At 60.0% G+C, this 461,373-nt stretch carries 400 protein-coding genes, 3 tRNA genes and 16 pseudogenes (2 of these 419 cut by a window edge); 256 read left to right on the plus strand and 163 right to left on the minus strand.

Annotated features, from left to right (window positions below; all coding sequences use genetic code 11):
* From ACSQ36_RS07490 to ACSQ36_RS07510, 5 genes and pseudogenes are all read left to right on the plus strand, one after another.
* Positions 1–337: the 3' portion of a type II toxin-antitoxin system VapC family toxin gene (locus ACSQ36_RS07490; protein WP_436181415.1), read on the plus strand. It extends 35 nt beyond the left edge of the window; the window shows 337 of its 372 coding nt (coding positions 36–372); its start codon lies beyond the left edge, outside the window; the stop codon is at positions 335–337.
* Positions 338–352: 15 nt separating this feature from the next.
* Complete coding sequence (locus ACSQ36_RS07495; RefSeq protein WP_436181416.1) at positions 353–832, plus strand: hypothetical protein; 480 nt, start codon at positions 353–355, stop codon at positions 830–832.
* Positions 833–1,125: 293 nt separating this feature from the next.
* A complete protein-coding gene (locus ACSQ36_RS07500) occupies positions 1,126–1,752 on the plus strand; it encodes a hypothetical protein (protein ID WP_436181417.1) in 627 nt (208 codons plus the stop codon).
* A 41-nt stretch (positions 1,753–1,793) separates the two neighbouring features.
* Positions 1,794–2,510: a hypothetical protein gene (locus ACSQ36_RS07505; RefSeq protein ID WP_436181418.1), complete on the plus strand. Its 717-nt coding sequence runs from the start codon at positions 1,794–1,796 to the stop codon at positions 2,508–2,510.
* A pseudogene (locus ACSQ36_RS07510) lies at positions 2,453–3,133 on the plus strand (OB-fold nucleic acid binding domain-containing protein); the annotation flags it as partial. The gene ACSQ36_RS07505 and the pseudogene ACSQ36_RS07510, both read left to right, overlap by 58 nt.
* Positions 3,134–3,341: 208 nt before the next feature.
* On the opposite strand, the gene ACSQ36_RS07515 reads toward ACSQ36_RS07510, so the two are convergent.
* The 5 genes from ACSQ36_RS07515 to ACSQ36_RS07535 form a co-directional block, all read right to left on the minus strand.
* On the minus strand, positions 3,342–4,661 hold the full coding sequence (locus tag ACSQ36_RS07515; protein ID WP_436181419.1) for an LLM class flavin-dependent oxidoreductase: 1,320 nt from the start codon (positions 4,659–4,661) through the stop codon (positions 3,342–3,344).
* A 52-nt stretch (positions 4,662–4,713) separates the two neighbouring features.
* Positions 4,714–6,039 carry an LLM class flavin-dependent oxidoreductase gene (locus ACSQ36_RS07520; protein WP_436181420.1) on the minus strand — a complete coding sequence of 442 codons (1,326 nt, stop codon included), beginning with the start codon at positions 6,037–6,039 and terminating at the stop codon, positions 4,714–4,716.
* 157 nt (positions 6,040–6,196) lie between these two features.
* Positions 6,197–7,513 (minus strand): LLM class flavin-dependent oxidoreductase, encoded by a 1,317-nt coding sequence (locus tag ACSQ36_RS07525; RefSeq protein WP_436181421.1) that lies wholly within the window; start codon positions 7,511–7,513, stop codon positions 6,197–6,199.
* A gap of 45 nt (positions 7,514–7,558) precedes the next feature.
* Complete coding sequence (locus ACSQ36_RS07530; RefSeq protein WP_436181422.1) at positions 7,559–7,873, minus strand: hypothetical protein; 315 nt, start codon at positions 7,871–7,873, stop codon at positions 7,559–7,561.
* A gap of 28 nt (positions 7,874–7,901) precedes the next feature.
* Positions 7,902–9,479, minus strand: a complete 1,578-nt coding sequence (locus ACSQ36_RS07535; RefSeq protein WP_436181423.1) for a sodium:solute symporter family protein — start codon at positions 9,477–9,479, stop codon at positions 7,902–7,904.
* A 198-nt stretch (positions 9,480–9,677) separates the two neighbouring features.
* Between ACSQ36_RS07535 and ACSQ36_RS07540 the strand changes: the two genes are divergently transcribed.
* Positions 9,678–10,547, plus strand: a complete 870-nt coding sequence (locus ACSQ36_RS07540; RefSeq protein ID WP_436181424.1) for a LysR substrate-binding domain-containing protein — start codon at positions 9,678–9,680, stop codon at positions 10,545–10,547.
* Between the two features lie 295 nt (positions 10,548–10,842).
* On the opposite strand, the pseudogene ACSQ36_RS07545 reads toward ACSQ36_RS07540, so the two are convergent.
* A pseudogene (locus tag ACSQ36_RS07545) lies at positions 10,843–11,192 on the minus strand (cupin).
* Between the two features lie 425 nt (positions 11,193–11,617).
* On the opposite strand from ACSQ36_RS07545, the pseudogene ACSQ36_RS07550 reads away from it, so the two are divergent.
* Positions 11,618–11,951, plus strand: a pseudogene (locus ACSQ36_RS07550) (OB-fold nucleic acid binding domain-containing protein); the annotation flags it as partial.
* 53 nt (positions 11,952–12,004) lie between these two features.
* Here the strand turns inward: ACSQ36_RS07550 and ACSQ36_RS07555 are convergent.
* Positions 12,005–12,316: a hypothetical protein gene (locus ACSQ36_RS07555; protein ID WP_436181425.1), complete on the minus strand. Its 312-nt coding sequence runs from the start codon at positions 12,314–12,316 to the stop codon at positions 12,005–12,007.
* Positions 12,317–12,401: 85 nt separating this feature from the next.
* Positions 12,402–13,415: a zinc-dependent alcohol dehydrogenase family protein gene (locus tag ACSQ36_RS07560; RefSeq protein WP_436181426.1), complete on the minus strand. Its 1,014-nt coding sequence runs from the start codon at positions 13,413–13,415 to the stop codon at positions 12,402–12,404.
* A 103-nt stretch (positions 13,416–13,518) separates the two neighbouring features.
* Between ACSQ36_RS07560 and ACSQ36_RS07565 the strand changes: the two genes are divergently transcribed.
* The 18 genes and pseudogenes from ACSQ36_RS07565 (at position 13,519) to ACSQ36_RS07650 (ending at position 32,155) form a co-directional block, all read left to right on the plus strand.
* A complete protein-coding gene (locus tag ACSQ36_RS07565) occupies positions 13,519–14,433 on the plus strand; it encodes a LysR family transcriptional regulator (RefSeq protein WP_436181427.1) in 915 nt (304 codons plus the stop codon).
* Between the two features lie 177 nt (positions 14,434–14,610).
* A complete protein-coding gene (locus ACSQ36_RS07570) occupies positions 14,611–15,837 on the plus strand; it encodes an MFS transporter (RefSeq protein ID WP_436181428.1) in 1,227 nt (408 codons plus the stop codon).
* A gap of 326 nt (positions 15,838–16,163) precedes the next feature.
* Positions 16,164–17,339, plus strand: a complete 1,176-nt coding sequence (locus ACSQ36_RS07575; protein ID WP_436181429.1) for a diguanylate cyclase domain-containing protein — start codon at positions 16,164–16,166, stop codon at positions 17,337–17,339.
* 108 nt (positions 17,340–17,447) lie between these two features.
* A pseudogene (locus tag ACSQ36_RS07580) lies at positions 17,448–17,717 on the plus strand (VF_A0006 family four-cysteine protein).
* A 1,259-nt stretch (positions 17,718–18,976) separates the two neighbouring features.
* The gene (locus ACSQ36_RS07585) at positions 18,977–19,408 is read left to right on the plus strand and encodes a lytic transglycosylase domain-containing protein (RefSeq protein ID WP_436183119.1); all 432 of its coding nucleotides are present in this window, start codon (positions 18,977–18,979) and stop codon (positions 19,406–19,408) included.
* A gap of 10 nt (positions 19,409–19,418) precedes the next feature.
* On the plus strand, positions 19,419–20,018 hold the full coding sequence (locus ACSQ36_RS07590) for a toxin co-regulated pilus biosynthesis Q family protein (protein WP_436181430.1): 600 nt from the start codon (positions 19,419–19,421) through the stop codon (positions 20,016–20,018).
* Positions 20,015–21,784 (plus strand): secretin N-terminal domain-containing protein, encoded by a 1,770-nt coding sequence (locus ACSQ36_RS07595; RefSeq protein WP_436181431.1) that lies wholly within the window; start codon positions 20,015–20,017, stop codon positions 21,782–21,784. Before ACSQ36_RS07590 ends, ACSQ36_RS07595 begins: the two co-directional genes overlap by 4 nt.
* Positions 21,781–22,347 carry a type IV pilus biogenesis protein PilP gene (pilP, locus tag ACSQ36_RS07600; protein ID WP_436181432.1) on the plus strand — a complete coding sequence of 189 codons (567 nt, stop codon included), beginning with the start codon at positions 21,781–21,783 and terminating at the stop codon, positions 22,345–22,347. The genes ACSQ36_RS07595 and pilP overlap by 4 nt, the downstream gene beginning before the upstream one ends.
* 1 nt (position 22,348) lies before the next feature.
* Positions 22,349–23,620 (plus strand): type 4b pilus protein PilO2, encoded by a 1,272-nt coding sequence (pilO2, locus tag ACSQ36_RS07605; protein ID WP_436181433.1) that lies wholly within the window; start codon positions 22,349–22,351, stop codon positions 23,618–23,620.
* A complete protein-coding gene (locus tag ACSQ36_RS07610) occupies positions 23,617–25,410 on the plus strand; it encodes a GspE/PulE family protein (protein WP_436181434.1) in 1,794 nt (597 codons plus the stop codon). Before pilO2 ends, ACSQ36_RS07610 begins: the two co-directional genes overlap by 4 nt.
* A complete protein-coding gene (locus ACSQ36_RS07615) occupies positions 25,407–26,462 on the plus strand; it encodes a type II secretion system F family protein (RefSeq protein ID WP_436181435.1) in 1,056 nt (351 codons plus the stop codon). Before ACSQ36_RS07610 ends, ACSQ36_RS07615 begins: the two co-directional genes overlap by 4 nt.
* A 42-nt stretch (positions 26,463–26,504) precedes the next feature.
* Entirely contained in the window at positions 26,505–27,005 is a 501-nt protein-coding gene (locus ACSQ36_RS07620) for a type 4 pilus major pilin (RefSeq protein WP_436181436.1), read from the plus strand.
* A gap of 52 nt (positions 27,006–27,057) precedes the next feature.
* On the plus strand, positions 27,058–27,537 hold the full coding sequence (locus ACSQ36_RS07625) for a hypothetical protein (protein ID WP_436181437.1): 480 nt from the start codon (positions 27,058–27,060) through the stop codon (positions 27,535–27,537).
* Positions 27,538–27,547: 10 nt separating this feature from the next.
* The gene (gene pilV, locus ACSQ36_RS07630; RefSeq protein ID WP_436181438.1) at positions 27,548–28,840 is read left to right on the plus strand and encodes a shufflon system plasmid conjugative transfer pilus tip adhesin PilV; all 1,293 of its coding nucleotides are present in this window, start codon (positions 27,548–27,550) and stop codon (positions 28,838–28,840) included.
* Between the two features lie 112 nt (positions 28,841–28,952).
* Positions 28,953–29,474 carry a hypothetical protein gene (locus tag ACSQ36_RS07635; RefSeq protein WP_436181439.1) on the plus strand — a complete coding sequence of 174 codons (522 nt, stop codon included), beginning with the start codon at positions 28,953–28,955 and terminating at the stop codon, positions 29,472–29,474.
* A 478-nt stretch (positions 29,475–29,952) separates the two neighbouring features.
* The gene (locus ACSQ36_RS07640; protein WP_436181440.1) at positions 29,953–30,435 is read left to right on the plus strand and encodes a hypothetical protein; all 483 of its coding nucleotides are present in this window, start codon (positions 29,953–29,955) and stop codon (positions 30,433–30,435) included.
* A gap of 437 nt (positions 30,436–30,872) precedes the next feature.
* On the plus strand, positions 30,873–31,115 hold the full coding sequence (locus tag ACSQ36_RS07645) for a hypothetical protein (protein ID WP_436181441.1): 243 nt from the start codon (positions 30,873–30,875) through the stop codon (positions 31,113–31,115).
* A 644-nt stretch (positions 31,116–31,759) separates the two neighbouring features.
* Positions 31,760–32,155 (plus strand): hypothetical protein, encoded by a 396-nt coding sequence (locus ACSQ36_RS07650; protein ID WP_436181442.1) that lies wholly within the window; start codon positions 31,760–31,762, stop codon positions 32,153–32,155.
* Positions 32,156–32,823: 668 nt separating this feature from the next.
* Here ACSQ36_RS07650 and ACSQ36_RS07655 read toward each other — a convergent pair.
* On the minus strand, positions 32,824–33,093 hold the full coding sequence (locus tag ACSQ36_RS07655; RefSeq protein ID WP_436181443.1) for a hypothetical protein: 270 nt from the start codon (positions 33,091–33,093) through the stop codon (positions 32,824–32,826).
* Between the two features lie 1,127 nt (positions 33,094–34,220).
* Between ACSQ36_RS07655 and ACSQ36_RS07660 the strand changes: the two genes are divergently transcribed.
* Positions 34,221–35,522, plus strand: a complete 1,302-nt coding sequence (locus ACSQ36_RS07660) for a hybrid sensor histidine kinase/response regulator (protein ID WP_436181444.1) — start codon at positions 34,221–34,223, stop codon at positions 35,520–35,522.
* Here ACSQ36_RS07660 and ACSQ36_RS07665 read toward each other — a convergent pair.
* The 6 genes from ACSQ36_RS07665 to ACSQ36_RS07690 form a co-directional block, all read right to left on the minus strand.
* On the minus strand, positions 35,464–35,958 hold the full coding sequence (locus ACSQ36_RS07665) for a response regulator transcription factor (protein WP_436181445.1): 495 nt from the start codon (positions 35,956–35,958) through the stop codon (positions 35,464–35,466). The two genes, ACSQ36_RS07660 and ACSQ36_RS07665, sit on opposite strands and share 59 nt — an antisense overlap.
* 75 nt (positions 35,959–36,033) lie before the next feature.
* Entirely contained in the window at positions 36,034–36,366 is a 333-nt protein-coding gene (locus ACSQ36_RS07670) for a hypothetical protein (RefSeq protein ID WP_436181446.1), read from the minus strand.
* A complete protein-coding gene (tnpC, locus tag ACSQ36_RS07675; RefSeq protein ID WP_436181447.1) occupies positions 36,309–37,916 on the minus strand; it encodes an IS66 family transposase in 1,608 nt (535 codons plus the stop codon). Before tnpC (ACSQ36_RS07675) ends, ACSQ36_RS07670 begins: the two co-directional genes overlap by 58 nt.
* 50 nt (positions 37,917–37,966) lie before the next feature.
* A complete protein-coding gene (gene tnpB / locus ACSQ36_RS07680; protein WP_122174673.1) occupies positions 37,967–38,317 on the minus strand; it encodes an IS66 family insertion sequence element accessory protein TnpB in 351 nt (116 codons plus the stop codon).
* The gene (gene tnpA, locus ACSQ36_RS07685; RefSeq protein WP_436183120.1) at positions 38,317–38,709 is read right to left on the minus strand and encodes an IS66-like element accessory protein TnpA; all 393 of its coding nucleotides are present in this window, start codon (positions 38,707–38,709) and stop codon (positions 38,317–38,319) included. Before tnpA (ACSQ36_RS07685) ends, tnpB begins: the two co-directional genes overlap by 1 nt.
* A 112-nt stretch (positions 38,710–38,821) precedes the next feature.
* Complete coding sequence (locus tag ACSQ36_RS07690) at positions 38,822–39,046, minus strand: response regulator transcription factor (RefSeq protein ID WP_436181448.1); 225 nt, start codon at positions 39,044–39,046, stop codon at positions 38,822–38,824.
* Between the two features lie 371 nt (positions 39,047–39,417).
* Here ACSQ36_RS07690 and ACSQ36_RS07695 point away from each other — a divergent pair, with 371 nt between their 5' ends.
* Both ACSQ36_RS07695 and ACSQ36_RS07700 read left to right on the plus strand, forming a co-directional pair.
* Entirely contained in the window at positions 39,418–40,293 is an 876-nt protein-coding gene (locus ACSQ36_RS07695; RefSeq protein ID WP_436181449.1) for a tyrosine-type recombinase/integrase, read from the plus strand.
* 20 nt (positions 40,294–40,313) lie between these two features.
* Positions 40,314–41,483, plus strand: coding sequence for an IS91 family transposase (locus ACSQ36_RS07700; RefSeq protein WP_436181450.1), 1,170 nt, complete (start codon positions 40,314–40,316; stop codon positions 41,481–41,483).
* Positions 41,484–41,877: 394 nt separating this feature from the next.
* Here ACSQ36_RS07700 and ACSQ36_RS07705 read toward each other — a convergent pair whose 3' ends face one another.
* Both ACSQ36_RS07705 and ACSQ36_RS07710 read right to left on the minus strand, forming a co-directional pair.
* Positions 41,878–42,573 (minus strand): hypothetical protein, encoded by a 696-nt coding sequence (locus tag ACSQ36_RS07705; RefSeq protein WP_436181451.1) that lies wholly within the window; start codon positions 42,571–42,573, stop codon positions 41,878–41,880.
* A 238-nt stretch (positions 42,574–42,811) separates the two neighbouring features.
* On the minus strand, positions 42,812–43,234 hold the full coding sequence (locus ACSQ36_RS07710; RefSeq protein WP_436181452.1) for a hypothetical protein: 423 nt from the start codon (positions 43,232–43,234) through the stop codon (positions 42,812–42,814).
* Between ACSQ36_RS07710 and ACSQ36_RS07715 the strand changes: the two genes are divergently transcribed.
* A complete protein-coding gene (locus ACSQ36_RS07715; RefSeq protein WP_436181453.1) occupies positions 43,233–44,480 on the plus strand; it encodes an ISL3 family transposase in 1,248 nt (415 codons plus the stop codon). The genes ACSQ36_RS07710 and ACSQ36_RS07715 overlap by 2 nt on opposite strands.
* 452 nt (positions 44,481–44,932) lie before the next feature.
* Positions 44,933–45,773 (plus strand): annotated as a pseudogene (locus ACSQ36_RS07720) (PhzF family phenazine biosynthesis protein).
* A gap of 34 nt (positions 45,774–45,807) precedes the next feature.
* Here the strand turns inward: ACSQ36_RS07720 and ACSQ36_RS07725 are convergent.
* Positions 45,808–46,917: an MFS transporter gene (locus ACSQ36_RS07725; protein ID WP_436181454.1), complete on the minus strand. Its 1,110-nt coding sequence runs from the start codon at positions 46,915–46,917 to the stop codon at positions 45,808–45,810.
* The gene (locus ACSQ36_RS07730; RefSeq protein WP_436181455.1) at positions 46,918–47,715 is read right to left on the minus strand and encodes an alpha/beta fold hydrolase; all 798 of its coding nucleotides are present in this window, start codon (positions 47,713–47,715) and stop codon (positions 46,918–46,920) included. It lies immediately after the preceding gene.
* Between the two features lie 84 nt (positions 47,716–47,799).
* Here ACSQ36_RS07730 and ACSQ36_RS07735 point away from each other — a divergent pair, with 84 nt between their 5' ends.
* Complete coding sequence (locus tag ACSQ36_RS07735; RefSeq protein WP_436181456.1) at positions 47,800–48,180, plus strand: MerR family transcriptional regulator; 381 nt, start codon at positions 47,800–47,802, stop codon at positions 48,178–48,180.
* A gap of 276 nt (positions 48,181–48,456) precedes the next feature.
* On the opposite strand, the gene ACSQ36_RS07740 is transcribed toward ACSQ36_RS07735, so the two are convergent.
* The 3 genes from ACSQ36_RS07740 to ACSQ36_RS07750 form a co-directional block, all read right to left on the minus strand.
* Positions 48,457–48,816 (minus strand): DUF2917 domain-containing protein, encoded by a 360-nt coding sequence (locus ACSQ36_RS07740; RefSeq protein WP_436181457.1) that lies wholly within the window; start codon positions 48,814–48,816, stop codon positions 48,457–48,459.
* A gap of 393 nt (positions 48,817–49,209) precedes the next feature.
* Positions 49,210–49,545, minus strand: coding sequence for a hypothetical protein (locus ACSQ36_RS07745; RefSeq protein ID WP_436181458.1), 336 nt, complete (start codon positions 49,543–49,545; stop codon positions 49,210–49,212).
* 158 nt (positions 49,546–49,703) lie between these two features.
* On the minus strand, positions 49,704–50,072 hold the full coding sequence (locus ACSQ36_RS07750) for a winged helix-turn-helix transcriptional regulator (RefSeq protein WP_436181459.1): 369 nt from the start codon (positions 50,070–50,072) through the stop codon (positions 49,704–49,706).
* A gap of 126 nt (positions 50,073–50,198) precedes the next feature.
* On the opposite strand from ACSQ36_RS07750, the gene ACSQ36_RS07755 reads away from it, so the two are divergent.
* The 3 genes and pseudogenes from ACSQ36_RS07755 to ACSQ36_RS07765 all read left to right on the plus strand — a co-directional run bounded on the left by ACSQ36_RS07755 (position 50,199) and on the right by ACSQ36_RS07765 (position 51,889).
* Positions 50,199–50,783, plus strand: coding sequence for a glutathione binding-like protein (locus ACSQ36_RS07755; protein ID WP_436181460.1), 585 nt, complete (start codon positions 50,199–50,201; stop codon positions 50,781–50,783).
* Positions 50,784–50,830: 47 nt separating this feature from the next.
* Positions 50,831–51,444: pseudogene (locus ACSQ36_RS07760) on the plus strand (pyridoxamine 5'-phosphate oxidase family protein).
* A gap of 85 nt (positions 51,445–51,529) precedes the next feature.
* Positions 51,530–51,889, plus strand: a complete 360-nt coding sequence (locus ACSQ36_RS07765; protein ID WP_436181461.1) for a hypothetical protein — start codon at positions 51,530–51,532, stop codon at positions 51,887–51,889.
* On the opposite strand, the gene ACSQ36_RS07770 is transcribed toward ACSQ36_RS07765, so the two are convergent.
* The gene (locus ACSQ36_RS07770) at positions 51,886–52,260 is read right to left on the minus strand and encodes a transposase (protein WP_436181462.1); all 375 of its coding nucleotides are present in this window, start codon (positions 52,258–52,260) and stop codon (positions 51,886–51,888) included. The two genes, ACSQ36_RS07765 and ACSQ36_RS07770, sit on opposite strands and share 4 nt — an antisense overlap.
* An 86-nt stretch (positions 52,261–52,346) precedes the next feature.
* On the opposite strand from ACSQ36_RS07770, the gene ACSQ36_RS07775 reads away from it, so the two are divergent.
* The 11 genes from ACSQ36_RS07775 to ACSQ36_RS07825 all read left to right on the plus strand — a co-directional run bounded on the left by ACSQ36_RS07775 (position 52,347) and on the right by ACSQ36_RS07825 (position 64,388).
* A complete protein-coding gene (locus ACSQ36_RS07775) occupies positions 52,347–53,282 on the plus strand; it encodes a sulfurtransferase (protein WP_436181463.1) in 936 nt (311 codons plus the stop codon).
* 144 nt (positions 53,283–53,426) lie between these two features.
* Positions 53,427–54,815: an NtaA/DmoA family FMN-dependent monooxygenase gene (locus ACSQ36_RS07780; RefSeq protein ID WP_436181464.1), complete on the plus strand. Its 1,389-nt coding sequence runs from the start codon at positions 53,427–53,429 to the stop codon at positions 54,813–54,815.
* The gene (locus ACSQ36_RS07785) at positions 54,815–55,690 is read left to right on the plus strand and encodes a sulfurtransferase (protein WP_436181465.1); all 876 of its coding nucleotides are present in this window, start codon (positions 54,815–54,817) and stop codon (positions 55,688–55,690) included. The genes ACSQ36_RS07780 and ACSQ36_RS07785 overlap by 1 nt, the downstream gene beginning before the upstream one ends.
* A 21-nt stretch (positions 55,691–55,711) precedes the next feature.
* Positions 55,712–56,713, plus strand: a complete 1,002-nt coding sequence (locus ACSQ36_RS07790; protein ID WP_436181466.1) for an ABC transporter substrate-binding protein — start codon at positions 55,712–55,714, stop codon at positions 56,711–56,713.
* Entirely contained in the window at positions 56,691–57,488 is a 798-nt protein-coding gene (locus ACSQ36_RS07795; RefSeq protein ID WP_436183121.1) for an ABC transporter ATP-binding protein, read from the plus strand. The genes ACSQ36_RS07790 and ACSQ36_RS07795 overlap by 23 nt, the downstream gene beginning before the upstream one ends.
* Positions 57,485–58,318 (plus strand): ABC transporter permease, encoded by an 834-nt coding sequence (locus ACSQ36_RS07800; RefSeq protein ID WP_436181467.1) that lies wholly within the window; start codon positions 57,485–57,487, stop codon positions 58,316–58,318. The genes ACSQ36_RS07795 and ACSQ36_RS07800 overlap by 4 nt, the downstream gene beginning before the upstream one ends.
* 133 nt (positions 58,319–58,451) lie before the next feature.
* Positions 58,452–59,552 (plus strand): porin, encoded by a 1,101-nt coding sequence (locus tag ACSQ36_RS07805; RefSeq protein WP_436181468.1) that lies wholly within the window; start codon positions 58,452–58,454, stop codon positions 59,550–59,552.
* A 703-nt stretch (positions 59,553–60,255) separates the two neighbouring features.
* On the plus strand, positions 60,256–61,653 hold the full coding sequence (gene otsA / locus ACSQ36_RS07810; protein WP_436181469.1) for an alpha,alpha-trehalose-phosphate synthase (UDP-forming): 1,398 nt from the start codon (positions 60,256–60,258) through the stop codon (positions 61,651–61,653).
* Between the two features lie 177 nt (positions 61,654–61,830).
* Positions 61,831–62,775 carry a hypothetical protein gene (locus ACSQ36_RS07815; protein ID WP_436183122.1) on the plus strand — a complete coding sequence of 315 codons (945 nt, stop codon included), beginning with the start codon at positions 61,831–61,833 and terminating at the stop codon, positions 62,773–62,775.
* 327 nt (positions 62,776–63,102) lie between these two features.
* Positions 63,103–63,669 carry a hypothetical protein gene (locus ACSQ36_RS07820; protein WP_436181470.1) on the plus strand — a complete coding sequence of 189 codons (567 nt, stop codon included), beginning with the start codon at positions 63,103–63,105 and terminating at the stop codon, positions 63,667–63,669.
* A complete protein-coding gene (locus ACSQ36_RS07825) occupies positions 63,666–64,388 on the plus strand; it encodes an IS6 family transposase (RefSeq protein ID WP_436181471.1) in 723 nt (240 codons plus the stop codon). Before ACSQ36_RS07820 ends, ACSQ36_RS07825 begins: the two co-directional genes overlap by 4 nt.
* 418 nt (positions 64,389–64,806) lie before the next feature.
* Here ACSQ36_RS07825 and ACSQ36_RS07830 read toward each other — a convergent pair whose 3' ends face one another.
* The 9 genes from ACSQ36_RS07830 to ACSQ36_RS07870 form a co-directional block, all read right to left on the minus strand.
* Entirely contained in the window at positions 64,807–65,217 is a 411-nt protein-coding gene (locus ACSQ36_RS07830) for a ribonucleotide reductase subunit alpha (RefSeq protein WP_436183123.1), read from the minus strand.
* 63 nt (positions 65,218–65,280) lie between these two features.
* Entirely contained in the window at positions 65,281–66,498 is a 1,218-nt protein-coding gene (locus ACSQ36_RS07835; RefSeq protein WP_436181472.1) for an MFS transporter, read from the minus strand.
* A 133-nt stretch (positions 66,499–66,631) separates the two neighbouring features.
* Positions 66,632–67,429, minus strand: a complete 798-nt coding sequence (locus ACSQ36_RS07840) for a peptidylprolyl isomerase (RefSeq protein WP_436181473.1) — start codon at positions 67,427–67,429, stop codon at positions 66,632–66,634.
* 15 nt (positions 67,430–67,444) lie between these two features.
* Positions 67,445–68,128: a respiratory nitrate reductase subunit gamma gene (gene narI, locus ACSQ36_RS07845; protein WP_436181474.1), complete on the minus strand. Its 684-nt coding sequence runs from the start codon at positions 68,126–68,128 to the stop codon at positions 67,445–67,447.
* Between the two features lie 70 nt (positions 68,129–68,198).
* Entirely contained in the window at positions 68,199–68,879 is a 681-nt protein-coding gene (narJ, locus tag ACSQ36_RS07850) for a nitrate reductase molybdenum cofactor assembly chaperone (RefSeq protein ID WP_436181475.1), read from the minus strand.
* 1 nt (position 68,880) lies between these two features.
* Positions 68,881–70,422: a nitrate reductase subunit beta gene (gene narH / locus ACSQ36_RS07855; protein ID WP_436181476.1), complete on the minus strand. Its 1,542-nt coding sequence runs from the start codon at positions 70,420–70,422 to the stop codon at positions 68,881–68,883.
* Positions 70,419–74,243, minus strand: a complete 3,825-nt coding sequence (locus ACSQ36_RS07860) for a nitrate reductase subunit alpha (protein WP_436181477.1) — start codon at positions 74,241–74,243, stop codon at positions 70,419–70,421. The genes narH and ACSQ36_RS07860 overlap by 4 nt, the downstream gene beginning before the upstream one ends.
* Positions 74,244–75,028: 785 nt before the next feature.
* On the minus strand, positions 75,029–75,190 hold the full coding sequence (locus ACSQ36_RS07865; protein ID WP_436181478.1) for a hypothetical protein: 162 nt from the start codon (positions 75,188–75,190) through the stop codon (positions 75,029–75,031).
* Between the two features lie 513 nt (positions 75,191–75,703).
* Complete coding sequence (locus ACSQ36_RS07870; protein ID WP_436181479.1) at positions 75,704–77,068, minus strand: aminotransferase class I/II-fold pyridoxal phosphate-dependent enzyme; 1,365 nt, start codon at positions 77,066–77,068, stop codon at positions 75,704–75,706.
* Positions 77,069–77,341: 273 nt separating this feature from the next.
* Here ACSQ36_RS07870 and ACSQ36_RS07875 point away from each other — a divergent pair, with 273 nt between their 5' ends.
* From ACSQ36_RS07875 to ACSQ36_RS07895, 5 genes are all read left to right on the plus strand, one after another.
* A complete protein-coding gene (locus ACSQ36_RS07875; RefSeq protein WP_436181480.1) occupies positions 77,342–77,758 on the plus strand; it encodes an OsmC family protein in 417 nt (138 codons plus the stop codon).
* Between the two features lie 91 nt (positions 77,759–77,849).
* Positions 77,850–79,151 carry an NtaA/DmoA family FMN-dependent monooxygenase gene (locus ACSQ36_RS07880; protein ID WP_436181481.1) on the plus strand — a complete coding sequence of 434 codons (1,302 nt, stop codon included), beginning with the start codon at positions 77,850–77,852 and terminating at the stop codon, positions 79,149–79,151.
* 84 nt (positions 79,152–79,235) lie between these two features.
* Positions 79,236–80,504, plus strand: a complete 1,269-nt coding sequence (locus tag ACSQ36_RS07885) for an MFS transporter (RefSeq protein ID WP_436181482.1) — start codon at positions 79,236–79,238, stop codon at positions 80,502–80,504.
* 41 nt (positions 80,505–80,545) lie between these two features.
* Positions 80,546–81,736, plus strand: coding sequence for an LLM class flavin-dependent oxidoreductase (locus ACSQ36_RS07890; protein WP_436181483.1), 1,191 nt, complete (start codon positions 80,546–80,548; stop codon positions 81,734–81,736).
* Between the two features lie 112 nt (positions 81,737–81,848).
* Positions 81,849–82,898: a porin gene (locus ACSQ36_RS07895; protein WP_436181484.1), complete on the plus strand. Its 1,050-nt coding sequence runs from the start codon at positions 81,849–81,851 to the stop codon at positions 82,896–82,898.
* A gap of 7 nt (positions 82,899–82,905) precedes the next feature.
* Here ACSQ36_RS07895 and ACSQ36_RS07900 read toward each other — a convergent pair whose 3' ends face one another.
* Positions 82,906–83,238: a hypothetical protein gene (locus ACSQ36_RS07900; protein WP_436183225.1), complete on the minus strand. Its 333-nt coding sequence runs from the start codon at positions 83,236–83,238 to the stop codon at positions 82,906–82,908.
* Here ACSQ36_RS07900 and ACSQ36_RS07905 point away from each other — a divergent pair.
* A pseudogene (locus tag ACSQ36_RS07905) lies at positions 83,204–83,384 on the plus strand (ABC transporter permease); the annotation flags it as partial. The gene ACSQ36_RS07900 and the pseudogene ACSQ36_RS07905 sit on opposite strands and share 35 nt — an antisense overlap.
* A gap of 1,579 nt (positions 83,385–84,963) precedes the next feature.
* On the opposite strand, the gene ACSQ36_RS07910 reads toward ACSQ36_RS07905, so the two are convergent.
* Positions 84,964–85,650, minus strand: a complete 687-nt coding sequence (locus ACSQ36_RS07910; RefSeq protein WP_436181485.1) for an XRE family transcriptional regulator — start codon at positions 85,648–85,650, stop codon at positions 84,964–84,966.
* A 250-nt stretch (positions 85,651–85,900) separates the two neighbouring features.
* Here ACSQ36_RS07910 and ACSQ36_RS07915 point away from each other — a divergent pair, with 250 nt between their 5' ends.
* The 28 genes from ACSQ36_RS07915 to ACSQ36_RS08050 all read left to right on the plus strand — a co-directional run bounded on the left by ACSQ36_RS07915 (position 85,901) and on the right by ACSQ36_RS08050 (position 120,824).
* Positions 85,901–87,052, plus strand: coding sequence for an ABC transporter substrate-binding protein (locus ACSQ36_RS07915; RefSeq protein WP_436181486.1), 1,152 nt, complete (start codon positions 85,901–85,903; stop codon positions 87,050–87,052).
* 15 nt (positions 87,053–87,067) lie between these two features.
* Positions 87,068–88,306 (plus strand): LLM class flavin-dependent oxidoreductase, encoded by a 1,239-nt coding sequence (locus ACSQ36_RS07920; protein ID WP_436181487.1) that lies wholly within the window; start codon positions 87,068–87,070, stop codon positions 88,304–88,306.
* Positions 88,307–88,360: 54 nt separating this feature from the next.
* Positions 88,361–89,662 (plus strand): LLM class flavin-dependent oxidoreductase, encoded by a 1,302-nt coding sequence (locus ACSQ36_RS07925; protein ID WP_436181488.1) that lies wholly within the window; start codon positions 88,361–88,363, stop codon positions 89,660–89,662.
* On the plus strand, positions 89,646–90,605 hold the full coding sequence (locus tag ACSQ36_RS07930) for a hypothetical protein (protein ID WP_436181489.1): 960 nt from the start codon (positions 89,646–89,648) through the stop codon (positions 90,603–90,605). The genes ACSQ36_RS07925 and ACSQ36_RS07930 overlap by 17 nt, the downstream gene beginning before the upstream one ends.
* A gap of 23 nt (positions 90,606–90,628) precedes the next feature.
* Positions 90,629–91,666 carry an ABC transporter substrate-binding protein gene (locus ACSQ36_RS07935; protein WP_436181490.1) on the plus strand — a complete coding sequence of 346 codons (1,038 nt, stop codon included), beginning with the start codon at positions 90,629–90,631 and terminating at the stop codon, positions 91,664–91,666.
* 31 nt (positions 91,667–91,697) lie between these two features.
* Positions 91,698–92,564 carry an ABC transporter permease gene (locus tag ACSQ36_RS07940; RefSeq protein ID WP_436181491.1) on the plus strand — a complete coding sequence of 289 codons (867 nt, stop codon included), beginning with the start codon at positions 91,698–91,700 and terminating at the stop codon, positions 92,562–92,564.
* Positions 92,561–93,322 carry an ABC transporter ATP-binding protein gene (locus ACSQ36_RS07945; RefSeq protein WP_436181492.1) on the plus strand — a complete coding sequence of 254 codons (762 nt, stop codon included), beginning with the start codon at positions 92,561–92,563 and terminating at the stop codon, positions 93,320–93,322. Before ACSQ36_RS07940 ends, ACSQ36_RS07945 begins: the two co-directional genes overlap by 4 nt.
* Before the next feature lie 122 nt (positions 93,323–93,444).
* Positions 93,445–95,742, plus strand: a complete 2,298-nt coding sequence (locus ACSQ36_RS07950; RefSeq protein WP_436181493.1) for a TonB-dependent receptor — start codon at positions 93,445–93,447, stop codon at positions 95,740–95,742.
* 535 nt (positions 95,743–96,277) lie between these two features.
* Entirely contained in the window at positions 96,278–96,967 is a 690-nt protein-coding gene (locus tag ACSQ36_RS07955) for an energy transducer TonB (RefSeq protein ID WP_436181494.1), read from the plus strand.
* A 75-nt stretch (positions 96,968–97,042) separates the two neighbouring features.
* Positions 97,043–97,960: a MotA/TolQ/ExbB proton channel family protein gene (locus ACSQ36_RS07960; protein WP_436181495.1), complete on the plus strand. Its 918-nt coding sequence runs from the start codon at positions 97,043–97,045 to the stop codon at positions 97,958–97,960.
* Between the two features lie 28 nt (positions 97,961–97,988).
* On the plus strand, positions 97,989–98,414 hold the full coding sequence (locus tag ACSQ36_RS07965; protein WP_436181496.1) for an ExbD/TolR family protein: 426 nt from the start codon (positions 97,989–97,991) through the stop codon (positions 98,412–98,414).
* Between the two features lie 8 nt (positions 98,415–98,422).
* A complete protein-coding gene (locus ACSQ36_RS07970) occupies positions 98,423–98,851 on the plus strand; it encodes an ExbD/TolR family protein (protein ID WP_436181497.1) in 429 nt (142 codons plus the stop codon).
* 58 nt (positions 98,852–98,909) lie between these two features.
* Entirely contained in the window at positions 98,910–100,118 is a 1,209-nt protein-coding gene (locus tag ACSQ36_RS07975) for a tetratricopeptide repeat protein (RefSeq protein WP_436181498.1), read from the plus strand.
* A 112-nt stretch (positions 100,119–100,230) separates the two neighbouring features.
* Complete coding sequence (locus ACSQ36_RS07980) at positions 100,231–101,229, plus strand: succinylglutamate desuccinylase/aspartoacylase family protein (RefSeq protein WP_436181499.1); 999 nt, start codon at positions 100,231–100,233, stop codon at positions 101,227–101,229.
* Between the two features lie 467 nt (positions 101,230–101,696).
* On the plus strand, positions 101,697–102,248 hold the full coding sequence (locus ACSQ36_RS07985; RefSeq protein ID WP_436181500.1) for a GNAT family N-acetyltransferase: 552 nt from the start codon (positions 101,697–101,699) through the stop codon (positions 102,246–102,248).
* A gap of 60 nt (positions 102,249–102,308) precedes the next feature.
* A complete protein-coding gene (locus tag ACSQ36_RS07990; RefSeq protein ID WP_436181501.1) occupies positions 102,309–103,268 on the plus strand; it encodes an ABC transporter substrate-binding protein in 960 nt (319 codons plus the stop codon).
* Between the two features lie 136 nt (positions 103,269–103,404).
* Positions 103,405–105,903, plus strand: a complete 2,499-nt coding sequence (locus ACSQ36_RS07995; protein ID WP_436181502.1) for a TonB-dependent receptor plug domain-containing protein — start codon at positions 103,405–103,407, stop codon at positions 105,901–105,903.
* A 137-nt stretch (positions 105,904–106,040) separates the two neighbouring features.
* Positions 106,041–107,042 carry an LLM class flavin-dependent oxidoreductase gene (locus ACSQ36_RS08000; RefSeq protein ID WP_436181503.1) on the plus strand — a complete coding sequence of 334 codons (1,002 nt, stop codon included), beginning with the start codon at positions 106,041–106,043 and terminating at the stop codon, positions 107,040–107,042.
* A 37-nt stretch (positions 107,043–107,079) separates the two neighbouring features.
* Positions 107,080–108,402 carry an LLM class flavin-dependent oxidoreductase gene (locus ACSQ36_RS08005; RefSeq protein WP_436181504.1) on the plus strand — a complete coding sequence of 441 codons (1,323 nt, stop codon included), beginning with the start codon at positions 107,080–107,082 and terminating at the stop codon, positions 108,400–108,402.
* 31 nt (positions 108,403–108,433) lie between these two features.
* Positions 108,434–110,248 carry an amino acid ABC transporter permease/ATP-binding protein gene (locus tag ACSQ36_RS08010; RefSeq protein ID WP_436181505.1) on the plus strand — a complete coding sequence of 605 codons (1,815 nt, stop codon included), beginning with the start codon at positions 108,434–108,436 and terminating at the stop codon, positions 110,246–110,248.
* Positions 110,249–110,292: 44 nt separating this feature from the next.
* Entirely contained in the window at positions 110,293–111,237 is a 945-nt protein-coding gene (locus ACSQ36_RS08015) for an ABC transporter substrate-binding protein (RefSeq protein ID WP_436181506.1), read from the plus strand.
* A gap of 59 nt (positions 111,238–111,296) precedes the next feature.
* Positions 111,297–112,337, plus strand: a complete 1,041-nt coding sequence (locus tag ACSQ36_RS08020; protein ID WP_436181507.1) for an LLM class flavin-dependent oxidoreductase — start codon at positions 111,297–111,299, stop codon at positions 112,335–112,337.
* A gap of 635 nt (positions 112,338–112,972) precedes the next feature.
* Entirely contained in the window at positions 112,973–115,429 is a 2,457-nt protein-coding gene (locus ACSQ36_RS08025; protein WP_436181508.1) for a TonB-dependent receptor plug domain-containing protein, read from the plus strand.
* Positions 115,430–115,653: 224 nt separating this feature from the next.
* Positions 115,654–115,998, plus strand: coding sequence for a DUF3088 domain-containing protein (locus ACSQ36_RS08030; protein WP_436181509.1), 345 nt, complete (start codon positions 115,654–115,656; stop codon positions 115,996–115,998).
* A gap of 93 nt (positions 115,999–116,091) precedes the next feature.
* Positions 116,092–117,342, plus strand: coding sequence for an acetylornithine deacetylase (gene argE / locus ACSQ36_RS08035; RefSeq protein WP_436183124.1), 1,251 nt, complete (start codon positions 116,092–116,094; stop codon positions 117,340–117,342).
* A 60-nt stretch (positions 117,343–117,402) separates the two neighbouring features.
* Positions 117,403–118,764, plus strand: a complete 1,362-nt coding sequence (locus ACSQ36_RS08040; protein ID WP_436181510.1) for an LLM class flavin-dependent oxidoreductase — start codon at positions 117,403–117,405, stop codon at positions 118,762–118,764.
* 3 nt (positions 118,765–118,767) lie between these two features.
* Positions 118,768–119,280 carry a GNAT family N-acetyltransferase gene (locus tag ACSQ36_RS08045; protein WP_436181511.1) on the plus strand — a complete coding sequence of 171 codons (513 nt, stop codon included), beginning with the start codon at positions 118,768–118,770 and terminating at the stop codon, positions 119,278–119,280.
* Positions 119,277–120,824, plus strand: coding sequence for an MFS transporter (locus ACSQ36_RS08050; RefSeq protein ID WP_436181512.1), 1,548 nt, complete (start codon positions 119,277–119,279; stop codon positions 120,822–120,824). The genes ACSQ36_RS08045 and ACSQ36_RS08050 overlap by 4 nt, the downstream gene beginning before the upstream one ends.
* 230 nt (positions 120,825–121,054) lie before the next feature.
* On the opposite strand, the pseudogene ACSQ36_RS08055 reads toward ACSQ36_RS08050, so the two are convergent.
* Positions 121,055–122,061: pseudogene (locus tag ACSQ36_RS08055) on the minus strand (adenosine kinase).
* A gap of 152 nt (positions 122,062–122,213) precedes the next feature.
* Positions 122,214–122,915 carry a riboflavin synthase subunit alpha gene (locus tag ACSQ36_RS08060; RefSeq protein ID WP_436181513.1) on the minus strand — a complete coding sequence of 234 codons (702 nt, stop codon included), beginning with the start codon at positions 122,913–122,915 and terminating at the stop codon, positions 122,214–122,216.
* A 69-nt stretch (positions 122,916–122,984) separates the two neighbouring features.
* On the opposite strand from ACSQ36_RS08060, the gene ACSQ36_RS08065 reads away from it, so the two are divergent.
* Together ACSQ36_RS08065 and ACSQ36_RS08070 are read left to right on the plus strand one after the other, a co-directional pair.
* Entirely contained in the window at positions 122,985–123,128 is a 144-nt protein-coding gene (locus ACSQ36_RS08065) for a hypothetical protein (RefSeq protein WP_436181514.1), read from the plus strand.
* A 287-nt stretch (positions 123,129–123,415) separates the two neighbouring features.
* On the plus strand, positions 123,416–124,747 hold the full coding sequence (locus ACSQ36_RS08070) for an NtaA/DmoA family FMN-dependent monooxygenase (protein WP_436181515.1): 1,332 nt from the start codon (positions 123,416–123,418) through the stop codon (positions 124,745–124,747).
* A gap of 113 nt (positions 124,748–124,860) precedes the next feature.
* Here ACSQ36_RS08070 and ACSQ36_RS08075 read toward each other — a convergent pair whose 3' ends face one another.
* Complete coding sequence (locus ACSQ36_RS08075) at positions 124,861–124,986, minus strand: hypothetical protein (RefSeq protein WP_436181516.1); 126 nt, start codon at positions 124,984–124,986, stop codon at positions 124,861–124,863.
* 358 nt (positions 124,987–125,344) lie between these two features.
* Between ACSQ36_RS08075 and ACSQ36_RS08080 the strand changes: the two genes are divergently transcribed.
* From ACSQ36_RS08080 to ACSQ36_RS08100, 5 genes are all read left to right on the plus strand, one after another.
* A complete protein-coding gene (locus ACSQ36_RS08080) occupies positions 125,345–125,893 on the plus strand; it encodes a glutathione peroxidase (protein WP_436181517.1) in 549 nt (182 codons plus the stop codon).
* 100 nt (positions 125,894–125,993) lie between these two features.
* Entirely contained in the window at positions 125,994–126,776 is a 783-nt protein-coding gene (locus ACSQ36_RS08085) for a phytochelatin synthase family protein (protein WP_436181518.1), read from the plus strand.
* 537 nt (positions 126,777–127,313) lie between these two features.
* Positions 127,314–128,285 (plus strand): ABC transporter substrate-binding protein, encoded by a 972-nt coding sequence (locus ACSQ36_RS08090; protein ID WP_436181519.1) that lies wholly within the window; start codon positions 127,314–127,316, stop codon positions 128,283–128,285.
* 28 nt (positions 128,286–128,313) lie between these two features.
* Complete coding sequence (locus tag ACSQ36_RS08095; RefSeq protein WP_436181520.1) at positions 128,314–129,159, plus strand: transporter substrate-binding domain-containing protein; 846 nt, start codon at positions 128,314–128,316, stop codon at positions 129,157–129,159.
* Positions 129,160–129,300: 141 nt separating this feature from the next.
* Positions 129,301–130,377, plus strand: a complete 1,077-nt coding sequence (locus ACSQ36_RS08100) for an ABC transporter substrate-binding protein (RefSeq protein WP_436181521.1) — start codon at positions 129,301–129,303, stop codon at positions 130,375–130,377.
* Positions 130,378–130,788: 411 nt separating this feature from the next.
* Here ACSQ36_RS08100 and ACSQ36_RS08105 read toward each other — a convergent pair whose 3' ends face one another.
* Positions 130,789–132,159, minus strand: coding sequence for a tetratricopeptide repeat protein (locus tag ACSQ36_RS08105; RefSeq protein WP_436181522.1), 1,371 nt, complete (start codon positions 132,157–132,159; stop codon positions 130,789–130,791).
* A gap of 628 nt (positions 132,160–132,787) precedes the next feature.
* Here ACSQ36_RS08105 and ACSQ36_RS08110 point away from each other — a divergent pair.
* Together ACSQ36_RS08110 and ACSQ36_RS08115 are read left to right on the plus strand one after the other, a co-directional pair.
* On the plus strand, positions 132,788–133,075 hold the full coding sequence (locus tag ACSQ36_RS08110) for an XRE family transcriptional regulator (protein ID WP_436181523.1): 288 nt from the start codon (positions 132,788–132,790) through the stop codon (positions 133,073–133,075).
* A 358-nt stretch (positions 133,076–133,433) separates the two neighbouring features.
* Positions 133,434–134,114, plus strand: a complete 681-nt coding sequence (locus ACSQ36_RS08115) for a dienelactone hydrolase family protein (RefSeq protein WP_436181524.1) — start codon at positions 133,434–133,436, stop codon at positions 134,112–134,114.
* A 250-nt stretch (positions 134,115–134,364) separates the two neighbouring features.
* On the opposite strand, the gene ACSQ36_RS08120 is transcribed toward ACSQ36_RS08115, so the two are convergent.
* On the minus strand, positions 134,365–135,135 hold the full coding sequence (locus ACSQ36_RS08120; RefSeq protein WP_436183125.1) for a MetQ/NlpA family lipoprotein: 771 nt from the start codon (positions 135,133–135,135) through the stop codon (positions 134,365–134,367).
* A gap of 319 nt (positions 135,136–135,454) precedes the next feature.
* Between ACSQ36_RS08120 and ACSQ36_RS08125 the strand changes: the two are divergent.
* Positions 135,455–135,624, plus strand: a pseudogene (locus ACSQ36_RS08125) (ABC transporter substrate-binding protein); the annotation flags it as partial.
* Between the two features lie 31 nt (positions 135,625–135,655).
* On the opposite strand, the gene ACSQ36_RS08130 reads toward ACSQ36_RS08125, so the two are convergent.
* A complete protein-coding gene (locus ACSQ36_RS08130) occupies positions 135,656–136,555 on the minus strand; it encodes a LysR substrate-binding domain-containing protein (protein ID WP_436181525.1) in 900 nt (299 codons plus the stop codon).
* A 203-nt stretch (positions 136,556–136,758) separates the two neighbouring features.
* On the opposite strand from ACSQ36_RS08130, the gene ACSQ36_RS08135 reads away from it, so the two are divergent.
* From ACSQ36_RS08135 to ACSQ36_RS08200, 14 genes are all read left to right on the plus strand, one after another.
* Complete coding sequence (locus tag ACSQ36_RS08135; RefSeq protein ID WP_436181526.1) at positions 136,759–137,928, plus strand: branched-chain amino acid ABC transporter substrate-binding protein; 1,170 nt, start codon at positions 136,759–136,761, stop codon at positions 137,926–137,928.
* Between the two features lie 27 nt (positions 137,929–137,955).
* Positions 137,956–138,483 (plus strand): L-2-amino-thiazoline-4-carboxylic acid hydrolase, encoded by a 528-nt coding sequence (locus ACSQ36_RS08140; protein ID WP_436181527.1) that lies wholly within the window; start codon positions 137,956–137,958, stop codon positions 138,481–138,483.
* Positions 138,476–139,747: a Zn-dependent hydrolase gene (locus ACSQ36_RS08145; RefSeq protein WP_436181528.1), complete on the plus strand. Its 1,272-nt coding sequence runs from the start codon at positions 138,476–138,478 to the stop codon at positions 139,745–139,747. Before ACSQ36_RS08140 ends, ACSQ36_RS08145 begins: the two co-directional genes overlap by 8 nt.
* Positions 139,748–139,935: 188 nt before the next feature.
* Complete coding sequence (locus ACSQ36_RS08150; protein ID WP_436181529.1) at positions 139,936–141,423, plus strand: class I adenylate-forming enzyme family protein; 1,488 nt, start codon at positions 139,936–139,938, stop codon at positions 141,421–141,423.
* Positions 141,423–142,436, plus strand: coding sequence for an SDR family NAD(P)-dependent oxidoreductase (locus ACSQ36_RS08155; protein ID WP_436181530.1), 1,014 nt, complete (start codon positions 141,423–141,425; stop codon positions 142,434–142,436). The genes ACSQ36_RS08150 and ACSQ36_RS08155 overlap by 1 nt, the downstream gene beginning before the upstream one ends.
* Before the next feature lie 716 nt (positions 142,437–143,152).
* Positions 143,153–143,941 (plus strand): ABC transporter ATP-binding protein, encoded by a 789-nt coding sequence (locus ACSQ36_RS08160; protein ID WP_436181531.1) that lies wholly within the window; start codon positions 143,153–143,155, stop codon positions 143,939–143,941.
* Positions 143,938–144,735 carry an ABC transporter permease gene (locus ACSQ36_RS08165; RefSeq protein ID WP_436181532.1) on the plus strand — a complete coding sequence of 266 codons (798 nt, stop codon included), beginning with the start codon at positions 143,938–143,940 and terminating at the stop codon, positions 144,733–144,735. Before ACSQ36_RS08160 ends, ACSQ36_RS08165 begins: the two co-directional genes overlap by 4 nt.
* A 64-nt stretch (positions 144,736–144,799) precedes the next feature.
* Positions 144,800–145,912: an ABC transporter substrate-binding protein gene (locus tag ACSQ36_RS08170; RefSeq protein WP_436181533.1), complete on the plus strand. Its 1,113-nt coding sequence runs from the start codon at positions 144,800–144,802 to the stop codon at positions 145,910–145,912.
* 50 nt (positions 145,913–145,962) lie between these two features.
* Positions 145,963–147,276 (plus strand): acyl-CoA thioester hydrolase/BAAT C-terminal domain-containing protein, encoded by a 1,314-nt coding sequence (locus ACSQ36_RS08175; RefSeq protein ID WP_436181534.1) that lies wholly within the window; start codon positions 145,963–145,965, stop codon positions 147,274–147,276.
* Positions 147,277–147,636: 360 nt separating this feature from the next.
* On the plus strand, positions 147,637–148,491 hold the full coding sequence (locus tag ACSQ36_RS08180) for a VOC family protein (protein WP_436181535.1): 855 nt from the start codon (positions 147,637–147,639) through the stop codon (positions 148,489–148,491).
* A 39-nt stretch (positions 148,492–148,530) separates the two neighbouring features.
* A complete protein-coding gene (locus ACSQ36_RS08185; protein WP_436181536.1) occupies positions 148,531–150,186 on the plus strand; it encodes a TIGR04028 family ABC transporter substrate-binding protein in 1,656 nt (551 codons plus the stop codon).
* 15 nt (positions 150,187–150,201) lie between these two features.
* A complete protein-coding gene (locus ACSQ36_RS08190; protein ID WP_436181537.1) occupies positions 150,202–151,143 on the plus strand; it encodes an ABC transporter permease in 942 nt (313 codons plus the stop codon).
* 80 nt (positions 151,144–151,223) lie between these two features.
* Positions 151,224–152,000 (plus strand): ABC transporter permease, encoded by a 777-nt coding sequence (locus tag ACSQ36_RS08195; RefSeq protein WP_436183126.1) that lies wholly within the window; start codon positions 151,224–151,226, stop codon positions 151,998–152,000.
* The gene (locus tag ACSQ36_RS08200) at positions 151,997–153,628 is read left to right on the plus strand and encodes a dipeptide ABC transporter ATP-binding protein (RefSeq protein WP_436181538.1); all 1,632 of its coding nucleotides are present in this window, start codon (positions 151,997–151,999) and stop codon (positions 153,626–153,628) included. The genes ACSQ36_RS08195 and ACSQ36_RS08200 overlap by 4 nt, the downstream gene beginning before the upstream one ends.
* A 32-nt stretch (positions 153,629–153,660) precedes the next feature.
* Here ACSQ36_RS08200 and ACSQ36_RS08205 read toward each other — a convergent pair whose 3' ends face one another.
* The 3 genes from ACSQ36_RS08205 to ACSQ36_RS08215 all read right to left on the minus strand — a co-directional run bounded on the left by ACSQ36_RS08205 (position 153,661) and on the right by ACSQ36_RS08215 (position 156,123).
* Complete coding sequence (locus ACSQ36_RS08205; protein WP_436181539.1) at positions 153,661–154,074, minus strand: RidA family protein; 414 nt, start codon at positions 154,072–154,074, stop codon at positions 153,661–153,663.
* 86 nt (positions 154,075–154,160) lie between these two features.
* A complete protein-coding gene (locus ACSQ36_RS08210) occupies positions 154,161–155,399 on the minus strand; it encodes a DUF1116 domain-containing protein (protein ID WP_436181540.1) in 1,239 nt (412 codons plus the stop codon).
* A gap of 7 nt (positions 155,400–155,406) precedes the next feature.
* The gene (locus ACSQ36_RS08215; RefSeq protein WP_436181541.1) at positions 155,407–156,123 is read right to left on the minus strand and encodes a GntR family transcriptional regulator; all 717 of its coding nucleotides are present in this window, start codon (positions 156,121–156,123) and stop codon (positions 155,407–155,409) included.
* 318 nt (positions 156,124–156,441) lie between these two features.
* Here ACSQ36_RS08215 and tauA (ACSQ36_RS08220) point away from each other — a divergent pair, with 318 nt between their 5' ends.
* The 5 genes from tauA (ACSQ36_RS08220) to ACSQ36_RS08240 are packed head-to-tail and all read left to right on the plus strand — an operon-like array spanning position 156,442 to position 160,952.
* Entirely contained in the window at positions 156,442–157,443 is a 1,002-nt protein-coding gene (tauA, locus tag ACSQ36_RS08220; RefSeq protein WP_436181542.1) for a taurine ABC transporter substrate-binding protein, read from the plus strand.
* A gap of 4 nt (positions 157,444–157,447) precedes the next feature.
* Complete coding sequence (locus ACSQ36_RS08225) at positions 157,448–158,227, plus strand: taurine ABC transporter ATP-binding protein (protein ID WP_436181543.1); 780 nt, start codon at positions 157,448–157,450, stop codon at positions 158,225–158,227.
* On the plus strand, positions 158,224–159,066 hold the full coding sequence (gene tauC, locus ACSQ36_RS08230) for a taurine ABC transporter permease TauC (RefSeq protein WP_436181544.1): 843 nt from the start codon (positions 158,224–158,226) through the stop codon (positions 159,064–159,066). Before ACSQ36_RS08225 ends, tauC begins: the two co-directional genes overlap by 4 nt.
* Positions 159,063–160,604: an FAD-dependent oxidoreductase gene (locus ACSQ36_RS08235; protein WP_436181545.1), complete on the plus strand. Its 1,542-nt coding sequence runs from the start codon at positions 159,063–159,065 to the stop codon at positions 160,602–160,604. The genes tauC and ACSQ36_RS08235 overlap by 4 nt, the downstream gene beginning before the upstream one ends.
* Positions 160,605–160,619: 15 nt before the next feature.
* The gene (locus ACSQ36_RS08240) at positions 160,620–160,952 is read left to right on the plus strand and encodes a 4Fe-4S binding protein (RefSeq protein WP_436181546.1); all 333 of its coding nucleotides are present in this window, start codon (positions 160,620–160,622) and stop codon (positions 160,950–160,952) included.
* A gap of 205 nt (positions 160,953–161,157) precedes the next feature.
* On the opposite strand, the gene ACSQ36_RS08245 is transcribed toward ACSQ36_RS08240, so the two are convergent.
* The 5 genes and pseudogenes from ACSQ36_RS08245 to ACSQ36_RS08265 form a co-directional block, all read right to left on the minus strand.
* A complete protein-coding gene (locus tag ACSQ36_RS08245) occupies positions 161,158–162,498 on the minus strand; it encodes a tetratricopeptide repeat protein (protein WP_436181547.1) in 1,341 nt (446 codons plus the stop codon).
* A 115-nt stretch (positions 162,499–162,613) separates the two neighbouring features.
* The gene (locus ACSQ36_RS08250) at positions 162,614–162,781 is read right to left on the minus strand and encodes a hypothetical protein (protein WP_436181548.1); all 168 of its coding nucleotides are present in this window, start codon (positions 162,779–162,781) and stop codon (positions 162,614–162,616) included.
* A 415-nt stretch (positions 162,782–163,196) separates the two neighbouring features.
* Positions 163,197–163,943, minus strand: coding sequence for a glutathione S-transferase family protein (locus tag ACSQ36_RS08255; RefSeq protein ID WP_436181549.1), 747 nt, complete (start codon positions 163,941–163,943; stop codon positions 163,197–163,199).
* Between the two features lie 52 nt (positions 163,944–163,995).
* Positions 163,996–164,853 (minus strand): CmcJ/NvfI family oxidoreductase, encoded by an 858-nt coding sequence (locus tag ACSQ36_RS08260; protein ID WP_436181550.1) that lies wholly within the window; start codon positions 164,851–164,853, stop codon positions 163,996–163,998.
* A 706-nt stretch (positions 164,854–165,559) separates the two neighbouring features.
* Positions 165,560–166,210: pseudogene (locus tag ACSQ36_RS08265) on the minus strand (IS5 family transposase); the annotation flags it as partial.
* Between the two features lie 84 nt (positions 166,211–166,294).
* On the opposite strand from ACSQ36_RS08265, the gene ACSQ36_RS08270 reads away from it, so the two are divergent.
* Both ACSQ36_RS08270 and ACSQ36_RS08275 read left to right on the plus strand, forming a co-directional pair.
* Complete coding sequence (locus tag ACSQ36_RS08270; RefSeq protein ID WP_062093255.1) at positions 166,295–166,705, plus strand: IS5/IS1182 family transposase; 411 nt, start codon at positions 166,295–166,297, stop codon at positions 166,703–166,705.
* Positions 166,615–167,112, plus strand: coding sequence for an IS5 family transposase (locus ACSQ36_RS08275; protein ID WP_286162053.1), 498 nt, complete (start codon positions 166,615–166,617; stop codon positions 167,110–167,112). Before ACSQ36_RS08270 ends, ACSQ36_RS08275 begins: the two co-directional genes overlap by 91 nt.
* A 10-nt stretch (positions 167,113–167,122) precedes the next feature.
* Here the strand turns inward: ACSQ36_RS08275 and ACSQ36_RS08280 are convergent.
* Positions 167,123–167,224, minus strand: a pseudogene (locus ACSQ36_RS08280) (transposase); the annotation flags it as partial.
* Positions 167,225–167,304: 80 nt separating this feature from the next.
* Between ACSQ36_RS08280 and ACSQ36_RS08285 the strand changes: the two are divergent.
* The 4 genes and pseudogenes from ACSQ36_RS08285 to ACSQ36_RS08300 form a co-directional block, all read left to right on the plus strand.
* Positions 167,305–168,299 (plus strand): IS630 family transposase gene (locus ACSQ36_RS08285; protein ID WP_436181551.1). Its coding sequence is split into 2 segments (ribosomal slippage): positions 167,305–167,770 and positions 167,770–168,299, totalling 996 coding nucleotides; the frame shifts between segments, so codons are not numbered across the junction.
* Between the two features lie 935 nt (positions 168,300–169,234).
* Positions 169,235–169,723 carry a hypothetical protein gene (locus tag ACSQ36_RS08290; protein ID WP_436181552.1) on the plus strand — a complete coding sequence of 163 codons (489 nt, stop codon included), beginning with the start codon at positions 169,235–169,237 and terminating at the stop codon, positions 169,721–169,723.
* Positions 169,724–170,555: 832 nt separating this feature from the next.
* Positions 170,556–170,867, plus strand: a complete 312-nt coding sequence (locus ACSQ36_RS08295) for a hypothetical protein (RefSeq protein ID WP_436181553.1) — start codon at positions 170,556–170,558, stop codon at positions 170,865–170,867.
* Between the two features lie 1,274 nt (positions 170,868–172,141).
* Positions 172,142–172,532, plus strand: a pseudogene (locus ACSQ36_RS08300) (aminotransferase class V-fold PLP-dependent enzyme); the annotation flags it as partial.
* A gap of 294 nt (positions 172,533–172,826) precedes the next feature.
* Here ACSQ36_RS08300 and ACSQ36_RS08305 read toward each other — a convergent pair.
* Genes ACSQ36_RS08305 through ACSQ36_RS08320 form a run of 4 tightly spaced genes read right to left on the minus strand, consistent with a single transcriptional unit; the run spans position 172,827 to position 177,384 of the window.
* Positions 172,827–173,810 carry an ABC transporter permease gene (locus tag ACSQ36_RS08305; protein ID WP_436181554.1) on the minus strand — a complete coding sequence of 328 codons (984 nt, stop codon included), beginning with the start codon at positions 173,808–173,810 and terminating at the stop codon, positions 172,827–172,829.
* Positions 173,803–174,915: an ABC transporter permease gene (locus tag ACSQ36_RS08310; RefSeq protein ID WP_436183127.1), complete on the minus strand. Its 1,113-nt coding sequence runs from the start codon at positions 174,913–174,915 to the stop codon at positions 173,803–173,805. Before ACSQ36_RS08310 ends, ACSQ36_RS08305 begins: the two co-directional genes overlap by 8 nt.
* On the minus strand, positions 174,828–176,366 hold the full coding sequence (locus tag ACSQ36_RS08315; protein ID WP_436181555.1) for a sugar ABC transporter ATP-binding protein: 1,539 nt from the start codon (positions 176,364–176,366) through the stop codon (positions 174,828–174,830). The genes ACSQ36_RS08310 and ACSQ36_RS08315 overlap by 88 nt, the downstream gene beginning before the upstream one ends.
* Complete coding sequence (locus tag ACSQ36_RS08320) at positions 176,356–177,384, minus strand: sugar ABC transporter substrate-binding protein (RefSeq protein WP_436181556.1); 1,029 nt, start codon at positions 177,382–177,384, stop codon at positions 176,356–176,358. The genes ACSQ36_RS08315 and ACSQ36_RS08320 overlap by 11 nt, the downstream gene beginning before the upstream one ends.
* 182 nt (positions 177,385–177,566) lie before the next feature.
* Here ACSQ36_RS08320 and ACSQ36_RS08325 point away from each other — a divergent pair, with 182 nt between their 5' ends.
* The 4 genes from ACSQ36_RS08325 (at position 177,567) to ssuD (ending at position 182,281) form a co-directional block, all read left to right on the plus strand.
* Positions 177,567–178,925, plus strand: a complete 1,359-nt coding sequence (locus ACSQ36_RS08325; RefSeq protein WP_436181557.1) for an LLM class flavin-dependent oxidoreductase — start codon at positions 177,567–177,569, stop codon at positions 178,923–178,925.
* 267 nt (positions 178,926–179,192) lie between these two features.
* Positions 179,193–180,476 (plus strand): sulfite dehydrogenase, encoded by a 1,284-nt coding sequence (gene soxC, locus ACSQ36_RS08330; RefSeq protein ID WP_436181558.1) that lies wholly within the window; start codon positions 179,193–179,195, stop codon positions 180,474–180,476.
* Positions 180,469–180,996 (plus strand): c-type cytochrome, encoded by a 528-nt coding sequence (locus tag ACSQ36_RS08335; RefSeq protein WP_436181559.1) that lies wholly within the window; start codon positions 180,469–180,471, stop codon positions 180,994–180,996. Before soxC ends, ACSQ36_RS08335 begins: the two co-directional genes overlap by 8 nt.
* A 157-nt stretch (positions 180,997–181,153) precedes the next feature.
* A complete protein-coding gene (ssuD, locus tag ACSQ36_RS08340) occupies positions 181,154–182,281 on the plus strand; it encodes an FMNH2-dependent alkanesulfonate monooxygenase (protein ID WP_436181560.1) in 1,128 nt (375 codons plus the stop codon).
* Positions 182,282–182,337: 56 nt separating this feature from the next.
* Here the strand turns inward: ssuD and ACSQ36_RS08345 are convergent, their stop codons facing one another.
* The 6 genes from ACSQ36_RS08345 to ACSQ36_RS08370 all read right to left on the minus strand — a co-directional run bounded on the left by ACSQ36_RS08345 (position 182,338) and on the right by ACSQ36_RS08370 (position 189,748).
* Positions 182,338–183,582, minus strand: coding sequence for a monooxygenase (locus ACSQ36_RS08345; protein WP_436181561.1), 1,245 nt, complete (start codon positions 183,580–183,582; stop codon positions 182,338–182,340).
* 14 nt (positions 183,583–183,596) lie between these two features.
* The gene (locus ACSQ36_RS08350; RefSeq protein WP_436181562.1) at positions 183,597–184,991 is read right to left on the minus strand and encodes an LLM class flavin-dependent oxidoreductase; all 1,395 of its coding nucleotides are present in this window, start codon (positions 184,989–184,991) and stop codon (positions 183,597–183,599) included.
* Positions 184,988–185,710 carry an ABC transporter substrate-binding protein gene (locus ACSQ36_RS08355; RefSeq protein WP_436181563.1) on the minus strand — a complete coding sequence of 241 codons (723 nt, stop codon included), beginning with the start codon at positions 185,708–185,710 and terminating at the stop codon, positions 184,988–184,990. Before ACSQ36_RS08355 ends, ACSQ36_RS08350 begins: the two co-directional genes overlap by 4 nt.
* Positions 185,610–186,212, minus strand: a complete 603-nt coding sequence (locus ACSQ36_RS08360; RefSeq protein ID WP_436181564.1) for an ABC transporter substrate-binding protein — start codon at positions 186,210–186,212, stop codon at positions 185,610–185,612. The genes ACSQ36_RS08355 and ACSQ36_RS08360 overlap by 101 nt, the downstream gene beginning before the upstream one ends.
* Before the next feature lie 78 nt (positions 186,213–186,290).
* Positions 186,291–186,992 carry an ABC transporter ATP-binding protein gene (locus tag ACSQ36_RS08365; RefSeq protein WP_436181565.1) on the minus strand — a complete coding sequence of 234 codons (702 nt, stop codon included), beginning with the start codon at positions 186,990–186,992 and terminating at the stop codon, positions 186,291–186,293.
* A complete protein-coding gene (locus tag ACSQ36_RS08370) occupies positions 186,989–189,748 on the minus strand; it encodes an ABC transporter permease subunit (protein WP_436181566.1) in 2,760 nt (919 codons plus the stop codon). The genes ACSQ36_RS08365 and ACSQ36_RS08370 overlap by 4 nt, the downstream gene beginning before the upstream one ends.
* Before the next feature lie 377 nt (positions 189,749–190,125).
* On the opposite strand from ACSQ36_RS08370, the gene ACSQ36_RS08375 reads away from it, so the two are divergent.
* Positions 190,126–190,620, plus strand: coding sequence for a hypothetical protein (locus ACSQ36_RS08375; protein WP_436181567.1), 495 nt, complete (start codon positions 190,126–190,128; stop codon positions 190,618–190,620).
* 49 nt (positions 190,621–190,669) lie between these two features.
* On the opposite strand, the gene ACSQ36_RS08380 is transcribed toward ACSQ36_RS08375, so the two are convergent.
* From ACSQ36_RS08380 to ACSQ36_RS08395, 4 genes are all read right to left on the minus strand, one after another.
* The gene (locus ACSQ36_RS08380) at positions 190,670–191,350 is read right to left on the minus strand and encodes a carboxylesterase family protein (protein ID WP_436181568.1); all 681 of its coding nucleotides are present in this window, start codon (positions 191,348–191,350) and stop codon (positions 190,670–190,672) included.
* Entirely contained in the window at positions 191,322–191,639 is a 318-nt protein-coding gene (locus tag ACSQ36_RS08385; protein ID WP_436181569.1) for a carboxylesterase family protein, read from the minus strand. The genes ACSQ36_RS08380 and ACSQ36_RS08385 overlap by 29 nt, the downstream gene beginning before the upstream one ends.
* 190 nt (positions 191,640–191,829) lie before the next feature.
* The gene (locus ACSQ36_RS08390) at positions 191,830–192,117 is read right to left on the minus strand and encodes a hypothetical protein (RefSeq protein ID WP_436181570.1); all 288 of its coding nucleotides are present in this window, start codon (positions 192,115–192,117) and stop codon (positions 191,830–191,832) included.
* A gap of 69 nt (positions 192,118–192,186) precedes the next feature.
* Positions 192,187–193,110, minus strand: a complete 924-nt coding sequence (locus ACSQ36_RS08395; RefSeq protein ID WP_436181571.1) for an SDR family oxidoreductase — start codon at positions 193,108–193,110, stop codon at positions 192,187–192,189.
* A 229-nt stretch (positions 193,111–193,339) separates the two neighbouring features.
* On the opposite strand from ACSQ36_RS08395, the gene ACSQ36_RS08400 reads away from it, so the two are divergent.
* Positions 193,340–194,233 (plus strand): AraC family transcriptional regulator, encoded by an 894-nt coding sequence (locus ACSQ36_RS08400; protein WP_436181572.1) that lies wholly within the window; start codon positions 193,340–193,342, stop codon positions 194,231–194,233.
* Positions 194,234–194,656: 423 nt separating this feature from the next.
* A complete protein-coding gene (locus ACSQ36_RS08405; RefSeq protein ID WP_436181573.1) occupies positions 194,657–194,821 on the plus strand; it encodes a 2Fe-2S iron-sulfur cluster-binding protein in 165 nt (54 codons plus the stop codon).
* A 27-nt stretch (positions 194,822–194,848) separates the two neighbouring features.
* On the opposite strand, the gene ACSQ36_RS08410 is transcribed toward ACSQ36_RS08405, so the two are convergent.
* On the minus strand, positions 194,849–195,466 hold the full coding sequence (locus tag ACSQ36_RS08410) for a TetR/AcrR family transcriptional regulator (RefSeq protein ID WP_436181574.1): 618 nt from the start codon (positions 195,464–195,466) through the stop codon (positions 194,849–194,851).
* 91 nt (positions 195,467–195,557) lie between these two features.
* On the opposite strand from ACSQ36_RS08410, the gene ACSQ36_RS08415 reads away from it, so the two are divergent.
* From ACSQ36_RS08415 to ACSQ36_RS08445, 7 genes and pseudogenes are all read left to right on the plus strand, one after another.
* Positions 195,558–196,166: a short chain dehydrogenase gene (locus tag ACSQ36_RS08415; RefSeq protein ID WP_436181575.1), complete on the plus strand. Its 609-nt coding sequence runs from the start codon at positions 195,558–195,560 to the stop codon at positions 196,164–196,166.
* A gap of 278 nt (positions 196,167–196,444) precedes the next feature.
* On the plus strand, positions 196,445–197,101 hold the full coding sequence (locus ACSQ36_RS08420) for a hypothetical protein (RefSeq protein WP_436181576.1): 657 nt from the start codon (positions 196,445–196,447) through the stop codon (positions 197,099–197,101).
* Between the two features lie 268 nt (positions 197,102–197,369).
* On the plus strand, positions 197,370–198,086 hold the full coding sequence (locus tag ACSQ36_RS08425) for an alpha/beta fold hydrolase (RefSeq protein ID WP_436181577.1): 717 nt from the start codon (positions 197,370–197,372) through the stop codon (positions 198,084–198,086).
* A gap of 50 nt (positions 198,087–198,136) precedes the next feature.
* Entirely contained in the window at positions 198,137–199,009 is an 873-nt protein-coding gene (locus ACSQ36_RS08430; protein ID WP_436181578.1) for an AraC family transcriptional regulator, read from the plus strand.
* Between the two features lie 267 nt (positions 199,010–199,276).
* A complete protein-coding gene (locus ACSQ36_RS08435; RefSeq protein ID WP_436181579.1) occupies positions 199,277–200,485 on the plus strand; it encodes an MFS transporter in 1,209 nt (402 codons plus the stop codon).
* Between the two features lie 75 nt (positions 200,486–200,560).
* Positions 200,561–201,243: pseudogene (locus tag ACSQ36_RS08440) on the plus strand (phytanoyl-CoA dioxygenase family protein).
* A gap of 50 nt (positions 201,244–201,293) precedes the next feature.
* Positions 201,294–202,210: pseudogene (locus tag ACSQ36_RS08445) on the plus strand (Kdo hydroxylase family protein).
* 201 nt (positions 202,211–202,411) lie between these two features.
* Here ACSQ36_RS08445 and ACSQ36_RS08450 read toward each other — a convergent pair.
* Positions 202,412–203,269 (minus strand): SDR family NAD(P)-dependent oxidoreductase, encoded by an 858-nt coding sequence (locus tag ACSQ36_RS08450; RefSeq protein ID WP_436183128.1) that lies wholly within the window; start codon positions 203,267–203,269, stop codon positions 202,412–202,414.
* Between the two features lie 268 nt (positions 203,270–203,537).
* Between ACSQ36_RS08450 and tnpA (ACSQ36_RS08455) the strand changes: the two genes are divergently transcribed.
* The 5 genes from tnpA (ACSQ36_RS08455) (at position 203,538) to ACSQ36_RS08475 (ending at position 207,185) form a co-directional block, all read left to right on the plus strand.
* Entirely contained in the window at positions 203,538–204,002 is a 465-nt protein-coding gene (gene tnpA / locus ACSQ36_RS08455) for an IS200/IS605 family transposase (RefSeq protein ID WP_436181580.1), read from the plus strand.
* Positions 204,003–204,088: 86 nt separating this feature from the next.
* Positions 204,089–205,471: an IS4 family transposase gene (locus ACSQ36_RS08460; protein ID WP_436181581.1), complete on the plus strand. Its 1,383-nt coding sequence runs from the start codon at positions 204,089–204,091 to the stop codon at positions 205,469–205,471.
* A gap of 133 nt (positions 205,472–205,604) precedes the next feature.
* Entirely contained in the window at positions 205,605–205,976 is a 372-nt protein-coding gene (locus ACSQ36_RS08465; RefSeq protein ID WP_436181582.1) for a winged helix-turn-helix transcriptional regulator, read from the plus strand.
* Positions 205,977–206,367: 391 nt separating this feature from the next.
* Complete coding sequence (locus ACSQ36_RS08470) at positions 206,368–206,778, plus strand: IS5/IS1182 family transposase (RefSeq protein ID WP_062093255.1); 411 nt, start codon at positions 206,368–206,370, stop codon at positions 206,776–206,778.
* Positions 206,688–207,185: an IS5 family transposase gene (locus ACSQ36_RS08475; RefSeq protein WP_286162053.1), complete on the plus strand. Its 498-nt coding sequence runs from the start codon at positions 206,688–206,690 to the stop codon at positions 207,183–207,185. The genes ACSQ36_RS08470 and ACSQ36_RS08475 overlap by 91 nt, the downstream gene beginning before the upstream one ends.
* Before the next feature lie 252 nt (positions 207,186–207,437).
* Here ACSQ36_RS08475 and ACSQ36_RS08480 read toward each other — a convergent pair whose 3' ends face one another.
* Positions 207,438–208,274, minus strand: a complete 837-nt coding sequence (locus tag ACSQ36_RS08480; RefSeq protein WP_436181583.1) for an alpha/beta fold hydrolase — start codon at positions 208,272–208,274, stop codon at positions 207,438–207,440.
* Positions 208,275–208,302: 28 nt separating this feature from the next.
* Here ACSQ36_RS08480 and ACSQ36_RS08485 point away from each other — a divergent pair, with 28 nt between their 5' ends.
* Positions 208,303–208,434, plus strand: coding sequence for a hypothetical protein (locus ACSQ36_RS08485; protein ID WP_436181584.1), 132 nt, complete (start codon positions 208,303–208,305; stop codon positions 208,432–208,434).
* Positions 208,435–208,758: 324 nt separating this feature from the next.
* Here the strand turns inward: ACSQ36_RS08485 and ACSQ36_RS08490 are convergent, their stop codons facing one another.
* The 4 genes from ACSQ36_RS08490 to ACSQ36_RS08505 all read right to left on the minus strand — a co-directional run bounded on the left by ACSQ36_RS08490 (position 208,759) and on the right by ACSQ36_RS08505 (position 212,277).
* Positions 208,759–209,457 carry an alpha/beta fold hydrolase gene (locus tag ACSQ36_RS08490; protein WP_436181585.1) on the minus strand — a complete coding sequence of 233 codons (699 nt, stop codon included), beginning with the start codon at positions 209,455–209,457 and terminating at the stop codon, positions 208,759–208,761.
* Between the two features lie 156 nt (positions 209,458–209,613).
* Entirely contained in the window at positions 209,614–210,498 is an 885-nt protein-coding gene (locus tag ACSQ36_RS08495; RefSeq protein WP_436181586.1) for a helix-turn-helix transcriptional regulator, read from the minus strand.
* Positions 210,499–210,548: 50 nt separating this feature from the next.
* The gene (locus ACSQ36_RS08500; protein ID WP_436181587.1) at positions 210,549–211,352 is read right to left on the minus strand and encodes an SDR family oxidoreductase; all 804 of its coding nucleotides are present in this window, start codon (positions 211,350–211,352) and stop codon (positions 210,549–210,551) included.
* Between the two features lie 118 nt (positions 211,353–211,470).
* A complete protein-coding gene (locus ACSQ36_RS08505; protein ID WP_436181588.1) occupies positions 211,471–212,277 on the minus strand; it encodes an alpha/beta fold hydrolase in 807 nt (268 codons plus the stop codon).
* A 199-nt stretch (positions 212,278–212,476) separates the two neighbouring features.
* Here ACSQ36_RS08505 and ACSQ36_RS08510 point away from each other — a divergent pair, with 199 nt between their 5' ends.
* Positions 212,477–213,121: a TetR/AcrR family transcriptional regulator gene (locus tag ACSQ36_RS08510; RefSeq protein WP_436181589.1), complete on the plus strand. Its 645-nt coding sequence runs from the start codon at positions 212,477–212,479 to the stop codon at positions 213,119–213,121.
* Between the two features lie 257 nt (positions 213,122–213,378).
* Positions 213,379–214,326, plus strand: a complete 948-nt coding sequence (locus ACSQ36_RS08515) for a GlxA family transcriptional regulator (protein ID WP_436181590.1) — start codon at positions 213,379–213,381, stop codon at positions 214,324–214,326.
* Positions 214,327–214,407: 81 nt separating this feature from the next.
* Here ACSQ36_RS08515 and ACSQ36_RS08520 read toward each other — a convergent pair whose 3' ends face one another.
* The 10 genes and pseudogenes from ACSQ36_RS08520 to ACSQ36_RS08565 all read right to left on the minus strand — a co-directional run.
* On the minus strand, positions 214,408–214,896 hold the full coding sequence (locus tag ACSQ36_RS08520) for a DJ-1/PfpI family protein (protein ID WP_436183129.1): 489 nt from the start codon (positions 214,894–214,896) through the stop codon (positions 214,408–214,410).
* Positions 214,897–214,914: 18 nt separating this feature from the next.
* A protein-coding gene (locus tag ACSQ36_RS08525) for an IS5 family transposase (RefSeq protein ID WP_436181591.1) occupies positions 214,915–215,672 on the minus strand; the annotation gives its coding sequence in 2 pieces (ribosomal slippage) (positions 214,915–215,357 and positions 215,357–215,672; 759 coding nt in all).
* A gap of 439 nt (positions 215,673–216,111) precedes the next feature.
* Entirely contained in the window at positions 216,112–217,191 is a 1,080-nt protein-coding gene (locus ACSQ36_RS08530; RefSeq protein ID WP_436181592.1) for an NAD(P)H-dependent oxidoreductase, read from the minus strand.
* 26 nt (positions 217,192–217,217) lie between these two features.
* On the minus strand, positions 217,218–217,643 hold the full coding sequence (locus ACSQ36_RS08535; RefSeq protein WP_436183130.1) for a YybH family protein: 426 nt from the start codon (positions 217,641–217,643) through the stop codon (positions 217,218–217,220).
* Positions 217,644–217,793: 150 nt separating this feature from the next.
* Entirely contained in the window at positions 217,794–218,648 is an 855-nt protein-coding gene (locus ACSQ36_RS08540; protein WP_436181593.1) for a DJ-1/PfpI family protein, read from the minus strand.
* 153 nt (positions 218,649–218,801) lie between these two features.
* Positions 218,802–219,548, minus strand: a complete 747-nt coding sequence (locus ACSQ36_RS08545; RefSeq protein ID WP_436181594.1) for an SDR family oxidoreductase — start codon at positions 219,546–219,548, stop codon at positions 218,802–218,804.
* A 1,010-nt stretch (positions 219,549–220,558) separates the two neighbouring features.
* Positions 220,559–221,071 carry a GNAT family N-acetyltransferase gene (locus ACSQ36_RS08550; RefSeq protein WP_436181595.1) on the minus strand — a complete coding sequence of 171 codons (513 nt, stop codon included), beginning with the start codon at positions 221,069–221,071 and terminating at the stop codon, positions 220,559–220,561.
* A 409-nt stretch (positions 221,072–221,480) separates the two neighbouring features.
* Positions 221,481–222,245, minus strand: coding sequence for an SDR family oxidoreductase (locus ACSQ36_RS08555; protein WP_436181596.1), 765 nt, complete (start codon positions 222,243–222,245; stop codon positions 221,481–221,483).
* Positions 222,242–222,961, minus strand: coding sequence for a nuclear transport factor 2 family protein (locus tag ACSQ36_RS08560; RefSeq protein ID WP_436181597.1), 720 nt, complete (start codon positions 222,959–222,961; stop codon positions 222,242–222,244). Before ACSQ36_RS08560 ends, ACSQ36_RS08555 begins: the two co-directional genes overlap by 4 nt.
* 291 nt (positions 222,962–223,252) lie before the next feature.
* A pseudogene (locus ACSQ36_RS08565) lies at positions 223,253–223,645 on the minus strand (DUF3363 domain-containing protein); the annotation flags it as partial.
* Between the two features lie 777 nt (positions 223,646–224,422).
* On the opposite strand from ACSQ36_RS08565, the gene ACSQ36_RS08570 reads away from it, so the two are divergent.
* A complete protein-coding gene (locus tag ACSQ36_RS08570) occupies positions 224,423–224,545 on the plus strand; it encodes a hypothetical protein (RefSeq protein ID WP_436181598.1) in 123 nt (40 codons plus the stop codon).
* Between the two features lie 640 nt (positions 224,546–225,185).
* Here ACSQ36_RS08570 and ACSQ36_RS08575 read toward each other — a convergent pair.
* From ACSQ36_RS08575 to ACSQ36_RS08600, 6 genes are all read right to left on the minus strand, one after another.
* Complete coding sequence (locus ACSQ36_RS08575) at positions 225,186–225,644, minus strand: hypothetical protein (RefSeq protein WP_436181599.1); 459 nt, start codon at positions 225,642–225,644, stop codon at positions 225,186–225,188.
* A complete protein-coding gene (locus tag ACSQ36_RS08580) occupies positions 225,637–226,218 on the minus strand; it encodes a nucleotidyltransferase domain-containing protein (RefSeq protein WP_436181600.1) in 582 nt (193 codons plus the stop codon). The genes ACSQ36_RS08575 and ACSQ36_RS08580 overlap by 8 nt, the downstream gene beginning before the upstream one ends.
* A 392-nt stretch (positions 226,219–226,610) precedes the next feature.
* Positions 226,611–226,874: a hypothetical protein gene (locus tag ACSQ36_RS08585; protein ID WP_436181601.1), complete on the minus strand. Its 264-nt coding sequence runs from the start codon at positions 226,872–226,874 to the stop codon at positions 226,611–226,613.
* On the minus strand, positions 226,820–229,144 hold the full coding sequence (locus ACSQ36_RS08590) for a ParB/RepB/Spo0J family partition protein (protein WP_436181602.1): 2,325 nt from the start codon (positions 229,142–229,144) through the stop codon (positions 226,820–226,822). Before ACSQ36_RS08590 ends, ACSQ36_RS08585 begins: the two co-directional genes overlap by 55 nt.
* Positions 229,145–229,275: 131 nt before the next feature.
* Entirely contained in the window at positions 229,276–230,109 is an 834-nt protein-coding gene (locus tag ACSQ36_RS08595; RefSeq protein WP_436181603.1) for a DUF932 domain-containing protein, read from the minus strand.
* A 988-nt stretch (positions 230,110–231,097) separates the two neighbouring features.
* Positions 231,098–232,132: a hypothetical protein gene (locus ACSQ36_RS08600; RefSeq protein WP_436181604.1), complete on the minus strand. Its 1,035-nt coding sequence runs from the start codon at positions 232,130–232,132 to the stop codon at positions 231,098–231,100.
* Positions 232,133–232,591: 459 nt separating this feature from the next.
* Between ACSQ36_RS08600 and ACSQ36_RS08605 the strand changes: the two genes are divergently transcribed.
* The 3 genes from ACSQ36_RS08605 to ACSQ36_RS08615 all read left to right on the plus strand — a co-directional run bounded on the left by ACSQ36_RS08605 (position 232,592) and on the right by ACSQ36_RS08615 (position 234,393).
* The gene (locus ACSQ36_RS08605) at positions 232,592–233,020 is read left to right on the plus strand and encodes a hypothetical protein (RefSeq protein ID WP_436181605.1); all 429 of its coding nucleotides are present in this window, start codon (positions 232,592–232,594) and stop codon (positions 233,018–233,020) included.
* 172 nt (positions 233,021–233,192) lie between these two features.
* A complete protein-coding gene (locus ACSQ36_RS08610; RefSeq protein WP_144150276.1) occupies positions 233,193–233,477 on the plus strand; it encodes an HU family DNA-binding protein in 285 nt (94 codons plus the stop codon).
* 433 nt (positions 233,478–233,910) lie between these two features.
* Positions 233,911–234,393, plus strand: a complete 483-nt coding sequence (locus tag ACSQ36_RS08615) for a serine hydrolase (protein WP_436181606.1) — start codon at positions 233,911–233,913, stop codon at positions 234,391–234,393.
* 726 nt (positions 234,394–235,119) lie between these two features.
* Here the strand turns inward: ACSQ36_RS08615 and ACSQ36_RS08620 are convergent.
* Together ACSQ36_RS08620 and ACSQ36_RS08625 are read right to left on the minus strand one after the other, a co-directional pair.
* Positions 235,120–235,689: a cysteine hydrolase family protein gene (locus tag ACSQ36_RS08620; RefSeq protein ID WP_436181607.1), complete on the minus strand. Its 570-nt coding sequence runs from the start codon at positions 235,687–235,689 to the stop codon at positions 235,120–235,122.
* Positions 235,690–235,886: 197 nt separating this feature from the next.
* A complete protein-coding gene (locus ACSQ36_RS08625; protein ID WP_436181608.1) occupies positions 235,887–236,165 on the minus strand; it encodes a hypothetical protein in 279 nt (92 codons plus the stop codon).
* Positions 236,166–236,270: 105 nt separating this feature from the next.
* Here ACSQ36_RS08625 and ACSQ36_RS08630 point away from each other — a divergent pair, with 105 nt between their 5' ends.
* Positions 236,271–237,155, plus strand: coding sequence for a LysR family transcriptional regulator (locus tag ACSQ36_RS08630; protein ID WP_436181609.1), 885 nt, complete (start codon positions 236,271–236,273; stop codon positions 237,153–237,155).
* A 196-nt stretch (positions 237,156–237,351) separates the two neighbouring features.
* On the opposite strand, the gene ACSQ36_RS08635 is transcribed toward ACSQ36_RS08630, so the two are convergent.
* Positions 237,352–237,717 (minus strand): tyrosine-type recombinase/integrase, encoded by a 366-nt coding sequence (locus ACSQ36_RS08635; protein ID WP_436181610.1) that lies wholly within the window; start codon positions 237,715–237,717, stop codon positions 237,352–237,354.
* A gap of 29 nt (positions 237,718–237,746) precedes the next feature.
* On the opposite strand from ACSQ36_RS08635, the gene ACSQ36_RS08640 reads away from it, so the two are divergent.
* Complete coding sequence (locus tag ACSQ36_RS08640; protein WP_436181611.1) at positions 237,747–237,959, plus strand: hypothetical protein; 213 nt, start codon at positions 237,747–237,749, stop codon at positions 237,957–237,959.
* Between the two features lie 225 nt (positions 237,960–238,184).
* Here the strand turns inward: ACSQ36_RS08640 and ACSQ36_RS08645 are convergent, their stop codons facing one another.
* Positions 238,185–238,412, minus strand: coding sequence for a hypothetical protein (locus ACSQ36_RS08645; RefSeq protein WP_436181612.1), 228 nt, complete (start codon positions 238,410–238,412; stop codon positions 238,185–238,187).
* A 626-nt stretch (positions 238,413–239,038) separates the two neighbouring features.
* On the opposite strand from ACSQ36_RS08645, the gene ACSQ36_RS08650 reads away from it, so the two are divergent.
* Positions 239,039–239,665 (plus strand): DUF47 domain-containing protein, encoded by a 627-nt coding sequence (locus tag ACSQ36_RS08650; RefSeq protein WP_089159053.1) that lies wholly within the window; start codon positions 239,039–239,041, stop codon positions 239,663–239,665.
* A gap of 29 nt (positions 239,666–239,694) precedes the next feature.
* Positions 239,695–240,705, plus strand: coding sequence for an inorganic phosphate transporter (locus tag ACSQ36_RS08655; protein WP_213764008.1), 1,011 nt, complete (start codon positions 239,695–239,697; stop codon positions 240,703–240,705).
* 52 nt (positions 240,706–240,757) lie between these two features.
* On the opposite strand, the gene ACSQ36_RS08660 is transcribed toward ACSQ36_RS08655, so the two are convergent.
* From ACSQ36_RS08660 to ACSQ36_RS08715, 12 genes are all read right to left on the minus strand, one after another.
* Complete coding sequence (locus ACSQ36_RS08660; protein ID WP_436181613.1) at positions 240,758–241,564, minus strand: SDR family NAD(P)-dependent oxidoreductase; 807 nt, start codon at positions 241,562–241,564, stop codon at positions 240,758–240,760.
* Between the two features lie 129 nt (positions 241,565–241,693).
* Complete coding sequence (locus ACSQ36_RS08665) at positions 241,694–242,890, minus strand: NlpC/P60 family protein (protein ID WP_436181614.1); 1,197 nt, start codon at positions 242,888–242,890, stop codon at positions 241,694–241,696.
* Between the two features lie 223 nt (positions 242,891–243,113).
* A complete protein-coding gene (locus tag ACSQ36_RS08670) occupies positions 243,114–244,988 on the minus strand; it encodes a PhoH family protein (RefSeq protein ID WP_436181615.1) in 1,875 nt (624 codons plus the stop codon).
* 475 nt (positions 244,989–245,463) lie between these two features.
* A complete protein-coding gene (locus ACSQ36_RS08675; protein WP_213764004.1) occupies positions 245,464–245,925 on the minus strand; it encodes a peroxiredoxin in 462 nt (153 codons plus the stop codon).
* A gap of 270 nt (positions 245,926–246,195) precedes the next feature.
* Entirely contained in the window at positions 246,196–247,092 is an 897-nt protein-coding gene (locus ACSQ36_RS08680; RefSeq protein ID WP_436181616.1) for a polysaccharide deacetylase family protein, read from the minus strand.
* Between the two features lie 9 nt (positions 247,093–247,101).
* Positions 247,102–248,151 carry a bifunctional UDP-4-keto-pentose/UDP-xylose synthase gene (locus ACSQ36_RS08685; RefSeq protein ID WP_436181617.1) on the minus strand — a complete coding sequence of 350 codons (1,050 nt, stop codon included), beginning with the start codon at positions 248,149–248,151 and terminating at the stop codon, positions 247,102–247,104.
* Positions 248,148–249,179 carry a formyltransferase gene (locus tag ACSQ36_RS08690; RefSeq protein WP_436181618.1) on the minus strand — a complete coding sequence of 344 codons (1,032 nt, stop codon included), beginning with the start codon at positions 249,177–249,179 and terminating at the stop codon, positions 248,148–248,150. Before ACSQ36_RS08690 ends, ACSQ36_RS08685 begins: the two co-directional genes overlap by 4 nt.
* Positions 249,180–249,186: 7 nt before the next feature.
* The gene (locus ACSQ36_RS08695; RefSeq protein WP_213764000.1) at positions 249,187–250,215 is read right to left on the minus strand and encodes a glycosyltransferase; all 1,029 of its coding nucleotides are present in this window, start codon (positions 250,213–250,215) and stop codon (positions 249,187–249,189) included.
* A 120-nt stretch (positions 250,216–250,335) separates the two neighbouring features.
* A complete protein-coding gene (locus ACSQ36_RS08700; protein ID WP_436181619.1) occupies positions 250,336–251,499 on the minus strand; it encodes a DegT/DnrJ/EryC1/StrS family aminotransferase in 1,164 nt (387 codons plus the stop codon).
* A 142-nt stretch (positions 251,500–251,641) separates the two neighbouring features.
* A complete protein-coding gene (locus ACSQ36_RS08705; RefSeq protein ID WP_089159042.1) occupies positions 251,642–252,013 on the minus strand; it encodes an SMR family transporter in 372 nt (123 codons plus the stop codon).
* Between the two features lie 117 nt (positions 252,014–252,130).
* Positions 252,131–253,804: a glycosyltransferase family 39 protein gene (locus ACSQ36_RS08710; protein WP_436181620.1), complete on the minus strand. Its 1,674-nt coding sequence runs from the start codon at positions 253,802–253,804 to the stop codon at positions 252,131–252,133.
* A gap of 405 nt (positions 253,805–254,209) precedes the next feature.
* A complete protein-coding gene (locus tag ACSQ36_RS08715; RefSeq protein WP_436183131.1) occupies positions 254,210–254,584 on the minus strand; it encodes an Mth938-like domain-containing protein in 375 nt (124 codons plus the stop codon).
* 560 nt (positions 254,585–255,144) lie between these two features.
* Here ACSQ36_RS08715 and ACSQ36_RS08720 point away from each other — a divergent pair.
* The 5 genes from ACSQ36_RS08720 to ACSQ36_RS08740 all read left to right on the plus strand — a co-directional run bounded on the left by ACSQ36_RS08720 (position 255,145) and on the right by ACSQ36_RS08740 (position 262,379).
* A complete protein-coding gene (locus ACSQ36_RS08720) occupies positions 255,145–256,383 on the plus strand; it encodes a pyridoxal phosphate-dependent aminotransferase (RefSeq protein ID WP_436181621.1) in 1,239 nt (412 codons plus the stop codon).
* 27 nt (positions 256,384–256,410) lie between these two features.
* On the plus strand, positions 256,411–257,727 hold the full coding sequence (locus tag ACSQ36_RS08725; RefSeq protein ID WP_436181622.1) for a homoserine dehydrogenase: 1,317 nt from the start codon (positions 256,411–256,413) through the stop codon (positions 257,725–257,727).
* Positions 257,728–257,736: 9 nt separating this feature from the next.
* Complete coding sequence (gene thrC, locus ACSQ36_RS08730; protein ID WP_436181623.1) at positions 257,737–259,182, plus strand: threonine synthase; 1,446 nt, start codon at positions 257,737–257,739, stop codon at positions 259,180–259,182.
* Between the two features lie 231 nt (positions 259,183–259,413).
* On the plus strand, positions 259,414–261,006 hold the full coding sequence (locus ACSQ36_RS08735) for an ABC-F family ATPase (protein WP_213763994.1): 1,593 nt from the start codon (positions 259,414–259,416) through the stop codon (positions 261,004–261,006).
* Positions 261,007–261,221: 215 nt separating this feature from the next.
* Positions 261,222–262,379, plus strand: coding sequence for an NAD(P)H-dependent flavin oxidoreductase (locus ACSQ36_RS08740; RefSeq protein ID WP_436181624.1), 1,158 nt, complete (start codon positions 261,222–261,224; stop codon positions 262,377–262,379).
* A 249-nt stretch (positions 262,380–262,628) separates the two neighbouring features.
* On the opposite strand, the gene ACSQ36_RS08745 is transcribed toward ACSQ36_RS08740, so the two are convergent.
* From ACSQ36_RS08745 to ACSQ36_RS08755, 3 genes are all read right to left on the minus strand, one after another.
* Positions 262,629–262,832, minus strand: a complete 204-nt coding sequence (locus ACSQ36_RS08745) for a DUF1289 domain-containing protein (RefSeq protein WP_089159551.1) — start codon at positions 262,830–262,832, stop codon at positions 262,629–262,631.
* A 64-nt stretch (positions 262,833–262,896) separates the two neighbouring features.
* Positions 262,897–264,129, minus strand: coding sequence for a phospholipase A (locus ACSQ36_RS08750; protein WP_436183132.1), 1,233 nt, complete (start codon positions 264,127–264,129; stop codon positions 262,897–262,899).
* Positions 264,130–264,672: 543 nt separating this feature from the next.
* The gene (locus ACSQ36_RS08755) at positions 264,673–266,013 is read right to left on the minus strand and encodes an Nramp family divalent metal transporter (RefSeq protein WP_436181625.1); all 1,341 of its coding nucleotides are present in this window, start codon (positions 266,011–266,013) and stop codon (positions 264,673–264,675) included.
* A gap of 501 nt (positions 266,014–266,514) precedes the next feature.
* Here ACSQ36_RS08755 and ACSQ36_RS08760 point away from each other — a divergent pair.
* The 4 genes from ACSQ36_RS08760 to ACSQ36_RS08775 all read left to right on the plus strand — a co-directional run bounded on the left by ACSQ36_RS08760 (position 266,515) and on the right by ACSQ36_RS08775 (position 270,801).
* The gene (locus ACSQ36_RS08760; RefSeq protein ID WP_436181626.1) at positions 266,515–267,684 is read left to right on the plus strand and encodes a polyamine ABC transporter substrate-binding protein; all 1,170 of its coding nucleotides are present in this window, start codon (positions 266,515–266,517) and stop codon (positions 267,682–267,684) included.
* Between the two features lie 179 nt (positions 267,685–267,863).
* Complete coding sequence (locus ACSQ36_RS08765; protein WP_436181627.1) at positions 267,864–269,063, plus strand: ABC transporter ATP-binding protein; 1,200 nt, start codon at positions 267,864–267,866, stop codon at positions 269,061–269,063.
* A complete protein-coding gene (locus ACSQ36_RS08770) occupies positions 269,060–269,983 on the plus strand; it encodes an ABC transporter permease subunit (protein ID WP_436181628.1) in 924 nt (307 codons plus the stop codon). The genes ACSQ36_RS08765 and ACSQ36_RS08770 overlap by 4 nt, the downstream gene beginning before the upstream one ends.
* Complete coding sequence (locus tag ACSQ36_RS08775; RefSeq protein WP_436183133.1) at positions 269,983–270,801, plus strand: ABC transporter permease subunit; 819 nt, start codon at positions 269,983–269,985, stop codon at positions 270,799–270,801. Before ACSQ36_RS08770 ends, ACSQ36_RS08775 begins: the two co-directional genes overlap by 1 nt.
* A 28-nt stretch (positions 270,802–270,829) precedes the next feature.
* On the opposite strand, the gene ACSQ36_RS08780 is transcribed toward ACSQ36_RS08775, so the two are convergent.
* The 4 genes from ACSQ36_RS08780 to mfd form a co-directional block, all read right to left on the minus strand.
* On the minus strand, positions 270,830–271,843 hold the full coding sequence (locus ACSQ36_RS08780) for a threonine/serine dehydratase (RefSeq protein ID WP_213763988.1): 1,014 nt from the start codon (positions 271,841–271,843) through the stop codon (positions 270,830–270,832).
* 87 nt (positions 271,844–271,930) lie between these two features.
* Positions 271,931–272,221, minus strand: coding sequence for a nucleotidyltransferase family protein (locus tag ACSQ36_RS08785; protein WP_213763987.1), 291 nt, complete (start codon positions 272,219–272,221; stop codon positions 271,931–271,933).
* Positions 272,222–272,236: 15 nt separating this feature from the next.
* A complete protein-coding gene (argE, locus tag ACSQ36_RS08790; protein WP_436181629.1) occupies positions 272,237–273,469 on the minus strand; it encodes an acetylornithine deacetylase in 1,233 nt (410 codons plus the stop codon).
* 99 nt (positions 273,470–273,568) lie between these two features.
* Positions 273,569–277,060: a transcription-repair coupling factor gene (gene mfd, locus ACSQ36_RS08795; RefSeq protein ID WP_436181630.1), complete on the minus strand. Its 3,492-nt coding sequence runs from the start codon at positions 277,058–277,060 to the stop codon at positions 273,569–273,571.
* Positions 277,061–277,170: 110 nt separating this feature from the next.
* Here mfd and ispD point away from each other — a divergent pair, with 110 nt between their 5' ends.
* On the plus strand, positions 277,171–277,884 hold the full coding sequence (gene ispD / locus ACSQ36_RS08800) for a 2-C-methyl-D-erythritol 4-phosphate cytidylyltransferase (RefSeq protein ID WP_436181631.1): 714 nt from the start codon (positions 277,171–277,173) through the stop codon (positions 277,882–277,884).
* A gap of 58 nt (positions 277,885–277,942) precedes the next feature.
* Positions 277,943–278,434 carry a 2-C-methyl-D-erythritol 2,4-cyclodiphosphate synthase gene (gene ispF, locus ACSQ36_RS08805; protein WP_436181632.1) on the plus strand — a complete coding sequence of 164 codons (492 nt, stop codon included), beginning with the start codon at positions 277,943–277,945 and terminating at the stop codon, positions 278,432–278,434.
* Between the two features lie 1,027 nt (positions 278,435–279,461).
* Here the strand turns inward: ispF and ACSQ36_RS08810 are convergent.
* The 4 genes from ACSQ36_RS08810 to ompR form a co-directional block, all read right to left on the minus strand.
* The gene (locus ACSQ36_RS08810; RefSeq protein ID WP_213763982.1) at positions 279,462–279,986 is read right to left on the minus strand and encodes a carboxymuconolactone decarboxylase family protein; all 525 of its coding nucleotides are present in this window, start codon (positions 279,984–279,986) and stop codon (positions 279,462–279,464) included.
* Between the two features lie 106 nt (positions 279,987–280,092).
* Positions 280,093–280,641, minus strand: a complete 549-nt coding sequence (locus ACSQ36_RS08815; protein ID WP_213763981.1) for a peroxiredoxin — start codon at positions 280,639–280,641, stop codon at positions 280,093–280,095.
* Between the two features lie 210 nt (positions 280,642–280,851).
* The gene (locus ACSQ36_RS08820) at positions 280,852–282,210 is read right to left on the minus strand and encodes an ATP-binding protein (protein ID WP_213763980.1); all 1,359 of its coding nucleotides are present in this window, start codon (positions 282,208–282,210) and stop codon (positions 280,852–280,854) included.
* Between the two features lie 69 nt (positions 282,211–282,279).
* Positions 282,280–283,005 (minus strand): osmolarity response regulator transcription factor OmpR, encoded by a 726-nt coding sequence (gene ompR, locus ACSQ36_RS08825; protein WP_031359745.1) that lies wholly within the window; start codon positions 283,003–283,005, stop codon positions 282,280–282,282.
* A 177-nt stretch (positions 283,006–283,182) separates the two neighbouring features.
* Here ompR and ACSQ36_RS08830 point away from each other — a divergent pair, with 177 nt between their 5' ends.
* From ACSQ36_RS08830 to ACSQ36_RS08840, 3 genes are all read left to right on the plus strand, one after another.
* Positions 283,183–283,731: a hypothetical protein gene (locus tag ACSQ36_RS08830; protein WP_436183226.1), complete on the plus strand. Its 549-nt coding sequence runs from the start codon at positions 283,183–283,185 to the stop codon at positions 283,729–283,731.
* 229 nt (positions 283,732–283,960) lie between these two features.
* On the plus strand, positions 283,961–285,547 hold the full coding sequence (locus ACSQ36_RS08835) for a DUF1800 domain-containing protein (RefSeq protein WP_436183134.1): 1,587 nt from the start codon (positions 283,961–283,963) through the stop codon (positions 285,545–285,547).
* An 8-nt stretch (positions 285,548–285,555) separates the two neighbouring features.
* Positions 285,556–286,773, plus strand: a complete 1,218-nt coding sequence (locus ACSQ36_RS08840; RefSeq protein ID WP_436181633.1) for a DUF1501 domain-containing protein — start codon at positions 285,556–285,558, stop codon at positions 286,771–286,773.
* 1,083 nt (positions 286,774–287,856) lie between these two features.
* Here the strand turns inward: ACSQ36_RS08840 and ACSQ36_RS08845 are convergent.
* From ACSQ36_RS08845 to ACSQ36_RS08860, 4 genes are all read right to left on the minus strand, one after another.
* Positions 287,857–288,693: a squalene/phytoene synthase family protein gene (locus tag ACSQ36_RS08845; protein ID WP_436181634.1), complete on the minus strand. Its 837-nt coding sequence runs from the start codon at positions 288,691–288,693 to the stop codon at positions 287,857–287,859.
* Between the two features lie 290 nt (positions 288,694–288,983).
* On the minus strand, positions 288,984–289,787 hold the full coding sequence (locus ACSQ36_RS08850; RefSeq protein WP_436181635.1) for a transglutaminase-like domain-containing protein: 804 nt from the start codon (positions 289,785–289,787) through the stop codon (positions 288,984–288,986).
* 28 nt (positions 289,788–289,815) lie between these two features.
* A complete protein-coding gene (locus ACSQ36_RS08855; RefSeq protein ID WP_213763976.1) occupies positions 289,816–290,712 on the minus strand; it encodes a transglutaminase family protein in 897 nt (298 codons plus the stop codon).
* A 252-nt stretch (positions 290,713–290,964) separates the two neighbouring features.
* Positions 290,965–291,753 carry a sigma-70 family RNA polymerase sigma factor gene (locus ACSQ36_RS08860; protein WP_436181636.1) on the minus strand — a complete coding sequence of 263 codons (789 nt, stop codon included), beginning with the start codon at positions 291,751–291,753 and terminating at the stop codon, positions 290,965–290,967.
* A 177-nt stretch (positions 291,754–291,930) separates the two neighbouring features.
* Here ACSQ36_RS08860 and clpP (ACSQ36_RS08865) point away from each other — a divergent pair, with 177 nt between their 5' ends.
* The gene (clpP, locus tag ACSQ36_RS08865; RefSeq protein WP_436181637.1) at positions 291,931–292,533 is read left to right on the plus strand and encodes an ATP-dependent Clp endopeptidase proteolytic subunit ClpP; all 603 of its coding nucleotides are present in this window, start codon (positions 291,931–291,933) and stop codon (positions 292,531–292,533) included.
* A 93-nt stretch (positions 292,534–292,626) separates the two neighbouring features.
* Here the strand turns inward: clpP (ACSQ36_RS08865) and ACSQ36_RS08870 are convergent.
* Positions 292,627–292,713 (minus strand) — tRNA-Leu (locus ACSQ36_RS08870).
* A gap of 379 nt (positions 292,714–293,092) precedes the next feature.
* Here ACSQ36_RS08870 and ACSQ36_RS08875 point away from each other — a divergent pair.
* The 3 genes from ACSQ36_RS08875 to ACSQ36_RS08885 all read left to right on the plus strand — a co-directional run bounded on the left by ACSQ36_RS08875 (position 293,093) and on the right by ACSQ36_RS08885 (position 297,497).
* Positions 293,093–293,515, plus strand: coding sequence for a DUF2946 domain-containing protein (locus ACSQ36_RS08875; protein ID WP_436181638.1), 423 nt, complete (start codon positions 293,093–293,095; stop codon positions 293,513–293,515).
* Positions 293,516–293,618: 103 nt separating this feature from the next.
* Positions 293,619–296,033, plus strand: coding sequence for a TonB-dependent receptor (locus ACSQ36_RS08880; protein WP_436181639.1), 2,415 nt, complete (start codon positions 293,619–293,621; stop codon positions 296,031–296,033).
* 57 nt (positions 296,034–296,090) lie between these two features.
* Complete coding sequence (locus ACSQ36_RS08885; RefSeq protein WP_213763971.1) at positions 296,091–297,497, plus strand: PepSY-associated TM helix domain-containing protein; 1,407 nt, start codon at positions 296,091–296,093, stop codon at positions 297,495–297,497.
* Between the two features lie 63 nt (positions 297,498–297,560).
* Here the strand turns inward: ACSQ36_RS08885 and ACSQ36_RS08890 are convergent, their stop codons facing one another.
* Positions 297,561–298,730, minus strand: a complete 1,170-nt coding sequence (locus ACSQ36_RS08890) for a glycerate kinase (RefSeq protein WP_436181640.1) — start codon at positions 298,728–298,730, stop codon at positions 297,561–297,563.
* A 535-nt stretch (positions 298,731–299,265) separates the two neighbouring features.
* On the opposite strand from ACSQ36_RS08890, the gene tig reads away from it, so the two are divergent.
* The 6 genes from tig to ACSQ36_RS08920 all read left to right on the plus strand — a co-directional run bounded on the left by tig (position 299,266) and on the right by ACSQ36_RS08920 (position 306,369).
* Complete coding sequence (gene tig, locus ACSQ36_RS08895; protein ID WP_436181641.1) at positions 299,266–300,621, plus strand: trigger factor; 1,356 nt, start codon at positions 299,266–299,268, stop codon at positions 300,619–300,621.
* Positions 300,622–300,792: 171 nt separating this feature from the next.
* The gene (gene clpP, locus ACSQ36_RS08900; protein WP_089159576.1) at positions 300,793–301,446 is read left to right on the plus strand and encodes an ATP-dependent Clp endopeptidase proteolytic subunit ClpP; all 654 of its coding nucleotides are present in this window, start codon (positions 300,793–300,795) and stop codon (positions 301,444–301,446) included.
* A gap of 257 nt (positions 301,447–301,703) precedes the next feature.
* Positions 301,704–302,975, plus strand: coding sequence for an ATP-dependent Clp protease ATP-binding subunit ClpX (gene clpX / locus ACSQ36_RS08905; RefSeq protein WP_031359732.1), 1,272 nt, complete (start codon positions 301,704–301,706; stop codon positions 302,973–302,975).
* A gap of 204 nt (positions 302,976–303,179) precedes the next feature.
* On the plus strand, positions 303,180–305,603 hold the full coding sequence (lon, locus tag ACSQ36_RS08910) for an endopeptidase La (protein WP_213763968.1): 2,424 nt from the start codon (positions 303,180–303,182) through the stop codon (positions 305,601–305,603).
* Positions 305,604–305,900: 297 nt separating this feature from the next.
* On the plus strand, positions 305,901–306,173 hold the full coding sequence (locus tag ACSQ36_RS08915; RefSeq protein WP_213763967.1) for an HU family DNA-binding protein: 273 nt from the start codon (positions 305,901–305,903) through the stop codon (positions 306,171–306,173).
* A gap of 120 nt (positions 306,174–306,293) precedes the next feature.
* A tRNA-Val gene (locus ACSQ36_RS08920) sits at positions 306,294–306,369 on the plus strand.
* Between the two features lie 1,467 nt (positions 306,370–307,836).
* On the opposite strand, the gene ACSQ36_RS08925 is transcribed toward ACSQ36_RS08920, so the two are convergent.
* Together ACSQ36_RS08925 and ACSQ36_RS08930 are read right to left on the minus strand one after the other, a co-directional pair.
* On the minus strand, positions 307,837–308,658 hold the full coding sequence (locus ACSQ36_RS08925; protein ID WP_436181642.1) for a LytR/AlgR family response regulator transcription factor: 822 nt from the start codon (positions 308,656–308,658) through the stop codon (positions 307,837–307,839).
* Complete coding sequence (locus ACSQ36_RS08930; protein ID WP_436181643.1) at positions 308,655–309,749, minus strand: sensor histidine kinase; 1,095 nt, start codon at positions 309,747–309,749, stop codon at positions 308,655–308,657. Before ACSQ36_RS08930 ends, ACSQ36_RS08925 begins: the two co-directional genes overlap by 4 nt.
* Before the next feature lie 445 nt (positions 309,750–310,194).
* Between ACSQ36_RS08930 and ACSQ36_RS08935 the strand changes: the two genes are divergently transcribed.
* Positions 310,195–310,677 carry a GNAT family N-acetyltransferase gene (locus tag ACSQ36_RS08935; protein ID WP_213763962.1) on the plus strand — a complete coding sequence of 161 codons (483 nt, stop codon included), beginning with the start codon at positions 310,195–310,197 and terminating at the stop codon, positions 310,675–310,677.
* A 409-nt stretch (positions 310,678–311,086) separates the two neighbouring features.
* Here the strand turns inward: ACSQ36_RS08935 and ACSQ36_RS08940 are convergent, their stop codons facing one another.
* Entirely contained in the window at positions 311,087–312,640 is a 1,554-nt protein-coding gene (locus ACSQ36_RS08940) for a mechanosensitive ion channel family protein (RefSeq protein WP_436181644.1), read from the minus strand.
* A 67-nt stretch (positions 312,641–312,707) separates the two neighbouring features.
* The gene (locus ACSQ36_RS08945) at positions 312,708–313,025 is read right to left on the minus strand and encodes a hypothetical protein (protein WP_436181645.1); all 318 of its coding nucleotides are present in this window, start codon (positions 313,023–313,025) and stop codon (positions 312,708–312,710) included.
* Positions 313,026–313,120: 95 nt separating this feature from the next.
* Between ACSQ36_RS08945 and ACSQ36_RS08950 the strand changes: the two genes are divergently transcribed.
* From ACSQ36_RS08950 to ACSQ36_RS08975, 6 genes are all read left to right on the plus strand, one after another.
* Entirely contained in the window at positions 313,121–313,387 is a 267-nt protein-coding gene (locus tag ACSQ36_RS08950) for a YtcA family lipoprotein (RefSeq protein WP_213763960.1), read from the plus strand.
* A gap of 13 nt (positions 313,388–313,400) precedes the next feature.
* Entirely contained in the window at positions 313,401–314,483 is a 1,083-nt protein-coding gene (gene mdtN / locus ACSQ36_RS08955) for a multidrug transporter subunit MdtN (RefSeq protein WP_436181646.1), read from the plus strand.
* 9 nt (positions 314,484–314,492) lie between these two features.
* On the plus strand, positions 314,493–316,634 hold the full coding sequence (locus ACSQ36_RS08960) for an FUSC family protein (RefSeq protein WP_436181647.1): 2,142 nt from the start codon (positions 314,493–314,495) through the stop codon (positions 316,632–316,634).
* Positions 316,627–318,114 (plus strand): MdtP family multidrug efflux transporter outer membrane subunit, encoded by a 1,488-nt coding sequence (locus ACSQ36_RS08965; protein ID WP_436181648.1) that lies wholly within the window; start codon positions 316,627–316,629, stop codon positions 318,112–318,114. Before ACSQ36_RS08960 ends, ACSQ36_RS08965 begins: the two co-directional genes overlap by 8 nt.
* A gap of 266 nt (positions 318,115–318,380) precedes the next feature.
* Positions 318,381–318,527 carry a hypothetical protein gene (locus ACSQ36_RS08970; protein ID WP_436181649.1) on the plus strand — a complete coding sequence of 49 codons (147 nt, stop codon included), beginning with the start codon at positions 318,381–318,383 and terminating at the stop codon, positions 318,525–318,527.
* Between the two features lie 227 nt (positions 318,528–318,754).
* A complete protein-coding gene (locus tag ACSQ36_RS08975) occupies positions 318,755–319,720 on the plus strand; it encodes a helix-turn-helix domain-containing protein (protein WP_436181650.1) in 966 nt (321 codons plus the stop codon).
* Between the two features lie 315 nt (positions 319,721–320,035).
* Here ACSQ36_RS08975 and ACSQ36_RS08980 read toward each other — a convergent pair whose 3' ends face one another.
* The 5 genes from ACSQ36_RS08980 to ACSQ36_RS09000 form a co-directional block, all read right to left on the minus strand.
* The gene (locus ACSQ36_RS08980) at positions 320,036–320,536 is read right to left on the minus strand and encodes a DoxX family protein (protein WP_436181651.1); all 501 of its coding nucleotides are present in this window, start codon (positions 320,534–320,536) and stop codon (positions 320,036–320,038) included.
* Entirely contained in the window at positions 320,533–321,402 is an 870-nt protein-coding gene (locus tag ACSQ36_RS08985; RefSeq protein WP_436181652.1) for an HvfC/BufC N-terminal domain-containing protein, read from the minus strand. The genes ACSQ36_RS08980 and ACSQ36_RS08985 overlap by 4 nt, the downstream gene beginning before the upstream one ends.
* Positions 321,403–321,409: 7 nt before the next feature.
* Positions 321,410–322,387 carry a hypothetical protein gene (locus ACSQ36_RS08990; protein WP_436181653.1) on the minus strand — a complete coding sequence of 326 codons (978 nt, stop codon included), beginning with the start codon at positions 322,385–322,387 and terminating at the stop codon, positions 321,410–321,412.
* The gene (gene bufB / locus ACSQ36_RS08995) at positions 322,384–323,322 is read right to left on the minus strand and encodes an MNIO family bufferin maturase (RefSeq protein WP_436181654.1); all 939 of its coding nucleotides are present in this window, start codon (positions 323,320–323,322) and stop codon (positions 322,384–322,386) included. Before bufB ends, ACSQ36_RS08990 begins: the two co-directional genes overlap by 4 nt.
* A gap of 65 nt (positions 323,323–323,387) precedes the next feature.
* Positions 323,388–323,720, minus strand: a complete 333-nt coding sequence (locus tag ACSQ36_RS09000) for a BufA1 family periplasmic bufferin-type metallophore (RefSeq protein ID WP_436181655.1) — start codon at positions 323,718–323,720, stop codon at positions 323,388–323,390.
* A 270-nt stretch (positions 323,721–323,990) separates the two neighbouring features.
* On the opposite strand from ACSQ36_RS09000, the gene ACSQ36_RS09005 reads away from it, so the two are divergent.
* Complete coding sequence (locus ACSQ36_RS09005) at positions 323,991–326,222, plus strand: SulP family inorganic anion transporter (RefSeq protein ID WP_436181656.1); 2,232 nt, start codon at positions 323,991–323,993, stop codon at positions 326,220–326,222.
* A 246-nt stretch (positions 326,223–326,468) separates the two neighbouring features.
* Here ACSQ36_RS09005 and ACSQ36_RS09010 read toward each other — a convergent pair whose 3' ends face one another.
* Positions 326,469–327,245, minus strand: coding sequence for an alpha/beta hydrolase (locus tag ACSQ36_RS09010; RefSeq protein ID WP_436181657.1), 777 nt, complete (start codon positions 327,243–327,245; stop codon positions 326,469–326,471).
* A gap of 168 nt (positions 327,246–327,413) precedes the next feature.
* On the opposite strand from ACSQ36_RS09010, the gene ACSQ36_RS09015 reads away from it, so the two are divergent.
* Together ACSQ36_RS09015 and ACSQ36_RS09020 are read left to right on the plus strand one after the other, a co-directional pair.
* Positions 327,414–328,019 (plus strand): TetR/AcrR family transcriptional regulator, encoded by a 606-nt coding sequence (locus tag ACSQ36_RS09015; protein WP_436181658.1) that lies wholly within the window; start codon positions 327,414–327,416, stop codon positions 328,017–328,019.
* 1,267 nt (positions 328,020–329,286) lie between these two features.
* Positions 329,287–330,702, plus strand: coding sequence for an NAD(P)/FAD-dependent oxidoreductase (locus ACSQ36_RS09020; RefSeq protein WP_436181659.1), 1,416 nt, complete (start codon positions 329,287–329,289; stop codon positions 330,700–330,702).
* Positions 330,703–330,798: 96 nt separating this feature from the next.
* Here the strand turns inward: ACSQ36_RS09020 and ACSQ36_RS09025 are convergent, their stop codons facing one another.
* The 7 genes from ACSQ36_RS09025 to tauA (ACSQ36_RS09055) all read right to left on the minus strand — a co-directional run bounded on the left by ACSQ36_RS09025 (position 330,799) and on the right by tauA (ACSQ36_RS09055) (position 338,032).
* Positions 330,799–331,764, minus strand: a complete 966-nt coding sequence (locus ACSQ36_RS09025) for a CobW family GTP-binding protein (protein ID WP_436181660.1) — start codon at positions 331,762–331,764, stop codon at positions 330,799–330,801.
* Positions 331,761–333,416, minus strand: coding sequence for an amidohydrolase (locus ACSQ36_RS09030; protein ID WP_436181661.1), 1,656 nt, complete (start codon positions 333,414–333,416; stop codon positions 331,761–331,763). Before ACSQ36_RS09030 ends, ACSQ36_RS09025 begins: the two co-directional genes overlap by 4 nt.
* Positions 333,417–333,441: 25 nt before the next feature.
* Positions 333,442–334,827 carry a sodium:solute symporter family protein gene (locus tag ACSQ36_RS09035; protein WP_436181662.1) on the minus strand — a complete coding sequence of 462 codons (1,386 nt, stop codon included), beginning with the start codon at positions 334,825–334,827 and terminating at the stop codon, positions 333,442–333,444.
* 13 nt (positions 334,828–334,840) lie between these two features.
* Positions 334,841–335,050, minus strand: a complete 210-nt coding sequence (locus ACSQ36_RS09040; RefSeq protein WP_436181663.1) for a DUF3311 domain-containing protein — start codon at positions 335,048–335,050, stop codon at positions 334,841–334,843.
* 202 nt (positions 335,051–335,252) lie between these two features.
* Positions 335,253–336,170 carry an ABC transporter permease subunit gene (locus ACSQ36_RS09045; protein WP_436181664.1) on the minus strand — a complete coding sequence of 306 codons (918 nt, stop codon included), beginning with the start codon at positions 336,168–336,170 and terminating at the stop codon, positions 335,253–335,255.
* A complete protein-coding gene (locus tag ACSQ36_RS09050) occupies positions 336,163–336,978 on the minus strand; it encodes a taurine ABC transporter ATP-binding protein (protein ID WP_213763941.1) in 816 nt (271 codons plus the stop codon). Before ACSQ36_RS09050 ends, ACSQ36_RS09045 begins: the two co-directional genes overlap by 8 nt.
* Before the next feature lie 31 nt (positions 336,979–337,009).
* Positions 337,010–338,032, minus strand: coding sequence for a taurine ABC transporter substrate-binding protein (tauA, locus tag ACSQ36_RS09055; protein WP_436183135.1), 1,023 nt, complete (start codon positions 338,030–338,032; stop codon positions 337,010–337,012).
* 310 nt (positions 338,033–338,342) lie between these two features.
* On the opposite strand from tauA (ACSQ36_RS09055), the gene ACSQ36_RS09060 reads away from it, so the two are divergent.
* Together ACSQ36_RS09060 and ACSQ36_RS09065 are read left to right on the plus strand one after the other, a co-directional pair.
* Positions 338,343–339,860, plus strand: coding sequence for a PLP-dependent aminotransferase family protein (locus tag ACSQ36_RS09060; protein ID WP_436183136.1), 1,518 nt, complete (start codon positions 338,343–338,345; stop codon positions 339,858–339,860).
* 144 nt (positions 339,861–340,004) lie between these two features.
* Positions 340,005–340,421 carry a nuclear transport factor 2 family protein gene (locus tag ACSQ36_RS09065; RefSeq protein ID WP_436181665.1) on the plus strand — a complete coding sequence of 139 codons (417 nt, stop codon included), beginning with the start codon at positions 340,005–340,007 and terminating at the stop codon, positions 340,419–340,421.
* A gap of 96 nt (positions 340,422–340,517) precedes the next feature.
* On the opposite strand, the gene ACSQ36_RS09070 is transcribed toward ACSQ36_RS09065, so the two are convergent.
* Together ACSQ36_RS09070 and ACSQ36_RS09075 are read right to left on the minus strand one after the other, a co-directional pair.
* A complete protein-coding gene (locus ACSQ36_RS09070; RefSeq protein ID WP_213763938.1) occupies positions 340,518–341,273 on the minus strand; it encodes an IclR family transcriptional regulator in 756 nt (251 codons plus the stop codon).
* Between the two features lie 172 nt (positions 341,274–341,445).
* Complete coding sequence (locus tag ACSQ36_RS09075; RefSeq protein WP_436181666.1) at positions 341,446–342,279, minus strand: IclR family transcriptional regulator; 834 nt, start codon at positions 342,277–342,279, stop codon at positions 341,446–341,448.
* A gap of 288 nt (positions 342,280–342,567) precedes the next feature.
* On the opposite strand from ACSQ36_RS09075, the gene ACSQ36_RS09080 reads away from it, so the two are divergent.
* The 3 genes from ACSQ36_RS09080 (at position 342,568) to tnpC (ACSQ36_RS09090) (ending at position 347,387) form a co-directional block, all read left to right on the plus strand.
* Positions 342,568–344,226: a GMC family oxidoreductase gene (locus ACSQ36_RS09080; RefSeq protein WP_436181667.1), complete on the plus strand. Its 1,659-nt coding sequence runs from the start codon at positions 342,568–342,570 to the stop codon at positions 344,224–344,226.
* A 180-nt stretch (positions 344,227–344,406) separates the two neighbouring features.
* Positions 344,407–345,711 carry an MFS transporter gene (locus ACSQ36_RS09085; protein ID WP_436181668.1) on the plus strand — a complete coding sequence of 435 codons (1,305 nt, stop codon included), beginning with the start codon at positions 344,407–344,409 and terminating at the stop codon, positions 345,709–345,711.
* A gap of 263 nt (positions 345,712–345,974) precedes the next feature.
* A complete protein-coding gene (gene tnpC / locus ACSQ36_RS09090; RefSeq protein WP_436181669.1) occupies positions 345,975–347,387 on the plus strand; it encodes an IS66 family transposase in 1,413 nt (470 codons plus the stop codon).
* Between the two features lie 244 nt (positions 347,388–347,631).
* Here tnpC (ACSQ36_RS09090) and ACSQ36_RS09095 read toward each other — a convergent pair whose 3' ends face one another.
* Positions 347,632–348,396, minus strand: coding sequence for an IclR family transcriptional regulator (locus ACSQ36_RS09095; RefSeq protein WP_213763934.1), 765 nt, complete (start codon positions 348,394–348,396; stop codon positions 347,632–347,634).
* Between the two features lie 202 nt (positions 348,397–348,598).
* Between ACSQ36_RS09095 and sauS the strand changes: the two genes are divergently transcribed.
* The 3 genes from sauS (at position 348,599) to ACSQ36_RS09110 (ending at position 353,182) form a co-directional block, all read left to right on the plus strand.
* Positions 348,599–350,023: an acylating sulfoacetaldehyde dehydrogenase gene (gene sauS / locus ACSQ36_RS09100; protein WP_436181670.1), complete on the plus strand. Its 1,425-nt coding sequence runs from the start codon at positions 348,599–348,601 to the stop codon at positions 350,021–350,023.
* Positions 350,020–351,648, plus strand: a complete 1,629-nt coding sequence (locus ACSQ36_RS09105) for an AMP-binding protein (RefSeq protein WP_436181671.1) — start codon at positions 350,020–350,022, stop codon at positions 351,646–351,648. The genes sauS and ACSQ36_RS09105 overlap by 4 nt, the downstream gene beginning before the upstream one ends.
* A gap of 142 nt (positions 351,649–351,790) precedes the next feature.
* Positions 351,791–353,182 carry an MFS transporter gene (locus ACSQ36_RS09110; RefSeq protein ID WP_436181672.1) on the plus strand — a complete coding sequence of 464 codons (1,392 nt, stop codon included), beginning with the start codon at positions 351,791–351,793 and terminating at the stop codon, positions 353,180–353,182.
* 16 nt (positions 353,183–353,198) lie between these two features.
* Here ACSQ36_RS09110 and ACSQ36_RS09115 read toward each other — a convergent pair whose 3' ends face one another.
* Positions 353,199–354,110, minus strand: coding sequence for an NAD(P)-dependent oxidoreductase (locus tag ACSQ36_RS09115; protein WP_436181673.1), 912 nt, complete (start codon positions 354,108–354,110; stop codon positions 353,199–353,201).
* Positions 354,111–354,497: 387 nt separating this feature from the next.
* On the opposite strand from ACSQ36_RS09115, the gene ACSQ36_RS09120 reads away from it, so the two are divergent.
* Complete coding sequence (locus ACSQ36_RS09120; RefSeq protein ID WP_436181674.1) at positions 354,498–355,658, plus strand: 2-aminoethylphosphonate--pyruvate transaminase; 1,161 nt, start codon at positions 354,498–354,500, stop codon at positions 355,656–355,658.
* Between the two features lie 47 nt (positions 355,659–355,705).
* Here ACSQ36_RS09120 and ACSQ36_RS09125 read toward each other — a convergent pair whose 3' ends face one another.
* Both ACSQ36_RS09125 and ACSQ36_RS09130 read right to left on the minus strand, forming a co-directional pair.
* The gene (locus ACSQ36_RS09125; protein WP_436181675.1) at positions 355,706–357,454 is read right to left on the minus strand and encodes a cobaltochelatase CobT-related protein; all 1,749 of its coding nucleotides are present in this window, start codon (positions 357,452–357,454) and stop codon (positions 355,706–355,708) included.
* Complete coding sequence (locus tag ACSQ36_RS09130) at positions 357,454–358,461, minus strand: AAA family ATPase (RefSeq protein WP_436181676.1); 1,008 nt, start codon at positions 358,459–358,461, stop codon at positions 357,454–357,456. Before ACSQ36_RS09130 ends, ACSQ36_RS09125 begins: the two co-directional genes overlap by 1 nt.
* 215 nt (positions 358,462–358,676) lie before the next feature.
* On the opposite strand from ACSQ36_RS09130, the gene xsc reads away from it, so the two are divergent.
* From xsc to ACSQ36_RS09145, 3 genes are all read left to right on the plus strand, one after another.
* A complete protein-coding gene (gene xsc, locus ACSQ36_RS09135) occupies positions 358,677–360,509 on the plus strand; it encodes a sulfoacetaldehyde acetyltransferase (protein WP_436181677.1) in 1,833 nt (610 codons plus the stop codon).
* A gap of 112 nt (positions 360,510–360,621) precedes the next feature.
* Entirely contained in the window at positions 360,622–361,671 is a 1,050-nt protein-coding gene (gene pta, locus ACSQ36_RS09140; protein ID WP_436181678.1) for a phosphate acetyltransferase, read from the plus strand.
* Between the two features lie 311 nt (positions 361,672–361,982).
* On the plus strand, positions 361,983–363,599 hold the full coding sequence (locus tag ACSQ36_RS09145; RefSeq protein WP_436181679.1) for a methyl-accepting chemotaxis protein: 1,617 nt from the start codon (positions 361,983–361,985) through the stop codon (positions 363,597–363,599).
* 43 nt (positions 363,600–363,642) lie between these two features.
* Here ACSQ36_RS09145 and ACSQ36_RS09150 read toward each other — a convergent pair whose 3' ends face one another.
* Positions 363,643–364,740 carry an NADH:flavin oxidoreductase/NADH oxidase gene (locus tag ACSQ36_RS09150; RefSeq protein ID WP_436181680.1) on the minus strand — a complete coding sequence of 366 codons (1,098 nt, stop codon included), beginning with the start codon at positions 364,738–364,740 and terminating at the stop codon, positions 363,643–363,645.
* A gap of 85 nt (positions 364,741–364,825) precedes the next feature.
* On the opposite strand from ACSQ36_RS09150, the gene ACSQ36_RS09155 reads away from it, so the two are divergent.
* The 6 genes from ACSQ36_RS09155 (at position 364,826) to ACSQ36_RS09180 (ending at position 373,002) form a co-directional block, all read left to right on the plus strand.
* Positions 364,826–365,128 (plus strand): ArsR/SmtB family transcription factor, encoded by a 303-nt coding sequence (locus ACSQ36_RS09155; protein WP_436181681.1) that lies wholly within the window; start codon positions 364,826–364,828, stop codon positions 365,126–365,128.
* Positions 365,129–365,316: 188 nt separating this feature from the next.
* The gene (locus tag ACSQ36_RS09160; RefSeq protein ID WP_436181682.1) at positions 365,317–368,247 is read left to right on the plus strand and encodes a molybdopterin-dependent oxidoreductase; all 2,931 of its coding nucleotides are present in this window, start codon (positions 365,317–365,319) and stop codon (positions 368,245–368,247) included.
* Between the two features lie 39 nt (positions 368,248–368,286).
* The gene (locus tag ACSQ36_RS09165; protein WP_436181683.1) at positions 368,287–369,030 is read left to right on the plus strand and encodes a 4Fe-4S dicluster domain-containing protein; all 744 of its coding nucleotides are present in this window, start codon (positions 368,287–368,289) and stop codon (positions 369,028–369,030) included.
* Between the two features lie 11 nt (positions 369,031–369,041).
* Entirely contained in the window at positions 369,042–369,992 is a 951-nt protein-coding gene (locus ACSQ36_RS09170; protein ID WP_436181684.1) for a dimethyl sulfoxide reductase anchor subunit family protein, read from the plus strand.
* 1,031 nt (positions 369,993–371,023) lie between these two features.
* Positions 371,024–371,835 (plus strand): IS5 family transposase gene (locus tag ACSQ36_RS09175; protein WP_436180705.1). Its coding sequence is split into 2 segments (ribosomal slippage): positions 371,024–371,372 and positions 371,372–371,835, totalling 813 coding nucleotides; the frame shifts between segments, so codons are not numbered across the junction.
* A 624-nt stretch (positions 371,836–372,459) separates the two neighbouring features.
* The gene (locus tag ACSQ36_RS09180) at positions 372,460–373,002 is read left to right on the plus strand and encodes a lysozyme inhibitor LprI family protein (protein ID WP_436181685.1); all 543 of its coding nucleotides are present in this window, start codon (positions 372,460–372,462) and stop codon (positions 373,000–373,002) included.
* 245 nt (positions 373,003–373,247) lie between these two features.
* Here the strand turns inward: ACSQ36_RS09180 and ACSQ36_RS09185 are convergent, their stop codons facing one another.
* Entirely contained in the window at positions 373,248–373,481 is a 234-nt protein-coding gene (locus tag ACSQ36_RS09185; protein WP_255631299.1) for a hypothetical protein, read from the minus strand.
* Between the two features lie 716 nt (positions 373,482–374,197).
* Between ACSQ36_RS09185 and ACSQ36_RS09190 the strand changes: the two genes are divergently transcribed.
* Positions 374,198–375,211, plus strand: a complete 1,014-nt coding sequence (locus ACSQ36_RS09190; RefSeq protein ID WP_436181686.1) for a flippase-like domain-containing protein — start codon at positions 374,198–374,200, stop codon at positions 375,209–375,211.
* A gap of 28 nt (positions 375,212–375,239) precedes the next feature.
* Here the strand turns inward: ACSQ36_RS09190 and ACSQ36_RS09195 are convergent, their stop codons facing one another.
* Both ACSQ36_RS09195 and ACSQ36_RS09200 read right to left on the minus strand, forming a co-directional pair.
* Positions 375,240–376,010 carry a glycosyltransferase family 2 protein gene (locus ACSQ36_RS09195; RefSeq protein ID WP_436181687.1) on the minus strand — a complete coding sequence of 257 codons (771 nt, stop codon included), beginning with the start codon at positions 376,008–376,010 and terminating at the stop codon, positions 375,240–375,242.
* Positions 376,011–376,348: 338 nt separating this feature from the next.
* Positions 376,349–376,915 carry a LysR substrate-binding domain-containing protein gene (locus ACSQ36_RS09200; protein ID WP_436181688.1) on the minus strand — a complete coding sequence of 189 codons (567 nt, stop codon included), beginning with the start codon at positions 376,913–376,915 and terminating at the stop codon, positions 376,349–376,351.
* Between the two features lie 20 nt (positions 376,916–376,935).
* On the opposite strand from ACSQ36_RS09200, the pseudogene ACSQ36_RS09205 reads away from it, so the two are divergent.
* Positions 376,936–377,097, plus strand: a pseudogene (locus tag ACSQ36_RS09205) (MFS transporter); the annotation flags it as partial.
* A 13-nt stretch (positions 377,098–377,110) separates the two neighbouring features.
* Here ACSQ36_RS09205 and ACSQ36_RS09210 read toward each other — a convergent pair.
* On the minus strand, positions 377,111–378,007 hold the full coding sequence (locus ACSQ36_RS09210) for a hypothetical protein (RefSeq protein WP_436181689.1): 897 nt from the start codon (positions 378,005–378,007) through the stop codon (positions 377,111–377,113).
* Positions 378,008–378,559: 552 nt separating this feature from the next.
* Between ACSQ36_RS09210 and ACSQ36_RS09215 the strand changes: the two genes are divergently transcribed.
* Positions 378,560–378,913: a DUF1428 domain-containing protein gene (locus ACSQ36_RS09215; protein WP_213763916.1), complete on the plus strand. Its 354-nt coding sequence runs from the start codon at positions 378,560–378,562 to the stop codon at positions 378,911–378,913.
* Between the two features lie 49 nt (positions 378,914–378,962).
* On the opposite strand, the gene ACSQ36_RS09220 is transcribed toward ACSQ36_RS09215, so the two are convergent.
* Positions 378,963–379,901, minus strand: coding sequence for a DMT family transporter (locus ACSQ36_RS09220; RefSeq protein ID WP_213763915.1), 939 nt, complete (start codon positions 379,899–379,901; stop codon positions 378,963–378,965).
* 331 nt (positions 379,902–380,232) lie between these two features.
* Between ACSQ36_RS09220 and ACSQ36_RS09225 the strand changes: the two genes are divergently transcribed.
* From ACSQ36_RS09225 to denD, 6 genes are all read left to right on the plus strand, one after another.
* Complete coding sequence (locus ACSQ36_RS09225) at positions 380,233–380,937, plus strand: FadR/GntR family transcriptional regulator (RefSeq protein ID WP_213763914.1); 705 nt, start codon at positions 380,233–380,235, stop codon at positions 380,935–380,937.
* A gap of 24 nt (positions 380,938–380,961) precedes the next feature.
* Complete coding sequence (gene ltnD, locus ACSQ36_RS09230) at positions 380,962–381,867, plus strand: L-threonate dehydrogenase (RefSeq protein ID WP_436181690.1); 906 nt, start codon at positions 380,962–380,964, stop codon at positions 381,865–381,867.
* Positions 381,864–383,156 carry a 3-oxo-tetronate kinase gene (otnK, locus tag ACSQ36_RS09235; protein WP_436181691.1) on the plus strand — a complete coding sequence of 431 codons (1,293 nt, stop codon included), beginning with the start codon at positions 381,864–381,866 and terminating at the stop codon, positions 383,154–383,156. Before ltnD ends, otnK begins: the two co-directional genes overlap by 4 nt.
* 2 nt (positions 383,157–383,158) lie before the next feature.
* Positions 383,159–383,812: a 3-oxo-tetronate 4-phosphate decarboxylase gene (gene otnC / locus ACSQ36_RS09240; RefSeq protein ID WP_436181692.1), complete on the plus strand. Its 654-nt coding sequence runs from the start codon at positions 383,159–383,161 to the stop codon at positions 383,810–383,812.
* Positions 383,813–383,981: 169 nt separating this feature from the next.
* Positions 383,982–384,779, plus strand: a complete 798-nt coding sequence (gene otnI, locus ACSQ36_RS09245) for a 2-oxo-tetronate isomerase (RefSeq protein WP_436181693.1) — start codon at positions 383,982–383,984, stop codon at positions 384,777–384,779.
* 7 nt (positions 384,780–384,786) lie between these two features.
* Positions 384,787–385,752, plus strand: a complete 966-nt coding sequence (denD, locus tag ACSQ36_RS09250) for a D-erythronate dehydrogenase (protein ID WP_436181694.1) — start codon at positions 384,787–384,789, stop codon at positions 385,750–385,752.
* A gap of 47 nt (positions 385,753–385,799) precedes the next feature.
* Here denD and ACSQ36_RS09255 read toward each other — a convergent pair whose 3' ends face one another.
* Together ACSQ36_RS09255 and ACSQ36_RS09260 are read right to left on the minus strand one after the other, a co-directional pair.
* Positions 385,800–386,492 carry a response regulator gene (locus tag ACSQ36_RS09255; protein ID WP_436181695.1) on the minus strand — a complete coding sequence of 231 codons (693 nt, stop codon included), beginning with the start codon at positions 386,490–386,492 and terminating at the stop codon, positions 385,800–385,802.
* Positions 386,489–388,261 (minus strand): ATP-binding protein, encoded by a 1,773-nt coding sequence (locus ACSQ36_RS09260; protein ID WP_436181696.1) that lies wholly within the window; start codon positions 388,259–388,261, stop codon positions 386,489–386,491. Before ACSQ36_RS09260 ends, ACSQ36_RS09255 begins: the two co-directional genes overlap by 4 nt.
* 188 nt (positions 388,262–388,449) lie before the next feature.
* Here ACSQ36_RS09260 and ACSQ36_RS09265 point away from each other — a divergent pair, with 188 nt between their 5' ends.
* Both ACSQ36_RS09265 and ACSQ36_RS09270 read left to right on the plus strand, forming a co-directional pair.
* Entirely contained in the window at positions 388,450–388,815 is a 366-nt protein-coding gene (locus tag ACSQ36_RS09265; RefSeq protein WP_213763907.1) for a DUF2866 domain-containing protein, read from the plus strand.
* Positions 388,816–389,816: 1,001 nt separating this feature from the next.
* Positions 389,817–390,617, plus strand: coding sequence for a winged helix-turn-helix domain-containing protein (locus ACSQ36_RS09270; RefSeq protein ID WP_436181697.1), 801 nt, complete (start codon positions 389,817–389,819; stop codon positions 390,615–390,617).
* Between the two features lie 46 nt (positions 390,618–390,663).
* On the opposite strand, the gene ACSQ36_RS09275 is transcribed toward ACSQ36_RS09270, so the two are convergent.
* Together ACSQ36_RS09275 and ACSQ36_RS09280 are read right to left on the minus strand one after the other, a co-directional pair.
* Positions 390,664–391,596 (minus strand): glycosyltransferase family 9 protein, encoded by a 933-nt coding sequence (locus tag ACSQ36_RS09275; protein ID WP_436181698.1) that lies wholly within the window; start codon positions 391,594–391,596, stop codon positions 390,664–390,666.
* Positions 391,597–391,600: 4 nt separating this feature from the next.
* Positions 391,601–392,509 carry a glycosyltransferase family 9 protein gene (locus ACSQ36_RS09280; protein WP_436181699.1) on the minus strand — a complete coding sequence of 303 codons (909 nt, stop codon included), beginning with the start codon at positions 392,507–392,509 and terminating at the stop codon, positions 391,601–391,603.
* 854 nt (positions 392,510–393,363) lie between these two features.
* Here ACSQ36_RS09280 and ACSQ36_RS09285 point away from each other — a divergent pair.
* The 33 genes from ACSQ36_RS09285 (at position 393,364) to ACSQ36_RS09445 (ending at position 426,237) form a co-directional block, all read left to right on the plus strand.
* Complete coding sequence (locus ACSQ36_RS09285; RefSeq protein WP_213763903.1) at positions 393,364–394,422, plus strand: hypothetical protein; 1,059 nt, start codon at positions 393,364–393,366, stop codon at positions 394,420–394,422.
* Between the two features lie 89 nt (positions 394,423–394,511).
* Entirely contained in the window at positions 394,512–396,338 is a 1,827-nt protein-coding gene (locus ACSQ36_RS09290) for a nickel-dependent hydrogenase large subunit (protein WP_213763902.1), read from the plus strand.
* Positions 396,335–396,874: a NifU family protein gene (locus ACSQ36_RS09295; protein WP_436181700.1), complete on the plus strand. Its 540-nt coding sequence runs from the start codon at positions 396,335–396,337 to the stop codon at positions 396,872–396,874. Before ACSQ36_RS09290 ends, ACSQ36_RS09295 begins: the two co-directional genes overlap by 4 nt.
* 8 nt (positions 396,875–396,882) lie before the next feature.
* On the plus strand, positions 396,883–397,527 hold the full coding sequence (locus tag ACSQ36_RS09300; protein WP_436181701.1) for a DUF5947 family protein: 645 nt from the start codon (positions 396,883–396,885) through the stop codon (positions 397,525–397,527).
* Positions 397,520–398,215 carry a DUF6084 family protein gene (locus tag ACSQ36_RS09305; RefSeq protein ID WP_436181702.1) on the plus strand — a complete coding sequence of 232 codons (696 nt, stop codon included), beginning with the start codon at positions 397,520–397,522 and terminating at the stop codon, positions 398,213–398,215. The genes ACSQ36_RS09300 and ACSQ36_RS09305 overlap by 8 nt, the downstream gene beginning before the upstream one ends.
* Positions 398,212–399,618 (plus strand): hypothetical protein, encoded by a 1,407-nt coding sequence (locus ACSQ36_RS09310; RefSeq protein ID WP_436181703.1) that lies wholly within the window; start codon positions 398,212–398,214, stop codon positions 399,616–399,618. Before ACSQ36_RS09305 ends, ACSQ36_RS09310 begins: the two co-directional genes overlap by 4 nt.
* A complete protein-coding gene (locus ACSQ36_RS09315; RefSeq protein ID WP_436181704.1) occupies positions 399,615–400,178 on the plus strand; it encodes a hydrogenase maturation protease in 564 nt (187 codons plus the stop codon). Before ACSQ36_RS09310 ends, ACSQ36_RS09315 begins: the two co-directional genes overlap by 4 nt.
* Complete coding sequence (locus ACSQ36_RS09320) at positions 400,175–400,279, plus strand: DUF6893 family small protein (protein WP_419178007.1); 105 nt, start codon at positions 400,175–400,177, stop codon at positions 400,277–400,279. The genes ACSQ36_RS09315 and ACSQ36_RS09320 overlap by 4 nt, the downstream gene beginning before the upstream one ends.
* Before the next feature lie 11 nt (positions 400,280–400,290).
* Positions 400,291–402,705, plus strand: coding sequence for a carbamoyltransferase HypF (hypF, locus tag ACSQ36_RS09325; RefSeq protein WP_436181705.1), 2,415 nt, complete (start codon positions 400,291–400,293; stop codon positions 402,703–402,705).
* Positions 402,696–403,025, plus strand: a complete 330-nt coding sequence (locus tag ACSQ36_RS09330; RefSeq protein ID WP_436181706.1) for a HypC/HybG/HupF family hydrogenase formation chaperone — start codon at positions 402,696–402,698, stop codon at positions 403,023–403,025. Before hypF ends, ACSQ36_RS09330 begins: the two co-directional genes overlap by 10 nt.
* Complete coding sequence (locus ACSQ36_RS09335) at positions 403,018–403,725, plus strand: D-sedoheptulose-7-phosphate isomerase (RefSeq protein WP_436181707.1); 708 nt, start codon at positions 403,018–403,020, stop codon at positions 403,723–403,725. Before ACSQ36_RS09330 ends, ACSQ36_RS09335 begins: the two co-directional genes overlap by 8 nt.
* Positions 403,722–404,906 (plus strand): hydrogenase formation protein HypD, encoded by a 1,185-nt coding sequence (gene hypD, locus ACSQ36_RS09340; RefSeq protein ID WP_436181708.1) that lies wholly within the window; start codon positions 403,722–403,724, stop codon positions 404,904–404,906. Before ACSQ36_RS09335 ends, hypD begins: the two co-directional genes overlap by 4 nt.
* Complete coding sequence (gene hypE / locus ACSQ36_RS09345; protein WP_436181709.1) at positions 404,903–405,949, plus strand: hydrogenase expression/formation protein HypE; 1,047 nt, start codon at positions 404,903–404,905, stop codon at positions 405,947–405,949. Before hypD ends, hypE begins: the two co-directional genes overlap by 4 nt.
* A gap of 37 nt (positions 405,950–405,986) precedes the next feature.
* On the plus strand, positions 405,987–406,316 hold the full coding sequence (gene hypA / locus ACSQ36_RS09350) for a hydrogenase maturation nickel metallochaperone HypA (protein WP_436181710.1): 330 nt from the start codon (positions 405,987–405,989) through the stop codon (positions 406,314–406,316).
* Positions 406,317–406,354: 38 nt separating this feature from the next.
* On the plus strand, positions 406,355–407,308 hold the full coding sequence (gene hypB / locus ACSQ36_RS09355) for a hydrogenase nickel incorporation protein HypB (RefSeq protein WP_436181711.1): 954 nt from the start codon (positions 406,355–406,357) through the stop codon (positions 407,306–407,308).
* Between the two features lie 57 nt (positions 407,309–407,365).
* On the plus strand, positions 407,366–408,424 hold the full coding sequence (locus tag ACSQ36_RS09360) for a HoxN/HupN/NixA family nickel/cobalt transporter (protein WP_436183137.1): 1,059 nt from the start codon (positions 407,366–407,368) through the stop codon (positions 408,422–408,424).
* Between the two features lie 170 nt (positions 408,425–408,594).
* Entirely contained in the window at positions 408,595–409,497 is a 903-nt protein-coding gene (locus ACSQ36_RS09365) for a polysaccharide deacetylase family protein (RefSeq protein WP_436181712.1), read from the plus strand.
* A 661-nt stretch (positions 409,498–410,158) separates the two neighbouring features.
* Positions 410,159–410,887 (plus strand): beta-ketoacyl synthase chain length factor, encoded by a 729-nt coding sequence (locus tag ACSQ36_RS09370; RefSeq protein WP_436181713.1) that lies wholly within the window; start codon positions 410,159–410,161, stop codon positions 410,885–410,887.
* A complete protein-coding gene (locus ACSQ36_RS09375) occupies positions 410,871–411,680 on the plus strand; it encodes a lysophospholipid acyltransferase family protein (protein WP_436181714.1) in 810 nt (269 codons plus the stop codon). Before ACSQ36_RS09370 ends, ACSQ36_RS09375 begins: the two co-directional genes overlap by 17 nt.
* On the plus strand, positions 411,655–411,960 hold the full coding sequence (locus ACSQ36_RS09380; RefSeq protein WP_213763886.1) for a phosphopantetheine-binding protein: 306 nt from the start codon (positions 411,655–411,657) through the stop codon (positions 411,958–411,960). The genes ACSQ36_RS09375 and ACSQ36_RS09380 overlap by 26 nt, the downstream gene beginning before the upstream one ends.
* On the plus strand, positions 411,957–412,208 hold the full coding sequence (locus tag ACSQ36_RS09385) for an acyl carrier protein (RefSeq protein ID WP_031359256.1): 252 nt from the start codon (positions 411,957–411,959) through the stop codon (positions 412,206–412,208). The genes ACSQ36_RS09380 and ACSQ36_RS09385 overlap by 4 nt, the downstream gene beginning before the upstream one ends.
* Entirely contained in the window at positions 412,208–412,882 is a 675-nt protein-coding gene (locus tag ACSQ36_RS09390; RefSeq protein WP_436181715.1) for a hypothetical protein, read from the plus strand. The genes ACSQ36_RS09385 and ACSQ36_RS09390 overlap by 1 nt, the downstream gene beginning before the upstream one ends.
* Complete coding sequence (locus ACSQ36_RS09395; protein ID WP_436183138.1) at positions 412,879–414,567, plus strand: AMP-binding protein; 1,689 nt, start codon at positions 412,879–412,881, stop codon at positions 414,565–414,567. Before ACSQ36_RS09390 ends, ACSQ36_RS09395 begins: the two co-directional genes overlap by 4 nt.
* A complete protein-coding gene (locus tag ACSQ36_RS09400; protein ID WP_436181716.1) occupies positions 414,564–416,303 on the plus strand; it encodes a glycosyltransferase family 2 protein in 1,740 nt (579 codons plus the stop codon). The genes ACSQ36_RS09395 and ACSQ36_RS09400 overlap by 4 nt, the downstream gene beginning before the upstream one ends.
* Complete coding sequence (locus ACSQ36_RS09405; RefSeq protein WP_436181717.1) at positions 416,290–417,879, plus strand: HAL/PAL/TAL family ammonia-lyase; 1,590 nt, start codon at positions 416,290–416,292, stop codon at positions 417,877–417,879. The genes ACSQ36_RS09400 and ACSQ36_RS09405 overlap by 14 nt, the downstream gene beginning before the upstream one ends.
* Positions 417,872–418,309 carry an acyl-CoA thioesterase gene (locus tag ACSQ36_RS09410; protein WP_213763882.1) on the plus strand — a complete coding sequence of 146 codons (438 nt, stop codon included), beginning with the start codon at positions 417,872–417,874 and terminating at the stop codon, positions 418,307–418,309. Before ACSQ36_RS09405 ends, ACSQ36_RS09410 begins: the two co-directional genes overlap by 8 nt.
* Positions 418,297–418,944: a LolA family protein gene (locus ACSQ36_RS09415; protein ID WP_436181718.1), complete on the plus strand. Its 648-nt coding sequence runs from the start codon at positions 418,297–418,299 to the stop codon at positions 418,942–418,944. The genes ACSQ36_RS09410 and ACSQ36_RS09415 overlap by 13 nt, the downstream gene beginning before the upstream one ends.
* On the plus strand, positions 418,944–421,352 hold the full coding sequence (locus ACSQ36_RS09420) for an MMPL family transporter (protein WP_436183139.1): 2,409 nt from the start codon (positions 418,944–418,946) through the stop codon (positions 421,350–421,352). The genes ACSQ36_RS09415 and ACSQ36_RS09420 overlap by 1 nt, the downstream gene beginning before the upstream one ends.
* On the plus strand, positions 421,349–422,533 hold the full coding sequence (locus ACSQ36_RS09425; RefSeq protein ID WP_436181719.1) for a beta-ketoacyl-[acyl-carrier-protein] synthase family protein: 1,185 nt from the start codon (positions 421,349–421,351) through the stop codon (positions 422,531–422,533). Before ACSQ36_RS09420 ends, ACSQ36_RS09425 begins: the two co-directional genes overlap by 4 nt.
* Positions 422,533–423,048, plus strand: a complete 516-nt coding sequence (locus ACSQ36_RS09430) for a hotdog family protein (protein ID WP_436183140.1) — start codon at positions 422,533–422,535, stop codon at positions 423,046–423,048. Before ACSQ36_RS09425 ends, ACSQ36_RS09430 begins: the two co-directional genes overlap by 1 nt.
* Positions 423,045–423,770 carry a 3-ketoacyl-ACP reductase FabG2 gene (locus ACSQ36_RS09435; RefSeq protein WP_436181720.1) on the plus strand — a complete coding sequence of 242 codons (726 nt, stop codon included), beginning with the start codon at positions 423,045–423,047 and terminating at the stop codon, positions 423,768–423,770. The genes ACSQ36_RS09430 and ACSQ36_RS09435 overlap by 4 nt, the downstream gene beginning before the upstream one ends.
* Positions 423,770–424,996, plus strand: coding sequence for a beta-ketoacyl-ACP synthase (locus tag ACSQ36_RS09440; RefSeq protein ID WP_436181721.1), 1,227 nt, complete (start codon positions 423,770–423,772; stop codon positions 424,994–424,996). Before ACSQ36_RS09435 ends, ACSQ36_RS09440 begins: the two co-directional genes overlap by 1 nt.
* Positions 424,993–426,237: a beta-ketoacyl synthase N-terminal-like domain-containing protein gene (locus ACSQ36_RS09445; protein ID WP_436181722.1), complete on the plus strand. Its 1,245-nt coding sequence runs from the start codon at positions 424,993–424,995 to the stop codon at positions 426,235–426,237. The genes ACSQ36_RS09440 and ACSQ36_RS09445 overlap by 4 nt, the downstream gene beginning before the upstream one ends.
* A gap of 84 nt (positions 426,238–426,321) precedes the next feature.
* Here ACSQ36_RS09445 and ACSQ36_RS09450 read toward each other — a convergent pair whose 3' ends face one another.
* A complete protein-coding gene (locus tag ACSQ36_RS09450; protein ID WP_436181723.1) occupies positions 426,322–427,059 on the minus strand; it encodes a class I SAM-dependent methyltransferase in 738 nt (245 codons plus the stop codon).
* Between the two features lie 163 nt (positions 427,060–427,222).
* Here ACSQ36_RS09450 and ACSQ36_RS09455 point away from each other — a divergent pair, with 163 nt between their 5' ends.
* The 4 genes from ACSQ36_RS09455 to ACSQ36_RS09470 all read left to right on the plus strand — a co-directional run bounded on the left by ACSQ36_RS09455 (position 427,223) and on the right by ACSQ36_RS09470 (position 432,571).
* Complete coding sequence (locus tag ACSQ36_RS09455; RefSeq protein WP_436181724.1) at positions 427,223–428,470, plus strand: NAD(P)/FAD-dependent oxidoreductase; 1,248 nt, start codon at positions 427,223–427,225, stop codon at positions 428,468–428,470.
* Positions 428,471–428,769: 299 nt separating this feature from the next.
* Entirely contained in the window at positions 428,770–430,062 is a 1,293-nt protein-coding gene (locus tag ACSQ36_RS09460) for an MFS transporter (protein ID WP_436181725.1), read from the plus strand.
* Between the two features lie 413 nt (positions 430,063–430,475).
* Positions 430,476–430,552 (plus strand) — tRNA-Asp (locus ACSQ36_RS09465).
* 90 nt (positions 430,553–430,642) lie between these two features.
* Positions 430,643–432,571: a SurA N-terminal domain-containing protein gene (locus ACSQ36_RS09470; protein WP_213763873.1), complete on the plus strand. Its 1,929-nt coding sequence runs from the start codon at positions 430,643–430,645 to the stop codon at positions 432,569–432,571.
* A gap of 138 nt (positions 432,572–432,709) precedes the next feature.
* Here the strand turns inward: ACSQ36_RS09470 and ACSQ36_RS09475 are convergent, their stop codons facing one another.
* The gene (locus ACSQ36_RS09475) at positions 432,710–433,048 is read right to left on the minus strand and encodes a hypothetical protein (RefSeq protein WP_436181726.1); all 339 of its coding nucleotides are present in this window, start codon (positions 433,046–433,048) and stop codon (positions 432,710–432,712) included.
* A 165-nt stretch (positions 433,049–433,213) separates the two neighbouring features.
* A complete protein-coding gene (locus tag ACSQ36_RS09480; RefSeq protein WP_213763871.1) occupies positions 433,214–433,942 on the minus strand; it encodes an arylesterase in 729 nt (242 codons plus the stop codon).
* Here ACSQ36_RS09480 and ACSQ36_RS09485 point away from each other — a divergent pair.
* The gene (locus ACSQ36_RS09485) at positions 433,917–434,618 is read left to right on the plus strand and encodes an ABC transporter ATP-binding protein (RefSeq protein WP_213763870.1); all 702 of its coding nucleotides are present in this window, start codon (positions 433,917–433,919) and stop codon (positions 434,616–434,618) included. The genes ACSQ36_RS09480 and ACSQ36_RS09485 overlap by 26 nt on opposite strands.
* Positions 434,619–435,740: 1,122 nt before the next feature.
* Here the strand turns inward: ACSQ36_RS09485 and pgi are convergent.
* The 3 genes from pgi to ACSQ36_RS09500 all read right to left on the minus strand — a co-directional run bounded on the left by pgi (position 435,741) and on the right by ACSQ36_RS09500 (position 440,739).
* Entirely contained in the window at positions 435,741–437,366 is a 1,626-nt protein-coding gene (pgi, locus tag ACSQ36_RS09490) for a glucose-6-phosphate isomerase (RefSeq protein WP_436181727.1), read from the minus strand.
* A gap of 301 nt (positions 437,367–437,667) precedes the next feature.
* Positions 437,668–439,260, minus strand: a complete 1,593-nt coding sequence (locus ACSQ36_RS09495; protein ID WP_436181728.1) for an NAD(P)H-hydrate dehydratase — start codon at positions 439,258–439,260, stop codon at positions 437,668–437,670.
* A gap of 174 nt (positions 439,261–439,434) precedes the next feature.
* Positions 439,435–440,739: an FAD-dependent oxidoreductase gene (locus ACSQ36_RS09500; RefSeq protein WP_436181729.1), complete on the minus strand. Its 1,305-nt coding sequence runs from the start codon at positions 440,737–440,739 to the stop codon at positions 439,435–439,437.
* A 473-nt stretch (positions 440,740–441,212) separates the two neighbouring features.
* Between ACSQ36_RS09500 and purL the strand changes: the two genes are divergently transcribed.
* Positions 441,213–445,271, plus strand: coding sequence for a phosphoribosylformylglycinamidine synthase (gene purL / locus ACSQ36_RS09505; RefSeq protein ID WP_436181730.1), 4,059 nt, complete (start codon positions 441,213–441,215; stop codon positions 445,269–445,271).
* A 1,184-nt stretch (positions 445,272–446,455) separates the two neighbouring features.
* On the opposite strand, the gene ACSQ36_RS09510 is transcribed toward purL, so the two are convergent.
* From ACSQ36_RS09510 to ACSQ36_RS09530, 5 genes are all read right to left on the minus strand, one after another.
* Positions 446,456–447,238, minus strand: coding sequence for a peptidylprolyl isomerase (locus ACSQ36_RS09510; protein ID WP_213768261.1), 783 nt, complete (start codon positions 447,236–447,238; stop codon positions 446,456–446,458).
* 108 nt (positions 447,239–447,346) lie between these two features.
* Positions 447,347–447,670: a BolA family protein gene (locus tag ACSQ36_RS09515; RefSeq protein WP_089160311.1), complete on the minus strand. Its 324-nt coding sequence runs from the start codon at positions 447,668–447,670 to the stop codon at positions 447,347–447,349.
* Positions 447,667–448,206, minus strand: coding sequence for a septation protein A (locus ACSQ36_RS09520; protein WP_089160312.1), 540 nt, complete (start codon positions 448,204–448,206; stop codon positions 447,667–447,669). The genes ACSQ36_RS09515 and ACSQ36_RS09520 overlap by 4 nt, the downstream gene beginning before the upstream one ends.
* A 233-nt stretch (positions 448,207–448,439) precedes the next feature.
* Complete coding sequence (gene msrB / locus ACSQ36_RS09525) at positions 448,440–448,871, minus strand: peptide-methionine (R)-S-oxide reductase MsrB (protein ID WP_436181731.1); 432 nt, start codon at positions 448,869–448,871, stop codon at positions 448,440–448,442.
* Positions 448,872–448,957: 86 nt separating this feature from the next.
* Positions 448,958–450,544, minus strand: a complete 1,587-nt coding sequence (locus tag ACSQ36_RS09530) for a protein adenylyltransferase SelO (protein ID WP_436181732.1) — start codon at positions 450,542–450,544, stop codon at positions 448,958–448,960.
* Positions 450,545–450,710: 166 nt separating this feature from the next.
* On the opposite strand from ACSQ36_RS09530, the gene ACSQ36_RS09535 reads away from it, so the two are divergent.
* The 10 genes from ACSQ36_RS09535 to ACSQ36_RS09580 form a co-directional block, all read left to right on the plus strand.
* Positions 450,711–452,369: a 3-(methylthio)propionyl-CoA ligase gene (locus ACSQ36_RS09535; RefSeq protein ID WP_436181733.1), complete on the plus strand. Its 1,659-nt coding sequence runs from the start codon at positions 450,711–450,713 to the stop codon at positions 452,367–452,369.
* 254 nt (positions 452,370–452,623) lie between these two features.
* Entirely contained in the window at positions 452,624–454,708 is a 2,085-nt protein-coding gene (locus ACSQ36_RS09540) for a 3-hydroxyacyl-CoA dehydrogenase NAD-binding domain-containing protein (RefSeq protein ID WP_436181734.1), read from the plus strand.
* Positions 454,709–454,742: 34 nt separating this feature from the next.
* Positions 454,743–455,369: a bifunctional nicotinamidase/pyrazinamidase gene (gene pncA, locus ACSQ36_RS09545; protein WP_213768268.1), complete on the plus strand. Its 627-nt coding sequence runs from the start codon at positions 454,743–454,745 to the stop codon at positions 455,367–455,369.
* Positions 455,370–455,437: 68 nt separating this feature from the next.
* Positions 455,438–456,616, plus strand: coding sequence for an acetyl-CoA C-acyltransferase (locus ACSQ36_RS09550; RefSeq protein WP_436181735.1), 1,179 nt, complete (start codon positions 455,438–455,440; stop codon positions 456,614–456,616).
* A 322-nt stretch (positions 456,617–456,938) separates the two neighbouring features.
* Positions 456,939–458,087 carry a ParB N-terminal domain-containing protein gene (locus tag ACSQ36_RS09555; protein WP_436181736.1) on the plus strand — a complete coding sequence of 383 codons (1,149 nt, stop codon included), beginning with the start codon at positions 456,939–456,941 and terminating at the stop codon, positions 458,085–458,087.
* 2 nt (positions 458,088–458,089) lie between these two features.
* On the plus strand, positions 458,090–459,106 hold the full coding sequence (locus ACSQ36_RS09560) for a hypothetical protein (RefSeq protein ID WP_436181737.1): 1,017 nt from the start codon (positions 458,090–458,092) through the stop codon (positions 459,104–459,106).
* Positions 459,096–459,986, plus strand: a complete 891-nt coding sequence (locus tag ACSQ36_RS09565) for a DNA adenine methylase (protein ID WP_436181738.1) — start codon at positions 459,096–459,098, stop codon at positions 459,984–459,986. The genes ACSQ36_RS09560 and ACSQ36_RS09565 overlap by 11 nt, the downstream gene beginning before the upstream one ends.
* 508 nt (positions 459,987–460,494) lie before the next feature.
* Positions 460,495–460,797: a Dabb family protein gene (locus ACSQ36_RS09570; protein ID WP_436181739.1), complete on the plus strand. Its 303-nt coding sequence runs from the start codon at positions 460,495–460,497 to the stop codon at positions 460,795–460,797.
* A 4-nt stretch (positions 460,798–460,801) separates the two neighbouring features.
* Positions 460,802–461,266 carry a PaaI family thioesterase gene (locus tag ACSQ36_RS09575; protein WP_213768270.1) on the plus strand — a complete coding sequence of 155 codons (465 nt, stop codon included), beginning with the start codon at positions 460,802–460,804 and terminating at the stop codon, positions 461,264–461,266.
* A 59-nt stretch (positions 461,267–461,325) separates the two neighbouring features.
* A protein-coding gene (locus tag ACSQ36_RS09580) for an NADP-dependent oxidoreductase (protein WP_436181740.1) crosses the window boundary here: on the plus strand, positions 461,326–461,373 show its beginning. 960 nt of this gene lie beyond the right edge of the window; 48 of the gene's 1,008 nt are visible here — the first part of the coding sequence; its start codon is at positions 461,326–461,328; the stop codon falls past the right edge of the window.

Here is a 461,373-nt window from a genome sequence, read left to right on the forward strand (position 1 = left end):
TCTGAACGCTTCCGAACCTATGCTGATGACCCTGCTTGCCGAGGAGCGAGTGCTGGCTCATCCATTCGTGACCGGAGAGATTTCGCTCGGTAGTTTGCGTGATCGCGACGTTGTGCTTGGCGCATTGCTCGATCTGCCACGCTCACCCGTTGCAACGCCGGAAGAGACGCTCTATCTGATCGAGCGCGAAGGTTTGTTCAATCGAGGGATCGGATATGTCGACACGTCACTGTTAGCGTCGGCGCGCCTGCAACCTGGCATCACCATCTGGACGCGCGACAAACGTTTGAAGAAGGTTGCGGATGAACTCCATCTCGGCGCAATGCTCGCGCACTAGACAGCGGAAAAGGTTATGAAGGAAACGACATACGTGTTCAAAAATGCTGAGGGGAAGTGGGTGTCTGGCTTCCCCTCCCGACAGTCAGCCGTTGACGCCGCAGTCGCTGACGGTTTGACACAGTTCGAGACGGCCAGCGTGACCACGGAACCACCCGCATATTTCGTTCGCTTTCTCGCGCCAGCTGCGTTGAGAGAAATGATTGATGGGATGAACAAAGGCGAAACGAGCGGGCACGTGGTCGACAGCAGGGAAGCGCGCGAGGTTTTGGAGAAGATCGCCGCCGCCAAGCTTTCGGACGGCTTCCCACCTACCGATGGCAAATCCGACCACCCGGAATGGGATAAGGTCATCGACCTCATGAACCGTATCCAGGACGCAGCAGCGGCTTGGTTTCGTGAAAATGGCATCGACCATGCGACCGCGGGCTTCGTAGACTACGGCAGCACCGAATTGCATATCAAAGGGACAAGCTTGAATGTCCGGCTCTTATGATGCCAGCTACGAGCTAGACACAGGAAAGGTTGCGGACAAGAGAGAGGAAAGACGATGCCCAAGCTCTCTCAGCGCTTGCTGAGAAGCATGCGGAATCGAAAGGGATCGTCACAGGCCTCGTACTTGCCGATGTTCCCCTTTTCGACAAACACCGACACGAAATCGCCCGTTGACTGTCATTCGCAATCTGCGGTGGTCGATGGGCATCACGCCTCCTCGTTCGATTGCTCTTCTGATGGTGGCGGCCACAGCGGCTAATTACGTAACGGGAAAGAGACTATGGATGAGTTGTCATGGCATTAGCTGAGACTGGCGTAGTCGTGGGTATGGTCAAGGATGTGGCGCTCGCGGTAGCGGGGGTTGTCACGGCGCTCGTCGCTCGAAAGGGGCTGAATAACTGGCTCCGCGAGCTTGGCGGAAGAACCAAATTCGAGGCTGCACTAGCGCTGATGCGTGCGTCATATTCACTTCGGGAGGCGCTGTTCAACTGTCGCGCTCCGCTCGTGGTCGCAGCGGAATTCCCGGCAGGATATAAGCAGGGCGGCATCAATCCGTCCACGAAGGATGAAGTGAATGCTTGGAACCATGTATTCAAACATCGTTGGTCGCATGTCGCCACGTCTTTAAAAGAGTTCGATACTCGCAGCCTTGAAGTTGAAGCAATTTGGGGAGCGGATGCGCGCGAAGCAACACAGCGGTTGTCGTGTTGCGTGTCCATGCTCTACGCGGCGATCGAAAGTTATATCGAGAACTGCGTAAGTGAAAATGAGAATTTTAAAGTTGACCGTGAGTTCTCGAAAAAGGTCAGATCGGAAGTTTTCGGAACTCGCAACTCGGCAGATAACAAGTTGACGAACGACATACTGACTGCGATCCAAGTGTTGGAAGATTTTGCCCGACCCCATCTGAGGCACGGCTAACTTAGCTGGGCTGAAGTCTGATAGACGAAACGGAAAAGCGCATGGCCCATTACGCAATCATCGAGCAGGCGAACATCCGCCGCGATGGTGCTCAGTCGAAAATCTTCGGCATCGACGCCGCCGGACACGAGTGCCTCTACAAGCAGATCTATCGCTCGGGGAAAGCCTTCGATCAGTGTATCGCGGAGGCTTGTGCTGCTCTTTCCCGGATCCCCGAAAATTCGCCGAAGGTCTTGGTGATAAGCGCTCACGGTCACGAACTTTCCGGCGACCTCGAGATACCTGGCCGTAAAGTCGATGGGGACGAGCAGTCCATTTCTCTCTGGCTACATAGCGAAGTGTTTCGATCTCTCCCGAAGCATACCGTCGTTCATTTGAGCACGTGCTTCGGTGCCTACCCGAACGCAATGGCCATTCAAAAGTCGGCACACTACGCCCCGCCGATCATTGGGCCACTGGTCGACATCACCTTCGATGATGCGCTGGCACTACATTCGGCGTTGTTGGATCATTTGGATGCGAGAGGGATCGGGGACGCCGAATTGTGCGAGTTCGTCGAGCAGATGCAAGGAAAGTTTTCGATCTGCCAGACGTACCGTGGACGTTTTGTCATTGGACTTATTGACCGGTACGGAAATCAACATCCGAAAGAAGCCGTCGGGGCGCAACTGGCGGCGAAGGTGGAAGACTCGCGCATTAGCTTCAGCGCGGGATGCGTGATGGGGCTGCGCAGCGCATCGAGGTTGCACGCGCGGTGAGACCTTTCGACTCGACGGACGATCTAGCGCGCCGCGCGCAGCTGGACCGGCATGACCTGCAGGTGCTCGCCGGGGCGAATGCCCTGGTCTCGCTTGCCGGTAACCGGCGTGAGGCGCTGTGGCAATCGGTGGTTGCCGTGCCGGACCGGGACCTGCTTGCCGCGGCAAAGCCTCGCGAGGTGACGCCTGCGCTTGGCGCACCTTCTGAAGCGGAGGATATCGTAGGCGACTATCGCTCGACGGGCCTGACGCTCGGTCGTCATCCGCTGGAACTGCTGCGGCCCAGGCTGCTGAAACAGCGGCTGATGCCAGCAGACGTGTTGCACACCTACAGGAACGGACAACTGGCACGAGGATGCGGCATCGTCACAGTGCGGCAGCAGCCGGGAACGGCCAAAGGCGTGATTTTCATCACGATGGAGGACGAGACCGGCAACGTGAATGTGATCATCCGGCCAGAAGTGCTCCAGAGGCAGCGCGCGGAAGTGCTCGGTGCCTCGCTGCTCGGCGTCTATGGCGTGTGGCAACGCGAAGGGGAGGTCCGTCATCTGGTTGCGCAACATCTCCTGGATCTGTCCTCGTTGCTGGGCGAGCTTGCGACACAGAGCCGGGATTTCTGCTAAGAGACCATTTCAGTGCAACACGCGTCGCACTGAAATGGTCTCTTAGAGAAGAGGGGGCTACGGCCGTGCATCTGACGGGTGCATGGGCCATGTGCGCCGACTTCCTGTTTCCGGGGGGCGTGGTGACTTGCGGGCTTTGCCCGCCGTAGGCCCATGTCCTAACCTTGTCATCGAGTAAAACTGTAGACCGGGCTTCTTGATGGCAGCCTCACCGCCCAATCAGATTTTCTCGCAGCGTGCGGCCGGTATAGGCTCCTCGCAGCCGCCCCCGGCGTTGCAGCTCTGGCGTGACCAGATCGGCGAACTCCTCGAAGCAGCCTGGCGTGTAGGTTGCGGCAAGCATAAAGCCGTCTGCGCCGCCTTCGTCCATATAGACTTCCATCGCGTCCACGATGTCCTTCGCGGTGCCGACGGCGACCGGCATACCCATTCCCTGGGCGTAAATCATCGCGGCTTCCCGAAGGGTAACGGGCGCGCCGTCTTTGGCATACACGACGGATTCGAACAAGCCCTGGATGCCGGGTACCTCGATGTTCTGGACATATTCATCGAGGTCGTACCGCGAGAAATCAAGCCCGAAGTGGCCGGACATCCAGGCGAGCGCGCCCTCGGCTGGAATGCACGCCTTGATGCGCTCGTATTTGTCTTCTGCCTCCGCACGCGTTTCGCCGACGACGGTCTGAAGACCGAAGATGAGCTTCACGCTGCCGGGAGGGCGTGAGAATTTGTGCTCCAGGCGGTTGTTGAGGTCTTCCGTGTACTGCCGCATTCTGTTCACGGTCGGAAGTACGGCGAAGATAGCCTCGGCGTGTCTGGCAGCGAAGTCACGTCCGGTATCGGACGATCCGGCCTGCCAGAGAACGGGATGTCCCTGCGGCGACGGCGCGACGAAATGGCGGGCCCGGCAGCGGAAGAACTGCCCGTCGAAGTTGACCTCACGGATCTTCGACGGATCCGCGTAGATGCCGCTTGCCCGATCCGCAACGATCGCGCCGTCTTCGTAGGAGTTCCACAACTCGTAGCACAGGGCCATGTATTCCTCGAGCCGCTCGTACCGGCGGCTGCGGTCGGTCATGGATGCGCCGTAAGCGTCCCATTCGCTTTTCGAGTACGAACTGACGATATTCCATGCGACACGGCCACCGGAAAGATGATCGAGGCTCGACAGACGTCTGCACATCGAATACGGGTGCTCGAACGCGGTCGACAACGTAACACCCACGCCCAGATGGCGCGTCGCGCCCGCCACTATCGGCACGATGGTCGATGGCTCGTGAACCGGAAACTGCACCGCATAGCGGATGACCGGGTCGGAGCTGCCGCCATGTGTGTTGTACGGCGCCAGTTCGTCGGCGATAAACATGGCGTCGAAGAATCCGCGCTCCATTGTGCGTGCCATGTGGATCCAGTAGTCCGGGGCGGCATAGTTCCAGTTGATCTTGTCCCTGGCGTGGCGCCACATGCCGGTGGCGTGGCTGTTCACGCCGTGTTGAACGAAGCCGAGGAGATGCGCTTGTTTCTTACTCATGGATTGAATATTTTCCGGTTGATGGGGAAGCCAGCCGCGGCGTAGTGGCCGGTCAGTCTTGAAGCATGTTTTCGCGCAATGTGACGCCGGGATAGTTCGATCGATAGCGATTGCGCCGTTGCAGGATTGGCACCACATCGTCGACGAATTCCCGAAAGCATCCGGGCATATAGGTGCCAAGCAACATGAATCCGTCGTTGCCCGCCACGTCCATCAGATGTTCAAGTTCGTCAGCGACTTCGGCCGCTGTTCCTACAAGTAGTGGAGCTGCCAGGCTGATCGAGTAGACCTCAGCGGCCTCGCGTAAGGTAACGGGCTGACCACCCTTGATCCCGCGCAGTGCGTCGAATTGCCCACGAATGCCTGGAACATCGATGTCGATCAATTCGTCATCGAGTGCGAGCTGGGAAAAGTCGTATCCGATGTCGCCCGACAGCTTCGCGAGCGCGCCGTCGATGTGAATGTTGGCTTTCAGAGCCTCGAGTTTCTCCACTGCCGACGCATGCGTTTCGCCGAGCACGATCTGGACGCCGAGATAGATGCGCGGCCCCCCGGCGTTCCGCGACGCCGTTGCCGCACGCGAGCGGATGTCGTCGACGTATGCGCGCATTGAGGTCGGGGTCGACTGGATGCTGAACACCGCTTCTGCGTGCCGGGCCGCAAAGGCCCGTCCAGCCTCTGACGACCCCGCCTGCCAGAGCACCGGCCTGCCCTGAGGCGAGCGATGCACGAAAGAGGGGCCGTGACATCGAAAGTATTTGCCGGCATGGGCGACCTTTTTCACCTTGTCCGGATCCGCATATATGCCGGTCGCAACGTCTGCGACGATGGCGTCTGGCGCCCAGCTATCCCACAGCGCGTAGCAGACTTCCATGAACTCCTCCAGTCGGGCGTAGCGCTCCGTTCGGGGTACGACGTCGGAGAGTCCCATGGCCTGGAACTCGCTCGACGAATACGACGTCACGATGTTCCAGCCGACGCGGCCTCGTGTGAGGTGATCGAGTGTCGACAGGCGGCGGCACAACGTATATGGGTGCTCAAACGTCGTGGTCTGGGTGAGGCCGATGCCAAGGCGTGTGGTAGCAAGCCCGATGACCGGCACGAGTGTGGCGGGGTCGTGAACCGGGCATTGCGCAGCGTAACGGATGCTGTCGTCGACCGCGCCCCGATAGACGTTGTAGGGGGCGAGTTCGTCGGCAAGGAAAATCGCATCGAAGAGTCCCCGTTCGAGCGTCCGGCCGAGATCCTGCCAGTACTCGGGAAGCGTGAAGTCATAGCCGACCTTGTCGCGCGGATGGCGCCATGTGCCGATTGCGTGATTGATGATGCCATGCTCGCAAAACGCGAGAAAATGCATATGCCTGCGCGGAACGTTCATACCTGCCTCGACTGGAAACGGCCACGGCATCGCTGATCCGTGGTCTGGTCTCCGAATGGTAAGTCGCACGTCTGGCGGTACTTATGCGAATTCGTCCATGCCATATCCCCGTACGGAATTAGCGCGCGTCACCGATGAGGCAGCCCGATCGAGACGCCTACCGTTCGCTCAGATGCTCGCGCAGCGTCCGCCCCGTGTAGTCGGTTCGATAGAGCCCGCGAGCCTGCAACAGCGGCACGACGTCTTCGACGAACTCCTGAAAACATCCGGGCATGTACGTGGCCATGATCATGTAGCCGTCGTGCCCACCTGCTTCGAAAAGCGTCTCCATCTGGTCTGCAACGTCAGAGGCCGTTCCCACGAGCACGGGGGCGCCGAGGCTCATGCCGTATATCTCCGCGGCCTGGCGCACCGTGACGGGCTTGCCGCCGTTGGCTGCCATGATTGCGTCGAACTGTCCGCGGATGCCCGGCACCTCGATATCGCCAATGTCCGCATCCAGGTCCAGTTTCGAAAAATCGAAGCCGATGTCTCCTGACAGTTTGGCGAGTGCGCCATCGAGTGGAATCTTCGCCTTGAAGGCCGCCAGTTTTTCCTCAGCGGATTCGCGTGTTTCGCCGAGCACGATCTGCAAACCGAAGAAAATCCTGACTGACTCCGGATCGCGACCGTGGGCATGTGCGCGGCGGCGGATGTCGTCGGTATAGGCACGCATGGTTTCGGCAGTCGGCTGGATATTGAACACGGCTTCCGCGTGCCGGGCGGCGAAATCCCGGCCTTGCGCAGACGAGCCCGCTTGCCAGAGCACCGGGCGTCCCTGCGGGGAATGGCGCACGAACGAGGGACCATGGCAACGAAAATAGCGGCCCTCGTGTGCAACTTTTTTCACTTTCGACGGATCAGCGTACAAAGCAGTCTCCGCATCGGCGACGATAGCGTCCGGCGCCCAGCTGTCCCATAGTTGGTAGCTCACTTCCATGAACTCTTCCAGGCGCGCGTAGCGTTCTTCGCGTGGAATCACGTCGGTCACGCCCATCGCCTGGAATTCGCTCGACGAGTACGACGTGACGATGTTCCAGCCGACCCGCCCGTCGGTCAGGTGATCAAGCGTGGAGAGGCGGCGGCAAAGCGTGTACGGGTGTTCGAACGTCGTCGACAAGGTAATGCCGATACCGAGATGTTTCGTCGCGAGGGCAATGACCGGGACCAGCGTCGCGGGGTCGTGAACGGGACATTGCGCCGCGTAACGGATGGAAATGTCGACGTCGCCCTTGTAGACGTTGTAGGGCGCGAGTTCGTCGGCAAGAAAAATAGCATCGAAACGACCCCGTTCGAGCAGTCGCCCCAGATCCTGCCAGAATTCGGGGCGGGCATAGTCGTAGCCGACCTTGTCGCGTGGGTGCGCCCACATGGCGATGGCGTGGTTGATCACGCCATGCTGGGCAAACGCGAGAAAATGCATCTTTTTTTTCATGGGGTATCGGGATTTGTCATTGGGGCGCGGAGACTAAGAAGAACCCTAGTCCTTGAGCTCTTCGCTGAAGCAATAGATGATGGCCACCGGGCTCAGCAGGCACGCGAGTGGTCCCAGGTATAGGAAGACTGGCGCGAAACCATATGCGCAGACAAGGAAGATCGACGCGCCAAGCGCGATGAGCGCACCAAGCAGGCTGTGGCCGTAGCGGTCATCGATTCCGTCGTCGGCCAGATAGCGATCGCGCGACGCTTTCGACAGCGCACGCCACATATATCGTAGATAGAACGCCGCGATGACGATGCCGACGATCATCACGGCACCGGTCGTGGGGGATACGAAGAAAGGAACGGGATTCATTGAAAAGACTCCATGAAGGAAAGGGCGCTCAGGTGCCGGAATGGCTCACTGCGGCTTCGAAGGTGTCCGGCGTCGCGGCGACATCGTCCTGGCGCGAAAGCACGGCATAGTCGAACCGCTTGCGATTGAGCAGGCCGAGCACGATCGGCACGAGCGCGCTTACGAGCAGGATGGCAGCGGTGCCGGCCAGCTCGCCGTACCGCGCGCGGATCGGCATGCCGATAGCGATGGCTGCAGCAGTGCCCCAGACGAATCCAGAGACGTTCATGCGCGGCCAGAAAATCGCCAGCATTAGCGGAATCAGGATAGCGGTGCGGATCGCATAGGACGTGAGGACGATCGTATTGAAATCCGCGCCTGTGAGGACGATCGCCGCTGCGATGACGGCGGCGATGGCCATAGCGGATTTGGACCAGAGCAGCAGCGGCCGGTCAGCGAGGGAGGGAACCAGCGGCTTGATGATGTTGACCGCGCAGGTGGAACTGAATGCACAGAGCGCCGAATCAATCGTCGAATAGCACGCGGTCAGAATGACGGCTGCATAGGTGTAGACCATCCACGTAGGAAGGCCCAGATGCGAGACGACGAACGGACCGACTGCGGCGGTGTCGCCGCCGAGATCGCGGTTCACGTCCACGTTCAGTGCGAGCGCGACCAGCCCGAGCGCGCCGAAACAGATGGGGATCGGGTAGAACCAGGCGCCCGCCCAGAGGAAAGTCCGGCTGACTTCTTTCTTCTTGAGTCCCCACACGACTTGCCAGAACTCTTGCCCGGCGAGCGACGCCGTGAGGATGCCGAGCGCAAGCGTGATCCCGAAGCCCGAGGCCACGTCGGGGCGGGTCACGGAAAGGTATGACGCGCCGTGTGCCGCCACGCCGTTCCACACGGGCGTCGCGCCGCCGACGAACTGCAGCACGCCGATCGCGATGATTGCGGCGGGTACTGCTCGAAAGAGCGTCACGAGCGTGGCGTTGGTCATCGACGCCCACAGGCCGCCGAGCAGGCTGTAGACGAGCACGATGGCGATGCCAGCCGCTGCGGCTGCGCGCGGGTCGAGTCCGAATATGCTGGACACGACGAGCGACGTGCCCTTCAGGTTGATGGTGATTTCGATGATTGAGCCGAACAGCATGCCGATGGTGACCACCGTGGCGGCCGCCTTCGAATGGTCGAAACGCGAGCTGACGAACTGGGCGATCGTGTAGCCCTCGGGCATCACCTGGCGGATCTTCTTGGCGAACGGAATGATGGCAATGACCGCGAGGCCATTGGGGACCGTGAACCAGAAGAGGCCGGACAGCCCGTACTGGAATGTCAGCCCGGACGACATCATGACTGCCATCGACCATGTCCATATGGAAATGAGCCCGGCCACGCCAAAGCCGAAGCCGATCTTGCGGTTTGCGATAACAAAGTCTCGCGTTGTGGTAACGAGGCGGCGCTTGACGTAGTAGACGAGGCATAGCAACACCACGCCGATCACGATCATCGTGGCAAGCCCCTGTAGGGGCCCGAGCGAGGTGGCTTGGGTCAGATGGACGGTGTTCATGGATAGAGGAATCAATCGTGTTGGGGTGGTGATCAGTGTCCAGCGATGCCGCTCCATCGGTCAAATCGGTTTATTTTTGATTTCCATCGGTACAGCCGATAATATGGTCGATAGACGCGTTAATAGGCCTCCTTATTGTTTCTAGTGATTTTCTAAGCGAAAATTACTATAAGAAAGCGACCTTCCGGCAGGCTGCGCAGCCTTGGGCGCGCAGCTCTTATTCGAATTGATGGTTTTTATTTCTTCGCGGCTGATATGGCATCCCAGTACTACAAGCAGCTGCGTTCGTTTCATGCCGTTGCGCTGACGGGGGGATTTACCGCTGCTGCGCAGTATCTGGGCATCGGGCAGCCAACTGTGACGGAGCAAGTGCAGGAACTCGAAGAACGCTTTGGCATTGAGCTCTTCTACCGGAAGTCGCGCAGGGCTGTACTTTCCCGGATTGGCGACGAACTGTTTGCCATCACCCAGAGCATGTTCGCGTGCGAGGGAGAAGCGATGAGCCTGCTCGCACAGGTGAGGGACCGGCGTGCTACGACCATCAAGCTCGGCTCGGTATCGTCGGCCATTGGTGTCGTTTTCGCGAAGGAGCTGCGCGAACGGCTGCCAGGCGTGGAGGTGGAGCTGGCGTTCATTGACGAACCTCACGTGCGCCAGCAACTGTACAACTTCGAGCTGGATCTGGTGATTTCTGCAGGGCCCGATCCGGCAGACGCCGAACTTCACCGGGTTCTGTATCGTCGCTCGCCGTTGATCGCGGTCGTGAGTGCCGAGCACCGCTGGGCGAACCGGCGCAGCCTGTCGCTGCACGACCTGTCAAAGGAACAGGGGCTTCTCGTACGAGAACCGTCCGGCGTAGGTGCTCAGCTAGCCGAGCTCTGTCGCGCGCATAGCATGCCCCTACCGCGGCTGACCGGTATCGGCTCGGGTGATGCGCTGATTCATGCCGTTGTTCACGGAGCTGGGGTGGCCGTTACATCAGCTGTCGAGTACCTCGATACGGCCGGGACAAGAAGTGTGTCGATTGCACAGGCGACGGTCTATGTCGACTACTATCTGCGCTGCCTCCTTACCAGAATGAATCGACCGGCATTGCGAGATGTATTAGCGCAAGTAAGGTCATGAGCCGAGCTTATCGAATGTTCCCGCTTCACAAGCTGCCTCGGGGTCGGTCGACCGGCCTCGCACGAGTTCGACGATGATCATCGGGAGTTAGGGTTGTTGATTTTCGAGCCCTTATCGGACGAAGCTATCGGGGAGAGTGTCGATGAGGTTTTCCCGCCGTTGGTGAGCCTAACTAGTTAGCGGACCTCTTGATGAGCGATCAACCCGGCGGCGAAATATGCTACCGATAAGCGCCAACTGGAACCCCGGCCCACGCGCAAGTGGGACGGAAGTTATCTGCCGCCTGTCGGTTCATTCACGGCGGGAAGGGACAGGCGCTGTGGAGGGCGTCTGAGACGCTGCCTTCCTGTTCGATGACGAGGATACGGGCCTGTGTCCCTCCCGATGGGCAACGTGCTCGCCGCCGACCCCTGCGAAGAAGACCTTGCCGATCTGCAGGACCGCGACGCGTTCGATGCCCAATTCGCGATAGTGCATGTCGACGGTACCATCAAGCACGGCGAACACTTCCTCGCCGTCGTTGACATGCCACCTGTATGGCTGGTCCGTCCAGTGAAGGCGCACGGTTATTCCGTTCATGCTGGCGATATCAAGGGCGCCCCAGGGGCGCTTCGCCGTGAACTCGCGACTTCGGATGATCTTCATCGGTCTTTCTCCAGGTGCGTGTGCAAGACTTTGTGTCATCCACCAGGTGCAGCGGTATCGACATCGGCTGCGGGAATGGGTGATGGCTCGCTGCTCGTTGCGTAGCGCATGACACGTGCACATGCCGCGTTGTGAACATGGGCGGGTACGGATGCAAGCTGCCGGTCGTGAATCGTCAGGATGACCAGCAGCTCATCGATATCTGTTTCGGGAAGTAGCCATGAGCCATCGTGCCCGGCACGCTGAGCGCAGCGGTACAGGGCCGCTTCCGCCTTTCGGAACACGTCGACGCTACAGCATTCCTTTACGCGATCGCGCAGAAGGTATGTCAGGAAAATGGCCCGGAACAGAAATGAAATGTGGACGCTTTTCCCGCAGCCGCGACGAAGCGTCTCGAGCGCAAGGTGGTTCTGCAATGAGGTGGTCCCCGGCTGCTGAAACAGCGGCTGATGCCGGCGGACGTGCTGCACACGTACAGGAACGGACAGCTGGCACGCGGATGCGTCATCGTCACAGTGCGGCAGCACGGCCAAAGGCGTGATCTTCATAAGGATGGAGGACGAGACCGGCAACGTGAATGTGATCATCCGGCCAGAAGTACTCCAGAGGCAGCGCGCGGAAGTGCTCGGTGCCTCGCTGCTTGGCGTCTATGGTGTGTGGCAACGCGAAGGGGAGGTTCGTCATCTGGTTGCGCAACATCTCATGGATCTGTCGTCGTTGCTGGGGGAGCTTGCGACGCAGAGCCGGGATTTCTGCTGAAAGATGACGGATCTGCGCGACCCAAGGGGGATCGCGGTGAGCAAGGGCGATCATCACGTGACTACAGCGAACTCGTTGCCCCAGCTCGCACTGATGGGAATTGGCTGGGAGAGATAGCCGTTTGGCGGATTGCGGACATAAGCCGGATAGTCATTGTCGTGATCGAAGGCGTTTTGCGCAAGGATCGGCCTGCCGGTGAGCAGATATGGCGCGAGCAGCTTCAGAACCGGCCGATCGAGGATGAACACGGCGTCAGGCAAGACAAGATCGACCGGACCGCCGACATCGACAAGCGTTTCCCGCGCGTCACTCACCCGGATGTTGACCAGGCAGTCAAGTCCGATTGCTTCAAGGTTGGTGGGCATGCCTCGACATCGCCGCGCTCGCCGCTCATAGTTTCATTTTCTGCTAGTGAGTTGCTGCTGCCCGAAGTTCTTTATTCGAAGGTCCTTATTGTGGACTGATCTCGATGGCAACCTTGCCGAAGTGCGTCGCCCCGTCGAGGAGGCGATAGGCGCCATGGGCGTCATTGAAACCGAAAACCTGATCGATCACAGGCTTGATGCCGGTCTCCGTGATCGCACGAACAGCATCGGCCAGGTTCGCCGTCGAGCCCGTGTTGCTGCCGATGATGCGCAATGTCTTGAGATTGATTGGCAACACGGGAATCGTGAGATCCATTCCGCTGACAAAGCCCACTACGAAGATCGTTCCCGCGATGGCCGCCGCTTTGAGGGAGCGGGGAAACGTCGCCGCACCGACCGTTTCGACGATAAGATCCGCACCTGCACCGGCCGTCTCTGCGAGGACGACGTCGTCCCATTCCGGCGTTGAGAGGTAATTGATTGTCACGTCTGCGCCGAGCTTGCGAGCGCGATCAAGCTTCTCGTCAGATGAGGAGGTAATGATGACCCGTGCGCCAGCCGCTTTCGCGAACTGCAACGCGAACACGCTTACACCGCCCGTGCCGAGGAGCAGCACGACGGACCCTGGCCGGACATTACCCGTGAGAATGGCATTCCAGGCAGTCGTCGCTGCGATAGGCAGGCTGGCGGCCTCTACAAACTGCAACTGGTCGGGTATGCGAACCAGAGATGTCGCGGGAACCACAGCATAGTCCGCGAGCGAGCCGGGCATGGTTACGCCTCGCAAACGCTCGGACGCGGCGCGAGTGATGGGACCGGAGACCCAGTCCACCATGAGTCCTGGGACAACCCTGTCGCCTGTCGACCATCCTTTGACACGGCTGCCGAGCTCGACGATTTCTCCTGCGCCGTCGGTGCCGGGAATGAAGGAAGGTGCGTCGGCATGGCCCAACCGGCCCGACGCCACCATGAGATCAAGATAATTCAGGCTTGCGGCCCGCAGGCGCATCAGTATTTCGTCAGCCGCGGGTTTGGGCGTGGGCACGTTGGCACGGTGAAGCGAGTCGATCGATAAAGACGCCAGTTGAAACGCCCGCATGGAAAAGCCTCCGGAAGGTGCATCCGCGATGAGGCAAATGGTAACAAGGCATGGACGCTATAATCCCTTGAAGAAACATAACATTGCTGCGTGCGGTGCATGAATGGGAAGTATTGAAACAGACCAGAATGAGGCTTTCCTCGCGGTGCTTGAAACCGGCAGTTTCTCTGCGGCGGGTCGTCGTCTCGGTAGGGATGGTTCGGTTGTATCGAGACGCGTCGCGGCGTTGGAGGCGCGCCTTGGCATTCGCCTCCTCGAACGCTCAACGCGTCGGGTTGCGGCTACCGAAGCGGGTGCCCGCTTTCGGGACCGGATCCGTGAGGCAATGGATATGGTGCGTCACGCCGAAGACGAGGTCCGCGCCATGTCGTCTTCACCGACAGGGCTGTTACGGCTGAGCCTGCCAGTCGAGTTCGGGCGACTATGGATAGCGCCGCGACTTCCAGAGTTCCTCGTCCGGCATCCTGGGGTTCGCATCGAAGCCTGCTACTCCGACCGATACGTGGACCTCATCGCGGAGGAGTTCGATGTCGGCGTGCGGATTGGCGAATTGACGGATAGTCGTCTGGTGGCACGCCGCCTGGCGACAACCCGACGATTGATCTGTGCTGCGCCGTCCTATCTCGATGTGCGGCCTTCGTTACACGAAGCTGATGACCTGTCACAACATGAGTGCATAAGCTTTACCCGGCTGGCTACCCATCCGGTCTGGCATTTACGTCGGGACGGCAAGAACCGCGCGATCAGGGTAGGCGGGCGACTTCAGATGGACGATGCGCAGGCGGTCGTGCAGGCCGCGCTCGCTGGCATGGGAGTGATCATGGCAACGGACTGGCTGGTTGGACGCGAACTCGCGGAAGGCCGGCTGGTGCAGGTTCTGACGGACTGGGAGGTGAGAGGCGAGACCGGAGTGAGCGTGATTCGTGCGTCCGTTAAACATGAGCCCGCAAAGACGCGCGCGTTTGTGGAGTGGATTGGCGAGACATTCGCGGAACCTCCATGGACCTACGCAAATTAAGCACGTCGCTACCCGGTGCCCATATCCGCCTTCATGCTCGCGAAAGGCGATGGGCGGGGAACTCGAATGCCGCTCGGAGGCCTCTGCCATCGACAATCGCTGACGTCGGTCAGTGGTGCAACGTGACGTTCGTTCGAATGTTGCCAGGTCAACCCATTCAATCCCGACGGACATTTCATGCTCGTACTCAAACCGCTCTCTCGTCGCCCGATTGCGCTCCTTTGGACCGGGCAGGTATTCGCCGCCACAGGATCCGAGTTTTATATGATCGCGGTGGTCTGGATCGCAGTCGGACTGGTTGGACGTGATGCCGGCTATGTCTCGGCCTTACAGGCAGCAGGCCTATTGGCCGGGAGCCTGTTTGGCGGCGTTGTAACTGACCGGTGGCGGCACGGGGTGACCATGATCGCGGCGGACTTCACGCGTATGCTCCTCGTTTTGATGCTTTCGCTAGCGGGGCTTCTCGGAGTGCTGACACTCCCTCTGCTGGCTGCCACAGCCACGTGCGTCGCGCTCGTCACCTCCGTTTTTGATCCGGCTTTGCAGGCGATGTTACCCGTAATAGCACCGGAGCCTGGAATGCGTCATGCCACAAATGCATTATTCGATGCAACGCGAAGAACAGCACGTATCCTGGGCCCAAGTCTTGTTGCACTGGTGAATGGCATTTTGCCAACCGGCCAGTTTTTCATCGTTACCGCTGTAACCTTCCTGCTGTCCGCGATGGCCGTGCGTGCGGTAACGGGCAAACTCGATATCCACCGCGATCAGAGCCTTTCGGGAGCGGCAGCAATCATTGATAGCCTTATAGGCGGTGCCCGTGCAGTACGCGGGCACGCCATTCTAAAGTACGGCCTGTTCGCCAATATGATTGGCAACATCGCGTGGGCGATGGGCGTACAGTTGGGAATGATGCTTTATCTGCGGCAGGTCAGTCATGATCCACTAACAGACTATAGCCTGATGATGATGGCCTATGGCATAGGCAACCTTTCGTCCAATCTGGTGCTCGCCAGTTTCAAGGTAAGACGCCCCGGTTTGTGGCTCGTGGCTTCAAAGATAATTTTCGGGCTGGGTGTGATTCTGTTACCGATCGCGCATGACCGGCCCTTGCTCATGTTGATCGCTGGATTTGCTGCCATCAATGGCCCATTCGAAAACCTTGCGATACTGCACCTCATACAGAGTGAATTCCCCTCACACCGGGTATCGCAAATCTACCGGTTGCAGATGTGCGCGGTATTCTCTGGGTTGCTACTTGCCTATCTCGCTGCCCCTGGCTTGTTTGGCTGGTTCGGTTATGCGCCGGTCATCGTTGCGTCGGGCGTGTGTACTCTTGCCGCTGGCATCGCAGGGATAGGCTTGATCGCACATCGGACTCGTATGCTGGAGGAAGCGAACTAGGCGCTTCGATCGCATGAGGCATTGACCGGCCAACTACGGACGTTGGCCACTGGCGTCTAGATTGTTGACAATCGACAGATAAACCCAGGGCCGGGAGACGCCGGCCGACCACGGCCATCAGATGCTTTTACTAGACGGCTCTAAAGTTCTGGCCATTTTTGCCGTTACATGGGGCTGGGGCGCCGTATTGCCGTTTCTCTCCTTCGCTAAGGTGAGCGTCCTCCAAGTGCAGCCAGGACCATACTCGACTATCATCCAATCCCACTATCGAATTTTTTGCTGGAATTGCCGCCGCGATACACCGGCGTAGGATTCTCTCCTCCGCGATGCACGTTGATCTTCTCACCCTTTATTTCCTCGTGGTCGGGACGCTTTTCGCCAGTTCCGGGATGACGCTCTGGGAACATCGAACACATCCCAGGCGCAGCAAGGAACTGAAAATACTGGCAGCGGGGTACGCAACGCTTGCCATCGGCTGTGCGGCGGCGATAGTTCGTCACGAGATGCCCGGTGCGACTGGCTCCGCCTTGAGCAACCTCGTTATCGTAAGTGGCTATCTATTGGTCCTGCAAGGCGTCGCATCCTTGAGCGGCCGGCAATACCGTAACAGCTCTGCTGCGATGCTCATCCTGCTGGCGCTCACATGGGCCGTGGCAGGCGCGCGCTGGGAGGGTTCGGTGTGGTACTACGCGAGCGCGATTCCGATCGCGTTGGCTAGCGGCGTGACGTCTTTCGAGCTGCTGCGATGCGACGGCATGAAATCGATGCAGTCGCGGCATATCGCGGTGTTGGTGACGGGCATCCATGCGCTCCTATATGCTGCCAGAGCGTGCGTCCTGCCTCTGCTGGCGGCACGGTACGGGCAGGACATTGTGACGATCGCCAGCAACATTACGATGTACGAAGGAGTCCTGTATTCGGTTGTTCTGCCGATGACCCTGCTGAGGCTGATCCGCGATGAGACCCATGGCGAGCTTCTACGAGACTCCCAAACGGATTACCTGACTCGCCTTGGCAATCGCAGATGGTTTTTCGAAGAGGGCGCACGCGTAATCCGCGACGCAGAATCACGCCGCCCGATTTCCCTCCTTGCATTCGATCTCGATCTGTTCAAGACAATCAATGATCGCTACGGTCATAAGACGGGCGACGAGGTATTGAAAGCATTTGGCGACATTGCCCGGAGCGTGGTTGGTCCTGATGCGATTCTCGCGCGCATCGGCGGAGAAGAGTTCGCTGCCCTGCTTCCCCACCATAACAGCCTTCGCGCCAAAGAGGTGGGCGAGATCGTCGCTAAACGTTTCGCTGAGACGATCCCTCACCGGATTGACGGCGTCGCGATACAAGCAACCGTCAGCATCGGTCTCGCACAGTTCGGAACCGAAGCGCCCACGCTTGCCGACCTGCTGGCAGCTGCCGACGCGGCGTTATACAACGCGAAGTCGCTCGGCGGCAATCGGCTTGTATTGGCGCAGCCTACCTTGCGCCCCGAGGTTGCCTGACGATGGTATGGACAGCGCCAGTTGCTGTCCGCTCCTTCTAGCGTGCACCCTTCGCATCGAAATGCGACATGGTGCGATTGGCCGCGGTTATCCTGCGTCTTGCCCACAATCAAGCGCAATTTCGCCAATCTGCTTCTCTCGATCACGCTCGCGTCGCCGCTCTCGGCCCTGGCGCTCGGCACCGACAATCCAGACTACGATCAATGCATCCTGCAATCGCTGGCGAATAGCCAAAGCAACATCGCGGCAAACGTGAACAGACGCTCGTGCGAGGCGCGTTACAGAAACGGCGCGCTGCTCTAGCCGCGCGAACAGTCATATCACGTGTGTGTTTTGCAGAATATGCAGAGCGTGAGAGCCGCATACGCGGTGCAATAGATCCTGCGAGCATGTCAGCGCCAGAATCAGATGTGAGCTAGGTCAGCCGGGATCGACAGTACCAGACGGGGAAGGGACTCGTTAGAGGGATTTTGAACGACCGCTATCTGCAGAATCGACGGTCTGTTATGGGTCGACTTCGGACCGTCGTCGGCCGACGTTCTTGGGTTCAGGCGTCAATGGGCCACGAGCTTCACAAAGACTAACTCTGGATCACCCTCGTCCAGGTTATCGATATAGCCGCTCTATACAAAACCGCAGCGCAGTGGAGCGAACGCATCGGGATGTTGGACGTATTTGTCGATGTTAGCAACTTGGTCCATGCACTGCGACTCCAATCCGCGCAGAATCTTCGTACCGATGCCCCTGCGTCGTGCCGCTTCTCCGACCACGATCAGTGGAACAAAATTCTGTTCGAAGAAGGTTTGAGTCAACACATCCTAGCCAATAACCGATGAGTCATCATTCGTTTCCGTTGCAACCCAACATTGCGCGGCGACAACTGTGTTTTTGATGACCGCCGTTCGTTGGATCTCGCGTCGTGCGATGACGTCCAATTCGATCAGCGACACGATGTCCCGGCTCAGCCACTCGAACGTGCACCCGATGGCTTTTCATGATCGTGGCGGAATTGCAGATACCCCGATCGTAGCAGCGGTTTGCGGCACACGCTGTCGGTGCAATCAGCGCATGAATGTCCGTGTCCGGCTACTGCGACGAAGCGGTTCTGGTCGGCTTTCGTCGGCGAGACCGGCTGAGGCGGGCTGTTACGAAGGCGCATTCAAGTGCGACCGGCTGCGGGTATTGCGGCGAAAGTGCTACGCAAGTAAATTTATTTTCGGGAATAGCGGGGAATGCCCGGGAACGCCGGGGAATCTGTTCCCGTATTGGCGGCTCTGGCACGTACTTGCACGCTCAGAAAACCTCGCCTAGAGTGGCAGTACACAATCTGGTCCGGTCAACGTGCGTCGCACGACCGAGTACGCGTTAGCGGCCCGAAGCACCGATGGAATTGAGGTGGGAGAACAGTGCGCAGTGACGGGCCGCTTTGCAGAATCCGTTTCTATGTAGTCCTTATCTGATCGACAATGATTGCAGTCAAGCCCGCCGGGTCTGAATGACCCCGCGGGTTTTCTTTTTGTCATTACGAAAACGACATCGGTGCTTCGGCGCATTACCGATGGAGGCAGTGGGCGATGAATACAGCAGTGGGTAGCGTCTTGTGCAAGCGAGGCAGCAGGGGGTCGCGCGCGGAGTGTATCTGGTTGGCGCCGGCCGTTGTGCTTGCGCTCTCGTGCCCGGTACACGCGGACTGCCTGGATGACGCGGCCGCAAACGAAGGTGTTCCGCCCGTGCTGCTGCGCGCGGTTGCACAGCATGAGTCGGCGATGCGCAGCGATGCCGTTCATCGCAACGCGAACGGTAGCCTCGACATCGGTCTCATGCAGATCAATTCGGGCTGGCTACCTATCCTGAAGCGCTACGGCATCGTGGCGCATGACCTGCTCGATCCGTGTGTCAATGCCTATGTCGGTGCATGGATCATCCGCTCCAACGTTGCGCGATTCGGGGCGACGTGGAAGGCGGTGGGCGCGTACAACGCGTCGAGCCCCGACGGGCAGCTTCGATATGCCGATGCGGTGTATGGCGTACTGGTTCGCCAGTCCGCGCCGACTAACGCGCGTTGGTAGGGGCATGGTCATGGCCCACGCGACAGCGACCCTGACACGCATCGTCCTTGCGACGCTGTGCATCTGTGTAGTTTCTCATGCGAACGCCCGCTCCGCGGCAGACATGCATGCGGCAGGCTGTACAGCAGCCACGTCTGCCGCACCACAAGGCGTGTCATATGCGACCGCTGCTGCGCCAGCCTCGTCTGTGCGGTTTCGTTGCCGGACGCTGCGGCGCCATGAAGGCGGCCGGCACGACCGACGCCACGCAAACGATGCAACTGCCGGCCAACGCGAAGGGTCCGGCGGACTGTCATCCGTCACGGTGGACGCAAAGCAGCCGGTACGCGGGACGGCCGCACCGGCTGCAGCTGAGTCCGGCTTCGCATTGCAGGCCGGGCAGTCGCTGCAGGCGCAACTTCAGAGCTGGGCGATGGGCGCGGGCTGGACCGTTGTGTGGACATCTCCCGATGACTGGGTGGTGCCGGGCGGACAGCGGTACGAGGGGCCATTTCCGGATGCTGCCCGGCAGGTGATTGAGGCGCTGGCGCTCGATGGAGCGGACATCCGTGCCGATCTTTACATGGGCAACCGCACGCTGGTCGTTCACGTTGCAGGAGAGGACGAATGAACCTCCTTCTGTGTGCACGATCAAGTGGTGCGGCGGCGCTTGCCGCGGCCTGTGTGCTCGCCGGCTGTGCGATTCCGGGGACACGCCGGGAGGAGGCACAGATTGGCGCTGATGCCCGGTTGGCGGCGCAGAGCCGGCCGTCTTCGCGCCCTGTCGTGAGCGTGCACCAAGGGGCGTGGCTGATGGGGCAAAAGCTCGCCGCAAACGAACCGCAACCGGCACTCTTCGATACGCGCGTGGTGTTCAACGACAGCGCGCCGTCGCTTGAGAACGTGGCTGACTGGATCGCACAAAGCGTCGGCGTGCGGGCGGTGGTCGATGCGTCGGCACAGTCGTCTTCGGTGTCCACGGCGTTCCCATTGCAGCCGGGTAACGGCGGCCCGCGGGCGAGCGCAATGGTCGTCGCGCAGCCGGGGCAGTCGGGTGTGCGCCCCGACGGGCAGCCATGGCCATTGTCGCCGCTATCCGCGCTGCCGCAGGGTCTCGCGACCCGTCTGGATTCGCTCCCCGTGCCGATGTCTGGCCAGACAGTGGCGCCGGTGTCGCGCCCCTTACGTTATGACGGCACGTTGCGCGGATTTCTCGACGTGGTGGATACACGCTTTAACGTGTGGTCGCACTACCGTGACGGCGTCCTCAGCTTTTACAGGACGGAGACGCGCACCTTTACCGTGCCGAGTCTGCCCGACGCCTCCAGCATGTCGGGATCGATTTCGACGGGGGATTCGGATAGCGGGCAGGGCTCGGGCAGCGCGTCGGGCGCGCAGTCCTCCGCAGGCGCCGGTTCGGGTGGCACCTTCACGCTGGGCGGGGGGGCGGATAGCAGCTCGTCAGGCAGCGGTGGCCAGACGATCAGGCTGTCGGTTCAGGCCAGCCCCTGGGCGAACCTCGAGAAGACTGCGCTCGCGATTGCCGGGCCCGGTGCACAGGTCGTGGCGGACAGCAACCTGGACGTCGTGACCGTGACGGGAACGCCGCCGCAGTGCGACCGGATTGCCTCGTGGATCAAGGGGCTCAATGCGATCTTCAACCGGCAGATCGCCATCGACGTACACGTCTATCAGGTGCAGCTGAACCAGGAAGACAACTACGGCGTCAACCTGGGCCTTGCCTACCAGAGCGCGGGTGGCCACACGGGCGTGACGGTGACGGGTGCCTCGATCCCGCTCGTGAGCAGTAACGCGTCGCCGATGACCTTGGGCGCGAGCATCCTGGGCGGCCGGCTGGGTGGCACACAGGTTGCGCTGCAGGCGCTCTCGACGCTGGGCAACGTCTCGCAACTGGTGGCGCGCTCGGGGGTGACACAGAACGGCAAGCTGCTTGCGCTGCAGGCGGCGAAGCAGCAGGGCTATGTGGCTTCGACGCAGACGACGCTCGCCACGAGCGTTGGATCGTCCACGTCCATGCAGACGGCGACGCTCGTGCCCGGATTTACGAGCAGCTTCCTCCCGCGGCTCGTCGGCGACCGGATCCTGATTGCCTTCGACATGACCCTCTCCGATCTGCTGAGTCTGCAGACCTTCACGTCCGGCACGGGCACGGGCGCCTCGAGCGTGCAGCTACCGACGATGCAGATCACGCGCTTCGAGCAGTCGGTGAGCCTGAGACCCGGCGAAACACTGGTGCTCACCGGCATGCGTCAGCAGTCCGACAGCGTGACGAACAACGGCATCGGCTCGCCGTACATGGCGCTGCTTGGCGGCGGTGTGGATGCGCAGAAGGGCGACACGATCATCGCGGTCGTCATCTCCGCGCGTCTGCTGTGAAGGGGGCGACCATGATCTTCGCCAATACAAAGCGGTTCGCGCCGTTGCTGATGGTCCTGCTGCAGCTTGTTGCCCACGAGGCATGTGCGGCGCCCGCGGATGCGCGGGTCTCCATTCCTTCAGTGGCTGCACCGGCGGTGCCAGCAGGCGCCGGTACGGTAGCCAGTATCCCTGCCGCGCCTTCGGCGTCGGATGAACTGGCCGCGCTGCAAAGGCAAATTCCAGTGCTCAGGGCGCGCGCCGAGATCGCGAAGCTGCAGGCCGACATTGCGACCGCGGGGGCTGCCGGACTGTCGGCACAGTCCGCACTCCCTGCGACGCAGACGACCGGCACGCGTGCCGGTGCCGGCGCACCGGACCAGCAGATGGATGCGGCCTTTGACGTGAAGCTCGTATCGGTCGCAGCGTGGGATGGCCGCTACGTGGCCATGCTCCAGACCGGTGGACGCAGCATTGCCGTGCGCGAGGGGGACGTGATCGACGGCGGATGGAGGGTGGCGCACATCGGCGACACCAGCGTCGAACTGACTCGCCGCGGCCAGGCCCGCAGGGTGGGGCTCTGACATGGCCGGAATCGTGATGCTTCCCGGCGTGAAGGGGCCGTTCGCCATCGGCCTGTCCTGGCGGCACGAGGAGTCAGTGCCGGGCCGTCGGGCGTTGCGCGCACTGGCGGCAGCGAAGGGGCGGTGGGCAGTTATCCGCAAAACGAGCGCCGGCACCGTACAGGTGGGCTTGTGCGATACCCCCGATGGCATGGAGGGTGGCAGCGGGATGCGCGCGCTCGCGGCGGTTGTCGCTGACCTGCGTCCGCAGCCCTGGATGGGCGTGTACCGGCTCGCGGAGAACAGGTACTGGTACATCGCGGTGCGCGATGCCCAGGAGGTCCTGCCCGATGGTGACCAGATGGGCACGCTTGAGGAAATCACGCGGGTACAGCAGCGCCATCAGGCCTACGGTGAATGGACGCGCATCGAAGGTTCGATCGATGACCTGTGCGAGATGGCGATGACGGTGCCGGTGACGCCCGTCCTGCGCGATATGCGCCGCGGGCGCGGAGCACCGGCCCTACTGGCCGTCGCGTTCGTGTCCGGTGTCGGCCTCGCGCTGGCGACGTGGCAAGGTCATGAACGCGCGATGGAACGGCGGGCGTGGCTCGCCCGTCAGCATGCGCTGGCCACCCGTGCGCCTGTGCCTGACGCGGCACCGTGGAGGCATGAGCCGATGTCCTCGGCCGTGCTGGGCAATTGCGACAGGGCGTGGCAGGTGCAGCCACTTGCTTCGGCAGGGTGGACGCTGACACGGTGGCGCTGTGAGGTCCAGGCGCACGGGCTGCTGCTGACGACTTCCTGGATCCGTAGCGGTGGGCTGGCGAATGCCGCGCCCGGCGTGCTCGCACCGGACGCGCAGCATGCCAGTGGCTCGACGCTGGTCGATGTGACATTCGAGGGCGCGCTTGCCGTGCTGCTGCGTGCGGACGATGCGCGCCGCGCGATCTGGACTCTCGCCCAGATGTACGGACTGAGGCTCGAGCCGCAGACTGCGCCGACCGTGGCCGTGCTGCCCGGTACGACGCCAGGGCGGGCGCCCATGGTCAACACGTGGAGCGCGACCGCTTACCGTCTTACGCTGGATTCACCGCCGTGGCCCGACCTCGGGCGGCCGTTCGATGCAGTCGCGGGCTTGCGCATCCACTCAGTCGAGCTTGACCTCGCGACGTTGCAGTGGACAGTCTCCGCCACTGTGTATGCGCAGCATGAGGCAGCCGGCCCTGTAGCCCCTGAGCGGGGCGCATCGGCCGGCAAAAGCGGAACGTTCGCGGACAGGGGGCGGCCATGAACCCGCTCGCCGCTGTCGCACAGGTGCTGTCCGGCGGACGTGCGACGCCGATGTTCGGGTTTGCGCGCAGCGCTTCGCCCGCTTTGCCGTCCTTGCCCGAGCCGCCGCTCGTCCTGCAGCCGCATGTGGTGTACGCGGATACGGACGGACATCCGTTCGCGCGTGGTGCGATGGCGCTTGGCCTGCTCACCTCAACGCAGATCCGGATGCTCGCGCGATTCCAGGCAGAGAGCGGCCGGCCGCTTGGGGATGTTGCGGCCGAGGCGGGTCTGCTGACGATGGAGCAGGTGCGGCAGATCACGGATGCCTGTCCGTTCACGGTCCACATTGATGCGCGGCACGCGGGCAACCCGCTTTTCCTGACGTGGCTGGAGGATGTGCGCCACGCGGGCGTGGTGCCGGAGATCCATACGGTGACGGCGCAGGAGCTGGCGAGCCAGCGTCAGTCGGAGTCGACAGGGAGCGTTGCCGACGAGCGGAACCTGAACACCCTGAACCTCGCGCGCAGGATTTTCACCGAGAGCGCCGCGATGGGCGCAAGCGATATCCACATGCTCGTGCGCGACACGCATGCGCAGGTGCAGATTCGCGTGAAGGGAGACCTGAAGGTCGTCACGAACCTGAGCATGCGCCGGGAAGAGGGCGAAGCGCTGGTGCGCGCCACCTACACGGGTCTGTCGACCGTCAAGCAGTCCACCTACAACCCGCTCGACTTCCAGGACGCGCAGATCAGCGGCGAGGCGTTGCCCGATTCGGGTCTCTCGGGCGTGCGGATCATCCGTGGGCCGGCCTATCCGGTGGAAGCAGGCGGTGGCTTCATGGTTGCACGGCTGCAGTACGGGCAACAGACGGGCGCAGCGCGTCCCCGAAGTGCTCGTTCGCCCGTGATGCAGACGCGCCCGCCGGCCGCTCCCCCGGGCCACCTGCGGCTCCTGGAGATGGGCTATACGGCGGCGCAGGTGGAGCTCATCGAGCGGCTCGTGCGGCGACCCATGGGCATCGTCGCCGTGACGGGGCCGACCGGCAGCGGCAAGACGACGACGCTGTATGAGTGCATGCGGCACCAGGCGCGGCTCTTTCCGCAGGTGCGACAGATCACGATCGAGAACCCGCCCGAATATCCGATGCCATGGGCGATCCAGCTCTCGACGGAAAGCGAGAAGTTCTCGGCGATGCTGCGCATGGCACTGCGGATGGATCCGGACATCCTGCTGCTGAGCGAGCTGCGTGCGGCAGAGGAAGCGATTGCTGCGGTGCAGGCGGCGATGACGGGGCACTTCGTGTGGACGACGCTGCACGTGACGGATCCGTACAAGACGATCGACCGGCTGGAGACGCTCGATCACGTACGGCTTGCCCGCAAGGTGGTGTGCGACCACGAGCTGCTCGTTGGGCTCATCGCACAGCGCCTCGTGCCGCGCCTGTGTCCCCACTGCAGCCGGCCGCTCGCCACCGTGGTGGATACGCTGCCCGCGTACATGGTGCAGGCGCTGGATTCGTGGGGCGACGTTTCCACGATGCGCGTACGCGGGAGCGGCTGCACGCACTGCGATGGCGACGCGACAACCGGCAAGCGGGCGGTGGCGGAGATCGTGCTGACCGACGAGCGGTTCATGAGCGATTGCGTGACGCAGGGCGTGCTCGCGGCGCGCCGCAACCATCGGCGCAAGCCTGGCGCGGACCGCCCGATGATTGCGCATGCGATGGACCTGGTGCTCGCCGGCGTGGTTGATCCGCGGGACGTCCAGCGCAGCGTGGACGAAATCCCGCTTGCGGGAGCCGAGCTATGAGCGCGGGCCTCTCGTGGCGCATGCGGCGCCAGCTGTACGAGCAGGCGTCGAGCCAGATCGAAAACGGCCGCACGCTCACCGAGGTGCTGGTGGATTTTCGCGACCGGCTGCAGCGTCGGGGCCGGGCGAAGGCTGCGGCGAGCGCGCACGACATCTACCGCAAGGTCCGGGACGGCAAGACCTTGATGGGTGCCATGGCGGGAAGTCTCACGGATCTCGAATACGCCGTGCTTGGCTCAGGCGAGAAAGCGGGGCAACTACCCCAGGCCATGCAGCTTGTTCTGGAGACGCGCGAGCGCATGGCGCGCATCCAGCGCAGGCTTCTCGCGAGTCTGTTTGCGCCCGCGGTGTATCTCGTGACGCTCTATGTGGTGCTCTTTTTTATCGGCGCGTTTGTGGTCCCGCAGTTCGCCACGGTGCTGCCGCGCGAGCGCTGGACGGGCTGGGCGTACGCGCTCTATGTGATGGGGCAGGTAGCCGCTGGGTGGTTCGCGCCGATGGGCATAGCTCTGCTTGGCGCCGTCATTGCGGCGGTGATCGGGTCGCTGCCGCGCTGGACCGGCGAGGCAGGTATTGCGGGACGCCGTCGTCTGGACGCGCACGTCTTCCCGTACACGGTCTACCGGGAGGTGACGGGCTTCGCGTGGCTGCTGTCATTTGTCACGTTGCTGCGCGCGGGCGTGACGGACAGCGAGGCGCTGGCGGGCCAGATCCGCACGGCCTCGCCGTGGCTCGCCTCGCGGCTGCGCCCGGTCGTGGCGGGTCTGAGAAACGGCCTGGACATGGCGGCCGCCATGCGCCTCTCGGGCTATGGATTCCCGTCTGCGGACCTGATCGACGAGATCGGTGCATACGTCGGCTTTGCCGACTTTCCCCGAAAGATTGAACAGGTCGCCCGCGGGTATGCGGACGTGCTCGAGCGACGCCTGATGGTCAGGGCGATGGTGGTCTCGGCCGCCTTCTCCGCGCTGATGTTCCTGTCGTTCGTCGTGCTGCAGCTCGGCGCCAATTCGATCTCATCGATTCTCGCGTCGTCGATGGGGGCCTTTTGACAGGCATGGACGCGCACTTACGTCATTTCGGAGGAGAAGGTCATGGACGGCATTCTGGGCAGGATTGTGGCAATTGTGCTGGGGCTGCTAGCGCTCTCGGGCGTTAGCTACGCGGCGTACAAGGGGTTTTCGGGCAGCAAGGCGAGCCAGCTTTCGGGCGACATCGCGCAGATCATCACACAGGCACGTGTCCAGTCGGCGCAGGGCAGCGACGGATACACGAGCTTTACGACGGGCAACGAAGGCGCACTCATCACGGCGGGCATTTTTCCCGGGGACATGGTGCGCAACGGCACGGTCGTTGACCCTTGGGGCAACAACGTGGCGCTCACGTCCGATGGCAATGCGACTGAAGGTGTGCTGACCGTTGGCGGCGGAGGCTCGGAGACAGCCGATCAATGCACGAACGTTGTGACGGGCCTGAAGGATTACGTGAGTCTCGCGGTCGGTGGGACCACCTTCACGCAGGCCACCCCCCCGGACTCTGTGTCGGCAGCGAACGCGTGCGCAGCCGGACTCAGCATTACGGTGACTTTTCAATGAACCTGAGAATTAGGACTACTACGAAATTAAACAGCAACGGAAGAGGGCGACAATGACTTTCATGATTCTGCCGCTGGTGGCAGTCCTGTTCTTTGCGGGACTCGCCGCGCAGGCGGCCGGGTTTGCGCAGGCGGTGCCCGGCGCGGGCGTGGCCGGTCGCATGCAGAGCGCTGCCATCGTGTCGGGGCATCGAGCAGAGGTCTTTGCCGGCGCATGCGTCGAGGCGGCACTCGAGGCGCCGGGCGTGATCGCGGCGACGCTCCCCGTGCCACTGCCCGCGGGCGTGATCGCGCCCGCAGGCGCTGGCTGCATCACGACGGCGGGAGCGACAGGCGGGCGCAATGTCTATGCAGTGGTACCGGCCGTGCCGGGCGCCGCTGGACAGGTGATGAGTGACACGCAGGGCAGTGCGGCCTGGCTGAGGGTGGAGGAGGCGGGACTGGCGTTCGATCTGGTGACGGGTCTTGCAGTGGATGTTCCGGCGAGCTTGACGCCGGGCGCGCTGCTCGCCTGGACCCTGGTCGAGCCGTGAGGGGCGCCCGATGGACGCCATCGTCGGTTACATCGTCGCGCTCGCGCTGTCGGTGCTGGGCGCAGCAGGCTTTGCAGCGTGGGCACGCGTCGGCGTAACCAATGTGCAGACCGCGGCGGCGGCGGGGCAACTGTTGCTCGTTGACAAGGCTGCGCAGCAGTATGTGCAGGACAACAGTGCCGTCATTGCGCAGACGGCGACCGCCGCAACGCCGGCGACCATCACACCGCAGATGCTCGTGTCGGCAGGCTATCTGCCGGCGGGCTTTTCGCCGACGAACCTGTTCGGACAGACCTGGCTGCTGCAGGTGTTGCAGCCGGTAGCGGGCCAGTTGCAGTCGCTGGTGACCTCGCAGGGAGGCCGCGCGATTTCGGACACGAAGGAACTAGTGCAGATCGCGGCGCAGGCGGGGGCGCAGGGCGGATTCGTACCGTATGCAAACCAGGGGGGCGACACGACGATGAGCACGGCGAACGCCTACGGTGCCTATGGCGGATGGCGTGTGCCGCTTGCGGGCTATACGAATCCGGGAAGTGGACATCTCGCCTCGCTGCTTGCATTTACCGGAGCGCAGGCCAATGGCAGCTACCTGTACCGTGTACAGATACCAGGTCAACCGCAGCTGAATGCGATGCAGACGGATCTCGGCATGACCGATAGCGGTGGCACAGCTCATAACATTACGGGCGCCGCGACGATACAGGGCGACCAGGCGATCCTCGCCGGAGGTCCGAGCGGCAGCCTGAACGTGGGCGCGGCGCAGTTCTATGGCGACACCGCAAACGCGGCGGTGCGCCAGCCGGGCGGGCTGTATATCCAGACGCCGGGCGGAGCGGGTCCGGCGGATCTGAGTGAGGTCAACAACATCAACGCGAGCGGTACGGTCAGCGCGCCGATACTGAATTTCAACACAGCGCCGGCGACCTGCGCCTGGGGCCAGGCAACGGTACGGGGCGACAACGTTCTCTATATCTGCAACCAGTGGGGCAACTGGGTGCTCGCGAGCCAGATGATCGGCAATGTGCTTACCGCTGCCAGATACCTGAACGAGCCCGATGGCGGTGCTGTTGGCAAGCCGACCTGCACGGGAGGAACAGCGACGGCAGCGATCATTCCTCAAACGACAGGCGAGAACGTGGCGGCCGATCCACCGTGGGAAAGCACGATATACCGCCTCGTCGATGAAGGCACGTGGTGGTACGTGCAGATCACGCTCTACGACCCGTATGGCAATGCGTATTCGGGCACCAATCTGAACCTGACCGCGGAGGTGGATACGCAATGCCAGTACGCAAACACATGAACCGCTTATGGCGGGCGGTGCAGGCATACCTGCGAGCGTTTGCGGCTGCTCCGACGCGTGCGCAGCAACGCAACGCTTTTTGTAGAGGCAATCGATGAAAGGCGGACTGAATATGAAAGGCAGATTGACGCTTCTTTCGATGGGTGCCATTGCAGGATGCTGTTTCGCGTTCCTGTCGGCGCCGGTGCGCGCACAGGTGTACGGTAGCACGCCCGATGGACAGATGGGTTATGTCAGCACGCCTAATCCTGTCGCGCCGAATTGCAACGCTCCATTGATATGGACGCTTAGCGGCGGGCATTACACATGCGGGTCCCCACCGCCGCCGCCACCACCACCGCCACCACCACCGCCTCCCGTAAATCCGGGCCAGTCCCTTCTGGAGATCTGCACTCTCGCTGTGCAGGGAGTGTCGGGCTACACGGATTTCCATCTGGAGGGAAGCTCGGAGATCGTGAAACTGCCCGCAGATGCAGCGTGGTACTGGTCGGCGGTTGGCCCCGGATACGCGACAGGCAATTGTGGCGACAGCACGGGTGACGTCTATTACGTGGTTTGTGGCGTCGATCCCGCGAGCGGGAGCATCAACTTCCTCCAGGCATCTCCGGCTGGAGGTTCGGGACAATGTCACTAGAAGAGGTTCGTTCGGGGCGAGGAGGGTTTGAATGTATGCGATCGATTAACGACGCCCTGCCTGCAGGGGATGAGATGTCCGGGAAAGGTGTCCACCAAAATTGAATTTCCTGGGCGGGTCGTTACAACACGGTAGGAGCAGGCGAGACCTTTGGGCTCACCGGGGCCAACGGACAACGCGTATACGTGGAAGGGCTAAATGGGTCATTTCGTCTGGTGCACAGCGCGTGGACCGCACAACTGTTTCCTGTCGATCAGTCCGGCAACGTCGTTGCGAGTGACGATGTAAATGGCCTGAGCGTGACCACGAATACGTTGAATCTGAATTCGGGAGCGGCCAATTGCTCATGGAACGTGGTGGTACACGCAGTTCACGTTGATTGATGCGAACGGGACCGGATATACCGGAAGTGCGCTGGCCTGAGCGCCGAGGTTGACACTCAATGTCAGTTCAGTGATGAATAGAAGGAGAAGAAGCAATGGCCGGACGACTTTCAGCGATCTATCTTGGCGTGGTGCTCCTTGCGAGCGCAGCACTGGCGCCGTCGGTCGTGCGCGCGCAGGTATGGGCAACGGGGCCAAACGGGGGGGCGGGCTATATCAGCACACCAGCGCCGATTTCACCGAATTGTGTGCCGCCGGCGATCTGGATGCAGCAACCGAACGGGGCATACACCTGCGGGGTGCCGGCACCCCCACCGCCTCCGCCGCCACCACCGGCGAACACGCCTCCGCCACCCGCAATCCCATTAGATCAAACCTGCGCTGCCGCCCTGGGCATCAGCCTGAGACTGTTCGACGGCGAATTCACCCAGACGAGCGCTAATACGTACCAGTTCGGTCCCAACCTCGATCAGTGGTGCGGGGACGTAGAAACGGATATTTGCACTGTCAATAATGGAGTGGCCAATATCCAGAAAAGCGAACAATTTTTAGGTACCTGCAATCAAGGGGGGCATTAAAGCGGTACGCTGGAAAAGCGCCCGCGGACTGCCGGACGCTTTGGTCGCCATGGTCCAGGAAGGACCTGGTTCGCTCCTGTGGTGAAACTCCATGTTGAATTGATTGGGGTACCGGCACGTGCACCGCTGAAAACTACGGTGTATAGCGTGTTGGTGGTTAATGGTACCGGTAGCAGCAGAAACACCACACCCGGATACCGACTTGAGTTCAAATCAGCGGTGACCTCAGTGGACGGTCCTTGCAGCGCAGCGGATAGCACGATGATTCGGGAGGCCGCGGGAATTCCGCTTTCGGTCGTGAGCGTAAAGCTGCTAACGGTAAGTTCGTCTCCAGCGCTTGCGGTGCTAACTGGCGAAGCAGCAGTGTGTGGCAGCGGGTGGCGGATACTTTGGCAGGCGAGACGGAAGGGGGCCGTTCATATAAAGGAGTTTGCTCCGTGTCTTCCGAGCCGATTGTCGCGGGGGTGGGGGAATTTGCGGACCTGGATGCGCGTGCCGCGAAGATCGCACCCGCGCGCAAACCGGTCGTAAGCAAGCGAGTGATGATGTGGGACTGGATTCAGGAAAGTATCACGCTCAGGCGCGGCCGGACCGGTGCAAAGCTAGAGGCCGTGCGCCATTGGGCATTCGAACGGCTTGCGCGAGACCCGAGGACGAACTGCACGACCTCTTTCCGGTAACCGGGGCCGTCGCGCGCGCGTGGCGCACCTGGGAGGGAAAATCCGTCTTGCCGGAGTCAGCTTCCGGTCTGACGAAGGACCAACGCCCCTCGTTGGACCCCGAGGCTTTGGAGCCTGTTTCGCCGCATGCAAAGCGGGCAGATAAAGTAGATCCCGAAATCGTCGACAGCGGGATCAACCCGGTTTGCAGGGGTCGATTGATGGCAACGGATGCACTTCCACATGGCGGCACCCCGGTCGGTGATACACGGTAGCAGCATAGACCATGAGGGCATTTTCGCCAGGAGAGAAGGCATATGCCGACGGGGTGTCTTGCGGCCACAATCGTTTCCAATGCCCGTATGCCAACAGGAAGCGAGGCGCTCGGGTTGACGGGCCGTGAACCGGATCCTGTGGCGTGGTGGTCGGGCCTCGGTTGTCGAGCTGGCGGTCGATTACTCCTGGATACAGAACGGTGCCCGCCGCGCCACGCTGCGGGAGGATTTCACCCTCAGATCCGGTCGATCGGCATTCAGTGCAATGCCACTTTCGCGTCAGATACGGAAAGCCGTTTTGTGTGACGAGACAGCGATGGACATTCGGCGCGTGTGTACTAATATGATTGAAGCGTTCCCTGCAGAAGAGAGAGGCATGCGATGCATCCCGTGCTTGAAAGAACTTTCGGTGGCCTGTCGCGCGAGTATTACGTGCGGCAATTTCTGTTTGGACTGGTCATCCCGGCGGTGATAGCGCGCGTGTTTATCGAGCACCCTACGCATCTTCCGTTCTGGATGATCTGCCTGCTGGTCGTGAACTCGCTGCTGTATCCGTATGCGCGTTTTGCCTTTGAGTGTGTCGCAGGTTTTCTGTTCGGACGCATGGTCGTGGCAGTACCGCTGTTGGTGCTGCTCGTCGTGAAGGCGGGCATCATGGCGCTGTGCTGGGGATATGCGATTTTCATCGCACCCATCACGCTCGCCTGCCTGTATTTTCTGCACGGCCGTGGCGACCCGGCGCGCTGGCAGACCCGCTATGGTAGTAACGCGAAAGGCCGGGCGTGATTGGGGGCGCAGTACCCCACGGCTGCGTTCGCACAAGCCGCCTGACGGCCGGTGAGCAGATGAAGCAGGTTGATCATGAGACTCCCACAGGCCGGGCAATGACTGGCTAACAGAACTTGCCTTATTTCGGGCCATCACCCGAGATCAAAGGTTTCAGCAGCGTACGTCGCAAGGTCCAGCAGACAGAACAGCGGTGCTGCGACGGCGTCATCGTTGGGGGTCGGACTTCGCCAATACGTCGGATTCACGTGCCAACGGTAACGCGCTGCCGGTTGCAGGGCATCCGCGGGAGCAACAAACCGCCGGATTTCTCAAAAGTGCCAAGACCAGCAGGCGCGGTTTCTCGTGTGCGACGAGACGGAAACCAGTCCAAACGAGGGACTATCTGCGGTTCACCCATCGAGGGCCCTGGCTTGCATCGGCCCGTTCAATTGCTATCGCGGTTGACACGACCGACCGTGACCGACCCGTTTCTGCCCTTCGATATAGCGCTCCTCAACGGCAGCTTCCAAGCCGGTAACGGCCGTTCGCACAGTCGTTGTTCTCATACTCTGCAACCAAGACTTGATAGTCGTTGCAGTTTGTACTTCAGATGTCCAGAACTGACGGGCCGGAACACGCCGACGAGGATTCGATGGTCGAAACACACTCCTGGGCCGCGACGCCCGTTACTTACTGCCTCGGTAAAGCCCACCCATCTGCGCTGCTTGGCCACTTTTCTGAAAATCTTCCAGCTCACCAGTCGCTTGCTCGCGTGTTTTCCCGAGGGAACCGGAGGGCGCTGGTGTGACAGCCGGGACTGCGACTGCCGGATCCTGCGAGGCGGTGCCAACCGCTACCGACTCGGTCTGGTTGGCCGCTGATTGGGCGAAGCATCCGTCTGCTGCCACTCCAACCATCAGGCCAAGACAGACGGCGATCGATTGATGAAGTTTCATGAGCGTTCTCCTTCGGAGTTTAAGTGATTGGCTCTGCGCATCGTTCGCCGACTGACAGCGGTCGTCGCACACGCCAAGGCAGGTTCGCTCGTTGCGACGGCCAACCAGATCCGGGTGCACATGACGAATGCCTTGCTGCGTTGCCGTCATAGTCATTCTTGGTCGGACGACACGCTGTCGCAACGCACATGCGTAGGCGACGAATACGTAACGCAGGTGAAAGATGTATGCACTCCCGTTGACCAATCCGAGCAACGGATCATGTGGTCACCTTCCATGACCGAGCTCTTTGCCTAACCGTCCTGCTGCGGGCAAGGGCACATCACGTTGCTGATACATTTGTGGCTGATGGTAGCGATAGCGACCTGTTATTCTGGTTTTTATCGCACTGTGGCTATGGACGGGGGTTTGTGCGCGCCCGGGCCACGCGCCGCTTTGGCTGGAATTTGCCGCCTTACTACGTTAGCCACGTTCGGTGAGAACCTGTCTAACTCGTGGTGCGCCGATAAAGCCTCTCAATACCACTCACTATCCGCCCAAGGCGGCTTTCCTGATCAAGCAGCCTTATGAGACCGTCAGACTTCGTGGTACGCAAGTTCAGGTCGGCGGCTTTGGAGCGTGCGTTCCGTAGAGACTATGCACGTCGCTACGCCGGTCAACGCAGGATTGCGTCGACCATCTTCACGCTCTTGTGGATATTTTTTGCTGTCCGTGATTTGTGGCGTGCGGACGAACTCGATCCCGGCAACGTCTACCACCATCACCTTGTCTACCTGAGACTTGCAACTGCCGTGGGTATGTCAGTGGCGGTAGGGTTGTTATGGGGACGACGCGCCTTTGACGAACGCTGGGCAGTCGGGTTACTTAGTGTATGGACGCTGAGTTGCTGGTTCACCCTATTGCGGCTGATGGAGATTGTCCCGATAGAATCGGCGTGGCGGGCAGTTTTCCCCATTCTGACATTAGTGCTTTTCATGATATTCACGTCGTACCGACTTCGTGCAATCACGGCAATATGGTTAGTTGCGCTATGCGTTGTAACGTTCCACCTCACACTTTACCTGTGGCCGAGGGGTGCTGTTGCAACGCAGTGGGCTAACTGGGTTTCCCGTGGGACGATGCTTGATATGACGTATGCGATTGGCGCCGTCGTCAGCATTCCATTGGAACGCGCTGCCCGGCGCGAGTTTATGTCCCGGCGGACGGTGCGCGCAGCCAAGGCACGTGTTGAAGCGGCATTCCGCATAGTCAACCAGAAAAATGAACGTATGAATGAACTCATTAAGGAAAAGGGGCGGTTCTTTTCGTCGGCCTACCACGACATCCAGCAGCCCCTCGCTGCGATTAACCTCTTCATCCGTAGCGCGCGGATAAAACTCGAAGGTGAACACGCCGCAAGCCATGATCTCGACGTCATTGAGGAAACGGCACGCGACATCCTCGACATGTTCAAGGACATTCAGGACTATAGTGAACTAGGCTCATACGTCCCGCACCTGTCGCCAGTCGACACGCAAGCCGTGCTGACGGAGGTTTTCGAGCAATACCTTGAACCGGCAAAGTCGCGGGGCATCAAATTCAGAATCAGTGGGCGTCGGCGCTCCCCGCCACCCATTGAAAGTGACCGCTCCTTGTTCAAGCGGGCATTATCCAATTTCGTATCGAATGCAATCAAGAACACTTCCGCAGGGGGTGTCGTCATCGGCTGGGTGGAGATCGGGGAACAGCTTCGCATCGATGTGCGGGACACGGGCATTGGTATCTCAGCCGCGCATCGGGAGGCGATATTCACCGAGTACTATCAGATCGACAACCCGGGTCGCGATCGCTCGAAAGGCCTGGGGCTCGGGCTGTCTATCGTGCACCGGGTCATTGGTATTCTGCCGCAGCACAGCATGAGTTTCTGGTCGGTCGAAGGCCACGGGTCGCGCTTTTCCCTCTACGCTCCGATTTCTGAAATGACACCTGTCATCGGGACGGACGATCCAAAGAGCGACGCATCCACGTCCGTCCTCAGGGGTAAATACGTCCTGCTGTGTGACGACGAACCGACCGTTCTCGAGGGCCTGCGCCGGTTGTTCGTCAGTGCTGGCGCGCTGGTGGACACCGCCGAGTCGATGGCGGGATTCGACGCCATTTTGGCCGATGACGGCCGCATACCCGATGTCATTGTCACCGATATTCGCCTGCGTGACGGACCGACCGGCATTGAGGTTGCCGAACGGATCAGAAAGCATTTCGCCTGGGCCGGAGTGCTTCCCGTCGCGTTCATCACGGGCGAACTGATCTCTCCCCGCGCACTTCGCGATTTCGCCGACCCGTTCGTTCTGCTTCGGAAGTCTTCTGCGCCGGAAAGCACGCTCGCTGAAGTCAGTCGGTTCGTTGCTGCCCAACAGCCGACAGGCTTCGGTCATGTGCGGGATCCGTGACTGGCGGCACGCCGAGCTTGATCCCTCTATCAGCCAACATGACGATGAGTTCCGTACGGCGCCGCAGATTGAAATGCGCCAGCAGATGACTGACGTACTTCCGAACCGTAATGTCCTCGAGCCCCATTCTCAGCGCAATGGCCTTGGAGGAAAGTCCGCGTACTAGCCATGCCAACGTTTCGAATTCTCTCGGCGTGAGTCCCAGTTCGGATGCGTTGCTCATTTCAGGGTTACCGCTCGAGTGCGCTTTCCCAGGTCCATTTGCCGGAGCCTCATCCGTGCCCATGTCACGCCTGAGCCTCACGATGCTGGCCGCAGGCAGGAACACGCCTCCGGCAAGCACTGCGCTTATTGCTGCATGAAGCGCTTCAGGAGGCGACGACTTTGGCACATATCCCATGGCGCGAAGTTCAATGCAGCGACTGATAGTTTCCACGCTCTCGTCGGCCGATATCACAATCACCGGTAACGACGGTCGGTAAGCGTGACCGAAGTACCGTTCTTGACGAAACTATTTTCGACGAGATTTTTTTGTTGGCGGGGCATTAACTTCATCGACGACATAGCCGGTAGCGATGGCCTCGATGATCGCGAACTCCAATCGATCTAGCAGCTCTAGCATGGATTCGCCGGGGTGCTGGCGAAGCATGGCGATCGTGCTCTCTTTCATGTGAGCCGCGGCCACGGTGCCGAATGAGGGTACCGAGTCGACGGAGAAGGAGCCGCCGTCCGCGACGAAGGCGGCCAGCGACGCGAGTGTCGTCGGAACCTTGCTCGCTAACTCACTCAGCTCACTGAGGGCGCGGGCGAGTTCGTCGTCTGAAGTTTGTCGGCGACGTGCCATGGCAGCAGCTCCTCGATTCTATTGATGGGGTGGTCGGCGATATGGGCCAGTACGTAGCCCAGATATGCTTCCGGATCGATACCGTTGAGTTTGCAGGTGCCAATCAACGAATACATGGCAGCCGCTCGTTCACCGCCGCTATCTGCGCCAACGAAGAGGAAATTTTTCCGTCCAAGGCAGCATCCCCGTAGAGCATTCTCGGCGATATTGTTGTCAATCTCGGCGATGCCATCGTCGCAGTAATACGTCAGGGCCGGCCAATGATTCATGAAGTAGTTGATCGCCTTGGCCGTTTCGGTCTGGGCGGAGAGTGTTGCCCGCCAGGCGCGTAGCCACGTCTCGAGGCTGTTCAGCAGCGGGCGAGCCTTTTCCTGACGGACCCGCTTGCGTTCTTCGCCCGCATGTCCGCGAATTTTCGCTTCAATCGCGTACAGTTCGCCAATGCGGCGCAACGCTTCAGTGGTCCTCACGGTCTTGCACTTCACATGCAAATCGTGAATTTTTCTTCTAGCGTGAGCCATACAAGCTGCTTCATGGACCTCCCCGCCCTTGTAAAGGGCGTCGTAGCCCGCGAACGCATCCGCTTGCAACACACCGGTAAAGTCGGCCAGATGGGCTTGAGGATGTTGCCCCTGTCGATCTGGCGTGTATGCAAACCAGACCGCGGGGGATGCCTTCGAACCTGAACGGCGATCATCGCGCACATAGACCCACAGACGCCCCGTTTTGGTCTTTTTGTTGCCCGGCGACAGTACCGGGATCGTCGTGTCGTCCGCATGCACCTTGCCCGGCGCCACCACATACCGGTACAGCGCATCATTTAACGGTCGCATAAGAGCACAACACAGGCCAATCTGCCGGGCCATCACCGAACGGTCATAGTCGATGCCTTCCCGAGCCCAGATCTCGCACTGCCGGTACAGCGGCAGATGATCGCAGAATTTTGAAACGATCACGTGGGCCAGCAGCGCCGCGCTGGCAATGCCGCGCTCGATCGGCCGGCTCGGTGCCGGTGCCTGAACGATGCAGTCGCATCGCACACAGGCCTTCTTGCGCCGGATGTGACGAATGACCTTGAAGGCTGCCTTGATGATCGTCAGTTGCTCGGCAACGTCCTCGCCCAGCGGCTTAAGCTCGCCTGCGCACTCCGGACAGACGACTTCGACAGGTTCGTAAATATGATCTTCGCGGGGCAGATGAGCGGGCAACGCTCGACGTGTCGAAGGTTTGCGCGGCTTCACCTTCTTCTGCTCCAGTTCTGCAGTAACTTCGGCCTCACCATCGGTCGCCTCCAGCTCTTCAAGCCGCGTTTCCAGGCGTTCGATCTCTCGGTCTAGTTTCTCTGAACTGCTGCCAAACTGCATCCGCTTCAGTTTGGCGATCTGCAGCTTCAACCGCTCGATCTCCAACGCGCGGGCCTGCAGCGTACGCTGCATCTGTGCGATAGACTCGAGCTGTTGCTGGACCACGCCGTCACGCTCGACCAGCGCCAGATCGCGTGCCGACACCATCGCCTTCAAGATGGCGATGTCGTCAGGCAAGTCAGTCATCTCAGAGCTGGCATTTAGCATGCGCGCAGTTTACGCAGGTTCCGGCTCGTTTACAACGCCGACATCAATGGTGATGTCCGCCGGGGCTGCTTCCAGTCAATGCCTTCGAGCAGCATCGACAGTTGGGCTTGCGTCAGATGAACCTTGCCGCTCTCAGCCTGCGGCCAGACAAAGCGCCCGCTACTTTCAAGACGCTTCGCGAGTAGGCATAGTCCATCGCCCGTGGCCCAGAGGATTTTGACAACGTTCCCGCGTTTGCCGCGAAACACGAATACATGACCCGAGAATGGATTTTCATCCAACGCCGACTGTGCTTTAGCAGCCAGCCCGTCGAAACCGCAGCGCATATCCGTTACGCCCGCGGCAATCCAGATGCGTGTGCCCGCCGGCAGTCCCATCATCAAAGGTAGTCACGCAGAAACTGCATCGCCACAGCAGCCGTCAGTCCGCAAATCCGCACGCGGCGCTTGCCGATTTCGACCTCGACCTGGCAGGACGGCGTTGTCACTGGCACCGCGTCATCAGACGCCACTGCCGTGGGATCGATGAGACTGACAGGCAACAGGGCCGCGGCAGGCGGAGCGCCCACGTCGACGCGATGCATCCGATTGCGATATTGTTTGCGCCATCCGAAAATCACATTGGCATTTATGCCGTGCTCACGAGCGACGAGCGAAACGGAGGTCCCTGGCTGTAGCGTTTGTTCGACCACACGACGTTTAAATGCGGCTGAATAGGTCTTTCGCGGCGGCCGCCGACGAGCGTCAGAATCAAGATGAGTATGGATAGTCATTGGAGAGATCGTGTCCGTGATCGGGTTATCGTGGACACGATCTAATGGTGTCCACAAAACAAGGATCTTCCCGACCTCCAACTCAGCGGTCTACACGGTACTGCGGTCACGCTTACGACGGTCGCGACTCCCTCAATTCGGCAAGTGCGTTGCAACCGTAACCGTCAGGAAGGTCGAGATCGAGAAAAACGATGTTCAGAAGTTCGCCAAGCGCATGCTTCAAGCCCTGCGACAACGTACTCGCGTGCAGCAACTCGATGCCAGGAAAGAGGTTTCTCAATAGCAACGCCAATCCGGCTCTGAACAGATCATGATCATCGACGATCAATACACGCATTCATCGTCTCCCAGAAACACCTTCGAGGCGAGCTGCAATTACACAGCTGATGATTACTACATCCGTAGCGATCATCAGCGGTGCTCAAATCTAATAGTACACGCGCGCATTTGTGCCACAGACACTGGATCTGCGACTTGTACACGAAGGGCAGCGCGCGGAAGCCCGCATCGCTGTCGGCGAACGTCTCATGCCGGTCCGGAAGCCGACCCTCGCAAATTTCATTTGACCGGCTTAAATTGGCCGAAGAACGAAACCGCTCGCGCGGTAGGGGCTCCGGCCAGCGCGTGCGGTTCTTGGGAGGTCCGCCGCGCGGTTCCGTATGTTGGCGAATGAGGCAATCCGCCTCGTTCTCCAGCAGGAGCCCAATCATGACCTCCTTACAGGCAAACGCCAGTCCACTGCGCCAACGCATGATCGACGACATGCGCATGCGCCAGCTTTCGCCGAAGACGCAGGACATCTATCTGCGCATCGTGCGCGAATTCGCCCGGTTTCTCGGGCGCTCACCTGACACGGCCACCGTCGAGGACCTGCGGCGCTACCAACTGCATCTCGTCGATCACGGCACATCGCCCGTCTCATTGAATCATGCCATTACCGGCCTGAAGTTCTTCTTCGAGGTCACGCTCGACCGACCCGAGCTGATGGTCAGGATGCATCCGGTGCGCGTTCCACGCATATTGCCCGTCGTACTCAGTCCCGATGAAGTGCGCCGCCTCATCGAGGCGGCCGGCAACCTGAAGCACCAGACCGCGCTGTCGGTCGCGTACGGCGCCGGGCTGCGCGCGAGCGAAGTGGTGGCCCTGAAGGTCGGCGACATCGACAGCCAGCGTATGACGATGCGCATTGAGCAGGGCAAGGGCCGCCGCGACCGCTACGCCATGCTCTCGCCGGTGCTGCTCGAGCGCCTGCGCGTCTGGTGGCACGTCGCGCGGGCCCAGGGCAAGATGCTCGATGGCGGGTGGCTCTTTCCCGGGCTCGATCCCGTCGACCAGCTCAGCACGCGACAGTTGAACCGCGCCATCCATGCCGCCGCCGAGGCCGCACACATCGACAAGCGCGTATCCATGCATACCTTGAGGCACAGTTTTGCGACACACCTGCTCGAGCAGAAGGTGGACATCCGCGTGATCCAGGTGCTGCTCGGGCACGTAAAGCTTGAGAACACCGCGCTCTACGTCCAGGTGGCCACCGACCTGCTGCACGAGGTCACCAGCCCGCTGGACCGCCTGCCCTCCGAGTAAGCTCGCGCGCGTAACGCCTCATGCTGGAGGTTGCAGACGTCTTCCGCAGCCACGGGCCAGCGTGGCGAGCAACCGCACACCTGAGCCTGGGGCAGCTGAAGGTCATGTCGGCCATCGAACAGTGTCGCACCGCGGCGCTGGGCGGGCATGTGCTGCGCTGTTCGGGGTGCGACCATATCGAGATCGAGTACAACTCCTGCCGTAATCGGCACTGCATGAAGTGCCAGGCCAGTGCTGCACGCCGCTGGCTCGAGGCGCGCCAGGCCGATCTGCTGCCCGTGGAGTACTACCACGTAGTGTTCACGCTGCCCGCGCCGATCAGCGCCATCGCTTGGTACAACAAGGCGGTCGTCTACGGACTGTTGTTCGACATCGCCGCCGAAACACTGCGCACTATCGCCGCGGATCCGAGGCACCTGGGCGCACAGATCGGCGCCACGCTGGTACTGCACACCTGGGGCTCAGCGCTCACGCATCATCCGCACGTGCACGGTATCGTTCCCGGTGGCGGCCTGTCGCCCGATGGTCAGAGGTGGATCGCCTGCCGGCCCGGCTTCTTCCTGCCGGTGCGCGTGCTCTCGCGCCTGTTCCGAAGGCGCTTCCTCGAAGCACTCGCAGACGCACACCGACGCGCCCAGCTGCAGTTCTTCGGCGAGTATGTGGGGCTCGCGGATCCAGCCGCCTTTGCTCGGTGGCTTGCGCCGCTACGTGCCTGCGAGTGGGTCGTGTACGCCAAGCGCCCGTTTGCAGGACCGGCAGCCGTGCTCGAGTACCTCTCACGCTATACGCACCGCGTAGCGATCTCCAATCAACGCCTGGTCGCATTCGATGAGCGCGGCGTGACCTTCCGCTGGAAGGACTACCGTGCGAAGGGACGCACCCGTTACAAGACCATGACGCTGGAGGCCGGGGAGTTCATGCGCCGCGTCCTGCTGCATGTGCTGCCCGGCGGCTTCCATCGCATCCGTCATTACGGGCTGCTTGCCAACCCGGTGCGCCGCGCCAACCTCGCCAAGGTGCGTGAGTTGCTGGACGTCATGCCCCAGGTCCCCATCCGGCCCGACCAAACCGAGGTTGCTGTCGCTCCAGTCTTCGTCTGCCGGCACTGCGGTGCGCCAATGATCGTCATTGAGATACTGGAACGCACTGCGCCCATTCGCGCACCACCCATGCGCCGAGGTGAGACATGAGCGCAACGCTCCCTGCACGTATAACCCGACCGTCGGCACTGCGGCAACGCGGCCCACGAGCGGACGTTTGCGCCTGTCGCTTCGCGCAGTCCCTCGCAAGTCCGCTTCGCCATCACAACTGCGTCACTGCACCGCTTCATCACTGCGTAAGCGCCCATCCAGCATCCCGCCTGACCACGCATCCATCAACATTGCCAGGCATCCCGGCCTATCAATCGCCATAGCCTCAAAGATTCCGAGCGCATCGGGGCACGCCGCGGTTTCCTCCATCGAGGCTCGTTCGACGCCTGCCGGCACGCGCGGTGGCGCACTCACATTCCTGCGGACGATGGCAGGCATCGAACAACCCTAAACGAAGCAGGTCGTGCAGTTGACTAGTGTCAGTTTTAACGTCTCACTGAAGACGACGCCGGAGTCGATAGACGCCGTCAAAGTTCACATTCATTCCTCCGCACTGCCCATTGTCGGCAGCAACAAGGAATTTTCCGGCGATGTGTAAAGCCACCGCACAACCGTTGCTGAACTCCGGGACCTCATTTGTCAACATTCCGTTTTTGGGAGTTCCAATGAAGTCGAAATCGCCAAAATCCGGTCCGCCAGAACCTCCATCAAAGATGGCATTGCCCCTGACAGCGAGAGCTTGTGCATCAGATGTGCGAATCTCGATTTTTGCGTGGTCGTTTTGCCAAACACCAAGCCATTGATCCGCAAACGTCTGGCTAGTTGCTATCGCTTTCCACCGCCCACGCGGTACCCACCCATACCATACATCGAGTGGCCGCTTGCCAGGAATGCCCACGCAGATCCATGACTGATCGTGTGCAAGTTCGACACCTTGTCCCGCGCCAGCAAGTACGGGCGCTCCTCGCACGCGACAATCCTGCCGAGCATCACATTCTGTCTTGGGTACCATCAGCAGCGATACGGGGATGCCGGTCGTCAATGTCCCGGCCGTGACCCGTTTCAAGCTTGACAAGCCTTCAGACGCGCCAGCCCTCTGCGAACAGAACACGGACGCCATCGCGTTGCTCCCGTAGAAAGCGAGTGCTATCCAGAGCAAAACTAGTGGTCGACGCGCGGTCTTTTTCATGGTGTTTCAATTTTCGTTCACTTAAATCGGGTCGCGATTTGCATCGCACTCGATGTTTATCGCATCCGATTTCAATGATTCAGGAGGTGGAGTCGATTGTCTCCTGTTGGCCGAACCCGGAAGTTTGCACCGGTCGACGCTCGATGCATCCGACTCAAGTTGCGAACCTCCGCGCACGACCCATAGGGGCCTTTAACTTTCGGATCGTCGGGGGAATCTGTGGGTGAAATCGATGGATTCAGGCGGCGTTGAGGAAACAACATAGCTTTCGGCAGGTGGCATCGAAGAGGCCTTGCTCGCGCTCAGAGCGGTCATCCAGGAGTGGGCCACCGTCTTGCTCGTCGATATACCGTAACAGTATTGAGCGGGCGTCCAGCCTCCTGAGTTCGCGGTAAAGCTGCCGCTCTTCAACGAGACGACCACCGAGCATCCAGATGAAGTCCCGATGCTGGTGCAGGGTTTTTCGGCTGTAACCGCTGTCCAGAAGATGCAGGAGATACGGTGTGAATATCTTGACGAGATCCTGTCCGAACGGAATGTCCTGTTGCTCAAAGCTCCAAGACTTGGGCCAGTTTTGCAGGTCGGGAACGAGTCGTTCAAGAGCGCTTGATTCGGGTGTGACAATGGCGGTATTACCGACGATTTTTCGCTTGCTAGCCATGCTTTTGACCCGCTTGCTCAATTCCTGTCATCATTTCCCCGGTTTCGTTTATGAAGGGGCGCGGCTGTGCGACAGGACGCAGACCATTGAGATTGACGTGCGCCCACGTAAGGGATCCAAACCAGTTTGTTCGTGCTGCAACGAGCGCGCAAGCGGCTACGATACGCTCGGAGAACGTCGCTTCGAGTTCATCCCAATCTGGGGTTTTGCCGTCATTCTGCTGTATTCGATGCGTCGTGTCGATTGCCGTCGGTGTGGCGTAAAGGTTGAGACGGTACCGTGGGCTATCGGCAAGCATACGTTGACCAAGGCATACATGCTTTTTCTGGCCCAGTGGGCTCGTAAGCTGTCGTGGAAAGAAACCGCGCTGAGTTTCCGCACCAGCTGGGAGAAGGTCTTCAATGCCGTGGAATGGGTAGTCGACTGGGGGCTGAATCATCGTGAGCTCGGGACGATTCGCGCTTTCGGCGTTGACGAGATCCAGTATGGCCGAGGGCACCAGTACCTCACGCTCGTCTACCAGATCGAGGCCGGCCGCACGCGACTGCTCTGGGTCGGACAGGAACGTACTAAGGAGAGCTTCGCGAAGTTCTTTGCGATGATCGGCAAGCCGCTGTGCGAGAAGGTCGAATTCGTGTGTTCCGACATGTGGAAGCCCTATCTCGAAATGATAGCGCGTCATTGCCCGAACGCCCTGAATATCCTCGACCGTTTCCACATCGTTGCCAAGATGAACAAAGCGATCGATGAGGTGCGAGCCGATGAGGCCAGGCGCATGTCGCGTGATGGCTATGAGCCTGTTCTCAAAAAATCCCGCTGGTGCCTGCTTGCGCGACGCGAGAACCTTACTGGCAAACAACGCGTTCGCCTGCGTGACCTACTCCAGTACAACTTACGTAGCGTACGTGCCTATCTGCTCAAAGAAGAATTCCAGCAACTCTGGGACTACATCTCTCCTGTCTGGGCGGGCAAGTTCCTCGACCAGTGGTGCAAGCAGGTGATGCGCTCACGCATCGAGCCGATGAAGAAGTTTGCCCGGACCGTGCGCTCGCACCGGGATCTGATCCTCAACTACTTCCGTGCCAGAAAGCAGTTCTCCAGCGGCGTTATCGAGGGGCTGAACAATAAGGCCAAAGTCACTATGAGAAAAGCGTACGGCTTCCGAACCTTCCGAGCCACAGAAATCGCGCTCTATCATGCACTTGGCAAGCTTCCCGAGCCTCCATCCACCCACACTTTTTACTGACGAACCTAACTTTCTCGACAACGGCCGCCTGGCGACCGGCCCGAACTCGGTCGGCACCGATGAGGCTGGGAACTAGGCGCCCCGCGTCGGCGCTAAACCGCTGGCCCCTCGGGAGGTTGCTCGCGGATCGACACAGCGATGGAACTCCCAACGATCGACACTATTCCGACGATGGATAATGAACTCAGCGTCTCGCCCCATACGATGAAGCCGAACAACGTGGCCCATATGATACTGGTATAGGTGTAAGGTGCTAACGCAGCTGCACTCTCCTGCCTTACTGCGACCGTGAAAAGGATCTGTCCCACTGTGGCGAAAGATGTTCTCCAAAGCCTGCCGGATGTAGACTTGCCATGCAAGCAGGTGCGGGTTTGTGTCGCTTTCACACAGCGATCGTAATCCGGGCGGCGGTGTGGGGCGTGGAATTGGGTTGATTTCTTTGGGACCGACCTGTGGCGACAGATATCATCCGTCTTGCAGCGTTCTCCGACGGACTGCAGGGCGGCAATCCTGAGGGAATCTGGATCGGCGACGCACTACCCGACGCGGCGACGATGCAGCGGATTGCCGCCGAAGTGGGATTTTCCGAGACCGTCTTCGCGGCGTCCACCAGCAACGGATGGTAGGTGCGCTATGTCCCCCCGAGTCTGAGGTACCCTTTTGCGGCCATGCGACGGTCGCGCTGGGCGCGGCACTGGCGTCACAACGGGCGACGGTGTGTTTTCGCTGACGCTGCACGTGACGGGGGAGACCATCACGGTGGAAGGGCAGCAGGGGATGCTGGTTGCCGCCGCGCTGCAGTCGCCAAAGACACACAGCGAGGCCGTGGATGCCTCGCTGCTGGCCGCGTCGCTGAACTTGCTGGGTTACGTTCCCGCGGATCTCGAACCACGCATTCCGCCCGCCATCGCAGACGGCGGCGCAACACACCTTGTGCTGGCTTTGAATAGCCAGCAAAGACTGCGCAAGATGCACTATGACCTCGCTGCTGGCCGGCAGTTGACGAATGACACCGGTCTGGTCACGATACTGCTGGCGTATGCGCAGACGCCACGTCTTTTTCACACGCGCAATCCGTTCGCCTCAGGTGGCGTGTACGACGATCCGGCAACGGGCGCAGCGACAGCCGCGCTTGCGGGTTATCTTCGCGATCTGGATTGGCCTCACGGGGGCGCCGTCAAGATCATCTAGGGCGAAGAAATGGGTTCCCGATCGCGCCTGCGTGCCGACATTCCCACGACGCGTGGGGCTTCCATCCGGGTTTCGGGAACCGTCAGGCCAATGTCCGCATAAGCGGAAAGGACGGCATGGGTCATCCTGGCAACCCCTACGGCATGGTGAAACTCAGCAATGCAATGCTGCCCGTCACGACGCCGACCTTCAGCACGGATGCGACGCCGTCCGCATCAAGCGCTGCTCCGCCGATCAGCGCACCGGTTCCGATTCCCATATTGAAGGCCGCGACGTACAGGGATGACGCCGTGTTCGCGCGATGCGGCGCAATCGCGATGGCCCAGCTTTGCAAACCCACTATGAGCGTCGAGATCGACCAACCCCAAAGCGCCATTTCCAGCCATACGGCGATCTGATCCGAACCCGTAAGCAGGATGGCGCCCTGACTGGCCGTCACACCACCGGCGGCGATGATGGACAGGCGCTTCGGTGGCTGGTCGAGCCAACCGGCCACGATGGTTCCTGCCGCGCCCGCAAGACCGAAGGTCATCAGCATTGCGGCATGTCGCGCCACTGGCAGATGAACCACATCGGAGAGCACCGGAACGATGTATGTGTAGCCGATAAAATGGGTCGTCACGGTCAGCGTCGTAGCCAGGGCGGCCCAATAGAGGGATGCGTTGCCGTGAGGCACGCCATGCTCTATGCCGATATTGCTGTCTACGGCCGCAGGCAGATAACGAGCGCTGAGCAGAATTGCGATGCCTCCCAGCACGGCATAGGCGGCAAATGCGTTCCGCCAGCCGATCCAGTGGCCGATGGCTGTGGCGATCGGCACCCCGACCACCAGCGCGAGCGGGATGCCTCCGAGTGCAATCGCGGTGGCACGAGTAGCCGGCACGTCCGGCTCGAGTTGAACCGCGTAGGCAGCGATCATCGACCAGAACACGCCATGCGTGAGCGCGGTCGCCACGCGCAGTGTGGCAAGTACGAGATAGGAACTCGAGAACGCAGCCAGTGTGTTTGTCGCGGTCATCACACCGAGCAGGCTCATGAGGAGCCTGCGGCGGGCGAGCCGCTGGGTAGCGAGCGTAAGCGGTATGGCAGTGATCGCCGCTACCCAGGCATAGCCTGTCACCAGAGCACCGACACGAGCCTCCGAGACGTCCAGGCCGTGGGCGATTTGCGGTAGCAATCCAATGGGCAGATATTCGGTCGTCTGGGCTACGAAGGCGCCCAGCATCAGGACCAGCAGCGCACGCATTCACCGGTCTCCGGCAAGCAGGAAACTATTCACCCACTCCACGAATTCGTCAGGACGTTCAAGCGGTGCCAGATGCCCGCTCGCTAGTTCCGCGTAGCGAGCACCGGCGATCATGCTGGCCAGTTCGCGCGCGTGTGCTGGGGGCACCATGTGGTCGTGCGTGCAACCGATCACGAGCGTTGGCTTGTCAATGCGTCGGACCTGATCACGCACGTCGAGTGTGAGGTCCAGTTCTACCTGACGGCCCATGCCTTCCCATTGATTGCCGGTGACGATGGCGTCGAGGGAGTCGTCGATCTGTTGCTGGCTCAAACTGGACAGGAAACCGGGACTAAAGCCCGTGAGCAGAATCAGTCGCGCAAGCGCAGCGCGATCCGTTTTGATCAGATGTCGCCAGAGCGCAAATTGCAGTTTCAGCCGGGCATCGTGGGCTGAAGCGAAGCCTGCGAGCAGAACGACCGAGCGCACACGGTCGGGGTATTCCGCCGCGATATAGACCGCCACGGCCGCGCCAAGCGAGAAGCCGACAAGATCGAACGGCATGACGCCGGCCGCATCCGCTGCGGCGACGACCTGTTCCGCGAGCTTGTCAACGGAGAGCGCTTCGCCGTGATCGACCGTTTCGCCGGAGCCGGAGTAGTCCGGCCGCACGACCGTCCGAGCAACGGCGAACCGTTCGACCAGATGACCCCAGTTGGTTTGAGCATCCCCACCGGTGCCATGCACCAGTACCAGTCCCGGCCCGTGTCCATCGACCTGATACGCGACTTGCACGCCCGCCACATTGACCTTTGCCATGGTTTCAATACCTCGTTTCAGACAAAACAATTCAAGGCTAAACTCTGACAGCGATGTCAAGGTCAAGCAAAAAGGGGCGAGACGATGCGTATCGGAGAATTGGCACGGCGCACGGGTGTGAGCGAGCGGATGCTGCGCTATTACGAACAGGAGGGCTTGCTCAGGCCCGCGCGGACGACGTCGGGTTATCGCGACTACGGCGAGGGGGAAGTGCAGACAGCCAGGCGTATCCGCCTGCTCAGTGAGTCGGGCCTCAAAATCGAGACGATCCGGATCCTGTTGCCCTGCATGCTGGATGAGCCGCCGCGGTTCGAACCGTGTGGGGCCGTGCGTGCCGCCTTGCAGCAGGAAGTCGACAAGCTGGATGACAAACTGCGAGACCTTGGCGAAAGCCGGCAGTTGGTGGCAGGCTATCTACATAGTCTGGAACCGACGACAAGCGGAAATCGTGGAAAGGCGCGGTAATCCCGAGGGTCCCGGTATCTCCATCAGCGGACTACGGAGATTCCGGGTGACGATAGCAATCAAACGTGAGGCGCAGATCCGCACCCGCCCTTTAACAGGCCAGCGCGTCGAGTTCGCCGTAGTCGAACGGAGCGATCGCATCGTTGCCTCAGATACCCATCACGATACGGGCGTTGCCTAGGCCTGGATCACGCAGACAAGGCGGTTTCCGACAGCGACGACAGATCCATCGGTCATCGATCCGTCGATTACGCACGCCCGGAAAGCGCGACCACGTCAGGACCTGGGCACGAACACACGGCTGAACAGTTGAATCAACGTGTTGCCACCTGGTACGTACCGGCTCGTGAGCGACACCTTGGCAGCGATTTGGGCGTCGGTGCTCAACCACACGCGTTCGCCGCGCGCTAGGCGAATGACGTCGCCTGGCACAAGCCAGTGGTCGTACGAAGAGATCGACCGGGTGAGCCATAGGCGTGCCTTGTGCGCTCGCAGATCTGAGTCCACAGCGATGCGCCAGGAAACGGTCTGGCCAGGCATCACGCGGAAGTGCACCACCATCTTCGGGGTGACGTCCTCACGGGTGTCGTGATGGGAGGTACCAGCAAAAGCGCGGCACGAGCTTATGGGTTTCATCTTCTTCTCCGTGATGTAAGCCGGCGGACGAAGACACCCAAAAAGCAAAAGGCCCCGTCCTGAGTCGGCGGGGCCTTGCGAAAGCTTAGATCGGTCTCACATCTTTCGCGCGCAATCGCCCCTGAATGCTGCCCACATTGGGCATACATTTCGGCTAATCGGAATCGCGATAAAGGCGGAGGTTTTCATAGACTTGAGTATCGCCACGATGAGCGTGACCTGTCAACATGATTCTTGATCCGGTCGCCGCGCAAAACAGCGGTAGTGGACGCATGCATGCAATGCCCATCCTGACGTAGCTGAACGCTGGCGGGGGTTGCGGCGCAGTGCGCCAACTACGATGCGGCTACCATCGCGCGAGGTGTGGGTCGGGGGCCGACGCGCCCGGCCCATTCAACTGAGATGATCAAGAATCAGCGAATGCTTTCGAGCTGGCAGCGTGTCAGGGGCCGCGGAGACGAGACCAATCTCCTCACCCGTACGCCATCGCAGCTGTGCGCGTTTTTCTCGATCCAGCGAAAGGCTGGCCTCTTCGAAATTCCGGTGTTGCTTTGGTTGCGACGTTATCGCGTCGAGGGATTGCAGCGTGGTGACCGAGCGTTGAGCGATCCATTGCCAGTGGTGGACTCGATACCAGGGTGCATCGCTGGGTAGATCCAGCCGTCTGATTTCGGCGAGATGCCCTTCGGGCGAAAAGATGAGGGAGAGGATTTCGTAAGCAGGAAGCATGGTTCGGTCGTGGCTCGTTATGCAAGTTCGCCTGAGCCCCGATCTGCAGGCTGTATCGCATAGGATTTGGTGTCGTCTGCAAAGCCCTCGTCCGTATCGAGCCCGATGAGGAAGGGCGCCGCCAGGCGAGGGGCTTCAGCCCGAAGAACAGATGCCTATTAGCCGTTTGAGTCGTATCTCGCGCGGCTGTCATGAATGGTTGCGAGATTCGCACGTGCCCATCGTGCCAACTGGCGTACGGGCTCTGACAGCGATTGACCTAACGCCGTTAGCGTGTACTCGACCTGCGGCGGGATTGTGGGGTAGACCGTGCGCTCAACCATGCCGTCGCGCTCAAGCATTTTCAGGGTCCGCGTGAGCATCTGTTGTGAGATGCCGCCAACCTGGCGCTTCAATTCGTTGAACCGTCGCGGTCGCTCGCAAAGCGCCACCACCACCTGCATCGTCCATTTGTCCCCCACGCGGTTAAGAACCTCGCTGACCTGATGACAGTCAGGGGGAGCGTCGGGCGGGGCGGGTACTTCCATATGACCTGGTCCTGAAAATATGCGTTCTTGTGGAGTGATGGGCGGTCAACTACATTGCTTCGGTCAACATTCTAGACCGAGTCAAACTCGAACGTCTTTCCGATCGCGTCAATTCAGGAGACCATCATGATTCTCTACTACGCCCCTGGTGCCTGCAGCCTGGCCGACCACATCGCGCTGATCGAGGCAGGACTATCCTACAAGCTTGTCGCTGTCGGTCGAGACAAGCGGACCGACGACGGCCGCGATTTCTGGACGATTAATCCGAAGGGCTATACGCCCGCACTTGAACTCGACGACGGAACCGTCCTGACCGAAAACCTCGCCATTCTCGCCTACGTTGCCCATCTGACGGGCAGACTGCTGCCCGAGGATGGCTTCGGGCGCTGGCGCGCGCTGGAAGCCACTTCTTTCATGACCACCGAGATCCACGGCAACTTCAGGCCGTACTTCTACGATGCACCGCAGGCAGAGAAGGACACGGCGCGGAAGATACTGGACAGGCGCTTCGCAACCATCGCCGAACAGCTCGACGACAAGCCATTTCTGGTAGGCGAGCGAATGACAATCGCGGACCCTTATCTGTTCGTCATGCTGACATGGGCGGCCATGTTCGAGGTCGAGGTGCCGGAACGGCTTGACGCCTATCTCGCCCGGATGAAGACAGAGCCATCGGTCGTCAAGGCTCTCGCCGAAGAGGGGCTTGCCTGACCAATCCATTTATACTGGAGCGCCAAATGGCCTGGGAAACTTGCCCGATGGAACACGTAATCTCTGATGTTGAGCAACTGGAAGCGATTTACGGCACGCCGGGTGAACGTGCACTCTGGAAGGAAATCGACTATCTGAATGACGACTATTGTGCGTTCGTGAAAGCGTCGCCGTTCGTCATTCTTGCTTCAATTGGTCGCGAAGGCTCTGCCTGTTCGCCGAAGGGCGACCCCGCCGGCTTCGTCTCTATCCTGGCAACCGGACACTTGCCATCCCCGATCGTCCGGGCAATAACCGGATCGACAATCTGCGCAACATCGTCACCGATCCGCGAGTTTCGTTGTTGTTCCTTATTCCGGGCATTGGTGAAACGCTCCGTGTGAACGGTCTCGCGCATATTTCCGCCAACCCTGAACTGCTTGCCTCCTTTGAAGTCAAGGGCAAGTTGCCTCGCACGGTCATCATGGTCAAGATCCAGGCTGCCTATTTTCACTGTGCAAAGGCGATCGTGCGCTCTGACCTGTGGAACCCGGCGACGCATGTAGCTCGCGATAGCTTGCCGAGGGCCGGTCAGATGCACCGGCGGCTGACCGGCGGCTCGTTTGATGGCGAGACGTACGACCGACAACTACCTGAGCGCACGATTGCGGAGCTGTACTGAGAGCATCGCCAGGTGAGCGACGAGGCGGCGATCACGCGCGCTTTTTCAGAGGTACCGATGCCTGCATCAACGGAAAAATGCTTCAATGTCCAGGAGACGCGGCCACGAAGCGGTAGCGCTGTGGCTGGGGCAATTTCGCACAGGGCGGCCGTACGATCGAGCGGGGCTTCCACGAGGCGTCGATCATTCAGTGAAAGCATGCTTCCTGTTTTCGTTCATCGCGGTTCGAGAAACGAAGACGGTTCTGAAATATTCCGCCGTGGAGTGCGAGCAAGTATTTCGCATGGTGTTCGACCACGGCCAGGAACACGCCACGCGGAGGGAAGCGCTCAACTTGATCACAGCCGAGAACGGTTGTGCACGCGAGACGCCAAGAAGCTGGGTGGGCAGCTTGGGAGCTACCGGATCGGACGATGAACGCGAACGTCGCCGGAAAGGTAGCTAGTCTTCGGACTGTCTGGGTTTGCCCCATTCCGCAGAGAACATGACAAAGGCCCGCTTCAGGATATCGTTTTCCGCCTGCAGTTTCTGTATCTGACGCCGCATAGTCTCCAGATCCTGTTCGACGTGATTCCGGCCATCGGCAGGCGCTTGCGAACGTTGCGCCTTGTCCCCTCTTGAGCCGGGCAAAGACGCCAGGTCGTCCAGTCGCTGTGCATCGTAGTGCTTGACCCAGAGCCGTAGCGACTGTTCTCCCACGTCGAATTCCTGGGCAATCTCCCGGAAAATTGTGCGGTCCCGCGGATCCTGAAGGCGACGCTGGTCTACGGCGGCAATGGCCTTTGCGCGGACTTCAGTTGGGTATCTGCCAGTCAAGGCCAAGCTTTTTCTCCCGGTCGGCGACAGAACGGACGGATGGACTCTGAATTTCAGTTAAAATTTTAACCTAGAAAATGGTTGGCATGGTGGTCCAGACACTGCCGCAGTCGAACAACAATCCAAGCGCGAGCGTAATCAACATGGCCGATTTTTCACTTCTTGTTTCGACGGACTGGTTGGATAGGCATCGGCATGACAGGGATGTGGTGGTGCTGGACGCGAGCGTATTCCTGGGTCCGACGCCGGCGGGACGAGTGCGGGGGGATTTTTTAAGCGGGTATGCCGCCTTCGTGGATGAAGGACACATACCGGGCGCGCAGTTCGCAGACATGTTTGAGCTTTTTTCCGACCCCAGCAGTGGGTTGCCGTTCACCCGTCCGCAACGGGAGCAGTTTGAACGGGCGGCTGGAAGCCTTGGCATCAGCGCGAATTCGCACGTCGTAATTTACGATGCCTTGGTTGGGCAGTGGGCTTCGCGGCTTTGGTGGGTGTTTCATAGCTTTGGACATGCGTCAGTTAGCGTGCTGGACGGTGGGTTGCACAAGTACGTGGCCGAGGGGAGAGTTCTTGAAACTGGAAGCCCACAGCCCGTGAAGCCCGCGGCATATGTCGCTGCGGGTGCAGCGCGCCGGTATGCTGGACTCGCTGAAGTTCAGGCGATTGTGGAAGGGCGGGCGCAGGGGCAACTGGTGTGCTGTCTGTTGCCAGCCGACTATGATGGCTCGGTGGTCGTGCGAAGCCGCGCTGGTCACATCCCGGGCAGCGTGAACCTTCCGTTCACGAGCTTTCTCGACGCGCGAACCCATACTCTTCTGCCTCCTCAAGCGCTGCGCTCGCTATTCGAGAGCGCGGTCGATCTCGACGGCCCACCTATCATCACCTATTGCGGCGGCGGCATTGCCTCCACGATGGGGTCGCTGGCCCTGGCTCTTATTGGGTACAACAACACTGCCGAGTTCGACGGCTCGCTTTCGGAGTGGGTGCTGGACCCTGCGCGGCCGATGAGGGTGGGCAGCTAGCGAGCGCTGTCGTTATTCGCGCCAACTTTAGAAGTGGTGTTTGGTGGGAACCATATCTTTATAAATTCTAATTAGAATTTATAAGTACGTGCTACATTCCTTCGCTCCGATTTGCACTACTCGAAGGGCGCGAGGTTACACAGCATGGCTTCATCTCCACGGCAGCTTCATCTTGGCTTCACAATCTGGCCGACTGGCTTTCATCCTGCGGGCTGGCGTTTGCCGGACGCGAAAACTGACGGCAATACCGACGCGGCCTTCCTCGTCGACATGGCGTGGCGCGCCGAGGCAGCCAAATTCGATTTCTTCTTTATCGGCGATCAGGTGATCGGCCTGCCCGAGTGGCAGTATCAACGGCCCAACCAGGTGTTGCGACCGGAAGCGCTGAGCTTTGCGGGCTATATCGCGGCGGCGACGCAGCGTATTGGCGTGATTGCTACGGTCAACGTCACGTATTCGGAGCCGTATTCGGTCGCACGCGCAACCGCAACGCTCGATCATCTGAGCGGCGGCCGGATCGGCTGGAACGTGGTCACGGGCGAGCTGGAGGCTGCTGCCGCAAACTACAGCCGCAAGGAGCACTGGGATAACGCGCAGCGTTACGAGTGGGCGACTGAGTTCACCGAGATCGTGAAGCAGTTGTGGGACAGTTGGGAGGACGATGCGCGAATTGCGGACAAGACGCGTGGCGTTCTGTTCGACGAATCGAAGGTGCACCGGATCGCTCACAAGGGCAAATTCTTTTCGGTCGACGGGCCGCTGAACGTCGAACGGCCGGTCCAGGGGCAACTGCCGACGGTGAACGCAGGGCACTCCGAGCGTTCGCTCGAGTTCGGCCATCGATTCTCCGACATCAAGTTCTCCGACTCCAGTTCGCTCGGCCTTGAAGGCGCAAAGGCCTTTTACGCGAAGCTGAAGGCGGGCGTGGCCGGGCAGGGCCGTGATCCCGAGCAGCAGTTCATCATTCCGGGTGTGGTCGTCTACGTCGCACCCACACAGCAAGCGGCACACGCACAATATCGCGAGCTTCAGGATCTGGCATCGATCCGCACTGATCTGGCTGCGCTTGGCACGGCGCTCGGCGTCGAGCTCGGTGCATACACGGAGGACACGGACATCGCCGACATACCCGCACTCGCCGCGCTCGGCGGTCGTGCCAGGGAGATCGTCGATCATGCGCACGCGAACGTGGGTCCCGGCGCGCTTTCGCTGCGCCGATTGTTTCTCGCATTCAACCGCGGCTCGTGGTTTCGCGAGATCGTAGGCAATCCACAAACCATCGCGGACATCCTGCAACAGTGGTTCGAGGAGCGCGCGGCCGATGGCTTCATGATCTTCCCTCCTTATGTGCCGGGTGGTGCTGAAGCATTCTTCGACCTGGTCGTGCCCGAGTTGCAGCGGCGTGGCCTGTTCCGTACCGAATACGAGGGCCGTACGCTGCGCGAGCACTTTGGCTTGCCGCGTCCGGAAAACATCTATGCGGCTGCGCGCAATGCAGCCGGCCAGCGGGACACTACCAAGGAGCGTGCGTGATGAGTGCGACCCAGGATCAGACGCTGCGAGCACGTCATCTCGTCACCGCATCGCAGCTTGCCGGGGAACTTGCCGGTGCACGCGCGCCGGTACTGCTCGATGTCCGCTTCGCGCCGGACCGACCTGACGAAGGACCTGCCGAGTATCGGAACGGCCATCTGCCGGGCGCGCTCTATGTCGATCTGCAAGCGGATCTGGCGTCGCAGCCGGTGCCGTCCGCGCATACCGGGCGTCGGCCCTTGCCGCGGCTCGCCGACCTGCAGGCGACCCTGCGCCGTCTTGGCCTGAACTCGCCCGATCAACCTGTCGTGCTGTACGACGACCGCAAGAGCTCGTCGGCGGCACGCGGCTGGTGGGTGCTGCGTTGGGCGGGGTTGACCAACGTGCGCGTGCTGGACGGCGCATTGTCTGCCTGGACACGCGCTGGCCTGCCGTTGACGACTGAAGTGTCGCAGCCGGCGCCCGGTTCGGTCGTCCTGACGGGTGATGCCTTGCCGCAACTCGATGCGAATGGCGCGGCAGCACTTGCGCGCCGCGGCGTGCTCGTCGATGCGCGCGATGAAGCCTCGTACAGCGGCTCGACCGGGGACGCGCGTAGCGGGCATATCCCTGGCGCAATCAATCTGCCGACGACCGACAACCTGGCAAGCGACGGCACGTTTCTCGACCCCGCTGCGTTACGTAGTCGATTCGAGCGGGCCGGTCTCGTGCCAAGGGCGAATATCGGCATCTACTGTGGCAGCGGTGTCGCGGCAACGCACGAGCTGGTTGCGCTTGCAAGTATCGGTGTCGATGCCGCACTGTTCGTTGGCTCGTGGTCCGCGTGGAGCGCGGATCCCGAGCGGCCGGTTGCGACCGGTATCGAGCAAGGCTGAATTTCTACTGGATTGCTGATCATGCGGATTTCTATTTTGCTAAGGGCCATGCGTGCATTGTTCGTGGCCGGCGCCGTTGGATTGACCTCCAGTCACGTCGCGATTGCGGCCGATGCGACAACCATCCGTCTCGGCCTGTTCAAAGGTTCGGCGCTGGCCGCACAGATCGCGCAGAACCAGGGCGCATTCGAGAAGCAGGGCATCCATCTGCAACTCGTTTATCTGAACGCTGGACCGGCGATCCTGCTTGCCACGGCGCGCGGCATGGTCGATATCGGCTACGGGGATACCTATGCGTGGGTATCGGCCATCGAGAACGGCTTTACCAACGTGAAGCTCATCGCGCCAGCCAATGGCACGACGTCGTGGCTGATTGCGTCGCCGGGTGGCCCGGTCAAGAGCGGCGATGATATCGCCGGGAAGCGCGTAGGCGTGACGCCCACGCCGTACACGATCGCGCTGGTGCGGCACTGGGTGCGCCTGCATCATGGCGACCCCGACTCGGTCAAGTTCGTCACCGTGCCGATCGGCGGCCAGTTAGCCGCGATGAAGACTGGCGACCTGGATGCGGTGTTCTCGTTTGACTTCCTGACGAAGCGCGAGCTCGAACATGCGGGCGGCAAGACAGTGGCAGATTTCCAGAAGGAAACCCCTGCGGATGCCACGGCAGCGAACTATTACACGAACGATGCATTCATCGCTCAGCATCCCGACGTGGTCGTGAAATTCGTTCGTATCCTGCGCGAGGCGACTGCCACATTCAACCGCGCGGATGATGCCAGCAAGGCCGTCTTGCAGGGACCGATCGCGGGTGTCGATTACACCGACCTCTCGAAGACGATCCCTGGTCTGCTCGACAAGCCTGAGTGGACCACGTATTTCCAGGGACCGTTCGAGGAGCAGGCCACGCAGCAATACGTCGATATTGGTGTGCAGGAGCATGTGATCGCCCGGCCGCTCACGATCAAGCCTTATGTCTACTGGACTGCGACTGCAAGCGATGCCTCCCTCATCGAGCACTGATCGCGTCGGCATCGAACTAGACCGCATCAGCAAGTCGTACGAGGGCCGTGGCGGTATCGTTCAGGCGCTTGCCGAAACATCCTTTTCGGTCGGAGAGGGATCGATTGTCGCCATCGTTGGCCGGTCGGGCTGCGGAAAATCGACGCTGTTGCGCCTGATAGCCGGTCTCGAGTCGCCGACACAGGGCAGTGTGCGCGTCGGCAATGAGCGGGTGCATGCGGGTCCGCCGTCGTCGGCTCGTTTCGTGTTCCAGGACTTCGCCGAGTCGCTGTTCGCATGGCGGACTGTGATCGACAACGTTCGCTTCGGGGCTCGGCATCCGTGCCGGCAGGGCGAACGTGTAGACGATGCTTATGCGGACCACGTGCTCGATCTGGTCGAACTGGGTCACGTGCGCGATCGTTATCCGCACGAGTTGTCGGGCGGTATGCAGCAGCGTGTCGCGATTGCGCGCGCGCTCGCGTCGAGACCGCGCTTCCTGTTCATGGACGAACCGTTCAGCGCGGTCGATGCGTTGAGCCGCTCGCGCCTGCAGGACATCACGCTCCAGATCGCGACTGAGCTGGCGCTGACGGTCGTGCTGGTGACACACGACATCGACGAGGCGGCCTATCTTGCCGACCGGGTACTGGTACTCGGCCCGCATGGCGCAGGTGTGATCGAGGACCTCAAGATCCACCTGTCGCGTCCGCGCGCGCAAATCGAGACGCGGGAGAGTCCTGAATTTCTCCGCTATCGCCGCGTCTTGTTGAACAAGGTTCTGGAGCATCAATGAGCACAGGGACTGAAACTTCGGATGATCGTCCGGCGTCCAGGCGCACGCTGGCGGCGCAGTGGAAATTGTTCGCGGTACGTCACATCGGTTGGTTCGTCGTCGGGCTGCTGCTCGTTGTCTGGCAGGTCCTGGCCGGTACCGTCCCCGGCCTGGCGCAGGTGCTGCCACCGGTAGATCATATCGTCGTGCGTGCGGCAGAGGTGTTCACGCAAGGTTCGCTGCTCGTGGAACTCGGCGACACGCTGGCTGTCATGGCCGTCGGTTATCTGATCGGTAGTGTGGCCGGCATCGTGATGGGCACGCTGATTGGCCGCAGCCGCGTCGCGTACTACCTGTTCGAGCCACTGATCGAGCTGACGCGCCCGATTCCGATTGCTGCGATCGTACCGCTTCTCATGCTGTTTCTCGGACTGGGCGCGGGCCTGAAGATTGGAGCGGTGACGATCACCGCGTTTTTCCCGGTACTGATGAATACCTATGCCGCATTCCGCAGCACACCGCGCACGCTCGACGAGACGGCGCGGACGTTCGGCCTTCCGCCGCTGCAATCGCTGCTGAAGGTTGCGCTGCCACACGCAGTGCCGGCGATCCTGGTCGGCATGCGCCTGTCGCTGGCGATCTCGCTGGTGGTGACGGTCTTCACTGAAATGATCGCGGGCAATAGTGGCGTCGGATATTTCATCCTGAACAGCCAGCAGAACATGTCGATCGTGGATCTATACGTCGGTGTGCTGACACTGGCGATCGTCGGCTATTTACTCAATCGGGCGTTCGTGTTCGCCGAGCGCCGGATTGTTCCGTGGCATATCAGTAACCGCCGACCGGATTGACGGCGGACGGGCTGATTCAGTCAGCCTGTTGTCTCGATCTAATGTTTCGATCTAATTAATTCGCATATCTAAATAATAAGCCGTGGAATGGCGCGGGGAATTGTGCTGCTCGGCCATGCTTTCAGGACAAACCATGACAATAAAGAAAATTGCCATAAACATGATGTTTTCCGTGCCCGCAGCGCTAGGGGCGGCGTCCGCTTACGCTCAGTCGAGCGTGACGCTGTACGGTGCGATCGATAATTCAATCCAGTATGCGAGAAGCGGCGGGACGGGTACCGCCCGTCTCGACACGAGCAACGTGTTTCCCTCGAACTGGGGAATTCAGGGGAGCGAAGACATCGGAGGTGGCACCCATGTGATCTTCCGCCTGGAAAATGGCTTTAACGGCAATAACGGGACGACCGCTCAGACCAACAAGATTTTCGGCCGTGAAGCATGGGTCGGCATGGACGGTGCGTTCGGCCGCTTCCAGGTCGGGCTCAACAACACGCCGGAAATGTATGGGCTCATTCGCTTCGAAACTGGTCTGCTCGGGCACTGGGACTGGGGGCATGCAGCAAATAACTACGATTTCTTCAATTCGACGAAGGTGGCCAATTCGGTGCTATATACGTCGCCAAACCTATCCGGCCTGACGTTCTCCGCTATGTATGCGGATACAGGTAGCGGCGGTTCGACGTCGCCGTCGACGCTTGGCAACGTCGTCTCGGCTGGGCTGTATTACACGCACGGGCCATTTGCGCTCGAGGCCGATTACGAGAGCCAGGTCTACTCAACTGCATCGACGTTAACGGCGAGTTCACCGACGAGCACCGGCAACCATGATCTGTTTGGCATGTCCTACGACTTTGGAATCGCGAAGATTGACGGTATTGTCGTGATCCACCGCGGGGCGTCGGCCGTTCAGTCGATCAACGCGACGACCTACGCGGACCCGAATAATATTTATTACGACATTTCTGCTCAGATTCCGACTGGACCAAGTGGCGCGTTCATGCTTAGTTTCGGCCAGTATAAGAAGCAGGGAAGTTCGGATGGCAATTCCACGTCTTACGGGCTGCGATATGACTATCGTTTGTCGAAGGTGACGGGCGTCTATACCGGAGTTGCTGGTGTGAAAAATGGCCGGGAGGCGAGTTTTACTGTAAATGGATCGCAGGGGGGCGGAATTCCTGTCGCTCCGGGTAAGAATGAGCTTGCGTTCATTGCTGGTATCGTCCATATGTTTTGATACTGAAGATAACCTGGACGTTTCTGGGAATCAGGTTTGTTCTTCGATCGATGCAGTCATTCAGCGAACGAGGCGTGGCAGCAGACGGTTACGCGATCTATGCCAAGTTCGCGCGTAAGCTGCCTTCGGTTCTCGCCAGCATCAAAACGGCGCCTTAATTCGGCCTGCCGTTCGGCAGCGGGCTTCGGCTTGCGGCCCTGTATTTCCCCTCCAGACGCAATGTATTGGACCTGCGCTTCTCAGTTGCGGCTCTGCTATCTGCCGCCTACACAGCTTGCACTTCCGACAGTCTCAATCCGCTCTTCGCCGGGGCTCGCTCATTCACAGGAAATCATAACGCGGAGTCCAGGACCTCTCGACCTTGGCGGTAGACCGAAAGTCATGCTCCGGCTTAGGAAGGGGGCGAGGCCCTACAGGCAGATGTCATCTTGACAGCCATTCACGTACGTCGGGAAATTTGAATGCTTCTCATATTGAACGAAAGAATAATATGATTGAGGCTGCGTTGCTCGCAACCGCGCCCACAGCGGCTGCCTCATCCGTGAGTGTTGGAGCATCCCTGCTCTCCGAAATAGGATGGTCTGCGACGGGATATGGATAACGTTGAGTTCGCGATGTGAAGGGCGATTGAAGAGCGGGCAGTGTCATCGGGAGTTCCTGGTTGTATAAAGGTCGCCTGCCGGGTGGCGGACATGGAGATCTAGTGACTCGTCTTGTTGTTGTTTCAAACCGTACAGCCGATCTGCGCAAGGCCGCCGCCGGTGGACTGGCTGTGGCTCTCAAGGAGAGCCTGCAACGCACCGGTGGCCTCTGGTTCGGCTGGAGCGGAAAGATCCGCGATGTACCGGACACATCGGGTGGTCACGCTGATGTCCAGCTGCAGGCCTCTGGTAATGTCACGCTGGCTACCGTCGACCTGAACCAGCAGGATTACGACACGTATTACCTGGGTTATGCCAACGGGGTGTTGTGGCCGCTCTTCCACTACCGGCTCGATCTGGCGAATTTCGACACGCGCTTTGCCGCGGGATACCGGCGCGTGAACCAGCTGTTCGCCCGCAGGCTGATGGCGCTGCTCAGGCCGGATGACGTAATCTGGGTTCACGACTATCACCTGATTCCGCTAGCTGCGGAACTGAGGGCGATGGGGTGCAGTAACCGGATCGGGTTCTTCCTGCACATCCCGATGCCGCCGCCGCTCATCATGGCGGCGCTTCCCGAACACGAATGGCTGATGCGCTCGCTGTTTGCCTACGACCTGGTTGGCTTGCAGACAGAAGTCGACGTGACGCACTTCACGCATTACGTCGAATCGGAGGCACAGGCACAACGGGTCGGCACAGACGGGTTGCGCGCTTTCAATCGTACGTTACGTATCGGAGCGTATCCGATCGGCATTGATGTCGACGAGTTCACCGCATTGGCCAATGCGAAAGAAGGGCGCGATATGTTCGTGCGGATGCGCGAGGAGTATTCACGAAGACGGCTTCTCCTTGGTGTCGACCGGCTCGATTACTCGAAGGGCCTGCCGCAACGGGTCCACGCGTTCCGTGAACTGCTTGCCCACTATCCGGAAAATCACAATAGCGCGACGCTGATCCAGATTGCGTCACCCAGTCGCGAGGACGTGGGGGCGTATGAGGATCTGCGCCGACAGATGGACAGTCTGTGCGGCGCGATCAACGGCGACTATGGCGAGCTGGACTGGATGCCGGTTCGCTACATTCACCGTAACGTGGCGCGCAGACGTCTGCCGGGTCTGTATCGGGCGAGCCGGGTGGCGCTCGTGACGCCACTGCGTGATGGGATGAACCTGGTGGCCAAGGAATTCATCGCGGCGCAGGATCCTGCTGACCCCGGCATGCTGGTGCTCTCGCGTTTCGCGGGTGCAGCGGAGCAACTGAAGGAGGCATTGCTCGTGAACCCGTATGACATACAAGGTACGGCTCACGCCATCCAGAAGGCACTGACGATGCCGCTAGAGGAGCGGGTACGGAGACACGATGCGTTGCTCAGGCGGGTGCGCGAGCAGGACGTGCACTGGTGGTCATCCCGTTTTCTCGATGCGCTGACGGATACGTCGCACGGCGAGGGTGACTGAAGCCGGGTCATTTCTGAAACAGCATTGCCTGGGGCAACGTAGACCGCGATCCGTGCACCCGATGGGCCTCGGGAAGGGAGCGCCGAGTATGGATCTATCGATGTGGCTAACAGAACGGAGGATCAACGGTTGACCAGCGTGTTCGTGAGAAAAATCCGGCTGACGCTGCTTGCCCTGCTGTTGTGCTGTGGATCGGCTCCGGCGGTTGCCCAGGAGTTCGGACTCTATACGGGGCCGTTGACCGGAGGTGGACAACATTCGTACTCCTGGGCAATGGATTATCAGGAAGGGTTCGGGAAGTATTTTGCGGGGAGTATTACGTGGCTTAATGAAGGCCATATACCGGGCCACCATCGCGACGGCCACCTCGCCCAATTATGGGCCCGTCTGCCGCTCGCGAGCCGGCGCCTGGTTTTCGCCGTTGGCGCGGGACCCTATCGCTATTTCGATACGGTGCCGGCCGAGCAGGGCGCCGCGTATGCCAACACGCATGGCTGGGGGATCGTCTACAGTGCCCGTGCCACTTACTACACATCGCACCGCTGGACGATGAATCTGCAACTGAACCGGGTTCAGATTGCGGGCGGCCCTTCGACCACCGCGGTCCTGGCAGGCGTCGGATACCAACTCGATGCCCCGGATACGCCTGGACCACGCGATTACGCGTTGCCACGGCAAGGGTTGGTGACCCAGAACGAGATCACGGTGATGGCTGGAGAAACGATCCTCAACAGCCTGCAATCCCAGAGTTCGGCGGCTGAGGCGATTGAATACCGCCGGGGCATCGGCCGCTTCACTGACGTGACGATCGGCTATCTGCACGAAGGTAACCAGATCGTGGCACGACGGGATGGGCTGACGGCGCAACTCTGGCTGACGCGGGCGTTCCTGGATGAAAGGTTGACGCTCGGTGTAGGGGGAGGCGCTTATGCGGCCATCCATCACGGTGAGGACCCTGATGGCCGCACTACAGGAGACGGCATCCTGTCGGGTATCGTGTCCCTCTCGGCGTCGTACCGGTTGAGTCACCATTGGGCCGCACGCGTGACGTGGAACCGGGTGGTGACACGGTATAGCCGCGACACGGATGTGCTACTTGGTGGCATCGGCTACAGGTTCTGAGGATGTCTGTGAGTGGCGACGCTGGTGAGCGTGATCGATTGAGCGCGCCGTCGATGGAAGCGAAATGACAGACTGTCGGCGCTGTAGCGCCTATCCGTTGACAGTCGGGAAATCAAAGGCTTTTTAATGCCTTGATTCTGCAACTGCGCCATTTCGCGTCGCGGCCGTGTTCGCCGGCAAGATGGGAAATCTGTCTGTTCAGCGCGGAGGAGTTGTCGTGGCCAGACGATATCGCGCCATAATCGCGCTATTCTTCAGGCAGTCAGCGAGTGCCGGTTCATCCAGCCTTGGCCAGATACCGGGGCGCCACAGGTTCTCATACAGATAATGATTTCGGTTCAGGACGACATCACGCAGCGGCTCGGGGTGCTGCCCAACCTTTTTCAATCGGTGCCCGCAGACCCGGAGGCGGTCCGCCGCCTCTGGGCGTTCGCATGTGTGGCCTACCTCAATAATCCGTTGCCGGAACGCTTTAGGGAGCGCCTGTGTGTCTGGTTGTCGCGTTTCTGTGAGGTTCGATATTGTGTGGCGAGGCATGTGGGCTTTCTGGTCTCGCTCGAAAGCGCCGCCAACGAGCCCGGATCGCGCGGCATCGATAGCGTGCTGCGGCTGCTTGACACGAGCCTGCCCAGAGGGGCGATGTTGCGTGAGCATATCGGGCGTTGTGCGGCCTGCAGGGAGCCGTTCGGCACACTGCCGCCCGAGGACCCCGCACTGGAACTTTCGATATTTGCCTGCGCGACACATGTTTTCTTTCAGACCGAAGAGGCAGCCGGCTGTCTCACGGCACTTTCGCGGGCGTTGGGTCCCGCGCGAACACAACAGGGGTTTTGTCGCATTAGCGACGCTGCAGTAAAGTTCGGGTTGCCAAAACTTTGCTTGGACCCTCGATGAAGAAGACCGCAACACCACGAACGGCCCTTGCTGCTGGCGTTGCCAAGGTGCTGCAGCGGTTGCACTATCCGCTCGACGTGATGTTGTTGTGCGTGCGGTGGTATGTGGCTTATTCGCTAAGTCTTCGGAATCTTGAGGAGATGATGGCTGAGCGGGCCATTGGCGTGGATCATTCAACAGTGCATCGTTGGGTCATCAAGTTGGTGCCGTTGTTCGAAAAGACGTTTCGCAAGCACAAGCGCCCGGTGGGCGCGAGTTGGCGCATGGATGAAACCTATATCAAGGTCAAAGGATCGTGGAAATATCTTTATCGAGCTGTGGACAAGGCGGGCAACACCATCGACTTTCTGTTTAGAGCCAAGCGGGACAAGGCTGCTGCTCGGCGGTTTTTTGAAAAGGCAATCGGTCAGAACGGCTCGCCCGAGACGGTGACCATCGACAAGAGCGGTTCCAATCTCGCCGCGCTTCATGCGGTGAATGCCGAGCGCGAGATGCCCATCAGGATTCGTCAAGTCAAGTATTTGAACAACGTGGTCGAACAGGACCATCGGGCCATCAAACGCATCACTCGGCCGATGCAGGGGTTCAAGAACTTTGACTGCGCGCGCGTAATTCTCGGTGGCATTGAGACTATGCACATGATCAAGAAAGGGCAGATGAAGTGCTTGGGTAAAATCCCGCTGTCCGCCGCCCAGCAGTTCTACTCGCTCGTTTCATAAGGTATCCTTCGGATATCGCATTTACTCGTCCCTCCTGTCTTACTGCGACACAACCCTATCCGCCCGATATAGCAAAGTTGGCACCGGAAGGGCTTCGAGAGCGGGTGTTATCGGGAATAAATGGCTGGGAGCCCGCACTTTGCATGCTGGTTCGTGATGGCGACGTGTCCACGGTTCCGCCAGTGGTTTAACGAAGTATGCTGGATTTGCCGCAATGGAAGCCCAGTAACGTGGCGCTTCTTGGCGACGGCCGCCGTGTCATGGTCTGCGGGCCCGTTCTCGCCGCGGGAATGCAGGTGCTGCGGTCACAGTCGCATAGCCTAGCAACATTGTTCGCCATGTGGATGGCCTTCGCTCCACGAGGATTCGAGGGTGTTGCGGCTCTCGCAGAAGTAACGATGGGGAAATCCGCCGTCGTTCAGGAGTGATCCAGTAGCACCGGCTGGCCATGCGTGTCGAATGGAATGAACGCACCAACGGCGCCAGCCTTGATCGATTCCACCATCCTGTTCAAAGGCGCCTCAGCTTCTTCCGGAGTAGGGTGGCGCCCATTTCTCCCCGAAAGCGCCGCCACAAACACGATCGTCCATTCGAGAATGAACTGCCGGGATTCTTCAAGCAATTCGCTAAAGTCCCCCAGTTCTTCAGGCGTCTTGTCGAGGCAAATTAATGGTGTGAGCGTGCCACCATGCCCTGCCTCGAAGGTCGCCCGTTGTTCGGGTGTGCAGTCCTCCGGCAACGCTACCTGGGTGAAGACGAACAGCAGCCGCTGCGGTTCTGTTTGCAGCCGGGCGGCGCGCACTAGGTCGTCAAAGCTCGAAATGTCCATGCTCATGTTTGCAGGTTCCTGTGGTGCAGTAGCGATACGTGTATCGAGGCCCATGCTGACCACTTAAGGGGTACTGGTTTGGCCATCGATTCGCACCCGCCTGACACTGGATTGATAAAGCAGGATGAGGGATACCCAGACGATTCCATAGAGCAGCATGAAGCAGCTCGAGCGCACGCCCAGCCAATCGAGGAGGGTGCCGAACAGGATCGGCAGCAAAAATCCGCCGAGGCCGCCGGCCAGTCCAACGATGCCCGTCACGACACCCATTTGCTGCGGGAAGTCGTCGGCGACATACTTGAACGTGGACGCCATGCCGAACGCAAATACAACACCCAGCACGAACAACAATCCAATAAACACAGGCAACCCGAGATGAATATGGAAGCTACGCGGTCCACCGATTGTGCTCACAACAAAGTTCGTATCGGGATACGACAGCAGAAACAAACATACCCATGCGACCCATAAGCCCCACCACGTCACTTTGTGCGCACCGAGACGGTCGGCGAGGCTGCCGCCGAGCGCGCGCAACACCGATCCGGGCAGCGAGAATCCGACCGCTAATGCGGAGGCCGCTACGACCGACAGTCCAAATTCGCCCTTCAGATACTGCGGAATCCACAACGACAGGGCGGTGAAGCCACCAAAACAAATCGAATAGTATTGGCAGTACTTCCAGACCTTCGGGTCTTTCAATACCAGGAACTGCTTGGTCCAGGACCCGGAGGTTTTGCCTGCTCCCGGGTCGGTAGCGGACCCCAGGCAGAAAATGGCCGCCGTGACCAAGAGCGCAACCGCATAGATCTTCGGAACGGCTCGCCAGCCATAGGTCGCCTGTAGCGTCGGGGTGATGAACAGATTCACGGCTGCACCGACCGTGCCGGCACCAAAGAATCCCATGGCGAAGCCACGCTTTTCAGGCGGGAAGAAGCGAGCGACATAGGGCGTACCCACGGCGAACGAGGCGCCGACGGCGCCGAGAAACAAGCCGATTGCGAGAAATTGCCACAAGGCCGTCGCGTAGGAAATCAGAAACACCGGGATCGCACATAGGACCAGTAAGGTGGTCATCACCACGCGACCGCCAAAGCGGTCAGTCCAGATGCCCAGCGGTAAGCGCAACAGCGCACCGGTCAGCACAGGCGTCGCTGTCAGCAACCCAAACTCGGTGCTGTTCAGGCCCAGATCGGTGCGTAACTGGATACCGATCACGCCGAACATCATCCAGACCACGAAGCAGACCATAAAGGCGAGCGTCGTGACACATAAGACCAACATCGGACTTCTCGATGAACTCATAAATACTCCAGATCAGGTGCGGCAATGATGCCGCATGAGGCAACATCGATCGGCATGGTTAGCGCAGTGTTCATTTCCTGTTTATCAAGCGTAACTGCTTGCGCGCCGGGCGCTATTGCAGCAGCAGACCAGGGCGTACATCCAGTGCGATGCCGCGCAGCTCAGCGCTCGAAGCCAACAGAGTCAGATATTGCTGAATCGATTTATGCCTGACGTGCTCCTGGAGATAGCGAGCGATGGTTTCCCGCGCCGCTTCGAACGGTAGCGCGAGGCCTGCGATGCGGCGCTCCACCGACACGATATGAAAGCCGTAACGTGTATTGACGAGCCCCGGCAGCAAGCCAATGTGGCTAGTCTCAAAAATCGCCTTCTCGAACTCCGGCACACTCTCGCCGCGAGTCAACTGGCCGAGGTTCCCGCCGACCTGGCCGGACGGGCAATTCGACAAGGTCTGGGCGAGTGCCTCGAAGCGCTCGGGGTGCTGCACGAGTTCGCGATGCGCCTCTTCGGCGCGGCTGCGCACGTGGGTCATGGCTGCCTTGTCCGTCAGCGCGAAGAGAATGTGGCGCGCGAAAACCAGATCCGGACTGCGGACCTTCTGCGCGTTGGCTGCGTAGTAACGTTGACATTCCTCATCGGACGGCAGGGGCGTTATGCATTCTATTTCCAGAAGACGGTCTGTGGTCTGATCGTCAAGGTCGGTGCCCGCTATCAGCAAACCCAGTGTGACGGCGCGCTGGGTCAGCAGTTCGCGTACGACTAGCGCCCGGCGCGCGGCATAGTCGGGATCGGTTTCCTCTGGATGGGAGGCGGATTCAGCATCGATCGCGGCAGCGTCGATGACAACGCCGTTGACGCTGAGCTCGACTGTCTCGGCGGTCGCCGATGAGCCAATCGTGTTTGAAGTCATAGAGATTCCCCTGCGTTAGCGCTTGCGCACGATCTGGTGAGGCCGAAACAGATAGCCGACGGTGGCCATGCCACTCCAGATATGCACAAGGCGCGTGAACGGCGAAATCAGAAAGATCGTGAAGCCCAGTGCGATATGGATCTTGTAGACAAGCGGCACGGGAGCAAGAAGACCCGCGACCGGTTGAAACGTGACAATCCCTTTGACGTAGGTGCTCAGCGTTTCGAACATGACGCCGTCCATATGGGCCAGTGAAAGCGGGACGGTGGACAGTCCGAGCGCCAGCTGTAGCCACAGAATGACAAGGACCAGGATATCCGCGTGCGCACTATTGATGCGAATTCGCGGGTCCGACAATCGTCGATACAGCAGAATCGAAAGCCCGATGATTGCGACGATGCCCGCGCTTCCCCCCGCCGCCATCGCAATAAACTGATGTTGAGACGCATTGAGAAAGGGCGACACCATCCAGTGTGGCGCCAGAAAGCCGGCGAAATGGCCAGCGATGACGATCAGCACGCCGATATGAAACAGATTGCTACCCAGGCGCAATTGGCGGCGTCTGAGCAGTTGCGACGAATCGCTTTTCCACGTGTACTGTTCGCGGTCGAAGCGGATCAGACTGCCGAGCAGCCAGATAGCGAGGCAGATGTAGGGATAGATGCCAAACAACAGCGAATTGATGACGGGCTGATTCATGAGGCGTCTCCAGCGAAAATCCTATTTTTGAACAGGTGGCAGTTCAACACGGTAGTCATGTGTTCTCGGGCTACCGCGGCGGCCTTTTGTCGTAAAACTGAATCGGCTGAGGTTGGCTGGAAACCGGGGCTGGTGCCCCCAGAAAACTCACCGGCTCGTCCTGCCACTCGCGATCGAGTGCCTCGCTGTCAATCGCCTGCTCCACGACTTTTGCAGGCGCGGCGACGTCCAGCGGTGCCTCGCCTGCGAGCGGCAACAATGCGGCGACGACTGCAAAATAAGCGCTACCGAGCTCGGCGAGCTTCGTTGCGATTCGCCGGTTGATGTCGGCGATTTCAGCGAGCAGCGATCGGGCTTTGGCGGGAGACTCCTGCCCCAGAAATTCCAGGAAGACCGGTAGATAGTCGGGCAACTCGCCGCTACCGAGAAACAGTCCTTTCGCTTCGTACATGGCCAGCAGGTCGACCATCGCCTGCCCCCGCTCACGCGATTCACCATGGATGTGTTCGAACAGGTAAAGCGACGTAGCCCGGCCGCGATCGAAGGTTTCCACGTACTCTTCCTGCAGGTCCAGCAGCGCTCGCGTTGCCAGCCGGTCTACCAACGCGATCAAGCCCGAGCGTGTGGCTGGCGCAAAGGCACGATGCCCCGTTATTGCTATCCGAATCTCGGTGAGCGCCTCAATGAGCGCGGCGTCCGGATAGTCGAGCAGGGCGCTCAACATGCTGAAGATCTGGCGGTCGTCTGTCATTTCATTGACCCGCCGCGCGTATCGGAATCGTTTTTCGTTCCTTGTTGATGCCTTTGCGTCCCCCGAACAGACTGGTTTCGGTGGTGCCGTCCGAGCAGCCGTTGCCGAACGAGAAACCGCACGACGCACGCAGATCGAATGCATCCTCGGCATATTCGCGATGTGCGGTCGGAATCACGAAACGATCTTCGTAGTTCGCAATGGCCAGGTAGCGGTACATCTCGTCGACTTGCGCTGTGTCCAGGCCGACTTCGGCAAGCAATGCGGGGCTTTCGCGGCGCTCGACGTGGCGCTCGCGCATGAAGGCACGCATCGCCAGCATCCGCTTGAGTGCAAGACGCACGGGTGCTTCGCGTCCGGCCGTGAGTAGATTGGCCAGATAGCGTAGCGGGATGCGCAGTGAATCGACGTCGGGCAATAACCCTTTCATGGGCAAGCGCCCATCATTGGTGGCCGAATTGATCGGCGATAGGGGCGGCACGTACCAGACCATCGGCAAGGTCCGGTATTCGGGGTGCAGCGGAAAGGCGATCTTCCATTCCATAGCCATTTTGTACACGGGCGAGTGCCGGGCTGCTTCGAGCCAGTTGTCCGGTACACCATCGCGAGCGGCCTGTTCACGCACGGCCGGGTCGTTCGGATCGAGAAAGATCGAGAGCTGCGCTTCGTACAGGTCCTGCGGGTCCTTGACAGAGGCGGCTTCCTCGATCCGGTCGGCGTCGTACAGCAGGACGCCGAGATAGCGAATCCGTCCGACGCAGGTTTCCGAGCACACCGTGGGTTGGCCTGCCTCGATGCGCGGATAGCAGAAAATGCATTTCTCCGACTTGCCGCTTTGCCAGTTGTAATAGATTTTCTTGTAAGGGCATCCCGACACACACATGCGCCAACCCCGGCACTTGTCCTGATCGATCAAGACGATGCCATCCTCCTCGCGCTTGTAGATCGCACCGGAAGGGCAGGAGGCCACGCAGGCGGGATTCAGGCAGTGCTCGCAGAGGCGAGGCAGGTACATCATGAAGGTGTTCTCGAACTCTCCGTAGATGTCGGTCTGCACCTGATCAAAGTTGTAGTCTTGCTTGCGCTTTTCAAACTCGCCACCCAGAATTTCTTCCCAGTTCGGCCCCCATTCGATTTTCTCCATCCGCTCGCCGGTGATCAGCGAACGTGGCCGGGCGACCGGTCCGACCTTGACGTCCGGCGCATCGTGCAAGTGTGCGTAGTCGAAGGTGAAGGGTTCGTAATAGTCATCGATTTCCGGCAGATTCGGATTGCCAAAAATATTGGCCAGCACACGCCACTTGCTGCCGGCGCGAAGCTCGATCTTCCCATTGGTCTTGCGCTTCCAGCCGCCGTTCCAGCGATCCTGGTTTTCCCAATCCTTGGGGTAGCCCATGCCAGGCTTGGTCTCGACGTTGTTGAACCAGGCGTATTCCATGCCTTCACGCGAGGTCCAGACGTTTTTGCAAGTAACCGAACAGGTGTGGCAACCGATGCATTTGTCCAGGTTCATCACCATGCCGATCTGCGCGCGGATTTTCATGACTTCTCTCCAGACTCGTCATCCGCCATCGCGAGCGTTGGCGCACCGTGGGCGAGTGTGTGTTGATGGCGGGCGGCCTCGGCTGCCGAGAGCACCGATGCGGGCGTCGACTCATCCTTCCAGTCGACCGTATTCATTTTTCGAACGATCACGAATTCGTCGCGATTGGAGCCGACCGTGCCGTAATAATTGAAGCCATAAGAGAGCTGTGCATAGCCGCCGATCATGTGGGTCGGTTTGGGCATGATGCGGGTCACGGAGTTGTGGATGCCACGTACCCCCGTGACTTCGGAGCCCGGCGTGTTGATGATTTTTTCCTGCGCGTGGTACATCAGGACCGCGCCCACCGGGATGCGCTGGCTTACGACCGCACGGGCCGTCAATGCGCCATTCAAATTGAAGGCTTCGATCCAGTCGTTATCGACCACGCCTATTTTTCTGGCGTCGATCTCCGATATCCAGACGATCGGGCCACCGCGCGACAGCGTCAGCATCAACAGATTGTCGGTGTAGGTGCTGTGTATGCCCCATTTCTGATGAGGCGTCAGGAAATTCAGGGCGATCTCAAGGTTGCCGTTCGAGCGGCTACCCGCCATACCCTCGGTGCTGCGCGTGTCGATAGGCGGCTTGTAGACGCATAGCGACTCGCCAAAATCGCGCATCCACCTGTGGTCTTGGTAGAGCTGCTGACGTCCCGAGAGGGTGCGCCATGGGATCAACTCATGCACGTTCGTGTAGCTGGCGCTATACGAAACGTGTTCGGATTCGATGCCGCTCCAGGTTGGCGATGAAATGATCTTGCGCGGCTGTGCCTGGATATCGCGAAATCGGATTTTTTCATCTTCACGGGCGCGCGAGAGGTGGGTGTGATCGGTGCCGGTGAGTGCCGACAATGCCTGCCACGCTTTGACGGCAACGGCGCCGTTGGTTTCCGGGGCCAGCGACAGAATGACTTCGGCAGCGTCAATCGCCGAAAGAATTTGCGGGCGCCCATGCGATATGCCCTCGTCCGTGACGGGACGATTCAAGGCCCGCAGTTGCTCGATTTCCTCGCCGGTTTGCCAGGTAATGCCTTTGCCGCCATTGCCGAGCGAATCGAGCAGCGGTCCCACCGACGTGAATTTTCGGTAGGTATTCGGATAATCCCGCTCGACGGTAGCGACGCTCGCCATGGTCTTGCCTGGAATGGGTTCACATTCGCCGCGGCCCCAGTCCGCAATTCCGTCGGTTTGCGCGATTTCCCCTGGGCTGTCGTGTTGGAGCGGCGACAATACGACGTCGTGTTCGATGCCCAGATGACCTGCCGTCAGTTCCGAGAATTTCTGCGCGATGCCTTTATAGATATCCCAGTCGCTTTTGGATTGCCACGCGGGATCGACTGCCGCGGATAGAGGATGGATGAACGGGTGCATGTCGGACGTGTTCATATCGTCCTTTTCATACCAGGTCGCAGTCGGCAACACGATGTCCGAATACAGACACGTGGTGGACATCCTGAAGTCCAATGTCACGACCAGGTCGAGCTTGCCCTCGGGGGCTTTCTCGTGCCATTTCACTTCGTTTGGCAGGATGCCGGCGCTTGTGCCCAGATCTTTCCCCTGTACACCATGCTCGGCACCAAGCAGATGCTTGAGAAAATACTCGTGTCCTTTACCCGATGAGCCGAGCAGGTTCGAGCGCCAGACAAACAGGTTTCTCGGGAAGTTCTCCGGTGCATCGGGATCGACGCATGACATCTCAAGCGAACCGTCTTTGAGTCCTTTCGCCACATAGGCAGAAGCGTCTGATCCGGCCGCCGCCCGGCCAACCTCGAGCGGGTTGGTCTTGAATTGCGGCGCGGACGGCAACCACCCCATCCGCTCGGCCCGCACGTTGTAATCGATGGGACTGTTATCAAATTGTTTGCCATCGACCAGCGGCGAAAGCAACTCGGTCACCTTCATCGTTTCATAGCGCCACTGATCGGTGTGCGCGTAGAAAAACGAAGTACCGTTCATGAAGCGCGGCGGCCTGTGCCAATCGGTCGCGAACGCGAGCGGCAGCCAACCGGTCTGTGGCCGTAATTTCTCCTGGCCGACGTAGTGTGACCAGCCACCGCCGGATTTGCCGATGCAGCCGCACATGACCAGCAGATTGATGATCGAGCGATAGCTCATATCCATGTTGAACCAATGGTTCAAGCCGGCGCCGAGGATCACCATCGATTTGCCCTCGGTCTTATGGGCGTTCTCGGCAAACTCGCGCGCGACGGTGATGACGTCGTGTCGGCTGACGCCCGTGATTCTTTCCTGCCAGGCTGGTGTGTAGGGGACGTCGTCGTCAAAACTGGCCGCGACATTCGTACCGCCCAGTCCCTGGTCTACGCCATAGTTGGCAATGAACAGGTCGTAGACCGTGGCGACCCGCACTTCGCCATCGCGGGTCGTGACCTTGCGTATGCCGATGCGACGTGGCAACACGCTGGCATGGCCGGTATACGTGAAGTGAGTGTGTTCGACGTTGCCGAAATAGGGGAAAGCAATGTCGATAGCCTCGTCATGCTCCGCCACAAACGACATGACGGGCCGGATCGGGTGGCCCAGAACATCCTCTTCTTTCAGGTTCCATTTACCTGCGTCGCCGCCTTCTTTTTGTCCCCAGCGAAAGCCGATTGAGCCGACCGGTGTCACGAGTTTTCCGCTCAACTCATCGAACGCGACGGTCTTCCAGGCGGCGTTGTTATCCTGGCCGAGCGCTTCGTCGAACTCTCCCGATCTCAGCAGACGTTCAGGCACGAAGTGGTCGCCCTGCTTGACGATGCGTACCAGCAATGGCATGTCGGTAAAGCGTCGGCAGTAGTCCGAGAAATACGCGCTCTTGCCCGAGACGTGGAATTCCTTGAGCACGACATGGCCCATCGCCAGACCCAGTGCCGCGTCGGTGCCTTGCTTCGGATGCAGCCAGATGTCGCCAAACTTGGCGCCTTCGGCGTAGTCCGGAAAGATCGATACGACCTTGGTGCCGCGATACCGGACTTCGGTCATGAAATGCGCGTCGGGCGTACGCGTTTGCGGCACGTTGGACCCCCACATCATGATGAATGTGGAGTTGTACCAGTCGGCCGATTCAGGAACGTCGGTTTGCTCACCCCACGTTTGCGGCGATGCAGGTGGCAGATCGCAGTACCAATCGTAAAAGCTTAGATTGACCCCTCCGATCAACGACAGGTAGCGACTACCTGCGGCGTACGAGACCATCGACATCGCAGGAATCGGCGAAAAGCCGACCACCCGGTCCGGGCCGTGGCGCTTGATGGTATGAATGTTCGCAGCAGCAATGATTTCGTTGACTTCGTCCCAGTTGGAACGGACGAAACCACCCAGACCGCGACGTCGCGTATAGGACGCGCGAGCCACCTGATCATCGACGATCGCGCCCCACGCCTCGACTGGCGCGAGTGTCAGGCGCTTTTCGCGCCATTGCCGCAACAGTGTGCTGCGAATCAGCGGATATTTAAGGCGATTGGCACTGTAGAGATACCAGGAATACGATGCCCCGCGCGAACAGCCGCGCGGTTCGTGATTGGGCATATCTGGACGGGTGCGTGGATAGTCGGTTTGCTGCGTTTCCCAGGCGACAATGCCGCTTTTGACATAAATCTTCCACGAACACGAACCCGTGCAGTTGACGCCATGGGTGGAGCGGACGATCTTGTCATGCTGCCATCGTTGCCGATAGACGTTCTCCCACCCGCGATCTTCCTGCGTGGTCATACCGTGGCCTTCGGAAAACGTCGGCCTCGATGTGGAGAAGTATTTCAGGCGATCAATAAAGTGGCTCATCCAGTCTCCCGGTTTATTTCCAGCAAGTACGCGATCTGAGTTTAAGCACTTCAGGACTTCGATTTAGTGAAAACCCAATCAGTAACATTTCCAGTTTGAGACGATGGTCTACGAAGAGCAGGGCTCATTTACCGGGCGATGTGGCATGGGTCAGAAGAGAGATACATCGCATTGTGATATATGTTGACGCAACAATGCCGTTGCAGCTTGATCTAGGTCAAGCTACCAGGAATTTCGGTTTGGTAATGCCAGAGCTCCCGAAGGGAATTGCGGGAGTGAGCCTTTTCATCATCGCTTCAGCAGGACCTGATTCGGATGATACGTACAAGACGTTATATGACTCAATGCGCCGCTTGGAGGTCGCAGCACGGCACCTTTGGTCACCAGCGAGCGGGCAGCGCTGCCGCGGGCCTTCGGATGAAAGCATGATGGCCGCTTGGCGTTGTGGGGATGAGAGGTGGTCGCATGTGCGTGCTGTGTGGCCGTCTGCGTGGCATTCGTCGCTTTCGTTGGCGGATACTGGCGGGTCGACATCAGCTCGCAGGACGGATCGACATCATGCTGGTAATAGAAAGGGGGACCGGTCGGTCGGGAGAGGTATCGGCAAGTTGGCGACGTCGTTCCGCAAGCCGCGCGAGCGCCAGGTTCGCGTTCTGTTGCCGGTGCATGAACACCATCGGCAGCGCGATCGGCCAAATTGAGCAGTCGCACGAGGGCCGGTGGCCGCGCACGATTGGCCGCACCGATGCCGGTCGAAACAAGGGAAAGGATTGGTGTTTCCGTCGTCACTTCCGGCACGACGTCAAGAACGAGTCCTGCGTTGCGGCATTCGCCGACCAGATATCGGATGTCCCGTTCAGCAGATAGACGAACCCACCATCGACGCAGTCGTCGACAAGTGCGGCGATCTGGGTCGGCGTATTCAATGGAAGGAATTCGAGGGTCACGCCGGGCACTTCCTGATCGAAGCGATTGAGGATTCCGCTATGGATCCATGGAACCTTGATATCTTCAGTGAGCGCTGAGGTGCCCGGCGTCGGAGGCGACCTCGGAGGTCAGGCTCCGCAATTGGTCGGGTTCGAGAATACTGGTAGCACCGCCCAGACAGATCCAATGCCTGTTGCCGGTGGGCTCTGAGTCGACCTCGTGGATCCAGTTTGCCTCGCATGTACAGCAGCGGTACCGGTTAATAAGAACAGATCGGCGCAGCATCGGTCGCAGCTTCCCGGGGGTGCCGATGGGCGTAAGCGCGGAGTGGGGCGGGGCAGTTCCTTCCTGCGTGAGTAGTTGCTTGCATGAATCGCAGGGCATTGTCGCCAATGTGACGGAAAGGTGACCAATTTTAACATGCACCACACGGGGCGGGTTTGCGGTCCACATGATTCATCGGGCAAAACGCAGGGCGAACCTCGCGGCAATAAGCGCTGCTAATTGGGTAGGGTCTTGACCGTCGGACTGCCCTATATCTCATCAAACCGGTCTGCGATCTGTTCAAGTGCTTTGATATCGTCGGGTAAGCGGGCAGTGGACAGGCGGAGGAATTCACCTGTCTTTTGACCTACATGGCAGCGGCTTCCACTTCCAACCGAAATGCCATGTGCGGCCAGTGAGACGATTGCTGCTTCTTCGCGAGCCACCGATACCCACAGGTTCAGGCCGTCGTTACCCTGCACAGTCAATCCTCGTGCCCGCAGCAGCATGAGAAGGTTCTGGCGGCGCGCGGCGTAGCGTTGCCGGGCGTTGGCGACGGCGGTACCAGTTCGCTCGTCGCGCAGTAGCCATGCGAGCGCGCCCTGGAGAATCCTGCTGTTCATCGCGGCGCCGAAGCTGCGCAGGCGTCGAACCCGATCCACGAGTCTGGACGAACCGCCGATCACGCAGGTGCGAAGATCGATTCCGTATGTGTTGCAATACCCGCGCACCAACAGTGTCCGGTCCTGAAGAAGCACCCCCATGCTTGGCGCCGTGGCTTGAGAGAGCATACCGATGAAATCGTCCTCGACGATCTGGGTGTCCGGGCTGCGCTTCAATTCCAGAGCCAATTCACTCAATCGCGCCGCGTTGACCGCATGGCCAAGCGGCACCTGTGCGCGCGGCTGATAGACGAATGCTGCCGGTTGCCGTGTCAGGGCTTCGCGCAGTGACTCGGGCGTGGGACCGCTTTCGTCGCATGCAACGGCAATCAGCTCAAGCCCGAGCGCCGCACAGATATCCAGCAGCCGGGGACTGGTCGGCGACTCGATGGCGATGACGCTTCGTTCGCCGGCCGCTGCCTGGATTGCGAGCAGTGTACCTTCGGTGCCGCTTCCTGCAGTACTCCATGCTTCCGGCTGAAACGGCCACGTCGGGCTCACTGCGGCCACCAGGCTTGGGATCGCGTGTTCTTTCGACGCGCGATGAACCGACGATTCCTGCAACCCGGCCAGCAACGCCTGGCCGAGATCGGGCAGCAGCGAGTAATCGATGAGGCCCTGCGCCAAATCCCACGATTGTTCGTCGCGAGCCTCTGGGCGCACAGCGACCCGTGCGCCGAGGTCCGTCACGACCGTCCCACCGCGGCGGCGCGTTTCGATCAGACCGAGTTCACGCAGCCGGGACCAGGCACCGGCGACCGTCGCCGGGCTGACGCCTAGAAGGGAGCCCAGTATGCGCACGGTCGGCAGGCGTGCGCCGGTCTGCAGCCGTCCAGACTGGATCAGATCCCGGATGCTGTTGACCAGATTGCCGCCGCCGTCAGTCTGAACATAACGGGCTAACCAGTCGGCCTCAGCCAGCTGGCCGGTGTCGGAATCCAGGTTCTCAAGCGCGCTTTTTGTAGCGGTCATTCAATCAATCCATTGTCGTGGCCAAATCTCGGTGCCGGCCGAAAGGCCCGCTGGACGGGACTTACCGCCGTTGAGAGCGCGCCGGGAACGGCAGTCTACCGCGAGTCTCGTCGTACGGGTCAGTTTGCGACGGTCCATTGTGGGTAGTCTCTGAGCTGGTGAACATATTTTTATGAGATAAACATATCTGAATATGTTACTGGAATAAACGGACGTGGTCATATCTAATTTCGCCACGGAAACCCCTCTTTGATCTTGGAAGGATGTCTACTCATGAGCGAGCAACGCAGTGCAACGACGACCACCATCGGTGTCACGGGACGCTATCTGGTAGAGAGTCGCGGCAACCTCTTCGCGTCGGATTCACCGTCGGCGCGCGATGGCGACACAGTCGCGACAGAACCCTCAGAACTGCTGCTATCGGCGCTGGGCGTGTGCGCGCTCGGCAGCGTCGAGAAGGCCGCCCGCGAATTGAACCTGACGGTGAAGCACGCCACGGCGGCGGTCGACTCAGTGCGCGATGCGGAAGACCGGACCCGCTTTGAGCGCGTGCATATCGATGTCGCCGTATATGGCGTCACGCAGGCTGAGGCACAGCAACTGATCGACCACTTCACCAGTGGCTGCGTGATCTACAACACAGTTCGGCGCGGCGGCCCGATTTCGGTCGCGGTCCAGGCATACCCGTAAACCCTCTGCAACCTCGCAGCCCGATCTGACCTGACCTGACCTGACCTGACCTGACCTGACCTGACCTGACCTGACCTGACCTGAAGCAATCATGGCACGCAAACCGTTTCACCTCGCATGGTTCATCTCCCGCGGCTACGGCCCGAAAGCATGGCGGCTGCCGTGGGGCGGCCCGAACCCGAAGGGATGGACTTCGCCCGACCTGTTCGTCGATCTTTCGCGCGCGCTGGAGCGCGCCGCATTCGACTACGTGATGATCGAGGATTCATCGAACATCCCTTACACGTACGGCAATTCGCACGATACCTATCTGCGCTATGCGGTCGATTCGCCGAAGCTCGATCCGGCCGTGCTCGCGTCGTTCCTGATTCAGGCGACGCGCCGCCTCGGCGTCGTGACGACGCTTTCGACGACTGAATATCACCCGTTCCAACTCGCGCGCCTGACGAACACGCTGGACCACGTGAGCCTTGGCCGCGCCGGTTGGAATCTCGTGACGGGTAGCAACGATGGCGGTGCGCAGAATTTCGGGCTCGAGCGTCAGTATCCGCACGATGAGCGCTACGAGATGGCCGACGAATATGCCGATCTCGTCACGCGGCTCTGGGAGTCGTGGGATGAGGACGCCGTCGTGATGGACCAGGAAAACGAGATTTTCGCCGATTCGTCAAAGGTCCGGCCGGTCTACTTCGAGGGCAAATATTTCCGCTCGCGCGGACCGCTCGGTGCGCCGCGCTCGCCGCAGGGGCGACCGGTGATCTGCCAGGCCGGTGGTTCCCCGCGTGGCCGCCAGTTCGCAGCCCGCTGGGCCGAAACGGTCATTGGCACCGCGCGCAGCGTGGCCTCAATGAAGGCGTTTCGCGAGGACATCCGGGCGAAGGCACGCGAGGCGGGGCGCGACCCGGACAGCATCAAGGTGTTGTTCCTGATTACGCCGATCGTCGACGGGTCGCGAGAGAGCGCCGAGCTGCGCCGCCGCGCGCAGCTCGATGACACTGAGCGGCACTTGGACGCGCATCTCGCGTCGCTGTCGCGCACGAGCGGGATCGACTTCTCGAAGTTCGATCTGGATGAGCCGTTGCCGGAGCTAAAGTCGAATGGCCACCAGACGCTCGTCGCGCAGTACACGGGCCGTACGCTGCGCGAGATTAGCGGCAGCGGCAAGATGCTCTCGGATGTCAATCTGGTCGGTACCGCGTCGGACGTGGCCGCGCGGCTGTCGGAAATCGTCGATGAAGTCGGCGGCGACGGCTTCCTGCTGATGGACCCGGACCTAACGCGGCGCTACATCGCCGAGATCACCGATGGCCTCGTGCCCGCGTTGCAGCGTCTTGGCGTGGTGCGTACGCATTACGAGCATGAGCGGTTCAGGGACAACCTGATCGCTTTCTAGAGCAGGCATTTCGCACGTTGCTGGTGGACCTGGTGATCTGCGAAACTCATATTCCATTAACAGATTAGTAATCCATATAAAAATATGTACGCGAACCAGTCCGTTAAAAAAGTTTCCCCATCATCACAGGCCTCGATTACACGAGAGGCCTGGGGCGTACTGGCAATCGTCACGACATTCTGGATTGCGGACGGCTATGACACCTTCGTGTTGCTCGTGACGGGGCGGCCCGCGCTGGCGGAATTGCTGCGTCCAGAGGTGGGCCATGCATTTGCGAGATATCTCGGATACCTGGTGACGATCACGTTGGCGGGCTGGGCCACGGGTGGCGTGCTTGGCGGCGTGATGGGCGACCGGATCGGCCGCCGGAGGACGATGATTCTCGGCGTCGCTCTCTATAGCATAGCGACCACCGCATCGGCTTTGGCTTCGTCATGGGAATGGCTGGCGCTTGCGCGTTTCATCACGGGTGTGGGCATCGGTGCGGAATGGGGCGTCGGCACGTCGCTGCTGCAGGAAGTGTGGCCGGAGAAGTGGCGTACGCGCGGAGCCGGGCTGCTGCAGGCCGGTTTTTCGGTCGGTGGATTGCTTGTATCCGGCTTGTGGGTGCTGATCGGTTCGACGCTCGGGTTGTCGTGGCGCTGGATGTACCTCTTCGGGGTCGTGCCGCTTGTAATTATCCTCGCCGTGTACCGGCACATTCCCGAGTCGACCCGATGGAGCAAGGCTCAACACGACGCGAAACCGTTCGCGCTCTTTGCCACGCCCGCGGTCCGCAGGCATCTGGTCGCCGCGCTCGCGGTGTCCATATCGATTACTGGCGGCTGGTGGGCGGTGACGTCCTTTCTGCCGACCTTCGTCGGCAGCCTCGCACACGATCCGCGCACCGCAGCTTCGCTGGCAGGATGGGCGGGCGCATTGTACAACCTGGGCGAGATCGTCGGCTGCATTGCGATGGGCTTCCTGGCGGAGAGCTGGGGACGCCGCCCGACAACGATTGTCTACCTGCTCGGATCGCTGCTGATCGTGCCGGTAGTGTTCGCCGGTCTCGGTTCCGCGCAGGCTGTGACACTCGCGCAATTGGTCGCGGGCTTCTTCACAGGTGGCCTGTATAGCTGGTATGCAATCCACACGCCGGAACTGTTCCCGACGCGAATCCGCGCCACGGCTATCAGCATTGTGTTCTCCGGTGCCCGCTATCTGGCGATGGCAGGTGCCATCACCGCCGGCACACTCGCCGCGGCGCTCGGTGGCTTCGGCAAGGTCGCCGTCTGGTTTGCTCCGATCTACCTGCTCGGGGTCGTCGCAATGCTATTTCTGCCGGAAACGCGCGGCCGCGGCCTGCCGGACTGACCGACATCCGCAAATCCTTTTCTTCCCGTGGTGCAAGAGTCATGTCAACAGAACTAGAAGCACAATCAACACCCCGCGCGCCGGCGCTGCAAGGCCCGCTCGATTTTCCGGACAGCCCTCTGTCGAAGGCCGGCCGTGAGCCGCTGATGCTCGGCCTGTTCCTGCCGACGCAGACCGGCGGTTTTTCCCAATCGACCTATCCGCGCGGCACGGACTGGACCTTCGACTACAACCGTGCCTTGGTGCTGAAAGCGGAATCGCACGGTTTCGACTTCGTGTTCGGCCTGCAGCAATGGGTGCCGAAGGGCGGTTTCGGTGGTGCTTCACGTTACCGGGAAAACTTCCTCGATCCATTTATGTCGACCGTCGCGTTGAGTGCGTTGACTAGGCGCATTATCACGATCTCGACAGTACACATCCTTTATGGCAGCTGGCATCCGCTGCATCTCGCACGCTTCGCGGCGACCGCCGATCACATTTCAGGCGGCAAGTTCGGCCTGAATATCGTGACAGGTTACGATGCGGCCGAACCGCTGATGTTCGGGATGAAGCGGATCGCGCATGACGAGCGCTATGAGCGTGCGGACGAGTTCGCATCGGTGATGGAGACCTTGTGGGAGGGCAGCGAAAACGTCACCCATGAAGGTCGCTTCTATCAACTCGAAAACGCATACGTGTCGCCGCGGCCGCGCTACGGCCGCCCGATCATGGTGTCGGCGAGCGCGTCGCAGGCCGGTTTCGAGTACGCAGCCCGGCATTCGGACGTGGTGTTCACGTCGAGTCCGGCCGGGGCGGTGTTCGAGCGTGCGATCGAGGCGCTACCAGAGCATGTGAAGCGGATTCGCGCACCGTATGCCGACACAGGGCGCTCGCCAAAAGTTATCATTTTCCCCCTCGTCATTTGCAAGCCGACGCGGCAAGAGGCGTTCGCGTATCGCGACGCAATCCTGGCGCAGGCCGACTATGAGTCGGTTCGGGCGTACACCGCGCGTCACTCGGGCGGCGACGCGCAAGGATGGAAGGAACACGTGCCGGCCGACCGGATTCTCGGCGGTCACATCCAGATTATCGGCGACCCCAACGACGTGGCCGACGCGCTGCAGAAACTGCATGAAGCGGGCATCGACGGCGCGCAGATTGGCTTCTACGATTACGCGCCCGAACTGGATTTCTTCGCAGCGCACGTGCTGCCGTTGCTCCGAGCGCGAGGACTGAGGCTTAAGCACGAGTAAGAATTCGGAACCACGGCGCGGGCCGGCTTATCTAGAAGCCGGTCAGGTCTTTTCATATATTAGATAAATAGGATAACTAATTATAAAAAGAAAAATATTCAGTGCTGCCGCGATGGCGTGGTTTGCGGCTGGCGCCCATGCGCAAAGCAGCGTGACGTTGTATGGCAGTATCGACGAGGGGGTGACGTACAACACGAATGCCAAAGGCAGTGGCACGGCGCTCGCGGGTCCAGTTGCTGTGCCCGATTTCTTCGGCTTGCGCGGTAGCGAGGATCTCGGGAACCATCTGAAAGCAGTGTTTGCGTTGCAGGACGGGTTTCTCTCCAATACCGGCTCCGGAACGATCGCTAATGAGGCGTTCAGCCATTTTGCGTACGTGGGCTTGTCTTCACCGCAGTACGGTACGTTCACGATGGGTCGGCAACTTGACCTGACGACCGAGGCGCTGCGGCTCAATTCGAACGGCAGTATTCAGTACACGTTCTATCTGTTCCACCCGGCGAATCTCGACAACATCGGAATCATGGGCGATTCGATCAACAATTCGCTGCGTTATACGACACCGGAAATCGGTGGACTGACCGCGAGCGCTATTTACGGCCTGGATGACACGGCCACGCAACCGGGGCATGTGTTTTCCGCCGACGTGTCGTACAGGAATGGTCCGTTCCGCGCGTCCGCCGTGTATAGCAGTTGGCGTAATCACGCGATCGATGTTGGGTCGAAGCTCGGCTATTCGAGTTTCCTCGGACAATCGCTCGCGACTGGGGCTGTTTTTACTGCGAGGACACAGCGCATCAGCGGCCTGTCCGCGTTCTATTCGATCGGCCAGAAAGTAGACCTGCATGGCATGCTGACCCAGGTGAACTTGGGAACGGACACTGCTTCGGGTCGCATGCGTACGGTCGAGGCGGGCGCTGATTTCCATACCACTGTAGCAAACACCGTCAACGTCGGCGGGTATCTGTCATGGCTGACTGATACACGGTATGCGGAGGTGGGTGTCGGCGATATGTACAAGCTTTCGGTGCGGACCACGGTCTATGCGCAGCTCGTGTGGCAGCACGCGAACGGCTCAGGCAATGCTGCCATCCCCCTGCTCGTACCGTCGTCCAGCGCCAACCAGGCGGCCCTGCGCATCGGCATGCATCATTTCTTCTGACTAGCTTTCAATGGATACTCAAGCGCCTGCAGACATGCCGGGTGTGAGGCGCCGCGCGCCCGTTACGCTGATCGGCTTCGGCGCAATAGACTCGACTGTGTTCGACGCGTTCGTTGACGATCCTGATATTGCCATCGGCCAGATTATCACATCGCCGCGCAGCGTAGAGACGGTGCAGCGACGCGTGGACCCCGTGACGGCGGTGGCGGGCACCGTTGATGAGCTGCCGCAAAGACCGCAGATCGCGCTGGAATGCGCAGGTCATCGCGCGATCGGCGATCACATGATCCCGCTTCTGCGTCTCGAAGGCCCGCTTGAAGAGAACGTTGTCGATCGTCATCAATATGTTTCGTGCGATTCCCATTTATCATTTTGTTGGTCGCGCTGTTGCCCCGCACGCGCTTCATTGCAGGCAAGACGCTTGACACCTGGGCGGCTGTCGTGCCGCTTAGCGCGAACCTCATACGGTTCTTTGCACGGATCGCGTAGGTCAGCCTGAACAGCGTCGAGCTGGGTTTGATCGATGCCGCGGGGGATTGAACGCTGGCGCTGCCATATCGTGCGGGGTGGATCAGTGCGACGACCCGCAGGTATGCATGCCGGATTTCAGATGAACTTGTATTGAACGACTCCGGAACTGATAGGTTCATAAGTGGCTTGGATCGGGCTCGGCACGCGATTGCCGTCGTTCAGATCGAGCCGCAGTCATAGGACAGTCCATGAAACTTAGGCAGATTACCCCTCTTGGTCGCATGCAGATTGGCCGCAACCACAACCCTATTTATTTGGCGTACCATTTTGACGTTTCAACTGCGACCATGCGCGACATCCTATGTGCACTCGCTCAAGGGGGGAGAAATGGTGAATAGGGCGGACGGGGAAATAGCATTTCGCCGGGGCGAAAATGAACTACCCCGTACAAGTCGATCGTTTACCTGAACAAATCAGGAGTGTCGTGACTTTTCCCGTTACGCGTCGCCTGACTGGTGTTCTCAGCGGCTACGATGTTTCATTGGCAAGTGTTCGAGATCTTGCGTTGTTGACACGAAGGGCTTAGTTTTTAGCTCCGGTTCAGATCTGGGCAACCGGCGGCTGTGCTGTCAATGCATTCAAACAATCGTCATCAGTCGTGTGGTGCAGTCTTGCTGGCACGTCTTGATGCCCTGCATGTCCGGCTTTTTTCGCGGCAACGCGCACGTGGACACCTTACATCATGAAGCCGGGTACTTTGCAACCATCGTTCATACCGGCGAGGCTGATGCCTGAATTGCTGGTCGCGGATTTAAACATAAGCTTGCGGTTCTGGCGTGATCTCTGCGGCTTCGCGGTGGTAGCTGGATAATGGCTTGCGCTGGAAACATCGCTCGGGCGAGGTGCGAACTTCCAGATCAGCGTGAGGACGCTTGCGCCGATACTCGAAGCGTTGGGAAGTGTCGACTGACAGAGGTGGCCATACCTTGTTCGGTGGCGATAGGATGGCGAGCTGATTTCGAACTGCACTCTGACTGTTATACCCAATCTCACACATGGCTGCAGGCGCTAGGGCGTCTTGGAGAACGTCGGGACTCTGGCGCTCGTCGCGGGAATAGCTACGGCAAAGCAGTGCTTAGGGAGGTTTTGGCATCCAGTTGATCGACTGGTTATTACAAAGTCATGCCGCTTACAGGAAGAAAGGCTAGAACGACCGACTGCCCGACATCAACATGTTCGGTGCCGTTATTCGTCAGCGAGCGGATGACTGTATCAACAAACGCAGACGGAATACGCCTCAGCATCCGGCGAACAGCCGACAACGGCACGAGTCGACAGCGGGGGGCGGCAGCGGGAAGGTGTCGCGCCCCGCTGTGCCAGATAGACCAGTCGCTTCGCGATCTTTGAGCCAGTACGCGCCCGCGGCCGTCGATTGACGGCCGCGGCCTTACTTGATACATCCCCGTTGCTACAACCATGACCGCATCAGACGTGGCCCCCGCGTGGATGAGTGATACCCGCGCGTTGATGTGCCAATACTTGCTCGAACGATCTTTTTCCGGTCCTTCATTCGCTCATGCTTGGCATGCCGGGATTAAAGCAAACTGCCTCTCCACACAATCTTCCCAACGACTTCAATTTCGCTGGTTGACGCTTCGCTCACGTCATAGTTCGGGTTGTCGCTGAGCATTCGTACCCTGTTGCCCAACTGGCGCTGCATCCGCTTGATCATCAGGGCTCCCGAATCCTTGATCACAAATAAGTCGCCGTCGGATATTTCGACCTGAGCCTGGTCCATGAGGATCGTATCTCCATTGCGAATTGTCGGTTCCATGCTGTTTCCGCAGACATAGAGCGCAGAGAGCTCCTTGGCGTCCAGCCCGTGCTGACCGAGCCATGCCCGACAGAACGCCAGTCCCGACAGTTTGCCGTTAAGCGCTAGCAACCCTTCCTTCCTGGGCACGTCGTTGGCGTTAAACAGGGGCAGCCGGGTCAGGGTCGTAGGTGTCGCCGGCTTGTCGCTTAACAAGCCCTCGCCGGTCATCAGCCATAGCAAGCTTACGTTGGCCGCCTCCGCCAGGGCGATCAGGACTTTCCGGGTCGGCTCCCCGCCATTGAGATAACGCTGGAGACCACTTTGCGAGATATTCGCTCGCTTCGCGAGCGCGCTGGCGTTCCCAACCAGCGTAATAGCCATCTTCAGCCGGTCGACAAACGTCTCCGGCGACTCCCCGATATTCAGATCTTCTGCTTCATCCAGCTCGGCAGTGCTCGATTGCATTCTTGCTCCTTTCACCGTGTACGAATAACCATATCCGAATTTAGTGTTATGGGACCCATTAGTGCCATTCTATACTGTCGTCTGCTTTATAGAGGTAACTTATTAACGCTATAGAGCATATCACGGTGCGCCAGTTGGTGTTTCTAGTATAAAGGGTCACGCCAAACGTGACACAGCCAATCGAAGCGTTTCGGCCGATTCGATTCTATGGACCCGCCAGTGGAACTGGCTTTGCGAGATGGGGCGAAAAATGAGCGAAGTGGTGGAGCGACATCCGGGCAGCCCGGCTGCGACCGGCGAAAAGACATCGCCGATTGCGTTGTGGTACACGCGATGCGGCGTGCCGACGAGCTTCGGTATCGCGGTACAGCGCGGGTTGTTCGATGAAGAATTCGCGGATGGCGCGGCAACGCTCACCGCGTTGCAGGATTCGAGTGACCCCGTTGTGCTGCAGTCGCATTTCACCCATGCGCATGAGAACCTGTTCCGGCACGGCAGCAACTATCCGGCGATCTGGGCGCAGGCTAACGGCGCGAACACGCGCGTGCTCGGACTGTCATTCCTTCGGGGTGCCCAGACGCTACTCGCCTTGCCCGGATCAGGCATCAGTGGACCTGCGGATCTGAAAGGGAAACGGCTTTTGGTACCGCGGCGGTCGCACGAACAGCTCGACCATACCTGGGCCAACACGCTGCGTTTCTACGACGTGGCATTACGATCAGCAGGCCTCACGCTCGGCGACGTGCAACTGGTTGAGCGTGAGGTGAATCGCCCGTTCATCGTCGACCGGCGCACTCCCGACGTCAAGGGCAGCGCAGCCAGCGGTCCTGCGGCGTTCCGTGCGAAGCACAAGGCTGGCCAATGGAGCGAATCGGTGTTGCCATTGATTGGCGGCGAGGTTGACGTCATCACGTCGGGCGGTGGGATCGGTGCATCGTCGCTGCAATATGAATATCTGCTTGGGCTCGACGTCGTGTTCGACCTGGACTGGGTGGACGACGACTCGGAACGCGCAAACCTCAGTACACCCCTCGTGTTTGCGGTCAAGGCGGATCTGTTAGACGCGCACCCGGAACTCGTTTCGAGGGTGCTCTATCGCACGCTCGATGTGGAGGACGAGGCGCGCCGTAACCCGGCGGCGCTGGTGCGTCATATCGCCAATGAACAGTTCGTGCCGGAGTACCTCGTGCATCAGGCGTATGGCGATCAGGTCGGCCGCAATTTCGAGCTGGACTTCGCATCGGCCAAGATCGCTGCGTTGCGCTCCCAGGTGGCATTCTTGCGCCGCATTGGTGTAATCGAGCGGGAGATCGATGTCGACGCATGGCTTGCGCCAGCGCCGCTCGAAGTGGCGAGGCGTCAGTGGGCGGCCGATCGTGGTATCGCCGCCGCTGCAGCCTGAACAGGGAGACGCGACATGGCTAACCCGATGCAGATCCTCTGGTATCTCCGCCACAACGACGGTCCGTATCCCTGGAAGCCCGAGGGTGCGTTTGAACCCGATCACAACCGAGTCGTCCATCTCGCCAAGACCGTGGACCGGCTCGGCTTCTATGGCGCGTTGACAGTCGGCGAGAGTCCGTTCATCGAGACCGCGACGCTTGTGCCTTTGACCGAACGCATGCGTTTTCTGATTCCGATCTATCCGGGCGTCTACCCGCCGGCGTTGCTAGTCAAGCAAGCCCAGACATTTGACGAACTGTCGGGCGGGCGGCTGCTGTTCAACCAGGTGAACGGCACGGACTCGATCCTGCCGCAATTCGGCATCTATGAGTCTGGTGCCGGACGCTACAAGATCAGTGCCGAATACTGGAAAGTATTCAAGCAGCTCTATGCAGGAGAAATTGCGGAATACGACGGCAAATTCTTCAAGTTCGGTGCACCTCCGCACGCGCGCACCCTGACCGAAGGCAAGCCCAGGCTCGTCCAGTATCCGCATACACCGGTCTGGGGATCGGGCGCGTCGCCCGGCGGGATACGGCATGCAGGCGAGGTGCTGGATACCTATCTGACCTATTTGCACGATCCCGCGAAACTCGGTAGACAGATCGCCGCCGCGCGCGAAGTGGCGGCATCGTTTGGCAGGACGCTGCGGGCGGGGACGTTGGCGAACATCATCGTCCGCGAAACCGAAGAGGAAGCGTGGGATCACGCACGCTGGCTGCTCGAGCAAACAGGTGCCGAAACGATTGTGAAGCAGATCGATGCAAGGCTCCGGCATCGGGAATTCGACGCGGGTGGATTTGCCGGTCTGCAGAGCGACGATCCACTCATCCAACGGCGCATCGACGCGCTGCGCGCCGGCCGGCTGCCAGACGTCCGTGAACTGGAGTCCGCGCCGAATATCTGGTCGGGACCGGCCTCGTGGTCCGCCGTCGACATCCTGGACAAGGGATGGGGCGCCTATCTGGTGGGAAGTGCGGAGAACGTCGCAGCACGCATGAAGGCGTTGCAGCGCGACATCGGCATCGACGTATTCATTCTGGCTGGCTGGCCGTTGACCGAGGAGGCGGAGCGGATCGCGTCGCTGCTGCTGCCTCTGCTCGAACTGGACACGTCACTACCGGACTTGCGGCCCACGGCCCCGGTGAAACAATTTACCTCGTCCGCCGAGTCCGTGGCGATCCGGCATGCTTCGGCTCCCGTCGGTGGCTGACGGTCACACGTTTTTTCCGATTTACTTGCTTGCGACATTCGATATGGACTACTTATGAGTCATCCGATGCAGGTCCTCTGGTACATCAATCCAAACGATGGCCCGTTTCCGTGGAAGCCCGAAGGCGCGCGCCCAGCGCATTTCGATCAGGTGGTTGAGCTGGCGAAGACGATTGACCAGTTGGGCTATTTCGGCGCATTGACGGTCGGACGGAACCCGTTCGTCGAGACGGCGACGCTGATACCGGTCACGAAGCAGATGCGGTTTTTGATTCCTATTTATCCGGGTTCCTACTCGCCGGCGATTCTGGCACAGCAGGCCCAGGTGTTCGACGAACTGTCGGGTGGCCGACTGCTGTTCAACCAAGTGAACGGGACGGACAAGATACTGCCTCAGTACGGTATTCGTGTAGGCAGCGACGAGCGCTACGAACTGAGCGCCGAGTACTGGACGCTGTTCAAGCAGCTCTACTCGGGTGAAGTTGGCGCTCATGAAGGACGGCATTTCCAGATAGGTGACCCGCCTCCCGTCCCGCTCGTGTCGACCAAGGGGGAAGGGCCGCTCGTGCAGAATCCCCACACGCCAGTCTGGGGGTCGGGTGCATCACCAGCAGGCATTCGGCACGCCGGACAGGTGCTCGATACCTACCTGACCTATCTGCACCGGCCGGACAGACTGGGCGCACAGATCGCGGCTGCGAGGGAGGTGGCAACAACTCACGGCCGCACGCTGAAGGTCGGTACGCTCGCCAACATCATCGTCCGGGAAACCGAGGCCGAAGCGTGGGAGCACGCGGAGTGGGTGATGGAGCAGACCGGTGCGGCACACATCGTCAGTCAGATTGAGCGACGCCTTAACCTCGGGCGCTACAACGTCGCGTTCGGCGCCCGGGACACGAAGGGCTTCGACTCGTTGGAAAGCGACGACTCGCTGATTCAATCAAGAATCGACGCGCTGCGCGCTGGGAAACTACCACCGGTCCGCTCGCTGGAATCCGCGCCGAATATCTGGTCGGGGGTGAACGCCTGGGGGGCGCTGGACCTGTTCGACCAGGGCTGGGGTGGCTACTTCGTCGGCAGTGCGAAGAACGTGGCCGAAAGAATGCGCGAGCTGCAGCGCGATCTCGGTATCGATGTATTCATTCTTGCAGGCTGGCCACTGGTGGAGGAGGCGAAGCGCGTCAAGGAGCTGCTGTTCCCGCTTCTAGATCTTGATCATTATTCCCCAGCGCTTGCGCCGCTGCGCCGGTTCAACCGGAGCGCCGCGCCCGCGAATGTGGGAAGCACCGGAAGCACTGAAGCCAACAACCCCCTTCATCTCCAGACATCGGAAGAAAAGCATGTCACTCATTCTTGAACGAACCAATGCCGTGCGCGAGGCGATCGCGCGTATCAAAGCCGCGGGGCTCGGCGACGACAATCACGACGACGCGCAGATTGAAGCCGGGCGGGCAGCACTGCTCGCACTGGCCGCCCGGACCGAGCTATTTCCGGTTGCGCAGTTTCCCTATTTATATGCGCAGCGCAGCGGCTTCTATCGTCTGGCGGAGGACGCGGACCACCGCAACGCGCTGTACGTGCAGGTGAGCACGAACGAACATGGCGGAAACTCGCCTCATCAACACCCCTACTGGGCAATCATCGCCGGCGTGCGGGGCAACGAGCACAACGTGCTCTACCGGCGAACCGACGACGGGCAGGTCGAGGGCCGGGGGCAGCTCGGCAAGGTCGGGGAAGTATCGGTGGTGTCCAGTGAGGCGCTCTACATTCCTCACGATACGTATCACACGATCGGCACCCGCGGCGGCGAGGTGGGCATCCACTTGCACTTCTACCGCATCGGAACCGATACGCCCGAACATCGCGGCGCGCCGCGGTTCGCTTCACCGGAGAGCGACGTGGTGGTTGCCCGGGCGGGAACGATCGATCCGGGCGAAATCGGGGTGCAGCGCGTCTGGTTGCGCGACGTCCAGGCCGGCGATGCGTCCGGGAACCCGCTGTCTGTGCTGCAGGCCGGCACAATTGAAACGCCGTTGCCGGAGCCGCTGCGCGGGGCTCGCCGGATCGATCCCGAAGGTGGGGCACCGGCCGGACTGCCGGAGGACAGTGCAACTCCGATCGTGCTGGCCGGCCACGGCCGCGCAGTACGGATCGCTGCGACGAAACTGGCCCGACTCGGGTATGCGCATACGTTCTGGTTCGATCCAGAGCAGCCTTCCGGCCGTGAGGGTGTCGCCTCGGACGCGCACCACGACGTTACCCGGGTTCCCGCCGCTGAGACCGCGCACGCGGCTTCCTGACTTCTTTTATACGGTTGACCCTAATGGTCTTATTCTCACGGATGCGCTTGTGGATGGTTGTCGCCGGGCTCGTGGCGCTGGCGCGCGGCGCCGTGGCACTCGCGGTACCGGCCGATGGTGCTGCCGTCGCGCCGCCTGCCGCCGGTGCGCTGCCGACACTGCGAATCACGGTTTTTGCGCCACCGTCATACAGCACGTGGCTACCCGCCATCATCAAGAAAAATCACCTGGACATCCTGCACGGCTTTCGTCTCGAGGTGACGCCCAAGGTCGGGCAGGTCGCCTACGTCGATTTCGCGCATGGGGTGGACAAGGTCTGCTTCTGCGTGGCGCCGCAGACCTTTACACAGTTCGTCGAACAGGGCGCCGACATCTCGATGGTGTTCAATGTGTTCAAGTTCACGAATCTCGTCGCGGTCTCCGATCCCTCGATCAGGACAGTCGCAGACCTGCGGGGCAAGACGCTTGGCGCGGCGACCGGAACCGGAAACTGGTCGGTGACGTCGTTTCTGCTGAAGCAGAGCGGCCTGGACCTCTCCACCGTGAAAATCCATTCGACCGAGAGCGCCACTGAAGTCGCCGAGTTCGCGATGGGCAGGCTGGACGCGATCTTTCCGGCGCCGGTCGAAATTGCGTCGGTGCAGACCCAGACGAGTCGCTATCACGTGATCTCGATCTTCGATCAGGCCAAATGGCAGGCCTATTCCCATAGTCCGGGCATTCCAAGTATCGCGCTCGGCGCGTGGCGGGACTGGCTGGCCGTGCCCGCGAATCTCGATCTCGTGAAGCGGCTGTATGCGGCGACCCAGGACGCGGCTGATTTCGCGCGCGCGCATCCCGACGATGCCGCCACCATCGTCAGTGACAGCACGAAGATGGATCGGGCGGCGGTGACCTATGTGCTCGCGCATTATCCGGAGATCCTGGACGTGAGGCCGATCGGAGCCTACAAGGGTGCGATCAAGGTGCTCTCCCAGCGACTGATGGTGACCGATGACGTGCTCGAGCGCCCCTTGACCGACGCCGAGATCGATCGATACGTGGCAAATTTTCAGCCCTAATCCTGCAGAACCAATTCACGAGGTAATCCTGATGTCTGAAGTCGTGGCGACGCGAAAAGAAACAGCGAGCGATGTCTCGAGGGAGGCGTTCATACCCCGGCCAAAGGGACGTGCACCGCTGGAACTCGTCGAGGTGCTGGTGCGTCGTGTGAATTGGGAAGGCATCCTGATGTTGGGCGGCGCGGCGATCGCTTGGGAAGTGGCGGCCCATTTTCTACCCCCCTTCCTGTTTCCATCGATCGGACGAGTTGCGATCGGCGTTGGCAAGCTGTTGTCTCGCCCGGAATCCTATCAGACGATCTGGGCCACATTTGCACGCATCATCATGTCAGTGATGCTTGCGTTCTCTATCGGCTCCCTGTTCGGCGCGGCGGCGGGGCTGAATGAACGGGTTGAGCGTTCGCTGTTGCCGATCATCAGGCTGAAGCAGGGAGTACCGGGAATTTGCTGGGTTATTTTCTCCGTACTGTGGTTTCGGGACATGGACTTCCGGGTGGTCTTCATCGTGATGGTTACGACTATACCCAGCTTCTTCTTCCAGGCACGCGACGGCGTGCGCGCCGTGCCACACGACCTGTGGGCAATGGTAAAGGCGTGGCGGCCCACGCCTTGGCAGATGGCTCGCAAACTTATTTTACCGGGCATGCTGCCCTCGCTGCTGATCGGGTTGCGGGTCAATTTCGGGATTGGCACTCCGGTGGCGATCACGACCGAATTGCTGGCGGGCGACAGTGGCATCGGCTATTTCCTGCGTAATGCACAGGAGCAGTTCCGGATGGATGTGGTGATGGCATGGACCGTCGTGCTGGCGGTATTCGTGCTGTTGATCGATTGGGTGCTGTCCATGATCGAGCGCCGCCTCGTGAACTGGCGCCAGGTAATGGGACGCAGATCATGAGACATCCAGCTATCCGGTTTGAAAGCGTGAACAAGCAGTTCACCCGAAAATCCCGAGTTGTAACTGCGATTTCCGACTTGTCGTTTGACGTGCAATACGGGGAATACGTCTGTGTGCTGGGACGTTCCGGTTGTGGAAAGTCCACCTCAGTCAATCTAATCCTCGGGCTCGACTCTGCAACCAGCGGCACGGTTCGTGTGCTGGGCGTCGATCCGTGGAAGGATTTTGGAAAACTGAAGGGCCAGATTGGGTGTGTGTTCCAGGGCGACCGCATGCTTCCCTGGCGCTCGGTGCTGGACAACGTGCGTTTGCCGCTTGAGATACTCGGCATCGACGAAAGCTCGTTGGACATTTCCCCTGTCGAATGGCTCGTCCGAATCGGCCTGGGGGACTTTCTGCATGCGTATCCATATGAACTCTCCGGCGGTATGAGACAGCGCGCGGCGATGGCGCGTGCACTGGTCAGCGACCCGGTGCTGTTGCTGGCGGACGAAGCGTTCGGCAACCTGGATGAGGTGACGGCCGCAGCCTTGCGCGGTGAATTTCGCCAGATTGCCAGGCAACGGAGCAAGACTGTGTTGCAGATTACACACTCGATAGATGAGGCGCTTGCAGTGGGCGACCGGATCATCGTGCTCGGCAAGCCAGGACAAGTGGCGGGGATCATCGAAAACGTGAAGCCAAGCGACGTGGCGGCGCGGGAGCGGACCCGTTCGACGATCCTTTCCCTGATCGAGGACGCCGTGACTGTGTCCTGAGCAGGACGAGACCGGAACACCAGCAGGAACACGTTGGACCAGTGTTGGGGTATTGCGGTTGAACAAACCATTTACTCCACTACCATATATTTAGGAATGCTTTATATATAACGGAAATGACGATGAAAAACAAAAGTGGGTTGAGGGGATGGCAGCGCAGCAAACGGCATGCGCAACAAGCGCAAAGTATGCGCCGCCATGGTCTGCGTACGGGGCTGCGGTTTTGGCAGATGATGGGTTATGGTGTTTTGTCTTCGTCGGTGATTACGCCGTTGGCACACGCTCAGCAAATCGCCGCACCGGTTCCGGCCACGGCAAGCGATGCTGCCGGGAACCCACCAGCACCAGTCGTTTCTCAGACGGAGGGCGGCGCTTCTTCCGCAGTGCTTCCCGACGTCATAGTCACGGCGGAGCGACGTAGTACCTCTGAGCTGAAAACCCCGGTGGCCGTCACGCAGATCGCGTCACGGCGGATCCAGGAACAAAAGATCCAGCAGATAGCCGATCTTGCCGGGACCACACCGGGTCTCTCGGCGCCGGGCGCCACCTACAACATGCAGTCGGTATTTATCCGCGGCATCGGCACGACCGACCCCGGCGTGCCGAGCGCGGTTGGTACGTACGTGGACGATGTCTACATCCCACGTACCTTCGGCACCGGCTTGTTCGACCTGCCCGATGTGGAGAGCATCCAGGTGCTGCGTGGCCCGCAGGGAACGTTGTACGGCGAGAACACCAGTGCGGGGGCGCTCAAGATAACGACGCGGACTCCGAACGACCAGACCGAGGCATCAGTAGACATGCTGGGGGGTACGGACGGGAACTTTCAGACGCACGAGTATGTGTCCGGTCCGATCATCCCGGGCGTGCTGGCGGGTAGTTTCGCCTATGCGCATCGTCAGAACAGCGGCACCCTGTACAACGCGTATCTGCATAAAGATGTCAATGCGATCGATACTGATCAGTTTCGCGGGAAGTTGAGCTTCACGCCGACCAAGGACTTGCAGGCCGTGCTTTCGGTAGACGGAACACGCGATTTTTCGGACAATCCGACGCTCGTTCCTCTCAACTATCCGGGAGGAAGCCCCAATACGACCTATGCGGCGTTCAATCCCCAACTGAGACGATACCAGGGTGGCGGCTCACTGAACGTGACCGATCGTTTGAACGATCACTATTCTATCAAGTCCATCACCGCGCTGCGGGGCTTCTCCGATCATCCCTCTCCGTGGGAGATGGACGGAACGCCATCCAATAATTATGGTTTTTCGCAGGATATTCACGAACGGGAATTTACTCAGGAACTCCAGCTCCAGGGGAAATACGACCGCTTCAATTTCACTACCGGCGTCTTCTTTTATCACGAGCTTTTCGATTTCACGCGGGTAAGCTGGTTGAACGGCAACTATAGCGGGATCGCAAGCGATACCAACACGTCAAGTGTCGGTCTGTACGGCGAGGGCACGTACAACCTGACCCGCAAGCTGGCGGTGACGGCCGGTGTGCGATACAGCTACGAGGTCCAGCATTTCAACAGTGCCGGGTATATCGATTCGCCGCAAGGCGTGCCGCTCTCGCAGACCTATTCTGCAAACAACCTGCGTTCGAGCTGGAATGCGTGGACGCCCAAACTGGCGTTGACGTATCAATGGACCGATGACCTGATGACCTACGCCAGTTGGACAAAGGGGGACAAGAACGGTGGATATAACCGCTCCGCGGCCACGTATGCAATAGCGGCGGCGCCGGTCAATCCCGAGACCGTTACGACCTACGAACTGGGCGCGAAGGCCCGACTGTTCGAAAACCACCTTCAGACCAGCGTCGCACTTTTCTACAACGTCTATAACGGATATCAAGCGTCGATCTCCAACCCGATCATCAATGGACAGTTGATTCTTGGCAGCGTGATTGCGAATGCCGCCAAGGCGAAGACGGAGGGCGCGGAGGCGCAGGCAACGGTGGCGCCCATCAAGGGCATGCTGCTCAACGTATCGGCGGCCTATACGTACTCCCGGTTCGATTCGTTTGAAAACCCCACCGGAGCCGCCAATGCTAACTACACGGGAAATAGCCTGCCGTTTGCCCCGCGTTTCAGCCTCGGCGCCAGCCTCGATTATGCGGTCCCGATCGCGATACCCGGCAAGATCAACTTGAACGCCAACGTCAATTTCCTGACGCAGACCTTCGACGACGCGGCCAATACCCCGCAGCTTCGCATTCCATCGCAGCTCTACGTCAATCTCAGTGCTCATTATGCGTTTCCGGATCGGCACTGGACCGCCTCGGTGTGGGTCGACAATCTGTTCGACAGGCGTTATCCGGTGGGCGAGAAATTCTATCTACCGTCCGCGAAAGTCTATGCGTCGGACTTCAATCCTCCTCGGGAGGTGATGGTCGGCCTTCGTTATACCTATTAGTGAGATTAGCGGTCATAAGCCGCCGCCGGTGCCGGATTCGCTTGGGCGGCGCGCCGGCGGCCGATCTCCTTTCTCGCCGGATTCGGCGATGACGCTGCCACAGGGGAACCGCGTCAGTCTATTGGCTAGCTTGCGGAATCAATCGAACGGCTTGGCCAGATCAAGGTGGGAGTGAATGTCGGAGATCAACTGAGACTATCTGAATCCGTAATTTTTAAACGTCCTGTTCCAGACTACTGAGTATCGGTTCTCCGGCATGACATGAACAAAACATGCAATCACGGAGGTCAAAATTCACTGGGATCTTTCCTATGTATCGACAGGAATTCAAATACGGAATTCTTGGTTCACTGAAATACCGAATTTCATTAACGTAGAGCGTTGCATTGCGCTTTCGCGGAGACGGTATTCGACTCGGCTTCCCGTTGTGCTTAGGCGCAGCAGGGTAGTGCGGCCCAAAAAAAGGGGCCAAGTTTTTGTGCGATTTCAGGAGGGCGGTCGTGAGCGGTATAGGTCACAGTTATCGGAGTGAAGTATGTCGTCAGAGGTGATTTCCAGGTCGATCCGGTTGGCGGGGCGGCCACCCGAGTATGGGCGCCCCCAGCAGAATCCGGTGCGCCGCTACGCTGGTATCGCCGTGGTCGTGCTCCTGCATATCTTTTTCATCTGGGCGCTAATGAACGGCCTTGCGAACAAGGTGGTGCAGATTGTTCAGAAGCCGATCGAGACGAAGATCATCGAGCCAGTGAAGCCGCCACCTCCGCCGCCGATGCCGACAGTGCAACTGCCGCCGCCGAAGTTCGCGCCGCCACCGCCGCCGTTTGTGCCGCCGCCTGAAGTGCAGGTCGCGCCTCCGCCTGCGCCGACGATCACCCACCAGTCCGTGCCGTTGCCGACTCCGGTGGCACCACCGCCCCCTGCGCCCGTTGCGCCGCTGGCGCCTGCGAAGCCGGTCAGTCACGTCGTTGGTGTCGTGTGTCCGAACTCGGATGAGGTTCGCCGCTCGATGGGCTATCCGCAGGAAGCGCAGGATAACGACATTACGGGCGACGTGATGATCTCGTTCGTCGTCGACCCGCAGGGGCATGTGACCGACGAGAAAGTCGAGCAGTCTGCCGACCCGATCCTCGACCGCGCAGCCTTCAGTACGGTGAGGAAGTTCAACTGCATTTCGCAAGGTCAGCCGGTCCGCGTACAGGTACCGTTCTCGTTCAAGCTGAACTGAGTGTTGCTTGCACAGTCCGAGTCTGCCTTGATCCAAACCCGTTCGATATCGATGGATGCACCCTCTGGAGCATGTATGAAAAAGCGTTCCTTTGCCGCCGCGGCGGCCAGCCTGCTGATCTCGGCCACGGCCGTCAGCGTCCTCGTTGGTGTCCTCGCTACTCCGCAGGCCGTCCTGGCTCAGACGAGCGCACCGGGCGCCAGCAACGCACCGGCGACGGGCGCGGACCAAGCCGCGGCGCCGCCGCAGACGGCACCGACCGCCGACCAACCCGTGCCGCCGCCGCTCGCGGCCGCGAGCACCGAAGTGACGAATCCGTACGGTCTCGGCGCGCTATGGGCGAACGGTGACTTCGTCGCGCGCTTCGTGCTGATTCTGCTCGTGATCATGTCGATGGGAAGCTGGTACATCATGATCACCAAGTTCCTCGAGCAACTGCGTGCAAACCGCCGCGCGAGAACGGCCGAGGAGCAACTGTGGAGTGCGCCATCGCTCGCGCAGGGTGCGGAACAGCTTGACGCGAACTCACCGTTTCGTTTCATCGCCCAGACGGGGATCGAGGCCGGCGCGCATCACGACGAAGCGTTGCTCGAAGCGGTGGATCGCAACACGTGGATCGACGTGTCCATCGAGCGGGCCATTACCAGCGTGTCGAACCGGCTGCAGGACGGGCTCGCGTTCCTTGGCACGGTGGGCTCGACGGCGCCGTTCGTTGGGCTATTCGGCACGGTGTGGGGAATCTATCACGCGCTCACCGCGATCGGCATCGCCGGCCAGGCGTCGATCGACAAGGTAGCGGGCCCGGTCGGTGAGGCACTGATCATGACGGCGATCGGCCTTGCCGTCGCGGTGCCGGCGGTGCTTGGCTACAACTTTCTCGTGCGTCGCAACAAGTCGGTGATGGAGCGTGTACGTGCATTCGGCGCGCAACTGCATACGGTACTGCTGTCGGGCACGAAACGTCAGGTGCGCGCGGTCGCGAATGCGAAGTAAGCAACCAGCATAGGCGGAGCTAGAAGCCATGGCCATGAACGTTGCACAGGACGGTGACGAGGACGAAGTCATCGCCTCCATCAATACGACCCCTCTCGTCGACGTGATGCTGGTGTTGCTGATCATCTTCCTGATCACGATCCCGGTCGTCACGCACACGGTGCCGGTGCAATTGCCGAGTCAGACGGTGAACCCGCTGCAGACCAAGCCGGACAGCATCGAGATTGCGGTGAACAAGGACGGTTACTTCTTCTGGAACGAGAAGCTGGTCGATGCGTCGACGTTGCTTGCGCGGCTGAAGGTGGCGTCAGTAAAATTGCCGCAGCCTGAGGTGCACGTGCGCGGGGACCAAGCGACGCGCTACGAATTCATTGGGCGAGTGGTCACCGCGTGCGAGCGTGCCGGGATTGCGAAGGTTTCATTTATTACTCAGCCGCCGGCGCGCGGCGGCTAGGAGTCCGAATGGGAATGAACGTATCGTCGGGTGGCAGCGGCGAACCGGAGGTGATGGTCGACATCAACACGACGCCCCTGATCGACGTGATGCTGGTGTTGCTGATCATGCTGATTATCACGATTCCGATCCAGATGCACTCGGTGAAGATGAACCTGCCGGTCGGCAATCCACCGCCGCAGGCTGTGCCGCAGCCGGTCGTGCAGATCGACATCGATTTCGACGGGACGATCACGTGGAACGGCACACCGGTTACGGCCGGTGCCGATCTGGAGAAGCACATGGCCGACGTCGCGGTGCAGTCGGACCAGCCGGAGATCCACCTCTTGCCGAACAAGCTTGCTCCGTATAAGGATGTGGCCGCTGTGCTGGCCGCTGCGCAGCGCGAAGGTGCGACGAAGATCGGACTGGTCGGCAACGAGCAATATATGCAATGAGCGCGCGTGAGCGGTACGCGCGACAATCACTACAGTCAGGCAAGGACGTGGGGGCACAATGATTTTTCGTAGCGTGAGGCGTGCCGCAGCAGCGGCAGCACTCAGTGTTTTTTTTGCGCTGGCGGGGTGGCCCGTCGTCTCTCACTCGGCCGACCCGCTGCGTCCCGAAGTAGCAAAACCGTTGAACGACGCGCAGAACCTGTACCGCGCGCGCAACTATCGCGGTGCGCTCAGCAAGATTTCACAGGCCGCAGCGATACCGGGCAAGACGTCCTATGAGACGCGCGTGATCGAGGAGATGCAGGGCGCGGCGGCAATCGCCTCGGGAGACACCGGCGTCGCTGCCGGGGCTTATGAAGCGCTGCTGTCGTCGGGCGCGCTCGACAGCGCGAGCGCGCAGCAATTCTCGGCGGCGCTCGCCGGAATCTACTTCCAGCAAAAGAACTACGCAGCAGCGATCCGCACCGCGCAGCGTTACCAGAAGGCGGGCGGCACGGATCCGCAGATGCGCGAACTGCAGCAGCAGTCGTATTTCCTGTCTGGTGACTGCGTCAATGTCGTCGCGACGCTGAAGCCGGGCGTCGACGGCGCGCTGAAGGGTGGCCGCGCGCCCTCCGAGTCGCAGTTGCAGATGCTTGCGCAGTGCGCACAGACAACGAAGGACGATAGCGCGCATGGTGAGGCGCTGGCCGCACTTGTTGCGTACTACCCGAAGCCCGCGTACCAGGAGCAGTTGTTCGATACCGTGCGCAGCAAGCCGGGCTATTTCGCATCGCTCGATCTTGACATCTACCGGCTGCGGCGCGCGACCGGCACGCTGACGACAGTGGATCAGTACATGGAGATGACCCAACTCGCGCTCGTCGCCGGGGTACCCGCCGAGGCGAAGCAGGTGATCGACCAAGGTTTTGCGTCGGGCGTGCTCGGGCACGACGCACAGGCCGAGCGTGAGAAGCGTTTGCAGGCGCTTGTCGTCCGGCGTCTGCAGGGGCAGCACGACCCCAACAACCTGCCGGTGGATCCGGTAGATGGTGCGTTGAACCTCGTATTTGCGGGGCAGGCGCAGCAAGGGATTGGTGCGACCTCTGCCGCGGTCGGCAAGGATGCTGCCCATCCAGATGCGGCTCGCCTGCGTCTGGGTGAAGCGTATTACTACGCGGGACAGAAGGCACGCGCGGCGCAGGTGTTCGGCACCGTGAAGGGCGCCGATGGCTCTGCCGACCTTGCGCGCCTGTGGGCGCTAGTCTCGAATAAACGGAGTGAGTAGTTTGCTAATAGTTATCGGTCGGCTACGGGACGCTTATCCGGCGATAATCCGACTTTGTCCGGCCACATGACCAACCGTTTGGCTGGATAGCTCACGTAACGAAGGAAACCTGATGAGCTCCATCCACAACGAAATTGACTTGGATGCCGACGGTCGTCACGTCGGCTATCTGCGCCTGCCTTATTCCGTTCATCGTTCCGCGTATGGCTGGATTCCGATTCCGATCGCATCGATCCGCAATGGCGACGGTCCCGTCGTGCTGCTGATGGGAGGCAATCACGGCGATGAATACGAAGGACAGGTGCTCGTCTCCAGCCTGATCCGCGAAATTGAGCCGCAGTGGGTACGCGGGCAACTGATCTTCCTGCCGATGGCGAATTTTCCTGCCGCGGCTGCGGGCCTGAGGACTTCGCCACTAGACGGTGGCAACCTGAACCGCAGTTTTCCCGGCGATTCACAAGGCCCGCCGACGGCCGCGATCGCAGACTATATCGAGCATACGTTGCTCACCCGCGCACAATATCTGATCGACCTGCATTCGGGCGGCAGTTCGCTTCTCTATGACGGCGCCAATATGCTCGCCATCGAGCCGCGAGACCACGAGGAGGAGGAACGCCTCAAAGTATTGCTCGCGGCCTTCGGGTTACCGCGTGCGTTTCTGCATCGGCCGAATCCGGTTCATGCAGCGACCGCAGCGCGTCGGCAGGGCGCTATCTCGATCCTCACCGAACTCGGCGGCGGCGGTACCGTGCAGGCGAGCCTGCTGCGCGATGCGCGACACGGGCTGCTGAATCTGCTTGGTTTCATCGGACTGCTGAGCGGCCCGCTCGTACCGGACGGCCCCCCCGCGCAGACGCGCTTCTTCACGGTCTCCGGCTCGCGCCATTACGTGTATGCCTATGATCGCGGCGTATACGAGCCGCTCGTTGATCTAGGCGACCAGGTGGTCGCGGGCCAGCCAGCGGCGCGCATTCATTTCCCCGACACGCCGTTACGTGAACCGGTCACTACTTTCTTTGCGGGAACGGGCGAAGTTGTCTGCAAACGCGTGCCGGCCACGGTGGAGCGTGGCGATTGTCTGTTTCATCTCGCCGAGGCAGTCGGAAAGTAGTGCCAAATAAAGTTTTCTGCTGATACCGTGGAAATGCACATGTCGCATCGACGGGGAAACTGCGCCGTCGCGTCATTGATTGTAATATTAATTACATATATGAAAGAATAAGAAAATAAATCAGCGATCGAGATGTTCTTTAGATTCAAATATTTAACCATAAGGCAGAATTTAGCTGCCGGTGTCATTATTTATATCTGTTTTATATTTGAAAGAAATATGAAATAAATTCGTGATGACTATCCTGGAAATTCGAATGTTTCGTCAGCGACGGAAACCGCGTGTCTGCAGAGTGATTAATGACGTGAATTATATATACGGTTTTCTTTGAATAACGATTCGTTAAATGTTTGGTTCATTCCCCATCGGCTGCCTGTTATCGTATTTTCAGTTCGGCGGAGTACGGGCCGGACGGAATAGAGATTCAACAACGAGATAAACAGGGGCAATCGATTCCCTTATCGGCCATGACCTACACGATTATTGATACCACATTGCTGGATCCAATTGCGCGACCCCTCTTGGATGCGCTGCAGGTCGAATACGCGAGCCGTTATCGCGAGTTTCGGCCCGACAGCTCAGCATCGGCAAGTGAGGAAATGATGCGTTACCCGGCCGAGTCGTTCGCGCCGCCCGATGGGGCATTCATTGTGATCGTGCGTGACGGGGAGACGGTCGGCGGCGGTGCGTTCAAGCGCTATGACGCAACCACTGCGGAGCTCAAGCGGATCTGGACGCATGCCAGCCAGCGTCGTCAGGGACTGGCCCGTCTCGTCGTGCACGAACTCGAGGTGCGTGCGTTGCGCCAGGGATATCGCCGCGTCTACTTGACCACGGGCTTCAGGCAGCCGGAAGCAACTGGACTTTATCTCAATACGGGTTATGAACCTCTGTTCGATCGTTCGATCGCGCCGGAGATCCATTTTCGTCTTCCGTTTGGCAAGGATTTGCTGGAACCCGGCCGCGTCGATTCGTTGCACGACCTGGTTCAGTCCGAGCCGCTCGGCCTTCCGAAGTAGTGCGTGAAACGCATCGCTTAAACCGCCTATACCAACTATATCAACGGGACATATCAAGTCATGAAGCAAGGCCGGAATATTCTGTCGGCAGTGGCCACAACGTTCGTCGCACTGGCGGTGGGTTTAGCCAGCACAGCAATGGCTGCAACCTCAGCCACGACCGTAAGCACATTCAATCTGAGTCCGGATCAGCACGACCGTGTCCGAGCCACGCCAGACGCCGCAGCAATCAAGGCCGTTCCCGCTGCGTTTCCGTTCGCCGAGAAGGGTGAACTGGTTATCGGCATGGCAGTGGCGTGGCCGCCGCTCGGTGTATACGCAACCGATAACGAGACGGTTGTCGGCTTCGACCCAGACCTCGCGCAACTGGTGGCCGACGGTTTGGGGCGCAAGCTGAAAATCGTGGTGCTCGCATGGGAAGACTGGCCGCTTGCCCTACAGTCGGGCAAGGTCGACGCAGTGTTGTCCAACGTGACTGTGACAGAAGAACGCAAGCAGAAATTTGATTTCTCGACCTATCGACGCGACGTGCTCGGGTTCTACGTGACCAATTCAAGCCCGATCAAGGCGATCCGTGAGCCGAAGGATGTCGCCGGTCTGCGGATCATTACCGATTCAGGAACGAACCAGGAAAAGATTCTGCTCGAATGGGACAAGGAAAACGTCGCGCATGGGCTGAAGGCGGTGCAGGTTCAGTATTACGACGATCTTGCCGTACGGGATGTGGCACTTCGCTCGGGACGCGCGGATGCGATCCTGAGCGTCAATTCGGGACTCGCGTATGAAGCTGCGCAGAAAGGCGGGATACGCGCAGTCGGCACGATAAGCGGGGGCTGGCCGATTCAGGCCGACGTCGCGATCACCACACGCAAGGGTAGCGGACTTGCTGCGCCACTCACGCTGCTGCTGAACGATCTCATTCACAGCGGACAATACACTCAGGTACTCGACCGCTGGAATCTGGGTTCCGAAGCGATCGATACGGCCAAGACGAATCCTCCGGGATTACCCAAGAGCTAAGGCATCGAGGCAGCGGTCGCTGCTTCGATGATGCTCAGTTCTATTTCATTAGTATCACTAAAAATACCTTGGCGCATGGCTTAAATCAGCCGGTGTGCTGCAGCATGGTATCCACTCATAACCAACGGGATAGTCGATGCGCGGGGCAAACAGGAAGAATCGGGCCGAACAGCCGGTCAATGGGGTTCGCAAGAAAATGCTATCGGTTGCCGTGCTGGCAATCACGTGCAACGGCGCGGCGTGGGCGCAGGACGCGCCTGCACAGGGGCAAACGTCGCCGGCCGCAGAGGCGCCTGCGGTCAATCAAACGACGCCACCGGCATCTGCCGCGACGCAGTCTGGCTCTGGGGACACGGTGCGGCAGGACACGGTGGTCGTGACGGGCACGCGCACCGATACAAAGGCAAGCCAGAGTCTGACCCCGATCGATGTAATCAGCGGCTCGCAGTTACGCTCTACCGGGCAGAGCAATTTGCGCGATGCGCTGGTCCAATTGTCGCCGTCGATCTCGCGCGAGAGCTATGCGGGCGACGCCGCAGTGCTCACCGACGCGTTGACGCTCCACGGCCTGAGTCCGGATCACGTACTCGTGCTCGTGAACGGTAAGCGTCGCCATACCACGGCAAATATTGCGCTCGACGGCGGATTGAATCAGGGTTCGACCGGTGTCGATATCGACATGATTCCGGTGGGACTGATCGATCACATTGAAGTCCTACGCGATGGAGCCGCGGCGCAGTACGGCTCGGATGCCATCGCGGGCGTCATCAACATCATCCTGAAGAAAAATTCACACGGGGGTGAACTGCAGTCGACGAACGGCCAGACCTATGCCGGCGATGGCTTCAAGACCAGCAATTCCGCGAGTGTCGGCCTCGATCTGGGTGGTAAGGGGTTTCTAGACCTGAGCGCAGAATATGATCGCCAGAACCATACGATACGTACCGGGCCTGACGATTATTTCGGCACCTTCAAGCCGGGGCACGGTTATTACAACCCGATCGAGGGCGATCCCGCCAGCACGCGCGAATCAGTCGGTTACAACGCTGGGTATTACCTCGGTGACGACGTCGAGTTGTATGGCTTCGGAACGTATGCGCATCGCGATGCGCAGGCCTACCAGAACTATCGCCCGCCTTCAGTACTGCCGACGGTCTATCCGGGCGGGTTTGTGCCGAGGGAGACGATTAGCGAAAACGACTTTTCCGTTACTACGGGTATCAAAGGTCAGAATCTGTTCGGATGGTCGTGGGATTTGAGTACGACCTACGGCGGCGATCATGACGTCGTCGGATTGGAAAACTCGGCGAATACGGGGTTATACGCGTCGCAAGGATATACGCCGTCAAGCTTCCATCTGTCTACGGTCAGCAACACGCAACTGACGAACAACCTCGATTTCTCGCGGGCATTCCAACTGCCGCTACTCCCGGCGCCGGTGAACGTCTCGTGGGGTGTTGAGCAGCGTCGCGAGACCTATTCTGTGGGAGCGGGCGATTACGCCTCCTATATCGATGGCGGTGCGCAGGCGCTGCCGGGTCTTGCTCCGGTCAGCGCGAGTGACAACTCGCGCAACGTGGTCGGCACGTATATCGATCTATCGACACATCTGGCACCAAAATGGACTGTTGATCTGGCCGGACGCTTCGAGCATTACAGTGACGTAGGCAGTACGACGAACGGAAAGTTCTCGACACGCTACGATTTCACGCCGGCTATTGCTGTGCGTGGCAGCGTCAGCACCGGATTCCGTGCCCCGTCGCTGGCCGAGGAATACTACAGCAACGTGAATGAATCGCCGGCATCGGTCAGTGGGCTGCTCGCGGCAAATTCGGCGGCGGCTAAGCTGATCGGCGCCCAGCCGCTGCAATCGGAAAAGTCGACCAACTATAACGTCGGCCTTGTGCTAACGCCGGCGAAGGATCTTCACGTGACGCTGGACGCTTATCAGATCGACATCCGTAACCGGATCGTCGAAGGCGGCACGGCGTCGGGCGATGCTGCGATCGCAGCAATGGAGGCTGCGGGCCTGTCAGTGCCAGGCTCGGTCCCCGCGTCAGCGGTATCGGCGAGCTACTTCACGAACGGCGCGAGCACGCGTACCCGCGGGATCGACCTGACAAGTACCTACCATACAGGCTTCGGCGCGTATGGGCAGGTGGACTGGGACCTGGGCGTCAACATCAACAACACCTCGGTCACGCATGTAGCGAACGGACCGAACGGACAGCCCGAACTTAACGCGCAGCAGGTCGCCTGGCTGAGCACATCAACGCCAAAGAACAAGATCATCATTGGTGGGACGTGGCATCGAGACAAGTGGGCTGTGACTTTGCACGAGACACGTTTTGGTTCCACGACCAGTCAGGAAACCTACATCGTTGGGGCAAATGCATTCTCGACCACCCAGTTCCTCCAATTCAAGAATGCAGCCAGATATATAACCGATCTCGAGGTTCGCTACGATGTGACGAAGAAGTTCCAGATCGCGCTGGGGGCGAACAACCTGTTCAACGCGTACCCGAGCAAGCTGCCCTTCGAGGCTCAGCTCGAGGGTGCCCAGTACGACGCATTTGCATCGACGATCGGCGAGAACGGTGGCTTCTACTATCTGCGCGCCCGTTACCAGTTCTGACGTTTTCTTTATATGCATAGCAAGATTTGCTCGAACGATTCTCTACCCCGATAGCCATAATGGGATACGGGTGTTGTTCAGAAAATTCCCTAAAACTTTTTCCCGATGCACCCGCGGGTGCGCTGGAAGGGCCTGATATGTCGTATTCACTTTCGATTCTCGACAAGAGTCCGATCGCCGACGGAACAAGCGCCTATGACGCGCTGCGCTTTACCGTCCAGCTTGCGCAGCGTGCCGAGGCGTTGAATTACAAGCGTTACTGGATTGCCGAGCATCATGGAGCGCCGGGGCTCGCTAGCTCGGCGCCGGAGATTGTCGTGTCGCATCTGCTCGCACATACCTCGCGTATCCGCGTTGGTTCCGGTGGCGTGATGCTTCAGCATTACAGCCCTTTCAAGGTTGCGGAGTCGTTCCGGGTGCTGGCATCGCTCGCGCCGGGTCGCGTAGATCTTGGCGTTGGCAAGGCGCCGGGCGGCCTGCCCTTGACGACTCGCGCGTTGCAATGGTTTCACGACAAGGAAAAGAAACCCGACTTCCGGGGGCAGCTCGCGGAACTCGACGCGTTTCTGAAGTCGGGTGTTGATGAAGATCATCCGCTTGCTGGAGCAGTTGCGTTTCCTGCGCCGCCCGAGGCCCCGCAGGGCATCCTGCTGGGCGCCAGCCCCGAGAGCGCCGCGCTCGCAGCAGAGTACGACTGGCAATTCTGTTACGCCGGTCATTTCAATCGCGATGAGGTCAACCTCCAGCGTTCGATCGACACCTATCGCAACGCGACCGGTCGCACGCCGTTGCTTGCGCTTTACGCCTTTGCAGCGGAGTCGAAGGCTGAGGCCGCGCGTCATGTCGGACCGCTGCGGATTTTCAAGCTGCAGCTTGCAACCGGGCAGAGCGTCAACCTCCCCAGTCCGGAGGCCGGCGCGGAGTTCGCCCGGCAGGTCGGCGTGACCGACTACAAGATCAACGAGCTGCATCCCCACCTCATTACCGGCACCGCGGACGATGTGCGCCAGGAACTCGACGCATTGCATGAACGCTTCGGTATTGAGGAATTCGTGATCGACAGCCCGGTTGCGGATTACGCGCTGCGCCTGGCTTCAGTCGAAGCGCTGGCCGGTGCGCGGCAGACCGCCCGCGTCTGATTTTTTTGCCCCCCATTCCCGTTTAACGGATCAAAACATGACTCAGCGAAACCTCACTTTCGGCATCATGCTGCACGGCGCAGGCGGCCACATGAATTCATGGAAGCATCCCGCCGGCCCTGCGGATGCGAGCGTCAATCTCGATTTCGTCACCGGTATCACGCAGAAGGCCGAGGCTAACGGCGTTGCGTTCGCGTTCGTGGCCGATGGGCTGTATATCAACGAGAAGTCGATTCCCCACTTCCTGAACCGCTTTGAGCCTATCTCGATCCTGTCGGCGCTCGCTACCGCGACCTCGAAGATCGGTCTTGCGGGCACGCTTTCGACTTCGTACAGCCATCCGTTTACGGTGGCGCGCCAGTTCGCGTCGCTCGACCTCATCAGCGGCGGCCGTGCGGGTTGGAACGTCGTGACGTCGCCGCTTGAAGGTTCCGCGAAGAACTATGGCGGTGAGCATCCTGATCACGAACTGCGCTACGAGATTGCCGACGAATATCTGCAAGTGGTGCAGGGACTATGGGACAGCTGGGACGACGACGCATTTGTGCGCGAGCGCGAGAGCGGGCGTTTCTTCGATCGCGACAAGCTGCATACGCTCGATCACAAAGGCAAGTTTTTCCAGGTCGCCGGGCCAATCAATATCCAGCGTTCGCCGCAAGGCCAGCCCGTGATCTTCCAGGCGGGCGCGTCCGAGTCGGGAATTGCGCTCGCCGGCAAGTATGCGGACGCGGTATTCACGCCCTCGCCATCGCTTGAAGAGACGCGGGAATTTTCGGAGAAGGTACGTCAAAGCGCGGTCGAGCACGGGCGCGCGGCCACCGATGTGAAGATCTTTCCGGGTATCGGCCCGATCGTCGGCACGACGGCAGAAGAAGCCGAAGCGAAGTATCGCGCCATCCGCGATTTGCTGACCATCGATGACGCGCTTGCTTATCTGGGGCGCTTCTTCGAGCACCATGACTTTACGCAATACGCGCTCGACGAGCCGTTCCCGGATCTCGGCGAGCTTGGCACGAACAGCTTCCGTTCAGCGACCGATCGCATCAAGGCCGACGCCAAGCGCACGGGCGCCACCCTGCGCGAGGTTGCGCTGGAAGTGGCGACACCGAAGTCGCAGTTCATCGGTACGGGCGAGCAGATCGCCGACGAACTGATCCGCTGGTTCGATGCCGGCGCCGCTGACGGTTTCATCCTCGGGTTCCCGGTGCAGGCTGAAGGATTCGCCGATTTCGTCCAGTACGTGATTCCCGCGCTAGAGGCACGTGGCCGCTACAGCCGCACGCTGACCGGGACAACGCTGCGCGATCACCTCGGCTTGCCGCGCCGCGAGAGCCGCTATGCGAACGCGGAAACGGCATGACGAAGGGCTTACCACCCAGGAGGAGGGGATTATGAGCGATACCACCCAGCAGCTTGCCGGCCAGGTCGTCCACTCGGGCCACCCGAACGAAGACGCGGCAGGTCGCGACTACGCGCACTATCGGATTGTCCCGGCACGGCATCATGCACGCACGGCCGGAACGGTGCTAGCGATCGTGCTGATTGGTGTCGTACTGAATTCGGTATTGGGTAATCCGCGCTGGGGCTGGGGTGTCTTTGCGCAGTGGTTTCTCGCGGGGCCGGTACTCTCGGGCCTCGGCCGGACGCTCGTGCTCACGGCGCTCAGCGCGCTCTTTGGTTTTACGCTTGCGATCCCGCTTGCCTTGGCGCGGGTATCTCGTTCACCGTTGCTGGCTGGCTGCTCGTGGGCGTTCATTTGGTTGTTCCGCTCGATCCCGCCGATTGTCCTGCTGCTCTTGCTGAACAACCTCGGCTATCTGTACGAGACGATCTGGATCGGCGTGCCGTTCACGCACATTGCACTACTGAATGAATCGACGACGAACCTGATCAGTCCGTTCTTTGCGGCAGTGCTCGGGCTCACGCTGAACGCCGCGGCATTCTCGGCGGAGGCAATTCGCGGAGGGATCCTGTCCGTCGATCACGGGCAACGTGAAGCGGCCGCCGCACTTGGCTTGCCGGGCGGCCGTCAAGTGCGGCGCATCGTGATGCCGCAAGCGATGCGTGCGATCCTGCCGACCGCGTTCAACGACGTGATTGGCCTAGCGAAAGGCACATCGGTCGTCTACATTCTCGCGATGCCAGACTTGTTCTACACGGTGCAGATCATCTATCACCGCAATCTGGAAGTCATCCCGCTGTTGATGGTCGCAACCGTCTGGTATCTGGTCATCCTGACCGTGCTATCGGCGATCCAGGTTCATATCGAACGGTACTTTGCGCGTGGCGCGACACGCGAGCCGGTCGTGCGCTCGCCGCTGACCGCGCTGCTCGGAGGGTGGCGCCGCGCGCGCGCTGCGCGCAGGGAAAGTGCTGCTAAACAGCCGGAAGGGCAACATCGCACGGTGGCTGACTCGGGCGCGGCCGGCTGGGCGCAGCTGCGGGTCGGCGGCAAGGTGGGCATCCATAACGTATCGAAGAGCTTCGGCACCCTCAAGGTGCTCGACGACGTCTCGCTGGCGTTTCCTTCGGGAAGCGTCACTGTGATCCTCGGTCAATCGGGCTCAGGCAAGTCGACCCTGCTGCGCTCGATCAACCACCTTGAACGCGTTGACGACGGCTTTATCGACATCGATGGCGAACTGGTTGGGTATCGCAAGGACGGGCGCACGCTTTACGAGCTCAAGGAAAAGGACATCCTGGAGCGGCGTCGCGCTGACGTCGGGATGGTGTTCCAGAGCTTCAACCTGTTCCCGCACCTGACTGTGCTTGACAACGTTATCGAAGCGCCGTTGGCGGCTGGGGTGCCGCGCGCTCAGGCTGAGGGGGAAGCGCGCACGTTGCTCGCGCGCGTGGGACTCACGGGCAAGGCTGACGCGTGGCCGCGCCAGTTATCCGGAGGCCAGCAGCAACGCGTGGCGATTGCTCGCGCACTTGCGCTCAAGCCGAAGGTCCTGCTTTTTGACGAGCCGACATCGGCACTCGATCCGGAGCTCGTCAACGAGGTGCTGGACGTCATTCGTCAGCTTGCGCGCTCCGGCACGACGCTGATCATCGTCACGCACGAGATCGGGTTCGCGCGCGAGGTCGCCGACACGATCGTATTCATGGACGCCGGACGTATCGTGGAATCCGGATCGCCGGCCAGCGTGCTTGGCGACCCCGCTCATCCCCGCACCCGTGAATTCCTCTCAAAGGTGCTGTAGCACTTTTAGCACCTTGCAACTATTGATACCAGAATATCCCGACGATGACAAAGCGAAGAGTATTCCTAACCAATGTAACGGTATTTGCCGCCGCTACAATAATCTGGCCGGCCGGGCGCGCCTTGGCCGGAACCCGGTCGTTCGACTTCAGCCCGGAACAGCGTGGACGGTTGCGGGCTCCAAAGAATCCGTCAGCTGTCCGGCTGTTGAGCAATGGCTACCGTCCTGTCGAGGCGGGCGTGCTGACGGTTGCCGTCGCGCCATTTGCAGCACCGCTCGCAACCTATGCGACGGACGCACGCACCATTGTGGGTTCGGATCCGGATTATGCGCTGCTAGTGGCCGATACTTTGGGCCTGAAGCTGGAATTCGTGCCTGTCGCATGGGCGGATTGGCCGCTGGGCCTCACCTCCGGCAAATACGACGCAGTGATCTCGAACGTGGGCGTGACCGAGCAGCGCAAGGAGAAATTCGATTTTTCGACCTATCGTCTCGGCTTACACGCGTTCTATGTACCCGTGGCCAGCTCGATCCAGTCGATACGCATCCCAAAGGATATCGCGGGGCTCCGTATCATTACGGGTTCTGGAACAATCCAGGAGCGCATCCTGCTCGAATGGAATAACCAGAACGTAGCCCAGGGACTCAAGGCTGCGACCCTCCAGTATTTTGATGATTTGGACTCGGCATCGCTCGCGCTGTTGTCCAATCGCGCCGATGCAACTTTCAATCCCCACGCGCCACTCGCCTACGCGGCGGCGACGCAAGGAAAAATTCGCCTGGTGGGCACCGTGAATGCGGGTTGGCCACTACGGGCCGACGTGGCGATTGCATCGCGCAAGGGCTCCGGACTCGCGCAGGCGCTGACCGAGGCGACTAATGGGTTGATCGCCGGAGGTCAATATAGGGCGGCGCTCGCCCGGTGGGGCCTCGAAACCGAAGCAATCGAGCGCTCGGACACTAATCCGCCAGGATATAAGGATTCCTGATCAAGTGGGAAAAGGTGACTTATCCAATAAACTAATACGCGTCAAGACAAAGGTTCGACATGTGCGCGGCACGCATTGACCATATTGCATTTCTGACACCTGGGAATTATCCGGATGAAAGCCCGGAGGCGGGATTCGAGCGAACGCTCGAACTGTTTGGCGTGGGTGAGGCACTCGGCTATGACAGCGCCTGGGTGCGTCAACGTCATCTCGAGCGTGCCGTGTCATCCGCCGCGACCTTTCTTGCCGCAGCAAGTCAGCGTACCACGCGAATCGGGCTGGGTTCGGCGGTCATCCAGATGGGATATGAGAATCCATTCAGGCTGGCGGAGGACCTGGCAACCGTGGACGTGCTGTCGAAGGGGCGACTCAATGTCGGGCTCAGCGCGGGTGCGCCGAACCACGGCGCCTTGTTGAGTGAGCGGCTGTTCGACACGGATCCCGACCTGATCGATTTCTCACATGAGCGGGTGGCGCGCTTGCGCCGGAATTTGTCAGGGGACTGGCTCGGAGACGAGGACACCTTTGTCGAATCGGCGGCCGGGCGGGTTCGACCGCGCGTATCGCCGTACGCGCGGGGGCTGACTGACCGGCTGTGGTATGGCGGTGGCTCACGGCGATCGATCGAATGGGCAGGACGTAACGGCTTCAATCTGTTGATCGGCAACATTACTACGGGCGAGGGGACCGACGATTACCGTGAAGCCCAATTGCAACAACTTGATCTGTTCCACTCTAACTGGAACGAAGTGCGTACGCCGCGTGTCGCGCTGGGGCGTGTCATCGTTCCCGTAGATGGCGCCGACGTCCAGACACGGCAACGCTATCAGTCCTTCGCGGAAGGACGCCACGCACGTACGCTGGCCCCGTTTGGCGAGCGGCGCATATTGTTCATTCCTGATCTCGTGGGGACCGCGGACGAGATCGTTGAGCGCCTGCTCGCGGATCCCGTAGTGGCGGGAGTGCGGGAGCTGCGTCTTGAGTTGCCCTACGATCTACCGTTCGAGAACTATCATCAGATTCTGGAAGATTTCGCTACTCGTATAGCACCCCATCTTGGGTGGAAGTCGTCAGCCGTGCGGGAGGCTGTGACGACATAAGTGCGGCCAGGCGGCTCGGGACGCGGGTGTCGACGAGGTTACCGCGACGGGAATATGGCCTCGTGATCAATGCTTCTCACGCTGCGCATATTGATGCTGGACCTGGCTGCGGCTCCCACAAGGAATGTTTTCGTTCGCACGCGCAGAGGCGAACCTGTTGCCCAGCAATGCGGGTTTCGACATGTCTCTGATCGCTTTATATTCGATCAGCCATCTTCGAACCCGGCTAACTCAACATCGTCGTTGAGCGATCGTCTCTGTCGGCTACGACGCCTTCGATATCTATCTCACCGCAGGCCAACATGTTTGTCGCCGTCCAGGTCCGCCAGGCGTGGCTGGATATCTGGTCGTGCGCCTATGGAAAGGCGACGTGCCAGTTTCGCTGTGACGATGTCTTGCCACCTTGGCGGTTTTTATAAAAACGCCGAACTGCGCATGGGATTTCATCGCCCGCGAGGCATCGAGACATATGCATATACGTCTTTAAATTCATGACTATCTCGGAATTAATTGGTTGAAGGATGTGACTTTGACAGATCAGTATCTGCTCGCTTAACTAACTAATTCAGACACTTTCTCGCGCAATGATGCGTGCGCCGCACAGGGTGTTAATTTTTCCCACGGGGTCGATAATTATGCATGGAAGACGTTCAGCAAGGCTGGGTTGTGGGCCTATTGCGGGTTGGCGGCGCAAGACAATTTCGCTGGCGGTCGCCACCTACGCGTGCAGCGGTGCCGCCTACGCGCAGAGCGAGGCCGGGCCGTCTGTGGCGCAGCCGGCTAGTACTGCGCAGCAATCGCGCGAGCAGGATGGCGTGCAGGTTCAGGATCGGGTAGTGGTGACGGGAACGCGTACAGCGACGAAGGCATCCAAGAGTCTGACACCGGTGAATGTGATTACGGCCGAGCAGTTGCAGAGCACTGGCCAGACTGATCTGCGCGACGCACTGGTTTCCCTGTCGCCGGCAATCCAGCGTCAGGCCATGGGTGGCGCGCAAGCCGCTCTGGTCGACGTACTTACGTTACATGGCCTGACGCCTGACCAGGTGCTGGTACTCGTGAACGGCAAGCGCCGGCATTCGACCGCGACTATTTCCCTTAACCCCGGCCCGCAGCAAGGTTCCACGGGAGTCGACATCGACCTGATTCCCGCGAGTGCTGTCGACCATGTGGAAATCCTGCGTGATGGTGCCGCCGCACAGTATGGTTCCGATGCGATCGCGGGGGTGATTAACATTATTCTCAAGTCGGACACCAAGGGTGGTTCTATCGAAACGTCGACCGGGCAAACCTATCAGGGCGACGGTCTCCATCAAGACGAGTCCGCCCATTACGGACTTGCCCTCGGACCGGGCGGGTTCCTGGATCTGAGCGCAGAAGTGTCGCATGAGAATCATACGGACCGGACCTCTCAGTATGCTCACACCGGAGCGCTCGCCGGGTCGGTCAGCAACATCTATTTTGGCGATCCGGCGAGTACGCGTGAGGTTGTCGGCTTCAACGCCGGTTATTACCTTGGTGACAATGTAGAACTTTACGGATTCGGTACCTATGCCCACAAGGACGCGGCCAGCTATCAGTCGATCCGGGGCTCCGGCGTCTTGCCTGCAGTTTATCCGGGCGGGTTCATACCGCAAGACCTGCTTAACGAAAACGATTTCTCGGTCACGGCCGGTGCTAAGGGCGACAACCTGCTGGGCTGGAAGTGGGATTTGAGTACGACCTACGGCGGCGACTACGCTCATTTCAGCCAGGCGACGTCGGAGAATCTAGGCTTATATCAGGCAACGGGCCAGACGCCGACCAACTTTTACATCGGCAATCAGCAGAACACCGAGTGGACCAATAACCTTGATTTCACGCGGCCGTTCAATGTTCCCCTATTACCGGCACCCGTCACCGTGTCGTTCGGCTTTGAGCAGCGCACCGAGGGCTATTCGGTCGGCGCGGGCGAGCCGGATGCGTATCTGTACGGAGGCACGCCGGCGTTGGTTGGTTTGACCGCCGCGAGCGCGAGCAACAATACGCGCGACGTACTCGCCACCTATATCGATCTGGCGACCAAGATCACGCAACAATGGCAAGTCGATCTGGCAGGACGTTTCGAGCACTATAGCGACGTGGGTGATACGACGAACGGCAAGATCTCGACCCGTTACGATTTCACTCCATGGCTCGCGCTGCGCGGTAGTGTTGGCACCGGGTTCCGTGCACCCACGCTCGCAGAGGAATACTACACAACGATTAGCCCGACGCCGACTTCGGCGTTCGCATTGCTGGCTGCGAATTCGGCCGCGGCAAGATCGCTCGGTGCGCAGCCCCTGAAGCCCGAGAAGTCGACCAGCTACAACTTGGGTCTCGTGTTGACTCCGACGCGCGATATCAACGTGACGGTCGATGCCTATGAAATTGATATCCGTAATCGTATTGTCGAGGGCGGTTCGCAGGCGGGCCAGGCAGCAATCAACGCCATCGGCCTGGCGGGATTCTCAACCCCGCTGGGCATCCCGGCTTCAGCTATTTCGGCCAGCTATTTCACTAACGGTGCGAATACTCGCACCGATGGCGTCGATCTGGCGGCGACCTACCATACATACATCGGGCAATATGGCACGATTGATTGGGACGTGGGTGTCAACTTCAACAACACGTCGTTGACGCATCTCGCTGCGGGAGCCAACGGCCAGCCGCTCCTGAATGCCAAGCAGATCGATTACCTGACGAGTGGGACACCGAAGAGCAAGATCATTATTGGCGGCATTTGGAATTGGGGCAAGTGGGGAGTATCTCTGCATGAAACGCGCTTCGGTACCACGTCGGCGGAGGAGTCCTATAGTACCGGCCCTAATGCAGGCTCGGTCTCCGTATTCATACCGTTCAAAAACAAAGTGGAATACACCACTGACCTTGAGACTCGTTTCGAAGTAACGAAGCACTTCGAGGTGGCGGTAGGCGCGAAGAATCTGTTCAATGAATATCCCAACAAGTTGCCCCTGGCTGCTCAATATGCAGGGGCTGATATCGATCCCACGACGTCCGCGATTGGTATGGACGGTGGCTTCTACTACCTGCGCGCGAAGTACCTGTTCTAGTGCCGTTTGACCAGGAAATCTGGGCATTTTAGCTGGTCACAGGAAACATGTTCCGTACGCGACGCAGGTTCATGGCCGCTGCGCCGCAGGGCGGGCTCCGTCAGCTCTCGTAATCGCTTATCAGAACCATTCATATTCCTGGATCAATTTCTTCGTGGCTATTCCGGTACAGGACCGGGAGAATCTTTTGCTTCTCTGACCAGACTACAGGAGGATTGTTCACCATGAGCCGAGATTTACTGCTGTTGCTGGAACCGGGCTTCGCCGATCCCGCTCACCCGGGCGAGCGTTTTGTCTGCCCACATGGCGTGGCGATCGAAGGGTTGCTCGCGAGCGACCACGCCCGCGTTGTGCGGCTAGACGTGAAGCACATTCCGTTTTTGCGGCCCAGGCGCGACGTGATCGCGGCTCTCGACGATGAGCATCAGGGGCTGCCGGTACTCGTGCTAGGTAACGAGTATCCCATACCCGACGACGCTCAGACACTCGGCGACAAGCACTTCGTCACCGATACGAAGCGGATTCTTGCGTTGCTGGCCGAGCGGCACGGCTTCCCGAAGGTCCATTAAATCCATTAAATCCATTAAATCTGTTGACGCGCCGTGCTAGTTTGCGGTGCGCGCAACTATGTTGATCACTCTCATTATTTCCAGGAGGTAATGATGTCCACCCTGGATACGGCCTATATTCCAACCAGTGGGCAGCCCGGGCAGACTACCCTTGACTGGATCCGCACTCTCGTATCGATCGATACGACAAGCCGCTTGCCGAACCTCGGTTTGATCGAAACGGTACGCGATGAACTGAGGCGCCATGGTATTGACGCGACGCTCATACACGACCAGCGCGACGGTTGGGCAAATCTGTTCGCTACCGTACCGGCACACGACGGTTCGACCGATGGCGGGATCGTGCTTTCGGGCCATACCGACGTGGTGCCGGTCGTGGGCCAGCAGTGGGACAGCGATCCGTTTCAGCCCGAGATCCGCGACGGCCGGCTCTATGGCCGGGGCACCTGCGACATGAAGGGTTTCGTCGGCAGCACGCTTGCGCTGCTGCCGGAGATGCTCGACGGGAAGCTCCTGCAACCGGTGCACTTCGCGCTGTCGTACGACGAGGAAATTGGCTGCGTTGGTGCCCCGTACATGGTTGCCGATCTGAAAAGGCGTGGCCTGCGTCCGGCAGGCTGTATTGTTGGTGAGCCCACCGGCATGCGCACGGTGATCGCGCACAAGGGCATCAATACCTACCAGTGTTGCGTGCGCGGCCACGCCGCCCATTCGTCACTGACGCCCAATGGGCTGAACGCGATCGAATACGCGGCGCGGCTGATCTGCCACATCCGGGACATCGCCGATCAGTTCCGCGCGCAAGGACCGTTCGATGAGTTGTTCGACGTGCCCTTCACGACCGCGCAGACAAGCCTGATCGAAGGGGGCAACGCGATCAACACGGTGCCGGCCGAATGCCGCTTTTCATTCGAGTTCCGCAATCTTCCGGCGCTCGAGCCGCAACAGATCATCGCCCGGATCGAATCTTATGCGCGCGATACGCTGCTGCCGGCAATGCGCCGCGAGCATCCGGACGCCGCGATCGAGTTCCGGCAGATGTCGTCGTCGCCGGGGCTGGACGCCTCCGAAGAGGCTGCGATCACGCAGCTTGTGCGCGCACTCACGGATGACCGGCAGAAGCGCAAGGTTGCGTACGGCACCGAAGCCGGGCTGTTCGCCCAGGCAGGCATTCCGACCATCGTATGCGGGCCGGGTTACATCGAGCAGGCGCATCGCGCCAACGAGTATGTCGAGCTCGCGCAACTGGCGAGCTGCGAGCGTTTCGTGCGACGGCTCATTGGCAGTCTGAAGGAGCCGTATGGCGTCGATGCGCATATGGAAGGCGGACGATCCGCTCCATGACCGGCGTGCCGCCGTCGTTACAGACTCGCACCTCTTTCGTCAATGTCAGGTGACTACCTTATGAATCAAGTGCATCAAGCGAACCGGGCGACCTCCGCTTCCGTTGCCTCACGGCAGATTCACCTCGGTGCTGTTATTGGGGGGCCCGGCGGCCACTACGCCGGCTGGCGGCATCCCGATGCGGTCATCGATGCAAGCATCAACCCCGACTTCGTCAAGGACGTGGCGCGCAAGGCCGAAGCCGGCAAGTTCGACTTCGTGTTCGTCGCCGATGGACTTCACATCAATGCGAAGTCGGTTCCGCACTTCCTCAACCGCTTTGAACCGCTCACCCTCTTGTCGGTGCTAGCCGCGATCACTGAACGGATCGGCCTTGTCGGCACGTTGTCCACGTCTTACAGCGAGCCGTTCACCGTGGCGCGCCAGTTCGCGAGCCTCGACCACCTCAGCGGCGGCCGTGCCGGCTGGAATGTCGTGACTTCGCCGCTGGAGGGCTCGGCACGCAACTTCTCGCGCGAGAGCCATCCGGAACATGGCGAACGCTATCGCATTGCGGCTGAGTATCTCGACGTCGCGAAGGGCTTGTGGGATTCATGGGAGGAGGGCGCGTTCATCCGTGACCGTGCCAGCGGCGCCTTCTTCGACCCGGCCAAACTGCATACGCTGGACCATAAGGGCAAGTACTTCTCGGTGGAGGGCCCGCTCAATGTCGGGCGCACTCCGCAGGGGCGGCCAATCCTGTTCCAGGCGGGCGCCTCGGAGGATGGCAAGCACCTCGCCGCTGCTCACGCCGATGCTGTATTTACGCATCATGAGACGCTCGCCGAGGCCCAGACGTTTTACGCCGAATTGAAGCACGAGCCGGACGGCATTGGCCGGGGCGCACACGAGCTGAAGATATTTCAAGGGGTGGGTGTGATCCTGGGCGATAGCGCGCAAGAGGCGGAGCGCCGCTATCAGGAAACACTGGAGCTGATCACCATCGACAGCGCACTGGATCATCTCGGCCGCTTCTTCGAGCACCACGACTTCAGCCAGTATCCGTTGGACGAAGCGTTTCCCGACATTGGCGAGCTCGGTAGTAACAGCTTTCGTAGCGGGACCGACGGCATCAAGCGTAAAGCCCGCGAGCGCGGCTTGACGCTGCGTCAGGTCGCGCTGGAGTCGGCCGCACCGCGACCGCGCTTTATCGGCACGCCCGAGGTGGTGGCAGACGGTTTGCAGGAGTGGTTCGAGTCTCGCGCCGCGGACGGATTCGTCATCATGGGGGGCACGCCAGGCGCATTCGACGAGTTTGTCGACCAGGTGGTGCCTATCTTGCAGAAGCGCGGTCTTTATCGCACGGACTATCAGGGCAGTACGCTACGGGAACACCTGGGCTTGCCGTATCCCGCGAATCGCTACGCGCAGGCACAGGGGTAAGAGATGGCAGCCACATACCCGTCAACCGGGCAGGATGAGCGCTTCGCCTATGTTTCGGTTCACGATCCATTGGCTCGCCCTTTGTTCGATGAACTGATCTTCGAATACAGTAGCCGTTACGAAGGGTTTATCAAGCCGGGCGAGATCGAAAACGAATTGCGACGCTATCCCCCCGAGGCGTTTGCTGCGCCGCATGGCGCCTTCCTGTTGCTGCTGCGAGACGGGCAAGCAATAGCGGGAGGCGCACTCATGAAACATTCCGATCCTGGCACCACTGAGTTCAAGCGCATCTGGGCCAGCCGCAACCATCGCCGTCAAGGCCTTGCGCGGCGCGTGCTGGCCGAACTCGAGGCGCAAGCTTTACGCCTGGGGTACACACGGGTGTTCCTCGGTACCGGTCCGCGTCAGCCCGAGGCCATTGCGCTCTACCAGACCAGCGGCTATACGTTGCTGTCGGCGCACGACTTCGGTGAGGAGGAGCCGCCGGGCTTCCTGTTCGAGAAACAGTTGTCGTGAGGCTACCGCATCGGCAATTGCACAAGACGGGCGTTAAGACACCTGCGCAGTCCGGCGGCAATGCAAGCGTCGTTCTCGGCATCTGCGTCGCGATGGGCTTCACTACGCTGCTCGACCAGGCAATCTTCGCACTGGCCGTTCCCCGGCTACGCGATGGTCTCCATGCGTCCGTGTCCCAGCTGCAACTGATCATATCGATCTACTCGGTGGCCTTTGGCGTAGCGCTGGTCCCGGCCGGGCGCTTGGGCGATATCATCGGCCGCAGATTGCTGTTCCTGATCGGGTTGTCGATGTTTGCCGGTTTCAGTGTGCTCGGCGGCCTAGCCTGGAGCGCGCAAACGGTCATCGCGGCGCGGCTGCTGCAGGGGCTGGGAGCGGGCATCATCAACACGCAGGTGCTGGGGCTGATTCAGGACCTGTTCCAGGGTGAAAGCCGCGCGAAAGCACTTGGCCGCTACGCTTCGGCCGGCGGGATGTCCGGCGCCGTCGGGCCTCTGGTTGGCGGGCTGGTGCTCGCATTTGCACCGCCAGATATCGGCTGGCGCCTGCTGTTTTTGATCAATGTTCCGTTTGGCGCTGTCGTCTTCTTCCTCGCGTTGCGGCACTTGCCCGGGAGCCGGCCGCAGCCCGGCCGGTTCTCCCTGGATCCAGGCGGGCTGGCATTGCTAAGTGTCATCACGCTGGCGTTGATGCTCGCCACCCTGGTCGGCAGCACAGGCTCCATTCCGGCCCGAGCCTATCTCGGCGCCGCTGCGGCTGGCGTGCCGTTGTTTGTCTGCTGGGAGGTGTACTACCAGCGTCGCGGCGGTTCACCGATTCTCGCGCGCGGCCTCATTCGTTCGCCTGGCTACGTGCTGGGCTCCGTGGTGGCCATGTTCCAGTTCGCCTCTGGTCTTACGTTAGGCATCGTCAGCGCGCTATTTTTTCTTGATGGCCTGCGAATAGGGCCTTTGCTGTTTGCGGCCCTGTCGGTGTCTTCAGCGCTGGGCATGCTGGTGTCGTCCGCCAGGAGCTGGCGTTTCGTCAGCCGTTTCGGCCGCGTCGGCGTCGCATCCGTCATCGCCATCTTTGCCGTCCTGGTTGCATTGGAGGCCGTGGCGATCCTGCTGCTGCCGGTAGCGGGAATACTCTTCGCCTATCCGGTCATCGGGCTTCTGCAAGGGGGCGCGAGCGGCCTGATCCACGCACCGAACCAGGTGATGACGCTAGCCGAGGCAGGCGAGGGCGAGGGGCGTGGACTCGCGGCTGGATTTCTGCAGTTGTCCCAGCGTCTGGCCTGCTCGATCGGGATGTCGTGGGGGGCGGGCATCTTTCTCGTGAAGCTGAGCAGCGGAGCCAGTTTGACGTCTTATCGTTCGGCGTTCGTGGCCGCGCTGATTCTGGTTCTCGCCCTCACTGGAGGGGCGCTGCTCGCTGCTCTGGCCGATACGCTGCGCCGGCGTTTGGCGATTCCGCCCGATGAAGGTCGATCCGGCGGCTCGACTGTCCCGGCGGCGCTGCCCGGGCACACGTTGGGTGGCACTCTGGATGTCAGTGAGCCATAGGAGGTTGGCCAGGACTGTTGTTCAAAGCCCGGTCCTTCAGCGATCTGAACGCGTGAGACCGACCTCGCCCGCGCCTATGAGTCGCGCTGATGACGGTCTTCACTGCCGGCAGTCAGCGTCGATCAGGGTTGCTTGTGAATAAACGTCAACCTCGGTCGTGTGCGTCGAATCATTTTGCTTCGACGCAACGTGTGCCGTATCGATATGGCGATTCGCGTGGATCAGAGACATCAGAGATTTGTGCTCCGCTCGAAGTGGGCTTTGATTGCCAGTGTCCTGCCTCGCGTTAAACGATTGCCATATTGAAGGACTATCTGAGCGGCGGCCTGATTCGCCAGCCTCGCCGCCTCGATGTGGCTGTAGCCATGTGTCACGGCATAGAGGAATGCGCCGGCAAACATGTCACCGGCGCCATTGGTGTCGACCGCCTTTACCTCGCCGCTGGCACGGATGTTTGCTGGTGGCGTTCCAGCAGCACACAACCTTGCGCGCCACGGGTCAGGCAGACCGCGCGAGCCAGTTGGCTGATCTCGCGATATATCAGAGCCGGATCCTGCGTCCCGCACCAGGCCTGAGCCTCCTCTTCGTTGCAGAACAGATAGTCGAGCTGCTCGCCGACCATGGCGGCGAGGCCTTCCCGGCAAAAATTGATCATGCTCACGTCGCTGAGTGTGGTGGCCAGCTTGAGGCCGGCATCCCGCGCTATCTGACGGCCTTGGAGCGCAGCCTGCAGTCCGGTGGGCGAAGCGGCCAGATACCCTTCCATGTAATAGACACTGGAGCTCACGATGTCCTGCTCGTGCAGTGCCGTTGCATCCAGCTCGGCTGTCGCGCCGAGAAAAGTGCTCATGCTTCGTTCTGCATCGGGTGTGATCAATACGATGCAGGTGCCGGTGATGCCCGCTGCGGACGGTGTGTGAGTCAAATTGGTTGCGACGCCGTTGGCAGCCAGATCTCGCCTGTAGAACTCGCCCAGCTCGTCGTCAGCCACGCGGCACGCGTAAAACGCCCGACCGCCCATTTGCGATAGTGCAACCGCGGTGTTACCGGCCGATCCGCCACCGCTGCGGCGCGCAGTGATGCGGCGCAGGTCATGCAGCAGTTCGGCGCGCCGGTCCGCGTCGATCAGCGACATATGGCCTTTCTCCGCGCGCAAGGCCTTGAGCTGAGCGTCGCTTACTTCGTATTCGGAGTCTACCAAGGCGTTGCCGATGGCGTAGAGGTCGTAGTGTTTCATAGAAAACGGTGCGTACTCGAAAGTAAGGCGTCAGCTTAGTGAGCTATCCACCGAAAGCCTTGCTGGTTTTTGCTGGCGATGCGATATTCCTCGCGATCGGGCACTTTCGCTTATCAACGCACGATCAAGCAAAAGTGCACCCGTGGACACACTCATTTCAAGGCTGGTGGATATATGAAATCTTCAAGGTTTAATCCACGTTCTCGGAGGACAGCATCAAGCACGGGCTTTAGCTTGCCCAGACTTGATTCCACCGCCTCTCGTATGGTATCGACCACGACCTGCGTACCACGCTCGATTTCCATATTGAGTATGTTGCCGGCCTGCTTTTGCTCGAATACCGTCACACGCCTGGTTTCGGGAATCAGCCACACCTCGAACCAGCCTTCATTCCGGTTTACTTCGGAGACGGTCAGGCTGGCTCCGTTAATCGCAATATAGCCCTTGGCAAAAACATATTTGCGAAATTGAGCCGGAATAGCTATGCGAAGCAAACGATTATTTTCGGAGGCTTGCACCGCGATGATCGGCGCTGAAAAGTCGATATGTCCGGAAATCGGGTGGCCGCCGATTTCTGCACCGTCCTTCGCAGCGCGCTCAACGTTCACAGTGGCTCCCACGCCGTAACCTCCGAGAGCCGTAATCGACAGACTCTGAAGGATCACGTCGAATCGAGCAACATCGGAAGACACGATTTCCGTCACGGTAAGGCATACGCCATCGACGGAGACGCTCGCGCCCACTACCAGATCGCGGCAAAATCCTGGCGAAAAATCAATGGTGAACGTGCGTAATCCTTGATAGTCAGAAATTTCTGAAAGAGAGGCAGTGCCATGAACAATACCTGTGAACATAAAGCTCCTGATGTGGCGAGTCCAGCACCTGGTCATTTTCTTGCCGGGTTATAGAGTGAAAAACGTCGGATGGCGTTGGTCAAGCCGAAGGCGACCACGCTTCTACGAACCAGCGTGCAAGACGAATTTCCGCCGAACGCGAATTTGATGTTGTCCAACACGCTCAGCCTGACGGTGAAGTTCGCCGCATTCCGCCCTGGCTGGTTGGCTTGAAATGTCATTGCTTCGAAATCGAATATAGGACGGATAAATCGAAATCGACAATTCAATTCGGGGCCCGGGAATTATTTTTCGTTGAGCATCGAGCGGTCAAGCAATGAAGAAGAATATGGAAAGCCGAAAATATTGTTCTGGCCAGCGGGGTGGGTCGCGGTATCGTTCGCGAATCTAAAGGAACTCTTTATGCACGAACGAAAGGATCGGCGGGCTGGCTTCGATATCGACGTTATCGCGATATCAGCCTTTGCGACGTGGTGCGGTTTGAATGGCTGGAGCGCAGCATGAGCGTCGCGCGCAGACGATTAAAGACGCTAGTTGGCGCGGGCAGCGTGTTATATGCGAGCGGTGACGCGGAGGTGGCGCAGGGCATCCGCCGCGCAGCGGTACTCGCGCGTAAGGCGGAGGCTGAAAAAGTCACGGGCCTCTTTACGGCCGACCTGCTGCAGGCCGACCCCGCTGGGCTAGCTGGCAATACCGGCAGCCAAGAGCCGATCGTCGCGCTCGCTGCGCTGAGTCAAGCGACGTCGTACATCGGGCTCGTCGCGACAGTATCGACCACCTACCACCATCCGTACAACATCGCGCGGTTGATCGGCACGCTCGACCATGTAAGCGGCGGCCGAGCTGCGTGGAATGCGGTCACGTCGTCGGTCGGCGAGGAGAACTTCGGCAATGACGCGCTACCAGATCCGGAGCGCCGCTATGCACGTGCGAGGGAGTTCGTTGAGGTTGTCAACGCGCTGTTCGACGCGAACGACGCGGCGGCCGCTCGACGCACGCCTGCGGGCTCGGTCTCGATCGACCCACGCGAGCTCGGCGCGATTGACTATCGAGGCGAGCATTTCCACGTTCAGGGGCCACTCAACGTGCCGCCACCACCGCAAGGGCGGCCGGTTCAGTTCCAGGCTGGCCAGTCGGTGAGCGGCGTGACGCTGGGCGCGTGTTACGCCGAAGTCGTCTACACCTCGCAGCCGACACTCGACGACGCGCGTGCGTTCGTAACCGAACTGCATCGTCAGGCTGTTGGCTTCGGTCGCGCGAACCGATTGCCGTTCATAATGAACTCGTTTCATTCAGTGATCGGCGAATCGCCCGCAGACGTCGCGCGGCGACTGCGCGACAAGCACGAACGGATCGACTACGAGCAGGGCAGGCTGAAGCTCGCCGACATGCTCGGTGGAGCAGTCGATCTGACCGGTCTATCGCTGGACCGTCCGTTGCCCGAGACTCTGCTACCCACGATCGAGAGCGTGAACCGGCGGCGCGGGCGTGTCGCGATCTTTCGTGCTTATGTCTTGCGGGGACTCACGTTGCGCGAGCTGATTATCCGCGCGCAGGATACCGGCCACTGGTCCGTCGCCGGCACGCCGGAGCGACTCGCCGATGCAATCGAGGAACGGTATCGCGCGGGGCTGGTCGATATAGTATCGCTGCACGGGCTTGGTGAGCCGGATCAGGAAGACCTTCTGCTGAATGGACTTCTGCCGGAACTACGCAAGCGGAATTTGATCGACACTGACTACTGCGGTAGCGATCTACGGTCGAATCTCGAATTGCCTCCGCTGCAAACGATTTTAGCCGGAGACGGGCAGCACGCGGCGAATGGGGGTTGAGCTGCCGCGATCCTCTATTCGCTGACGCTCGCGATCCGGACAGGAGGCTCGGAATGTTCTTCGACGCCGCATTCATGGCCGACGCCCGAACCATCTCTGACCAACTCGGCGGCTCACCGGACGCGGCGTCGCGCGCCCGAGGTCAGGTGCTGTTGCACGATCAGCTTCACTTGGGTGAGTCCGGGCACTTTCGAATGATTGTCGCTGGGCCGCCCTGCAATACGGCTGAAAGAGTTCATTCTCGGCTCGTCTACCATTTCTGGCCAGGGCTATACGCCCAGCGAGCTATTTCCCCTTAGGAATGTCGAGAGAGACGACCGTTTTCGGTTTCTGGCGGACCCCATTTTGACGTTCTTGTCCAATAAAGAATGACTTAGACGACGGACCGGTTGCACGAAGCTGACGTGATGCCGGTCGTGCTGACGCTGAGGATATTCGTTTGAAGTCAGTTGCCGTATAAGGGGATCAGAAATGCCGATAAGAGACGTGCTTTGGCGGTGCTATTGTCGAGGGTCGCGGGCGGCATACAAGCTTACTGTCGCGAATGGTCCCAGAGTGTGACCACCCCATGAACCTTCATTTCAAGCGAGCCAGACAATGAGCCAAACGATCTACGATGTTCCAGTGAAATCCATTGATGGTGCGTCGGTAACGCTGGAACAGTTCAAGGGCAAAGTATTGCTGGTGGTGAACGTGGCTTCAAAATGCGGACTGACACCACAGTACGAAGGCCTGGAGAAGCTGTATGAGGATAAGCGGGCAGCGGGGCTGGAGGTGTTAGGTTTCCCTGCAAATAACTTTAAGGGACAGGAGCCGGGTCGCGACGCGGAGATCTTGGCGTTCTGCAACACGACCTACGACGTAAAGTTTCCGTTGTTTTCCAAAATATCCGTAGTTGGCGCGGACCAGCACCCGTTGTACCGGACGCTGACGACCGCACAGCCGGATGCTACTGGCGATGGCCCCTTTCGAGCGCGTCTCAAGGGTTACGGGGTCGAGCCCAACCCGGTGCCCGAAGTGTTGTGGAATTTCGAGAAATTCCTCGTGAACCGTGATGGTCAAGTAGTAGGGCGATTCGCTCCCGACGTTACAGCAGAGGATGCGCGGTTGCTCGATGCCATTCAGGCGGAGCTTGCGCGGGCGTGATGCGCGCTCGTTCACTCTCACAACAGCGCATAGGCATCGTTACGATGCCGTGTACGGTTGGATCAACTGCTCCGGCCGAGTTCGCACAGGTGGACTGACGATGCTTTTCACGCTACGGCGCGCAGGTCGCGCTGCGTGGCCGACTGTTGCACTGGCCTTTGCACTGACTGCATGTGCGCCGTTGCCGCCCATCGCGAGCCACGTTGCTGCGCCAAGCGCGATACATCGAGCCGATGGCCCATTGCCTGTTCCGCCTGACCTCATCGCGCTGACTCAAGCTGGGGGACAAAAGCGGTTGATCTCTGCTGCCGCCAACCAGTCGTACTGGCCGCTATCAGAGTATTTCGAAACCCAGAGAAATGAGGCCTACTGTTCCGTCGCAACCTCTGTAATGGCGCTGAATGCCCTGGGAATCCGCCGTCCTGAATCTACGCAATACCCTGATTTCCCCTACTTTTCGCAGGAGGACTTCTTTCGCGGCGTTGATCCACACGTGGCTAATGCCGATCGAGTTGCGAAAGAGGGCATGACGCTCGATCAGCTCAGCGCGGTCTTGAGCGAATTTCCAGTTGACGTCGAGAAATTTCACTCCGCCAACTTGACGCTCGCGCAGTTTCGCAAGTTGATTCTCGACACCACTGGTCGTAGCGACCGCTTCGTGCTGCTGAACTTCAGGCGTGTGGAGATTGGCGAAGTGGGCGGCGGTCACTGGTCGCCCATCGCAGCGTTCGACGTCGCCAGCGATAGTGCGCTCGTTCTCGATGTTGCACGATACAAGTATCCGGCCGTGTGGGTTCCAATAGCGAAGTTGTACGCAGGGTCGCAAGCGGTGGACTCCGTGAGCGGGCTTTCCCGAGGCATCGTGACCATCGGCAGGCAGTAGGCGATTTCAGCGCGTGAACTCTGGTTTGCACTGGAGCTGATATCGCCGCTAGAGCGCGACGATTTCAACTCGGTCCACGATCACCATCCGCCCCCTTGCTGCTGAACCGCAGGCCTTGGAATGCGCGAACCGAATCGCTTTTTAAATTCTATGGATAGGTTGCATCAGACCAAAAATGGTGACAGCAATCTCCTGGCTAGACCACGTTATCCGGTCGATACGTTTCCGATAACTAACGAAGAAATTATTGGTTACATAGGTGATTAGCTTCTCATAATATCCAGGATGAATAATTTAGGCTTGTTGCTTTAGTCTGATTCTGGGTCCGGCAGCAACGAAGCGCTTTGACGCGAGACGCCTTTGCCGCGTCCCGGACGGTGCATTACGTGTGTAAGCAAAGAAGAATCTCTCTGTCCCTCTGCGCGAATCCGTCTACTAATTTTTGCGCCACCACTAAGTCCCTCTTGTATGCCTGCCTTCCATATGTCGCATCGTTACCTTTCCGCGTGCGCCATTATTGGAGCGTTGGCGGTATTGATGCTTTTTTCCGTGCTGCACTTGGGTCTCCTTAAGAGCAATAACGACGCAGTGATCGAGTTCAATTATGCGCAAAGCTCATCGCCGGATCTTGTTTATCTGGCCGATCATCTGGGCTATTTCCAGGGAACGCATGCGAAGCCGCGATACATTTCGCCAGTAGGCGCCGTGCAGGTAGTACCGCTAGTCGCAAGCGGCGACTTGGATTTCGGCACGCGAATGGCGCCGCTCGAGGTTCTGGCGATTGCGGCCGGGGCTGATATTAAAATGATCGCTGATGCCACGCAATCAAGCCCGGAAGAATCGCACATGACTTATTTCGTGCGCCGGGAATCCTCAATCCGGACAGTTCAAGATCTGGAAGGCAAGACCGTGACGTTCGACGACGAAGGCAGTTGCGGCGTCCTTGCGATGCGCCATTACCTGCGCGAGCATGGCCTTTCCCCGTCGACGGTAAACTGGTTGCGCGTTCCCAACGACGGAGCCGCGCACGCGGTTGCGACTAACAGCGTTGATGTTGCAGTGGTGCATTTTCCGTATTCCGTATCGGCGTTGGGTGATTCGCGTCTGCGTCTGCTTTGGACCGACTGGGACGTTGACGGCGGGCTCAGCACCTCCGCGCCATACATCGTGAATGGTAAGTTCTCGCGCGCGCATCCACTCGCTGTGCGTGACTTCATTGGCGCTTTGGCGAAGGCGGCGGCTTGGAGCCGTAACCATCCGGATGACGCGCGCCGTTGGGCCGCTGAGCGGCTTGGCGTCGACACTGAGGCAGTACGGCCAGCGAACTATAGGGCAAACCTGGCGATCGATGAGGCACCCCTGCAGTACTACCTGAATGTGCTGCGAGAGGACGGACGTATCTCGACCGCCGGATTACGGGTCACGGATCTGTACACGAACGCCTTTAACCCTCTGCTTGACCACGCGAAGAGCCCTGCATCACCTCACGGTTCGCACGGTCATGCGTGAGCGGACACACACTTGGGCGCTTTGCGCAATGTTGGTCGCGGGCTTTTTCGCCGCGTCGCTTGGCGCGATGCAGGGCGAGCGATGGCACGCCCCTGACAGGGCGAATCAAGCGTTTGTGCCTTTCGCCGCTGCGCAAGCGCGCCGTCTGCTTATCGTGGCAGTGGCCGGGCGTCCCGCGCCGCGACTCGCGATCGGACGCGTCGATCCGCAGGCGCGAGTTCCCGATATTACCGCCGCTGATTTGGCTTCGGACCTCGGTCGTCGCCTGGGCGTACCGGTGGAAATGATACCGGCCACCCCGGAGATTGCGCGTGATGCGCTGCGTGCGGGTTCGGTGGACGTTGCAATCGCAAATTTGCACTACGAGCGTGATTCGTCGATCGCCTACGTACCCACGGCTTACGGCGGGCGTAGCGGTAGCGCGCTAGTGCTGCGCAAAGGGGGCTTGAATGGATGGACCAGTTTGCGCGGCAAGCCCGTATGCGTAACCGACGGCAGCCCCTACGCGCGAACGCTGCGCACGAGGGAAAAGGCCGTTATCGTAAGCTTCGCCGCGGCGACCGAAGCGTTATTCGCGTTTGAGCGAGGCGACTGTAGTGCGGTTGTTGACGATGAGGAGACGCTCGCGGCGGTCCTGAAGCTGCCGCAATGGCGGTACTACACTGCGCTCCCCGAACTTGCCAGCGATCCAGTGTTTATCGCCTTTCCTAAAAGAGAGGGTGCCTCCGAAGGAAACGACGCCACGCTCGCGTGGCTTGATCGTGCGGTCCGCGCCTGGCGGCGCGAAAAACTGCCCGAGCACTCGCGCAAGAAAGTAGCGGATCTTATCGGCTTCGACGTCGCACTGGAGCAGAGCGATGTCAACTGTCATTGACCGAGTGTGGCGAACGAGCTTGGGCGCCACAAAAAAGGTATGCGACCCACTTGAATGCGCGGCTGGCTCTAAAAAGAGCCAGCGTTTGCCAGGCATCACCTCGCTTGCAATGAATCATTCACAACAGGTAGGGATATGAACATGGAAGCATTGGATCAAACCAAAAATGAGCTGGCCGCGCAGCCCAATCCCGATGACCGGCGTCGTCGACTTCTAAAGGCAGCGGCGGCTTTGACATTAGCCGCGCCGTTTGTCTCCGTAAAGCGCGCGTGGAGCGCTGCACCGGGCGACGTGCCGGCCTCGACACAAGTGCCGAGCGGAAGCCCAAAGGCGCTAAAACTGGCCTGGAGCGCCACGGCCATCTGCACGGTGCCAGTGCCGGTGGCGCTCAAAAAGGGCTTCTTCCAGAAATACAACCTTGACGTGGATTTCGTGAACTTCGCGGGTTCAACGGATCAGTTGCTCGAAGCAATTGCTTCCGGCAAGGCAGACGGCGGTGTAGGGATGGCCTTACGATGGCTGAAACCCCTGGAACAGGGTTTTGACGTGAAAATCACTACTGGCCTTCATGGCGGCTGCATGCGCTTGCTCGCACTGAAGGACAGCGGTGTGACAGGTCTTGCGAACCTCAAGGGTAAGGCGGTGGGCGTAAGCGATATGGCCAGCCCCAGCAAGAATTTCTTTTCCATTTTATTTGCGCGACAGGGCATCGATCCGACGGACGACATAACCTGGCGCACTTATCCAGCCGATCTGCTCGGTCAGGCGCTGAAGAAAGGAGAAGTTCAAGCTGTCGCCGACAACGATCCGGCGATCTGGCTGGTGCGCAAGAACTTCGATCTTGTCGAAATCGCTTCAAATCTGACGGGCGATTACGCGAACCGTTCGTGCTGCGTACTCGCAGTGCGCGGAAACTTGGTGCGCAAGGATCGCGCGACTGCGGCAGCGCTGACTCAAGCGGTGCTAGAAGCGTCAGAGTGGACCGCCAACAATCCGGACGAGGCCGCGACAATTTTCGCGTCTTATTCACCAAAGATTCCAGTCACAGATCTGGCAGCGATGCTGAGAAGCCATACGCATCACCATCATCCGGCAAACCAAGCGCTGGAGCGCGAACTTCAGGCTTACACCGACGACCTGAAGCTCGTACACGTCATCAATCAGAGCACCGATTCGCAGAAATTTGCAGCAAAAATCTACGCCGATTTGCTCGCCTGAACGCTTATCTGACCATCCAATCGAGGTCGACCTCCTCGGTCGCCGCTTGCGCGATCGAGGCATAGGGAACGCACGCGGTGGTAAGAATGTGGTGAATCAGGTTACTGGGCGGCTGGGCGGAGATACCGTTGAATTGGAGAGAAGCAGGGAAGAGCAAAATGGAGTTCCCAACGAAAGCATGCGGCTATACGAACGTGGCGAGCAGCGAAGGTCGTCGAATGGGAATCGATATGAAAATTTCTACGTACACGTCCACGTGTCAATTCGTTATCCTGCATACATCTCCTCCGTGATTTGAGCAAAGTCATGGACTCGAGCCTTCGTTTCCGGGTGTGCGAAGGCTCTTTTTTTATCAAGGTGCAACGTGAACACGCCCGCATGTTGGGTGATACGTTCGGCGAGCACAGTGGGTCATCCCGTCGACAACTTCATACCAACCCGGCGTGCTGCCATGGCGTAGCCAATACGGTTAAGCGGTTCGACGGGGTGAGTGGCGCGGGCGCGATCCAGGTACAGTCGAAGGACATCGTCCTGACCAGACTTCATGGCGGCGTCAACAAACAACTGCTCGAAGACATCCCGTTGGGCGTGGCTACCGCCAAGGCGCTGCAACCTGTGAAGCGCCGGGCGCATCGCTTGGACACTTGCCAAGTACTCTTGCCGTCCGTGAAACAACACGGCACGACTCACCGGCAAGGCCACGTCCTTGATAATCTGCTGGCGCTCGCCGCGCTGCAGTGATCCGGCGTCGTTAATCCCCTGCAACAAACGCTCAGCCGCTTGCCAGCGCTCTGCACCAACTAGCACCATCATCCAGTGCGGGAGCGTCAGGGTCGCTAGCGTGTCGCCAATTCGCGCTTCGGCCAGATCCGCGAGTTCATCCCATCGGTTGCCCGCGGTTATGCCATGGAGCTGGAGCCGGAACAACATCGATGTTGCGTTGAGCACATCGTTATAAAGGTCCGGAACTGCTTTGAGCAGCGGCGAGGAGATGTCTCGAAAACGTTGATCGTAGAGGTCAAGAACCTGGTCGAATTCGCGCCGTTCGTGATGAAACATTGCACGATGCCACCACAAGTGATGCTTGAAGTTGTTCGCGGTTTCCCAGTGCGGTTCGAGCTGGTTCAGGAACGCAATACCTTCCTCACGCCGCCCTTGCATCTCCATCACGTGGGTCAGCGCATGCGTCGCCCATAGATTGCCCGGGTCCGCCTCGATCGCTGACCAACCGGCTTTCTCAGCAGCATCGTATTGACCGCACTCTTCGAGGGCAAACGCTTGGCAAGCCAGCAACGTTGAATAGCCGGGACGCTGGTTGCTCCAGGACGGCATGATCTTAGTGATTTCATGCAACATGCGTTGTGGAAGCCCGTACCAGAACGCGGTGTTGTGGTGAACGCGCAAAGCGAGCAGATCGCGTGGATAAGCGGCAAGAATCTCTTCCCAGACTGAGAGTGCACGATCAAGGTCACCATCGATCCAGTGCGCCAGTGCTGCCACATGAGAACGCTCGCGGTGCGTCGCATGAACGGCGCACTTTTCTGCCTTTGCAAGCGCCTGCCGAGCGGTGTGGAGTTGCAGCGCATTGAGCGGCATCATCGCGAAATAGCCGGCCAGCACGTGCGCCATCGCGAACCCGGGGTCTTCAGCGAGCAGCGTTGCAAGACGCGCACCAAGGTCGGCTTTGTAGTAAAGGTATCCATCGATGGCGAAACGATACGCGGCGCCCGCTTCGTTACCCTCGTTTGTGGAGAGGATGAGCCCTTGCGCATCGTATGCCATGCAGTCTCCTTACGCGCCTTTACCCCTCAGCGGCCAAGCACGGGAATTCAGGTCAAGTGTTTGCGGATGGTTGGACCTCGCGAAGGCATCTTCGGTCGAACCTGACCCGATCATCGTGCCCGCTTGGTAATTCAATCTCATAAGAAATTGACGCAAGACGCAGATCATTCTCTGCAAACAGCATGCCATTGCTTCTTTGGCAATCTGGCTCAGTACGTGGATGACTTCGTCTTAGTTTTTATTCTACATAAATATAACGGTCGACAGTGCCATGGACTGCAGTAGCCATGCGAGATAGCACATGGTCCACAAGGCGTTTGGAGGCCAGCAGCCGGTCGCTGACCGTGGGCAGCTTGGTTTTGGCAAGCCGCGAAAACCAACAGCGCCGCTTTGCCCATCCCGATAATTCTGCGCTTCGCTCCCGTCAGTCACACGGTTGTTGCGACTTCACTGTCTCTTCCGGTTAGCTGTTACTTTAGTGAAACGGACGCCCGCAACGTGATTCGCTTGCCTATTAATATCTTTTATACTTGGTTTGCAAGAGCAACGACATTGGCTACGATGAATTCGCACTGATGGGCACCAGTTTTAAATAGATGTCGGTCGGTAGACCGTCGATCAATGAACCGTGTTTCTCGAAGAATTTATTGCGGCTATCTTTTGCATGCGCCAACCACTAGACAAGCAACTGAAAGAGGCAACTGATAACAGTCGCCTGCGCCGTGCTTTCGCTGCGCGACTTGATATGACAATGAAGCGCGCCAAGCTGACGTCCGCGCGTCTTGCCCGAACCCTGCGTATCCCCGAACGCGACATCAGTCTCTGGCGTGCAGGGATAGTGGTGCCTGGCCGCATTGATTGCCAACGAATTTCTTCAATTCTCGGTATCGACGTTATCTGGCTTTGCAGCGGCTAAGCGGTACCACTCAGATTGGTGGAACTCAAGTACATATAAGGCTGCAGCAGATTAGTAATATTGATAATTTACGACCACAAGATTAAATCTTCACCCAGACTACATATGGATTGCAATGCCGGTAGTGCCGGACATCCATTGGAGCGAATGCACTGCAACGATTAATCAGGAGCCGAGGCATCTTGCACGCCGGCCCAAGGAAACGATCGCAGGTGTTCGCCAAGCTTTGGGGCTTGTTGATGACGAACGTGTCGAAATGACGTAAGGATCGCTCGGCAAACAGGATTCGCGGCCTCGCGAGCACCCATGTCGTGGATATTGATACCGTAAGGAACTGAGGGTGGGAAATTTCATATCGATGCGCGCAAGAGACGGCGGCGAGTTCCATGGGTATCTGGCTTTGCCAACATCGACCGAGTCTAACGGGCGTGGGCTCGTTATATTGCCCGAGGTCTACAACGTCAATTCGTGGCTTAGGAGCGTCGTCAAGGATTACGCGCACGAAGGTTATGCCGTGCTTTCCCCTGATGTCTTCTGGCGTCAAGAGCCGGATATTCATCTCGGTTACGATCAGCCTGAGCGAGCTCGGTCGCGCGGAGACGCGCTGGATGTTGACCGCGTCGTGGAGGATGTCGGCGTTGCCGCCGCTTATTTGCGAAAATTGCTTGGGAGCCATGTGCCGGTTGGCGTGATCGGCTTTTGTCTGGGCGGCCGTTTAGCGGCTCTGGCAGGTGTCAGGGAACAGGTTCAAGCGGTTTCCTGCTACTACGGAGTACGGCTCGAAGACCATGCGAGAGAACTCGCGCGACTCGCTGTACCCGCCGCTTTTCACTTCGGTGAAACCGACCCATGGGTGCCCTTGGCCACAGTTGAGACGGTTCATCGCGCTATTGAACCGTTGCCCGATGCCAAGGTATTTGTGTACTCGAACGTGGGACATGGCTTCGCTCGTTCTGGGTATCAACCCTACGATGCCGCTGCCGATCGACTTGCGAAGCAAAGGACTCGAGAATTGTTCGACCGCGCATTGCGCGGCTAATAAGTCAAGCGCGGCGAGGAGCTGAGGCGCCGATAACACCCATCGGCCGCAAGCATGATCCGGGCAACCAGGCGCTTGATCCGGAAGTGGCTTCTCGTCGAGGCGAAATCCGATCTTGAGCGTGACTTTTCCGGTGCGCTACTTTTCCTTCCTCGACACGGCCGGAAGTTTCAGTTATCTGACCACAGCGGGGAGATACGCTATTCCCGGATCTGTAGCGCTCTGCCGGTCACAGTGGTCAGCCATCCTCTCAGTGTTGAGGCGCACCGTCCCAGGCGGGCAGCGTCGCGCCGTGATAAACGCTCAAGATTTCGGCAGCCACGTTCGCCTGCTGATAGCTGTCGACGAGCGTCTTGACCCATGGCGCATGCGCGTCCTTCTCATTGACTGCAATGAAGTTTCGATACGGATTGCCTGTCACCTTTTCTTGCGCGATGCGCTCCTGGGGAATCTGGATGCCCGCCTTGATGGCCCAGTCCGTATTGACTACAGCAGCATCGAGGTCACCGATCGCGCGGCCTACGATGCCTGCGTCGAGCTCCTTGATCTGCACATGTTTCGGATTGTTGGCGATATCACGCGCAGTGGGAAGCAGTCCGACCCCGGAGCGCAGCGTAATAAGCCCGTTCGCTTGCAGCAGCAATAGTGCGCGTCCTTCGTTGCTGGGATCGTTGGGCACACCGATCGTCGCGTTTTGCGGTAGCGCGTCGATAGATTTTACTTTCCGAGAGTACACGCCGATCGGCTGAACATAAGTGAAACCAACCGGTACGATGGTGTAGTGGCGGGCCTGAATCTGCGCGTCGAGATAGGGTTTGTGCTGGAACGAGTTGGCATCAAGGTCGTGTTGAGCGAGTGCTTCATTCGGCTGCGTGTAGTCGGAAAAAGTCGTGACCTTGATCGTAAGGCCATGCTTTGCCGCATTGGCGGCCACCGTGCGCCAGACATCTTCGTCCTCGCCAGACATGATTCCGACCCGAAGTGTCTGATCGGCCGCCTGCGCCTGCTGGATGTTCACCATGGTAGATGCGAATAGTGTCGCGATGAATGCGAATTTCCAAAGTATTTTCATTTTTTACGTATTCGAACAGGTTGGTTTGCAGAAGACAGAATGTTAGGGATGAAGCGAGGATGCGACAAATAAGATCGAGCGCTAACGATATCGTGGAGCTCGCGGCCTCATTTGTGCATCACAAATCGACGCCAGTATTAACTGACCGAGAAAGGCATGCATCATTGATAGCTTTTGACCAAACGGGCCCGGCGATACAAATTCGCCCCTGAGTGATCATTTGAAGACGCTGAACTCGGCGTAACCAAGAATTGAATGTTAGATCGCGCAGTCGCCGAAGACGCAGGACGTAGCGGACGTGCAGAAGATTATCCACGATCAGGCGCTGTGGATTCCGCTCGGTTATCCGACGGCAGCAACGGTCACGCGCACCAACTCGGTGGACGCCCCGTAAGCCCGTTTGGGCGCCAGGACATCGCGACGGTGGATCTCCAATAGGAGAGCTCAGCCGTCGGATTTCAGTATCTAATCACCTTCTCTTGATGGATTCGAGTAACCACGCTGCGAGCCGTTGTGCGCCATCGGGTAGATCTGTGTCGACTCGACTGCACAGATAGTAGTGGCGTCCATCGTCGAGTTCCTGGTCAAACAGCTTTACTAGTTCACCAGAAGCCAGTTCGCGAGCGATTAACGGCGCGCGCAAGAGTGCTGCACCGAGGTTCGCCTGTGTCGCATTGAGTGTCAACTGTCCATCCTCGAACAGGGGCCCAACGGTGCGCGTGATATGCCGAACTCCCGCACTCTGCAACCAGTTAATCCAGGTACTTCGATCCTCGTCATGCACGAGCGGTACCGGTGCGAGATCAGCGGGCTTCCTGAATGGCCCGTGACGGCGCCGGAACGTGGCACTGCATACCGGCACGACAGCACCTGACATTAGCCGTGTGCTGGTGTATCCGGGCCAGTCACCGGTACCGAAGCGGATCGACAGGTCCGCTGCGTCGCTTCGATAGTTGCGGTGGTTGGCATATAAGACGGTGACGTCAACGTCTTCGTTCGCGGAGAGGAAGGTCTGCAGCCGGGGGATGAACCATCCCATGCCAAAAAGAGGGATCAGGCTGATCGTGATCTGACGTCGGGACGTGCGATCCCGCACGAAGCCCGTCGCACTGCGGAGAACAGAAAAAGCCGTGCTAATTGACCGGTAGTAGTCGCGCCCCTCGTCCGTCAGCCTGAGCGTACGCCCTTGGCGTGCGGAGAGTGGCGTCTGGACGAAAGTCTCCAGCAACTGCAACTGATGGCTGACCGCGGAAGGGGTGATGTCGAGCTCAGCGGCCGCTGCCGTTACGGAGCCGTGGCGGGCGAAAGCCTCGAAGGCACGAACCGCACGCAATGGCGGATCATTGACTAATCGTTCGATATTTTTCATGTGTGGAATTATATCGAAGAATACAAAATCCGGATTATCTCCGTAGCCCCTTTATTTAAGGAACTTTTACGGATAAACACGGGTTCCGTATATCGATTCAACAATTGGATATTTGGATGGTTGATTTGCAACTGAATAATATTTCTCATCTTATCGATTCCTTATTTCATCCAACGAACACTACTTTTTGTGCGACCTTTCCCATGAAAAAAATTGTCTCTCCACTCCTGGTCGCGCTGGCGGCCATTTCCTTGCTGGGCCTAACGGGCGTTGCCCAGGCGCAGAACGAACAGGTCGTGCTGATCGGGCTGGCCGGACCGCTCACGGGTCCGTCAGCGCGAACCGGCAAGGATCTGCAAAACGGTGCACAACTTGCGCTCGACGAGGCTAACAAGAAACATCCCGTGCTCGGAGGAAAGCCGGTCATATACAAGCTGGTTTCCGTTGATGATCAAGCGGATCCTCGCACAGCCGTAACGGTCGCGCAGCAACTGGTGGATCAGCACGTGACCGGTGTAGTGGGGCACTGGAACACCGGATGCAGTGTGCCGGCTTCACGGATCTATCACGATGCCGGCATTGCGCAGATCGCACCGGTCTCGACCGGACATCAATACACGCAGCAAGGCTACGACACGGCGTTTCGGATCATCGGCCATGACGACATCGGCGGTGCATACACGGGTGCGTATGCGGTCAAGACCCTGAAAGCGAAGCGCATTGCGGTGATCGACGACCGTACGGCGTTCGGGGCCGGCCTCGCGACGCAGTTCATCAAAGGCGTGGAAAGTAATGGTGGAACGGTCGTGGATCATCAGTACATTGACGACAAGACAACGGATTTCAGTGGCGTTCTGACCGAGATCAAGTCGAAACACGTTGACCTGATTTTCCTCGGCGGCGTCGATGTAGAGGCTGCGCCCCTTGTGCGTCGCATGCACCAGTTGCAGATCAAGGCAGGATTGCTCGGCGCGGGCGGCTTTGTGAGCCAGACTTTCCTGAAGTTGGCAGGGCCTGACGGGGAGGGCGTGACCGCGCTGGATCCGGGCCGGCCGCTTCTTGGCATGCCCGGCGGACGGGCATTTGACGAGCAATACCGCGCGCGTTATCACGAGCCGATCGAACTGTATGCCCCGTTCGCTTATGACGCCGCCGCGACGCTGATTGCAGCCACCCAGCAAGCCGACTCGATTGATCCGGCGAAGCTCGTAACCGTGCTTCATTCGATCAGTCGTCCTGGCGTGACCGGTACGATCGCATTCGATGCGCAAGGCAATCTGAAAGATCCCGCCTACACCATTTACCAGGTACGCGATGGCAAGTGGGCCGTGGTTGATGTACTCGGCGGTACCGATCAGACTGCGGCCAAGTAAAACCGAAGGGCTGCGGGAGGAGTTGGAATGAGTGACGAATTGCCAGAATCATCAAGGGTACTGTCTGATCGCACGGGCATTCTGGAACAACGCCGAATTGAAGCCGAGATCATCAAGCCGATCTACGAAATCCTGAAGCGCGATTTCGGCATCGAGCGGGCGCAGGCGGTGATTGGCGAAGCGGTGCGTGGCGCGGCTGTGGAAACCGGCAGGCGATTCGCCGCTCAGGAGCCAGGCGGCACCAGCGTGGCGTCGTTCGTGGCGTTGCAGGCTTTATGGGAAAAGGACGACGCTCTGGATGTCGACGTGCTGCAGGTGGATGCCGAGCACTACGACTATAACGTGAAGCGCTGCAGCTACGCCGAGATGTACCACGCGATGGGCCTGGGCGAGATCGGTCATTTGCTGAGCTGTGCGCGCGATAGTCATTTTATTATCGGATACGACGCTCGCATTCATCTCACGCGGACCACTACGATCATGCAGGGTGGGGGACGATGTGACTTCAGATATCGTCTCGTGGACAAAACAGCGGGAGACGAACCCCATGAGTGATGCGATCAACGAGGCAAGCGCACTGCGGATAAATGGTGCGAGGCTGTGGGACTCGCTCGATCGTATGGCCCAGATCGGCGCAACCCCGAAAGGTGGGGTCTGCCGGCTTGCACTTACCGAACTGGATCGCCATTCTCGCGATCTTTTTATCGATTGGGCACGAGCCGCAGGATGCGCGGTCCGAATCGACAGGATGGGAAATATTTTCGCGCGTCGGGCCGGACGCAATCCTGACGCCGCACCGGTTCTGACAGGCTCACACGCCGATTCGCAGCCCACCGGTGGGCGGTACGACGGCATTTATGGGGTACTCGGTGCGTTGGAAGTTGTGCGAACCCTGAATGATGCGGGGATCACTACGGAGCATCCCATCGACGTGGTCCTCTGGACCAATGAAGAAGGTTCACGGTTTGCACCGGCCATGATCGGTTCGGGTGTGTTCTCTGGCGTTTATCCGCTTGAGTATGGGCTGTCACGCTCGGATGCGTCTGGCACGACCATCGCAGAGGCACTGCGGAGCATAGGGTACGACGGGACTGAAACCGTTGGCGGGATACAGGCGCACGCCGTCTACGAGCTGCATATCGAGCAGGGCGCGATCCTGGAGCACAACGGTCACACGATCGGCGTGGTGAGAGGAGGGCAAGGGCAGCGCTGGTATGAGGTGACGCTCAAGGGGACCGACGCTCACGCCGGCACCACGCCAATGAACATGCGCCGGGATTCGCTTGCTGGCGCGGCGCGTGTGATTTCCTTTGTAGAGCTACTTGGAAATCGTCATGCCCCACACGGCCGAGCGACGGTTGGCATGATCGAGGCACGGCCTAATTCACGCAACACGGTGCCGGGTGAGTGCTTTTTTACGGTCGAATTCCGACATCCCGATGCCGCTGTTCTGGACCAGATGGATGCGACGCTGCGTGACCAGGTTGCCAGAATTGCGAACGAGGCCGGACTGGAAAAACGGATCGACCAGATTTTTGATTACGCTCCGGTCGAGTTCGCACCGGAATGCATCAGTGCCGTGCGACGTGCGGCAACGATGCTTGAACTCGCACACGCCGATATTGTGTCGGGCGCCGGACATGATGCCTGCCATCTTGCGCGCGTCATGCCCACGGGGATGATTTTTGTTCCCTGCGTGGATGGGCTCAGTCATAACGAAGCTGAGGCAATTACACCGTATTGGGCCGAGTCTGGGGCGAACGTGTTGTTGCATGCCGTGCTGCAGAGTGCAGGACTCCCGACGTCCGACCTTCAATGATCCACTTGAATATCCGGTTCTGGGATCAGATCACTACAGGAGGTTGTTTTTCATCTAACGGGCATCGAATAGACCGGTTGCCGGTATTGTTCACAAGCCATCTAGGGTGAAAGATCAAAAGTAACCCAATGCTCAGTCACATATCTACCTTAAGAAACCTCGGTGATCTGCCCGATCGTAGTCGAGACATGGACCGCACGGCCCTTGTCGATATGCGCATCGCTGATTCGCCGCAAGAATACAGTCATCGCGAGATCGATCAATTCGCGGGCGGCGTAGCGAGTTATCTTGTATCGAAAGGTTTAAAACGGGGGCAACGCATCGCCATTGCGTCCGCGAGCCGGGCGGAATATGTCGCCGCTTACTTCGGCATCATGCGTGCCGGTATGGTCGCAGTCCCAGTCAACATCAAGCTTGCGTCGCCAACCATAGCGCACATCCTGCGCGATGCCGACGTTCGGCTTGCGTTTGTGGATGCTGAGCGTGAGTTGCTCTTGCACGGAGATGTGCCATGTGTAAGCTTCGACGGTGCGGGTTCCTCGGGTTTCGCGTCGCTCGTGACGCCGTGCGAGTTTGAGTCGGTCCACGCAGAGTCGGGCATGATTGCCCAGATCCTTTATACGTCGGGTTCAACGGGGCTGCCCAAGGGCGTGCCCCTGGAGCATGGAGGACAGTTGCACGCATTAGGCACCAGCGTTGTTTCGCTCACGCCGGAGGCCGATCGTTATCTTCTTGCCCAGCCGCTGTATCACATGAATGGGCTGATGGTGCTGAAATCGGTATTTGTCACCAACGCATATGTCGTCCTGACGCCTTCGTTCAACGCTCGCCAGTATCTCGGCCTGCTCAGCACTCACCGGGTAAGCATCTGCCGTGCGGTGCCAACCATGCTTGCGCGGATAATAAGGGAACTGGAGCAAGCACCGGACTCCGACCTATCGGCGCTGAAGGTCGTCAGCTTGTCGTCATCGCCGCTTACCCAGGCGCTGATCGACCGCATTCGCGCTGCCATTGCTCATGTACGCGTGACGAACGGGTACGGGACGACGGAAGGGGGCCCTGCGGTTTTTGGCGCGCATCCCTTGGGCCTTTCCACGCCCGACCTGTCAGTCGGGTATCCGCTGCCGACCAGCGAAGTTCGCCTGGCGGGCGGAGCTGCCGCCGATTCCGGAATTTTGAGTGTGCGCAACCCTGCGGTAATGACCGGCTACCTTGGTTTGCCGAAAAAGACAGCCGAAGTGCTGGATGACGGCTGGTACACCACCGGCGATGTCATGCGGCGTGACAAAGATGGCTTCTTCTTTTTTGTCGGCCGTGCCGACGACATGTTCGTGTGCTCGGGTGAAAACATCTACCCGGGCGAAGTGGAAAAAATGCTCGAACGGCATCCGCTGGTCCGGGAGGCATGCGTACTGCCGTTACCGGACGATGAACGGGGGCAGATACCTGTCGCTTTCATTGTCAAACACCCGGATGCCGGCTTGAGCTTTAACGACATTAAGGCACACGCGCTCGAACACGGTCCTGCCTACCAGTATCCGCGTCGCGTGGCGTTTCTACTTCAGTTGCCCTGGGCAGGTACCAACAAGATCGATCGGGGCGCGCTTCTTGTACTCGCCCGCGAATACGAAGCGGCCGCGACCTGGGGCACCAGTATGGTGAAGGAGTTCGAATAATGAAAGCTCTCGTACTGCGTCAGCATGGCGGTCCAGAAGCGTTGGGAATCGAACCAGAATTTCCTGAGCCATCTATTGGCAATGAAGACGTGCTGATTCGCGTGCGTGCATCGGCGCTCAATTATCACGACATCTTTACGCGACGAGGGATGCCGGGGATCAAGATACCGCTGCCTGCCATTATCGGCCTGGATATCGCGGGAGAGATCATTGCCGTTGGCGACGACGTGCGGAATTGGTCTGTCGGTGACCGCGTCCTGGTCGATCCCGCCAACATGGATAACGGCGACCTGATCGGAGAAAACCTGCATGGCGGCATGGCTGAATTATGTCGCGTGCCATCGCACCATCTGCTGCGCCTGAATGATTCCATCAGTTTCGAAAAAGCATCCGCCTTGCCGGTGGCTTATGGAACGGCGCATCGCATGGTCAATACCATTGGGCAAATTCGGGCTGGGGAAAAGGTGCTGATCCTGGGCGCAAGCGGCGGGGTGGGTGTGGCCTGCGTTCAACTGGCAAAACTGCTTGGAGCACACGTCATCGCGTGCGCCGGTACGGCTGAAAAAGCCAAAATGCTCAAGGCACTGGGTGCTGATGACGTGATCGAATACCGCGAGGTTGATTTTGCTGATGCGGTTATAAAACGCTATGGTAAGGCGACCCGTAATCGCGGCACGAGTACCGGTGGTGTCGATGTCGTGATCAATTTTACGGGTGGCGAGACCTGGGTGAAATCACTGCGGACCTTACGTCTGGGCGGACGCCTACTGACTTGCGGCGCGACCGCGGGCTTCGCTCCCCCGGAAGATATCCGGTACATCTGGACCTTTGAGCTTCAGATACGCGGCTCGAATTCGTGGGACAGGCATGACCTGACTTCACTTCTGGTCTTGGTGGAACGAGGCGAACTCAATCCGCTGATCGATCACATCGCCGGGTTAGAAGATGCACGCGACGCGCTTGAACGCATGGAGGCACGCGCGTTACTTGGGAAAGTGATTATCACGCCCTAGAGTAAGTGGCACAGCCCGCTGACAAGAGCATTTTCCAAGTTTTGAAGAACGGCAAAGCAGCACGCCCGAGCAGGCCCCATGCGGACGTTTTCAACTGTATGGACACCGTTATTCCCTCTGTGTGACCGCGTGTTCGAATGATTCGCTTGAGGCGTGCTTCCCTGGAGGCCGCATACACTATCAGCACACAACTCAGGACAAACCAACAAATCGGAATGTCGTTATCGCAAGGAGGTGTATGCGCGACGGGCCGAAATTGGACAAGAACGCTCGCGTGCAATCGATCGTAGGCTGCTCACAATTTTTCTTCGCGCGAACCATGGGCGATCCTGGAGACTCGGCATTGCGCTGCGAACGGAGCAAATCGGGAAAGCCTATCTGTTGCAGCGCTATCGTAAGCTGATCACCTGTTCTCGATTGCGCTCGACATCAGACGATTCGCTTTTCCTGAGCCAGCTACCAGCGAGGCTCAGCAGGCGGCCGGTCCGGATCGCGCATCTCGATGAATATCCCGTATGGCACATACGCGCGCCCTGGGTGCCGGTTTATTCGTTTCGAAGCTTTGCTTAGAACATCTTGTTCGTGGCCCCAGCGCGTTGCACGGAACTAGAATCTCTGGCCTTGAAACCCGTCGGCTCCTTTTCCCCCTGTACACGTCCCGCACTGGTTCGTCGGGCCGTGTATGGGAGCCGATGCGGCACACCTGAGGGACTTCCATGACGCATGCGGCGGCCTTAAGGGTACCGTCACTTCCGGCCACGCTGCAAATAAAAGACGTGTCGGTTTCTTATCCTACTCACGGTGGAGAGATACACGCGCTGCAGGACGTCGGGCTGACTGTTGAACCGGGCGAGTTCGTATCGATCCTCGGGCCCTCGGGCTGCGGCAAGTCGACTTTGCTGAAAGTCGCTGCTGGATTGCTCAAGCCCACGCACGGCACGGTCTCACTTGGCGGCCTTAATGTATCGGGACCGCGCACCGACGTCGGCGTTGCATTTCAAAAGCCCTTGCTGCTGCCGTGGAAAACCGTTCGGGACAACATCCTGCTGCCCGTGCGCGCGGCGCAATTGCCGGTGGCGAACTATCGACAGCGCTGTGACAGCTTGCTCGAGACGGTGGGACTGTCGGAATTCGCAAACAACTATCCGCGTGAATTGTCGGGGGGCATGCAGCAGCGCGCCGGGCTGGCACGCATGCTGATCCAGGACCCATCGGTCCTGTTGATGGACGAGCCGTTCGCCGCGCTGGACGCAATGACCCGTGAAGCGCTGTCGCTTGAGTTGCAGCGCATCTGGATGGCGGACATGAAGTCAGTCCTGTTCATCACGCACAGCATTGCAGAAGCCGTGTTCCTGTCTGACCGCGTGCTGGTCATGTCATCGCGCCCCGGGCGGGTCGTCGAGGTCCTGGACCTCGATCTGCCCCGGCCGCGCACACTCGAGACAATGACTCTCTCCGCCTTTGTGGACGCCTGCAGCCATCTGCGCCGATATTTTGTGAAATGAAAAAGCTCACCCGTCTTGTCGGCGCCCGCATCTGGCTTCCACCCCTGATTACGCTCGTGCTTGTGCTTGTCGTCTGGCAAATCAGTGTTGTAACGCTTCGTATACCGAATTATATCCTGCCGCTTCCGTCCGAAGTCTTCAGCGCGCTTGCATCCGGTTTCGCCGACGGATCGTTATGGCCGCACATCGGCTATACGCTGCTTGAGACGGTGACGGGCTATATCATTGGTTCGCTGCTCGCCCTCGTGCTGGGAGCGCTGCTTGGTGAATCAGAAACGTTCGAGCGTTATGTGTATCCGTTGTTGATCGGCATCCAGGCGGTGCCGAAAGTCGCACTGGCTCCGCTGATCCTGGTTTGGTTCGGATTCGGCTTCGCATCCAAGCTGGTCCTGGTGGTCCTCATTTGTTTTTTTCCGCTTTTCATCAATATGCTGGTCGGCATCAGGCGCGTGGACGTCGAGTTGATCGATGCCTGCCGGGCTTTCTCCGCTTCGCGGACATTCATCTTCTTTCACGTGAAGCTGCCCTTCGTCGCGGGCGACATCTTCGCCGGCTTGCAGATCGGCGTATCGCTGGCGCTGATAGGGGCAGTCGTGGGCGAATTCGTGTCTTCGCAGAAAGGCCTCGGGTATCTGGTCCAGTCGTCGGCCACCAATATGAGCGTGAGCACGATGTTCGCCGGTGTCTTCCTGCTGGCTGTGCTCGGCATAGGTGGCTCACAGCTCGTGCGCGCGATCCATCGGCGGGTCGTATTCTGGGAATTGCCGCCCGCTGCTGCCGGCGATGACGCATGACCGCATCTGGTCCGCTCCCGGTCCGTGTCTGCTCCGCATCAAGTCCTTTCAAGGAAAAGTGAAATTGCAAACTCATCAAGTACGCTTGCGGCATAGGACACGTGGTGCGCTCAGGGCCACGCTTGCGAGCGCCGCTCTGGCTTGCGCGGTACAGGCCGTTCCCGCCTTCGCGGCCGATGCCGTGACGGTCGCCCTTGCCATACCGCCCACCGTGACCGACGGAGGCATCTGGACGATAGGCAATGAACTCGGTATCTGGAAAAAAGAGAATCTTGAGGTGCAGACGCTGACGTTCGAGGGCGCCGGCGCACTGGTGCCGCAAGTGGCTTCCAGACATGCAACGATCGGCCTCCCGGTGGTCGATCCTATCCTGGCGTCCTACGCTGCCGGCCGCACGGATCTCCCCGTGCGTTACTTCTACAACGCAACGCCCGTGTACACGATGGAGTTTGCAGTTCCCGCGAGCTCGTCGATCAAGACGCTCGCCGACCTCAAGAACAAGAAGATTGGCGTGGGCGCGTTGACGTGGGGCACGATCCCAAGTTCGCGAGCGGTACTCAAGGAAGCTGGGCTCGGCAAGACCGACTATGACATCGTGCCGGTCGGCGTGCTGGGTTCGGGCTTTCATGCGCTCAACACGGGACAGGTCGACGCATTGAATTACAACAGCAGTTGGCACGACATGCTGGAACTTTCGGGTACGCCGTTGCGGCGGATCCAGTACCCAGGAACTTTCGGGCAGATGGCGGGCAACGGCTTCATCGCCAATACCGACGCGTTGAAGTCGAATCCTGATTTGTATGCGCGATTCGGACGCGCTTACAGTGAAGCCCAGATTGCATGCTCCGCCAACCTGCAGTTGTGCGTTGAATCCTTCTGGCGACAGCACCCTGAAGCGCGGCCAAAGACTGGCGACGCCGCGACCAACCTGAAGAACGCCGAGGAGCTGGTGCGTCGCAGGCTCGCACGTGTGATGCTCGCGGCTGATGGCAGCCCGCGCACGCCGGGCGAATTCGACATGACTGTTATCCATCAGTTCGTGAAACAGATGGCGGCGGACGAACAGTTCGCGTCGGCCAATGTGCCGGTCGATACGCTTTTCACCAACGCTCTGGTGCCGCAGTTCAGCAAGTTCGACGCGAACGCCATTCGCAATCAAGCCCGCGCCGCGCATTGATCCGGCGTAGTGACAATCGCAACGACAAAGCCAACGACAAGGGACCAGACATGACGACAGCAATACAACCCGCGCTAATAGTCGAACCCGTGCGCGGCTTGATCGATGTACCGCGCAGCATCCGGCTTACGCAATTCCAGCCGAATCAACCCGTCAAGATCAGCGCCTCGCTGACACGTGCCGATGGCAGCGTCTGGCGTAGCCACGCGAGCTTTATCGTGGATAACGATGGCTCGCTCGACCTTGGCCGTGCTGTGCCGACAGCAGGCAGTAGTTACCGGCAGGCGTCGGCGAGCGGCCTGATCTGGTCTCTCGCGCTGGAAGAGGGTAAGGAGACCGTCCGTGGCGACGAAGCGATCGATCCGCGGACGATCGAATTGCATGCGAGCGCAGCCGGTGGCACGAGTGCCTCTGCGTCCCTCATCCAGGACGTAGTGGCTGGAGGCGTGTTACGCGAGGAGATCCGCGCACAGGGATTGGTCGGCACGCTGTTTCGTCCGGCCGGGGAGGGGTCGCATCCGGTAGTGATCGTGCTGAACGGCTCGGGCGGCGGCATCAACGAAGCTCGCGCGGCGCTCTTTGCCGCGCACGGATATGCCGGCTTTGCGCTGGGATATTTCCAGGCGCCGGGCCTGCCCGATTACATCTCCGCGACACCGCTCGAATACTTCAAGAAAGCGCTCGCCTGGACGCGCCAGCATCTGGCGCCTGCCCATGGCTTCGTTGCGTTGACGGGACAATCACGCGGCGCTGAACTCGCGCTGCTGGTGGGGGCGACGTTCAGCGCCGAGGTCTCGGCGATTATCGGTTATGTGCCGAGTTCAGTGGTGCACGGCACGCTGCGCGCGGGGAAACCGGGCGAGCATCCAGCCTCGCCGGCGTGGACGTTGGACGACACGCCGTTGCCCATTGTGTGGGAAGACAATCGCACGGCTGACTGGTCCGCGTTCAATAGCACCGTTTCACCTGTGCGCCAGTCGCCGGCTTTCGTCTCCGCCCTGCGTGACCCGGACGCCGTTGAGCGGGCTCGTATTCCAGTGGAAAAGATCACAGGACCAGTCCTGCTGCTCTCAGGAACAGACGATGGCTTCTGGCCTTCGTCCGATATGGCCGACACTATCGTCGAACGTATCCGGTCGGCGGCACACCCGCATCCGGCCACGCATTTACGATACGAGGGCGCCGGGCATTCGATCCAGTTTCCGTTCGTACCGACCACGCGTATCGTCAAGCCTCACGCCGTGGCAAAGGTGGACCTCACGGCCGGCGGCACGCCCGAAGCCAACGCGCACGCCAATGAAGATTCCTGGCCTAAGGTACTTGAGTTTCTTGACGCCGCCGTGCGGGACCACAAGTGCTTTTAGTCGGAGAATCCTTAACCTCAGCATGGGATTGCACTTGAGCCAGGACGACCCGCGGGCAGGATGAACCTTCAATCGCGGCATGTTTCTCAACATCGCTCTGAACCCGCGCGCCAATAAGCATGCCTTGCAGCGGCTTGCGCATCGCGACGTCCGGTAGTGACAGGTGTCGGTTCATTTCTGGCGTCCGAACCGGGATATCGATAGCACAAAACATCGGTTCTCCGCCTCAAGGAGCACGATTATGATGCCTGACGCCCACCCCACTGGAGGAGCCAGATCGATGCCCCTGCTCTCACGATTCAATCGCCATCCGCGATCACCGCTTACGCTCGGCGCCAGCCGCTTTACGAGTCGACCATCGTGAGCGTCACACTCGCTCCTACACTCGATCATGTGGTTATCAATGTCCGCGGCGAACTCGACGAAGCAAGCACTCAATGGCAGAAGCTTGGCTTTACGCTGACCGAGCGCGGTCATCATTCGCTGGGGACGAGTAACCATCTTTCCATCTTCCAGGAAAACTATCTTGAGTTATTGGGCTTCGAACCGAAAAACGCGCACTCAGCTCAGGATGTCGTGAACGCACCAAAAGGCTTGAATGGCCTGGTGTTCACGACCACCGACGCTGAAAAGCTGTTTGGCGAAATTCAGGCGGCAGGTTTGCGTGCCGAGGAGCCGAGAGCGTTTCATCGACCGGTGCAAATTTCGACGGGTATGCAAGAGGCACGGTTTCGCACGGTACGTCTTGGTGCCGAGCTGGTCAGGAACGGCCGGACGCTTTTTTGCGAGCATCTCACACCGGAATTGGTCTGGCGGGACGAGTGGCAGACGCATGCCAACGGCGTCACTGATTTAACAGACTTCATCGTCAGGTCCGCGCATCCCGCTCATACGGCGAAGCTCTACCAGCAGCTCTTTGGTTCGCGACTGATTCTGGAAACGATCGATGACGGCGTCGCCTTTCAAGCGGGGCGTGCACGCGTGCAGTTCATCACGCCGGCAGCGGCGCAGGCACGCTTTGGTCCAGTTGAAACCACGAATGACGGCAGTGAACGCAACGTCGCCCTCACATTTGAAGTTCGTTCAATAGACGCGCTTCGCGCGCTGCTGGCGCGTAATCAGGTGTCGTTCGTGGAACAAAGGGACTGCACGGTCGTGGTTCGTGCCGCAGAGGCGGTGGGCGTGGCAGTGCAATTCATCAGTGCACCGCACTGATTCCGGGACCTTGCTCAATAGTCACTAAAGGGATTCAACATGCAGTCGTTTTTTCGCCTGAATGCCATGGGGCGCGCACGGGTTTTCGGCACATCGATTGTTCTTTTGACGGCGACGGGCTCCGCTGTGGCCGCCACCGCGGCGGCGACGCCGGTACAGGGTGGCACCCTGGTTTATCTGGAACAACAGCCACACACAAATCTTTACCCTCCGGCAGCCGGTTTCTATCCCAACGGCGGGATCGTCAATCAGATTACCGACAAGCTGACGCGGCAGAACCCGGACACGCTGGAAGTACAACCGTGGATTGCCGAGAGCTGGAGCAGCAATGCCAACAAGACGGAATACACATTCAAGCTGCGCCCGGGCGTGACTTTTTCCGACGGCACGCCATTGGACGCCAATGCCGTGGCGAAAAATTTCGATACATATGGCCTGGGTGACAAGGAACATCATCTGCCGGTGTCCGAGGTGATCAACAACTACGATCACAGTGAAGTCATTGATCCACTGACCGTCAAGTTTTACTTCAAGAAGCCGTCTCCGGGGTTCCTGCAAGGGACCTCGACGATCGGCTCCGGGCTGGTTTCGCTGAGCACGCTGGCCCGGAATTTCGAGGCCCTGGGTGAGGCCCGCCACATCATTGGCTCAGGTCCGTTTGTCGTAAACGATGAAAAGCTTGGGCGTGAAGTGGATCTCACTGTGCGCAAGGACTATAAGTGGGGTCCCAAAAATATCAGCCAGCAAGGCCGGGCGAATCTGGACGAGATCAAGATCATCGTCACGCCGGAAGACAGCATTCGTATTGGTGCGTTGCTTGCTGGACAAGCCGGGGCCGTGCGTCAGGTCCAGGCCTACGATGAGAGCCAGGCGACCCAGAAACATTTCCTGATCTATGCGGCAGCCACGCGCGGCGTGAACGATAGCATCAGTTTTCGCCCCGATAATCCGCTCGTGGCCGATCTGAAGGTCAGGGAAGCACTGTTGCATGCTACGGATACCAAACAGATCGTGGACACGCTGTTCTCGCCTCATTATCCGCCGGCATCGTCGGTCATTGCCCGGTCTGCTGCAGGGTTCGTGGATCTGTCGGATAAATTAAAGTTCGATCCGGTGCTGTCCCGCAAGCTCCTCGACGAAGCGGGCTGGAAGCCGGGCAGTGACGGGATCCGGCAAAAGGACGGGCAGCGGTTGTCGTTGACCGTTTTTGAATCAACTCCCCAGCCGCAGAACAAGGAAGTGCTGCAACTGGTCGCGCAGCAGTGGAAGCAGATCGGTGTCAGTTTGAACGTGCTCGCCGGCGATGCCGGCAGCAAGACGGTCGACAATCTCGATCCGCTGAAAACGGCGCTCGTCGTGTCCGAAGTGGGACGTGCAGACCCCGACGTGATCAAGAGCCAGTTCTATCCCACCAACCGCGATGCATTGCTGCAAAAGGGCGGATCAAGCAGTAAGGTGAAAAACTTTCGTGACGATAAACTCAATGGCTTACTGGAGAGTATTTCTGCTGAAACTGACCCGAAGAAACGCCTTGCGCTCACGGGCGATGCCCAACGTTATCTGATCGACCAGGCATACGTAATTCCTATCTTCGAGGAGCCTCAAGTCTTTGCCGGTGCGCCTTGGTTGAAGGGCTTAAGTTTCGAGGCGGTTGGCCGCCCAAGCTTCTACGGTGCGTGGATCGCGAAACATTAAAGGGCGGCTGGCACGATGCGCTATTTCACCCACCGACTTGGTCAGGCATTGCTGGTACTGTGGGCAGCATTCACGGTTTCGTTCGTATTGCTACAGGTTCTTCCGGGCGACGCAATACTGATCAAGTTTCAGAATCCCGACCTGGGGTTGAGCCCTCAGCAAATCCAGGCAATGCGTGAAGCGTATGGCGCTGCAACGCCCTTGTGGGAGCAGTATGTCCATACGTTAGGCGCAATATTGCGGGGCAATTTCGGCTATTCGGTACAGGCAGGCGTTCCCGTCAGCGAGTTACTGGCGGAAAACCTTCCGGCCACCTTGCGTTTGGCGTTGCCAGGCTTTTTACTGGCGGTGATATGGGCGGTGCTCATCGCTTTTGCATCAAATCTGGTTGGCCTGCGTTGGTTACGCAATGCACTGCAGACGCTGCCGTCGCTATTTGTCTCGATCCCGACCTTCTGGCTGGGCATCGCGTTGATTCAGGTGTTTTCCTTCAGGCTGGGATGGATTCGCGTGATCGACCCCGGGAAATGGGTTGGCATGATCTTGCCGGTCATTACGCTGTCCGTGCCCATTTCAGCGCCGCTTGCGCAAATCTTGATCCGCAGCTTGGATCAGGTGGCGCTACAACCGTTTGTCGGCGTCGCGCGCTCGAAAGGAGCGAGCTACCGTCGCGTGCTCTTTCATCACGTGGCACGAAACGCCGTGCTGCCCGCGCTGACCGTTGCCGGCCTCCTGTTCGGCGAAGTACTCGCTGGCGCATTGATCACCGAAACTGTCTTTGGCTTGAGTGGTCTTGGCGCGCTGACACAACGGGCCGTGAATAATCAGGACGTGGCGGTATTGCAGGCTATCGTCATTTTGTCCGCCACCGCGTTTGTCTTCATCAATCTCTTCGTCGACCTGATTTCATTGGCATTGGATCCTCGACTAAAAGCTTTTCACAGGGCTGTCCCATGAGCATCGTTGATCTCGGCGTTTCTCGTGGACCTTCATCGCCCGGCAAGCGTTTCTTCCGCTCGAAAACGGGGTCGCCGGGAATGATACTGGCTTGTCTGGTGATGGCCACGGTGATTCTCTGGGCGCTGTTTCCGAGTGCGTGCACACAATGGAGCGGTACCGAAGGCATTGCCGGCGCGCAGCGGTTATCGCCGCAAGCGGGACACTGGCTGGGTACGGACCAGCTCGGGCGGGACGTCTACGCGCGCATCGTCTGGGGTGCTTCGTACTCCCTGAGCAGCGCCTTCGTGGCCGTCGCGCTCGGTCTCGTCGTGGGGACGTCGCTAGGGCTGGTTGCGGGGGCGTTGGGCGGACGTGCCGACGGTGTTGTCATGCGTATCGTGGATGTCCTGCTGTCCATCCCCGGCTTGCTTCTGGCCTTGAGCATCATCATCTTGCTTGGTTTCGGCACGATCCATGCGGCCATCGCGGTAGGCATCATGTCAGTCGCCAACTTCGCGCGTCTCTCCCGATCTGAAGTGGCACGAGTGCGCTACAGCGACTATGTAGAAGCGGCCTACGGAAGCGGTGGGACGTTTCTGTCGGTTCTGTGGCGGCACATCCTGCCCAACTCGTTGACGCCCGTGCTCGCCTTCTCGGCTATCCAGTTCGGCAATGCGATTCTTGCGATTTCGACGTTGAGCTTTTTGGGTTACGGCGCACCCCCGCCCACCCCGGAGTGGGGACTGATGATTGCGGAAGGACGTAACTACATCTCGACAGCCTGGTGGCTGACAATATTTCCCGGCATCACCGTCATTGCCGTGGTCCTTGCCGCGAATCGAATCAGTCATGCATTCTCAGGAGACCGCCGATGAGCACTTCGTCCATACCGGTCCTTGCGCTTGAAAATCTCAGCATCGCCTATCGCGACGGTCACACGAAAAAGCGCGTGGTACACGACGTTTCACTGACGGTGAACCGGGGTGAAGTGGTCGCATTGGTGGGGGAATCCGGCTCCGGCAAGACCACTACGGCGCAAGCCATCATCGGGCTGTTGGCGGAAAACGGGGAGCGCGAAACGGGCAGGATCATCATCAACGGTGTCGATATCACGCAGTGGGCGCACAAGCGCCTGGATGGCCTGCGCGGAAAACACGTCAGCCTGATTCCTCAGGATCCCGGCAGTTCGCTCAACCCGGTTCAAACCATCGGCACGCAGGTCGGAGAGATCCTGCAATTGCATGAGCGTCTGTCGAGAAAGGAGCGCGATGCCCGGGTTCTGGCCTTGTTAACCCGGGTTGGGCTGAATCACCCGGAACAAAGAGCCAGACAATATCCGCACGAATTGTCGGGCGGCATGAAGCAACGTGTCCTGATTGCGATTGCCGTCGCGCTCCAGCCCGAACTGATTATTGCCGACGAGCCGACCAGCGCGCTCGACGTGACCGTGCAAAAACGCATTCTTGACCTGGTGGATGAACTGCGTGTTGCTACCGGAACTGCCGTGCTGTTCGTGACGCATGATTTATCGGTGGCGGCAGCGCGATCCGACCGGATCGTGGTTTTGCGCCAAGGCGAGATTGTCGAGCAAGGCGACACGAAAACCATTATCCGATCGCCCAAACACGCCTATACCCGGAAGCTTTTTGAGGACAGCCGGACGTCATTCCTCCCTGCAACGCCAGCCATTTCCAATCGAGGCGCCGCTGCGAGCGCGCCAGCAATCGAGATCACGGGTTTGAGCAAACTGTTCTCGATCGGAGGCAAGGGGACCGCACCATTGCGGGCCGTCGATCAAGTTTCGTTCTCGGTTCCATGCGGCACCACGCATGCTCTGGTGGGCGAGTCCGGGTCCGGAAAAACGACCCTGGCGCGGATGCTGATGGGCTTTCAGAAGCCCGACGCCGGAACGATCCTGGTGGAGGGTATGGATGTCAGCGCGTTGCGGGGAGAGTCGTTGCGTCTGTTTCGCCGGAAGATTCAATTGGTGTATCAGAACCCGTTCACGTCGCTTGATCCGAGCCAGACGGTGTTCCAACTGATCGAAGAACCACTGCTCAACTTCGATCGACCGCCGAAGGCAGAACGGCAACGTCAGGTGGAAGCCGTGACCGAGCGCGTCGCCCTGCCGCTCTCAGTGCTGCAACGCAAACCTCGGGCCTTGTCCGGGGGACAGAGGCAACGGGTTGCCATCGCGCGCGCGCTGATATTGAATCCGGCCGTTCTGGTTCTGGATGAGGCCACCTCCGCCCTCGACGTCACCGTACAGGCGCAGATCCTGAGTCTCCTGTTTCAATTGCAGCAAGAGCTGGGATTGACTTACCTGTTCATCACGCACGACCTGGACACGGTTCGCAAGCTTGCACATACGGTGTCGGTTCTGCACGCGGGGCAGCAGGTGGATTTCGGCGCTACGACAGAGGTGTTTCAGCACCCGGGCAGCGATTACACGCGCGAGTTGATTCTGGCGATTCCTGAGGCCCCGGACCTGCATGCGGCTTGATATCTTCCCAGGCAAGGCGCAGGTGCACGAGCTCAGGGCTGTCGATAGCAGACCAGATCAATTTCGACGAGCGCCGCCCTGCCAAGGCGCGCCACGCCGACGGTAGTGCGAGAGGGCAGGCTGACACCGTCTTGCGGAAAATAGCGCGTGTAGACCGCGTTGAACGCGGCGAAATCACGGTCGAACTCGCTGAGGTAGATGCGCACGAATACGGCATCCTCGTAACCATATCCGGTATGTCGCAAGATACGGGTGAGGTTCTCGAAGCAGACATCCGCTTGCTCTTCGACGCCGTGAGCAAGCGCTGCGGTGGGCGCATCCGGGTCCGTTGGAAGCTGTCCGGTGACGTATAGCCAGCCTGCTGCCTGCACCGCATGCGAATACAGTGAGGACGGCGGCGGAGGGCTGGCATCGGCTACAAAGTGGTGGATTTTATCTGCGGACATAGAACGAGTGCTTAGAAATGAGGGGTGCTGGGGGTTGGTCACAGCGGCTACTTTTGTTCAAGACATACGGCCACAGGGCAGGGTGCTCATGACTCCGCCACTGCACTAAGCGCCTGCTCGAAGCAACTGAGTGGGACGCTCGCCACGCCGATTCCAATCCATCCCGTCCCGCCGTCACGGTGGGCGATGCCGGTGTGAATCCGCACGGGACTTTGTTCGTCGACCACTCGCTGTACATCAAGGCCGAGTCCTGCTTTTTCCGTTCCGGCCAAGGCAGGCGCGAATAGGGGATGGGCGGACCAGAACAGCCCCCGCATCGAACGCCCTGCGGCTTCTGATGACGGCCAGTCTTGCAACATGATGCGAGCAAGTTCCGGCGAGCAGTGCGCGACCGCGCCGCCAAGGCCGAAGGTTTCCATGATCGCACTGTCGCCAAGATCGTGTTGAGCGTCTTCGCGCGAATGCGGCGCGAAAAAGTGTCCATCAGGGATTGTTGCCGGCGCGCAGAACCAGCGCTTGCCCATGCTGGCCACGCGCACGCCGCACGAGAACCCGTTGCGCGATATCGCCGTGACGATGGTGCTATCAGCGATCCCTTCCGCCTGATCAAGGGCAAGGTTTGCGGCGGCCATCGCATAGTTAAGGAAATGCTGAGGATTCCCAAGCAGCCAGGAGCGTACGGAATTCTCGAGGCTTGTAAGATGACGCGCGAATGCAAACATGTCACCGACGTTGCGTTGATGCACGTCGTCACCCAACGCCAACCCTTCTGCAATGAGTGGCAACAACGGCATTCCGCCTGGCGAAAGTGCACGTGCGATCGCGGGTCCGACCACATCGTCCAGGTAGCGGAGCCCTCCTGCCACATGCGCGTCATAACGGCCAAAGCGCAGCACGCGGCGGCCTGCCTCGGCAAGGGTTGCATACTTGACCCCTGGACCTGCACGGTTCTCGATGCGCATGACGATCTGGCTGGGCCGCACGACACCGCTCATTGGCGAGACGGTGCCCAGGTCATGGTTGGCACGCAGGCGGATTTCGCCACGCAGAATGCTTGATCGTGCTGCCTCCAGGGTGCCGGCCCAGCCTTCGTACACCGCTGCGCCGGCCAAGGCGTTCAGTACCGGGGCAGGAATCTCGGCGAGTTCGTCGAATGGCGGACCGGCGTGGCCGAGTTCGCCGTCAGCGAGGTTCAGTGCGCTGGCCGCGCGCTCACAGCCAGCCAGCACTGGCTGCGTCGCACCGATGCGTTCCACCGCTTTCTGGTTGGCGATGCGTCGGCGCTCAGGATCCACAGGATAACTAACGCTGGCAGACTTGTTCATGGGAAGGTCATCGTTGTGCGGCTCGTTTTGACGCAGGATCACGGTCGATACGCATCCGGTACTGAAACGCGTCGCCGCGAAAGTGCAGGTACTCGAACAGGATTGGATGGCCGTGTGCGTCGAACACATGCCGCTCGATTCTCAGTATTGGAGTAAGCGGCGCAAGCCCCAAGGCAGCAGCGGTTTCTTCGTCCGCGGGAATGGCATCCATTGCAACGTTCGCATGATTGACGCGAACCTGGCTGCGTTCTTCAAGAAGACGAAAGATATCCTGGGTCGCGAGGTCGGCGCTGGTTAACTGTCTCGCGAGCGGTTCGCCAATATAGGTGGTCTCGAACGAGATGGCTTCTCCGTCCAGGAACCGTACGCGCTTGATCTCGGCAACGCGGGCGCCTTCCTCCATATCGAGCCGTGAGCGAATCTCTTCGCGTGCTTCGAGGTAACGCAAGCCTTCGAGCTGGTTGCTGACCTTGTGACCCAGCGGCGCCATCGCCTCGGAAAATCCCTGCAGGGCGTCCACGTTCTGATAGGCACGCGGCGGCGAGACAAACGTGCCGCGTCCATGCACTTTCTTGACGAGGCCCTCCTGACGCAGCTCTTCAAGCGCCTGCCGGACAGTGATGCGGCTCACCTCGAACATGTCGCACAACGCCTGTTCGGTCGGAAGTTGTGTCTCGGGGCCATAAGTGCCGTCGAGCATGCGCGCGCAAAGATGTTCTTTCACACGTTTGTACAAGGGGGAAGTGGAATCCTGAATGAGCATTGACGGTAAGTTATCGCTTTAGATGTTATGACAACAAAAAAGAAACCAACACAAGTTTAACGGCTTTTATACCTGCTGAGGGATCGCGAATACATCAATCTCAGTGTCTCGAGACAGGCTGTCTAAAGCTATAAAACCGCTAAGTAAGTGAGGATTCGTTGCTTTGAATCCGAGTTCGGTCGTTCCTATACTGCAATACCCGGACCGTTGTTATTACAACCTGATTCACGTGCGCTTATTCATCCGCCTTTCTGCATGTTACTAACGGAGCTGTAAAGCATGTTCAAGCATCTGATCCGCGCAGCCGCGCTGCTGGCGTTGGCGACCAGCTTCACATCGGCGGCCCTCGCGGCCGAAAAGACAGTCGTCATCGGCTATCAGACGGACATCGAGCCGTCCAAGATTGCACAAGCGGAAGGGCTCTATGAGAAGGCGAGCGGCTACAAGATCGACTGGCGCAAATTCACGAATGGTGCCGACGTAATCGCAGCCATGGCGTCGGGCGACGTACAGGTCGGCTTCACGGGCAGCAGTCCGCTTGCCGCGGGCGTCACGCGAGGCCTGCCGCTCGAAACCTTCTTCATTGCCGCCGAGATCGGCACCGCCGAAGCGCTGGTCGTGCGCAACGGCAGCAACATTACGAAGCCGGAGGACCTGATCGGCAAGAAGGTCGCAGTTCCGTTCGTCTCAACCACGCACTACAGCTTGCTCGCAGCACTCAAGCACTGGGGCATTCCGGCGAACAAGGTCACCATCCTGAACCTGGCGCCGCCGGAAATTGCCGCAGCATGGCAACGCGGCGACATCGATGCCGCCTATATATGGGATCCCGCGCTCGGCAAGATCGCGAAGACGGGCACGGTCCTGATCACATCGGCGGATGTCCGCAAATGGGGCGCGCCCACGTTCCTCGCCTGGGTTGCCCGCAAGGACTTCGCGCAGGCCCATCCGGATTTCCTCGTCAGCTTCGCGAAGGTCACAGGCGCGCAGAATGCCGTCTATCGCCAGGACGGTGCGACGTGGAACGCCGATACGCCGCAGGTGAAGGAGATTGCGCGCATCAGCGGTTCAGACCCCGCTGACCTGCCTGCGTTACTGCAGGGCACGTCTTTCCCGCTGCTTGGTGAGCAGACGTCACCGGCCTTGCTTGGAGGCGGCACGGCCAAGGCGCTCGCCAATACGTCCGCGTTCCTCAAGGAACAAAAGCGCGTGGATGCCGTTCTGCCTGACTATGCGCCGACCGTCACGGCGTCTTACGTAAAGCAGGCAGAAGGGAAGTGATGCAATGATCCGGATCGACTCGCTCAGCGTTGCGTTCGATACTCCGCGCGGACCGCACACGGTTCTTTCGGAGCTCGATCTCGTCCTGCGCGACGGGAGCTTTACCGTCGTGCTCGGTCCGTCCGGCTGCGGCAAAACCACGTTGCTCAATGTGGTCGCGGGGTTCATCGCACCGTCGGCGGGAACCGTGAGTCTTGACGCAAAGACGGTCACGGGACCGGGTTCCGAGCGCGGTATGGTGTTCCAGGACGATGCGTTGCTACCCTGGCAGAACGTCGAGCAGAACATTGGTTTCGGTCTGGTCCTCGCTGGCGCGCCACAGGCGCAGCGGCGCGCGACCGTGTCTGCGCTGCTCGATCTGACCGGCTTGACCGCTTACGCCCGGTACCCGCTCTGGAAGATCTCGGGCGGTATGCGTCAGCGTGTGGGACTCGCCCGTGCGCTCGCTGTCGATCCCCGTTTCCTGCTGCTCGACGAGCCGCTCGGCGCACTTGATTCGTCCACCCGGCTGAAGATGCAGGAGTATTTGCTCACGCTCTGGAAACGATGCGGCAAGGGCATGGTGATGATCACGCATGACATTTCCGAAGCGCTGTTCATGGCGACCGATCTGGTCCTCATGCGCGCGAATCCCGGGCGGATTGCCTCGGTCCCGCGGCTCGATTTCGGCGAGCGTTTCGTCGCGGGAGAAACGTCTCGCGCCATCAAGGCCGATCCGGCGTTCTTGCGCCTGCGCGACGACATCGAAAGCCAGATTTTCGCCGACGAAGAGGAACTACCATGAGCGATATCGAGCAGGTGGCCGGCTATCCGGCGTCCCGCCTGGAGCCCTCTGCATCGGCGCGCCGTCGTTTGCCGCTTAACCGGCACCGGCTGATCAGTATTGCGACCGTCGTGGCCGTGATCGCGTTCTGGAGTATCGCTACCCGGCTTCAGCTCGTGAGTCCCGTGTTCCTGCCTTCGCCAGTGGCGGTAGCCCGCAAGTTTGTCGATGTCTCCGTGAATGGTTTCAGCGATGCCACGCTCTGGCAACACACGGTCGCGAGCCTGTCGCGCGTGTTTGCCGCGCTCGCGCTGGCGGTCGTTACCGCCGTGCCGCTTGGCGTGCTGATCGGGCTCAATCCGACCGCGCGCGCAATTGCGGATCCGCTGATCGAATTTTATCGGCCCGTGCCGCCGCTTGCGTACCTGCCGCTGATCGTGATCTGGTGTGGAATTGGCGAACCCTCCAAGATCCTGCTGATCTGGCTGGCGATTTTCGCACCCCTGACCATCTCCACCCAGCAAGGCGTGCGACGGGTAAAGCAAAGCCGGTTGCGTGGCGCTCAGGCGCTGGGCGCGACACGGTGGCAGCTCATTCGCTATATCGTCGTGCCTTCAGCCGCTGCAGATGTGCTGACAGGAATTCGCGTGAGCCTCGGAGTGGGCTGGTCGGTGTTGGTTGCGGCGGAGCTGATCGCCGCGACGCGCGGCCTTGGCTTCATGATCCAGTCGGCGGCGCAGTTCCTCGTCACAGACGTGGTGATCATGGGCATCATCGTTATTGCGTTGATTGCGGGCCTGTTCGAATGGGGACTGCGATATCTCCAGCGCGTGCTGGTGCCATGGGAAGGACACGCATGAGCGATGCGCATCCGGTAGCGGCAAGCATTGTTCTTCAGGCGGACGTGCTGGTGCTCGGCGGGGGACCTGCAGGCACCTGGGCCGCGTTAAGCGCGGCACGCCAGGGCGCACGCGTCGTGCTCGCGGACAAGGCTTATTGCGGCACGTCCGGCGCGGCTGCGGCGTCGAACAACAACGTCTGGTACGTCAGCGACCCGGCGCGCCATGAAGCCGAATTCACTGAGCGCTTCCTTTCAGGCGGGAGCCTTAGCGAACGCAGTTGGACTGACGCGCTCCTGCAGGGCGCGGTGCAGCAACTCCACTTGCTGGCCAAACTTGGCTATCCGTTACCAAAGACGGAAGCGGGCGTCACTAACTACGCGACCTTGCGCGGACCCGACTACATGCGCTTCATGCGTTTGCAGATCAAACGGGCCGGCGTGCAGATTCTTGATCATAGTCCGATGCTCGGCTTGCTCGACTATGAGGGTCGCGTGGTGGGGGCTCATGGTGTGTCGAGGGACGGGGGCCGATGGCAGGTCCAGGCCAACGCCACCGTGATGGCTACGGGCGGCTGCGCGTTCATGAGCGGTGCGCTCGGCACGAATGTGTGCACCGGCGACGGCCATCTTGCAGCGGGAGAGGCGGGTGCGCGGTTTTCGGGCATGGAGTTTTCTAACCAGTATGGGCTGGCCTCCAGTCACTCGTCCGTGACCAAAGGGCTCCCGTTCGTGTGGAGCACCTACTCGCGCGAGGACGGCAGCGAGATTCCCATCATCGACGACGAGCCGTTCGTTTCGGTCGCGAGAGTATTGGCCGAGGAACCGGTGTTCGCCGTTTTCGACCGCGCCAGCAAGGACATTCAGCATTGGCTGCGCAGCGGCCAGGCCAATGCATTCCTGCCTTTCGATCGCAAGGGCATCGATCCTTTCACGCAGCGATTTCCGATCAGCTTGCTGCTTGAGGGCACGGTGCGCGGGACCGGCGGCATCCGGCTGAGCGGGCGGGATTGCGCGACTGACGTGCCCGGCCTCTATGCGGCAGGCGATGTGACCTCCCGTGAGGTTGTGGTCGGCGGCCGGACAGGTGGCGGGTCGCCTAACTCGGCATGGGCGATCGTGACGGGAGCGTGGGCAGGCGCTGCCGCCAGCGCTTTCGCGGTTCCACAACGCTCTCACGCTCCCGTGCCATTGCGGCCCGCGACGGACATGACTGTCTTGTCCGATCCGCAGCTCTCGCGTCAGGTGGTTGAACAATACGTCTGGTCTTTGCAAACCAATCTCTTTCGCAACGCAGCGGGTCTTGGCATTGCGCTCGACGCGCTTGAGCGCGCGTGGCATGAGCCCGCGGACCATGCTGCACCGGTCGCGCACGCGCGGTCCGCACGCGCGATGCTCTACGTGGCCCGCCTTGGGTATCGAAGCGGGCTGCGCCGCACCGAATCGCGGGCCCTGCATCAGCGCACCGATTTTCCCGCGCGCTCGGACGCCCAGCATTACCGGCAAGTGGTCGCCGGCATCGATACATTTACGTTCGTAACAGAGGCTGTTGCGAACTAGCCGAGGAAAACGGTCTTGATCGAACTTATCAGCGAGTCCCGTTGCACGTCCTGCAATCGCTGCGTGGAGGTATGCCCGACAGGTGTTTTCGACGCAGTCGATGGCGCCATACCCGTCATCGCCCGGCCGGACCAATGTCAAACGTGCTTCATGTGCGAACTATATTGTCCCGTGGATGCCATGTATGTCGACCCGTGCGCCGACGGGCACGTCACGGTGTCAGAAGAAACGCTCATCGAACAGGGATTGATGGGCAGCTACGCGCGCGCCCTCGGCTGGAAAAAAGCGCGTGCTGGCGGAACAGAAAATGATCTGACGCATCGTCTGTTCGAGATCGGCGTGACTTGAAAATACGTATTGCCAGTATAGATTGCACCAAAATCGTCAAACACGTGGCGCTGATGTGATGGACGAATCCCTCCCTTTGGAGTTAGGCATAGGCCAAAGTAAATAGGTCGTGACTGCCACGGAAAAGGAGCGGTCATCACGAAGATCGCAACGGTCGGACGCTCAACGTTGAGACCGGCTTTTCCGGCATCTATTGGGTTCTTCTCTACCGGAGCGTATGCGCGACGGTGGTCCCGCCGGCTCTCACATAATGCCGTCTGGTGCGTTCGGTCGGCCTCACGGCAAAACGTTCGGCAAGGAGCGCTCGGGTCAGATTGAGCTGGCCGGCGCGTTCGGCCGCCGCAATCAGTGTCTGCGTAATGAGATCCCGCTGGGCATGGCTGCCGCCGACGCGTACCGCGTTATAACGCACGGGCAGGATGAGTTCGATCGCGCGGGCGTAGGCGCCTTCGGCGAAAGCGAGTACGCCGTCGATCAGCCGACGACCAACGTCGGCGGTAATGTCGCGGTTATCGCCCCGGCCGTCACGCGCGTAACGATCAAGGGAGCGGCGCAGGCGTTTGACGCCCAGCTGGTCGCCCGCCCGCGAGACAGCGAGCGCAATATGCAGATCGTTGAATACAAGCACATGATCGTCGACATGGGTCAACCATTGGGTGGCGAGCGGGCTCCAGCGGTCTCCAACATTGGCCCCCGCCAGTTCCAGTCGCCAGAGCAGAGCCGAAGCATCGACGAGATCGAGCAGGAAGTCACCGGCGAGCTTTGGTACAACGTGCTGATCGTAATCGGCCAACACTTCATCAAAACGCTCCTCCTCGATCAGGTAGAGCGCAAGATGCCAGCCGTTGTGGACGGCGAGCGCGTGGGCCCGGCGCCAGGCCGGGCGCGTAGCCTTGAGGAACACGATACCTTCAGTTTGCCGGCTTTCGGCCTCAAGTACGTGTGCGATCGCATGAATCGCCCAGCCGTCCCCGTCGTTGCGAGCGATTGCGGCGTGAGCGACTTCTTCCGCACGACGTAGTTCGCCCGCCTCCTCAAGGCCGAACGCATACTGTCCGAGGATATAACCGTAGTTTTCACCCTGCGGGTCCCATTCCGGTAGCACTCTCGCGATGGAATCCCGGATGCTGAGCGACTGACCGAGACAGAAATAACCGTCGTGCGCAAAGCGCAGTGCTAATGCATCGGTCGGGTAGTCGACCAGAATGCTTTCCCAGATATGGATCGCATTGGAGATTTCACCTGCGGCCAACGCCCGGGCAGCAGCGAAGTGGAGAACTTCGCGCGAGGTCGCGCCGGCGCTTGCGCGTTCGGCCGCGCCGAGGGCGGTGGTGACGAAAGGATGATCGCCACGAAATCCGCCCAGCAGGAACAGCGAAGCGATGACGCTACTGCCCAGACCGAAGCCAGGATCCTCGCCCACCGCACTTTGCAATCCGGTGACGGGATCGCCCTTCCAGCCGAAGTAGTCGGAGATGGCACAATCCAGCGCGATAGCAGATTCGTTCGACGCTGTCACCGGCAGGCCCTGGGCGTCCGCAGCCATCACCGTGTTCCCGGGTTGCGGCCGTGCGGCAGCCTTTGCCTTGCAGCGGCATAACAGCCTGCGTGCTGCCCATTACCCGATGTGACCAGTTGATTCGGTACGTTGGACGGTAGCATCATGGGCTGCGGTTGAGCAGGATCGACACGAGATGATGTAGATCGCCGCCAACGTATCCAGTGAAAATGGCCAGGAGCGACCCATCGGTTGCGCCCGCAATTTCCCTTTCGATGCACGCGAGAAGTGCAGCGAGCAGCAGCACGGTGGCTACCCGTCTAACGGACACGCAGTGCGGATCCGATGGTATGGCGGCGTTTTCCGTGGCGTCATCGAGCGTTCGATGAGGGCGATATCCAAGTCCCTTCATGATTGTCGGCGGGTCGATTTGAACATTTTGAGTGTCCGCAATCGTGCGGCAGTGTCGAACTAACTTTTTCGCATATCGATAGCAGTGCGGCTTCTTTGCGGTGCGCGTACGTGTTTCGCTTCCGGCATGGACGGCCAGACGCTACCTGCCTACTTAACGCCTGCATAGTCCTAACGCTTTGATTGGTCACGACCCATCGCCGACAGCAATTCGGGTGCACCCTGTTCGGCAAAAACTGCGCGGCTGTTCGAGCGCGCTGCCATCGATATGCGCTCGCTCGAACAATCCAACCGCAGATATTTAGGTCTGACGCGCCGACGAGGTCTGGAATGTCTTAGCGGGCTTTGTCGCCTGCAATGGGGGGCGCAGGACGGGCGCGCTGGTTGTAAAGAATCTTGCGGCGCCGTTCCTGTTCCTCAGGTGTGACGCTGCTGGGATCTTCCGGCTCACCGGCCGTCACGGCCAAACCTCGTTGCACCGCTGGCCGTTCCGACAGTTCCGCGAACCAGCGTCTGAAGTAGGGGAATTCGTCCAGGTCGATGCCTTGTTGCTGCCAGGAAACCGTCCAGGGGTAGGACGCAATATCCGCAATCGTGTATTCGTCGCCGGCTAGGTAACGGCGATCATAGAGGCGGTTGTTCAGCACCCCATAGAGGCGGTGGACTTCATCGTTGAATCTACGCTTGGCGTAAGTTTGGTCGCCCGCGCTCTCGGGAACCCTTGAGACGTGACCACGTTCGCCGAATTTTGGTCCCTGGTTGGCCATCTGCCAGAACACCCACTGCGTTACCTCATACTTGGCGTGAACATCCTGTTGGGGCCAAAAGCGGCCTTCTTTTTCAGCCAGATAGAAGAGAATGGCTCCGGATTCGAATACGCTGACAGGGGAGCCATTGCGCTTCGGTTCAGTGTCGATGATGGCGGGCATTCGGTTGTTGGGGCTGATCGCGAGAAAATCAGGCTTGAACTGGTCGCCGCGGCCGATGTTCACCGGGACAATCGTGTATGGAACACCCAACTCCTCGAGGAGGATGGTCACTTTCTTGCCATTCGGGGTCGGCCAGTAATGGACTTCAATCACGAGGTTGCTTCCTTTTGATGATCTGCCGCAAACGGCACGATGCGTCCAACCGTTAATCGAAGAAGGCGATGGTGCGGAATTCAATGCTCTGCCGGAGCGGCGTGCCGGGCGGTGTCGTAGGATCCTCGAACCCGGTATGCGGCGCAAAGCGTGCGACCGATGGATCAGAGTCCCAGCATTTGATCAGCAGGGCTTCGTCCAATTGCAGATTCCGGATGTAAAGCCAGCGCTGCGCTGGGTTGAAGGCGACGCCGTAAGTCTCGCCCTTGCGTAGCGGAAAGATCAGGTCAGCGGCGATCAGGTCGTCCGGGTCGATGGTGCGCACATCGCCGACAGCCAGGGGCCAGTCACGCGCCGGATAGGCAATCGGCCGCCAGACATTGATGATTGCGGCGCGTCGAGTAAGGAGCGCATCGGCTTGCTCGCCCATGATCTCGCGGACCCTCTTAGGACCCGACAGGATCGTCTGATCGACATGAACACGCTTGGCCGGCTGGCGTAGCGCGTCCGGGGTGCGATCGGCGGCGCCTTCCTGATGGCGGCGAAGCGTGTGGTCGAATACCACGACGCGCGATGCGCCAGTTATGTCCTTCACCAACTGCGCCGTCTCCGGATGACCGAGGGCGAGGGTCTGAGCCTCGTCCCAGAAACCCCGCACGACCGAAGCGCGCTGTACCACCGCAACGCCCTCGACGTCGAGGCTCAGACGGTCGGCAATAGGTCGTGCGTCTTCCACCTGAACCGCGTGCCCTCGGTATTCGCCCCGGGTTCGCGGTACACCTGCGGGCGGCTCTCCGGCATACGAGTAGGGCTTTTCACCCGTCCGCTTGGTGAACTCCAGATACGCTTGCACCGTACGAGTAGAGTCGGCGAGGTGATGTATCGAATTAGTGACAAGCTCAATCGGCATGACTCACCTGTGGCTGGCAAATGTCCCTATTCCAGATAGGCGCCGCGCGCTGCAGCGAATTGGATATTGTAGATCGTCAGGGATGTTCCTGGAACGACCAAATAGTTGATCGTTTAGCACTCGTTTAGCATAACGGTCCGGGATATAGCCCGGACCCACGCCCGTGGACGTCGCGCCGTGCTTGGTACTGGCGACGGATCCTTCGGCATCGGTCGAACCGATCGCTGCGCTTATCCCCATGGGAACGATCGAACCGCTGGAATCCCGTCGCGTTGGCTCTCGGGATGCGTTTCTTGTTGTAAGGAAGGTGGGACGTACAGAATAGCTTTACAAAGTACTACGCATAAAAATGACTGAGTGACGGAATGAGCGGCAGAGGCATGCCACATGCCATGCCGGCCGTCGTTAGCGTGACGGGATCCAAGGTAGCCACGTTTGACAACGTGCATGGTGAAACTTTCCACGACATACACCGTTTGCCTATAAGTATCTGTTTTACTTCTTTAGCCACAGCAGCCCTCTTTGCTACGATGATTTTGCGCTGACGCGCACTATCGCTAGCAGGCGGACGTTGGATGCAAATCGACGTTTCAAGGACGTCTGGATCCCGACACTAACCCGTTTGCGCCGTTTGTATGAGCGACTCATTAAGGGCGTTGTTGCAAAATTCGACGGTGCAGGCGGGCTTTCACCCGCGATCTTAAATTCATAAAATACGCACGGACTGCAGGCGTGCAAGTGTGACCATGCGGTTGACGATGCCACCACGGATGGCGATCTCCGTCGCTTGTGAACCAATGCAGCGCGCAGAAAGACAATTCCCCGTGAGCGTTTTGTACCGGTACATCGCATTTTCGATCAGCGAACGTCGGTGATAACCGCTGCGCTTCTTCCAATCGCCTTGGCCATCTCGCGCAATACCGTTGATCGCTTCATTTCGCCAGCTTGCTCCGGGCGTGCCCTCAGACCAAGGTTTCGCGCCCTCGAGTGGCGGAATGGAGGGCGTAGCACCGCGCCCGGCGATCACTTTGTGGCACTGCTTTGTATCGTATGCACCACCACCGCCTATCGTATCGATGGATTCATCGGCTGAGATCTGCGCCAACAAACCGGGCAATGCACTTGCTTAGTCGACGTCCTGATGCGTCATCAGCGCCGCACGTATCTGGCCCGTCTTCACGTCCAGCCCGAGGTGGACCTTACGCCAGGTTCGCCGCTTGGAGTAGCCGTGCTTGCGCACCCTCCATTCGCCTTCGCCGTAGAGATTCACGCCGGTACTATCGACAACCAGATGAATCGGGTCGCCGCTCGACATTTCAGGTAACGTCACCTGTAATTCCTGTGCTCGGCGGCTTAAAGGCCAGTTCAAAAAAAGCTCGGAAGGGCTGTTTACTTTTCCACGAAACGGTTAACCTTGGATACCTGAACAACGGATCAAGGAATGCCGGCACCTATCATCGATGACGAATTGTGGGCACTGATCGAACCGCTACTTCCACCGCCCAAACCGCGACGCCAGCGATACCCTGGAAGGTTGCCGGTCTCGGACCGTGCAGCACTCAATGGCATCCTGCTTGTGCTGAAGACAGGAATGCGATGGAACCATCTGCCGACCCGGTTGGGCTTCGGCTCTGGAGCGACTTGTTGGCGTCGGTTGCACGACTGGCAGCAGGCCGGGGTGTGGGACAAGCTGCACGGGCTACTGCTCGACAAGCTGCGCGAATCTGGCCAGCTCGATTTCTCATATGCGGCTGTCGATTCATCGTCCGTGCGAGCCGTTGGGGCGGGCCAAAAACTGGGCCAAACCCCACCGATCGCGCACGACCAGGGTCCAAACACCACGTCCTCGTAGACGCGAACGGCGTTCCTGTCAGCGTGATCGTGACCGGCGCGAACCGCAATGATGTCACGCAACTGCTGCCGCTGGTCGACGCTATCCCGCCGATTCGCGGCACACGCGGCCGACCGCTTCGCAAACCCAAGGTCATCTACGCCGACCGTGGCTACGACTCCGACTCGCATCGCCGCCAACTTCGCGAGCGTGGAATCAGACCGGTCATCGCCAGGCGCCGCACCGAACACGGCAGCGGTCTCGGCAAGTTCCGTTGGGTCGTTGAACGGACTCATTCGTGGCTCCATGGTTTCCGGCGTCTTCGCATTCGCTTCGAGCGCCGATCTGACATTCACGAAGCATTCCTCAAACTAGCCTGCTCACTCGTCTGCTGGAACATCTTCAGCCGAACTGAGCAGCCTTTTTGAACTGCCCTCTTAGCGTCGTATAGTTGAGCACAGGCAGGTCCGCAATCGCAAGGTCACGAAGACTTTGCACAAAGCCCTGAGCGGCTCGAAGCGTCAAATGATAAACGTGCTTATTGATATTTCCGTAAAACATGACAACCAATTGGAGCCCGGGGCGTTATATCTTCAATGAACTGTTTGAGGGTATGAGGCATGGTCAAGAGGCTATCGGATGAGGCGACAAAGAAACGATTGCGTGCAGCGCGACTGCTGCTCAAGGGGAAAAAGCCTGCCGAAGTCGCACTCGAAGTGGGGGTGGCCCGGCAAACCGTGTACACGTGGAAGGCCTTGCTCGATGAAGGCGGGATCGAAGCGTTGCGTAGCGTGCCATCGAAGGGCCGTCCTGCCGGACTGGACGAGTCCCAGTTGGAAGGTTTGCGCCGAGCCATTCTGCAAAAGCCTACCGAGCACGGCTTTGGTACAGAGCTTTGGACGCTCAAGCGTGTGGGAGTGCTTATCGAACGGCTGTACGACGTCAAGTTCGGCCAAACGCAAATCTGGCGAATCCTGGGCGCCTTGGGCTTTAGCGTGCAAAAGCCTGAGAAGCGGGCCATCGAGCGCGACGAAGATGCAGTGCGCAGTTGGAAACGCAGTACGTGGCCGGCTCTCAAAAAAAAGCCCGTCGAGAAGGTCGACTGATTGTCTTTGTAGACGAGTCCGGAATCAGCGAGCGCCCTACGCGCGTGCGCACCTGGGCGCTCAAGGGTCAGACGCCGGTCATCCAATTTCACTTCAATTGGAATCACGTCTCGGTGATCGCCGGACTCACGCGCACCAACTGTTTGTTCAGATTGCACGAGGGCAGCATCCGCAAGGAAGAGATCGTCGAATTTCTCAAAGCACTCAAGGCCCATCTCAAGCAACCTCTGCTGGTCATCTGGGATGGTTTGAAGGCGCATCGCAGCCGCTTGGTGCGCGACTATCTTGATGCACTGAACGGGCACATCCAAATCGCCTTTCTTCCTCCCTATGCCCCGGACCTCAATCCGGTCGAATATCTGTGGGCATGGCTCAAGCGACACGCACTGGCCAACTACTGTCCTAACGATCTGAGCGAGTTGCAGTTCACCGCGCGCAACAAACTCAAGAGCGCTCAAAAGCGACCCTCGATCATTGCGGCGTGCTGGATGCAGGCTACGCTCTGGTAATGTCATGAATTATGGAAGTCTCAATAAGCGTTAGCACGGCCTGAATGATTGCGTCCGAGTAGACTTGCGGCCTGCCGCGCTTGAGCGCTCTCACTCCTGAAGGCGGGCTCGTCGATCCACATGGTCAAGCTGCCTCATGCGACACAGCCCTGCGTTGTACTCCGGCCAGTTCCTGACTCGATAGACGCCTTTAGGCTCACGGCTCTTGCGTTTGTCCTTGCGCATCTTCCCGCCAAATATCGAGAATCTACGCAGTTCCTCCACGAGTTAACAGAGGCAGCACCAAGACCGTTACCCGAACGTCACGCGCCGGACTGATCGCCAGATATATGCACAACGCCACATCAGATGCCGATAGCGGGGCAGCGGTAGGCACAGTGCGATCCGGTTAGCTGATCCGCAGATGTCTTATCTTGCCGATTAATGGCAAATGGTTCACTATTAGCTTGGTACTAAATTCAGATAGTAACGCGCGCGGAATGTTCGCAGATACATTATCGACTAGTTGAGACCGGACCTGCACGACATAGCCGGTGTATGCGGTCACCTATCTGTGGTCGTAATGGACGCGGTACTTCACGCTGAACGCAGCAATGCTGTTATAACGACGTGTTTTATCAACGAACGGAAGTCACGCTATTTGCCTCATCGCGCTAACTACGCTAGGTGATATACAAAACCTATAAGTGCGAAGCGCTAGCGATCTGGAAAACGTGAATGGATGCTGGTTCATTTCATTGACGATGCATCCACGCAAATCTAGCAATGGACATGACAGGCACGCGGCCGTGCAGGGTTTTTCAGCATGCTGGATCTAGACTAACGTTGAACGCCCTCATTCAGGCGATGCGTTGGTCTTTGCAATCACGGCATCGGCCTATCTGTCATGGTGGCGCACCGTTTATTGATAAGCAACTCGACAGGAGCTGCTGGCTATGCCTGCCTCAAGAGAGAAAACCAAACGACCTAGCCTTGCGACCCAATCGAGGCGAAAGAGAATTCTGTTTCTGCCAATGGAGCGGACGGCTGCGGACCAGTTGTCGTTGCAATTTCATATCGCCTTGGAAACACTGCGTCGCGGCCAAGGGGATTCGACCACTGCCCAGTGCCTGGTTCAAGTTATTTTACTGACAGGTTTCCTAGAAGAGGCCGGCTTCGGGCAAATCGAACGGGAGGTATTGGATCGAGGCGAGCGCGCTTTATCAGCTTTAATTCAAAGAGGTAAAGCGACGGGGGATTGGTTGATCGACGATCTTGCGATCGACAACCTGACCATCATCGTCAACGAGCATGATCGACAATTGCGGGAAACGCGGCTTCAGGCTGTTGTGCACGCTAGCGAGCGATTTAACAGGCTGATTGAGAAACGCAAAAACGGTTCGGATTCTTTTGAACTAAAGAGACCCGACAGTAAGTCCGACTAAAGCTTCAATGCGATTTCACCTGAGGGGCCTGTCTGAGGGCAAGTGGCACGCCATATCTCAGCGACGTTCGGGAACCGCTACGTTTAGGCTGGGCGCGGGCGATGAGAGGGAAATATCATCGCGCCAGGGAAAGCCTGGGAAGGAGGATGTGAAAGCAGAAACCTTTCGTTGGAGTCCAGAGGATTCGACTCCCTCCCGGTAAAGGCTAACCACCAAACGGAAGCAACTCTTGCATGGAGGACGGTCACGTACTTCGTGAAGCGTAGGCAGCGGGTGCCGAAGCCGCGTGATTGAGTCTCGAAACACCTTTGTCGCTGGTGTTTTCGCCTTTGTTATAGCGGGGGAGTACTGTGTTGACCGTTAGGGCAAGGTCAGGTGCCGCTGCACGATCAACTTCATCTGGGTGGGTCTGACACTTCAAATTATTGACACCGAGCCGCCCTGCATACCGGTTTCAGAGTTCATTCTTGGCACGTAGATTTGCTTGTGTACCTTGGCCAGGGTTATACGCTCCGTAAACCAATTTCCCCGTGGGAATGTCGAGAGAAACAACCATTTGCGGTTCCTGCCGGGCCCTCCTTTGACGTTCTTGTCCGATTCAGAATGCCCTAGACGACGGGCCGGATGCACGAAGCTGACGTGGTGCCGGTCGTGCTGATGAGCAGGATATTCGTTTCAAGTCAGTTGCCCTATAAGAGGATCAGAAATAGGGATAAGAGAGGGGCTTCGGCGGTGCTACTGTTGAGTATCGCGGGCAGTATATAAGCTTCCGATCGCGAATGATCCCAGAGAGTGACCACCCCATGAACCTTCATTTTAAGCGAGCCAGACAATGAGCCAGACGATCTACGATGTTCCAGTGAAATCCATTGATGGTGCACCGCTAACACTGGAACGGTTCAAGAGGAAACTATTGCCGGTGGTGAACGTGGTTTCAAAACGCGGACTGACGCCTCGGTACGAAAGCCTGGAGAAGCTGCGCGGGGATGAGCGGGCAGAGGGGCTGGAAGTGTTAGGTTTCCCGGCGGATAACTTCAAGGGACAGGAGTCGGGTAGCGACGCGGAGATCCTGGCGTTCTACAACACGACCTACGACGTAAAGTTTCCGCTGTTTTCCAAAATATCCGTAGTTGGCACGGACTAGCATCCGTTGTACCGGACGCTGACGACCGCACAGCCGGATGCTACTGGCGATGGCACTTTTCGAGAGCGTCTCAAGGTTACGGGGTCGAGCCCAATCCGGTGCCCGACGTATTGTGGAATTCCTAGTGAAACGACGGTCGCGTGGTAGGGCGTTTCGCTCCTGACGTTACGGCAGAGGATGCTCGTTTGCTCGACACCATTCAGGCGGAGCTTGCGCGGACGTGATGCGCGATCAGCGTCGAAGTTGACTCGTTGCCTCAAGTTCCCAGCACCATGGCGCGACCGAATGAAGCCTTCCGCGGGTTGGCGTGGCGCTTTCGGCGATGTCGTCCAGAAGGGGAGAGCTTTACCTCCTTCTCCAGTAGCTGAGCAGGCAATTAGCAACTGGATAATGCTGGCAGGATGCCCGGAATATCGATGTCCACGTCGTTGACTCGGACGCGTCATGGCCTACTGATGTCGGTGCGAGATGGACCACCTTGCCGGAGAAATCCCGTCTGGCGATCTGACGCCATGTGCCCGGTCGGAGGGAAAGGCGGCGTTATCTGCGCCCGGAGCGGCCGCCACCGGATATTCGATAAAAGACGCACAGCACAACGCTACTGCCATCCAAAAGGAAACAGGCTTAAACCATCGCCACCTGACTTTGCAGGCTGCCCAATGACTATTAGCGTGCTGGCAGGTGTGGAATACCGATTTCACCCTCGTCGACCCAGACACTTCTAATGTCCAAGATGCCACGGTGAAAGCGGATCTCGCGGAGATTAGAAGCGCGAAGCACGCCCGTCAAAGCGCTTGCTAGCCGCACGACCGTGTAGGAATAACCCCCCAATGGCGCCGGGTACCTTTTTGACCACATATAGGTAGGTGCCTGATTTCGTAAGCGCTGTTTACTTGTCTCTGGACTGGACCCTGGCGAAGGCGTTTCGCGCGTGATGCGCTCCGTTGCTGCCGGGCCCAGTGGCGTCACGAGATACCTGATCATCGTGGCGCTGTCTACACAGTACAGCAAGCGACAGGCACCCGAAACGAACTAATTCTACGATGTTTATTATGCGGCATTGTCTGACTGCTTTTGAACGAATCGGTCAGGTACCGGCGACTCAGGATGACGGACGCCTCAGCGGCTTTCCGCGCGACAGCATCCTAAGTGCATGCCGTTCTGAACCGGCGACGCCTTAGCCCTTGCCAGACCACCGCGTGGTTGGCCGCATACAAGCGGCACAGCTTCATGCTTTGTTTCTCACCATTGGCCATCGAGACAGCCATGGAGTTGCCGCCACCATCAACATTGCCGATGCAGTGGGCCTTGGGGCTGCGATTGACTATGTGACGCGCGTGGGTATCGAGAATATCGGGCATTACGAACATGATCTGCTTGCTTATGCGACGAGCGTATTGCAGCCGGTGCCGGGTGTGCGGCTGATTGGTACAGCGAAAGGATAAGGCCAGCGTGTTGTCGTTTGTGCTGAAGGGCTATGAGACGGAAGAGGTCGGGCAGAACGAAGAGGGCATTGCAGTGCGTTCGGGGCATCACTGCGCGCAACCGATTCTCCGGCGCTTCGGAGTCGTGGCGACCGTGCGGCCGTCACTCGCTTTTTACAACACCTGCGATGAAGCTGATCAGATGGTTTCTGTGGTACGCCGGCTATCGTCGCGGCGTTGAAACAGCGAGTTGGGCTCGCACGGCCTCCGCATGGTCTCAATCGGGCGCGTGCCGTGCGACGTTCTTTTTAATTGTTGGGGCTATATTGCTGGTATCTCGAGGTGCGAGATATCAATTCGTTTCGCTTGGGCGCAAAACACCAGTGTGCTCAAGCGGACGTCGTAATGCGGACTTTTAAGAATCTTGCGCAACCTGAATCCTCAAACCGTTCTGGGTGTTCACCACTGGACGGACACGTTGTTCAGCTTAGCGAACGCATTCCTGGACCTCCCTCTGACTCTTGGAACTCATTCTTCATCGGCGTCGCGAGTTCAAAGTTCCGGCCGCCAGCACCAGAAAGATAAGAACGCCGATCGCCACTTGTTGCCAATAGAAGTTCCATCCGACAAGCAGCAGCCCGTTCGCTGCGAAGCCTAGCAGTAGCACCCCAATGAGCGTTCCCGGCACGTTCGGTCGATGAGACGACGAAAGCGTCGCTCCAATAAATGTTGCGCCGATCGCGTTGAGCAAATAGCCGTTTCCCGCTAACGGCACATAGGCCTTTACGTTCGACGAAAGGATCAACCCGACCGCCCCTGAGCTCACGGCGCTCAGTGCGAACGCGAGATACAACAACGCGCGCACCGGAAGGCCGGAATAGCGCGCCACGCCGGCCTGCACGCCGAGGACGGTAATGCCCCGGCCGTGACGCGAGCGCGCGAGCAGCAAGTGCAATACGCAGGCGAGAACCGCGACGAAATACAAAGGCAAGGCGATGCCGAACAAGCGGCCATGACCGAGCATCGAAAATGATTGAGGCAGCGTCTGGTTCAAAAGATAGATGGGCTGGCCACCATCGGTTGCGAGTTGCTGGATGCTCTGGCCTATGAACAGTGTGCCAAGCGTCGCGAGAAACGGCTCCACGCCGAATGACGCAATCAGTACGCCGTTGAACAGCCCCACTGCGAGTGCTGCGCCAAGTGCCGCAACACAGGCAAGCGGGATGCCGATGTTGTGTCCTGCAAGCGTGATGAACACGAGACTCGCAAGATCGACGGCCGTCCCGACAGAAAGATCGACCGCACCCAGCGACGCCACCACCGTCATGGCAAGCGCCACGATCGCCAGCGGCGCGACCGTGTTGAGCAGCACGCTGTCGATATTCGAAAGCGTTGCGAATGCGGGCGCAAATACAGCGAAAAATGCAATTGCCGCAGCAAACACAAAGACCAGCGCATACCGCGTCCAGCCCATGAAAGTGACGGCACGCCCGAAAGGGCGAAGGACGAGTTCACGCATGACTGCTTCTCTCAAGGTTGCGTCGCCGAAGCAGCGCCGTAAGCGAAACAACGAACAGGATCAACGCGCCTTCCACGCCGTTTATCCAGTAGCTGGATACGTTGTCCAGCTGGAAACCGTTCGCTACGAGCCCGAGAAACAGCACGCTTAGCCAGGTGCCTGCCATGGTTGGCACAAGCCGGCGCGAGAACACGACACCAAGAAGCACCGCAGCGATGACAGCAAGGAGATTTTCGCCGGAACCCGGTGCGCTGCCGCTCAGAAGCGCGGTGGAGGCGAGGGCGGCCACGCCGGCCGACAATCCGCACAAGACATAGCTTGCGGCAACGTAGCCGTCGGCGCGCAGTCCGGCTGCACGGGTCGCTGCGGGGTGGCTGCCGGACGCGTGAAGCCGCAGTCCGAAGCGCGTGAAATGGCCGAGCCACACGAACGCGAGGCCCACGCCGACAAACGCATACGATAACCACGGAATCGCGAAGGGCCCGTTATCGAGCAGAGCGGAAAGCGTCGGCCCTGTCGCGGAAACGGTCGAGTTCCGGGTGACGACCAGTTCCAGCCCCGCCACGATGTTCATGGCCGTGAGCGTCGCGAGCAGGGGCAGCATGCGCAATACGACCACCGCGAAAGCATTGAACAGGCCGACGGCGGTTCCGGCAAGTAAAGTCAGCGCGACCGCGGCCGCAGGCGCAAGACCATCGGCAAGCGATGTCGCGTACACGGCCGCACAAAACCCGAGGTTGGCCGCAATCGAAAGATCGATGCCACCTGCTATGCCGTTCACGCCTCCGCCCACCAGAACCAGCGTCAGCCCGAAGGCGAGCGTGCCGATGATGGCCGACTGCTGCATCACATTGGCGAAATTGCCGAGCGTGAAGAAAAGGGGCGAGCTTGTCGAAAACACGACCAGCACGATCACGAACGCGATAAGCGCGCCGCTTTGCAACCACCATTGCGGCAGCTTGAGCGCACCCGCGAAAGCGAACAGATTCCTGCGCGCCTGTTTGACTGGAAGATGACTCACGCTTGCACCGTTTGTTGATCGTGTTCGTGGACCGGCGCCCCGCTCGCCCAGCCCAGGATTTCCTGATGATTCGTTTCGTTCGATACCAGTTCCCGCACGAGCCGCCCACGCGCAAGGATCAGGATCCGGTCCGTGATGCCCTGCAGCTCGATGAGGTCGGTGGAGAACACCAACACGGCCGCGCCCTGTGCGGCAAGTTCATCGATCGTGCGATAGATCTCTGCTTTGGCACCGATGTCGACACCGACTGTGGGTTCGTCGAACAAATACAGGTTCGAATGCGTGCTGAGCCATTTCGCCAGCACCACCTTCTGCTGATTGCCACCGGAGAGCTGACGCGCGGGCGCATCCATTCCCGGCGCACGAATCTGCAAGCCGTCGATGCGCCGCTGCACCAGTTCCCTTTCACGGCGGCGATCGATCAATGCGTGCCGCACGAGACGCGTGAGACTCGCGAGCGAGATGTTCTCCCGCACCGGCAGGTCGAGCGCAATGCCGTGCGCGCGCCTGTCTTCCGGAACGAACGCAATGCCACGCTGCGCCGCATCGCGCGGATCGACAGGAACATACGGCTTGTTATCCAGTTCGATATGTCCCTGCACGCCCGCCTCCAGTCCGAACAGGCTTCGTACTACGGCTTTGCCTCCCGAACCCAGCAACCCCGTCACGCCGACAATCTCGCCACGGCGCACGTTGAAGCTCACGTCTTCGAAGCGCGCTGCAGCGCTCAACGCGCAAACGCGCAGCAGCGGCGCGCCGGGCTTGCGTGTCGATGCAGGGACGAGTGAAGCGGTGCTGCCGCCGATCATCGCGGCAACGAGTTGTTGCGGCGTTGATTCAGCCACCACAAACCTGCCGGCGTCGCGGCCATCGCGGAGAACCGTGACGACGTCGCAAAGAGACTCGATTTCGTCGAGATAATGCGAGACGTAGAGGATCGCGAGACCGCGATCGCGTAACCGCCGAATCGCGGCGAACAGTTGCTCCGCTTCATGCCGCGCGAGCGCTGCGGTAGGCTCGTCGAGGACCAGCACGCGCGGCTTGCTCAGGAGCGCGCGCGTGATCTGCACGACCTGTTGCTCGGCAACGCTTAACTCCGCGATAAGCCGGGACGGGTCGATGTGGACATCGAAATGTTCCTGCACGGCGGCGCGTGCGTAACGGCGCATGGCAGCCGCGTTGAGCACGGGCAGAAAGCCGAAGGTGTGTTCATTGCCGAGCAATAACGCCTCGGCCATGGTCAGGGTCGGCGCAAGCAGCCGGTCCTGGTGCACGATTTCAATGCCGAGCTGGCGCGCCCCGGCAGGCGTGCTGATCGAAACAATATTTCCGTCGAGAACGAGCTCGCCATCATCCGACCTGTGAATACCGCCGAGGATCTTGATCAGTGTGGATTTCCCCGCGCCGTTCTGACCAATCAGGCCATGAACCTGGCCGCGGGCAAGCGCAAGAGAGACGTTGTGCAAGGCGGGTATCCCGTCGAAACTCTTGGAGATGGCCCGCAGCGCAAGCACCTCGTCATGCTCATTTGCCATCGGCCTGGCCCAACGTCTTCTGCGCGTCCGCGGCATTTTCCTTCGTGACGATAATGGCCGGCACATACGTGGCAGGCGGCAACGACCGGTCGCCTGCAAGGTAACGCGCTACGTTGTCAACGGCGGTCTTCCCAATCAGATACGGTTGCTGCGCGACGACCGCCGCCGCGCTGGAATTGGGATTCTTCACAAGGGCCACTACGTCAGGGCTGCCATCGACCGCATAGGTCTTGACGTCCGTGCGATGCGCCGCGTCCACCGCCTGCGTTGCGCCGATCTGCGGAATGTCCCACGCAGCCCAGATCGCATGAACCGTGCCCTTCGGATACTTGTTGAGCAGCTGGCTGATCTGCGCGTAGGCATCCTGGACTGTGTTCGGCATTACGTCGCGCAGTTCCGGCTGAATGATCTTGATCTTCGGATACCACTTGAGAACCGCGCGCAACTCGTCATAACGCATGGCCACGACTGGCACGCCATAGAAGCCGTTGAACACGAGGATGTTGCCCTCGCCATGCAGGTCGTTCACCAGCTTGAGCGCCAACTGCTCGCCGATGTAGAAGTTATCCGATGTGGTGACGTTGATGCTCGAGGGGCTGGCGGTATCGACGGTGAAGAGGGGGATGCCGGCTGCACGGATCTTTTGCAGCCACGGTTCGAGTACCGAAGCCGTGCCGAGCTGTTCGATGATCGCATCGGGCTTCTGCGCAATCAACGTCTGGATTTGCGCGATCTGCTGCGGGTCCTTGCGTCCGCCATCGAGTGCAATGGGCGTGCCGCCGAGACGCTTGACTTCATCGATTTGTCCTTGATATGCCTTCAGGTCCCAGTAATGGTCCGTGCCGGCTACGGTAATGCCGATACGCTTTCCCTTGAGCGACGGAATCTCTGCCGGCGCCGGCGCGGCGAACGCCGCACTTGCAAGCAGTCCCGCCAGCGAGCCGGCAAAGACTCGGACGAGCGACTTCCGCCATGTTGCAGACGCGACTCTTGGGTTTCTGAAGTGATTGTTCTGCATATCAAATGAGTCGAAATAAAAGATGGGATGGACTCGAAAGCTAGCACGGAGCAAGCACTTCCCTAAGTCATATTCCCGCTAAGCAATTACGCCTGAAAGTGGAAAGCAAATTCGCGCCACGCGGGACAACGTTCTCGTTAGGATTGTGGGAACTGGATCAATAAACTCACTACGGAACCCGAATGTCGCGGCTAATTTTCAATGCGTTTGTCATGAACACGCCCTCTCATTTATCTACGGGCATGTGGAGAAATCCGGGCGACACATCGCATCGCCATGACAGCCTGTCGCATTGGACCGAACTTGCGGCGCTGCTGGAGCGCGGGCGCTTCGACGCAATGTTCATGGCAGATACTTATGGCCTTTCCGACGTCTACGGCGGCTCGGCAGACGCGGCACTGCGAGGCGCCGTACAGGTTCCCTTGCATGATCCGCTGCTGGTGGTCAGCGCCATGGCGAATGCGACGCGCAACCTGTGCTTTGGCGTGACGTGTTCCACGAGTTACGAAGCGCCCTTTGCGCTCGCAAGACGGCTCTCCACGCTGGATCATCTGACGCAGGGACGTATTGGCTGGAACATCGTCACTTCAGCGTCGGACGGCGCCGCACGGAATTTCGGGCTTGAACAACAGCGCGATCACGCGAGCCGATACGAGCGCGCAGAGGAGTTTCTCGACGTCTGCTACAAGCTTTGGGAAGGCAGTTGGGAAGACGGCGCGCTGCTGCACGATACAGAGCGCGGCGTGTATGTCGATCCGGCGCGCGTGCATCGGATTGGACATCGTGGCGCACATTTTTCAGTCGACGGTCCGCATCTGGTGGAAGCGTCGCCGCAGAGAACGCCGCTGCTTTATCAGGCGGGCGCCTCGGCACAAGGGCGCGCATTTGCCTCGCGACACGCCGAATGCGTATTCGTCGGCGCACCTTCGAAGCAGGCGTTGAAACGGACGGTGGAAAAGCTGAGAAGCGCATTTTCCGATGCCGGCCGCAATCCACTGAGCGTCCCGATCATTGCAGAGCACACGGTGATCACCGCGCCGGACAGCGCGCGGGCCCATGAGAAACATGATGCGTACACACGCTACGCGTCGGAGGAAGGCGCGCTTGTATTGATGTCCGGGTGGACCGGGATCGACCTGTCCCGGCTTGAGCCTGACGCGCCGTTTGAACATCGCGAGAGCCACGCGATTCAGTCCGCGGTCGAAGCCATGAGCATGGCCGACCCCGGGCGCGTATGGTCCATCGCCGAGATTGCCAGATGGGGGACGATCGGCGGCCTGAGCCCGGTGACAGTCGGAGGACCTGGGGAAGTTGCCGATGCCTTGCAGGGTTGGGTGGCGGACACCGGCATCGACGGATTCAATCTTTCTTACGCGGTCATGGATGGGAGTTTCCGCGATTTCGTCGAGTTCATCGTTCCGGAATTGCAGGCGCGCGGCGTGTATCAGCGGGAGTACGCGCCCGGAACATTCCGCGAGAAGCTTTTTGCCGGTGGTGCGCGTTTGAGCGCGCCGCACCCTGCGACGGTTTACAGGCATTAGTCACGTCAGACTGCACAAAGACGTATTTGATTGGCATTGCGTTTCTGTCAAAGCGCCGTTTTAGATGCAGCGAAATCTCGAATTCACTATTAGCGGTTCCCGCGATCAGGCAAATTTACTCATAACAAAGACTTCGTTTGCTTTGAAAAACGGCGCTGATAGAGTTGCTGGCATTTCTATGTGAGCAGGGTGAGCCGCACGCTTTCATCCCGTTCTGGTTTTCTGCCTGCGCCCCACCAGAAGAGTCAATCAAGATGCAGCGTCCCCATGTCTAAAAGTGTTTCCGCGACGAACATCCCCAATACAACGTCGGTTAGCCGGTTGACCTCGCGTCGACGACGGCGGTTTATCGGCGGCCTGGGCATCAGCGCCTTTGCTGCGGCGCAGGCAAGCGCTTCAGAACTTCTGGCGCCGCTGAAAGTGGAACCCTGGTCCACCACGCCGGGTGCGCCGATTCTCGAGCACCCTTATGGTGTTCCATCGCCGTTTGAAAAGGACGTCGTGCGTCGCGCCGCGAAGGCATGGCCTTTGCCGGGCGCCGCTTCATCGATGACCCCGCTTGCCGACCTGCACGGATCGATCACACCGAACGGTCTGGTCTATGAACGTCATCATGCCGGCGTCCCGGAGATCGATCCGGCGCAGCATCGGCTGGCGGTTCATGGTCTGGTCGGTGCGCCCAAGCTCTTCACGATGGACGATATCTTGCGCCTGCCATCGGAATCACGGATTCATTTCATCGAATGCTCGGGCAATACCGGTGGCGAGTGGAACGGGCCAAGCGGCATGCCCGTACAACTGACGCACGGCCTGCTTTCCTGTTGCGAATGGACGGGCGTTCGATTGTCCACACTGCTCGACGAAGTAAACGGCGCGCAAGGTAACACCGGCTGGATTCTTGCCGAGGGGTCCGACGCGGCGGCGATGACGCGCAGTCTGCCGCTCGACCGGATCATCGACCGGGCGATGATCGCGTATGCGCAGAATGGCGAGCGGCTAAGGCCCGAGAATGGTTACCCCCTGCGCCTCATCGTGCCGGGCTTCGAGGGCAACACGCATGTCAAATGGCTGCGGCGGCTCAAGCTGGTCGACGCACCGCTCGAAACCCGCGAAGAAACCTCGAAGTACACCAATCTTCTCGCTGATGGCACCGCGCGTCAGTTCGTCTTCGAAATGGATGCCAAGTCGGTGATCACGAGGCCGTCGCCGGGCCACAAGCTGACGACGCACGGGTACTATCCGATCTCGGGGCTTGCGTGGTCCGGTCGCGGGACGATCCGGCGCGTGGAAGTATCGACGGATGGCGGCGCGAGCTGGCGTAATGCGCGCATGGAGACTTCGCCACGCGAGCGTGCCTTGACGCGCTTCGAAGCGGACTGGCAGTGGAACGGCGGCCCTGCCGCGATCCTGTCCCGCGCGACCGATTCAACCGGCTACGTTCAGCCGACTCGCGAAGCGCTTGTCAGCGCGCGTGGCCTTAATTCGCAGTATCACTACAACGCAATCCAGCAATGGCGAGTCGATACCAACGGGGACGTTCGCAATGCTTAGCTTATTTCGACTGGGCGTCATTCTCGCGATTGCAGGTTCTCCCATTCTGGCGAACGCTTCCCATCATGTCGGTACGCCGCTGACTCGGGAAGAGATCGCGCCCTGGGACATCGACGTGGGACCGGACGGACGCGGCCTTCCCGCAGGCAGTGGCGACGTCGCGATGGGCGCGCACGTCTTCGCATCGAAGTGTGCAGCGTGTCATGGCGCTGCGGGGCAGGGCCTGATCGGCGATGCACTGGTGGGTGGACGCGGCACGCTTGCCAGCGATAAACCGAAGCGCACGGTGGGAAGTTACTGGCCCTACGCGACCACGTTGTTCGACTACATCAGGCGGGCCATGCCATTCAATGCGCCGCAGTCGCTCTCGTCCGACGAGGTCTACGCGCTCAGCGCGTTTTTGTTGAACCAGAACGGCATCGTTCCACCCGGCACGACGCTCGACAAGGACTCGTTGCCAAAGGTGCGAATGCCTAACCGCGATGGCTTTGTACCCGATCCTCGTCCGGGCAAACTTTGAAGGCCACATGTGCGGCTCGCTCTGCCTGAGTTAAAGCATGATCGCCGATCCACATTTTCGCCCCGGCAGGGCAAGCCGGCAGTTGCATGGCGACGCATTGTCCCCGCAATCCAGTGCAGAAATTTTTTGAATTGCGGGGCCGCGTGAGGAGTGCATGATGAGTCTCGACATTTTCTGGTTTTTACCCACATCCGGCGATACGCGTTATCTCGGGGTCTCCGATTCGGGCCGCGCGCCAACCAATGCTTATGTGCGCCAGATAGCCGTTGCCGCGGACGAGCTTGGTTACGATGATCTGCTTATCCCGACTGGCAGCAGTTGTCTCGATCCCTGGGTGACGGCGGCCAGTCTCGCTCCGGTTACGCGTCGCATCAAACTGCTCGTCGCGCTGCGTACCTCGCTTGGCAATGTCACCGCTTCGGCGCGGCAGGCGGCCACGCTCGATGAGGCACTGGGCGGTCGTTTGCTGCTGAACGTGGTGCCGGGCGGCGATGCAACCGAGCTGGCCGCCGATGGTGTATTTCTCGATCATGAACAGCGCTATGAATACGCGAACGAATTCCTGACCGTGTGGCGCAGCCTGTTCTCAGGAGAAGAAATTGACTTCGAGGGCATGCATGTGCGAGTCAAAGGCGCAAAGAACTTCCATGAGCCGGTTCAAAAGCCATATCCTCCGCTCTTTTTTGGCGGCTCGTCGCCCGCGGCACACGAAATTGCAGCGGAGCATGTCGATACATATCTGACGTGGGGCGAACTGCCCGCGGCGGTTGCCGCAAAGTTCGCCGATGTGCGGGAACGTGCTGCGCGTCGCGGACGCAAGCCGCGCTTTGGCGTGCGTCTGCATGTGATAGTCCGCGAAACCAACGATGAAGCGTGGGCAGCGGCGGATTCCCTGATCAGCAAACTCACCGACAAGGACATCGCGGACTCCCAGCAGAACTTCGCCAGGATGGATTCGGTTGGACAAAAGCGGATGGCCGAGCTGCATGGTGGCCAGCGCGACAAGCTGGAGATCAGCCCGAATCTGTGGGCGGGCGTGGGCCTCGTACGCGGCGGCGCAGGCACGGCGCTGGTCGGCGACCCGCAAACAGTCGTCGAGCGTTTGCTTGAATACGTCGAGGCGGGCGCCGACAGTTTTGTGCTGTCGGGGTATCCGCATCTGGAAGAGGCGTATCGCTTCGCCGAACTGGTGTTTCCGCTATTGCCCGGCAAGAAACCGGTCACCACCATGCAGCGCCAGACCGGCGGCGCGTTCGACGTTCGCGCCGTGAGTAGCAAGCAATAGCATCGGCTTCCATATGAGACATCGAAAGACGCCCTGATCGGCCAGTGCCGACGCCATCAAACCTGTCCGATGCGCCACTGCCCCGGCGGCAGCTTGCCGTTGACCGCGAAGTCGCCCACGATCCTGTCCTTGTAGACGCGCGGATTATGCGAGGTGATGGTCCGCGCGTTACGCCAGTATCGATCGAGCCCGGCAGATCGAAGCGTCGCCGATGCACCCAGCGCATCGAAAGCGTCCGTCGTCGCGTCCAGCACCAGTTGCGATACGACCGTCTGCGCCTGCCAGATCTCGAGTTCGGCCTGCGTGACTGCGAGCAGCGCGTCATCCGTCGTTTCACCGGAGAACGCTGCGGCCCGCTCCAGTGCTACGGCCGCCAGCCGGACGATCGCACCCGCCGAATACGCGTTCGCGCGCAGCCGCCCGGCAATTTCGAGCAGTTGCGGATCGTTTGCCGGCAATGGCGCCGCGGCGTGACTGTAGCCGCGCTTGCGCGTGGCCAGCGCGGCCGCGACATCGGACGCCAGCGCGCGTCCGATTCCCGCCAGCGTCGCAAGATGCACCAGCTGGTAGAACGCCTCCGAATAGGCAAACGGCGGACCGTCGGCCACGATTTCGTTTTCGTCCACCGGCACATCGATAAACCGGCTGGTTCCGCTCGCCGTCAGGCGTTGTCCCATACCGTCCCAGTCGTCCAGCACTTCGACGCCCCGTGCCTTGCGGTCGATCGTGACGGACACCGGCGCGCCCTGCGCGTCAGAAGCGCCGACATGAATCCAGTTTGCGTAGAGCGAACCCGTCGTATAGAACTTGGTGCCGTTCAGACGCCAGCCGTTTTCGCCTTGGCTCAGCACCGTCGAAAAGTTCGCTCGCTTCGCGTCGCCGGTCTCCGACCATGCAGCGCCGACGATCTGCCCCTCGGCGAGGCGGTTCAGCCAGACATCGCGGCGCGCCGGCGGTTTCGCCAACGCATGTTCCACGAAACCGAAATGAGCGCGCAGCGCTTGCGTGAGATTTGAATCGGCCTCGGAAAGTTCGACGAGCAGCGCGAACAGTTCGGGCAATGTCACGCCGTTCGCATCGCTCGAATGCGGCACGCGCAAGGCCGTAAAGCCGGCTCGCCGCAGCCATTCGATTTCTTCGACGGGCAAGCGCCGCTCGATCTCGCGCTCGACACTGCCCGCGCGGATGCGCGCGAACACCGGTCGAAAGCGTGCGGCGAGCGCGTCATATCCCGGGGTAGGGCCTGCGCCCCAATGATGCGCAATGGCATCGGAGGGCAAGGTGGAACGATCAGTTGGCATGGTCTTGTGTGTGCTCAGGCGGATGGTGTGGAGGGCGCCCATGGGCGCAGACGGCGAGCGGGATGGCGATCCGGCAGATAGGGACCGTCGCGGAACAGCTTTTCTCGCAGCGTGCCCTGGGCATACTCCGTCTGCATCAAGCCGCGTCGTTGCAATACCGGTACGACGTGGTCGACGAACTCGCTCCACCAGCCAAGCGTGGTGACGGGCACTACGTTGAAGCCCGCGACGCCCGCGGCCGCCCATCGCTCGACCTCGTCGGCGATCTGCTCCGGCGTGCCCGCGAACTGTGCGGAGATGGTCTTGCGCAATACGTCCGCGAATGTCACGACGCCATCGGGCGCTGCGTCGATCAATGCATGGATCTTGCCTCGGGTGCCGTTCTGTTCCCGCAGTTTCGTCAGTGGCGTTGCCGGATCGATCGTGGTCAGGTCGACCCCTATGCTGCCACTCCAGAACGCGGCAAGCGCCTCCAGGCTGAACGATTCCAGGATCTCCGCGCGTCGTGCTTTCGCTTCAGCTTCCGTGCTGCCAATAACCGGCGCCAGCATCACAATGGCGCGAATGTCCTTCGGATCGCGGCCGGCCTGCGCCGTGCGCCGCCGCAGGTCGGCAATATCGGCGGCGGCGGTTTCCGGCGTGGTCGCCGGCAGGAAAGTCAGCTCGGCATGCCGCGCGGCGAAGCGGCGTCCGGCCTCGGACGAGCCTGCCTGAAACAGGACTGGCGTGCGTTGCGGCGAGGTCTGAACGATATGCGGCCCGGCGACACGGTAGCGCTCGCCGTGATGATTGATCGCATGCAAGCGCGCGGGATCGACGAACACGCCGCTTGCGGGATCGGTGACGAGGGCGTTGTCTTCCCAGCTTGCTTCCCACAGCTTGTACACCACTTCTGCGTATTCTTCGGCCCACACATAACGGTCGTCGTGCTTCGGAAGGCCATCGAGCCCGTAGTTGCGCGCAGTGTTGTCGAGATAGGATGTGACGATGTTCCAGGCAACCCGTCCTTCGCTCAGATGATCGAGCGTCGAGAGTTTGCGCGCGAAGCTGAACGGATGCTCCTGAATCACCGAACTCGTCACCGCAAAGCCAATGTTCCGTGTCGCCGCCGCAAGCGCCGATACCAGCGCGGCCGGGTCATGAGACGGAAACTGCATGCCGGTTCGCACGGCTTGCTGCCAGCTTCCGTCGGACGTTTCGTAGATGCCCGCGACGTCGGCAAGAAACACGACATCGAAGAAACCTCGTTCGGCGGTCTGCGCAAGTTCTATCCACGGCTGCAACTTGTAGAAGTCCAGTTGATGCGCGCCTGAAGGATGCCGCCACAGGCCGTGGCTGTGATGGTTGGGTGTGACGTGCGCGAACGCGTTGAAAATCAGCGGCCGGGGCGTGCGGGATGATGTGCTCATTTTCCGGTGGCCTCCGCGATCTGCTGCGCGGTCCACGGCTTGACCGCCGTTTTCTGCCACGCGCTGTATGGCACGGGGTCATCGACCACTTCGTGGCCGTTCTGGACGTGACCCGCAAAGGCCCAAATGTTCTCCTGACGCGGCATGCCGTCGACCGGCGCGACGGCGGTGAAGTCGATCGGATGGAGCACGTCCGTAGTGAAGTTCTTGTCCCGCGAGACGTAGTCGCGGAAGCTGTCGACAGTCACGACCGGCAACTTGCGGGCAATCTGCGCGAAGGTCCAGACGGCCAGCCAGTCGGTGGTCGTGGTGCCGTCGGTCGGGCCTTTCACGTCGTGATGCGGATCGTAACGGGCGAGTTGTCTTTCATACTCGGCCCACGTCGGGAAGCGCTTTGCGTCCTCGCCTTTCTCCAGCGCCAGGGAATTCGCAAACGGCGCCTTGCTCAACGCCGCAATGGTGGCGTCCTCGATCACGTTGTTGCTGCTGACAAATGGAATTGTCAGACCCTGCTGCGCGGCCGCCTCGACCAGCAGCGTCTGCTGTTCGGGCGGGTAAAGCATGCCGCCCCAGACGTCCGGATGCAGCTCCTTGATCTTCGCGATGTACGGCGCGAAGTCAGTCGTCGAAGGCGGCACTTCGATGATCGTCACATCCGTCACGCCTGCCTGCGCGTAGCCGAATTTGGCGGTGTTCTGATAGATCGTGTTGCCGAGCATGGACACGTAGACAGCGCGTTTGGCGCCAAAGCGTTTTTGCGCCGAGATACGTGCCTTGTGCCGCGCCTGCGCCGTTGAGCGCGGTGATGAAGGACAGCGGATTGCGAACGTCCGATGGATCGCTGCCCATCGGAAACCAGGCCGCCATGTTTTTCGCGCGCAGGATCTTGTCGACGCCGTTTGCGCTGCGCCCGCCGATCAGGGTGATCGCGCCTTTGTCGGCCAGACGCCGCGCGCAGGCGAGACTCGCAGCGGGTTGGCCCTTGGTGTCGCAAATCTCGACGACCAGCTTGCGGCCGTTGATCCCGCCCTGATCGTTCACCGCTTGCGCGGCGATGGTCGCAACACGGCCAGGGTCGGTTACGGCGAACGGCGAACCGCTTTGCGCGATGATGAAGCCAACGAGGACAGGGCTTTTATCGTCGGCTTGGGCTGCCGTGGCGGCGAAGCCGAGCAGGGCGAGCAGCAGTGTCGCTGCGGACGAAATGGATCGTGGGGACATAGGCCAGTTGAAGAGAAAAGAAGGGATGGACCCGCAGGCCGGGTAGGCGTTGAGTAAGCGCAGGGCAGATTCACATGGCTAGATTTCGGTGACCGCACCAAGATAGATCGCCTCGATTTCGTGTGCGCGATGCAGTAGTTCGGCGCGATCCAGATGCAGCTTCACGACGCCATCGCCGATGATCGCAACATGGGTCGCGATGCGTTCCGCGATGTGCAGATGCTGCTCGACCGCAAGCACCGCGATCTCGTCGGCTTTGGCTTGCCGGAGCACGGCGTCGACGACCCGGCGCGACATCGAGGGACTCAGGCCGAATGTCAACTCGTCCAGCAACACGATGCGCGGACGCCGCAGCAACGCACGGGCGACCGCGACCATTTGCTGTTCGCCTCCGCTGAGTTGTCCGGCAAGCACGGCGAGGCGTGGTTCGAGTTCAGGAAAGATGCCAAGCAGCGCATCCGGCTTCAGCCCGGCGAGGCGCATGTTCTCCGCGACGGTGAGCGACGCGAAGAGGCTGCGTCCCTTGATCACGAGACCCGTCCCCGCTTTTGCGCGCTGGTGAGGCGCACCTTCGAGCGGCCGGCCATGCAACAGGATCTGACCGCGCGCTTCCGGGATGAAACCTGCGATGGACAAAAGCGTCGTCGATTTTCCGGCGCCATTGCGGCCGAGCAGCGCGAGCACTTCGCCGGCGCGCACGCTGAACGACACGTCTTGCAGCACCTGCCGGCGGCCATAACCGGCGCTGAGGCCGCGTACCTCGAGGACGGGCGTGCTCATTGCACTGCCTCCGTTTGCGGATCGGCAAGTTGAGTTTCTTCCAGCGTGTCGCCCAGATAGGCGCGCCTCACGTCCGGCAGCCGCAGCACGTCGGCTGGTTTGCCACGCGCGATGACGCGGCCCGCATCCATCACGATGGCGACATCGCAGGTTTCGAGGATCACGTCGATGTTGTGCTCGACAAGCAGGATCGCGATACCCGATTCATGCGCGGCACGACGAATCACATCGACGATATGCGCGCGCGCCTCGGGGCTGAGCGCTGCGGCGGGTTCATCGAGACACAGCACTGAAGGCCGCGCGGCAAGTGCGCGGCCGATCGTCACCCGCGCGTGCCAGCCGAGCGACAGCGATTCCACGGTCGTATCGAGCAGGGCGGCAATGCCGGCCGCCTGGGACGCGGCATCGACCGATGGCAACGCACGTCGTCGCGCCAGACCGAACGGCGCAAGCAGGTACGCGAGCCAGTCCTGACGCTCCGCCGCGGTTTCCAGGTTCTCGCGCACCGACAGATCCTCGAACAGCAGATGGTCCTGAAACGTGCGCGTCAGGCCACGTGCAACGCGGCGATGCGGCGGCAGTCCGGTGACATCGGCGCCGTTCACCACGATGCGTCCCGCGCGTGCGGGAATAAAGCCGGTGATGGCATCGATCAGACTGCTCTTGCCCGCGCCATTGGCGCCGAGCACGCCGACTATCTCGCCGGGTGCGAGACTCAGCGTCACGCCGTCGACGACGACTACATCGCCGTATTGCACGCGCAGGTTCTCGACCTGCAGCGCGGGGCCGTCGACAGGCGTCGCGCGCGGCCGCTCGACGGCCTGCGAACGCACGGCAACCACAGGCGATGGTGCAGAGGCCGGCCAGCGCGCGAGCGCCGCGCCGATGCGTCTTACAGGCGCGGGCAAGCGCGCGCCGCCGCGCATGAGCTGGGCGACGAAACCATCCGGTTCGCTCACGAGCACGAACACGAGATTCAGCGACAGCGCGAGGAACAGCCAGTCATTGATCGAGCCTTCGAACGACAGGACCTGCGCGAGCAGTCCGCCGGGCGCGAACACGCCGGTCAGCACGCCGCCCACTACAAACCCTGCACCGGAGAGGACCGTCATGCTGATCACGGCAAGCGAATCGGCGTAAGCAAAACCTTCGCCGAAACGCTGGCCCCCGACCGTGCCGCTTTGCAGCGCGAGCAGCGCGCCGGCCAGTCCGGCCAGCGCGGAGGACATCGCCAAAGCGGCAATCTTCGCGTGCATGACCGACACGCCGCTTGCCGCAGCCGCCCGCTCGTTGGAGCGGACCGCGAGAATGCGACGGCCGGCCCGGCTGCGACGCAACGCGGCGACGCCAAGCGCGGCCAGCGTCGCAATAGCCCAGGCAAGAAGCGCGAATCGCTGCGGGTGCGACGCGTTATCGAACGAAAATCCGAAGGCGCTGACGTGACTCGCGGTCCATCCTTGCACGCCGTTCAGAAATCGATCGCTCGTAAAGATCCACGTTTCGATGATCGCTGAAATCGCAAGCGTCGCGATGGTCAGGCCGATGCCGCGCGTCCTTGATGCAGGCACGCCGATCACAAATCCGATGGCGCCCGCCGCGACGGCCGTTCCGGCCAGCGTGGGCAACAGCGACGCGCCTGCCTGGTTGAGCCATCCCGCGAGCAAGGCGGAACTGCCCGTGAGTCCGAGCGAAAGCAGGCTCACCTGGCCTGCATACCCGGTCGCGACGACAACCGACAAGCCGACCAGCGCGAAGATCGCGGTCAAGGCCATGGTGTCGGACCAGTAGTCCGGCAGCCAGCCGACAAGCGCCGCGATCACGGCAAGTGCGAGCACCAAACCGGCCGGGCTGACCGTGCCTGAACCCACGCGAAATAGCCGCGGCGCATCGACAGTGCCGCGTCCTGGCAGATTGCGTCCGCTTATGACGAGCGCGATGAGCGTGACGATATACGGAATGGATTTGGCGAGGCCTGGTTCTATGGACAGGCCGATCGCCAGCGATTCGACAACCCCGGTCGCGATCGCAACCAGCAACGCGACCCAGAATTTGCGAAAGCCGGCGATGAGCGCGGCGCCAATCGACGGGATCACGAGACTGCTCAATGCGTCCGGGCTCAGCGCGGTGATCGGGCTGAGCAGGATGCCGGCAAGCGCCGCGAGCAGACCCGCAATGCCCCACGCGGCGGCGCCCCACGGGTGAGGTGAGAAGCCGAGCGCCTGCGCACCCATCGGACTGTCCTGCAACGCGGTTGTCACGTGCCCGAATCTGGTGCGCTCGAACAGCAGCGTGAGCAGCACAGTCAGGACGACGGCCACGCCGACCAGCACGAGCGCGAGAAACTGGACGCGCGTACCGAGAATGGTGGTGCCGCCCGAGACCAGGAAGCTCGCGACGCGCTCCTGCTGGTTGGTCCAGACGATCCTGACGATTGCCTGCAACAGCAACAAGAGGCCAAGCGTCACGAGGGTCTTGACCGTAGTCGAAGCGCCGACAAGACGCCGGCCAATGAACGCATAAAAAGCGATGCTGATCGCAATGCCGGTCAGCAAGCCGATCGAAATGGCGGCCCATAGCGGCACGCCCGCGTGCGCGTAGAGCTTCCAGAAAATGTAGGTTGCCGTCATGCCGATCGCGCCCTGCGCGAAATTGACGACACCCGTCCCGCGAAAAACGGAGACAAGACCGAGCGCTACCAGCGCATAGGCGCCGCCCATGCTCAAACCGAGGAGCGCGTATTCAATGAGGTGCTGCATCTTGTTTCCACGGTTGAGTCACGCATGCCGGACTCGACGGCGAAGGTATGTCCATGCGCATAGGCATGCTAAGCATGAGCACTCACATCGCTCGATGAAAGGAACTACGTCGGTTGCGGATGCGCGTGGCGCATCGAATGCCGATTATTGCCGGATCACCCTGCTGCCTCTAAACGACTTTTTTTCACAACTAAGTGAATATTTAATATTTCGCTTGAGAAGCGTTGGCGCGCCGTTGGGTTGTGGCGATTGATGACTATGCTTATCTCGAATCGTTCGTTGCCGGCGCCGCTGCGCTCTTCGGTATGGAATTACCTGGACGCGGTGGCCACGCGAGGAGAACGCAATGTCCGTTCTCGATGAAGTGCTGCAGGCCAATGAAAGGCATCGGCAGGATTCCGGTAACAAAGCCGCATTTGCTCCATTTCGATGGTAGGCCGGGTTCATCGGCGCTGTTCCAATTGAGCTCAGGCATTCACTTGTCAACGACTGCCGCGGCGCACGCGTTGCGCCGTCTTTCGTTCTGTAACCGCAAACATCCATGCACACCGTCCGTCCTTCGCGCGCTGAACAGCGCTTTCCTGTGCTCCCCGATCCGGACCGTGTCCAGCACCTTGCCGATGACGCTGACGCTCTGGATGCGGCTCGTCTCCATGGTTTCGCAACTCACTGTCGCATACCTGTTTCGAGGGGCCGAGCGCATCCCATTGCGCGAGATCACGGTGCAGCCAGCCGGACATTACTGCTGCGATTTCAATTTCGTCTTCGAGTCTGTCGACCAATTCCCGCTCCTTATTGAAGTAAGTGAGTCTGGTATGAGGTTCACAATGCCGATTCTGTGGCCGGGGACTGCGTTAAAGGGCAGCGTCTGATTGGCTACTGGCTACAGCATTTTGGTTTTGCAAAGTGCAAGCCTCGCACCTACTTGGCCAAGAGGACCAATTTAGCGAGCATTGCTGCGATGGGTGTCGGCATTCCCGCTTTGACGTTTCTCCAATTCTCCGGAAGTCGCCCGCTTTTTCGAAACGACTGGATGAAGCGAAATCGCTCCGTTCCATCCCCGGCTGCAGCACTTGGAGCCGCCCCGAAGCGCATCACCTGCGAGCCTGGTCCTTCATAGGCCGGCCAAGTCGGAAGGCCTGGACCGTTCGGGTTGCCATCACACGCGAAGTTGGTCCAGTAAGACATCGTCAAGGCCGACAAGGCCTCGTCGGACGGACCTGCGCGCGGCCTGGAGGGATCCAGGCGGTCATTGATGCTGCCGAATACGAATGACACTTCCGCGCTGTGGACGGGATGAGGTGAGTAATCCGAAGAATGTTGGTAGTTGTAGACGAAGACCGTCGATGTCGATGTCGCGCGATGCGCACCTAGCCGCTCCCAGGTTTGCTCGCTGATGACCAGATCGCCGATCAACAGCTGGGCAGATCGTTTGGCGGTTTGGCTGGAGTCAGCCGGATAGAACTTGAGGAAGTCGCTCAACCTCGATTCGCCGAACTGGCGCGCACCGGCGTTCTTGAAGCTGGCCGGGGTTCGATGCGAAAGTGCTCTCGGCACCAAGTAGGTATGCTCATCAGCGTTCCATCCACCTAGCAGTGGCACGTCGATCTGCTCGCCACGCTCCAGTCCAGACGTTGAGTGTCAGGCAGTCTTCACTCTGTGTTTTTGTCAGCTTCTTGAGGCCGGGTATTGGCGCACCAAAGCCAGGATTGCCATAAACAGTTGCGTCGCGCACGCCCGGCCACGCGGGCACGTCTTGCGGAGGTTTCCAGCGCAACTCGCCAGTTGGTGGAGCGGCGTAAGGAATGCCCTTGAACGCCAGCACGCCGTTAGCATCGCGCGCGACACCGCGGATTGCTCCCGTAGGGAGCTTCAGGTCGATTGTCAGCATCTTGAAATGATTTCCGGATTGCTCCGTGTAAGTTCTATGACAGCCTACGAAACCGACTTGCTGCTTCGTTTTCATGGCGCTGCGCCAACTCGGTTGCGCGACTGGGTATTGGGTTTTCTCCCACGAAGGCGCATCTGATCCAAGCTCGCGAGCATCGAGTTCTGACATAGGACTGACACTCGGCGGGTTCTCAGGTTGTCAGGGCTGCAGCGATCAGGAGAACGGCGAAGATGCCGGTGTTCAGCTTCGGCTCCCAATAGCCCATGAAGAGGAAAGTGATCGCCAGCCAGGCCGCCGCTGCGACGAAGGCGAGTGCCATGACGGGGCGACCGTCGAGGATCGCCGGCGCATGCCAGGCCAGCCAGAGACAGATCAAACCGAACGCGACCTGCCCAAGAGCGAACGACGTGTTCAGTCCGTAGTAGAGCGTCGTTTCCGGTCCCGGCGCGCGCTTGCCGCGCGTATTGGGAGATGACATCGATCAGGAAATGCATCATCCCGCCGAAGGTCAGCCAGCCGAATGCCACATAGACGAGCGCCCGGTGCATCAGACCACCTGACCAAAGCGGATGCCGGTGAGCTCCTCCGACACATCCCACAGTCGCCTGGCGACCTGCTTGTCGAGCGATGCAGGGGGCGCTTTCGCCGGGCTGGGATAACCGCGTATCTCGTTCATCTTGTCCGGTCCGTAGTAGCCGCCTGGCCTGGCGGTCGGCGCGGCGGCGGCGAACAGGGTCGGCAGCGCCCCCTGGGCCGCCGGTTGAAACAGGAACCAGAAGGCGGAACGAACCATGCCGAAGAGGCTTCGGCGTCCAGGGGCGTTATGCAGAAGATCGGTCCGGGAGATACCAGGATGCGCGGCGATGCTGGTGATGCCCCAGCCTGATGTTTCACTGCGGCGCTGCAACTCGAACGCGAACATCAGGCAGGCGAGCTTCGATTGGCTGTAGACGGGCATCGGCTTGTATTTCCGCTTCGCATTGAGGTCGTCGAAGTCGATCTTTCCGCTGCGAGCGGCGACGCTGGAGAGGGTGATGACGCGTGGCGTGTGGCCTTTGCGCAGCAAGGGTAGCAGATGTGCGGTCAAGGCGAAATGACCCAGATAGTTTGTCCCGAATTGCAGCTCGAAGCCATCCGACGTCTCGCGACGATTGGGCGGCGTCATCACGCCTGCATTGTTGATGAGGAGATCGAGGCTATCTCGATTGGCGTTTAGCCGTTTCCCGAACGCCGCGATTGAGGCGAGGCTGGCGAGATCGACCTGTTCGAAGCAGACCTTAGCGCCAGGCACCTGCGCACGAATTCTCGCGAGCGCTTCCTGGCCCTTTTGGGGGGCGCGTCCTGCGACGATCACTTCGCAGCCGGCACGCGCCAGCGCCAGCGCGTCTTCGAAGCCGAGGCCGCCCGTCCCGGTGACAACTGCGGAGCGGCCATGCTGTGGAGGAAGGTCGGAGGTGGTCCATTTGCTCATGTTTTTACCTTACGTGGCTTATTGGGCGAGGCAGGGGGGCGAAGAACGAGTTCGATGGACAAAAACCGCCTCACGCGTGTTTCCCGCTCTGCAAGGGTAGGCGCTACAGCCTTTAGGCTAAATGCCCGATCTCTCAGATTTCTTGCCTATTCCTTCAGGACGGCTGATCTAGGCGGTTTGGATCCTGCAGATATCAGCTAGAATTCCCCGGAAATCCTGGAGCCTGGCCGTGACCTCAGCCCTTGTCGAAGTCGTAAACCGTCTCCTTGCCCCGAAAGGGCAAGGAGACGGTTTTTTTCCGACCGCCGTCGACGGCGTGCATATCATCAGGCTGAGCGAGAAGACCTTGCCGAATGGCGTGGTCTACAAACCATCGCTTTGCATCACCGTCCAGGGCATGAAGGAGGTTGCCTTTGGCGAGGCCGTCTTCGACTATGGCGAAATGGGTTTCCTGCTCGTCGCCGTAGAAATGCCGGCATTCGGACGCGTGACGAAGGCCAGCAAGGAGCGACCCTATCTCGGCATTACGATTGATCTCGACATAGGTGTGCTTCGCGAGGTCATGGATCAGCTCGATGAGCCGCCTGTTCCGTCGAACAATCAGGGCATTGGCGTGTTTGCTTCGCCTCTGGATGGCGGGCTTGCCGATTGCGTAGTTCGGCTCGTGCGCCTTCTGGACAATCCGAAGGCAATTGCGATCCTTCAGCCGATGATCATGCGCGAAATCTGCTTCTGGCTGCTTACAGGCCCGTATGCGGGCGAGATATGCAAGCTCGTCTTGCCCAATAGCCATATGCAGCGCGTAGCTGAAGCCATTTATCTGCTACGGGAAAACTTCACCCGGCCGGTCAGGATCGAGCATCTCGCCGCAGCTGCCCGCATGAGCGCGACATCCTTTCACCAACACTTCAAGATGCTCACTTCGATGACGCCGCTTCAGTACCAGAAACAGCTCCGGCTGCTGGAGGCGCGGCGATTGATGGCATCGAACGACGTAAGTGTCTCTCACGCTGCATTCCAGGTGGGATACGAAAGCCCATCGCAGTTCAGCCGGGAATATGCGCGCATGTTTGGTACGCCGCCCAAGCGCGACGTCACCGAACTGAAATCTGTCTCAGTATAGGTACGTCAGCGGTCCAGGCTTGCGCGGGTAAGTGGGCGCCGGCCGCCTCGTTTTAGCAGGGCAGAATTCGACGAACCTTTTCTGATTGCGCCCGAGCATCCCGTTTCACTGTACCTCGTCAGCGACGGCATCGCGCGTCGCCCCAAGCTGTTGCTAATGGTCGACGAATTCCCAGCGCTGCGCCATCCCGAAGATCGCGCGCTTAACGGTCGCATTGTTCTCACGCCAGACCGCGATTGACGTATGCGATAGATGACCTTTATCTTCAATAAAGTCACGAAGACTCGCGCGACTGCTTGCTGAGTGTGGATACGTGGGTCATCTTGCGGTCGGTATTATGGCGATACTAGCTGCCTTGTTTTACCATGTCTCATCGTGCGCCTGCCGTTTCACAACCTCAGTGTTAAAGCGGATGGATTGGATGTGCCGTCCTCCTGCGAGACGGGGTCTTGCGGTACGTGTGTCATTGGTTATAGCAAGGGAAGAGTCGAGCACAACGACATTTGTTTGCATCGAAGCTCGCGAGACAGTCTGTTGGCGGTCTGTGTGTCGCGTGCGACATCTGGCGAAATCACGCTCGATCTCTGATGGATCGAGTGCTGGCTTGACAGGGATTTATGCCCTGGTCCGCGAGGCACGAATTTCCGTCTGCAATCTCGCGAAACCCTCGCTCAGATAATCGGCCAGGGGGCGCTTGCCTTTGCCGTCGCGCCAGTCTTCCATGGCCAGCCGCATCGTCCCGATGGCTACCATCGCAACAGCACGCAGCGTCGCCCAACGTTTCTGGTCCGGCCACACCTCGCACAGGGCCTCGAATACGGTCGTTTCCATCTCGACAAAGATCGCCTGCTTCTGGGCGCGCAGTGCTTCCGTCGAGCGCATGAGGTTGTCCACGACGATGGATCGCTTGTTTTCGTAGCGGGAGACCAGTTCAATCAGGCAATGACGTACGGCGGTGAGCGGCGCCTGCCTGGACGATATGGCCATCAGGGACGGGCGCAGCGCTTCGAGGAAGCCGTCGCCCTGCCAGTATCTCAGAATGTCTTCCTTGCTCTTGAAGTAGTAGAAGAACGTCCGCGCGGAGATACCGGCCTCGGTCGCGATGGCCTCCAGTGTTGTGCCGTCGTAGCCATTTTCCACGAATAGCCGCAGGCCGGTTTCAGCGATGCGTTCAAGCGTTTCGCGGCGCTTGCGTTCGCGCAGTCCTTCCTTCTTCTCTTCCTTGTCCGTCATGGGTGCCACTTTCAGTCGAAATCAGTGCGTGAAATTTTACAGTAAATGCGATAATTTGTTTTTACAGTCACTGTAAATTTATGAGGAAGTCATGCGAGCAATCGTTATCGGGATCGGCACGGTGGGCGCCGCCGTGAAGGCAGCGCTGCAAGAAAAGGGGCACGAGGTCGTGTCTGTCTCTCGTTCGTCCGCGGATTTCCGGGCAGACCTTTCAGATATGGCAAGCCTGAAAGCCCTCTTCAGCACAGTCGGTCATTTCGATGCGGTGGCGTGCGCGGCGGGGGATGTTTTCCCGGCACCGCTTGAACTGACGACGGACGAGCAATGGGCCGATTCGATCAAGGCGAAGGGCATGGGGCAGATTAATCTGGTGCGGGCGGCATTTCCGTATATCGCGGACAAGGGTTCATTCACGCTGATTTCGGGCGTGTTGACGGATGAATATCTGGCCGGCGGTGCTATCGGTACCGTTGTCAATCACATCGTCGAGGGCTTCACGAAGTCGGCCGCCGTCGAATTACCGCGCGGTTTGAGGATTAACTGCGTGAGTCCCACCGTGCTGACCGAGTCTGTTGCCTATCATCCGTATTTCCCGGGTTTCATTCCTGTTGACGCCTGGGAGGTCGGGCAAGCCTATCTTCGTGCGATTTCCAATCCGTTTACCGGGCGCGTTCTCAAGCTCTATAAGACGGATTGCTGAATCGGATGGCCTCGAAATCGGACGGCTGCGGATTTCGTTGTGACAGTCATGTCAGTGCTTCAGTAATGATTCGACTGAGGGGACGGCAATTGCGGTTGCATATGCGATGCAGACGAAAAAGACACAAGACGATTCGCAGCGGTGGAGTGCCGGGTACTGGACAGTTGTGTCCTAAACCTGAACCGTATGAGGCCGTAAACAAGTGGCGTAGTGCTCGGTGGAAGGATTCCACACGAGAGCACTGCGCTTGTATCCCGCATTCCTATCGGAGAGTATTCATGGCTTTATCATCGATTGGCTCTGACCCCGGAGAAAACGTTTATGCCCAGGCAGGAAAAGGGCAGTCGTCGCCTGCGGCATCGTCGGCGCTCGACGCGAGCGCGGGCGGCGCCTCTGCTTCAGCGCAGGCATCGTCCGCAGACGTGAGCTCTCAGTCGTCGACGCAGGTCACGCTCAGTCCGGAAGCAAAATCGCTTGCAGCACTCTCGTCAGAAGGTGTGACTCTGACTCAGAGCAGCATCGCCGGACTGGATCTGCCGTCGTTGTCGTCGGTACGAGATAACCCGGCAGATCTCGTCAGCTATCTTCGAACGCTCAATTCGGGAACCGTCGCACCTCCGACCAATGCCGAAGGTAAGCAGGATGGGGAGATCAGCGAGGCAGCATTCGAACAGGTCGTCGAGCAGTTCGGTGGCAGCAAGACTCAAGCTGACCAGCTTTTCGGAGCACTTGGCGCGAACGACAGCAATCCCCTCACGAATGCCGTGTTGCTGCAAGGACTCGCGGCGACATCCACAGACAGCAGCAGCGCCGGCTCGCAATCGCTGCTGACGTTGATGGATCAGAACGGTGACGGAAGCGCGAGCCAGACGGAATTTCTCACGCTTGAAACGGCGCTTGTTGCGGCGGAAAAGGCGCCCAAATCGTCGTCCTGAATGGCAGGCACGTGGAGAACCGGTCAAAACTGATGCGGACATCTTCGTGACTCGAATGGCCGGTTCCGATTGTTGTCCCGATCGCGACTATGGATGGCCGAATTGAGCGCGATGGCAACCGCCATTCGGGGCATATTGGAGCGTGATCCTGCGGAGGGTTTCTACCCTCCGATCGTGCTGCAATGCTTTCGATTCAATATATCGACGTGATGGGCACCCGTGGCTGCGGGATCGCGGAACTTTGTGAACTCGTGGCCTGGAGGTTGAAATGTCGACGTTCGTTCTTGTGCACGGCGCGTGGCGCGGGCAATGGTGCTGGTCCCGTGTCGCCTCTGCATTGCGCGCGCTGGGGCACGAGGTCTATTCGCCGAGCCTGACTGGCCTTGCGGATCGCAGCCATCTGGCCGGTCCCGAGGTCGATCTCGAAACGCATATTCTCGACATCGTCAATCTCGTGAAGTGGGAGGATCTGTCGGATGTGGTGCTGTGCGGTCATTCATATGCGGGTTTCGTGATTACGGGCGTGGCGGACCGTATCCCCGAGCGCCTGAACACGCTCGTCTATCTGGACGCTTTCGTGCCGGAGCACGGCATGTCGATGCTGGATGCAACGTCGCCTGAGCGCAGGGACGCTCATCTGAGTCGCGTGGATCATGAAAGTGGCGGGTGGATGGTCAAACCTCCAGCGGTCCAGGTCAGGCCTCATGATCCGGATTATCATCAGCGAGTTGCACGTCTGAGTACGCCACATCCGCTGCGCTGCATCGAACAGAAGCTGTCTTTGCGCGGAGAGATTGACGGCAGAATCCGGCGTGTTTTCATCGAGGCGACGGAATTCGCATCGTCGCCGTTCAGAACACGGGCCTCGGAACTGCGTCAGCAGGACGACTGGCAGGTCCACGCGGTGGCGTCTGATCATGATGTCATGCTCCACGAGCCTGACGAACTCGTGCGGATACTGCTTGCTGCCGCAGACGTCCGGTGACGTTCCCCCCCGTATTGCCTCCGGGGTCTTGCCCGAATCATTGATAAATCATGCCGGTGACGACGGCCCACCAACCGATGGCGAGTATCGAGCGCGAATCCAGACTGTCGCAAAGAATGACATTGCCGCCCGAGCATCCCGGCGAGCGCCAGGATTTCCAGATCGTTGCGGCGATGGCCAAGGACTACCCGGACAACGCGCTTATCGCCAGCCATGCACATCGCCGATCACAACTGGTTTTCGCGTCGGCGGGCGTGATGACGATCACGACCGGCCGCGGAACATGGGTGGTCCCGCCGCAGCGGGCCGTATGGATGCCGGCCGGGTTTGAACACGAGATTCGCGCTTCGGGCATGCTCAAAATGCGCACGCTTTATTTCGAACCCGGAACGGATATCGAGCGGGCATTTCCAACGGAATGTTCGGTTATTGACGTGACGCCGCTGATGAGGGAATTGATCCTTCGCGCCACCAGTCTGGAAGGCGGCGAGGAGGATCGGCAGGCCCGACTGGAGCGGCTGGTTGCTGTCCTGCTCGATGAAACCCAAACCTTGTCGATTCTGTCGCTTCATCTTCCGATTCCTGACGATCCGCGCGTTGCGAAGATATGCGAGGGGCTGATTGCCGACCCTTCGATTGACTTGACACTGGCGGAGTGGGGACGGGGCGTAGGGGCTAGCGCGCGTACTCTGACGAGACAATTTCTTGTGAGTACTGGGATGACGTTTACCCAGTGGAGACAGAAGGCCAGAATTCTGGCAAGCCTCCCCAAGCTGGCCCGTGGTGAAACAATCATATCGGTGGCGCTCGATCTGGGCTACGACAGTCCAAGCGCTTTTGGTGCGATGTTCAGGCGAACGCTTGGCGCCACACCGGCGGCTTACTTTCATAAAAACAGCCAGTCTGCCGAGCCCATGGAGTGATCTATCTGATTGACATGCTTATCTTCACGGCGGATCGGTCGAAATCACGGTCCGAGACGCGTAGCGTGCCTTCCACCGGCTCCCGCTTGATCCGGTACGAGCGCAAACGGAACTGGCTCAATCCCATCAGCCAATGCATCCGGGTCACGCAAGATTGTCACTTTCTCGACGTGAATTGACCGAGGAGCGAGCGACTGCCAATGAGAGCTGGCTTAAATTCTCAGTCTTAGCCCGTCCGTATCCGGGCCATGATTGCGAGAAATAGCCATGTCCATCAATACCCCGGTCGGCGCTCAGACCGCAGCTTCAACCGATTCCGACAGACGTCGCTTCTGGGCTGTCGCGCTGTGCGCCTGTTGCCCCTTCTTTGCGATCTACGCGACCCAGCCGCTGTTGCCGTCTCTTGCACAGCTATTCGGTACCAGCGCGAGCGAGATCAGCCTGACGATTACGGCGACAACGCTCGCCGTCGCGATTGCCGCACCATTCAGCGGCGTCATCGCCGACACCATTGGGCGCAAGCTTGTCCTCGTTGCCTGCATTCTCGGCCTCTCGATACCCATGGCCCTCGCTGCGACGGCGACATCGCTCGAGCAGCTCATCATCTGGCGTTTCATCCAGGGGCTGTTCATTCCGGGTATCTTCTCGGTCACGCTGGCTTACGTAGGCGAGGAGTGGAAGGGCAAGAACATCGGCATGGGCATGTCGGCCTATGTCTCTGGCAGCGTGGTAGGTAGCGTTTCCGGGCGCGTTATTTCCGGCATTGCCGCGGACCTCCATAGCTGGCGTGCCTCCTTTCTGTTGCTGGCGTGTCTCATCGCGCTCGGCGGCCTTTGCGTCTGGCTTCTGCTCCCGCGCTCGCAGCACTTCGAGCGCCAGCGCAGTATCGGCACAGGCCTTCTCACTATGGCCCGGCATCTGAAAAACCCCAGCCTGGTCGCCATCTACGCGTGCGCCTTCAATAACCTCTTTGTCTTCGTCAGTGTCTTCACCTATATCACCTTCTACCTGGTCAAACCGCCGTTCCTTCTCGGGAACGCCGCGCTGGGCTTCATGTTCCTGCTGAACCTGTTCGGTGCGTTTGCCAATCCGTTTGCGGCCCGGTGGATGGGGCGAGTCGGATACAAGGTTGGTCTGATCGCCGCACTCGCGACGAGTACGGTCGGCATTCTGCTCACGCTGATACCCAACCTCGTCGTGGCGCTGATCGGTGTAGCGCTCATTTCTACGGGCGTTTTCGTCGCTCAGACGGCCGCGACCGGGCAGATGGGAGCAGTCGCTGGCAAGGCGAAATCTTCGGCCGCGGGAGTCTACGTCTGCTGCTATTACGCAGGGGGCAGTGTCGGGGCATTTCTGCCCGGGTTCGCCTATGCGGCTGGAGGCTGGCCGGCGTGCATCGCATTGATTCTTGCCGTGAAGCTGATCAGCGCCGTCATCGGCATCAAATACTTCAACCCGGTAGCGCCTAAAAACTAGCACGGTGCCGGTGCTGCTTCCAACAGGGAGCGCACGCCGCATCCGGTCGGATTTTGAAACATCTCTGGACAGGTAATGCCCGATTCTTCATTCGCCCGAGAGTACGGTGCCGTGTTAGACGGCGAGGGCTATGTCGTCATCCGGCGCATGGTTGACGCTGAACGGTGTGCCGAACTGTGCGAGCTGGCGTCTCAGGAACTTGCGGTGCGCAGGCCACCGCTCGAGTTCGAAGTCGACGTGGGTTACCCCGGCGCATCGCATTCGCGGGATGCACCAGGAGGCGAAACGATCAGGCTGCTGCTGGCGGTGTGGTGCGACATCCAGCGTTCTCCGCCTGGGCAACCTCAGCGGCCACCAGAGCATTGCTGGAAGCACATTTTTGTGGACCGGCCCGATTGTCTCTCGCTCACCATAACAGCCTGATGAGCAAATATCCGAGGTATGGAACTGCAACGGGATGGCATCGGGATATCCGTTACTGGTCGTTCGAACGTGACGACCTGATCTCGGCGAGGCTGGCCCTCGGTTCCGAACGGGCCTCCAACGGCGCAATCTGGTTTATTCCGCGTTCGCACCGTATGGACCTCGATCGTGGATGCTTCGACGAGGCTTTGTTTTTCCATTGCAACACGCTGCATCGGGCAGGCAGGAACCTGTCCGGGCAGGTGAAGCTTTCGCTGAATTTCGCCTGGCACGGCGCGGATAACTATCCGGTTCCACGAACCCGATCGGCGTCAGTTCCTTCTGTCGCGATCTGATTTTCCGCAGCATCGCACCGAGCGCAGCCCTCGCATTTTCAGGGATTGAAATGAATCCAGGTTTGTCTCAGGTAGTAGGTCCGGACGGTGACTGGCAGGCGCAGTTGTCGTCCAATCCTGCCGCTTTTCGTTCGCAGTGTGCGCAGGCGCTTGAACAGGGCAAGGTGCTGTATTTTCCGGAAACGGAATTCGATCTTGCACCGTCTGAAAGGGCGTTACTTCGTCCGGAACTTGCCGATCCGGCGCGCAGGAATATCAGTCTCTCAGCGGATGGTGCGTCCTTGTCCGGTGTGCTCGGAGACGCTACGGCGAAGCGCGGCATTCAGATGCTGATTGCGCGGTATCAGGCGTATGCGCGCCAGCTTGTCGAAAACCTGGTCCCCGAATACAGGCCGCATCTACGACCCGAACCGACGAGTCTGCGCCTTCACCCGTCGAGCATCGCAAGCGGTCGTGGAAGGCGGACGATAGCCGCCTTCATGTGGATGCGTTTCCTTCCCGACCCAATCACGGCATGCGGATCCTCCGGGTCTTTGCCAACGTTAATCCGGCTGGCGTACCTCGCGTATGGCGTGTCGGCGAGCCGTTCGAGCTCGCTGTGCGCCGGTTCATCCCAGGCATCCCCCCGCAAAGGCCGGGCAGCGCCTGGATCCTCGAAAAGCTGCGAATCACGAAGTCGAGGCGCACCCGGTACGATCATCTGATGCTTGGGCTGCATGATGCGATGAAGGCAGACCTGAATTATCAGCGTGACGGCTCGCAGGAGCTCGCGGCGTTCCAGCCAGGCAGTACATGGATCTGCTTTTCCGATCAGACGTCGCACGCCGTGCTGTCGGGACAGTTCATGCTGGAGCAGACGTTTTTCCTGCCTGTCGCCGCGATGATCCGGCCTGAGTATGGGCCGCTTGCGATTCTCGAACGGCTAACGGGGCAGCGCCTGCTTCAGTCGACCAGCTTGAATGCATGACAGACCAAGAGGGTGTCCGGAGGCACATCCGTCTGCTGGACGTATTCGTTCAGGGCAACGGCCTGGCCGGACAAGTGGTTTCTGCGGAATACCGCGAACAACCTGATGAGATATTGAGCGAGGGCGCACTGCAGAGGGGATTGCGCGGGGCGCCAGGTTGCCATTGCCGATGCTCGATAGAAAAAAAGGTGCTGCCTCACGTCAGGTCAAAAGAGAAGGATGAAGTTCGGGCGGCCCGCCCAGCGTGTAGCGATGTGAGACGGGATGCGAGCCGTCTATGTCGCTTACACCAAGGAGGGCACCGATTTCCGCACCAATCAGCGCGCGCCCTGATAGAGCCATCCTTTGATCGGATTCGTATAGGGCGGCAATGACTCTTCCGGTGAACTGTGGCGACTCCCGCTTCGCGGTCGGACGTGATGCTGGGGGAAGCGTCATCAGATATGCACGAGCCCGTTCGGTATCCAATCCGCCCATCCAGATCGACAACGCCGCGACATTATGCGGACGTAATTCTTTGGCCATGTCGGCGGCCATCTTGTCCGATCCGGCCTTTTGCGCGCCGTAGACAGGGCCGTGGTAATAGCACAGGGCCCCGTAGTGGCCCGTGTTCACAATCAGGCCTTTGCCATTGGCGATCAATAGAGGCGCGGCATGATAGCTCGCGACGAAGTGCGAGCGAAGACCTACCGTGATCAGATCTACGGTGGCGAGGGGCTTTTCCCAGAAGCCACCCACCATCGTCGTGGCGACCAGATTGGCCGCATTGTTGACCAGGATATCGAGCCTGCCGTGCTCGTTGCGCAAGCGCTCGAAGAGCGAGGCAACCGCCGTGTCATCGGTATGGTCTACTGCGACCGCGATTCCCCGGCTGCCTGCCTTGTCGATCAGGGAGGCGGTTTCGCTGATCGTGCCTCCATACGGGGAATCGTCGTCAGCAAGACTGCGACCTGTGAGATATACCGTCATCCCAGCCTGGCCAAGCGCAAGTGCAATGCCTTTTCCCGCGCCGCGGCTGGCACCGGTTACAACGGCTACCCTTTGCATGCTCCTGTTCATTTCTCTCATTCGTTTATCAGCAGATGGGTTCATTAAGTTGGGTTCTATTCCACAAGCGCTGCCGGTGACGATCATTGTGCAGCGGCTGAATCCCTCGAGTCGCGTCGTTGAGTTTTGCTACTGGACCTGTGTGTTATTAGCTCTTGGCCGTCTCATCGCAACATGTCGATCTGTCCCGCGTTCGATATCGCTGGACCGATGCTAGAGATGGCTTAATCTCTTCGGGTCGAATTCCCCGCCGCTTGCGGCGTAGAAGTAGACTTTGTGGATGAGCGAATACATCCACAAGAGCCACAACGTGACGGTGTTGCTGTACCACCTCGTGTTTCCGGCAAAGTACCGCAGAGCGGTGTTCGACAATCGGGTTGACGAAGTTCTAAAAGAGGTATGCCTTGAGATTGCGGAGCGCTATCAGGTGAAGTTTCTGGAGATCGGGACGGACAAGGATCATGTTCATTTTCTCGTTCAGTCGGTGCCGACCTACAGCGTGTCGAGACTCGTTCAGATGTTGAAGAGTCTGACGGCGCGAGAGATCTTTCGCCGGTGTCCGCAGGTCAAGAAGCAGCTGTGGGGCGGCGAATTCTGGTCGGACGGTTACTTCGCCAGCACGGTCGGCAAACACGGCGACGAGGCGATGATAGGTCGATACGTCAAGAATCAGGGCAACGAATACCACAAGCTTCACTCAGATCATAGCTCGCGCTGTTTTAAGATACCCCGCAGCAAGCTCTGAGGATTACCCACATCTCGAATCACCGCTTGTAAACTGCGCTGACCGATGTTAACTTTGGGCGCGTTCATGGACCGGGGTGAAGCGCATTGTCTGCAACGGGTGAATCCGATGACTGGGCCAGCGAGGAATTCGGCACGGCGGCGCTGGGCGACGCCCGCCTGACGCAGCGGCTCGTGGCACTCGCGCGACGGCTGGCACAGAGCCCGCAGTGTTCGTTTCCGCAGTCGCTGGACGGGGCACAACTGAAAGCCGCGTATCGTTTCTTCGACAACCCATGGATCGACACCGACGGCGTACTGGTCAACCACATCGGGCAGACGCTGAACCGCATGCAGCAGGTCCCGGTGGTCCTGGCGCCGCAGGATACGACTGAATTCAACCTCATGCATCTACCGGCGACGCAGGGACTGGGCCACGGCACGAGCAGCAATCTGCACGGCTTCATGCTGCACAGCCTGCTGGCCGTGACACCTGAGGGCCTGCCACTCGGGGTGCTAGGGATGAAGACCTGGATTCGCGCACCCGAGGAATCCGGCAAATCGAAGCAACGCAGGAAACGCCCTATCGAGGAGAAGGAAAGCTTCAAGTGGCTCGAAGGTCTTGAGCATCTGGCGTCGCTGAAAACGCGTTGCCCCGACACCCACATCATCGGCATCTCCGACCGCGACGGCGATGTCTACGATGCGTTCATCGCCCCTCGGCCTGCGGGTGTTGACTGGCTGGTACGCGCAGCCTGGAGCCGCCGCGTCGCGCATCCGCAGGCATATCTGTGGGACGCCGTTGCGGCAGAGCCCGCTGTGGGCGAAACGGATCTGCTGGTGCCGACACGCAATGGAAAGGCGCCGACACGTACTGCGCAATTGACGGTGCGTTGCAAGGCGCTCCGGCTGCATCCGCCGCGCAGCCGTCAGCGCGATAAGTTGCCTGATGCCGAGGTGTTTGTGATCCACGCGCTGGAGACTCAGCCCCCCGAGGGCGTCGAGCCAATCGAATGGATGTTGCTGAGTTCAGTGCCGACACTGAACTGCGATGACGCACTCGAACGTCTGGCGTGGTATGCCCGCCGCTGGACGATCGAATCGTGGCATCGCGTCCTGAAGAGCGGGTGCCAGATCGAAGCCCGACAATTCGGCCACCTCGATCGTTTCGTGCGCGCCACAGCATTGTTTGCTGTCATCAGTTGGCGCATCATGTACGCGACGCTGTTGGCCCGCCTTGACGGCGACCTGTCCTGCGAAGTGCTGCTGCAGCCGGTCGAATGGCGCGCGCTGTATTGCCGGATACACGGCACAACGCAAGCGCCGGCCGAACCGCCGACGCTCGCGCAGGTGGTGCTTTGGGTTGCAAAGCTCGGTGGTTATCTCAATCGCAAGCACGACCTTCCTCCGGGACCAACCGTCATGTGGCGTGGCTTTCTCGCACTGCACGAGAGCACGGTCGTGTATCGCATCTTCCGGCAAAACGAGTAGCCTACGCCGGAATCAAATCAAGAGATGTGGGTAATCCTCAGAGCTTGCTGCGGGGCTGTTCATTAATTGACCGAGGTTAAATATAGAGCCATTTCGCTGGTTGAGAGAACGCATAAATGTGGGATCTAGTCACATGAGTATGACTGAGGACGGCCGTTATGTATTGAAGGACACGCGCCGTGTCGGCCGCGTGCTGACTCGTATTGGCGATAGGTGGAGTGTGCTTGTCATCGTCCTGCTTCGACCTGGCCCTCGTCGTTTCAACGACATCAAACGCAGCATCGAAGGGATCTCGCAGCAGATGCAGACGCGGACCTTGCGTGCATTGGAGCGCGATGGAATCGTATCGCGGACTGTCCTCCCCAGCAGTCCCCCGCAAGTGGAATACGCACTCACGAAACTTGGCCAATCGCTTGGCAAACCTGTCGTGGCGCTTGGGAAATGGGCATGCGACCATATCGCGGAGATCGACGACGCCCAAAACAGGTTCGATGCGGATCAGTAAAGTATTGGTCAATCAGAGTAGCTGTACAACGGCGATTGATTCAGTCTCTGGAGCAGCCTCTGAGACGCCGGTCACAGTCGCCCACTTCAGCTGGCAAACACACGTCGCGTGTCATACCTATAAACCGGGTGGCTATGTGTCCGTGCCGTTTCGTCGGATCGGATCGGATGGGACAAATCATCGAAGATGTTCCGCAGCAACTTGCCTTCACCGAAGCAGCTTGATGTCATCCAGACCGGTCTGGGTAAACTGGGGGCAACGGCACAGATTTTTTCTATGCCAGCGCTCGGATTGAATGCTTGCTTAGAGGGCAGTTCAAAAAGAGCTCGGAAGGGCTGTTTACTTTTCCACGAAACGGTTAACCTTGGATACCTGAACAACGGATCAAGGAATGCCGGCACCTATCATCGATGACGAATTGTGGGCACTGATCGAACCGCTACTTCCACCGCCCAAACCGCGACGCCAGCGATACCCTGGAAGGTTGCCGGTCTCGGACCGTGCAGCACTCAATGGCATCCTGCTTGTGCTGAAGACAGGAATGCGATGGAACCATCTGCCGACCCGGTTGGGCTTCGGCTCTGGAGCGACTTGTTGGCGTCGGTTGCACGACTGGCAGCAGGCCGGGGTGTGGGACAAGCTGCACGGGCTACTGCTCGACAAGCTGCGCGAATCTGGCCAGCTCGATTTCTCATATGCGGCTGTCGATTCATCGTCCGTGCGAGCCGTTGGGGCGGGCCAAAAACTGGGCCAAACCCCACCGATCGCGCACGACCAGGGTCCAAACACCACGTCCTCGTAGACGCGAACGGCGTTCCTGTCAGCGTGATCGTGACCGGCGCGAACCGCAATGATGTCACGCAACTGCTGCCGCTGGTCGACGCTATCCCGCCGATTCGCGGCACACGCGGCCGACCGCTTCGCAAACCCAAGGTCATCTACGCCGACCGTGGCTACGACTCCGACTCGCATCGCCGCCAACTTCGCGAGCGTGGAATCAGACCGGTCATCGCCAGGCGCCGCACCGAACACGGCAGCGGTCTCGGCAAGTTCCGTTGGGTCGTTGAACGGACTCATTCGTGGCTCCATGGTTTCCGGCGTCTTCGCATTCGCTTCGAGCGCCGATCTGACATTCACGAAGCATTCCTCAAACTAGCCTGCTCACTCGTCTGCTGGAACATCTTCAGCCGAACTGAGCAGCCTTTTTGAACTGCCCTCTTAAAGACTTGGAGTGCGCGAGAGACACGATTTGATGTGACAGAGCCCCGCCAGCGCTTGGGCGACTCGACTTGCGAAGGACACAGCGTTTGCAGACCTCGGATGGGCAAAGGCTCAACTCATGTGCTGCGTGCGCCCGACTGGTGCATATGCTGTCGCCGCCTTTTACGTGATACCGGCCGGGACGTATTGCATCTTTCCGGAGGCGATAACAAGTGGGCGCGGCGTCGGGCGCCGTACTCGTCAGTTCCGGATGAAGGCGAGCAGGTCGGGGTTGATCACGTCGGCATGGGTAGTGAGCATGCCGTGCGGATAGCCCTTATAGATTTTAAGTGTGCCGTTCTTCAGCAGCTTTACCTGGAGCAGGCTGGCGTCGGTGTAGGGGACCACCTGGTCGTCGTCGCCCTGGGTGACTAAAGTAGGTACCGTTATCGCCTTCAGGTCGTCGGTCTGGTCGGTCTCAGAAAATGCTTTGATGCCGTCGTAATGTGCCTTGGCGCTGCCCATCATGCCTTGGCGCCACCAATTGTCGATCACGCCTTGCGAGACCTTCGCGCCGGGGCGGTTAAAGCCATAGAAAGGGCCACTGGCGACGTCGATGTAGAACTGCGCCCGGTTGGCGGCGAGGGCGCTGCGGAAATTATCGAACACCTCGATCGGTGTGCCGCCCGGATTCGTCTGGGTCTTGAGCATCAGGGGGGGAACAGAACTGACGAGCACAGCTTTGGCGACACGGCCCTGCGGTTGACCGTATTTTGCGACATAGCGCGCTACCTGGCCACCGCCGGTGGAATGGCCGATGTGGACCGCGTTCCTCAGATCGAGGTGCTCGACCACGGCTGCTGCATCGGCGGCGTAATGGTCCATGTCGTGGCCGTCGCTCACCTGGCTGGAGCGACCGTGGCCGCGACGGTCATTGGCAATGACACGGAAGCCTTTGCTGAGGAAATAGAGCATCTGCGCGTCCCAGTCATCGGAGCTCAGGGGCCAGCCATGATGGAAGAAGATGGGCTGCGCATCCTTCGGCCCCCAGTCTTTGTAAAAGATATCGACGCCGTCTTTGGTGGTGACGTAGTTCATGGCTTGCGCTCCTGGATGTGCAGAGTGAATGGATGCCTCTTTGCGCGGCGAAGTATCGGCGGCGTGGGAGAAACTGGAAACCGTCGCCGCAGCAACTGCGCCTGCGCTCGCCATCAGAATATTGCGCCTCGATACCGAAGGATTCTGTTCGTTTGTTTGAGAGCTCATTTGTTTTCCGTTGGGAAGAAATTTCGGTGACCAAATCCCGTCGTCGTGGGGATTGGATAAAGTGCTGAATGATCAGTTGCCTCTATTGCGAAAAGCTGGACAACCTTTCGTCGTCTTTAGCTCTATCAAACTCCATCAGGCGCGTCGATGCCGGTCCGGTTTGCCGACCAGAGCCTCGGCCTCCACGTCTGTCAGGTTTTCGATGCCTCCCGCAGCCGTCGCCTCGGCGCAATGACGATGCTCGCTACCCGGAGAAAGAGTGAATGCGAGGTCGCTTCGCCTCGCAAAAGGCCAAACGGGCGTTGCAGGTTATTTATTAACTGCTCGCTGTCGCGGCATCCTCGATGACTTGCGCGACTTCCCGCGGATGAGACAGCATGACGACGTGGCTCGAAGGTAGGGTCGTTGTCGTCGCCTTAATCTGGAGGGCCATGCTGGCTTCGTGCTCCGGTGCGATCATATGATCGTTCGCAGCCACGATGTACCACGAAGGCTTGTTATGCCACGCCGCCTGCGTCGGGTGCGCCCCGAAGATGGAAGCCGCCGTCTGGGGTTGAACCGCGGCGAGAAGCGCCTTCTCTTCCTTGCTTAAGTCCTGCGCCAGTCCGCTTTCGATGCCTTCCACCGACAGGCGCAGAAAGCCGTCGGCCAGTGGATCGAGGTGATCCAGTCCCGAAGGTTTCGGGAAGCCCTGCGCGATTTCTCCGATCGACTGTCCCGCGTCGGGCGCAAAGGCCGCGACATAGACGAGCCCGACGACCTTCGGGTCATTGCCTGCTTCCGTGATGACGACCCCGCCGTAAGAATGGCCGACGAGGATGACCGGACCATCCTGTACTGCGATGGCCCGCCGGGTTGCGGCCACGTCATCCTCGAAGGAGGTGAGCGGGTTGCCCACGGAAGTCACCTTATAACCCTTGGTTTGCAGCAGCGGGATGACTTTGGACCAGCTCGATCCATCGGCAAAAGCGCCGTGGACCAAGACGATGTTTTTTACCGGGACGGTTTGTGCCATGAGTGTTTTTCTCCGGGGAAGCAGCAGAAAGGGCGAGTCTTGAGCCACGGAAGCCCGCAATAATTACGCGAGATTCAACATGGCGGCTGCGCCGATTTTGCTGGAGTTATCCGGAATCGCCGTTACCCGAAATTGCGGCAATTTGACGTTCCTTGCTTATTCTCGACAGTTTTTCCGGAACATCAACGGCGCGATTCCCACTACCCGGCGGAAAGCGCGTGAGAAGTGGCTCAAATCGTCGAAGCCGACGTGGATACCGACTTCGGTAATGCTCAGGTTGCCGTTCTTGAGCAGCAGCCTCGCTCGCTCCATTCGGCAATCAAGAAGATACTGTCCGGGTGTCACGCCCAAGCTACCTTTGAATGCGCGGAGAAAGTGAAAGGGACTCAGTCCGGCGGCACCAGCCAGATCGGACAATGCGATGGGCTGACCGAGTCGTTCGTCGATGTAGGACTTGATAGCACGAATCTGCCGTGGCGCAAGCCGGGGGCCGGCCTTTGACGATATCACCGTGGCCCCCGCATGTTGACTCAGCGCCAGAACGATTGCCGTAGCGATACATTCCAGGCCGACATGGCCCGGTGCGCTGGGCTGATGGCTTTCGTGCCCCAACGCGCGCATCAGATGCTCGATTTTCGGTGGGCACGCCGCCAGAGATTGAACGATCGGGACGGAATGTTTGCCGCCTGCGGACAGCACCAGGGTGTCAAGCTGTACTTGATCAAATGCCAGCGCCACTCCTTCCACCGCGCTTTCGAAACGGACGCCATGCCGGCTTCCCTGGGGCATGACCCAGAGAGAGCCGGGACGAATCCATCTCAGCCCGGAGAACTCGGGGCTTTTAATCTCCGCTCGCGCAGCCGGACCGGTGTAGAGGAAGAGATTGTGTTGTAGAAGCTCGCGTTCAGGGAAGGCCGTCGCTTCAATCGCGTGGTATTCCACATGCAATCCCCGTACAGCCAGATCGGGATGCCGTCTTGCGATATGCGGGACGATCGGAACGATCTGCGCCCCCTGTCGAACCGAAATGGAGTCGTTCATGCTTTTCCGTCTCGTCCATGGGGCGCGGAGCCAGCGTTTCCCGGCGCAAGTCAGATCCGGTTGTCCCACGCTGCGAGTTGCTGTGCCTTCAGCATATCTTCGACTGCCACAGGCACGACGTTGCGGAACTTCCCCGCGTCGGCGGGCACGATCTCGATCATGCGATCGATCATTTCCTGGGCGTCGAGGTGCCCGAGCGGTGACGCCAGCGCCTCGTCGAACTGCGCGCGCAAGTCGGCGCGCCGGGTGATGTTTTTCGCGTCGTCGAGCCACCGGAATGCCGTGTCCGCCATGGTTTCGTTAAAGCCGGTGTAAAAGGCGCCGGGATTGATGGTCTGAACCTTGATGCCATGCACGGCCAATTCCTGCTGCAGTGCTTCGGCAATCGATTCCAGAGCATGCTTGGTCGACGCGTACACGCCCCAGTTCGCGGGGGAGAACAGCCCGCTCATCGACGATGTGAAAACGATCTTCGCCGGCTTTTTCTGCGCGATCCACTTTTTGACAAAGCTTTGCGTGAGGGTGAGCGGCAAGAAAACGTTGACCTCGTAGTTGCGACGAACCAGATCGAGAGGGATCTCGAAGACCGGGCCGCCTTCTCCCATGCCGGCATTGTTCCAGAGGACGTCGATATCCCAGCTCTGGGCAAAAGCCATATCGTGTGAATCAAATAGATCGAGTTTCTCGACCCGCAGGTTGGCGAGTCCGAGCGTCTTGGCTTTTTCGCGCAGCGGTGTGACCTGGGGCGAACATTGCACGGTGGCAATGACGTTGTGACCTTTGCGCGCAAGGCCGATTGCGGCCGCTTCGCCGAATCCGGAGCCGGCACCCGTGATAAGGATAGTCTTGGACATTGCGGATCGTTCCTGAAGATAGGGATGGGATAACGACAAACGACAACTACCTGATTGCCGAAACGCCTGCGACGTCGGCGAAACATGCGTGATGCAAACAGCGGCATGTGCCGCCGTCTTACCTGCCGTTAAGCGTTGCCGCTTCCGGCGCCAGCGATGCAAGAAATTGGCCCAGCAATTCCGCTATGTCACGCGGGGATTCAAGCGGCGACAAATGCCCGGTGCCGCGGAGCACGCGCATGACCGCATGGGGAATGCGGGTGAGCAACTCGGTCTCCAGCGTCGATACGCTGTCGACCCGATCCAGTTCGCCCGCAATCACCAGGGTCGGCACGGTAATCGCGCTCACTGCCGCCGAAATATCTTCCTGACTTGTGTAGCGTGGCCACGCGAGCTTTGCCACTGCGCCGCCACGCAGACTGTCCTCGATCACTTGCTTTCGCTGGTCTTCGGTGAGCAACTTCGCCGTGAGCACATGGTCGATCGTTGCTTCGACCGAAGCGGCAGACGAATAGGCGCTTTCCATGCCTTCGCGCACCTCTGGGGGCAGCGCAAGCGGCGTCGGAGGCGAAGGGGCCACGAGAACCAGCCCGACCAGCCCTTCGGGCTTTTGCGACGCGATGAGTTGAGCGATCTTGCCGCCCATCGAGTGCCCGACCAGCACGAAGTTCGACACGCCGCGCTCGGCGATGACGTCGCGCACATCGTCCGCAAAGTCCGCCAGCGCATAACCTTCGCGGGGACCGTCCGACGCGCCCCAGCCGCGAAGATCCACGGCGAGCGTGTGATGCGCGCCCGGGAGTGCGCCTATGACGTCGCGCCACGTCCTGGACGAGCCGCCCCAGTAGTGCAGGAAGATCAGTGAAGGCGCGCCGCTGCCCTGTTCCTCGACATGGATGTGGACTTTCGTGGATGCAGTTTCCATTGCGTTTCTTCCGGTTGACAGGTCGAGGCGGGGGCTTTGCGACACGTCGAGCACCGACCCGGCAGAATCCCTGTACATCGTCATGGTTCCGACCCCGGCGGCGTGCGCGGGATGGCCTGCGCGATCGGAGCGGGAGATGGTGTAACCTTGAGTGTCGAAACTCTTCATATCCAACATTTGTTGTTTATAAATCTAACATATGTCTGATTCAGATGCAAATCCCGCCAAAGGGAAGCGCACGCGCAGTCCTGTCCAGGAGCGCTCGCTGGAGCGCATGACGCGAGTCATCGAGGCGGCCGAGCGCATGCTGGAAGAGCAGGGCCCCGAAAAGACTTCGATTCCCGCTCTTGCGGAAATGTCGGAGGTGCCGAGGGCCAGCATTTACCCGTTCTTTCCGGACAAATACACGCTATTCGCACATATCGCGCAGATCCACATGCAGCGCCTCAGTGACGCTATCGCGAACTCGGGAGCCGCCCGGACTCGCACGCTTCACACCTGGGTGCGTACGGTGATCGATACCTGCGTGGACTACTACAACGCCCACCCTGCGGCGAGCGTGCTTCTTCTCAACGGTTCTTTCAGCGACGCGGATCGTGCCGCCCACGCCACCAAGAATGCCTCGATCGGGCGTTTGCTACGCGATGCGGCCGCGCGATTTGGCGAACTGCCGGCGTTGCCGCTGTCTCCGGACGTTGCAGCGCTCGCCGTCGAAATTGGGCTTGCCTGCCTGAAGTTCGGTTATTTACAGGAAGGCCGCATCGATATCGCGGTTCGAAACGAGGCTTTGCGGGCGGTCATGGCCTACCTCGATCAATGGCGGGAGGATCGCGAGTCCACCTAGTTATATGGACGTGTCGAATTCCGGTCGACCTACGCTGCTGGAGTGGCGGTCATCTCTATTACCGAAGGGCAAATCGTTGGGGCGTACGGCACCGTAGGCCGCTGCCAGAGTTTGCGAGAAACTCCTGCAGGCGGCCAGTGTGCAGGCGGCGGCCGCCTTTACGATCCGGACTGGCACTCGATCTAAGGACATGTGTCTAATTTTTCGTTTTTCCCTTAAAATTGGACACTTCAAGGTTTCCAGTTGACTACGTCATCATGCATCGAATTGGATTCTTCGTTTGCCGTGGCTACGATCTTCTTGATCTTGCTGGGCCACTTTCGACTTTTAATCAGGTGACCACAGCCGCCGGCCATACCCCCTACGATCTTCAACTAATCTCGCAGGTAGGAGGATCAATTCTCGGCAATGCGGGTCTTCCGATTGAGACAAAGCCGATCGGACGGCGCGTGTTTGACACTGTAATTTTCGTGGGCGGGGATATAGATCCGATGCAAACATCGGAGAACATCGCCGCTGCCAAGAAATTGGGCGCCAGAGCCTCGCGCGTGGCAAGCGTGTGTACGGGGGCGTTTTTGCTTGCGGAAACCGGCTTGCTGGACGACCGGAGAACAACAACGCACTGGCGATACACAACTCAATTGCAGTCACGCTTTCCTCGCACCAGAGTTGAGGGCGATAGCATCTATATAGCGGACGGTCACATTTGGACGTCGGCAGGCATCGCCTCTGGAATAGACTTGGCACTCGCGATGATTGAAACGGATATGGGCGCAGAAATTGCGCGCGCTGTCTCCAGGCTCCTGGTTGTTCCGTATCGCCGACCAGGAGGTCAGTCGCAATTCTCGGCTATGTCGCAGATGGAGCCGGAATCGGATCGCATTCGCATCGCTCTGAACTTTGCCAGGGAACATTTAGCTGAAGCACTACCTGTTGAGAGACTCGCAGATGCTGCAAGATTAAGTCCGCGACAATTCGGACGGGCATTTCGCCGAGAAACTGGTGAAACGCCTGCTAAGGCGGTTGAGCGGTTACGAGTTGAAGCTGCGCGACTACGCTTGCAAGACGGTAGCGAACCGATCGAGCAGATTGCTCTGGCTGTGGGATTCACCGATCCAGAGCGAATGCGGAGGGCTTTCGTCAAACTACATGGACATCCGCCGCAATCAATCCGGCGCGAGAGCAGACTCATGGGCAGCCGATGATCGATCGATGGTCAAACTGCCATCGATTCTGCTGGGGTCGCGTCGGCAAGAAATGTGGAGGGCATCGTACGGAATGAGTAGTTACACAGGATCTAATGCTCGGTCCGCGTACTTGCGAGCGCTGGCAAAGCGTTGTTCAGTGATTTCCTGTGCTCGCGCACGGACGGCGCTCAAGACGTCAGCGGATGCCTTCGTAGGTGAGCCCGAGTCAAACGGCGGTTGCGGATCGTACGCCATGTAGAGTTGGAGTTCTTTTGCTATTTGATCTCCATGGAGAAGTGCGGCCAGGATGAGAGAGCCGTCAATGCCTGATGTAACGCCTCCCGCGCTCACGTAATTGCCATCGATGACGACGCGGTCATCGATGGGGGTTGCGCCATAGAACGGCAGCACTTCCATTGCCGTCCAGTGAGTCGTCGCTTTTCGGCCATGCAGCAAGCCAGCGGCGCCGCAGATAAGAGCGCCGGTACATACCGAGTACACATACAAGGCACGCTTGGCCTGCTCCCGAATAAATGTGAGAACTTCTCCATCGGTTGCGACTTCTTCCTGGCCATACCCCCCGGGAATGACTAGGGCGTGTTCACACTACCTGAGTCCATCGACGATAAGCGCGAAATTGATGAAAGCGATGAACATCACATCCAGCTTGTCGAATCGCGAGAAGATGCGACGGAAGCCTTTGAGTCTTCGGAACAGTCGCTCCACTTCGTTTCGACGTTTGTACATTTCCCGATCGTATTCCCATGGCTCAAGGCGATTGCTTTTTGGCGGGACAACGGGGATGAAGCCCAGGTCAAGTGCGAGTTGTCGCGTCTCGTTGCCCTCATACGCCTTATGCATGAGCAAGTACAGTGGCCGATTCGGTGGCCCGAGGCTTTGTAGCAAGGCTCGTCCTTCGGGGGCATCACCGGCCTGGCCGGGAGAAAGTGAAAACGTTATGGCTGTTCGAGCATCCGAGGCAACCATATGAATCTTGGTAGTCCATCCGGCCCGGCACTTGCCGATGGATTGCGGTCCGTTTTTTTTAATGCGCCAGTCCAGTCTGGATGCACTTTTACAATCGTGCTATCCAGCGAGACTGCCTCGATCCTGACACGAACAATCTGGGCACGCTGCAGTTCGGTAAATGCGCGATCCAGCACGCCACTTTTGGACCAACGGTTCATGCGCGTATAGACCGTGTGCCATCGGCCAAAGCGCTTTGGCAAACCACGCCATTTGCAACCATGCTCAGCAACGTAAAGAATCGCATTTAGCACTTGAAGATTCGACATGCTTACGTTGCCACGCTGACGCGGCAAACAATGTTCGATCTTTTGAAATTGGGCTTCGGTGAGTTCCATTCCCGAAGTTTACAGGTAAATTCAATTAGTGTGAACACGCCCTAGCACATCGAGTTGAGGCGCTTCTCCGAACGAGGTGTCCGGAACCAGCTGCATGCCTCGCATATCTCGCACAACGCCTTTGTCTTTCCACAATGTGTAGAACGTCGAGTTGGGGATACGCGACAGCGCTTCAAATGACCCCGTGAAATCACATTGGTCCATATTTGGAAAGATCAAGCTACCTATCTTCAAGTGCCTATTCTCAGAAATCTTCCTCTTATGCTCCTGCAGTGGCCAAATACCGATGGTTATCGACCGTGTTCGGGCCGACTAGATGTGGAATGTCAAGATGTTGTATTCGTCGAATCTGAGTCTGGAAGGAGGTGTGTCTCTCTGCACTTCTTCCGTCATTAGCCAATCGATTGATGGTTGTCAATATCCGAACCATTCTGTACTACTAGAGACCTTTTGCGAGCAAAGGAATTAGGCGGACGATGCAGGCCGGTTCCGCAAGCAATGGGGCAATCTCGTCGAGGATCGTTGCGAAGGGCTCTGCATTTGCATGCTGCTCTGCGGCAGCAACGTCGTCGAAGGTTTGGATCAACCATATGTCGTCGTTGTCATCGCGCGAGCGCAGCAAAGCGTAGATTCGTGTTCCGCCGTCCGCACTGGCAGCAGCGACTAGCGGTTTGAGCTTTTGCACGAGTGCCTCCGCCTGACCAGGCTTTGCCCGTAGCCGCTCCATCGCCGCGAAGCCCGCTAGAGCCCGGTCGCCCCCGTAAGGCCAGACCTGTTCGCCAGGCTCTCGCACCCGTCCCAGCAGCACAGTCGGCTGTGGCGTGGGGCCGGCGGCGGCGCGCAGTTCGGGCGTTTCTGCAAAGAGCCCTAGCACACGACTTTCCCACTCATCCAGGTATTCGGTACGACGATCCGAGCCGACGTGAGCGACCGACCAGGCATAGAAGGGAGCCATCACATCAAACCCAGCGTAAGCAAGTACGCCATTCTGGATGGACTCGAACCGCTCGGAATGCCGGCTCGGCACCGCTCCTTCGCGCGGTTCGGGCGCGCCAAAGGTCGTACCGATTAAAGCCCGCTTGCCCGTGAGGCCGCCACGCCGGTAGGCGCCAATATCTGGATGGTCGTTGCTATATACGCGGTCGTAGGCGAACACTCGGTCGAACCAACCCTTGAGGATTGCCGGGACATGAAACCAGTAAAGTGGAAACAAAAAAACGACAGCATCGGCCCAGGTGAGCTTGTCAAGTTCGTCCAGGATGTCGGGCGCGTAACCCCCCTCTATTGAAGCGACACGCTGTCGGGACTGATAGTCGGTACCCGAACCCGGTCCCCCGCCAGGGTGGGGTTCGATGAAGTCGGCATCATCGGCGACGGCCTTGAATGCCATGGCGTGCAGGTCGGACACACGTGTGGCATACCCTTGTCGGGCAAGCGTTTCGACAGTGCGATCCAGCATCGCCTTGGCAAACGAGTTCGGATCGTGATGTGCATAGACGATGAGAACATTCTTGAACATGTGACACCTATGTTGGCAATGTTGGGTCAGCGATCATTTGGCTTCAGCGGACCATTGTCGTTCCAGATATCGCGGTGAAGTCTCCAAGCACCGCCCTGTTTCAGAAATATGAGGATCTGCTTGCCGCGCGACTTCAGTTCTCCATCATGGCTCCGGACGATCGAGTCCGACACCTCGGCCACGACTTCGTCGTTACCGTAAAACTCGTAGTTGCTGAAGGTCACCGTATCCGGTGCTTTCCCCGCGTATCCATCCTTGAAATATTTTGTGATCGCTGCGGGGCCCGTGACGCGCTCGCCGCCAGGCTGCAGAAGTGTTCCGTCATCGGTGTAGAGATGCCCAATCGCCTGATAATCGCCTCGTCTGAAGGCATCGGCCCAGCGGTCATTTTCAGCTTTAATGGCTGCCTCCGTGGACGGCCGGGGACCTGCCGCGTAGACGGTAGCGGACATGGCAGCGAGGGCCACAGCAACTGGCAATAAAACAAATTTGGTAAAAATCGATCGCATAGGGATTGCTCAATTTGGTTATCTCGACTACTGAGAAAATCGTGACCGCAGGCAGTCAGCGAGATGATTTCGCACACACTGCCCGCCAACGCTTCAGCGAACGCCCGGAATTCGTGCGAGGCCCTTAGATGCACCGGGCAGCTCCTTGTCGACCATCGCCATCAATTCCGGCCGGGCGTCTCGGGGGTGACCGGAATGGAACGGCGGCGCGGGATCATATTCGATCAAGAGCTGCGTAAATTCGGCGGCCTGTTGACCACGCAGCTTTGCTGCAACGCGAAGGGCGAAATCGATGCCTGCCGTCACACCACCGCCGCTCATGAACCGGCCGTTGTCGTCTTCCACGAAACGATCCGGAACAGGGATGGCGCCATATTCAGACAGTTTGTTGACGAAGGCCCAATGACAGGCGCTTCGCTTACCGTTGAGAACGCCGGTTGCGGCGAGCACGAGTGAACCGTTGCAAACCGACGTAATATATTTGGCACTTTCGGCCAGACGCCGGATTTGAGCCTGATACTCCGGACTCATCGGTGCCGACAAATCAGATCCGCCTGGAACCAGGATCAAGTCAGTTTTATCGATATCGGCCAATCTTTCGGTCTTGCCATAGACGACCCCGAATTCGAGAGTCACCGTGCCACCGTTGAGACTCGCATAGCGGACGTTCGTATTCGGTAGCCGGTGGAAAATCTCGCTAGGACCGGCGAAATCGAGAAGCGTGCCGCCGTCGTAATTCACGATGAGAATATTGAGTGGATCACTCGGGGCCAACGGCCCCTGACTGACTGACTGTGCAAGCGCGGGCGTGGCGCCGCCAAGCAAGGCTCCGCCCCCAAGAACGGCGCCGAGCGCTGCAACGCTGCCAAACTTGAGAACATCGCGACGAGAATGACCTGCTCTGGTGAGCTGTTCGCCGGGAGCGTGATTTTCTCTGTTGTCGGTCAAGATAATTTCTCCTTGCACTTCGGCTCCCTCTGGGGGCGCAGCCGGGTTAGGGCAGATTGGAAAACCACCGCAGCGTAAGACGCGGTGGGGGTGTGATTGAGAGGTGAACGACCCGAGACGACGAGTGCGGCTCTGAAATCGGCAACCGAAGACTTAAAGCTGTGAAGCACCGCCATCCACGACCAGCTCAGTGCCCACGACGTAAGAGGACTCGTCGCTCGCGAGGTAGAGTGCCGCGTAAGCAATGTCTTCGGCCTTTCCCATATGGCCAACCGGAATGGTTTTCGCGAACTCGCTTTTGAAGTTGCGGACGTCCTCGTCCGACATCCCCCATTTGCTGAGCAGGGGCGTCTCCATGCCACCCGGCGCGATCGCGTTAAATCGGATCTTGCGATCGAGAAACTCGTATGACCAACTACGGGCAAGCGATCGCACCGCGGCCTTTGCCGCCGCGGTCAACGAAATGCCATGTTTGCCGGTTTGATCGACGAACGATGTATTGAGAATGACTGAGGAGCCTTCCCGCAAGTCCGGCAGCACCGCTTGAAGCGTGAACACTACGCCCTTGACGTTGATGTCCATGATCTCGCTATAGAGTTCGTCGTCGATGTCATTGAGTGCGGATGGGAAAGCCCAACCAGCGTTGGCGAAAACGACATCCAGGCCACCGAACTTCTCTTTTGCCGCGGCAGCAATCGCCCGCATGTCATTGATTGAACGTACGTCTCCCTTGAGGACGAGCGCATTCTCGCCGAGCTCGGCCTTCACGCGCTCGAACGCCGTCTCGTCGCGACCAGTTACCACCACTCGGGCGCCTTCTGCGATGAAAAGTTTGGCAGTGGCAAGACCGATGCCACTCGTGCCGCCAGTAATCAGCGCTGACTTATTCTTAAGCCTCATATTTGCATTCCTTTCTCTGCTTGGTAATCGGTCAAGCCAAATGGTCGAAGCGCAACCGCGCTTCTCTCAACTTGATTTCGTGGGCAAATTATGGAACACATGGGTAATGACGCAAAGGACGTATAACCCTCAAAAAACGTCATGGATCGCATATCATGAACAACTTGCCGCTGTCGTTCGCGCCACGCGCGCCGCAAGTTCTTTGACCTGCACGTGGCGAACAACAGCCAGTTGGCAGAGCAAAGGCGCTGGCAGACGATCAACGTTCGTCATCGTCAGACCTTGCGGATGGTGACGCCTGCGGCCTGGAGTAGCACGTTCCCAAGGTGTGTGATTAACCTTGCTCACTGCGCCGCGCTCGTTCCCCTGAAGCTCGGCGGTGTCGAATCTCAGACTCATCTGAGACAGCGTCAATGCGGGCGTTTGTGCGCGTGGCAGTACGCCCCTTGGCAGCTTTGTCCATTGCGTTTCTCCCGGACGGTAGGGGGGGGCGTCCGACGAGTGTGCTCGCAAGCGCCAGTCAACCAGCAGCCGGTCGAGTTCGTTCAGCACCGTCACAGGAACGCACGGCTCGCCCAACGCCATGGCAGAACACATGACACGATCCAGCATCCAAGCCGAGACCACCCTTACTACGCGGGACTGGCTTCGACGTGCGCCACGCGACCGCCGCTTCGCCTCGAAGTGTCATACCTTGACGCGACGCCCGTACAAGGGATGCCAACGGTAATGGACTTCAACTTCCTGCCCGATATGGGCAGAATGATCTCGCACTTGCGCTGGGGCGCTCGACCGGGTTGTTTGCAGGACGCGCTGCGCAGGGTCCAGCAAACGGGGCGGCGGCGAACATGAATTTGATTCAGTCTGCGCGGCTAAATGTTCATGATCCGCATGCTGATTCGAAAGATATTCTTGCGCGACTTCCAACTCGGCGAGCAAGAAAAACTGAGGACTTGTTGGCACATCGTTGAAGGGAGTATGCTAATCCAAATGATTTCGTCGGCAAGCAGTTACGCCAACTCATTCCACTCGCGTATCATCACCAAATCTCGGTGGATATCCCCACCGCATTGAAAGCTCATTTCTCCCACTGTCATAAACCCATTACGTTGGTAGAAGCGTATGGCCCTGGCATTCTGATCATTCACCGTGAGTCGGATGCGATTGGAAACACCAGCAAGCGTAGCTGTTAGCAGGAGCTGTGCAGCGCCCGTCCCATGATGCTCCGACGCGACATAGCATCGTTTCAACTCAGGAATGCCATCCGCCAGCGCGATGCTTAAGCGATCGGGCTTGTAGTCGACCAGACTGAAACCCGCGACATCGCCGGCTTTCTCCAGCACCTGCACCTCCTGGCTTGACGTGACCAACGCGGTCTGAAAACACGATAGGGATAGATTTTCGCTGATGTAGCGCTCTAACTCTTCTGCCCGTGTGTCTGCGGGGCACGCCAGCGAAAAAGTAGTTTTCGCGATTCTGCTAATGGACTCAGAGTCATCAGTTATCGCTGGACGCACACGCATTCATCGCTCCTTTGCCTGGTAGAGTGCAGCACGCCCCGACCGTTGAGGACCAGTTGTTCAACTCAAGCGTAACGAAATGGGCCTAGGAAATGCAATCCCATGAATGGATATGTTTTGCCATGAGCAACCGGATAATTATCCGGGAAGACGCCTTTGTTGGACGGTTACCAACGTCGCGGGCCGTACGTGGAAAATCGAAACTGGCGTGCGGGCGACCGATTCGAATGCGGGTTCGATCAATATGAGGTACGCCGACGGCACGGCTGGTACCACCACGTCAGGGCGTTGCCGGCCTGCGCCGTGTTCGCCACGCTACGGGCGCAGGCAAAAAAGCCGCGAGGATTGAGTGCCGCCCACTGTGCAGGTGATTCGACTTATCGAAGCCGTATGTCATCGGCGGCATTGAGAGTCAGGCGTTCAAGCCGCCATCGATCACGAGGCCAGTGCCAGTAATGTGTCGGGCAGACTGGCTGGCTAGATAGGCGACAGCAGTGGCGACGTCACCGGCCGATCCAAACCTGCCTAGTGCCATCTGAGCCCGTAGGCCATCTGCTCCCTTCCCATCCGCCGGGTTCATGTCGGTGTCGGTAGGACCGGGATGCACCAGGTTGACGGTAATATTGCGGGGACCCAGGTCTCGGGACAGACCGCGCGTCAGCGACAGCAGGGCCGACTTCGACATCGAATAAATGGCGACATCGGTCAGAGAAACCCGCTCGGCTAAACAGGAGCCAATGAAGATGATTCTCCCCCCGTTTGGAATGTGCGGGATTGCTGCTCGCGTGGCAAGCACGCTGCTTCTGATGTTCACATCGATAATCTCGTCGATCGTGTCGACCAACATGTCTTCGAGGCGTCCATAGTGCAGCACTCCCGCATTATTTACGAGGATGTCGAGACGGCCGAATTTAGTAACGGCCTCGTTCACAGATCGCGTCACTGCCTCGGCATCGCCGCTGTCCGCCCTGATTGCAAACGCCTGGCGCCCCAGTTTGGTGATCGCATTGACCAGATCGTCCGCCTGACGTTGCGAACTCTTGAAAGTGATAGCGACGTCGGCACCATTTTTGGCGAGTTCCATTGCGATCGCCGCGCCGATGCCCCTCGCCGCACCGGTGACGAGTGCCTTCTTCCCAGCGAGGTCGAACGTCGCTGCTTTTCCGCTTTCGCTCATGGCTTGGATTGCAGATCAGCCTGCCCCGTCTGAATATTCACTGGGACGGACACATGCTCATGGACGATGTACCATCGACCACCAATCTTGCGATAGACGTCCGTAACACGGGCCTTGATGTCGAGCTGTCCGCCAGCTCGCTGCTTGCCATAGAAGTGCTGGGTCATATACGCGTAGGCGAGATCGCCACTGACAGTGATGTTGAGATCGCTGATCTCCAGTCCCGCAGGGCCATCGAACGATGCAAAATAACTGGTGACGTTCTTTTCCTCATCCTGCTTCGTCATCTGACGTGGTGGGACAACGTCAAAGATAAGCACATTCGTATTGGAGGCGTAAAGCCCCATCGTAGCTGCGACATCCTTGGTCCTATTCGCTTCCACGAGACGATCCTCAAGAGCCCGGATCTTTGCTTCCTCTCCCACCGACGTATGCCCGTCGGCCCCAAACGCGGTCGTCGCCAAGGTGAACGTGAGAGCTGCAGAGGACAGTATCCTTAGTGCGGACCACTTTGTTTTCGTCCCTTTATGATCTCGCTGGCTGGCGATAGCCTGACGGCTCCGAGGTGAGAAAGAGCGTCTCGTATTCACCGATCTGGAACATTTTTCTGACGATGTTGGCGCCGCCTGCAAATTCCCCGCGGACGACTTAGCAACGGCAGGACCGATGCCGCTCGTTCCGGCCGTGATCAAGGCTGATCTAGTTTTAAGCTTCATCTTTACGTTTCTTCCCTGGTTCGCTATTGATCAAGCTAAAAGTTCAAAGCACGACTACATTTGCCTTAACTTGATTTCGTGGGCGAATTATGGGATCTGTATAAGATGACGGAAAGGACGTTTAACCCTCAAAAAACGTCATACCCTGCACATCAGTGAAGAACCGGCCGTTGGCGTTCACGCCAGGGCAAACCTGTCCGTCATCTCGACACTGACCTCGCGCAGTCCTCGCAGCTCCACGGCAGGAGTTCACTGGTTTCCCGCCCGCTGCAATCGCCCGTTAGCGTGCTCTTAGCCGATACACCGGCTAGGCTTTCTCGTTAGATTCCAAGACACCATACCGTCATACGTTGTGGCAGCAACAGGCAACCCTGGCCGCTGCTCAATCACGGCGTCCAAGGTGCCAGCGAGAAGCCCATGCCGTCATCGAACATCGCGTAACGCCCGCTTGGCGAGCATGACGGAGCGCCGGCAGATGCCGATCACGCGTTGCCCGTCGGCCACTGGCCGGCGCGCCAGGCCTGTTTCAACGGTAATGTCTTTCGCGGCTTGTGCCGGCTCGCGTCCGCGCAACGTCGCCAGCAGGCTCGACGCGAAGACGATGCGCTGCGCGAGATACTCGGCCAATCCCTGTTCGGCCAGAAAGTCGGCGCGCCGGCGTAGCGCGTCCTTGACCTCGGCCCCAAGGCAAGCCGCCCAGGATGCGGTGCGCGAGGCAGTACGATTCGCCTACTGCCTGGTCGCCACGAATCGCAACCGCGCTTTGTCCATTGAAAGGCGCAGTATGGATGTATTGGTTGAGGGCCACGACCACCGCTATGATCGTGGGTTTTCCGCGCCGGCTCGCTACGGGCTTACCCGTCTCCAGGTCAACCGTATAAATCGAATAACCACCCATTGACTGTGCAGCCGTGGCTCGTTCGGCATGTCCGGTGCCGACGCATCGTGGAACGTCACCAGAACCCGGCGGGCGTGAGCGTGGCCATAGCGGGGTGCTTGAATATATCGGGCGGATCCTAGGGTAACGGAGTCGGCGTCTCATGGTCAGGCGGCACTCTCGCTGTTGCCATTTTGGTAGCAACGCGCGAGCGTTGAAGCTTCCGGCGTCGTCAAGGGCAAATTCGGCTAGTCGAGCCAAGTGGCTACGGCATCCCAAAACCGGCGGTAGCCTATCCTGCAATAGATGAAGAAAGTAGTGTTGGTGGAGGTAGGTAGCGAGGGCGATGGGCGTTGTGGCTGCCGGGGCAAGGGCTTTGAAGACTGGATTGGCGAGCCGCAGGGCGCCTGGTTGAGCAGATCGGTAGAGGTTGTCTCAACACAAACTCCGGGATCGTGGGAAATGGGTGCCCAGGCGACCCGCGCTCTGGTTGTGCGCAAACGACCGGTGTTGTATCGACACAAGATAGGCTGCGACGGGATAAACCGCAGCGGTGAGGCGAGGGATGTCGCGGGAGAACTTGTGTGAAAACAACCCTTGCGGCAACGGATGAGGGTGCGGTGGCACTGGCGATGCCATTGATTCAACACAAGGCGTGCGGCGATGATTCTTCGGGCGGCGTCTTGTGTGAAAAAAGGCTCGCGTGACGGGGTGAGGGCGCGACGGCAGGGGTTATCGCGTTGTATCGACACAAGGGTGCTGCGATGAGAAGGCGTTGGGGGTGGCTTGTGTGAAAACAAGCCTTGCGGCAACGGATGAGGGTGCGGTGGGACTGGCGGTGCTGTTGATTCGACACAAGGCGTGCGGCGATGTGACGACCGTGGCGGTGAGGCGATGATTCTTTGGGCGGCGTCTTGTGTGAAAACAAGGCTCGCGTGACGGGGTGAGGCGCGACGGCAGGGGTTATCGCGTTGTATCGACACAAGGGTGCTGCGATGAGAAGGCGTTGGGGGTGGCTTGTGTGAAAACAAGCCTTGCGGCAACGGATGAGAGTGCGGTGGCACTGGCGATGCCATTGATTCAACACAAGGCGTGCGGCGATGATTCTTTGGGCGGCGTCTTGTGTGAAAACAAGGCTCACGTACACGGGTGCGCGTGCGACGGCACGGGTGGTGCCGTTGTATCAACACAAGGCCGTGGTGCGACGGGACAAGCGTCACGGCGAGGTGAGGTTGGCAGAGGATGGCTTGTGTGGAAACAAGGACCAGAGGACCAGCCGATGAAGTCGCGGGGCGGGGGGCCTCACCTGATCCTCGCAGCAGGGTTGTGGTACCGGTGACGGACTGCTCAGGTTCTCGCGACCAGATCGGGATGATGCTCTTTCAGCCATTCGGACACCGTGGACAGAATGCTGTTCGACAGTTGCAAGGCGTCGTTCAGCGTCTGCGCATCCACGGACTCAAAACCGTCGTATTTGCTGTTGCGAAGGTCGAGCAGCGTTTCGAGTTCGTCATGCACGCCGCTGCTCAAACCAAGCGTACCGGCGAGTCCTTCTAGTGCGATGCGGTGATGACCGGGTCTGGAAGCGATGCGAAATCCCTGTGCAGCAAAGACCGCCAGCGCGCAGAAGAGAATTGCATCATAGGCCGCGTCGAGCCGTGTCGGGCCTGACACGCCTGTATGCTGCGCATCCCGGTATTTCTGTACTGCGGCGCGCAGTTGTGACTGGATGGTCTGCCGGTTTCTGGTGCGCTCCTGGCGGACCAGATCGGGTTCGTCCTGGGACAGCGAGAGCGGGTTACGCACTGGCATACGCGAACTCCCCCTTTAACGGGATAAAGGGACTCGACACGACATTGCTGGCAAAACCTTCGCCGTCAGCGAGCTTCTCCTCGAAATCCCGGCGTGAAGCGACGGTTGCATGAATCTGGCGATGGTGTTTGCGTCCGACTGGTTTGAGCCGGGCATTGACCTTCAGGCTGCTCAGGTGGTCACCGAGGACCAGCACGTCAATATCGGAGCGGGCCGATTCATCGCCTCGGGCAACCGACCCGAACACGACAGCCGCCTCGGCCTGCTCGGGGAGAGCGTCTGCAATGTCGGCCAGTACTTCGTCGCTGCGGCGGGCCATGTCAGTCAGTCCCGCCAGCAAGGGGTCGTCGCCTGCCTGATAGGTGATGTGCTGCCCCTGCTCGACCCGCTTTGCCAGCCCGACCTCGGTCCACCTGCGCAGCCACCTGGAAACGTTGCCGCGATCGGCGCCCGCCATGCGGGCCAGTTCAACCGTTGTGTAACTGCGCATTGGGTCTTGATACAGGGCGCGAAGCAGGGCAAAGCGTTGCACCCCGCCGAATAGTTCACTGAGCATTGCGTTTTTCATATTCGTCTCGATGTGTGATATACATCAATGATGTCAAATGTACAGCGCAGAGGCGTTCACGTCAAGATGTTCAATGTACATCACTCATGTGCATTACACATCTTCCAGCCGTATGTTCGAGTTCAGCGAGAGCCCGGGCTGGCGCGACGTGGTGCCGGTCGTGGAAGGTGAAGGCCAGAGGGCCCGTTAACCACGTGTCGCGTCATTCAGCGCGCCGCACGTTTCGGGCGTTGTGTCAAAGCAAGGGCGTATCCGTTACAGGGGTTTTGTCAACACAACAGGCGTGCGGGGATGATCAGGCTGGCGATGAGCAGGTCGGTCGCGTGCAGGCGTCGGTCAGGTCTGAGCGGTCCCGGCGTGCCCTGCCGGGACAGTTGCTGCCGTCACTGCCGTTACTGCTTTGTCTCGATGATCCACCATACCGAGCGAGTTAGTTGCTGCCCGCTGATCGGATGGATATCGCTCAGGTCGGCGACTGCCGTCCAGCCGCGAGGCGGACGATATCCGCGCACGTCACCTTCGCCGTGCCAGCGCCATGCGCGGACCGTGCCGGGTGCATAGGTCGCCGCCCTGCGCGGGCGGCGCTGTATGGCTCCTGCGGTCACGCTCGGGCTACCGGCTTGCCAGAGGCTGTGGCGGCGGTCGGGAACGGCCATGCGGGTCCTGCTCCGTTTGGCGTCGTTCCCGGTGCGGCGGCGCTGGTATCGTCGCCATCTTTACCGCGCCCCGCTGTATCGCCGTTGAGCGTCGCTGCCTCTCCGTTGGCCTGACTGCCGTCCGGCTCGCTGTCCGTGCCGTTTGCGTGCGCGCCGGTGTCGTCATCCTCGGGCGATTCGTTCTGCGTGTCGCCATCGTCACCATCGTCGGCCTCGTCGTCATCGGGATCGTAGTGATTGATGACGGGCGGAGCCTGAGAGGTGAGGATTTCCGGGACCCATTTCACCTTTGCGAGACGCAGTTCGGCTGCGGCTGCGGCGTCGCCTTTTTTCATCTTTTCAAGGTCGGCGGCGGCCTTGGGCGAGATGGCGCTGGCGACCACGTCGATGATGCGGGCCTTGCTGACGTGATCGAAGTACGACGCGCGCGTGGGGGTCCAGTAGCGGGTCATGTCCAGTTCCAGTACCTGAGTCAGGGCATTGACCGTGTGCGGTGCCCCGGTGCCGGTAATGCCGTCGATCAGGGACGCCGTGCAGAACGCCAGCAGGTCGAGCAGCGTCGTGCCGGGGTCCTGGTCGATGAGCCACGGCAGCAGGTCGGCGCGTCGTGCGGGCAGGGTGGTGGTCCACTGCTGGCGCTGTGCGTCAATGGCTGTCCATGCGATGCTGGCGGGCATGTCGTCGGCTGCTTTCAGCAGCTTGTCGTGACTGCTGGTCGCGTTCAGTTCGAGATAGGACGCATCCCACCCGGAACGATAGCGCTCGGGAAAGACAACCGGCACAAGCCGGTGCAGCAGGACGGCAAGCGCCATGGACGGGCGTTTGGTGAGTTCAGCCTGTACAGCGGCGGTGCGGTGCGCGGTGAGGCGCTGGCAGAGCGCCGCGCTGTGGACGGGCCTTTCTTTCGGGGCGGCCTTTCCGCTGCCGGTGGATGCGTCGCTCACGTCCGTGTCGGCCAGACCGGTGACGACCGCGCCGTCACCTTCGAGTATGGCGAAGTCTTCCAGCTTCACGAGTCCACGGTCGATCATCAGTTCGCCATTCGGCCCGACGGTGACGAATGCCCCCGCCTGTGCGATCTGTGCGGCGTCCCACACCTGCGCGCGCTGCGCGAATGTCCCGATTGCCCTTTCGGTCGCGTCCATCGCTGCTTCGAGGTTTTCGGCTTCCTCGTACGCTTTCTCGTCGCCTTCCTCAAGGGCGTCGAATTTCGCGACGATTTCGTCGTGCTGTGCCTTCAGCGCGTCAAGCTCGCGCTGCTCGTCCTCGGTATAGGGCCGGTGTACCGGTTGGAGCCTGCCGAAGCTGTTCAGTTCGCTGTGATCGCGCTCGATGCGAGTTTCGACCCAGCCGAACCCTTCCGCACGCACAGCTTCAGCGGCGGCTTCGAGTTTGTCGCCAACGAGCCGTTGCAGCAGGTCGGCATCCGCGACATACCCCGCGTTCTGTTCATCGCTGAACAGATCGCGCCTCACGTAGCCGCCAGCTGCCTCATAGGCGTCGAGGCCGACGAACTTCACCAGACGGCTGCGGCTGGCGTCGATTTCGGCGCGGGTGATGGCCTGCCGCAGGTAGTGCGCCGCGCGTTGGTAATCATTGGGCGCGTCGAACCAGATGCGTTCCTGAGTTTCGTGGTCGTCCACGAGCGAGAGGGCGGCAAGCTGGTCAATGCTGATGGCGTCCTCGCGCAAGAGGGCGAGCAGCTTCGGGGAGACATGCGCGAGTTTCAGGCGGCGTTTCACGGTGAGCGGCGACACGTCGAACAACGCGGCGATATAACCGATGCTTCGCCCTTCGTCGGCAAGGCGTTTGAAGGCGAGCACGGTATCGAAAACATCAAGGTTTTCCCGCTGGCTGTTTTCGATCAGGCTCGCGGCGAACGCATCGGCTTCGCTGACGATCCGTACGGGCACCGGATAGTCGGCGGGAATGCGGCCATCCCTGTGCAGCAGGTCGAGGGCGGCGAGTCGCCGCTGACCGGCGCACACGCCGAGCTTGGGCTGTTTGCTGCGGGAACCCTTGATGAAATGGACCACAAGGTTTTGCAGCAGTCCTTTTGCCGCGATGTTATCCGCCAGTCCGGCGATTCCCGAAAGGGGTTTGGTGCGGACATTGAGCGGTGAGAGACGAAGGCGCGAATACGGGACGTGTTCGACCGGCTGCTCCTTGCCGAAATCGGTTTCCAGTACGGCGGTGGCTTCGCTGGTGCTGACGTCGGTATCCGTTGCGTCCGACAGTTCAGGGGTTGATGCGATGACTTGCGATTGCATGACAGACTCCAAAAGAGAAAAGAAAGGTCCCGGGTCCGGTTTGTTGCGAAACATCATGAGTTCCGAATCCGGGTAGGAATCCTCATGACGTGATGCACGGTGAGGGCCGGGGTTGACCGGCCCTGCCGGTCTTACGCCTTCATCGTTCGCATCGCGTCAGCGAGCATCCAGAGGGCGCGGTTCAGTTTCACGTTCTGGTCGATGCCGGTCACCGGGCGCGTGGACATGGAGCGCCCGCTGCGCGAGCGTCCATGCAGGCCGCCCTTGGTCAAGTTCTCTTGAATTTTGTTAAAAACCGTCCAAAGGTCGTCGCGGCGGTCCTCGAACCGGCGCGGGGCGAGCAACTGGCTTTCGGTGATCGGGGCAGGTGCTTCGGCGTCGGTCGGGTCGTAGCGCAGCGCAAGCGCGGAGCGCGCAAAGGCGTGCTGTTCATCGCGGTTGAGCGTGAGGGCGCGCATGCCATCTTTCTGCTCGCGGATCAGGTCGAAGCCGTCGAGCACGTCGAAAGCACCGTTGATGACGTTCTGCACCACGTTACCTTTGTGATGCACACGGATATCGCGCACGGTGTCCCCGGCGACCATGCCGTTGTGGCAAACAAATCTGAAGGCACCAGCCAGTAATTGAAAACTGCTCGAGCCGTCGTGCGAATTGAGGAGGATGATTTCGTTGACGTCCTCACCCGTGATTTCAGTGGCGGGGCGAAGGCGCAGCATGTGTTTCGTGTGTTCGCGCTTGTCCTGATCGCGTACGCGGGTCTGGCAGACCATGAAGGGCTGAAAGCCTTCATTGCGCAAACCCCTGAGTACGTCGATGGTGGGGATGTAGGTGTAGCGTTCGGAACGGCTTTGGTGCTTGCCATCCGCGAAGATGGACGGGGCGACGCGGAGAATCTGGTCGTCCGACAGGGGGGAGTCAGAGCGGAGCATCGGGGAGCCGGAACGGAAAGAGGAAGCGAGTTGCATGTCAGTCTCCAGAAAGAGAACCATCAAAAAGGGTTGATCGGTGTTGCGCTGACCGGGCTCCAAGATTCGCCCCCCGCCGTAGGGGTTGGTTTCATCCTGGTCGAAGCCAGGGGTTGGCTTTGCTGCCGCCAGTCTCCTGAGTTCGCGCCCGTGCGACTCAAGGAGCCGGCGCCGGGCGGGTGTCAAGGAAAGAAGTGAGGGGTTGGTGCGGGACGCAGCGAAGCGGAGGACTCGGCCCCGAACGCCTTGACACCCGCCCGGCGTCGGCTACTGTCGCGGGTTAGGGCGGGAACGGTGGAGACTGGTGGATGCGAAGCACTTCGCTGTTCGAGCAGGATGAAACGCCGCGCGGCGAGCGCGAATGTGGAGGCCGCTTGCGGCCTTCACCTGACTGGGCCTTTAAGGGTTTGAGGGGTCAAGGTGTTGCGCAAGGGATTGAAGCCCGCAAGGGTCGAGACGCGTACGCGGCTCGATGCGCAAGCACAAAAGCCCGGTCACGGAGCGCTAGCGGAGGGATGTGCCCCATGCCGTTGACGTCAAGCCTGACGGAGCAGGCAGCTGGTGCCAGGTACCAGCGTTGCAGATGGCCGTTGCTGCTGTGACAGGGACACTGGCGACGCGGCCACTGACACGGGATGCGGGGCACGCAAGGCGCCCTCACGGAAAACCGGCACTGATATGCCAGGACCAAGAAGCGCAAGCCGCAAGCATCGTGTTCCGCGGAGTACCGGGACCAGGCCGCGCGAGACGCTGCAGACTGGCGGACTGCGCGAGAAGTCATATTGCCGCCCGCGTGATCGTGTTCTGCTGGTGCAGAAGAGATGTACCCGATCGTTTTTAGAAAATCAGGACTGCAAAATAGTGAACGCACAGGAGTCTTACAACTCGTGCCCGCGCAAGGGCACGCCGATGACCTCGTGCACGACGTTGTCCGGTGCGTCTCACAGACAAGTGTGTGTGAGACGATAGGGTCCACACCACGATAAGGTCACGGCGCATCCGGGCGCGAGCCCGGCGCAGGGAGCGCATAGTCCTTGTCGACGACGCCCCGCTCACTACCCGGGTTAACGAAGCTCGCCCGTACCCACGTGGTTTTATCCGGGAGTCGCCGGATATGGCCCCGGCGCAGATGGGCACGGGGACTGGCATGCGTTCCGCCGGCCGGGTGAGCGGCCGGCGCCTCGGCCTTTAGCTGCAGCACCTTGTACGTGTAGAACGGTGTCTGGTTTCTCGCCGTGCGAACTGCATTGCTGGCCCTGCCGGGCGGCACATCGACGGTCTGGACATTCGTGCAGTTCAGGACGGTGCAGGCCTGGACCACCATGCCGACTTCGTCATGCGCGTCGACGATCACCTGCGACAACGCCAGCGCTTCGTCCCCGTTGAATCTGGCAACGGTCTCGGCGAACAGATCCGGAATTAACGCGAACGGTTCGGCCCGGAACCGGTAGCCCTTGCCCTTCAAGCGGCCGGCGCTACGCAAAGCCTGGTGCGCGAGTGTCGTGGCCGGCGTGTCCGCCAAATGCCCGTCAACCCTGCTGTCATGGGGAACGAAGAGTCCTCCCACCCCGGGAGACCAGCTCCTGAGGGCATCGAGGTAATACACGGGGAAGATGAATACCCCGCCTTCGGGGAACATCTGGCGGTATCGGGTGTTGAGCCCGGCAAAGGGTTCGATATCCTCAGAAAGCTCCCAGCAGAGTGCGATGCGTCTGCTCGAGCGGGACTGAGGGGCACCGTTCAGCCATGCGTCGACCGGCCGGTCCAGCTCCCACGGCGCTTCAAATATGGTGACCGGGTAGGGCAGGCGCAGCAGCTCCAGGTGCGCCTCGCCGATGGATTTTTCGTCAATCAGCTCGGCGCAGTTGGGAAGGAGAAACTTCACGCCCCGTCGCATCAGGTCGACAAGGCTGCCGATCTGCCGGGCGCTTTGCGGCCGCTCTGCTTTCCACTGTTTCCCGGGGAACAGCAGGTCATCAATCGCAAAGGACGTGTAGTGGGTGATCTCGATCGGTTTGTCCATGTCCGGCCTTCCACGGCTGCCGCATATGTCTGAGGATATGATAGTTCTGAACCGGGAGTCATGCGCATGCCGGCGATTTCCTTTCCCAGCAGATGCCGAACTTGCAGCCTAGGCATGGATCGTCAGAATGTCGGGTGGGTCCGGTGCGAAACGTCAGCCAATGGGTTCAAGTAGCCCTTGCGGTATCGGGACGGGCCCCGGGACGAATAGCCGACGGATGTGAAGCGAGGCTCGGTGAGGTTCTGCCGGCGATCATTTATTGCTACAGTAGGGATTTCCGGCGCGCGTCGGCTTGCCGGCCGAACGGCCAGCCACAGTGTGACCGTGACGGGCCAGCCAATGTGTCTGTTCGGTCGGCGCCTGCCGCGGGAAGACCGCACCAGTTCTTGCTGACCTGAATTCATGGTTCGTACGCACCGCCTCGCCACAAAACCGCGCAGAAAGCCACTCACAAAGGACATGCTGTTACCCCTGCCGGTGGCCAACGTCCGAGCGATGGCGCTTGAGAATCATCTCGCCCTGGCCACCCTGCGTAGTGGCCACGGCAGTAGCCAGCAGATGCTCTGCCTGTTGAAGGTGGTATATCTCGCGTATTTTCTGCGTGATAAGGGATCACAAGGCAGCGAGATCGAGCTGTTCCGTGCAGCCGAAATGGCGCTTCAGCAGAGCATCAGCTGCGCGGAGAACGGCAGGGAGTGGTCGCTCTCTGATGTTGGCCTGAAGGCGCTGGAGTCGATCCTGGCGATCCATGACCAGCAACTCGGGACGGTGGCGGCATATGTGTATGAGGCGGCCTGGGAGCGGCTTCAGCGCTTCGTGCAGAGCGACGCGAGATCGCCGATACAGGCTGCCGCGACCGGTCAGCCTGCATCGGGAGAAAACGGATAGCGGGGTCCCCGGTTGATGTTCCTGACCCATGCGGCATCGCATGAATGGCGCGTTCTGTGCGTCCGCTGGGCATTGACGTATACCGCTTGAAGAGGTGGACGAATTCTTTTATAACGGCGGTCGTAGTCTGGACGTGGTTGTGATGTGCAACAACGAATGAAGGAGAACAGGGATGAACAAGCAGGAATTGATTGAGGCGGTAGCCACCTCGACAGGCGCGAGCAAGTCTAAGGCTGGCGAGACGATTGACGCATTGATCGACACGATTAGCGGCGCCGTCGCAGACGGTGCGGACGTGCAACTGATCGGGTTCGGCTCATTCACGCAAGGCAAACGTGCCGCACGTGTCGGACGTAACCCGCGAACGGGCGAGGAGATTCGTATCCCGGCCGCGAAAACGGTGAAGTTTACGGCGGGTAAAGCATTCAAGGACGCGGTGAACGGTCACCGGAAGTGACGAAAAAAAGGCCGCTGCGGGTTAAACGAACTTCGAACATCTGTCGCGGATACATGCGCCTGCGGACAGAAGCCAAGATGTGCGACTGGCGCTTGGCCATGCGCCAGCCCCTGATCCTCGGAATGACCGGGCGACGCGAGTGCCACCAGGCGTAAATCCGCTGTTTGATCGACCGACCTTTGAGCGACCGATCTTTGGGCGACAGCAGGGATAATTCCACACGCATCAAGACCTGGTTCCTGCTATGCCTGTTCGATATCAACACGCTGTCAAGAACGGTCGTGGTCGGATGGTTACAAAACGCTCGACCCGGCTGCGCGATCATTTTCAAAGGGCGATGCGCGTGGTCGGTCGTACGGCGGAGCATTTGGATGGACATTGAGTGTTCATTTTGATATCCATGGCCCCGCTTCGAAACATACGGCACGACGCTATGAAAATTTCCGCGACGCGCCGAAACCTTATCATCGGGTTTCCTCTGCTGCTTGGCATAAGCGGTAAGACAACGCGCCTGTTGGCCGCCGAATCTCCGTTTGCCGATATCGAGCGCCGCTATGGAGGCCGACTCGGTATATTCGCTGTCGACACTGAGTCCGGACGAACGCTGGTTTACCGCGCCGATGAACACTTTCTCATGTGCAGCACGTTCAAGGGGCTTCTCATCGCGCTGGTGCTCTCACGTGTGGATGCTGGCCAGGAAAGCCTGGCGCGACCCCTGCGGTACACCGAGAAGGACCTTATCTTTACTTCGCCAGTCACCAAAGCCAATGTCGCTCAGGGCGAGATGACGGTCGGTGCTCTATGTCAGGCCACGGTCGAGCTGAGCGATAACACGGCGGCGGTCCTTTTGATGAGTAGCGTCGGTGGCGCCAGCGGCGCTGACCCGATTCACGCGACGTCTCCGGGGACACCGTGACTCGTTCCGATCGGTACGAACCCAAGTCGAACGAATACAGCGGGTTGCTCGACACCACAACGCCGAGAGCCATCACGACATCGGTAAGAACATACTTCTGGGCGACGTTCTCAGTCTCCAGTCGCGGCAGCAATTGGAAGACTGGATGATCGCGTGCAGGCCTGGGCTCAACCGGCTTCGTGCGGTATTTCCTGCGGATTGGCTTGCAGGTGACCGGCCCGGTACAAGCGTCGGGGCAGAGACGAATGACTACGCATTCGTGCGGCCGCCAGGCCGCGCGCCGCTGCTTATAGCGGCATATTACGACGCGCCTGCCCTCGATATGGGACATCGGGATGCGGTCTTGCGAGAGGCCGGTCATATATTCGTGCAATGGGCCAATGCGACTGCATGAGGTTATGCTGACCCGCGTAAAGCCCAGTGCGTGCTCGGTATCTTTCTATACTCAATGGAGCGTGTCGAAGAACGGCAATGGGTCGACTTGCCTGAAGCAGCCGGTTGTTGCCAGCGTCACTCGTCCGTCAAGCGTCGGGCCGGGCCCGGCCACCGTGAGAGGGTTCGACATGGTCGGCCATATCGACGACGATCAGCGGACGAACAACTGATTGCGACCATAGATGACCGGCCCTCGGCCGTTCGGTTGAAGGCCATAAGTAGGACTTCGGATCGGATGTATGTGAGCCCGAATCTGCTTGATCCCTCACGCACCACCTGAAACAGGCCGGCTTACTTGTCCGTGTCCAGCAAGGTCTCAGCGTTGATGACGGTGCAGTATTCCAGGTCCAGATTGGCAAGCGACATTGCGTGCACGTCTTCCGCGCTTCTCAGGTTGCCGTTCCAATCCCTTCGATCAAACGTAAAACAGCAATCGGCTACAAGGTAGGTTGTGAAGCCCAGGTTGCCGGCCATACGAACCGTCGCTTCGACAGAGTTATTGGTGATGACGCCGACCACCACGAGTGTGTCATGGCCTTGCGCGCGGAGTTGCGCTTCCAGATTTGTACCTATAAAGGCATTGTTAGTCCGTTTCGGGATCACAGGCTCGCCGACGACAGGGGAGGCCTCAGGCTTGAAGTCATGTCCGCCTTGGCCTGGCCGATAATACGAGCCAGGCTCGGTGGAGTCGTGCCGAATGTGCCACACCGGCCAGCCATTACCTCGCCAATGGTCGAGCAAACGTGCAATTTGAACTTCCGCAAGCGGGTTGTTTCTCCGCCCCCAGCTAGGGTGGTCTATTGCTTTCTGAAGATCCACCAGCAAAAGGAGCGCACCGGCCGGGAATAGCAAGGCAGTCATTGTTGGTTCAGGGTGAGCGAATGTTGTCGCGAAGCGATTCCATTCAGGACTTTACCGCAAGTCTGGACTCGCTTTGCCTGACCGGCTTGGTGCGGCCACAATCGGTCATTGAGTCGCCGACCCTGTGCCGGCGTCAATCCGTTGAGACCAAGTGAGTTCGACACGGGAATGCTAACGGGAAATTGGACTGGCTTAGGTCAGTACGAACAGGCACGCATCGCCTCCACGATCGCATCCTGCTCCGGGGGAGCCTGGAAGAAGGCTTCCATTAGTGTGTGCTCATCGTTCATTTTCTTCTGGAAACACACCTGATTCACGGCGCGTGCAGTTGTCGTGACATACAGGCCAGCGATGACCAGAATGGTCACCAATAGTCCGGTGAGCGTCAGCGCGGCGACCCACCTGTTCGCCTCCGCATCGATATCCGCTAATTGCCCATCTTCGGCGCCATCGGCACTTTCGTGTACATCAGTCATTCTCTATCTCCGGAACCTGAGACTCCGATCTTCGTTCCAGGGATAGAATATGAAAAGTTGAATTTCCTGAAACCAACGTTCAGTTATTTCTAATCTGGCACTGGGATGAGAGAGATTAGTCTGGACCGCCTTCGCACCTTTGTGACGATCGCAGACCATCGGTCCTTTGCGGAGGCCGCACGTATCCTGCACCTGGCTGCGCCGACAGTCAGTCTTCACATTCAGGAACTGGAGGATCGAGTTGGTGCCCCGCTGCTGTCACGCAAGCGCGGCCACGTTCAGCCCACCACGATCGGGGAATCCCTTCTGGAAAAGGCACGGCACCTCCTGGCCGATGCCGGGCAGGCGCTGGACGATGTCAGGCGGCAAGTACAGGGGCTTGAGGGCCGTGTACGACTTGGCGCGTCGACGGGCGCAATCGCACACCTCCTGCCTCGGACTCTTGAAGTGTTGGGGCAGCAACATCCCGCGATCGACGTCCAGGTTACGGTGCTGACGTCGCAGGACACGCTCACCCGTCTGGCGGAAGGGTCGCTGGATATCGGGCTGGTCGCGCTACCCCAGCCCACGATGGCTGGCCTTGTGATCAAGCCATGGCGCCGCGATCCTGTCATGGCGTTCATGCCGGCCCAGTGGCAATGCCCAGTCCGCGTAACACCCAAGTGGCTGGCTAGCAGGCCACTCATTCTCAATGACTCAACTACACGGCTTTCGCACCTCAGCACGGAGTGGTTGGCAGCGGGAGGGCACCATCCTGTGCCGCGCATTCAGCTTAACTACAACGACGCAATCAAGAGTCTGGTCGCGGCTGGTTACGGCGCAGCGTTGTTACCCCATGAGGCCACTACTCCATCTCCCGACCCGCGCATTGTCATGCGCCCGCTGCGCCCGGCGCTGTGGCGTCGGCTCGGCATTGCGCATCGTACGGGGTGCGTCGAGAGCTCTACGCAACACGTACTTGATGTGTTGTGGGATCTCCGATTGGTATAGAAAATGTCATCTGCCGCGTCGGTTCGTTGCCGTCAGGATAGAAAGCTAAGGCCTATGCGAGCGGCCGGGGTCAACAGTAAGGCGAGAATAAGGCGTAAATAGGGCATAAAGGAGTCGCAGTTGCCGGGAATCATCCGCAGGTTGAGCTCGGCGCCGTACAGCATCGCAAGCATTGACACCGCAGATGGGTTCCCACTCACGCTTCGGCTGGAATCTGATCGGCGGTGCTGGCATCGTCGGGTGACTCTGCGGTTTTGTCGGCGCCGCCGACGAAGTCGGCCCACGCCTGCATCATCGGCCGGCGCAGATTGAGCAGATCGGTGCGATGGTAGGCGGCCTCGGTATCGCCCTCGACCGCATGCGCTAGCGCACGCTCAGCGAGATCACGCGCGTAGCCATGCTCGCTTGCCCAGTCGCGGAAAGAGGAACGGAATCCATGCGCCGTTGCAACACGCCCGGGTTCATCGCTGACCGCCTTGGCCCGGCGCAAAAGAGCCGTCAGCGTCATGTCACTGAGCATTTTCGTGCGAAGCGAAGGGAAAACGAGGTCGACGTGTCGCACGTGCTCGTGTTGCTGCTTGGATAACAGCGATGTCGATTGGTTTTTTGGCGGTGCTCGTCTTCGTCGCTACGATCCTGTTTGGTCATTCCTACTGGCTGCCACATATAGAGCGCAGCGAATTGCTGTCCTTCGATCACTTTCCAGTGGCTGACGCGCCGCCCCAACTGTACGTCGCGTGCTTTGGAAATCGATCGGAGTACATCTTTCAGCGAATCTTTGTCAGTCCGACCGCCCCGCATTAAACGCCATGCTGCTAACAGGATTTAGCGGCATTGACGGCAGGCGGAAAATTCCCTGCGGCAGCCGGTCAAGCCAACCAGGTCCATTACGCGCAGCCCGGCGCGCGGCTAACTGCGCCAAGATCGACGTCAGCTCATGGTGGTTGCTGGCAGCGTAAAAGCGGCACCCATCCAATCCGCGGTTGCACGTGAGCGGCGGGTAACCGCTCTGCTGGAAGCAAAAAACGGTCATTTGAATGGTTCTTTGATCGGTCGTCGTGACTTACCCCTTCCTACATGCGTGGCGGCCGCAACAGCGTCACCGGGCAGAATCTTGATGCCGGTCGCCACGCCCTCGGCAGCAAATCCCCATCTGAGCCGCCAGTCATCGTCCTCGCTAAACTCCACGGGCACCTGCTTGCCCGCCAAGGCCGCACCCGCTGCCACCTTGGCTAGATCTTTCGCACCGGTTTTCAAGGCTATTTCCGCCAGGTCGCGCGTAACGCGCAGAGCATTGCTGATCTTTTACGCCGGCACCCAGATGAGGATGACGCTCGCGAGGGTGAGAAGCTCCACTGCGAATTCAAGCACAACCTCGAGCATGTCATGCGCTCCAGAGCGCTTCAGATTCTTTCCGCAGCACGTCGGTCTTTTGCGCGGGCCGCTGACGCCTTATCCGCGCAAACCGGACGGCTGCTTCCGATGGGACAGGCACTGCTGGGTTTGCTCTCGCCACAGTGGCGCTTGCGTTGACGCTCAACGGCCCCAAAACGGGTAACCGGGTCCTCCGGGATCGTTAAAGTATCCGGCCGGCGTGTTGACGGGGTCAAGGCGGCCTCGAGAATGCACGTGTGTGGCCGGATTCCACGGTGGGCCAAGAAAGAGAACAGACCCGTCGACGATAACGCTGGCTCCCAGAACGGGAACGCAGGCCAACGACCAAACGCTTTCCGATAGAATATGACGTTGTCACGGATTTGACACATGAACTCGTGGCGGGGCTATTAATTTTGCGTATATTTTGCGTACAGCAAGAACGGTTGATGTTGTAATATTCATCAACTAATTGATTAAAAAGAGAAAAATTTCTCAACAGGACTCAAATGTTTGGTCGATTCATGCCCACCGAGGGCAAATTTTTCGAAATCTTCAATGCGCACGCAAAGTGCATCGTTGACGCCAGTCACGAACTCGAACTGCTGATCGACAACATGGACCAGATGGAGGTCCATAAGCAGAACGTCCAGACCAACGAAAAACGTGCGGACAAGCTCACGCACGAAACCATCGATCTGCTGCACAAGACCTTCATCACACCGCTCGATCGCGACGAAATCCACAAGCTCATCACGACGATGGACGACATCCTCGACCTGATGGAAGACGTCGCCACTGCCATTTCGCTTTACGACGTGCGTGAATCGACTGCGGAAATGAGCCAGCTCGCCCATATCTGCACGGCCACGTCCGAGCGTGTGCAGCAAGCGGTCAAGCTGCTCGCCGACATGAAACGCGCGAGCGAAATCCTCAAGATCTGCGAAGAAATCGACCGTCTGGAATCGGACGCCGACCGGGTGCTGCGCTCGGCCATGTCGAAACTCTTCCGCGAAGAGGACAACGTCAAGACGCTGATCAAGCTCAAGGCAATCTACGAGTTGCTCGAGACGATTACCGACAAATGCGAGGATGTTGCGAACATCATCGAAGGCATCGTGCTGGAAAACGCCTGATTTCAGCCGCGCCACTCACTCGATAAACGATGCATTCGATTCAACTCGCCCTCTGGGCTGTTATTACGCTCGTCGTGGTCGCACTCGTGTTCGACTTCATGAACGGCTTCCACGACGCCGCCAACTCCATCGCAACCGTTGTCTCCACCGGCGTGCTGAAACCTCAGCAAGCCGTGGCGTTCGCCGCCGCGTTCAACGTCATTGCGTATTTCATCTTTCATTTGAAGGTTGCCGCCACCGTTGGCAAAGGGACGATCGACCCGGCTATCGTCGATCAATATGTGATTTTCGGCGCGCTCATCGGGGCGATCGGCTGGAACATCATCACGTGGCACTACGGCATTCCGTCGAGTTCGTCGCATGCGCTGATCGGCGGTCTGGTCGGCTCGGCGTGGGCGAAGTCAGGGTGGGGCTCGCTGAATATGGAGGGCTTGCTCAAGACCGTCTCGTTCATTTTTATTTCGCCGCTGCTGGGTTTCGTGCTCGGATCGCTGTTCATGCTGATCGTTTCGTGGATGTATTTCCGCACGCCGCCCTCCAAGGTGGACCGGCGATTCAGACGCTGGCAGCTTGTATCGGCAGGGTTGTATAGCCTCGGGCATGGCGGCAACGACGCGCAGAAGACCATCGGCGTGATCTGGATGCTGCTGATTGCGGCAGGGTATGCGTCAGCAACGGCCGACGCTCCGCCGATCTGGGTGATCGGCGGATGTTATCTGTCGATGGGGCTCGGTACGCTGTTCGGCGGCTGGCGCATTGTGCGCACCATGGGTCAGAAGATCACGAAGCTCAAGCCCGTCGGCGGGTTTTGCGCGGAGTCGGGCGGGGCAATTACGCTGTTCGTCGCGTCGTTTCTGGGTATTCCCGTGTCAACCACGCATACGATCACCGGCGCGATCGTTGGCGTTGGCGCGACGCAGAAGTTCAGCGCAGTGCGCTGGGGCGTGGCGGGGAACATCGTCTGGGCCTGGATCCTGACCATTCCGGCGTCTGCCGTGATGGCCGCCGCTGCTTGGTGGCTCGGACATCGCTTTCTTTGAGCGAGTGGCTCGCGGGTGACTTGCCTTTTTCAAGTCACCCGCGCTTCGTGCGTCAGATCAGCGGCGCGCCGACACCGTCCATCGGAATGATCGCGCCCGATACGTAACTCGCCCGACGGCTCGCCAGGAACAGCGCAACGTCCGCGATCTCCTCGGGTTTCGCGTATCGCCCAAGCGGCACTTTCGCCTGGCTTAGCGCCAGCGCTTCATCTCGCGTGACACCCAGTCTCTGCGCTTCGAGCGCCAGCGCTTCCTCCACGCGTTCCGTCAACGTCGCGCCCGGATTGATCGCGTTGATGCGAATGCCCAGCTTCGCGTAATGATGCGCGAGACCGACGGTGGCCAGCATCAGCGCCGCATTCGCCGCACCGCCCGCGATGTGGATATCGCTCGCGATCTTCCCACCCATCCCGATGATGTTCACCACCGCGCCCGGCTCGGTCTTGGGGTTCGCTTTCAGCCGTTCGGCCATTTGCTTCAGCACGGCTTGCTGAGGGTAGATGCAGGGGAAATATTTCGCGTCCATCGCAGCTTTGTAACCGGCGGCGTCGAGGAGATCGGGATCGTAGCGTTTAGCGGCGCCCGCGCAATTCACGAGAATATCGATCGGGCCGAGCGCGCCCGTTGCTTCTTCCACGACGTCTTGCGCGCTGTGCGCTTCGTGAAGATCGGCACGCGCGAGATGCACGTGAAAACCCTCTTTCGCGAGTTCTTCGCGAGCGCGGGCGAGGTTCGCGGGATCGCGCGAAACAATCGCGACGCGCGCGCCTTCCGCTGCAAACGCCCGCGCGCACGCGAAGCCGATACCCTTGCTGCCGCCCGTGATGAGCACGATCTTGCCGGCGAGTCCCAAGTCCATGAGGTTCACTCCTTTCGAGGCTGATGATCGATTCGATGACGCATGGAATCGTTATCGAGACACGATAGCAGACGCTGGGAAATACGTGCAGGTCGGCCATTGCGCTGAACGCGCTGGCCGGGGGACGGCTCAGTAGCTGCCGTTGGCGAACTTCGCGATGGGGTCGTCGGTGGCAGCGGGGCGCGTGGGCGTGAGCGAATTCGTGGAGGCACGCATCACGTGGGCGGCGGGATCGGACGCGGGAATCCGGCCAACCGATGAGGGTTGTTGCTCTTGAATTGAGCGCACCTGCTGCGCCGCCAGCCGGGCGGTGGGCGGCGGCGGTTCGAAGGCATCGGCAGCGGCCGCGATAGGATCGGGCGCATTCGATGCCGCCGCGACCGCATTTGATTCAGCTTGCGACTCGCGTGGCGGCGAGATCGCGTTTGCTGCTTGCGATTGACGTTGTGCGGCGGACAGCGAGGACGGCGGCGGTTCGAACGGATCGGCGCTGGAGCGGGCCGTAGTGATGGCCGGTGAGACAGCACCCGCCGATTGCGCCTGCCGTTGCGCGGAGGACAACGCGGGCGGTGGTGGTTCGAACTGATCGGAGGAGGCGGTACTTCGGTAGGAGCTTGCCGTGGCCGTCATAGGCGGATCGCGCGGCGGTTCATACCGGTCGCCGGCCTGAGCGGCGACTTGTGTCGCTGGACGGCCTGACGCGCCATCCGCCGGGACGGGGCCAGGAGCAGGAACAGGGACCGGCGACGCCAGATACGTTGGTGCATCGAACGGAGCCGGCACGGCTTTCGGCGACGCGACGCGCCGGATGCCATCGAAACGCTTGGCCCAATACGGATTGGTGAGGTAATCGAGCCGCACGGTCCCGCCTGTCGACGGCGCGTTCACGAAGCGCAGCTTACCCACGTAGATGCCGACGTGCGAATGCGGCCGGCCCGTCGTGTTGAAGAAAATCAGGTCGCCCGGGGCAACTTCGTCGGGTTCAATCGATTCACCGCGTACGCTCATATCCGCCGTCGTGCGTGGCAGATTCACCGATGCCGCCCGATCCACCACATAGCGCACGAGCCCGCTGCAATCGAAACCTGCCTCCGGCGTATTGCCTCCCCATCGATACGGCACGCCCACGAGCGCCATCGCCTGAATGGAAATTTCCTCACGTCCGACGCTGTGATCGACGAAATTCGGGAAGCCGGAGGGTGTAGCGAAGGTGCGATTAGAAGCCGTTGCGTTCGATGCAGCCGGTGCACGCGACACCCGCGTCGGCGCGCTGGAGCACGCGGCAACGAGGAGGGTGAGGAGCAGCAGTGACCAGAGTCGACGCATTCGGCAAGGGCGAGCCGAGGTGAATACGAGCGCTCGCCGTGGTGACAGTCTCGCGATACTAGCCCGTCAGACGGGGCACGGGCAAGTTTTCTTGATAAGTCACTTGAGGTTTACGCTGTAAGTGTTGCTTCGACGGAACGTGTTTTTAGATCCAAACGCGTTGAAAAGACGCAAAAAAGCCCGGCAAGCGACGCTTGCCGGGCTTTCAAAACATGCTGAAAATTTAAAGAATCTCGGACGCGTAATCCGCCAGACGTGAGCGTTCGCCGCGCGCGAGCGTGACGTGGCCGCTATGTGTCCAGCCCTTGAAACGGTCGACCACGTACGTCAGGCCGGAACTGCCTTCCGTCAGATACGGCGTGTCGATCTGCGCGATGTTTCCCAGGCAAATGATCTTCGTGCCCGGACCGGCGCGCGTGACGAGCGTTTTCATCTGCTTGGGCGTTAAATTCTGCGCCTCGTCGATGATCACGTATTTGTCCACGAAGGTCCGGCCGCGCATGAAGTTCATGCTCTTCACCTTCAACCGTGACCGGATCAGTTCCTGCGTGGCGGCGCGACCCCATTCGCCGGCGGCGTCGTCGGTCTTTTGCAGGACTTCGAGGTTGTCGTCGAATGCGCCCATCCACGGCTGCATTTTTTCCTCTTCCGTACCCGGCAAGAAGCCGATGTCTTCGCCGACCGGAACCGTCGCACGCGTGACGATGATCTCGTTATAGCGCTTGTCGTCGAGCACTTGCGCGAGTCCGGCGGCCAGCGCCATCAAGGTCTTGCCGGTACCGGCCTGACCCAGCAGCGTGACGAAATCCACGTCCGGGTTCATCAACAGGTTCAACGCGAAATTCTGCTCGCGATTGCGCGACGTAATGCCCCACACATTGTTCTTGTGGTGGCTGTAATCGCGTAGCGTTTGCAGCAGCGCTGTCTTGCCGTTCAACTCGCGCACGATGCCGTAGAACGACGGTTCGCCGTTCTGCGGTTCGAAATAAACGAACTCGTTCACCAGCATGGACGCGCATTGCGGACCGGTCACACGGTAATACGTCGTGCCCGTCTTGGTGTCCTGCCAGCTTTCCATGCCCTTCGCGTGCTTCGTCCAGAAGTCGGACGGCAACGCGCGGACACCGGAATAGAGCAAATCCTTGTCTTCCAGCACCTGATCGTTGAAATAATCTTCAGCGGGCAGGCCGAGCGCGTGGGCCTTGATGCGCATGTTGATGTCTTTCGACACCAGCACGACCTGGCGATCGGTGCGCTCCTTTTGCAGCGCGCGAACCACGCCGAGAATCTGGTTGTCGGCCTTGCCGACCGGCAGGCCTTCGACCGGCTCAATGTCGGTCAGCGTGGTCTGGAAATACAGGCGGCCGGTCGCATCGCGATTGCCCAGCGCCGATAACGGCAACCCCGCCGACATCTCGCCGACGTGCGCCACCAATGCATCCAGCGTGCGGCTCACCTGACGCGCATTGCGCGCGACCTCCGACATGCCCTTCTTGTGATCATCGAGTTCCTCGAGCGTCATCATGGGTAGATAGACGTCGTGTTCCTCGAACCGGAACAGCGATGACGGATCGTGCATCAGCACGTTCGTGTCGAGCACGAACAGCTTGCCGATCTCGTTTTCCGGCTGACCACGCTGGCGGCGCTTTTGCTGGCCACGCGGTTGAGCTGCCGCAGCCACGGGCGCGGCCGGTGCTTCGGAGCGCGCCGGCGTGCGTTCACGTGCTTCGACCGGCGTACGTGCGACAGCGGGCTGCGTGGTTTCGATCTGTTCGGCCGGTGCAGCAGCGGGTTGCAGCAACGCCGCGGTTTGTTTCGTGCGGCGCGTGCGCGCGGCGGGCGCTGCATCGGAGGCTTCTACCGCCGAGCCTTTGGCCGCGTTCGCCAGCGTCTCGCTTGCTATGGCGCGCAACGTGTTGGCGGTATTCGCGGCAGCAGGACGCGAAGCGCCGACGCTCGCGCCAAAATCGGTTTCGGTTTCAACTAGATCGCCGTCGCTTGCCTGCTTTTTCGATGATCGGGCAGGCCGGGCTTTGGCTTTGTATTCTTCAGACGGCAGGAGGTTGCCGAGCTTGACGGGTGCGGTAGGCAAAGGCATGGTTTTCCTCGATAGGATTCGGATCGTATGTCGTGCGTCGCCTGTCGCATCCTGCGTGGGTCTTTCAGGCCTCAGGCTTTTAGCCAGAAGGCCGGACGTCGATGCAGTTTGCGCCCGGAGACGCGCTTCGGTTTCGAAAACGCCGGTTCGCCTAGATTTCGATCGGCTCCTTGGAAGTTGCGTCCTGAAGAAAACGGGGATGAAACGCACGGACGGCGCGGGACGCCCAAGGCGCACACGCTGCGGGTAAGGGAGCGTCCGCGAACAAAAAAGCCGCCGTCCCGGACGATGGGACCAGCGGCTCGACAGCGCCAGCTTCAAAGCGCCTTTCAACTTCCGCCACGCCCCAGGATTCAAGGCGTGGCGTGTAGCGGGACCCCGTGCCGGTCGCGGGGAAAACCGCGAAACACCGGACGCTACGCAAAGAGAAATGGAGGGAAGGGCAAGCGCTCATTGCGAATCAATATAACGTGCCTCAAAGCGCTTGTACAGCTTCCACAATCTGCTCAACGTGGCCTGGAACCTTTACGCCACGGAACTCCCGGCGAAGCACGCCGTTCGCGTCCAGCAGGAAGGTCGAACGCTCGATTCCGCGTACTTCCTTGCCATACATTTTCTTCATTTTGATGACGCCGAAGAGCGAGCAGATGACTTCGTCGGAGTCGGACACCAGCGTGTACGGCAGTTCCAGCTTCGCCTTGAAGTTGTCGTGCGATTTCACGCTGTCACGCGAGATGCCGATCACTTCAGCGCCTGCCTTCTTGAATTTCGCATAAAGATCACGGAACTGCAGGCTTTCCGTGGTGCAGCCGGGCGTATTGTCTTTCGGATAAAAAAACAGCACGACTTTCTTGCCTCGCAGACTAGACAGCGAAAAGTCGCCGCCGGTTGCGGGCGCGGTGAAATCGGGAACGGGTTGATCGACTGCGATCGGCACGAAGTTTCTCCAGTTTTTATCGGTAGACACGTGCCCGCGCGCCAGCTTCTGGTGAACGAACACGTTGGAACGGTAGTGCGGATCAGGGGAAAGCTTGATGCGTCGGGGCAAGGCGCGGTCTGGCTGGGTCTGATCCGGCTTGGCACCCGCTCGCCCGGTTCGGCAGAGCCGGATCAGCCGAACCGGCCGTCCGAGTTTGCAAAATAGCTCGCTCGGCCGAGCCCCAAGCACACGTCCGACGTGCACGTGCTTCAATCCGTCCGACGTGTATTAATCCGGCTGCAGTATCAACTCGCCTGCGCGACCTGGAATCTCGCCCCACGCGACAGGGTACGTGGGCAGTGTCGCGCGGTCCAGCGTCGCGTGATAGTCGCCCATCGTGCAGAAGCTATGACCTTGCGCGCTCCAGCCGGCCAGCAATTGTTCGAATACCGTGGCCAGCTTTTGTCCTTCCAGCTCTGCGTGGAGCGTATAGACCTGGTCGTGCGCCTGCTTCGACGTGAGACCTAGTAAATGCGCGGCGACATTGCTCACGTCAACGCCATCCACACCGAGGATTTCATCCAGCGTCGGCAGCGTAGTGGGCATCTGGACGTGGTTCAGTGTTCGGCCATCGAGCACCGGAATATAGGGCGTGTGGCCACGCCCATCGGACGCGTACTTCATGCCCCAAGCGTCGATCTGTTCGAACGCGTAGCCGTTCATCTGCCAGCCCGCCGCGCCGTGCGTAACGGGTCGCGTGCCGAAGATCTCGGCGAAACGTGCATGGCTGCGCTGCATCTGGCCGGCCGTCCACTCGCGATTGCCGGCACGGACATTGTCCTGCCAGTACACGTGATCCCACGTGTGGATGCCGCACTCGAAACCCGCTTCATGAATCGCGCGCATTTCGGCAACCGCACGGCGACCGATATCCGGCCCCGGCAGAAGCACCCCATACATCAGCGTCTTGATGCCGTAATGCTCGACCACCGACGTCCGCGACACCTTCTTGAGAAACCCGGGCCGAAACACGCGGCGCAATGCCCAGCCGGTGTGATCGGGTCCAAGGCTGAACAGGAATGTTGCGCGGGCGCGATATTTGTCGAGCAGGCGCGCCAGATTCGGCACGCCTTCGCGCGTGCCACGCAAGGTATCGGCGTCGATTTTCAGAACGATGCGAGCCACGCGCCGTCCTTAAGACTGATCTTCGACAAGGCGCCGCGCCGTGCCTACATCGCCGCGATAGGCTTCGAAAATCTTGCGCAACGCGTCGTCCATGGTCGCGACCGGTTTCCAGTCGAGTTCCTGGATCGTGTTGTCGATCTTCGGCACGCGGTTCTGCACGTCCTGATAACCCGCACCGTAGTAGTCTCCCGACGAGGTCTCCACAAGTTGCACCGACTTCGCGTTTTCGGTGTACTCGCTGATCTCGTTGGCGAGCTTCAGCATCTTGTGCGCGAGTTCGCGGACCGAGAAGTTGTTGCTCGGATTGCCGATGTTATAGATCTTGCCCGTCGCCACGCCATTCTTGTTCTCGATGATCTTCATCAACGCACCGATGCCGTCGTCAATATCCGTGAACGCACGCTTTTGCGCGCCGCCATCGACGAGGCTGATGTTTTCACCGCGCACGATGTGACCCAGGAATTGCGTGACCACGCGCGAGCTGCCTTCCTTCGGCGTGTAGATCGAGTCGAGGCCCGGGCCGATCCAGTTGAACGGGCGGAACAGCGTGAAGTTCAGGCCTTCCATGCCGTAACCCCAGATCACGCGGTCCATCAACTGCTTCGAGCACGCATAGATCCAGCGCGGCTTGTTGATCGGACCGTAGCTCAACAGAGATTCTTCGGGATCGAATTGCTCGTCGGTGCACATGCCGTACACCTCGGACGTGGACGGAAACACGAGATGCTTGCCGTATTTCACAGCCGAACGAACGATAGGCAGGTTCGCTTCGAAGTCGAGTTCGAACACGCGCAGCGGCTGCTTCACGTAGGTGGCCGGCGTCGCGATAGCAACCAGCGGCAGGATCACATCGCACTTCTTGATGTGATATTCGACCCACTCCTTGTTGATCGTGATGTCGCCTTCGAAGAAATGCATGCGCTCGTGATTGGCGAGGTCGCCGAGACGGTCGCGTTGCATGTCCATACCGAAGACTTCCCAGTCGGTCGTCTCGAGAATGCGCTTGGAGAGGTGGTGGCCAATGAAGCCGTTGACACCCAGGATCAGGACTTTTTTCATGAATGAGGAAGTGATTGAGTGAGTCGGCCGAATTCGGCGGGACTGACGACGCGTTCGCCGCCGGCTGGAGTCTGGCTTTCGTCCACGAATGGTTGCCGTAATTCACGGATGGCGACCACGCGGCCGTCGCCGCATACGCCAAACAGCGCATTATCCTTCACGTGCAGGCCAGGGGGCAAATTCGAAGCCTCACGCAGGGTCTCGGCGTTGATACCCGGCAGGCCGTTTTCGGGCACGAGACGAGCCCGCGCGACGATGAACCGCTGCTGGCCGATGTCCGTAAATGCCCCTGGATACGGCGGCGCGACGGCGCGAATCAGGTTGTAGACCTGCTGCGCCGTTTGCGACCAGTCGATGCGGCCATCCTCCGGCTTCCGGCCGCCGAAGTAACTGCCTTTCGTGAGGTCGTTCGGCAAATGCGGCGCTTCGCCCGCGATCAAGGCCGGCAAGACACGCCACAAGGTTTGTTCTGCGGCGACGGTGGTTTTGTCGAAGACTTGCGCGGCGGTGTCGTCGGGGAGAATGGGCACCGGCGTCTGGGCAAGGATCGCACCGGCGTCGGGTTTTGCGGCCATCTCGTGCAGCGTCGCGCCCGTTTCGGTTTCTCCGTTCAGCACAGCCCAATTGGTGGGCACGCGTCCACGATACTTCGGCAACAACGAACCGTGCATGTTGTACGCGCCGCGGGCGGCGAGCGCGAGCAGGCCGACTGGCAGCATGTGCCGGTAGTAGAACGAGAAAATGAAGTCCGGCGCGAGTTCGCTGATTGCGTCATGCAGTTCGCGCGACTTGGGATCGGCTGGTGTGATGACCGTGATGCCATGATCCGCCGCGACCGACTTCACGCTGCCGAACCAGATGTTTTCGTCCGGGTTGTCTTCGTGCGTGACGACCAGCGCGACCTCCACGCCACGGGCGAGCAGGACCTGCAGGCAGCGTACGCCGACGTTGTGATACGCGAATACGACCGCGAGAGGTTTCGCGCGTGGAGCGCTCGTAGCGTTCGTACCGGTAACCGCTGGGTTCATAGCGACCTCATAGAGGATCGACCTCGCGGCTGATTGCTGCTACCGCTTCCTGGCGTGGCATGGTTCGCGCAAGCTTGCCGTCGCGCTCTTCCAGGATGGTCTGCACCAGGTAACGCGGCCGTGCACGCACTTGCTGATAGATCCGGCCGATATATTCGCCGAGCAGCCCAAGTGCGAAGATGATCACGCCGAGCATGAAGAACGTGATGGCGAACAGCGTAAACACACCTTCGACTTCCGCGCCGAACATGAAGCGTCGAACCAACAGCAGCAGGAACAAGCCCGCGGACCCCACGGACAAGATCACGCCGATAAACGACAACCACTGCAGCGGCACGACCGAAAATCCGGTCACCAGGTCGAAATTGAGGCGGATCAGGCTGTAAAGCGAGTACTTGGATTCCCCAGCGAAGCGCTCTTCGTGCGCGACATCGATTTCGATCGGGTTCTGCGCGAAGGTATAGGCCAGCGCAGGAATGAAGGTATTGATTTCACCGCAGCGGTTGATGGTGTCAATGATGTGCCGGCTGTAACCGCGCAACATGCAACCCTGGTCGGTCATCCTGATGCGCGTGATGCGCTCGCGCAGCCGGTTCATGAGGCGCGACGCCTTCTTGCGCCAAAAGCTGTCCTGGCGTTGCTGGCGAATCGTGCCGACGTAGTCGTAACCCTCCCGCATCTTCTCGAGCAGCTTGGCAATTTCCTCGGGGGGGTTCTGCAAGTCGGCGTCGAGCGTGATGACGCTTTCCCCGCGTGATTGTTCGAAGCCCGCAAGAATGGCCATGTGCTGGCCATAGTTGCCGTTCAGCAGGATGACGCGGGTGGTGTCCGGCCGCGCGCGAAACTGCTGGGCAAGCAATCTCGCCGACTTGTCCCGGCTGCCGTCGTCGATGAAGATGACTTCATACGTTGCGCCGAGCGCGTCAAGCGCGGGATACAGGCGGGAGAAGAGGGCGGCGAGGCCTTCTTCTTCGTTGTACACCGGGATCACGACCGTTAATTCAGGGCCGGTCTGCAGAAAATCCGTTTGACTCATGTTGACGATGGTTCCGCTAGGTGTCCGTGATAAATGTGGTTCTTGTTTTGCTGTGCCATCCGCGTGGCGTGCGTGCCTGGGCTGCTTTAGGCATCTTATTCAAGTGCCTTTTTAGGTACCTTAAATGGCGTGCGCCGCACAGATTTCATTGACTGCACGCACGACGCGTGTCACGTCGTCCTGGGTCATCTGCGTGAAAAGCGGCAGCGTGACCGTTGATGCGCCATATTTTTCGGCGTGCGGGAACATGCCTTCGTGAAACCCGCGTCCGCGATACAGCGTGAACAGGTGCAGCGCCGGGTAATGCACGCCCGTGCCAATGCCGCGCTCCTTCATCAGGCCCATGAACGCCGAGCGCGTAAGCGACAGGCGCTCGAGCGGCAGGGCGATCTGGAACATGTGCCAGTTGCTGTCGGTGAAATTCGGCACCGGTAGCTGCACGCCCATTCGCACGGCCGCGCCGTTCGCGAAACTCTCAAAGTATGCGCGTGCCAGCTCGCGGCGTTGTTCCGTGAACCGCTCCACATGCTTGAGCTGGCCAAGGCCGACGCGGGCGGCGACATCGGTGAGATTGTATTTGCCGCCGAGGAGGTCGCAGTCCATACCGTCAAAGCCGGTGCGCGTGATGCCTTGCAGCCGGTACTTTTGTGCCAGCACGGCTTCTTCCTCATTATTCAGGACGAGCGCGCCACCTTCTATCGACGTGACGTTCTTGTTCGCGTGAAAGCTAAACGAAATAATATCGCCAAATGCGCCGATCTTCTGTCCGCGCCAGGACGATCCAAATGCCTGGGCCGCGTCTTCGATCACGCGCAGGCCATGCTCGCGCGCAATGCCGTACAGCCGGTCCATATCGACGGGAAGGCCCGACAGATATACCGGCAGGATTGCCTTGGTACGCGGCGTAATGGCTTTTTCGAGCAGGTCCAGGTCGATATTGCGCGTGATCGGGTCGATATCCGCGAACACCGGTGTAGCGCCTGTTTCAATGATCACATTGCTGGTCGAGACCCAGGTCATGGGTGTGGTGATGACTTCGTCGCCTTCGCCCACGCCAGCGATCCGCAAGCCAATCTCCATGGTCGCCGTGCCGGAATTGAACGTGCGTACCGGGCGGCCGCCGCAATAGGCGGACAGTTCGGCTTCGAACTGCTGGTTTTGCGGACCGGTCGTGATCCAGCCCGAACGCAGAACGTCGACGACGCCCTGAATCGTTTCTTCGTCGATCTCGGCGCGTACGAAAGGCAGAAAGGCAAGCGTATTAGAAGGCACGTTCTGGGTCATGGAAGCTCTGCGAAGGAAAGGAACGGTGAGATCTTTAGATCTTTGATACACAGTCTTTGAAACACAGTCTTTGATACGCAATGTCAGCCGGGGGTGGGCTGGATTCAGGTTCGCTCAGGCACATTTGGCTGCGCTTAACACCTCAACCGCGCGTCAGTACCACGACGCCGATCAGGATAATGCCGATGCCGACCAGCCGTTGCAATGACAGGATTTCGCCAAACAAATACCACGCCGCGAACGCGTTCACCACGTAGCCAAGCGAGAGCATGGGGTACGCAATGGAAACGTCGACCCGCGACAATCCCACGATCCATACGAAGACGCTGATCACGTAGCATGCCAGCCCGCCGATGATCGGCCATTGCGTCGCGATCTTGAAACCGATCGGCACGATGTTCGCCGGGGTGAATTCGAAATGGCCGACCGCGTTCACGCCCGCTTTGAGCAGCAACTGCGCACCGGCGTTCAGCATGACGCCGGTGATGATGCAAATGAAGGATATCGGGTTCATCGTGGGCCGTAATAGGGTTTTTTGCGGAGCGCGGCGAAGCGGTGAGACTTCGTGGCGTTGTCCGGCTTTTGTATCCGCGGGCGGCCGGTGCTCAGGTCAACACGCGGCGCCATTGTTTCAAGGCTGGGGTTTCTCGACAATCACCCTTCGGTCGTCCCGCGCAATTACCTGCATGGGCACGTGCTTCGCCAGCAACTCGTCGTACCGGCCGGGCGGCATCAGCGCGAGACCGTAGCGTTGCGCATCCCAACGCTGGATCCACTCGTCGATGGTCGGCACCCATTTCTGGGGTTCCGTCGTGACTCCGAACTTCAGTTCGTCGGGTTCCTGGACCATGATCATGGTGTGGCCGAGATAGAACGGCATGGTGTGATCGAGCTTGGCCACAGAGTAGAACGGCGTGTCGGCGGGCAATCGGGCCATGGCGACTTTCACCGCGGGCACCAACTGCACGCCCGAGCTTTCGCGGCCGAATACATCGTGGCCGGTGCCGGCAATCGTGCCTATCAGCAGCCACGCAGTTCCCAGTAGCACCACGCCACCGATCGAACTGCGCCGGTTCAGCCAGATGGCGGCCAGCGTGACCACGAAGGCCACGGCGAGCGCGGCGTACACCCAGACCTGAAATTCCCTGTACAGCGCATTCGGCGTGTGGCCACCGCCCATCCGACCCAAAAAGATCGCGCCGAAAGCCGCCACGACAAGAAAAACCGCGTACCCGGTCAGGTGCTTGTGCCATTGGGCGCGCGTGAGCAGCGGCAAGTAGATTGCGATCAGCAACGCAATGGAAGGCGCGATTGGCAGCGTGTACGACAGCAGTTTCGAATGCGATGCGCTGAAGAACAAAAAGATAAACGCCGACCAGACCAGGAGCAGAGTGACCGGTGCGAAGCCGTTCGGCTGGCGCGGTACCTTCAGCGCATGCCGGACGCTCTGGAACGACACCGAGAGCCAGGGCAGGAAGCCGACAATCAGCACCGGCACGAAGTAATAAAACGCACCCGGACGGTTCTGTTCGGGGGTCAGATATCGGGCGAACTGCTGCACGATGAAAAAGAAATTCAGGAATTCGGGGTTCTTGATCTGGACCAGAACGAACCACGGCGCGGCAATTATCAGGAACAGGATCAGCCCGCTGCCAATATAAAGCCGGCGCCACAACGCCCAGTCACGCGCGATCAACGTGTAGAGCACCAGCACCGCGCCCGGAAGAATCAGGCCGACCAGCCCCTTTGACAACAGCGCGAGCGCCATGCCGGCCCAGCAAAGCCACATCCAGAGGCGGACTTGGGGCGCGGGCAGGTTCGGACGTTGCGCCAGCAGCAAGCTGCAGAGCGTGAGTTGCATCCAGAACGACAGGCCCATGTCGAGCGTATCGAAATGGCCCATCAGGTTCCAATACGGCGAAGTCGCGAGCACGACGGCCGCGCAAAATCCCGTTACGCCGTTGAAGACCCGTGCGCCGGTATAGCCGATCAGCAGCACGCCGGCAAAGCCCGTCAACGCGGTATAAAGCCGCGCCTGCCATTCGCCTATACCAAACCATGCGAAAGTCAGCGCATTCGCCCAGGTTTGCAGCGGCGGTTTTTCGAAATACTTGTAGCCGTTGTAACGCGGCGTGATCCAGTCGCCGGTCACGAACATTTCGCGCGCCATTTCGGCGTAACGGCCTTCGTCGCTTGGGACGAGATGGCGCAGGCCCAGCGGCGCGAACCAGATCACGGCGAGTGCCGCGATCAGCAACAGAAGTGCGAGGCGGGTGAGCGGTAGCCGCGAAGGCGTATCGTTCATGAGAGTCGACCTGTCCGATGCCGCTTTCGCGGCGCTAGCAAAATCCATGGGGGCTCGAGTTTGGCGCATTGAGGCTTAAGGCCCGCTTAGCAGGCACATTGGGGGCAAGCTTCGCCGCGTATCCGGCACCTATTCGGCACCATTCGGCGCGCGGCCAACCCATGCAGGTTCCGCTGCTTCGACAACGCGCACAAGCCAGCCAAACGGCCAGTCCTTGTGCGCTTCGCCGTGCGGCGGGCGGGTGCGGGCCGGCGCGTCATCCATCGGTGCGCAGAAAACAGGCGTTCCCGATGCCGATAGCCGTATCGATTTCGGCGCCGGGCGGCAGTTTATCGCACCGGCGCGTGGAATCCGCGCTGAAGCGTTGCCGCGGCGTTCATGTGAGCTTCCACCGGTATGCCGAAGTTACGCTTCGATCAGCAGCGCAGCGGCGACCCGGCGGCCTTCCGACATGAGAATGTTGTAAGTACGGCATGCGGCGCCGAAATCCATTGTCTCCACGCCAATGCGTTGCTGGGAGAGCTTCGCGATCAGCCGAGGATGCGGAAAACGCAGGCGCGCACCGCTGCCGAACACGACGACTTCAGGCTCGATCGCGATGAGCGCGTCAAAATCTTCCGGCGTCAGCGCCTCGAACGAGGACACAGGCCATGCGATCACCGGCGTTTCCGGCATCACGATGATGCTGCCTTCATGGCGTTGCAGATTGATCGCGACGTAATCGGCGCCGTAACTCGTGATGGTATTGAGCGCGCCGCTGGCTTCCTGATGTAGTTTCAAATCGGTATTCCGACAGGCAAGTTGATGGCGAGAGGTGACTGCGCGAGAGTCCTGCGACAACTGGACAGCCTGGCGCGCAATGCAGCGTTCATCGGCTTGTGCGGGCACCTGAATGAAGCCGATGTGCACGTGTTTTGCCGGTGGCGCATTGCGAAAGTCACGGATAATCCGCTAAATTATAACTTTTCAGCCGTCAGCGGGTTGCGAGCCCGGGCGGCGCGATGCACAGCGTGCCGCCACAAGCTGCTTGCCGACACGCAATCGGGCGTTTTGCCTTGGCCTGATGGCCATAAGCTCACACGATTGCGCCTAAACCTGCCTCTATCCGACGCATTTTCGCTAGACTGCCTGTTCCGCGTCGCTACTTAGGGTTTCTGCGCGGTGTCCGGTCCGTTCAAGGTCTCGGTTTGACGTGTTTTCACGCGCAGCGCCTGAAGCGCCGGGCGAAAACACCGGCGTGGCCGGCGCTGCGCCGAGTCCGCGGCCCTGACTTGTCAACTTTATTTGCCGATTTTCCTGATCCAGAGCCTGACTTCCAGTAACCAGTGAGCTTTCCCGCCGTGAAACCGATTCTAAAATCCAATAAATTACAGAACGTCTGTTATGACATCCGCGGTCCCGTGCTCGAGCACGCGAAGCGGCTGGAGGACGAGGGCCACCGGATCATCAAGCTTAATATCGGCAACCTGGCCGCGTTCGGCTTCGATGCGCCGGACGAGATCATCCAGGACATGATCCGTAACCTGCCGACTTCGTCGGGTTATTCGGACTCGAAGGGTGTGTTCGCCGCGCGCAAGGCGATCATGCATTACACCCAGCAAAAGGGTGTGGCGGGCGTGGAACTGGACGACATCTACATTGGCAACGGCGCGTCCGAGCTGATCGTGATGGCCATGCAGGGTCTGCTCAACGACGGCGACGAAGTGCTGCTGCCCGCCCCGGACTACCCGCTGTGGACGGCTGCGGTGAGCTTGTCGTCGGGTACGCCGGTGCATTATCTCTGCGACGAATCCGCCGACTGGATGCCCGATCTCGACGACCTGCGCTCGAAGATCACGCCGAACACGAAGGCGCTCGTCATCATCAATCCGAACAACCCGACGGGCGCGCTGTATTCGGACGAACTGTTGCTGGAAATGATCGAACTGGCGCGCAAGCACGGCTTGATCATTTTTGCCGACGAGGTCTACGACAAGATCGTCTACGACGGCCGCAAGCATACGGCGGTCGGGGCGTTGTCGGAAGACGTGCTGACCGTTACATTCAATAGTTTGTCGAAGAGCTACCGGGCCTGCGGGTATCGCGCGGGCTGGATGTTCATCTCCGGACTGACGGGTGAAAACCGTCGCATTGCCCACGACTATATGGAAGGGCTCGGCATCCTGGCCTCCATGCGCCTGTGCGCGAACGTGCCGGGGCAGTACGCCATCCAGACGGCGCTGGGCGGTTACCAGAGCATCAACGACCTGATCGTGCCGGGCGGCCGGCTCTTCAAGCAACGGGAACTCGCGTACGACATGCTCACCGCCATTCCCGGCGTGAGTTGCGTCAAGCCGCAGGCGGCGCTGTACATGTTCCCGAAGCTCGACCCGAAGATGTATCCGATCGTCGATGACCAGCAGTTCATTACGGACCTGTTGCTCGAAGAACGCACGCTGCTGGTCCAGGGCACCGGCTTCAATTGGCCGGCGCCGGATCATTTCCGCGTAGTGTTCCTGCCGAACGTGGACGATCTCGCTGACTCCATCAACCGTATCGCGCGCTTTCTCGATGGTTATCGAAAGCGTCACTCTGTCTAAAACCTCTCTTATAAGACTCACGCTGCAATGGAACCGATCAAAGTTGGCCTGCTGGGCTTCGGCACCGTCGGCGGCGGCACCTTCACGGTGCTGCGCCGCAATCAGGAAGAAATCAAACGGCGCGCCGGACGGGGCATCGAAATTACGCGCATCGCGGTGCGCACGCCGTCGAAGGTGCAGGGCGCGGCGGGCATTGACGTCACGACCGACTTCAACGCCGTCGTCGACGATCCTTCCATCGACATCGTGGCCGAGATGATCGGCGGCACGGGCATCGCGCGCGAACTGGTGCTGCGCGCCATTGCCAACGGCAAGCATGTGGTGACGGCGAACAAGGCACTTCTGGCCGTGCACGGCAGCGAGATTTTCGAAGCGGCGAGCAAGAAGGGCGTGATGGTCGCGTTCGAAGCGGCGGTCGCGGGCGGTATCCCGATCATCAAGGCGCTGCGCGAAGGACTGACGGCCAACCGGATCCAGTACATCGCGGGCATCATCAACGGCACGACGAACTACATTCTCTCGGAGATGCGCGACCGTGGGCTCGACTTCGCGACCGCGCTGAAAGCGGCCCAGGAACTGGGTTATGCCGAAGCCGATCCGACCTTCGACATTGAAGGCGTGGACGCGGCGCACAAGGTCACGATCATGAGCGCGATCGCGTTCGGCGTGCCCGTGCAATTCGACCGGGCTTACGTGGAAGGGATCAGCAAGCTCGACGCCATCGATATCCGCTATGCCGAGGCGCTGGGCTATCGGATCAAGCTGCTGGGTATTGCGCGGCGCACGGAGAAGGGAATCGAGTTGCGCACGCACCCCACCCTGATTCCGGCAAAACGCTTGCTGGCGAACGTGGAAGGCGCGATGAACGCGGTGGTCGTGCACGGCGATGCAGTCGGCACCACGCTTTATTACGGCAAAGGTGCGGGTGCTGAGCCGACTGCGTCGGCGGTGGTCGCCGATCTCGTGGACGTCACGCGCCTGCATACGGCCGACCCGGAACATCGCGTGCCGCACCTGGCGTTCCAGCCGGACAGCCTCGCCAACACGCCGATCCTGCCGATCGAGGAAGTGACGAGCAGCTACTACCTGCGCCTGCGGGTGGCGGATGTCACCGGCGTGCTCGCCAACATCACGCGGATTCTCGCCGACAAGGTCATTTCCATCGACGCGTTGCTGCAGAAGGAATCCGAGCACGTCGACGGTGAGGACAAGGGCGAAACCGACATCATCCTGCTCACGCACGAAACGGTTGAACGGGAAATCAATGCGGCGATCACGCAGATCGAGGCGCTCTCCACCGTGGTTTCGAAAGTGACGAAGCTGCGCATGGAAGGATTGAACTAGGGCTTTGAAATGAACTATATCTCTACGCGCGGCGCCGGTTTCGGCGAGCGACATACTTTCTCCGACATCCTTCTCGGCGGTCTCGCCAAGGACGGCGGCCTGTATTTGCCCGCTGAATATCCGCGCGTCACGGCGGACGAACTGACCGCCTGGCGCACGCTTTCGTATGCGGATCTCGCCTACGAAATCCTGCGCAAGTTCAGCGACGACATTTCCGACGAAGATCTGCACTCGCTCACGCGCCGCACTTATACGGCGAGCACGTACAGCAATGTTCGCGATCACGAGAGCGCGTCGCAGATTACGCCGCTGAAAACGCTGGGCGAAGAGGGCGGCACGACGGTGTCACTGCTGGAATTGTCGAACGGTCCCACGCTCGCGTTCAAGGACATGGCCATGCAGTTGCTCGGCAACCTGTTCGAGTACACGCTGGCCAAGCAAGGGCAGACGCTGAACATTCTTGGCGCGACCTCGGGCGACACCGGCAGCGCGGCCGAATACGCCATGCGCGGCAAGCAGGGCGTGCGCGTTTTCATGTTGTCGCCGCATCAGAAGATGAGCGCGTTCCAGACGGCGCAGATGTTTTCGCTGCAAGACCCGAACATCTTCAACCTGGCGGTGATCGGCAACTTCGACAATTGCCAGGACATCGTCAAGGCGGTGTCGAACGATCACGCGTTCAAAGCGGCCAACAAGATCGGCACGGTCAATTCGATCAACTGGGCACGCGTGGTGGCGCAGGTTGTCTATTATTTCAAGGGCTACTTCGCCGCGACGAAGTCGAATGCGGAGCGGGTGTCGTTCACGGTGCCATCGGGTAATTTTGGCAACGTGTGCGCCGGGCATATTGCGCGGATGATGGGTTTGCCGATCGAGCAACTGGTCGTCGCCACGAATGAAAACGACGTGCTCGACGAATTTTTCCGCACCGGGATTTATCGCGTGCGCACGGCCGCCGAGACGTATCACACGACCAGTCCGAGCATGGATATCTCGAAAGCGTCGAATTTCGAGCGTTTCGTGTTCGATCTGCTCGGCCGCGATCCCGCGCGCGTGCTGCAATTGTTCCGCGATGTGGAAGAAAAGGGTGGATTCGACCTCGCGGCCAGCGGCGACTTTGCGCGCGTGAAGGAATTTGGTTTCGTGTCGGGACGCAGCAGCCATGCGGACCGGGTGGACACCATCCGCGACGCGTTCAAGCGTTACGGCACCATGATCGATACCCACACGGCCGACGGCCTGAAGGTTGCGCGCGAGCACTTGACGCCGGGCGTGCCGATGATCGTGCTGGAAACCGCCCAGCCGATCAAATTCGGCGAAACCATCCGCGAAGCGCTTGAGCGCGAGCCGGAGCGGCCGGCGGCGTTTATCGGTATCGAAGAGTTGCCACAAAAATTCGATATCGTGGCGGCCGAGGCGGGGCTGGTGAAGGCGTACATCGCGGAGCGCATCTAGGCTCGGGACGGGCGGCAGCGGCGGACTTGGGCAGATTCAGTCAGCCCGGAACGCCCGGCGCGGCGGCATTGGCTGGGTCATTGGAGCGCCACGCAGGGCACCATTTGCGGACCGCCGGAAGCGCGGTGCACGCGCCCGTGCATTGCAGCTTTCCGCTGCAATGCCGCAATTCGTCCCAAGAACTGCTAAAATTGCAGGTTTTTCGCCGTACACCATTCAAAAGGACGCGCTGTGCTGTCTACTGCCAACATCACCATGCAATTTGGGCCGAAGCCCCTCTTCGAGAACATTTCGGTCAAGTTCGGGGAAGGAAATCGCTACGGCCTGATCGGGGCGAACGGTTGCGGCAAATCCACGTTCATGAAAATTCTGGGCAGCGACCTGGAACCGAGCTCCGGCACTGTGATGCTCGAACCGAACGTGCGTCTCGGTAAGTTGCGTCAGGATCAGTTCGCGTATGAAGACATGCGCGTGATCGACGTCGTGATGATGGGCCACACGGAAATGTGGAACGCGATGTCCGAGCGCGATGCCATTTACGCGAATCCCGATGCTACCGACGACGACTACATGCACGCCGCCGAGCTCGAAGCGAAGTTCGCCGAATACGACGGCTACACGGCCGAAGCGCGCGCCGGCGAACTGTTGCTGGGCATTGGCATTGCGATCGAGGACCATACCGGCCCCATGAGCAACGTCGCCCCGGGCTGGAAGCTGCGCGTGCTGCTCGCACAGGCGCTGTTTTCGAAGCCGGACGTGTTGCTGCTCGACGAGCCGACCAACAACCTGGACATCACCTCCATTCGCTGGCTCGAGGACATACTGAACCAGTACAACTCGACCATGGTGATCATTTCGCACGATCGACACTTCCTGAACCAGGTCTGCACACACATGGCGGACATGGATTACGGCACGTTGAAGGTGTACCCGGGTAACTACGACGACTACATGCTGGCGTCGGCTCAGGCGCGCGAACGTCAGGCGAACGCGAACCAGAAGGCGAAGGACAAAGTGGCCGATCTGCAGGACTTCGTGCGCCGGTTCTCGGCCAACAAGTCGAAGGCACGCCAGGCGACCAGCCGTGCAAAGCAGATCGAGAAGATCAAGATCGAGGAATTCAAGCCGTCGTCGCGGCAGAATCCGTTTATTCGCTTCGACTTCGAGAAAAAGCTGCACAACATCGCGGTGGTGGCGACCAACATCACCAAGAAATACGATCGCACCATCTTCAATCACTTCAGCCTGAGTGTTCAGCCGGGTGAGCGGATTGCGATCATCGGCGAGAACGGCGCGGGTAAAACCACGTTGCTGCGAGCGTTGAAGGGCGCAATCGAACTGGATGGCGGTACGGTCAAGTGGGCTGAAAACGCTCTGGTCGGTTATATGCCGCAGGACACGTACGAAGAGTTTCCGAAGGACGAGACGCTGACTGACTGGGTTGACCAGTATCGTCAGGACGGGGACGACGACCAGATGGTCCGTGGGACGTTGGGCCGCTTGCTGTTCAACGCCGACGACATCAAGAAATCGGTCAAGGTGCTGTCGGGTGGTGAGAAAGGCCGCATGATCTGGGGCAAGCTGATGCTTGGGCGCCCGAACGTGCTGTTGATGGACGAACCGACCAACCACATGGACATGGAGTCAATCGAGTCCTTGCAGATCGCGTTGGAGAAATATGAAGGCACGCTGATCTTCGTTTCGCATGACCGCGAGTTTGTCAACGGGCTGGCGAATCGGATTATCGAGGTGAAGAATGACGGCACGCTGCGTGACTTCGGCGGTACGTACGAGGAATTCCTGACGAGCCAGGGTATTCAGTAACGCGCATGTAACGCGGCACTCCGCAAACAGAAACAAGCAGAAACAAGCAACAACGCAAACGGCCCCTTCTTACGAAGCGGGCCGTTTCCTTTTCTGGAACGGAGCACGGTCGGAAAACTGAAATACAGCACAGTCGAACTTGCTTGATAAAACGCAAGGCGTGTTTGTCTAACCTCCTGCAAGCTAAAAACTTTGACTCTGGAGATGCTCCTTCGATGACCCCTCTTACCCCCCTGACCATTCGCGGCCGCACGTTGCTTCCTATTGTGCAGGGAGGCATGGGCGTGGGTGTGTCCGCGCACCGGCTGGCCGGCGCCGTCGCCCGGGAGGGTGCAATGGGGACAATCTCGAGCATCGACTTGCGGCATCACCATCCCGACCTGCTTGAGATGTGCAAACAGAATCCGGATCAGGCGACGCTGGAAGCCGCCAACCAGACGGCGTTGCGGCGCGAGATCATCGCAGCGAAGGCCCTCAGCGAGGGCCGCGGCATGATTGCCGTGAATGTCATGCGGGCGGTTTCCTCCTACGCGGCAGCGGTACAGACGGCGTGCGAGAGCGGCGCCGACGCTATCGTCATGGGAGCCGGGCTGCCGCTGGATCTGCCGGACCTGACGCAAGGCGTTGATATCGCGCTGATCCCGATCCTGTCGGATAGCCGTGGCATCGCGCTGGTACTGAAGAAGTGGCTCAAGAAGAATCGTTTGCCCGATGCCATCGTGATCGAGCATCCGGGGCATGCCGGTGGCCATCTCGGCGTGGCCAGCGTGGCGGACATTCCGAGCGAACGTTTCGACTTTGCCCGCGTGATCGAGGAAACGATGCTGACCTTCGATACCCTCGGCATTGGCCGTACTCAGATTCCCCTGATTGTGGCGGGTGGCATCGACGGGCATGCGGCGGTGCGTCGCTGGCAGGCCGCAGGCGCGTCCGGTGTTCAACTCGGCACGGCGTTCGCAGTGACCGAAGAGGGTGACGCGCATCCCGAATTCAAGCGGATTCTTGCTGACGCAACGCCGGAAGACATCGTCGAATTCGTGAGTGTGACCGGCCTGCCGGCGCGCGCGGTGAAAACACCTTGGCTCGATCGTTATCTGCGCAATGAGCAACGCATTCGCGACAAGATCGGCTCGCGCGAGCAAAAGTGTCCTACGGGCCTCAATTGCCTGGTGGCGTGTGGTTTGCGCGACGGTATCGAGAAGTTCGGGCACTTTTGTATCGATACCCGTCTGGCCGCGGCCCTGCGTGGAGATCGCGCGAATGGGCTGTTCTTCCGGGGGCGCGAGGCGCTGCCGTTCGGATCGGCGATTCGCAGCGTGCGTGAATTGCTCGACTTGCTGGTCGCCGATATCCGGCCCACGGCGGCGGCGTGAACGGCGCGGGTTCTGCAAAACCGGGCTGAAGTTCGGGTTATGAGTTGACTGCGAGTCCGAGTCAGCTAAGCCATTAGCCTGCCGCGAGGAGCCATGAACCAGCCTCAAGTGCGCCGCAAACCGGTCGCAAGTCAGGCGCTGCCTGATGCAGAAGAAATGTTGTTTCCGGAGTTTCTCCCCGGAGTCAAAAACTGACCGCGCGCGAACGGGCATGCTCCGGTCGCTCGTCATGCCCCACTCAGCCGCCGATCAAACCTTGTCGCGGGTAAAGCGCATGGCGGTGCCTTCGCGGGTAATGCGCTCCCAGATCGCGCGCTTTTCGGCGTCGCTGAGAAAGACCCAGTTGGAGACTTCTCCGGCCATGCGGCCACAGCCTTTGCAGACGTCGTCGAAGAGGGTCGAGCAGACGCCGATGCACGGGCTGTCGGGCAAATCATGAAGGTTCGATGCCATAAAACGCCTGTAGTCGGGCGCGGCATGCAGTGAAAACTGCAGCGCCCGCGCAAAAGATCCAAGTTTAACGCGCGATGCTGTATCCGATCCGCGCGATCCAGTGTTGCCGCTGGTTGTAATCGAGGATGTCCTCGCCGTAGCCGTTGAAATAACCCACCCACAGGTAGCCACCCCACGCGCTGTTGATCAGTTTGGCGAGCGGATAGGTGAATTGGGCGTCAACGCTGCCGTATCCGTGTTTTGTGCCCTTGCGCAGTGTCGTGGCGAGTTGCCAGCTATCGGGACTGCCGTACTTCACGAGCAGGTCGACGTAACCGCGATAGTCCTGAATGTCCTCGTTGCCGCTCTTCGTGATGTAGTAATAGATTTTCGGCGATATGGTCAGGTGGTTCGAGTTGATATCGCCGAAATCCCAGCTCGGACGCACGAAAGCGATGTTGATCCCGCGCGAATCCGCGCCGCTCTTGCCGTTCGATTCATGTCCAATACCAGCCGTGACTCCCATGCGCGAAAACAACGCGCTTTTCCAACCCGTGTTCTCCAGGTAGTAGAACAGTTGCGGCTCGTAACTCGTGTCGCGGAACGGCGCCGATTCAGCCGACAGGTCCCAGATCGACGTTTGCGTGTAGGCGAAATACAGGTTGTCGAGGAAGCCGCGCGAGCGCGGATCGTCCGGCATGATCAGTCGATACTTGAAGCTGAACTGGAATTTGGCGAGGTTATCGCCGTTCTGGCCGTCGGCGAAATACATCGGTTCGAAGGTCGATAACCGGCCGCTGAACATGCGGTCACTGGTGGTCGTCGGCACGGCCGATGTGTTCGCGGCGGCCTCTGCGCTCACCAGTTGCTGCGGTGTCGTCGCCTTCGTCTCAGCGGTCTCCGCCGCCACCACTTGCGTTTGCGACTTGCCGCGGTTCAGCGTGATCAGCATGGGTGACGAATCGAAGCCTACGGGATCGACCTTCATCACGCCGCGTGCCGCGTCGGGCCAGGGGGCGGCGTAGCGAACTTTTCGATATTGGCCGGGGCGCAGCGTCAGTTTGTCGGGGACGTTGGGTTCGCGCTGCAGCGCCAGCGGCTGTGGCGGCAGGTCGCCATTGGTCAGCGTGACGTTGAGCGCTTTGGGCACATCGATGGTGAGCGGCTGCTTGTCGTCGTCGCTACAAAGCAGTGTCAGTTCGAGCGGTTGTTCTGCGGCGGCTTCGCGCACCGGCTGGAGCACGGAAACCGTGGCGCGGGCGGCGCTGGTCCAGCCGAGGCTGATAGCGCACGCGAGCATGGCCAGGCGGTAAGCCATCGTGACATCGCGTTGCCGGAAGGGCGTGAGGGAGCGGGTGGAAAACGGCAAAGAGCCTCGGGCCATGAAACGATCGTCCTTGTTGCGTTGGGTAGCGTCCGTGTGAGGCAGCGGGAACGCGTGTCCCGTGTCGCCCCGGTTGCGTCATGCGCCAGCGCTTGTTTAGCGACTAACTGAGCGACTGATATCCGGCCCGCCCACCGGCGACATTCGCGAAACGCGTAATTGTAAGCGTGCGGAAGGATCACCTCGAAAAGACGGGCCGAACGGGCAGCAACAGCAAAAAACGATCCCGACCCACATTGATTCACTCATTTCTTGTTGAACGAACCGGCAGGAGCGGCATGTTCGCTTGCTCGTATCGACGTCTGTCTGGTGCGTTGGAATACGCATTACCTGCCTCCCGACGCATGCGTCAGGCGCTCGGAACGGGAAAGTTTGAAGCACGGGCGCAGGCCACGGCGAGGCGAGCACAGTTCCCGGCTCAAGCGGAGATCAGCGGCAAATCCGGAGAGTTCCTTCCGCGCCGGCCGCCATCAACTATCAACTATCGGTCAGCAACTGCCACAACAGCGCGCCATTCAGCAGCACGATCAGCGCTGCGCACAACCACGCCAATGCGAGCGGAATGCGCTTGACGCGCCATCGGCCCATGAGTCCGGCATCGGATGCGAAGCGCACGAGGGGAATCACGGCCAGCGGCAACTGCAAGCTCAGCACGACCTGGCTTGCGACAAGCAACTGGTTTGACCCATGTTCCCCGAATGCGCCGACCGCGAGCAGGGCCGGTCCCATTGCCAGTGCGCGGGTGAGGAGCGCTCGCGCCCATCGCGCAATCTTCAGTTGCAGGAACCCTTCCATGACGGCTTGTCCGGCTAGCGTGCCGGTCACCGTGGCGTTCAGTCCGCACGCCAGCAACGCGGCGGCGAAGATGATGCTTGCCCACTGATTGCCAACCAGCGGTGCGATCAGGCGGTGGGCATCGGCGAGATCGTTGACGTCGTAGTGGCCGTTCGCGTGGAATACGGCGGCCGCCACGATCAGCAATGACGCGTTGACGGTGAACGCCAGGCTGAGGGACGCGAAGGTATCGATATTGACGCCTGTCATGGCGTTGGCGATGGCTTCGTCGTCGCCGTTCTTCGCGTGGTCCTTGACGAGTGCGGAGTGCAGATAGAGGTTATGCGGCATGACGGTGGCGCCGAGGATACCGGCGGCGAGCCAGATCATGCCTGCGTCGCGCAGCAGGGCGGCGGGCGGTGCAAGACCCGCCAGTGCACCGCGCCATGAAGGGTTGGCGAGCGCGAGTTCAACGACAAAACAGAATCCTACGAAAAAGATCAGCGTCGTCACGGCGATCTGGAGCGGCCGCTGTCCACGGCTTTGGAGCGCGAGCATGGCGAACGTGCCTATCGCCGACATCAGGACGCCCACGGTAAGCGACACGCCTAGCAGCAGTTGAAGCGCGACTGCGCTGCCGACGACTTCGGCGACATCGCAGGCGATGATGGCGATTTCGCTGGTAATCCAGAGAAAGAGCGTGGTGCGTCGGCTGTAGCGTCGGCGGCAGAGTTGTGCGAGATCCTGGCCGGTCACCACGCCTACTTTCGATGCGAGCCATTGCAGCAGCAGGCCCATCAGGCTTGCGAGCAGGACGACGCTAAGTAATTGATAGCCGTATTTGGCGCCGCTTGCGAGCGCGGTAGCCCAGTTGCCCGGGTCCATATAGCCGACTGCGACCAGGGCGCCGGCGCCGACGAACGAGAACCAGCCGCGTTTGGGGGCCGAGTCGTCCAGTTGGCCGGCCTGATGTCCGGATGCTGGATCAGATTGCGGATCGTCCGCGGTGCCGGTTCGTACGAGAGCGGACGGATTCGTGTTCATGCGGTTTGTGGCCTGTTTCCTGAAGCTGGACGTTGCGAAGCGGTTGAGGAAAAAGGCGTGAGCAGTGAAACGGGCCACCGGCCTGCACATCGAAAAACAGCGTGTCGCGCCCAGCGATAAAGCACGGTGCGAGCCTGTACCGCGCTAGCGTGATGCTCTAAAGGCGCGGTTATGGGACGAATGAATCGCATGGGTTTCCGCACGAGCGCCTCAATAATGACATTACGTAAGCATGTGCACGGTTGGATTCAACAATGCCGGTATGGTCTTTGTAGCTGAGACCAGCCACCCGCAGCCCCGCAAAACCCACTCCATACCAGCGTCGGTCAAACGCGCCCCTTGTACACTTCACGCGACAAAACTCGCCGATTGTTTTTTGCGAAGCCCCCTTTTGATGATAGTTTTCGTTTTTTTGAGATCGTCTCGACCCAGCAGGAGGGAAAGCGCGAATCGAGACGGGGAAACCAACGATCGGCAAGTCGAAAGGGCGGAGAAACTGAAATGACAGAAAAAGTGGCGGACCGGTTGTCGAAGCGTTCGGGGGCATCAGGCGCGGCTGCACGGATACCGGCGTGCGTGGTTTCGATCACCGTGGCTATCGCGGGCGTGGCGGCGTTATCGGCACCGCTGGCGGCATCGGCGAAAGACACTCAGCTCAACGTATACAACTGGTCGGACTACATCGCGAAAGACACGATTCCGAACTTCGAGAAGCAGACGGGCGTCAAGGTCAAGTACGACAACTACGACAGCGACGACACGCTGCAAGCCAAGCTGCTCACCGGCAATTCGGGCTATGACATCGTGGTGCCCACCAGCAACTATGCCGGCAAGCAGATCACGGCAGGGATCTTCTCCCCGCTCGACAAATCCAAACTCCCCAACCTCAAATACCTCGACCCTGCCCTGATGAAGCTGGTCGCGGGCGCCGATCCGGGCAACCAGTACACGGTACCGTGGGCATATGGCACCACGGGTCTTGGCTACAACGTCACGAAAGTCCAGCAGATCCTCGGCAAGAACGTGCCGCTGGATAACTGGGACATCCTGTTCAAACCGGAAAACATCTCGAAGCTCAAGGCCTGCGGCGTATCGGTACTCGACGCCCCTGACCAGATGTTCGCCGCCGCGCTGCACTACATCGGCAAGGATCCGATGAGCACGAACCCCGCCGACTACCGCGCCGCGCTGGCGATGCTCAAGAAGATCCGTCCGTACATTACGCAGTTCAACTCGTCGGGTTATATCAACGACCTGGTCGGCGGCGACATCTGCTTCGCGTACGGCTGGTCGGGCGACGTGGTGATCGCCAAGCATCGTGCGGAAGAGGCGAAGAAGGCGTACAAGATCGAGTACTACATCCCCAAGGGCGGCGCGCCGGTGTGGTTCGACGTGATGGCGATTCCGAAGGACGCGAAGAACAAGGAAGCCGCGCTCGAGTGGATCAACTACATCGAGACGCCGCAAGTTCACGCCGCGATCACGAACGAGGTGTATTACCCGAGTGCGAATACGGAGGCGCGGAAATACGTATCGAAGGATGTTGCCGACGATCCGGCCGTGTATCCGCCGCAAGACGTGATCAAGACGCTGTTCCTGCTCAAGCCGTTGCCGCCGGAAATCCAGCGTTTGCAAACGCGGCTCTGGACGGAATTGAAGTCCGGACGCTGATCCTGATTCCGGTAAGGTTGCCGAGGTCGCCAAGGTCGCATCAGGCAGTCGATAAACGCGAAGCCCCTGGTTCTCCGGGGGCTTTGTTCGTGGCCCGCGATTTTGTTGGTGGCCTGGTCGAAAGATAAAGTTAAAAAAGCAGCACGAATGCGCGTAGCGCAGGAGCCGGGCAGCAGATCATGAGTGAGCAGCAGTCGAGCGCAGTGTCCGCCGGACCGGGCAATCAAGGCGGTCCGGGCGGTCCCAATGGCCGCAGGCCGGAACCGGGTTTGCGGGCCCCGGACTGGGCGGCGGAGAATTTCGTACGGATCGTCGATGTCGTCAAGAAATTCGACGAGACCGTTGCAGTGAAAAGCGTGAATCTCTCAGTGAAAAAGGGCGAACTGTTCGCGTTGCTCGGCAGTTCCGGCTGCGGCAAGTCCACCTTGCTGCGCATGCTCGCGGGGCTGGAGTCGGTCACCTCAGGCCAGATTGTGATCGATGGCGAGGATCTCGCGAGCATGCCGCCGTATCGCAGACCGGTGAACATGATGTTCCAGTCGTATGCGCTGTTTCCGCATATGACGGTGGAATCGAACGTGGCGTTCGGGCTCAAGCAGGAGGGCGTGCGCGGCGCGGAACTCAAGGAGCGCGTGCACGCGACGCTCGATCTCGTGCAGATGGCGAAGTATGCGCAGCGCAAGCCGCACCAGTTGTCGGGCGGCCAGCAGCAGCGCGTGGCGTTGGCCCGCAGCCTGGTCAAGCGTCCGAAGCTGTTGCTGCTCGACGAACCCATGTCCGCGCTCGACAAACAGATTCGCCTGCGCACGCAGATCGAGCTCGTGAATATCCTCGATAAGGTCGGCGTGACCTGCATGATGGTCACGCACGATCAGGAGGAAGCGATGACCATGGCCGGCCGGATTGCGGTCATGAGCGAAGGCGAGATCGTGCAGATTGGCACCCCGCATGAGGTCTACGAATATCCGAACAGCCGCTTCACCGCCGAATTCATCGGCTCGACGAATCTGTTCGACGGCATCGTAGTGGAGGACGAACCGGATCATGTGTTCGTGGAAACGACGGAGTTGCCGTCGCGGCTGTATGTGAATCATGGCATCACGGGCCCGCTCGGTATGCCGGTCACCATCTCGGTCCGGCCCGAGCGCATTGCGTTGACGCGCAAGCCGCCCGACGGTTCGTACAACTGGGGCCGGGGCACCGTGGCGAACATTGCGTATATGGGCGGCTACACGCTGTATCACGTGAAGCTGGACAGCGGCAAGGTGGTCGTGGCGAATCTGTCGAGCCTCGCGATTGGCCAGATCGATTCACCCACGTGGGACGACGAGGTCTTCGTACGCTGGACAGCGTCTGCAGGCGTGGTGCTCACCGCATGAAAACGCTGCATTTACTGAGCTTGCTCAAGCAACGCTTCGGCCTGTCAGGCAGGACGGCGGTGATTTTCGGGCCGTATCTGTGGCTTGTGCTGTTGTTCCTCGTGCCGTTCCTGCTGGTCGTCAAAATCAGTTTCTCCGATTCGCGTCTCGGGATTCCGCCTTATACGGAATTGACGGCGATGAAAGACGGCGTGCTGAGTATCGCGCTCGATTTTTCGCATTACGCGTTTCTCGTGACGGACAGCCTGTACTTCGCGACCTACATGAATTCGCTGTTGGTGGCGGGGGTGTCCACGCTGCTGTGCCTGCTGATTGGTTATCCGATGGCGTATTACATTGCGCGTTCGAATCCGGCGAACCGCAATCTGCTGATGATGGCCGTCATGCTGCCGTTCTGGACGTCGTTCCTGATTCGCGTGTATGCGTGGATCGGGATACTGAAGAACAACGGCTTGCTGAACAACTTCCTGATGTGGACCGGGATTATTCATTCGCCTATCGAGCTGTATCACACGAATATCGCGGTTTATATCGGCATGGTGTATTCGTATCTGCCGTTTCTCGTGATGCCGCTTTACGCCCATCTGGTGAAGATGGATCTCACGCTGCTTGAAGCCGCTTACGATCTCGGCGCGAAACCGTGGAAAGCGTTTCTGCAGATCACGCTGCCGTTGTCGAAGAACGGGATTATCGCGGGTTGCTTGCTGGTGTTTATTCCTGCGGTGGGCGAATACGTGATTCCGGAATTGCTGGGTGGCGCGGATACCCTGATGATCGGCCGCGTGATGTGGAATGAATTCTTCGATAACGCCGACTGGCCCATGGCTTCCGCCGTCACCTGCGCCATGGTTTTGCTGTTGCTGGTTCCCATGGCGTTGTTCCAGTATTACCAGGCGAAGCAACTGGAGGAGAAGCGATGATTGAACCCAGCCGCTCGCTCCGGTTCACGTTTCTGGGTCTCGGATTCCTGTTTCTCTATATTCCGATCGTGAGTCTGGTGGTGTATTCGTTCAACGAGTCGCAACTCGTGACCGTATGGACGCAATTTTCGCTGAAGTGGTACGCGGCGTTATTACACGACGACGAATTGATCAATGCAGCATGGTTATCGATTCGAATTGCGGTGTTCACGGCGTGCGCGTCCGTGGTGATCGGGACATGGGCGGGATATGTGCTCGCGCGCATGGGGCGGTTTCGCGGCTTCACGCTTTATGCCGGCATGATCAACGCGCCGCTCGTGATACCCGAAGTGATTCAGGGGATTTCACTGTTGCTGCTGTTTGTGGAAATGGCGAAGGTATTTGGCTGGCCGGCCGGACGTGGCATTTTCACGATCTGGATCGGCCACGTGATGCTGTGTATTTCCTACGTCGCGATCATCGTGGAATCGCGGGTCAGGGAATTGAATCCATCGATTGAAGAGGCCGCGCTCGATTTGGGCGCGACGCCATTGCGGGTGTTTTTTTCGATTACGCTGCCGCTGATATCGCAAGCGCTGGTGGCGGGGTGGCTGCTGTCGTTCACGTTGTCGATTGATGACCTGGTGTTATCCGCGTTCTTGTCTGGACCGGGATCGACTACGCTGCCGCTGGTCGTGTTTTCGCGCGTCCGGCTTGGGCTTAATCCCGAGATGAACGCGCTCGCCACGCTGTTCATTGCGTTTGTGACGGTCGGCGTGATCGCCGCGAACTACTTCATGCAGCGCAGCGAGCGCAGGCGGCTGACGAATGTGTTGTAGCGGCGACGATCAAGTGAGCAAACCGGGCTCAGTCGTCTTGAGCCGCCATCGCGAGATGTTTGCCGAGCGTGGCCGAGTCGGTGTTCGTGCCGCACAGCAACACACCGACGCGCTTGCCCTGCAAGGTCTCGCGTAACGGTCCGAGCAAGGCGGCGGTGGCGGCGGCGCATGCCGGTTCCACCGCCAGTTTCAGCTCGTTGAACAGATGCAGCATGCCGTGACGCAGCTCGGTGTCCGACACGGTCACCAGACGGTCGATATGTCGCCTGCACAGTTCGTAACTGTAGTCTTCGGTGTGCGGCGCCATCAACGAGTCCGCAATGCTGTGCATCGCGCCCATCTTCACGGTGTGATTCGCGGCGAAACTCTGGCCCATGGCGTCGGCGCCCTTGGGTTCAACGCCATACACGTGGATCGATGGATTCGCGAGCCGGAATGCCAGCGATACCCCCGCCGCCAGTCCGCCGCCGCCGATCGGCAGGATCACCGCGTCCAGATCGGGCGCCTGCGAGGTCCATTCGTATCCGAGCGTCGACGTGCCCACAATTGTTCGATAGCCGTTGAACGGATGCACGAAATAGCGGCCTTCCTCGGCTTCTATGCGGCGCACGATCTCGAACGCTTCAGCGCCGTTTTCCGCCATGACCACCTCCGCGCCGAAACGGCGGCAGAGCGCCAATCGTGCCGGACTGGCGGTCTTGATCATCACGACCTTCGCGCTGATCTGAAGCCGCATCGCGGCATACGCGACCGCCACCGCGTGATTGCCCGCCGATACGCACGTCACGCCCGCGTCGCGTTCGCTCTCCTTGAGCGCGAGCAGATGCGAAAAGGCGCCGCGCGTCTTGAACGTGCCGCCGACCTGCAGCAACTCGAACTTGAAGTTGACCGGCGTGCCTTCCAGCATGGGGAAGTCGTGGCGCTCGAAGGTCGGCGTGCGCGCGACCCACGGCGAGAGCGTCATGTGCTGGCTGGCGATATCGTCGAGTGTGGGAATCGGCGTGCCGTCGATGGTGTTATCGGAATGATGGGCGGTGGACATGGAGAGTGGTTGACGGCGTAACGATTAATGAGGCGGAGCAACAAATTCGGTTCTTATGCAAATTACGGGGCACGCGAGCGCCATCGCTCATACCGGCGCCGCTTCAGCTAACACGCGCTCTCGAAACCGCGGCGGCAAATCGCCCGGCGTCAGCAAATCGACCGCCACGCCAAGCATGTCTTCCAGTTCCATTTGCAAGCCACCCAAGTCGAACAGCGTTGCGCCGGGCAACGCGTCAACCAGTAAGTCCAGGTCGCTGCCATCCTGATCGGTGCCATGCAAAACCGAGCCGAACACGCGCGGGTTCGCCGCGCGGAAGCGGCCTACCGTTTCGCGGACCGTGTCACGTTTGAGATCCAGAGCGGCGGAAGGTTTCACTCAAGTTTTATTAAATCAACGCACTTGCGCCTCGACCGACATGCTGTGAATGAACTTGCTCAAGAACGCTTCACACGCCGCAAGCTGCTCCAGCGACACGTATTCGTTCGCCTTATGCGCCTGCTCGATATTTCCCGGCCCGCACACAATACTCGGCACGCCCGCGAGCTGGAACAAACCCGCTTCCGTGCCGTAAGCCACCTTGCGCTTCTCCTGATTCGCGGTCAGCGCGCGCACCAGTTGCGTGATCGCCGCCTGCTCGGACGCATCGAGCCCAGGAGCCGCAGCAATCTTCGAGAACTCGATCGCCGCGTTCGCATGTTCTTTCTGCATCTTCGGCAACAACGTTTCCCGCGCGTACTTCTCAATACGCTGATAAATCGGCTCGGGATCGAGCGTCGGTAAATTGCGGAATTCGAACGCGAAATTGCATTCGGCGGGCACTGTGTTGATCGCGTTGCCGCCACTGATCGTGCTGGTCTGCGCGGTCGTGAAGGGCACGTCGTACTGTTCGTCGAACGGGCCTTGCGCGCGGAATTCATCGGCGACGTCGCGGATGTAGCAGATCAGCCGCGCTGCGTATTCGATCGCGTTCAAGCCCTTCGGTGTCAGCGACGAATGCGCGGCGAACCCGCGCACGCAGCAGTTGTATGCGTTGATGCCCTTATGCGCGATGACTGGCCGCATGCTGGTCGGCTCGCCCACAATGCAGCCGTCCGGCCGCAGCCCTCGTTTTTGCAGGTCGGTAATCATCAACGGTGCGCCGGCGCAGCCGACTTCTTCATCGAAAGAGAGGGCGAAGTGGATTGGCCGTGCGAGTTTCGTGGCCTGCATCTTCGGCAACAAGCTCAGCGATGCACCGATAAACCCCTTCATGTCGCACGTCCCGCGACCGTACAACAGGCCATCGCGGATTTCCGGCTTGAACGGATCGCTGTCCCATTTCTGGCCGTCTACCGGCACCACATCCGTATGCCCGGACAGCACGATACCGCCGTTCGTCGCGCCATCGTGCGCGGGTACCGTCGCGAACAGGTTGGCCCATTTGCCCGATGGATCGGTGCTGAGCGTGCTTTCAATACCGGCTGCGCGCAATTCGTCGCGGACGGTTTCGATCAGGCCCATGTTCGGGTTGCGGCTGACGGTGTCGAAGGAGACGAGCTTCTTGATCCACGGCAACGACGCCAAACCGGAATCAGAAGAGGGTGTTTGCGCGACGGAAGCCGTCGATTCAGCGATCTGTGACATGACGCTCTCCTTGGAATTTTTCACTTTCGATAATACCGAAAAAACCGGCCGCGCACCGCCGGACAAGGCGATGCGCGGGTATGAAGCGGGTTGAATCTGTTAGCGTGAGGGCGCAACCGCGGCTGCCGGTTTCTGCTGGCGCACCGGTGCGCCAAGCGCACGCAGCGTTTCCTTGACCGTCGAAATCCGCACGGCAAGATCCGGACTGCGCACTTCTATACGCAGCTTGTCCTGCCCCGCGAGCTTGATGTGCTTGTTCTTCTGCACCATCTCGATGATCTTCATGGCATCGACGGGCGGGTTCGGAATGAATTGCAACGAGATCACATGCTCGGCCGCGTCGATCTTCAGAATGCCCAGCGGCTTGGCCGCGAGGCGCAGCTTATGCGTTTCGACCAGCGCGCTCGCCTGGGGCGGCAACTTGCCGAACCGGTCGATGAGCTCTTCCAGGATGCTGTCGATCGCATCGCTCGTTTCGCAGTTCGCCATGCGTTTGTACAGCGACAAACGTTCTTGAACGTCGCCGCAATAATCGGCGGGAAGAATGGCCGGTGCGTGCAGATTGATCTCGGTCGTGGCGGCGAGCGGTGAGTTGAGATCGGGTTCGCGGCCTTCCTTCAGCGCCCGCACGGCGTCGTTGAGCATGTCGGTGTAAAGCTGGAAACCGATCTCGTGGATTTCGCCCGATTGTTTATCGCCGAGCACTTCGCCCGTGCCGCGAATTTCCAGATCGTGCATCGCGAGATAGAAGCCCGAACCGAGTTCTTCCATCTGCTGGATTGCTTCCAGCCGCCGCTGTGCCTGTTTCGTCAGCGCGGCCGGATCGTGAACCAGCAAATACGCGTAAGCCTGATGGTGCGAACGCCCGACGCGCCCGCGCAACTGATGCAACTGCGCGAGGCCGAATTTATCGGAGCGATGAATCAGGATCGTGTTTGCGCTTGGCACGTCGATCCCCGTTTCGATAATCGTCGTGCATAGCAGCACGTTCGCGCGCTGGCCGACGAAATCGCGCATCACGCGTTCGAGTTCGCGCTCGTGCATCTGCCCGTGCGCGACCGCGATTCGCGCTTCCGGCACCAGCGCTTCGAGCATCGAGCGACGGTTTTCAATCGTCTCGACTTCGTTGTGCAGGAAATAAACCTGGCCGCCGCGCTTGAGTTCGCGCAGCATCGCCTCGCGGATCACGCCGTCTTCTTCGCGTCGAACGAAGGTCTTGATCGCGAGGCGCTTTTGCGGCGCGGTGGCGATGATCGAGAAGTCGCGCAACCCTTCCAGCGCCATGCCGAGCGTGCGGGGGATGGGCGTTGCGGTGAGCGTCAGCACATCGACTTCAGCGCGCAGCGCCTTCAAGGCTTCCTTCTGGCGCACGCCGAACCGGTGCTCCTCGTCGATGATCACCAGCCCAAGCCGCTTGAACACGACATCAGAGGAGAGCAATTTATGCGTGCCGATGACAATATCGATCGTGCCATCATTGATTGCGGTAATCGATGCCGCGACTTCCTTCGTGCTCTTGAAGCGCGACAATTCGGCGATCTTCACGGGCCAGTCGGCGAAACGGTCGGTGAACGTGTTCGTGTGCTGTTCGGCGAGCAGGGTGGTTGGTGACAGAATCGCGACCTGCTTGCCCCCCATCACCGCGATAAACGCCGCCCGCAGCGCCACTTCCGTCTTGCCGAAGCCGACGTCGCCGCAAACCAGCCGGTCCATCGGCTTGCCACTTGTCATATCGCCGATAACAGCGGTGATCGCCGCGGCCTGATCGGGCGTTTCCTCGAAGCCGAAACTCTCCGCGAACTTCGCGTAATCGCGCGCTTCGAGCGGGAACGAATGACCTTCGCGCAGCGCGCGGCGTGCGTAAAGATTGAGCAGTTCGGCGGCGGTATCGCGAATTTGCTGCGCGGCTCGGCGCTTCGCTTTGTCCCACTGACCGGAGCCCAGCGCGTGCAACGGCGCGCTTTCCGGGTCGGCGCCGCTGTAGCGCGAGATCACGTGCAACTGGGCGACCGGCACGTACAGCTTGCTGTCGTTCTGATATTCGAGGTGCAGGAATTCGGTTTCGCCTTCGCCCAGATCCATCGATACCAGGCCCATATAGCGCCCGATACCATGCTGCGTATGCACGACCGGATCGCCGATTTTCAGCTCCGAGAGGTCGCGCACCATCGAATCGACGTTGCTCGCCTGCTCTTGCCGACGCCGTCCGGCGCGCCGCGTGAGTTGTCCGTATAGCTCGGTCTCGGTGATGATCGAGATGCCTTCGCCGGGCAGCGCAAAGCCGTTCGCTAGCGGTGCGACGCCCAGCGAGAATTTGGCGTCGCCGGTGAGCCAATCCTGGAAGGTATCGTCGAGCGATGCGCGCAGGCCGTTATCGGCGAGGAGTTGCTGGATTGTCTCGCGGCGTCCGGCGGATTCGGTCGCGAACAACACGCGATTCGGCGTTTGCTCCAGATAGTGACGCAGCGCGAGCAATGGCTCTTCGGCGTGGCGATCGATCGCCAGACCCGGCAACGGCACCGCCCAACCGCCCTCGGGCGTGGCCGGGAACTTGATCTGCGCGAACGGTTTGGCGAACGAGAAAAAGTCGTCGTCGCTGAGAAACAGGCGCTGCGGTTCGAGCAGCGGCCGCTCGCGATCGTGAGACAAAAAGTTGTAGCGCTGCCGCGTGTCGTTCGTGAAGCGCTTGATGGCCGCGTCCATGTCGCCGACGAACGCCAGTTGCGCGTCTTGCGGCAGGTAATGAAAAAGCGTGGCGGTTTCGTCGAAGAACAGCGGCAGGTAATACTCGATCCCCGCCGCCGGCACGCCATTGCCGATGTCCTTGTATATCGATGAACGGCTTGGATCGCCCTCGAACACCTCGCGCCAGCGGCTGCGGAAAGCGGTGCGCGCGGGTTCATCGAAGGGAAATTCGCGGCCGGGCAAGAGGCGCACGTCGCGCACCGGATACAGGCTGCGCTGCGTGTCGGGATCGAAGGCGCGGATGGAATCGACCTGATCGTCGAACAAATCGATGCGGTACGGCAGCGGTGAGCCCATCGGATACAGGTCGAGCAGCGAACCGCGCACGCAATATTCGCCGGGCCGCACGACCTGGCTCACATGCTCATAGCCCGCAAGCGTCAACTGGCTCTTCAGTTTCGCCTCGTTCAGCCGCTCGCCCTGCGTGAACGAAAACGTATACGCAGCCAGAAACGATGCCGGCGGCATTCTGTAAAGCGCAGTGGTCGCGGGCACGAGCAGGATGTCGCAGCGACCTTCACCCAGATCGTGCAGCGTCGCCAATCGTGCCGAAACCAGGTCCTGATGGGGCGAAAACGTGTCGTAGGGCAGCGTTTCCCAGTCGGGCAGAAGCCTTACCCTGGCGTCCGGCGCGAAAAACGGAATTTCGGCCGCGAGCCGTTGCGAATCGACAGCGCTCGCGCACATGACGACCAATAACGGGACCTTTTCGCGAAAAGCCAGGTGGTAACGTGCCAGGGCGAGGGCGTCGGAGGAACCGGTGGCGCCATCGAAGGCAAAGCGCTGACCGGCTTTGACGAGTGCGATAGGGGACGTTGACTGCAAACTGACGGCTTTTGAAGGCATAAAGTGTGCGGGGAACCGTTCGCATGCGAAAGTGCACGCGGGACCGGCATGGTCGCGATAGACCTATTATAAAATCCGGGCTTCACTTTTGACTTGGGCGTTTTCAACTCGTGACTTCCCGCCTGTTCGCCCTCATCCCGTGTGCCGGTTCCGGCAGCCGTTCTGGTGCACCGATGCCGAAGCAATACCAGACTATCGGCCGCCATCCGATGCTGCGTTATTCGCTCGCCGCCTTTGACGCCTGTTCCGAATTTGCCCAGACGCTGGTCGTGCTGGCGCCGGGCGATCATCATTTCGATGACCGCCGTTTCGCCGGCTTGCGTTTCGCCGTGCAACGCTGCGGTGGCACGACGCGGCAGGCGTCGGTGTTTAATGGGCTTGCGGCGCTGACCGGCTTTGGTGCGCGCGACGATGACTGGGTGCTTGTACACGACGCGGCCCGCCCCGGGCTCACGCCGGAGATGGTCCGCAGGCTGGTGAGCGAGTTGAAGAACGACCCGGTTGGCGGAATTCTGGCGCTGCCGGTGGCTGACACGCTCAAGCGGATCGAGGCTGAAGGCGTGGCGCATACAGAAGGGCGCATTGCCCGCACGGAGTCGCGTAACGGCTTGTGGCAGGCGCAGACGCCGCAGATGTTCCGTCTGGGCATGCTGCGCGATGCAATCACGCGGGCGCAGCAGGACGGCCACGATCTTACCGACGAAGCCAGCGCCATCGAATGGCTGGGGCACGCGCCAAGGCTGATTCAGGGAAGCTTGCGCAATTTCAAGGTCACGTATCCGGAAGATTTCGCACTGGCGTCGGCTATGCTCGGCGGAGTTTGATTAAGCGATTTGAAGCAGCGGTTTGAAGCAGTTGCCCCTTTACTTTCTAGGACCATCGATGGATTTCAGAATCGGACAAGGCTACGACGTTCACCAACTGGTCGAAGGCCGGCCGCTCATCATCGGTGGGGTCAGTATTCCCTACGAGCGCGGGCTGCTTGGTCATTCGGATGCTGATGTGCTGCTGCACGCGATTACGGACGCGCTGTTCGGCGCTGCGGCAATGGGCGATATCGGCAGGCATTTTCCGGATACGGATGCGAAATTCGCCGGAGCGGATAGCCGGGTGCTGCTGCGCGAGGCTTTTTCAAGAGTCTCGGAAGCCGGCTTCGCGATCATGAATGTCGATTCGACGGTCATCGCGCAGGCGCCGAAGCTTGCACCGTATATCGAAGGGATCCGGGCGAATATTGCCGAGGATCTCGAGTTGCCGCTGACTCGAGTGAACGTGAAAGCCAAGACCAATGAGAAGCTGGGGTATCTGGGGCGCAAGGAAGGTATCGAGGCGCAGGCTGCTGTGCTGCTGATGCGTACGGGTATCGATAGTTAAAGGGGTTTTCGCTCGCGCCGGTGGATGGGGTTTTGGGGGGGCGGTTGAGGTTGGTGCCAGGGTGTTCGGTTCCGGGGGTAGCGGTCGGGGTCTATGCCGGGTTGGTGCTTTCGGCGTTAGTGGTCTGCGAGAGTCGGATTTTCTCTTTATCACTATTAGCCACTGTGCGTGGCGGCACGTCATTTCTTTGTCCAAAGCGACAAAGAAACGAAGCAAAGAAAGCGCTTTAACCACGCTACCCTAAGTGTCCACAGCGTGCAGTTTTGATTCATAGGTGCCCCAAAAGCACGGTGCTCGCCAGAGCCACGGATGTGTGAACCCCTCCTTCTCCGAACACGGATACCCACACGCTTCGCCACCAGTGACTGAATCTGCCCAAGGTTCACCCCGCGCTATCCGCGGACGACCACCCGCCGAATTTGTACGCATAACGAACCTCGTAGCCAACCTTCCTGGAAACGAAGCCGCAACGGTGCATGGGGCCGTAGCTGGTGAAAAGAATCGTGCAGGCCGCGCAACAACCCACCAAACATGAAGCCGTAAATATGCGTTCGGCCGTGTAGCCCACCAAAAAACAGTGCACGCTCGGCCAACGCACCAAGAAACGCGGCAGCGAATACGCGTGAAGCCGTGCGGGTCCCTCGGCAATTCGTGCTTGCCCGAGAACGTACGGGGCGAAGCGTGTTCGTGTCAGGATTCGCGAGAAGGAGGGGTTCACACATCCTCCGCTCTGGCGAGCACCGTGCTTTTGGGGCACCTATGAATCAAAACTGCACGCTGTGGACACTTAGGGTAGAGCGGTTAAAGCGCTTTCTTTGCTTCGTTTCTTTGTCGCTTTGGACAAAGAAATGACGTGCCGCCACGCACAGTGGCTAATAGTGATAGAGAGAAAATCCGACTCTCGCAGACCACCACGGCCGAAAGCACCAACCCGGCAGTGACCCCGACCGCTAACCCTAAGAACCCGACGCACCCCGCCAACCCCACTCCCCAACCCCGTCCACCGGCGCGAGCGCCCCCCCTTGGCTTAGTTGCCTTCAGCGGTAATCGCCAACTGAGCCGCATTGATCACGGCGGCAATCCGGCCCACATCCCGCAATTGTGTCGTGCTCATTCCCTCGCCAACGAGGTTCTCATAGTGCGACTTCACGCAAAAGTGACACTTTCCAATAATCGACGCTGCCAGCGCATACATCTCGAAGCGGCGCTTATCGACCCCGCCATGCGTCGCATACGCATTCATCCGCAACGCAGCGGGCTGCGTCTTCAGATCGGCGTTATCGGCCATTTCCAGATACGGATACCAAACGTTGTTCATGCCCATCAACGCGGCTGCGGTCAACGCGCCATTCGTTTCCTCAGCCGACAAAACGCCCGACGCGCGGATCAACGCAACAATCTTCGTCGCTTTCGCCGCATAGGCGGCAGCCAGCGCAACGCCCACGGCGTCATTGCCTTCCAGCGATGAACGCGCGATCGTGCCGTCCACGTTCAGGCGAATGTCCTTGGCGTAATCAGGAATAAGTTCTTTAATCGATGCGAGGAATTCCATAAATTTCTCCTATCTGATCAGCGATAAAAAAGCCCGCCGGCTCGAGTATGACTCAGAACGCTGACGGGCTAGAGCGCAAGCCACGAAGGCCTCGCCGCAATACAACTTACAGCGTCGAACCGCCGACAGCACGATTGCACGGGCACAGTTCGTCCGTTTGCAGACCGTCCAGAATGCGCAGGATTTCTTCCGGATTGCGGCCGACGTTCAGGTTGTTCACCGACACGTGCTGGATCACATTGTCCGGGTCGATGATGAACGTTGCGCGCAACGCCACGCCCGCTTCCTTGTCACGGATGCCAAGCTGGTCGATCAACTCGCCCTTCACGTCGCCGAACGAATAGTGGTTCAGCTTGCTCAGGTCCTTGTGTTCCCGGCGCCATGCCAGTTTCACGAATTCGTTGTCCACGCTGCCGCCGAGCAATACGGCATCGCGATCGGCGAAATCGCTGTTCAGCTTGCCGAACTCGACGATTTCCGTCGGGCAAACGAACGTGAAATCCTTCGGGTAGAAGTACAGGATCTTCCACTTGCCAGGGAACGACTGTTCGGTGATGTCTTCGAACGCCGACACGCCATTTTCTTCGTGATGATTGAAACCCGGCTTTGCAGCAGTAACGGTAAACGCTTCAACTTTATCGCCCACGGTCTTCATATGAATACTCCTGTGTTCGTTGGAAGAAAATCAAGCCTAACTGATCGCTGTAACGCTCACATGACGCAGCATCAAACTCACTCTGAGTAGCTGATGAACGCGTTGAACGGTCTTCACTATAACTCTATTGACTATTATTTTCAATAGATTTTGACTAACACGCTGGATAGCTTTTAACGAATGGACCGATAGCATCCGGACAACATCCGTTTAGCGGAAAGTGCGTTTTTCCATCGCCGGGAAGTCGATGGTCACCTCAAAACCCGCATGCGGATGGCGGTTGCGCAAGCGCAAGGTGCCACGCTGCCGGGTGACGAGCCGTTGCACGATCGCCATGCCGAGTCCGGTGCCGTTCGCCTGCGTGCGCGCTGTGTCCACGCGATAAAACGGCCGCGTGATCAACGCGACCTGATCTTCGGGAATGCCGCGCCCTTCGTCCATCACGGACAGTTCAACGCGCCCGTGATTGACCTTCGTTTGCAGCGTGATCCTGGCAATATCGTCCACTGCGCTGCGCCCATACTTGCGCGCGTTCTCCAGCAAATTGCCGATCACCCGCCGCACGTCGGTCGGATCACCTTCGATGGTCGCACCCTGGGCCAGGTCGGTTTTCATCAGCACGCCGTCTTCCGCGTAAAAACGCGCGGCCATTTCACCACCGATCAGCGATAGATCGACGGCTTCGGCCATGCGCTGCATCGGCCGGGCGTAGTCGAGGAAACGCCCGATGATCATGTCCATCTGTTCGATGTCATCGACCATCGCAAGTTTCGTCGTTTCGTCGGAAGGGCTCATCTCGGTTTCGAGCCGCAAGCGTGCAAGCGGCGTGCGCAAATCATGCGAGATGCCCGCGAGCATCAATGCACGGTCGGCATCGAGCTGTTCGAGATCCTGCACCATCTGGTTGAAACTGCGATTGGTTTCGGCGGCCACGCCCATGCCGCGTTCGGGCAACGGTTCAGGCGATTGCCCGGAGCCGACCTTGCGCGCGGCCAGCGCCAGCCGCGCGAACGGCCGGTTGACGAGGCTGGTGATGAACGCCGCCCCGAACAGCGACAGCGCGAGCGCAAAGATGCCCCAGCCCGCCCATTGCAGGCCGGTGACGTTATCGAGTTGATCGCGATCGAGCGCGACCCAGTAGTCATCGTCGTCGATCTTGAAGCTGATCCACACGCCCGGGATGTCGTTGACCGATTGCGCGATTACCGTGTCGTTGCCGAGGCGGCCGCGCACGTCGCGCTCGATCAGCCGGTTCAGCGACTCGTCGGGCTGCAAGCGATATTTATCGGTGGTTTCGCGCGGGTACACACGCACCCCTTCATTGCTCTCCAGATCCTGCAGCAATGCGCGGCGCAGATCGGGGTCGGAATAAAGGAGGGCGGTGCGCGTGAGCTTGACGACCGCGACGAGCTGAAGCGCCACGCGCTGCGCGCGCGGTTCGCGTTCGATCACCCGGAAGCTCTGGAACCATGCGGCGATGCTGACCGCAATCAGCAACGCGATCAAGGCGAAGGTCCGCCAGAACAGGCCGCCGAACGCGAGCGTCAGTAGCCGCCTGTCAATCCGCATGGTTCGCTGATGCTCTTGCTGGTGGCGCGCACGGGGCGCGTTGGTCAGAACTCAATCAGGGCTCAAATCTCAGGCCGCGCCGTCGGGGATGAATACATAACCGAGGCCCCACACCGTCTGGATAAAACGCGGGCTGCTCGGGTCCGGCTCGATCAGCTTGCGCAACCTTGAGATCTGCACATCGAGACTGCGGTCGAAGACTTCGTATTCACGGCCGCGCGCCAGTTCCATCAACTTTTCACGCGACAGCGGGGCACGCGGATGTCGCGCGAACACTTTAAGCACGGAGAATTCGCCGGTGGTCAGCGGGATTTCCTGGCCGTTCTTGGTCAGCGTCCGCGTGGCGAGATTCAAAGCGAATTCACCGAATTCGAAGACTTCAGTGGTTTCGGATGGCGCGCCCGGCAGTTCCGACGGTGACTGGCGACGCAGTACCGCATGAATCCGCGCGACGAGTTCGCGGGGGTTGAACGGCTTCGGCAAATAGTCGTCCGCGCCCATTTCCAGGCCCACGATGCGGTCGACGTCTTCGCCTTTCGCGGTGAGCATGATGATCGGCGTACGGTCGTTGCTGCCCCGTAGACGGCGGCAGATCGAAAGTCCGTCTTCCCCCGGCAACATCAGGTCGAGCACGAGCAGGTCGAAACGTTCGCGAACCCAGAGCTTGTTCATCGACGGCGCATTTTCAGCGACATAGACGTTAAAGCCCTGCTCGCCGAGATAACGTCGCAAAAGATCGCGCAAACGGGGGTCGTCGTCGACTACGAGTATTTTTGAGGGATTTTTGGTTTCCATACCCGCATCTTAGCGCGATTAGAAAGAGGACCTAGTTTGCTCCATTTCTGAGGTAACAGATAGTTACAAAATTTACGGCGAGTGTGGCACGACATAAAGGTTCTATGCGTACACTCCTTTACCTAAGCCCGTCATTCGGTGGATACTCCATTAGTACAATGATTGCGCGTCAGTATCATGGCGGCATTAACCGTCAATACTGGCATGACACGCAAGCACGCCAAAGAGCCTGAGACTGTCCGGTTGTCGAGCAACGAAGGGAACAACATGAAGGGAGCGCGGCGGCGCATACCTGTGCGCACCAAGCGCATCATCCGACTAACGCTGATCGCTAGCGCGTTTTACGCCGTGTTTGCCGCGCGCACTGTTCTTGCGCAACCATCGCAATCCCTTAATCGCAGTTTGTCGGCGTTCGATCGTCCTGATTCGTCGTTGTCTTCGTCATCTTCTTCGTCCCGGTATTCGAATCCCGAAGGCGACAGTTCTGATTTCAACTCGCAACCGCCCAGGAAACGCTTCGATGGCCGCTTCATGCGCGCCCAGCATCGCATGCAAAAGCCGCTCAAAGGTAATCGCGACCCGCAAGTGATGCCGGCCATGCCCCCGCCGCAAAGCGATCCGCAACCGCCCGAGCGGCCTCCGCGGCACGGTGTGATGACAGCAGATGAGCGGCGGCTGTTGCGCCAGCATATCGAGGAAGCGGTCAGGGATCTTTATAAGCGTTGAGGCTTGGCGCAATGGCGATGCCTTTGCATGGCCGCACTCCCGATCGATGCCCAACTCATTTCTGGCACTAAACGGATGCCGAGGTGACATTGGCGGTCAACGGGCTCCGGCAACGCGCCGTTGATTGACATAGCACGGCCACCGGACTCGCTCCTCGATGCAACCCTCCAGGTTTCCTGACGTCCACGTTGCACGCGGTTCGCTGGATCGGCGCGAGCGTGGCGTGAATATGGCTGCGCTTGTTATCGCGTTGTGTTTGATGCTGACCAGCGTACTGACTGCTCAGGCGGCGCAAAACAACACGCCGCGCCGGGTACGCAATGTGCATCGGACGGAAGTGGCGGCGGTCGATGCTGATCCCCTCGATGCCACCGATGCCCGCTTCCTGCTCACCCGTACGGGCTTCGAGGCAAGCGCGAGCGAGGTCGCCCCGTATATTGGAATGACCCGCGAGCAGGCCGTTGATGCGGTACTTGCCGGCGCCCGCACTGAAGCCGCTACACCGCCGCCTGCGTGGGTGACGGAACCGATCCCATCAGTTGACGTTCGCCGTGCGTGGACGCAGGACGAACGCCGTGATGACCGGCGCGAACAAAACCATCGCTACGATGAGTTGCGTGGCTGGTGGGTACGCGAAATGGTGACCACGCGCTCGCCGCTCACCGAACGCATGACGCTCTTCTGGCACGATCACTTTCCGTCCGGCGAAGACAAGGTTCACTATCCGCAGATCATGTTCCGTCAGAACGCGCTGTTGCGCCGCGACGCGCTCGGCAATTTCGGCGACTTGCTGCATGCAGTCTCTAAAGATCCGGCGATGCTGCAGTACCTCGATGGCGCCGGCAGCCGCAAAGGCCGTCCCAACGAAAACTTTGCGCGCGAGGTCATGGAGCTGTTCACGCTAGGCGAGGGACATTACTCGCAGCGCGACGTGACCGAAGCCGCAAGAGCCTACACCGGCTGGACGCTTGATCCGAATACACTCGCTTATCAATTCAATCCAAAAATCCACGATGACGGCGACAAGACCGTCCTCGGCCAGATGGGCGCTTTCGATGGCGATCAGGTTCTCGATATCCTTTTAGCTCAACCGGAAACGGCGACCTTCATCACGACCGAACTGTGGCGCGAGTTCATCTCCGAGACACCGGATCCGGTTCAGATCGCATTGATCGCCGAGCGTTTTCGCGCGTCGCATTACGACATCAAGACAGCGTTGCGCGGACTGTTTTTATCGGATGCGTTTTGGGACGAGCGCAACCGTGGTGTGCTGGTCAAGTCGCCTGCGGAATTCGTTGTCGGCGCTGTGCGCGAGTTCGATATTGGTTATGCCGATCAGGACGCGACCGCACTCGCCGTCCAGGTGCGCAATTTCGGTGAAAATCTCTTTTATCCGCCGAACGTGAAGGGTTGGCCGGGCGGTGAAAACTGGATCAATAGCTCTACGCTGCTTGCGCGCAAGCAGTTTATCGAGCAGTTGTTTCGCGCGACCGAAGCGCATGGCATGCGTCCGGGGGCGACCGATGCGAAGACGAGCGCGATGGCATCGATGTCAGCCACAATGCCTGACATGATGACAAATGCCGCCATGAAACCTGCGGCGATGCAACGGCAGCATCCGGGCTTGCGTTTCGATCTCGATGCATGGCTCGCGGGGTACAACACGACGCCTGACGCGCGGCCGGACCTGTCGACGCAATTGCAATTGCAGCGCGCGGTGCTGGCGGTTTCTCCCGCGGATGCCATTGAACCTGATGCCACGAGCAGCGCTTATCTGCGGGCCTTGCTGATGGACCCTGCGTACCAGTTGAAATAGGCGGCCCCATGAACCGACGCGACTTCCTTTCGATAACCGGCGCAGCCGGCGCCTTCGCGCTTGCGCCCTCGGCGTTTGCCGCAGCAAGTCCGCTTCCGGTCGAGATGCGTTCGAGCGGATACGGCAATGTCCTTATCCTGGTCGAACTGAAGGGCGGCAACGACGGCCTGAACACCGTGATCCCGTTCGCCGACCCGGCTTACGCCGCATTGCGCCCGGGCATTGGCATCAGGCGCGAGCAGGTCATCCAGCTTGACGAGCGCACGGGCCTGCATCCCTCCATGCAGCCATTGATGCCGCTCTGGAAAGACCGGCAACTCGCGATCGTGCAGGGTGTCAGTTATCCGCAACCGAACCTTTCGCATTTTCGATCCATCGAGATCTGGGATACCGGTTCGCGTTCCGATCAATATCTGCACGAAGGTTGGCTTACGCGCACATTTCGCGCGCAGCCCGTGCCGGCGGGATTTGCTGCCGATGCCGTGGTGATTGGCAGCGCGGAAATGGGCCCGCTCGCGAACGGCGCGCGCGCCATCGCGCTCGTGAATCCGGCGCAGTTCGAGAAGCAGGCGCGGCTTGCGACGCCGGTATCGTTGAAGGAACGCAATCCCGCGCTCGCGCATATCCTGGATGTTGAAAACGAAATCGTGAAGGCGGCCGACCGGCTTCGTCCGCGTGCCGGCCAGTTCGCGCTCAAGACGCAGTTTCCGGGCGGCGCATTCGGGACATCGATCAAGACGGCCATGCAAGTGCTGTCCGCTACCGATACTCCTGCCGGCGTGCCGCAAACGGGGCAGGGCGTCGCGGTGATCCGCCTGACGCTTAATGGTTTCGATACCCATCAGAACCAGCCGGGTCAGCAGGCGGCGCTGCTCAAGCAGTTATCGGAGGGAATGGTTGCGATGCGCTCGGCGCTGGTCGAACTCGGCCGATGGAACGAGACGCTCATCATGACCTATGCCGAGTTTGGCCGGCGGCCGCGCCAGAACCAGAGCAACGGGACGGATCACGGCACGGTTGCGCCGCATTTCGTGATGGGCGGCCGGGTGAATGGCGGCCTTCATGGTGTTGCGCCGGAATTGGCGCGGCTGGACGGTAACGGCAATCTGCCGGTCGGCGTGGATTTCAGGCAGATGTACGCGACCGTGCTGGGGCCGTGGTGGGGTATGGATTCCACCGCGGTCCTCGGGCAGAAGTTTGAGACGCTGGCTTTCCTACAAGGGTAGTTTTTTCGCTCGCGCCGGTGGACGGGGGGCGGTTTTGGGGGTAGGGGTCGGGGTCAGAGCTGGGGTGGTCGGTTTTGGGGTCAGCGGTCGGGGTTGATGCCGGGTTGACGCTTTCGGCCGTGGTGGTCTGCGAGAGTCGGATTTTCTCTTTATCACTGTTAGCCACTGTGCGTGGCGGCACGTCATTTCTTTGTCCAAAGCGACAAAGAAACGAAGCAAAGAAAACGCTTTCAAACACGCTACCCTAAGTGTCCACAGCGTGCAGTTTCTATTCATAGGTGCCCCAAAAGCACGGTGCTCGCCAGAGCGGAGGATGTGTGAACCCCTCTTTCTCCGAACACGGATACCCACACGCTTCGCCACCAGTGATTGAACCTGCCCAAGGGACACCCCGCGCTATCCGCGGATAACCTCCCTCCGAATATGTACGCGCCTCGAACCACGTCGCCAACCCTGCTGGAAACGAGGTCGCGAAGATGCGGGTGGCCGTAACCGACGAAAATAGCTGTACAGAACGCGCGGCCAATTCACAAAAACTGAAGCAGCAAACACAAACACGCACGAAGCTGTGGCCTATGAATACGGCCGCACAGACCAGGTAGCTAACCTGTCAAAAACCGCAGCCGTAAATACCCGTAAGGCCGCGCGGGTTCCTTAGCAATTCGTGCTTGCCCGAGAGCGTACGGGGCGAAGCGTGTTCGTGTAAGGATTCGCGAGAAGGAGGGTTTCACACATCCGTGGCTCTGGCGAGCACCGTGCTTTTGGGGCACCTATGAATAGAAACTGCACGCTGTGGACACTTAGGGTAGCGTGTTTTAAAAGCGTTTTCTTTGCTTCGTTTCTTTGTCGCTTTGGACAAAGAAATGACGTGCCGCCACGCACAGTGGCTAATAGTGATAAAGAGAAAATCCGACTCTTGCAGACCACTGACGCTGAAAGCAGCAACCCGGCAATAACTCCGACCGCTAACCCCAGAACCAACCACCCCGGCATAGACCCCGACCACTAACCCCCCAGAACCCAGCACCGACCCCACCCACCAACCCCAAACCCGCACCCCCCCGTCCACCGGCGCGAGCGAACCTATCTGACTTGCCAACTAATCCACAATTTGCGAATAGGCGTCAACGCAATCCCCTGATGAAGCACCTGAAAGTTTTCGCGTTCTATCTCATCGAACAATGCCAACGATAAAGCCGCTTGCGTACGCAGCACGCGCTGCGTCGCGCGCTCGTCCGAGGGGATCGCGGCCAGCGACTGCTTAAGCGCTTCGCGCGCGCGACCGGTCTGGAAGCGCATGAGCTCAGTGAACCCATCGCTGTATTTGCGGTTGATGAGATCGGCCGCGGTGACATTGAAGCGCTGCAGTTCATCGATGGGAAGATAAATGCGGCCGTGGCGCGCGTCGTCACCGATTTCCGCTATGCGCTCCGCCAGCATCAACGCCGTGCCAAGCGAATTGGCCCAGCCCGCCGCATCATCAGGACGGCGTGCACTCGCGCGGGCGATGATCAACGCAAACGCGCCGCCGACGTTGTCCAGATAACGCCGCAGACCCGGCCAGTCGAGATAACGTGCCTGATCGAGGTCCATGCTGAAACCATCGACCAGATTGTCGATCAACGCACGTCCTTGCTCGTCGAGAACCGGCGTGTTTGCCTGATGCGCGACAATCGCCTTCGTCACCGGATGCACGGGTTCGCCGCCGAACAGGCTGGCCAGTTCCTTTTGCCACCAGGCGTGCTTGGTGCGGCCGATAGTCGGATCGCTAGTTTGCTTGACGGTGTCTTCCAGCTCCCGGCGCAAAGCGTAAAACGCTGTCAGGAGCGGTCGTCTGGACGAGGGCGCACGGCGCAGGGCGTAGTACGTGCTGGAGCCATCGGGCGCGGCTTTTTGCTGGCAGTAGTCGTCGAAGTTCACGGCAATGGAAGGTCATGACGGCGTGAGCCGATCAGTCCAGGCCAGAAAAAAAGCCATTGAAACTCAATGGCTCGCGCGTGTTCTGGAGACTGGACAGGTAAGGGAGGATGCAGCATTGTCTTTTTCGGTGCAGCACGAATCCGGCCCACTACGCCTAACTCACTGCATGCCATATTCAACCCGAATTATCCCCCGGATGGGAATGTGCTGCAAGACGTGGCGGAACGGGCGGCGGCGCCCCCGTTCCGCACGGTGCAATTTAGGTTAGATATCCGAAGTAAAAGTGCTTGTTACTGCGCCTGGCAAATCACATCGAATTTGAGTAGCTTGGTAGGACCGAAGGTATTGCTTATCGCAACATCGGCGGCATCGCGGCCTCGCGCCATCAACACGCGGCCCATCCGTGGGACGTTGTTGCGTGCATCGAAGGTCTGCCAGCTTCCGCCGATAAACGCCTCGAACCACGCGGCGAAATCCATCGCGGTGTAGGGCGGCGGCATACCGGCGTCGCTGATATAACCCGTGCAATAGCGGGCCGGAATGTTCATCGCGCGGCACAAAGTGACTGCCAGATGCGCGAAGTCGCGGCATACGCCCTGGCGCTCGTTATACGCTTCCCACGCGGTCTTGGTCGGCCGCGCATGCGCATAATTGAACACAATGTGGTTATGCACGAAGTCGCAGATGGCCTGTACTCGCGGACGTCCCAGTGGCGTATTGCCGAACATTTTCCACGCGACGTCCGAGAGCAGGTCCGTTTCGCAATAACGGCTGCCAAGCAAAAACACCAGGCATTCGTTGGGCAAGTTTTCAACCGGATACTGCTCGCCTTCCAGCCCGGGTTTTTCGAACTCATCCGGCACCTCTAGCAACGCCGATGTCGACAGCGCTATCTGGCCCTCCGGCGCGACAATCCGGCTGCACAGGTTGCCGAAGCCATCGCGATACTGCGAGATCGGCACCGGCGGATCAACGACAAGCAGATCGGCGAGCAAGACCTGGGGCGCGAACGAGAAATGCGTGTTCAGCATGAGAAGCATGGGTGTCGGCTGCGGACACTCGTAGACCAGCTCGTAACCAACGCGGAGTTTCATGGGAGTGGCCTTTCTATGGAAGAGGACATCAGCGGTTCTCGGTCACGCTGACCTCGACATCGAGGCTGCGGAACGAGCCGGGCTCGCCGTTCCAGGTTCCCCATAGCGGGAGGGCCTGATGGTGGTCCCATGCAACCGCGACGCGGATGAGATGACGGTTGCCGATAATGCTGTTGGTCGGGTCGAAATCGACCCAGCCAGCGCCGGGGAGATAAATTTGCAGCCACGCGTGCGTGGCGCCGCCGCCACGCGTCGCGTCGCGCTTGGTGTCAGGCGGGGTGTCCAGTTCAGGTACGAAGATGTAGCCGCTGACAAAGCGCGCGGCCAGACCCAGCGAGCGCACCACGTCCATCATGAACACCGCAAAGTCCCGGCAACTGCCGCTGCGCAGGCGCAATGTGTCGGCGGGTCGGTTCACGCCTTTTTCCGTGCGGCGGACGTACTTGAAGTCGTCGTTGATCGCCTGGTTGATCTTGCGCAGCAGCGCCATCGTGCCCATGGGTTCGCCAGCCGTGACGAAACGTTTTGCCCAGGCATCGACATCGCCGTCCGGTTCTGGCCGGTTGCGCGCGTTGACCAGGTCCGACGCTTCTTCATTCGTGTACGCAAACGGGAACGTGGCGGCGTAGCGCTCTAGCGCGTAGTCCGGCTGCGGCGTTTCGAAGTGCTCGAGCGTGACTTCGCTTTCGAACGTCAGCTCTGTTGCCTGGCTATCGAAGGTGGCGACGGCCACCGAATTGTCGAAGATATCGTGCAGCCAGCGCAAGCGTGCCGGTTCCGGCGTGATCTTCAATTGCATGGTGACGAGGCGCAGATCGTGACTGGACCTCGGCCGGAACATCATTCTGTGTTCGCCGAAATCCACCGGTTCCGAATACCGGTAGATGCTTGTGTGGCGTACGGTAAAGCGTTGGGGCTCGTTCACCTGATTACCCCGTGCAAGCGAAAACCAACAGGCAGGAGGCCGCTGGTAATCATGCTCCGCGACCCTACCGCGACTGTCGCGGCCTGATTGTTGAAAGCCATTGTGGATCCTTGATCGAGGTGGCTGGACTCTCCAGACACCGGTTTTCAGGATACACGAGACGCCTCAAGTGAAAGAATTCGTTTGCGGCTTGGCTGGCGGGCTCGTGCGGGTTTTTTCCCGCCGCTGGACCACAGCCGTCGCACGAAGGCGTCAGACGGTCACAAGAGAGGATGCGCGCAACTCGATGCGCCCGATCCGCAGTCGTGCGATCAACGCGTGCGTCAGCAGGGCCGCCTGCTGCTCGGCAATTGCTGTCGCGGAGAGTGGAGCCACTGGAGCAAACCCCGACGCCGTGGCAAGCGTCAGCGCGACCAGCGCGCTGACGTCCTGACGCGCGATGGCATCGAGTAATGGCTCGATTGCGTCCTCGCGACGGGCCGTATGCGTTGCCTCGTTGTTTTTCCGATCGTCGCGCACCCGGTCTTTCGCACGATGCACCATTTGCCGGCAATGCGCGGCGCTCCGGTTAAGGATCTTCGCGATACTCGCGTAGTCCGCCTCGAACGCTTCGCGCAGCAGGAACGCCGCCCGTTCTTCCGCCGACAGCCGGTCGAGCACGAGACGCATTCCATACGATAAATCCGATGCCTGTTCCGCGAGTGTCTGGGCCGACGGAGCGTGATCGATGGAATCGAAACCGTCGAGATTATCGATACCGCCCGGCAATGGTGTTTCATGTTTCAGGCGCCGCAAGCGGTCGATGGCCGTCCGTTTTGCGACCGTCGCGAGCCACGCCGCGGGCGTGTTCAGCGCATCGCCTCCCGCGGCACCCGCCGTGCGCTGATGCAGATGCCATTTCACGAACGTGTCCTGTACGACGTCCTCGGCGTCCGCGCGCACGCCGAGAATCCGGTAAGCCAGCGAAAACAGCCGCGCGCGCGACGCCTCGAAGAGGGCGAGTTGCGCTGTGTCGCGATCGATATCCCTATCACCAGTCATGCGGATTACCCTCGATTACGTGCTTTCACTGTGTATCGGCCTGACGGCTGGCGTCACGTGAATGTGACAGCCGCCGGCAAAAATATATCGCGTGAACGGGCGTCACGCACGGATGACCTGGTGCGTCATATCGGCTGAAGGCATCCACAGCGAGCAAAAACAAAGGACCGCAACGATATGAATCCCCGCAACCTTGGCCTCGTGCCGACCGTCATTGAACACTCCGGACGCGGCGAGCGCGCGTACGACGTCTATTCGCGCCTGCTGCGCGAACGCATCATTTTCCTGGTCGGGCCGGTGACGGACCAGACGGCGAGCCTCGTCGTCGCGCAACTGCTGTTTCTCGAAGCGGACAACCCGGAGAAGGACATCGCGTTGTACATCAATTCGCCGGGCGGTTCGGTCTACGACGGCATGGCGATTTTCGACACCATGCAGTTCATCCGGCCGGATGTCTCGACGCTTTGCACCGGATTCGCCGCGAGCATGGGCACGTTCCTGCTGACCGCGGGCGCGAAGGGCAAACGATTTGCGCTACCCAACGCGCGCATCATGATCCACCAGCCTTCGGGCGGCTCGCAGGGCACAGCCGCCGATATTGCCATCCAGGCCGAAGAGGTGTTGTATTCGCGCCGCCGGCTGAACGAGATCACGGCGGAGCGTACGGGGAAGAGCGTGGAGCAGATTGCAGTTGACACCGACCGCGATAATTTCATGTCGGCGGATCAGGCGCGGGATTATGGGTTGATCGATGAAGTGCTGACTCAGCGCGCTGCCTGAACTGGACAGAAGCGCCGGGCTGCATCGGCCCAAAAACCAGCCGCGCAAATGACGAAGCCTCGCAGTTTTCACTGCGAGGCTTCGTTTTCAGCTTGGTGCGTGAGGTCGGACTCGAACCGACACGACATTGCTGCCGTCAGGACCTAAACCTGGTGCGTCTACCAATTTCGCCACTCACGCGCGTTTGTGCGGCTAGTTTAAAGCGGGTTCTGGAGTTCGGAAGGCAGGGGAAACGTGCAATCCATGCCCAACCACCTCGTACCACCTACCGCGCTTGATCGACCTCGGGAAAGCGGATTTCCCGGCGACGCAGGTGCGTGCGTCGCGCCAAGCCCGGCATTCTAACCGAATCGATGCCCAATGTCTCCATGCGCAATATGCAAACGGAGGGACTCACGGGCAGTGCGGGCAGAACCGGCCCGATACGGACGACACCGAAACATCGACCATCCCGCTGCCGATAAACCTGGAAACCCCCGAACCACATTGCGTCGCACGAACGACGTGCTTACAATCGCCACTCATTCTCGTTTGCCCCTCCGCGGCTGAACTTCCCCTGATGAATCGCACTTCGCGCAATCGCCTCGTTGCATGGCTCGGCATGGCAGCCATGTGGCTGGCTATTGTCGCGCCGGTGATTAGCCAGACGCTGGCGTCGCGTCAGCAGGGTGTCGATCCGCAAGCAGCGATCTGTTCCGCCGATGCCCTCGCGCAGATCGTTTCATCCGCGCTTTCTTCCACACCGCATGTGGCGGTTCAAAGCAACGAACAAGCCGGTCATCATATGGCCGGCGCCGATTCGTTCGACGCCTGTTCGTATTGCGGCTTGCTCGCGCACAACGTGCCGCTGGCATCGGCGCCGCCTGCCGCGCTGGTGCGGGTCGAACGCGTCACGCGCCTCGCTGCCGAGCCGGTTGCGCAAGTCGTTCACGTCAAGTCGTTCAACGCCGCGTCTCCGCGCGCGCCGCCCATCGTTTCCTGAAGTTCGTCCGTATGGATCGTCCTGGCTGTTTGTCGTGGCTACGCGCGCCGTTTAAGCGCGTGTGGCCGGATGGTCTGCGTCCACTTATTCAGGGTTTTCTTCGATGCTAAAGCTCCTCAAGCGAGCACGGCAGCCGTCAGGCTGCCGTGCCGCCGTGCGCTCGCGCGCGTTCACGTTTCATCAGTTTCATGGTTCCGCATTCCAACGCTATGCCTGCTTACCGCTTTCCCTCATGGCGCCGGCCTTCGTGCTTGCTGCTCCCGCCGCGACTACCTCGGAAAGCACGCCCGACAACCGCGACGCCGATGCCGTCCAGCTCGCCCCGGTAGTGGTAACGAGCTCCGCAGGTTCATCGGCGCGCTCTCCGCTCGATCCGAATCTTCCCGCCACGACCGCAACCGTCACCGCCGATCAGTCGCAATACTGGAACGTGGTCACGCCCGAAGACGTGTTGAAGTACGTGCCGAACATGGCGGTGCGCAAGCGGTTTATCGGCGATGTGAATTCGCCTATCGCCGTGCGCGGCACGAGCAATGCGCAAACGGCGCGCGGGCTGGTGTACGCCGATGGCCTGCTGCTCAGCAATTTCCTCGGCAATACGTTCACGTTCGCACCGCGCTGGTCGATGGTTTTCGCCGACGACATCGAGCGCACCGACGTGATCTACGGCCCGTATTCCGCGCTGTATCCCGGCAATTCGATCGGCGCAACTGTGGCTATCACCACGCGCATGCCGCAGAAGTTCGAAGCCGATGCCCACGTCCAGGCGTTCAGCCAGCATTTCAATTTGTTCGGCGTGAATCGAAGTTTCAACGGCACGAATTCGTCGGCGACCATAGGTGACAAGAACGGCAACCTGTCCTGGCTGATCGGCGTCGATCATCTGGAAAACACGGGCCAGCCGCTGCAATTCGCGACGCTGGCGGCGTCGGCGACACCGGCGAAGGCGACTGATCGGCCGGTGACCGGCGCGTATTTCTACAACGACCAGAACAACAACCGCACGGCGGTGCTGGGCGTGACAGCGGAAGGGATTGAGCGAACGTTCCAGGACCAGTTCAAGCTGAAGCTCGCGTATGACTTCACGCCTACTTTGCAAGCGGGCTTCACGCTCGGTTACTGGCGTCAGAAATACAACAGCGACACCCAATCATTTCTCCGCGATGCCGCCGGCAATCTGGTCTATAGCGGCCTCGTGAATATTGGCGGCTACGAATACAACATGCCGGCCGCCACGTTTGCGCCGAGCCAGGGCGTGAGCGAGAACTTCCTCTATGGGCTGTCGCTGAAAACGCGCAAAGCGACTGGCTGGAATGCGGACGCTGTAGCGTCGTATTTCGATATCACGCAGAGCATTGCGCGCACGGCGAACTCAGGCGTACCGGGCAACGGCGCAGGCACGATCGCATTCGGCGACGGCACCGGCTGGAAAACGCTTGACCTGCGTACGACGTGGACGCCGGCCACGCCAACCGCCGGTCTGGGCGCGCACTGGCTGTCCTTCGGCTATCACTACGACAACTATTTCCTCGATAACGAAACCTACAACACGCCTGCCTGGCGCGACGGCGGTGGGACCTCATTTGCTAACGCATTCGGCGGGCGCACCGAGACGCAGGCCGTGTACGCGCAAGACGCATGGCGGTTCCTGCCGCGCTGGAAATTCACCTACGGCGCGCGCTACGAGAACTGGAACGCGTACGACGGCACGCGAGCGGTGGGCGCGACCTCGCTGAATTACGCGGAAGTCAGCCAGAGCCATTGGTCACCAAAAGCCTCACTGTCCTTCGATGTCACCCAAGACCTGTTGCTGCGCGCATCGATAGGACGGGCATACCGCTTTCCGACCGTCGGCGAGTTGTTTCAAGGACAGATCACAGGTTTATCGATCGTCAACAACAACCCGAACCTGAAGCCTGAAGACGATCTATCGAAGGAACTGACGGCCGAGTGGCAACACGGAAATGGCGTGTATCGCTTCACGCTGTTCCAGGACGATGTGAAAAACACGCTGTTCAGCCAGACCAATACCACCGTGATTCCGAACATCACGAATTTTCAGAATATCGACAAGGTGCGTTCGCGCGGCATCGAGACAAGTTACGAAGGGCAGGACGTCTTGATTCGCGGCCTGGACCTGACGGCGGGGCTGGCCTACACGCAATCGAAGATCATCGCGAACAGCGGCAATCCGGCGTCAGTGGGCAAGTACTTCTATCGCATTCCGTTGTGGCGCGCGAACGTGGCCGCCACCTGGCGCGCGACCAGCCAGAGCGCCGTCACGGTCGCGGCGCGTTATTCGGGCCGCGAATACAACACGCTCACCAACACCGATACGAACCCGAACACCTACGGCGGCACGAGCACGTACACGGTCGTCGACGCCAAATTCACCTTCCGTCCGACGAAGCGAACCGAGCTCGGCATCGGCGTGGATAACCTCTTCGATCACCGTTATTACGTGTTCCATCCGTACGCGGGACGGACGGTTTATGTCGAAGGCCGCATCGGGATCTGACGGTCGTTTCGAGTCTCTTGGGTCTGCAGTCAACTTACAGAAAGAAGGACACCTCACATGCAATCTGCTTCTCTCTCCGACGCCCGCGTAGCCGCGCGGCATCGGCTGTTATGGCGCTGGCATTTCTATGCCGGCTTGTTTGTCATGCCGCTGCTGCTGGTGCTCGCGATCACCGGCACGCTGTACTGCTTTCAGCCGCAGATCGAGCCGCTGCTGTATCACGACCGGATGATCGTCGATGCTCGCACCCAGCCGCGTCTGAGCCAGCAGGTGTTGCTCGCGAAAGCGACCATTGCCGAACCACGCGATGCCGTGCCGACCACCGCTGTCATCAATACCGATCCTCGCCGCAGCGCGGAATTCGTGTTCCGGCTGCGATCGGGATCGAGTGAAAGCGTTTATCTCAATCCCTACACGGGTGAGGTGCTGGGCAGGCTGAGCGTCGAGAACCGCTTGATGAAGCAGATTCGCAATCTGCATCGCGGATTGATGCTGGGAAAGACGGGCGAGATCCTGATGGAACTGGCGGCGTGCTGGACGCTGGTGATGATCGGAACCGGCATTGCCTTGTGGTGGCCGAAGGCGGGTCAGGCGGGCGGCCGGTTCGTGCCGCGGTTGTCGTCGTCGAAAGGCCGTGTTTGGTGGCGTGAATTGCATGCCGTCGGCGGTGCGTGGCTTGCGCTCGGCGCGTTGTTTTTCGTGCTTAGCGGCTTGCCGTGGTCGAGCACATGGGGCAAGCAATTCAAGGCGTTGGCGACCTCCGCGCAGCTCGGTTATCCGCAAGGGGCGTGGGGCCGCGCGCATGTGCATTCCGCAAAGCCCGCGATGAACATGACCGATCCGTCGATGGCCGGCATGAAGATGGACGATCTGCCGTTGCCGCAGACGCCGTGGGCAGTGGGCGATACGCACGTTCCGCAGAGCGCCGCCGATGCTATGGACGGCACTATCCCGCTCGACAAGGTCATCGCACTCGCGGCACAAGCAGGCGTCAGGGATGGTTACGACATCGCGTTGCCAACAACCGCCGAGGGCGTGTACACGGTGTCGTACTTTCCCGCCGATCCTCAAGCCGAACGCACGTTGCACATCGATAGATACAGCGGCCAGATTCTCTCGGACATTGCGTATCGCGATTACGGGCGCGTGGCGCAATGGATTTCGTACGGCACGTCGCTGCACATGGGCCGCTATTTCGGCGTGGCGAATCAGATTCTTTCGTCGGCGATCTCGCTTGGACTCGCGGCCATGTCGATCAGCGGCTTTGTGATGTGGCGCAAACGCAAGCCGGCCAGAGTGATCGGCGCGCCGTCCCGACCAGTACTCCATCCGCCGATGCGCGCATGGGTCGGCGGTCTGACTGCCCTCGGCATCGTCTTCCCGATGATGGGCCTGACGATGCTGATTGTGTGGATATCGGACCGCTTGCTGTTCAGTCCTCGCAAAGTTGCCGACACGCGATGAGCGAGTCAGTGAGCGATCTAACGGCCAGCGTGTCGCTGGCTGTTAGATCATTGCATTACGCATTTATTTCGAACCGAACTTCAACCGCGCAAGTTGTTCAGCTTCGTTCGCCAGCAGCGTGGCGGCGTCACGGATCGCGACCTCCAGCGTGATCGGCCCGGGTGCAGGCGAAAAACACCCGCTGAAATGCTCGGACAAACGCGGCAGGGCCGCCGGATCGATAGCGCCGGACAGCAGCGACGCTTCCACACCGTGCGCGCGAGCGTGCTGACACGCGATAAACGGCGCCTTGCCGTGCAGCGTCTGGACGTCCGAGCGTCCCTCACCCGTGATCAGCCAGTTCGCGCCATCGAGCGCCGCATCCAGCCCCACTTTTCGCGCGACCACTTCCGCACCGGCCTCGAAGCGCGCGCCCAGCATATGCAGCGCAAAACCGAGACCGCCTGCCGCGCCGGCGCCGGGTTTATCCCGCCCGGTGCGTTGCAGCGCCGGTTCGAGTAGATCGGCGAAATGGCCGAGCGCTGCATCGATCGTGGCGATCTGGTCGGGCGTCACGCCCTTTTGGGGCCCGAAAATCGCCGTCGCACCATGCTCGCCGGTGAGCGGATTATCCACGTCGGACATACCTGTGAATTCGGCGTCGCGCACGCGCGGATCGAGCCCCGTCGCGTCGATGCGGGCGATTCGCGCAAGCTGCGAAGGAACCGGGTCGAGCGATTTGCCGTCTGCATCGAAGAGTTTCAGGCCGAGGCCCACCAGAAGCCCCGCGCCGCCGTCGTTCGTGCTGCTGCCGCCCAGCGCCACATAGAACTTGCGCGCACCGAGATCGAGCAGCGTGCGGATCGCTTCGCCCATGCCGAGCGTGCTGCGCTCGGTGACCGGCACGGCCATGCCGTCCGGGTCTGTAATCCCCACGACTTCCGCTGTTTCCACGATCGCGCTGCCGTCCGCCAGCAAACCTGTCGCGGCATCGCGGCGCTTTGCCGCCGCGCCCCGCACGTCGATCAGGCGCCGCTCGCCGCCCGCCGCGAGCATGGCGTCGAGCGTGCCTTCGCCGCCGTCGGCCATCGGCACGATGCGGATGATGGCGTCGCTGCGCGCGCGCCGGATACCGCTCGCAATCGCGTCGGCGACCTGTTCCGCGCTAAGCGAACCCTTGAAAGAATCCGGGGCGATGACTACAACGGGAGAACGGGGGGAGGTGGAAAAACCGGCGGGCTGAGTGTTCGGCATGATGTCTCGAGTTATGAATTTGCTTGAAATCTAGCGACACGGCCCGAATTAATCAAACCTTATGCGTGTACGGCATGCTTTCGATGCGCTCAGGCAATGCAACCCGGGCCGTAATGGACTGCAACGGGCCGCACGCGCGTTCGGAAATGCGCCGGCTGCGGCGGCAACGGAGCGGCATCACGGTGATCGATGAACCGTAAAACCCGCACCAAAACCGCGAAAACGGGCCGGATTTGCCGGTGAATTTGCCGATATTTGGCAGAGCGGACCCTCATCCGCCACGACCCTTGCAAATAGTTTGGTAAAATGTTTGGCTCGGTTGACTCAAACCGGCGCGTACGGCTTCCTGTCACGGCTTGGCGGATCTACGGTATTGAGCTTTGGCCATTTGGCCATTTGGCAATAGGCTCAGTCAGGCTGCTTGCATTGTTCGGGAACCAATAGGCGCCGTGCGCCTATTGTGGTGCGAGATCGAACCAGAACTGACCAGACACACGAACCCGAATACTCGATTTACTCTAGGACGATAGAAGCCATGGCTAACGTTGTTGAAAACCTCGGCAAGCTCGAACGCCGTGTGACGATTTCCCTGCCGAAAGATACGGTGCAAAAGGAAGTGGATTCGCGTATCCGTCAGCTGGCGAAAAACGTGCGCATGCCGGGTTTCCGCCCGGGCAAGGTGCCGCTCAAGATGGTGACGCAGCAGTACCAGGGCCAGGTTGAAGCTGAAGTGCTGAGCGACAAGGTAGGCAAGGAATTCTTCGACGTCACGCGCACCGAAAACCTGCGTGTGGCAGGCCAGCCGAGCTTTGCGCCCAAGGGCGGCGAAGTAGCGGAAGAAGCGGCCGATTACGCATTCGACGCAACCTTCGAGGTGTACCCGGAAGTCAAGGTCGGCGACGTGGCAACGGCTGAAATCGAACGCACGGTCACGACCATCTCGGAAGCGGAAATCGACCGCACGCTGGAAATCCTGCGCAAGCAGCGCGTTCACTACCACGCACGCGGCGAAGGCGGCGAGCACGGTGACGGCGGCGCGGATACGGCAGCCAAAGACGGCGATCGCGTGACCATGGACTTCGTCGGCAAGCTCGACGGCGTGCTGTTCGAAGGCGGCAGCGCTGAAGACTTCACGTTCGTGCTGGGCGAAGGCCGCATGTTGCCGGAATTCGAAACGGCGGCGCTCGGCCTGAAGGCCGGCGAGTCGAAGGAATTCGACCTCAAGTTCCCCGACGACTATCACGGCAAGGACGTGGCCGGCAAAACGGCCCAGTTCACCATCACGATGAAGAAGATCGAATGGGCGCACCTGCCGGAAATCGATACCGACTTCGCGAAGTCGCTGGGCGTGGAAGACGGCGACACGACCAAGATGCGCGGTGAGATCAAAGACAATCTGGAGCGCGAAGCCAAGCGCCGCACCCAGCAGATCGTGAAGAACCAGGTCATGGACGCCCTGCTGAAAATCTCCGAACTCGACGTGCCGAAGGCGCTGGTCGAGCAGGACCAGCAACGTCTGGTGGAAATGGCGCGTCAGGATCTGCAACAACGCGGTGTGCCGAACGCAGCGGACGCTCCCATTCCCGCAGAAATGTTCGCGGAACAAGCTGAACGCCGCGTCAAGCTGGGCCTGGTTCTGGCCGAACTGGTCAAGGCCAACGACCTGCAGGCGAAGCCGGAACAGATCCGCGCGGAAGTCGACGAATTCGCGAAAAGCTACGAGGACCCGAAGGAAGTCGTCCGCTGGTATTATTCGAATCAGCAGCGCCTCGCCGAAATGGAAGCGTATGTTGTGGAAAGCAACGTCGTTGACTTCGTGCTCGGCAAGGCCCGAGTGAACGACAAGGAAGTAAGCTTCGAAGAATTGGCCAGCGCGACGGCGCAAGCGTAAGCAGCGTCGACAGGGCGTGCAGGGCCGTCGAGGTGACGGGCCGGCACGCCTTTTTTGTATTTCGATTGCATTGGTGTTGTTGATACAGGTGCTGATGCCGGTTACCCAGTTGTGCCGTTTTTCGGATGTTCCTTTGTCGTTCAGTATCCCTATTCCGAACAAGGAAATTGCATGACCTTTCGCGCTCAATTACTGGACACGCTCGCGTCGAACGCGCCGCATGATTTCGAAACCAAGGCGCTCGGTCTGGTGCCCATGGTTGTGGAAACGAGCGGCCGCGGCGAACGTGCCTATGACATCTATTCGCGCCTGTTGAAAGAGCGCCTGGTGTTCCTGGTCGGCGAAGTGAATGACCAGACAGCCAACCTGGTGGTCGCGCAGTTGCTGTTCCTCGAAAGCGAAAACCCCGACAAGGACATCAGCCTGTACATCAACAGCCCGGGCGGCTCGGTGTCGGCTGGCATGGCCATTTACGACACCATGCAGTTCGTGAAACCGGATGTCGCCACGTTGTGCATGGGACTGGCCGCGAGCATGGGTGCTTTCCTGCTGGCAGCGGGCGCCAAGGGCAAGCGCGTTGCGCTGCCCAACTCGCGCGTGATGATTCACCAGCCGCTCGGCGGCGCGCGCGGGCAGGCGTCGGATATCGAAATTCAGGCACGGGAAATCCTGTACCTGAAGGAACGCCTGAACCAGCTGCTCGCGCACCATACGGGTCAGCCGGCAGAACGTCTCGCACGTGACACCGACCGGGACAATTTCATGTCCGGCGACGACGCGCAGGCGTACGGTATCGTCGATCAGGTTCTTCACAAGCGCCCCTGAACGGGCGTCCGTGATCAGCGCCGGTCGTTGGGGAATAACGGGCCGGCTGTTCCGTTTTTGTCCATACGGACGTTGCGGTTTCGAGCCAGGCCGCCAGCGGCGGCGCGGGGGATTCCAGCCGCGCCCGGCTGGAGCCAACGCGGAAAACGGCGTCAAAGCACACGCCACACACGCTTTCAACCTGCGCACATGCCATTTCTGCGTAGGTGAATTGAGCGGCGTATTATGTAATCGAGTGTCCGGAGGCTCGCACATCCATGGCGGACAAAAAAGGTTCTAACAGCGAAAAGCTGTTGTATTGCTCGTTCTGCGGCAAGAGCCAGCACGAGGTCAAGAAGTTGATTGCAGGTCCTTCCGTGTTCATCTGTGATGAATGCATCGACTTGTGCAATGAAATTATCCGCGACGAAGCTGCCGGCGCGGCGGAAGAGGCTGGCCTGACGAAGTCGGACCTGCCGAGTCCGCAAGAGATCAGCGAGATCCTGAACCAGTACGTGATCGGTCAGGAGCGCGCGAAGCGGATTCTTGCAGTGGCGGTTTATAACCACTACAAGCGTCTTAAGCATCTCGAGAAGAAAGACGATATCGAGTTGTCAAAGAGCAATATTTTGCTGATCGGACCTACGGGTTCGGGCAAGACCTTGCTCGCGCAAACGCTCGCGCGCATGTTGAACGTTCCGTTCGTGATTGCAGATGCAACCACGCTGACGGAAGCCGGCTATGTTGGCGAAGACGTTGAAAACATTATTCAGAAGCTGCTGCAGAACTGTAACTACGAAGTCGACAAGGCCCAGCGCGGCATTGTCTACATCGACGAAATCGACAAGATCAGCCGCAAGTCGGATAACCCGTCCATCACGCGTGACGTGTCGGGCGAGGGCGTCCAGCAAGCGCTGCTGAAGCTGGTCGAAGGTACGATGGCTTCAGTGCCTCCGCAAGGCGGCCGCAAGCACCCGAACCAGGACTTCATCCAGGTCGACACCACCAACATTCTGTTCATCTGCGGCGGCGCGTTCGACGGCCTTGAAAAGGTCATCATCGATCGTACGGAAAAGACCGGCATCGGTTTTGGCGCAAGCGTGAAGAGCAAGGTGGATCGCGACGCGGGTGAAGTGCTGCGCGAAGTGGAACCGGAAGACCTGATCAAGTTCGGTTTGATTCCCGAACTGATCGGCCGTCTGCCCGTGGTGGCGACGCTCGGCAAGCTTGATGAAGACGCGCTGATCAAGATCCTGACCGAGCCGAAGAATGCGCTGGTGAAGCAGTATCACAAGCTGTTCAACATGGAACGTGTGGACCTGGAGATTCGTCCGGGCGCGCTGAAGGCTATCGCGTTGAAGGCAATCCGTCGCAAGACGGGGGCGCGTGGTCTGCGGTCCATTCTGGAACAAGCGTTGCTGGACGTGATGTACGAGTTGCCGGCAATGAAGGGTGTGAGCAAGGTTATCGTGGATGACAATACAATCGATGGCGACGGCAAGCCGCTTTTGATCTACGAAGACACGCCGAAGGTAGCAGGTTCTAACTGAGTTGGGCTGTGTGTCGGCGAAAAGCCGTTCATGGCAACGTGAACGGCTTTTTGTTTATTTTTCGGATATCTTGTGGACGTTACTGACACGTTACTGAGGCGAATTTTTTCGATTCATTGATCTTTTCCCACACGCTTAAGGCTTGCAATCCATTTTGACGGCCTTATTTACGACTGAACTGATTCCACTACTGGGGAAATGAAAATGTCAGGAACCCAACTCCTCCCGCAGGAACGCATTACTCTCCCGTTGCTCCCGCTGCGTGACGTAGTCGTTTTCCCGCACATGGTGATTCCGCTTTTTGTCGGACGACCCAAATCGATCAAGGCACTCGAAGCCGCGATGGAAGGGGGCAAGCACATCATGCTTGTCGCCCAGAAGACCGCTGCGAAAGACGAGCCGACCGAAAAAGACATGTACGAAGTGGGATGTATCGCAAACATCCTGCAAATGCTGAAGCTGCCGGACGGTACCGTGAAGGTGCTGGTCGAAGGCTTGCAGCGTGCCAAGACGCTCACGATCGAAGAACAGGAAACACAGTTTTCCTGCGACGTGATGCCGCTCGAACCCGACCACGCCGACAGCGCTGAAACTGAAGCGCTGCGCCGCGCGATTGTGTCGCAGTTCGATCAGTACGTGAAACTCAACAAGAAGATCCCGCCTGAGATCCTGACGTCGCTGTCGGGTATCGACGAAGCGGGTCGCCTGGCTGACACCATCGCCGCGCATTTGCCGCTGAAGCTCGACCAGAAGCAACACATTCTCGAGATGTTTCCGGTTGTGGAACGCCTTGAGCATCTGCTTGCCCAGCTCGAAGCCGAGATCGACATTCTTCAGGTCGAAAAGCGCATTCGTGGACGCGTGAAGCGTCAGATGGAAAAGAGCCAGCGCGAGTATTACCTGAACGAACAGGTCAAGGCGATCCAGAAGGAATTGGGCGAAGGCGAGGAAGGTGCGGATCTCGAAGAACTCGAGAAGCGCATCACCAACGCACGCATGCCCAAGGAAGCCAAGAAGAAGGCTGACGCCGAGCTGAAGAAGCTCAAGCTGATGTCGCCTATGTCGGCTGAAGCTACCGTTGTGCGCAACTACATCGATACGCTGATCGGCCTGCCGTGGCGCAAGAAGAGCAAGGTCAACAATGACCTCTCGAATGCGGAACGGGTGCTCGACGAAGATCACTTTGGCCTTGAGAAGGTCAAGGAACGGATCCTTGAGTATCTTGCGGTCCAGCAACGGGTCGAAAAGGTCAAGGCGCCTATCCTGTGCCTCGTCGGGCCTCCGGGCGTCGGCAAGACCTCGCTGGGCCAGTCGATTGCCCGCGCAACGAACCGCAAGTTCGTGCGCATGGCGCTCGGCGGCGTGCATGACGAGTCCGAGATTCGCGGTCACCGTCGCACGTACATCGGGTCGATGCCCGGCAAGATCTTGCAGAGCCTGTCGAAGATCGGCGTGCGCAATCCGCTTTTCCTGCTCGACGAAGTCGACAAGATGGGCATGGATTTCCGCGGCGACCCGGCGTCTGCTTTGCTTGAAGTGCTCGATCCGGAACAGAACCATACGTTCGCCGATCACTACATCGAAGTCGATTTCGATCTGTCTGACGTGATGTTCGTGGCGACGTCGAACTCGCTGAACATTCCGCCTCCGTTGCTCGACCGGATGGAAGTGATTCGCCTCTCGGGTTACACCGAGGACGAGAAGATCAACATCGCGCAGAAGTACTTGTTGCCGAAGCAGATCCGCAACAACGGCCTCAAGGCTGGCGAGATGGATCTCACCGAAGAAGCGATCCGCGACATCATTCGTTACTACACGCGTGAAGCCGGTGTTCGGTCGCTCGAGCGCGAAATGTCGAAGATCTGCCGCAAGGTCGTGAAGATGCTTCTGCTGAAGAAGGCAGAAGGCGCGGTCCGGATCGACGGCAGCAACATTGACTCGTTCCTCGGCGTGCGCAAGACCGACTTCGGTCTGGCCGCGAAGGAGAACCAGGTCGGTCAGGTGACGGGTCTCGCGTGGACGGAAGTGGGCGGCGACTTGCTGACCATCGAAGCCGCTGTGATGCCGGGCAAGGGCAACATCATCCGCACGGGTTCGCTCGGCGACGTGATGAAGGAGTCGGTCGAGGCAGCGCGTTCAGTGGTGCGTTCGCGGTCGCGTCGTCTGGGTGTATCGGACGAGGCGTTCGAGAAGAAGGACATCCACATCCACGTGCCCGAAGGCGCAACGCCTAAGGACGGTCCGTCTGCCGGTATCGCAATGACTACAGCGCTGGTGTCCGTATTGACCGGTATTCCGGTTCGTGCAGACGTGGCAATGACCGGCGAAATCACGTTGCGTGGCGAAGTGTTGCCTATCGGCGGATTGAAGGAGAAGTTGCTGGCGGCGCATCGCGGCGGCATCAAGCTCGTGCTGATCCCGGAAGAGAACACGAAGGATCTGGCCGAGATTCCGGACAACGTGAAGAACTCGATCGAAATCGTTCCAGTTCGCTGGATCGACAAGGTCCTTGAGCTCGCGCTCGAACGTGTTCCAGCAGCGCTGCCGGAAGAAGAAGCCAAGCCGGCAACGCCCGCTGTTGCGGAAAAGAAGGACACGCCAGCAGCTGGTGAGTTCGTGAAGCATTAAACGCCCGTCGAGGCGCGGCCCGAAGCGGTCGCGCCGAGCCGGCGAACCAAAACCCCGCGAGGTCAGTGTGAACTGACCTCGCGGGGTTTTTTATTGACCGGTCCGCCCTGCGCTTTAGCGCGCCAGAGTTCCAGCGGAGGCCCGCTAATCAGGCTCAATCCCGGTTGACACCTGTCTTTCGGCTACTTCTAATGACCGCCGCACCTGGGTTTCCGGGGCCCGTGCTAAAGCAGCCTGTCGTGAACGTACTCTTTGCAGCATCGCCCATCCACAAACCATTATTCGGGGGATCACACAATGAACAAGACGGACCTGATCGACCATATTGCGCAACAAGCCGATATCTCCAAAGCGGCGGCCGGCCGCGCGCTCGAAGCCTTGATCGGCGGGGTCAAGACGACCCTGAAGAAGGGCGGCTCGGTGACGCTGGTCGGCTTTGGCACCTTTGCCGTGGGCAAGCGGACGGCGCGCATCGGCCGTAATCCCCGAACCGGCGATGAGATCAAGATCAAAGCGGCGAAGGTTCCGAAATTTCGCCCTGGCAAAGCGCTAAAAGATGCGCTAAACTAGCGGACTCGCTGGATACGGGCCGGTTTGAAACGGTTTCAAGTCTGGCGGAGCGGATCACACACTTTGCATAATGGGTGTGAAGATCGCTTGAGAAGGATCGCATAAGAAGATCGAGAAACGGGGTGCTTAGCTCAGTTGGTAGAGCGGCGCCCTTACAAGGCGTAGGTCGGCGGTTCGAGCCCGTCAGCACCCACCACCGTTTCGCAAGTAAGATCGAAGTAGTCTGAAGCAGCTCAGAGAAGTATCCGAAAACCCGCATGGCTATTGGCTCTGCGGGTTTTTTATTGCCTGGAATTTGTGCTGCCACTATGTCCTCTCGCTTGAGCAGGCACATCAACGCGCGCGCCAGCCAACGGATGCTTTACGTACAACTCGTCGATCCAGCGCAGTAGCGCGAGATCTGCTGCGCTGAGCGGGCTCGGCGCGTAGTACCACTGGATCAACTGATGCCGACCGGCTTGACCTGCCGGGATACCTGACAAGGGACTGGCACCACCGATTATTTCTCTGCACTCAGCAAGCCCACCTTGCCGAGTGCGCGCGACAAAAAATCATTCTCCGGCGCCAATTGGCCGATCTTTGCGTTCAGTGTCTTAGATCCACCAGCGGCTCAGTGACGGACGCGCCTACTGCGTTGAACACACCGGCCGTTCGTTCCCGCAACTGACGCTTGCCTTCCGTGATCTGTTCGGATGAACCTCAAACTGCTGCACCAATCTTGCTGGCGTGCGCTCGCCACTTATTGCTGCCATTGCCACCTTTCTTTTATCTGGCTCATGATTGGCAGTCCAAATTGATTTGTCCATTCGAATAATCCGCTTCACTTATTAACCAGGAAGCTCTGACTTTATGAAATCAATTTTAAGTTTGGATCGTGCAGTCCGTGAGGTTCCACTGGTCCACCAAGCACCTGACAAATGACCCAAGACACCACCTAGACAAATCTGCCCGAAGGCGATGAACATCCGCCGTTCGCGTGCGCGCCGCGCCGTTCGTTTCTGACACGCGTGGGCCCAGCGTACTGACCTTGGTAAAGATCGGCATTCGCCTGGAGGTGTTTTCGGTTTGCTGTTCCTCCCGTTGATCAATTCGGGCGAACAGGTATCGCGCGTTGGCGACGGTCGGTGCGCTCAACGGCGGAGCCGATGCCTACGCGGATGACTGCCCCTGCGTTTCGCGACGCCGTGGCGGCAGCGCTCAACGACCCGCGCGCCTCGATCTGGACACGCTGCGCGCCGAATAGGCGCGGCTGAAAGCGCGTCTGAAGCGCTTCAGCGATTCTCACGACGCGCGCGATATCTGGCATGCCTTGGGGTTCGCCGATCCGGACGAGATACCCGGCTTACCGGCCGAAGCCTTTCAAGAACAGGCGGACGCTCTCAGGCAGAATACAGATGACGCTCGATAACATCCTCGCTTCGTTGTTCGTCGATCCACGCGAGATCAAGCTCGACGGCAACCGTCTCGCCGGCACGGGCCGCGTGCCGGATGGCCCGGCAATTCATGTTCGATGACTTTCGCTCGCTCGATGGCGCAAGGGAATGGCTGCGAGCCTGACCTTACGATGACGGTGAGGTCTTCGTCGCACTGCGAACTATCGTACCGGCAGCTGGTGTCGCTTGTGCCGGTACGAGGAAGCGGCGCGCCAGCCGCCATGCACGTCCTATAAGCCGCGAAAGCGGTCCGCGTAAAGCCGGCTGACGACAAGACGGTCCGGGTGTTCCCGCAGCGTCAAAGTCAGTTTGCCCGATTCGTCACGTTGTGCGCTGGCGATTGCATCGCAATGCACCACCGAACCTCGATGGATCTGCCAGAACCGTTGTGGGTCGAGTCGCTGCAACAATTCCTTCAGTGGGGACCGGACCAGGTGTTCGCGTTCCGCCGTGACGACACGCACGTATTTGTCGGCCGCCTCCAAGTACAGGACATCATCGACGGGCACCATCGAAATGGTGTTGCCCACGCTCGCCTGAATGATCCGCAGCGGCGCGCTGTCCTGTGCGGCATGTCCTGTCAGCGGGCTGCCGGCGGCGAGCAGTTCGCGCATCTGGATAACAATACCGCCCAGCGATGCGGGCACGTTGCTGTCGGGCAGTCGTTCTTTCAGACGCTCTTTCAGGCGCGTACAGGTTTGTTCGAGCCGGGGCGTTTGCACGGGCTTGAGCACGTAGTCGAAGGCTGCGCGTTCGAAGGCTTGAACCGCGTATTCGTCGTAGGCCGTGACGAATACGATCAGCGGAAACGGCTTGCCGCCTTCGGGCCATTCTTCGGCAAGCGCCTCTGCACATTCGAGCCCGGTCATGCCGGGCATGCGGATATCGAGGAAAAGCACGTCGGGTTGCAATCGAAGCGCCTCTTGCGCCGCACTCTGTCCGTCGCCGACGATGGCGACCATCTCCAGATCCGGCCACAAACCAAATAGTTCGGATTGCAGGTTGGCGGCCAGCAGCGCTTCGTCTTCTGCGATCAGTGCAGTCGTTTTCATTTTTCATTGCTCCTTGAACATGGCAGCGTGATAACGGCAAGCGTGCCGCCATCGTTGTTTGGCGCTGGTTGCAGCGCCAGCGAGCCGGCCTCGCCATACAGCGTGAAGAGGCGCTCGCGCACCTGTGGCAGTCCGAAGCGGGCGCCATGGTGTGCTTGCGCGTCGAGGCCGACGCCCGTGTCACGGACAGTCAACACCAGATGGCCGGCCTGACGCTCGGCGGTCACGAGCACGCGTCCGCCGCTGACCTTCGGTTCGAGTCCGTGCTTGATGGCGTTTTCCACCAACGGTTGCAGCAGCAACGGTGGCACCTGGTACGCCGACAACGGCTCGGGGAGATCGAGCTGAATCTTCAGGCGCGGGCCCATCCGGATCTGCATCAGCGCGAGATAGTCCGAGATACGCGCGAATTCCTCCGCTAGCGTATGAGACCCCGTGCGCGACGCGGCGAGCGTTGAGCGCAGGAATCCAATCAGGTGATCGAGCATTCCCTGTGCGCGCAGTGAATCATGCCCGATCAGCACACGCAGATTCGCCAGTGTGTTGAAAAGCATGTGAGGTTCGAGCTGCGACTCGAGCAGCTTGAGCTGACTTTCCGCAGCTGTCCGTTGTGCGGTTTCGGCTCGCAACTCGATTGCCGCCATCCGGTTGCGCGTATAGAACACGTAGGTCAGGAAGCCGGTTGGCATCAACGCCACGCTGATGCTGATTATCATCGTGTGTGCGTTATGTGCCGCTGTGATCGGGGTATAGCGAATCCCGAGCAGGATATCGCCGATACGAATGCCGGCGAAGTAGCCAATCACCACGCTCACGACCATCCACGGCAGCATCCATTGCCAGCCTGGCCACTTTTGCAAGCCGTCGGCGTCGTTGCGTCCCTGCCGCCGCCGCTGGTACGCGAGCGTGTAGCGCCCGCCTGCCACGAGGCACTGGACGATGGCCACAACGCACGCCGCATAGACCAGATCACGCGCGAACGATTCCTGATAGATCGTGCTGTACAACCACGCGCAGCCGACCGTGGTCAGGGCATAGATCCGCAGCCTTCGCCAGAACGGCTGAAGCAGGGATAGTGTGAAAGGGGGCATGGTGTGTTTCCTGGGCAGATCGAGACGATTGTACGTTGAGGCGCCAATGGTGATGCCTGGGCGCGGTTATCTCAAGCGGACTGCGACGAACGGCCGTTTCCGGGCGCGGAACGCCGGCACAACGGTGCGACGCGCATGGACGGCGAAATGCCGTGTGTGGTTGCACAGCAGGCCGGAAGGAGCTATATGCCTGCCATGCGGCGACAGGGTCGGCCACTTCACGCCGCCATTGCGACGTTCCGCGACAGCCATTGTCATTCTGTCGGAAGCCGATAGCGGCATAGGCCCGTGTCGCCCAAGATGAGCATCACCGGAACGCGCCGTCGCCTTGTGAATTCAACCGGAAGCGGGCGACAATGCAATCTCAACACGCGGCACACCATCAGTAAGCGGCTTGAATACGATGGTGCGAGCGTACTTAACTTTCTGCACCTTTCCATAAACGATGACAGACATTCATTCGATTCGTCGCGCCCATGCCACTGACCTTCCGGCGATATATGCCGGCGAACTCGACTATATTCGGCAGATCGAGCCAGAACAGGAGGGGCGCTGGAGGGATGGATTGTATTGGCACATCAAGCAATGGACCAACGATCTCGACCGCATGTTCATTGCGCAATCCGGTGAGGAGGTTACAGGGTATTGCTTCTGGGAGACCCAGGGTAACGTCGCCGTCCTCGCGTCGATTTACGTCCTGCGTGACAGGCGCGGCGTCGGACTCGGTCGACGACTCCTGGCCGAATTCGTAGCCGACGCACGCGCGCAGGGTTTCGCCACGCTTACGCTTGGTGTGAAGCCGGACAATCCAGCCCGGGCGCTCTATGAAGGCGCAGGCTTTGTCTATACGCACGACAATGGCGGTTACCGTCACTACGAGTATCTGGTGGGCAATCCAACAGCAACGGTGCCGCTCGTAACGGGATAGGCAGATTAGTAGCAGTGGGGTCTCATGCTGAATCCGCCTGCAGACTAGTCGGCTAGGAAAGCATATATATCGGCACTAATCTGTTCCGTAGACAGAATGCGTAATCCATGAGATGCGCCGGGATAAACTTTTTTCGTCGAATTTCTGACAGGCATCGCAGCAATCAGGGTGGAGCACTGAAATGGGATCACCTGGTCGCGGGTCCCATGAGTGAATAGCGAAATCCGTCTCAAAGAAAACGCTGATCCCGGTGTAGGTGGCTTCAATCGACGCTGACATTGCGGAACCGCAGAATCGCTCTGCGACTCCCGACAGGGCGACGGGAATCTCACGGTCGAGATTGAAATAGGAGGCGGCCAGTTGCCTCATAAATCCAGCGCGGCGCGTGGCGACTTCGCGCCGCATGTCATCAAAAAGCCGTCAGTCCAAAAAATTTCCGTATGCGGGAAAGAAGTTGTCCAGGCGCACCGATATCTCGTGTCGCACGAGCGGCTACGTTCCGATGCAGCATGTCGAGTCCCCTTCGGGCCGACTTGTCCAAAGCGACCAGCAATCCGTCATCGGTTTTCATCAAGGGCGCAATCGCTTCGTGCGGCAGCTTGTAGACCTGACAATGCGTACGAGCCGTTGCGGTTGCCGCATGAGGAGTGCCGGTGAGCAGGCCTATTTCGCCAACATATTCCCCTGCACCAATGCAACCGATCGTCTCACGGTTGCCTTTTTCCTCTCTTGTTATTTCGATAATGCCAGAGGCGATTACATTCAGTGAAGTTTCGACCTCTGCTTCGGTGAACAATTTTTCGTTAGGCTCCAGATGACGTGGGATAAGTTTTTCCGCCAGTTTTTCAACTTGCGCGTCAGTAAGGGACTCGAACAAAAGCAAGTCTCGCAGCAGCTTGTGCGGCATTGTCATGACAGCATTAGATGACGGGTCGCGAGGCGCCGTCATGGGCACGACTTCGTCAAGAAATCCGGCATAGAGCAATTGCCGCCTTGCCGCCCTGAGCAGCGTATCTTTCGTCGAAGCAATTGATAGGGTGCCCGCTACATGAAACGACACTCGATATAGCGTGTTCCTGCGGCCGAACTGAACCATGACAGCGCCGGGCGCAGGCTTGTGCAAAATGTCCGGACACAGCAGCGTGGCATTCAGGAGCGTTTCGATGACCCGCTCAGGCAATGCGCTCGCCGGGCACCATACGTCAACTGACGCCGCACGCCGCAAACTCGGGTAGCTCCGGTTGATAATCTCGGCTTTGGCGACGATGCTGTTCGGGATGGTGACAATATCGTCGTCGTCGGTGTGGATTCGAATCGAGCGCCAATTGACCTGGACAATCTGTCCTTCCAGCATGTCGCCGATCTTGACCCTGTCGTCGACGCTGAACGGCGCTTCTATGCCGACGGCGATACCCGCGAAGACATCGGCCAATGTGTTTTGCAGCGCCAAACCAATGAAGATCGCGACGACGCCGGAAGTGGCCACCACGCCTGTGACGGACAACGCAAACACAGAATCCATCACCACGATACCGGTGACAATATAGATGGCCGTTGCTGTCAGATCGGAGAAAAGACGTGCTTCCCGGGAACGCTGGTCTCTATGTAAGGCGAACCAAAGCAGGGAGACTACAAGCCGCGCGCCAAGTACCCACCACGCTCCTCCAACGAAGCGGATCGCTATTTCCCCTGAGCTCAGGTGCCCATGTGGCGCAGCAAAGATCGGAAACACGTCTTGCCGATCCAGGTAAATACTAAGGATGACGAAACAGATAAAGTCAAAGCCAGCACGAATTCGCCTTGACCAATGCCTCAGGCTCATTGACGCGGCGATCGTTATGACGATCAGGATCACTGCCGGAATAACTGTCGGGGCCATTTTGTCCATTCTCGATGGGATACCGATGCCAGTGTACCCGTGGCGAACGAGAGCGTCGTGGCGCTTGCCAACATTGTCGAACAAGTGTCCGCGACTCCATGACGTGCCCGGTCTGGAAGCTTTCAAAAAATCGATTGGCCTTGCGCTTGTTTCATGCGGTTCGCAGAATATCGGTCTGCATCGAAGGAAACGACCGTCCCCAGCGAGTCGATCTCGCGATATTTGTCTGAGCTCGACAAGTCGATTTTATGACTTTTAACGGGTAAGCTAAGACGTCGCGGCAGTTGAGGTTGCGAGCGCAAAAGATCATCATGTCGCGTTGCGTGACCGCCTTGCGGGTTAATCTGCTTTCCAGGAGATTTGTCATGTCGAAGGTATCGACGACCGAGGCGAACGCCACGCTAAGCCAGCAGAAGCTGCCGGTGAAAGTCGTGATGGTTTTTTTTGTTCCTCCGTCCGGATCGCGCATGATAGCGTGCTCAACGCGCAAAGCGCTGAGCCGCAACGGCGAACGCTATGTTCGAGCCGCCACACGCATCCAACGCTCATCAGGGAGAACATGCAATGAGGTCGTCCGGCACTGTGGCCACTGCGGTACTTGTGAGCATGTACGTGACTGGTTGCTCCCGGTCGCCGTCGGTCAACGTGCTCGGTGCGTACTTCCCTGACTGGCTGTTCTGCATCATCGCCGGCGTAGTTCTTACAATCATATTTCATGTCATCGTGCAACGCACTCACCGTGGCCTCTGGTTCGGGCCGCCGGCGCTGGTCTATCCGGCGCTGGTCACGTTGCTCGCGCTCGTTGTCTGGTTGATCTTTTTCCAACATTGAGCGGGGTGAAGCCATGACAACAAGTGCAAACAAGCCACCGCGCAAGATATGGCCCGCCATCGTTCTGGTGCTGGTGACGCTGCTGGTGCTGATCCTCGTGATCTGGATGCTGGACAGGTCGCCGCGCACCGACGACGCCTACGCGTACGCCGATACCATCGACGTGGTGCCCGAGGTCAGCGGGCGCATCGTCCAGTTGGCAGTGCGTGACAACCAGGCCGTCAAGCAGGGTGACCTGCTGTTCCAGATCGATCCGCGACCCTACCAGGACGCACTGGCGCGTGGCCAGGCAACGCTGGTTGCGCTCGACAAGCAGATCGCATTGACGCAGCGCAGCGTCAATGCGCAGCAGTACAACGCCGAGTCGGTGCGGGCAGCGGTCGAGGGTGCGCGGGCTGCGGCCACCCAGGCTGGCGACACGTTGCGCCGCACTGAGCCGCTGTTGTCGCAAGGTTATGTGTCCGCCGAGGATGTCGACCGGGCGCGCACCGCGCAGCGCGCCGCCCAGGCGCAACTGAGCGCGACGCAACTGCAGGCGCAGCAGGCCGCGGCGGCTGTCAGCGGGGTCGATGCGCTGGTCGCGCAACGCGCTGTCGCGCTGGCCGAGATATCGCTCGCTGAATTGAACATCGAATACACGACAGTGCGCGCGCCGTTCGACGGGCGGGTCGTCTCGCTGAAGTCCTCCACCGGGCAGTTCGCGTCCTCACTCAAACCGGTCTTCACGCTGATCGATACGCGGCACTGGTACGTGGTGGCGAATTTCCGCGAGACCGAGCTCACGCATATTCGCGCCGGCACGCCCGCTACGGTTTATCTGCTGAGCGATACGGGCCGGCGTTTTCACGGCGCCGTTGACTCGATCAGCTACGGCGTCTCGCCGGACGAAGGTGGCCTCGCATTGCCGGGCGGTTTGCCGCGCATCGAGCGCACCCTCAACTGGGTACACGTATCGCAACGCTTCCCGGTCAAGATTCTGATTGAGCGACCCGATCCGGAACTGTTCCGCATCGGCACGTCGGCGGTTGCCGTGCTGCAACCCGACGCCGTGCCCGCGCGCGGCAACGACGGGCAGGCTCATGGCCAGGCCAACTGAGACGTCGATATGAACGCGACCGACTATCTGCCCGGCAGCCTCGTCGACGCGCACCGCTTTTTGCGCGGCCAACTCGCAGCCTATCCGGGGCGCACCAACGTGATGCTGCGTTGCGTGCTGGCAAGCGCCATTGTCATTGTCACGTCGATGACGCTTGAAGTCCCCTTGCTGGCACTTTCGCTGCTGGTCGTGTTTTACGTCACGCAGTCGAATGTCGTGATCACACGGCTGGTGGGCATCATGTTTATGCTCGGTTCGACGATGGCGATCGGCCTCTCGATCCTGCTATTGAAATTTACGTTTGATTATCCGCTGATGCGCATTGTCGCGGCGAGCCTGTTGTTCTTCGGCAGCGTGTACCTGATGCGTATCCTGAAGATCGGCATCGTGTTTTTTATCGTCGCGATCGTCATTATCTACGTGCAGAGCTTCGTCGACCAGACGGATGAGGCCGAGCTATTGATCCGCGGCGTGCTTTGGGTATGGGTGGCGGTCAACTATTCGATCGTGCTGACGCTGGTGATCAATACCTTCTTCTTGCCAGCCGAACCGCAACTTCAATTGAAGGCGGAAATGCACCGGCAACTCACCGCGGTCGACGCGCGTCTTTCGCACCTGCTCGACGGCGGTCCGGCGCCCGAACCCGTCACGCCGATGGCGGTTCAGCAAGGCTCGCTGGCGCTGCAGAAGTTGCTCAAATTCACTGCGATGCGTGACGCTCGCTATCGCGAGGAAAGCACGTACCAACTGGCCTGCATTGCCACGGTGTCGCGCCTGTATGGTGCGGCCCGCGAACTGCCGTCAGACCCGTCAGAGGTATCCGTGGCCGCGCGGGGCGCACTGTATGAACTGCGCGAGAATTGCCGTGCGCTCGACGGGGCCATTGCCGCAGATCAAGCGTACCGCGCGGTACATCGGGCGACGCTTGCGCCCGGCGACGTTGTAAGTCCCCACGGCGCTGCGGCAGAAATGCAACGCGCGCTGAACGCATTCGACGACCTTGCCGCACGCGCCGGTTCCGGTGACGGTACGGCCGCCAAGGAACCGATGGTCGTACCCGACGCCTTCAGCAATCCTGCGTATGTGCGCTTTTCGCTGAAGACGCTGCTGGCAGTGCTGGTGTGTTATGTCTTCTACAACGCCACGGACTGGCAAGGCATTCACACGATCATGCTGACCTGCCTGATCATTGCGTTGCCGAGCCTGGGTGCATCGACACAGCGCGCGATATTGCGGATCGGCGGTGCGCTGGTCGGCAGCGGCTTGGCGCTCTTCATGGTGGTGTTCGTGATTCCCCATCTGGACAGCATCGTTGGCTTGCTGTTGATGTCGTTGCCGGTCATCGCGCTGGGTGCATGGGTGTCGGCCGGATCGGAGCGCATCAGCTACGCCGGGGTGCAGATCGCGTTCACCTTCTCGCTGGCGCTGCTCGAAAAGTTCGGACCGACCAGCAATCTCACCGAGATTCGCGATCGCATGGTCGGGATCCTGTTGGGTGTGGGTGTTTCGACGCTGGTCCAGATGTCATTCTGGCGTGAAGGCGAGGGCGACGTACTGCGGCAAAAGCTGGCAACGATGCTGCGCTCGGTGAGCGTGCTCCTGCGCGCGAATCTTGCCGATGGTGCACCGCCAGCGGAGTTGCCGTATGCCCAGCAACAATTGCAGACGTGGGCCGCGCTCGCCGATTGCGAGGCTGTGCTGGCGCGGGTTGCGGTAGAGCCGAACTGGCAGGAGGGCGTGCATGCGCAATTGACGCTGCGGGCGCAAACGGTTCTGGCCCAAGGGCGTGAAATCATGCTGGCCGGTAATGCGCTTCACAATGCGGTGAGCGCTCAGGCTGCATTGATGCGCAGTGAAGTTCGCGATGCCGCGCGCGCCATTCAGGAGCAGGCTGCCGCCCGGCTAGCTGCTTACGCGGACGATCTCAGCGCCAATCCGCCGGCCGCGCAGGCGCTGCCTCGGCTCTCGCTGGGCCTGCTGGAGCAGCCGGGTTTGCGCGACATCGACCAGGGCGCCGCAGACGCTGACCTTTACCACACACAGCCTGCGGTTTGCGCACGCACCCTCATTGATCAGTTGTCGGGGCTGCCGGACTGGCGTGCCCCGGATTCCGCTCCCGTGGTTCCGCGTGAGTCTCATCAGAATGATTAAGCGAGAGCGCTTCACTCCACCGTTGTTTCTCCGCCGCGCCGTACTGACTGCGTTAATCAGTGGCGGACTCGCCGGCTGTGCGCTGATTCACCACGACGGCAAGCCGATCGACGCGATCAGGCCCGAACAGATCCGTCTCGCCGACGACATCCATCTGGCGCGCGACGGCTGGCCGTCCGCGCGCTGGTGGACCGCGTACGGCGATCCGCAGCTCAACGGCCTGATCGAGCGCGCGTTGGCCGATGCACCGACCATGTTGATTGCGCGAGGGCGGGTGGCGCAGGCGCAGTCGGATGTCGAACTGGTCAAGGCGGGTACGAATCTGCAGGTGACGGCGCTCGGTGCGATCGATCGTGAGCACGTCTCGGGAAATGGTTTTCTCGGGCCGTTCGCGTTGAACGTACCGGCGGAGGGTTTCACCGGGCCGTGGTACACCTCCGGGATCGTTGGCCTTGGCGCGAGCCTCGACGTCGATCTGTGGGGGAAGCAGCGCGCCCAGGTGGCCGCGTCGTTGGGCGTACACAATGCGCGGCTTGCCGAGCTGGCCGCGATCGAACTGGAAATCTCCACGGACGTTGCCCAGTTGTACTACGGAATCCAGACCACGTATCAGGTCATCGATTTACTGGGGCAATCGCGTGAGGTCGCGGCATTCGCCGTCGAGACGCATCAGGCGCGAGCGGCCCGTGGACTTGAACCGCAGACCCAGACTCAGGAGGCGCGCGCGGGATTGCTGGCCGTGCAACAACAGATCGTCGTGGCGCAAGGGCAGATCAAGCAGTTTCGTGAATCGTTGCGAGCGTTGATTGGAGCCGGCGCGGACGATCTGCCCGTGATCCAGCCGGTGCCTCTGCCGCCATTGCAGGCGGGTTTGCCGTCCACGCTTTCGTACGAGCTGCTGGCGCGGCGTCCGGATTTGCAGGCGATGCGCTGGTATGTGCAGGCCTCGTTCGATCGTATCGACGCGGCAAAAGCGGCGTTCTATCCAAGTTTCGATATCAAGGCGTTTTTCGGCGTCAACGCGCTACATTTGGCGGACCTGTTCACGCATGCGAGTCAGCAGATCAATCTGATTCCCGGTCTTTATTTACCTATTTTCGATGGCGGTCGTCTCAACGCGAACCTCGGTGGCGCGCGCACTGCGAGCAATACGCTCATCGAGCAATACAATGAAGCCGTGCTTAACGCAGTTCGCGACGTCGCGGCGACGGGCAGCCGGTTGCAGGACCTGGACACGGAAGCTGAGCTCCAGACGCAGAAGACGCAGGCTGTTTCCTTTGCGTCGCAGAGTGCTGAGGGGCATTACCGCAGTGGCTTGGGTAGCCGGTTTACCGCGACGCAAGCGCGCGAGCCCTTGATCGAGGAGCGGCTCGCGCTGCTTAAGATTACCGGCCAGCAACTGAGCGGAGAAATCACGCTGACCAAGGCTCTGGGCGGCGGATATAAAAGCGATCCGGGCGTTGCGTTGACGCCGCGCTGAATGCGCGTGCGTCGGCAAGAAAAGGGTCCAGAATCTGGTTCTGGCGACAATCTGAGCCACCCGTGTCACGGTTCGACCGTCACCTTCGGTCGGCAATTGCCGCGGCGGCGATGTAGAACACCGCCGCAGTTTCGCGACGGTCAGCTTTCCAGAAAGGCCGGCAGGTCCTGGTTGACCTGATATGCATTGACCACGCACATGCCGTGTGAACCGCCCAGTCTTTCCTTCGTTTCCTCGCGCTATCGATCAACGGGATGGGGTCGTTGGTGTATATCAATCTTCGGGGAAAGCCTATAGCGCAGCGGAAATACGACGTCGAGTTCGTCAAGGCCGGCTCCAACCTGAAGGTGGTCGCGCTTGGCCTGATCGACCGTGAGCATGTTTGGTCGAATTCAGAAATCCGTAACTTGTGACAGAATAAAATAGTGGGGTCGTTGCAGGAAACTGGAGTTTGGCGTGTTCGGCGTGGCTGACAGACGTGGCTAACGGAGTAGCGGATTAAGGGGGGCGCTAATGATCACCAGCTTCACATCGGACAGGGCAGCGGGGCGACAGTCCTTGGGAGTAGGGGCCAGTTGCCATGGAAAAACTTCCGCGGCCGGGAGACGGCATTTGCGACCCATCGCCCGCAAATAAAGCCATGGCTCAGAGCGTCCAGTCATCGCCATGCCGTGCGAAATTGATCTCCATTGACGAGATACTGAACGCGCGGCCCCAGCGGCCGATTGCAACCACCCGCGAGCGCGGTTGGAATGGCTTGACGGCCGATCTTCATCGGCCCTACTTCGGTTGCGCCGAAAGCTACGCGGGTCTCGACCATCACCTGATCTGTTATTGCCCCTCGGGAAGCGCCAAGCTGGTTCAGACCCGCGCCGGAGCCATTCATGCGAGCGTCATCACGGCCGGCACCTCCTACATCATGCCCGCCGGTTACGACTCGACGTGGGAGGGGGATTCAGGATTGTCCGCAAGGCTACGCATTCCGACATCGCTTGTCGCGTGCGCGGCGGAGCAGTTGGGCCAACGAAAAGGCCAGGTGGAAATCCGCAATGTGTTTCAAGTGCGCGATCCTATGATCGAGCGGCTCGCGCAGACGCTGCTTATGGAAATGGACAGGCAAGCGCACCCGGTCCAGGTGTTGATCGCCGATGCAATATCGACAGCCCTGGCAGCCCACATGCTGCGGAGCTACAACGTATTCGAGGCGGTGGAGTGCTCGCCGGAGCGTGCGCTTGGCAAGCTCGAAATTGTCCGATTGACTGAATTTATCGAAGACAATCTGGGCCGGACAATCAGCCTTGAAGATCTGGCGTCGGTCGTGAACGTGAGCCGGTTTCATTTCAGCCGTTTGTTCAAACGCAGCACCGGTAGCACGGCCATCAGCTTTGTGGAGCAGTGTCGAATCCGCCGGGCTCAATCGCTGATTACCGACACCGACCTGCCGCTCGCGGAGATTGCGTTGGTGGTGGGCTTTGTCGACCAAAGCCATTTCACCCGACGATTTCATCGTCATGTCGGGTGCACCCCCGCAGTCTTCGCGCGCGAACAGGGGCGACGGCGTTCAGGGCTGCGAACGGCGCAGTCGAACGGCAAGGGTCGGCAATAACGGCGATTATTGTCGTAGAGCGTGCCCTTCGTGAAACGGGGGAGGAGAAGGAATAAGCCGACCTTTTCTCGCAGGCCGGTGCGCGGCGCATCGCACACTATCGTGAACAGATCGAATTTTCGCCGCCATACAGGGAGCGGCGCAAGGTGCAGCTTGCAGATCGACGAAATCGAAAAAAAGTTGCGCCTCCGTGCCCTCGGCGTGTCCGTTGTTTTCCTCTGGAAAATTGTAAACGCGATCAATAATTTGGATAACTTATTAACTTAATGAAACATCACCACGGAAACTGACAGCTCCAACGACATTGCGGTTAAGTCAGATATCCTGTGCATATAACCAGCGTTTTATCAAGCGATCCAGCGACAGAGGTCCTGGACCGAGCGCCATTATCCCGACCGCGAGCGACGCCCAATACAGATGGAAATTCGCCCAGCCGTCGGGGAACACCAATTGAATCACCCCTGTCATGACCAGCAGGGCAAGTGCCGCGAACCTGGTCGCGAATCCCAGAACGAGCAAAACGGGCAGCGTTATTTCCGCGATGGCAACTATAAGTGCAACCGTGTCAGGCGCTGGAAAACCGTAGGCTCCGCCGAAGAGGTGAACTTTGAATTGATTCTCGAACAGGAAGAGCGTTGCCGGCGAGATGGACAGGAAACCGTCCCATCGAGTAAGACCAGACCGGAAGAACGGAAGCGCGATAGCAATCCGCATCATTGGCGGAGCGAGTACTGACCCGAGCGCCTGGATTTTCTCCAGAGCCGCGCGAATCAGCAGTGTGAAACGGCCTTTCGTCCGGACGTGAACCTGACTCATGCGACCCTCGCAATCGGGCTGAACTCAGAACCTTCTCTCACGTTCCATCCGACGATCATATTGATCGCGAATAGATCTTGAAGTGCGCCGGCCAGGTCGAAATCGCCATCCTCGTCGAATGCGAGAGCCGTCGCATCGGCCACCGACGCTCCGGCCGCGAGGCCTATGACGAAAGTCGCTGCGCCAGCAGGCAGTCGGCGAACCTCGACCTCGGCAATGGGGCGTACGACAAGAGCATTCTCGCCGCCGCTGGAGATGTCGATTGCAGCAGGCTCACCCGCATCGATATTCATCAGCCATATCTGGACGACGGGAAAAGACGACCGTACTACGCGTACCGTGGGATGCAGCATAAAACCAATCTGCGGAAGGCTTCGGGAATCGATCGTGGCAAGCAGGGCGGGGTCGGCCGGGGGCGCCTCTGCGGCGTGATACGCGTCCACCCATGCGCGCTCCAGTCGGGCGACATCACGCAGATACGGCACGCTCTTCGCGGGCTCAAACCTTTCGATGAAATCCGGGAACGTTTCGCCGTAGTCAAGCATGACAGGAGACCTCGGTGGTTCGAGCGCGACGTAGACGCGGGCCATCGCCGCGAAGAAGTCGTGGCCGACGATGCGGCACACAGCGGGATAGGCCGCCTTCAGCGCCTCGACGAGACCCGCTACGACATTGTTCCGATACACGTTGAAGCGTTTTTCGCTGGGTTCCCGATCTGGGCCGATCAGACCGCGAGGGACAGGCATGTTGGGATCCAATATCGCCGCAGCGAAGTTCCTCTGCCGTTCGCACAGGCAATCAGCATTCAAGCCAGCTCTGCCGTCCAACGGTCTGGCGGACACTTGAAGTGTTTTCTCGCGGGCCATTGCGCTCTCACGACCGAAGCGGGCGTTGAACGACATTCGTCCACAACTCGCGAAGATTGTCGACGCCACCGGCAGTTGAACTCCAGAGTGTGGCATCGCTAACGAGCAGACTACCGTTGAACGTTTCTGGCCGAGACTGCAGGAGGGCATCGAATGTCGTTCGCTCACGCGTAAAGGGATGCGGCGGGGCGGTAGGGTCGATCCGCTGACGGGCCAGAACGTCGAGTTTGTCGACGGCATCGCCGAGACGCTCCAGTTGCGGCAGATGCGGATGCAGATTGAACGTGCTGACTCTCTCAAGCAGACCTAATCGATCAAGCGTTGTATCGGCCTCAATTGGCGCCGGGGAACCGTCTGCTTCGGGCGCTGGCCTGAGTCCAAAGCGATTTTCCACCGCTACGCCGAGACCCGCGAGGAGCGAGCGCGCCAGGCCGCCGAACTGTTGCCGCGGCGGAATCGTCTTGTCGCCGTGATGCTGGAATTCTGCAATCTGACGTTGCAGATGCTCGCCTTCCGGCAGGTCCGTTACATCGCCAATGTCGTGATGCGGACAGATGAAGGCGAGATGGTCGCTGTGTCCAAGGAACGTGCGGACCGCTTCTATTTCCGCGCTTCCCGCTGTCTGAGCTGTTCTAAGCGAATCGAAACTGATGACGATGAGCGTGTCGACGCCGCTCAGAAGGCGCGCATCGAGCGGTGTGAGCGTCCCGTCGTCCGTGACACGTTCGATCTCCCTGACGCTCTGACCAGTCAGCGTTGCCGCCAGATCGACGAAGGCGGTGAAGTTGCGCTTCATGATGTGGTCGAGGAAACCGGCAATGCTCTGGTCAAACTGATGCGGGTTTGAGAATTCATTGAATCTCGGGAAACCCATCCTGCGACTTTCGAAGAGCGCCGGAAACCGATCTTCGATCACATGGAGAGGCGCGCCGTTCTCGCCTGGCCGGCTCCACGCGTAATAGACAAGGACTTGCCGCTTGATCATGTTGTCTGTCCCTCTGTGATGGGGTGTTGGGTGATGAAGGACGGCCGCCTGTATGCGTGGTCGACACCTGCCGCTTGGGTGGCTGCCTCAATGACGGCGTCAGCTCGCTCGGCTTCCGCCTTGAGCGTTGACCACTCGGGTATGTTCGCGTCCCATTCAATCAATGTGGAAACCGGACCGGTCCCTTGGATCACTCGTGCGAAGAGGTCCCACACGATGTCGGCGACGTGACGGTCGTGGGTATCAATAAGCAGCGGACGATTTTTTTCGTCTGTCTCCTGTGCGTGGCCGGCCAGATGAATCTCTTGCACGGCCGCGAGCGGGTAATCATCGATATATACAAAAGGGTCCCACTGCTGATTGATCGATGCAACGTACACGTTATTAACGTCGAGCAAAAGACCGCATCCCGTTCGTTGCACGACGGCCGTAATGAAGTCGGTCTCCGAGTACGTGCTTTCCTCAAAGGCCAGATAGGTGGAAGGATTTTCCAGCAACATCTGCCGGCCGAGGGCTTCTTGCACCTCGTCGATGTGGTCCACGACGCGTGCCAGGCTCTGTGTGGTGTACGGAACCGGCAGCAGGTCGTTGAGAAAGCCGCAGTCGTGGCTGGACCAGGCAAGGTGCTCGGAAAACAACCCCGGTGCATAGCGAGCGACGAGTTCTTTCAGGCGTTGCAGGTGATTCCGGTCGAGAGGACGGTCTGCACCAATGGACAAGCCGACACCATGAACCGATAGCGGATAGGACTCGCGTATGGCCGACAAAAAGCGGTGCGGAGGGCCGCCTGCGCCCATATAATTTTCTGCATGAACCTCGAAGAAACCGACGTCCGGCCGCGATTCGAGAATCGTGCGGTAATGTTCGGCTTTAAGTCCAACCCCGGCGCGCTGAGGCAGCCGTCGTTGGGCATCAAGAGGGTGTGACTCTGACATAGCCGGCCGTTGTTGCGGTTAGATCTGCGGGGCCGGGCTCGACGGCGCCCGGCCCCTGATCGATCTTAGGCCTTGGGAGACAGGCTTCCGGGCCCACTTGGCGTGGAGATGGTTGTGCAGGTTCCTTTGGGCACCAGCTTGAATGCGTTGCCCTGATAGTCAGTCGCGCTCGTCCCTGCGCAGGTGGTGCCTGCACCTGCATAACAGTCGTTTTGCCCCTTCAGGGCCGTGCCGAAACAGGGCTCGACTTTGCCCGACTTGACGAGCGCCGTATGCTCGGCCTGAATCTTCTTTTGTGCCGCGGTGAACTCCTGTGCACTCGCAGAGGTGGCCGTCAATGCGGCAAGGGCGGCGGCGAATGCACCGGCGACGAGAGTGGTGGTTTTGTAATCGGCCATACGTTTTTCTCCGACGTTAAAAGAGAGCAGCGATCTAAAGACATAGTGACAAAGCTGATGCTCGTGAGCACGGTATGGACAACGGTCATGCCGGGCCCCGCCCTGGTATGCGAGCGATGGTGAGACGCAGCACGGTCAGCATACGGAATCGGAGTCGGCGGAAGATTGCACGGTCTTGCGCCATTTGGTATTGGATTGCGCTCAACGAGCGCAGAGCAGCGGTTCGAACAGGCGTAAAACGGCTTCAAATGGCCAAGAGGGGCGGCGAATATGAAATCAGCACGTCTCCGATCGATAGCCCGCGACGCTACCGGCGCCCTTGCGGGCGCGTTGACCGTCGTTCCCATCATCCTCAGTTGTGGCGCCGTGCTGTACGAAAGCATGGGCCCGGCCTGGGTGACGGCGGGCATATCGGCTGCCTTTGTCGCGGCGGTGGTGGCGGCCATCGTCACGGCGCTGCTGGGCAAGACGCCGTTGCACATGAATTCACCGAAAACCACGCATGCTGCCATTTTGTCGGGCTTGATCGCAAGCGTGGCGACGGACCCATCGTTTGCCGCCGCAAATGCCAGTGAGGGCGGCGCGCTCATCCTGGTAGCGTGCACCGCGTTGCTGGTTTCCGGCATCGTTCAGACGATTCTGGGCGCCTCCCGCCTAGGCCTGCTCGTCAAGTTTGTTCCGTATCCGGTGCTCGCGGGCTTCATCAATGGGTTTGCGATCCAGATCATCCTGAATCAGTTACCCCGCGCCCTGGATATCGATGGGCCGCAAGAACTGCTGCGGGCGTTCAACGGCACGGTGCCGGTCAACTGGTGGGCTTTGGGATTCGCCCTCGTGTCCGGTGCATTCGTTATCCTCGCGAAAAAGAGAAGCGGGCCTGTTCCAGCCGCATTGATCGGTCTCTTTGCCGGGACCGCACTTCAGATGCTGTGCTTGCGGCTTGTTCCCAACGATGACCTGGGCGCCACGATCGGAACGCTACCGCCCGGCGTACCGCTGATCTTGCGCATTACGGACATCCTGAACTTCATCAGATCCGCCGGCTTTCGCAATCACGCCGCGGTGATACTGGCAACCGGCATCACGATTGCCCTCGTGTCGTCAATCCAGTCCCTGCTGAGCATCTCAAGCACCGAACAACTCTTCGGGGCGCGCCACAACAGCAATCGCGAACTGGTCGTGCAAGGCGTCTCCAACATCGCGTCGGCTTTGTTCGGCGGTGCGCCGAGCGGCGGATCGCCCAACATTACCCGCATCGTCCATGCAAGCGGAGGACGTACCGGCGTGGCCAACTTCGCGTACGCATGTGTGCTGCTGGCGCTGTCCTATGGGTTGAACCGGGTGGTCGGCCAGATTCCACTCTCGGTCATGGCCGGCGTTGTGATCGTGACCAGCGCGGAGGCGATGGACAAGTGGACGCATCAATTACTGCTCGCCGTGGGTTATGGCGGCCATTCTTCGACCCGCTGGGAGATTTTTCTTAACCTGGCGATGGTGTTTGTCGTTACCGTGCTGGTCGTCTTCACCAGCGTACTGGTTGCGTTGGGTGTGGGTTTCGCTGCTGCGTTGATCGCGTTCATCTATCGCTCGAATGCCCAGATGATTCGCCGCATACACCACGCCACGCAGCTTCGCTCCAGAACGCGGCGCTCGCGTGCTTCGCTTGAAGCGCTTGGCCAGCATGGTCGCCGGATCGCTGTCGTTGAACTTGACGGTCCGCTTTTCTTCGGCTCGGCGGAGAGAGTCGAGCGCGTGGTTGGCGATGAATTATCCGGCAGCGACTGGGTGTTGCTCGACCTGAAACGCATCAGCCATTTCGACAGTAGCGGCGTATTGATGTTGAAGCGACTCGATGAACTGCTGGTCAGGTCCGGCAGGCGCCTGTTTTTCGCACCGCTTCTCGCCGGTGGGCGCCGGCGGAAGTTTTTGGCGGAATGGGGGCTGACGAAGCCGGAAGCCGAATTGCGCGTATTTGAAAGCACGGACGTCGCGCTATCGCAGGCTGAAGACGAACTGCTCGACAAGTTGGCCGCGCAGGAAAGCGATCAGGAGAGCGATCAGGAGATGGACCTGGCGGCCTTTCCGGTGACTCAGGACATGAACGATGACGAGCGGGCGCTGCTGATTAGCCTGACGACACGCAGGACATTTGCCGCCGGCGATGTCGTGCTCGGACGCGAGGACGCGCGTGGTGGTTTGTTACTGCTGACGCGAGGCCGGCTGAGTGCTCTCTGGGAAAAGGACGGCAAGGCGTTGCGTGCTGCCAGTTACCGGGCCGGCATGGCGCTCGGCGAAATACCGTTGATGCTGGAGCGGCAGCGCCTGTTAAAGCTTGTGGCCGATACGCCCGCTGTCTTGCTGGAGTTATCGCCTGACGCGCTTGCACATTTGCGCACGACGATGCCGGGCCTTGACGCGAAAATGATGCGGAATTTGAGCATTGAAATTGGCTATCGCCTCTGTGACTTGCTGGAGACGCTGAGAGATATCGAGGGCGATTGAGCGGCGCGCTTTCGCTGCTGCGCCTCGCAAATTGTTCCGGCAGCAGGGCGATGAGTAGTCTTTCGCAAAAGGTGTACACGGACAGCAGCGAGCCTGCTCGATCGATGTATTCCAGGTTGCCCGGCCATCCGCATAGGGTGACTCTTTCAACACGACTCCTCGTAAGTGGCCGCCGTGGCCGCGTCGGTCCGCAACGGCGAAAGCGGATCGGCGACGTATGAAAACGTCCCGACCGCTTCTGCCCAATCATCGTGCGGAACCGGCTGCTGCCTGTTCGATCAGCTTCGCGACCTCGACGGGATGCGACATATAGGCAACGTGGCTCGAGTTGATCTCGACCGTCTTGCTCCCTGCGCGCTTCGTCATGAAGCGTTCGAGGTCGGGATTGATTGCGCGGTCCGCCGTTGCGACAACTGCCCAGCTCGGCTTCGTTTTCCACGCCGGGCTGGAGATGGGCACGCCAAACGACTGGGCCGCCGGCATCACCTGCGAGAGCGCCATGAACTGCGCTTCGGCCGCCGGCACGTCGGCGGCAAAGTCGGCGTGGAACATGCTCTGATCGAGATACAGATAGCCGTCCGCCGTCGCCTTGATCGCCTTGGTTGCAGGAGGCGTCTTTTTGGTCAGGTCCAGGGGGCTTTCGCCGGCATCGGGCTGGAATGCGGCCACATAAACGAGGCCCGCGACCTTCGCGTCGTTACCGGCCTCGGTGACCACCGCACCGCCATAGCTGTGACCGACGAGGATGCTCGGCCCGTCCTGTGCATCCACCACGCGCGTGGTTGCCTTGACGTCATCCGCGAACGAGGTTTCCGGTTCTTGTACGACGGATACCTTGTAGCCGTCGCGCGTCAGGATTTTCGACACCGCCTGCCAGCCCGAGCCATCTGCGAAGAAACCATGAACCAGCACGATATTCTTGACCGGCGCGGCGGGGGCGGCAGTCGCGGCGTGCGAACCCAGGGCGGCGAAGGACAAGGCCAGTGCGGCGGCGATGCGGGTAAAACGCGAGGCTGTTTTCATTTCATGCTCCAAAAAGTTAGGTAAGGAAAGGATCGACGGCTGTTCGTCAGTCGGTACAGTCATCCTACTAGTTGGATGGTTAAGCAACAAGTGCGATTTTTGCAACAGACATGTTCATCGCTTGCGGGTAAGCTTATTTAATTCGACCGACTAGATGGTAGGGCAAGCATGACAGCAACGGGTGAAGTGACAGCGGGAAGAATTGTCGAGGCGGGGCGTCAACTCATCATGCGTCGCGGCTACAGCGGGTTTAGCTATTCCGACGTTGCCGACGCCATCGATATTCGCAAGGCAAGCATTCATCACCACTTTCCGACCAAGGCGGACCTGGCGATCGCCGTGGTGCAACAATCGCGCGAAACGTTCGACGCCGACATGGCTTCACTGCAGGCGAGTGGCGCCGACGCCGTCGCGCAGTTGCGCGCGTATATCGGTTACTGGGAACGCTGCATTGCGGACGACAGCGCGCCGTTCTGCGTAGCCGGCATGCTGGGCGCGGAAATGCCGGCCTTGCCCGACGAAGTGGCGCAAGCAGTCAGGGGGCACTTCGAGAACCTGGCTACGTGGCTCGAACACGTACTTGAGTCTGGTGTGAAAGCCAGGCAGTTCAAACTGAGTGCATCGGTGCAGATTGAGGCCAGCAAGCTCGTGTCGCTGGTCTATGGCGCGATGCTGGCGGCGCGGGCCTATGGCAACGCGGCGCTTTTCAGGGACGTTACCGCTGATGCACTGGAAACGCTTGTCAAGCCGCGCAAGGCAAGCAGGACTGAATGAAGACAAGTGGGAGTGCCACGCCTCGCGTGTGGATAGGGCTGAGTCATTGACGACGAAGTAGTCTGAACGAGCAGCGGGGGAGGCGTTCATTTCATCCGATACCGCCTGAAATGACGCGAGCGCAACGAAAGCGCTTCAATCCATGCATGAGGTTCGCCCCGCTCGTGCCGCAGCCCGTGATGCAACAAGAACCGCAACGCGCGTCTGATCCGCGTTGACAACTCGCCCAGATGGGCGGGCATTTAGGCGATGAAGTCGAGGAACGTGAGACCGCCAGTGTCCCGGCCTGCGCATCGATGAAGTGGTCGGCCGCTGTGCCGCGACGACACACGCTGCATGTTTGCGTGCCAGTCGCGGCGGGTTTCACACAAAAATGAGGAGAGACCATGAGAGCAGTCTCCATGGGTCCGGCGAGTGCGGCCGGAACGTTGACCTATTCGGCGCAGGGTTCGGTGAGTCGTTTGCGACGCGCGTTCGAACCAGTGGCTCAGGATTTTGCTATTCGGTCGGCCGTCGTCTCGCGAGCTTTGGTCTTTATGTCGTCGGTGTGCTTTCAGCGAAGTATGGGCTCGAAGGCGGCATGTCGACCGGCATGATTTCCGGCGAGTTCGAAGGCCGTCACTCCACCTCGTTTTTTCAGTGCCGTAATAATTTTCCGGTGAGTCTTGTTCGAGCCGTCAGATTTGGCAAGTCGGGGACAATATTAACGAGTTTTTTTGCGCCCACGCACTTAGACGTCACGGCATCCTAATGCTCCCTGCGTGCCGGCCGGCTAGCTTCCATCGCACGCGCCCGGCTGATAATCACGTCATCCGTTTATGTGTGCTGTCCGCTTGCCGTATGCAACGGCTTAAGGGCCGCCGACCGTATCCTGATAGAAGTCCTAGAGCATATTAACGTGGTTGAGGTGAGCCCCAAGAAATCACTAGCCCATTCGTTCTGCGCTAATCGCAAGCCGGATCGACAACCGCTAGCCGCCGCTAGCCGCGGCACATCCTCCTGAACCATCCCTCTGCTTGCACCAAACGAAAGCAACTGACTGGACCTACCGTCGGCTGCGTGGTCTTTCTACAATCTTCACAAGTGAATCGCCGGTGACGACGACGTCATCAAGTTTGTCGAAGACAGGAAGACGTCCCTATGGCGGACGCATCGAAGCAGAAGGATCCAAACGTTTCGAGTTTCGCCATGAGCTGATGGCCTTCCAACGTGCGTTCCTCAATGAACGTCCCCAAGCAGAACTTTTGATCCCGACGAGGAGTGTCGCATGGAGCACAGTGCAGTCGAACGGGTTGCGCCGAGCGTGTCTGTTGAACGAACCAGCGCTACGCAATACGATCAGACATACGACCCGCTGGTTTCTCCCGGTCCCGGTCACGGCAAGCAATACGCACCGACATACTGGGTCGCAACTGCCGGTGCGCCGCCGCCCGACGACGGCCCGGTCACCCAGGACATCGACGTGGACGTGGCGATCATCGGCGGGGGCTACACAGGCCTCGCCACGGCGCTATGTCTCGCGCGCGAACATGGCATCAAGGCAGTGGTCCTCGAAGCCAACAGGACGAGTTGGGGTTGCAGTAGCCGCAACGGTGGCCAAGGCCAGAACGCTTCCGGGCGTCTGTCACGCTCACAATGGATCGAACGATGGGGCAAAGACGTCGCGCTGAAAATGCACGACGAGATCCTGGAAGGTTTCCAGAATTTCAAGTCGCTGGTGGCCGAAATCGATTGCGATCCGCAGCCGGGCGGTCACTTCCTGATCGCGCATCGCCCGCGCATGATGGAAAAGCTCGCCGCCGAGGCGAAGGTATGGAAGAACGTGTTCGGCTACCCGTCCGAGTTGCTTGATCAGGAAACGTTTCGTCGTGAGTATGTGAACGATGCCGAAGCGGCCGGCGCGCTTCATGAACCCGAGGGGATCGGCATTCATGCGTTGAAGCTCGCGTTCGGCTACTTGCGGCTTGCCCGCGAGGCGGGAGCGCGGGTGCATCTATCGAGTCCGGTGATCGGGTGGGAAACCATCAACGGGGTCCATCATCTCCGTACGCCGGGCGGCATTGTGCGGGCCCGTTCGGTGGGCATTGCGACGGGTGCTTATACGGCGCCCGACCTTCACCCGTCGCTGACGAGCCGTGTCATGCCGATCCTGTCCAATTCGATGGTGACGCGTCCGCTCACGCAGCAGGAAATTGCAGCATGCAACTTTCGCACGACACAGGTGCTCACTGACACGCGCACCCTGCGTTTCTATTACCGCTTCCTGCCGGATAACCGGTTGCAGATCGGCAGCCGCAGCGCAATCACAGGCGCCGATGCACCGAATTCCCGACACTACGATTTGCTCGTGGAAGGCATGGTTCGCAAGTTTCCCGCGTTGCGCGGCGTTGCTATCGATTACTCGTGGTGGGGCTGGGTCGATGTCGCTCACGACATGATGCCGCGCATCTGTCAGCCTGATCCGAAGCAATCGGTCTATTACGCTCTAGGTTATGGTGGCAATGGCGTGTCGTATTCGCAGCAGGCGGGGCGGCGACTGGCTGAACAGATAGCGGGGAAGGGAGGCAAACAGACGCTGCCGATTTTCACGTCGCAGTTACCTAGTCACCCGTTCGCGCCGTTCCGCCGGATAGGTCAACGGATGCTTTATCAGTTGTATTTCAGGCGCGACGAGAAGCCCTGAACAAGGCGCGTGATCACTTACGCGCGCCTGGCTTGGAAGCATGGCAAATATAGCTCGCGATCCGACTGATCCGCCGATGTCGTTTGGTGGCAGTCTCTAGCGGTGGCGTGCCGTCGATGTTGCTGCAACAAGCGCGTCGAGCGTAGCCTGTTTCGTTTTATTGTCGAATAGGCCGATAAGAACAATGACGGACTCCGTGACAACTTCGCCGGGAAATTGCGTGATAAGGATACGGCCACCCGCCACATGAAGTTCTTGTGTCGCCGCTTCACCGTCCAGCAGGATCAGGCCTTTCGCTCGCAACAGTCGGCCGGAGAAGCTTCGCAGCGCGTCCTTGAGCTTCTTGCGATCGAAGCGAGCTTCGGTACGAAACAGAAAGCTGCAGAAGTCCACCGGCAGCTTCGGGTTTGGACTAGTCATCGAGCGCGGCCAGCCGGCGCGAAGCTGGCCCGTGACGTTGTGATCGAAGAATAGTTCCAGGGGAACCGCGCCATTTGTCGTTTCCAGCATGATCGCGGTATGGGCTATCGTCGCCAGTTGGGCCACGATAGCCGCTTTATTCTGCTCATCGATCAAGTCTGTTTTGGTCAGGAGTATTGCCGTCGCCCCAGCGATCTGTTGCCGTGCAATATCACCTACATACGGGTCGAGCAGTGTCTGCGTGATGGATGCCAAATCCACCGCAACGACAATTCCATATAGCCGGTACGCGCGATCGAGCAGCCCAATTTGCGCGATGCGCACCGGGTCCGACACCCCGCTTGCCTCGATAATCAGAAAGTCGGGCGGATCGGGCCGGTTGCTGATCGCAAGCAACGCGTCGACGAGTCGGCCGCCAATCGAACAGCAGACGCAGCCGTTCTCCAGGTTGATGACGTCGTCGGTGCGCGCCTTAATCAGCGCAGCGTCGATATTGATCGCACCAAAGTCGTTGACGAGCACGGTAATGCGGCGCTGCCCCGCATTCGCGAGCACATGATTGAGCAGCGTCGTCTTGCCCGCACCCAGATAGCCGCCGACGACAATCAGCGGAATCGGCCCCCGGACGCCGCTCGCTGTCATCCTGCCGGTCCCTGGAAGATGCGGCCACCGAGCACGGTTCCCCACACTTGCAGATTCTTCAACCGCTCGGGCGCGACCTCACTCGGATCATCCTCCAGTACGGCGAAGTCGGCGAACTTGCCCACCTCGATACTGCCGACAAGATGGTCCATCTTGAGGGTGTAGGCGGCACCCAGCGTGATTGCCCGCAACGCGTCCGCCACCGGGACACGCTCGCTTGCACCCAGAACTCGCCCCGAAGAGGTCTCGCGTTGCGACGCACACCATGCCGTGAACAACGGATTCAATGGCGTGATGGGAGCATCGGAATGAAAGGCGAACGGTATACCCAGGCGCCGCGCGGATTCCGCGGCGTCCATGCGGTTCGCGCGATCGGCGCCCATGGTTTGCTCGTAGTGCGCATCGCCCCAGTAGTAGAGATGGTTGGAGAAGAAATTGATGCACAGGCCCAGTTTTGCCGCGCGTGCGAGCTGGCTTGCGTCGGCCATCTGGCAGTGCTGCAGCGTATGTCGATGATCGTGACGAGGGTGGCGGTCGAGAATCTTTTCGAGCGCATCGAGGACCAGTTCGGTGGCCTCGTCGCCGTTGGTATGAATATGCAGTTGCAGCCCGGCTTCATGGAACGGCGCGAATACATCGACAAACTGGCTTGGCGGAATCAACCACAATCCATTGGGCTTGCCGTTCAGATATCCCGGCCATTTGAGGCGCGCGGTGAAGCCTTGAATAGACCCGTCGACAATGAATTTGACCGGTCCAAAGTGCAGCTTGTCCGTGTTGTCGCCGATAGCCGACAGGACGCGCTGCGGGCCGCCTTCGGGGCAGCGTTGCGGCGCAAATGCGGGAACGATTCTGAGCGGGTAGGCCGGGTCGTTTGTTATGTCTCTCAGGTTCTGATTACCTCGTTCAGAGAAGTCGTTCACCAGGTCGGTCGCGGTCGTGACGCCAGCCAGTTGAGCGACCCGGCCGAAATTCCAGATGGCTTCTTTCTTCTCGCTGGCCGCAATGGAAAGGCCGCCACCGATCAACCGGTACACGGGGAACATGGCGGCGAATTCCTGCAGTTCGCCGGTCGGCTTGTCATCGGCATCCTTGCCGATTCCGTCGATGTCCGTCTCGCTGTCAATGCCCGCGAGCGCCAGCATCGCAGAATTGACGTTCATCAGATGCACGCTGGCATGGAGTACGACAATGGGCCGCCCGGTGCAGACGGTATCGAGTTCCTTGACTGACAAGCGCGTCGTGCCGAAGAAGATCGGATCAAAACCCCAGGCGAGCAAAGGAGCCTGCTGGTCTGTCATCAGATCGTGGGCCGCCTTGAGTCGGTCGATCACGGCGTCGAGCGTTTGCAACCCGGGACGACGAACGCCATCGGGGCCGTGACGATCGTGATAGCCGACATAAACCGCGTCCCACATCGCGCCTTCCATCAGGTGGCAATGACCCTCCACCAAACCTGGCATCAGCACTTTGTCTTTGAATGTATTGACGATCTCCGCATCGCCCCACTGTTTCACGTCATCGCTATTCCCAACCGACAGGATCCTGCCATCACGAATGGCGACATGAGTGGCGTGTGGTTGCGCCGGGTTCATTGTAAGGATTCTCTTTGCGACAAGAACCTGGATGGGACTTTTTGATGCGTTGTTCATAAACGCTCGCTAGGTGATTCAGCAGTCAAGACAGAGCATGCACGTGAGGCCGCTTCATCGCCAGATGTACCACTGCGAGGACGGCAACATTCACGGCAAGGCAACCAAGGCCCAGATTCAAGCCGTCCAGATCAACCTGCAAGACATACAGGACGATAGCCAGGATTTGCCCGGTGAGCATGCCGGCCGCAATTGCGGCCGGCCGCACGCGAAGGCCGAACAGAATCGCGATGACGCCGGGGAAGAACTGGGTGACGCCGTAGTACGTGGTGTTGATGAGCGTGAGCATGAGGTTCGGCGTCAGCAGGGTCATCACGATCGACACTATCAGGTAGATGACTATCACCACCTTCGCACTTGCCTTCTGCTTGTTCTCGGGCATGTTCGGCAGCAGATTGCGCGTGACGATCGGTCCAATGGAAAGGCAGATACCCGCCAGCACGAGAAGTCCGGAAAGCGATGCGCCGGCGGCAACGAGACCCAATAACCAACCCGGCAGCAAACGGATCGCGGCTGCAAAGAACGCCTCATTGGGCGAAGCAAGATGCAGGTTCTGGCTGATCGCATAGTAGGAGGCGACCACGAGGAACGGATACATCAGCATGTAGAGCGGCATGGCGACCTGCGTGCGCCGGATCGTGTTCGCGCTCTTCGCCGTGAAGAAATTCTGCACCGCAAACGGCATTACATAGAAGCCGAGCGACTGGAACAACATGGTGCTCATTGAGAACGTTAACTGATGCGCATCCATCCGGTTGCTGACGTGCAGGCTCGCCGCGTGGAATACTTCGGTGACGCCCACTTCCGCCGAGACCGCGACCCCGGTGATAACAATGGCGGCAACCATGAGAATATCTTTAAGTACTGCAATATAAGCCGACGCCCGCACGCCCGCAATCGCGATGTAAGTGAACGCGAGCATGGCCGATATCAGGATCAGATAGAACGGCTGGAAATTCCAGCCAAGCCCCTTGAGCGCGGCCACCAGCCCGGTGAACTGCAATTGGCCCCACGGCAGCAAGAACAGAATGGCGGACGCGGCCACGACGAGTTCGAGCGTACGGCTCTGGAAATGGCCCTTGAACAGGTCGGGCAGGGTGATCGCGTTATAGCGTTTGCCAGCTTGCCAGATTTTCGGTCCGAGAAAATAGCCTACCGGATACGCCAGCAGGATGTAGCCCAGGAACCAGACACCGTAGGTCGGTCCCTTCGCATAAATACCGCCGGGAAAGCCGACCATCGTGCCGATGCTGTAGATTTCACCCGCTGCGAGAAAGAACACGAGGTATGCGCCGAACTGCCGCGATGCAACAAAAAAGTCGTGCACGCTTTGCGGGCCGCGGCCCGATTTCGAACGGATCGCCAGGTAGAGCGAAAAGGCGATGAAGCCTAGAAATACGGCGGTAGCCATCCGTCATCCTCCTTCAGTTGTTGTCGGGATGTGCATCGTCGAAATGGCAGTCGAACAGGCGCCAGCAGAGCATCAGGCAGCCCGACGTCAGGACGAACCATCCAAAGATCCAGGCGTAGATGAACGGGACGCCCAGCACGGTCCGGTCGACCGACGCCACCCACGGCAGCAGGCCGATGACGCCTATATAGGGAATACCGATCCCGATGAAAAGCTTGAGCATGGTCGTCTCCGTGTGTTGCGATCTTCGGGCGGACTTCTACAGGATTCGGACCCTCGAATGAGCTGCGAGTAATCCGCAGATGAGTCGCTTTTGCCGCGAGAGCCTCCAGTATTGCAAGCCAAAATCAGGGGTGAGTAGGGCCAGTGCAGGTAAATCACTAAGTCCACATGCCGCCTCTCGCGAGCTACGGCATGTTCAAGCACTAAACCTTGCCCTTCCAGGGCACGAGCACGCGCTCCACATAACGCATCAGCATGTCGAAGCACAGCGCGAAAAATCCGATCACGATAATGCCCATGATGACCACATCGCTTGCGAGAAACTCGGCGGCATTGAGCACCATGAAGCCAAGTCCGCTTGTGGAGGCCACCATCTCGGCTGCGACCAGCGTGGTCCAGCCCACGCCAATACCAATGCGCATGCCCGTGAATATCTCGGGCATCGCGGATTTGAGAATCACGTAGAGGACCACTTGCGTGCGCGATGCACCCATCGAGTAAGCAGCGTGAATCTGCTCGATCGATACCGAACGCACACCGGCACGCGCGGCGATGGCAAGGGGCGCGAAGATTGCGAGGTAGATCAGGAACACCTTCGAGAACTCGCCAATGCCGAACCAGATGATGATGAGCGGCAAGTAGGCAAGCGGCGGCAACGGACGATAAAATTCGATCGGAGGATCAAACAGGCCACGCGCAATCCGTGACACGCCCATCATCACACCCACGGGTATGGCGGTCAGGCACGCCAGCGCAAAGGCGCCGAACACACGCAAGAGGCTGATTCCGGTATGTTGCGCGAGCGTCGAGTTGGCGAAGCCGTCGGTTGCCACCAGGATGAATTTTGCATAAACGGCCTGCGGCGAAGGCAGGAAGAGCGGCTTGATCAAATGAAGGTTCGTCACCGCGAACCACACGCCGAACAGGACGAGGACGCTGAACATGCTCGCGGCAAGGCTGCTGCCTTGTCCGGGCACGCCAAACGAGTCGCCGGGCTTGACGGGCTTTTTGGCGAGAACACGCGTACGGCGGCGTGGCCGTTGCGGCGGTTCGGCTGAGGTGTCGGATCTCATGGAAACGTCGCGGTGAGGAAACGCGTCAATCGATTTCGAACTAGACATGAGCCACCTCCGCTGCCGCGCCGTGAGATTTTTCGTCGCCGTAGATAATGCTGAGTATGCGCTCGCGCATGTCGATGAAGTCAGGGCTCGATTTGACAGCCCGTGCGTCGCGGGTGTCGAGAAACCGCCGGTTGAAGTCGAGCTCATAGGTATGCGTGATACGCCCCGGCCGGGGCGACATCACGATCAGGCGGCTGGCGAGAAAGAGCGCTTCCTCCACGCTATGGGTGATGAAGAAGAACATCTTGTTGGTCTTCTTCCAGACGTCGAGCAATAGCTCCTGGATGGTTTCGCGGGTGAGCGCATCGAGTGCGGCCATGGGTTCATCCATCAGCAGCATGGCGGGATCGCAGGTCAGGGCGCGTGCAATACCTACACGCTGCTGCATTCCTCCGGACAACTGATAGATCATATGTTTGTGGAAGTCCTGCAGCCCGACGAGTGCAAGGTTTCGCACGGCAATCTCGCGACGTTTGGCCTTCGCAACCCCCTGCAGCTTCAGCCCGAATTCCGCGTTATCGATCACGTTCAGCCACGGCAGCAATGCGTGCTTCTGGAACACCACGCCGCGATCGGCTCCCGGCCCGGCAATAGGTTCACCCCCGAGCAGCAGCTCTCCGGTTGTCGGCGCGATGAACCCTGCCATCAGCGACAGCAAGGTCGTCTTGCCGCAACCCGACGCGCCCAGCGCGACAACCAGATCACCTGAATCGATCTTCAGGTTGATGTTGTCGAGCGCGTGCACGCTTTCGCCCGCACGGCGTCCCGGGAACGTCACGCTGACGTTCGTGATCTTCATGCTTTCCATAGATCCCCCTGGTCGACGACCATCGCGTTGTTCACTTGAGCTTCATTGCGGCTTGCGCATACTCGGGCGTGACAAAGCTCGAGTAATCGGAAGCAACTGCATCAATGCGCTTCTGGTCCTTGAGGAACGTCGACGTGTCCTTCAGCGCGAGCGTCGCGCGACCCGAATTGCCGCCACCGAGCCACTGCGCGGACACCTGGTCGGCAAGTGAGGGGAATGCATACAGCGAGAGCGATTCGGGCACTTCGCCGGGCGTGCCGCCGATCATCTTCGCAATGGCCGCTGCCTGCGGTGAACCCGCATTCCACTGCGCGGTATTGCGGCGATATTGATCGTCGGCATCAGCGATTGCCTTCACCAGTTTTGCCATGAAGTCCTTATGCTCCTCGCCCCATTTGCGATCGACCGCGATACCGTCGAACGTCGGTTTGCCGAGCTTCGACAGGTCCCCCGACGTGATCAGCACCTTGCCGCTTTTCTTCAGCTCGGCGAGTGCCGGATTCCACACACACGCCGCGTCGATATCGCCCCGTTCCCACGCCGCGACGATCTGGTTCGGCTGCATGTTGAGGATCTTCACATCCGACGGGTTGATGCCCCAGTGTTGCAGCGCGAACATCGTGTGATAGTGAGTGGTTGAAACGAACGGGACGCCGATCGTCTTGCCCTTCAGGTCGGCTGGCTTCGTCACGCCGGAGCCATTGCGTACGACCATTGCTTCGGCCTGGTTGATGTTGTCGAGGATCCAGAAAAGCTGCAGATCGACGCCCTGGCTCACGGCGGCCGCAAGCGGGCTCGACCCGATGACGCCTACCTTCACATCGCCTGAAGCCATCGCCGTTGCCACCTTGGCGCCGGACTCGAATTGCCGCCAGTTGATCTTGTAGCCCGTCTCCTTTTCGATGGACCCGTTGGCGATCGCCACGACCCAGGGATCGACGATCTGCTGGTACGCGATGGTGACTTCCTTGTCCTTGTCGTCGGCGTGCGCGGGTTGCACCACGATGGTGACGAACGTCGCCAGCACGGTGGCAGCGGCAATGACGTGATGCATCGGGCGGTCGAACCATCGCCGCGAAAGTTTTGATCGTTTATCGTGTTGCATGGCGGATCTCCTGGCGGGCAGCGTGCATGGCACGCAAGTCTTGTCGGATGCGACCGGGGCTTGTCCCGATCGCGGGAACACGGTCGAATCGAGTATCGTCAACTAAAAATAGGGCGAGTTAGTACCAGACGCCGCCGATCGTTGAGTCCACATTCACCGGAGCCGGTCGATGCAGCGAGGTCCGCCCGGAGAGGCCAATGGCGGCGGTCATCGTGCAAACTCGCCGGGTGCAATCGCATTAATCAATCTGGGAGAAAATATGGCTAGCCGGATGTCGTCGGCAATGTGGTCGCAGCGGTTCCAGCGTTCGGCTGAATCCAATATCAGCCTGCAAGGGCAGATTCGGCAGATGCTGGTGGCCGCCATTCTCGACGGGCAGATGTCCGTCGATACCGCGTTGCCGTCGAGTCGCGAACTGGCCGATCAGTTGAGCGTGGCCCGTAATACGGTTGTGCTCGCTTACCAGCAGTTGGTGGAGGAGGGATACCTGCTTTCCCGGGAGCGCAGCGGGCACTTCGTCAATCCGGCCATGCTGGAAGGCCGGCACGGCTTTGTCCCGACGCAAACCGTCGCGGCGAACGAGGCGGTCGGGCGCCCCGACTGGACCCAGCGCATTGCGCGCTTGCCGTCCCTGCAGCGCAATATCGTCAAGCAGGCGAGTTGGCAGAACTACGAGTTTCCTTTTATCTACGGCCAGTTCGACCAGACGCTCTTTCCGACGAGCGACTGGCGTGAGTGCTGCATGAAGGCGCTGTCCGTCATGGAGATCCGCAACTGGGCGCCGGACCTGATCGAACGCGACGACGACACGCTGATCCAGCAGATCCGTACACGCGTGCTGCCGCGTCGTGGGGTCTTCGCGATGCCCGATGAAATTGTCGTCACGATGGGCGCGCAGCAGGCGCTCTATCTGATCGCCGACCTGTTGGCGAACGAGCGCACGACGATCGGTTTCGAGAACCCCGGCTATCCGGATGCACGCAATATTTTCCTGAATCGCAACGCGCCGCTGTTGCCGCTGCCGGTCGATGAAGGCGGCGTGCGTCCGGTTGCCGATGCCCATCTGCTTGCGCGATGCGACTACGTGTACGTGACGCCGAGCCATCAGTGCCCAACCACGGCGACTCTGCCGCTCGACCGCCGGCACGCGTTGCTCGAACTGGCGCAGAAGCATGACTTCGTCGTGATCGAGGACGACTACGAGAGCGAGAATAATTTTTCCGGCGCACCGCATCCGGCGCTGAAGAGCCTCGATACCGCAGACCGCGTGCTGTATGTGGGCAGCTTGTCGAAGAGCTTCGCCCCGGGCTTGCGACTGGGTTATGTGGTGGGTCCGCGTGACCTGATTCGCGAGTTGCGCGCATTGCGGCGGTTGATGGTGCGGCATCCCGCGGCGTACATTCAGCGCGCGTTCGCGACCTTTCTCGCGCTCGGTCATCACGATGCGTTGCTGCGCCGGCTCGCCTTCGCCTACAAGGAGCGTGCAGAAGTGCTCAAGGCCGCGCTCGATATCCATCTGCCGGAAGTCCGGCACGCGCGGATTACCGGCGGCTCCTCGTGCTGGGTTGAAGGGCCGCCGTGGCTTGACGCGACGCGTCTCGCGGCTGAAGCCGAGGCGCACGGCATCCTGATCGAACTGGGCAGCGTGTTTTTCATGGAGGGGCTGGAGCAGCGCCAATGCTTTCGCATGGGCTTTTCGGCGATCAAGCTCGAAAAGATCGAACCCGGCGTGCGCGCGCTGGCGGAGCTCGTGCGCGCGCAACGTCCGCAGGCATGAGCGCCTGGGCGGACCCTGGCCCAAGCGAATGGGCTCGACTGGAACTACCGCGGGGCGTGAGAGTTATTTAACGTGTCGATGAAACTTGCCGCCGCCATTGCAGAACGGCGTGCGGCAACGCCGGTTATCTGACAGGAGACACGTATGACCGACTCGCTCACCGCGACATCCGAAGTGAAATCCGAAGTGACGGCCGCCACGCTTGCGGCCTTGTCCGACGCTTTCAATCGTCACGACGCCAATGCGTTGATGGGTTTCATGACTGAAGACTGCGTCTTCGATGCCGCCGGTGGAAACGATATCCACGGCACTCGTTTCAAAGGCCGTGCGGCCGTGCGAGCGGCCTTTGAAGCCGTCTTCAAGACTTTTCCCGATGCCCACTGGGGACACGGGCGACACTATGTGGCGGGTGGCCGGGGGGTATCGGAATGGGTCTTTACCGGCACGCATGCGGAGGGCTGGCGGATTGAGGCCGAAGGCTGCGATCTCTTCGAGTTCCGCGACGGCCTGATTGCGGTAAAACGCGCGTTTCGCAAGGAACGTCCGAAACAGACTGCCTGAGCGCGCCGATGGGCGGCAATGGCATGCCCTACGCGGCTCAGGCGGGCCTGTCGCTCGCGCGGCGGCCTCGGGTGTGCCGTTGTATCGACGGGCCGCCTAGAACGTGCTCGCCAGTTCCCGCGCCGCTTCCTGCAGGCGCGGCACGAATTCGAGCGATCGAGATAGCGGCGCGCGAGAAACCGGCGCATGCACGGCGATGGCGGCAATGCTCATGCCGTCCTTGTTCACCACCGGCACCGCGACGCACGCTATGCCCGCGAGAAATTCCTCGTTGTCGATGCCAATGCGCTTATGCGCGGTGCGGTCGAGTTCGGCTTCGAGCATTTCGGGGTCAGTGATGGTATTGGGCGTGAAGCGTTCGATCTTGAGCGCGCGCACGAGCGCCGAACGCTGCTCACGGTTCAACATCATGGCCAGCAGCAACTTGCCGCTGGCAGTGCAATACGCCGGCACCTTCGACCCGGGTTTGAGATCGAGCCGCAGGGGCCATGGCGCTTCCATGCGGTCCAGATAAAGCACTTCGGTTTCGTGCAGCATTGTGAGGTTGCAGGTTTCCCCAAGGTCCGCCACCAGCCGCCCGAGAATGGCGTGCCGCAGACGCCGTGCGCCTGAGTGCATGACTACGCCGAGGCCGAGTTGAGCAAGGCGCGGGCCGATCACATACGCGTTCTTGTGGCCCGGTTCCCGGATCACGAGGCCGCCTGCTTCGAGCGACGCCAGCATGCGGTGCAGCGAGGGCTTCGGCAAATCGACATCCTGCGCAATGTCAGCCAGCGACACGGGACCTTCCGCATTGACGAGATGCTCAAGCAGCGCGAAGGCACGCAATGTCGGTGTATCAGCAGTGGTCATCGCAACCGTTCCGAAAAATAGATGATAACGATTGTACAGAAACGCCCTACAGGTGACCCAACTTGATTTCGGGGCGAAATTCCAGACCAGCGCCATTCCAGTTTTCGATACCGCCCCATTCGGCCCGAGGCTCAGCAATAGCCGGGAAAGCCTGCGCTCCACAGTCACGCCGCTACCGTTGCGGCGTGGCGTCCGCGTGAAGCAGGGGGGCGAGGCGCGCGGCAGTCTCCTTGAGCTTCGGCACGTTCTTGAGCAGGTCGTCGAGGCTTGCCCGTGCGGTTGGCGCATGCACGGCCAGCGAAGCCAGCACGCCGCTGCCGCCGGGTTTGCGCACAGGCACGGCGACCGCCACCATCCCTCGTACGAATTCCTCGTTGTCGATACCAAGACCCCGTGAAGCCAGCCGGTCAAGTTCCGCACCGAGCAGGGTCGCGTCGGTGAACGTGCGATACGTGTGCGGCTTGAGTTGCATCCGGGCCAGGATGCGGCCGCGTTCGGCAGGCGCCATCTGCGACAGGAACAGCTTGCCGCTCGCCGTGCAATGCAACGGCACGCGCATGCCGGGTTGCATGTGCAGGCGCAGGGGTTCATTTGTCTCCACGCGTTCGACGTAGAGCACGGCGTCGCCGTCGAGCACCGTCAGGTTGCAGCTCTCTCCAAGCACATCGACAAGTCCGCGTAGCAACGCGCGGCAGGAGCGGGTAAACGTGCTGTTCGCGAGCATGGTCAGCGCGAGTTGGGTGGCGCGCGGACCGAGCGTTATGCCACGGTCCGCGCCGCGCGAATCCGATATGTGTGTGACATAGCCGAGTGCTTCCAGCGATTCGATCATCCGCGTCAAGGTCGCCTTCGGGATATGCAGGCGTGCAGACAGTTGCGATAGTGAGAACGGCTGTCCGGCTGCAGCAAGGTGCTCGACGACGATGAGTGCGCGCAGAACGCGGGTGTCCTCGGGGGTCTGTTCCTGTTGCAGGGCAGCATGGGAGGCGGCGTTTGAAGACGTCATTGAAGCCGTCATTAACGCGCCACGTGAAGCAGCATTTGACGCGGGGCTCGCGGTGTCTTTCATTGGCACCCTCTGATTAAGGCTGATCGGTGTTCAACGCGAGTAATCGGGTTCGGGAGAACCCGAATAAACGTCCGAACGCAGCCCTGAAAGTGGAACAAAAAGGTTCTTTTTGGACCGGTTTCATCGATCGTAGCCGGATTTACTTGAAGGCGGAACGAACAATCAATAAATTTCAACGAAACGTACCGAAAAATCTAAAGAACGAAAACAAAGGAGGCTTCAGTAATGGCACGGAGTTTTGACTACGTCATCGTCGGCGCCGGATCGGCCGGCTGTGTCCTCGCCAACCGCCTCTCGGAAAACGGCCGCTACTCGGTGTGCCTGCTTGAAGCCGGTCCGCCTGACCGGTATCTGTGGATTCATATTCCCATCGGCTACGGCAAGACCATGTTCCATCCGGTCTACAACTGGGGCTTCAAGACTGACCCGGATCCGAACATGAATGATCGTCAGTTGTACTGGCCGCGTGGACGCACGCTCGGGGGCAGCAGTTCGATCAACGGGCTGATCTACGTGCGCGGCCAGAAGGATGATTACGACCACTGGAGTGCGCTGGGAAACCGGGGCTGGAGCTGGCAAGAGTGCCTGCCGTACTTCCGGCGGCTCGAACACAACGAGCTCGGGGCATCGCGGACTCGCGGCGTGGATGGACCGCTCTGGGCCTCCACGATCAAGCAGCGTCATGAACTCGTGGACGCGTTCATTGCTGCATCGAACAAGATCGGCGTGCGTACCGTCGAAGATTTCAATAGCGGCGATCAGGAAGGAGTTGGCTACTATCAACTGACGACGCGAAAGGGCTGGCGTTGTTCGACCGCGGTGGCCTATCTGAAGCCCGCACGCCGGCGTCCGAACCTGCACGTGGAAACCGATGCGCTCGCGTCGAAGATCATCTTCGAAGGCACGCGTGCCGCCGGTATTCGCTACGTGCAGCATGGACAGATGCAAGAGGTGCGCGCGAACCGCGAGGTGTTGCTTGCGGCCGGTGCGCTTCAATCACCGCAATTGCTGCAGGTCTCGGGCGTGGGTCCGGCGAAGCTGCTCGGCGACTTCGGCATACCCGTGGTCGCGAACCGGCCGGGTGTCGGCGAGAATCTTCAGGATCATCTGCAAGTGCGCCTGATCTATGAAGTCTCGCGGCCGATCTCGACCAACAACCTGTTGAATTCCTGGCAAGGCCGCGCGAAGATGGGCCTGCAATGGGCGCTGTTTCGCGAAGGGCCGCTTGCCGTCGGCATCAACCAGGGCGGCTTGTTCTGCCGTGCGCTGCCCGACGAGGCGAAGACGCCCGACATCCAGTTCCATTTTTCAACGCTCTCCGCTGATTCCGCCGGCGGCGACGTCCACTCGTTTCCCGGCTGCACGTATTCAATTTGCCAGTTGCGGCCTGAGTCTCGCGGCGTCTTGCGCATTCGCACGAACGACATGCGCGACGCACCGTCGATGCAGCCGAACTATCTCTCGACGGATCTCGACCGGCGAACGACGGTTGCGGGCGTGCGTTTCGCGCGCCGGATTGCCGCCGCGGAGCCGATGGCATCGCTGATGAAACGCGAAGTGCGTCCCGGCGCCGATGCGCAGACCGACGACGAACTGCTGCAGTTTTGCCGCGAATACGGTCAGACGATTTTTCATCCGTCGGGGACGGCCAAGATGGGCGTGGCGAGCGACCCGCTTGCCGTGGTCGATGAGCGCCTGCGCGTCTACGGCACGCGGGGGTTGCGGGTGGTCGACTGTTCGATCATGCCGACGCTCGTTTCGGGCAACACCAACGTGCCGATCGTGATGGTCGCCGAAAAGGCATCGGACATGATTCTTGCCGATGCGCGGGCCGATGACCGATCCACGGCAGCGCCTCGCGAAGAGGTTCTTGCGCCGCATTGAATGGTGTGATTCGAAGTTGTATCAAGAAGCACAAAAGAGCCCGGGCCGCATCACTGAACACGAAGTTGATAACACAGCATGCATACCGGGTAATTCGTGCCCCGGAGGAGACAGGTTTTGGGGCATTGCGTCGGGCGACACGCTGAGGTCGCCGCTCGACCATCCATCGGAGAAGACAGAATGGCAGTCGATAACAAGGTTATCCGCCGCGTTGCATTCGCGAGCGTCATCGGGGCCACCGTCGAGTGGTACGACTTTTTCCTGTACGGCGTGGTGGCAGGCATCGTGTTCAACAAGCTGTATTTTCCGGCGCACGATCCGCTTGTTTCCACCATGCTTGCCTACGGCACGTTCGCTGTCGGCTTCGTTACCCGGCCGCTCGGCGGCATTATCTTCGGCCATTTCGGCGACAAGGTCGGACGCAAATCCGCGCTCATCTGCACGCTCGTCATCATGGGGATCTCGACCGCGGGCGTGGCCTTCGTGCCGACGTACGCGCAGATAGGCATCTGGGCGCCGATCCTGCTGCTGGCGTTGCGCGTGCTGCAGGGCATCGGGCTTGGTGGAGAGTGGGGCGGGGCTGTGCTGATGGCTTATGAATATGCGCCGCCTAATCGACGTGGACTTTACGCGAGCTTGCCGCAGATTGGTTTGTCGATCGGCTTGTGTCTCGCGTCGGGCGTGGTTGCAGCGATCTCGAAGTTGCTGCCCGAGAGCGCGTTTCTCTCGTGGGGCTGGCGCCTCGCGTTCGCCATGTCGCTCGGGCTGGTGGTGATTGGGCTTTATATCCGCGTCAAAGTCATGGAGACACCCGAGTTCCTGGCGCTCAAGCGCACCCGGCGCGACGTGAAGGTTCCGTTCATCGACATGATCACGCGGTATCGCCGTTCCGTGCTGCTTGGTATGGGAGCACGCTGGATTGACGGCGTTTTCTTCAACATCTTTGCCGTGTTCATGATTGGTTATCTCACGCAGCATCTCGCGATGAGCCGGACCGAAGCGCTCACGGGCGTCATGATGGCCGCTATTGTTATGTGCTTTTTTATTCCGTTGTTCGGCAAGATGTCGGATCTGATGGGCCGTACGCGCGTGTACCGATGGGGCTCGATAATTTGCGGGCTCTCGGTGCTGCCGGCGTTCTGGCTGATGGAGAATCAGGCGGGCAATACCATGATCGTGTGGCTCGCGATCGTGATCCCGTTCGGTATTTTCTATGCAATGGTCTACGGTCCGGAAGCTGCGTTGTTCGCCGAGTTGTTCGATGCTGAAGTCCGCTACACAGGCATCTCGTTCGTGTATCAGTTTTCGGGAATCTTCGCTAGCGGCCTTACGCCGATCATTGCAACCGCGCTTCTGCGGCTGAACGGCGGCAAGCCGTGGGCCGTGTGCGTGTATGTGGTGTTGTCGGCATTGCTGTCGGCGTGGTGCGCGCACAAGATGGAACCGCGGAGGGATACCTTCGATGCGATCACCCGGGCGCAATGAGAGGTTTATGTTGGATTTGGGTTCGTTCGCACCGGAGGGATAGGGCTGCTGGCGCTCGATGGGCAGGGGGCGGTGTTTTCGGTGTTAGTGGTCGGGGTCAATGCCGGGTTGCTGCTTTCAGTGTTAGTGGTCTGCCTGAGTCGGATTTTCTCTTTATCACTATTAGCCACTGTGCGTGGCGGCACGTCATTTCTTTGTCCAAAGGTAACTAGTCAGCACTTGTAAACTGCTGCGAAGCTCGGCATGATTCGGAGATGACATTAGTGCCTAACCTTAAAAATCTAACGGACGAGCAGAAGGACGCACTCATCATTGAGTTGGTGAGACGTCTGAATGAGATTGAAGCGAAGCTGGAGAAGGACAGCCACAACTCAAGCAAGCCACCGTCCTCGGATGGCTTGAAGCGCAAACCCAAACCCAAGTCGCAGCGCACGGTGAGCGGAGCCGCGCCAGGCGCTCAGCCAGGTCATGAGGGCAAGACACTCAAACGCGTGGCGCAGCCAGATCACGTTGAGATTCATCGCGTGAGTCGGGTATGTGATAACTGCGGGAAAGAAATCATGCCCGATCGCATTTCAGTGCTGGCCGAAGAGCGCCAGGTCATCGATTTGCCGGTGATCCGGTTTGAGGTGACAGCCCATCGCGTGGAGCGGGCGCAATGCGGCTGCGGCCAATTACATCGGGCCGAGTTTCCCAAAGGCGTAAGCCAGGCGGTGCAGTACGGCAGCCAGATCCAGGCGGCGGCGGTCTATCTGACGCAATATCAGCAGTTGCCCCTGGAGCGTACCTCGCAGGCGTTGCGCGACCTGTTTGGCCTGAGCATGAGTTCGGGCACGGTGCAAAACTGCATCACGCAAGCGGCACGGATGTTGAGTCCGGCCGTTGAACTCATTGGGCAAGCGCTGCAAAGCGCGCCGGTCGTGCATTTCGATGAAACCGGCATGCGCGTGGGACGTACCCTGCACTGGCTGCACACGGCCTCGACCCTGGCGCTGACGTGGTATGGCTCGCACCGCACGCGTGGGCGCGAAGCACTGGACAGTTTCGGTATCCTACCCTCATTTACCGGGATCGCAGTGCACGATGGCTGGGTGCCTTACTCCTACTATGAGTGCGAGCATGCGTTATGCAATGCGCATCATCTGCGCGAGTTGATCGGGGTGTGGGAGTCGACCCAGCAGCCCTGGGCCGAACACATGCTCAAGCTGCTGCGCCAGGCCAAGCGCGAGGTCGATGACAGCATTGCCTGCGGCCGTACGGGCTTGAGCCGCACGCGCACCAACTACTATCGGCGACGCAGCCGCGCCCTGATCAGAGAAGGCCGCAAGCTCAACCCGCAGCAAGCGCGCGACCCCACGCGTGAAGATGTGCGCGGCAGAATCAAACAAAGCGAAGCCTACAATCTGCTGGGGCGCCTGGAGCGTCATACCGCGCAAGTGTGGCGTTTCGTGGCCGACCATCGCGTGCCGTTCGACAATAACCAGGCCGAACGCGATATCCGCATGCCCAAGCTCAAACAAAAAGTCTCGGGATGCTTCCGCACAGCGAGCGGACTTCAGGCGTTTTGCACCATCCGATCGTATCTGGCTACCCTGCGCAAACAACGCCGCCCACTCATGGCCGCGCTCGCTCTTAGCTTCGCTGGCCACGTCCCTTCGCCTTTAGCGGCTGACTAGTTACCTTTGGACAAAGAAATGACGTGCCGCCACGCACAGTGGCTAATAGTGATAAAGAGAATATCCGACTCTCGCAGACCACCACGGCCGAAAGCACCAACCCGGCATAGACCCCGACCGCTAACCCCAGAACCGACCAACCCGGCATTGACCCCGCCCACTACCCCCAGAACCGCCCACCCCGAGTGCGAACGAACCCCATCCTCGGTAACCCGCACCTCGCCTTTGACGCAATAATTTGCAATCAATCGTGAAACGTCTTAGCCGTTTCCGCAGCAGCAAGACGCAGGTCAGGCACAAACGCGAGCAGATCGTCGAGCGCGACGCGACCGATTGGCGCCTGCACCGCGATGGCCGCGCACGCCCGATTGCGATCGAGCATCACCGGCACCGCGATAGCGATCAGTCCCTGCAAGTGCTCCTGGTTGTTGATCGCGAGCAGGCGCCGGCGCGTCGTGCTCAGTTCGTGGCGCAAAGCGTCACGGTCGACAATGGTCCGTTCCGAATACGCGCGCAACGGCAGTGTCTCGATCATCCGCTCGCGCCGTTCGCGTGGCATGAAGCTCAGCAGCAACTTGCCGCTTGCCGAACAATGCAGGGGCACGTGCGAACCCGGTTGCAAATGCATGCGCAACGGCCACTCCGTCTCCACGCGATCGACATAGACCACGTCGTTACCCGACAACATTGTCAGGTTGCACGTCTCCCCGATCTTTTCCACCAGTTGCTCGAGCAGCGCATGGCGTGCCGCTGCAGGACCGGCATGCATCAGCACGTTGACCGCGAGCGAGCGCACCCGTGGCGAACATTCATACAACCGGTCGCCAGCGCCGCGCGTGATGAGGTACGCATCCGTCAACTGCACCAGGATGCGATGCACGGTCTGCTTGGGCAGCGCGAGTGCGTCGACGAGATCGGTCATCGAAAGAGGGCGCCCCGCCTGCGCCAATGTTTCGAGTACCCGAAATGCGCGCACGGCGGCTGCGTTGGATTGGTTTGATGTCGACATTCCGTCTCCTGAACGTCGTAAATTTTTATGGGGGACTTGCATCAACTTTATCGCTTTTCGGGACTGCGAAACGTCCCGAAAACTGTATTTTTCGCTGCTATGGGAGGGGTAGCGAGCGTTAGATCGGAAAACGGGACTTCGCTGTGCGCGTGGCTGAGTAGATTGCAAATCACCGTGATTATTTTAGCCGGAGCGACGCGTAATGAATGGACACATCAGCGCAGTGGAAGTGGAGACGACCGCCGTCGTAGCGGAACAGATTGCGCGGGCACGCGCGGCGCAGAAGGAATTTGAACACGCGGGGCAGGACGTTCTGGATACAGCCGCCGCCGCCGCGGCGTGGGCCATCATGGAGTCGGGTCGCAACCGGCGCCTGGCAGAGCTTGCCGTACGCGACACAGGCCTGGGAAACGCCGACGACAAGTTTCGCAAGAACTATCGGAAGACGCTCGGTCTGCTGCGCGATTTGCACGATGCCAAAACCTGCGGAGTGATCAGCCGGAATTCAGCTACCGGAATCGTCGAGATAGCGCGAGCGGTGGGTGTGATTGCCGCGATTACGCCTTCAACCAACCCCGCCGCCACGCCCGCTAACAAGATTATCAACGCGCTGAAATGCGGCAACGCGGTAATCGTTGCACCATCGCCGAAGGGGTATTCATCGTGCGCGTTGCTGATTGAATTCATCCACGCGCAATTCGCCAAGGCGGGCTTGTCCCGCGATCTCGTTCAAGTGCTATCGCCGCCGATTACCAAGGCGGCCACGGCAGCACTATTACCGCTGTGCGATCTCGTGGTCGCAACGGGGTCGCAGGCCAATGTCCGCATGGCGTACACGAGCGGCACGCCCGCGTTCGGCGTAGGTGCGGGCAACGTGGCATCGATTATCGCTGCTTCGGCGGATCTGAATGACGCGGCGCGGAAAATTCGGCTCTCCAAGACCTTCGATAACGCCACCAGTTGTTCATCCGAAAACAGTGTCGTGATTGTGGACGCGGTGTATCGGGCTGCACTTAACGCACTCGCTGAAAACGGCGGAGCGTTACTCGACGCGGCGCAAAAGGAACGCCTGCAAGCGGCAATGTGGACGGGGGGGAAACTCTCCGCGCACTGCACGGCGAAGTCCGCAGTTGAGATCGCCCGGTTAGCCGGTCTCGATGACATCGCGGCCAAGGCGCCCGCTTTCCTGATGGTCGAGGAAGATGGGTTCGGCGAGGAGCATCCGTTCTCGGGTGAAAAGCTTTCACCCGTGCTGACCGTCTATCGCGCGAGGGATTTCGCAGACGCCACCTCGATCGTGCAGCGCATCTACGCGTACATGGGTGCGGGCCACTCGGTCGGGCTGCATTCCGCTGATCCCGCGGAAGCCGTGCAACTCGGCATGAACTTGCCGGTCGCCCGCGTCATCTTCAATCAGGCGCATTGCCTCGCAACCGGGGGCAATTTCGACAACGGTCTGCCTTTTTCGCTGTCGATGGGTTGCGGCACCTGGGGCCGCAACAACTTCTCCGGGAACCTCGGCTTTCGTCACTACCTGAACATCACGCGGGTCGCTTATCCCATCGAAGAACGCGTTCCGGAGGTGGACGACTTACTGGGTGATTTCTTCAAGAGGTACGGTCGATGAACACGCCTGCCACCGTGCGCGCGTTGATCGACGAACGTGCCGCGCAGTTCCCCGACAAACCCTTCCTGCTCGCGCCAGCCGATGACGCTCATGCGGATGTCAGTCCGATCCCAAGCCACGCCGGCGTGCTGACGTTCGGCGAATTGCGTGACGCTTGCCAGACGCTTGATGCCCGCTTTCACGACGCGGGTCTGAAGCCGGGCGATGTTGTCTCGGTGTTCATGGGCAACGGCATCCAGACGGCCACGCTGCTCCTTGCCGCGATGTATAGCGGGCTCATAGCCAATCCCTTGAACCTGCTGTGCCAGCCGTCGCAGGTGCGTTATATCGTCGAGCATTCGGATACACGAGCCATATTTGTCTCGGGGGAATCGCGGGTTGCGATTGCGTCGGCCATTGCAGCGTTGCGCGAAGAAGGTTTCAATCGCGAGATCCTGGTCGTCACCACCGAGCCTGACGCGCTTCAGGCACCCGTGTTCGCGCCTCCGGAACTGGCGCTCGCCGATGCCGCAACGCAGCCTTCAGCACGGCCTGTTACATCGCAGTTGGCTACTGTCAGCGAAAATTCGCCGCGCGCGGAAGACGTCGCGCTTCTGATGTACACCTCGGGCACGACCGGTTTGCCTAAAGGCGTGCTCCTCACGCATCGCAACCTGCTGGCGAACGCGCGCACGATCACAACCGAGCACCGGCTCACCGCTGACGATCGCGTGCTCGCGTCGCTACCGCTTTTTCACATCAATGGCTTGGTGGTGACGCTTCTGGCGCCGTTGCATCACGGCGGCTCCGTCGTCGTCGCGCCGCGTTTCTCGGCCCGAACGTTTTGGCGCGATGTCACGCGTCACGGCTGCACCTGGATCAACGTCGTACCGACGATAGTCGCTTATCTGCTCAACCAGCAGGACGATCACGCCTTCGACCTGTCCGCGCTCAAGTTTTGCCGCAGCGCGTCGGCGGCGCTGCCGGCCGAGCATCACCGGGCGTTCGAGGCACGCTTTGGAATCGGCGTGATCGAAACGATGGGTATGACGGAGACCGCGGCTCCAGTATTTAGTAATCCATATGAGATTGGAAAGAGACGAATTGGCAGCATTGGCTTGCCGTGCGGTGCGAGCGCCCGCGTGATCGACGCACAAGGCCGCGATTGTGCCAACGACGAATGCGGCGAGATCGTGTTGCACGGCGAACAGGTGATGAGCGGCTACTACAAGCGCCCGGAAGAGACGCGAGCGGCGTTCACTGAGGACGGCTGGCTACGCACGGGTGACCTTGGTTACCGCGATGCGGAAGGTTACTTCTATATCAACGGCCGCTCGAAGGAACTGATCATTAAAGGCGGCGAGAACATTGCGCCGCGCGAGATTGATGAGGCGTTGCTGAAGCACCCGGGCGTGCTCGATGCTGCTGCGGTCGGCCTGCCGGATGCAGCGTATGGACAGGAGATTGTCGCATTCATCGTTCCGCGCACGCTCGACGGCCCACTCGCCCTCGATCTCGCCGATCTCAGGAATCACTGCCTGCGCGAACTCGGCCGCTTCAAGACGCCGAAGGAATTCCGCCTGATCGATGAACTGCCGCGCGGGCCGTCGGGCAAGGTACAGCGGTTGAAGCTGCTGCCAAGCTGATCCGCCAAGGCGCGAACCATATCTACTCACGCAAGGAAGCCTCCGACGCAAAAGCCGCAATACGAAATAAGCGAAACGAAATAAGCATCGAAACACCGACCACGAACGTCAAAGACGTCACACGGAAGAGACAGGAGACAGCATGGAACAGCAAGCGACGCAACCGCGGCGTGTCAAGACGCGTCACATCATTCTCGCGGTCATGTGCCTGATGTATTTCATCTCATACATCGATCGCGTGAACATTGCCGTGGCCGGCCCCATCATCCGGCATGAGATGGGATTGACGTCGGGGCAGCTCGGCCTTGTGTTCTCCGCGTTCGCGTATCCGTATGCCGTCATGCAGATTGTGGGTGGCTGGCTTGCCGACAAGTACGGACCCAAGCGCGTGCTCACCGTGCTTTCGCTCATCTGGGGTGTTGCGACGCTTGCAACCGGCTTTGCCGGCAGCGTGGCGATGCTCGTCGGCTTGCGCTTCATGCTCGGCGTGGGCGAGGGTGGTGCATTTCCGACGGCTACCCGTGCCTTTACCTACTGGATGCCTGTCGCCGAGCGCGGTTTCGCGCAAGGAATCACTCATAGCTTCGCCCGGCTCGGCGGGGCCGTGACGCCGCCGCTCGTGCTCGCTGTGGTAGCAACAGGCGGATGGCGCGATGCATTCATTCTGCTCGGTGTCGCCAGTCTTGCGTGGACCGTGCTTTATCTGTGCGTGTTCACGAACTCTCCCGAACAGCACCGTCGCATCACGCCGCAAGAAACAGCGGAGATCGGCTATCACGTGGGCGACTGCGACCGTGCCAAACATTGCGCGACGCCGTGGCGAAAGCTGATGCACCGCATGTGGCTCGTGACCTTCGTCGATTTTTGCTACGGCTGGCTGCTATGGGTCTACTTGACGTGGTTGCCGTCTTATCTCAAGGAGTCGCGGGGATTCGATCTCAAGCAACTCGCGCTTTTCACCGCCTTGCCGCTGCTGGCGGGCGTGATAGGCGATACGCTCGGCGGGATGCTGTCCGACAAGATCTTCAAGATGACTGGCCGGCTGCGCTTCGCACGCTGTTCCGTGCTGGTGGTGGGATTGGGCGGTTCGCTCGCATTCCTGGTGCCAATGGTTAGTATAGCGAATCCGGTGACGGCCGTGCTGTTCCTGTCGGCGTCGTTCTTCTTCCTGGAGATCACCAATCCTGTGCTCTGGACATTGCCACTCGATATCGCGGGCAAATACGCGGGCACCGCCGGCGGCATGATGAACACCGGCTTCGGTGTGGCGGGGATGGTGTCGCCGGTCGTGTTCGGTTACCTGATCGAAACGACGGGCAGCTATAACGTCTCGTTCACTATCTCGGCATGCCTGCTTGCAGTGGGCATGGTGGCGGCATTGTTCATCAACCCGTTGAAGACGGTCGATGCCGACGAGGAACGCGACCGTACCGAGGCCGGTTCGCTTGGCGGCCTCCCCGCGTTCCTGCAAGCAGCGCCCGGCTTGCGGCTGGAGCGGCATCACCTGCGCCGGCCGTTGCGCTGGCGCAAGTGAAGTGCAGAGCCTGAAACTAGCTCTTGAGTTTGCGCAGGCGCCAGATCAGGCTGGATGTATCGAAGCGATTGCCGCCGAGCGCCTGTATGTCGCCGTAGAACTGGTCGACGAGTGCGGTCATGGGCAGGGAGGCGCCGTTGCGCTTCGCTTCGTCGAGACAGAAGCCCAGGTCCTTGCGCATCCAGTCGACGGCAAAGCCGTAGTCGAACTTGCCGTCGATCATGGTCTTGCCGCGATTGTCCATCTGCCAGCTTGCTGCCGCGCCTTTGCCGATTACATCGAGTACGAGCGGCATGTCGAGGCCGGACAACTGGCCGAAATTAACAGCCTCCGACAAACCCTGAACCACTCCGGCGATGCAGATCTGGTTGACCATCTTCGCGAGTTGCCCTGCGCCGGCCGGGCCGATTAACGTAACGGCCGTCGCGTAGTGATCGAGGGTGGTGTGGACGCGTTCAAAGACATCCTCGGCTCCGCCGCACATGATGGTCAGCTTGCCTGTTTGCGCGCCAGCCTGACCGCCGGACACGGGGGCGTCAATGAAGGCCAGCCCGCGTGCGTCCGCGATCTCCGCCAGCTCACGCGCCACATTGGCGGATGCGGTTGTGTGATCGACGAATGTGGTTCCTTGAGCCATGCCGGCGAAAGCGCCGTCGTCGCCCAGCGTGATGCTGCGCAGGTCATCGTCGTTGCCTACGCACGCCAGCACGAGGTCTGCTTTCGACGCGGCTTCGCGCGGTGTCCGTGCCGCCTGTCCGGCGTGTTCGGTCACCCATTGTTCGGCCTTGGCGTGGGTTCGGTTGTACACCGTGACGTCGAGGCCGGCTTTGGCAAGGTGGCCGGCCATCGGATAACCCATGACGCCCAGGCCAAGAAACGCGACACGGCGCACGGGGCCGCTGGAAGAGGGGTTTGCAGGTTCGGTCACGTGTGGATCCTTTCAGGGTCGAGAGAGAAAACTCGATTATCCCAGCGATGCGGGGCGCCCGCTGCGCACCCGCCGGGCCGAACGCGAGTTGATTTGTCGATCTATATGAGCCCGTGTCCGGGGCGACGCCGACAGGCTGGCGCATTTCCCCGTGTCATCAACCATTTACAATAAACGGTATGATTTGTATCTATTAATGATGTGCTTCCAGGTCACGGCAGCGGCTGAGGCCTTGAAATGGACGATGGGCGGTTAAAATGTCGCCATGCGTCGAGGACGCTTGGCAGACGTGAACGCCTCGCAGCCAGCGACATTACACGCTCCACACGCTCATCTATTCTTCGTGCAGCCTTTAAACGCCACACATCGATACTGGACATCCTTCCTATGAATCAATCCGCGGTCCTCAAACCAGCCGCTTCCGAAACGGGCGATCCCTTTCTCCTGACGCCCGGGCCGTTGACTACTTCGCGTACCGTCAAGGCATCGATGGCGCACGACTGGGGCTCGCGCGATGCGAGTTTTGTTGCGATCAACAAAGCCGTGCTCGCACGACTCGCCGAGATCGTTCACGGCGAGGGCGACTATGTAACGGTGCCCATGCAAGGTTCCGGCACCTTTGCAGTCGAAGCCATGCTGACCAGTTTCGTGCCACCGGCTGGAAAGGTCCTCATGCTCATCAACGGCGCTTATGGGCAGCGCGCGAAACGAATTCTCGATATCGCCCGGCGCAAGACCGTCACCCATGAGACGGCCGAAGATGCGCCGCCGGACCTGAAAAAGATCGAGACCATACTGAAGCGCACGCCCTCGATCACGCATATCTTCGTGGTCCATTGCGAGACGACCTCGGGCATCCTTAACCCGATTGCCGAGATCGGCACGCTCGCGGCCAAGTACAAAAAGGGCTATCTCATCGACTCAATGAGCGCCTTCGGCGCACTGCCGATCGACGCGCCCGCGATCCACGCGGACGCGGTGGCGGCTTCGTCGAACAAGTGCATCGAGGGCGTGCCGGGACTTGGCTTCGTCGTATGCCGGCGCGACGCGCTGGCCGCGACCAAAGGCAACGCCACCACGCTGGTTCTAGACCTGTACGACCAGTGGGCGAATTTCGAAAAGACCGGGCAGTACCGGTTCACGCCACCTACGCATGTGATCGTGGCGTTTCATCAGGCGCTTCAGGAATTTGATTCGGAGGGGGGCGTTGGCGGGCGAGGCGGGCGGTATCGGAACAACTGCCGTGTTCTGGTCGACGGCATGAAGGCGCTCGGCTTTGAGCTTCTGCTGAAGGCGGATTTGCAGGCACCGATCATCGTGACCTTCCGGATGCCCGCGCATCCGCGCTTTGTCTTCGAGCGTTTCTACGATGGCCTGAAATCACGCGGTTATGTGATCTATCCCGGCAAGCTGACGATCGCGGAATCGTTTCGTATCGGCTGCATCGGCCGGCTTTACGAAAAGGAGATGTACGGTTTGATCGCCGCCGTGCGCGACGTGCTGGATGAAATGGGTGTGAATAGCCTGACCGCCACGGCTGTTGCGTAGAGGTGCGCTTCGCCGGGCGACATGCCCGGCGTGGGCGCATCTGGCTTCTATCGTCCGTTACCTGACACCACCGCATGCTTGCGCCCGCCGATCCATCGCACCAGTTCGCCGAACATCGCCATGGTGGGCTGCATGGACAAGTCCATCGCGAGGCAATGCCGGTAGTACGGGCTGAGATCCAGCCCAATGCCTAATCCCAGTACCTCCACATCTCGCGCGGCCTCGTGGCGCGCGATGACTTCGCGCAGATGATTGTCGAGATAACGCGCGTTGTTCGCGAGGACCGTGGCGCCTTCCATCGGGCTGCCGTCTGAAATCACGATCACGATCCGCCTTCGCTCGTTTCGTGCAAGCAGTCGCGTGCATGCCCAGTCGATCGCCTCGCCATCCACGCCTTCGCGAAACAGATCGGCCTTGAAGAGCGCGGCTATATTCGCGCGGGCTCGTCGCCAATTGGTCGACGCATCCTTGAACACCATGTGCGAGAGTTCACAGAGCCGGCCGGGATGAGGCTGCCGCCCACGAGCCATCCAGTCGAGCCGGGCGCGGCCGCCGTTCCAGGCGCCCGTGGTGAAACCCAGTACCTCGGTAGTCACACCCGCCTGATCAAGGGCGCGCACGAGCGTGTCCACCATGACGGCCACTGCTTCAATATGAGCGCGCATCGAGCCCGAGCAGTCGATCAGGAAACTGATTGCACAATCGGCCAGCGGCGTTTCCCGTTCCAGCCGAAATAGGCGTCGCTCAGCAGGAGAGCTAACGAGTTGCGCGAGGCGCCGGCCATCGATGCGGCCATGCTCCTCTCCGAACGACCAGCCGTCGCGTTGCGGGATGGCGAGCGCAATCCGCAGCGCGTGGGCCAGCCGGGGAATGTTGATGCCTTGCGTCGCAATTCGCTCGTCGAGGCGCTCGCGATACTCCGCCAGCAGCGCCTTGCGCACAAGCGAGCCCGGATGAATCTCCTGGTCATAGCGCTGGGTGAAAATGCGGTAGCTGTCGCTGGACGCCCTCGGCACGCGGCCTACGCCAGTGACGACGGCTGCCATCGACTCGTCTTCATCCGCGTTCTCGTTGTCATCGAAATCGAACCATAGCGATAACGCCGTGCGGGTGGCTTCGTCGTCCGTCTTATCTGCTGATTCATCCAGCGTGTGCTGCTCGCGCGCGTCCCGGATCATTCCGCTCACAAGATGGGCCATCTCAAGCGCGTGGACCGCGAACGCACTTTGCTCCGCGCGATGCCGCCGCAGCCCGGCTAGCGAAACGCTCAGCGCTGGCGCAATCCCCGCGCGCGTATGTTCGATCAGGCCCTCGGTTTCTTCGAGCACCGGCCAGCCCGAGAGGCGCGACCAGGAAATCTGCGCGACGGTATAAAGCAGGTTGCCGATATGGCTTTCCGCTTGTCCAGAGCGATAAAAACTTCGCGACCAGGCTTCGAACTGCTGCCGAAGGTTATTCACAAGACCGGGCATGCCGGGCGGTGTCAGGCTTTCGCAGCGCAGTTGCTCAAGCAGTTCGAACACGAGGCGCGCGACCGGGTCGGCGGGGCATAACCGGTTATGCAGGGTCGCATCGGAGCGCATCAGACGCAGGGCGGCGCCATCGGCCGCACCGCGCAGGCAGTCCAGCCTGTTCGCCATCCTATCGCGGCGCAGATGCGGCGCATTGAGCGGCAGCGGGCGCAGGTCGCGGCACAAGCGGCCGTTGCGGTAGTCGAGCGCCGCGTCGCCTGTGAGGGCACGTACTGCCGATGCGCACAGATTCTCGTGCTGCTCGCGGCGCCTGTCCGTTTCCATCAGCGAGACTCCGTTGCGAGGCTCTTTCGCTCGGACGTGTCGTCCAGCTCCTTGCCAAAGCAACGCTGGAAATACTCGGCGACGATCGGCCGCTCAGCCTCGTCGCACTTGTTGAGGAACGTCAGACGAAAGGCACGCGCCGGATCGTGGAAGATCTGGCAATTTTCCGCCCAGTCAATCACCGTACGCGGCGACATAAGCGTCGATACATCGCCGGTCGTGAAGCCTTTGCGCGTAAGTTCAGCCACGCTCACCATCGATTCAATCAGTGCACGGCCGGCGTCGTCGGCAAGCTCCGGCACGCGCGCGAGCACGATCCCCGTTTCTTCCGCGCGCGGCAGGTAATTGAGCGTGGCGACCACGTTCCAGCGGTCCATCTGCGCGTGGTTCAACATCTGGGTGCCGTGATACAGGCCGTTAATGTTGCCCAGACCCACCGTATTGCTGGTGGCGAACAGACGGAAGTATGGGTGCGGACGGATCACGCGGTTCTGGTCAAGCAGGGTGAACCTGCCATCACGTTCCAGGATGCGCTGGATCACGAACATCACGTCCGGGCGGCCGGCGTCGTATTCGTCGAAGATCAACGCGACCGGCCGCTGCAGCGCCCACGGCACGATGCCTTCCTGGAACTCCGTCACCTGCATGTCGTCGCGCACGACGATCGCATCTTTTCCCACCAGATCGAGGCGGCTGATATGACCGTCCAGATTGATGCGCACGCACGGCCAGTTGAGCCGGGCCGCCACCTGTTCGATATGCGTCGATTTGCCCGTGCCATGCAGCCCCTGCACCATGACCCGGCGGTTACGGGCGAAGCCCGCGAGGATCGCGGTCGTCACTTCCGGGTTGAAGCGATAAACCGCATCGATTTCCGGAACGTGGTCGTCGGGTTCGCTGAAGGCGGGCACCATCAGGTCGGAATCGATGCCGAACACATCCCGTACCGCGACCATCTTGTCCGGCTTGTTCACTGCGCTTATTCCGCTGGTCGCACCATCAATCACTTCCGTCTCCTCTCTTGTTTCACCGCTGCGACGCGTTCATCCACGCAGTCGGCTTACCTGGCGCTCATCATAGCTTTCTTCTTTTTTAGATACAAATTATACCGTTTATTGTAAATGTGGATTGACGACGGGTTCATCTTATTTTATCTTCCCTCATGAACTACACATTTCGGAACAATACGTTCCGTTTTATAGATAAACCCGGAGACACCACCATGAGCGAGCAAGACCCCGTAGCCAGCAGCGCTTCCACTACTGTCGCGCGCACCGGCCCCCAGGCCATGACCCCGTCTGAAGCGTTCGTTGAAACGCTCGCCGCCAACGGCGTCACCGAGATGTTCGGCATCATGGGCTCGGCCTTCATGGACGCGATGGACATCTTCGCGCCAGCCGGTATTCGTCTGATTCCCGTGGTTCACGAACAGGGTGCGGGCCACATGGCCGATGGCTATTCACGTGTCTCCGGGCGCCATGGCGTAGTGATCGGCCAGAACGGACCGGGTATCAGCAACTGCGTCACCGCTATTGCTGCGGCTTACTGGGCGCATAGCCCGGTGGTGATCGTGACACCTGAGGCCGGCACCATGGGTATCGGGCTGGGCGGCTTCCAGGAAGCGCGTCAGTTGCCGATGTTCCAGGAGTTCACCAAGTATCAGGGTCACGTTACACACCCAGCGCGCATGGCCGAATTTACCGGCCGGTGTTTTGATCGTGCCAAGGCAGAGATGGGGCCGACCCAGCTTAATATCCCGCGCGATTACTTCTACGGCCAGATCAAGGCCGAGATCCCGAAACCGCAGAATCTGGATCGCGGCCCGGGCGGCGAACAGAGCCTTAACGAAGCTGCGGAATTAATCGCGCAGGCGAAGTTCCCCGTGATCATCTCGGGCGGTGGCGTGGTGATGGGCGATGCCATCGAGCAGTGCCAGGCGCTGGCCGAGCGGCTCGGGGCGCCGGTGGTCAACAGCTACCTGCATAACGATTCGTTTCCGGCGAAGCATCCGCTGTGGTGCGGCCCGCTGGGTTATCAGGGCTCCAAGGCTGCCATGAAGCTGCTGGCGCAAGCCGATGTGGTGATCGCGCTCGGCTCGCGTCTTGGACCCTTCGGCACGTTGCCGCAGCACGGCATGGACTACTGGCCCAAGGACGCGAAGATCATCCAGATCGATGCCGATCACAAGATGCTTGGGCTCGTGAAGACGATCTCGGTGGGCATCTGCGGCGATGCGAAAGCGGCCGCCATTGCACTGAGCCAGCGGCTCGATGGGCGCACGCTGGTAAGCGATGCCACGCGTGAAGAACGCGCGCGCCAGATCGCGGCCGAGAAAGCAGCATGGGAGAAGGAACTCGACGAGTGGACCCATGAGCGCGATGCCTACAGCCTGGACATGATCGAGGAGCAGAAGCACGAGCGGCCCTTGGGCGGTGGGCAGTATCTGCATCCGCGTCAGGTGCTGCGCGAACTGGAAAAGGCGATGCCTGAGGACGTGATGGTGTCCACGGATATAGGCAACATCAACTCGGTGGCCAACAGTTACCTGCGCTTTAACAAGCCGCGCAGCTTCTTTGCCGCGATGAGCTGGGGCAATTGCGGGTACGCGTTCCCGACCATCATCGGGGCGAAGGTGGCAGCGCCGCACCGGCCTGCGGTGTCGTATGCGGGCGACGGCGCCTGGGGCATGAGCCTGATGGAAACCATGACCTGCGTGCGTCACAACATTCCGGTGACGGCGGTGGTGTTTCATAACCGGCAGTGGGGCGCGGAGAAGAAGAATCAGGTCGACTTCTATAACCGGCGCTTCGTGGCGGGAGAGCTGGATAACCAGAGTTTTGCGGAGATTGCCAAGGCGATGGGCGCTGAAGGGATCGTGGTGAATCGGCTTGAGGATGTCGGCCCTGCGCTCAAGCGTGCGATCGACTTGCAGATGAATCACGGCAAGACCACCATCATCGAGATCATGTGTACGCGGGAACTCGGCGATCCGTTCCGTCGTGATGCGCTCGCCAAGCCCGTGCGATTGCTCGATAAGTACAAAGACTACGTGTGAGGCTTCCAGCTTCCGGGGGCTAAGGCTCTCGTGGAACCTGACATGCTGGAGACGGATGGCTGCCGTTTCCAGCATCAGCCTGCCGTCTTTGGCAACCGTGACCGAGTAATCCATGAAGCCGATTAACCGCATCATCGAGCGCGCCCGGATTCATCCTATGCGCATCGTACTGAGCGAGGCGGAGGACCCGCGGATTCTTCAGGCGGCGCAACGCGTGACCGTGGAACGCATTGCCCGCGTGATTCTGGTGGGGGATGTCCCGCACATTCTTCAAGTGGCGGCCAGTGAGGGTATCGATCTGGCCGGAATAGAACTGGTGGACCCATCCACTTCACCGCTCGGTCCATCCTTGTACCGATGCCTCTTCGAATTGCGATCCGGCAAGGGCATGACGCCGGACGAGGCAAAACGGGAAGTGCTTAAACCTCTCTGCTTTGCCAACCTGATGGTCCGGCTCGGTTATGCCGATGGTTCGGTGTCCGGTGCAGTACACACCACTGCCGACGTGGTCCGAACCGCTATCCAGATCATCGGCATTAACCCATCGTTCAAGCTGGTTTCCAGCTTCTTTCTGATGATGTTGTGCGAACCTTTCCACACGCTCAAGGGTGGGATTATCTTCTCCGATTGCGGGTTGGTAGTGGACCCCAATGCGGATGAGCTGGCGCAGATCGCCATGGCGGCAGCAGATAGCGCGCAGAACCTTTTGATGGATGAACCGCGCGTGGCCATGCTGTCATTTTCGACGAGCGGAAGCGCCCGGCATGCGGCAGTCGACAAGGTGGTGGAGGCAACGCGCCTGGTCAGGCAGCAGCGCCCAAAGCTTGCTATCGATGGCGATGTGCAGCTCGACGCGGCGCTCGTCGCCGAGATCGCCGAACGCAAGATAGATCACTCGAACGTGCACGGCCGGGCCAACGTGCTGGTCTTTCCGAGTCTGGAGGCCGGCAATATCAGCTACAAGCTGGCAGAAAGGGTAGGCGGGGCAAAGGCGATCGGCCCGCTATTGCAGGGCCTTCGAAAGCCTGCCAACGATCTGTCACGCGGCTGCAGTGCAGATGACATTTATTACGTCATTGCCGTAACCGTGGTACAGGCGCAAGCGCCATTGGACACCACACCAACCCTCGCAGACTCCGGCATCGACAGTCACCCGTCGTGATGATGCATAGCAATTTTCGATGCCTCTCAAATGACGCAGACGACAACGCTTGAGACGTGTCGCGAAGTCGCTTATTGATGGCAAGTGCTGGATTACGGCATTGGAAAATTTGAAGCACGTTATTGTCTGATTATTAGTAGAGCGCGCGCCAAAGCGATGGTGAAAAATCGTGTTCTATCGGATTCGGTAACCGGGGTCGTTGCACCGTCATTGCCCAGCGGCTGTGCCCCTTCAGTTTTGTGCGAATGGACCGATAAGCAGTAGTCCAACCGCGCGCTCCGGTCGCGGCTTGCCGAATCCGGGAACCATCGATGAAGCTCAGCCTCAAAATCCCTCTTGCCTTCACCGTCGCGCTGCTGCTGATGTTCGCGGGCGCGCTGTATGGCATCTTCGCCCTCAACCAGTCGATCAACGCCTACGGAACCACGGTGCAGGACAACGTGGCGAACGAACGGATGGTGTCCGCCACGCTCGTCGCGTTCAAGCTGCAAGTCCAGGAGTGGAAGGACACATTGTTGCGCGGCAAGGACCCGGCACAGCTCGACAAATACTGGTCCGCTTTCCAGACCCGTGAAAAGACCGTCGGCGCGCTCGCAGCGGATCTCAGGACGAAGCTGCCGGAAGGTGAAAGCCGCACGCTGATCGAGCGCTTTGCGATCGCGCACGCTTCGATGGGCGAGGGTTATCGAAAGGGCTTCGAGGCGTTCAAGTCCGCTGGCTTCGAACCCTCCGCCGGTGATAACGCCGTGGCCGGCGTGGACCGCGAACCGTCGGCGCTGCTTGAACAGGCCGCCCAAAAAATCGCGGCTGACAGTGCGCAAGTTTCAGCGAAGGCCGCTATCGATGCGCGCCATGCGACCGAAATCAGCGTCGCGCTCATGCTGGCGGTGCTCGCACTCGCGATGATCGGCGGCGTCATGTTCAGCCGGACGGTCTCGCGACCGCTTGGCCACGCGCTGCGTTGCGCACAGGCTGTTGCGACCGGCAATCTGTCGATGGACTTTGACTCCAGCGGCCAGGACGAGATCGCGCAATTGCTCGCGGCACTGAAGGACATGCAGTCGAGTTTGTCGCAAGTGGTCGCGAAGGTTCGTGAGAACGCCGAGGGCGTGGCGACGGCCAGCGCCGAGATCGCATCGGGCAACCTGAACCTCTCGTCGCGCACGGAAGAGCAGGCGGCATCGCTTGAAGAAACGGCGGCCAGCATGGAAGAACTCACCGGCACGGTCCGCCAGAACGCGGAGAACGCGCGACAGGCATCCACGCTTGCGGACGCGGCCTCGCACACCGCTTCGCGCGGGGGCGTGATGATGGGTCAGGTCGTGGAAACCATGCACGGAATCGCCGATAGTTCGAGCAAGGTCGCGGAGATCATCGCCGTGATCGACGCCATCGCGTTTCAGACCAACATCCTTGCGCTCAACGCAGCCGTGGAAGCGGCGCGCGCAGGCGAGGAAGGGCGCGGTTTCGCCGTGGTCGCCGCCGAGGTGCGCACGCTCGCGCAGCGCAGCGCAACGGCTGCGAAGGAAATCAAGGCATTGATCGTCCAGTCGACCGACCGCGTCAATGCGGGCTCGGCACTCGTTGGCGACGCGGGGCGGATCATCGCGGAGATCGTGGGATCGGTGCAGCGTGTGACGGATATCGTCGGCGAAATTTCGTCGGCGTCACAGGAGCAGAGCACGGGGATCGAACAGGTCAATACGGCCGTCACGCAGATGGACGAGGTCACGCAGCAGAATGCCGCGCTCGTCGAGGAAGCCTCCGCGGCAGCGCATGCGCTTGCCGAGCAGGCCAACTCGTTGCGTGACGCGGTGGCGGTGTTCACGTTGCGCGGCGATGCGTCCGCTTCGGAGCGGCCACGCCGGCCCGGCGCGCCGCTCAAGGTGAGGAGTGCGGTTTCGCGACGCGAGCCGGAGCTTGTATAAGAGCTGTTGTGACTAAGCGGGAAGCGTAGCCTCCCGGCGCGTCTTAGCTCACTGCGTAGCGTTCGAGCCAATGCGCGTAAGGAGCAGGCAACGTCCACGAAGGACGTGCAATGCCGAGCTTTTTCGCAGCGTAGTACGGCCAGTGAGGATTGGCGAGATGGGCGCGGCCGACCATCACGAGATCGAGCTGGCCTTCGCGGACTGCGTTATCGGCGAGTTCCGGTGTATCGATTCCCCACGCCGACGAGACGGGCAACTGCGCTTCGCGCCGTACCCGGTGCGCAATCGGGACGAGGAAGGCGGGAGCCCACGGGATGTTGGCTGTCGGCGTGGAGAACCCCACGCTGACGCTGAGCATGTCCAGCCCTTCACGCTTGAAATTCTTCGCCAGCTCGATGGATTCCGCGAGGGTTTCCTCATCGCGGCCGTCATATTCAATGACGCCAAAGCGAGCCGTCAGCGGCAGGTGCTCGGGCCATACTTTGCGCACTGCGGCCAGTGTTTCCAGCATGAAGCGGCTGCGGTTCTCGAGGCTTCCGCCGTAGATATCGTCGCGTTGATTGGAGTGCGTCGAGAAAAAGCTCTGACCGAGATAGCCGTGGGCGAAGTGCAGCTCCAGCCATTCAAAACCCGCATCGAGCGCTCGTTTTGCAGCATCAACGAAATCCTGGCGCACGCGGGCGATGTCGTCGAGTGTCATCGCTTTGGGCACCTTGGGCAGGTTAGCCCCGAAGGCGATAGCCGACGGCGCGATGGTTTCCCAGCCGCGCGGATCGTCTTCGCTAATATGGTCGTCGCCTTCCCAAGGACGGTTGGCGCTGGCCTTGCGACCTGCATGGGCAATCTGGATGCCCGGTACGGCGCCGGCCGCCTTGATCGACGCGACGACGGGCGCGAACGCCTGCGCCTGCTCGTCATTCCAGATGCCGGTGCAGCCCGGGGTAATGCGGCCTTCAGGCGACACAGCCGTCGCCTCGACGATAACCAGGCCAGCGCCTCCGCGCGCCAGAGCAGCCAGATGCACGCGGTGCCAGTCGTTGATCAGGCCATCGACAGCGGAGTATTGGCACATCGGCGGGATCGCGATGCGGTTGCGCAACGAGATGTCTTTGAGTTTGAAAGATTCGAATAATGTGGGCATCGGGCAGGCTCCGTGGAATAATTCAGTTCGATAGTTCGATATAACTCGAACTATGATTATCACAGAAACCGGTACCATCTGCCGTATGCGCATATATAACCATCCCGGCCCCGAGGGCTTCTCCCTTCAGCGGATCTTCAACGCCTTGAGCGACCCGGTGCGTCTTGATATCGTGCTGCATTTGTCGCGTGTCACCGAAGCCACCTGCGGGGAGCTCGACGGCGGCCGCCCGAAATCAAGCATGTCCCATCACTTCCGCATTTTGCGCGAGGCGGGCCTCGTCCAGACGCGCGTGGCCGGCACGGTTCATCAGAACACGTTGCGACGTGCCGAACTCGACAGCAGGTTCCCGGGACTCATGGACGCTATCCTCAAGCAGACTCCCTGACGATCTCGCTGATCACGGTTTCGATCCGTGTGCACTGATCGTGCAATTGCAGGCAAGTTGAAACCATCAGCGTAGCGGATAGTTGCTCTCGCAAATCGCGATTTCCCTTGGTGACCAACGGCGATTAGGATGGTCAGGATCGAATAGGTACCGCCTGGACATACCGGAAGCCGCGAGGGAGACCCAGCATGGAACATCACGCCCGCACGCAGGACGAGCGGCTTGAGATCAAGACGACCACTTGCTACATGTGCGCTTGTCGCTGCGGCATTCGCGTGCATTTGCGCGAAGGCGAAGTGCGTTACATCGATGGCAATCCGGAACACCCGCTCAACCAGGGCGTGATCTGCGCGAAGGGCGCGTCCGGCATCATGAAGCAGTATTCGCCCGCCCGGCTCACGCAGCCATTGATGCGCCGTGCGGACGCCGAGCGTGGCAGCGCGCAGTTCGAACCGGTGTCGTGGGAAGTCGCCTTCGATACGCTCGAAAAACGCCTTGCCAGTATCCGCGCCACCGATCCAAAGAAGTTCGCGCTCTTTACCGGCCGTGATCAGATGCAGGCGCTGACGGGCCTCTTCGCCAAACAGTTCGGTACGCCTAACTATGCGGCGCACGGCGGCTTTTGCTCGGCGAACATGGCGGCCGGCATGATCTACACGATCGGAGGTTCCTTCTGGGAATTCGGCGGTCCCGATCTCGACAGCGCCAAGTTGTTTTTCATGATCGGCACGGCGGAGGATCATCATTCGAATCCGCTGAAGATCGCCATCTCGAAGTTCAAGCGCGGGGGCGGACGCTTTATCGCGATCAATCCTATACGCACCGGTTACGCCGCCATTGCCGATGAATGGGTACCGATCAAGCCCGGCACCGACGGCGCCCTGTTCATGGCGTTTCTGCACGAGCTGATTGCGGCGGATGCCTGGGACCACGAGTTCGTGCGCCGCTATACGAACGCGGCTGACCTCGTCGATCTTAACGAACAGAGTGAGAACTTCGGCCTGTTCGTGAGCGACCCGGATACGCCCGTCGGCAATCCGCTGTTTCCGCAAAATCATGCGTGGTGGGATGCTGAGGCGGCGCGCGCCGTGCCACATCATTCACCTGGCGTGACACCCGCGCTCGATGGCCGCTATACGCTAGCGGACGGTTCGCCCGTTGCGCCGTCATTCACGCTGCTGCGCGAGCGCGTAGCGGATTGCACGCCCGAGTGGGCAGCCGATATCACCGGCATTTCCGCTGGCACCATTCGCCGTCTCGCGCAGGAGATGATCCAGACTAGCCGCGATCACCGGATCACGTTGCCCATTCGATGGACCGATGCGTGGGGCGAGACCCACGAAACCGTCACCGGCAACCCCGTCGCGTTTCACGCCATGCGCGGGCTCGCTGCACATTCCAACGGCTTCCAGTCGATCCGTGCGCTCGCGGTGCTGATGTCGCTGCTGGGTACGATCGACCGACCCGGCGGCTTTCGACATAAATCGCCGTTCCCGCGTGCCGTGCCGCCATCGGCGAAACCGCCGAACAGCCCCGACGCCGTCAAGCCGAACACGCCGCTTGCATCGGGACCGCTGGGCTGGCCGGCCGCGCCGGAAGATCTTTTCATCGATGAAAACGGCGGCCCCGTTCGCATTGATAAAGCGTTCTCGTGGGAGTACCCGCTTGCCGTGCATGGTGTGATGCACAGCGTGATCACCAACGCATGGCGAGGGGACCCGTACCCCATCGACACGCTCATGATCTTCATGGCCAACATGGCCTGGAACTCGTCGATGAATACGACGAAGGTGCGCGAGATGCTCGTCGACAAACACGCGAACGGTGACTACAAGATTCCGTTTCTCGTGGTGTGCGACGCGTTCCAGTCGGAGATGACGGCGTTCGCCGACCTCATCCTGCCGGATACGACTTACCTTGAGCGCCACGACGCGATGTCGATGCTCGATCGCCCGATCTCCGAATTCGACGGTCCGGCCGATTCCGTACGCGTGCCGGTCGTGCCGCCTTCGGGACAGTGCAAGCCGTTCCAGGAAGTGCTGATCGAACTGGCGTCGCGGCTGAAGTTTCCGGCATTCACCACGGCCGAAGGCACGCGGCGCTTTCGTGATTATCCTGACTTCGTGGTCAATTACACGACGACGCCCGATTCGGGGGTAGGTTTCCTGATCGGATGGCGGGGCAAAGATGGGGATAAGGCGCTGGTCGGCGAGCCGAATCCGAAGCAATGGGAACAGTACGCGAAGAACAACTGCGTGTTCCATCACGTGATGCCGGAACACTTGCAGTACATGCGTAACTGCAACGGGCCGTATCTGGACTGGGCTGTTGCGAACGGCTTTCGCAAGTTTCGCGAACCCATCGTCATCCAGCTTTACTCCGATGTCATGCAGAAGTTTCGTCTCGCGGCGCAAGGAAGAACGAAAGGTCGGCAGCCTCCCGATCACTTGCGCGAGCGGGTCGAAAAATACTTCGATCCGCTGCCGTTCTGGTACGCGCCGCTTGAAAGCAACTCGACTGATCTTGAGCGTTTCCCGCTGGCCGCAGTGACGCAGCGGCCCATGGCGATGTATCACTCGTGGGACTCGCAGAATGCGTGGCTGCGTCAGATCCATGGCGAGAATTATCTCTACATGAATCCGTTGATGGCGGCCGGGAACGGCATTGCGGACGGCGGCTGGATTTACGTTGAGTCGCAGTGGGGCCGCGTGCGCTGCATGGCTCGCTTCAGCGAAACGGTTGAGCCCGGGACGGTATGGACCTGGAATGCGATCGGCAAGGCGTCGGGTGCATGGAACCTCGGCGCGAACGCAAGCGAGTCGCAGCGTGGTTTCCTGCTCAATCACTTGATCACCGACGAGCTGCCCGGCGTCGACAAGGGGAATGAAGCCGCCGGGCGATTCTCGAACTCGGACCCGATAACAGGACAGGCTGCGTGGTACGACGTGCGTGTTCGGATCTATCCGGCCGAGGCCGACGCGCAGCACACGCTGCCGCAGTTCGACGCCATGCGTGCGCTGCCGGGTTCGAACGGCGTGATATCGCGGATCGTGCAGACCTACTTCGCGGGGCAAGGCGAATTCGCGGCACGGCTGCGCGGCGCGGTAGGGCGCAAGTAGTGACTCCCAGAGTGACTCCAATAAGCAAGAGGACATGCAATGACTCAGATGGCGCTGGTGATCGACCTGAACGTTTGCGTGGGATGCCACGCTTGCGTGACGAGTTGCAAGGAGTGGAATACATCGGGCGAGTCGGGCAGCCTTGCCGACCTGAATCCCTACGATGCCGATCCGTCCGGCACGTTCTTCAATCGTGTCCAGAGCTTCGAGGCGGGCAGTTATCCGAACGCTGAGACTATCCATTTCCCGAAGTCGTGCCTGCACTGCGAGGACCCGCCGTGCGTGCCCGTGTGTCCAACCGGTGCGAGCTATAAGCGCAAGGAAGACGGGCTCGTGCTGGTGGACTTCGATAAATGTATTGGCTGCAAGTACTGCGCGTGGGCCTGTCCGTACGGCGCACGCGAACTGGACGAAGAGCGCAAGGAGATGACGAAGTGCACCTTGTGCGTGGATCGTATCCACGATGAAAACCTCTCCGATCGGGATCGGCAACCGGCATGCGTGCTCGCGTGTCCGACCTCCGCAAGATTGTTCGGGGACATTCACGATCCCGAATCCGTGGTGTCGAAAGCGATCAGGGAGCGCGGTGGTTATCAGTTGATGCCTGAATGGGACACGAAGCCCGCGAACCATTATTTGCCGCGCAAGATGACGTCGGCTTCGGGTTGCGGGGAAGGCGAGTGTTCGTGCAAGACGGGTTCGGCTGAGTCCATGCCGGAAACCGTGGACGCACAACTTGAGCGTGGGCAATTGCATCTCGCGTCGGTTGCGACGCGCATCTAAAGGACTCCCCAATGAACCCCGCTTTCTCAGTCGTCTTTCTCACCACGCTAAGCGGTGCGGCGCAGGGCCTGTTGATCGCGCTTGTCGGCGTGGAGGTGGCGGCGCATCTTGGCCTTCTCACTGCGCCGCCAATGGCGTTCTATGTCACCGGCGCCGCCTTGTCTGTGGCGCTTGGTGGACTTGGTCTCATCGCCTCGTTCTTCCATCTCGGGCATCCTGAACGTGCGTGGCGGGCGGTCGCGATGTGGCGGACCTCGTGGTTATCGCGTGAATGTCTCTGTCTGCCGGCGTTTCTCGCGTGCGCGTTTTTCTACGGTGTTGCGCACTGGTTCGGCTCGCCGTGGTCGCTTGCGTTGGGGGCGCTTGGCGTGCTCGCGAGTGCCGCGCTCTTTGTCTGCTCGGCCATGATCTATGCATGCCTGCGCTTTCTCCAGGAGTGGGCCACGCCGCTCACGCTGGCCAACTTCGTCCTGCTTGGTTGTGCGTCCGGGTTCACGCTGGTTACCGCTTTGAGCGCGTGGTTCGCGCCTGCACTGACCACGGGGCTTGCCGCCTGCGCGTGCGCGCTGACGCTTGCTGGTTGCGCGAGCCGGTCGGCATCCCTCGTGCGTAATGCACGACTGCGTCCGAAGTCCACCGTGCAGAGCGCGACCGGTATCAAGAACGCGAAGGTCGTGCAGGTATCGCGTGGTTTCACGGCTGGCGCATTCAATCTGCGCGAGTTCTTTCACGGTAAATCGGCAGGCACGCTACGCGGGGTCAAGTGGGGATTTCTTGTGGCGGCGTTCGTGGCGCCCGTCGTGCTGATGGCGTTGGGCGCGGGCGTGCATTCGATCGGCATTTCTGTTGTCCTGCTGGCTGCGGCGTGTCTCGTGCAGTACGCCGGCCTGGTGGCGGAACGATGGTTCTTCTTCGCCGAGGCGAAGCATCCGCAGAACCTTTATTACGCGCGAGTGGGATGATGCCTGGCTTGGGTGGAGGGGCGGTCGTAGGGTGCATGATCGGCAGGTTCCGCGTTGGCGTTCGCGGAGATTTTTGCAGGTTGTTGGGGGGTGGTTTTCGTTCGCACTGGGGGATAGGTCTGCTGGCGCTCGATGGGCAGGGGGCGCTGCTTTCGGTGTTAGTGGTCGGGGTTTATGGCGGGTGGTCGGTTCTGGGGGTAGTGGGCGGGGTTGATGCTTTCGGCGTTAGCGGTCGGGGTCAATGCCGGGTTGCTGCTTTCAGTGTTAGTGGTCTGCGTGACTCGGATTTTCTCTTTATCACTATTAGCCACTGTGCGTGGCGGCACGTCATTTCTTTGTCCAAAGCGACAAAGAAACGAAGCAAAGAAAGCGCTTTCAAACCACGCTACCCTAAGTGTCCACAGCGTGCAGTTTCCATTCATGGGTGCCCCAAAAGCACGGTGCTCGCCAGAGCGACGGATGTGTGAAACCCTCCTTCTCCGAACACCGATACCCACACGCTTCGCCACCAGTGATTGAACCTGCTCAAGGAGCACCCCGCGCTATCCGCATGAACCACCCACCGAATTTTTACGCATAACGAACCATGTAGCCAACCCGCCAAGAAACAATGCTGCAGAATGCGTAAGGCCGTAACCGACGAAAATAGCTGTACAGAACGCGCAGCCAATTCAAAAAACGGAAGTAGTAAAGACAAGCACGCATGAAGCTGTGGCCTATGAATACGGTCGCACAGACCAGGTAGGTAACCTGTCAAAAAACCGCAGCCGTAAATACCTGTAAGGCCGTGCGGGTTCCTTAGCAATTGTGCTTGCCCGAGAGCGTACGGGGCGAAGCGTGTTCGTGTCAGGATTCGCGAGAAGGAGGGTTTCACACATCCTTCGCTCTGGCGAGCACCGTGCTTTTGGGGCACCTATGAATGAAAACTGCACGCTGTGGACACTTAGAGACTGTTGCAGAATTACAAAAAGGGGCTGTTAACTTTTTGGCTCTGGTGTTAACTTCTGTCTTGTTTTCCCTGACAGGAAGCCATGGCTAAGGAACTTATAGACGACCAATTATGGGCACTCATCGAACCGCTGCTGCCCAAAGCTGCGCCGCGCAATCGCCGGTATGCAGGACGCAAGCCAATACCTGATCGCGCCGTGCTCACAGGCATCGTGTTCGTGCTGCGCGCAGGCCTCGCGTGGAATTTGCTGCCGCAGGAAATGGGCTGCGGGTCGGGCTCCACTTGCTGGAGGCGCCTGGACCAGTGGCATAAAGCGGGCGTATGGCAACGCATGCACGAAACGATGCTGGCCGAACTGCGCCGTCGAGGCCAACTCGATATGGCCAGAGTACTGGTCGACAGCTCCTCCATTCGCGCGTTGTACGCGGGAAAAAAACAGGCCCAAACCCCACGGACCGGCGCAAACTCGGCAGCAAACACCATATCATCGTCGATGCGCAAGGCATCCCGCTCGGCGTCATCCTGACGGGCGCAAACCGCCATGACGTCACTCAGCTTGACCCACTGGTCGAAGCCATTCCGCCAATTCGAGGCAAGCCAGGACGGCCCTTGCGTAAGCCCAAAATTGTTCAGGGCGACCGAGGCTATAGCTCTGAGCCACATCGGCGACGCTTTCGCAAACGCGGCATCACTCCTGAACTCGCGAAACTGCGCTCACCCCATGGCAGTGGTCTAGGCAAAACACGTTGGCCTGTCGAGCGTACGATCGCTTGGCTGCACTCCTATCGCCGCCTGAAGATGCGCTACGAGAAATATGCGCACATACACGAAGCCTTCCTCACGCTCGCGTGTGCTTTAACTTGCTGGACCCGGCTAAAAAATATGCAAACTTAATTCTGCAACAGTCTCTTAGGGTAGCGTGTTTGAAAGCGTTTTCTTTGCTTCGTTTCTTTGTCGCTTTGGACAAAGAAATGACGTGCCGCCACGCACAGTGGCTAATAGTGATAAAGAGAAAATCCGACTCTCGCAGACCACTAACACTGAAAGCAGCAACCCGGCATTGACCCCGACCGTTAACCCCAGAACCGACCACCCCAGCATAGCCCCCGACCACCAACCCCAAAACCGCCCCCGGCATATTAGCCCAAACCGCTATCAGGTCGAGGAAAGGCGATCTTAGTCCCGGACTAGTGCCGTGCCGGTTGTGGCGGATCCAAATAAAAGACGAAAAAATCCCCACACACACGCGTGAAATATTGCGTAAGGCCTTGAGAAGGTCGCCTCCTTTTCGATCGGTTCGTTCGCTTAAAAACTAGGATCATCCCCTTAACGAACTCAGCCCACAGGCATGCGCCCAAGAACCGCTCTCGCACGGGCGACGGCGAACCACACCTGGCGACAGATATCGGAAACGCGAGCGATGAAACGCGAACATTTACGCGCCATCAGACAGGCTTCCGGGAGTCAGCGTGTGACCGTTCGTTTCAAGGCTACTGCTCAAAAAGCTTAGCCGAGCGAATGGAAGGCATCGTGTTCGATCAACGCAACTTCAACGATGGATCAACGGGGGCAGGAATGACCAAGTCAGGAAAATTGAAATCGAAACTGTTCAGCGTGAGACGTGCTGCCGGGACCGCCACGCTGGCATTACTGCTGTTGGGCGGCGGTTTTTCCGGATCCGCTCAGGCCGCAAGCTTTCATTGCGGCAAGAAGGTCTCAAGCTCGGAAAAGCTCGTTTGCAACGATCCAGAACTATCGTCTCTCGACGACAAGCTGGCGATCTCCTACAAGCGCGCAAAAGACGTTACGCCCGACACAGCAGCCTTTGAAGACGACCGCGTCAAGCAGTGGCAGTGGCGTCAGCACAACTGCAAGGACAAGGCCTGCGTGATCAACTGGTACAACCGTCGCATCAGCGAACTCGATGCAGACTTCGATCAGGGAACTGAAAACCAGGTCACCGTGCTTAAGGCCAGCCTTGCCGAGCAAAACCTCGCAGCGCCGGCTCAAGCCGCCGTGTTGAGGATGAAAGGCGACGCAGGTTCCTTGTCGATGCAATAGCATGCGCACGCTGCTCGTCCAATACTTCTTGTGCAGCAGACGTTGAACAGGACCTAACGAGCTGGCGGCGATCTTGAACGCGCAGAGCCTGCCTTCTGGCGGTCGATCTGGCTGGGGCCGAACCAATGATCCTTCGGTTCTGCACCAGCCATTTCTGTACTTTCTGCATACCTCGTTCGGATGCGCAATAACGTTTTACTGAATGTCTCTGGCGCCAAGCGAAACCTGAGCGGCTGCCTCTCGGTTTATTTGGTTCGTGGCTGCTCAAACGGAGACCGTGGCAAGGGCTCGCCATCTACGAACGCTGTAGCGCTACGCACAGCAAACTCGAAGGCACAGTCACGATTGGCGAACTGTCCAAGATTGCCAAGAGAGGTCGCTTCGCCATCTTCCTCCAGGATGGACGCGCGTGCGAGAAACGTGTTGCCTAGTCTTGTTACCGACGGTTGAATAGCCGCACCATGGTGATAAAAGACCATTGCATCTCCTTTCATTGATTGTCGAGCTTCGCTAACTTTAGCCCCACCATTCGCCGATCAAAAATATTAATTTTCCGCGCTGGGCACATAATTAAAAGCAGCAGGCCAGCACTCGGATAATCGGCACGTTCGTTCCGATCCTCACACGCGAGCATGCGCTGAAGGTGACAGTGGAGTGTTGAAGCGGGAACATAAAAACATTCGAACGGGGCACGTTGTGAAGCTACGCGGGTCAGACGACCGTTCTGTGACGCGAGGACTTCCAGGCTAATCGAAGCGCGGGGCGGCGAACGCTCGTGCGCTGTAAGCTTAACCGTCGCACGAGGCATGAATCGCAGCAGGATTCAGCGCCGTCTCACGAGGTCGCGGGCAATCCCATCCTGAACATGTTCTTATTGGCAATGCGCAGAACCCATCGGCTTGTTGCTGAAAGGCAAGCCTGCGTTTGTCGAGACGCATCGCAGCGTGTTTGACATCATTGTGCTGGAGAATGAGGGTGCGACCGCGATCGGTGTCCCGGTTATATCGAGCCGGAGATTGCGTTGAGCCGCACGCGCAGAGCTAATGACGCTGCTTTAAGGATCATCCAACCGCATGCCTATTTTCTGGTCCGCCATTTTTCAAATCGCGATGGATGATCCGATCGCGCCGTCGGCACGACATGATTCCCTGATGTTTAATTCCGATGCCCAGCCGCAATCGCTCAGGCGGCCCTTGTGACCAGCGCTCACACACGTAACGTCGCGATCCTGTTTGCTTTGCTTGGGGTCGGTCTCTCAATGGGTGTGCCTTTTATACTAGGCTCCCATGCGTTGTTTGCTGGTCTTCGAACCATCCCGGTAGAACTATTCCTGGTGCTCGCTGCCAGCGCCGCCGTGAGCGCGCTAGCGAAAGCCGGCAAGCTGCAACTCATGCAAACGACACTTGGCTTGCGCGTTCCATTCATGCGCACGTTTGCGATCACGCTCGTGACTGATTTCGCGTTCCTGGTGTCTCCGCTCGGTGCGGCGGGGTACGGGGTCAATATCGGCTTGCTGCAGCGCGCCGGGGCGTCGTGGGCAATCGCCACCACGGTTGTCGGCGCTGACCAGGCACTCGACCTGACGTTCTTCGGGGTCGCGGTTCCCATCGCGCTTTTGTTCTCGATCGGTCCGCTGGCTCATTTGCTCCCGAGGGCGAGTTTATCCACGGTTGCCCCAACCCTGGCAGGTCTCGCGATCCTGATGGGCGTTCTTTGGATGTGCCGCCGCCATGTCGCGCGTGCACTTGACGCAGCGGGGCATCTTGTCCCATGGTTCCGCGCCCGGCGATCTCTTTGGGACAAGTTTCGCCACGGCGTGCACCAGCAGTGGCGACTACTCATCACAGGGCCTCGTGACCGATTCGTCGCACTGTTGCTGCTGACCACGCTTCAGTGGCTGCTGCGCTATAGCGCGCTATGGTTCATCTTGCTGGAACTCGGGTACCGGTTGCCGCTCGGATTTGTCCTCGCGGTGCAGGCCGTGGTGTTGCATGCGGCACTCTGGACCGGCGTACCTGCAGGTGGGGGCGGTGGCGATCTGGCGCTTGCAGCCGCGTTCGCCGCCTGGGTTCCGCGAGCGTCCCTGGCGACGGCCCTGGTTCTCTGGCGATTCGCGACGCTCTATTGCCCGTTGATGCTGGGCGCCGTGGGGTTTCTCGCACTTGCGTGGCGCCGCCGTGCGGCCACGCCTGCTGCCGCTCGTGAATGACGCCTTGAAGGAATACGTCGAAGGAGCCTCAAGCCACGTTGTCGCGTGGGCTTCTGATTTTCATTCTCACGAAGAATGGCGCGTGCCCGGCATGATCGACTCTTAATGAAAAGAGATGACATGTCTGTGACAGGAGCGCGAGCGGATAACTGACTTTCAACAAGTCGGCGATCATGCGCCATTCCGCGCGAACGCCTGCCCAGTAGCCGAATTTTTCAGTCTTGCGCGCCTGCGTTACTTTCGGCCAGTGGGTGACTGCAATCGAAAGCCGGCGTTCGATGATCAGGCTGTTCATGAACACCTCGATGCCAAAACGCGGCAAGCGATGAATCTCCTTGAGCGCCTCGCTTAACAGTTCTTTCCTGACCACGCGTTCACCCGAAACGAAATCCAGGCCGATGGCGCGAAAGAGCAGCAGGCTATTCTGGCGCAGGCTCAGGCTGACGTCCGCGGTGCCATTCAGAACCGGGGCGGCGAGTGCAGTGATATGTTCGCTGGCGAGCCCCTTGAGGTCTGCATCGAGCAGCATGAGCAACGCGTTCCGGGCTGCGGCGATACCTACGGCCATCGCCGCGCTTTTACCACGGTTCACGGGGCACGTAATCAGCCTGACAGAGGGGAAGCGCCTGACGATGTCGGCGGTGCCGTCGGTTGAGCCGTCATCGACCACGATAACCTCGTCCAGCAGCGGATGCACCGTTGCAACGGCCAGCACCGCGCCGATCCGCGGGGCCTCGTTAAATGCGCAAATGATGCATGAAACACGGTGGATATTGGACGATGTGGAAAGGGCAGTCATGCGAGACGGCTGATGAACGATTGGAGAGAAGCGGCGCTAAGGTGGCCGCAACGCGCCGTTGCTGAGCGCGGTTTGCGATCTGGCATCCTACCCTATGCAGCGGCAGCGCGCTCCGCTCCGCAAGCCTAAGAAATCGTGGTGAGGCGCTGACGGACGCCTTTAGCGCAGGTGTGTTGCTCCGGGCGCGGAGATACAGGATGGCTATTCGCAACCCGGCTATTCGCAACCCTATTCGCAGCCCAATAAACACTGCTGACCTAAGAGTATCAAGCTTGCGTTTGCGGGGACGTGATCATCTCAACCGCACGCATTCATAGGTCGATCCGCGATTAGATTATTCAGGTAGCCGCGCGCAGCGCTGCCTCTTTGACATAGTCAATAAACAAAGCAGGCCCCGGCTCCGGTTGGTCACCGCGTTTCAGCGCGAGTACGTCGGAGACAAGGCGATTGCTTTTCATCGGCCTGAAGACTACGCCCTTGTCTGGAGAACTGCGCAACGCCTGAGGAACCAGCGCGATACCCATCGCGCGATCCACCATGGTCACAACGGTCTGCCAAAGCCGGACCTCGTGACGTATGCGCGGACTGAAGCCGGCTTCAACGCAAAGCGCGATGATCAGGTCGTGGTAATGAGGTGAGACTTGACCCGGGAAAAGGATGACGTCGTCCCGCGACAGCTTGCGCAGATCGATGATCCTGTTCGACGCCAACCGGTGATGTTCCGGTAAGCAGCAGACAAACGGTTCAGTGACGATAGGGACCGAGACAACGCCCTCCGGCAGATCGCACCAGTAGGCGCACCCGACGTCGATCTGCATTCGCTGGATGGCGGGGACCTGTTCGTTCGTGTTCATCTCGGTCAGGACAATCTCGAGCGCCGGATGATCGGCTTCGAAGCGCTTCACCGAGCAACACTTGCGCTGAGTTGCTGTGTCTGGGAGCGAACGTTATTGGCGTGGCGGGTGCGTGGTTCGTGAACATCTTCATGTTGAGCTACACCACACAGACACTTCACTTCGACCGGGCGATGGTGTTTGGTTGTCTGTTCATTGTCGCGATCGTGCAGCTTTGCATTCAGTTCGCATCGGACGGTGCGTGATTCAATGCTTCCCGTAGATGTCGTTGTCGTTCGCGGCTATCTGCGGTTCGCGTCGGATCTTGCGTTTTTCGAACGATTGCCGATGCGCCACGATCGGAGAATCGCCCCGTTGGTTGACCTTCATGGCAGTGGCTTGGGTTGAACCCGTCTCCGTCACGGCACGTAGAAGCATGTCGCGCGCTTCGGAATTGGAGATGTCGCTCGCCAGCGCGTCGCCTGCCGATCGCAAGACGCACGGCACGTCGCCTGCCTGCTCGCAGGCCCGGGCGAGGCCCAGGGCCGAATCTCTTGCGTGTTCGCGCTGGACCAGTTCGTCGGTGATCCGCTGGACATCGGCACGTTGATCCTCACCTTGTGGAAGCATCGCCAGTTGCTGCCGAGCGATGTTCAGCTCGCCTCGAACCATGGCTGAACGCACCGCATCGATGGTTCCCATCACATCGATCGAGGCGTGTTTTGCGGTGACCGGGACATTGATGCTGCCCGACTGACCGGCAACAGCCAAGCCGCTCTCAGCGAGCGGCCCGGTCCCGGGCTTCGCTTCCTGGTTGTCGTGGTTGTCATGCGCGGACCCGCTATACAGGTACGAAGCGCCTGCAATCAATGCAGTCAGGGCTATGACGGCGGCCCCGGCAAATTTGACGCGCCGGTGCGACTGGCTTTGTGAGGCGAAAGTAGAAGTTTCCGGTTCAGACACGCTCGGATAGGGCGAATCCACCGGGGTCCGCTTTTCGTCGTACCGATCGAGCAATACCGCTTTCGGCATGGCTTCGGGCAAGGGTGACTCGGCTGCGCTTGCGGCTGCGGGTTTCGTTTTGCATCGCGGACACACCGCATCACGCGATGCCAGCAGGTTGCCGCATACGGGACAATCGCTGGCGGTTTCTTGGGTACGCACGTTTAACTCGGTCATCAAAAGGCTTGGAAAAGCATTATGCAGGTCATGGTGTTTTCTTGGCTGCGCGGGTGCAGATCGATGTTGAAGCGATCGCCCCAGATTGAGCTTGCCTCGCAGCGATTGGGAATACAGGGTCGTACCGTAATGGCTTGCCTGCGACTCCACGCCTATTTTCGCTCTAAAGCGTTACTTTAACTCGGCACGTCCGCTTCATCGGCTAGCGAATTCGCTGTTTCGAACGGGTTTTGACCATTCCTGACGTTTCCTGCCTGCGATACGTTGTTCGGCGCGCGCAGCGATGTTGTGTATGCCGCGCGTGCCGTCACGCTCGACCAGCCGATTCTGAGCAAACGGCATCCGGGAAAGCATACGCCGCCGGATCTTGGAACACGTACGTCCCCGACGTTTCAGAAAATAGTGGGCGAGCCATGTCGATTCCCTAACGCGCTGCACGTCGTGTGGATAGGGCGGTGACCTGGCGTTGCAATGCGAGCTGATCGAACAATGTCCCTATTCACCGCCCAATTATTCACAACGAAACGGAGAGCGTTCATGACTTACGTAGATGGATTTGTCGTCGCGGTGCCAACGACGAATCGCGAGACATACAGGAAACATGCTGAACTGGCGGCGGCCGTCTTCAAGGAGAACGGCGCGTTGAATGTAGTCGAGTGCTGGGGTGATGACGTGCCGGAAGGGAAGCTGACGTCGTTTCCAATGGCGGTCAAACGCAAGGACGACGAGACGGTGGTGTTCTCATGGATCGTCTGGCCGTCGCGTCAGGTGAGGGATGAAGGAATGAAAGCCGTGATGGCCGACCCTCGGTTGCAGCCCGACACCAATGCGATGCCTTTCGACGGCAAGCGCATGATCTACGGCGGTTTCGAGGTGATCGTGAACGCGTGAGTACCCACCGGGCGACGCGGTCGCCAGGAACCCCCCCCACCGCCCGCGCTTACTTCACCGGAGCCTCGCGTCGCGCACCCATGCCTGGAAGCCGCTTGATTACACCCGTAGCCAGGGCCGTCCCCACAAGAATAGTGGCACACGCCTTGATCATTCCAGGTGATACGTGTTCCGAGAGAAACAGCGCGCCCCACAGGATGCCGAAGATCGGGATAACGAACGTAACGCTGATCGTACGCGCGGGGCCGGTTGCCGCGATGAGCCGGAAGAACAGCATATAAGCGATACCGGTACACGCTACGCCGAGCGCGATGACCGCTCCCCAGGACTGCGTCGAGATGGGCGTCGCCGGCCACCAGAACACGGCGAACGGCAGCAGCACGACGGTCGCGGCCGTCATCGTACCGGCGGCGACGGCGAGCGAATCCACACCCGTGAGGTGGCGCTTGGTGTAGCTCGCCGCGATCCCATACAGCAGCGTGGCGCCGAGCGCAGCGGCCGCGGCAAGTGCGGTGGTTGCCGGCGTCACGGAAGCCGCTGCACTCGTTCCCACGTCCATTTGATTCCAGACCAGCGCGACCACGCCTGCGAAACCAATCACGAGCCCGGCGATGCGTAGCCCGCTCAGCCGATCCTTCAGCCACAGGAACGCAACGATCGCGCCCCACAGCGGCGTTGTCGCGTTGATCACCGACGTCACGCCCGCTGACAGCGTGAGTTCCGCGTAAGCGAACAGGCAGAACGGCGCGGCCGAGTTCAGAATGCCAACCACAAACAGCGGCCATGCATGGGTGCGCAGTAGCTGAAAAGAGCCGCTCGCGGACCTGCGCGTGACCAGCACGATCAGCAGGAACAACGCGCCGATACCCACCCGCAGCGCCATTAGCGGCGCGACGCCAAAATCGGTGACGCCGACGCGGATAAAAAGGAACGACCCGCCCCATAACGCGGCGAGGATAAGCAACTGGACGATGTTTATAGGATTCATTTTAGGGCGTCGAGCGCAGTGGAGTCGCGACGCGGAGCCATCGTATAGGCGCCGCAGCGCGAGATGCTTCAGTCCGGCGTGAAATGACAAATGAGGACAAATGAGGACAATTGAGCAACCGTCGTGGTTCGCTGTATGGCTGCCATCGTAGGCTGTGGCCATGCGACCTCCAAACGAACAATTCTCACGCGTATGTGAGAAAGATTACGATCGGCCCACACGGCGAGGTGTATCGGCCAACGGCACAGCGCGTCCTCAGGGTTATCTCTAGTGCCTCAATAAGTGTGGAAATTTGTATGATGACCACATCACCCAACAAATCCGAGGCCGCATGTTCGACAAGATTCCTGCGCAAGCCTTGAGCGACACGGTCGCGCAGCAAATTCAGTTGCAAATCGAAAAGGGCAGCTTCGTAAAAAGCGGCAAGTTGCCCACCGAGGCCGTGCTCGCGCAGGAGTTCGGGGTGAGCCGCACGGTGATTCGCGAGGCGATTTCGCGGCTAAAGAACGAAGGTATGGTCGAGCCGCGCCAGGGCAGCGGCGTGTTTATCGTCGAGCGGGCGGGGATCAGGCCCCTGCGGATCGATTACGCGCAAGCGGTCGAACCCGGCGCGGTCGTGCAGATCCTGGCGCTGCGCCGGGCGATCGAAGCAGAAGTCGCATCAGAGGCAGCCATGCGCCGGACCGACGCGCAAATGGACGTGATCGAAGCGAAGCTGGCGCAGATCGATGTCGCCGTTGCGCAAGGCGAGGACGGCGTGACTGAAGACGTCGAGTTTCATCGTGCGATTGCCAGTGCCACCGGCAACCCGTATTTCCTGACCACGCTTGCATTCCTGAACCAGTATCTCGAGGCCGGCACGCTCGTTACGCGCCGCAATGAATCGCTGCGAGAAGACTTTTCGCGGCAGGTCCGCGAGGAACACGCGCGGATCGCGGCTGCCATTCGCGCAGGTGACCCCATGGCTGCGCGCAACGCGGCGCAGACCCACCTTTACAACGCCGCCCGCCGCCTCGCGGAAGCCGGCATTTGCTGACCAGTTGATTGGAAGGATAACGAAATGTCCAGAAACGTGGGAGTGATCGGCTTGGGTGCAATGGGCCTGGGCGTCGCGCGTTCGTTGTTGCGCGCGGGCTTCAAGGTTCATGCTTGCGACGTGCGTACGCAAGTGCTCGATGCGTTCGCGGGCGAGGGCGGCGTTGCCTGCGCTACGCCCGCTGAGGTGGGCGCGCAGTGCGACGTCGTGGTGACCGTTGTCGTCAATGCGGCGCAAACAGAGACCGTGCTGTTCGGCTCTGAGACCCACCCCGGCGCTGTTTCCACGATGAAACCAGGCGGTGTCGTTCTGGCCTGCGCGACGGTGTCTCCCGCGTTTGCCATCGAACTCGGCAAGCGCGTGGAAGCGGCTGGCCTGCATATGCTCGATGCGCCGCTATCCGGTGGCGCGGCACGCGCCGCATCCGGCGAGATGACGATGATGACGTCAGGCCCCCCATCCGCCTATGAGGCCTGCGAGGACGTGCTCGAAGCAATTGCAGGCAAGGTGTATCGGCTAGGCGACGAGCATGGCGCAGGCTCGAAGGTGAAGGTCATCAACCAGCTTCTGGCCGGCGTGCACATAGCGGCGGCGGCCGAGGCCATGGCGCTTGGGCTTCGCGAAGGCGTGGACCCGGACGCACTCTACGACGTCATCACGCATAGCGCGGGTAACTCGTGGATGTTCGAGAATCGCGTCCCGCACATTCTTGCAGGAGACTACACGCCGTTGTCAGCCGTCGATATCTTCGTGAAGGATCTGGGCCTCGTACTCGATACCGCGCGCGCATCGAAGTTTCCGCTGCCGTTGTCGGCTGCGGCGCACCAGATGTTCATGATGGCGTCGACGGCCGGACACGGTGGCGAAGACGACTCGGCGGTGATCAAGATTTTCCCGGGCATCGATTTACCGAAGGGGGCCAAACAATGACCAAAGCGCTGCTTGGCTGCATTGCCGACGACTTCACCGGCGCGACCGATCTCGCCAACATGCTCGTGCGCGGCGGCATGCGCGCGGTGCAGACCATTGGCGTGCCGGCATCGGACGCATCGGACGCATCGGACACGAAGATTGAAGCGGACGCGCTGATCGTCGCGTTGAAATCGCGCACCATCCCCGCGGAAGAAGCGGTCGCGCAATCGCTGGCGGCGCTCGAATGGCTGCGCGCACAAGGCTGCCGTCAGTTCCTGTTCAAGTACTGCTCGACCTTCGACTCCACCGATAAAGGCAACATCGGCCCGGTCGCCGATGCACTGCTCGACGCGCTGGGCGAGGACTTCACGCTCGCGTGTCCCGCGTTTCCGGAGAACGGCCGCACGATCTTTCGAGGCAACCTGTTCGTGGGTGATGTGCTGCTGAATGAGTCGGGCATGCAGAACCATCCGCTCACGCCCATGACCGATCCTAACCTTGTGCGTGTGCTGCAACGCCAGACGAAATCGAAGGTCGGATTGATCGCTTACGACGTGATCGCGAAAGGGCCGAAAGCCGTGCGCGACAGGATCGCGGTGTTGCGCAATGATGGCGTGCGTATGGCTATTGCAGACGCAATCTCGGATGCCGATCTCTACGTGCTCGGTGAAGCGTGCGCGGATCTGAAGCTGATTACAGGCGGATCAGGTATCGCGCTCGGCTTGCCGAAGAACTTCCGCTCGGCGAACTTGCTGACTGAAGCGGGCCATGCATCGGATCTGCCCAGGATCGAAGGTAAATCGGTCGTACTAGCGGGCAGCGCGTCGAAGGCGACCAACGAGCAGGTGGCGGAGTGGCGCGCGACGAAGCCGAGCTTTCGTATCGATCCGCTCGCGCTTTCGCGCGGCGAACCGGTGGTTGAACAGGCCATGGAATTCGCGGCGAAACATGCCGATGAAGCCGTGCTGATTTACGCCACATCCACGCCCGACGAAGTCAAGGTCGTGCAGAAGGAACTAGGCGTCGAGAAAGCCGGGCATCTGGTCGAACAAGCGTTGGCATCGATTGCAAGCGGGCTTCGCGATGCAGGCGTGCGGAAGTTTGTTGTTGCGGGCGGCGAGACCTCCGGCGCGGTCGTGCAGGCGCTTGGCGTGAAGTCGCTGCGGATTGGCGCACAGATCGATCCCGGCGTGCCGGCGACGCAGTCTATCGGCGAAGAACCGCTGGCGCTCGCATTGAAGTCGGGCAATTTCGGCACGAAGGATTTCTTCGTGAAGGCGCTGAAGTCTCTCGATGGAGCCGCGTGACCATGACGACGAACGAGAACCGCATTCGCGAGGAAATCTGCGAGACGGGCGCGAGTCTTTATGAGCGCCGTTATACCGTTGGCACGGCCGGGAACATCAGCGCACGGCTCGACGACGGCTGGCTGATCACGCCGACCGACGCCTGCCTCGGCCGCCTTGATCCGGCCGATATCGCCAAGGTCGATACAGCGGGGAATCACGTGTCCGGCGGTAAGCCATCGAAGACGCTGGCGCTGCATCGAAGGATCTACGAGAGCAATAGCAACGCGCACGGTATTGTCCATACGCACTCCACGCATCTGGTCGCTTTGACGCTTGCCGGTATCTGGCGCCGCGACGACGTCTTGCCGCCGATCACCCCGTACTTCGTGATGAAGGTCGGCCATGTGCCCTTGATCGCTTACCGGCGTCCGGGCGACCCCATTGTCGCGGAACAAGTCGCGGCGCTGGCGTCGAAGGTGCGTGCCGTGCTGCTGGAAAGGCTGGGGCCTGTGGTCTGGGAAAAATCGGTCAGCCATGCGTCGTACGCGCTGGAAGAGCTTGAGGAAACCGCACGGCTTTGGCTGCTCGCGCGCTCGACCAACGCACCGCCTCCTGAGCCGCTCGACGAACCCGCCATCGAAGATCTGCGCAAGACCTTCAACGTGCGCTGGTAGTGCCTACGGCGCCCAGGTCGATCGGCAATCTGGCGGGCTTTGCGGGCTCTTACATGAAGGATCTGACGCACAGCATGTTGACGGGCATGCTTGTAATCGTTGATATCTCAACATGGCTCGTGCCTGCCCAAGCTCATGAATTGCTGAACTCATTTTAGGAGTCGATGTTATGCCGCGTTTCGCCGCCAACCTCACGATGATGTACACCGAGCACGCGTTCCTCGACCGTTTCGCCGCTGCAGCGAAGGACGGATTCAAGGCCGTGGAGTTCCTGTTCCCCTATGACTTCGCCGCAGCCGACATCAAGGCGCGGCTCGACGAACATGGCCTCACGCAGGCCTTGTTCAATGCACCGCCGGGAGACTGGGCGGCGGGCGAGCGCGGGATCGCTTCGCTGCCGGGGCGCGAGGAAGAGTTCGCGCGTGCACTCGATAAAGCGCTGGAATATACCGCCATACTCGGCAACAAGACCCTGCATGTAATGGCGGGGCTGATCACGCCGGAACAGTCACGTGAAAAACATCGTGCGGTGTATGTGAAGAGCCTTGAACTGGCGGCGAACGCCGCTCGCGCAGCCGGTATCACGGTCGTTATCGAACCGATCAATACCCGTGACATCCCCGGTTTTTTCCTCAACCGCCAGGCCGACGCGCAAGCGATCTGCGAGGAGATCGGCGCGCCGAACCTCAAGGTGCAATTCGATTGTTACCACTGCCAGATCGTGGAGGGCGACCTCGCGGTCAAACTCCGGCGCGACATGAAACGCCCACATGCGGGCATCGGACATATCCAGGTTGCAGGTGTACCGGAGCGGCATGAACCGGACATGGGCGAATTGAATTATCCGTACCTGTTCGACCTGATCGATTCGCTCGGTTACGACGGCTGGATCGGCTGTGAATACCGGCCGAAAGCGGCGACGTCCGACGGCCTCGGCTGGATCAAACCTTATCTGCAACGTGCTTGAGGACGACATGAACATTCTCATTACGGGCGGTGCTGGTTTTCTCGGACAACGGCTCGCGCGCCGTCTTCTCGAACGCGGCACGCTGATGGGTAAGCCGATCACCGGGCTCACGCTGCTGGACGTCGTGCGTCCGCCGGATCTGGGCGACCAGCGCGTGCGAGCCGAAACTGGCGATATTGCGGATCGCAGCGTGCTGGAACGGTGCATCGGCGCGGACACTCACGCGATCTTCCATCTTGCCGCAATCGTGAGCGGCCAGGCGGAAGCGGATTTCGAACTGGGCATGCGCATTAATCTGGATGCATCGCGCCTGCTGCTCGATGTGTGCCGCGCGCTTGGACACGCGCCGCGGGTGTTGTTCACCAGTTCGGTCGCGGTGTATGGCGGCACGTTGCCTGAGGTCGTACGCGACGATACCGCACTGAATCCTAAGTCATCCTATGGGACGCAGAAGGCGATCGCGGAGTTGCTGCTGTGCGATTACTCGCGACGCGGTTTTGTCGATGGCCGCGTGCTGCGCCTGCCGACCATCAGCGTGCGTCCGGGACGGCCGAATGCAGCGGCATCGTCATTTGCCAGCGGCATCATTCGCGAGCCGCTGAATGGCGAACGCGCAGTGTGTCCAGTGGGAGGCGATGTGCGTTTGTGGCTGCTGTCGCCGAAGCGGGCCATTGAATCGCTGATCGCTGGTTGCGAGCTTGAGCAGGCCGAGCTCGGCACGTGGCCGGTCGTCAACATGCCGGGACTCTCGGTCAGCATGACGGAAATGGTCGATGCACTGGAAGAAGTGGCGGGAGAACAGGTGGCCGCGCTGATCGACTGGCAACCGGATCCGAAGATCGAAAAAATTGTCGGGAGCTGGCCGGGCGCCTGGGACACGGAGCGAGGCGAAAAGCTGGGACTGGCGGCCGATCGCAACTTCAGCGACGTCATTCGCGCGTTCATTGAAGAGAGCAAATCCGCTGGTGCTTGAATGCTTACGACGCATACCGGGTCGGAGCGGGCGTTGAACAGCGCCCGCTAAAGTTCGAGCCGATACCCCACGCCGTAGACCGAAACAATCGGCTCGCTGTCAGGACGCACGACTTGCAGTTTGCGGCGCAGGTTCTTGATGTGACTGTCGATGGTGCGGTCGGTCACGACCCGATGATCGTCGTAAAGCTGGTTGAGCAGGTAATCACGCGGGAAGATCCTGCCCGGCGATTTCATCAGCAATGCCAGCATGCGCAGTTCAACCGGCGTGAGCTTGAGCTCCTCGCCGTCGAGCCGTGCGGTATGAAATTGCTGGTCCACCTCAAGGCCGGTTGCAACGGGTACGGCTGTCGCTGCGGGCGGGGCTGCGCGTCTCAGGATAGCCTTCACTCGCGCAACAACCTCGCGTGGACTGAAGGGTTTGCAGACGTAGTCATCGGCGCCAATTTCGAGGCCGCGCAGACGATCGGCCTCATCCACGCGCGCCGTCAGGATGATCACCGGGAGCGTCGAGAACTGCCGCACCTCACGGCATATATCCATGCCGTTGCGCCCGGGCAGCATCAGGTCGAGCAGCATCAGCGAGGGCGGGGTGGTGCGAATGAACGGGATCACTTCGGCGCCGTCGCTGATCGACGTGGTTTCGAATCCTTCGATATGCAGATAGTCCGCCATGACCGCCGCCAGCTTCGGCTCATCCTCGACGATCAGGATTCGAACGCCGCGTCGCTCGGTACTCATGCCACGCCTCCTTCGGGTTCAAAATGCGCGGTGATCCAGACGCCGCCAAGCGGTGATGGCCGGGCAATCGTGGTCCCGCCGTGGGCGGTCACAATGGCGCGGCACAGTGCCAGACCGAGGCCCGCGCCACCGCTTTGGCGACTACGCGATTCATCGACTCGATATAAGCGTTCGAACAAATGCGGCAACGCTTCGGCGGGTACGCCCGGCAGAGAGTCCTGGATATCGAGTTGCCAGCCACGAGGGCCGACCGTCACCGAGACGCACGCGCTTCCGCCCGGGTCGGTATAACGCAACGAATTGAGCAGCAGGTTTTTAAGCAACTGCACAAAGCGCGCGGGATCGACCTGGAAGATCATGCCGGCCGCGCCATTAGCCGACTCTTGCGCCGACGGCTCCGGCAGCGTCAGGCTCAATGCGATTTGCTTGGCCCTGAATGATTCCCGCATCGCTTCGACCGATGCGTGCACCAACTGTCCGATGTCAGCCGGCACCTTCCGGTAGCTCAACGCACCGACATCGCTCAACGACAACTCGTACAGGTCTTCGATCAATTTGTTCAGCATCGCGACTTCGGTTTGCAGTGAGGCGAGCGAATGGCGATCAAACGCATGTACGCCGTCCTCGATCGCTTCCAGTTCGCCGCGCAATACCGCCAGGGGCGTGCGTAATTCGTGCGAGATATCGGCGATGAAATCCCGGCGCGAGCGTTCCGCGCGCTGCAGCGAATCCGCGAGCACATTGAAGTCGCCCGCGAGCCGGTCCAGCTCATCCCGGCGCCCGGCGGCAACACGCGTGGTGTAGTCGCCGCCAGCCAGCCGGTGCGTCGCGATCATCAGGCGCTTGACCGGCGCCAGCACGATCCGCGCAAGCAGCATGGCAACCAGTGCAGCCACGATCACGGCCACGCCGGCGATTTCCCAGGTCGCACGGGCCTGCTGGGCCTGGAACGCGATATCGGCGGCATCGGAGAGCGTATTGGGCGCGTTGGCCGCGACCCAGCCGACTATCTTGCCGTTGTAGACCACTGGCTTGAGGGCGGCGTCGGGCGGCGGCTCGGAGTCAGTCGTGGCCACCAGGTCATGGTTGGCGTCGTAGAGCGTGGCGGGTTGGGGCGCGCCCCGTCCTCCACGTCCCATCAGTGGGCGCGGAGGACGTTCGTAGGACGGTTCATCGAATGGCACGTCCCGTCCGGCGCTGCGGTCGCGGCTTGCCGCCACGCCCGAGTCGGCGAACGCGGGGACAGGCAGGCGCATGCCCCAGTGCGAACCTTCTTCGTTGCCCGAGAGCGGCCCGAGCATTTGCTGCACGCTGGCGCTGCCTGGGAAGGTGCGCCAGCTTGGAAGTTTGTTCGTTTGCGCCTCGACCATTTCCTGCCTGAGGGCCTGATCATGTGCGGCGTCGAGCAGCGTTATCCATTCTTCGGGATGCTGACGCAGGAAATTCCAACTGCCGTGGGCGGCGTATTCGGCCGTCACCTTCGCCATGACGGCGTTGAGCCGCCCGGCGTCGCGCGCGCGGACGTAATGCAGGAAGCCGTTCTCGAAACTCAGGCGCAGCGCGTATCCCATGGTGAGGGAAATTGTCAGGCAGGCGATCAGCACCGCGAGGAACATCTTCCACGTAATGCCGAAGCGAATCTTGCCTGCCCGCGCGCGGGAGCGGGTTCCAAGTGCTTTCAAAATGTTACGCGAGCTGCGGCGTGGTGTTGGGCGGGTGATGGAGCCTGCCGTCGTGCCGAGTGGTTCGCTATGTGTTTCGCTGTGCATTCGCGGATTCTAGTGGAAACAGGGAAGCTGACTCACGTTCGTGCGACGTTCCCGCGCAACCTCCACGATTTCTCCTTCTTTTGTTCATTGTCAGTGCGTGATGCCTGACTAGTATTCGATCCTGTCAATGGGGTCATTCGAACCGATTCCCTCAGTTGCCGATTCATTGTCGATTCTGGAGAGAACACATGCAAACCGCTTCGAGCGTTCAGCGTACCTCGTCGAAGGTATTTGGGCGCATCGCGTCGCCGTCTCGTGATGATGGTTACCGGCCGGTGGTGAAGGCACCGGAGGCCGCCTCCGCGAGCGCTGCGCAACCGGTCATCAAGCTGCGTGGTGCACGGGTGTCGGAGACGCTGCCGCTGGCGTGGGGCGAATGCTGCAGGATTGTGGAATGGGTCAATCGCGAAGGGCAATACTCGTGTATGGCGGTGCCGGGCGACGCGTCGGAGGATGAAATTCGTCGGCGTATGCGTTCGCACAGGAACGGACAGCAGTACCTCGTGATGGATGATCGGGAGTTGCCGGTGCGGGTGGTATTGCCGAGGGGGTAGGGGGCGGGTCAGGGGTGGGGTGGTCGGTGCCGGGTTGGTGCTTTCGGCGGTAGTGGTCTGCGAGAGTCGGATTTTCTCTTTATCACTGTTAGCCACTGTGCGTGGCGGCACGTCATTTCTTTGTCCAAAGCGACAAAGAAACGAAGCAAAGAAAACGCTTTCAACCACGCTACCCTAAGTGTCCACAGCGTGCAGTTTCTATTCATAGGTGCCCCAAAAGCACGGTGCTCGCCAGAGCGAAGGATGTGTGAACCCCTCCTTCTCGCGAATCCCGACACGAACACGCTTCGCCCCGTACGCTCTCGGGCAAGCACAATTGCTAAGGAACCCATACGGTCTTACAGGTATTTACGGCTGCGGCTTTTTGACAGGTTAGGTACCTGGTCTGTGCGACCGTATTCGTCCGCCACAGTTTCATGCGTGTTTGTGTTTACTGCTTCAGTTTTTGTGAATTGGCTGCGCGTTCTGTACAGCTATTTTCGTCGGTTACGGCCTTACGCATTGTGCCGCATTGTTTCTTGCCGGGTTGGCTACATGGTTCGTTATGCGTAAAAATTCGGTGGGTGGTTCACGCGGATAGCGCGGGGTGCTCCTTGGGCAGGTTCAATCACTGGTGGCGAAGCGTGTGGGTATCGGTGTTCGGAGAAGGAGGGGTTCACACATCCGTGGCTCTGGCGAGCACCGTGCTTTTGGGGCACCTATGAATAGAAACTGCACGCTGTGGACACTTAGGGTAGAGCGGTTAAAGCGTTTTCTTTGCTTCGTTTCTTTGTCGCTTTGGACAAAGAAATGACGTGCCGCCACGCACAGTGGCTAACAGTGATAAAGAGAAAATCCGAGTCATGCAGACCACCACGGCTGAAAGCACCAACCCGGCATTGACCCCGACCACTAACCCCAGAACCGACCACCCCGGCATCAACCCCGACCACTAACCCCTACAACCTACACCCGGGCACTCACCCCTCCCCGACCCCCTCCCGCCGCTGAGCAACACACAAATGAAAACACGCATCTTTTTTGTCGAGACCAATCCGTCGATCCACGGGAACCTTCGCGATGCCCTGGAAAGCCGCTACATCGACGTCCATACGCTAACCAGCGGCAGCACCTTAATCCAGCGCATGGAGCACGACGCCCCGGCGCTGATCGTTCTGCGCGACGGCTTGCCCGACATGCGAGCGTCGGCCGTCCTGCGAGCCCTGCAACAGGCGGGCCACGACACGCCCGTGATCGTGATCGGCGACTCGGTGAGCACGATCGACTCGGTGGAACTGATCGTATGCCTTGAACTGGGCGCCGATGATTACGTAAGGATGCCTTGCAATCCACGCGAACTGCTGTCGCGAGTCGAGAACGTGCTGCGCCGCGCACCGCATAAATCCAAGACGCCCGCGAATGCCACAGGACAGTGCAACATCGGCGATTTTGTCTTCGATTTCCGGGCCCGCATTCTGACCCGCCACGGCGTGCCCGTTGCCCTCCATTCGAGCACGTTCGCGTTGCTGCGCCTCTTCGCGGAACACCCGCTCGAGGTGCTGTCCCGACGCACCATCGCCGACAAATTGCGCGGCGCCGGCGAAGGGCATTGCGACCGTTCGCTGGACGTGCTGGTCTGCCGGTTGCGGCGAATCGTCGAACCCGACCCGTCGACGCCTCGCCTGATCCAGACCATCCGCGGGCGCGGTTATGTCTTCACCCCGTCCGGGATGAGCGCCGCTCCCATGGGTCGCGACGAACTCGATATCATGCCGCCGGAGCCAGCGTGGAAGCAACTCTCTGCGGTGAGCCGCTACGCTTAGACACTGCGTTGTCCACTTCCTCTAACCACTCCCCCAACCACTCCCTCTAGCCGTGCGTGCGCGCTGCCTGCCGGGTCAGCCGCGCGAATGCCGCCAGCACGCGGTTGCACGTCAGCGTTTGCCGCCATAGCTTCTCTTTCAGATACGCGCTCGGCACCCACTGCCACGGCAACACCACATCGACCACACCCCACGCGGGCCGCCACCGCTCGGCTACCCGCCGACGCCGGAAGAGGCTCAGGCTCGGAATGCCGAGATTCGACGCGAGATGGCCGATGCCCGAGTCGTTGCCGATAAACCATCCCGACTCGTACACGCAGCAAGCAAGCTCGTGCAGGTTCTCAAAATGGGGCACTGGAATATCCAGCGTCGCGAGATCGCGCCAGCGTTCGCGCTCATGCGGCGCGATCACGAACTGCACGTCATAACCGCGCTTGCGCAGGCGCTGAGCGAGCCTCACGAAGCGGTGCGAGAACCAGCGTTTGTCCTCGGTGCTGGCCTCGGGATGAATCATCACGCGCTTGTTATTCCTGCGATGCACGAGGCTCGCAGGCGCTCTAATCCCGTTATCCAGCACCGGTGCATTCAACGCCAGATCGTCCCGGCAGAAGTCAGCGAAGCGCTGCGCCATGCAGCCCGGACGGTCGCCGAACTCGACGTCATGCAGCGTGATCACGTGAGGATGGACATCGACAAGATCACGCAGCGGCTGGTTCCATTGCATCTGAAAGACCGTGTCGTACTGAGCGAACGCAGTGGCGAGGTTGTCCTGCGGCAGCGCAAGGATAGTGACGCCGGGAAACCAGTTCCGAAGCGCATGGGCGGGCGTGCCGTACACGGTGACATCGATACCGTTGTCGATCAGGTTCCTGACGATCACCATCGATACCAGCGTGTCGCCTATCGCGTTGGACGTGACGAACGCGACCCGCCCGAAGGGGCCAGGCGGAAGTGACGAGGGACGGGTGGGGTTGGTCATGCGGTCATGCGTTGGCAGTGAGTGCGCGCAGCCGGTCGAACGCGTTCGACACCTTGTTGACCGACAGCATGTATTTCCAGTAACGCTCCTTGAGCCGTCCGGTCGGCAGATACGCGCTGCCGATCAGCACCTGGCCCACGCCCCAGCCCGGACGCCATGTGCGAGCGGTGCCGCGGCGCATGAAAAGCGATAACGTGGGGATCTGGAGGCTCGACGCAAGATGGCCCACACCCGAATCATTGCCGATGAACCAGCCGCACTCGTAGAGCCACGCGGCGACCTGATCGAGCGGTCCGAGATCGGCGAGCGTAAGCCCGAGTTGTTCAATATGGGTCCAGTGCGCGCGTTCCTCGGGCGCCACGACGAATTGCGGGTCAAAGCCGCTGTCCCGCAGCTTGATCGCAAGCCCAATGAAGCGCGACGCCAGCCAGCATTTATCGGTCGTGCTCGCCATGGGATGGATCGCGACGCGCAGTGAGCGCTGGCGATGCGTAAGACCAGGCACAGGCGTGATGCCGTTGCCCTTGTCGACGAGGGCGAGGCGCAGTCCATCCCGGCAGAAGCGGGTCAGGCGTTCGGCCATGGACTCCGTCGAATTGGCGCTGCACAGATGGGCCAGGACGATGACTCTGGGGTGCAACTGATCGAGGTTCACAAACGGCTTGTTGGCGTGGAGCTGGATCACGGTGTCGAAGCGGGCCAGTTTCTCCGCGCAGTCGTCAGGTTTCAGTTCGGGTTCAATATCCACGCCGGGAAACCAGCTCCGCATGTTATTGATTTGCTGGCCGAACACCGTGACGGACACGCCGTTCAATCCGAGATTGCGTGCCACGGTCATCATCAGCAACGAGTCGCCGAGCGCCGATGAGAGGATCAATGCCACACTCGATAGTGGCTGGATTGCGTACGGCATACATGCTTCCGGCGAGGCGCTCCGCTGTCGGGGGAGCGCTTTCCGCTCAGGATGGATCCCGGAGCCGGAGGCAGTCTAAGATCACACTCCATTACGTGGGTTACGGCACAACTTACCAATACTTTAGGAAGCGGGATGTGTCGCGGCAAAAAACACCCGTGGCGCGCGCATTGTCCCGGATCGATGGCGAGTCGGATCATGCGATATCCACGTGACCGCCGTATGTCTATCGTCGTTTCGATCGTGGCTGCTGTCGCCTGCTGGGGGGGCGTGCGGACCGAAGGCGTGCACGCTTTCCGCGTCAGAACGACCAGGAGCCTGCGGCTTGGTCGGCTCACAAAATGGCCGTAACCGGATGGACCCACGCGACCGGTTGCCGATGCCCGCGCATGATTCCATACACCGGCACTCGCCTGAGTCGAGATAGCACCAGCGGCAGCGGCAAATAATGCCGCTGCCGCGCAAACGTTAAAAGCCTTCGAATGCAATAGTTGCTGAGACAAACCATTGAACAGACGCATCGCCTGTTAAAACGGCCGGCTCCGTCGTGACCGATGCATTCCGGCAACCCGATCCGGGAAAACCTTTGCAGAAACCGGTTGATTGACCGGCGTTACGAACTATATTTAAGGGAATAAAAAAACACGGCCATGCAGGCGATAGGGTTAATTACGGTCGAACTATCGCCCCAACGCAAACCGGAGAGACGAGCGAACAGACAGCCGATGGCGACAATCCGTTGATCGCCGCGCCCGCCTTGTTCGCCAAAGGCGGTTCCCCGCCACGGCCGGCAACCGACACGTTGCAATCCGCGGGGGAGTCACACATTCGCCAGCAGGCGAGGAGGTTCCATCATGGATCCGGTAAGCGCCATTCCCTATGGCCGCAAGACTCAACACGCCCCGGCACTGAAAGAAGTACATGTCCTGTGGATCACTGCGGGCCTCGGTTGCGACGGCGATTCCGTATCGATTACCGCCGCTACGCAGCCCAGCATTGAAGACGTGCTGCTCGGCGCAATTCCCGGACTACCGAAGGTTCATCTGCACAATCCGGTGCTGGCTTATGAAAACGGCGCGGAATTCATGGCGCCGTTTCATGCTGCGGCGCGGGGTGAGATGGATAACTTCGTGCTGGTCATGGAAGGCTCGATCCCGAACGAGAAGATCAATCGAGAAGGGTACTGGGCGGCCATGGGAACAGATCCCGACACGCATGAACCCATCACGATTCCACAATGGCTCGATCGCCTGGCGCCTAAAGCGCTGGCCGTGGTCGGTGCGGGCACATGTGCGACCTACGGCGGCATTCATGCAATGGAAGGCAACCCCACGGGTTGCATGGGCCTCGCGGACTACCTTGGATGGGACTGGAAGTCGAAGGCAGGCCTGCCTATTGTGAACGTCCCGGGTTGTCCGGTTCAACCCGACAACTTCATGGAGACGCTGCTATACCTGCTGTATCAACTGGCGGGCCTCGCTCCCATGATTCCGCTGGACGCCGCGCTTCGTCCCAAGTGGCTGTTCCAGCGCACCGTGCACGATGGCTGCGACCGCGCGGGTTCCTACGAGCAGGCTCTGTTCGCGAAGGAATATGGGAGTCCGAACTGTATCGTCAAGCTCGGATGCTGGGGGCCGGTGGTCAACTGCAACGTTCCAAAACGTGGCTGGATCAACGGCGTGGGCGGGTGCCCGAACGTCGGCGGAATCTGTATCGGCTGCACGATGCCCGGATTCCCCGACAAGTTCATGCCGTTCATGGACGAGCCCCCGGGTGCGGTCCTCTCGTCGAATCTCATCAAGTCTTACGGCGGACTTATCCGCAGCCTGCGCAAGCTGACCAATTCGACCGTCAATCAGGAACCGAAATGGCGGCATAACCGTCCCACGCTGACGACTGGCTATCGTCGCTGAACGGCTTCGCGGAACACGTATGGAAACCGCGGTTGATGGCTGGCATCGCAGCGGTTTGCGTGAGAGACAGAAGTATCCAGGAGGGGGTCATGGCGGACATTGCAGCACCTGAATTGAAGTCGGGGACGGCGTCACAGCCGTCCAAACTGGTCGAGATGAACTGGGACCCGATCACGCGGATTGTCGGCAGTCTCGGCATTTATACGAAGATCGATTTCGAGCAGCGCAAGGTCGCCGAGTGCTACAGCACGTCGTCGATTTTTCGCGGCTACAGCATCTTCATGAAGGGCAAGGACCCGCGCGACTCGCACTTCATTACCAGCCGTATCTGCGGCATCTGCGGTGACAATCACGCAACCTGCTCGGTGTATGCCCAGAATATGGCCTATGGCGTGAAACCGCCGAACATAGCGGAATGGATCGTCAATCTCGGCGAAGCGGCCGAGTACATGTTCGATCACAATATCTTCCAGGACAATCTGGTCGGCGTGGATTTCTGCGAGCAGATGGTCAAGGAAACCAACCCCGGCGTCTGGGCGAAAGCGCAGAAGACCGCCTCGCCGCACGCGGAGATTCACGGCTACAAGACCATCGCGGACATCATGACCGCGCTGAATCCGTTCACCGGCGAGTTCTATCGCGAGACGCTGCATGTAAGCCGTTATACGCGCGAGATGTTCTGCCTGATGGAAGGGCGGCACGTGCATCCGTCGACGCTGTATCCCGGTGGAGTGGGGACGGTACCGACCGTGCAGCTTTTCACCGACTACATCACGCGGCTAATGAAGTATGTGGAGTTCATGAAGAAGGTCGTGCCGCTGCATGACGACCTGTTCGATTTCTTTTATGAAGCGCTGCCGGGTTACGAGGAAGTCGGCCGCCGGCGCATCCTGCTGGGCTGCTGGGGGTCGTTCCAGGACCCCGATGTATGCGACTACAACTACAAGTCGATGACCGACTGGGGCCGCAGCATGTTCGTCACACCGGGCGTGGTGGTGGACGGCGAACTCGTGACCACGGATCTGGTCGAGATCAACCTGAACATCCGGATTTTGCTCGGCAGCTCGTTCTACGAAGACTGGGATCATGAGGAGACTTTTGTCCGGCAAGACCCGCTGGGCAATCCTATCGATCGCAAGCATCCGTGGAACCAGACCACCTTGCCGCGACCGCAGAAACGCAAGTTCGATGGCAACTACACGTGGGTCATGTCGCCGCGCTGGTACGACAAGCGCACGGGCGACTATCTCGCGCTCGATACCGGCGGTGGTCCGATCGCTCGGCTGTGGACGACCGCGCTCGCGGGCCTGGTGGATATCGGCTATGTGAAGTCGACGGGTCACAGCGTGAAGATCTATCTGCCGAAGACAGCGCTCAAACCGGAGGTCGAGTTCGAATGGAAGATCCCGAAGTGGAGCAACGCGATTGAACGTGACCGCGCGCGGACCTATTTCCAGGCCTATGCGGCAGCGTGCGCGCTGCATTTCGCGGAGAAGGCGCTGGCTGAATTGCACGCGGGCCATACACGCACATTCACGCCGTTCGAGGTGCCCGACGAAGCCATCGGATGCGGTTTTCATGAAGCGGTGCGCGGGGTGTTGTCGCATCACCTGGTGATCAAGGGCGGCAAGATAGCGAACTATCATCCATATCCGCCGACCCCGTGGAATGCGAATCCGCGCGATATCTACGGCACGCCCGGACCGTATGAAGACGCGGTACAAAACACGCCCATCTTCGAAGAGAACGGGCCGGACAAGTTCAAGGGTATCGACATCATGCGGGCCGTGCGCAGCTTCGATCCTTGCCTGCCGTGCGGTGTCCATATGTATGTCGGAGATGGCAAGACCGTCGATGTCGCGCATTCGCCAACCTTCGGCGTTCCGCCGGGCATGAAGCCGGGAGGGCACTCATGAGCGACGCGCGCGTGCTTGAAGAACAACAACGGCGCATCGACGAACTGATTGCAGCACTGGCGACACTGGACGACACGCGTGCGCGCGATATTGCGCAGGCGTTGTTGCAGGTGGTGCTCGAGTTGCATGCAAGCGGTCTTGCGCGGCTGGCCGAGATCGTGACCGAGGCGGATGGCGCTGATGGTCCGATCGTCGCCCGGCTGATGCAGGACAAACAGGTCAGCGCATTGTTGTTGCTGCATGGGTTGCATCCGCAGGATCTGGGTAGCCGCGTCGCGCATGCGGTCGAAGGACTGCGGGCGCCGCTTGGTGCGCAAGGCGTAAGGATCGAACTGGTCGATGCGCGGGAGGACCTGGTACGCGTTCGTCTGGCGGGCGTGCTGACTGGCAAGCATGTCACCCCCGCCGATGTGCAGAACGATATCGAGCGGGCGATTTTTGAACAGGCGCCGGACGTGGCGCGCATTGAAATTGACGGGATACCGGACGTCAATGTCCACGAGCTGCGGTTTGTCGCAACGCTGCCAACATCATGAATGCGCGCATGGATGGGCGACCTCGGGAACACGGGCAACGTGGCTGGGTAGCTGCGCTGCGCACGTTCGCCCGGCCGCCGCAGATTGTTCTCTGCGAACTGTGCGGCGAACCGCTCGACGGGACTCATCCTCATGTGGTCGAGCTGGAACAGCGCGCGCTGCGTTGCTGCTGCCGCGCATGCGCGTTGCTGTTCGGGAACCAGCAAAACGCGCGTTATAAGCGGGTGCCGGAAAACGTTCGCTGGCTCAGGGAGTTTCATCTGAGCGATGAACAATGGGACGCATTGGCGATCCCGATCGGCATTGCGTTTTTTTATAGGGACTCGGCGGCGCAACGCGTGATCGCGATGTACCCGGGCGCTGCCGGCGCGATGCAGTCATCGCTCGATCTGGGCGCGTGGGACCGTCTGGTTGCCGACAACCCGATCCTCGATACCCTCGAACCCGATGTCGAAGCGCTATTGGTGAATCGCGTGGAAGGGGCGCGTGAGCATTACCGCGTGCCTATCGACCAGTGTTATGCGCTGACCGGCGTGATCCGGGCGCGCTGGCGCGGAGTGTCGGGCGGCGTGGATGCATGGCGCGCGATCCACGCGTGTTTTGCGGCGCTGAAAGCGGGCGAGCGCTTGCCCGAGGGAGTGCCGAATGCCTGATCTTGACTTCGTCGTCGAGGGTGCTGAGGTCGCGCTGCATTCGGTTTCGCCGTTGCTGTTGTTCAAGCTGCGCGTAACCAATAAGAGCACGCCGAACGGGTCGGCCGCCGAGGAGGAAATCGCGAGCCTCGCGCTGCATTGCCAGATCCAGATAGAAGCGACCCGGCGCACCTACGAGCCGGTCGATCAGGCGCGGCTCAGCGACTTGTTCGGCGTACCGCAGCGCTGGTCGCAGACGTTGCGGACCCTTCTGTGGACCCACGCGAATGCGGCTGTTCCTTCTTTCACCGAGTCCTGCACGGTCGATCTTTCGGTGCCGTGCACGTTCGACTTCAATGTCGCGGCGGCGAAGTATTTCGATGCGCTGGCAGATGGAAAGGGAGAGATTCCTTTGATGCTGCAATTCAGCGGCACGATTTTTTATCGCGAGAGCGATGGCACGCTGCAAGTCGCGCGTGTTCCGTGGCACAAGGAAACCGCGTTCCGCCTGCCGGTCGCAACCTGGCGCGCGATGCGGGACTACTACTACCCGAACACCGCATGGATGTGCGTGCAGCGCGGCGTGTTCGAGCGGCTGGAGCGTTATCGGATCGAGCGAGGCTTGACCGGCTGTGACGAAGCACTTACGTCCCTGCTGGACGAGACCCGCAGCGAACAGGCGTGGCCCGCGCAGGGAGGCTTGCAATGAACGCCATCGATGGGATCGTTCAGGCCGTGCTGTACGAGGGATATATGCTTTACCCGTATAGACCGTCCTCGGTGAAGAATCGGCAGCGCTGGACGTTTGGGAGCGTATATCCGCAAGTGTGGGCCGACTGGTCCGGCAGCGATGCATCGATGATGCAGACCGAATGCGTGATCGAAGGCGACTATGAAGCACGGGTGACGGTGCGCCCGTGCTTCCTGCATCTGATCGAACGCGACGTGCGTGAGTTGAACGAGCCCGCGGCGGCGTGGACTGGGCTAGATGAATTGTCGTCCAGGTCGGTAACTTCGCTGGAAGTGGGTGGACGGCGTTTGGACGCATGGCAGGAAGCCGGCGAGCAGCATGTCGAGGTCCCGGTATTGTCGCTTGGCGAATTGTGTACCGAGGGGTTACGCCTGCCGTTTTCTCTGGCCGGAAGCAGCACTGCTGAACCGCTCGTGGAAACGGATGGCCGCGTGCGCGGTGCGCTTGTGCGCACGCGGGCGGCCATCGTTGGCCGGGTGGAATGCTGCGCGACGCGGATCGATGAACGCACCTTCAGGCTTACGGTCCGCATAGTCAACGCGACGCCGGTTGACGAACCGCAGCGTTTGAATCGCGATGCCGCCTCGTCATTCGCTTTGCTTTCGTGTCATGCGGTACTGGCCTTGGAGGGCGCGGCGTTCGTCTCCTCGATCGAGCCACCGGACGAATTGGCGGAAGCTGTTGCGGCTTGCAAGAACATCGGCTTATGGCCCGTGCTGGTCGGCTCCGGTGAACGCCACGACACCATGCTCGCGGCGCCGATCATCCTCTACGACTACCCGCAGGTCGCGCCGGAAAGCGCGGGCGATCTCTTCGACGCGACCGAGATCGACGAGATCCTGACGCTGCGAATCCTCACCATGACCGACGCCGAAAAGCGCGAGATGGCCGCAGGCGATGAACGCTCACGCGCGCTGCTCGAACGCACGGAAAATCTGTCCGCGAACGACATGCAACGTCTCCATGGGACCTTGCGTGAAGTGCGGGCGGGTACCGGGATGGGCCGGGGTTGTCCCGACGTGTCCGAGGAAACAGGAGAGGCCCCCGAGGACACGGCGCCCTGGGCCGCGCTCGACGCGAAGCCGCGGCTTTCTTGTGTCAATGTCAACGGCGTGGCCTTGCAGGTCGGCTCGCGCGTCGTGCTGCATCCCCATGCACGCGCCGATATCTTCGACCTGGCCTTGCGCGATCAGATAGCGACCATCGAATCGATCGAGCGCGATTTCGAGGATCACGTTCACGTGGCCGTGACGATCGACTGCGATCCCGGGCGTGACTTTGGCTTGGCGCGCATGCCGGGTCACCGATTCTTTTTCGCGCCCGACGAGATGGAACCGCTGCGCGAGGAGCGGCCGTCATGACGTCGATCCTGGTCGCGGGCGTGGGCAACGTCTTCCTGGGCGACGATGGTTTCGGCGTTGAAGTCGTGCGGCGTTTGCATGAAAGACACACCGACGCGTGGCCGCCGGATGGGCGGGTGATCGACTACGGAATCCGGGGGATCGATCTGTATTACGCGCTGCTGGACGGCGTGGACCTTGCCATTCTCGTCGATGCAACGCATCGGGGCGGAGCGCCGGGCACGCTGTACGTCATCGAGCCATCGGTTACGAACATGGGGGAAGGTTTTCAAGGCGATGCTTCGCCCGTCTTGTTGTCGCCGCATGATCTCGATCCGGCGAAAGTCCTTCAGGCCGTGCAAGCGATGGGCGGTGAAGTCGGACGTATTGTTCTAATCGGTTGTGAGCCGGAAAGTCTCGGCACGGAGGATGGACAAGAGGGTCGCATGGGACTGAGCGCACCCGTTGCGGCGGCGGTAGATGAAGCAGTAGACACCATCGAATCAATGATCGAAAGCATGCAGGCGCAGACCACCGTGGTCAACGCCGGGAGCATGCCGCAGGGCCACTGGAGAGCATGATGAAGCTCTTGCTGAAGTACTTGTTATTGTCCGGGCTGATCGTTGGCGTTGCGGCGAACATGAAGGATATCCGCCGTTATATCCGTATCCGCAACATGTGAAGGGTACGGCCATGAGCCTGTGCCTGCCGCCGGTTAGCGACGAGCCGTCCGTGATATCCCCGGCCGGAGAGGTCATTCGTGTGCGCGGACTGGTGCAGGGCGTAGGGTTCAGGCCGGCAGTATGGCGTCTTGCGCACGCTTGCGGCGTGAGCGGCGATGTAGGCAACGACAGCGAAGGTGTGCTGATCCACGCATGGGCCGACACAAGTACGCTCGATGATTTTGTCGAACGCTTGCGCAGCGATTGTCCGCCGCTCGGGCGGATAGATGCGATCGAACGTTACGCATTGCGCGAGACGCCGCCGCCTTCCGGTGGCTTTCGGATCGTCGCGAGTGCAAGCGGTCATGCGCATACCGGCGTGGTGCCGGACGCGGTCACGTGCCGGGCGTGTATCAACGAAACGTTCGACCCGTCGAGCCGTCGATATGGTTATGCGTTCACGAACTGCACGCATTGCGGACCGCGCTTGTCGATAGTCCAGGCAATCCCTTATGACCGCCCGAACACGACGATGGCGGCGTTTCCGTTATGTGACGCCTGCGCGCGTGAATATGACGATCCGGACGACCGGCGTTTTCATGCGCAGCCTATTGCATGTCCGGCTTGCGGGCCTCGTCCGTGGCTGGAGCTGGCCGACGGTTCAGTTGCAGAAGGCGATCCGCTGGATACCACGTGCTGCTTTATCGAGCGCGGCAAGATAGTCGCGATCAAAGGGCTTGGCGGCTTTCAGCTTGCATGCGCCGCGTCAGATCACGCTGCCGTTGCGAAATTACGCGCGCTGAAACATCGCGAGCGCAAGCCGTTTGCGCTGCTCGCGCGTGACGTGGCGATGATCGAACGCTATTGTCTGGTGAGCGGAGCAGACGAGGTCCTGCTTGAAAGCGCAGCCGGACCTATCGTGATCATGCCGATGATCGATCAAGGTACACGCGATCCGTTTCCGGGCGCTGCGCCGGGTATCGCGACGCTGGGTTTCATGCTGCCTTCAACCCCACTGCATCATCTGCTGATGCAATCGCTTGATGGCCCGGTCGTGCTGACCAGCGGCAATCTCGCTGACGAACCGCAATGCATCGATAACGACGAGGCCCGCCAGCGTCTCGCAGGTATGGCCGACGCTTGGCTGATGCACGACCGCGACATTGCCCGGCGAGTGGACGATTCGGTCGCGCGAGTCATGGGCGGCGTACCGCGTTTGCTGCGCCGCTCGCGTGGTTATGCCCCTGCGCCGCTGCGTTTGCCGCATGATTTTGCTGCTGCGCCGCCAGTCCTCGCGATGGGCGCTCAGCAGAAAAACACCTTCTGCCTGCTGCGCGATGGCGAAGCGGTCGTGTCGCATCACATCGGCGAACTGGAGAACGGCGAGACATATCGCGACTACACGCTGTCGCTTGCGCGTTATCAACATCTGTTCGAACATGAAGCGCGTTTCGTCGCGGTCGACCTGCATCCCGACTATCTGTCGCGCAAGCTCGGTATCGATATCGCACAGCAGCGGCATTTACCGCTTGCCGAGATCCAGCACCATCATGCGCACTTCGCGGCATGTCTTGCGGAAAATGATGTCAGCTTGGGCACCGACGTTCTTGGCATTGTGCTCGACGGGCTCGGCATGGGCCTGGACAACGCGCTGTGGGGCGGCGAGTTTTTGCTCGGCGGCTACGTGAATTTCAAGCGTCTGGCGAGCTTCACACCGGTCGCGCTACCCGGAGGCGCGTACGCGGTCTATGAGCCGTGGCGCAACACGTACGCGCATCTGTGCGCGAGTCTCGGATGGCCGCGTTTCGCGAAGCAATACGCGAAGCTCGATCTCCACCATTTCCTTTCCGACCGTCCATTGACGCTGCTCGATCAGATGATCGACGGCGGGATCAATAGCCCCGTTGCAAGCTCGGCAGGACGTCTGTTCGATGCAGTCGCTGCGGCCCTCGGCGTGTGCCGCGAACGCGTTCAATACGAAGGGCAGGCCGCGATCGAACTCGAAGCGATGATCGATACTCGCACGCTCCACGATGAAGACGACGCGCGGGCGTATCCGTTCGAAATCGCGGAAAAGGATACTTCGCTGTTGATCGACCCGACCTCCATGTGGATCGCGCTGCTCGACGACATGCTGCGCGCCACATCTGTACCGGTCATGGCCGCGCGCTTTCACAAAGGTCTTGCGATAGCGATCGTTCAGATGACCGGTCGTTTGCTTGTAGCCACGCAGGTCCGTACCGTCGCGCTCTCCGGTGGCGTCATGCAGAACTGCGTGTTGTTTGAACAACTCACCGCACGCCTCGCGGCATGCGGTTTTAATGTACTGGCACATCGCCAGGTACCGTCCAATGACGGTGGCATTGCGTTCGGGCAAGCGGCAATCACCGCCGCGCGTGCTCTTTCGTCCGCATTGGTTGAACCACGGAGCAGGTCATGTGCTTAGGCATCCCGGGACAGATCGTCGAGATCAGCGACGCGGACAATAACCTCGCATTGGTCGATGTAGGCGGGGTGCGGCGGATCATCAACATCGCGTTCATCGTCGATGACGACCGGCCGCCGTCCGCATGTGTCGGCGGCTGGGTGCTGGTGCATGTCGGCTTCGCGATGAGCCGTCTCGACGAAACCGAAGCCATGCGCACGCTTGCTCTGTTGCGTGAACTTGGCGAAGCGCAGGCAGAGATGGCCGCGATGATGGAGGGAGGCGGTGAGCCGCCACCTCCTGACACATTCAACCACCGCGACGGAGTGCGCCATGACTGAACATCGGGCGCTACATGGCCTGTATCCATTCCTTCACGGCGAGCATCAGGACGCGGCGAAACTCGACGCAGCGCTGCTCGAATCGGTCGCGCAGAAGGCGCAGGCGAGCATCGACGCGAAGCGCGTGTTCTTCGCGGATAACGCCACTGCCGTGGTCGCCGTAGCGCATGCGATTGCGGATGTTTATCGCCGTGACGGCAGGCTCTTTTCGATGGGCAACGGCGGTTCGAGTTGCGACGCTGCACACATCGCGGTGGAGTTCCTGCATCCGGTAACGGCCGGGCGTCCGGCGCTCACCGCAGTCAACCTCGTCGCCGATACCGCCATGATGACGGCCGTCGGTAACGACGTCGGGTTCGCGCATATCTATGTGCGGCAACTGGTGGCGCAGGCGCGCCGGGGCGACGGGCTGATCGGGATATCCACCAGCGGCAACTCGGACAACCTGCTCGCCGCATTCGCAAAAGCGCGCGAGATGGGCGTGGTGACCATCGGCCTGGCCGGGCATGACGGCGGCAAGATGGCAGCGCGCGGCGCGCTCGACCATTGCCTCGTGGTGCCGAGCGACAGCATTCATCGGATCCAGGAAACCCACGTCGCGATTTACCACATCCTGTGGGACCTGGTTCATACGCTGCTCGCCGATGAACGCGGCAGCCTGAGTGTCCCTGACACAGCAGCAGCGGAGCGCGTGTCATGAAATACGTCGACGAATTCCGCGATCCGGAGAAAGCCCGTACGCTCACGCATGAGATCCATCGACTGGTCGAGCGGATCGTGCACGATCGTGGAGGCCTTGAACGGCCGTTGCAGATCATGGAAGTCTGCGGCGGCCATACGCATTCCATCTTCAGGTACGGGATTCACCAGATGCTGCCGCCCGAGGTCGAATTCGTTCATGGCCCCGGTTGCCCGGTCTGCGTGTTGCCGATGGGCCGCGTGGATGACTGCGTGGCGCTCGCCGAGCGGCCTGAAGTGATCTTCACGACCTTCGGCGACGCGATGCGCGTTCCCGGTTCGCGCAAGAGCTTGCTGAAAGCGAAGGCCGATGGAGCAGATGTACGGATGGTTTATTCCCCGCTCGACGCGCTGGCTGTTGCGCGTGCGAATCCGCATCGGGAGGTGATCTTCTTCGGGCTTGGTTTTGAAACCACCATGCCGAGCACCGCGATGACCGTGCTGGAAGCTCACGTCCAACACATCAATAACTTCTCGCTGTTTTGCAATCACATCACGATCATTCCGACGATCAAGGCCATCCTCGATTCCCCCGACCTGCATCTCGACGGTTTCCTTGGACCGGGGCACGTGAGCATGGTGATCGGCACGCGGCCGTACCGGTTTATCGCTGAGCATTACCGGCGGCCGATTACGGTTGCCGGATTCGAACCGCTCGACGTGCTGCAATCGGTGTGGATGGTGCTGCGGCAGATTGCCGAAGGTCGCTGCGAAGTGGAGAACCAGTACGGCAGGATCGTGCCGGAAGACGGCAATGCACAGGCGCTCTCGGCGATCGAGCAAGTGTTCGAGTTGCGCGAGTTTTTCGAGTGGCGCGGACTGGGATCGATCGATCACTCCGGCGTTCGGATACGCGAACGCTTCGCCGCTTACGACGCCGAGCGCAAGTTCCCTGTCGCGAACCTGAAGATCGCCGATCCAAAATCCTGCCAGTGCGGGGAAGTGCTCAAGGGCGTGATCAAGCCGCAGCAGTGCAAGGTATTCGGTACTGCCTGCACGCCGGAGACGCCGCTCGGATCGTTGATGGTATCGAGCGAAGGCGCGTGCGCGGCGCATTACCGTTATGCACGCATCGATACATCGGCGTTGTTCGCTCATAAGGGCGTCACGCCGGAAGTGGTCAACCCGGGAGTGGGAGCATGAACGACCGGATCGGCAGGCTACGCGATGTCACGATCAATCTCGCGCACGGCGGCGGCGGCCGGGCGATGCGTGATCTGATCGAGGACGTATTTGTCACCACTTTCGACAACCCCACGCTCGCCGCGCTCGAAGACCAGGCGGTTTTTCCGCTTGCGGACCTCGCGCGTCTCGGCGACCGGCTCGCGTTCACTACCGATAGCTACGTCGTCGACCCGTTGTTTTTTCCAGGCGGTGACATAGGCACGCTGGCGGTATCGGGCACGGTCAACGACCTCGCCATGTCGGGCGCGAAACCGCTGTTTCTATCGTGCGGGATGGTAATTGAAGAGGGCCTGGCGGTTGATGTTCTGCGTCGCGTGGCGGCAAGCATGCAGCGTGTCGCGATTGAAGCAGGTGCGTCTATTGTTACGGGCGACACCAAGGTGGTCGAGCGCGGTTGCGCGGACAAGCTCTTCATCAACACCGCAGGCGTGGGCGTCGTGCCGCCCGGCGTGAATATATCGGCGCGGCGCGCACAGCCAGGCGACGTGGTGATCGTGAACGGGTTTCTCGGGGACCACGGCGTAGCGATTCTGGTCGCGCGAAAACAGCTTGCGTTGCAGTCCGATATTGAAAGCGATTGCGTGCCGCTCGCATCACTGGTCGATGCAATGCTGGGTGCGTGCAAGGACATCCACTGCATGCGTGACGCAACACGCGGCGGCGTAGCGACGGTGCTGAACGAGTTCGCGGTGTCGTCGGGTGTGGCGATCCGCATCCAGGAAAACGCGCTGCCGATCCGCGAGGAAGTGAAGGGCGCTTGCGAGATCCTCGGCCTGGATCCGCTGTATCTGGCGAATGAAGGCAAGCTGGTTGCGATAGTTCCCGCACACGCCGCATCAAGCGTGCTCGCGGCGATGCATGCGCACCCGGCGGGCACGCGGGCGGCTGTGATCGGCGAGGTAGTGGCGCAGCCTGCGGGCATCGTGGTGTTGCATACGGTGTTCGGTGGACAGCGAATCGTCGACATGCTGACGGGTGAGCAACTGCCCCGGATCTGTTAGCGAGCTTCAGACGTAAGGGAATACGGAGCGCAGTCTCATGCATGAACTGAGCATCGCGAATAGTGTGGTCGAGTTGTGCGCCGAACGCGCGATGGGCGCGCGGGTACTGCGCGTGACGCTGGAGATCGGGCGGTTGTCGGCGGTGATGCCGGACGCAATCCGTTTTTGCTTCGATGTCTGCGCAAAAGACACCGTGGTCGAAGGCGCGGCGCTGGAGATTGTCGAGACACCGGGCCTGGCGCGATGCCTGGACTGCGGCGGCAGCGTGGACATGACCGACCTGCTCGAACACTGCGCGTGCGGAAGCGTCAATCTTGAACTGCTGGCCGGCAGCGAGCTGAAGATAAAACAGATGGAGGTGGCTTGATGTGTACCACATGCGGTTGCTCGAAAGGTGCCGACACGGTGATCACAGACCCTGAGACCGGTGAGCGAATTGAGACGCCGGCGGAAGGGGAAGGCGGTGCGGCGCGCAAACCGGGTTCGTGGCGGCAACTGGCGGGCGGCGGCGCCGGCGTGAGCGTGGCCGCGCATCTGCATGCGCGGGCGCATCGTCATGTTCACGAAACTCACGTTCACGAACACCACCACGCACAAACGCCTGTAGCCCTCGATCACCCGGGCACCGAACACTCGCCGGCGTCCCTCTCCGAAGTGGCGATTGCCGCGGCAACCCACGGCACAACAATCGCGCTCGAACAGGATGTTCTGGCGAAGAATCAGTTGCTTGCCGAACACAACCGTGGCTGGCTGGCGAGCCGCCATATCACCGCACTGAACCTCGTCAGCTCGCCGGGCGCGGGCAAGACCACGCTGCTTGAACGTACCATCCGCGATCTCCAGGCGTTACGCAGTACCCAGTCGATCCAGGTCATCGAAGGCGATCAGGCGACCCTCAACGACGCCGAGCGCATTCGCGCGACCGGTTGCCGTGTAGTACAGATCAACACGGGCACGGGTTGCCATCTCGATGCCAGCATGATCTCGCGCGCGCTGGCGCAACTCGATCCGCCTTCGCATGCATGGCTGATGATCGAGAACGTCGGCAATCTTGTATGTCCCGCTTTGTTCGATCTCGGCGAACAGGCGAAAGTGGTGATCCTGTCGGTGACCGAGGGCGAAGACAAGCCGCTCAAGTATCCTCACATGTTCCGTGCAAGCCGCCTGATGCTGCTGAACAAGATCGATCTGCTGCCGCACTTGCGTTTCGATGTCGAACGCTGCATTGCGTATGCGCGGCAGGTGAATCCTTCTATCGAAGTACTGCAGGTATCGGCGCAAACCGGGGCGGGGATGAAGGCGTGGTACGCATGGCTGGAAGCAGCCGCGTTGGCAGAGGTCGGGGAAACGGTGCGTTAAGCGCGAGCGGCGCGGCTGTTGATTGTGCGAAGGGCACGGAAGGATGCGAGGCTCATGATGCTAAAACAAATGTCTCAGCTTTTTAATGACCGCCCAACGGGTCTGCGCCACAAAATCACTGGGATCTATGCGCTCCTCCTCGTCTTCAATGTGCTCGCATGGACATGGGCACTGACGGCTTTTCACGGGCAGCCTGCGCTTCTGGGCACTGCGCTTTTAGCGTACACGTTCGGGCTGCGCCACGCGGTGGATGCGGACCACATCGCCGCTATCGATAACGTCACGCGCAAGCTGCTCCAGATAGGCCGCAGTCCGCTCGGCGCCGGCTTGTTTTTCTCGCTCGGACACTCGACGGTGGTCGTCGCGCTCACAGTTGGTGTCGCCTTCGCCGCGACAGCGCTGACGGCTCATTTCGATGACCTGAGAGGCATCGGCGGTCTGATCGGCACCAGTGTTTCGGCGCTGTTCCTGTTCGTCCTGGCCATCGCGAACCTAATTGTGCTGGCCTCTGTGATCAGGACATTTCGCGCCGTGCGCCGTGGCGAACCGCTGGTCGAAACCGATCTCGACCTCCTGCTGAACAATCGCGGTTTCCTGTCGCGTTTGCTTCGGCCGCTGTTGAAACTGGTATCGCGTAGCTGGCATCTTTATCCGGTTGGATTCCTGTTCGGGCTCGGATTCGATACCGCGACCGAGGTTGCGTTGTTCGGCATATCGGCGGCCCAGGCGTCGCATGGCCTCTCGTTCTGGTCGGTGCTCGTGTTGCCGATCTTATTCACGGCGGGCATGTCGCTGGTCGATACCACCGACGGCATCCTGATGCTCGGTGCGTATCGCTGGGCCTTTGTCCGGCCCATGCGCAAGCTCTACTACAACATCACGATCACGTTTGTCTCAGTGGTGGTCGCGGTGTTGATTGGCGGCATCGAGGTGCTGGGTTTGCTCCAGGACAACTTCGGGCTCAAGGGCCCGTTCTGGGATTCTATCGGCAGCGTCAACGAGCACTTCGGGCTGTTGGGCTACATCGTCATTGGCGTATTCATTGTGAGCTGGATCGTCTCCATCGCGATCTACAAGCTCAGGCGTTACGACGATATCACCGTGAAAACGCTCTGACGCTACCGCTAAACGTTAAAATTCACGTGACCACAATGAGTGCCAACGCCTGCGAATGCCTTCCGTAGGAAATAGGTAAACTTGGGTCGTGTTCAACCCGGCCTGCCCGGGGGCATTTTTTATTAGCGTATAAACGGTTAAACGTTATTGGAATCAAAGAAGGAACACGCATGCTCAAACTTCATCCGCGACTGCAACTCGATCCGGATGCAGCGTCCGAGCGTCGCTGGCCTGTGACAGGGTCTCCCCTCGCGCTGAAGGTCACGGCGGCGTGGCATGCGGTGGCACTAGCGGGCTGCGCCGCCGCGCCGGAGATGTGGCCCTGGTGGCTGGCCGGCACGGCGATCAACCATGCGACGGTGACGGCCGCGGGACTATGGCCGCGCTCAACGCTGCTCGGCGCCAACTGGACTCGCTTGCCCGCCGTCCCGCGTAACGCAAACGCCATCGCGCTCACGCTCGACGACGGTCCTGATCCACTCGTCACGCCCCAGGTCCTCGACCTGCTCGATGCGCACAGGGTTCGCGCCACGTTTTTTCTGATTGGCGAACGCGCGCGCCGATATCCCGCGTTGACCCGCGAGATCGTCGCGCGAGGACATGCCGTGGAGAACCACTCGCAGAAGCATGTGCATACTTTTTCGGTGACGGGCATGGGCGCGCTAAGCCGGGAAATCGATACGGCGCAACGCACGCTGACGGAACTGACGGGCGAGCGGCCGGCGTTTTTCCGGGCGCCGGCGGGCTTGCGCAATATCCTGCTGGAGCCAGTCTTGCAAAAGCTCGATCTAAGGCTGGCCGCCTGGACACGACGCGGCTTCGATACCCGCGAGCGCGACCCCGAAATCGTGGCACGGCGATTGCTGCGTGATCTGGCACCGCGCGACATCCTGCTGCTCCACGATGGCGCCGCCGCCATTACCGACGACGGTCAACCCGTCTTGCTCTGCGTATTGCCGAGGATCTTCGACGCCGCCAAAAAGCGAGGGCTGCAGTTCGTTACCTTACGAGAGGCATTCGGGTCTCACGGCGACACAGAGACCGGCAGTACGTCCTGTCGCCCCATCAAGTAAGAAACCAGGTAAGAAACGTTACCCATTGTACGAAGCCGAGCGATGCACCGGTCAGGTCACTATTTCCGGACTTATTTTTTGCAAGGCACCGGGCATAGGCAACGCTCCGGCAGCCCCGCACAGCTCCGGGAGAGGCCTGTTCTTGATGATCGCCGCGACTATTGCGCGAGTTGCCTGGACGAGCGGATCAACGACCGGTGAGGAGAGGAGGCACCGCCAGTGATAGCCAGCACGCGGCGGAACATACATTCCGTAACTTTTTTGATTTGGACAATGACGGTGCGGCGGCTAGATTGGCGGTATCGCGCCCGAATTTCGGTCGGGGCGCATGGAATCTATTCTGGCTCTGCGTCGTATATGTGGGACTTATCCAGACGTGAACGGGTTTTCTGGCTGATTTAACAAGCAATTTTCAGTATGATTCGCCCCTCAACGCGGAGCCGGTCCAAATCCAGATATCCATTTACCCGCTTCATGTACCCCATATGGTATTTAACAATCGGCACAAAATGCCGTTAAGTCGGTACAGGCATCGGTATAACCGCCGGTCATCTTCGGACAGCGGGTTGAAGATCGTCCGGTTGAAGCGGGCCCATTCATGTGCTGCCCGCACAGGCGGATCCTGGTGAAGTGCTGGTGTCTTTCAAACCGTAAACATCGTATGCACGATCTGCGCTGGACCATGCCCGTTGCCCGATGGTCAGCCACCGCTGCCGCGGCGACCGCCGATATCAGCTTCATCGAGCCGATCGTCCGGCGTCGTCTGAGCAGCCTGTCCCGAAGCGCCCTCAAGGTCGCCCATGACTGCGTGGCTGAGCGGGACCGCGTGCGGGTAGTGTTCGCATCGCGGCATGGTGAACTGCGGCGCACGACAGACATCCTGCGCGCCATCAGCGCGGGCGAGCCGGTTTCGCCGACCGCTTTCAGCCTGTCCGTCCTCAACGCGATGACCGGCATTTTCGGCATCGCCCGCGGCGATCGTTCGCCCGCCAGCGCGATTTCCGCCGGGCCGCAAACGCTTGGGTTTGCATTGCTCGAAGCGCACGCGCAATTCGAAGCGGATCCGTCGTCCCCCGTGCTGCTGGTCTATGCCGACGAGCCGGCCGATGCCGCCTACGGCACGATTGAAGACGAGGTGCAAGGCGGCGCGCTCGCGATCCTGCTCGACACCCGCGCGGCAGGACGGCTTGCATGCACAATATCGGCTACGGGTGGCCTTTCCGGAAATCCGGAACCGGCATTGGGACCTTCATTGAGACCTTTCGCCGTGCCCGACAATTTCCTTACGCAGAGCGAAGCGATCCAACGCTGCCTCGACACACAGGCGCCCGCTACATGGAAAAACGCCGGTACGACCTGGCATTGGAGCTGGCATGAAGGCGCGGCTTAACTACGGCTGGCGGCTGGTCGCCACGGGCATGAGCTTCGTCGTGTTCGGCGTCTGCGGACTGCTGTTCTCGATGCTGGTGTTTCCGCTCGCGTGGTTGTGGCCGCATCGCGCGTTGCGTCAACGGATGGTGACGACCATCATTCACTGGTTCTTCCGGGCGCTGGTGGCCGTTTTGCAGTGGATCGGCGTGATGGAACTGGAAGTCTCGGGAGCCGCCGCCTTGCGCGACGCCGGCCCCGTGGTTGTCGTGGCCAATCATCCGACCTACCTCGACGTGGTGGTGCTGCTCGCGCTTACGCCTTCCGCCTGTTGCGTGGTCAAGAACGCGCACTGGGGTAATCCCTGCTTCTGGGGCATCGTGCGGGCCGCCGAATATGTGAGCAACGTCGACCCGGTCGAACTCGTTGAAGCCAGTGCCCGCCAGATCGCTGCGGGCTATACCATGATCATTTTTCCGGAAGGCACGCGTAGTCCCGCGCCGAACCGGTTGCACGCATTCTCGCGCGGTTTTGCGCACATCGCCCTCAAGGCAGGCACGCCGATCCTGCCCGTGCTGATGGACTGCGACCCGCCGGCCTTCACCAAGCAGATGCGCTGGTATCACGTGCCGTCGCGGGCATTCCGCATCCGCGTGACCGTGCTCGAGCCCGTCATGGCAGAGCGGCCCATGGCGCATGATGCATCGCATGAGTCTTTTTCTCCGGCCCTTGCCGCGCGCACTTTGACCAGCGCTATTGAGGCGCACATTAACCAGCGGCTGTTCGACTATGGATTCTTTGAAACTGGAAATTAAGCAGCTTCTGATCGATGCACTCGATCTGGAAGACCTGACGCCTGCGGACATCGATGACGATGCGCCGCTGTTCGAAACCGATGGCATCGGGCTCGATTCGATCGACGCGCTCGAGATCGGCATCGTGCTGCGCAAACACTACCAATTGACTATTGCGGCGAACGACGAACGCACGCGAGAGCACTTCCGTTCGATCAGCACGCTCGCCGCGCTGGTCGCCAGCCAGCAGGGCGGGCTGAGCGCTACGAACGACATCGGAGAAAAGGGGAGCAAATCGTGACCGAGACAGAGATCCTTGAGCGCATCCGCGCCATCTTCAAAGAGAACTTCGCGATCGAGCCCGATCGCGTGACGCCACAAGCGCATCTGTACGAGGACCTCGACCTGGATAGCATCGACGCCGTCGATCTCGCTATCAAGCTGCAGGAAATGACCGGACGACGCATCAAGCCGGAAGAGTTCAAGTCGGTACGCACGGTCGGCGATGTGATCGGTGCGGTGGAGTCGTTGCTGGCGGAACAGGGGTGATGCAAGCGGAGCATTCACGTGCCGGCGGGCAGGATGCCGCAGCGCCTGAGGCTTGCGGCCCGGGTTTGCACGCGAGGCCCCTTGGCTGGCCGCGCGCGGTTCTGCAGGTTGCGCTGAAGGTCGCCTACCCGTTGATGATCTTGTGTGCGTGGCGTTGGGATTCACCGCGATACATCGGCGCCGCGCTATTTGCTTTGCTTTGGCTGCAGCGCTGGGCCGGGACCGGCACGTTCGCGACATCGCTGCGCCAGCTTACCGCGACCGACTGGTGCGTAGCGGGCCTTTTAAGCTGCGTATCGGCGGGGATCGTATTGTCCGGCAGTGAATTGCTGCTGCATCTGTATCCCTCGTTTGTGAACCTTGGACTGCTGGTCGCGTTTGGCGCGACGCTTGTGCGCGGGCCATCGATGGTAGAAAAATTCGCGCGCATGGGCAAGCCGGCGCTTGGCGCGCATGCCGTGCGATACACGCGCCGGGTCACCCAAATGTGGTGCGTGTTCTTCACGCTGAACGGTGCGTTTTCCGCCTATACCGCGTTGTTCTGGACGCGTGCTGCGTGGTCGCTCTACAACGGCGCAATCGCGTATGGCCTGATAGGGGTGCTGCTGGTTGGAGAGATCGTATGGCGCTACGTGGCCGTGCTGCCGCGCGCCGCGCGCTCGGAGGCGGCATGATCGCGTTGCACGAGCTGTTGTGGGCCAGGCGTGACGCCGGCACGCCGGTTTGCCGCGACGGCGCCGACGTGCTCGATTTCTCTGCGTTCCTCGCGCGAGTGCAAGCCATCGCCGCGCGTTTAAGCGAGCAGCCGGCGCGGCGCTATGCATTGTGCATTGACGATCCGTTCGACTTCGCCTGCGCGCTGTTTGCGTTATTCGCCTGCGGCAAGGAACCGGTCATTCCGGCACATGCAGCGCCCGGTTATCTGGCCGATCTATCGAATGCCTACGATGCCGTACTAACCGATGCGGACATGCCCGCGCTGGTGTCTGGTTCGGAGTACATCGGATCTTTTGCATCGATCGACCCACATGCGCCGCTCACGCTGTACACCTCCGGCAGCAGTGGCACACCGAAGCCGATCCGCAAGACGCTCGCACAATTCAACGCCGAAGTTCATACGCTCGAGGCGCAGTGGGGCGTGCTTGTTGGCGACGCAACCGTGCTCGGCAGCGTCGCGCATCATCATATCTATGGGCTGCTGTTTCGCGTGTTCTGGCCGCTCGCAGCCGGACGCGCATTCGACCGCGCGCTCAGCATCGAACCGCAACATTTGCAGGCGCGGATCGCACAGTGCGGGCCGGAATCCACGGTCGTGGTCTCCACGCCGGCGCAACTATCGCGCTGGCCTGAACTCGATGGTTTCGCCAGTTTGAGTCCTGCGCCCCGCGTGTTCTTTTCATCGGGCGGTCCGCTTGCGGCAGACGCGGCGAGCAAATATGCCGCGGCGTTCGGCGCGGCGCCCGTCGAGATCTACGGCAGCACGGAAACGGGCGGTATCGCCTGGCGTCGGCAGGATCAGACGGATGCGTGGCGAGCGTTGAACGGTATCGAGGTTCATCGCGGTGACGACGGTGCGCTCAACCTGCGTTCACCGCATCTGGGCCATGACGATTGGTATCGTACCGACGACACCATTGCGTTTGACACGGACGGGCGCTTTCGTCTGCAAGGCCGCCTCGATCGCGTGATCAAGCTCGATGGCAAGCGCGTGTCGCTGCCCGAGCTCGAAGCGCGCCTTGGACTGCATCCGTATGTGGCGCAGGGGGCGGTTGTGTCGCTTGGAGGGATGTCGCGCGAGCGTGTCGGCGCGGTGGTGGTCCTCACTGCAGCTGGTAGTGAAGCGCTGCTGGAACGAGGACGCGTGGCGCTCGCCAAGATCCTGCGCCGCCACCTTGCGGCGTATTTCGATATCGTCGTGCTGCCGCGTTTCTGGCGTTTCCGTTTCACACTTCCGTTTGATGCGCGTGGGAAGTTGCCGGCGGCGGCTGTCGCCGCTGCATTCGATGCACGCGCGGACGGCGTGGAGCTGCTCTCCGAAGTGCGCAGCGAGACCGCGTTGCACTACGAACTTCGCGTGCCCCCGACACTGGTTCATTTCGCCGGCCACTTTCCCGGCTTGCCGATCCTGCCGGGCGTTGTACAGATCGACTGGGCGATACGATTGGCCGCCGAGCAAGTGCCGGACGTACGCATGCTGGCATCGATCGAGCAGTTGAAGTTCAAGGCCCCGGTGCCACCCGGCGCGCTGCTCGATCTCACGTTGACGCATGACGCGTCGCGCTGGCGGGTGCAATTTGCGTATCGGCTTGGGCACAGAGAGTGCACGTCCGGTGTGATTGTTTATCGGGGGATCGCATGAGCTTTGGGTCGCCCATACTGCCGTGCATCATTATCCCGATCTACAACCACAAGGACGCGATCAGCGCGACCGTCGCGAATCTCAGCGTGCATGGGTTGCCACTTTTTATCGTCGATGACGGCAGCGACCAGGCCACCCAGGATGTACTCGCCACGCTTCGCCAACAGTTCGCGGACACGCTCACGCTGATCCGGTTGCCCGTGAACGCCGGCAAGGGCGCGGCGGTGATGGCGGGCCTGCGAGCGGCGCGCAAAGCTGGTTTCACGCATGGCTTGCAGATCGACGCGGACGGACAGCATGACGGCGCCGATGTACCGCGCTTCATCGAGGCCGCGCGCGCGGAACCTCACGCGGTGATTCTCGGTCGCCCCGTCTACGACGACTCCGTGCCGAAGTCGCGTCTCTACGGCCGTTATCTGACGCATGTGTGGGTATGGATCGAAACGCTTTCGTTCACGATTCGCGATTCGATGTGCGGCTTTCGCCTGTATCCGCTTGACGTGGTCTGCGCGTTGATTGATGACGTCAAGTTGCCGACGCGAATGGATTTCGACATCGAGATACTGGTGCGGTTGTACTGGCGCCGGACAGCGTTCCGTTCGATCCCGACGCGCGTTACCTATGCGAGCGACGGCGTTTCGCACTTCGACGTACTGTGGGACAACGTGCGCATCAGCCGTACTCACACACGGCTCGTCGCGGGCATGCTGGGGAGGCTGCCAATGCTAATCGCACACAAGCTGATGCCGCGCGCTTCTGAAACTTCATCGAATGAAAACGAGCAGCACTGGTGGCATATCGCGGAACGCGGCAGCCATCTCGGCATGTCCTTGCTTGCGCTTAGCTGCCGTCTCTTCGGCACGCGCTTCACCGCATTGTGGCTGCATCCGATCGTCGCGTATTTTCTGCTGACCGGGAGCCGTGCACGCGCTGCGTCGCGCACTTACTTCATGCATCTCCAGCAGGCAGCACCGCAGGATGGAACGCCTCGGCCAGGATGGTGGTCCGCGTACAAACACATGCTCGCGTTCGCGCGATCCGGCTTCGATAAACTCGCTGCATGGTCGGGTCGCGTCAGCATGGACGACGTGAAGTTCGATGACCCGGCCGCGTTCGAAGCGTTGAACGCCAGCGGCCGTGGCGCGCTTGTAATCGGCGCGCATCTCGGCAACCTCGAGATGACCCGGGCGCTTGCCACGCGCGGCACGCATGCGAAGATCACCGCGGTTGTCTATACGGAGCACGCGCGCCGTTTCAACAGCGTGCTGGCATCGGCGAATAGCGAGTTCGCGCAACGTCTTGTCGAGGTCAGCGACTTCGGCCCCGAGACGGCGATGATGATGCAGGATCGGGTGGAGGCAGGCGAGCTGCTGGTGATCGTCGGCGACCGCGTGCCCGCGCATGATTCCGGCCGCACGACCGAGGCGCAGTTTCTGGGTTCGACGGCGCCTTTCGCACAAGGCCCTTACGTGTTGGCCCACGCGCTAGGTTGCCCCGTGTACCTGTTTTTCTGCCTGAAGGAAGAGCAGGGCTACAGGCTCTACTTCGAGCCGTTCGCGCAGCGCATCGAGTTGCCGCGCCGGGAACGTGCGCAGCATCTCGCGGACTGGGCGCAGCGTTATGCGTTGCGTCTCGAACACTATTGCCGCAAGGCGCCTTATCAATGGTTCAATTTTTTCGATTTCTGGGCGCGTCCCAAGGGTAATGGAAATGGAGACGCGAATGGCCGAACATGATCTTGGCGGCGAGCCAGCTTGTATAGCCGAGGAAGCCATTGTGATCGGCGGCAGGCGGCTGACGATCGAGGAGGTCGTATCGATTGCCCATCGGCGAACGCCTGTCGCCTTGAGTGCCGATCCGGCGTGGCGCGCACGCATTGAACGCGGCGCCGAATTCCTGCGCCGCCATCTTTTGCAGGGCGCAACCGTCTATGGGGTCAATACCGGTTACGGCGACTCTTGCGTGGTCGATGTACCCATGGAACTGGTCGAAGTCCTGCCCCTGCAATTGCTGCGTTATCACGGCTGTGGCATGGGCCAGCATCTCGACGACGCGCAGACGCTCGCCGTCATCGCCGCACGGCTCAATTCGCTGGCATACGGGTTCTCGGGAGTACGGCACGTGCTGCTTGAAAGACTCGCGGACCTGATCAATTATCGCGTGCTGCCGCGGATTCCATCGGAGGGATCGGTGGGGGCAAGCGGTGACCTGACGCCGCTGTCCTACGTGGCGGCCGCGCTGGTTGGCGAGCGCGACGTGCGGTTCCGCGACGAGTTGTGCGATGCCCGCAGCGTCTGGACCAAACTAGGCCACACACCGCTCACGCTCGCGCCGAAAGAAGGGCTCGCGCTGATGAACGGCACGGCGGTCATGACGGGCCTCGCGTGCCTCGCATTCGCCCGTGCCGGTCATCTGACGCGGCTCGCCGCCCGCCTGACCGCGTTGTCCACCGTCGCGCTCGACGGCCGCGCCGCGCACTTCGATCCCATGCTGTTCGAAGTCAAACCACACGCGGGGCAGGCCGAAGCCGCGGCATGGATTCGCGAGGATCTCGCCGGCCGCGAGGACACGCCGGGGCATCGCTTGCAGGATCGCTATTCCATCCGCTGTGCGCCGCACGTGATCGGCGTTGCGCGCGATGCGCTGTCGTGGGTGCGTCGCGATGTCGAGAACGAACTGAACAGCGCCAACGATAATCCGCTGATCGATCCCGATGGTGAACGCGTGCTGCATGGCGGCAACTTCTACGGCGGCCATATTGCCTTCGCGATGGACGCGCTGAAAGTGGCCGTCGCGAATCTTGCCGATTTGATGGATCGCCAACTCGCGCTGCTAGTCGACGATAAATTCAACAACGGCCTGCCGAGCAGTTTGTCGGGCGCGGCGCCGGAGCGGGCATCGATCAATCACGGCTTCAAGGCAGTGCAGATATCGTCGTCGGCATGGACCGCGGAAGCGCTCAAACTGACCATGCCCGCCAGCGTGTTCTCGCGATCGACCGAGGCGCATAACCAGGACAAAGTGAGCATGGGCACCATCGCCGCACGTGATTGCCTGCGGATCCTGGAGCTGACCGAGCAAGTCGCCGCGGCTCATACGCTCGCTACTGTCCAGGCCGCGCGCTTGCGTCTGCGCATCAACAATACGACGCCCATCCCCCCGCCGTTGCGTAAATTTATGGATAGCGTGACAGCCGGATCGCCGTTCGTCGATGAAGACCGCGCGCTCGAAAGCGACCTGCGCGCATTGACTGCGCGGATCGCGGCGTGTGAGTTGGTCGCAGGTTACCGTAGCGAGGATCAGCATGAGTGAAGCTGCGGCCCCCAAGGTCCTGACGGCGAGTGCGCCAGTTGAAGTACCGTTCCACGACGTCGACGCCATGAACGTCTGCTGGCATGGCCACTACTTGAAGTACTTCGAGATCGGCCGGGCCGCGCTGCTGCGGGTGTTCGACTACGACTATCGCGAGATGCAGGAATCGGGTTATCTGTGGCCCATCGTCGAAGTGCATCTCAAGTACGTGCGCCCGGCTACCTACGGGCAGCAGATCGAGGTACGCGCGCAGTTGCTGGAATATGAAAACCGCCTGAAGATTGGTTACGAGATTGTCGATGCCGCTTCAGGCGAGCGGCTGACCAAGGGCTATACGATCCAGGTTGCTATTCACGCCGCGACGCAGGAGTTGCAATTCGTGTCGCCGCCCGTGGTGATCGAGAAACTGGAGCGCGCATGGGCACGTTGAATTGGCTTAGCGCTGTTGCGTCTTTGTTTATCTCGTTGTCCATACCGGTCTTCGCGGCGCAGCCTGCATCGGCGAGCAATACGGGTCTTGTTTCGCAGATAGCGGGGCATCTCGCTCAGGCAAAGGGCGTTCGCGCGCAGTTCACGCAAACTCAAACGCTGTCCGCAATGAAACAGCCGCTAGTCAGCACGGGCTCGCTGATTTTTTTTCGTGAACGCGGCGTGATCTGGCAGATCGATACACCGTACAAAGCGACCTACGTCATCACCGATACCGGTGTGAGCGAGGTCAACTCCAGCGGCCAGCGGACGAACTCGAATAGTGGCAGCGGCGTGCGCGGCGTGGCACAGGTTTCCCGGATGATGCGCGCGATGCTGGGTGGCGATCTCTCGGCGCTCTACGCACAATTCGATGTGCACGCGGACGGCACACCGGCGCAATGGCGCATGCAACTGACGCCGAATCAACCGCAACTCGCCCAGTCGATCAAGGGCCTTGAGATGAGCGGCGGGGATTATTTGCAGGCGCTGCGCATCACGCTTGCGAATGGCGACGTTACGCGCATCGACTTTGCGAACAGCGCGGCGGTGAGTGAGCTGCCGCCAGCCGATCGCACGCTGTTCGGAGCGCCATGATGCAGGTGCCGCAGTCACAGGTCGCAAAACCGGCGTGGGGCATGCGCGTCGGTTGGCTGCTGCTCGCGCTCGTCGCAACGCTTTATTGTGTGTGGCGATTTGCCGGGCCGTCGCCGCTGCAAACGAACCTGCTCGCGTTATTGCCAGCAACGGAAGCAGATCCGGTCGCTGAAAAGGCGGTCGATACCCTGGCGACGGCGCTGGGCGATCGTACAGTTTTCCTCGTAACCAGCGATGATGCAGCACACGCCAAAGCCGCAGCGAAACAGCTTGGGGCGATGTTGTCGGCAAGTAAAGCGTTCGGCTCGGTGACGGCGGAGCTGCCTCCATTCGATTTATCGAATATCTCCGGGCTGTACATGCCGTATCGATTCGGCTTGCTTGCACCTGCCGATCGCACCGCGCTTGCAGACGGCACGGCCTCCTTGCACGACACACTCGCGCGACGTCTCTACAGCCCGCTGCGCAGCGGCCTCGCGACCCAACTCGCCGATGATCCGTTCGGCTGGCTCGAACACTGGCTTGCGGGCTTACCGCTTGCGACCTCGAACCTGGAGGTTGAAGACGGTTTGCTAGTGGCGCATCGCGGCAATGCGACCAGTGTTCTTGTGATGGCGACGTTGCCAGGTTCGGCGTACGAATCGAAGGTCCAGCATGCGGTCCACGAAGCCGTGGCTGGCGGCGAACGCGCTCTTAAACAAGGTTTCCCCGATGTCACGTTAGCCCGCACCGGCGCCGTTTTCTACGCGGAGGCTGCGCGCGCTGCTTCAGAGCGCGAGGTGCATTTAATCGGTATCGCATCGCTCTGCGGAATTGCGTTGCTGATGTTGTGGGTGTTCCGTTCGCCGCGGCTGATCCTGCTCGGCTTCGTCTCGACAGCGCTCGGCATTGTCTGCGCGCTCGCCGCCACCATGCTGATATTCGGCAAGCTGCATCTGCTGACGCTCGTGTTCGGTGCGAGCCTGATCGGCGAGGCAGTCGACTATTCGATCCAGTATTTTGTGGTGTATCTCGGTGCGGGGGGTGACTGGGATGCGCAGCGCGGCGCGCGCACCGTGCGGCCGGCGTTGACAGTCGCATTGACGACAAGCCTACTGGGTTACGCCATCCTCACGTGGGTACCGTTTCCTGCGCTCAAGCAAATTGCATGTTTTGCGATTGTGGGGATATGTACCGCGTTTGCGTCGGTATTGTGGCTGTTGCCGGCGTTGCTGGTCCGTGCACCCAAGCGTAGTCCGCAGCGCGTATTCGATGGAGCGGCACGTCTGCTTGGCGCATGGCGTGCAGTGATCGGCGGACGGCGAGCATGGGGCGTAGCGGCTCTGCTGCTCATCGTCGCCGTGCCGGGCTGGCTACGGCTCACGAGCGACGACGACATCCATCTGCTGATCCAGCGCGATCCTGTGCTCATGGCGCAGGAGCAGAAGGTCCGCGACGCGGTCGGCTTCGACAACAGCACACAGTTCTTCGTCGTGCGCGGCGAGACGCCCGAAATCGTGCTGGAGCGCGCTGAAGCACTGAGCGCGAAGCTCGACGGTTTGACAGGCGCGGCCAGGCTGAGTAGCTGGCAATCAGTAACGTCATTCGTTCCGTCGGCGAAGCGGCAGGGCGAGGACCGTACCCTGCTCAGTCAACGCGTATTCAACGATCCGTCCGCGTTGCGCGCGACGCTTGTTCAAGCCGGTTTCCGCGATGAAGTCGCCGACGCGTGGCTCGCAGCCTACGCGAAGTCGGACCATGCGGTACTGAGTGTCGATAGCTGGCTTGCAGCGCCGTGGTCGCAACCGTTCCGTCACTTGTGGCTCGGCAGAGTTGACCCGGCATCGACGTCGGGCGGATACGCTTCTGTCGTAATTCCGCAAGGCGTTACGGCGGCGAACCTGCCCGCGCTGATTGCCACGGCGCACATGCTGGCAGGCGTCACCTTCGTCGATAAAGCCGCGAGCGTGTCGACGCTGTTCGGCGCTTATCGTGTCGATAGCGGCATTTGGTTGGCCGGCGCGCTGCTGCTCGTGCTCCTGCTTATGATGGCGCGTTACCGGCCGCTCGGCGGCATTGCCGTCACGCTGCCGGTGTTGCTGGCGGTGGGCGTGACGCTCGCCGTATTCGGCTATGCCGGCGTGCCGCTGAATCTCTTCAACTGGCTGGCATTGATGCTCGTACTCGGCGTGGGCGCAAACTACGCCGTGTTCCTGCGCGAAGGCGCCGCGCGTGCCGACGCCGATCTTGGTGCCGTATGGACGGGCGTGCTGCTCTCGGCGGCAACCACGCTGCTTTCCTTCGGCCTGCTCGCCATGAGCGCGATGCCCGCGCTGAGGAGTTTTGGCGCGACACTGGCGCTGGGCATCGCGGTATCGGTGCTGCTTGCGCCTATCGGCATGCCATCGGAACGAAGGAGGGCCGCATGAACGGGCCACGGGTTTATCTACACGCGCTTGGCTTGATCAATGCACTCGGAGACGGCATCGACTCGATCGTGCCGGCGCTCGCGGCCGGCGTGTCGCCCGGCATGGGAACGATCCATACCGGCGTTGGCGATGCATTCGCCGGCAGCGTTATCGTGCCGCTCGATCTCGCGCCCCCGGAATCACTCGCGCGTTATGACTGCCGCAATAACCGGCTGCTGCTCGCGGCGCTTGCGCAGATCACGCCGGCGGTAGAAGCCGCTCGCGAGCGTTACGGCTCGCATCGGATTGGCGTGGTGCTTGGCACGAGCACATCGGGTATTGAAGCGGCCGAGGCTGCGTTTGTGTATCAGGCCCAAGCAGGCAAGTTGCCCGTGGGCTTCGACTATCGGCAAGTGGAAATCGGTACAGTGGCGCCGTTCGCCTCCGCAGCGCTCGACCTCCATGGTCCGGCATTCACGATCTCGACCGCATGCACATCGAGCGCCAAGGCGTTCGTCTCCGCGCGTCGACTGCTCCAGTTGCACCTGTGCGATGCGGTTGTAGTCGGCGGCGTAGATTCGTTATGCGAATTAACCGTTCAGGGCTTCGCGTCACTCGAATCGACGAGTGCGGTCCGCTCCAATCCGATGAGCCGCAATCGCTGCGGGATCAACGTTGGCGAGGGCGCGGCCGTGTTCCTGATGAGCCGCGACGAAGGCCCGGTCGTGCTCGCGGGCGTGGGTGAATCAAGCGATGCACATCACATTTCCGCACCCGATCCACACGGCGCGGGCGGTGAAATCGCATTGCGCGCAGCACTGGCGGACGCCGGTCTTGCTCCGGCTGATATTGCTTATGTGAACCTCCACGCAACGGCGACGCGCAAGAATGACGACATGGAAGCGCACCTGATGGCGCGGGTGTTCAAGGATGGCGTCGCGGTCAGCGGCACCAAGCCGCTGACCGGGCATCAACTCGGCGCAGCGGGCGCGACTGAGCTGGGGTTCGCGTGGCTTACACTCGCACGCGACAACGTCGCTTTACCGCGTCATCTGTGGGACGGGGAGGCCGACCCGGCGTTGCCGCCACTCGATCTGATCGAAAGCGAGCGATATCTGCCGCGCATGGCGGGCACGCAATACGTGATGAGCAACTCGTTTGCATTTGGCGGCAGCAACGTCAGTCTGATTCTCGGCCGATGATGACCATGACGACCCAGATGAATGACAACGGCTTCGGCCCCATTGAAACGATCTTGCCGCATCGGGGCACGATGCTGCTGCTCGACCGCGTCAGCGCCTGCACCGACGAAACCCTGACCGCTTACGCAAGCGTTCGCGCGGATGCCTGGTATGCCGATGCCGACGGCGCGATGCCGGCGTGGATCGGCATCGAACTGATGGCGCAGGCAATTGCGGCGCATGTTGCTTTACTCGCGATGCGCGCAGGCGGTCGGGCACGTCCCGGCGTACTGCTCGGGTCGCGCCGGTACGAGGCGCATGTACCGGCATTTGCGCGCGATGCCCGATTGCGCATCGAAGTGAAAGAACTGCTGCGAGGCGACGAAGGCCACGGCGCGTACGAATGCTCGATCCATCACGATCGGGAACACGACCACGGCCAGAATCGCGGCAGCGTGTGCTGTGCGGAGGCAGTCATCAAGGTGTATCAACCGGCTGATTTTCAGTCATTCATCGAAGGGAGTTTCGGATCATGAGCCGGCGTGTTCTTGTAACGGGCGCAAGCCGCGGCATCGGCCGCGCGATAGCGTATCAACTCGCGGCAGACGGCTTCACGGTCTCCGTGCATTGCCGCAGCGGCCGCGCCGAAGCCGAAGCGGTCGCGACCGGCATTGCCGCGCAGGGCGGCACGGCGCGCGTGCTGCAATTCGATGTACGAGACCGCGCCGCATGCCGAGAAGTGCTCGAGGCCGACGTGGCCACCTACGGCGCGTATTACGGCATCGTCTGTTGCGCGGGCGTGACGCGTGACGCGGCGTTCCCGGCGCTCACCGAAGAGGACTGGGACATCGTGATCGAAACCGGTCTCGACTCTTTCTATAACGTCGTGCATCCGTTGACCATGCCGCTTGTGCGCGCGAAGCAGGGCGGCCGCATCGTGACAATCGCCTCTGTCTCGGGCGTGATGGGCAACCGCGGCCAGGTGAACTACAGCGCGGCGAAGGCCGGACTTATCGGCGCCACGAAGGCGCTCGCTGTCGAACTCGCGACCCGCAACATTACCGTCAACTGCGTGGCCCCCGGATTGATCGACACCGGCATGCTTGAGGGTGTACCGCTCGAACAGGCATTGAAGACGGTGCCGATGAACCGCGTCGGACAACCGGCCGAAGTGGCGTCCGTGGTCAGCTTCCTGATGTCGGATGCGGCCTCGTATATCACGCGGCAGGTGATCGGCGTCAATGGCGGGATGATCTGATGAAGCGCGTCGTCATTACCGGCATGGGTGGCGTCACGGCATTCGGCAACGCCTGGGACGAGATCGAGGCAAACTTGCGAAGCGGCCGCAACGCCGTGCGCCGGATGCCCGAGTGGGACTACTTCGAGCTGCTGCATACGCGACTCGCGTGCCCCTTGCCCGCCTTCACCGCGCCAGCTCATTACCCGCGCAAGAAAACCCGTTCGATGGGCCCCGTGTCCCTGTATTCGGTGCGCGCGAGCGAACTGGCGCTGGCCGATGCGGGTCTCGCCGACGACCTCACGATCAAGGACGGCCGCATGGGCGTGGCCTACGGATCGTCGTCCGGATCGGTCCAGCCGATTCGCGCATTCGGCAAGATGGTCGAAACCGGTTCGATGAGCGACGTGACCTCGAATAGCTACGTGCAGATGATGCCGCATACCACGGCCGTCAACGTCAGCCTGTTCTGGGACCTGAAGGGCCGCATTGTGCCGACATCGTGCGCGTGTGCATCGGGCAGCCAGGCGATTGGCTACGCCTACGAGATGATTGCTGCCGGCAAGCAGACGCTGATGCTCGCGGGCGGCGCTGAGGAGTTGTCGGGGCCGGCCGTCGCCGTGTTCGACACGCTCTATGCCACCAGCACGCGCAACGACGAGCCGCACCTGACGCCGCGCCCCTTCGATATCGCCCGTGACGGCCTCGTGGTCGGTGAAGGCGCGGCGACCCTGGTGCTCGAAGAGTATGAACACGCGCTTGCACGCGGAGCGCGCATTCACGCGGAGATCGTAGGCTTTGGTTGCAACTCGGACGGCGCGCATATGACGCAGCCATCGGCCGGGACCATGGCCTTCGCCATGCAGCTCGCACTGCGCGACGCACAGCTTCCGGCTGAAGCCATTGCCTATGTCAACGCGCATGGGACGTCGACGGATCGCGGCGATGTAGCCGAAAGCCACGCGAGCGCGCAGACCTTCGGCGAGCGTTTGCCGATCAGCTCGCTGAAAAGTTACGTCGGCCATACGCTGGGCGCGTGTGGTGCGCTGGAGGCGTGGTGGACCATCGAGATGATGAAGCGCAACTGGTATGCGCCGACGCTGAACCTGACACAGGTTGATCCAGCTTGCGCGGCGCTCGACTACATCGTGGATAGCGGCCGCACGATCGATGCCGAATATGTCATGAGCAACAACTTCGCGTTCGGCGGCATCAATACGTCGCTGATTTTCAGGCGCGTGCCATGAGCGTTGTGCCTGCCCCCCGTGGCCTGTCACGCGTGGTCGTGACGGGCATGGGCATTGTGTCGTGCCTGGGTAATACGCTCGATGAAGTCTCCTCCGCCTTGCGCGAGGGGCGAAGCGGTATTACCCGCGTCGATGCGTGGCGTGAACGTGGTCTGGCAAGTCAGGTGGCGGGCGTGGCGTCGATCGCGGACGAACCGCCGTTCGATCGCAAGCTCGAGCGTTTCATGGGCGATACGGCGCGTTTTGCATGTCATTCAGCGCGCAAGGCAATACACGATGCCAACCTCGATCTCTCCCTGTTGCGTTCGCCGCGTGCCGGCGCGGTGATCGGTTCGGGCACCGGTACGATCTCGGCCTATGACGCAGCCATGACGATTGCCCACGCGCGCGGTATCGAGAAAGTGCCGCCATATGCGGTCCCGCAAGTGATGGGCAGCACCACATCGGCGAACGTGGCTCAGGTGTTCGGGCTGGAGGGCATGAGCTATTCGCCGTCGTCGGCCTGTACCACATCTGCCCTGGCGATCGGCCAGGCGATGCAACTGATCCAGACCGGCCGCCAGCAGATCGTACTCGCGGGCGGCAGCGAAGGTTTGCACGACAACATGACCCTGTTGTTCGACGCAATGGGTGCATTGTCGAGGCGTTTTAACGACGCGCCGGAACGTGCCTCGCGTCCTTATGACAGCACGCGCGATGGTTTCGTGATTGCGTCGGGCGGCGGCGTGCTGGTGCTCGAGTCGCTGGACCACGCGTTGTCGCGGGGCGCACGCATTTACGCCGAACTGACCGGCTTCGGCCATTGCACGGACGGCGCGGGCATGGTGAGTCCGCATGCATCGGGCATCGCGCGCGCCATGCGTGGCGCACTCGACGAAGCTGGCACACGTCCGTCGTATATCAACACGCACGCGCCCTCCACACCGCTTGGCGACGTCGAAGAACTGAACGCGTTGTGTGATGTATTTGGCGATGACATCCCGCTGTTTTCATCGACGAAGGGATTGTCCGGCCACCCGCTTGGAGCCTGTGGCGTGCACGAAGCGATCTACACTTTGCTGATGATGCGCGATGGTTTTGTCGCGGGGACGGGGCCGATCGAAACGCCCGATCCATGCGTGAGTGGCATGCCGCTCGTGCGCACATCGCGGCCGATGAAGATAGACACTGCGATGTCGATTTCATTCGGGTTCGGCGGCAGTTGCGCCAGCTTGGTCTTCGATGCGTGGAAGGGTGCTTGAAAAGCGGTGGCCTTGCGAGTGCGGGATGGTGTTGTGCTTGGCGCGCGTCAACCCTGAAATTGAAGGAAGCTGCGATCAGTGGATTCAACCTGCCTTGATCGCAGCCACATTGACCAGCGTTTCACGACGCTTGCCCGGCAGCGGCCGATGCAACCCGAGCCGTTCAAGGAGTCCGAAGTCCGCCGCGCGACTCCACCACAGGTAGGGCATGGAAACGTTTTGTGAACCGAATGCGAAGCCGGCGTTGCGGATCATGTCGAGGTAAGCGTCGGCGCTTTTCTGCACATGCATGGGATGGCGAAACAGCAAGCGGATCACCCAGGACTTGATATACGCATCGGTGGATTCAGCGAACAGCAAAACCCCGCCGGGTTTCAGTACCCGGCGAAATTCACTCAGGGAGCGGTCTTGATCCACGAGATGATGAAAGGTCTGATGGCAGAACACGATGTCGGCGCTTGCATCGGGCAAGGGCAGGCGTGCGCAGTCGCCGCGCAGCAACTCGATCTCGGTCGCCCAGTCGCCGTCCTGCGAGCAAGCCTGCGCCGCATTCCGGGCTTCCACGAGCGAAGGCTCATGGAAATCGACTCCGATGATCCGGCCGGCCCTGAACGCGTTGCCAAGCAGCCGGAACGACTGACCTTGCCCGCAGCCCACATCAACAATCACCGGAGCCACGGGCAGGGTGGTATCGACCAGGCGCTTGAGATCATTGATCGCTACGCGCAGCACGTGATGCTCCCACGTGGCGGTACGCAGAAACCAGAGCCCGAAGGCTGTCTCCGGCACGTATGCAACGCTGGATATTTCGGATAACGACACGATTTCTCTCCGGCAACAAAGGATGCGAGCAGGGCGCACGTCATTGTAATCGCAAGCATGACACGCATTGAAGCAAGAGCGGGCAACTGATCCACGGAAATGATCCAGCAACGTGCGCCGCAAGAAATTCCACAGACAGCCCCAGGGCCTAAGCGAGGCACACTTGAATACTGATTCTTCGAAACAAGACACGACCGTCGATGTAGCCATCATCGGCGCAGGCCCCTCGGGGGCGGTCGCGGCTGCGCTGCTCAGAAAGGCGGGCCGTTCGGTGCTCGTGCTCGAACGCCAGCATTTTCCGCGCTTTTCGGTCGGCGAGAGCCTGTTGCCGCAGAGCATGGCATACCTTGAGGAGGCCGGCATGCTGCAGGCCGTCGTCGAGGCCGGGTTCCAGTACAAGAACGGCGCGCATTTTATTTATCGCGACCAGTCGTCGTCCTTCGATTTCCGCGATAAACATTCGCCGGGATGGGGCACGACCTACCAGGTCGAACGCGCGGTATTCGACGATCTGCTGATCCGCTGCGCCGCAAACCAGGGCGCCGAAGTGCGTTTCGGCCACACCGTGCAGGCGATGCAAACCGGCACCGCGCCCGTGCTGGACGTGATCGATGAAGCGGGAGTCGAGTACCGGGTGCTAGCGCGTTTTGTACTCGATGCAAGCGGCTTCGGCCGTGTATTGCCCCGTCTTCTGAATCTCGAGGCGCCCACGCGCATGCCCACGCGTGCGGCCATCTTTACGCATGTGCAAGACGGCATCCCGGCAGGCTCGACGGACCGCAACAAGATCTGCGTTGCGACGCATCCAGAGCATCACGATGTATGGTTCTGGATGATTCCGTTGGCAGGCGGACGCTCGTCGGTCGGGTGCGTAGCCGAAGCAAGTTTCCTCGACTGTCCCGAGAACGAACGCGATGCAAAACTGCGCGCGCTGATCCAGCAGGAGCCGACGCTCAATGGGCTCATCGGGGAGGCGCCGTTCCTGATGCCGGTAAGGCATATCGGCGGGTATTCGGCCAACGTCGAGCGGCTGCATGGTCCCGGGTACGCGCTGCTCGGTAATGCCGGCGAGTTCCTTGACCCGGTGTTTTCATCGGGTGTGACCATCGCGCTGCGCTCCGCGCATCTGGCGGTACAAACACTCGAGCGGCAGCTCAACGGAGAGACGCCCGACTGGCAGGCAGCGTACGATGTGCCGCTACGAAAAGGGATTGATACGTTCCGTGCATTCGTCGAGCGGTGGTACACCGGCGAGTTGCAGGACATCATCTTTTATCCGCATAAAACACCGCATATTCAGCGTTTTATCAGCGCCGTGCTGGCGGGTTACGCATGGGATGAATCGAATCCGTATGTGGCCGATCCGGTGCGCCGGCTCAACGCGCTTCATGAGATATGCAAGGGGGCGTGAGGAGGCGCCGGTCGCATGGAAACCAGGACCATCCGTTGTCGCCATGCATGGCTCTTGTTGGCGCGAACAGCCATTGCCATGCAATGAAGCTTTCTTGTTGTAAGAATTCGGGCATCGGTCAGGGAACACCCTGACCGTTAGCGCCGACCGTGCAAACACCCGCATTTAACGAGTAGCATGTAACGCCCCGGCCAAGCGCACACACCATGCTTGACCGGGCCGATCCTGCGCTTACTCGCAGCATCGCCAGGACCCGAGCATCGTAGATAAAAAACGAGCCGTACCGGAGGAGACAAAGCATGCGCAAGATGCGTTGGATGGTCATATTTCTATGCTTCCTGGCAATCGCGATCAACTATGTCGATCGCGCGAACCTCGCAGTCGCCGCCCCTCAAATAGAGAAGGCGCTCAACATTGGCCCGGCGCAAATGGGCCTCGTGATGAGCGGCTTTTTCTGGACCTACGCGCTGATGCAAATGCCGTTCGGCTGGTTCGTCGATAAAGCCGGCGCGCGCATTGCATTGCCGCTTGCGGTTGGCTGGTGGTCGGTGTTCACCGCGCTCACGGCGGCGACCACGAGCGTGGCGGGCATGTTCGGCTGCCGCCTGATGCTCGGCATGGGTGAAGCGGGCGCTTATCCGGCGTGTACGAAGCTGGTCGCGCAATGGTTCAAACCGGCGCAGCGCGCGTTCGCCACCAGCATCTTCGATAGCGGCTCGCGGGTCGGCTCGGCGCTCTCCATCCCGATTGTCGCGCTGATCATCAGCGGCTTCGGCTGGGAAGCATCGTTCGTCGCGACGGGTGCGGTCGGCCTGCTGTGGGTGCTTGGCTGGTTCCTGATCTACCGCAATCCGTCGCGTGGAGATCTGACCGGCGCGGAAAACGCAACGCCTGTGCCGCGCGGAAAAATGTCTGGCCAGAACGTCACGTGGGCCTCGCTCTTCAGGCATCGCACGCTGTGGGGCATGATGCTCGGGTTCTTCTGCCTGAACTTCGTGATCTACTTTTTCATCACGTGGTTCCCGAGTTATCTCGTGCAGACGCGCGGTTTTTCGCTCAAGTCGCTCGGCACGCTCGGCATGATTCCCGCGCTCATTTCCATTCCGGGCGGCTGGCTCGGCGGCATCGTTTCGGACGCGCTCTATAAGCGCGGCTGGAGCCTGACGAAGTCGCGCAAGACCTGCATGGTCGGCGGCATGCTGCTTTCGTCGATCATCACGCTCTCGGCGTTTACGACCAGCACGTATGTGATGCTTGCATCGTTTGGAATTGCGTATGGCAGCCTCGCATTCGCCGCTGCGAGCATCTGGTCGCTTCCCGGCGACGTGGCGCCCACGCCGGATTACGTCGCGTCTATCGGCGGCATCCAGAACTTTGCGTCGAACCTCGCGGGCATCGTGATCACCACGTTCACCGGCCTCATGCTCGCACTCACCAAAGGGTCGTTCACCATTCCGCTGATCGTCGCGGGCGGTTTCTGTTTCCTCGGCGCGTTCAGTTATCTGGTGATCGTGGGCAAGATCGAGCCGCTTCAGATTCCGGGCGCCCCATCGCTCGACGTAACCGCATCGCAGGGAGTGGGGGGACGTTGACGCAGCGTTCGTGCCGGGGGTGCATTTCGCGATGGCCATGAAATGCCCCCCCGCGAGCTAATTGGAATCTTCTCTTTTCACCGTCGCTATGGGCTTCAACGGGCTTCAATGGGCTTCAACGGCTTAGTGGAAGCCAACGGCGATTAGCTTCGCGGCCCGGTGGAATCCCGCTGGAGCAATTCTCGCGGAAGCGGTCTTTGCTGCGTCGCGAGAGAAAATTTCGCATCGTATGATTTTTCGTTGTATACTTCGTCCCCGATTGAGCAAACGGTTGTGGAACAAGGCTGGCAGGGTGTTGATCAAACCTTCCGGCACACCGCTTTCCAGTTCAATCGGCCCGCGGGTTGTTGCAAATGATTGAAATAATCGGCTGCGCGGACTCGGGCCTGGATCGTTGCAAAAGATGTAAAAAAGGAGTGGTAGTTCAGTTGGTTAGAATACCGGCCTGTCACGCCGGGGGTCGCGGGTTCGAGTCCCGTCCACTCCGCCAGCATTCACGAGAAAGGCGAACTCCGGTTCGCCTTTTTTATTGCCCGCTGCTGTAACATCGGGCGTTTCGTATTAGGCAGAATCGTCACGCATGCTCGACTTTTTCCGTAATCACCAACGCCTGATGATGGCCCTGTTGATCCTGATCGTCGTGCCAGGATTGGGAATTGTGGGTATCCAGGGCTTCAGCAGTTTCTTCGACGAAAACGCCAATGTCGCCAGCGTCAACGGCCACAAGATCACGCGTGTCGAGTACGACGGCGCGATGCGTCAGCAAGTCGATCGCGCGCGGCAGATGCTCGGCGCCCAGTTCGACCCGAAGATGTTCGAAACGCCGGAAATGCGCGCGTCGCTGATCGACAGCCTCGTGCAGCAGCGCATGCTCGCCGACGAAACCCAGCGCCTTCACCTGACCGCCTCCGACGCAGCGGTACGCCGCGCATTGCTGGCCGATCCGACCATCGCTTCGCTGCGCAAGCCTGACGGCTCCATTGACGTGGACCAGTACAAGCAATTGCTCGCGATGCAGGGCATGACGCCTGAGCAGTACGACGAGCGCGTACGTTATGGCCTGGCCTCGGACCAGATTCCGGCAAGTATCCAGTCCACGGCGTTCACGTCGAAGACCTTGGCGCAAACGCTGACCGAGATCGCCGAGCAGCGCCGCGACGTTCAAGGTCTCGCGCTCCGTACCGTCGACTACACCGCAAAGATCCAGCCCACCGACGCGCAAGTGAAGTCGTATTACGACGCGCACAGTGCGGAGTTCGCGACACCCGAGTCTGCAACTATCCAGTACCTGGTGATGTCGCCGGCCACGTTGTCGGCAGCACTCAAGCCGTCTGACGCGGACCTCAAGAAGTACTACGACGACAACATCGCGCGCTTCAAGACGCAGGCACAAGTGCGGGTCAGCCACATCCTGATCACGGCGCCGAAAGACGCAAGCGCCGCCGACAAAGCCAAGGCCAAGCAACAAGCCGAAACATTGCTCGCACAGGTCAAGGCGCATCCGGACCAGTTCGCGGAGATTGCGGAGAAGAATTCGCAGGACCCGGGATCGGCGGCAAAAGGCGGTGACCTGGGGTATTTCAGCCGCGGCATGATCGCTGGCGGCCAGGCATTCGACGACGCCGCGTTCGGCCTGAAGAAGGGCGAAATCAGCGGGATTGTGCAGACGGATTTCGGTTATCACATCATCGAAGCAACCGACGTGAAGCCGTCCGTCACGCAGCCGTTCGACGAAGTGAAAGACGCAATCACGAAGGAAGTGGTCGCGCAGCAAGCGGCGAAAAGCCTGGCTGACGACGCGGAAGGCTTCACCTCGACGGTGTACGAACAGTCGAAGTCGCTGCAACCCGCCGCCGACAAATACAAGCTGCAAATCCAGACTGCGACGCTTGGATCGAAGCCGGATCCGAAGCTGCCGCCTGACAGCCCGCTGAACAATTCGAAGTTCCTCGCGGCCATATTCGCGCCGGACGCGGTGAAGCAGCACAACAACACGCAGGCTATCGATATCGGCAACAGCACGCTGATCGCAGGCCGTGTGACGGACTATAAAGCGGCGGCCGTGCCCGCACTCGACACCATCAAGGACGCGGTGCGCACGAAGGTTGTGGCGGAAGAAGCGGCCCAGGCCGCTCGCAAAGATGGCGAAGCCAAGCTGGCCGAGTTGCAGAAGTCGAACTCAACTGCAGGTTTTTCGTCGGTATCGAAGGTGTCGCGTAACGACGCGCAGGGCATGCCGCCCGCCGCGCTTGCCGCGATCTTCAAGGCGGATTCGTCGAAGCTGCCGGCTTATGTTGGCGTCGATCTTGGCGCGGACGGGTACGCTATCTATCGCGTGAATGGTATCGAGAAGCCTGATCCGGTGACTGCGGACCGCCTTACCGGCGCGCAGCAGCAAGTCGCGCAGGTCTACGCGCAAGCCGAGATGGAGTCGTACCTCGAGTCATTGAAGGCGCGCTCGAAGGTGAAGATCACCAACGTGCCTACCACGTCCGATCAGTCGCAATGATCCGCGCAATTTGATCCACACAATAAAAAAACCCCGCCGGCGAAAACCAGCGGGGTTTTTTCATATCGGGCTTCCTCTGAAGGTCCAGGAAAATAACAGAAGGCGCCCGATGCAAGCGTTACGAGACCTGCACCGAGATTAGAGGCATGCCTGGATGTCGCCGGTGGCATCGCTGCCGGCCGAGCCCGCAGTGTGGAAACCGACCCATGTACCCGGGCCCGAATAGTTGGGGCGAACGATGGCAGCTGCGCCGTCCGGCGGTTGCTGACCCGGAACGTAGACATTGGATGCCATGTCGTTCGCGAGCGTGTCTTGAGACACCACTTGTTGCTGTGATTTATCGGCCCATTTCTGCGCGATACATTGTGCGACAACCTTCGGCGGTTGCTGGCTCGTGCCGACCTGGCTAACGCTAGGGGACGGAGCGGCGCAAGCCGAGATCGCGACGGTCAAAGCGAGAATTGGTAAATATTTCACGTTACCTCCTTTCAATGCGCTCACAGCGGAGCCGGGGTTTTTCAGGGTTACGCGAAAATCCTGATTACTGAATCGTGGCCGTATTCCGCGCATGGCTAAAAGCCAACCAGGCGACGCGCTGACAGGGTTATATCGATGAATTGCTTCAATCAGTTAAATCCCCCGTCATTTCGATGGCGCGCCCAGCAAAGGTCTTAAAACTGGCCAGACGTTGTTCAATAGCAAAGGCTGGGCCTGAGGGGTCGGATGAATCTGATCTGCCTGAAACATTTCGGGCTTGTTTTCAATGCCAGCCAGCAGGAACGGGACGAGCGGCACCTGTTTTTCTTTGGACAATTGTTCATAGACGCCGTGAAACTTTTGCGAATAGTCGGGGCCATAGTTAGGCGGAACGTACATTCCCACGAGTAAAACTTTCGCGTTGGCGGCCTGTGATTTCTCGATGATGGTCCGCAAGTTCGCCTCGGTGGTCGCGAGCGGCACGCCGCGCAGCGCGTCGTTGGCGCCGAGTTCCACAATGACTATGTTTGGCTTGAGGCGGTTGAGCGCGGCGGGCAGGCGGGCGAGGCCGCCGCTGGTGGTGTCGCCGCTGATGCTTGAATTGGCGACGCTATAATCGAAGTGCTCTTGCGGAAGCTTTGAGCGCAGCAACGCTACCCAGCCTGTATCGCGGGGCAGGCCGTATTCCGCGGAAATGCTGTCGCCGAGGACCACGATCGACGGTTTGCGGGCTGTGGCCGTGGCGGTCGCTGCAATCGTAGCCACAGCCGCGTCTTGCGCCGCGTAAGCCGGCGTAGCGCTCATGCATGCAACCAATGCCAGCGGTGCCAGCGTGGCGCGCGTTGTCCAGTTCACCTTAAGTCTCTCCATGCAAAACAATATCGAACCAGTCATTGAAGTACGGGGTTTAAGCAAGCGGGTGAAGGACGCGACGGGCGAATTGATCATCCTCGATCAGATCGACCTGTCGATCGAAAAGGGCAGCAGTGTCGCCATAGTCGGCGCATCGGGGTCCGGCAAGTCCACGCTGCTCGGTCTGCTTGCGGGATTGGACAGCGCGACGGCGGGCACGGTTCGCTTGCTCGGGCGCGACCTGGGCGCGCTGAACGAAGACGAACGCGCGGCATTGCGCAGCGGCTCGGTGGGATTCGTGTTCCAGTCGTTCCAGTTGATGCCGCATCTGAGCGCACTCGAGAACGTGATGTTGCCGCTGGAATTGCGCGGCGACGTGCCGCACAAGGAGATCGTGATTCGTGCACGTGACCTGCTTGAACAGGTCGGCCTCGGTCAGCGGACTGGGCACTATCCCAAGCTGTTATCTGGCGGCGAGCAACAACGCGTGGCGCTTGCGCGCGCGTTTGTCACGCATCCGGCGGTGCTTTTCGCCGATGAACCCACTGGCAGTCTTGATGCGGCAACAGGTTATGCAATCATTGACCTGATGTTCGAGATGAACCGGCGCAATGGCGCTACGCTCATCCTCGTTACGCATGATACCGAACTGGCCGAGCGATGCGATGCGACGGTGACAATAGAAGCAGGGCGCCTTGTGAATGGTCTGAGTGTGTAGGTTTGGTTTCGTTCGCACTCGGGGGTGGTCGTAGTGGTCGGGGGTGGTGTCGGGGTGGTCGGTTCTGGGGTTAGTGGTCGGGGTCTATGCCGGGTTGGTGCTTTCGGCGTTAGTGGTCTGCGAGAGTCGGATTTTCTCTTTATCACTATTAGCCACTGTGCGTGGCGGCACGTCATTTCTTTGTCCAAAGCGACAAAGAAACGAAGCAAAGAAAGCGCTTTCCAACCACGCTACCCTAAGTGTCCACAGCGTGCAGTTTTCATTCATAGGTGCCCCAAAAGCACGGTGCTCGCCAGAGCCACGGATGTTTGAAACCCTCCTTCTCGCGAATCCTGACATGAACACGCTTCGCCCCGTACGCTCTCGGGCAAGCACCATTGCCAAGGAATCCGCACGGCATCACGCGTTCTGCCGGCCGTGTTTTTTGATGGGTTCGCGCCTGGTTCGTGCGGCCATATTCGTGGATCACAGCTTGATGTCTAGCAGCTCGATACGCGTTTAGTGCGTCAGTTTTTGGTGAGCTGACCGCGTGCTTACGCGGTTATTTTCGTCGGTTGCGGCCTTACATATTCTGGGGCTTTATTACTTGGCGGGTTGGCGGCGTGGTCCGTCGTGCGTACAAATTGGCGGGCGGTTATCCGCGGATAGCGCGGGGTGCCCCTTGGGCAGGTTCAATCACTGGTGGCGAAGCGTGTGGGTATCGGTGTTCGGAGAAGGAGGGGTTCAAACATCCTCCGCTCTGGCGAGCACCGTGCTTTTGGGGCACCCATGAATAGAAACTGCACGCTGTGGACACTTAGGGTAGAGCGGTTAAAGCGTTTTCTTTGCTTCGTTTCTTTGTCGCTTTGGACAAAGAAATGACGTGCCGCCACGCACAGTGGCTAACAGTGATAAAGAGAAAATCCGACTCTCGCAGACCGCTAACGCCGAAAGCAGCAACCCGGCATTGACCCCGACCACTAACCTCAGAACCGACCAACCCGGCACTGACTCCGACCGCTAACCCAAAACCGACCACCCCGGCACCACCCCGACCACTACGACCACCCCCGAGTGCGAACGAAAGACATCTCGCGCTCCCCCACCAGCAGAAACCGCGAGACATCCTCCAGCATAAAGCGCCTACAGCCCCTTCAACGCGGCCTGCGCACGCGCAATCAACGCCGATGTCGACGAATCGTGCTTGGCTGGATCAGCCTTGTCACTGGTGATATCGGCTTCCACCACCTTGCCGAGGATCTTGCCCAGCTCGACGCCCCACTGATCGAACGAGTTGATGTCCCACACCGCGCCTTGCACCAGCACCTTGTGCTCGTACAGCGCGATGACCGCGCCCAATGTCTCGGGCGTGAGAGCATCAAGAATGATCGTGGTAGTCGGGCGATTGCCAGGAAAGCTCAGGTGAGTGGCAAGTTCTTCCTTGCCCTGTCCTGCGACCTTCTTCGCTTCTTCCAGCGTGCGCCCGAGCATCAGCGCTTCGCTTTGCGCAAAGCAGTTCGCCAGCAGCTTGGCGTGATGATCGATCAGCGGATGTTCCGGCGTCAGCACGGCAATGAAGTCGACCGGGATCAACGTCGGACCCTGATGCAGCATCTGGTAGAACGCATGCTGGCCATTCGTGCCCGGTTCGCCCCAGATCACGGCGGCGGTCGGGTAATCAACCATGGTGCCGTCGAGCCGCGCCGACTTGCCGTTGCTCTCCATCTCGAGTTGCTGGAGATACGAAGACAGGTAGCGCATGGCTTGCGAATACGGCGCGACCATCACGCTTTGCGACTCGAAGAAGTCGCGATACCAGATGCCGATCATGCCCATCAGCACGGGCAAATTGCGTTCGAACGGCGCGGTACGGAAATGCTCGTCCATCGCATGCGCGCCGGCCAGCAGCTTTTCGAAATTTTCCGGACCGACCGAGATCACGATCGACAAGCCAACCGTGGACCATAGCGAATAACGGCCGCCGACCCAGTCCCACATCTCGAAGACGTTTTCCTTCGCAATGCCGAACTTGACCACTTCCTCAGGATTCGCCGATACCCCCACGAAGTGCTTCGACAACGCTTCTTCCGGGCAGCCGCTTTTCACGAACCACTCGCGCATGGAGCGCGCGTTGGTCATGGTTTCGAGCGTGGTAAATGTCTTCGACACAACAATAGCCAGCGTCTCTTCAGCGTCGATGCCCTTGAGCACGTTGTAGATATCTGCGCCATCGACGTTCGAGACAAAATGCGTGTCCAGACCGGGCTTTGCCAGGTGCTGCAATGCATGCACGACCATCTTCGGCCCGAGATCCGAGCCGCCAATCCCGATGTTCACCACATGGCGAATCGGCTTGCCGGTGTAGCCGGTCCAGGAACCGTCGCGAACCTTGTTGGCGAACGCGGCCATCTTGGCTTTTTCAGCGCGGATTTCCTTCTGGAACGGGGAGTTGTCGTCGGTGGAACGCAAGGCCGTGTGCAGCACCGCGCGATGTTCCGTGACGTTGACGATATCGCCGGCAAACACGGCGTCGCGCTTTTCAGCGACCTTGGCCTGCTGCGCGAGTTCGACCAGCAGCTTGAGCGTGGCTTCGGTAATCCGGTTCTTCGAGAAATCGATGGAAATGCCGCCGCCGTCAAAAGTCAGGCGCTCGGCGCGGGACGGCGTTGTGTCGTTTTGCGGCGCGAACCAGTCGCGCAGGCGCTCGTCACGGATGGCATCGTAATGCGTCTGGAGCGCCGGCCAGGCAGGGAGCAAATTGAGCGTCATAACGGTCCGTTTATCAGAGGGTGACGGGAAGTACTGATCATCGCGCGGAGTCTGGTGAGGATCTATCACGAACCCCTTACGCGCGAGTCAACAAGTATAGCCACGATGGATGAATGATTGCTTGCATGGACGATAAGCGCATCGGCCATGGCTTCATGTTTCGTTCGTCATGGATAAACGCCGCGAGGCGAGCAGCGATACAGGTGGCCTCGCGTACGTATCGCACGGATAAACGCCGCTCGGCAAACGGCGCCACGGACGGACTCGCCGACGTACTCGCACCTCGAGCACGTTAGCCTGATCACGTAGCGTAAAAAAGCCGGTTGAGCAAACTGCGCACTTTCGGCGCCAGCTCGCCCGCGGTTAATCCTGCTGGCCCTTCGCCTTCACCGGTCAACTCTTCAGCGGCCAGCCCGTGCAGATAAACCCCGGCAAGCGCCGCTTCATAAGCCGGCAAGCGCTGCGCGAGAAACGCGCCGATCAACCCGCCCAGCACGTCGCCGGTCCCGCCGGTGGCGAGCGCGGCATTGCCGGTGGGATTCACCGACACGCGCCCATCCGGCGACGCGACGATTGTGCCGGTGCCTTTCAACACAGCGACAGCCGCGAAACGCGCCGCCAGTTGCCGCGCGGCAGCGATGCGATCGGCTTGCACCTTTTTCACCTCCGATCCGAGCAAGCGCGCGGCTTCCAGCGGATGCGGCGTCAATACGCACGGGTCCCCGCGAGCGCCCCGTTCGGCGACCTTGGCAGCCAGCTTTTCATCCGATGAAATCAGGTTGAGCGCGTCGGCATCGAAGAGCTTGGGGACATCGAGTGCGAGGACATCGACGAGCACCTTCTTCGCGCGCTCGCTCTGGCCCATGCCGCAGCCGACCGCGAGCGCGTTCATCTTGTCGAGTGAGATCTGGTCGACGTGGTGCAGCATCAGTTCCGGATGCGGCGGGTCATAAGGCGGTGAATCAGTGCCGATGAACGCCACGTTGACCTTGCCTGCGCCGCCGTACAACGCCATGCGCGCGGCCAGGATCGGCGCGCCGCACATGCCGGTGTCGCCGCCGAGCACGGCCAGCGTGCCGAACGTGCCCTTGTTGGTTGAGAAATCGCGGGGCGGCAAGTGCGAGCCGAACAGCGATGGCGCGTTCAGCACGACAGAGGGTTCAAGCGGCGGCTTGACGCCCAGATCGGCGATATAAAGCTTGCCCGTGAGGTCGCGGCCATCGCCGGTGAAATGGCCCGGCTTCGCGCCGATAAACGTGATGGTGTGCGTGGCCCGCACGGCCTGCGCACGACCATCGGCGCTGCGGCTGACCGGCTCACCCGTGTCGCTCGACAGCCCGCTCGCGATATCCAGCGCAAGCACGCCGCCGCTCGCCTTCGAGCGCCGTGACAGGCGCGCGGCGAGATCCGCGAACGCGCCTTCCAGCGGCCGTCCGAGACCGATGCCGAACATGCCGTCGATGAGCCAGCCGAAGGTATCGAAGGATGAGGGGGATTCGGTGGTGATTTTCACGCCCGCTTGCCTGGCTTCGGCCAGCGCCCAGCGTGCATCGTCGGGTTTGACTTCCACCGGCATGCAGACTTCGACGTCTATACCGGCGCGCCGCAAGCGGGCGGCCATCACGAGCGCATCGCCGCCATTGTTGCCCGGCCCGGCCACGATCCAGACTGGCAGGGCGGCAAGATGCGGCGCATGCCGATTCTGATCGATGACAAATTGCGCCGCGGCAGCCCCGGCGCGCGCCATCAATGTATTCGGGGGAAGGGCGGCCGCCGCGCGGCTTTCCAGCGTGCGTAGTTCGCCGAGTGTCAGCAGCGCCAGCGCGTGATCGCGCGGCTCGACGTAGGGCGGCTGAGGGGTGTTTGAGACGGTGGAGGAGTCGGAGTCGGTCATGGCGCCAGCGTTGGAGGAGTGCGTTAGCTCATCGCAATTATTGCGCCCAAATGACCACAAACGCCGGCCGGGGATCCGTAAAGTGCATTACGTCCGCGAAAAAGGCAGTTCGCTACTTCACTTCGCTAGCGTTTGCGCCGCCCTGGACCCAAGCCGGATAACGCTCGCCCCTTCCTAAAACCGGTTCATCCGCAGCGCGCGCACCGTTTCAAGAGGCACGTCGGGCGTGATTCCGGAAACCATCGCCGCCACGACCTTGGCCGCTCCACAAGCGATACCCCAGCCCGCCGGCCCGTGCGCCGCGTTGATGAACAAACGGGCGTGCCCGGTCGGGCTTACAACGGGCAAGCCATCGGGCGACACCAGCCGGATGCCATCCCAAGCCCGCGCTGCCGATACCTTCGCCGCGCCCGGAATCCAGTCGTGCGTCGCCTGGCCGAGCAGCGCGAGGGCGCGCCGCGTCATGCTTTCGTTCATCGGCTTGTGCGCTTTTGCCGCGCTCTCCAGCACCGCGCCGCCAGTCACGCGCATGCGCTGGTTGATCCGCGTCATCGTGATGCGTTTCACCGAATCGACCACCGTAATGTGAGGCGCACGCTCTTCGTAAGCAATCGGCGCGGTCAGCGTGTGCAGGCGCAGCGGATGCAGCGGCAGCGTGATTCCCAGCGTGGCCAGCAAGGCCGGCGTGCCGGTACCGGCCGCGACCACAATGGCGTCGGCGCCGATCAGTTCCACGTCGCGGGACTTGCGGCCCTTGCCGTCCATTTCGCCCGCGCGCGGTCCGAGTTCCACGGCGGCACGCTGGGCATCGGCGCGAATAGCCGTTACTTCGCGGCCAAGCTGGAATTGCACGCCGCTGTCTTCCAGCACCTGCTTCAGCAGCTTGGTGAACAACGGGCAATTGGCGGTGTGGGCATCGCCCAGCAATACACCGCCCGCAAGCGGCGGATCATCGGGAATGGAAGGCTCCGCCGCTACGCATTCCTCGGGCGTCAGCAGGCGATACGGTGTCTCGAAGCGCTGCAGCAGGGCGATCGCGGACTGCGCCAGTTCGAGATCGCGTTCATGACGGAACACATGCAGCACACCCGTGCGCTGTTCGTAATCGAGGGAATACCGGGAGTCGATATCCGCTATCAGGTCGCGCGAAATATCCACCAGCGGCCGCAAAGCAACGTACTGACCTTTGAAAAGCGCCGGGTCCTTGAGCCGCGCGAGTTGCCTGGCGAACGCGCGGGTATCGGAATTGAAGCCGGGTTTGTACACAATGCCGGTTTTGGCCGAGCGACGTGTCTGCATGAACGTTGGTCCGAACCACACGTCGAGCGGCGAGGGCAGCACGGAGCCGCCGTGGCCGTAGGTTGCGCCCTGCGCAACGGTGGCATGGCGCTCGACCACGCAGACGCGGTGGCCGTTTGCACGCAATTGATACGCGGTGGCGATGCCGGCGATTCCGCCGCCGATGACGATGACATCCATGATTCATTCTCGCCCGAAGGCGCAAGACCAGACTGGTTCACGAGCCGGCGCCCGACTGTGTCGGGGCGCCCGGGATTCGCCGGGATTCTCGTGAGAGAGGCGAGCCGGCGTTTGTGCGACCAAACGCCGGTCGGGGAAAGCGCGCCATCATAGCGCCAAACGGGCATCGGCGGGACGCCAAGAGGCGTGGCACAGCGGCGCCGGCGGCCGGGTCGACGGCTGAAAACCCTTGCGTGGCAAGGGTCCTGAAGTGCGTCGCCGGATCGTCTCAAAAACGTTCCGGGCATATTTCAGAGATTGCGGGTGTGCCGTCAGGCCGTTTCACGGCTTGGCCCCGGGTCCGTTTTCGAGACACTTCCGGGTTATAATCCGGGACTTCCCACCGCCGGTTGCGGCACTGCCGCAACCGGCTCCGACGTCTATCGTCTCGACGTCAGCCTTGGCGAATTCGACGTCCTTTAAGCACCGTGACAATGGCCCACTTCTCGTGTTTCCCCGGCGCTTCGGCCCTCTCCGATTTCCGTCAAACCCGCCTGCTCGAAACATTGACGCGCATCGACCCGGCAATCGTCGGCGTGCGCGGCCAGTATCTGCATTTCGTGAACTCGGTCGATCCGCTCTCCGATGAAGACAGCAACCGCATCCACGCGCTGATGCACTACGGCGCGCCGTTCGAAGCCAGCACCGAGCGTGGCGCGCAAGAGACCTTCATGGTCGTGCCGCGCTTCGGCACCGTTTCGCCGTGGGCGAGCAAGGCGACAGATATTGCGCATCACTGCGGCCTCACGCAGGTTCGCCGGATCGAGCGGGGCATCGAATATACGGTGATCCTGAAAAGCGGCTTGCTCGGCAGCGGCATCGGCGGCAAGAAGGCGTTGGGCGAGCAGGAGCGCGCAGCAGTTGCGGCCGCGCTGCATGACCGGATGACCGAAAGCGTGGCGCCATCGCGGGATCACGCACTGCATCTCTTCGACGAACTGCCGGCGCAGCCGCTGCAAGCCGTCGACATCCTCGGCCATGGCCGCGGCGCGCTGGAAACGGCGAACGCGGAACTGGGCCTCGCGCTGGCGGACGATGAAATCGACTATCTCGTTGATTCGTTCAAGCAGTTGGAGCGCAATCCGACCGACGTCGAGTTGATGATGTTCGCGCAGGCCAATAGCGAACATTGCCGTCACAAGATTTTCAACGGGCAGTGGACCATTGACGGCGAGCCGCAGGACATCTCGCTCTTCAACATGATCCGCAACACCGAGAAGCTGAATCACGCCGGCACGATCGTCGCGTATTCGGACAACTCGGCGATCATGGAAGGCGGCACGGCCGAGCGTTGGTTCCCGCGTGGTTCGAACGAACATTACGGCCGTCACACCGAGTTGACGCACACGTTGATGAAGGTCGAGACGCATAACCACCCGACCGCCATTTCGCCTTTCGCCGGCGCGGCAACCGGCTCCGGCGGCGAGATTCGCGATGAAGGCGCGACGGGCCGCGGTGCGCGCCCGAAAGCGGGCCTGGCGGGTTTCACGGTATCGAACCTGGACTTGCCCGACGCACGCCAGCCGTGGGAAAACGCCCGCGACAGCGCCGTGCCGGTGCCGCAGCGCAATCCATCGGATACGCATGAGCCGTACGGCAAGCCGGAACGGATTGCATCGCCGTTGCAGATCATGATCGATGGCCCCATCGGCGCGGCCGCGTTCAACAACGAATTCGGCCGGCCCAACCTGGGCGGCTATTTCCGCGCATATGAGCAGAACGCTGCGGGGCGCGTGCGGGGTTATCACAAGCCGATCATGATCGCGGGCGGGATCGGCAATATCTCGGACCAGCACACCCACAAGATGGATTTGCCGGCGGGGTCGTTGCTGATTCAGATCGGCGGTCCGGGCATGCGGATCGGCATGGGGGGCGGCGCGGCGAGTTCGATGGCGACCGGCGCCAACACCGCGCAACTCGACTTCGATTCCGTCCAGCGTGGCAACCCCGAAATCCAGCGGCGTGCGCAGGAAGTCATCAATGCGTGCTGGCAGTTGGGCGCCGAGAACCCGATCCTGAGCATCCACGACGTGGGCGCGGGCGGGTTATCGAATGCGTTCCCTGAACTGGTCGATGGAGCGGACAAGGGCGCGCGTTTCGAATTGCGTCGCGTACAGCTTGAGGAATCGGGTTTGTCGCCGCGCGAAATCTGGTCGAACGAAGCGCAGGAACGCTACGTTCTGGCTATCGCGCCGGAAAGCCTGCCGGCCTTCGAAGCAATCTGCACGCGTGAACGCTGCCCGGTCGCGGTGGTGGGCGTGGCGACCGAAGAACGCCAATTGCAGTTGATCGACGACTTGAAGAGCGCGGATCAAAAGCTCGAACCCGTCGATATGCCCATGGAAGTCCTGCTCGGCAAGACGCCGAAGATGCATCGCGACGTGAAGCGCGAGGTCTTGACGTTCGAGCCCGTCGATGTGACCGGTATGGTTTTGTCCGAGATCGCGGTGAGTGTGCTCAAGCATCCGACGGTCGCGAGCAAATCGTTTTTGATCACCATCGGCGACCGCTCGGTGGGCGGCACGACGGCGCGCGACCAGATGGTCGGCCCGTGGCAAGTGCCCGTCGCCGATTGCGCGATCACGACCCTGGATTACGCCGGCTTCCGTGGCGAAGCAATGACCATTGCCGAGCGCACGCCGCTTGCCGTGATCGATGCACCCGCATCCGGCCGCATGGCAGTGGGCGAAGCGGTGACGAACATTGCATCGGCGCCGATCGAATCGTTGAGCAAGCTGAAGCTGTCCGCTAACTGGATGGCCGCGTGCGGCAGTCCTGGCGAAGACGCGGCGCTGTTTGACACCGTGAAGGCTATCGGCATGGAGTTGTGCCCGGCGCTGGGCATCAGTATTCCTGTCGGCAAGGATTCACTGTCGATGCGCACCAAGTGGCAGGACGAGGCGGGCGTAGCGAAGGAAGTCGTGTCGCCGGTGTCGCTGATCATTTCGGCGTTTGCGCCGGTTGAAGATGTACGCCGCCAGCTCACGCCGCAATTGCAGCGTGGCACGGATACGGTGCTGATATCGATCGACCTCGGCCGCGGGAAGAATCGTCTTGGTGGCAGCATCCTGGCGCAAGTGACGCAGCAGATTGGCGACACGGTTCCTGACGTCGATGATGCCGAGGACCTGAAGCGGTTCTTCAACGCGATCCAGTCGCTCAATGCTGCTGGCAAGTTGCTCGCGTATCACGACCGTTCCGATGGCGGCCTCTGGGCCACTGTCTGCGAAATGGCGTTTGCGGGGCACGTGGGGGTGTCGCTGAACGTTGACATGCTGATCCTCGATCCCAACCACGAATCCGATTACGGCGATGCCAAGGACTGGGCGAAGCAGACCAGCGGCCGTCGTGAGGACCGGACCATTCGCGCGTTGTTCGCCGAAGAATTGGGCGGCGTGATCCAGGTGCCTTTGGCAGATCGCGATGCCGTGCTGGCTGTGTTGCGCGAGCACGGGTTGTTTGGTTGCAGCGAAGTGATCGGCAAGCCGAACGAGCGTGACACGATCGAAATTTATCGCGATGCAAAGAAAATCTATGAAGCTCCGCGGCATGAGTTGCAGCGTGCGTGGAGCGAAGTGAGCTGGCGCATCGCGCGGTTACGCGATAACCCGGCTTGCGCCGATGCCGAATACGACGCGTTGCTCGATCCTGCTGATCCGGGCATTTCGCCGGTTTTGACTTTTGATCCGACGCAGGATGTGTCGGCTCCGTTTGTCAGCAAGGGGGCGCGTCCGCGTGTCGCTATCTTGCGAGAGCAGGGTGTCAATTCGCATCTGGAAACGGCTTACGCGTTCGACCGTTCGGGGTTCGACACCCACGACGTTCACATGAGCGATTTGCTGGAAGGGCGGGTCACGCTCGCGGACTTCGCGGGTGCGGTTGCTTGCGGCGGTTTCTCTTATGGGGACGTGCTCGGTGCGGGCGAGGGCTGGGCCAAGACGATTCGTTTCAATCCGCGTCTGGCTGATATGTTCGCGGCGTTTTTCGGTCGCACCGATACCTTTGCGCTGGGCATTTGCAATGGATGCCAGATGATGAGCAGCCTCGCTTCGATGATCCCTGGCGCGGAGGCATGGCCGAAGTTTACGCGGAACAAATCGGAGCAATTCGAGGCGCGGTTTGCATCGGTTGAGATACAAGGTTCGCCGTCGATATTCTTCGCTGGAATGGAAGGTTCGCGGATTCCGGTGGCCGTTGCGCACGGCGAAGGCTTTGCTGATTTCTCGCAGCAGGGCGACGTAGCGAACGCTTTAGTGGCCATGCGTTTCGTCGATCACCAGGGCGCTGCGACCGAGCGTTATCCGTTGAATCCGAATGGTTCGCCGGATGGGATTACATCGGTGACGACACCGGATGGACGCTTCACGGTGCTTATGCCGCATATGGAGCGGGTGCACAGGAACGTGCAGATGAGCTGGACGCCAGGGGATTGGACTGGGGACGCGAGTCCATGGTTGCGCGTGTTTCAGAATGCGCGGCGCTGGGTAGGGTGAGAGGGTTCGCTCGCGCCGGTGGACCGAAGTGGGTGGGTTTGCTGGCGCGGGTTGGTCGTTAGGTTTTGGGGGTGGTCGGGGTTGATGCTGGGTTGGTCGGTTCTGGAGTTAGTGGTCGGGGTTTATGCCGGGTTGGTCGGTTCTGGAGTTAGTGGTCGGAGTTGATGCCGGGTTGCTGCTTTCGGCGTTAGTGGGTCTGCGAGAGTCGGATTTTCTCTTTATCACTATTAGCCACTGTGCGTGGCGGCACGTCATTTCTTTGTCCAAAGCGACAAAGAAACGAAGCAAAGAAAGCGCTTTAACCGCTCTACCCTAAGTGTCCACAGCGTGCAGTTTCTATTCATAGGTGCCCCAAAAGCACGGTGCTCGCCAGAGCGGAGGATGTTTGAACCCCTCCTTCTCGCGAATCCTGACATGAACACGCTTCGCCACCAGTGCTCTCGGGCAAGCACATTCGCCAAGGACTCGCACGGCCTCACGCGTACTCGTAACGTCGTGCTTTCATATGAAAACGCGTCACCGTCCGTGCTGTCGGGCAAGCACTTTTTGCCCAGGAACCAGCCCGGCCTAACGCGTATTTGCTTCTGCGGTTCTTCGTGGGTCAACTACTCGACCTGAGGCGTCATTTTTATGACTCACTGCCTCACGCATCCAAGACCCCGGGGCTTTTGGTGAATTGGTGATGTGGTTCGGTGTCCATACCTATTTGGAGGGAGGTTGTCCGCGGATAGCGCGGGGTGAACCTTGGGCAGGTTCAATCACTGGTGGCGAAGCGTGTGGGTATCGGTGTTCGGAGAAGGAGGGTTTCACACATCCGTCGCTCTGGCGAGCACCGTGCTTTTGGGGCACCCATGAATGGAAACTGCACGCTGTGGACACTTAGGGTAGAGCGGTTAAAGCGTTTTCTTTGCTTCGTTTCTTTGTCGCTTTGGACAAAGAAATGACGTGCCGCCACGCACAGTGGCTAATAGTGATAAAGAGAAAATCCGACTCTCGCAGACCACTAAGGCCGAAAGCACCAACCCGGCATAGACCTCGACCGCTAGCCCCAGAACTGACCAACCCGGCATAAACCCCGACCACTCCCCCCAGAACCGACCAACCCACCATCAACCCCGACCAAACCCTAACGACCAACCCGCGCCAGCAAACCCACCCCCTCGGTCCACCGGCGCGAGCGACCCCTACTTGATTACAGCCTTCTTCTGCAAACCCTCTTCAAAAGCCTGCAGCTTTTCCTGCTGAATCTGCTTCGCAATCTGGTCCTTGACCTGCTCCAACGGCGGCGGCGCAACATCGCGAATGTCGTCCAACCGAATGATGTGCCAGCCGAATTGCGTCTTCACCGGCTCATCGGTCATCTCGCCCTTCTTCAACTTCTCAGCCGCCGCGCCAAACTCCGGCACATACGCCTGCGGGCTTGACCAGTCCAGATCGCCGCCATTCTTGCCCGATCCCGGATCCTTCGAATACTGCTTCGCCAGATCTTCAAAACTCGCGCCAGCCTTGATCTTCGCAATCAAGTCCTTAGCCTGAGCTTCGTTGTCGACGAGAATATGGTGCAGGTGATATTCCTTGCCGCCACCGACCTGCTTGACCATGTCGTCATATCGAGCCTTGATCTCGGCATCGGTCGGCGGATTGTTCTTCACGAAATCTTCAATCAACGCACGCAAGACCACCGTCTGCTGAGCAACGGCAATCTGCGCCTTCACGTCGGGACGCGTGGCAATACCGCGCCGCATCGCTTCCTGCATCAAGATCTCGCGATTTACCAGTTCTTGACGCACGGCCGCCTGCAATTGCGGCGTGTCCTGCTGACCCTGCTGAACGAGTTGCGCGACAAGCGCATCGACACGGGACTTCGGAATCGGCGTGCCGTTCACCACGGCAATGTTCTGAGCAAACACGGGCGCCGCCGCGAACGCGGCCAGCAACACCCAGATACGGGGATTTTTTAAAATCATCAATGGTTCCTGATCAGAACGAGGGCTGGGAATCTTGGCTGAAATCTGTTGACTGAAAGCAAAACTGAACTGAAGGACAGTTCTAAAGGACAGTTAAGTTACTAGGGGTCACTCGAACTGGTCTGCAAACTCTTCGGGTGTAAAAGCCTTGATGGCAAGCGCATGAATACCCTGCCGCAGCTCGTCGGCCAGCGCATCATACACCAGCCGATGCCGCGCCACGCGTGGCTTCCCGGCGAATCGGGCCGCCACAATGGTAACCGTGTAGTGACTCCCCGCCGAGGCTCCGGCATGGCCCGCGTGCGCGGCGCTGTCATCGTCTATATGCACCGACGAAGCCTCAAGCGCCGCATTAAGCCGCGCTTCAAGATAAGCGATCTTGCCTTCGGCCGACGCGTTGACGAAGTTCTCGATAAAACCGGGGTCGCTCATTTCCCTTCGTCCTCTTTCATATACTTCGCGAGCCACAAACTCTGAGCCACGATAAACACCAGCAAACACCCGGTCGCGCCGAACAGCTTGAAGTTGACCCATTGATCGGTGGTGTAGTTGAACGCCACGAACAGATTGACCACGCCGAGAATCGCGAAAAACACGGCCCAGGCAAGGTTCAACTGACCCCACACACGATGCGGCAAAACAATCTGCTTGCCCATCATTGCTTCAATGAGATTCTTCCCGAAAGCGACTTGCGACACGATTAGCGCGCCGGCAAAAAGCCAGTAAAGCGCGGTGGGTTTCCACTTGATGAACGTATCGTTGTGCAGCACGAGCGTCGCGCCGCCGAATACGACCACCACACCCAGGCTCACCCACAGCATGGGATCGACCTTGCGATGCCGGAACGCGACCCACGCGATCTGCACGAGCGTGGCGACAATTGCTACAGCGGTGGCGGTGTAGATGCCCCAGATCTTGAATGCGACGAAGAAGAGGAGGATCGGAAATAGATCGAACAGAAATTTCATGTCGTAGGGACGTGGAGGGCATCAATTTGAAAGCGCGCACGCGCCGCGCGTCACCGGTTCGCTACCGGCACAGCACGACGCCTGGCGAGTGAATAGCCGCAGTCAGCCGCATTTGGCCTTATCTGGCCTCAATCATCTGGCCGTAAGTCAGCCGCGTTTGAAAACGCGCGGCGAGGGTGCTCGTCGCGCCAACGTCGACTCGCAGACTCACCGGCCGGCATCGCCCGACGCGCTTACTTGGGTTCGAATTGTAGCGCAGCCGAGTTGATGCAGTACCGCAGACCGGTCGGCGCGGGACCGTCTTCGAATACGTGGCCCAAATGCGCGCCACAGTTCTTGCATTGCACTTCAATGCGCAGCATGCCGTGCGCACGATCGGTCTTTTCGTTGATGACTTCGCCGTTGATCGGCTTGAAGTAGCTCGGCCAGCCGCAACCGGCATCGAATTTCGTATCCGACTCGAACAGCGGCGTGCCGCAGCATACACAGTCATACACACCGCGCTCCCTGTGATCCCAGTATTCGCCGGTGAACGGCCGTTCGGTGGCGGCGTGGCGCGTCACCTGGTACTGGATATCGGTCAATTCCTTCCGATACGCGGCGTCGTCCTTCTGCAGCGGAGCAACGGGGTCAACGGGGTCTTTCGTGAGATCGTCTCGGTTCATGGTTCTCTATCTCCAGATCTTTAGCGACGCCCAATAAGGCGGCTCGTTTGGGCGGCTAGTTTCGGCTCATTCATTTGGGGGCTATTTCAGGAAGAGCAACTGACTTCCAGATCACTCGCCCAGTCGGGCGGCAGGCCGGCATACGCTTCAAATTCAGGTTGTTCATCGAAGGGATGGCGCAGCACCTGTGCCAGCCGTTCAACTTCGGAAAAATCCTTCTCCTTCGCCAGGCGGATGGCGTTCTCGGCCAGATGATTGCGTAAGACATACTTTGGGTTCGCGGCGTTCATCGCGCTTGCCCGCGCTTCGTCGCTCCGTGTTTCCTCCGACAAGCGCAACCGGTAGTCGTTCGCCCAGACATCGAAAGCGGCGCGATCGAGGAACAGGTCACGCACCGGCGCGTCGCCAGAAGCGTCCGCCTTGCGCATTTTGGCCAGGTTTCGGAACGTTAGCGTGAAATCGGCGCGATTGGCGTTCATCACGTCGAACAGGCGGCTGGCGAGTTTATCGTCGCCTTCGCGAATCTCAGCCAGTCCAAGTTTCGCGCGCATACGGCGCTCGAGCGCGGGCGCAAACCGGTCCTTGAACCCTTCCAGCACCCGCTGCGCGTCTTCGATCACCTTGTCATTGCGAGTGTCGCTGTCGTATTGCGGACCGAACAGCGGCACCAGCGCCTGTGCGAGGCAAAACAGATTCCAGTAGCCAATCTGCGGCTGCATTTTATAAGCGTACCGACCCTGCGAATCCGAGTGATTGCAGATGTGATTCGCGTTGAATCCATCGATAAAGCCAAACGGGCCGTAATCGATCGTCAGCCCGAGAATCGACATGTTGTCGGTGTTCATCACGCCATGGCAAAACCCGACGGCTTGCCAATCCGCCATCAAGTCAGCGGTGCGGTGCGTGACTTCCTGCAGGAGCGCCAGAGCGGGATCGTCGGCTTCGCGGCACTGCGGATAGAACCGGTCGATCACGTGATCGGTGAGCTTTTTCAGTTCATTGAGCCGGTCGTTCGTGTAGAAGTGCTCGAAGTGGCCAAAGCGCACGAAACTCGGCGCGACTCGCGTCACAACGGCTGCCGTTTCCATCGTTTCGCGGCGCACCGGCTGATCCGATCCGATAACGCACAACGCCCGCGTGGTCGGAATGCCGAGATGGTGCATGGCTTCGGAGCACAAATATTCGCGTATCGATGACCGGAGCACCGCCCGTCCGTCGCCCATGCGTGAATACGGCGTACGCCCCGCGCCTTTTAGCTGCAGTTCGAAGCGCTTGCCATCGTGTTCAATCTCGCCCAGGCCGATCGCGCGGCCATCGCCAAGCTGGCCGGCCCACACGCCGAACTGGTGCCCCGAATACACCGATGCATACGGCAACTTCTCCGCCGGCCATTCCCGCGTGGGATTGCCCGCTAAAAGCGCTGCAAACGGCTCCGCGAACGCGGGATCTTGCGCGTCGGCGGCGTTGAAACCGAGTTGCGCGGCGGTATCGGCGGAAATGCCTACCAGATAAGGGTCGGGCAACGGCGCAGCGGGCAGGCGGGTGAGAAAGGCCGAACCGAGTGAAACGAATGCATCCGGCCTACCGGTTTCGATCGATGCAAGCAGTGAATCCACGGGAGCAAGGCTTGCGGGTTCCGCAACTGCCGCGGTGCTGCTTGGGGAAAACGACATATTGAGCACCTCATGATTAACCGATATTGTAAATCCGCGCTCGCGCCGCTGCACAAGCCCGCGCCGGGCCGCTCTCACATTGGCTGCGACACCAAATTAAGGTACTAGTCCAGGTAGTAGATCAGGCATCAAAAACCGTGCATCCGGACTTGTGAGGAACTCGCCCATGACGTCGCCGCTTTTCGGCCAGATGATGGATGTACCGCTGCTCGCTTCATCGTTGTTATCCCACGCTGCACGCCATTTCGGCGATACCGAGATTGTCTCGCGCCGCATTGAAGGCGGCATTCATCGCTACACCTGGCGCGATTGCGAAAAACGCGCGAAACAACTGTCGCAGGCGCTGATCGGGCTGGGTGTGCAACCGGGCGGACGCGTTGGCACATTGGCGTGGAACGGATATCGCCATCTGGAATGTTATTACGGCGTGACCGGCATGGGAGCCGTCTGTCACACCATCAACCCGCGGCTTTTTCCCGATCAGGTTGCGTTCATCGTCAATCACGCCGACGACGAATACGTCGCGTTCGACATGACGTTCGCCACACTCGTCGACATCATCGCGCCGCAGTGTCCGAACGTGAAGGGCTGGATTGCGCTCGGCGACGCGACTTGCATCAGCACCCATCTCGCCGATATGGCCACGCCCGCGCTCAGCTATGAAACGCTGATCGGCAAATGCGATGGCGACTACGCGTGGCCGGTCCTCGACGAACGCTCGGCATCGTTTCTTTGCTACACGTCTGGCACGACCGGCAATCCGAAGGGCGCGCTTTACACGCATCGATCGACCGTCTTGCATGCATTCGCCGCATCGCTTCCCGACGCCATGGGCTGTTCCGCCCGCGATGCAATCCTGCCCGTCGTGCCCATGTTCCACGTCAACGCGTGGGGCATTCCGCACGCCGCGCCGCTGGTCGGCGCAAAGCTCGTGCTGCCCGGCAATTGTCTCGATGGCAAAGCGCTCTACGAACTCATGGAAGCCGAAGGCGTGACGTTTTCGGCAGGCGTGCCGACAGTCTGGCTCGGCTTGTTGAACTACATGAAGCAGGCTGGCGTGCGCTTCAATACGCTCAAACGCACCGTGATTGGCGGCTCGGCCTGTCCGCCGGCCATGCTGCGCAGCTTCGAGGACGACTATGGCGTGGAGGTGATTCACGCGTGGGGCATGACGGAGATGTCGCCGCTCGGCACACTCGCCAAGCTCACCTGGAAGCAGCAGCAACGCTCACCGGAAGAGCAGCGGCATCTGCGCGAAAAGCAGGGTCACGTGATGTTCGGCGTGGACATGAAAGTCGTCGGCGATGACGGCCAGGAACTCCCTTGGGACGGCACGTCGTTTGGCGATCTGCATGTGCGCGGGCCGTGGGTAATCGACCGGTATTTCCGCAAGGAGGTTTCGCCGTTGATCGACGGCTGGTTTCCGACGGGCGATGTCGCGACTATCGACGCCGATGGTTTCATGCACATCACCGATCGCAGCAAGGACGTGATCAAGTCGGGCGGCGAATGGATCAGTTCGATCGACCTGGAAAACGTGATGATGTCGCATCCGCAGGTCGCGGAAGCGGCGTGTATTGCGTGTTCCCATCCGAAGTGGACGGAGCGGCCGCTGGTGGTGGTCGTGCTGCGTCCGGACGCGACCGTCACGCGTGAGGAACTGCTCGCGTTCTACGACGGCAAGGTGGCGAAATGGTGGAAGCCGGACGATGTTGTTTTCGCCGATGAACTCCCACATACGGCTACGGGCAAGCTGCAGAAGCTTCGGCTAAGAGAGTTGTATAGGGAGCATGTGCTGCCGACGGTTGATGAAAAAGTGGTTTGAGTTTTTTGTCTGAATCTTAGTTTCCGGGCTCTTTTGCTTTACCGGGCTGCCGGCGCGCAGCCCGGTTTTCTTCGCTCGACCCTTCGAAGCTCTTCGAAGTTTATCTCCATCCCAAAATAACGAAATTGAACGAGCGTTCTTTTTTGTGTATTCTTCTCGGGGTAACTCACAATCCCAGCGACACGGTAATCAGCGCTTTCCGGGAGTTTCCCGGAGAATCTGACTATCGGCAGGCATCGAATGGAGGTAGACAAATGGCAGTGGACTACACGACTCGCGACGGCATCGCCGTTATTACGCTGAACAATCCGCCAGTGAACGGCCTCGGGTTTTCCACCCGGCTTGGGCTTGTCGAGGGCGTTGAAAAAGCGCAGGCGGACGCGTCCGTCAGCGCGATCGTGATCATCGGCGCGGGCAAGGCGTTTTCCGGCGGCGCCGATATCACCGAATTCAACACGCCCAAGGCGACCCAGGAACCCACGCTGCACACGGTCATCAAGGCCGTGGAAGGCAGCACAAAGCCTGTTGTGGCCGCAATCCACAGCGTCGCCATGGGCGGCGGGCTCGAACTGGCGCTGGGCGCGCATTATCGGGTGGCGTCGGCGGGGGCGCAGATCGCGTTGCCCGAAGTCAAGCTCGGCATCCTGCCGGGCGCAGGCGGCACGCAGCGCTTGCCGCGCGCGGTCGGTCTGGAAACGGCGCTGAACATGATTGTGTCGGGCGCGCCGGTGATGTCGGAGAAATTGGCCGACACAGGCTTGTTCGATCACATGGCGCAAGGCGATCTGCTCGACGAAGCCGTCAAATTCGCGCAAAAAGTGGGCGCGCAAAGCGGCCCGCATCCGAAGGTGCGTGATCGCAAGATCGAGCATCTGAACGCTGAAGGGTTTATCCAGTTCGCGCGCAACGGCGTCACGCCGCTGGCGAAGAACTTTCCGGCGCCGCTCAAATGTATCGATGCAGTGGAAGCCGGCGTGAAGCTCGGTTTCGATAAAGGCCTGGCCGTCGAACGCGAATGTTTCGTGGCGCTGGTGCAAACGCCCGAAAGCCGTGCGTTGCGCCACGCCTTCTTCGGCGAACGCGCGGCGAGCAAGATTCCCGACGTGCCTTCGTCCACGCCCGTGCGCAAGATCGAACGCGTTGGCGTGATCGGCGCGGGGACGATGGGCGGCGGTATCGCCATGAATTTCGTCAATGCGGGACTGCCGGTGACGCTGCTGGAGACGAAGCAGGAAGCGCTGGACCGTGGGCTTGCCACTATCCGCAAGAACTACGAAAGCGCCGTGAAAAAGGGCCGTCTGACTGCCGAGAAACTGGAAGAACGCATGGCGCTGATCACGCCTACGCTCGCCTATGAGGACCTCAAGGACGCCGACCTGATCATCGAAGCGGTGTTCGAAGAACTCGGCGTGAAAGAGCAGGTGTTTTCGAAACTCGATCAGGTCGCGAAGAAGGGGGCGATCCTGGCATCGAATACGTCTACGCTCGATGTCGACAAGATTGCAGCGTTCACCAAACGTCCCGAAGACGTGGTCGGCATGCACTTCTTCAGCCCGGCCAACGTGATGAAGCTGCTGGAAGTCGTGCGCGGCGCGAAGACATCGAAAGACGTGCTCGCCACCGTCATGCAACTCGCGAAGAAAATCAAGAAGACGGCCGTGGTGTCGGGCGTCTGCGATGGTTTTATCGGCAACCGGATGATCGAGCAGTATCTTCGCCAGGCGCTTTTCATGCTCGAAGAAGGCGCGTTGCCGGCGCAAGTGGATCGCGCGATCGAAAAATTCGGCTTCGCGATGGGACCGTTCCGCATGAGTGACCTCGCGGGCAATGACATTGGCTGGGCGATTCGCAAACGGCGTTATCAAGAGAAGCCCGATCTGAAGTATTCGAAGATCGCGGACCGCTTGTGCGAGACCGGGCGCTTCGGACAGAAGACCGGTGCGGGGTGGTACGACTACAAGGCAGGGGACCGCACGGCGCATCCGTCGAAGATTGTCGACGACATGATCGTTGCGTATTCGAAGGAACAGGACGTCACGCGCCGCAAGATTTCTGACGATGAGATTGTCGAACGGCTGGTGTTCGCGCTCGTGAACGAAGGTGCGCTGATCCTGGAAGAAGGGATTGCATCGAAGGCGTCAGACATCGACATGGTCTATCTGACAGGCTACGGTTTCCCGTTGTATCGCGGCGGACCGATGCTGTATGCGGATACGGTCGGCCTGTACAACGTCGAGCGCGCGATGCGCAAGTATGGGGCCCAAGCCAACGGCGATGCATGGAAGCCCGCGGCGCGCGTGACCGAACTGGCCGCAGAAGGACGCGGCTTCAACAGCTAGATTCAACAGCTAGACACAACCGGTGAGATTCGCGATGAAAGGCGCTGACGAAGTCCTGCTTGTGATCGATGTCCAGAATGATTTCATGCCTCGCGGCGCGTTGCCGGTCGCTCATGGCGACGAAGTCGTGCCTGTGATCAACCGCCTCGCGCGTGCGTTTTCGCATGTGGTGGTGACACAGGACTGGCATCCGGCGAAGCATGTTTCCTTCGCCGAGAATCACGCGGGGCGCGCGCCTTTCGACATGGCCACGCTGAGCTACGGCCAGCAGGTTTTGTGGCCGACCCATTGTGTGCAAGACACGGACGGCGCGGCGCTGCATCGCGATCTGGACGTGCCGCATGCGCGGCTGGTGATCCGCAAGGGTCATCACGTGGACGTCGATAGTTATTCGGCCTTCATGGAGGCTGATCGCACGACGCCGACGGGCCTCACGGGTTATCTCCGCGATGTCGGCGCGAAGCGGGTCTATTGCTGCGGGCTGGCGACGGATTATTGCGTCGCGTGGTCGGCGCTCGATGCACGCAGCGCGGGTTTCGAAGCGGTCGTTATCGACGATGCCTGTCGCGCGATCGACCTCGACGGCTCGCTTGCGCGCGCGTGGGAGCAGATGACGGCAGCGGGTGTATCGCGAATCGGATCGACGGACTTGCTACGCTGAACGGCGGGTTGAACTAGCGGGCTCAACCCAATGAACCAACACTATTCGTATTCGAAGTGGAGACAAGCATGACTGACGCGGTAATCGTATCGACGGCACGCACGGGCCTCGCCAAATCCTGGCGCGGCGCATTCAACATGACCCACGGCGCGACGCTCGGCGGCCATGCCACGCAGGCGGCCGTGGCGCGTGCGGGCATTGACCCGGCGCGCGTGGAAGACGTGATCATGGGATGCGCGAATCCGGAAGGCGCGACCGGCATGAACATCGCGCGGCAGATTGCGTTGCGCGCGGGTTTGCCGGTCAGCGTGCCGGGCATGACCGTGAACCGCTTCTGCTCGTCGGGGCTGCAAACCATCGCGCTGGCGGCGCAACGCGTGATCGCCGGTGAGGGCGATGTCTATGTGGCCGGCGGCGTGGAATCCATCTCGTGCGTGCAGAACGAGATGAACCAGCACATGCTCTTCGATGGCTGGCTCAAACAACACAGGCCCGCCATCTACTGGTCGATGCTGCAGACGGCCGAGAACGTCGCCAAGCGTTACGAGATATCGAAAGAACGGCAGGACGAGTACGGCGTGCAATCGCAATTGCGCGCCGCGGCGGCGCAAGCGGCAGGCAAGTTCAATGACGAAATCGTGCCTATCACGGTACTTGCCGGTGTCGCCGATAAAGCCACGGGCCGCATGTTCACGAAGGAAGTCACGCTGTCCGCCGATGAAGGCATTCGCGCTGATACGACGCTCGAAGGGGTATCGAAGATTCGCACCGCGATGCCCGGCGGCGTGGTCACGGCGGGCAATGCAAGCCAGTTCTCCGATGGCGCGTCGGCATGTGTGGTGATGAACGCTACGCTGGCAGAGAAAGAAGGGCTGAAGCCGCTGGGGATTTTCCGGGGGTTTGCGGTCGCCGGATGCGAGCCGGATGAAATGGGGATTGGCCCCGTGTTCGCCGTGCCCAAGCTGTTGAAGAAAGCGGGCCTTAAAGTCAGCGATATCGACCTGTGGGAACTGAACGAAGCGTTCGCCGTGCAAGTGCTGTATTGCCGCGATACGTTGGGAATCCCGGCTGATCGCCTGAACGTGAACGGCGGCGCAATTGCGGTCGGACATCCGTATGGCGTGTCGGGCGCGCGGCTCACGGGGCATGCGTTGATCGAAGGCAAGCGGCGCGGTGCGAAGTTTGTCGTGGTGACCATGTGCATTGGCGGTGGGCAGGGCGCGGCCGGGTTGTTTGAAGTAGTGTGATTTTGACCGGTCGCCCGGCGTTTTTGATACGCTTGGGCGATCGGCATAAATCATTCGCTACATTCAGGAGCCTGTCTTGCTAAGACACATCGTCATGTAAAACTAGATGACGATGTATCATTGTAAGACATTGTTTTAATATAGAAATATTGCTTATACCGAATTGATAAACGCGTAGCTATCTTCATTTTTTAAAATTTTTTTGGCGGTGTAGCAACCGTTGGCGAAAACCCAGATCGAGTGGATAGCTGCCAGCAAAGCGACTTTGCGAGACCGCCCCGATGCTATACTCCCGCGATCCAGCGACCCTCCCACGGCCTTCATGTCTGCATCAAAATCAAAGAAAGCACCAATCCTCGATATCGGAAAAACCGGGAAGGTTTCTACCGAATTGCTGGAGTTCGACCGGAACAACCCCCGTTTGGCTACAGGTAACAACTACTCAACGGCCACCGACGTCGGTTTGATCTCTGCATACCGTGAGATGGCAGCGCTCGATGAGTTGATCACGTCCATCTGCTCAAACGGCTACATCGACCTTGAGCCTCTAATCGTAATTGGTCCCGATCAAGGGCCTTTCCGAGTGTTGGAGGGCAATCGCCGCTTGTCAGCGATCAAGTTGCTTAAAGATGCGGAACTCGCACGTGACTGCAAGGTCTCGGTTCCACGACCTGTGCCTCCAAAGGTTCTCTCAGACATTCAATCCGTCAGCGCGCACCGCGTTGAAAAAGAGGAGGATGCTGAGGCTTTTATCGGTTTCAAGCACATCAACGGGCCACACCGCTGGGACGCCTACGCCAAAGCACTTTTCGTCACCAATTGGTATAAGAGAGGCAAGAAGTCCGGGTTGTCTATAGATGAGATCGCGCGCCAAACCGGCGACACGAACAACACAATCCGTGCCTACATTTCAAGCGTTCGTGTGCTTGAGCAGGCGCAAGCGAATCGGTTGTTTGACGTAAACGATAAACATAACCGCGGCCGATTCGCATTTTCGCACTTGTACACGGCTCTCGGCAGGAAGGAGTACTTGGATTATCTAGGTCTTCGAATTGGGTGGGACCAAGACCCTTCTGAGAAGCCCGTTCACAAGGAGAAACTAGCGGACTTGGGCACTGTGCTGAAGTTTATGTACGGTTCAAAAAAAGATAACGTAGAGCCTTTAGTAGTCAGCCAAAATCCGGATCTAAAAAATCTTGGTCGATGTCTAGCAAATCCTTCGGCGTTAGCCCGCATTAAGTCGGGTGACTCGCTGACTGTCGCGTTATCTGAGATCGATGGCGCATCTATGTTCGGCGAGGCGCTAGTCATTGCAAACGCGAAACTGGATCGAGTCGTTGAGTTACTTCCGAAATTTGATGGCGACGTTGATCTGCTTAGTTTGGCCGAAGACCTGTTGACCCGTGCAGATACCGTGAAGACGATGATGGATAAGGCCGTGAAACGCAAAACAACCAAGACGGCGAAGTAAAAATGGTTCTTTCTCCGTTGCCGTTGGCGGCGCATCCTATATCCATTGCGGATTGGATTGAATTCAGCGTTCTTTGCTCGGAATTTGATTTGGCCAGCATTGTTCAACTTCAGCGCTACTGGGACGTGCAGCGTGTCGGTGAGGATGAGGACTTCGAAGGAGACTCACACACGCAAGAGGAGTTTCTTGAGCAAATTCTGTCGGAGGTACGCAACCGTGTTCACGCCCTTGGCCCATCGTATCCATTCGAATTGTCGGAGTCAGGGGATAGTCTAAGCCTGAGAGCGGATGTCGATGAGGCGGGATACATCTACTTGTTTTGTTTGCTCCTTTCTCATTTTCGCCGTGGCGAAATATTGAGCGGGGTTTATTTGCCCCCGATTAACGGACGGGTGCGCGATCTATTTCAGGTTTGCTCCACGCTAGCGGCCGCTGGTGTCGTCGAAGGATGTGCCGTGTCATTCGGTTTCCCGCGGCCCGATCACTCCGGGTTTTTGGTGAAACTTCGTGAAGTCTATGAGCGATTCGGAGAGGGGCGGGTTGTAGACGCAATTCCTGCTGGTGCATCCGTCTCCCCGAAGGATGAAGAGATCGACATTATCGCGTGGTCGCCACGTCGGGATTTCGCGGCAGGCAAGTACTACGTGTTAGCGCAGGTCGCCTCTGGCGAAGATTGGGTCGATAAATCGGTGCGCAGCGCTGTGCTGTGGTTTCACGACATCTGGTTCAGCAATCCAAGACCTGCCTCAACTGCGACGCCAGCGATGTTTGTCCCGTTTTGCATCCGGCCCACGTCAGCTGGGGAAAGCATGAAAGAACGATTGCATATCCTCACCCATAAGTATGGGGACTTTTACTACCGCTATATGATTCCCCCACTCGCGGCTCGAGGGTTGGAACTTGCTCGGACGGGTAATGAAAACATCCTAATTGAAAGATCGGATGATGTGCCTGCGTTGATTGATTGGGTACAGGCTCAAGTTGGAGAAATGAAGAGGCTATCGCTCAATGCCGCGTAAATTTGTAAACCCGTTGCGTTACCCTGGCGGAAAAGCGCGTTTCTATGCGGAATTTAAACAATTCTTTATAGACATGGGGCTTCACGGAAAGCAGGTTGTTGAGCCGTATGCAGGGAGCGCGTCGATTTCGTTTGCTTTATTGAACGATGGGTTAGCATCGTCAGCGATGCTCTTTGAGCGTGATCCGTTGGTCTTTGCATTCTGGCAATCGGTGTTCCGCCATACGGACGAACTCCTTCGCCGTGTTAGCGACCTACAGGTCAATATGAAGAGCTGGAACGGCTTCCGACCGCTTCTTGACGTGTCGTCGCCGGATGAATGGGACCTGGTGGAGCTGGGCGTGGCGGGACTTTTCTTCAACCGAACGAATTTTTCAGGTGTCTTGCACGCGGGGCCTATCGGCGGCAACGGGCAGAATTCTGCGTATAAAATCGATTGCCGCTTCAACAAGGATGACCTGTTGCGGCGCATCCAAGAAGCGGCAGGGTTCGCCGATAAGTTCGAGGTCTATTTCGGCGACGCGGTAAGTGCCCTCACGGACGCAAATAACGTCGATAACAGCGGTCGAGTTTTCTATGTCGACCCGCCGTATTTTAAAGAAGGGCGCAAGCTCTATCGCTATTCGTACCAGCTATCAGATCACCGCCGCTTAGCCAACGCACTGACGGCCGCAAAGTACAATTGGATCTTGAGTTACGATCGACACCATGTCATTGAGTTTTTGTATGATGACTTTAATCGAATTGACAAGCTCTTGCGATATAGCTCGAAGGCTCCGAAACAGGGCGCGGAACTGTTGATAACAAACCTCACGCTCGCACCTGTGATTTTGGCAGATGGCTGCGGCTCCGAGCAGCCAACCGAGCTAGAACCGGCATAGAATCTCCGCCTAAATCATAGAGCAGCAAAAAAACGCATCGCCTGTATTTTTTTGTTTATTCAGTTGCTGGTCTACGCCTCGTGGCATAGCGCAGCAGTGGCCAATCCGACGAATCCGACGAATCCGACGAATCCGAATCGGATGCATAGGTCGGACTATGGTTCGCGATGCAACCAAGGCACCGATGAGAGTGTGGAGTACCGACACATCGGAGGCCGATGTGTACCGGTCGTCGGACTACTGATCCTCTGAAGACCAATATCGGATCGCCATGCGCGCGCAGAGTTACGACGGCAAATTTGAACGCAGCGGAGCGCCCTGTTGCGCAGGCAAATCGCAACAGATGGCGACCCACGCCTACGTTACATGATCCACTGAATCTATCGTATTGGCGGTGGGCAGGGCGCGGCCGGGTTGTTTGAAGTGGTGTGATTTTGACCGGTCGCCCGGCGTTTTTGATACGCTTGGGCGATCGGCATAAATCATTCGCTACATTCAGGAGCCTGTCTTGCTACGTCACATCGTCATGTGGAAGTTGAAGGAAAGCGCCGAGGGCGGCACTCGCGCTGAAAACATCATCAAACTGAAAGCCAAACTCGAAAGCTGCCGCAGCATCGTTTCGGGCCAAGGCCACTTCGAAGTGGGCGTTGCGCAACCCGGTTACGAAGCCACCTGCGACGTGATCCTCGTCTCCGACTTCGACAATCCCGAAGCCCTTCAAGCCTATCAAGTCCACCCGAAGCATCTGGCGATCAAGGACTTCGTTGCAGCGGTACGTGAGTCGCGTCAATGCATCGATTACGAAGTCTGAGACCATGACCGATTTCTCCATACTCCCTGAAAGCCCGTTCGTCGATTCGCTCGGCGTGCAGCTCATCTCCGCCGAAGATGGCGCGAGCGAAGTACTGCTGCCGCTGACCGGCACGCATATGAACACCTGGGGCATTGCACATGGCGGCGTGACCATGACGCTTGCCGACGTCGCCCTCGCGATGGCTGCGCGCAGTCTCGCCGGCGACGGTATCGGCGTGGTCACCGTCGAAATGAAAGTCAATTTCATGCAACCGGGCCGCGGTGAACTCCGCGCGTTTGCCCGCGTGCTGCATCGCTCCACCACCATGGCGTATTGCGAAGGCGAAATTCGCGACAGCGAAGGCCATTTCGTCGCAAAAGCGCTCGGCACCTTCAAATACATGCGCAAGCTCGCCGTCGGCCGCGACATCGTGCAGCAACGCATCCGTTCAGATCCGTCCGCCACACCCGGTCCAAGCGACGCCTGACGCCGTTACTAGCGCACGTTGCCCCCTGGTTTATCCCCGGACCGCACAGGAGTATCACGATGTCAGAACACAACTCAATCAATCGCCAGATCCTCCTCGTTTCGCGC

This window comes from Caballeronia sp. LjRoot34 (genome assembly GCF_964253815.1).
Lineage (GTDB): Bacteria > Pseudomonadota > Gammaproteobacteria > Burkholderiales > Burkholderiaceae > Caballeronia.

Bases quoted from the DNA above. Each gene is read 5' to 3' on its own strand.
- ACSQ36_RS08610 (WP_144150276.1), top strand. From the start codon at position 233,193: ATGAACAAGCAGGAATTGATTGAGGCGGTAGCCACCTCGACAGGCGCG.
- ACSQ36_RS08930 (WP_436181643.1), bottom strand. From the start codon at position 309,749: ATGCCCCCTTTCACACTATCCCTGCTTCAGCCGTTCTGGCGAAGGCTG.
- ACSQ36_RS08005 (WP_436181504.1), top strand. From the start codon at position 107,080: ATGACTCAGCGAAACCTCACTTTCGGCATCATGCTGCACGGCGCAGGC.
- msrB (WP_436181731.1), bottom strand. From the start codon at position 448,871: ATGAACCGAGACGATCTCACGAAAGACCCCGTTGACCCCGTTGCTCCG.
- ACSQ36_RS09180 (WP_436181685.1), top strand. From the start codon at position 372,460: ATGGAAGGCATCGTGTTCGATCAACGCAACTTCAACGATGGATCAACG.
- ACSQ36_RS08350 (WP_436181562.1), bottom strand. From the start codon at position 184,991: ATGAGCACATCATCCCGCACGCCCCGGCCGCTGATTTTCAACGCGTTC.
- ACSQ36_RS08480 (WP_436181583.1), bottom strand. From the start codon at position 208,274: ATGAACTACGTCACCACCAAAGACGGCGTCGATATCTTTTACAAAGAC.
- ACSQ36_RS08685 (WP_436181617.1), bottom strand. From the start codon at position 248,151: ATGAAAAAAGTCCTGATCCTGGGTGTCAACGGCTTCATTGGCCACCAC.
- ACSQ36_RS08950 (WP_213763960.1), top strand. From the start codon at position 313,121: ATGAGGTCGTCCGGCACTGTGGCCACTGCGGTACTTGTGAGCATGTAC.
- ACSQ36_RS09550 (WP_436181735.1), top strand. From the start codon at position 455,438: ATGACTGACGCGGTAATCGTATCGACGGCACGCACGGGCCTCGCCAAA.
- tnpC (WP_436181447.1), bottom strand. From the start codon at position 37,916: ATGACTGACTTGCCTGACGACATCGCCATCTTGAAGGCGATGGTGTCG.
- ACSQ36_RS08270 (WP_062093255.1), top strand. From the start codon at position 166,295: ATGCCGGCACCTATCATCGATGACGAATTGTGGGCACTGATCGAACCG.
- ACSQ36_RS09390 (WP_436181715.1), top strand. From the start codon at position 412,208: ATGCAAGCGGAGCATTCACGTGCCGGCGGGCAGGATGCCGCAGCGCCT.
- ACSQ36_RS09365 (WP_436181712.1), top strand. From the start codon at position 408,595: ATGCTCAAACTTCATCCGCGACTGCAACTCGATCCGGATGCAGCGTCC.
- ACSQ36_RS07785 (WP_436181465.1), top strand. From the start codon at position 54,815: ATGAGTGCGACCCAGGATCAGACGCTGCGAGCACGTCATCTCGTCACC.
- ACSQ36_RS09460 (WP_436181725.1), top strand. From the start codon at position 428,770: ATGCGCAAGATGCGTTGGATGGTCATATTTCTATGCTTCCTGGCAATC.
- ACSQ36_RS07800 (WP_436181467.1), top strand. From the start codon at position 57,485: ATGAGCACAGGGACTGAAACTTCGGATGATCGTCCGGCGTCCAGGCGC.
- ispF (WP_436181632.1), top strand. From the start codon at position 277,943: ATGGATTTCAGAATCGGACAAGGCTACGACGTTCACCAACTGGTCGAA.
- ACSQ36_RS08395 (WP_436181571.1), bottom strand. From the start codon at position 193,110: ATGAGCAAATGGACCACCTCCGACCTTCCTCCACAGCATGGCCGCTCC.
- ACSQ36_RS08320 (WP_436181556.1), bottom strand. From the start codon at position 177,384: ATGCAGAACAATCACTTCAGAAACCCAAGAGTCGCGTCTGCAACATGG.
- ACSQ36_RS08605 (WP_436181605.1), top strand. From the start codon at position 232,592: ATGCTGTTACCCCTGCCGGTGGCCAACGTCCGAGCGATGGCGCTTGAG.
- ACSQ36_RS08210 (WP_436181540.1), bottom strand. From the start codon at position 155,399: ATGAACAAGTCTGCCAGCGTTAGTTATCCTGTGGATCCTGAGCGCCGA.
- ACSQ36_RS08160 (WP_436181531.1), top strand. From the start codon at position 143,153: ATGACGCATGCGGCGGCCTTAAGGGTACCGTCACTTCCGGCCACGCTG.
- ACSQ36_RS08130 (WP_436181525.1), bottom strand. From the start codon at position 136,555: ATGAAAAATATCGAACGATTAGTCAATGATCCGCCATTGCGTGCGGTT.
- argE (WP_436181629.1), bottom strand. From the start codon at position 273,469: ATGTCACAGATCGCTGAATCGACGGCTTCCGTCGCGCAAACACCCTCT.
- ACSQ36_RS08155 (WP_436181530.1), top strand. From the start codon at position 141,423: ATGAAAGCTCTCGTACTGCGTCAGCATGGCGGTCCAGAAGCGTTGGGA.
- ACSQ36_RS07565 (WP_436181427.1), top strand. From the start codon at position 13,519: ATGGGAAGTATTGAAACAGACCAGAATGAGGCTTTCCTCGCGGTGCTT.
- ACSQ36_RS07530 (WP_436181422.1), bottom strand. From the start codon at position 7,873: ATGAATCCCGTTCCTTTCTTCGTATCCCCCACGACCGGTGCCGTGATG.
- ACSQ36_RS08710 (WP_436181620.1), bottom strand. From the start codon at position 253,804: ATGAACGATACGCCTTCGCGGCTACCGCTCACCCGCCTCGCACTTCTG.
- ACSQ36_RS07570 (WP_436181428.1), top strand. From the start codon at position 14,611: ATGCTCGTACTCAAACCGCTCTCTCGTCGCCCGATTGCGCTCCTTTGG.
- ACSQ36_RS09360 (WP_436183137.1), top strand. From the start codon at position 407,366: ATGCTAAAACAAATGTCTCAGCTTTTTAATGACCGCCCAACGGGTCTG.
- ACSQ36_RS08615 (WP_436181606.1), top strand. From the start codon at position 233,911: ATGAAAATTTCCGCGACGCGCCGAAACCTTATCATCGGGTTTCCTCTG.
- ACSQ36_RS07910 (WP_436181485.1), bottom strand. From the start codon at position 85,650: ATGCAATCGAGCACTGCCGAGCTGGATGAAGCAGAAGATCTGAATATC.
- ACSQ36_RS07920 (WP_436181487.1), top strand. From the start codon at position 87,068: ATGGCTAACCCGATGCAGATCCTCTGGTATCTCCGCCACAACGACGGT.
- ACSQ36_RS07895 (WP_436181484.1), top strand. From the start codon at position 81,849: ATGGCGTGGTTTGCGGCTGGCGCCCATGCGCAAAGCAGCGTGACGTTG.
- ACSQ36_RS08960 (WP_436181647.1), top strand. From the start codon at position 314,493: ATGAACGCGACCGACTATCTGCCCGGCAGCCTCGTCGACGCGCACCGC.
- tauC (WP_436181544.1), top strand. From the start codon at position 158,224: ATGAGCGATATCGAGCAGGTGGCCGGCTATCCGGCGTCCCGCCTGGAG.
- ACSQ36_RS09040 (WP_436181663.1), bottom strand. From the start codon at position 335,050: ATGCTCAAGCTTTTCATCGGGATCGGTATTCCCTATATAGGCGTCATC.
- ACSQ36_RS08935 (WP_213763962.1), top strand. From the start codon at position 310,195: ATGACAGACATTCATTCGATTCGTCGCGCCCATGCCACTGACCTTCCG.
- ACSQ36_RS08070 (WP_436181515.1), top strand. From the start codon at position 123,416: ATGAGCGTCGCGCGCAGACGATTAAAGACGCTAGTTGGCGCGGGCAGC.
- lon (WP_213763968.1), top strand. From the start codon at position 303,180: ATGTCAGGAACCCAACTCCTCCCGCAGGAACGCATTACTCTCCCGTTG.
- ACSQ36_RS08835 (WP_436183134.1), top strand. From the start codon at position 283,961: ATGGCTGCGCTTGTTATCGCGTTGTGTTTGATGCTGACCAGCGTACTG.
- ACSQ36_RS09495 (WP_436181728.1), bottom strand. From the start codon at position 439,260: ATGACCGACTCCGACTCCTCCACCGTCTCAAACACCCCTCAGCCGCCC.
- ACSQ36_RS08010 (WP_436181505.1), top strand. From the start codon at position 108,434: ATGAGCGATACCACCCAGCAGCTTGCCGGCCAGGTCGTCCACTCGGGC.
- ACSQ36_RS09025 (WP_436181660.1), bottom strand. From the start codon at position 331,764: ATGACAGCGAGCGGCGTCCGGGGGCCGATTCCGCTGATTGTCGTCGGC.
- ACSQ36_RS07735 (WP_436181456.1), top strand. From the start codon at position 47,800: ATGCGTATCGGAGAATTGGCACGGCGCACGGGTGTGAGCGAGCGGATG.
- ACSQ36_RS09320 (WP_419178007.1), top strand. From the start codon at position 400,175: ATGATGAAGCTCTTGCTGAAGTACTTGTTATTGTCCGGGCTGATCGTT.
- ACSQ36_RS09335 (WP_436181707.1), top strand. From the start codon at position 403,018: ATGACTGAACATCGGGCGCTACATGGCCTGTATCCATTCCTTCACGGC.
- xsc (WP_436181677.1), top strand. From the start codon at position 358,677: ATGAGCGAGCAAGACCCCGTAGCCAGCAGCGCTTCCACTACTGTCGCG.
- ACSQ36_RS08020 (WP_436181507.1), top strand. From the start codon at position 111,297: ATGTGCGCGGCACGCATTGACCATATTGCATTTCTGACACCTGGGAAT.
- ACSQ36_RS07745 (WP_436181458.1), bottom strand. From the start codon at position 49,545: ATGCTTCCTGCTTACGAAATCCTCTCCCTCATCTTTTCGCCCGAAGGG.
- ACSQ36_RS07695 (WP_436181449.1), top strand. From the start codon at position 39,418: ATGACCTCCTTACAGGCAAACGCCAGTCCACTGCGCCAACGCATGATC.
- ACSQ36_RS09050 (WP_213763941.1), bottom strand. From the start codon at position 336,978: ATGGAAAGCATGAAGATCACGAACGTCAGCGTGACGTTCCCGGGACGC.
- ACSQ36_RS08165 (WP_436181532.1), top strand. From the start codon at position 143,938: ATGAAAAAGCTCACCCGTCTTGTCGGCGCCCGCATCTGGCTTCCACCC.
- ACSQ36_RS07960 (WP_436181495.1), top strand. From the start codon at position 97,043: ATGAAAAAGCGTTCCTTTGCCGCCGCGGCGGCCAGCCTGCTGATCTCG.
- ACSQ36_RS09405 (WP_436181717.1), top strand. From the start codon at position 416,290: ATGGCCGAACATGATCTTGGCGGCGAGCCAGCTTGTATAGCCGAGGAA.
- ACSQ36_RS08120 (WP_436183125.1), bottom strand. From the start codon at position 135,135: ATGGTGAACATCCAGCAGGCGCAGGCGGCCGATCAGACACTTCGGGTC.
- hypF (WP_436181705.1), top strand. From the start codon at position 400,291: ATGAGCCTGTGCCTGCCGCCGGTTAGCGACGAGCCGTCCGTGATATCC.
- ACSQ36_RS08425 (WP_436181577.1), top strand. From the start codon at position 197,370: ATGTCGACGTTCGTTCTTGTGCACGGCGCGTGGCGCGGGCAATGGTGC.
- ACSQ36_RS07820 (WP_436181470.1), top strand. From the start codon at position 63,103: ATGATTTCGGTTCAGGACGACATCACGCAGCGGCTCGGGGTGCTGCCC.
- ACSQ36_RS08465 (WP_436181582.1), top strand. From the start codon at position 205,605: ATGAGTATGACTGAGGACGGCCGTTATGTATTGAAGGACACGCGCCGT.
- ACSQ36_RS08225 (WP_436181543.1), top strand. From the start codon at position 157,448: ATGATCCGGATCGACTCGCTCAGCGTTGCGTTCGATACTCCGCGCGGA.
- ACSQ36_RS07930 (WP_436181489.1), top strand. From the start codon at position 89,646: ATGTCACTCATTCTTGAACGAACCAATGCCGTGCGCGAGGCGATCGCG.
- thrC (WP_436181623.1), top strand. From the start codon at position 257,737: ATGAACTATATCTCTACGCGCGGCGCCGGTTTCGGCGAGCGACATACT.
- ACSQ36_RS09480 (WP_213763871.1), bottom strand. From the start codon at position 433,942: ATGACTGGTTCGATATTGTTTTGCATGGAGAGACTTAAGGTGAACTGG.
- narI (WP_436181474.1), bottom strand. From the start codon at position 68,128: ATGAATCAGCCCGTCATCAATTCGCTGTTGTTTGGCATCTATCCCTAC.
- ACSQ36_RS09255 (WP_436181695.1), bottom strand. From the start codon at position 386,492: ATGAGTACCGAGCGACGCGGCGTTCGAATCCTGATCGTCGAGGATGAG.
- ACSQ36_RS09275 (WP_436181698.1), bottom strand. From the start codon at position 391,596: ATGACCAACCCCACCCGTCCCTCGTCACTTCCGCCTGGCCCCTTCGGG.
- ACSQ36_RS08545 (WP_436181594.1), bottom strand. From the start codon at position 219,548: ATGAGGCTTAAGAATAAGTCAGCGCTGATTACTGGCGGCACGAGTGGC.
- tnpB (WP_122174673.1), bottom strand. From the start codon at position 38,317: ATGATGGGACTGCCGGCGGGCACACGCATCTGGATTGCCGCGGGCGTA.
- ACSQ36_RS09085 (WP_436181668.1), top strand. From the start codon at position 344,407: ATGGCAGTCGATAACAAGGTTATCCGCCGCGTTGCATTCGCGAGCGTC.
- ACSQ36_RS09415 (WP_436181718.1), top strand. From the start codon at position 418,297: ATGGGCACGTTGAATTGGCTTAGCGCTGTTGCGTCTTTGTTTATCTCG.
- ACSQ36_RS08510 (WP_436181589.1), top strand. From the start codon at position 212,477: ATGTCTGATTCAGATGCAAATCCCGCCAAAGGGAAGCGCACGCGCAGT.
- ACSQ36_RS07555 (WP_436181425.1), bottom strand. From the start codon at position 12,316: ATGCCCACCAACCTTGAAGCAATCGGACTTGACTGCCTGGTCAACATC.
- ACSQ36_RS07655 (WP_436181443.1), bottom strand. From the start codon at position 33,093: ATGAAACTTCATCAATCGATCGCCGTCTGTCTTGGCCTGATGGTTGGA.
- narJ (WP_436181475.1), bottom strand. From the start codon at position 68,879: ATGACAGACGACCGCCAGATCTTCAGCATGTTGAGCGCCCTGCTCGAC.
- ACSQ36_RS08060 (WP_436181513.1), bottom strand. From the start codon at position 122,915: ATGTTCACAGGTATTGTTCATGGCACTGCCTCTCTTTCAGAAATTTCT.
- tnpA (WP_436183120.1), bottom strand. From the start codon at position 38,709: ATGACTATCCATACTCATCTTGATTCTGACGCTCGTCGGCGGCCGCCG.
- ACSQ36_RS09300 (WP_436181701.1), top strand. From the start codon at position 396,883: ATGGATGGGCGACCTCGGGAACACGGGCAACGTGGCTGGGTAGCTGCG.
- ACSQ36_RS08295 (WP_436181553.1), top strand. From the start codon at position 170,556: ATGAGCCAGACGATCTACGATGTTCCAGTGAAATCCATTGATGGTGCA.
- ACSQ36_RS09270 (WP_436181697.1), top strand. From the start codon at position 389,817: ATGAAAACACGCATCTTTTTTGTCGAGACCAATCCGTCGATCCACGGG.
- ACSQ36_RS08105 (WP_436181522.1), bottom strand. From the start codon at position 132,159: ATGGCATACGATGCGCAAGGGCTCATCCTCTCCACAAACGAGGGTAAC.
- ACSQ36_RS08860 (WP_436181636.1), bottom strand. From the start codon at position 291,753: ATGACTGGTGATAGGGATATCGATCGCGACACAGCGCAACTCGCCCTC.
- ACSQ36_RS07840 (WP_436181473.1), bottom strand. From the start codon at position 67,429: ATGACTTCAAACACGATTGGCTCATCGGCGACCGCCGAGACAGTCGAG.
- ACSQ36_RS08075 (WP_436181516.1), bottom strand. From the start codon at position 124,986: ATGAACTCTTTCAGCCGTATTGCAGGGCGGCCCAGCGACAATCATTCG.
- ACSQ36_RS07620 (WP_436181436.1), top strand. From the start codon at position 26,505: ATGGACGGCATTCTGGGCAGGATTGTGGCAATTGTGCTGGGGCTGCTA.
- ACSQ36_RS09520 (WP_089160312.1), bottom strand. From the start codon at position 448,206: ATGAAATTTCTGTTCGATCTATTTCCGATCCTCCTCTTCTTCGTCGCA.
- purL (WP_436181730.1), top strand. From the start codon at position 441,213: ATGGCCCACTTCTCGTGTTTCCCCGGCGCTTCGGCCCTCTCCGATTTC.
- clpP (WP_436181637.1), top strand. From the start codon at position 291,931: ATGAATCCCCGCAACCTTGGCCTCGTGCCGACCGTCATTGAACACTCC.
- ACSQ36_RS08450 (WP_436183128.1), bottom strand. From the start codon at position 203,269: ATGAACAGGAGCATGCAAAGGGTAGCCGTTGTAACCGGTGCCAGCCGC.
- ACSQ36_RS09565 (WP_436181738.1), top strand. From the start codon at position 459,096: ATGCCGCGTAAATTTGTAAACCCGTTGCGTTACCCTGGCGGAAAAGCG.
- ACSQ36_RS09225 (WP_213763914.1), top strand. From the start codon at position 380,233: ATGTTCGACAAGATTCCTGCGCAAGCCTTGAGCGACACGGTCGCGCAG.
- mdtN (WP_436181646.1), top strand. From the start codon at position 313,401: ATGACAACAAGTGCAAACAAGCCACCGCGCAAGATATGGCCCGCCATC.
- ACSQ36_RS08430 (WP_436181578.1), top strand. From the start codon at position 198,137: ATGCCGGTGACGACGGCCCACCAACCGATGGCGAGTATCGAGCGCGAA.
- ACSQ36_RS07985 (WP_436181500.1), top strand. From the start codon at position 101,697: ATGACCTACACGATTATTGATACCACATTGCTGGATCCAATTGCGCGA.
- ACSQ36_RS08015 (WP_436181506.1), top strand. From the start codon at position 110,293: ATGACAAAGCGAAGAGTATTCCTAACCAATGTAACGGTATTTGCCGCC.
- ACSQ36_RS08235 (WP_436181545.1), top strand. From the start codon at position 159,063: ATGAGCGATGCGCATCCGGTAGCGGCAAGCATTGTTCTTCAGGCGGAC.
- ACSQ36_RS09510 (WP_213768261.1), bottom strand. From the start codon at position 447,238: ATGATTTTAAAAAATCCCCGTATCTGGGTGTTGCTGGCCGCGTTCGCG.
- ACSQ36_RS09010 (WP_436181657.1), bottom strand. From the start codon at position 327,245: ATGAAAACAGCCTCGCGTTTTACCCGCATCGCCGCCGCACTGGCCTTG.
- ACSQ36_RS09125 (WP_436181675.1), bottom strand. From the start codon at position 357,454: ATGGAAACGGACAGGCGCCGCGAGCAGCACGAGAATCTGTGCGCATCG.
- ACSQ36_RS08495 (WP_436181586.1), bottom strand. From the start codon at position 210,498: ATGAACGACTCCATTTCGGTTCGACAGGGGGCGCAGATCGTTCCGATC.
- pgi (WP_436181727.1), bottom strand. From the start codon at position 437,366: ATGACGCTCAATTTGCTCCCTGCCTGGCCGGCGCTCCAGACGCATTAC.
- ACSQ36_RS09435 (WP_436181720.1), top strand. From the start codon at position 423,045: ATGAGCCGGCGTGTTCTTGTAACGGGCGCAAGCCGCGGCATCGGCCGC.
- ACSQ36_RS09150 (WP_436181680.1), bottom strand. From the start codon at position 364,740: ATGCCCACATTATTCGAATCTTTCAAACTCAAAGACATCTCGTTGCGC.
- ACSQ36_RS09070 (WP_213763938.1), bottom strand. From the start codon at position 341,273: ATGACCACTGCTGATACACCGACATTGCGTGCCTTCGCGCTGCTTGAG.
- ltnD (WP_436181690.1), top strand. From the start codon at position 380,962: ATGTCCAGAAACGTGGGAGTGATCGGCTTGGGTGCAATGGGCCTGGGC.
- ACSQ36_RS09185 (WP_255631299.1), bottom strand. From the start codon at position 373,481: ATGGTCTTTTATCACCATGGTGCGGCTATTCAACCGTCGGTAACAAGA.
- ACSQ36_RS09375 (WP_436181714.1), top strand. From the start codon at position 410,871: ATGAAGGCGCGGCTTAACTACGGCTGGCGGCTGGTCGCCACGGGCATG.
- pilV (WP_436181438.1), top strand. From the start codon at position 27,548: ATGGACGCCATCGTCGGTTACATCGTCGCGCTCGCGCTGTCGGTGCTG.
- ACSQ36_RS07950 (WP_436181493.1), top strand. From the start codon at position 93,445: ATGAAAAACAAAAGTGGGTTGAGGGGATGGCAGCGCAGCAAACGGCAT.
- ACSQ36_RS08385 (WP_436181569.1), bottom strand. From the start codon at position 191,639: ATGCTGACAATCGACCTGAAGCTCCCTACGGGAGCAATCCGCGGTGTC.
- hypD (WP_436181708.1), top strand. From the start codon at position 403,722: ATGAAATACGTCGACGAATTCCGCGATCCGGAGAAAGCCCGTACGCTC.
- ACSQ36_RS07590 (WP_436181430.1), top strand. From the start codon at position 19,419: ATGGCCCACGCGACAGCGACCCTGACACGCATCGTCCTTGCGACGCTG.
- ACSQ36_RS08090 (WP_436181519.1), top strand. From the start codon at position 127,314: ATGCTTTTTTCCGTGCTGCACTTGGGTCTCCTTAAGAGCAATAACGAC.
- ACSQ36_RS08650 (WP_089159053.1), top strand. From the start codon at position 239,039: ATGTTTGGTCGATTCATGCCCACCGAGGGCAAATTTTTCGAAATCTTC.
- ACSQ36_RS08095 (WP_436181520.1), top strand. From the start codon at position 128,314: ATGTTGGTCGCGGGCTTTTTCGCCGCGTCGCTTGGCGCGATGCAGGGC.
- ACSQ36_RS08100 (WP_436181521.1), top strand. From the start codon at position 129,301: ATGGAAGCATTGGATCAAACCAAAAATGAGCTGGCCGCGCAGCCCAAT.
- ACSQ36_RS08080 (WP_436181517.1), top strand. From the start codon at position 125,345: ATGAGCCAAACGATCTACGATGTTCCAGTGAAATCCATTGATGGTGCG.
- ACSQ36_RS08375 (WP_436181567.1), top strand. From the start codon at position 190,126: ATGAAAGGCATCGGCAGGATTCCGGTAACAAAGCCGCATTTGCTCCAT.
- ACSQ36_RS09310 (WP_436181703.1), top strand. From the start codon at position 398,212: ATGAACGCCATCGATGGGATCGTTCAGGCCGTGCTGTACGAGGGATAT.
- ACSQ36_RS09315 (WP_436181704.1), top strand. From the start codon at position 399,615: ATGACGTCGATCCTGGTCGCGGGCGTGGGCAACGTCTTCCTGGGCGAC.
- ACSQ36_RS08390 (WP_436181570.1), bottom strand. From the start codon at position 192,117: ATGTCATCTCCCAATACGCGCGGCAAGCGCGCGCCGGGACCGGAAACG.
- ACSQ36_RS07540 (WP_436181424.1), top strand. From the start codon at position 9,678: ATGGCATCCCAGTACTACAAGCAGCTGCGTTCGTTTCATGCCGTTGCG.
- ACSQ36_RS08725 (WP_436181622.1), top strand. From the start codon at position 256,411: ATGGAACCGATCAAAGTTGGCCTGCTGGGCTTCGGCACCGTCGGCGGC.
- ACSQ36_RS09370 (WP_436181713.1), top strand. From the start codon at position 410,159: ATGCACGATCTGCGCTGGACCATGCCCGTTGCCCGATGGTCAGCCACC.
- ACSQ36_RS07790 (WP_436181466.1), top strand. From the start codon at position 55,712: ATGCGGATTTCTATTTTGCTAAGGGCCATGCGTGCATTGTTCGTGGCC.
- ACSQ36_RS09410 (WP_213763882.1), top strand. From the start codon at position 417,872: ATGAGTGAAGCTGCGGCCCCCAAGGTCCTGACGGCGAGTGCGCCAGTT.
- ACSQ36_RS08365 (WP_436181565.1), bottom strand. From the start codon at position 186,992: ATGAGCACGCCCGTCCTCGAGGTACGCGGCCTCAGCGCCGGTTATGGC.
- ACSQ36_RS09560 (WP_436181737.1), top strand. From the start codon at position 458,090: ATGGTTCTTTCTCCGTTGCCGTTGGCGGCGCATCCTATATCCATTGCG.
- ACSQ36_RS07805 (WP_436181468.1), top strand. From the start codon at position 58,452: ATGACAATAAAGAAAATTGCCATAAACATGATGTTTTCCGTGCCCGCA.
- ACSQ36_RS07495 (WP_436181416.1), top strand. From the start codon at position 353: ATGAAGGAAACGACATACGTGTTCAAAAATGCTGAGGGGAAGTGGGTG.
- ACSQ36_RS09420 (WP_436183139.1), top strand. From the start codon at position 418,944: ATGCAGGTGCCGCAGTCACAGGTCGCAAAACCGGCGTGGGGCATGCGC.
- ACSQ36_RS08925 (WP_436181642.1), bottom strand. From the start codon at position 308,658: ATGAAAACGACTGCACTGATCGCAGAAGACGAAGCGCTGCTGGCCGCC.
- ACSQ36_RS07560 (WP_436181426.1), bottom strand. From the start codon at position 13,415: ATGCGGGCGTTTCAACTGGCGTCTTTATCGATCGACTCGCTTCACCGT.
- ACSQ36_RS08690 (WP_436181618.1), bottom strand. From the start codon at position 249,179: ATGAACCCAGCGGTTACCGGTACGAACGCTACGAGCGCTCCACGCGCG.
- ACSQ36_RS07615 (WP_436181435.1), top strand. From the start codon at position 25,407: ATGAGCGCGGGCCTCTCGTGGCGCATGCGGCGCCAGCTGTACGAGCAG.
- ACSQ36_RS08355 (WP_436181563.1), bottom strand. From the start codon at position 185,710: ATGCTCGGCAACACGATCTATCAGAACACCGCCAAATTCGGCTACGCG.
- ACSQ36_RS08325 (WP_436181557.1), top strand. From the start codon at position 177,567: ATGTCGCGGCTAATTTTCAATGCGTTTGTCATGAACACGCCCTCTCAT.
- ACSQ36_RS08980 (WP_436181651.1), bottom strand. From the start codon at position 320,536: ATGAGTCAGGTTCACGTCCGGACGAAAGGCCGTTTCACACTGCTGATT.
- ACSQ36_RS07880 (WP_436181481.1), top strand. From the start codon at position 77,850: ATGGCACGCAAACCGTTTCACCTCGCATGGTTCATCTCCCGCGGCTAC.
- ACSQ36_RS08810 (WP_213763982.1), bottom strand. From the start codon at position 279,986: ATGGAATTCCTCGCATCGATTAAAGAACTTATTCCTGATTACGCCAAG.
- ACSQ36_RS08780 (WP_213763988.1), bottom strand. From the start codon at position 271,843: ATGTCCACCGCCCATCATTCCGATAACACCATCGACGGCACGCCGATT.
- tig (WP_436181641.1), top strand. From the start codon at position 299,266: ATGGCTAACGTTGTTGAAAACCTCGGCAAGCTCGAACGCCGTGTGACG.
- argE (WP_436183124.1), top strand. From the start codon at position 116,092: ATGTCCACCCTGGATACGGCCTATATTCCAACCAGTGGGCAGCCCGGG.
- ACSQ36_RS08065 (WP_436181514.1), top strand. From the start codon at position 122,985: ATGGCGTTGGTCAAGCCGAAGGCGACCACGCTTCTACGAACCAGCGTG.
- mfd (WP_436181630.1), bottom strand. From the start codon at position 277,060: ATGCCTTCAAAAGCCGTCAGTTTGCAGTCAACGTCCCCTATCGCACTC.
- ACSQ36_RS07520 (WP_436181420.1), bottom strand. From the start codon at position 6,039: ATGAACGTTCCGCGCAGGCATATGCATTTTCTCGCGTTTTGCGAGCAT.
- ACSQ36_RS07595 (WP_436181431.1), top strand. From the start codon at position 20,015: ATGAACCTCCTTCTGTGTGCACGATCAAGTGGTGCGGCGGCGCTTGCC.
- ACSQ36_RS08345 (WP_436181561.1), bottom strand. From the start codon at position 183,582: ATGCCAACTGATCGTTCCACCTTGCCCTCCGATGCCATTGCGCATCAT.
- ACSQ36_RS07835 (WP_436181472.1), bottom strand. From the start codon at position 66,498: ATGTTGGTCTTATGTGTCACGACGCTCGCCTTTATGGTCTGCTTCGTG.
- ACSQ36_RS08335 (WP_436181559.1), top strand. From the start codon at position 180,469: ATGCTTAGCTTATTTCGACTGGGCGTCATTCTCGCGATTGCAGGTTCT.
- ACSQ36_RS07515 (WP_436181419.1), bottom strand. From the start codon at position 4,661: ATGAGTAAGAAACAAGCGCATCTCCTCGGCTTCGTTCAACACGGCGTG.
- ACSQ36_RS09160 (WP_436181682.1), top strand. From the start codon at position 365,317: ATGGAACATCACGCCCGCACGCAGGACGAGCGGCTTGAGATCAAGACG.
- ACSQ36_RS07860 (WP_436181477.1), bottom strand. From the start codon at position 74,243: ATGAGCCACTTTATTGATCGCCTGAAATACTTCTCCACATCGAGGCCG.
- ACSQ36_RS08740 (WP_436181624.1), top strand. From the start codon at position 261,222: ATGACCCCTCTTACCCCCCTGACCATTCGCGGCCGCACGTTGCTTCCT.
- ACSQ36_RS07755 (WP_436181460.1), top strand. From the start codon at position 50,199: ATGATTCTCTACTACGCCCCTGGTGCCTGCAGCCTGGCCGACCACATC.
- ACSQ36_RS09000 (WP_436181655.1), bottom strand. From the start codon at position 323,720: ATGGCCGATTACAAAACCACCACTCTCGTCGCCGGTGCATTCGCCGCC.
- ACSQ36_RS08985 (WP_436181652.1), bottom strand. From the start codon at position 321,402: ATGGCCCGCGAGAAAACACTTCAAGTGTCCGCCAGACCGTTGGACGGC.
- ACSQ36_RS07670 (WP_436181446.1), bottom strand. From the start codon at position 36,366: ATGGCACGTCGCCGACAAACTTCAGACGACGAACTCGCCCGCGCCCTC.
- ACSQ36_RS07870 (WP_436181479.1), bottom strand. From the start codon at position 77,068: ATGACCGCTACAAAAAGCGCGCTTGAGAACCTGGATTCCGACACCGGC.
- ACSQ36_RS07955 (WP_436181494.1), top strand. From the start codon at position 96,278: ATGTCGTCAGAGGTGATTTCCAGGTCGATCCGGTTGGCGGGGCGGCCA.
- ACSQ36_RS09220 (WP_213763915.1), bottom strand. From the start codon at position 379,901: ATGAATCCTATAAACATCGTCCAGTTGCTTATCCTCGCCGCGTTATGG.
- ACSQ36_RS09060 (WP_436183136.1), top strand. From the start codon at position 338,343: ATGGCTAGCCGGATGTCGTCGGCAATGTGGTCGCAGCGGTTCCAGCGT.
- ACSQ36_RS07610 (WP_436181434.1), top strand. From the start codon at position 23,617: ATGAACCCGCTCGCCGCTGTCGCACAGGTGCTGTCCGGCGGACGTGCG.
- ACSQ36_RS09105 (WP_436181671.1), top strand. From the start codon at position 350,020: ATGAACACGCCTGCCACCGTGCGCGCGTTGATCGACGAACGTGCCGCG.
- ssuD (WP_436181560.1), top strand. From the start codon at position 181,154: ATGAGTCTCGACATTTTCTGGTTTTTACCCACATCCGGCGATACGCGT.
- ACSQ36_RS08700 (WP_436181619.1), bottom strand. From the start codon at position 251,499: ATGACCCAGAACGTGCCTTCTAATACGCTTGCCTTTCTGCCTTTCGTA.
- ACSQ36_RS07940 (WP_436181491.1), top strand. From the start codon at position 91,698: ATGTCTGAAGTCGTGGCGACGCGAAAAGAAACAGCGAGCGATGTCTCG.
- ACSQ36_RS08505 (WP_436181588.1), bottom strand. From the start codon at position 212,277: ATGGAAACTGCATCCACGAAAGTCCACATCCATGTCGAGGAACAGGGC.
- ACSQ36_RS08620 (WP_436181607.1), bottom strand. From the start codon at position 235,689: ATGACTGCCTTGCTATTCCCGGCCGGTGCGCTCCTTTTGCTGGTGGAT.
- ACSQ36_RS09380 (WP_213763886.1), top strand. From the start codon at position 411,655: ATGGATTCTTTGAAACTGGAAATTAAGCAGCTTCTGATCGATGCACTC.
- ACSQ36_RS08915 (WP_213763967.1), top strand. From the start codon at position 305,901: ATGAACAAGACGGACCTGATCGACCATATTGCGCAACAAGCCGATATC.
- ACSQ36_RS08135 (WP_436181526.1), top strand. From the start codon at position 136,759: ATGAAAAAAATTGTCTCTCCACTCCTGGTCGCGCTGGCGGCCATTTCC.
- ACSQ36_RS08360 (WP_436181564.1), bottom strand. From the start codon at position 186,212: ATGTCCCCACGATCCATTTCGTCCGCAGCGACACTGCTGCTCGCCCTG.
- ACSQ36_RS08590 (WP_436181602.1), bottom strand. From the start codon at position 229,144: ATGCAATCGCAAGTCATCGCATCAACCCCTGAACTGTCGGACGCAACG.
- ACSQ36_RS09330 (WP_436181706.1), top strand. From the start codon at position 402,696: ATGTGCTTAGGCATCCCGGGACAGATCGTCGAGATCAGCGACGCGGAC.
- ACSQ36_RS08260 (WP_436181550.1), bottom strand. From the start codon at position 164,853: ATGCCGATTGAGCTTGTCACTAATTCGATACATCACCTCGCCGACTCT.
- ACSQ36_RS09530 (WP_436181732.1), bottom strand. From the start codon at position 450,544: ATGTCGTTTTCCCCAAGCAGCACCGCGGCAGTTGCGGAACCCGCAAGC.
- ACSQ36_RS08625 (WP_436181608.1), bottom strand. From the start codon at position 236,165: ATGACTGATGTACACGAAAGTGCCGATGGCGCCGAAGATGGGCAATTA.
- ACSQ36_RS08315 (WP_436181555.1), bottom strand. From the start codon at position 176,366: ATGGCAAATGAGCATGACGAGGTGCTTGCGCTGCGGGCCATCTCCAAG.
- ACSQ36_RS07890 (WP_436181483.1), top strand. From the start codon at position 80,546: ATGTCAACAGAACTAGAAGCACAATCAACACCCCGCGCGCCGGCGCTG.
- ACSQ36_RS09080 (WP_436181667.1), top strand. From the start codon at position 342,568: ATGGCACGGAGTTTTGACTACGTCATCGTCGGCGCCGGATCGGCCGGC.
- ACSQ36_RS09215 (WP_213763916.1), top strand. From the start codon at position 378,560: ATGACTTACGTAGATGGATTTGTCGTCGCGGTGCCAACGACGAATCGC.
- ACSQ36_RS08600 (WP_436181604.1), bottom strand. From the start codon at position 232,132: ATGGACAAACCGATCGAGATCACCCACTACACGTCCTTTGCGATTGAT.
- ACSQ36_RS08755 (WP_436181625.1), bottom strand. From the start codon at position 266,013: ATGAACACGAATCCGTCCGCTCTCGTACGAACCGGCACCGCGGACGAT.
- ACSQ36_RS09265 (WP_213763907.1), top strand. From the start codon at position 388,450: ATGCAAACCGCTTCGAGCGTTCAGCGTACCTCGTCGAAGGTATTTGGG.
- ACSQ36_RS08830 (WP_436183226.1), top strand. From the start codon at position 283,183: ATGGCGGCATTAACCGTCAATACTGGCATGACACGCAAGCACGCCAAA.
- ACSQ36_RS07945 (WP_436181492.1), top strand. From the start codon at position 92,561: ATGAGACATCCAGCTATCCGGTTTGAAAGCGTGAACAAGCAGTTCACC.
- ACSQ36_RS09155 (WP_436181681.1), top strand. From the start codon at position 364,826: ATGCGCATATATAACCATCCCGGCCCCGAGGGCTTCTCCCTTCAGCGG.
- ACSQ36_RS07505 (WP_436181418.1), top strand. From the start codon at position 1,794: ATGGCCCATTACGCAATCATCGAGCAGGCGAACATCCGCCGCGATGGT.
- ACSQ36_RS08485 (WP_436181584.1), top strand. From the start codon at position 208,303: ATGGATGCCTCTTTGCGCGGCGAAGTATCGGCGGCGTGGGAGAAACTG.
- ACSQ36_RS08815 (WP_213763981.1), bottom strand. From the start codon at position 280,641: ATGAAGACCGTGGGCGATAAAGTTGAAGCGTTTACCGTTACTGCTGCA.
- ACSQ36_RS08040 (WP_436181510.1), top strand. From the start codon at position 117,403: ATGAATCAAGTGCATCAAGCGAACCGGGCGACCTCCGCTTCCGTTGCC.
- ACSQ36_RS08885 (WP_213763971.1), top strand. From the start codon at position 296,091: ATGCAATCTGCTTCTCTCTCCGACGCCCGCGTAGCCGCGCGGCATCGG.
- ACSQ36_RS08550 (WP_436181595.1), bottom strand. From the start codon at position 221,071: ATGCGTGTGCGTCCAGCGATAACTGATGACTCTGAGTCCATTAGCAGA.
- ACSQ36_RS08000 (WP_436181503.1), top strand. From the start codon at position 106,041: ATGTCGTATTCACTTTCGATTCTCGACAAGAGTCCGATCGCCGACGGA.
- ACSQ36_RS09425 (WP_436181719.1), top strand. From the start codon at position 421,349: ATGAACGGGCCACGGGTTTATCTACACGCGCTTGGCTTGATCAATGCA.
- ACSQ36_RS08200 (WP_436181538.1), top strand. From the start codon at position 151,997: ATGAGCACTTCGTCCATACCGGTCCTTGCGCTTGAAAATCTCAGCATC.
- ACSQ36_RS08555 (WP_436181596.1), bottom strand. From the start codon at position 222,245: ATGAGCGAAAGCGGAAAAGCAGCGACGTTCGACCTCGCTGGGAAGAAG.
- ACSQ36_RS09400 (WP_436181716.1), top strand. From the start codon at position 414,564: ATGAGCTTTGGGTCGCCCATACTGCCGTGCATCATTATCCCGATCTAC.
- otnI (WP_436181693.1), top strand. From the start codon at position 383,982: ATGCCGCGTTTCGCCGCCAACCTCACGATGATGTACACCGAGCACGCG.
- ACSQ36_RS09305 (WP_436181702.1), top strand. From the start codon at position 397,520: ATGCCTGATCTTGACTTCGTCGTCGAGGGTGCTGAGGTCGCGCTGCAT.
- ACSQ36_RS09540 (WP_436181734.1), top strand. From the start codon at position 452,624: ATGGCAGTGGACTACACGACTCGCGACGGCATCGCCGTTATTACGCTG.
- pta (WP_436181678.1), top strand. From the start codon at position 360,622: ATGAAGCCGATTAACCGCATCATCGAGCGCGCCCGGATTCATCCTATG.
- ACSQ36_RS07700 (WP_436181450.1), top strand. From the start codon at position 40,314: ATGCTGGAGGTTGCAGACGTCTTCCGCAGCCACGGGCCAGCGTGGCGA.
- ACSQ36_RS07925 (WP_436181488.1), top strand. From the start codon at position 88,361: ATGAGTCATCCGATGCAGGTCCTCTGGTACATCAATCCAAACGATGGC.
- ACSQ36_RS07660 (WP_436181444.1), top strand. From the start codon at position 34,221: ATGACGTATGCGATTGGCGCCGTCGTCAGCATTCCATTGGAACGCGCT.
- ACSQ36_RS07575 (WP_436181429.1), top strand. From the start codon at position 16,164: ATGCACGTTGATCTTCTCACCCTTTATTTCCTCGTGGTCGGGACGCTT.
- ACSQ36_RS07690 (WP_436181448.1), bottom strand. From the start codon at position 39,046: ATGCGTGTATTGATCGTCGATGATCATGATCTGTTCAGAGCCGGATTG.
- ACSQ36_RS09440 (WP_436181721.1), top strand. From the start codon at position 423,770: ATGAAGCGCGTCGTCATTACCGGCATGGGTGGCGTCACGGCATTCGGC.
- ACSQ36_RS08595 (WP_436181603.1), bottom strand. From the start codon at position 230,109: ATGCAACTCGCTTCCTCTTTCCGTTCCGGCTCCCCGATGCTCCGCTCT.
- tauA (WP_436181542.1), top strand. From the start codon at position 156,442: ATGTTCAAGCATCTGATCCGCGCAGCCGCGCTGCTGGCGTTGGCGACC.
- ACSQ36_RS09445 (WP_436181722.1), top strand. From the start codon at position 424,993: ATGAGCGTTGTGCCTGCCCCCCGTGGCCTGTCACGCGTGGTCGTGACG.
- ACSQ36_RS08560 (WP_436181597.1), bottom strand. From the start codon at position 222,961: ATGAAGCTTAAAACTAGATCAGCCTTGATCACGGCCGGAACGAGCGGC.
- bufB (WP_436181654.1), bottom strand. From the start codon at position 323,322: ATGTCAGAGTCACACCCTCTTGATGCCCAACGACGGCTGCCTCAGCGC.
- ACSQ36_RS08660 (WP_436181613.1), bottom strand. From the start codon at position 241,564: ATGGACTTGGGACTCGCCGGCAAGATCGTGCTCATCACGGGCGGCAGC.
- ACSQ36_RS08085 (WP_436181518.1), top strand. From the start codon at position 125,994: ATGCTTTTCACGCTACGGCGCGCAGGTCGCGCTGCGTGGCCGACTGTT.
- ACSQ36_RS07915 (WP_436181486.1), top strand. From the start codon at position 85,901: ATGAGCGAAGTGGTGGAGCGACATCCGGGCAGCCCGGCTGCGACCGGC.
- ACSQ36_RS09285 (WP_213763903.1), top strand. From the start codon at position 393,364: ATGGATCCGGTAAGCGCCATTCCCTATGGCCGCAAGACTCAACACGCC.
- ACSQ36_RS09295 (WP_436181700.1), top strand. From the start codon at position 396,335: ATGAGCGACGCGCGCGTGCTTGAAGAACAACAACGGCGCATCGACGAA.
- ACSQ36_RS07765 (WP_436181461.1), top strand. From the start codon at position 51,530: ATGTCCAGGAGACGCGGCCACGAAGCGGTAGCGCTGTGGCTGGGGCAA.
- ACSQ36_RS08975 (WP_436181650.1), top strand. From the start codon at position 318,755: ATGGCTCAGAGCGTCCAGTCATCGCCATGCCGTGCGAAATTGATCTCC.
- ACSQ36_RS08750 (WP_436183132.1), bottom strand. From the start codon at position 264,129: ATGGCTTACCGCCTGGCCATGCTCGCGTGCGCTATCAGCCTCGGCTGG.
- ACSQ36_RS09575 (WP_213768270.1), top strand. From the start codon at position 460,802: ATGACCGATTTCTCCATACTCCCTGAAAGCCCGTTCGTCGATTCGCTC.
- ACSQ36_RS08965 (WP_436181648.1), top strand. From the start codon at position 316,627: ATGATTAAGCGAGAGCGCTTCACTCCACCGTTGTTTCTCCGCCGCGCC.
- hypE (WP_436181709.1), top strand. From the start codon at position 404,903: ATGAACGACCGGATCGGCAGGCTACGCGATGTCACGATCAATCTCGCG.
- ACSQ36_RS07775 (WP_436181463.1), top strand. From the start codon at position 52,347: ATGGTGGTCCAGACACTGCCGCAGTCGAACAACAATCCAAGCGCGAGC.
- ACSQ36_RS08580 (WP_436181600.1), bottom strand. From the start codon at position 226,218: ATGAAAAACGCAATGCTCAGTGAACTATTCGGCGGGGTGCAACGCTTT.
- ACSQ36_RS08490 (WP_436181585.1), bottom strand. From the start codon at position 209,457: ATGGCACAAACCGTCCCGGTAAAAAACATCGTCTTGGTCCACGGCGCT.
- ACSQ36_RS09145 (WP_436181679.1), top strand. From the start codon at position 361,983: ATGAAGCTCAGCCTCAAAATCCCTCTTGCCTTCACCGTCGCGCTGCTG.
- ACSQ36_RS08820 (WP_213763980.1), bottom strand. From the start codon at position 282,210: ATGCGGATTGACAGGCGGCTACTGACGCTCGCGTTCGGCGGCCTGTTC.
- ACSQ36_RS09500 (WP_436181729.1), bottom strand. From the start codon at position 440,739: ATGGATGTCATCGTCATCGGCGGCGGAATCGCCGGCATCGCCACCGCG.
- ACSQ36_RS08290 (WP_436181552.1), top strand. From the start codon at position 169,235: ATGCCTGCCTCAAGAGAGAAAACCAAACGACCTAGCCTTGCGACCCAA.
- ACSQ36_RS07535 (WP_436181423.1), bottom strand. From the start codon at position 9,479: ATGGAGCGGCATCGCTGGACACTGATCACCACCCCAACACGATTGATT.
- ACSQ36_RS07795 (WP_436183121.1), top strand. From the start codon at position 56,691: ATGCCTCCCTCATCGAGCACTGATCGCGTCGGCATCGAACTAGACCGC.
- ACSQ36_RS09030 (WP_436181661.1), bottom strand. From the start codon at position 333,416: ATGAACAACGCATCAAAAAGTCCCATCCAGGTTCTTGTCGCAAAGAGA.
- ACSQ36_RS08530 (WP_436181592.1), bottom strand. From the start codon at position 217,191: ATGTTCAAGAATGTTCTCATCGTCTATGCACATCACGATCCGAACTCG.
- ACSQ36_RS09260 (WP_436181696.1), bottom strand. From the start codon at position 388,261: ATGCACAGCGAAACACATAGCGAACCACTCGGCACGACGGCAGGCTCC.
- ACSQ36_RS09430 (WP_436183140.1), top strand. From the start codon at position 422,533: ATGACCATGACGACCCAGATGAATGACAACGGCTTCGGCCCCATTGAA.
- ACSQ36_RS07625 (WP_436181437.1), top strand. From the start codon at position 27,058: ATGACTTTCATGATTCTGCCGCTGGTGGCAGTCCTGTTCTTTGCGGGA.
- ACSQ36_RS07975 (WP_436181498.1), top strand. From the start codon at position 98,910: ATGATTTTTCGTAGCGTGAGGCGTGCCGCAGCAGCGGCAGCACTCAGT.
- ACSQ36_RS08140 (WP_436181527.1), top strand. From the start codon at position 137,956: ATGAGTGACGAATTGCCAGAATCATCAAGGGTACTGTCTGATCGCACG.
- ACSQ36_RS08665 (WP_436181614.1), bottom strand. From the start codon at position 242,890: ATGCGTCGACTCTGGTCACTGCTGCTCCTCACCCTCCTCGTTGCCGCG.
- ACSQ36_RS08515 (WP_436181590.1), top strand. From the start codon at position 213,379: ATGCATCGAATTGGATTCTTCGTTTGCCGTGGCTACGATCTTCTTGAT.
- ACSQ36_RS08415 (WP_436181575.1), top strand. From the start codon at position 195,558: ATGCGAGCAATCGTTATCGGGATCGGCACGGTGGGCGCCGCCGTGAAG.
- ACSQ36_RS07750 (WP_436181459.1), bottom strand. From the start codon at position 50,072: ATGGAAGTACCCGCCCCGCCCGACGCTCCCCCTGACTGTCATCAGGTC.
- clpP (WP_089159576.1), top strand. From the start codon at position 300,793: ATGACCTTTCGCGCTCAATTACTGGACACGCTCGCGTCGAACGCGCCG.
- pncA (WP_213768268.1), top strand. From the start codon at position 454,743: ATGAAAGGCGCTGACGAAGTCCTGCTTGTGATCGATGTCCAGAATGAT.
- ACSQ36_RS08875 (WP_436181638.1), top strand. From the start codon at position 293,093: ATGAATCGCACTTCGCGCAATCGCCTCGTTGCATGGCTCGGCATGGCA.
- ACSQ36_RS08185 (WP_436181536.1), top strand. From the start codon at position 148,531: ATGCAGTCGTTTTTTCGCCTGAATGCCATGGGGCGCGCACGGGTTTTC.
- sauS (WP_436181670.1), top strand. From the start codon at position 348,599: ATGAATGGACACATCAGCGCAGTGGAAGTGGAGACGACCGCCGTCGTA.
- hypA (WP_436181710.1), top strand. From the start codon at position 405,987: ATGCATGAACTGAGCATCGCGAATAGTGTGGTCGAGTTGTGCGCCGAA.
- ACSQ36_RS09015 (WP_436181658.1), top strand. From the start codon at position 327,414: ATGACAGCAACGGGTGAAGTGACAGCGGGAAGAATTGTCGAGGCGGGG.
- ACSQ36_RS08765 (WP_436181627.1), top strand. From the start codon at position 267,864: ATGAGTGAGCAGCAGTCGAGCGCAGTGTCCGCCGGACCGGGCAATCAA.
- ACSQ36_RS09165 (WP_436181683.1), top strand. From the start codon at position 368,287: ATGACTCAGATGGCGCTGGTGATCGACCTGAACGTTTGCGTGGGATGC.
- ACSQ36_RS07635 (WP_436181439.1), top strand. From the start codon at position 28,953: ATGAAAGGCAGATTGACGCTTCTTTCGATGGGTGCCATTGCAGGATGC.
- ACSQ36_RS09110 (WP_436181672.1), top strand. From the start codon at position 351,791: ATGGAACAGCAAGCGACGCAACCGCGGCGTGTCAAGACGCGTCACATC.
- ACSQ36_RS07970 (WP_436181497.1), top strand. From the start codon at position 98,423: ATGGGAATGAACGTATCGTCGGGTGGCAGCGGCGAACCGGAGGTGATG.
- ACSQ36_RS08145 (WP_436181528.1), top strand. From the start codon at position 138,476: ATGAGTGATGCGATCAACGAGGCAAGCGCACTGCGGATAAATGGTGCG.
- ACSQ36_RS09470 (WP_213763873.1), top strand. From the start codon at position 430,643: ATGCTCGACTTTTTCCGTAATCACCAACGCCTGATGATGGCCCTGTTG.
- ACSQ36_RS07935 (WP_436181490.1), top strand. From the start codon at position 90,629: ATGGTCTTATTCTCACGGATGCGCTTGTGGATGGTTGTCGCCGGGCTC.
- ACSQ36_RS08640 (WP_436181611.1), top strand. From the start codon at position 237,747: ATGTCGATTGGTTTTTTGGCGGTGCTCGTCTTCGTCGCTACGATCCTG.
- ACSQ36_RS08045 (WP_436181511.1), top strand. From the start codon at position 118,768: ATGGCAGCCACATACCCGTCAACCGGGCAGGATGAGCGCTTCGCCTAT.
- ACSQ36_RS09485 (WP_213763870.1), top strand. From the start codon at position 433,917: ATGCAAAACAATATCGAACCAGTCATTGAAGTACGGGGTTTAAGCAAG.
- ACSQ36_RS07730 (WP_436181455.1), bottom strand. From the start codon at position 47,715: ATGGCAAAGGTCAATGTGGCGGGCGTGCAAGTCGCGTATCAGGTCGAT.
- otnC (WP_436181692.1), top strand. From the start codon at position 383,159: ATGACGACGAACGAGAACCGCATTCGCGAGGAAATCTGCGAGACGGGC.
- ACSQ36_RS08760 (WP_436181626.1), top strand. From the start codon at position 266,515: ATGACAGAAAAAGTGGCGGACCGGTTGTCGAAGCGTTCGGGGGCATCA.
- tauA (WP_436183135.1), bottom strand. From the start codon at position 338,032: ATGCATCACGTCATTGCCGCTGCCACCGTGCTGGCGACGTTCGTCACC.
- ACSQ36_RS07740 (WP_436181457.1), bottom strand. From the start codon at position 48,816: ATGAAACCCATAAGCTCGTGCCGCGCTTTTGCTGGTACCTCCCATCAC.
- ACSQ36_RS09120 (WP_436181674.1), top strand. From the start codon at position 354,498: ATGAATCAATCCGCGGTCCTCAAACCAGCCGCTTCCGAAACGGGCGAT.
- ACSQ36_RS08695 (WP_213764000.1), bottom strand. From the start codon at position 250,215: ATGAGTCAAACGGATTTTCTGCAGACCGGCCCTGAATTAACGGTCGTG.
- ACSQ36_RS08535 (WP_436183130.1), bottom strand. From the start codon at position 217,643: ATGTCCGCTACCGTCTACGCGGCAGGTCCCCGGCCGTCCACGGAGGCA.
- ACSQ36_RS07640 (WP_436181440.1), top strand. From the start codon at position 29,953: ATGGCCGGACGACTTTCAGCGATCTATCTTGGCGTGGTGCTCCTTGCG.
- ACSQ36_RS08585 (WP_436181601.1), bottom strand. From the start codon at position 226,874: ATGGCCGTTCCCGACCGCCGCCACAGCCTCTGGCAAGCCGGTAGCCCG.
- ACSQ36_RS07825 (WP_436181471.1), top strand. From the start codon at position 63,666: ATGAAGAAGACCGCAACACCACGAACGGCCCTTGCTGCTGGCGTTGCC.
- ACSQ36_RS07725 (WP_436181454.1), bottom strand. From the start codon at position 46,917: ATGCGTGCGCTGCTGGTCCTGATGCTGGGCGCCTTCGTAGCCCAGACG.
- soxC (WP_436181558.1), top strand. From the start codon at position 179,193: ATGTCTAAAAGTGTTTCCGCGACGAACATCCCCAATACAACGTCGGTT.
- ACSQ36_RS08745 (WP_089159551.1), bottom strand. From the start codon at position 262,832: ATGGCATCGAACCTTCATGATTTGCCCGACAGCCCGTGCATCGGCGTC.
- ACSQ36_RS08305 (WP_436181554.1), bottom strand. From the start codon at position 173,810: ATGCGTGAACTCGTCCTTCGCCCTTTCGGGCGTGCCGTCACTTTCATG.
- ACSQ36_RS07965 (WP_436181496.1), top strand. From the start codon at position 97,989: ATGGCCATGAACGTTGCACAGGACGGTGACGAGGACGAAGTCATCGCC.
- ACSQ36_RS08175 (WP_436181534.1), top strand. From the start codon at position 145,963: ATGACGACAGCAATACAACCCGCGCTAATAGTCGAACCCGTGCGCGGC.
- clpX (WP_031359732.1), top strand. From the start codon at position 301,704: ATGGCGGACAAAAAAGGTTCTAACAGCGAAAAGCTGTTGTATTGCTCG.
- ACSQ36_RS07900 (WP_436183225.1), bottom strand. From the start codon at position 83,238: ATGACGATCGACAACGTTCTCTTCAAGCGGGCCTTCGAGACGCAGAAG.
- narH (WP_436181476.1), bottom strand. From the start codon at position 70,422: ATGAAAATCCGCGCGCAGATCGGCATGGTGATGAACCTGGACAAATGC.
- ACSQ36_RS09515 (WP_089160311.1), bottom strand. From the start codon at position 447,670: ATGAGCGACCCCGGTTTTATCGAGAACTTCGTCAACGCGTCGGCCGAA.
- ACSQ36_RS07885 (WP_436181482.1), top strand. From the start codon at position 79,236: ATGTACGCGAACCAGTCCGTTAAAAAAGTTTCCCCATCATCACAGGCC.
- ACSQ36_RS08630 (WP_436181609.1), top strand. From the start codon at position 236,271: ATGAGAGAGATTAGTCTGGACCGCCTTCGCACCTTTGTGACGATCGCA.
- ACSQ36_RS08370 (WP_436181566.1), bottom strand. From the start codon at position 189,748: ATGCAGCACCTCATTGAATACGCGCTCCTCGGTTTGAGCATGGGCGGC.
- denD (WP_436181694.1), top strand. From the start codon at position 384,787: ATGAACATTCTCATTACGGGCGGTGCTGGTTTTCTCGGACAACGGCTC.
- ACSQ36_RS08890 (WP_436181640.1), bottom strand. From the start codon at position 298,730: ATGCCGAACACTCAGCCCGCCGGTTTTTCCACCTCCCCCCGTTCTCCC.
- ACSQ36_RS08410 (WP_436181574.1), bottom strand. From the start codon at position 195,466: ATGACGGACAAGGAAGAGAAGAAGGAAGGACTGCGCGAACGCAAGCGC.
- ACSQ36_RS09555 (WP_436181736.1), top strand. From the start codon at position 456,939: ATGTCTGCATCAAAATCAAAGAAAGCACCAATCCTCGATATCGGAAAA.
- ompR (WP_031359745.1), bottom strand. From the start codon at position 283,005: ATGGAAACCAAAAATCCCTCAAAAATACTCGTAGTCGACGACGACCCC.
- ACSQ36_RS08945 (WP_436181645.1), bottom strand. From the start codon at position 313,025: ATGCGCGATCCGGACGGAGGAACAAAAAAAACCATCACGACTTTCACC.
- ACSQ36_RS09535 (WP_436181733.1), top strand. From the start codon at position 450,711: ATGACGTCGCCGCTTTTCGGCCAGATGATGGATGTACCGCTGCTCGCT.
- ACSQ36_RS09290 (WP_213763902.1), top strand. From the start codon at position 394,512: ATGGCGGACATTGCAGCACCTGAATTGAAGTCGGGGACGGCGTCACAG.
- ACSQ36_RS08115 (WP_436181524.1), top strand. From the start codon at position 133,434: ATGCGCGCAAGAGACGGCGGCGAGTTCCATGGGTATCTGGCTTTGCCA.
- tnpA (WP_436181580.1), top strand. From the start codon at position 203,538: ATGAGCGAATACATCCACAAGAGCCACAACGTGACGGTGTTGCTGTAC.
- ACSQ36_RS07990 (WP_436181501.1), top strand. From the start codon at position 102,309: ATGAAGCAAGGCCGGAATATTCTGTCGGCAGTGGCCACAACGTTCGTC.
- ACSQ36_RS07500 (WP_436181417.1), top strand. From the start codon at position 1,126: ATGGCATTAGCTGAGACTGGCGTAGTCGTGGGTATGGTCAAGGATGTG.
- pilO2 (WP_436181433.1), top strand. From the start codon at position 22,349: ATGGCCGGAATCGTGATGCTTCCCGGCGTGAAGGGGCCGTTCGCCATC.
- ACSQ36_RS08025 (WP_436181508.1), top strand. From the start codon at position 112,973: ATGCATGGAAGACGTTCAGCAAGGCTGGGTTGTGGGCCTATTGCGGGT.
- ACSQ36_RS09020 (WP_436181659.1), top strand. From the start codon at position 329,287: ATGGAGCACAGTGCAGTCGAACGGGTTGCGCCGAGCGTGTCTGTTGAA.
- ACSQ36_RS08705 (WP_089159042.1), bottom strand. From the start codon at position 252,013: ATGAACCCGATATCCTTCATTTGCATCATCACCGGCGTCATGCTGAAC.
- ACSQ36_RS08670 (WP_436181615.1), bottom strand. From the start codon at position 244,988: ATGCCTTTGCCTACCGCACCCGTCAAGCTCGGCAACCTCCTGCCGTCT.
- ACSQ36_RS09075 (WP_436181666.1), bottom strand. From the start codon at position 342,279: ATGACGTCTTCAAACGCCGCCTCCCATGCTGCCCTGCAACAGGAACAG.
- ACSQ36_RS09005 (WP_436181656.1), top strand. From the start codon at position 323,991: ATGAAATCAGCACGTCTCCGATCGATAGCCCGCGACGCTACCGGCGCC.
- ACSQ36_RS08245 (WP_436181547.1), bottom strand. From the start codon at position 162,498: ATGGCTGCGGACGCCCAGGGCCTGCCGGTGACAGCGTCGAACGAATCT.
- ACSQ36_RS09035 (WP_436181662.1), bottom strand. From the start codon at position 334,827: ATGGCTACCGCCGTATTTCTAGGCTTCATCGCCTTTTCGCTCTACCTG.
- ACSQ36_RS08500 (WP_436181587.1), bottom strand. From the start codon at position 211,352: ATGTCCAAGACTATCCTTATCACGGGTGCCGGCTCCGGATTCGGCGAA.
- ACSQ36_RS08205 (WP_436181539.1), bottom strand. From the start codon at position 154,074: ATGTCCGCAGATAAAATCCACCACTTTGTAGCCGATGCCAGCCCTCCG.
- ACSQ36_RS07715 (WP_436181453.1), top strand. From the start codon at position 43,233: ATGCTTTTGACCCGCTTGCTCAATTCCTGTCATCATTTCCCCGGTTTC.
- ACSQ36_RS08850 (WP_436181635.1), bottom strand. From the start codon at position 289,787: ATGAAACTCCGCGTTGGTTACGAGCTGGTCTACGAGTGTCCGCAGCCG.
- ACSQ36_RS08190 (WP_436181537.1), top strand. From the start codon at position 150,202: ATGCGCTATTTCACCCACCGACTTGGTCAGGCATTGCTGGTACTGTGG.
- ACSQ36_RS08770 (WP_436181628.1), top strand. From the start codon at position 269,060: ATGAAAACGCTGCATTTACTGAGCTTGCTCAAGCAACGCTTCGGCCTG.
- ACSQ36_RS07525 (WP_436181421.1), bottom strand. From the start codon at position 7,513: ATGAAAAAAAAGATGCATTTTCTCGCGTTTGCCCAGCATGGCGTGATC.
- ACSQ36_RS08030 (WP_436181509.1), top strand. From the start codon at position 115,654: ATGAGCCGAGATTTACTGCTGTTGCTGGAACCGGGCTTCGCCGATCCC.
- ACSQ36_RS08840 (WP_436181633.1), top strand. From the start codon at position 285,556: ATGAACCGACGCGACTTCCTTTCGATAACCGGCGCAGCCGGCGCCTTC.
- ACSQ36_RS08990 (WP_436181653.1), bottom strand. From the start codon at position 322,387: ATGATCAAGCGGCAAGTCCTTGTCTATTACGCGTGGAGCCGGCCAGGC.
- ACSQ36_RS09195 (WP_436181687.1), bottom strand. From the start codon at position 376,010: ATGACTGCCCTTTCCACATCGTCCAATATCCACCGTGTTTCATGCATC.
- ACSQ36_RS09395 (WP_436183138.1), top strand. From the start codon at position 412,879: ATGATCGCGTTGCACGAGCTGTTGTGGGCCAGGCGTGACGCCGGCACG.
- ACSQ36_RS09170 (WP_436181684.1), top strand. From the start codon at position 369,042: ATGAACCCCGCTTTCTCAGTCGTCTTTCTCACCACGCTAAGCGGTGCG.
- ACSQ36_RS09095 (WP_213763934.1), bottom strand. From the start codon at position 348,396: ATGTCGACATCAAACCAATCCAACGCAGCCGCCGTGCGCGCATTTCGG.
- ACSQ36_RS07780 (WP_436181464.1), top strand. From the start codon at position 53,427: ATGGCTTCATCTCCACGGCAGCTTCATCTTGGCTTCACAATCTGGCCG.
- ACSQ36_RS08420 (WP_436181576.1), top strand. From the start codon at position 196,445: ATGGCTTTATCATCGATTGGCTCTGACCCCGGAGAAAACGTTTATGCC.
- ACSQ36_RS09065 (WP_436181665.1), top strand. From the start codon at position 340,005: ATGACCGACTCGCTCACCGCGACATCCGAAGTGAAATCCGAAGTGACG.
- ACSQ36_RS09045 (WP_436181664.1), bottom strand. From the start codon at position 336,170: ATGTCTAGTTCGAAATCGATTGACGCGTTTCCTCACCGCGACGTTTCC.
- ACSQ36_RS07710 (WP_436181452.1), bottom strand. From the start codon at position 43,234: ATGGCTAGCAAGCGAAAAATCGTCGGTAATACCGCCATTGTCACACCC.
- ACSQ36_RS07830 (WP_436183123.1), bottom strand. From the start codon at position 65,217: ATGGACATTTCGAGCTTTGACGACCTAGTGCGCGCCGCCCGGCTGCAA.
- ACSQ36_RS08655 (WP_213764008.1), top strand. From the start codon at position 239,695: ATGCATTCGATTCAACTCGCCCTCTGGGCTGTTATTACGCTCGTCGTG.
- otnK (WP_436181691.1), top strand. From the start codon at position 381,864: ATGACCAAAGCGCTGCTTGGCTGCATTGCCGACGACTTCACCGGCGCG.
- ACSQ36_RS09280 (WP_436181699.1), bottom strand. From the start codon at position 392,509: ATGCCGTACGCAATCCAGCCACTATCGAGTGTGGCATTGATCCTCTCA.
- ACSQ36_RS07995 (WP_436181502.1), top strand. From the start codon at position 103,405: ATGCGCGGGGCAAACAGGAAGAATCGGGCCGAACAGCCGGTCAATGGG.
- ACSQ36_RS08880 (WP_436181639.1), top strand. From the start codon at position 293,619: ATGCTAAAGCTCCTCAAGCGAGCACGGCAGCCGTCAGGCTGCCGTGCC.
- ACSQ36_RS07875 (WP_436181480.1), top strand. From the start codon at position 77,342: ATGAGCGAGCAACGCAGTGCAACGACGACCACCATCGGTGTCACGGGA.
- ACSQ36_RS07980 (WP_436181499.1), top strand. From the start codon at position 100,231: ATGAGCTCCATCCACAACGAAATTGACTTGGATGCCGACGGTCGTCAC.
- ACSQ36_RS08195 (WP_436183126.1), top strand. From the start codon at position 151,224: ATGATACTGGCTTGTCTGGTGATGGCCACGGTGATTCTCTGGGCGCTG.
- ACSQ36_RS08435 (WP_436181579.1), top strand. From the start codon at position 199,277: ATGTCCATCAATACCCCGGTCGGCGCTCAGACCGCAGCTTCAACCGAT.
- ACSQ36_RS07705 (WP_436181451.1), bottom strand. From the start codon at position 42,573: ATGAAAAAGACCGCGCGTCGACCACTAGTTTTGCTCTGGATAGCACTC.
- ACSQ36_RS08470 (WP_062093255.1), top strand. From the start codon at position 206,368: ATGCCGGCACCTATCATCGATGACGAATTGTGGGCACTGATCGAACCG.
- ACSQ36_RS08150 (WP_436181529.1), top strand. From the start codon at position 139,936: ATGGACCGCACGGCCCTTGTCGATATGCGCATCGCTGATTCGCCGCAA.